This window comes from Leeuwenhoekiella sp. NPDC079379 (assembly GCF_044542075.1).
Classification (GTDB): Bacteria; Bacteroidota; Bacteroidia; order Flavobacteriales; family Flavobacteriaceae; genus Leeuwenhoekiella.
The window spans coordinates 1-325,316 of the sequence record NZ_JBITTU010000006.1 but is presented as its reverse complement, the minus strand read 5'-3'; the positions used below and the strand labels follow the sequence as shown (position 1 = coordinate 325,316).

The window sequence follows — 325,316 nt, the reverse complement described above, 5'->3', positions numbered from 1 at the left end:
GTTAATTGAGTAGGAGTACCATTCAGGTTAATCCATCCATTCGACTGGCTTGCGGTGTTCGCAAAAGCCAAACCTACTGCCAGCCCCAGTGTCATCACCGGGATCATTATTTTAGAATTTTTCATAATAAAAACTATTAATTTGTTTTGCCTACTCTGTTTTTCAGGTTTTCGGCTGCTCCTGCATCATCGTGCGCACGACTAATTTCATAAGGCGTTATTTTTGTAAAACGGGAAAACAGATAGCTGCCGCAAATAGCCAGAGCCGTAAAAACCAGGTTGAAGAGCAAATGCTGACTCCAGGTTAAATCATTAATGATTCCGCCACAGGAGCAGGGTAGTTCTGGACTGAATAGCATCATCCCGGCTATATATATTGTAAATACGCTCATCAATACTGCAGAACCCAATAACCCAAGCCGGCGTGTTTTAGGTACTAGAAGTAATGCACTAAGCACATATTCACTTACAGGCACTGCCCAAGTTAATAATTCAGCAACAGGTTTGAGAACGGGCACCTGTTTCATTTGAACTGTAAATTGCTCGAATTCGATAAGTTTTCCCGTTGCAGCGTATATCCAGAGAAATACCAAAGCGGTACAGATAACAAAAAGTAAATTTGAATTATAAGCTGACTTGAGATACATATCAAATATTTGTATGCAAGGTCAGCAACAATAATTTGCAAATAATAAAGTGATTTGTACCTCAGGGATTTATCCTATTTTCTAAGGTGACTCGGACTATAACCGTATCTTTTCTTAAACGATCTTGAAAAATGAGCAACGTCACTAAAGCCAATAAGTTTTGAAATAACTTTGATTTGAATTCTAGTAGACTCAAGTAGTAGTACTGCTTTTTTTAAACGTTCTTCCATTTGAAATTTATAGACGGTAATCCCATACAACTCTTTAAAACCCTTTTTCAATTTGTATTCGTTAGTTCCAAACGTATGGGCTAAATCCCTTAGAGATATTAAGGATTGATCAAGGTGAGATTGAATGTAATTATGTATTTCTTTCATAATACGCACATCAACCTCCCGTTTCAAAACAGATTTAGCTTGCTTGGGTGTTACTTCTCCGTTTTTGATTCGTGCAATGGAATTTAGATTCCTTTCATTCTGTTTCAGAATATTGACCGTTCGTACTCCTGTAAGCATTAAATAGACATTGGATTTGGTTAATTCCAACTGATTGAGAAAAAAACTGACCGGTAAGCTTAGTTTCTGCGCTACTTTCAGTTGAAGATTAATTTTTGGAGGGTAGTTAACAGGTTCAATCATTTGTGAATTCCACAATGTTCTTGATTTTTTATCGAGGCATTTTACAAAATCAGTACCAATGATTGTTTTTGAGTTTAATAAAGGAAATTCATGAGTTGAAGATGAAAAATGTTTAATCTTTAAATCAGAATCTAGCACAAATACGATATCTGCAACGTGTTCTTGGCTTTGACGCGTATGGATTAGATACAAACTCTTGTAGGATTCCTGGAGTTCCTCAGCCATCATATTTAATAGCATCGTGATCGTTTCCAGTTCATCATTGTGCGATGAGCTCGGAATTCTAAAATTAAAATTCCCACTGGCCATTTCAATAATCATGCGATTGATACGCATTACGCGTTTAATATCTTCACCTTCTAATTGTCGATCCATAGTTACAGATTATTAAATTTAAGTAGGGGAAGAGATTAGAAAAACTATTTATAAGGCATCAAAAACGCTATAGCTTTTGTTTGGTTTGTAAAAATTCCGGTTGGTACCAGAGGTTTATTATTTTGAATAAAAAATTCTGCCTGTGCCTGGCTTTTTAAGGGCTGTACTAAAAAACTAATCGCTTTAGCAAAAGTGGATCCTTCGCGTGCTAAAAAGTCTCTGGCAATTTTATCGGAGTCTACAATTCTTCTAACATCGCATAAAATAGGATAGGGGCGTTCATTTTGAAACGATAGCCGATCGGCTACGATACGTTTTGCCATATCGTAACCTTTAACTACAATCGCTTTGTATGAACAAAAAAGGATTGAGTCTTCAATCCAGAAAATGGCATAATCTGTTTCTAGTACTTCGTGCATAATAAAGAATACTACTACAAATTAAAAAAAATAATTTTTATCAATTTTTAAGTCAGTTGCATTTAAGGGATTTTGTAATCAATTGTAGTCTATTCATAGAGATTATTGTCTCTCAGGGATAAAAAGTTGTCTTTAAGGGATAGAGAGATCCAGGAATAAATCCTCTAATAGGTTAGTATATAAATATTTACATAGTTTAAGGTCTGAATTTAAAATCAAGACTTCATGGCAAAGATTAAGCACAATAATTTTTTGGATTCAGTTGACGATGTGATGGTACGCGCCAAAGAAGAAGGGGTACTTCATTTGTATGCCAGTGGTAGTAAGCTTAGTGGCAGGTATCTTGAGATTAAGGGTAACAAACACTATCACTTTGGTACTACAGGATATCTAGGCCTTGAGCAGGATCCCCGCCTAAAAGAAGCAGCCATTCAGGCTATTCGGGATTGCGGGACTCAATTTCCGCTTTCCAAATCCTACATCTCGCATCCGCTCTATGAAGAACTGGAGCAGCAAATGGCTACTATTTATAATACCCCGGTAATTATTACCAAAAACAGTACCCTTGGGCATCTGGCCGTACTACCGGCAGCGGTAAGAGATGAAGATGCGGTAATTCTAGATCATCAGGTGCATTGGAGTGTACATCATGCTACTGAAATTATTAAAACACGTTCCATTCCTGTAGAAATGGTCAGGCACAATAATTTAGACATGCTTGAAGATAAAGTGAAGCAATTAGGTAGAACTGCTAAAAAAGTTTGGTACCTGGCAGATGGAGTGTATTCTATGTTTGGGGATTTTGCTCCGATTAAAGACTTGATGAATCTGACTAGAAAATACCCGCAATTGCATCTATATTTTGACGATGTGCACGGAATGAGTTGGAAAGGGAAACATGGTAGTGGTTACGTGATGAGTGTATTAAAGGAAGTACCTAAACAAGTTTTGCTTATAGGAACTTTGAGTAAAACTTTTGGAGCCAGTGGAGCGACGGTCATAACTTCTGATAAAAAGCTCTATGCCCAAATTAAGAATTTTGGAGGTCCCCTTACGTTTTCAGCCCAACTGGAACCGGCATCAGTGGCTGCAGCAATAGCCTCATCCCGAATTCATTTATCGGATGAAATTTATGAACGACAGCAGGATTTGCAAAATCGGATAACCCATTTCAATACGCTGCTTTCTCAGACTGATTTACCATTAATAGACCACAATGAGTCTCCGGTACACTTTATAGGCACAGGAACTCCTGCGACTGGATACGAATTAGTAAAATTGATGATGAAGGATGGATTTTATACCAATCTGGGTATTTTTCCTGCAGTACCTGTTAAGAATACCGGAGTACGCATCACCATTTCCACCCATAATGAATTGGAAGATATATCCGGCCTGGTGGACGCCTTGTCCATAAACTACAAGCTGGCGCTCGAGCATACGCATACTTCTCTGCAACGGGTACGCAGGGCTTTTAAACTACCTGAAGCTAAGGCATCTAATAATCGTGATCCTTCAAAATATTTTGGCAGGTTTCAGGTCAGCCTGGAATCAACCATAACCAATATCGATAAGGATCTTTGGAATACCCATATGGGAGGGAAGAGCATTTACGATTGGGAGGGTTTACAGGTTTTAGAGCAGTCATTCACCGGTCATACTGCAAAAGAAAACAATTGGGATTTTAGATATCTGATTATTTCAGATAACACAAAACCTGTTTTAATAACCTTCCTAACGAGCTCCATTTGGAAAGATGATATATTTTCTAAAAATGAAGTCTCAGCCTATTTAGAATTAGAGCGTAAAACCAATCCGTACTATTTCACTTCAAAAGTTTTAAGTATAGGTTCTTTAATTACAGAAGGGGATCATCTGTACATAGATTTTGATTTCAAGAATTGGCAAGAAGTATTAGTCCTGTTTTTCCGGATTCTTGAAGATTTAGAACGCGAATTTCAAGCAGAGATGATCGTTTTGCGGGACTTCAGAAATAATACCAGACTACATAAAGCATTCAATTTACAAGGTTATGTAAGGATTGATATGCCAGAATCTGCCCAATACAAAAATTTTGAATGGGAGAATGAAGCAGATTATATCAGTAGCCTTAGTAAAAAATCACGAGTTCATTTTAGAAAGGATATCGCGCCCTATCGGGAAAAAGTTCGAATTGAGATATGCTCGTCATTAAATGAAGCAGATTTAGAACGTTGCTATCAGCTTTATAAAAATGTCAAGCAGGCAAACCTCGGACTAAACACGTTTACGTATCCCATCCAGCTATTCCAGAATATGAATACAAATAGTAATTATGAATTTATCGTGCTTTGTAGTAATGAGATTGACAAAGACAGGTTAATTCTTGGAGTGATGTTTTGCTATAAATCAGCCAAAACCTATGTTCCAAACCTAGTAGGGCTTGATTATGAATATGTAAACGAGTATCAAACATATCGGCAATTATTGTATCAGACGATTATAAGAACTAAGGAATTGAGATTTAATCGTATAGACTTTGGAATGACTGCTGGTTTTGAGAAACGTAAATTAGGAGCTGAGATCATTCAAAATGTAAGTTACATTCAGGTGAAAGACAACTTCAAATTAGAATCCTTGGGCATCTTGCAGGGAGCCACTAAAAAGTTACTCTAAATTGAAAGCCTATGTTAGTGCTCAGTTTATGGATATTGGTTTCTATTTCAGGGGTTCCACAGCAGCAAGCTCCTGATAGACAACTGTCATTCCAAGTTGACATTCACGATCTTTATTACCGAAAACACCTCGATGCGTTAAATATTAATCAGCTAAGGGCTGCATATGATGAGCGAGAGGTAGAATTGCATCAGCAACGGCTGATCACTGAAGCTTACCTAAACAAGGCTAGGAAAGCTAAAGACAGTTTTGAAATCGCCAGAGCTTTTGACTTTGCAGCCCGTCTGTATGATACGCAAACCAATTTAAAATACAGCGACAGTATTATACTGTATTCTCAAAATTGTTACGACTATACTTATCCGGCATTGGGCTATATGCTGAAAGGCTATTATCACTACGAACTTGGAGCTTATGAAGAATCCCTGAAAGCCTATTATAATGCTTACGATTTGGCACGGCTGAATCAGAATAAAGAACAGGAAATCGAGATAAGCCAGGTCTTGGGAGCTTTTCAAAATAGATGGGGAGATTACACCAAGGCTATTGAAATTTACGAGAATCACATGGACTACTTGAAAACATTACCTGATTTTGAAGCAGTTTATCTTGAGGATTATTTAATCACGCTTCACAATCTGCAACTGGCATATCAGCGAGCGGGTAATTACGAGCAGGCAGCCCAATTTATTGAAATCGGACTGGAAGAAACATTAAAGACTTCCGACCGATTGTTCTTTTACGATTTTTTACACTCAAAAGGAGTTAATGCTTATTGGTTGGATGCGTATCCAACAGCCGAAAAGCTTTTAAACGAGGCGCTATCGGGAATCTCTGAAGATCTATCTGTAGTTTCAGTATCGTATTACTATCTGGGACAAATTGCTAAAAAAATCGGTGACGTATCTCTGGCCAATAACTATTTCAAAAAGATAGATTCATTATACAATCTAAATAAGGAGGTCTACCCAGAATTAAAAGAAGTGTACATTGATTTGATTATATTCAGTCAAAACCTCCCAGATTCTGAAGAAGAGCTCTATTATACACGTAGGGCATTAGCGGTTGATTCCGTCATTAATTCAAACAAACTCTATTTAAAGGCCAGTTATCTCAATCAGGTAGAAAAGCCGAGACTTTTGGAGGAATTAGATTCTGAAAAGCAGGCTTATAAATGGCGGTATATGAAGCAATTTTTGCAATTCAGTTTAGTAGCCTTGGCCCTTGTATTTTCGGGTATTTATTTAAAATCCAAATTCAAAAGAGTTAAGAAATTCTCATGTAACGCTTCAGAACCTCTGAAGATCATGGAAATTGATGATAATGATGATCCTGCTGAGCCAGTTCTTACCGAGGAAATAAAAATTGTTCTGCTACGAAGGCTCCAAAACTTTGAAGACCGGCAGCAGTATTTAGATGCCGAGCTAAGTCTTTTTAGTCTCGCTAAGGATTTAAATACCAATTCAGCATATCTCTCAAGGGTCATTAATGAAACTAAAAAAATGAATTTCTCGAGTTATATCAATGAGTTGCGCATTGAATATTTAATAAAAAAATTAGCAGATGACACCCAACTTCAATACTATAAAATTCAGGCTTTGGGAGAAGAAGTAGGTTTTAAAAGGGCTTATTCATTTTCTAAAGCTTTTGAAAAGAAAGTAGGGGAGAAACCATCTAGTTATCTCAGACAATTGCGATCTGTAGAAAACTGAATTAAAAATCATTTGTATTGAAATAGATATTTGGAAATAAATCCAAATCCAAATTTGGAGTCCTTTTCAAAATCAGAGTCATACAATTTGGGGGTGGGTTCTAATAATAACGCTATCCCTTCTTCGGTATGATCATCTGCATTATTGCCGATCCAGGATTTGATGAAATCGTTTTTAAAATATTTCAATAATCCATGGGCAGGATCAGAGATGTAGAAAGTATCGTTCTTTATTTTATAGAGAACTATGTAGTGATTTTTATTCCAATGTAAAATGCAGGGTAGGGGAGCTTCTTTAAGTTTATTTAAATTAATACGGACACCAATGGAACGAAAACCAATTTGCTCTGCTGCTTCACTAAGCGATAAAAGATTACTACCAGAACGTGTAGTTTCACTTATAGTCCTTAAAGATTGAATAGATAAACCTTGACCATAATGCTTAGCAATGATTTTAAGACATGTAGGGCCGCAGTCTTTAAAATCGGGTTGCCGGTATGTTAGGAACTTTTTCAAACCTTAATGATGACTATTAAATATAAGTTTTAAATGTCTGTTAATCAGTATTTAAAGTTATTTTTTTGAAATTTCAAAAAAATCTTTTTTAAAAAGTATTAATTTTTATCGGTTCTTTTTGTTTACAATCTAGTTCTTAGAATTTCTATATCAGAACTAATTTTCTCTTCTAAAACCCGCGCATAGATTTGTGTGGTTGAAATCTTGGAATGACCAAGCATTTTTGAGACAGTTTCAATTGGAACTCCATTTGCTAGGGTGACACTCGTAGCAAACGTGTGACGTGCCGAGTGAAAAGTCAAATGCTTAGGTATTTTTAGTAATGTAGCTATGTCTTTCAAATACGAATTGACTTTTTGATTTGAATAAACAGGAAACAATAGACCATCGTGCAGCTCGGAATACTTTTGATATTTACTTAAGAGGTGGAGGGGTATGGGAAGTAAAGGAACTTTTACTACCTGTCCATTTTTTTCTCTTTGAGTAAATATCCAATCGCTGTCGTCTATTCCTTTTACAATATTATTTTGATGAAGATTCTTAATATCAATGAAGGATAATCCGGTATAGCAGGCAAAAATGAAAATGTCCCTAACAATTTGAAGTTTAGAAATCTTTAAATCTGCAGTCTCAATTTTTTGTAATTCATCTTTAGTCAAATATTGTTTTTCAAATTTGCTAAATTTTAATCTATATCTGGCAAAAGGATTTTTTTCTAACCATCCAAGATCCAAAGCGAAATTCATCAGTTTACGAAGCCGCTCTAAATGCTTCATGATACCGTTATTACTTAATGGATTTGAAGTCTGAAGTGGAGTGCCTTTCCGCAAATAATGTTCAAAATCAATAATGAAACTATAATTGATCTGTTTAAGAAATAAGTCGGGACTATTCTTTTTTTTAATTAAAAAGTGCTGGATATATTTCTTTGTGGTATAGTAATTTTTTAAAGTGCCAGGCTTGAGAATACCTTCCATTTTCTCATTATGATACGTTACTAATTCCAGAAGTGTTTTATTATTCTGATCCTGACCTAAAAAACGAGCTTTTATTGATCGTGCTGTAACTACATTAAATTCATCAAGCAGATCATTATGACAGGTTAATAGTTTAGTATAAACCTGATCTAGATAACTGTTCAACGCTTTTCCTTCTGCAGAGCGCAAATTGGTCTGTTTTAGTTTGGTGTCCCAAAAGGTAACCGAAGTTTGCTTTTGTAAACTGATTTCTGCTCGTTTTCCATTAACGGTGATACGTGCATAAATTGGTGCTAAATCTTCATTTCTTTTAGAAAGATTAAGCCAAAAATGAATGTTGAATGTGTTGGAAGTGCCCATAGACTCTCGCTTTAGGTTAATAATCGATTTGTTTACGAAAGTCAAATCGAAGCGAAAGTCAAACCTGATCGGTAGTTCAGATTTTAATTAAAATCAACTTTTTGGAGGTAACCGAATAGGTAACTTTTTTGTTGATTTTAAAGCTAACTATATGCAATCAAAAAATATTAGAATTACTGATATTCATATAGTTAGCATTTTTTTGGTACTGTTAAATACCCCTTTAGTCGGGATGAGAGGATTCGAACCTCCGCTCTCGCGCCCCCCAGACGCGCACTTTAACCGGACTAAGCTACATCCCGAATTCTTGAAAAAAGCTAAATTTTACAAGAGTGCAAATATAAATAAATGCATAAGACCGCAAAGTGAATTTATAGAAGAAACCAGTACTATTTAAAATTTATAGATTTCAAAAACTAAAATCAACACTTCCTAAATTGATTATTGATTCTTCAATATATATGCAAAATAGTTAAGTGATTAATTATTTATAAGGTTTGTGTTTGTTGATTATTTATTTTATGTAACTTAATAGTGTTTATAATTAAACACTTAGATTATGAAACCATATATATTAAGTATTGTAACAGGAGTATTTATATCACTAATTACATTAATCTCTACTCCAATTAAAACTATGATTGATCCAAATATTCAAGGTACTTGGGAGCTAAAAGATTTTTATTATTATGATGATAATAAAATTATTGATACTGTAGGAGCTACCGATGGTTACCGCCAGATTAAAATGTATACTAAAGACCGTGTAATGTGGACGCGCTACGTGCCTAAAGATTCCGTAGAATGGTTTGGTTATGGAACGTATAGTGTTCAACAAAATAAATTGGTTGAGACCCTAGAATACGGTTCTGAAAGTATGATGGAAGTTTTAGATACGCTGCGAATATTCACTTTTGAACTACAACTTTCTCAAAATAAATACAGTCAAATAAGTACAGATGCTGAAGGCAACCGCATATTTTCAGAAAATTATATTCGCATTGAATAAGTTATTTTGAAATTTTGCTAACTTCTTCTTCAGTAACAATATCTGCTTCATTACCCCAACTGTTGAAGATATAATTCATAACATCTGTCACCTCGTCATCATATAATCCTAGACCGGGCATAATACTGTTGTAAGGAGTACCGTTGACGATTATTTTACCTTTCAAGCCATATTTAACGGCACTTATACTTGCCTGTCTGTTCTTAAGTAAATAATCTGCATGTGCTAAGGGTGGAAAGGTACCTTTTATACCTTCACCTTGTGCCATATGACATTGCATACAGAAATCTTCATAGAGAATAGCACCTCGCTTTATGCTATTTGTTAGCACAGTATCTGTGATGATTTGGTGTACTTTAGGTTCCACAGAAAATTTAAAGTTATTTTCTTTCAAAGTAAACAGAGTAACTAATGCAACCGCCCCTAGAATTAGTATTGATATTTTCAATTTTTTACAAGTTTTACTATTCCTACTCCTTCAACACCAACATAAATAAAACCGTCTGCCGCTTGAATCACATTGCGCACTCTACCAATGCCATCTAGTAACTTTTCGCGCTTTATTACCTTGTTGTTATCAAGATATAGAGCTTCCAGATAAACAAATTTCAAAGAGCCTACAAGTAAGCTACCTTTTAATTCAGGATAGTTATCACTCGTTACTAAAACCATACCGCTGGGAGCGATAGAGGGAACCCAATAATACAAGGGTTGTTCCATACCCTCTTTCTTAGTTTCTTCGGTAATATCTGTTCCGCTATAATTAATACCGTATGTAATTACTGGCCACCCATAATTTGCTCCTTTTTTTATGATATTAATCTCGTCACCACCGCGTGGTCCATGCTCATTTACCCAGATTTCATTAGTTTGAGCATTAAAAATCATGCCCTGTGGATTGCGATGACCATAAGACCAGATTGCAGTTTTGGCATTGGTTTCGTTTACAAACGGATTGTCATTGGGAATGCTACCATCTAAATTAAGACGGTAAACCTTGCCGTTATCACGGGTGATATCCTGGGGGTTTATATCGCGTTCACCACGTTCTCCTGCACTAAAAAATACATGCCCATCTGTATCAAAAGCTATTCTACTGCCGAAATGCTGTCCCTTCGTAGTATTAGGAGACGCTTTATATAAAATCTCTTGAGAAGTAAGCATACCTCCAGTTAGCTTAGCGCGCATCAAAGCAGTATTACCGCCTTTCCCTTCACCTTCTGTAGAAGCATATGTAAGGTAGAGATAACCGTCATAAATGTAATCTGGGCTCAATTTTAAATCTAACAAACCCCCTTGACCGCGATTGTATACTTCGGGAACTCCTTCAATTTCTATTTTAGTACCATCTTTAAAATGAATAAGTTTTCCTTCTTTTTCAGTTATCAATAAACTTCCATCTGGAAGAAATGCCATTCCCCATGGGTTGATAAGATCGGGCACAAGTACCTCGTAACTGTAATTATTAGAAACTGTAATTTCTATATCATTTACTTTAGTCTCTTTAGGATTTTGAGCACATGCTATAAACGTAGATAGAAATACAAAGTAGAAGCGTGTAAATACTTTCATGTTTTTTTGTTTAAATATAAATAAGTAAGAAGTTATTCTTTGAGAAATTGGCTAAAATTTGTAATTCAGTAGTTTAATAACGACTTACAAAAGTGTGATTGTACTTTTAAAAAGTGTTTTTAAAAGGGTACTTTTGTAAGAGTTAAAAATATATATAATGGCAGTAGAACGAATTAAATGTTTAATTATAGGCTCTGGACCCGCTGGATATACAGCAGCAATTTATGCGTCACGAGCAGATTTAAAACCTATAATGTATACAGGGATGGAACCTGGAGGGCAATTAACCACAACTACTGAAGTTGATAATTTTCCCGGTTATCCTGACGGTATAGATGGCCCTACAATGATGATGCAGCTGCAGAAGCAAGCAGAACGTTTTGGCACTGAAGTACGTATAGGTATGGTTACTAAAATTGAATTGTCTCAGGAAGTAGGAGGGATTCATAAAGCAGTTGTTGATAATACTACCGAAATAGAAGCAGAGTCAGTTATAATATCTACCGGGGCAACAGCACGTTATCTTGGCTTGCCTAGTGAACAGCGTTTGCGTGGTGGAGGCGTATCTGCTTGTGCAGTTTGTGATGGTTTTTTCTACCGAAATCAGCGTGTAGCCATTGTAGGTGGTGGTGATACAGCAGCAGAAGAGGCGACCTATTTAGCAAATATTTGCGAGCACGTAACGATGCTTGTGCGTAAGGATGAGATGCGTGCTTCAAAAGCAATGCAACATCGCGTTACTTCTCGAAAAAATATTACTGTTTTGTACAATACTGAAGTAGAAGAGGTGCTAGGAGAGCAGGTCGTAGAAGGTCTTAAGATGATTAATAATGAGACTAAAGAAACTACACAAATAGATATTACAGGTTTATTTATAGCAATAGGACATAAGCCCAATACAGATATATTTAAAGGTCAATTAGAGATGGATGAGACCGGTTATATAATAACAGAATCTAAATCTACAAAAACCGTAAAGCCGGGTGTATTCGCCAGTGGAGATGTACAGGATAAAGACTATAGACAAGCGATAACAGCAGCTGGGAGTGGTTGTATGGCTGCACTTGATGCAGAACGTTATTTGTCTGATGTAGAAAAGCCTGTCGAGGCTTAATTAAAGATTTAAATCAAATTAAAAAAGCTCCCAATACTTAAATATTGGGAGCTTTTTATATTAACAAATATTGTAATTAATCAATATCATCTTCGTCATCAACATCCTCATCAATAGGTTCAACGATATCATCATCGTCTTCATTAACTATCTTTTCTGGTAAGTCAACAATGGGTTCATTTAAATCATCTACATCATAATCATCTACATCATAATTCTCCATAGATGTTTCTAATTTCTTACTAACCTTCACAAGGTATATTGTATCAGCTGTACGAACTTCAACACACTCTATTAGTTCATTTTTAGCATTCTTAAACGAGATGATCTGATCATCGTCATATCCGTAAGGATACTTATCTACTAAGAGAGCAAGTATTTCTGGTGTAAGCTTTTTATAATCAACGATAACGCGTCGCATATATAGTATTTAAAAGTTATTCCTATTTAAGGTTAAATGTAAAAAAAAACGTTTTGCATAGACAACACAATTGTCTTATTTATTACATAAATTTTTATAAAAATCAAAAGCATTGAAAATCAATTCATTAGAAGCTTTTTGATTTAATTTTGGTTTACCTAAATCCTCTAGAAGAACAAAATAGATATTGCCGTGGCTATTTTTTTTATCATATTTCAGCAAGGTAATGATCGCTTCAATATCAGAATCGTTAAAAGACACCAGATCGTAAAATTTTAAAATTGATTTAGATAATTCTAATGCCTTATTAATATTAAGTCCCGTTAGTTTTGTAGAAAGATAATTGGCTAAAATCATTCCTATGGCAATGGCTTCTCCATGTAATAATCTGGTCTTATCTCGAGCTTCCATAAAATACGATTCTATAGCGTGACCCAGCGTGTGACCATAATTAAGGCTTTTACGAATTCCTTTTTCAAAGGGATCTTCTAGTACAACCTCATTTTTAATTACTATAGATTGATGTATAAGTTCTGATAAACTATCAAAATCTGAATATGAAGCAGATTTAACAGCATTCCAATACAATTCAGAATTGATTAAACCATGTTTCAGCATTTCAGCATAACCACTACGTAATTCTTCTACAGGCAATGTATTTAAAAACGTAAAATCTACGAGTACTAACTGAGGATTACTAATTACCCCAATTTGATTTTTTAAAGCACCCAGATCTACACCAGTTTTACCTCCTACGGAAGCATCAACCATGGCAAGTAGGGTAGTAGGAACATTTATAAAGTCTATACCTCTTTTAAAACAACAGGCAACAAAACCACCTAAATCTGTAACAACACCACCACCTAGATTAATAAGTAAACTCTGGCGGTCTGCATTAAGTTCTGATAAAGCAGCCCAAACACCTTCACAAGTTTCCAGATTTTTAAATTCTTCACCAGGCTCGATTTCTATAATTTCAATAGTTTGGGATGTCTCAACTTGTTGAAGAAAATGAGCAAGACAACTTTCGTGGGTGTTACTGTCTACTAATATAAAGAGAATACTATATTCTTTCTCCTTTAAAATTTTGTTCAAATTTTGATAACCAGAATCTGTAAAAACTACATCGTAGTTTTTTGCTTTTATAGCTTGCATGTTAAAGTACTTTAAAAATGTGAAATTAGTATCTTTTATTAAAACTAGGTTTGCGATTGTGATTATATTTGGCGCCTAAAGTTGAATTATGTTAGAACAAAAGATATTTGATAATACAAAAAATGCATTTTCTTTAAAAACAGATAGTGAGTTAGAGCGTGCCTATTTTCTTTTTAAGATGATATCAAAGCAACCTCTGGTAAAAATAGGTACTGCTGTTACGCGTTTTGCTTTAAATGCAAACCTTCCTGTAGAAGGTCTTATACGGGCAACCGTTTTTGATCATTTTTGTGGCGGTGTAAGTGAGAAGGATTGTGTTTCAGTTATTGAAAAGATGTATGACAAAGGGGTTCACTCTGTTTTAGATTTTTCGGTTGAGGGTAAAGAGACCGAAGATTTATTTGATGAAGCTCTAGATCGTGTTATTAGTCTTATTCGTTTTGCTAAAGATAAACCGGGTATGCCTTTTTCGGTTTTTAAACCTACAGGTTTTGGAAGATTTGAAGTTTTTAGAAAGGTTACCGAAAAAGAAGAACTTACACCTGCCGAACAACAAGAGTGGGAACGCATTATTACTCGTTTTGATACTATTTGTAAAGTTGCTAAAGAATGTGATATAAAATTACTTGTAGATGCAGAAGAAAGCTGGATGCAGGGTGCTGCAGATGACTTGGTTTTGACTATGATGCGCAAGTACAATACAGAAAAGCCTATTGTTTTTAACACATTACAATGCTATCGTTGGGATCGTCTTGCTTATTTAAAAGAATTGCATCTAGACTCTATAGAAAAGGGGTATAAACTAGGAATGAAGATCGTTCGCGGGGCTTATATGGAAAAAGAGCGAGCCCGTGCAGAAGAAAAAGGATATGATTCTCCTATTTGTAAAGACAAACCAGAAACTGATGCACATTTTAATGCGATGCTGGTATACGTTTTAGACAATCTTGACGATATCTGGGCATTTGTAGGCTCCCATAATGAAGAGAGCAATTATCTAGCTATCGAAATAATGGAGCAAAAAGGAATTGTTTACGAAGATCCGCGTATATGGTTTGGACAACTTTACGGTATGAGTGACCACATAAGTTTTAATTTAGCTGAGAATGGTTACAATGTGGCTAAATATGTCCCATTTGGACCAGTAAAGGATGTTATGCCTTATTTAATACGCAGAGCGGAAGAAAATACGTCTGTTGCAGGTCAAACTAATCGTGAGTTAAGTTTGATAAAACAAGAACGTAAAAGAAGAGATGTTTAAAAAGATAAATCTTAGAAAAATAGACTGTTTAAGTAAAATTTTAAGCTGTCTATTTTTTTTCTACACTTAATACTGTAAATTTTTCATTACAGTTCTCTAAAGTTGCTATAATAGGTGTTTCTACAGATTCCTGAGAATAAATATTGTAAAAACCACAAGGTTCTCTGCGGGTATCACTTTTATTAAAATCTACCTCACCCTCAAGGAATAAAACATTTAAATCTGTTGTATCTAATTGTAATGCCTGGAGTTCTTTTTCGGCATTTTGAGATAATGCATAGCCATTATTTCGTATAGTCTTTAAAACACGCGCGTTAGGCATGTAATCGCAAGAAGGAAGCTCAACCCCGCTGCCTTTAACAAAAAAAGCAAGTAAAATAAGACCAATAGAAAAACCACCTAAATAATAACCGGTGCGATGTAAAACTCTCATAAGTTTAAATAGAATTTAGAAAAATAAGAGATTGATATCTCTAAAAGGTAAATCAAACCACTCTGCAACAGATTTACTGGTTAGAATTCCGCGGTAAAAATACAATCCATTTTTTAAACCTTTGTTCATGCGCAGGCTATTTTCTAAGCCTCCGTGTTCGCCAATTTCAAGCAAATACGGTGTAAAAATATTACTTATTGATATAGAGGAAGTTCGTGCGTATCGCGAAGGTATGTTGGGCACACAATAATGAATAACTCCATGTTTTACAAAAGTAGGTTTATCGTGCGTAGTAACTTCGCTAGTTTCAAAACAACCGCCCATATCTATACTCACGTCTATAATTATAGAACCCGGCTTCATATACTCAATCATAGTTTCAGTAACAATAACTGGAGATCTGTCTTTACCACGTACAGCACCTATAGCAACATCACAGCGGCGTAAGGCTTTTAAAAGATTTTTTGGTTGAATGGTAGAGGTGTAAATAGGTTGACCTACATTTACCTGTAAGCTTCTCAACTTAGTAAGAGAGTTGTCAAATACTTTCACATTTGCACCCAATCCTAATGCTGATCGTGTTGCAAACTCACCAACGGTGCCTGCACCCACAATGACTACTTCAGTAGGAGGAACACCACTTATATTACCAAACATAAGACCATTTCCATGATTTTGCCTTGACATTAGCTCAGAAGCCAATAATATAGAGGCAGTTCCCGCAATTTCGCTCAAAGCTCGTACTGCAGGATAGGTTCCATCAGCATCTTTAATAAATTCAAAGGCTAGAGCAGTAATACGCTTTGTGGCTAGTACTTTAAAATATTCTTTTTTTTGCGTTTTTAATTGTAACGCAGAAATTATAACGGTTTGTGGTTTTATCAACTCTAACTCTTCTAAAGAAGGTGGTTCTACTTTAAGAACCATTGGGCATCCAAATACTTTAGCTTTATCTGCAGTAATTTCTGCACCAGCCTCAGAATAATCGTGATCAGAAAACCGAGCGTCCTCACCTGCATTAGTTTCCATTAACACACGATGGCCATGAGCAACAAGAGCACCTACAGCATCTGGTGTTAAACAAACTCGTTTTTCTTGGAAGTGATTTTCTTTAGGTATCCCTATAAAAAGAGAACCTTTACGCTGTTCTATTTCTAGTTTTTCTTCTTGAGGAAGTAATTCTTCTCGAGTAAACGGACTGTTTGAAATCATTTGAGAGTTTATCGTATTCTAGTTTTCAAAATACGGATAAATATAATAAGGAAAAAAGACCTGGGAAAGGTATATTTTTAATGAAATTAACCCATAAATAAAGGCTCATCGTCGTCATCATCAATATCATCATTTTGAAAACTTTTTAAGTTTTCATGTTTGATTTCTCCCTTTAAAGAAACACGCTCTAGTTCTGATAAATCAATGTTGTGGATACGGTCAAAAATTTTCATTCTGATTGTATAAAGAAAAATGAGTGCGACAAGAATTATGGGTGCCATATAATAAATGTCCACACTATCGGTAAAAGCCAAGTCATCATTAAATGTACTCATGATTTGAAAGAAATACATGCAAATAGGAACTAGTATTGCATGATACCACCAGTGCTTACAGGTAAAAAACCAGATTAAAAATAAAAGTAAAGGAATAGTCTTACTAAATATTATCCACGCCACGACATCTACGCCATCAAAATTTATACTCTCATATTTTAGGGTTAATCCAAAAAAAGAAGTTTCCCACGTTTTGGAACGTGGGAAACCTTCGTATAAATAGAAAAAATAAGGTGAAGCAGCAATGAATGCCGCTACTAGACTACCCGTTAGTAGGGATAGAGATCCTGCTTTTCTCAATTTTCTTTGCTGCATAATCTGCATTGTCGTTTTGTACTGTGTAAGTAACTGCTGTTGCACCTGCAATTAAAAGGCCTAGGAGTAAAGCTTTAATTTTCATAATGTAATGTGTTTGAGTGTTAATGATTTGTTGATACAAAGATGCTCAACACAGAACACAATACATAATTTAAAATAATACCTACTTTCGCAAGTGTTTAAAACACATTAAAATATTTCAAACAGTTTATAATATGCAACCAAGTTAACAATTATAGTTTTAACAGAAAAAAAAATCCTTCTAACATTAAAAAAATAATACGCGTAAGTAAAAACTTACATTTACAAATTGAGGTAAAATTCTAATTTTAACATATTAAATAAAATTTAGTTTACGACCCTCTTCATTCAACGAAATTATTTTCGCTGAATGGACATCATAATCATCAAAAATGTTAATTCTTTCGGGCCATTCAATAAATTTCCAACAATCCCGTTGCAAATATTCTTCAATACCTAAATCATAAGCCTCATCTTCGGTTTTTAATCTATATAAATCAAAGTGTAATATCGACTCTTCATTTACTCCCAAATATTCATTCAAAATTGAAAATGTGGGGCTCGATACAGTATCATTAGAACCTAATTGTTTTACTAATGACTTTATTAACGTCGTTTTACCAGCTCCCAAATCACCGTAAAATAGAATGGTTTTGTGATTAGCTGAACTTAATATCTGTTCTGCTACTTCACTAATCGCAGACAAATTATACGTAATTTCCATACTTCCTCATGTTTACGTAAAAACTTCTACCTTGGATTTAAAACAACAAAAGGAATTATCATTTCTTCAAGAGATACACCACCGTGTTGATACGAGTTACGGTAATAGCTCACATAATGATTATAGTTGTTAGGGTATGCAAAAAACAAATCACCTTTTGCAAAAATAAATGAACTACTCATGTTAATAGATGGCAAATGAATTGCCTTAGGGTCTTTTGCAGCTAACACATCTTTATCTTCGTAAGTAAGACTTCGTCCTGTTTTGTATCGTAGGTTTAGGCTTGTGTTTTTATCCCCTATAACCTTAGAAGGATTTTTTACATTTATAGTACCGTGATCTGTGGTAAGAATTATTTTAAAACCCAATTGCTGAGATTTCTGAATCATTTCAAGCAATGGCGAATTTTTAAACCAACTTTCTGTCAATGAGCGATATGATTTGTCATTAGAAGCAAGTTCTTTTATAACTTCCATCTCTGTTTTAGAATGACTCAGCATATCTACAAAGTTATAAACTAAAACTGTTAAATCGTTGTTTTTAAGTGAGTTAAAATTTTCAACTAGCTTTTTACCGCTTTTTAGGTTGGTTATTTTGTGGTATTCCCATTTAAGATTTAATCCCAAACGTTTTAATTGAGCTTCAAGGAATTTATCTTCGTTCATATTTTTACCTCCTTCTTCTGTATCATTCAACCAGAGATCGGGATGTTTTTTCTCCATCTCGCTAGGCATTAACCCAGAAAATATAGAATTACGAGCATATTGTGTTGCCGTAGGAAGAATACTGTAATAGGTGCTCTCACTTTCTTTTTTATAGTAATTACTTATGATAGGTTCAAAAGATTTCCATTGATCATATCTTAAGTTATCTATGACAATTAAAAGTACAGGTGCTTCAGCAGTTTTTAAATGTGGCGCAATTCTTTCTTTAAATAACGTATGAGACATTGTAGGTTTTTCTTCATCAACAAACCAGTCTTCATAATTACGCTCAATAAACTTAAAAAATTGATTATTAGCTTCAGTTTTTTGAGATTCTAAGATCTCTTGCATACTTTGATCCTCAATACCTTCAAGCTCTAACTCCCAATAAATAAGTTTTTGATACAACTCAGACCATTCTTCATAAGAATTGACCTGAGCCATATCCATAGCTATTTTTCTAAACTCTTGTTGATAATTGAGTGTAGTCTTTTCTGAAACTAATCTACTTGTATCTAAGTTCTTTTTTAAACTCAACAGAATTTGATTGGGATTTACTGGTTTTATAAGGTAATCAGCAATTTTAGAGCCTATAGCTTCTTCCATTATATATTCCTCCTCACTTTTAGTAATCATAATTACCGGTAAGGTGTCGCGTTTCGCTTTAATCTCACTAAGCGTTTCCAATCCTGTTAAACCTGGCATGTTTTCATCTAAAAAAACAATGTCAAAATTTTCTTCTTCTACAAGTTCAATTGCCTCTGTACCACTTTGGCAGGTTGAAACTTCATAGTTTTTCTTTTCTAAAAAGAGTATATGTGGTTTGAGTAAATCGATCTCATCATCTACCCATAGTATTTTTATAGTGTTCATAATAGTATATTTGTTAAATAATTGGTCTAAAACCCCAATTTTAATACGTGAAGTATTTATTTAAACCAAAAAGGATTTCTGTTTGCAGACCAGCCACAAACTTACAATAATTAACGACCCTATATATGGGTTTATTACTATACCCAAAGGCCTCATCTTTGACCTAATACAGCATAAATACTTTCAGCGTTTACGCCGGATTTCTCAAATGGGTTTGTCTTACCTTGTTTACCCGGGAGCACATCATACACGATTTCACCATGCGATAGGGTGTTTGCACATAATGCAAAAAGCGCTAGAAAAGCTTGATGAGAAAGGTGTTATGATTTCAAAAGAAGAAAAAGAGGCAACTATGATTGCGATTTTACTTCATGATATAGGTCACGGTCCTTTTTCTCATGCTATGGAAAACAGTATTGTTGAAGATGTACATCATGAGCAGATTTCGCTTCAGTTTATGGAGACACTCAATAGAGAGTTTAACGGAAGTTTAACCCTTGCTCTAAATATTTTTAAAGGAAGTTATCCCAGACCTTTTTTACATCAACTGGTTTCCGGGCAGCTTGATATGGATCGTACAGACTATCTCAAAAGAGATAGCTTTTATACGGGTATGGCAGAAGGAAACATCAATACAGATCGCATATTAGCAATGCTTAATGTAAAAGATGATGTTTTAATGATTGAAGAAAAAGGTATATATACTATTGAAAAGTTTCTCGTAGCGCGTAGATTAATGTACTGGCAGGTTTATTTACATAAAACGAGTCTGGTAGCTGAGCAGGTTTTAGTACGTGTTCTCAAGCGTGCTAAAGAACTTACCAATGCTGGCGCAGAACTTGAAGCTAGTAAATCACTCGCTTTTTTTCTCAAAAAGAAAAATGCAGAAGGTGTTTTTGATACACAAGCATTAGATATTTTTTCGTCTTTAGATGATTATGATATTATAGCTGCAATGAAGGCTTGGTGTGATAATGATGACTACGTGCTTAGCAGATTATCTCAAATAATTATTTACCGAAATCTTCCAAGAATCAAAATAAAAAAGAAACCTTTTGATAAGGATTTTGTAGAAGCTGAGAAGAGGAGGGTTAAACAGATGTGTGGTTTGAGTGATCATGAGGTAAATTATTTTGTTTTTACAGGCACGATTACAAACCAGGCTTACACGTTGAAAAAGGAAGCTATAAATATTTTAACCCGAAAAGGAAAGGTAATAGACGTGGTCTCTGCTAGTGATCAACTAAGCTTAAAAGCTTTATCTAAGGTGATCACTAAAAACTATATATGTTACCCCAAGCATTTAAATTAAGCCTTTTTTTCTATTTTTGTCAAGATGAAATTTACCGCTGAACAGATTGCAGGAATTTTAGAAGGCTCTGTTGATGGAGACTCTACTATCGAAGTTTCTAGACTTTCAAAAATTGAAGAAGGTACCGAGGGATCGCTAACATTTTTAGCCAATCCTAAGTATACTCCACATATATATAAGACTAAAGCTTCAATAGCTATAGTTGATCACGATTTTCAACCAGAACACAAGCTTGATCTTACATTAATACGCGTTGAAAATGCTTACACATCTTTTTCTAAGCTTTTAGAATACTATAATCAGGTTAAATTAAATAAGTCTGGTATAGAAAGTCCTGTTTATATTTCAGATAGTGCTACCTATGGAGATAATATTTATCTGGGAGCATTTTCACATATAGGGGATAATGTACGTATAGGAAAGAATGTAAAAGTATATCCTAATGTATATATAGGAGACAATTGTATAATAGGTGATAATTGCGTCTTATTTTCAGGAGTGAAAATTTATTCAGATTGTATATTAGGCGATACTGTTTACGCGCATAGTGGGGTCGTTATAGGGGCAGATGGTTTTGGCTTTTCACCCAATGAATCAGGAAGTTTTAGTCGTGTACCACAAATAGGTAATGTAATTATAGAAGATAATGTAGATATAGGAGCAGGTACTACAATAGACCGGGCTACTTTAGGATCTACCATTATAAGAAAAGGAGTTAAACTTGATAACCAGATTCAAATTGCTCATAATGTTGAAATAGGAGAGCATACTGCTATAGCGGCTCAAACAGGTATTGCAGGTTCCACTAAAATAGGAAAGTATTGCCGTATAGGTGGCCAGGTAGGTATTGTGGGACACTTAATTATAGGAGATCGCGTAAAAATACAAGCACAATCAGGAATAGGGCGCAATTTAAAAGATGATGAAGCCGTACAGGGTTCTCCTGCATTAGCTTATAGTGATTATAACAAATCGTACGTTCATTTTAAAAATTTACCAAGTCTGGTACAACAAATAAATAATTTGGAAAAACAAAAATCCAATGATAAGTAAAGCTATAGGAAAGCAAAAAACAATCGCCGGTGAGGTTTCCTTGACCGGCGTTGGTTTACATACGGGTAAGAATGTAACACTTACATTCAAACCATCAGAAGAAAATACAGGAATGTATTTTAAACGTGTTGATATTGAAGGGCAACCTATTATCGAAGCCAATGCAGATTACGTTGTAAATACACAGCGTGGTACCAATTTAGAAAAGTTAGGAGTCCATATTCAAACCAGCGAGCACGTTCTTGCAGCTTGTGTAGGTTTAGGAATTGATAATATTTGTTTAGAAATAGATTCTCCAGAGCCACCTATAATGGATGGTTCTTCAAAATTCTTTGTAGAAGCATTAGAAAAAGTAGGCCTTGTAGAACAAGATGCTTGTAGAGAAGAGTTTGCTGTTACAGAAGTAATTAGCTATCTCGATGAAAAATCTGGTAGTGAAATTATACTTATGCCCGCAGATGAATATCAGTTAACTACAATGGTTGACTTTGGCACAAAAATACTAGGTACTCAAAATGCGAGCATTAAGAGTATTACAGAATTTAAAGATGAAATATCAGATTCTAGAACCTTTAGTTTTTTACATGAGATAGAGATGCTTCTCGAGCACGGTCTTATTAAAGGAGGTGATTTAAATAATGCAATTGTTTATGTAGATAAAGAATTATCTGAAGAAACAATGGCTAAATTGAGAAAAGCCTTTAATAAAGAATCTATCTCTGTCAAATCTAATGGAATTCTTGATAATCTTACCTTAAACCACCCTAACGAAGCAGCACGTCATAAATTATTAGATGTAATAGGTGATTTAGCTCTTGTAGGTATGCCTATTAAAGGTAAGGTTATTGCAAACAAACCAGGACATTATGTCAATACCCAGTTTGCAAAGAAATTAAAGAAAATTATCAAGACTGAGAAAAGAAACAATCTTCCAGTTTTTGATCTTAATAAACCTCCTGTTAAGGATGTAAATCAAATAATGGCTATGTTGCCACATCGACCACCATTTTTACTGGTTGATAAAATTTTAGAAATTACAGACACTCAAGTAATCGGTTTAAAAAATGTGACTATGAACGAGCCGTTTTTTGTAGGTCACTTTCCGGGGGCGCCAGTAATGCCAGGTGTTTTACAGGTTGAAGCTATGGCTCAAACAGGAGGAATTCTTGTTTTAAGTACGGTACCCGATCCTGAGAATTATCTTACTTATTTTATGAAAATAGATAATGTTAGATTTAAACAGCAGGTTCTTCCGGGAGATACACTTATTTTTAAATTAGATTTACTCTCTCCTATACGCAGAGGAATCTGCCATATGCAGGGTAGCGCTTATGTTAATGGAAAATTAGTTTCTGAAGCAGAACTTATGGCTCAGATAGTTAAAGTAAAGAAAGATTAGTTTTATGAATCAACCCTTAGCATACGTACATCCTGGAGCTAAAATTGCTAAAAATGTAGTAATTGAGCCATTTACGACCATAAATAACAACGTGGTTATAGGTGAAGGCAGCTGGATAGGATCAAATGTAACCATAATGGAAGGTGCCAGAATTGGTAAAAATGTAAATATTTTTCCCGGTGCAGTTATCTCGGCAGTTCCTCAAGATAAAAAGTTTGAAGATGAAGACACGGTAACAATAATAGGTGATAATACCACTATTAGAGAGTGTGTTACAATTAACAGAGGTACTTCAGACCGTATGAAGACTCAGATAGGAAATAATTGTTGGATTATGGCGTATTGCCATATCGCTCACGACTGTATTGTGGGAGACAACTGTATATTTTCAAATAATAGTACTTTAGCAGGTCACATTACAGTAGGAGATCACGTGGTTTTGGCGGGTATGGCGGCTGTACAGCAGTTTTGTACGATAGGCAATCATGCATTTGTAACAGGAGGGTCTTTAGTACGTAAAGACGTCCCACCTTATGTAAAAGCCGGTAGAGAACCATTATCTTATGTAGGTATTAATTCTATAGGTCTTAGAAGAAGAGGTTTTACGACCGAAAAAATTAGAGAAATTCAAGATATTTATAGAATATTATACCAGAAAAATTATAATAACACACAGGCAGTTAATATTATTGAAGTTGAGATGGAAGCAACACCAGAGCGTGATGAGATTCTTCAATTTATACGTAATTCACAGCGTGGTATAATGAAAGGTTATTTTACAACTAATTAAAAAATTTCGCCTTCGCGAAAACTAAAGAAATAATAAAATTTATGGCAACTACATCAGATATTCGTAATGGGATGTGTATTCATTACAATCACGATATTTATAAAATTATAGAATTTTTACACGTAAAACCGGGTAAAGGTCCGGCTTTTGTACGTACTAAATTAAAAAGTGTGACTAACGGAAAAGTATTAGATAATACATTTTCTGCAGGGCATAAGATTGAAGAAGTACGTGTAGAAACTAAAGGATATCAATTTTTATATCACGATGGGGAGTGGTTTCACTTTATGAATACTGAAGATTACACTCAAATTAGACTTCTAGAATCTGCATTAGATCAACCAGGATTACTTAAAGAAGGTGAAGTAGTTACAATAGCTATAAATACAGAAGATAACATGCCACTTTCGGTAGACATGCCGGCACACGTTATACTTACGGTAACCGCGACTGAACCAGGTCTTAAAGGCAATACTGCAACCAATGCAACGAAACCTGCAACTGTAGAAACAGGAGCAGAAGTTAATGTACCTTTATTTATTAATGAAGGAGATAAAATTAAGGTTGAAACTGAAAAAGGAACGTATAAAGAGCGAATTAAAGAATAATTGTGAAATTTCCGCAGAAACATACACTAGAGCAAATTGCTACTATTCTAAATGTAGAATATGTAGGTGATTCAGAATTTCCGGTTTTAGGAATCAATGAAATTCATGTTGTTGAACCCGGTGATATCGTTTTTGTAGATCATCCTAAATATTATGATAAAGCATTAGAATCTGCTGCAACCATAATTTTAATTAATAAAAGTGTAGCTTGTCCTAGCGGAAAAGCCTTGCTCATCTCTGATGATCCTTTTCGCGATTTTAATAAACTAACTAAATTTTTTAAACCCTTTGAAAAAGCTGTTTGTGCTATTTCTGAAACGGCTTCTATAGGTATTAATACAACTATTCAACCCAACTGTTTTATAGGAAATAATGTAACAATTGGCGACAATTGCTTAATACATTCTGGTGTTGCAATTTATGACAATAGTATAATAGGTAACGATGTGACAATTCATTCAGGTGCTATTTTAGGGGCAGATGCCTTTTATTATAAAAAGCGCGAAACCGGTTTTGATAAACTTCTCTCTGGCGGAAGAGTTGTTATAAAAGATAATGTAGATATAGGTGCTGCCTGTACAATAGACAAAGGTGTTTCTGGAGATACAATAATTGGTTGGGGTTCTAAATTAGATAATCAGGTTCATATAGGTCACGACACGCAAGTAGGAGAGCGGGTATTAATTGCTGCTCAAACTGGCATAGCAGGTTGTGTAATTGTAGAGAATGATGTTGTAATTTGGGGTCAGGTAGGTATTGCAAGTGGAGTTACCATTAAAGAGAAGGCTGTTATTTTTGGACAGAGTGGAGTAGGCAGAACTTTAGAAGGAGGTAAGTCGTATTTAGGTTCACCTGCAGAAGACAGTAAGAAAAAATTTAGAGAATTGGCATCAATACGTCAAATACCATATATTTTAGAACAAATAAAAAAGTAAAATGAGTAAATCAGCTAAAGACCTCGTAAGAGGTTTATATGAGTCAGACTTTTTTAATGATTCAAGTGTTTTAAAGCAATATTTGCATAAAGACGCAGAGTTATACTGGAATGCATCAACAGGATTTTCTAAGATGACCTATAAGGACATTACAGAAATGTCTTCAGAAATGGGTAAATCATTCATTTCTTTAAGATCATCTATAACTCATCTATTAGCAGATAAAGATCAAGTAACTATACGGCTTACCTATTATATTAAAACGGTAGAGAACCCCGAAGAAGAGGTGGGTATTATACATTTTATAGCTATATGGGAGCTTAAAGACGGTTTATTATATAGAGGCTATCAAATAAGTCAACCTAGTGATCAGGACCCTCAAAATTTAGATGCGCATACACGCATAAAGTCTTAAAATTCCTTTAGGTTTCTCCTTTAAAAAATTACTTTTGTACCACAAAATTCAAACAACACATGAGCGTTTTAGTAAATAAAGATTCCAAAATTATTGTACAAGGTTTTACCGGTAGTGAAGGTACATTTCACGCAGGTCAAATGATAGATTATGGCACTAATGTAGTTGGTGGTGTAACTCCTGGTAAAGGAGGTCAAAAACATCTTGACAAACCTGTATTTAATACTGTTTCTGAAGCAGTAAAAGAAACAGGAGCAGATGTTTCTATTATATTTGTACCGCCTGCATTTGCTGCAGATGCTATTATGGAATCTGCTGACGCAGGAATTAAAGTGATCATTACAATCACTGAAGGTATTCCGGTTTCAGATATGATTAAAGCTTCAAATTATATTAAAAATATAGACTGTAGATTAATTGGCCCTAACTGTCCTGGTGTTATTACTCCGGGAGAAGCAAAAGTAGGTATCATGCCTGGTTTTGTTTTCAAAAAAGGTAAAGTGGGTATTGTTTCTAAATCAGGTACATTAACTTATGAAGCTGCAGATCAAGTTGTAAAGCAAGGTTTAGGTATTACCACTGCTATAGGTATTGGTGGAGATCCAATCATAGGTACAACTACAAAAGAAGCTGTAGAGTTACTAATTAATGATCCAGATACAGATGCTGTTGTAATGATAGGTGAAATAGGTGGACAATTAGAAGCAGAAGCAGCAAGATGGATTAAAGCTAGCGGCACTAAAAAACCGGTAGTGGGCTTTATCGCTGGTGAAACTGCTCCTGCAGGTAGAACTATGGGTCACGCTGGTGCAATTGTATCTGGTGAAGGTGAGTCTGCTGCAGATAAGAAAAAAATATTAAGAGAGTGTGGAGTACACGTTGTTGATTCTCCTGCCGAAATAGGTAAAAAAGTTGCTGAACTTTTAGCATAATTTTTTTTCAAACACGTTAAAACCGACACGTAATGTGTCGGTTTTTTTATGTGCAAACACTTCAAGTTTGCTATATTTACTATCGTTCGTCGAAACTAACCATTCAACAAATTTAGAATGAAACTTTTAGAAGGAAAAAATACAATTATAACGGGTGCCAGCCGTGGAATAGGTAATGGTATCGCTAAAATCTTTGCTCAAAACGGAGCTAACGTTGCTTTTACATATAGTTCATCTGCAGGTCCCGCAGAAGAACTTGAGAAAGAGCTTATTGCCCTAGGAGTAAAAGCCAAAGCTTATAAATCTAATGCGGCATCATTTGATGATTGTCAAGAGTTAATTAAGCAGATTACCGAAGATTTTGATTCTATAGATATTCTTGTAAATAATGCAGGAATTACAAAAGATAATCTACTCATGCGTATGAGTGAAGCAGATTTTGACCAGGTTATTGAAGTAAACTTAAAATCTATTTTTAACATGACTAAGGCTGTGCAGCGTACAATGCTGAAGCAGCGTTATGGTAGCATTATAAATATGAGTTCTGTGGTAGGTGTAAAAGGTAACGCTGGCCAGGCAAATTACGCAGCTTCTAAAGCTGGTATTATTGGCTTTTCAAAATCTATGGCTTTAGAATTAGGTTCTCGTAATATACGTACAAATGTTGTAGCTCCTGGTTTTATAGAAACCGAAATGACTGCTAAACTTGATGAGAAAACCGTTGCGGGATGGCGCGAAGCGATTCCTCTTAAAAGAGGCGGTACCACAGAAGATATTGCTAATGCGTGCGTTTTTCTTGGAAGTGATATGAGTGCTTACGTAACAGGGCAAGTTCTACAGGTAGACGGCGGTATGCTTACCTAATTTTAAAATAAAGTGCAATAATTTATGGCAGTATCCACTATTCTATATATTATCCTCATTGGGGTAATAGCATTGGTTGCTGCCATACTTTTTTATTTCTACAAACCCGAACGCTCTAAAAAACTCAGGCTAATTTTAAGTAGCTTACGGTTTATTACACTATTTTCGGTACTTCTGCTATTATTAAATCCTGAATTTAAACAGGTAACCTACACAACTGTAAAGCCTAAGCTTGCTTTAGCCATAGATAATTCTAATTCTATAGAGTATTTAGGTTTTTCAAAAGATGTAAATGCTACAGCTCAAAAATTATTAAACAATAATAAATTAAGCAAACGCTTCGATATTGATCAGTACACTTTTGGTACAGATATTAAATCACTTGACAGTATTAATTTTATAGAAGAGCAGACTAACATCTCAAGCGCTCTTAGTACATTACATAAAATTTATAAAGATCAAACGTACACACCTCTACTTATAACAGACGGTAATGCTAATTTAGGGAGTAACTACCGGTATATTTCAACAGATGTAAAAAACACAGCCATAAATTTTTTAGTTGTTGGAGACACGACACAATATGAAGATTTAAAAATCATACGCACTAATGTAAATAAGTATGCGTATCTAGATAATGAATTTCCTGTAGAAATTATAACTGAATATCAAGGAAATAATGAAACTAATGCTTTACTCACTATTACTAGAAATGGTACAGTTGTCTTCAAAGAAAGTAAACAGTTTTCTGCTTTACAAACTACAAATCGATTTAATTTTTTTCTAAAAGCTTCAGCAATAGGTGTTCAGAATTATACAGCTACGATAAGTACATTATCTAACGAAAAAAATACAGAGAACAATACAAAGAATTTTGCTGTTGATGTGATTGATCAACGTTCTAAAGTATTAATAGCTTATTCAGTTTTACACCCTGATTTAGGGACACTCAGAAAAAGTATCGAAAGTAATCAACTGCGTTCTGTAGAATTAAAGGAAGTTAAAGCTGTTACTCCGATAGATATTAATGAGTCAGATTTGATAATATTATTTGAACCAGACACTAAATTTAATAGTATTTATACGGAATTAGATAAACTTAATAAAAACAGATTTACCATAACCGGGACAGCAACCAATCGCAATTTTACAAACAGTTCTCAGGAGTCATTTACTTTACCTGTAAATAATCAAACAGAAGAATCTCAACCGCTAATTAACAAATCATTTACTTCGTTTCAGTTAGAAGATTTAGACTTTACAGACTACCCACCTGTTAAAACTCAATTTGGATCATCTAAGATTGCAGGTAATGGTGATGTATTATTTTATCAACGTGTAAATGGTGTTTCTACTAAAAACCCGTTATTAGCGATCACAGAAATAGATGGTAGGAGAGAGGTAATACTTTTTGGAACCGGTATTTTTCAATGGCGCATTCAGAGTTTTTTAAACAATTCTAGTTTTGAAAATTTTGATATTCTAATAGATAAACTTGTTCAGTACGCTGTATCAAATCAAAAAAGGTCCAGATTAACAGTTGCCTACGAGCGTATCTATTATGGTGGTAGCTCTATTAAAATAAGTGCGCGTTACTTTGATCAAAATTATGTTTTTGATCCTGGAGCGAACTTGCAAATAAAAATTCAAAATAAAAATTCTACCTATAATTATGAATCGCCGTTGGTTATTAAGGGGAATGATTATCAGGTTAATCTTACAAATTTAGAGGCTGGCGAATATATTTTCAGTATTAGTGAATTAACTAGCGGAATTAAATCATCAGGAGCATTTACATTAATTCCGTATAATTTAGAACGACAGAATCTGAACGCCGATTTTGCTAAGATGAGTACTGTTGCTACAGAGACTAATGGACGAATAAATACTCTGAATAATATTGACCAATTAGTAGATCAACTTATTAATGATGATCGCTATATACCCATTCAGCGAGCTGTTAAAAAAAGCGTACCTTTAGTCAACTTCATTTACCTGCTGGCACTTATAATCATCAGCCTCACGACAGAGTGGTTCCTTAGAAAATATAACGGATTAATATAAATTGAAATTTTAAATATATGGATAGATTACCAAAAATAGGAGTACCTATAATTATAGGAATAATTATTCTTATTGTAATAATTGCTAAATCTGCAGTCACTATAGACTCTGGTGAAGCAGGTGTGTTGTATAAACCCTTTGGAGGTGGCGTTGTAACAGATGCTCCACCTTTAGGAGAAGGTTTTCACGTTGTTGCACCTTGGAATAAAGTTTTTATTTACGAAGTACGTAGACAGGAATTAAAAGAAATCATGAATGTGTTATCGTCTAATGGTCTTGATATTAAGTTAGAAGCATCGGTATGGTATCAACCTGATGCTAAAAACCTTGGAAAACTACATCAGGAAATAGGTGGCGATTATCTTAATAGGATTCTTCTACCTACAATACGCTCTGCAGCACGTTCGGTTGTAGGAAGATATACTCCAGAACAGTTATATTCTTCTAAAAGAGACGCTATACAAGCAGAAATATTTGATGAAACAAAGAAGATTATAAAAAATCAATATATTCAATTAGACGAAGTTCTTGTACGTGATGTAACATTACCGGCTACAATTAAGGAGGCTATTGAACGTAAACTAAAACAAGAACAAGAATCACTTGAGTACGAGTTTAGATTAATTTCTGCTCAGAAAGAGGCAGAACGACAAGTTATTGAAGCTCAAGGTAAGTCTGATGCTAACCGTATCTTAAGTCAATCTCTTAATGATCAAATTTTAAAAGACAAAGGTATTGAAGCTACTTTACTGCTTGCTAAATCTAATAATTCTAAAGTTATAGTAATAGGTTCTGGTGAGAGTGGTCTTCCAATTATCTTAGGAAAGGATTAGATTTAATTTTACACTAAAAAAGCCCCGTTTTAATTCGGGGCTTTTTTATGCTTTTTTCATACGTATGGGTTCTTTAAATGTTCTTCGTTTGCTTTCGGCTAGCATTTTAGCTTTAGAAACCCAATGATCATTTATAATTCTATCAGGGAAAAACTGAATAAGCTCTGTAACAATCTCTATATCATTAGAATTAAACTTACTTATTTGTTCAAAAGTATAAATGCCTATGTCATTTAATTTTTCTTCTGTAAAGGGGCCTATACCTATTATTTTTTGAAGGTTATCAGCATCAGTCTCATCTGCGTTACCAATTCTTTCAAAATCTAACTCACCATCTTTAACGCTAGAAATGGTATTTTCTTTTATTTTATTCTTTCTGCTTTTACCTATGTTTTTAAGTGTAGCAACCTTACGATATTCTTCTGTATCCTCTTCTTCATTTATTATATGTTGAACAGGATCTTCTTCAGTTTTATCCAGATTAATCAAGCGTTGCAGCTTGTTTAACTTCCTTAGGTATTTTGATTTCTGATAAAAGAATGCGAAAAAATATCCTATTAAGAAAGAGGTAAGCATCAACAAAAAGACCTCTATGTAAATCAATGGTATTGAAATCATATCTGAATTTTTCTGTATAAAAATTGAGTACTGAATCATTCTATAATCACTTCTATTCTGTTATTTTTCTTTCTTTCAGATTCATTTGTATTTAATACAATTGGATCATTTTCACCTTTTGAATATGCAAAAACTTGACTTTCAGGTATTTTAAGCCGTACTAAGATATAATTTCTAACTTGAATTGCCTCTTTAAATGCAACTTTATAGTTATCTATGTCGCTTCCTACATAATCTGTATAGCCTATAATCTTAATCTTTGCATTAGGCTTTTTTTCGAGTCTAATTTTAATATAATCTAAAAAATCTTGAGAAGAATAATCATCAACAACTCTACCGCCTATAGAAAATTCAGGATAAAATGTATAATCCACCTTTCGTGTAACTGTATTTTTTTTACGTGAATCGGTATTTAATTGAGCTTCTCTTAGACGTTCTCTATCTTTCTCTATAGCAAGTGTCTTAGACTCTATACTTTTATTTAATGTCTCGATTAATTGCTCATTACCACGAGCCAAATTATTTTCTACAAATGAATTAATATTAGAATCTTCAAGCTCTTGTTTCATTAAATTATTTTGACTTTGAGAATTATCTACATCATCAAAATCTAAAACTACCTTTTGAGCCGGAGGTAAATAACTACTAAATATACTTCTCCTATTTAATGAATCACTAGCATTTAAAAAGTAGAAGCCAATAATGCACCATCCTAAAAACACTAAAAAAGCAACAGAAAAATTCTTCATACTTTTTGAATTTATTCAAAAATAACACTTTAACTCAAATAATTTACTTTACTTCTAAAAACTATCCGATTCATATATAGGTTTATTCTTTTTTTTTATAAATTCGCATTCACATATGAAAAGAACAGCTTTACATCATCATCATTTTTATTCACGCGTTCAGGCGAGGTAAAAATGTTGTGTATAGCTAGCTTATAAATAACAGTAACCCGTTTGAGTCATTCAAACGGGTTTTCTGTTTGAATAGCTCAAGCTTAATAAAGAAAAAATGACTCAAAAAATTAGAATTGCTATTCAAAAGTCTGGTAGACTTAACGAAGAATCTTTACAAATCTTAAAAGATTGCGGTGTTTCTATTGATAACGGCCGTGATCAACTCAAGGCAAGTGCTGCGAACTTTCCTCTTGATGTTTTTTACTTGAGAAATGGGGATATCCCACAATATTTGAGAGATGGGGTAGTAGATATCGCTATTCTTGGAGAAAATGTTTTGATTGAAAAAGGAGAAGATATTTCAATCGCACAAAAATTAGGTTTTTCAAAATGTCGTGTTTCACTTGCTGTGCCTAAAGGCACAAAATATGATTCGGTTAAAGATTTTGAGGGGAAGAAAATAGCAACTTCCTATCCTAATACAGTAATAAATTATTTATCACAATTTGGCGTAAAGGCAGATTTACATATTATAAATGGTTCGGTAGAAATTGCACCAAATATAGGTTTGGCAGATGCGATTTGTGATATCGTTTCTAGCGGAAGCACTCTTTTTAAGAACAATCTTAAAGAGGTAGAAGTAATGTTGAAATCTGAAGCTGTGCTCGCTGTTTCTCCTAAAATAGATACTGAGCGTCAGGTTATATTAGATAAGCTCTTATTTAGAATTCAAGCGGTTTTGAAAGGCCGTGATTATAAGTATGTACTTCTTAATGCGCCTAATGAGCGTCTTGATGATATAATTAAAATGCTTCCGGGAATGAAAAGTCCTACCGTCTTACCCCTTGCCGAAAAAGGATGGAGTAGTGTTCACTCTGTAATAGACAAACAGGCATTCTGGGAAGTAATAGACAACCTTAAAGATGCCGGTGCTCAGGGTATTTTAGTTAGTGATATCGAAAAAATGGTCTTATAATTTATTTTGAAAATCAATTGCTATGATTAAAATAGATAAACCAGAGCGATCAACTTGGGCAACTATACTAGAACGCCCCACTCAAACATACGATCAGATAGAAGGTACTGTTCTTGGGGTGTTTAAAGCGATACAGGCAGAAGGAGATAAAGCTATCAATTTTTATACTAAAAAGTTTGATGGTATTGAATTTGAGAATATCGAAGTTTCTAATACAGAGATTGAAGCTGCCGTTGCAAATTTAGATACAGATTTAAAAGAGGCGATACGTTTAGCTAAAGGTAATATTGAAAGATTTCACGAAGCTCAAAAAACACCTCCTGTACATGTAGAAACTACTGCGGGCGTAAATTGCTGGCAAGAAAAGAGACCTATACAAAAAGTAGGTTTATACATACCAGGTGGCACAGCTCCTTTATTTTCTACAATTTTAATGCTTGCAATCCCTGCTAAAATAGCGGGATGCAAAGAGATTGTTTTATGTACTCCACCAGATAAAGAAGGAAATATTAATCCGGCGATTTTATTTACCGCACACTTATGTGGCATAGATAAAATCTACAAAGTAGGAGGTATTCAAGCCATTGGTGCAATGATTTTTGGAACCGAAAGCATTTCTAAAGTATATAAGATTTTTGGTCCAGGTAATCAATTTGTGACGGTTGCAAAACAGATGGCGACTAAATATAACGTAAGTATTGATATGCCAGCCGGTCCTTCAGAATTATTAGTTGTGGCAGACGATACTGCAGATGCTTCATTTGTAGCTTCAGACTTACTGAGCCAGGCAGAACACGGAGTTGATAGCCAGGTTATTTTAGTTTCTACTTCAAAAAATTTTATTACTTCCGTAGAAAAAGAACTAGAAAAACAACTTGAAGTACTTCCGCGTAAGTCTATCGCAGAAAGAGCCATCGCAAACAGCAAATTAATATTTGTCGAAACGCATAAAATTGCACTTGAGCTCATAGATGAGTATGGTCCTGAGCATTTTATAGTAGCAACAGACGATAATGCGTATTATGTAGATAATATTGCCAATGCAGGTTCTGTTTTTATAGGTAATTATACACCTGAAAGCGCTGGTGATTATGCTTCAGGCACTAATCACACCTTACCTACTAATGGGTATGCTAAGCAATACAGTGGTGTAAATCTGGATAGCTTTATGAAAAATATGACTTTTCAGGAACTATCTCCAGAAGGGATACAAAATATAGGTAATGCGATAGAACTTATGGCAGCTGCCGAAGGTTTACAAGCGCATAAAAATGCGGTAACCCTGCGTTTAAATAAACTTAAACAAGAAAACTAATGCCCAATCAAACATTCTATTTAGAAAAATTGGTACGTGATAATGTGGCTAAATTAAAGCCTTATTCTTCGGCTCGAGATGAGTTTAAAGATTTTCACGATGATATGGTGTTTTTAGATGCAAATGAAAACCCATATAATAATGGCGTAAATAGGTATCCAGATCCGCAACAGGTGACTTTAAAGCAACATTTATCTACTGCAAAGAGGGTTCCTACAGATCAGATTCTTTTAGGTAATGGTAGTGATGAAGTTTTAGATTTGCTGTTTAGAGCTTTTTGCGAGCCTAACGTAGATAATGTGATTACATTACCTCCTACATACGGAATGTATGGTGTTTTAGCGGCTACAAATGCTATAGCAAACAGAGAAGTACTACTTACGTACGAGTTTCAGCCAGATGTAGCTAAAATTTTAGATCAGGTAGATCACCAGACGAAAATGATCTTCTTATGTTCACCTAACAATCCTACTGCAAACAGCTTTGAAGCGGCATCTATAAAAACTTTACTAGAATCTTTTAAAGGACTTGTAATTGTTGATGAAGCTTATGTAGATTTTGCAGAAGGCGAAAGCTGGTCAACGCAACTACATGAATATCCTAATTTAGTAATTATTCAAACCCTGTCTAAAGCATACGGTTTAGCAGGTATACGACTTGGTATTTGTTATGCTTCCGCAGAAATTATTGCAGTCCTAAATAAAATAAAACCACCGTATAACGTAAACCAGCTTACTCAAAGAAGAGCACTTGAGCGCATATTAGACTCGGAATCTGTAAAAAGTGAAATCAGTTCAATTTTAGAACAAAGGGATGATTTATCTAAAGTATTACTTGAAGTAGATTTTGTTAAAAATGTGTTTCCTTCTGAAGCTAATTTTATTTTAGCTCGAGTTGATGATGCCAATAAAAGATATGATCAATTGATCAAAAAAGGTATCGTTGTGCGTAATAGAAGTACGCAGGCATTGTGCGAGAATACCTTGCGATTTACTGTAGGAACTTTTCAAGAAAACACAAAATTAATAGCCGCATTAAAAGAACTTACTTAACCTATTACCATGAACGCTAATCAAAATACCGCAGCCCGTAAAGTTTTATTTATAGATCGTGACGGAACCTTAATAAAAGAAACTGTAGACGAGCAAATAGATGCTTTTGAGAAGATGATTTTCTATCCTAAAGCTTTTACTTACATGAGTAAAATTGCTCAGGAGCTCGATTACGAATTGGTTATGATTACCAATCAAGATGGTCTGGGAACCGACTCTTTTCCGGAAGATACCTTCTGGCCGGTACATAATTTTATTATGAAATCCTTCGAGAATGAAGGGGTTGTTTTTGACGCTGTATATTTAGACCGGACGTTTCCGCACGAGAATGCAAATACCCGTAAACCGGGTACAGGAATGCTAACCCAGTACTTTTCTGAAAAGTATGATCTTGCAAATAGCTTTGTTATTGGAGATCGTCTTACAGATATCGAGTTGGCTAAAAACCTGGGTGCAAAAGGTATTTTTATTAACGATAATACCGAATTGGGTACAGGAGAAATAACCGTTAAACGTGACGAACTCGACGCAGTAATTGCACTCGAGAGTAACGACTGGCAGAAGATTTATGAGTTTTTAAAATTAGAAGCGCGTACTGCTTCAATTTCAAGAAAAACTAATGAAACGGCTATTGAAATCGAGTTAAATCTAGACGGAACAGGAAAGAGCAATATTGAAACAGGTCTAGCCTTCTTTGACCATATGCTTGATCAACTGGCGCGTCACGGTTCGATGGATCTTAAAATTCACGTAGATGGTGATCTTGAAGTAGATGAACACCACACCATAGAAGATACAGCAATTGCTTTGGGAGAAGTTTTTGCTAAAGCTTTGGGTAATAAATTAGGTATAGAACGCTATGGTTTTTGTTTACCTATGGATGACTGCTTAGCTCAGGTGGCGATAGACTTTGGCGGTCGTAATTGGCTGGTTTGGGAAGCAGATTTCAACAGAGAGAAAATTGGAGAAATGCCTACTGAAATGTTTTACCACTTTTTTAAATCGTTTACAGATGGAGCACGAGCAAACCTTAATGTAAAGGCAGAAGGAACCAATGAGCATCACAAGATTGAAGCGATTTTTAAAGCTTTCGCGAAAGCAATAAAAGTGGCTGTAAAACGAGACTCAGAAAAAATGATATTACCCAGCACTAAAGGGATGTTGTAAGCAGAAGCAAAACCTAAGATTTAAAAATGAAATTAGTAATTATAAACTACGGTGCCGGAAATATACAAAGTATCAAGTTTGCTTTTCAGCGGTTGGGTATCGAAGCGGTTTTATCTGATAATCCTGAAGAAATTAAAGCTGCTGATAAGGTGATTTTCCCGGGAGTAGGTGAGGCGAGTAGTGCGATGGCAAAACTGCGATCTACCGGATTAGATAAGCTAATCCCAACTCTAGAGCAACCAGTTTTAGGCATTTGCTTAGGTATGCAATTAATGTGTAAGCACTCAACAGAAGGTGATACAACCGGTTTAGGAATTTTTGATGCAGACGTAATTAAATTTTCAAAAGAAGTCAAGGTTCCTCAAATAGGATGGAATGAAATTTCGAATTTAGAAAGTCCGTTGTTTAAAGATATTGCTGAAAATGCGCATATGTATTTAGTACATAGTTTTTATGCACCAAAATGTAAGGAGATGATTGCAACCACGCATTATGAGGTGGATTATGCGTCCGCTTTACAGAAAGATAATTTTTACGGCGTGCAATTTCACCCTGAAAAATCTGGAATTATCGGAGAACAAATTTTGAAGAATTTCTTAAATATTTAGAATTTATTATTTCTAATTTGTTATTAAAAAATGGGTACGATTAAACGCTTTGAGGATTTAGAAATATGGCAACTTGCACGTTTAATATGTATTGATATAGAGCAGCTTTTTTTAAATACTGATTTAGGAAAAAATTATTCGCTTAGAAATCAAATGGAAAGAAGTTCAGGTTCAATTATGGATAATATAGCCGAAGGTTTTGATCGTGATGGTAACAGAGAGTTTATTGTTTTTTTAAGTTACTCAAAAGGTAGTGCCGGAGAATTGAAATCTCAACTTTATAGATCTTTCGATAAAGCATTAATTTCGAAAAATCAGTTTGATGAATGCAGCTCTAAATGCCAAGAATTACAAAATAAAATAGGTGGTTTTATGAATTACCTCAAGAATTCTGAATTTAAGGGTTCAAAGTTTAAACGTTAGAGCTTAACACTTTGAAATAGGAACAATAAATAATGAATTATAGATTATAGAATGAGAATAATCCCGGCAATAGATATCATAGATGGTAAATGCGTACGCCTTTCTAAGGGTGATTATGATACCAAAAAAATATATAATGAGCACCCGCTTGAGGTTGCTAAAGAGTTTGAAGCCCACGGAATAGAATATTTACACCTGGTTGACCTTGATGGTGCTAAAAGCAAGCATATTGTCAACCATAAAGTTTTAGAGCAAATAGCGTCGCAAACCAGCCTTAAAATTGATTTTGGAGGTGGTTTAAAGACTGATAATGATTTACGTGTGGCTTTTGAAAGTGGTGCAAATCAAATTACTGGTGGAAGCATTGCTGTTAAAGATCGGGAGACCTTTAAGAGTTGGATATCAAAATTTGGCAACACTAAAATCATTTTGGGAGCAGATGCTAAAGATGAAAAAGTTGCGGTAAGCGGCTGGTTAGAAGAGTCAAAAGAAGAGTTAATTCCTTTTATACAAGCGTATCAGCAAGAAGGTATTTCCTATGTGATCTGCACAGATATCAGTAAGGATGGGATGTTAGAAGGGCCTTCTTTTGATTTGTACAAAAAGATTCTAGAGCACTGTCACATCGAGCGCAGTCGAGATGCTGATAGTTCAAACGAAGTCAATAATCTAAAATTGATAGCTTCGGGTGGAATTTCGCATTTTGATGAATTGCCTAAATTAGCCGAATTAGGCTGTGAAGGAACCATAATAGGAAAAGCTATTTATGAGGGTAGAATCTCGATGAAGCAATTGGAAGAATTTATCCTAAATAACTAGTTAAGGTTAGAAATAAGTTTTCCGCTTAAGCGGAAATAAAATATAGATATATAATGCTTACAAAACGTATCATACCTTGTCTCGATATCAAAAACGGAAGAACTGTAAAAGGGGTTAATTTCGTCGATTTACGCGATGCCGGTGATCCGGTAGAACTGGCTGCGAAGTATGCTGAAACAGGTGCAGATGAACTCGTATTTTTGGATATTTCGGCAACTGAGGAGCGTCGTAAAACATTAGCAGATTTAGTATTGCGCGTAGCTGAGAAGATAAATATACCGTTTACAGTAGGTGGCGGGATTTCTTCGGTAGAAGATGTAGATATTTTGCTTCAGAATGGTGCAGATAAGGTTTCTATAAATTCTTCGGCGGTAAAAAATCCACAATTAATTAATGATCTAGCGGCTAAATTTGGTTCACAATGTGTTGTTGTTGCAATTGATGCGAAACAAATTGAAGGTAAATGGACAGTTCATCTCGTAGGTGGTAAAGTACCTACAGAATTAGATCTTTTTGAGTGGGCGCAGGAAGTGGAAAAGCGTGGAGCCGGAGAGATTTTATTTACTTCAATGGATCACGATGGTACTAAAAATGGCTTTGCGGATGAGGCACTGGCAAAATTGAGCCAACTGCTCAATATTCCTATAATCGCTTCGGGTGGTGCAGGAAATATGCAACACTTTACAGATACATTTGTAAATGGGAAAGCTGATGCAGCCCTGGCTGCAAGTGTATTTCATTTTCACGAGATTGATATTCCCGAGTTAAAACTCGAATTAAAAAATAAAAATATTCCGGTAAGGATATAATTAGAAATTTCGTGCAAGCGAAATAAAAAGAATAAAATGGAAATTAAATACGATGCAAACGGACTTGTTCCTGCAATTATACAAGATGCCAAAACCAAAACAGTACTGATGTTAGGTTATATGAATGAGGAGGCCTATCTTAAAACAAATGAGAGTAAGAAGATTACTTTTTTTAGCCGCAGTAAGCAGCGTCTATGGACGAAAGGAGAAGAAAGTGGTAATTTTTTACATCTTGTTTCTATAAAAAATGATTGCGATAACGATACGTTGTTAATCAGTGTAAATCCGCAAGGACCTACATGTCATAAAGGTACAGATAACTGCTGGGGTGAAGAGAATGATCAGTCGTTTGGTTTCCTTACAAAATTAGAAGATACTATTGCAGAACGTAAAGCCAACCAGGATAACGAGAAGAGCTATGTTGCAGATTTATTTAGAAAAGGAATTAATAAAATCGCTCAAAAAGTTGGGGAAGAAGCTGTAGAAGTAGTTATTGAAGCAAAAGATAATGATGATAATCTGTTTCTTAATGAAAGTGCAGATTTGCTGTTTCATTATTTGATACTTTTAAAAGCAAAAGGATTTGGTCTAAAGGATATTGAGCAAGTACTTATAGATAGAAAAAAATAAACTTAAAATCTTCTAATAATTAAAGAGCCCTATAAATATGAATTATAGGGCTCTTTGATTTTTGATTAATTCTTATTTGCCTCCACGGGCAGGGTAGTTTTCCTTCTCTACAAAATCAATAGATTTTAAAATTGCATCTAATTCTGGTCGTGCAAATGGCATAGTTTGCACAGACGAAAAATACAATGTGCCATCTGCTTTCACGAGAAAAATGCCGGGCTCTGAAAATACATCTGGTTCTGCATCTTTAACAGCGTTAGAAATATATAAACCCCATTCGCGAGCTTTTTCTTCACTCAAGGCATAGCCTATAGGTAAATTACCGGTCTCCCATTTTTCTTGAGAAAGATTTGCTCTTTTGTGGGTATCCATACTAATAGCAATTATGTTTACACCTCTAGATTTAAAATCTTCAGTCTTAGATGTTAGGTCCTGAAGTTGTTTTTTACATACAGGGCAGTGTAATCCTCTATAGAATACAATTAAAGTATATTTTTCAGGCTTCTGAGCACTTAATTTCCATTTAGTATCGTTAATTAAATCGATTTCTAATTCGGGTACTTGTGTATTAGGCTTTATCATTTATTTCTTTTTCTTAAAAGTAGCTCATGAGAATATTATTTAGCGTCAAATATTTGCCAAAACTCCGTTAAGTAATCTTAAATTGAACTAGGATATAATCAAATGAAAAAAGTAAAATTGTTTTTTATAAAATAAATTAGACGAGAAAAATCTTTAAAAACTAACCTAATTTGATAAATATATAAAATAAGGTAAAATTCGTTGTTATGTACAAGTAATATTACAAACACACCGTCATTTTTACTTAATAAATGAGAGAATTATACTATAAACTTAATTTTTAACTTGTAATTATAAATGAATTTGGATTTTGACTTCTTAAATATTAATTCCTAATGTGTTTAGTAAAATGATTTAGTTAATAAATTAATTGAACTATTAGCACTTAAACTGTGTTATTTGCTTTTAAACGTATTAATTGAGAACTTAGTTTCTAACTAAAGGCTTCAGATATGCGTATAATAATACTTCTTATTACTCTGTATTCTACATCACTTTTTTCACAAATAGGAATGGGTACCACCTTGCCTCATCCCGATGTAATGCTCGATGTGAATGGGGCACTACGTGTGCGCGATTACAGTGAGGGTAATGATCTTGCCGCACGGGACTCAATTGCAGTTTTTGATGGTAGAGGAGTATTGCATCGTGTTGCAGCAAAAAAAATATTAGCTAATGTTGAAAAATCACTTGTAAAATCAAAATTGACGTCAAATTTTGCTGTAGCGCTTTTATCCTACGTTCCAATTATTTTTAATGCTGAAGTCTTTGATATTAAAGATGAGTTTAATGCTACAACAGGTGTTTTTACAGCAACCAATGCGGGCATATATCGTGTCGCGGCACAGATAAAAACCTCAAGCCTTAGTGTGGGTGATTTGGGTTTGGCTATTTATAAAACTAATTCTGCCGGCACAAGTTCAACAAAAATAGCCGAAGAGCGTTTTGTTAATGTTTCAGTGGTATTAACTAATGTCTCACCACCTACACGTTCTGTATCTACCTTGGTACAACTGACCGCCGGTGAAAAAATAGATTTTAGGTTATACTCATTAGTGAATGTGAGTATTGCGGGTGCTGCAGCAGGCTACGACTCGTTTTGTACTATAGAACAGGTGCGTTAAAGGTTAGACATTTCTAAAATAGATAACCCCAATCTTATCTTATGATATTCAATCTTTTCTTCAAAATATTCATAATAGGCCTTTAAGGTTTCAGGATTTTCAAGGGCAATTTTTGCTTTTTTAATTTGTTCTACTTCAGTCTTGCTTACAAATTGTAACAAATCAATAGGTTCTCCATCTAAAGCTAATTTGGCAATATGTGAATAAATGGTTGTGTCTTTTAAGTCACGCTTTTTGGAAATTTCTTCAATAGAAAGGCCTTCTTTAAGGAGATTATAAGTAACCTGATGGGTAGCGGTTTTACTTCCTTTTTTCTTTAGTTTTTCAGACTGAAATTCCAGAATAGCTTTTATAAAATCATCACCATAAACTTCTAATTTACGCTGGCCAACACCACTTATTTCTAAAAGTTCCATTTCAGTAGTAGGTCGTACACGCTCCATTTCCTGAAGTGTTTTATCGCTAAAAACAAGATATGCAGGAATATTTTCTTCTTTGGCAATTTCCGCCCGAAGCATGCGTAACTTTTCAAACAGGGCATTGGCTTTTTTAGTCTTTGGTTTATCTGCGGTGATTACTTCTGGAGTAGGATTATCAACCGGTTGCGTGAGTCTTACTTTTTTTCCTTCAAATAAAACGGCTTTACTAGATGGGGTAAGGTGTAAACTGTTACGCAAATGAAAGGCTATCTCGCAATATCCCTGATTTGTTAATTGTAAAAAATAATGTTGCCAATCTTTCCACGATATATCTGCACCTATACCGTAAGTACTTAATGTGTCTAATTCTTTATCTAATACAGCTGCATTTTTAGCTCCTCTAAGCACATCTATTAAGGTTCCTATGGGTTGAGTTTCTTTAGCTCTGGCGATAGTTGACAATGCTTTTTGTGCAATTACGGTACCATCAAAAAATTGAGGCGGATTTTTACATACATCACAATTACCACAATCTTCTTCTAAAAACTGACCGAAATAACTCAATAAAATTTTTCTTCTGCAAGTTGTAGCTTCAGCATATTGCTTCATACGGTCTAACTTTGCATTCTGTACTTCTTCATTAGCTGCACCCTGCGTAAATCGCTTTAATTGTAAAACATCTGCATAACTGTGAAAAAGCAGTGCGTTTGACTTTAAACCATCACGTCCTGCTCGTCCTATTTCCTGATAATATCCCTCAAGATTTTTAGGCATATTATAATGTATAACCCACCTAACGTTAGATTTATCGATACCCATACCAAAAGCTACCGTCGCACAAACTACCTGAGTTTTGTCATAAATAAAGTCTTCCTGAACACGGGTGCGCTCTTCAAAGTCTAAACCTGCGTGATATGAAGTAGATTTTATACCTATAGCATTTAGCGAGTCTGATACGCTTTCGGTGGTTTTTCTACTTAGGCAATAGATTATACCACTGGTGTTAGGTCGCTTTTTTAAAAATTGTTTGATTTGATCTAGACGCTTATCTGCTGCGCGTACTTCTAATTCTATATTAGGTCTATCAAAAGAGCTTAAGAATTGTTGCGCATTTGAGATAGCAAGTTGATCTGCAATATCGCTACGTGTCGCTTTATCTGCTGTAGCGGTTAATGCGATAACCGGCGTATTAGGTAAAGATTTCTTTAAAAAACCCAATTGTTGATAAGAAGGCCTAAAATCGTGTCCCCAGGAAGAAATACAATGCGCTTCATCTATGGCTATCATACTTATGTAAGTTTCACTCAATAATGGCGTTAAGCCAGATAAACTTTCTGGAGCTACATATAATAGTTTAAGTTTACCTTCTGCAGCACGTGCGATAATATCCTGCTGTTCCTGAGCAGTCTGACTACTGTTATAAAAGTCTGCTTCAATACCATTAGCTTTCAAACCATCAACCTGATCTTTCATCAGCGCGATTAAAGGAGATATTACGAGTGTAAAACCTTTAAATAACAATGAGGGAAGCTGAAAACAAATAGATTTTCCACCACCGGTAGGCATAATAACAATAGCGTCTTTCCCATCAAGTACCGTTTGTATAATTTCAGCCTGTTGATTTCTAAAACTATCGTAACCAAAATAGGTCTTTAGTGTGGTTAACAGCGTGGTTTTATCTATCTGGGATTGCATAAAAACTTTTTTGCAAAAAACGACATTTTTCTGCAGACCGCCTTCTTTTTGACTTTCAAATACACTTCAAAATAATGACACGCCTAGTTGTTATGTAGATTAGTTAAAAACAGTTGTTTCTTTTTATACATTTTGCAATTTTACCTCAATTAAATAGTAATAGAATAATTTTTACCAGAGTGCTCATAATTCAAGCTACAACTTGGGTTGACAATCAAATTAATTAGTAAACTTGTTTTGTATGAAAGCTAGAAAATATACGATTGCAGTATTGCAATTGAACTTAAATAATACTCCGGAAAATAACCTTGAAAAGTGTAAATCATGGGTACGAGATGCAGCAGCTAAAGGGGCTGAAGTTATTAGCTTACCAGAGCTGTATAGCAGTCATTATTTTTGTCAGGATGAGGATGTAGCTAATTTTAAATATGCAGAACCTCTTTATGATATTTCCTTTACAGCATTTAGCGCGCTTGCTAAAGAACTGGGAGTAGTACTCATTGTGCCTTTTTTTGAAAAAAGAATGAGTGGCATTTATCACAATAGCGCTTACATAATTGATTCTGATGGTACCGAAGCAGGTTTATACCGAAAGATGCACATTCCTGATGATCCTCATTTTTATGAGAAATTCTATTTCACACCCGGAGATCTGGGTTTTAAAACTATAAAAACTAAAAAGGCCGATCTGGGTACCTTAATATGTTGGGATCAGTGGTATCCGGAAGCGGCCCGATTAACTGCACTTCAAGGAGCTGAAGTTTTATTTTATCCTACAGCTATAGGTTGGCATCCACAAGAGAAGGAGCAGTATGGTGTTAATCAACACGGCGCTTGGATGAATGTTATGAAAGGTCATGCCGTTGCAAATGGCGTTTATGTAGCCGCTGCAAATCGCATAGGTCTTGAACAATATGTACCTGGCACAAATGGTATTGAATTCTGGGGGCAATCTTTTATCTGTGGGCCCCAAGGTGAGATTTTAGCGCAGGCTTCTGCAGATAAAGAAGAGATCTTAATGGCTGAAGTTGATCTAGATTTACAGGAAAATGTACGTCAGAACTGGCCTTTTTTTAGAGATCGAAGAATAGATTTTTATGGTGATATAACTAAGCGAGCACTCGATTAATTATGAAACATACCAGACGTTTACCGGCAGAATGGGAAAATCAGCAAGGAATTTTATTGTGTTTTCCGAGTAATGGTGACGACTGGCCCGGAAAATATCAAACTATTCAATTTGTATTTGCAGATTTTATAAAAAAAATTGCAGAGACTGAAACAGTTTTTTTAGTTGTAAAGAGTGAAAACCTTAAGGCTAAAGTTGTCGAACTTCTCGAGGCTGCTCACGCTAATTTAAGTAAGGTCACATTTATAATTCAGAAAACAAACCGAAGCTGGATGCGGGATAGCGGTCCCATTATAGTAAAAAATAATAGAGAACGTGAAGCTTTAAATTTTAATTTTAACGGCTGGGCAAAATATGGAAATTACCGGCTAGATAAGCAAATTCCTAAACGGGTTTCAGAATTTTTAGGAATATCACTTACACCTGTTATGTATAAGGGCAAATCTGTAGTTCTTGAAGGTGGCGCAATAGATACTAACGGTAAGGGAAGCTTGATAACTACTGAAGAATGCCTGCTAGATACTGAAATTCAGGTGCGTAATGCAGACTTTACAAAAGAAGATTACGAGACTATTTTTAACACCTACTTTGGTATTACAAATACTATCTGGTTGAATAAAGGTATTGCAGGTGATGATACGCACGGCCACGTAGATGATATTTGTAGATTTGTAAATCCTACAACTATTGTAGCTGTTGTAGAGGAAAATCTAACTGATGAAAATTATGCGCCTCTACAAGAAAACCTTATACGCTTAAAAGCTGCAAAACTCGAGGATGGAAGCAGTCCTACAATCATAACATTGCCTATGCCTAAACGTATAGATTATGAGAAATTAAGGCTTCCGGCGAGTTATGCTAATTTTTTGATACTTAACAATTCTGTTTTGGTCCCTACATTTAATGACCCTAATGACCGAATTGCGTTAAATACGCTTGCAGAAATCTTTCCAGATAAAAAGATAATAGGCATTGGTGCACTTGACCTTATTTGGGGACTGGGAACCTTACATTGTTTGAGTCAACAGATTCCTTCTTAGGCTAGTTTCCGCTTTAGCGATAAATGGGTTTTAAATTCTGGAAAAACCTACAGGTTTAAAAACGTACCTTTGCGGCAAAATTACTTACATGCAGTCTTTTGAAGATTTTAAAATAAATAAGCAGTTACGATACGCCATAGAAGATCTTGGCTTTACACAACCCACACCTATACAACAAGAAGCCTTTTCTGTTGTGCGCTCTGGACGCGATGTTGTAGGTATTGCTCAAACAGGTACCGGTAAGACTTTTGCTTACATGCTACCTATACTTGAAGGTTTAAAATTTTCAAAGCAAGTTAATCCGCGTGTCTTAATAATGGTTCCCACTCGTGAACTGGTAATACAAGTTGTGGAGCAGATAGAAAGCTATGGTAAATACAGCTCAATTCGAGTTTTAGGTATTTATGGTGGTGCAAATATTAATATACAAAGGCAAGAGGTGGCGCAGGGTTGTGATATCGTAGTTGCCACACCAGGGCGTTTGTATGATCTTGTTGTAAGTCGTAATCTAGAACTTAAATCTGTTAAACAGCTTATTATAGATGAAGTAGACGTAATGCTTGATCTTGGTTTTAGATATCAACTGGTTAATATTTTTGATCTGATGCCTCCGCGCAGACAAAACATTATGTTTTCGGCTACGATGACCGATGAAGTTGATGAACTAATGGACACCTTTTTTACGGCTCCAGAACGTATTCAGGTAGCGTTAAGTGGTACTCCACTAGAGTCAATTGAGCAACGATATTATGAATTGCCCAACTTTTACACAAAGGCAAATCTGCTTATAAAGCTTTTAAAAGACAAACAAGAATATTCTAAAAACCTTGTCTTTGTTTCTAATAAAAAGCACGCAGATAGACTATACACAGTTCTACAAGAGGTCTACGGAAGCGAAGTAGGAGTAATACACGCTAATAAAACTCAAAACTACCGTATAAATGCAATTGGGCAATTTGATGCAGGAAGTTACCGAATTTTAGTAACTACAGATGTAATGGCCCGTGGTCTTGATTTAGATCAGGTTACCCACGTATTTAATATGGATGTACCTCGTTTTCCTGAAAATTATATGCACCGTATAGGTCGTACCGGTAGGGCTGGAGAGACCGGAAAAAGTATTCTGATGGGTAGTCCTTCAGAGCTTGAAAAACGAGAAGAGATTGAAGCTTTAATGGGAATGAAAATTACCCAACATGAGTTGCCTGAAGATCTAGAAACTTCAATACGACTACTACCTGAAGAGGAGCCAGAATATGTTGAAATAAATAATCCTTCAAAGCGCAATGACGAGCGAGGCGCAAGTTTTCACGAGAAAAGTGAAAAAAATAAGAAAGTTAATCAGGGAGGAAGCTATCGAAGAGAAATCGCTAAGAAATATAAAAAACCAAAAACTCGCGGTGACAAAAACTACAACCGCCGGAATAAAAAATAATTTTTCTCAAATAGTATGCGCTTCTAATTTAGCTAGCGTAGTGTAGTTTAAAGCATCCTGGTGACAGGCTTCCAGATTTAATCTGGGAGCAACTCCTTTCTTTTCGGCTTCAAGCCATCTGCTAATACATAAGCACCAGGAATCGCCGGGTTTCAAACCGGGAAAATCCCAATGTGGTATAGGTGTCATAAGATCATTTCCTTTAGATGCAGAATATCTTAGAAATTCTTCTGTAACTATTGCACATAAAATGTGTGTACCATAATCTTCTTCAATAGTTCTGCAGAAACCATCTCTAAAATAACCGGTTTTAGGATTAAAACAACAGGCCTGTAATGGTCTTCCGTAAATATTAAAATCTTGATTCATTGACTGGTATTTTAGGTTGTAGAGTACATATAAACTAATAAAGCATTTAATACCGTAAATATAAATGCGGGTGATGATGCTATAACACTATCCTTAATATACAAACGAGTTACAAAACCCATAAGCATTAATAAAGCAAGCCCGCCAGCGCTAATTACGACTAACGTATTGCTTAAGAAAACCCCGATTACAAGACCTAAACCACCTAATATTTGTAAAATACCTACGAGCGTACGCCACTTAGCAAGTTTAAAGCGAATGAATTCTTTTTTCATTTGCTCTGTACTTAAACAGCTTATACCATAAATCAAAAAACTAATGCCGGTAATAAGTGCTAAACTTTGATATACGATCACTAGTTAATTACATTTAAGTGTACTGCAGCTACAAATAGACTTAGAGTTAGAAGAAAAAGAGATGGTATGTATTTATGAAAAGGATTTTTCACTTTAATATGCGCAAATTGAGCACATACCATTAAAAATGCCATTAATAAAGCAGGTATACCGGCTAAATCTTCATACCAAATACCGGCTATTAATAAAGTAGATAAAGCGATTTTAGATGCTCCTACAATGTTGCGCGTAAGGTCTGATAGACCATATTGCTTAAACTCTTCAACAATATTATCCCATCTAAATACCCAAACGATAATAATTGAAACTGCGATAACAATTTGTGCGATAGTAGCAAGTAAATCCATAAGTTATTATTTTTGATGAAATTATTGATATGTTTTCTTACGGTCAATAAGTTAGGATTAATCTTTAGTTAAAAGACTTTCAAAATAAATGAATGGATATTTAATTCTGTGACTTTTTAATATCAAAATCGGATTTTGATTGTTAAATTGGTCTGTAATTACTAGTTGCTTACCCCAAAAAAAATAGAGTTCACACATTTTATGAAAAGTAAAAACCAAATTAATCTTAATATAATAGGCGCCGGAATTAGTGGTTTAATTGCTGCCCAAATTCTAGAAAATCACGGATATTCACCTACAATACTTGAAGCCACAGACCGTGTAGGTGGTCGGGTTAAAACCGATATTGTAGAAGGATATCAATTAGATCACGGTTTTCAGGTTATGCTAGAAGCCTATCCTAAAGCCAAAGAATATTTAGATTTTGAGAAACTCGATTTACAGAAATTACTGCCAGGTGCGGTTATTTTCAAAAACGGTGTTTCGCAAACTTTAGGAGATCCCTTACGCGCTTTAAGTCTTGCGATACCTACGGTTTTAGCTTCGGCGGGAAGTATACGTGACAAAATAAAAATTTTAAAACTCAATAATGACCTTGCTTCTAAAAGTCTAGAGGAGATTTTTAATACAGAAGAACAAACCACACTTGATTATCTGCAAAATTTTGGATTTTCTAATCGAATTATAAATATATTTTTTAAGCCTTTTTTTAGTGGTATTTTCTTAGAAATAAATTTACAGACCTCAAGCCGCATGTTTGAGTTTGTTTATAAAATGTTTGGAGAAGGTCTTGCTGTGATTCCTAAAGCGGGCATAGGAGCGATTTCAGAGCAATTAAAATCAAACTTAAAGAACACAACTTTTAAATTTAATACAAAGGTTAAACAAATAACTAATGAGTCTATAATTTTTGAAGACGGTAGTATCCATAATTCAGACAGCACTATTATTGCGACCGAGGCAAGCCCTCTCATTGCCAATTTGAGTAACCAACAAATTGAATGGAAAGGAGTAGATAATTTATATTTTGAAGTAGATACAATGGTTTTAGAAAAACCTATAATTGGTTTATTTCAAGAAGAAAATGGTTTGATTAATAATATTTTCTATCCTACGGCAATAGCAACACAATCTAAAGGGACAAAGACTTTACTTTCGGTATCGGTGGTTAAAGAGCATCAACTTTCTGAACAAGAGCTCGTAAATGCTATAAAAAAAGAGCTTAGTCAACAAGCCAAAATAGAGAATTGTAGATTTTTAAAACGTTACCGCATTACTAAGGCCTTACCTAAACTATCTAACTTGCGCTATAGTATGGCACCTACTGAAACCAGATTAAGTAGTAGTATATTTTTAGCCGGAGATCAGCAGCTTAATGGTTCGCTTAATGCTGCCATGATAAGTGGAGAACGAGCAGCATTAGGAGCAATTAAAGTTCTAGAAGGTGGTTTAGTAGATTAACCATTTTTAATTTTCACCTATTCATTGGTTTTCAATTAATATTTGTACTTTTTAATCTGTTTAGAATCTTAAGTAAATTATGAAACGTAGGAATACAATTAAATTAATGGCTTTGGGCACAGGGGCCTTTTTTGTTACACCTTTAGTAAGCAATCTTCTAGTAGGTTGTAAGACAGAAACAAAGCCAAAATATGCGAATCTTGAATTTTTCTCTGAAGAAGATTTTGCAATAGTATCTGTTCTGGTAGATATTATTATTCCCGAAAGTGAAGTTAGTCCGGCTGCATCTACAGTAGGGGTAGATACTATGATAGACCATATGATTGCAGGAGTTTATGATTCTAAGCAACAAGATGTATTTAATTCACAATTTTCAGATTTAAAATCCTATTTAAATTCAGCAAAGGATTCAAATTTTATTGATTTAAAACCTGAGGATCAAAAGTTAATTGTTACCGCTTTACTTTCAGAAAAAAACACTTTAACTAAAACTGCACGTGAGTCATTTTATAATATTAAAAATCAATCAATTAACTACTATTTAAACACAGAAAAAATAGCTAAAAATAATTTAAATTATCTTCCGGTTCCTGGTCCTTATTTGCCGTGTGTATCCTTAGAAGAACTTAACGGAAAAGCCTGGGCAATATGAGTACTCAAAAAGACGTACCTACAACTTATGATGCAATCGTTGTAGGATCTGGTATAAGCGGCGGTTATGCAGCAATGGAGTTGTGTAAAAAAGGTTACAAAACACTAGTTCTGGAGCGTGGTCGCAATATAGAACACATAGCAGATTATGATACCGCACATAAAGATAACTGGGAATTACCTTATAACGGGCGCGTACCTGTAGAGGAGATTAACGATCATTATACTAAGCAAAACCGTTTAAACTGGTGGGTAAATCAAGACAATAAACCATTTATAAATAAAGACAGCGATTATCCTTATGATGAAATAGAACGTTTTGACTGGATTCGCGGTCATCATTTAGGTGGCCGTTCACTTATGTGGGGGCGTCATTGCTACCGCTGGAGTGATATAGATTTTGAAGCAAATGCTAAAGAAGGCATTGGGGTAGACTGGCCTATACGCTATGCAGATATTGAACCCTGGTATACTCAAGTAGAAACATTTGTAGGAGTAAGCGGGCAGGCCGAAGGCTTAAAGCAGGTTCCTGATGGCGTATTTCTAAAGCCTTTTGAGTTAAACTGTGCAGAGCAATCATTTAGAGAAAAGGTAAAAGAAAAATATCCTGAGCGCATTATTACACCGGGTCGTGTTGCTAATTTATCTGAATACAATCCCGAAATACATTTAGGAACACGAGGACAATGTCAAACGCGCAATCGTTGCTGGCGAGGTTGTCCGTTTGGAGCTTATTTTAGTAGTCAGTCAGCAACATTACCCGTAGCTAAAGAGACCGGAAATCTTACCATACGTCCAGATAGTATTGCTGCAGAAGTTATTTATGATTCCAATACAGAGCGTGCAACCGGCGTACGTGTAATTGATGCAAATACAGGTGAAGAAATTATATACAACGCAAAAATTATATTTTGTAACGCGAGTACTATTGGCACTACGGCTTTATTATTAAACAGCCGTTCTGAGCGTTTTCCTAACGGATTAGGCAACGATAGTGGTGAATTGGGTCATAATCTTATGGATCATCATTACGGTATGGGAGCCAGCGCTACCTTTGAAGGTTTTGAAGACACCTATTATCAAGGCCGTAAACCTAACGGATTCTATATTCCTCGATTTAGGAATATTGATAAAGAAACAGAACAAAAAGAATATTTACGAGGGTTTGGTTATCAGGGTCAGGTTGCCAGACAAACTGACGTTGCACCAGAACAAATAGGAGAAGCGCTAAAAGCTGAAATCTTTAAACCGGGGCCTTATAAGATAAATGTAGCTTGTTTTGCCGAGATGCTACCCTACCACGAGAATCGTATGTTTTTAAATCACGATAAAAAAGATCAACACGGCCTCCCGATAATAACTTTTGATGCAAAATTGCGTGACAATGAAATGAAATTGCGAGAGGATGGCGTTAAATGCGCTGTAGAAATGCTTGAAGCGGCAGGTTGTAAAGATATTAGCTATTACAATAATGTAACGGCTCCCGGAGCTTGTATTCACGAGATGGGAACGGCTCGTATGGGTAATGATCCTAAAACTAGTGTACTTAACAAATGGAATCAAATTCACGCTGTGCCTAACGTATTTGTAACCGATGGTGCTTGCATGACCAGCAGTGGAACTCAAAATCCTAGTATCACCTATATGGCATTAACGGCGCGAGCAGTTGACTATGCACATAAAAAAATAGAAGCAGGGAAACTGTAATTTTTGGATAATTAAAAGGCTTCCTTTTCTTAAATACTTATGGAGAAAAGGAAGTTTTATATTTTCCCATCCCACACCACAACTTCGCCAGTCTTAATAGCCTCTAATTTTAAATTACCCACACGTACGCGTACCAGACGTAAGGTAGGACAATCTATAGCCGATGTCATTTTACGCACCTGTCTAAATTTTCCTTCTTTTATTGTGATGCTTAACCAGGTTGTAGGGCCGTGTCGCGCATCACGTATTTTTTTTGCTCGATCAGGAAAACCAGGTGATTCTTGAAGACGTCTCACTGCAGCCGGTTTTGTAATGTATTTTTTTCCGTCAAAACCTATTTCAATGCCCTTGCGTAATAAATCAAGTTTTTCTTCGCTAGGATCACCATCTACAAGCGCAAAATACTCCTTTTCAATACCACTTCGGTTTATATGATCGCTTAGTTTACCATCTGTAGTCATCAACAATAAACCTTCAGATTTCTCGTCAAGACGGCCTATAGGCATAGTACCTTTTGGCCAGTTGTATAAATCTATAAGAAATTTTTTCTTTCGAGCCTGACGCTCATCATTACTACTGAGTTGACTAATATATCCGTAGGGTTTAAAAAGTAAGTAATGGGAATGATCAGTCAAAGTAATACGTGTTTTTTCGCTTTGCGAAAGTAATTAAAATGAGATTAATCAGAATAGTATAGATGTTTAACACGAACTACGTATCTGGCTTGAGGCAATGATTTATTTTTGATTTTTTTAAATCAAAAAAGGTTTTTATAATATGCCTTCACAACAAAAAAGAAAGAATCAGGCTAAGATACTCAGGCAATTTCGCTCTGTACATAGAGCAATGGGAGCGGTGTTGTTTGTTTTCTTTTTTATTATATCAGTTTCAGGATTACTTCTAGGTATTAAAAAGAATAGCGGAGATGTATTACTACCTAAAACTCAAACGGGCACTACTTCAGATTTAGGCCGCTGGTTACCATTATCAGAGCTAAAAGAAAAAGCAATAACCGTACTAAGAGATTCAATATCAACAGATCTATCGCCAGAATTAGATAGAATAGATGTAAGAAACGAAAAAGGTATAGTCAAATTTATCTTTGCCAATCACTATTACGGTATTCAATTAGATGGCGCTACGGGAGCTGTTTTAAGCATAGGAAAGCGTAGATCTGATGTGATAGAAAATATTCACGACGGTTCTATAATTGATAGTTATTTAGGTACCGGGGGATATGTAAAACTTATTTATACGCTTATTATGAGTATTGCTTTATTACTTTTCACCATTACCGGCTTCTGGTTATGGTATGGTCCTAAACGTATGCGAAAATCCAGATCTTAAATTTAAAATGATGTTTAAACAATTTGGTGGTAAAATTACTGCAGAATTAAAAGCCAGATACGAGAAGTCTCCAAATTGGCGCAATGGCAGCTTTCAAAATTTAGAAGAAACTTCAATGGATGTAGGTATTACTGAAATGCCTGGACTATTATATAAATTATTCTTTGAGAAAGACCCTCAGGCTGCTCCTAATCAAGATTTAGCAATTGAAAGTTTTGATTTAGATGCATTTTTAAAACCTTCTGACAATATAAAATATATTTGGTATGGGCACGGGGTTTATCTAATGCGTATAAATAACAAAACACTTTTAATAGATCCTATGCTAGGATCGGATTCTGCACCTATTTCTCCGGCGAAAACACCACGTTTTTCGGCAAATGCACTAGACCTAATTGATGATTTCCCCGAAATAGATCTAATGTTATTAACGCACGATCACTATGATCATTTAGACCTTGTAAGTATTAAAAAACTCATTCCGAAGGTTAAGTCATACTATGTCGCCTTAGGTTGTGGTAGACATCTGGAATCCTGGGGTGTTCCTAATCATAAAATAACAGAGTTTGACTGGTGGGATGTATCAATTTTTAGTGGTATTAAAATTACGTTTACCCCTAGCCGACACTTTTCAGGACGCGGTTTACGGGATCGCGCTAAATCTCTCTGGGGCGGTTGGGTATTTAAAACAACAACTCAAAACTTGTATCATTCTGGCGATGGGGGATATGGGGCGCATTTTAAAGAAATAGGAGAGAAATTAGGTCCTTTTGATTTTGGATTTATAGAATGCGGTCAATACGGTGAAAAATGGAGCCAGATTCATATGTTTCCTAGAGAAAGTGTTATAGCTGCAATAGACGCAAAAGTTAAAATTGCCACCCCTTATCACTGGGCAGGATTTAAACTAGCCTTTCACAGCTGGACAGAACCAGCTGATTTGTTTGTAAAATATGCAATAGAAAATAATTTAAACTATACTTTACCCAGACTGGGACAATTAATGCACCTAGATACATTATGTCAAACTGAAAATTGGTGGAAAGATTTAAATTAGAAACAGAGTCTTTTAATATTTAGTACTAATAAATGTTGAGGCTATTTAATTAAGCAATGTTAACTATTTGAACATAAACAGCTAAGCATCATAAATAGCTTTAAATAAACTCTTTTAGAATAATAAAGACACCTATGTATTAGGTGATTTAAAAAGCTTAGCTTTGCGGCTTCTAAAAAATGACGCGATGAAACGTATTACTGCATACCGAAAATTATTTAACACAGATAAAAATGCTGATCTTAAGCAACTTAAAACTGCTTACCGGAATCTTGTAAAAGAATGGCATCCAGATAAATTTCAAGATGGTAATGTACTAAAAGAAGAAGCAGAGTTAAAAAGTCGTGAGATTATTGATGGATATCATTTTTTAGTTAGTATCGCTCCAGAAACTACAGCAGCTAATTTAGAAAATTATACAGCAGTAATTAATTCAGAAGGTATTGTCGATTATCAGCATAAAGGTGTACTTCTTGAAATCACTTTTACAGATGGCAGCACGTATGAGTATTTTGGTGTACCGCGTAATGTTTTTTTAAAGTTTCACAATGCAGGAAATCAAGTGCGTTTTGCAAAACGTAATATTTACACAAGCTATACCTATCGCAAATCTAAACGCGAATTGCAGGAAGCATAATCTATACATTTTATAAGTGACTAAAAAAGCAATATTCGCAGTTATAATAGCGGCCTGTATTGCAGGTTTTAATGGTATACTTATAAAAGCAATGCCTAGTTTAACAACGGGTACCATCGGCTGGTTTAGAGTTGGGGTGCCCGTTCTTTTTTTACTTCCCTCTCTTCTTTACAACAGAGAAATTAAGATAACGGGAGATTATAAAATGCTCATTCTTGCGACAGTAATAAATGCTGTACGTCTTTATTTTTACTTAGTTGCCTTTATTTATACATCAATAGGTAACGCGGTAATTCTCTTTTATGTCTACCCATTATTTGTCACGCTTATTGAAACCTTAGTTTATAAATCTCCAATAAAAAGAACTCAGATTTATTTGATGATTCTTGCCTTTGTAGGCATAGGTATTACCTATCTCAACAAGCCATTTAGTTTTGAGTCTGATGATTTCATAGGTATGATGGCTTCAATTATGTCTGCAATAGGTTATGCGTTTTTTGTTTGTATTTTTAAGCGACAGACCTCAAACTATAACAAAAAGCAATTACTTTTCTTTCAGAATCTTGGTGGAGCCTTATTATTTCTTCCGTTTTTATTTACTATGGAAGCACCCGTACCTGCACAATTAGGGATTGCAGTTTTTTATGCATTACTAATAGGCATTGGCGTTTTTAGTTTATTTTTCTTTGGTTTAAAACATCTAAACGCCACAACTGCTACTTCTTTGATGTATCTAGAAGTTTTAAGTGCTGTGATTGTAAGTTTTTTAGTTTTAGATGAAAAACTAACGTGGAATACCTACCTAGGAGGAAGTTTAATTTTAATAAGTAGTTTCTTTATTTCCCGTCTTAACCGAAAAGTTACCACCTGAATTTAACTCACAAATATCTGGTTTATTAACCTAGGTTAGGTATATGCGTTAAACTTAATTTAAATAGATCTCCTCATTTTTATTTTCGCTTTGTAATAGCGTTATTTTACTTAAAATAAATATTAGTATGAGCGAAGTAAAAGCATATGGCGCAGCAGATGCCAAAGCAGAATTAAAACAAATAAATATTGAGCGTAGAGATGTAAAGCCTCGTGACGTTAAAATAAAAATTACGTATTGTGGTGTTTGCCACAGTGACATACATACAGTGAGTAATGATTGGGGTGGTTCTAAATATCCTGTTGTTCCTGGTCACGAGATAATAGGTAAAGTTCTTGAAGTAGGAAACGAGGTTTCTAATATTAAAGTAGGCGATACAGTAGGTGTAGGATGTATGGTAGATTCTTGTCGCGAGTGCGAACCGTGTAAACACGATTTAGAGCAGTTTTGCGAGCAAGGTATGGTAGGCACCTACAATGGGAAAGATAAGCATTTAGGAGGCCATACTTATGGTGGTTATTCTGAAGAAATCATCGTAGATAACTACTATGTTTTAAATGTTCCAGAAAATTTAGATGAGAAAGCAGTAGCACCATTATTATGTGCCGGTATTACCACATTTTCTCCACTTAATCATTGGAAGGTGAAAAAAGGAGATAAAGTAGGTGTTATTGGTTTAGGTGGTTTAGGACACATGGGTATTAAATTTGCACATGCGATGGGAGCACATGTTGTGATGATTACAACAAGCCCTGAAAAAGGAAAAGATGCAAAACGCTTAGGAGCAGATGAAGTTTTAATTTCTAAAGATGCTGAAGCAATGAAAAAACATAACGGTACATTTGATTTCTTATTAAATACAGTACCCGTAGGACACGACACAAATCCGTATTTAAATTTACTTAAGATAGATTCTACAATGTGTATGGTAGGGGCCGTAGAGCCACTAGAACCTATGCACGGTGGTAATTTAATTTTAGGACGTAAGAGTATTGCAGGATCTCTAATAGGTGGAATAAAAGAAACTCAGGAAATGCTTGATTTCTGTGGAAAACACAATATTGTAAGTGATATTGAGATGATAGATATGAACACCATTAATGAAGCTTATGAACGCGTGATTAAGGGTGATGTTAAATATCGTTTTGTAATTGATATGGAATCTTTACGCAAAGCGGAATAATTATCTAAAAAATAAATTTTTATAAACCCCCGATTTTTAAAAATCGGGGGGTTTTTTAATTTTATAATTCTGCTGATTTAATTTTTACAGCTATCTAATACCGCCTGAATACCGCGTAATGCTATCAGAGACCAGTGTGGTCTGTTTTCTAATTCGGTAGTAAGTTCTATAAGAGATTTCTCTAGTAGAAATGTGTTGAGTACTACATTATAGTCTGTTTCATTCTGTGGTATTAATTGTGAATCTTGCATAGTCTCATTATAACCATTTAAATAAAAACGAGTCGTATAATAATACCACGCTTCTACCCAAGTCTCTAAATCTGAAGGAGTGTACGAGTCTGTATAATTTTGTCCTAAAATTGGCGAATACGCAGCATAATGCAACGAGCGAATCATTGCTGCCACATCGCGTAAACCTGATCTAAGTATACGACGCTCACTAAAAGCTTTTGAAGGATCACCTTCAAAATTGATGATGATAAAATCTTTCCCGGTCCACAATAAATTCTGAAGCTGAAAATCACCGTGAGTACGTATCTTTAACGTATCTATTTTATGATCAAAGACTCGTTTAAAACAAGAAAGAACCTCGCCCTTTCTAGAAAATACTGTCTCGGCTTCCTGTTTAATTGCTTCCGGAAGCGTTGGAATAGCTTTTTTTAATTTTTCAAAAGCCTCACGGGTAAGACTTTGCAAAGCAGAATACAAGGATCGCCGGTAATGCAGTGAAAATTCTTCTTGCTCAACACCCATAAATCCTTTTAAATTTGAGAGTGCAATGTGAATTTCTGCACTACGCTTACCTAATAAACTTAGCCTCTCAGGAATAATATTGTCTAATAATAGTTGATCATTTTCTTTTAAATCTTCGTAGACAAGCGCGTGCGTGCGTTTTGATACATCAAATTCTGGAGTTTCAGTATGTTCTTGTGTCTCTACGCGCTCGATATACCTGTGAGCAGCATCTGTCGTATTTTCCCAGCCCGTACTGGTGTTAATGACCAAATCCTGCATCATTCCTAAAACGGCTCTGTTTTGATTTTTTGTAGCATAAATCAAACTTCCCATATAATCTGGGGTGTTTTCAAATTTTACAGTTTCGGTAAGATATTGAGCGATTTCAGCATCGGGATTTATAGTACTGTCTAGTCTTCTATATAATTTTAAAAAGTAGCGGTGATCGTAAATTATAGAAGTATTACTTTGCTTAGTCTCAATAAGTCGCGATCCTACGTGGTCTATATTTGCACCAGGAGTTAGACTTCCTTTTTCAAATAAAAGAGCTTCTTTACCTAATTTAAGCGTTTTACCCTGTTGCAAACTGTAAAATAGATAGGATCTAAATGGCTCTGTATAGACCGCATCTACAAATAAACCTTCTGTAGATTCAAGAGTTAGTTCTGCCAGAATTCCATTTTGAGGCACGGCTTCTAGTAAGCTTTCGTGTGTATTTTCAATAAAACAAACCGGTAATTGATAGATTTCAGGTAAGCCTTCATTAAAAATTACTTCTACAATGAGGTTTTTAACCTGTAAATTTTCCACAGGTATATCAAAAAGATTGGTGATATGCATAGATTGTATGGTACGCTCCCGATCACCAAACCAATATTTACCCTTAAAATAGCCGGGAAGTAGCTTTTCTTCTAAATATTTTCTGTTTTTGGTATTAAATAAGGTATCCCAATTTTTTGCTTTCAAATTAGACACCAATCCGTCCTGGTGCTCTGCATTAGGTTTAGTGAGCGAGAACCAATAATACCCGTGAGGAGCCAATGTAAATAGATAGGGATTTGAAGTTATCTTTGGAAATTTATTTCGGCTAAAAACTTCAACAGGAATGTAATCCTTAAATTCTTCAAGTTCTAATTCTACAGCTTGTGAGAAGCGCGATAAATTTGCAAGCACAAGAATTGTTTCGTCCTCGTATGTACGTGTAAACGTTAGAATTTTAGCATTCGAAGGGGCTAAAAACCGTATGTCACCCCGGCCAAAAGCTTTAAAATTCTTTCGCATATTCATAATGCGCTTCATCCACCACAATAGGGAAGATGGATTCATTTGCTGAGCTTCAACATTAACTGATTCTGCACGATACTGAGGATCTATAATAGTAGGTAAATACAGTTTCTGAGGATTTGCCATCGAAAACCCAGCATTACGATCTGCAGTCCACTGCATAGGTGTACGCACACCATCGCGATCTCCCAAATAAAAATTATCACCCATGCCAATCTCATCACCATAATAAAGAACAGGTGTTCCAGGTAATGAAAATAGCAGCACATTCATCAATTCTATTTTACTGCGGTTATTATCGAGTAAAGGTGCAAGTCGCCTTCTTATACCTACGTTTATTTTTGCCTTAGGATCTTGAGAATATACTTTATACATATAATCTCGTTCCTCGTCTGTAACCATTTCTAAGGTTAACTCATCGTGATTTCTCAAGAAAATTGCCCATTGGCAAGCTTCAGGTATATCGGGTGTTTGATCTATAATATCTATAATAGGGTAGCGGTCTTCCATTTTAACCGACATAAACATGCGTGGCATAATAGGAAAGTGATAATTCATATGGCACTCATCACCATCGCCAAAATAAGCAGCAGAATCCTCTGGCCACATATTAGCCTCAGCAAGCAATAATTTGCCGTCATATTTGGCATCTATGCGTGCTCTTAGCTTTTTTAAGAAAACATGCGTTTCGGGTAAATTCTCGCAATTTGTGCCGTCACGCTCAAATAGATAAGGAACTGCATCAAGTCTAAAACCATCTACGCCCAGTTCACACCAGTAATCCATAATATTAAAAACCTCTTCCTGCACATCGGGATTATCAAAATTTAAATCGGGTTGATGTGAAAAGAAACGGTGCCAGTAATAGGCATTTGCTTCGGCGTCCCAGGTCCAGTTAGAAGGTTCTGTATCTGTAAATATGATGCGCGCATCTTTATACTTTTCCACCGAATCACTCCATACATAATAATCTCTGTATTTGGAACCTTTTTCGGCCTGTCTTGATAATTTAAACCACTCGTGTTGATCTGAAGTATGATTAATTACAAGTTCGGTAATAACTTTTAAACCTCTGTTATGAGCTTCTTCTATAAAACGCTTAAAATCTTCAATCTCACCATACGACTTATTAATAGTGTAGTAATCTGCAATATCATAACCATCATCACGCAGCGGGGAAGGGTAAAAGGGGAGTAACCAAATTGCTGTAACCCCTAAATCTTCAAGATAATCTAACTTCTGTAACAAGCCTTCAAAATCACCAATGCCATCACCGTTGCTATCAAAAAAAGCTTTTATGTGTAACTCATATATGATTGCATCTTTATACCAGTTTTTTTGATCTTTTTCGGTGAGTATGTTTGCCATTTGTGGTTTTTTAATTTAATATGCTTTGATAAGTTGATAAAGTTAAAGAAGTGACTTTAAAGAAGTCGTTAAATATTAACTAAAGCGTACAAGGCAGCAGATCTAAGACAAGACTATTTAGGAGTTTGATAATCCTTTGCGTATTAAAAAACAGATAAATAGAATTATTTGTTGTGTGAAGTATATTTAAACTATATTTGTATCGTTAAATTATTTAAGTGACAATTTAAAACTGCAAATAAATCTTTTAATAGCAATAGTGCAGTACATATTTTATAAGTAAATAAAAGCTCTCGAGGCAAGTTTCAATTTAAATACGGGTGAAGATCTTTCTTCATTTATGAGATTCAAATACTACTTCTTCCATAGTTCTAAATACATCAGAACCTTTTAAAATCCCTGTAACATAAAAATTAAAACCAGAAAGCATATATAGGTTTTAATTGTAATTTTAAAGTATGAATGCAATACAACGATTTGTAAATAAATTAATTAATAATAGAGTAAACGTAATGAAAGAAGGAACAGTAAAATTTTTTAATAACGCTAAAGGTTTTGGATTTATTAAACCTGAAGGATCTGACGAGGATGTTTTTGTACACGCAAGTGGTCTTATTGACGAAGTACGCGAAAACGACCGTGTAGAATTTGAAACCGAAAGAGGTAAAAAAGGAATCAACGCGATTAATGTACGTGTGATTGACTAATCATATAGACAATTAAAATGCTTAAAAGCCTTCTTTATGAGGGCTTTTTTTATGCCTTATTTTCTTTACAATACCCAATAATTTCAATTAATTTTGAAATTTTATTAGTACCCTATACCATAAATGTCACAACAAGAATCAGAATTATCTGATGCATTCTCTGCAGAAGATATTGCTAAATGTATTGAAGTATTAGAACACCTAAATACTAATACAAACCTCATTTTTGAATTACCTAAAGAGCAACGCATTGCACTTTTAAAGTCTACAGGAAAATTGTCAAGGCCTAACCGTGACGAATTTTCACGTAGAAAAAAGGATGCTAAAAAAGCACAAAAGCGTAAACAAGCTGCACGAGATAAAGCTGCTCGCAAAGAAACCGGTATTCGCAGCGCTCGCGAAGCTTCTATATTTACAGCACCTAAACTTCTGGCTGCTGCAGATCTTAGCGCTATAGAAACTCAAGAATTACAGACGCCTCGTAATTGCTATGTTTGTAAAACTGAATTTACAAAACTGCACCACTTCTACGATACCATGTGCACCGAATGTGGTGATTTTAATTACGCAAAACGTTTTCAAAATGCAGATTTGACAGGACAAGTGGCTATCATTACCGGATCGCGTCTTAAAATAGGCTATCATATTACGTTAATGTTATTACGTGCAGGAGCAACAGTAGTCGCAACAACGCGTTTTCCTGTAGATTCTGCAATACGTTTTTCTAAAGAAGATGATTACCACGTCTGGGCAGATCGTTTAAAAATTCATGGCCTCGACTTACGTCATATTCCAAGTGTTGAGATTTTCTGTAATTATATTGAGCAACGCTATGATCGTTTAGACATTCTCATAAATAATGCCGCGCAAACTGTACGCAGACCTGCGGGGTTTTATCAGCATTTAATGCCTAATGAAGAAAAACCATTAGGAGAATTACCTAAATTTATTAGACAAACTCTAGATGATCATATTGAGTGTCTTGATGAGCTTAAATCTTTAGGAACTACGGCAAGTGCAAACCGAAATATGCCCGTAACCTGGCACGGTCCCGAACCGGGAATAGGAATTCGCGCTTCAGCAAAATTATCACAGATACCTTACAGTTTTGATAACTCATTGCAGGCTTCAGAAGTATTTCCTGAGGGAAAACTGGATGCAGATTTACAACAAGTAGATCTACGTAAGACAAATAGTTGGCGCTTAAAGCTAGGTGAGATAGAAACTACAGAAATGATTGAGGTACAACTCGTTAATTCAGTGGCTCCTTTTGTATTATGTAACCGTCTTTCAGAGATAATGAAGAAAGAAAATACAGGTAAAAAGCACATCATAAATGTCTCTGCTATGGAAGGTAAATTCCATCGCTTTTTTAAAGAAGATCGTCACCCACATACTAATATGGCTAAAGCAGCTTTAAATATGTTAACACATACGGCTGCCGGGAGTCTCGCAAAAGAAGGTATTTATATCAATGCCGTTGATACAGGCTGGGTGACAGACGAGGACCCTGCAGAATTAGCAAAACGTAAAATTGAAGAACACGATTTTCAACCGCCGCTTGATATTGTAGATGGTGCTGCTCGTGTAATAGATCCCTTATTTGATGGTATTAATACTGGCAAACACTGGAGTGGTAAATTTTTAAAAGATTATTTTCCTATAAACTGGTAAATTATGGAACAACCCAATAATCCCTTACATGGTTTAACTTTAAAAGTTATACTTGAGCGTCTTGTTACACACTATGGCTGGGAAGAATTAGCAGATCGTATTAAAATAAATAGTTTTAAGTCAAATCCTTCAATTAACTCTAGTTTAAAGTTTTTGAGAAAGACTGATTGGGCAAGAGATAAAGTAGAAAACTTATATTTAAGGACTAAAAATATTAGCGACTCTTAAATTAAGTTTAGCTAAATCTATTTTTAAATTCTGTTTTATGATAGATCATTTTCTCAATAAACTGAGTGGTTTAAGCTATTTAAGTGATTCGACACGAGATTCACTTAAACCATTTGTAAATGTCAATAATTATGATAAAGGTGACTTTATATTAAGGCAGGAAGAAATTTGTCGTGAGCTTTATTATATACATAGTGGTTTTGCCAGAGAATACTATTTTAAAAAGGGAAAAGACGTTACAGAATGGTTTGCAAGTACCGGAAGTTTTTGTTTTTCTATCGAGAGTTATTTTAATGAGATTCCCAGTAATTTAATTATTGAGGCTCTGGAGCCTTCAATAGTTATTGTTCTTTCTAAAGAAGGTCTTATGGGGTTAGGCAAAAACAATATAGAAATCTCCCAGTTGGCTATGAACTTCTTTTCTAATTCACTAATTGCATCTCAGCGACGTATGGAAAGCATTCATTTTCAAAGTGCAAAAGAACGTTATCTATACCTAATCGAGCAACAACCAAAAATTCTTCAAAAAGTTCCGCTTACACACGTAGCTTCCTTCTTGGGAATCACTCAAGAGACATTGAGCCGAATTCGGGCCAAAATATAGCGAATGATTATTTGATAATTGTCAAAGGTTTTGGCCATTAAATTTTACATATTTAGAATCTAATTAATATTCTAATTATGAAATTAAAGTCTTTTGCATTTTTACTCCTGGTATGTAGTAGTGCTATTGCACAGCAAACTACTAAAGAACAAGTAGCTCAATTGAGTCTTGACGAAAAAATTTTTTTAGTAATAGGTACCGGTATGAATGTACCGGGTGTACCTAAAAGTGCAGAAGCACCTCAAGCTATTGTAGGATCTACACAAGATAAAGTTGCAGGTGCTGCGGGTACAAGTTATCCCATAAAAAAATTAAATTTTCCGGCAGTTGTCTTTGCAGATGGCCCTGCAGGAATTCGTATCAGTCCCACACGCCCAGATAGTCCTAATAAAACTTTTTACGCTACAGGATTTCCCACAGCGAGTAGCTTGTCATCCTCATGGAATGTAAATTTAGCACAACAAATAGGAAACGCTTTTGGTATAGAAGGTCGTGATTATGGTGTTGATGTGCTATTAGCACCGGCGCTAAACATTCAAAGAAATCCTTTAGGTGGAAGAAATTTTGAATACTACTCAGAAGATCCGGTGTTATCAGGAAATATTGCAGCAGGTTTTGTTAACGGCGTCCAAGAACAAGGTTTGGGTGCAACTATTAAACATTTTGTGGCTAATAACTCAGAAACTAACCGAACCGCATTAAATACTGTTGTAAGTGAGCGCGCACTTCGTGAAATCTACCTTAGAGGTTTCAAAATTGCCATTGACAAAAGTAATCCTATGGCAGTTATGTCTTCCTATAATAAAATAAATGGAACCTACGCATCTGAAAGCCAGGAGTTGTTAACTCAGCTTTTACGAGAAGAATGGAAATACACAGGTTTTGTGATGACAGACTGGTTTGCGGGTACAAATCCTGTAGCTCAAATGATGGCGGGTAATGATTTGCTTATGCCTGGTACAGATCAACAATTTAAAGTAATTAAAGAGGCTGTAGAAAAGGGAAAATTAGATGAAGCTATCTTAGACCGAAATATAACAGCTATCTTAAATGCATATAAAACCACTTTTGCATTTAAAGGATACAAACCTTCAGGAAAAACAGATCTCGAAGGGCATAAAACAATTGCCCGTAGCGCAGCCACAGAAGGTATGGTTTTATTAAAAAATGAAAACGTACTACCTTTAGTAAATGAAGCTAAAATTGCATTATTTGGTTCGTCTTCCTATGAGACAATTGCCGGTGGTACCGGAAGTGGTGATGTAAATAAAGCATACAGTGTGTCACTTTTAGAAGGTCTACAAAATGCAAATCTTAACCTTGATCTTGAATTAAGTTCTACATATTCTAAATATATGAAAGAAGAACGTGCTAAAATTCCACCAAAAACAATGTTCTTTTTAAAAGATGAATTGGTTCCTGAAAAAAGCTGGACTAAAGAAGAACTAACAGAAATAGCCAAAGAGAATGACGTGGCGATTTTTACGTTAGGTCGAACTTCAGGGGAATTTCAAGATCGTACAGATGAAGGTGATTTCAGTTTAACAACACTAGAAAAAGATTTAATTCAGAATATTAAAGAAGCTTTTGAGGCACAAGGAAAATCTTTTGTTGTCATTTTAAACGTAGGTGGCGTAATTGAAACAGCTTCCTGGAAAGATTATGCAGATGCTATTTTATTAACCTGGCAGCCGGGTCAGGAGGCAGGAAATGCAATTGCAGATATTATAAGTGGAAAATCTAATCCTTCCGGAAAATTGCCCGTTACCTTCCCTATACAGATAGCAGATGTTTCTTCTAGTAAAAACTTTCCCGGAACAGTACTTGATCCTAATGCTCCTAAGCCACAAAATATAATGCAGGGAGTCCCTGCAGAAGAGGTGTACGAGGAAGATATTTATGTGGGTTACCGTTATTTTGATAGTTTTGAGGTCCCAGTTTCTTTTCCTTTTGGTTTCGGAAAATCCTACAGTACGTTTGCATATTCAGATTTAAAAGTTTCTAATGAAGGTGGTATTAATGTGAGTTTTAAAATTACTAACACCGGTGAGAGGGCAGGCAAGGAGGTTGCACAACTCTATGTAGCTGCACCAGCTAGCGGTCTAGAAAAGCCACTTAAAGAATTAAAGGCTTTTGCTAAAACAGAGGAATTAGCTGCCGGTGAATCGCAAACCATAACTTTTATATTAACTCCTGAAGAGTTAGCTTCCTACGACAGTACTGATAATGCCTGGAAATTAGATGAAGGCATTTATAAAATTCTAGTTGCTACAGATTCTAAAACTATTAATCTGGAAGCCGAATTAAAAATTAATGCTTCTGTTGTACGACAAACTAAAAAACTACTGGCTCCAACTAAAGAAATTTCAATCCTAACGAGAAATTAAAAAAACTATACATAATGTTTTAGAAAGCAGCTCATAATGTATTATTGGGCTGTTTTTTTTTGGTTTTCAGAAAAAACTTCTATTAATTTTCAATCTATTAAGAGTCAATTTTTATAAGTATCTTCCAGTGCTTTTATTAGGATTATTCCTCTTGACAGTGTCAAAATCTTATTACAAATAAATTTAACTATATAATGATAAACTTCTCATTAGAGCAAATCACAACATTACTTTCTGCAAAACAACTAGGGAATTCTAGTCAACAGTTTACTGGTCTCAATCACTTAGAGAAAGCTACAAGCGACCAGATAAGCTTTATAGGATCTTCTAAATATGCAAAATTATACAACTCCTCAAATGCAGGAGCGATTGTAATTAGTGAAAACTTAGCACATTTAGTTTCTGGCGAGATTCCTTTATTAGTTGTTTCTAATGCAGATCTGGCAATGGCAAAACTATTATCATTATTTGAGCCCGATGCACCTTATATCGAGGCAGATATTCATCCGCTTGCAACAGTTCACCATTCTGCTACAATAGGTAAAGATGCATCTATAGGCGCAGGATGTTATATAGGTGCTAATGTTGTTATAGGAGATGAAGTTGTAATTTATCCTAACGTGACGATACTTGATGATTCTACAATAGGAACTAAGACTATAATCTGGCCCGGTACGGTTATTAGAGAGCGCTCACAAATAGGTGCATATTGTATTTTACATAACAATGTTAGTATAGGTGCAGATGGTTTTGGCTACAGACCTAGTGAAGATGGTAGAGGTCTAATTAAAATCGTGCATATAGGTAATGTAATATTAGGAAATGGTGTAGAAATAGGCGCAAATTCATGTGTAGATCGTGCAAAATTTGATTCTACAATAGTTGGTGACGGCTGTAAAATAGATAATTTGGTTCAAATAGGACACAACTGTATTTTAGGCAAATGTTGTATAATGGCAGGCCATAGTGGTTTAGCTGGCTCTGTAACTTTAGGCGATGGTGTTATTATAGGAGGAAGCGCTTCAATTAAAGATCATACAACAATACATTCTGGAGCTGTTATTGCTGCCGGTTCTGGCGTTATGGGTGATGTAGCTGCAGGTAAAACAATGCTGGGATATCCTGCAACAGAATCTCGCGATAAGCTGAGAGAATGGGCTGCAGTTCGAAAATTAGGTAGGAACTAAAGATTAAAGCGATAGAATAATTCTAATTTAAACAACGCACCTTTAGCTAAAGGTGTGTTTAGTTGATTTCTGTCGTCGCCCAGATAGAAAAGGCTCAATCCTAAATCTACCTGATCACTTTCTTCAAAGACTTTATAAGTTCGGGTTATTGAATAGCCAGCTTTAGCTTTTAAATACAATCCTTTATATAGGGGATAGCGTAGGTATGCAAAAAACTCGGTTGTATTTTTTGCAAAATATTCTTTTGTAGAGCCAAAATAAGGATCTGATAAAGTATAGCTAGATGTTAAGCCATTCACATCACCACCTATATTTATCTTATCGGTAAGCATATAATTGATATCTCCGTTAATCGTGGTTATATAGGCTTCAAAACGTTTGCTAGGACTCAAATAGTAAAATCCTGCATAAGGTACCAGAAATAGACCAAATTCTTCTGTGTTTGCATATAAGCCCATTTTCCAGCTGAAATTCTCATTTTTCTTTAACGTAGCTAACGCCAAACCTCCTAATTGAAAACCGTCTGAAGTTATTAACTCAAGATCTGATGCTATTTTAGGGATTAATAAATACGTTATCGCTAAACGGTCTGAATATTTATGATTGAAGCCCAGAGCTAAACTAAGCGAAGCTAGTGTAGTTTTTTTATTGTAAGCAGGATCTAAACGCAATGCATTAGATTCTATCATTACATTAGATATAAACGTGTTTTTTTCGTCTAAAACCTTTGGGAAAGTAAATTGAAACTCAAGTTCATTTACTGTAGTAGATTCTTCAGAATTTTCAAAATCATTTTGAGGTGTAGTAGAATAGGAAAGATTTGCCAGATCTATATAATTCTGTGCCTGCACAGTTACCGAGACCAGCAGGGCTATTAAGAAAGTTCTAAAATTCATTAAACGAATATAGCTAATTAATGAATAGGTAAGAACGCCCTTAAGAATTGTGTACTATATAAAATATGCTGTCGTGTTCTCTTAGAAAAAAACATAAAAAAAGCGCGAACTGTCTTGATCGCGCTTGTAAATTAATACATTAGAACTATCCTGAAATTTTATCAGCTTCATTCTTAACGTTATTTTTCAACTTAGCATAATTGTCTGCCACCGTATCTTCAACTTCTGTGTAAGTATCTTTAATGCGAGCTTCAGCATCCTGGTACGTTTCTTTTAATTTTGTACCTGCCTCACTAATTTTATTTTTGATTTTTTCTTTCTCTTCAGGAGTTGCTGTCTTGTATTTATACCATGCAAATAGACCACCAGCTAATCCTAAAAGCGCTACTAATCCTGTTTTTTTGTTAGATGAATTCATATTTTCTAAGGTTTTAATTGTTCAAATTTATAGGTGCAAAGTACATTCCATTAATTTGATTGTCAGTATACTTTAATATAAGTTTAATACAGTGGTCTTAGAAATACGTTGTAATGCCATTATACCTAACTAAAATCCAAAAACTTAGAAATTCTAATATTCCACTTTATATACAACGTAATCTCTGCCATAAAATTGATAAGTTTTATAACTGACAGGTTTTAGAGCCAAAACCGACTCATCATCTGTACCTTTGTAATGCTTACGGCGTAGGCCAAAATCTAAAATAAACCAGATGCAGTTTAAGTTTAATAATCTCTTTACAGATAATCTTCCGTCAGATCCTATAACGGAAAATTCACGCAGACAGGTGACTGAAGGGTTCTATTCATTTGTAGAACCTAAGGCTACCACAAATCCGCATTTAGTGCACGTTTCTGAAGAGATGCTTCTAGAATTAGGCATTTCGCAGGAAGAAGCGCAATCTGAAGAATTTTTAAAATTGGTGACGGGTAATACTGTTCTGCCACAAACAAAACCCTACGCTATGCTTTATGGCGGGCATCAGTTTGGTAACTGGGCAGGGCAATTAGGTGACGGTAGAGCTATTAATTTATTTGAGATAGATCATAATGGTAAGCATTGGGCGGTACAACTTAAAGGAGCAGGGGAGACGCCGTACTCGAGATCTGCAGATGGTCTTGCCGTTTTAAGGTCTTCTATACGCGAGTATTTAATGAGTGAGGCTATGCATCATTTAGGTATTTCTACCACGCGTGCACTTTCACTTTCATTAACAGGTGATTCGGTTTTACGCGATGTGATGTATGACGGCAATCCTGATTATGAAAAAGGTGCTGTCGTAAGTAGGGTGGCTGAATCCTTTCTGCGCTTTGGTAATTATCAGATTTTCACAGCCAGAGATGATAAAGAGAGTCTTCAAAAACTGGTAGACTATACCATCACACATTTTTTCTCACACCTGGGTAAACCTTCGACAGAAAATTACTTAAAATTCTTTGCTGAAGTTTCAGAGCGTACCTTAGATATGGTTATTAATTGGCAGCGTGTGGGTTTTGTACACGGTGTTATGAATACCGATAATATGTCTATACTGGGTCTTACAATAGACTACGGCCCCTATGGCTGGCTCGAAGGTTTTGAATGGGGATGGACACCCAACACGACAGATCGTCAACATAAACGTTACCGTTATGGTAACCAACCCAATATAGGTTTATGGAATTTATACCAACTCGCTAATGCATTATATCCACTTGTGGAAGAATCAGAAGGTTTTGAAGAAATTCTGGATACGTATAAAAAGAAATATGACTTAAAGTCTCTCAAAATGATGGGAGACAAATTAGGTTTTGTAGAAGCTACAGAAGCAGATTTAGAATTAATTGCAGATTTTGAAACGTGTTTACAGCTTGTGGAGACTGATATGACCATCCTATTTAGAAATCTAGCCAATTTAAAAAAGGAAAATCCTGCTGATGGATTTCAATTAATTAAATCTGCTTTTTATACAGACGAGGCTTTAAGTGAAGACCTTCAAAAACAATGGAACGATTGGTTTGAAAAATACGCAAAACGCTTGCAGCAAGATTCCCGTTCTGACGCTGATCGTAAAGTGAGCATGAATGCAGTAAATCCTAAATATGTGTTACGTAACTATATGGCGCAACTGGCAATAGATGCTGCAGATCAAGGTGACTATACGCTTATTGATACGTTTTATAAAATGCTGAAAAAACCCTATGATGAGCAACCAGAATACCAACAATGGTTTGCGAAGCGCCCAGACTGGGCGCGGGATAAAGTAGGTTGTTCTATGCTTTCGTGCAGTTCGTAATGAACGTTTTAAAGTATATTAATAAAATTCCTATCGGTTATACTGAAGCCATGTATTTCGCTAAAAAATACGGCGTAACCCGTACTGATTTTAACAATGGAAAAAGCATAAAAATCTACGCCAAAGAGCTAGGCGGTACAGACTTTATAAGCCTCAATTACTATATAACCACAAATGGCGCACTTCTAAAACCTTGCGAAATGCCGAAAGAAAAAGTGATAGCATTTTTAAAAGCGAGTGTATTTTTAACTGAAAAAAATTCTACCAATTGCTAGACAAAACCGTTTCTAAAATAGCCCTTGGTGGCGGGTGCCACTGGTGTACTGAGGCGGTGTTTCAGTCTTTGAAGGGTGTTCTTAAAGTAGAGCAGGGCTATGTTGCGTCCACCGGAATAAATAAGGAATATTCTGAAGCGGTAATCGTGCATTTTAATTCTGATAGTATTCCACTAGCGGTGCTTATAGAAATACATTTATACACACATAAAAGTACTTCAAATCATAGTTTTAGAACTAAATATAGATCTGCGGTTTACTATTTTTCAGAATATCAAGCAACGATGATTTCCCAAATTCTAATCGATTTACAGCCTCTTTTTAAAGAACCGATTATTACTCGAGTACTTCCCTTTACTAGTTTTAAGGCTTCCCGTGAATGTCTACACAATTACTATCTTAGAGATCCTGATAAACCTTTTTGCAAACGCTACATACAACCAAAACTTAAATTTCTAAAAGAGAAATTTAGTTCAAGAACTTCTGTATAATTGCATTTATTTTGAATTTTGAAAAAGCAACTGTTCAAAAAGAGTGCAAGGATTTATTAAATCAATATTGAAAATGCATTAAATATCAGATTATATTAAAATTTTCTAGGGGTTTAAACCTAGAGTAACTGATAGTGTCTAATTGAACAGAGTACAATTAATCCATTTTAAACTATGATTTCAAAACGTGAAATTTCTTTAAAAATGCGTGAATACCACCGTTACCTAGGTTTTTTCCTGGCCGGTATTATGGCCGTTTATTCAATAAGTGGTATCGTATTAATTTTTAGAGATTCAGATTTTCTCAAGATTAAAACTATAGAGACAAAAACTATAGCTCCAAACTTAAGCAAGACCGAAATAGCAAAACCACTGGGTCTGCGTAATCTTAAAGTTGATAAAGAAGAAAACGGTACTTATTATTTCAAAGGCGGAAATTACGATTCTAAAACAGGAGAGGCGGAATATACTAAAGCAGAGTTACCTTCCATATTAAAAAATATGACAAACTTTCACAAAGCAAAGTCGGGCGACCCTTTGTTTTTTATGAATATATTTTTTGGTGTTTCTCTACTATTCTTTGTGATTTCATCATTTTATATGTTTCTACCTAAAACGAGTATTTTTAGAAAAGGAATGTATTTTGCAGCTGCAGGGATTGTTTTAACTGTTATTTTACTATTTGTATAAAACAGAATAAAAAGAAAAAAAGCGGCAATTGACTAGATGTCAATTGCCGCTTTTTTTTTCAATTCAAACCATAAAGCTATCTACTTAAGATGATATTCTAGATTTCTATATTACTTTTGTTTATAATGTTAGACTATAAACTACAAGTTTTTTTAATCGTTGCAAGCCGTTTAAGCTTTTCTAAGGCTGCAGATGAATTACATATAACACAGCCGGCCATAACCCGTCACATTAAACAATTAGAAGATCATTTTAATCAACGCCTATTTGATCGCAAAGGCAATCATATCGCACTTACTGAAGCCGGCAAATTACTAGTAATTCATACTAAAGAAATCTTTAAACAGCATAAAGAACTACAGTTTAATATGAACGCCTTAATCAATAAAACTGAAGGTATTCTTAACATCGCTGCAAGTACTACTATTGCACAATATATACTCCCTGAGATTCTGGCAAAATTCCATAAGCAATTTCCATTAGTAAAAGTTGAATTACTGAGCGCAAATACCCAAGCGATAGAAAATCAAATTCTCAAAGAAGAAGCGCAACTGGGCTTTATCGAGGGGCAAGTAAAAAATCGTGAACTGGCTTATCATCCGTTTATGAATGATGAGATTGTTCTTGTTCTTGCAAAGGGGCATTCACTTTATGATACTGCATCTATTACGTTAAGTACACTTAAAACCTTACCTATAGTTTTACGAGAAAAAGGGTCGGGTACACTACAGTATATTACTAATTCACTCAGGAACCATTCTATTGAAGAATATGATTTGCGGGTAGAAATGCATCTGGGAAGTTCAGAGAGTATAAAATCGTATTTAAAAGCAAAGGAAAGTGTAGCTTTTTTAAGTGTAAACACGGTTAGTAATGAGCTCAAAACCGGTGATTTACGTATTATAGATATTGATGATTTTAGTATAAATCGACATTTTAGCTATATTACAAAACAGGGATCTCGAAGTGATTTAGCACAGATGTTTATAAATTTCATCAGCCATCAATATAACATTTTGTTATAATAGATCATATTTTATCATTTGAGGGGATCTTCGTTAACTGCTAATTTTACACTGTAAATTTTACTTGAAGTCTACTCAGAAGTCTACTTTAAGTTTTAATAAGATGCAGTATAGAATGAATTATAGTTATCGTCTATTTTACAAAAGTATAAGCGCAGCTCATATTATTTATGTGATACTACCGCTTCTATGCCTTACTACACTTATTTCGGCTCCTATTGCTTTACTATTAGGGGTTATTGCTACCCAGATGATTGAAAATCCTTTTGCCAATTTAAGTCATAAACTCATCCAACTACTATTAAAAGCTGCGGTTATAGGATTGGGTTTTGGGATGAATATAGAGAGTGCTGTTATTGTAGGTAAAGAAGGGTTTTCCCTAACGGCTGTGTCAATAATTTGCACATTAGGATTGGGGTTAATTCTGGGTAGATTTTTAAAGATTGATCACAAAATAGCGAAACTTATCTCTAGTGGCACTTCTATTTGTGGAGGGAGCGCAATTGCAGCCATATCTCCACTTATTCGTGCAAATACCAACCAGATTTCGATTGCTATAGGTGTGGTTTTTCTATTAAATGCTGTTGCCCTATTTATATTTCCGCCCTTAGGTCACCTTATGCAAATGACACAGCACCAGTTTGGTGTGTGGTGTGCCATTGCAATTCACGATACAAGTTCGGTAGTTGGTGCAGCAAATGTATATGGTGATGAGGCGTTACAAGTAGCAACCACAGTAAAACTTGCTCGTGCACTATGGATAATACCGGTTTCTTTATTATTTGCAGTGTTCTCAAAAACCGACACAAAGAAAATAAAAATACCATACTTCATTGGTTTGTTTGTACTTTCTATTATTCTAAACACATATATTCCTCAGATTTCAAGTATTACGCCGCATATCTTATTCTTATCTAAACTAGCTCTGGTACTGGTTTTATTTCTAGTGGGGAATACATTAAATTTCAGAATTCTTAAAGAAGTAGGAGTAAAGCCCGTAATTCTGGCAGTTGCGCTATGGATTTTTATTGCGAGTACTTCTCTGGTTTATATTCTCTAAATACTAGATACGTTAAAGTAAAGCTTATTTAAAAAGCTTTAAGAGATGATTTTGTAATTATGCGAAGTTTTACAAAACCCCTTAAAATAAACTATATGAAAAATTTTAAAATGCTAGTGCTATTGGTTACTGCAGCAGCAACCATACAATGTGATGCAATAGATGAGCTAACCAAGTTTGATATTGATTATACAAGTAGCGTAACGATTGAATCAAGTAGCATCGTAGATCTGCCGTTTGCTGTGGAAACACCTCAATTACAAACCAATTCTGAGTCTGAATTTGAGTCGAATAATACTAATAAAGATTTGATTGAAGATATACGCTTAAAACGTATGACTTTAAGTATTACTAACCCTGCAGATAAAAACTTTAGTTTTTTAGAATCTATTGAAATATTTATTTCTGCTGATGGTGTAGATGAAATTTCCTTAGCAATTTTAGATCCCGTACCGGGTAATAGCACGCGTACATTAGATCTCGAAACTACTGGTGCAGATCTTCAAGAATACATTAAAAAAGATAGTTTTAAATTACGAGTACAAAGTATTACAGACGAAGTTATTGATCAAGATGTTCAAATAGATATACTTAGTGTATTTGCTGTTGATGCAAAAATACTGGGTATTTAAATTAGTTGCAGTTTTCAAAAGCACGTTAACATTGTGTATTTAATAGCTGTCTTTTATCAAATTAGAAACCGACAATGGCTTATATTGTCGGTTTTTTTAGTCCTGTTTTAAACGCATTTTTTTAGATATGTCTCAGAAGAAACCCACTATTATTCTACTTGCTTTCATTGCAATTTATGTCTTCTGGGGATCCACTTATTTATGGAATAAAATGGCTGTTACAGAGTTGCCACCTTTTATGTTAGGAGGTTTTCGGTTTTGTACTGCAGGTCTTATAATTTTTGGCATTGCTGCTTCTTTAGGGCATTCTTTGCGTATCACCCGCAAACAGCTGGGAAATTCTATTCTTGCCGGTGTATTATTTCTTTCGGTAGGAAATGGTGTTTTTGTCTGGGCTTTAAAATATATAGATAGTGGTTTTGGTGCTTTAATTGCCTCTATGTATCCCTTATTTATCATATTAATGATGATGATTATACAAAAGCGCAAACTCAAAAAAATGACTATTGCGGGAGTTTTTCTAGGTTTAATAGGTATGTTATTATTAGTAACGCAACGGCAATTAAGTATTGAGCCTAATTTTTGGTTAGGTGTAGGCCTGGCACTTACCGCTATTTTAAGCTGGAGTTCAGGGAGTTTAATTGTTGCTCACGTAGAAACGCCAAAAAATCATTTTGTATCTACTGCATATCAAATGACAGCTGCCGGTGTGGTTTTACTTCTGGCAAGTTTGTGTATAGGCGAGGAGTGGAGCAATCCCGTAAGCTGGTCTGGCCGCACACAGATCGCTTTAACCTGTTTAGTTTTATTCGGAAGTATCGCAGCATTTTCAGCATTTAATTATTTGCTTAAAAATGTAGATACCGAAAAAGTTTCTACGTCTGCCTACGTAAACCCAATAATCGCTATGTTTTTAGGTTGGTATTTTCTTGACGAAACCATCACGTTACAATCTATCATCGCAGCAGCCATTTTACTTACAGGTGTTTATTTTATTAATGTAGGTAAAGGAAAAGGAGATAAGGAAGCTCAATTGAAAATGGAAGATTAGTCTGATTTAAAACAATTTTCGATCTTTTTCTGTTAATTGAAATCTATTTTTAGGTAAATTATCCTGTATTATGAGAAACGTTCTGGCTGTTTTAATTCTTAGTTGTTTTACTCAAATTACTGCACAAAAAATTGAGGTGGACAAAATTTCAGGTATTTATCATCAAAAAGGCTCGAGTCCCGAGGGAGGAACTACTTATATATTATATCCTAACCACCAATTTGTAATTACATTCTTTGGAGGAATCTTAAAAGGTGTCTGGGAACAGCAGGGTAAAACTATTAATTTAAAGACAGATACTTCCCCGCACTACGTATGTTATGGTCGCTATATACCAGAATTAGAAGGGATACAAATTCGATTTAATGTAGAGGAAACTAACGAAACCTTAATTCAATTAAATACTTTAAATTCTGAAATGACACCGCTTTTTAATAAAGCTGCTAACTGCTTTTCAAGACCTTATGATGTAACATTTAAGGAACAGGCAACAGCGCTTTATTTTTTGGAAACTTCAGAATACTTGTCACCTTCTCCACTATATCTTTTTAATAATAATCAGGAGTTTAATCAGTTTTTGATAATTAATCTTAAAGAAGAATATACAAGAACTCAGCAATTTTCTATTCCGTTTGTAAACAATAAATTACTATTTGATTCATCAACGACTTCCCGAAAACCACTTTCAAATCTTTCTGAAGAGGATGCTTTCTTTATTGAAAATTATTTAAAGTCAGATTCATTTCCTATTATTTTAACGCCTAGTGAGCGTTTTTACCCTAATTCTGATGATCCTGAATTAACAAACACTATCCCATATACACGTCTAGAAGCAACCCTTCTTCCCAGACCGAAATATACAATAAGCAAAACCCCGCTATTATATTACACGTGTGATTAGGAATAGAATCATTTGTGATACAAATTAATATCGAAGTAATTAAATAATCGTGGTAGCGAGGTGTTTAAGTTTTGAGGATAATTCTGAAAACTACTAAATTTTAAGAGTACAAAATCAAAAAAACGCCTATTAGAATTCCCATTAGGGGTACAAGTTTTTTACGTTTATTCTTTTCTTTAAAAACCAAACCGCCTATAACAACGGCAATGATTAGTTGACTCCGCTTTATAGCAGAAAGTAGCATAATCAATGCTTCAGGGTCTTGTAGTGCTTTAAAATAAAAGTAATCTGCGGTTTGCAAAAGAATACCCACTGCTACTATAGACCATCTAAAGGTAAACGCCTTTCGTTTTTCGGCTTTCGGAAACCACAAAATAGCCAATACGAGTATTAAAATTAGAATAGTGTACCAGCAAAACCAGAACTGTAAAGTTTGCGGGTTTAGTGCTAAATTCTGAATTAAGAACTTATCATACAGGCCGCTGGAAGCCCCTAAAAATGTAGCTGCGATAATGGCTAGAATCCATTTATTCTTTTTAAAAATAATACCTTCTTGTTTGCCTATTCGGGAATACAACACCACTGAAAGAATAATAACAAAAAAACCTATCCATTGTAGTGAATTAGGCTGCTCCTGATAAATTAATATAGCTCCTATAAATGTAAAAAAGGGACCAGCAGATCGTATGGGTGTAACAATGGTGATGGGCAAATGTTTTAAAGCCTGGTAAGCTAAAATCCACGAAGTTGCCATAATCATAGACTTGATAATTATAAAACCGTGTACTTCCCAGGGAATCGCGGTAATATAAAAGCCGAGTTCTTTTGTATACTCGGGATAATAAACAGAACCTAAATAAAAAGGAAGAAACATCAAAAACCCAGAAATAAGCGTTCCCAATAAAACAGGAAGAACCTCATTGTCACGTACAGCGTGTTTTTTACATAAATTGTGCAATCCTAAGAAAAGTGCGGCTAGTAGCCCTAAATACATCCACATTGCGCAAAAATACCTTTTAGAACTAATAATTTATGCTTCATATTCATTTATTTGGTGCCTTATTCATTTAAAATCTTGTTTTGTTAGGGATTAACTTTAGATTACTGTACCTTTGGCATCGTAATTGCTTACTATTAAGTAATTATTAAAATTTAAATAGTATTATGAGTAACGGAACAGTAAAATTTTTCAACGAAACCAAAGGATTTGGATTTATTACAGAAGAAGGTGTTGAAAAAGACCACTTTGTACACATTTCTGGTTTAATCGACGAAATTCGCGAAGGCGATGAAGTTGAATTTGAACTTAAAGAAGGTAACAAAGGTTTAAACGCAGTAAACGTAAGAGTTATCTAAGACATATCTTGTAAGTTTAAGAAAGCCCGTCAATTTTTTGACGGGCTTTTTGTTTTTTTAAAATGTTCCTGACTACATCTATTTAAAAGAATGACGCTGCTCTTCAGTAGAAGAGGCTTTTAAAAGTTGGTGAAATATTTTTATCGAGTTGAAGTCCTGAGTGATTGTGTCAGAATCTACAATTCCTGAAATTCCGGCAGTCAATAAGTCTTTTACATCTTCTGTAGCAATACCGCCTGAACCTAGTATGGGTGTTGTGGTGTTTAAAGATTCAGTAATAAGACTATACCCGTCTAAACCTAATTCTGCTTTTGCATCTCCTTGTGAATAGGTTTTAAATGGTGCTAAATTAATGTAATCAATATCTTTTTCAATCAAAGCCTCACAGTCCTGTATTGTATGCGCACCCGCACCTATAATTTGCCAGGTATATAAATGATTGCGTACTGAAAGTAGACTAGAAAGATCTGTTTTTTCTAAATACACGCCATCTGCTTTAATCTCTCTGGCGATTTTATGATGATCTGTTACAATTAATCGAGTTTGATAATGTGCTGTAAGTTCACGTACCTGTCTAGCCAATTGAAGCAGCTGCTTCTCAGTAGCTTTATCAAAATGCAGTTGAACCAATTCTATACCCGCAGAACAGGCTTTTTGAATATTTTCCAGTTGCTCTTCTGGAGATTTGCCCTGTGATTTATAATGAAGTTTAGGTATAATCATGTTTCAATTTTAGTAAGCATTTGCGTTTGCAAATATAGGTGTGTAGGGCGCTTAATCGGTTTGATATTATAATAAGTTGGAGTGTCTGTCTCTAATTAAATTTCATATGAAGCTGTCTAGAGTGCAATATTCTTGCGCCACTTTAGAGTCTACAAAAAATTAATTAGAAAAAAAGTCCCGAAAAATCGGGACTTTATAAAGAGTTTTATAACGGTCATTTGAGTAAATTAAAACTCAAATGAGATTACTCCCCTTACTCAAATTGAATTGTAATTTATGTTATTCAGCTTCTACAGTAAGCGAATCAGCCATTGCTAATTCTTCATTTTCGTCGTTGTAGGTAGGTGTAGATTCTTTTAAACGGGTAAACTCTTCCAGACGTTCCGTCTCATCTTCATCACCAGAAAAATACGGAAAAACATCCATAATAGGAGATTCAGAAACTGCCGGTATTGTGTACTCGCCCATGGTATCCTGCATCGTAGTTACCGTATTTTCAAAGGCTTCTTTTACATCATTTGCCTGTACCAGCAGATACATATTGGTTTTGCGTTCTTTACCGCTTTCTTCATCAAAAGCGATTAACGATATTTTAGATTTAAACCAGCGGTCGCTATTTTCAAAAGGATGAATCTCTGCATAATTAGCAACTTTAATGTTTGTGATTTTAATCTCTTCACCTTCCATTAAATACGAAGCCATTTCTTCTGTAATTCGGCTTTCTGCTTCAGTGTACGAGATTGCATCTACTAAAAAAGGTTCGGTTTTAACCTTTTGCGTACCAGACGCTTCATCAAATTTTCTATATTTTACCTTGCATTCGTACCAGGTTGCACTCATAATATATTGTTTTTAGAGTTTCAAAAATAGGGTATAGGTCGTGGGTAATTTGACATAAAAACAGATAGATATTCACAATTTAAAAAGCAGTTATTTATTCCGCTAGCAGGTAGGCTATTACCTATTTTAAAAACTACAGTTGCTTTTATTTCCTTAGGTAATCCCTTTAAATCACACTACAGTCTTTAAATTTGCAGTTTACTATATACTATTTTAAAGTGCTGGAAAAAAGAACACAATTACCACAAAAGAACGATCTAGATCCAGAGAAATTTATTTATTGTCTCGAAGGGGTTGCTGATGTAGAACTAAATCAAATTACTGAAGCTCAAAAAAATCTCGAAGAGTTAGTGATTCAGTACGGTATAGCAAGTATATATCAAACTTGTGATACCATAGAAGGTCTTGAAGCGAGCCTAAATACTCTGGTTTTAGATGACCATTATTTTAAGGAATACGAGATCATCTATCTGGTGATGACCGGAGAAGCCAATAGTATTTGCTTGAACGACTATTATTATAGTTTTCAAGAAATAGCAGAACTTTTTGAAGGAAAGCTAAGAGGTAAAATCGTTCATTTTTCAAGTGCTAAAATACTGGACCTTGATGAAGAAGAAGCTCAATATTTTCTTGATATCACAAATGCAAAAGCGGTTTCTGGCTATGGCAATGCAGATGCCGGGTTGAGCAGTTCAAACCTTGATAAAGTCTTTTTTAATCTGTTTAATGAAGATGATGATATTTTTGAAGTGGTAGAACAATTACATCAAAAACACTACGCAGCCTGTAAACTATTAGATTTTAGAATGTATTACTAAGCTTTTCGGTAGCACTTAAATTTGTGAGAAAACGTGTTCTGCATTTCGACTCATAAATTTGAATCTATAAATAGATTTGCATTAAATACATATAGTAGATTCCATATCAAACTACTTTAGATTTGGCTTGCGCATTGGGTTCAACGTAATAAAGAGCACTGTGTACACCAGCAATAGAAGTAAATACCAGGTATTTCCCATTAAATCTAAATAATCAATCTTTCCGTTAGAAAAGCTTAAAATCATAAGAACCTGCGCGCCATAAGGCAATAATCCCTGAACAATACAGGCAAAAATATCTAAAATTGAAGCTGTTTTTTTATTGTCTAATTTGTACTCATCATTAATAGTTTTTGCAATAGGACCGGCGATAATGATAGAGACCGTATTGTTTGCAATAGCCATATTGATGGTGCTTACCAATGTAGCAATACCAAGTTCTGCAGTTTTTCTATTTTTTATAAGCTTTTTAATGCTTACCAGAATAAATTCAATTCCGCCATTACGAGCTACCAGAGCTGCAAGGCCACCGGTAAGTAAAGAGAGTAAGAAAATTTCGGTCATATTCGTAAAGCCCTCATAGGCAATTCTGGTAGATTCTAAAAGCGTGAAATCGCCGTAGCTAATTCCTAAAACACCTGCTGCAAGTACTCCTAAAAACAGCGTTACAAATACATTAAGTCCCAGAATAGAAAGTAAAATTACTAGAATATACGGTGTGATTTTTAGCACATCATAGTTGTAGCTAACAGCTGTTGCTGCACTAGCTGTAAGATCTGTACCTTGAAAAACTAAGATAGCTATTGTACCTAAAGCTGCAGGTACGGCAATTTTTATATTCTGTTTAAATTTATCACTCATTTTGGTTCCGAGTGATTGGGTCGCCGCAATAGTCGTATCTGAAATAACCGATAAGTTATCTCCAAACATACTACCGCCTAAAAGTGCACCACAAAGTATCGCCAGGTCTGCGCTGCTGTTTGCAGCAAAACCTACAACAATAGGAGCCAGGGCTACAATAGCGCCTACCGAAGTTCCCGTAGAGACAGATAAGAAACCTGCAATGATAAAAATACCCATATAGATGTATTCAATAGCAATGAAGTCTAAACCCATATTTACAATTGCATCTACACTGCCGGTTGCATTGGTAATAGCGGCAAAAGCACCTGCAAGTAGATAAATTAAGCACATTGTCAAGATTTTATCATCACCACAGCCTTTTAAAAGTGTTCTAATTTTAGCGTTAATAGATTGTCTAAATAGTATAAATGCCACAACAATCCCTACTATAACTGCGATAGGAGCAGGAAGTGCATAAAAGTCGTTTTGATAAATACCTACGCCAAGAAAGGTACCTACAAAGACAAATAATGGAATGAGTGCTGAGAATTTTGGGGTAATCTTAAGTTCTGCCATTTTATAATTTTACACTCAAAAAGGCAATAGCAGTAATTACATAGACGTATGCGTTAACAAGGTTTCCAAGTAATTGGCTTATCTATCTTAGCACCTTGCTCGTTATTGCAGGTTGCTATCTCCCTTATGAGATTCTGGATAATTAATTTAAGGGCGCAAAAGTACTCTAGCAATTATTATTCATCCTACTTTAAAAGTTAATATTTTTATAACGTGCGTATTCTGAATTTGTATTCCTAAACCGATGGGAGGGAAGTGGTATCTTTTTTAGATATGTTTTTTTTTGCGGAAAATATTAGAGTACTACTTGATTTCATCAGCAATTAAATATTCTTAAAAGCATCATAAACTCCTATATTTACAGCAAATACGAAAAGATAATGAGCAACGAAGAATTTATGTTAGAAGCTGTAAATGCGGCTTTAAAAGGAATGCAAAATAATGAAGGAGGACCCTTTGGCTGTGTGATTGTCAAAGACGGAAAAATTATAGGAAAAGGAAATAATAAAGTTACTTCTACAAATGATCCTACCGCACACGCCGAAGTTACGGCCATACGTGACGCGTGTAAAAATTTAAATTCGTTTCAACTCGATGGCTGTACGATTTATACTTCCTGCGAACCTTGCCCAATGTGCCTGGGAGCAATCTACTGGGCGAGACCTGAAAAAGTGTATTACGGAAGCAGTCAACAAGACGCAGCTAACATAGGCTTTGATGATGCGTTTATTTATAAGGAAATCCCTTTACCATACGAGAAGCGCAGCATCCCTTTTGAGCAATTGTCTCCCGAAGTCGCCATTAAACCTTTTCAGGAATGGACAAAAAAATTGGATAAGACGGAGTATTAGGCTTTAGCTAAACGTGTAATTAATAGTTAAAATAATTTTTAGACTAGTTCCTAAAAACAGTTACTTAGATATATAATACCATCATACTTATTGGTTAATTTATAAAGGCTTAAACAATAAATTTTTAAAATGAAAAAAATACTAGTTCTCCTTATTTCTATAGTTTCTTTAGGTGCATCTGCACAACATGCTGACTATACTGTATCTTCCTACTTAGATGAAGGTATTAAAGCTCCCAATACGCATTATCTGGGAGAAGCTTGGTTATCTAGAATCTTGCAAGAAGATGAAAATTTACCATATAATCTTGTTAAAGCTACATTTAAGGCAAATTCTACGTTAGACTGGCATAAACACAGTACTACACAGGTATTAATCGTTGTAGAGGGAATCGGGTATTATCAGGAAAAGGGCAAAGAACCTTATATAATGAAAACTGGTGATATTATTAAATGTCTAAAGGATACAGAACATTGGCACTCGTCTTCAAAAAATAACGATGTGACTTACTTAGCGCTTTACAGTGGTGAAACTCCCACCGAATGGACAGAAGTTGTAAGCAGGCAATATTATGATGCTGTTGCCGAAAAGCTGAAAGAAAATTAATTACCAACTTACAAAATTTAGAATCTTGAACGTATAAATCCAAAGCTCTGAAAATCGCGTATTTGAAAATTTCTTGGACTTCGTACAGAATACGCGAATTTTGAAAATTATAGTTTTTTCTATATAATGAGTTAGTAATCAATATGAATCGTATTTGTGATTTCTCGACTGTACTCAAAATGATATCAAGGTTGTTTTAATTTTTCTAATGCTTTAAAGATAGTATTAAGATTATTGAATTCTTTCACGATTGCATTCGTAATAACAGTTAGTTTAAAACAATCTATTAAATACAGCTAAAAGGAAAAACTAAGAAAAATGAGTTCTTAGCACTATTTCACTAATCAATATATTTGTTCTATAATTTACATTATGTAAAATAGAATTTATTGAAGCTTCTTTTTCAAGCAAGAGTTGCTTCACATTACTTTTTCAAGGAAATTATATTTTAGACCTAATATTCTATTAACCTTACTTCTTAGATCCCTCAGGTTTTAATTGATCTACAGTTCCGCGATAATGTATTGTTGTGCGTTGTGTACTTTGTACAGAAAGATCTGCAACCAGATTAGATCTTGGATTGAGTATAAAATCATAGCTTTCGGTTCCTTCAGTATCACGTGCCGAAAATGTGATTACATACATTCCTTTCTTAATTTCCTTTTCATAATCACGTATCAATCCGTTTACCGTTATTCCCGCATCTCGGGTATTATAAGCGCCACCCATACGGCGTTCACCAAAATAAGGTAGTCTTGCGTGAATGCTATCGCCATCAATCTTTACAAAATTGGGATTACCTATTAAACTTACCTGAGCAGAATTGTTACCGGGTCCTAATATATTACTGTTTAAAACAGCTTTTACAGCTGCAGTATTCATAGGCATTGCATAGGTCGCTTCAATCTGATATTCTTTTGCTTCAAGCCACGCATTTAAATCTGCGTTTGTAGTAGCATCAATATCTTTTGAGCTTCCGCAATTCACTAAAAAAAGACTAAGTACTATGAGGTAAATTGTTTTCATAATTTTTTCTATTAGTGTATCAAATTTCCTGCCTAACATTTTAGCTTACATTATTGACAAAAGCGCGGTATTTTAATAATGCCACAAAAAAGGCGCCGCCTATTGCGTTACCTATAAGTGCTGTACTCTGCACGCTTATATACTGCCCCAATGTGATTTCGGTACCACTAATATAGGCTGCAAAAACTTCAACATTACCTATAATACTATGATGCAAACCGGTAAATGCCATAGTTGCTGTGATTAAAAATATTATAATAATACGGCTTACCGTATCTTTTGAAGAGGTTACTAACCAGGATAGTAAGCCCATCATCCACCCTGCTAAAATTGCACTTACTAAAATGGTAGGAAGACCAAAACCGGCCACGTGTTTACCAATAGTAATTACCGTCTCAACATCAAAAATCCCCAATTTGGGACCTATCCAAACTAAAACCAATCCGATTAAAGTACCGCCTAGTAAGTTTCCAAAAATTACCAAACCCCACAAACGCAATAGACTTACTATGCTATGTTGCCTATTGAGTACGGGCAACGTGAGTAACGAAGTTTGTTCTGTAAACAATATTGATTGACCTAAAACCACCAGAATAAATCCTAATGGATATACCAGAGCAATTATTTTAAACAGACTTTCTTCTGCTAAACTATCTGAAAAAAAATAAAATACACTACAGAGCATCATATAGCTAAAACCTATCTCAAGACCGGCAGTTAGTGAGCTCATAATAATACTGCTGGTACTTAGACTGTATATTTTTTTACCCTCGCAAATTTGTTCTTTTAATATCTCACCGTGACTCTTTGCCTGTGATTCTTCAGAAACTTCAGACTTTTCCAGTTCCTTATCTATATTTTTTTGCTTTTCTTCTTCTTCCTCGCTCATACTCTAGTTTTTCCAGACTGCAACAGCTTCTTCCCGTAATAGTTGTTTTAAATTGAATTCTACGTGTCTTTTACCAGTATGTGAATTGTAAAAGAGATCGCTATAAATATAACCCGCATCCTTAGCATCTGCAGCAGATGCACCATAATAAACCATTTGCAGTTCTGCCCATCTGGTTGCTCCCAGACACATCAAACAGGGTTCACAGCTGGTATACAAGATACAACCCTCAAGACTTTTGTTGGATAATTTTTTGCAAGCTTCCTGAATCATACCCAATTCTGCATGCTGGGTACAATCTGTATTTTTTCCTACCTGATTGTGGCCTTCTGCGATAATTGCTCCATCTTTTACAATTACAGCTCCAAATGCTCCTCCTCCATTGGTTTCCTTCCCTTTTTGAGCCCAGGCGATGGCTTTACGCATAAAAGCTTCGTTAGAATTTGATTCCATAGCAATTTTGATATTTTGTGTAGTTGGGTATTATCTAATTTAGTCTGTTACTAACAATTTAGTTCTGATAGTTTTAAGCAATAAGATTATTTTATATTTTAGTGTAAAATAATTAGTTAATCCTGAGCATTGTATCTTATTAAACAGAATTTATAGAGAAAGATATAAGACCACAATTATTTAACAGCAATTTAGAATCTTTAGATTTTCAAGGCTTGTAATCTATAGTATATTTGCGCCTGAACAAATTAACACAAATAAATTAATGGAATAAGCGTGTTCAATTTAGTCTGTTAGTTTCATCTAATATTACACAACAACTATGCTTATCTGGGGTCTATTTATCGTCTTTATTCTTATTTGTCTGGCACTAGATCTAGGTGTTTTTAATAAGGAAGATCACATTATTAAAAGTAAAGAAGCCGGTATCTGGACTGCAGTTTGGTTTAGTATCGCAATGGCATTTAGTGGGATTATTTACTGGCTTTTTAGTGCAGAACTTATTGAAAATCCAACTAATATTACTGCAAATACAGCAGTACTCAAATATATCACTGGTTATCTTATAGAGTTGTCATTAAGTATAGATAACGTATTTGTGATCGCTGTGATTTTTTCTTCTTTTGCAATACCTCCTAAATTTCAACACCGGGTTTTGTTCTGGGGTATTTTAGGAGCAATTGTTTTTAGAGCATTAATGATTGTTTTTGGTGTTGCGCTTATCAACAAGTTTGAATGGATAATTTACGTTTTTGGAGCATTCCTATTATTTACCGCTTTCAAAATGCTTAAATCTGATGACGATTACGATCCGCAGGATTCTACGGTTTATAAATCTGTAAAAAAATTATTCCCGGTAACCACAACTATAGAAGGTCACGCCTTTTTTCTGGTTGAGCACGGTAAGCGTGCCGCTACTCCCCTTTTTCTAGCTTTAATTGTCATAGAGCTTACCGATATTCTTTTTGCCTTAGATAGCATCCCGGCGATTCTGGCAATCACGGCAGATCCATTTATTGTTTTTACATCTAATATATTAGCGATTTTAGGTTTGCGTTCTATGTACTTCCTAATTTCTAGAATGCTTCAAAAATTCCGTTATATCAATTACAGTTTGGTTGTGATACTGGCATTTGTAGGTCTCAAAATGATCTTCTCACATATGATTGAAGTTCCTGAATGGATGTCACTGGCAGTCATTGTACTTTCTCTAGCCGGTGGAATTTTAGCTTCCATCTATATTGCAGGTCCAAATACTCCAGAAGAAGAAGTTTAAATTCTGAAGAGGCACTTTAAAATTAAGCTTAATTAACGCTTAGTTGTCAAAGAAAGCCTAAAGTCTGTGGTATGCTGTGAGGCTTTGCGTAATTTTAGGAAACTAATAAAATATACAGATTATGAATTATAACTTTGAGTATAACGATGTAGCCGCTAGTGAGGCTTTAGAAGATTTCACAAAAGAGCAATTAGATAAATTAGTACATAAATATGATTTTATCGTACGTGCAGATATTTTCTTTAAAACTGAAAATACATCAAGCGACGAAACAGGTAAAATTGCAGGAATTCGTTTAAGTGCTCCGGGACCGCGTCTATACGCAGATCACAGTTCTAAAAGCTTTCACGAGTCTGTAAAAGAAGCGATTCGCGAATTGAATATTCAACTTGCTAAGCGTAAGGATAAAATGAAATCTCATTAATTAGATAACTTATGAAATCTATAGCTAGAAATGAAAATCAGATAACATTGATCTATAGTAGTACAAGCCGAATTGGCGAGCGTACTTTTGGTCATATTTCTGCAGTAAAAGATAAAGAATTACAAACCATAGATATTGCTAAAAATCCTTTAACAGGTACGCAGTGGGCAGAGCTTGCTGAAGAACTTAATAAACCTATGCGAGAGTTGTTGAGTTTTGAAGACGTTAGTGATGATGATGAGATTAAAAATGGGGACTTTGATGAGAATGATTACGTAAATATTCTCAAAAACAGACCCGAAATATTTGCACATCCTGTAATCATACATAATGAAACAGTAAAGCAAATAAATAACCCTACACAGGCTCAAGAATTTTTAGGTGTTGATAGTGCCGGTCTTGATAAAAAGATGATGCACGAAGAGCCGACAATTAGCAGCACTACAAAAAATGAACGTTTTATAGATAAGCCAGATAATGGCGATCATAATTAAAGAAAGTTTATTATAAGTAAAAAGCGGATCGTTTATAACGATCCGCTTTTTTTATTTCTGTTATTTGAAAAAAATCTAGTTTACCTTATTTTCAAAATTTCCATTAAACGCAAATTGATCTACTGTGATACGCTCACGTTTTTGCTTGCGTTCATCATCTCTTAAATCTTCGGGTAATGTATCAAGATCACCACCATAACGACCGAATGCAACTGCGGTAGCAATACCAAATTCTTTGGTAAAATTAAATTCACTATGTGCTTTATCTGGCTCTAAACCTGCCATTTGATGTGCTGCAATACCCTTATGGTTAGCCTGTATAACTACATTTCCCATAAAAAGACCTAAATCGTGCATCGCGTGTGTGTACTCGTCACCATCTTTAGTAGTTTTCTTGTAAGCTGTAATCATAAGTGCCTGAGCGTTTTTTGCCCAGCTTTGATTAAATTCAACTAAACAGGATAAAATACGATCATATACAGGATCTCCTTTTATACCGAAAATAATTCTCCAGGGTTGTTGATTGTATGAACTTGATGCCCAGCGCCCTGCCTCTAGCAGTTGTTTTACCTCAGATACAGAAAGTGGTACATCATCAAACGCACGCGGACTCCAGCGTGTTTTAATCTCGTCCATAATTTCAAAATCTGTAGGTGTAATTTTCTTAATCTCTTCCATAATTTTATTTTTGAAAGAAAGTTAAAAGTTATAATTAAAACAGAAGCATTTTTAACGCTTGTTAACGCAATTAAATCACTATTACTTCGCTGCTAACTTTTGTTCGATAAGCGTTATGGATGCTTTTACCGTTTCCATTTTATCAAGTTCGTCATCTTCAATTGTAATATCAAAAGCATCTTCTACATCCAGTACAATATCAACCAGATGTGTTGAATTTATATTGAGGTCGCTTACCAGATGGCTATCTTCAGAAATGCTTGCTGCATCAACGTCTTCAGGTAAATAAGGCTTAATAATTTGAGTTAGTTTTTCGTAAATTTCTTGATTCATATAGGTTGTTTTTTCCGCTTTAGCGAAATTATATTTTTTTAAAAATAAGACAACAGTTCACATCCCCAAAGCCGAAACTCGCTTTTGCAAGAATATTAAATTCGAGATTCGTTCGGGTTCTTGGTATTCGGGTTTCTGAGATTATTTTAAGAATTTCAGGATTAATCTGTTGCAGGTTTATATTCGGAAACAAAAATTGATGTTTCAACTCTAATACCGAAGCAACACATTCTATACTTCCAGAAGCGGCAAGGCAGTGCCCCGTCATTCCTTTTAAAGAATTTATATAGGGAAAATCTGCCCCACTACGATCTAAAGCTTCGCTCCAGTTTCTAATTTCTAAATCATCTTTTGAAGTAGCTGTTAAGTGACCATTAATTACATCAACCTGGTTGCCGGTAATATTAGCATCTTTTAAAGCTTCAGAAATACAGCGTTTAACTGCAATAGGATTAGGTGCTGTCATAGAACCTTCCTGACGCTGACCACCACTATTACTGTTGCCTCCCAGAATCTCTGCGTAAATTTTTGCTCCGCGTTTTTGTGCACTTTCTAAGGTTTCCAGAACTAATGCTCCTGCCCCACTGCCAGGCACAAAACCACTAGCGTCTGCAGCCATAGGTCGTGAGGCTTGTGAGGGGCTGGCATTATATTTTGAAGGTAAAATACGTAACGCATCAAAACCACACCATACGTAGGGACCGCCATCACTAGTACTTCCTGCAAGCATTCGGGTTGCTTTTCCACTTTTTATGCGCTCGTAGGCTAATAGAATCGCTTCGGTGCCTGTAGAGCACGCAGACGAGTTAGTTGTTACCAGATTTCCTAATCCCAGCATACCGCCCAGATAGGCACTTACACCACTACTCATTGTTTGTTGTACACTTGTACTGCCCAGTCTACGGGTATTGCCCTCATCAACCTTATAAATACTTTCTCTGTACTTATCTACGCCCAGTGTACCCACGCCAAAGATGGTTCCGCTATCAAAATCACAGTGTTCTTCATCTATTTTGAGACCGGCATCGTGCCAGGCTTCCATACCGGCAGCGACACCGTATAAAATACCTGCTGCATTAAAATTACGTAGCTGCAATGGTGTGAAATATTTAGACTTAACAGCTTCAGAAATTAAAGGCATCCCTCCTATCTGACATGAGAAATTAAGTTTCTCAAGTTCGCTGTAAAATCGAATTCCACTTTTACCATTTTCTATTGCTTCTTTAAAAGCCGGGACACCTACGCCGTTGGGAGCGCATACACCTAATCCCGTAACTACTACTCTGGGAGTCTGCATTAATTTGTTTTTAAAATTCCTGAAAATACCCCACTGCATACCACATCCCCCGCGGAATTAAGCATCTTAACTTTTGCCTTTAACTTATGGAATCTAAAATACTCCAGTTCAGACACTACTATAACTTGTTCATTAGGGAAAACAGGCTTAAAAAATTGAGCATTGTTTTCTGTCATTGCCACTGTAGCATTATTTTTGAGATCAAAATCTTTGTCTCTAAGCTTATAAATCCCGAGGCTTACTAAGCCTATTTGCATCATACATTCTAAAAGAATAACGCCCGGTGTAACGGGATAATTTGGGAAATGTCCTTTATAAAAATCAGAATCTTCTGGAAATGTATAGATACCTTTTATATGATTATCTGAAACTTCAGTTATCGTATCTACAAATAAAAAAGGTTTTGTGTACGGTAGTTTTTCTACGAGTTCTTGATGTGTCACTATTTTAATTGTTTGTGCATTGATAGCTTCCTATGGGCGAGCCATCAGGAATTTTAGGGGCTAAAACCGGCTTATATTCTTCAGGATTTTTAATAAAACGTGTGATTTCCTGACTCATATAACGCTCATTTACATCATTAGTATCTGTCATTTTTAAAGCTAAATCAGCTAAAATTGCCATTGTTTCTGCCTTAACCTGGGGTATCGCATTTGTGTTTACTGCAAGTTGTTTTAAATGTTCAAGTACGCGGTAATTAATCGTTTGTTGTACTTCGGAAAGATAGGAATCTCGATGTCGATTTTTGAAACTAGCCTTGATTAAATCTTCTAAAACATCTTGAAATGAAAAATGCTTAGAATCCCATGCGTGCTGAGCCACAATTCGATTTGCGCGTTCTGCATTTAATAAAAAGTCTAAGGTCATATCTGCGGCAGTTTCGGGAGCTCCAAGCGGATCAAATGTTATCCCGGTATTGCCTTTAAAACTTTCGCGATCTCTACCATAACCATAGGCTCTTGGTGGAAATAAATCTAGTTTATCTTTAGGTATTGCAAGGTTATTTGCATCTAACGTATTTAGAACCGCTTTTAGCGCAGCTTCTTGTTCCTCTTTTGAAACTAGTTTTAATACTTCTTGCTTTCCGTCACCCTTTACAGCATAATTGTACCGCAAACCGCCAATGCTTTTAATCGCCGCTTCAGTCTGATATCTATGATAAAAATAAAGAGGAACAAATACGTCTTCTAAAACAGATAGGGGCTCTCCCGTACGTATATTGTCAATTCCGAAGTTTTCAATAGCTTTTTTCCGAAGTGCCAAGACACCACGCAACTCTGTCGAAGCATTTGCTCCATTATCCCATAAATGTGCATCAGGATGTGAGCCCGTCGCAGAGCGTGAATCACTATCTGTAATAAATCTTAGGCCATCACGTTCTGCGTTTTCTAATAACGAATTTAAATACCAGGTTTCTGTCATTCCTTTAGCAATATCGCTGTAACTATATGCGACAGTCACTTTGTCCCAACGGCCAATACCAGTTGCATAGGCGTTACTAAAATCTATTTTATCTACATTTAACCGTATTGTAGGATGCGGATAATCCATCACAGAAGATCGGTCTGTAACGCTCGCTGCAAAATTATGTGCAAAGCCCAGCGTATGCCCTACTTCGTGTGCAGCAAGTTGTCGAATACGCGCGATGGCCATCGCCAACATAGGCTCATAATTTGCATCAGAATCTGCAAAGGGTTTATTCATAAGAGCCTGAGCAATCATAAAATCCTGACGTATTCTTAAACTTCCCAGACTTACGTGACCTTTTAAGATTTCTCCCGTACGAGGATCAACCACGCTTGCGCCATAGCTCCACCCGCGGGTGCTGCGGTGCACCCATTGAATTACATTATATCTTAAATCTAATGGATCTGCGCCTTCAGGAAGCATTTTTACTTGAAAGGCATTTTTATAGCCTATACTCTCAAAAGCCTGATCCCACCACGATGCTCCTTCTAATAAAGCAGTACGTACCGGCTCAGGCGTACCAGGATCTAAATAGTAAATAATAGGCTTTATAGGTTCACTAATCTCCAATTCAGGATTTTTCTTTTCGAGGCGATGTCTTATAATAAGTTTTTTATCTATAGCCTCCTGTACTGGAGATGCGTAGTCTTTATAAGAGATATGAATTGCTCCTGACCGCGGATCGAATTTGCGAGTTTGATAACCAGCTTCTGGTAGTGCAACAAATGAATGATGCTGAATTACAGAAATAGATGAAGCATCAGGTGCGACAGATCGTAAGTTTCTACCTTGAGGTTCTCCTTTAAAAGTAAGTAAAGCTTCAAATTCATTATTTTTAGGAAACGCCTTTGTATTTTTCATTGCTAAAGCACTTCGCTCTTTGTCATATTTATAAGTGCCTTCGTTATTTGATTTTAGACGTTGTACAACACCATGTGCATCTTCTAATAAAAAAGGTGTCAGATCTATTATATAAGTATCACCTTTTGTTTCTTTAATTTCAAAACCAAATAAAACCGATTTGGCAAATGCTTCCTCTACAGATTCACGCTCTGCAACATTATCTGTAATGGCCCTATAATCTTGATTGGGCTGAACTAATAATAATTTATTACCTGCTTTTATAAATTTTACAATTGCTGTACCTCCTAGCTGACCGCGGTCTAAACCTATATCATTAGAACCCAATCCACTTTTGAGAGCATGTACATAAATAAATTCTTCTCCTACATTAGGTACTTCCAGATAGATGTTATCTGATTTCTCGTCGTAGTGATATGTAAAAAGGCCTTTATGAGTTTGTAGGTTTTTTATTTTTTCTAAGAACTGCGCGTGTGCTACAGAAACAAAGACTAGAAGAGCGAGTGTAATTATTTTTTTCATAGAAAGTATTGAACTCTAAAAATAGCCAAATAAATCAAAAATAAGTCTGCATCTATGTAATAAAGCCTATTGAAATATTCCTAATTATTTAATTAAAAACTGTTTATATATGAATTAAAACCGGAATAATTAAGATTTAATTATAAGCTCTTTACTATATAATTGCTATTTTAACATCAAAGAAACTAACCTATGTCAGAAACCCAACAGTCTATTTTTGCTTCTTATGAAAAAGACACCAAATTTTACGATGAGATATTTGATGAAAAAGGGAATGTGAAAAAAGTGTATCAAACATTATTTGATTTGTACAGTGGCCATTCTAGTCAAGACTTCGCAAAATTAAATGAGAAAGCAAAAGCCTCTTTTTTTAATCAGGGAATTACCTTTCAGGTATATAACGATAAAGAAGCAAAGGAGAAAATTTTCCCCTTTGATCTGTTTCCCCGTATTATAGATCAAAAAGAGTGGGATGTTATAGAACGAGGTGTTTTGCAGCGTAGCAAAGCTCTAAATCACTTTATCTGGGATATTTATCACGATAAAAAAATCATCAAACAAGGAATCGTGCCTTTAGATCTTATAAGTTCGTCTGCAAACTATCTGCATCAAATGATAGGCGTAGATCCTCCTGGCGGAATTTACAATCACGTCTCAGGAACAGATTTAATAAAACATTCTGATGGAAAGTATTATGTACTTGAAGATAACATTCGCTGCCCTTCTGGTGTAAGTTATGTTATTTGTAACCGTACAGCTCTTAAACGTGCACTCTTTGGTGTATTTAATCATTACAATGCCCATACTGTTACAGATTATGCACAGAATTTATTAGAAATGATGGAGTCTGTTAAACCTCGTGGTGTAGATGAGCCTAATTGTGTTGTAATAACTCCGGGAGTTTACAACTCAGCATACTACGAGCATTCGTATTTAGCAAAGGCAATGGGTGTAGAACTTGTAGAAGGTCGTGATCTGTTTGTTGAGAATGATTTTGTGTATATGCAAACCATTCGCGGCCCGCAGCGGGTAGACGTAATTTACCGTCGTGTAGACGATCAATTTTTAGATCCATTAGAGTTTAACCCTAAATCTATGTTGGGCGTTCCAGGATTGTTTTCGGCTTATAAAAATGGCAACGTATGTTTAGTTAATGCTCCGGGAACCGGCGTCGCAGACGATAAGGCGGTATATACCTATATGCCTGAAATTATTAAGTATTATTTAGGAGAAGAACCCATACTCAATAATGTACATACGTATCATTGCAGCAGACCAGATGAGATGAAGTATGTATTAGAAAACATAGATAAGCTTGTGATTAAACCGGTTGATGAAGCCGGCGGCTACGGTATATCTATAGGAAACACACTTACTAAAGAAGAGATCGAAAAGGTTAAAAAAACTATATTGGCTGCCCCAAGAAAATACATAGCACAACCTATTATGAGTCTTTCGGTGCATGCTACATATATTGAAGATAGCCAGTCATTTGAATCAAGACACGTAGATTTAAGAACCTATTGCCTTCTGGGAGCCAATAAAGATTTTGTTCTTAAAGGAGGTCTTACACGTGTAGCTTTAAAAAAAGGTAATCTAATTGTGAACTCTTCTCAGGGAGGTGGTTCTAAAGACACTTGGGTTCTTAAAAGCTAGAATATCTACCCACGCAAAAACAAATAAATCTTAATTAAGAAAAAACAAAACTTATGCTTGCACGAGTAGCAAATAACTTATTCTGGATGGGACGATACATTGAGCGTGCAGAACATCTTGCACGATATCTTAACGTAAACTACTTTTCTTCTTTAGATGCTCCTAATGAAAAGTCGCAATCTCGTGAACTCGTACTTCATTCACTGTTGTTCATGGCTAATGGCCCCGTTCCTGAAGATTATGATCTTACCGAACAAAATGTATTTTTTGACATTGGGCTCAATAAAGATATGCCCTATTCGATCTTAAATTGTGTAAAATTTGCGCGTGAAAATGCAAATGGAGCTCGAGATTTAATTTCTACAGAGCTCTATGAATCTCTTAATAAATTCTACCATTTTGTTTTAAATTATAATGCCGACTTTTTTGTAAAAAAAGGATTGTATGATTTTTCTACACAAGTTGCAGAATCAACAGCCGTAATACGTGGCAAAATAAGAGGAACCTTGTTGCACGACGAAGTATATGCTATAATTATGTTGGGCGTAAATATAGAGCGCGCTACGCAAGTCGTTAGAATAATACAGTCTAAATATTATGACGCTTTAAAATCGCAAGGAAGTTATGGAGATAAGTTTAGTAAAAGTTATGAATGGGTAACGCTTCTAAAATGTATTGAATCGTATGATATGATGCGTAGATATTATAAAAAAACACCTACCAGCATAAGTACTCTAGAATTTTTAATACTTAATCGTGATTGCCCACGTTCTGTTATGAACAGTCTTGTACAGGTAAACAACCATATTAATTTACTTAATCGTGAGAAACACCCTAGACACGACTCCGCTGCATTTTTAATTGGAAAAACTCATGGTGAGTATTGCTATAAAACTGTAGACAAGATTGAAGAAAATGTAGAACTGTTTATTGAAGAAATACAAGATACACTTATTGAAATCGCAAAAAAGATTGAAAACGAGTACTTTAAATATTAAATTAATATTTTTCTAATTTTTAAATGGTTATTTTTGCACGTTACTAAAACCCCAGACATTTTGGATTATATAATTAAATATAGAGCTGAAAATAAGTATGAAGCTCAGGTTAATGAGGCACTATGGCAATTTCTTATTAAACCGGAAGAGTCTAAAGAACAAAGTATACGTATTGCTGAATTTACAAACTCTCTGGGAGCAGCGTTAGAAGAAACTACAAATACATACGGTTTTGAGATCGTACGCATACACCCCAAGAAACCATTCTCAGAAATTACTTTTGAAGCCAATTATATTGTAAGTAAAACAGTTGTCAATCCGTTTTCTGCATTAGATAGTTTTGCAAATCAAGAGCACTATAAAGCTATAGAGAATCTGGATTTTAAAATCAAACATGAACGCTTTTTAGGTTCAACAGACCTGACATTGCTTTCAGCAGGAAATCTGCCGTTTAAATTTTCAAAAGAGCGTTCTATTTTTGATAATCTTCAAGAATTAAACAACTACCTATTTACCAACTTTACATTTAAACAAAAAGTAACTTCAGTAACTACTACATTAAATGAATTCTTACAACGTTCAGAAGGCGTTTGTCAGGATTTTACGCATCTATTTATAGCTATAGCACGTGCTAACAATATACCGGCACGATATACATCGGGATATTTACATCAAGGTAATGGCTATTTAGGGGATTCTCAAATGCATGCCTGGGCAGAATGCTACATCCCTGAAAAAGGTTGGCTTGGTTTTGACCCTACAAATGATTTAATAGCTTTAGAAAATCATATTAAAGTTGCTCACGGTAAAGATTACAATGACTGTGCTCCTATTAAAGGAATTATCTTTAGTAGTTCTGCAAAAAATGAAACTATTTATACGGTAGAAGTTATTGCACAAAATGAAAGTGAGCCAGATGTCATTCCTCAATCACAAGGCTTTGACCCGCTACCTTTTACTCAACAAAAGGACATGCAATTACAGTGGCAACAGCAGCAACAGCAACAGCAGCAACAACAAAAACAGCAGCAGATACAGAAGCTCTTCTAGTTACAAGTTATTTTACTTTGACAATAAAATAGTAACTTTCCCACAAACAGGTTTACCATGGTAACTAGCGATCAGATCAAAGATCTTGTGCAGCGCACTGATGCGCTAAAATTGCATTTAGGTATAGATCAGAAACGAATAGAAATACAAAACGAAGAAGAAAAAACGTTTGACCCTAACTTCTGGAACGATCCTAAAGAAGCAGAACTCTTTATGCGGGCATTACGCGAAAAGAAGAAATGGGTAGAAGATTTTGAAAAATCATTGTCCTTAATTGAGGATGTAGGTGTTTTACTTGAATTCTACAAAGAAGGCGATGCCACGGAGGCTGAAGTAGTAAAGCAATATGAAACGGTTGCCAAGCTTATTGAAGGTATGGAGTTTAAAAACATGCTTTCTGAAGAAGGTGATGATCTAAGCGCCGTTCTACAAATAACTGCAGGCGCCGGTGGTACCGAAAGTTGTGACTGGGCAGCAATGCTAATGCGTATGTATCTTATGTGGAGTGAGAAAAATGGATACAAAATTAAAGAACTCAACTATCAGGAAGGTGATGTAGCCGGTGTAAAGACAGTAACATTAGAAATTGATGGGCCGTTTGCTTTTGGATGGTTAAAGGGTGATAATGGTGTACACAGGCTGGTACGTATTTCTCCTTTTGACAGTAATGGTAAGCGCCACACCTCCTTTGCTTCGGTATATATTTATCCTTTAGTAGATGATACAATACAGATTGAAATAAATCCTGCAGATATAAACTGGGATTTTGCAAGATCTTCTGGTGCCGGTGGTCAGAATGTAAATAAAGTTGAAACTAAAGCTATACTTACCCACCACCCTACCGGAATTATCATTCACAATAGTGAAACCCGTTCTCAGTTAGAAAACCGGGAGAAAGCGATGCAAATGCTTAAATCGCAGTTGTATGAGATAGAACTAAAGAAGAGACAAGCGGCTCGTGATGAGATAGAGTCTGAAAAGAAGAGTATTGAGTGGGGATCACAAATACGTAACTATGTTTTACACCCGTATAAGCTTGTGAAAGATGTTCGCACAGGTGCAGAAACCGGAAATACAGATGCCGTCTTAGACGGTGATATTGATTTATTTTTAAAGGCGTTTTTGATGATGAGCGGTCAAAAGGAAACCAGTAACGAATTATAATATGTTAAAAATATACCACAACCCACGTTGTTCAAAAAGCAGACAGGGTCTTGCGCTACTTGAAGAATCAGGAAAAGAATTTGATGTTGTAAGATATCTTGATGACACACCCTCTTATATTGAGCTTGCTGCAATTATAGGTAAGCTAGGTATACAGCCTATCGAACTCATAAGAAAGGGAGAAGCTATTTGGAAAGAAAAGTTTAAGGGTACTATTTATTCTGACAAGGAATTAATTCAAATAATGGTAGAAAACCCGAAACTCATAGAGCGGCCAATTGTTATTCTTGATAATAAAGGTGTTATAGGAAGACCTCTTGATAACATTAAGAATTTGTTAGGATAAAACGTTTTTCTTTTAACAGAAGTTTAACCACTACCCCTTTAAACCATTTGTGTATTCTTAGTCTAATTTGCGAAACCAAAATTGACTATGAAAAATACGTTCACACTATGTGTGCTGTTTCTCTTTACAGCATTCACATTTGCACAATCCTCTTCTTCTAAAGCTACCATTACTGGTACGGTAGTAGATAAAGATGCCGGCATACCCCTTGAGTATGCTACGGTTACAGTAACAGATGCCACTAATGCTACAGATGTAGAAGGTGGTATTACAGACACTTCTGGTACTTTTAAAATTGAAGTTGCTCCCGGGAAGTATACTATTAAAATCGAATATATTTCCTTTCAACCCTTAATTTTAAACAGAACCATTACCGGTGATCTTAATTTAGGAACGGTACAATTAGAATTTGCAGCTTCAAATCTTGATGAGGTTACTGTGATTGCAGAAACCACAACTGTAGATATTCGATTAGATAAGAAAATCTATAATATAGGTAAAGATTTAACGACTGCCGGTGGTACTGTAAGTGACGCATTAAATAATGTACCTTCGGTTACTGTAGATGTAGAAGGTGGCATTAGCCTTAGAGGAAATGAGAATGTACGTATTCTTATTAACGGCAAACCTTCGGCTATTGCAGGTTTTGGAAATACAGATGTCCTACGTCAGCTTCCGGCAGATGCTATTGAGCGTGTAGAAGTAATTACTTCTCCTTCCGCCAGGTATGATGCTGAAGGTACTGCAGGTATACTAAACATTATTTTGCGCAAAGAAAAAACCTTAGGATTTAATGGATCTATAAACACGAGTATAGGGAATCCTGATTTAGCAAGTATTTCTGCTAACCTAAATCTACGTACCGAAAAATATAACATTTTTAATACTACAGGATATCGTTATTCAAGCTCACCAGGTAACGGTTTTTTTGACACTAACTATTTATCTTCCGCAGATATAAACCCCACTTATGATCGCATAATAGAAGATCGTGATATACAGCGTTTAAACAGAGGTTTTAATACTAACTTGGGTATAGAATATTACCTTAATGATAAGTCATCTGTTACTGCTTCTGTATTTTATAGAAATGGTAATGACGTAGACGAAACAACAAACCTTACTCAAAGTTTTAGAGATGCGGCAAAAGTTCTTGAAACGACACGTATTGAAAATCAAAAGGAGAAAGATGATAGCTACCAATTTTCATTAAATTATATCAATAAATTTAATGATGAAGGCCATCAATTGACTGCAGATTTTCAGTATGAAAATTCTAAAGAAATTCAGAATACGAGAATCAATGAAGATATTACCTTAGATACTGAAAATACTACACCAATAATTGGGGAACGTTTATTAACTGATGAGCAGCAAAAAGAATATTTAATTCAGGCAGATTACGTTTTACCCTTTGCTGAAGAATGGCAGTTTGAAGCAGGATATCGTGGTAGTTTTGAAAATGAGATTACAGATTATGCTGTGAATCAAGAGCAAATTGCTAACACAAATAACTTTATACGCAATGACACATTAAGTAACGTATTTGATTACACAGAGAATGTAAATGCAGTATACACTCAGATAGGTAGCAAATTTGGTAAAGTTTCTGTTCTAGCCGGTTTACGTTTAGAAAACACACAATTAAAAGGAAAAATAGGTTCTTCTTTAAATGAAGAAGAGTTGCAAGATATTTTTGGCTTTCCAATTGATACCGATTTTGACAATAATTATTTAGGCCTATTCCCTACCTTAAATGTTACTTTAGAAATTGCAGAGCGCGAGAATATAACTTTAGGATATAATCGTCGTATCAACCGCCCGCGTGGCTGGTTTTTAAATCCATTCCCAGATAGAAGTAGTAGAAATAACGTATTTCAGGGAAACCCTAATTTACAGCCTGCATTTTCTAATGCGTATGATATAGGATATTTAAAACGTTGGGATAAAGTGACTCTAACTTCGTCTATTTATTATCAAAAAGAGACAGCCTCTTTTGAGCGCGTAGATGAGATTATTGAGTTACAAGGTCAAGGGACTAATACTAACGGAAATACGGTAATACGTACCATTCCTATTAATCTATCAAGTAACGAGCGTATAGGTGCAGAATTAGGTATGCTGTACAACCCGGCTAAGTGGTTGCGTCTAAATGGTAGCTTCAACTTCTTTCAATTTAATACTGAAGGATTTTTTAACGACGTAGATTATAGTGCTAAGAATACTAGTTATTTTGCGCGTTTTAGTTCTAAAGTTTCCTTACCCTTTAAAATAGATTGGCAAACCAATGCTAACTACAGAGGTGCTTCTCAAAATGCACAGTCTGATACAGACGGTATACTTTCAGTTGATTTAGCATTTAGCAAAGATGTTTTTGGTGATAACGGTACGGTATCTATGAATGTAAGCGATTTGTTTAACGGCAGAAAACGTAATCAATTTACAACTAACGACTTCTTCACAAGAGATAGCGAATTTCAGTGGAGACAACGCCAAATAAACTTATCGTTTGTATATCGTTTTAACCAACGTAAAAATGAAGCAAAGAGAAATCAACCGGTGAATACCGATGACGAAGGTGATTTCCAGGGATAATTAATTCGATTCCTTTCATTCCTAACTTTAAAAAACCATTCAATAAATTGAATGGTTTTTTTGTTATGTAAATCAACCAAAACTAATAAATAAGGCTTTAGAGCCCCAAAATCTTATGAAAACTACTAAACCCTTTATTTCCGCTAAAATCGCTTAAACGATTAACTAAATCGATTAAATTAGTGTATTTAACTTTTAAGCTGTAAATTTCCAACGATATAGTACCCATAAAAAGATAAGTATGCAAACCGGAAAGGACAATCAGCAATTTGAAGATATAGATGTCGAGCAATTACCCGTATCTAAACATAAATTACATAACTGGACCCATTTTGCAGGATTGTATGCTGCTGAACACGTAGCAGCTACAGAATTTGTTATAGGAGCAACCTTTGTAGCGCTTGGAGCGAAAACGATGGATATTATTATAGGTTTGCTTATAGGTAATATTCTGGCTGTGTTAAGTTGGACATTCATCACCTCTCCCATTGCCGTAGATACCAGATTAAGTCTTTATAATTACCTGAATAAAATTGCAGGTGATTCTATGACCAAACTATACAACTGGGCAAATGTTATTATTTTCTCAGTAATCTCTGCAGCAATGATAACGGTATCCTCTACTGCGGTACGATTTGTATTTGATATTCCACAACAATTGGATTGGTATCCTAATAATTTTTGGTTTGTATTGATTGTAATGTGCGTAGGTATTGTTGTTGTGTTGATAGCAATGTTTGGTTTTAAAGCCGTTACTGAATTTGCAGGAGTTTGTGCACCTTGGTTATTTGTTATGTTTATAAGTGGAGCGATGGTTCTTTTACCCGCATTATCGCTAGATGTTCTAGATAGTACATTGCCCGGAAGTTGGCACGAACTAATCGCGTTAGGCAATCAGTCCATCTGGACAGGGATAGATAGTAATGGAGAACCAGGTATAGGTCTTGTTGAAGTTATAGGTTTTGCGTGGGCTGCCAATACTATCACACACTTTGGACTTATTGATATGGCACTTTTGCGTTATGCTAAAAAGAAGGTCTACGGACTTACAACCAGTAGCGGTATGATGTTCGGTCATTTTGTAGCCTGGATTTCAGCAGGAATAATGGGAGCTGGTGCTGCAGTAATTTTGGGTAAATCTATTGTAGAATTAGACCCAGGAGATGTGGCTTATTATGCTTTAGGTTGGTCTGGTTTTGTTATTGTCATTATAGCTGGATGGTCGACAGCGATTACAAATCTATATCGTGCCGGTCTGGCTGCTCAAGCTATTTTTAAAAGTCATTCAAGAAAGAAGACGACCTTAACCGTTGGTTTATTCACGGTTGTTATAGCGTGCTTTCCTTTTGTTTTTTCACAAATATTACCATTGCTAACCTATGCGGGATTACTAGTAGTTCCTGTAGGAGCGATTGTTTTTGCTGAACATCAAATTTTTCCGAGGATAGGTTATACGCGTTATTGGTCTTCTTTCAAGCAATTAAAATTTAATACTCCTGCAATAGCATCATGGGGAATAGGTTTAGTATTTGGCTTCGGTCTAAATGCGCTTAATGTGATGTCATTCTTTTATTTATTCGTACCCACTTGGATTTTTACGATAATTATGTACACCCTTTTAGCTGCACGTTACGGAGCTAAAGAATCTTATCCTGAAGAAGAGCAAAAAGAGCAAGAGTACCAAGAAAGTATATCAAAATTTCAGGATGATAAAGCCGAATTAGAACCAGATCCAATTATTGACCGAAGTATATTTACAAAAATTCTAAAAGTGGTGTCTGTGGTAGCATTAATAATCACATTAGTTCTTGCAAGTCTGGTTTTATTTGGCAGTGCTAATGAGAATAATTATATAACAAATAGAGCGCTATTTTATAAATACGCTTTTATATGTACCCTACTCTATTTTATAACAGCTTACTGGGCAACAAGACGAGGAAAAATTAAAAAAGAAAAGCATTAATGAAAAATTCAGTAACTCTAAATTTAAATAATATTGATCTACTTCGTGAACATTTAGGTGTTCCAGAATATGATCCTAAATCACTAAAAACAGGAATCGTTCACGTAGGCGTTGGTGGCTTTCACCGTGCTCATCAAGCTTATTATTTAAATAAATTACACGAAGCCGATCTCAATACAGAATGGGGAATTTGTGGCATTGGTTTACGGGAAAATGATAAGAACATTGAGGATGTCTTTATAAAGCAGGATAATTTATACACGTTGCTTGTAAAACACCCTGATGGTAAAAATGAAGCTCAAGTAATAGGATCGATCATCGATTTTAAACTGGGATATGGTAATCCTCAGGTAGCCATAGACAAGATGGCTCACCCAGATACAAAAATAGTATCTCTAACAATTACAGAGGGTGGTTATAATTTTAATTCATCAACAGGTGAATTTAATTTTGATAATCAAGATGTTATTTACGAATTGCAAAACCCGGAGGATCCACGTACCATATATGGCTATTTAACCGCAGCTCTTAAAAAACGTCGGGAGAATTCGTTACCGCCATTTACTATCATGTCTTGTGATAATATCGAGCACAATGGCGATGTAACACGCGAAATGTTACTAACATTTGCTAAGCGACAAGATAGTGAACTTGCTGAATGGATTGAGACTTCAGTAAGCTTTCCTAATAGTATGGTAGATCGAATTACTCCGGTGACAACTGCGGCAGATATCGAATTTTTAGAAAATGAATACGGCATTAAAGATGAATGGCCGGTTACTTGTGAACCTTTTATTCAATGGGTTATCGAGGATAATTTTTCTAACGGCAGACCTCAATTAGAAAATGTAGGTGTGCAGTTTGTTCCAGATGTTAAGCCTTATGAAAAGATGAAATTGCGTTTGCTAAATGCAGGACATTCTGTATTGGGGATTTTAGGAGCTGTACATGGATATAAGACGATCAATGAATGTATGGAAGACAAAGTCTTTGTAACCTATTTAAGATCGTTTATGGACCAAGAAGCTACACCGGTCTTAGACGAATTAGAAGGCATAAATTTAAATGATTATAAAGATAGCCTTGAAGAGCGATTTGCAAATCCTAATATTAAAGATAGTGTTAGTCGCATTTGTTCTGAAAGTGCTGCAAAACTTCCGAAGTTTCTAATTCCAACTATACAGGATAATTTAAAATCTGGGGGTAATATAGATTTTGGCACTCTTGTTTTAGCAACTTGGTGTTATTATAGTGATCTGCAACAAGATCAAAATGGTGCTCCATTAGAGATTTTAGACACGATGAAAAATGAACTTCACGAAGCGGCTCAAAATTCAAAAGAGGATGCCTTATCCTTTCTAAGACAAACTTCAATTTTTGGTGATTTAATTAATAATGATCGCTTTACATCAAGTTATATTAATGCTTTAGATAAAGTGTATAAGGAGCAAAACATCAGAAATATAATGTCTGATATGATATAGCTTACTATTTATATAAAATTTTAAACGCCAGATTATTTTCATAATCTGGCGTTTCTTTTTTTACGTTATTTTAGTAATGGTATTTGATTTTTAAAAATGCGGAGTTTCATTTTGTATTCGTAAATTACAGTGGAATACAAAATTATAGTCATATGGATTTTAGTAATCTCAACGCAATTTATATCAATTGTACTTTAAAAAAATCACCACAAAAAAGTCACACTTCCACATTAATGAATGTCTCAAAAGAGATTCTCAAGAAAGAAAATGTCTCATTTGAAGAAATACGCTTTATTGATCATGATGTTGCAAGTGGTGTTTATCCAGACATGACAGAATATGGCTGGGAAACCGATGAATGGCCTCAACTTTACAAAAAAATTATAGCAGCAGATATTTTAATAATTGGTACTCCTATTTGGTTAGGCGAGAAATCATCTGAAACTCAAAAATTGATTGAGCGCCTTTATGCGATGAGCGGAAAAGTCAATGACAAAGGACAGTATGTTTTTTACGGAAAAGTTGGTGGTTGTATTATAACAGGAAATGAAGATGGAATAAAACACTGTGCAATGGGCATACTTTATTCTCTGCAGCATGTAGGATACTCAATACCACCACAAGCAGATTGTGGTTGGATTGGCAAGGTAGGACCGGGCCCTAGTTATGGAGACCAGGTTTGGAATGATGAAAAACTGAACACGCCAGTAGGTTTTGATAGTGATTTTACTAATAGAAATACAACATTTATGACTTATAACCTACTTCATATCGCTTCTATGTTAAAGCGAAATGATGGTTACTCAAATTATGGAAATTCACGTGAACAATGGAACAATGGGGAACGCTGGAATTTTGAAAACCCGGAATATCGTTAATATGCTAAGAAGTTTATTTTTTTTTATTTTTCTATTGAGTATTGAAATATCGTACAGTCAGAAAACAGTTATTTTACCAGAAAATAATATTGACAGTCTTTTTTTTAAAAAATTACCTGAAAAACTTAAACAGTTTCAATTAGAGGATCTGGAAACCTCAAAAGACTCTTTAAATATTAGAATCTGGGAACAGCATACTATCTTCACTTTGAATTATTATTCTGCAGATGAGGTCTCCGCTAACTATAAAATTTATACGGGAGGTAATTCGCCAGTAATTGCAACTAATACAATTACCAACACCCAATCGCGTAAAATTTTTGATGAATTTAAAACTATAAGTTTTGAAGAACTCTCTGGAGATTCATTTCGCGGTTTAGACGGATTTTATATTTATATAGAAATTGCTACTAAAGATGAGTACAAGGTCATTAGTTATTGGTCACCCTTTCACAGGTCTTGTAAAGATTGTAATACGATACGTGAACTACATGATATTTTATCTGAAAATATAGATACAGATAAATTCAAAAGTAATTTTATCAATAGTTTAGAACCCGGTGGTTATACATGGGGAATGTCTAGTGTTCAAATTGATCACTTCTTAAATGAAGATGTCGATAAAACAGATTTTTATATAAAAGCTGAAAAGAAAATTAGGGATGAATTAAATATTACTGAAGAAACAAATCATCAAAACTTTCCACTTATTCTAATAAATAAAAAGCCTGCTAAAATTGCTCATTTAAATTCCTATACATTAGAAGATATCAAATCATACGCTATATTTGGTAAAGGGGCGATTGCTTTTTACGGGAGTTCAGGCCGAAATGGAGTTTTATTAGTTGAAACCAATTAAATCTATACACGACAATTTTATTATATATAATGTAATACTTAAGAATTCACATTATTAGCTTTCTTTTTTTCACGTATTTCTTTCATACGTTCTACAAAAGCACCACCAATCCAATATGGAAGAATGGAAACTAAAAATATCATTAACCAGAAACCTATTGTTAAAATGGTTAAAAATGCTAAGAAGCCTAAGTATTGATCAAATTCGAACATAATATGGGTTTTGTCTTGTGGCAAATTTAGCGATAATCTTCCTTAATATGCAATACAATTTTCAATTAAAACAGAGATTTATAACTACCCTAAACTGCAGTTATTAAAGACAAACTATTATTTTTGTTCAACCACTAAAAAAATCATAATGGAATATAGAATAGAGAAAGACACGCTGGGTGATGTTAATGTACCGGCAGACAAATTATGGGGAGCACAGACTGAACGTTCCCGTAATAATTTTAAAATAGGTGCCGCAGCATCTATGCCTATTGAAATTATTTATGGTTTCGCCTATTTAAAAAAGGCTGCTGCTTACACTAATGCAGAATTGGGAGTTTTGTCTGATGAAAAAAGAGATCAGATTGCAGCTGTTTGTGATGAGATTTTAGAAGGGAAACACGACGACCAATTTCCGCTTGTTATCTGGCAAACCGGTTCTGGAACGCAAAGCAATATGAACGTTAATGAGGTAATTGCAAACCGTGCTCATGTTTTAGCGGGAAATACTTTAGGCGATGGAGGCAAAACATTACAAGCAAATGACGATGTGAATAAATCACAATCTTCAAACGATACGTTCCCTACAGGAATGCATATTGCTGCCTATAAGAAAGTGATGGAAGTTACCCTTCCGGGCGTTATTAAACTTAGAAATACACTCAAGCAAAAGTCAGATGATTTCCGCGAAGTGGTTAAAATAGGTCGTACACATTTAATGGATGCTACTCCCCTAACTCTGGGTCAGGAATTTTCAGGATATGTGTCTCAATTAGATCACGGTATAAAAGCTCTTGAGCATACACTAGATCACCTTTCTGAACTAGCTCTGGGTGGTACCGCGGTAGGTACCGGATTAAATACACCTAAAGGCTATGATGTTCTGGTAGCAGAATACATTGCAAAATTTACAGAACAGCCCTTTAAAACGGCTGATAATAAGTTTGAGGCTCTTGCCGCACACGATGCTATTGTAGAATCTCACGGTGCACTAAAGCAACTTGCGGTTTCTTTAAATAAAATTGCAAATGATATAAGATTGCTTGCCAGTGGACCACGCTCAGGAATTGGTGAAATCACGATTCCCGCAAATGAACCGGGTTCTTCTATTATGCCTGGTAAAGTAAATCCTACCCAATGTGAAGCAATCACTATGGTTTGCGCTCAGGTTATAGGTAATGACATGGCTATCGCTGTAGGCGGGATGCAAGGTCAATATGAGTTAAATGTGTTTAAGCCGGTTATGGCCGCAAACTTTTTACACAGCGCTCAACTTATAGGGGATGCTTGTATTTCCTTTGAAGAACATTGCGCTGCAGGTATTGAGCCAAATCACGCTCGTATTAAAACGATGCTTGATAATTCTTTAATGCTTGTTACTGCATTAAATACTAAAATAGGCTATTATAAAGCTGCGGAAATTGCAAATACAGCACACGATAATGGCACTACGTTAAAAGAAGAAGCTGTTAATCTAGGTTATGTTACCGCCGAAGAATTTGATGAATGGGTAAAACCTGAAGATATGGTAGGAGAACTTTAAATAAGTTAGCAAACACATAAATATAAAAAAGGGAGAAAGCTTACGCGATCTCCCTTTTTTTATTTTTTTAAATTGAAATTTATAGTAACAACTAGTACCACTTTACTTCTTGTAAAATTTCTTGTATTTAGGATAAGCGATCAATGCAAATACAATTACACCGCCCATAATACCGAGCGCTCTATTTAAATTTAAAATATTCTCACCGCTCGCATAACTGTGCAATCCAGAAAGCCAAAAATTAACTCCAAAATAGGTCATCATAATACTACCATATGCTAAAATAGACATCAAATTAAAGAACCATCTACCACGTAAACCGGGTACTAAACGCATATGTATAACAAACGCATAAACCATTATACTTATAAGTGCCCAGGTTTCTTTAGGATCCCATCCCCAGTAGCGACCCCAGCTTTCATTAGCCCATTGTCCACCTAAGAAGTTTCCTATCGTGAGCATAACCAAACCTACGGTAAGAGCCATCTCATTAATAATGGTAAGCTCTTTAATGTTGAGTTCCATTTTTAATTTATTCTTACTGTTTGTAAGCAGCATTAATAATAAAGAAACAAGACCTAAAATCATACCTAAGGTAAACGGCCCGTAACTCGCTACGATTACCGCTACGTGTATCATTAACCAATAACTATCTAAAACAGGCTGAAGATTCGCAATTTCAGGATTTAACCAGTTCATACTCGCTCCCCATAGTATAAAACCAGCAACAAAAGCTGTACTGGCAATGGTAAGTGAACTTTTTCTACCAAAGGCAAGACCGAAAAACATAGTTGCCCAACCTACATATAAAATAGACTCATAAGCATCACTCCACGGTGCATGACCCGAAATATACCAACGCCAAATTAGACCCAGTGTGTGCAATGCAAATAAAATAAGTATAGCACCACCACCTGCATAAACCATCCATTTAATAAAACGGGTTTCTTTAAATATGCGTATGATTACAAATACAAACATAAAGACGCTGGCAAGCATGTACATCCAATATAGCTTGGTAAAAATATCGTGCTTGTTGTAGTAAACTTCAGCATCTATTTTGTCTTGGGAGGGCATAATCTCACTACCGTGTTTTTCTTGAAAACTTCTAATGCTTTTTAGAAAGGTATCTGCCTTTGAAAAATCGCCCGTATCTTTTCCTTCACGCAAAGCGGAAAAATACAGAGGTAGAATTTGCTTCGTGTAGAGAGAATCCATCCCTTTATAGCCAGCTTCATTTAATTCAGGATAAGAAACCCACTTATTATTTTCATTATCTATTAACGGAAAAATCTTTAAAATCTCACCACTAACGGCACGACTCAACAGACCTAAACGTTCTGCGATATCTATAAAATCTTTGTCAAAACTGTTTTTTATTTCAGCCTGATAGGCATTTGTAATATATACATCAAGCTTATTACGGCCCTGGCTATCTAGAAAATCAAGTGCACTTGCGTACTTCTGATCTTTTGGAATACCTATAATACCACGCAGACTGTCATTTGCAGGTTTTAAATAGATAAAATCTACGTTATACCAGAAAAAAGGAGATTCTACCATAGACAGAAAAACCTGATCTGCAGTCATCCCATGGTAAGAATCACTTCGGCTTAATTTGCGCAGTAACTTACTTGCAAACGAATTTACAGGCATCATACGGCCCTTATCATCCTGAATAACCATTTTACCAAATTTGGCTGCTTCTGCTGCAGGAATTGTATTTTGTTTTAGAATTGAATCAATTTCAGCTTGTTTCGGGAGCATGTGATTCTCTTCATCTACTACGGCTGTACCGGGAATAAAATCTTGAGGTTGTTCCTGTACAATTTCAGTATTTCCATTTTCAACAACCACTTGCTCTTCTTGTGCTGTGAGGATATTTCCGCCAAGGGCGAAAAGAATAACCACTATAGAAAGTTTTGCTTTTCGAGCTTTTACTTTATCGAGTCTAACCTTTAAGTCGCCAAAACGGCTTCCTTTATCAAATAGAATAATCATAAGCCCCAGATATAATAAAAAGTATCCTATATAGGTAATCCACGTACCTACAGCATCGTGATTCACAGATAAAACAGTACCCAACTCATCTGGACTAAAACTCGCCTGAAAAAAGCGATAGCCTTTGTAATCTAAAACGTGATTCATAAAAATATCGTAATCAAATGCTGAATCATCACCTTCTACAACTGTAATTTTACTCTTGTAAGAGGAATAAACATTTGTCGTACCCGGGTATCGTTCTGCAATAAAGTCATTTAAGGTTACTGCAAAAGGAAGTTCTACAGCTTGGCTTCCGTAATTCATATGAAAGGTAAGGTCTCCTATTTTTACAGACTCCATTTCATTATTATAGCCTTTACCTCCTAAAAGCCCCAGTGTTTCTTCTCCATCTTCGGTCTTAATGTTTACAAAAAGAGCATCTGCCTGTCCTTTTTGTTTAGGAAAAGCTTCTACAATTCCGTTTTTACCTTTCATTACCGGCTCTGGGATTACAAACTGCATTCCTCCTAACTGGTAAAGAGATCGTAGTTTTAATTCTTGAACAGAATCTTTAGCAACCTCATAATCAGTTTGAGTAGCCATAACTCGGGTACTTCCGCCAAAAGGTGTTTGTATGGTATAATTCTCCCCATCAAAACCTATATTAATAGCACCATCAGTAGGCGTGTTTAAGGCGAAAAGAACATTGTGAATACTTGCAACCTGACCTTCTTCAATATAATGCTCGTGGCGTTGCCCGTCACCTGCTTCAACAATTTTTAATTGATTAATACCCTCTGTATCTTCAATAAGACCTTCTTCTGCCCCATCTATAAATTTTGAAAATGAAATACTCACCGGTTTACCTGCAAAATCTGTCTCCCAGTTAAAATCATTATTTAGTCTTGTAGATAGATTTAAGTGTTTAGGATCTAGTTTTCGACGCATAGGCGCACCATCTTTTTCCCCATCTATAAAAACACTTAAATACGTGCGATCACTTAAGAATGTATTTTCGGTTTCTCCCTCACGTATGGGCATAACGCCTTCAAACCCCACGTAACGCGTCCAGGCTGCTCCAAAAATGATTAGTATAAACGATAAGTGTAATAAAAGTGTAGACCATTTTGCTCTGCGCCATAGTTTGAAGCGTGCTATGTTACCCACAAAGTTAACTATAAACATAAGGTGAATGAGCTCAAACCACCAGGCCTCATATACGAGCTCTCTGGTATAGGGTGTGGGTGAAGTTTCTTGCCCTGCATCAAGTATTGTTCCTGTAGCCATTGCTACAGCATACACAATAAATAAAAGAGCCATTAATCGGGTAGAAAACAGGAAATCTGTGATACGTTTTTGCATGGTAAAAAAGCCATTTTTTTGATGGCGCAAAGGTACAAAACAAAAGAGCATTAATAAAGGTTTAAGGCTTGCTATTACTTACATTTTACGTCGATTTTATGTACATTTGAAAAGTGATTACTCTTTCAATTATAGGTACCGGCAATGTAGCATTTCACCTTGCACATGCATTTAGTACTGCGCAAGGCATTAACCTGCAATTTGTTGCAGGAAGAAATCAAAAATCTTTAGTAGATTTTAAAGAGTTTGCCAGTACCACTACTACCCTAACTAAAACACATAAATCTGATGTAATTATTATTGCTGTAAGCGATGTGGTCATTTCAGAAATTTGTAATGAGCTAGAGGGTATTGACTCGCTTATTGTGCATACATCAGGAAGCACATCAATAGAAGTTTTAAATACACTTAAACGTTATGGTGTATTTTATCCATTACAAACATTTACAAAATCAAAAAAACTGAATTACAGTAAAATACCCTTTTGTATTGAAGTAAAGCTTGAAGGTGATTTATCTATTTTGAAATCTCTTTCAGAAAGTTTAAATGCGGAGAGCTATGCTGTAAATTCAACAGAGCGTGCAGCTTTGCATTTAGCTGCTGTTTTCAGTAATAATTTTAGCAATCATATTCTTACCGAAGCAAAACAGCTATGTTATGATAATGGGGTTTCTTTCAATTTGTTAAAACCATTATTAGAAGAAACAATTGAAAAAGCTTTTGCCCTGGGACCCGAAAATTCTCAAACAGGACCAGCTAAGCGAGGTGATACTATTACAATAGATAAACAATTAAGTGCTTTGACGAGAACAGGTCAACGAGCTATATATAATACCCTAACCCAATCAATTTTAAAACATTATGAGTGATAAGAGTTACAAAGAACACCTAAAAGATATTACCACTTTTATATTTGATGTAGATGGTGTGATGACAGACGGAAGTCTTTTAATTAATACCCAGGGTGAAATGATGCGGAGCATGAATGTAAAAGATGGTTATGCATTAAAAACAGCTCTCAATCATAATTTCAAAATTTGTATAATTAGTGGCGGCACTAATGAAGGAGTACGCAGCAGATTAGAAGCACTAGGAGTTACAGATATTCATCTGGGAGCTCATTCTAAAATAGATTTTTTTTATGATTTTGTATCAAAAAATAACATAAACCCAGAGAACATCTTGTATATGGGCGATGACATTCCTGATTATCCCGTAATGCAGATAGTGGGTTTACCTTGCTGTCCGCAGGATGCAGTTAAAGAAATTAAAGAGGTCTCTAAATATGTTTCACATAAAAAAGGCGGTAGAGGATGTGTTCGAGACGTAATTGAGCAAGTATTAAAAGTACACGGCAAATGGATGCAAGATTTTGATGCTGCTCTAAAAGATTAAAAAACTAAAGCCTGCACTAAAGCAGGCTTTAGTTTTTTTATTAGATAAATTATCGTCCGGGTAACTTGACTTACTAAAGACCCCAGCAATTGATAGTTTTAAAAATCTAATATATGAGCTAAATTACCATTTACTTATATTTTTGGACAAGATTAAAACTTCAAAGCAATCCTACTTATTAAGTATTTTATGTGCCCCGTCACAAGCCGGCATTTTCTTTGAGAGACCGCAAATACAATCATTAAAACCAAAACCATCCAAAATTTTTGATTTATAACTTTCTATTCTAGAGGCACGAGTTTTTGCTTGTTTAGCTCCGCTGAAGTAAATTAAGTATCCGCGTTGTTTTCCCGGTGTAAGTTTATAAAAAGAGTTTTTGAAAGAAAAATCAAGATTAAATGCATATTCTAACTCTATCGGAAATTTAGAATCTACAGGCTTATTGTATAGTGGTTTCTTTCCTGATTTTTCTATTTCTCTAGCTTCAGAGATATATGATTTAATCACTTCACTTAAAGATAAAACCTCTTTTTCTGAAGTAAATTTAATTACACGTGCGGCTTTTGTATTAGGACCCGCGCTAAGTAAAATGTGTTGCGAATCATTTAGCAATTCTCCTTTTATAAATGTTATGGTGCAATATGATTTGAAAGCGCCCAGTAAGATCACATTTTTTGTATTGTAGGTATAACACGCATTTCTCCACTTAAATTCTTCCTCCAGATTACAATCAAGTATCAACGTTCTTAGCAGCTGTAGTACAGAACTAAAAGGTTTAGCATTTACAATAAATTGATCTACTTCTTTGTTCATAACTAATAGTCGCCAAGTCTATTCTAAAGTTACTTACAATTATTCAAAATTATGTTTAATTAACTACTAAACATTTTTAATTATACATATTAAAACTTCATAAAAAAAGCTGTAATACTAATGCATTACAGCTTTTCAATTTTATTTATAAAATTAATCTAAATAACGAGTTTTAATTATATATGCATGATGTATCTCGTGCCCACAAATTATAAAGCCCGCAGCGCGTGCAGATAATGTGCTATTACTCGCAGTTCCAATTTCTAAAAGAGCTTCAGCAGACAAATTTTTAAACAGATTAATTGTACAAGATCTTACTTGATTGTATTCCTCAATTAAGCTTGTCATCGAACGTAAATTAGCGCCAGATGGTTTTATGTAATCATCCTGTTCAAAACCAGCTAATGGTGTTTTATCTCCCCTACCTATTCGCAATGCACGATATGTAAAAATGCGCTCGGTATCAATCACGTGTAATAGTGATTCTAAAACAGTCCATTTTCTGGAATCATACGCATACAGCCATTTATCTTCTGGAATACTTTGTTAAAAATCATTATAAATCTTCTTTCCAAATTCCAGTGCTTCGACTAAATTGTGCGTAAGATCTACTTTACCAATGTAAGTTTTGTAAAAACCATTAAACTCAGTCTCTTTTAGTTCGGTTACATTCATAATTACGCCGAATTACGACTTGCATTTATGTTTCCGAATAAAGAGCGTGTAACCATCTTCTCAAACATTTCTAATTTTGCCTGATCAGGATTTTCTTCACGCTGCATTTCCTGAATTTTCTTTAATGCAAATTGCTGTATCGTTAAGAGCGGCAATACAATACGCTCCCGCTCTTGAATAGATGCTTTACCAGCTTGCTCTTCTTCCATAAGCTCAGAATAGCCGCTTACTTTTAGTAATAGGCGTTTTGTACGCTCATACTCATCGTGAATAATATCCCAAAAAGAACCAAATTCCGGATCATCGTGCATATAAGCTGTAAGGCCGAAAAAAGACTTGGTTAAAGACATCATACTGTTTTCTAAAAGAGTTCTAAAGAACAAACTATTTTTATATAGATCTTGTACTTTATCAAAGTCTCCGCGTTTTTCAAAAGCTTCAATAGCTGTACCTACACCGTAAAAACCGGGAACGTTCTGTTTTAGCTGAGACCAGGAGCCAACAAACGGTATTGCTCTTAAATCTGAAAAATTAAGTTTTTCACTTTTTCCACGTTTACTAGGACGACTACCTATATTCGTTTTTGCATAGTATTTTAAGGTACTCATACGCTCCAGATATCCTAAAAAGTTAGGATGCTCTTTAAAATCTGAATATGCTTTATAACTTAACTCTGCTAACTCTTCCATTGTAGAGCGATCTTCTTCTGGGAATGCTTTTCCTTTTTCAGAAAAGACACCATTAAAAATACCAGAACTTAATAATTGCTCTAAGTTGTACTGGCAGGAGTCTGGCGTACCAAAGTTTGAACTAATGGTTTGCCCTTGTACTGTTAATTGTATTTCTTCATCTTCAATAGTTTCTCCTAATGAAGCATAAAATTGGTGTGTTTTACCACCACCACGAGCTGGCGGTCCTCCTCTACCATCAAAGAAAATTACTTTAATTCCAAATTCACGCGAAACCTTCGTAAGCTCTTCTTTAGCCTTAAAAATACTCCAGTTTGCCATTAAATACCCCCCATCTTTTGTACCATCACTAAATCCTAACATGATAGTTTGCTTCATTTTACGCTGCTTTAAATGCTTAGCGTATGCAGGATTTGTGTAGAGCTTACGCATCACCTCGTGAGCTATTTTTAAATCTGGTACCGTCTCAAATAATGGAACAATATCTACTAATGGATTCTCCCACCCGGTAAGGTGAAACATAGAAAATGCGTGCATCACATTAAGACCGGTCTGGTTGTTACTTATAATATATCTGTTACAGCTGCGCTCCCCGTTATGTTCTTGAATCTCGCGCATCGCATAAATACTTTCTAGCGTTTTACGCGCAATCTCATCTTCTAAAGTAGCAGGATCTATTGTACCTTTTACATCTTGTAAAATGGTTATTTGCTCAGCCTCTGAAAGTTCTGCAAAATTTGCTGGAAATATCCCCAGCTCATCCTTAGCACTTTGCTTAACGATCTCTTCCATCACGTGCATATGTACCCGACTATCCTGACGAATATCTAATACTGCAAAATGGAAACCGAACATTTTAATCTTATTCAATAAGTCGTCAATTTGCTCAACAAATAAGCCTTCGTGACGCTCAATAACTATTTGACGAATGCGCATTAGCGTGCTGTTTAATTCGTCAACTGTTATTTTTAATTGATCACCCGGTAAAAAGATACTATCATAAAGTCTACGTTCTATATCTGCTAGTGGAGCCTCTGTACCGTTAAAAGTTATTCTACGTCTTAAATTACGTACGTCTCGGTAGTAATTTTTAATAATTGTATTACGTAAACGAGAAGCAACTTTGAGTGTAATTTCGGTAGTTACAAAAGGGTTACCGTCACGGTCACCACCCGGCCAAAAGCCTAAATCAATCACTTGATTATCAAAAAACTCTCCTTTAAATACGTTTTGCTGTAAGTAATTATAAATGTGACTTGAAGCTTTATAAAATACATTTTCTAAATACCAGATTAAACTTACTGCCTCGTCATAGGGAGTTGGTTTTTCTTTCTTAAAAAATGGCGTTTTACCTAATTGAGATAAAAGATTTTTTATCATCTCGAGGTCATTATCATTAAGTGCTTTACTTAAATCATTGATAATTCCTAAAACAGCCCCTGGGTAAAATTGTGTAGGGTGTGCAGTAAGCACCGGTCGTATTTTAAAATCTTGCAAATACTCCTGCAATTCCCCTGTTTTAGACTGCGCTTCAGCTTCCTCTTTTATGTTACGTAAAGTACCACGACCATCCATATTATTTACAGTACGGTATGCAGCATCTTCAATAGCATCAAAAAGAACCACTTGACGCTCTATATATTGTATAAAACGAAATAGAAGATCGTGACGCTCCTCTTCTGAAACATCACGCTGATATTTATCAAAAAAGTAGTTAACTATTTTCTCGGGATTATATTTGTTATCATAACCACGTGTGCAGATTCTATCAAAAAGCGGTAACAGCACACCGGTGTCTGTAATGCCGTGAAACGGCAAGGTCATAAATAGACTATTATAAACCTGATACTTCGATTTTACAAGATTGTTAAAACGTTCTAGCTTGGGTTGTCTGGACATAAGTTAGTTTTGATTAAAATAAAAATACCCTTTGCCAAAAAAGCCAAAGGGTATATATAAAATACTTCTTTGGTTTACTTTACAAGTCTTGAAAAATACTGTGCATTAAACGTTTTTTATCGTTGATACTTTCATCTAAAGAAATCATAGTTTCAGTACGATAAACACCTTCAATATCATCAAGTTGAAAAATTATATTCTTCGCGTGTTCTGTATTTTTTGCTCTTACTTTACAAAAAATATTAAATTTCCCTGTTGTAACATGTGCTACAGTAACATAAGGAATTTGATTAATACGCTCTAAAACAAATGTAGTTTGACTTGTTTTATTAATATAGATGCCTACGTAGGCAATAAAGGAATATCCTAGTTTAGCGTAGTCAAGAGTTAATGAAGAACCTACAATAATGCCGGCCTCCTCCATTTTTTTAACTCGTACGTGAACAGTACCAGCCGATATAAGTAATTTCTTTGCTATATCTGTAAACGGAGTTCTTGTATTCTCAATCAGCATATCTAAAATCTGATGATCTACTTCGTCTAATTTGAATTTTGCCATTATTAGTTAATTAAATTATATATAAATCAAAAATAATACAAAATCACTGAATAATTCACAACAAATCGTTCCTTTTTAGCGAAAACGTTGTAGGTAAACTGGAATTTGTTTGGATTTCTTCAATAATCACTCCCTCTTTCCAGTCAAAATTATCTTTATTTATTGGTGCACTTCCCTCATAATTTACCTCTATATGACCATTAAACTCCTTTAAATCACCTATCTGATGTATTTTTGGGACAAAATTCAATGTTCCATTTTCTAGTGTTTCTTCAAACTGAACAGCTAAATCTACCACTCCTAATACAGGAAGTTTAATAGAACGAATTAAGTAGTCAAAAAAGCATTTTTTGTTCTCCGGAATAGTAAAATACGGATTACTGGAGGTGTTTTTTTTCGATTTAAGCAATCTAACCGATTCAAAAATGCGAATAAGTGACAAAAACACAAGTGTTCTAGTTTCTTCCCTATCATAATCTCCAGGATAATGACCCGCTTCAAAAAGTACTGTAGGTATATTGTGATGTTGAAGTGTATCTCCGACGCAATTTATATTGAATCCGTCATCGTAGCGTCCTACAGAATCTGGTATAAACTCTTGAAGCATCTCATTCATATCTGCTATTAAAGACATTCCTATCTTCCTTGACTGAGTCACAGTACGCAATTCGTCTTGTGAAGGCGATAAAAAAGATACAATTGCACTTTTTGCAGGTTCTCCAACACCAAAAATTGTTCGTTGACCGTGAAGATTTAAACAGTAATCCGGCTTAAGATTTGTATATAAGTTTTTTAAAATAACACTTTCTGGCTGAGATAAATCCTGTGCATCTCTATTAAGATCAACATTATTTGCATTGGCGCGTGTATAAGCATCTGCACCGTCAGGATTTAGCATAGGTACCATTATAAAAGTACACGTATCTAAAAGATCTGTAACAGCATTTTTTTCTTTATTACTGTCAAACCATTTAAATACATCAAATAGAGCTTTAGTGGTTGTGCTTTCATTTCCGTGCATTTGTGACCATCCAAGAACTGTTATGGGACCCGTACCAAAAGTTACTTTAGATATAGGTCTGTTTGCTACAGAATATCCTAATGTTTCTACACTAAAAAGAGTAGGTAAATTATCAAGTAGCGGTTGAATGTCGTTTATAGTAATGTAGCGTCCTTTAATAGAAGCTACTTTCTGGCTTTTGTGCCATGTATTTAAAGTAGAATAATCCATCGATTTTGTTGAATTACAAATGTAAACATTACTTATTTTACATTTGTAAACACATAAAATCATTGCGATTGTTTACAAGTGTAAAAAGGTTTAAACTTGTATCAATAAGGCTATTTGGAAATATTCCTACAAATAAAAAGTATGTATTTAAAAACTTAAATACAAGTATGTTATAAAACCTATATTAATCTTTTTATTCAATACAAAGTAAGGCTGTTTACAAATGTAATATGATTATTGTGATTAGTTTATTTACATTTGTAACGCATTAAATTTTAGACAGGTGTTACAATGGTAAACAGTGATCAATTTGGTAAACGACTGCAACGTATAATGGATGAATACGATTTGAATGCTACTTCATTTGCAGATGAGATTGAAGTAGGTCGTTCATCAATATCCCATATTCTTTCCGGTAGAAATAAACCTAGTCTCGAATTTGTAATGAAAATTGTTTCAGCTTTTCCTGAAGTCGAGCTTTACTGGCTTTTAAATGGAAAAGGAAGTTTTCCTAAAAAGACTGTCGAACCTATCGCGGCTCCTAAATTACCTTCAAATCAACTACAGGCGGATTTTGAATCAACAACAACGATACCTTCTGAAAGTTTAAAAAAAGTCTTGCCAGGAGAACCTACAGATTCTATAGAAGAAAGCTTAGCCCCAGTCAAACAGGAAGCAATTGAGCGAATCGTCATTTTTTATAAAGATGGAACCTTTAAGAATTTCGTGCCTTAAAGTTTCTGGTGTAAATTTGAAGAAAATGTATTTTTCTTCTGCTATGATAAAAGTGTTTACGTTGAGTTTACTCACAGCTTTAATAGTAACAAGCTGTTACAACCCTGAGCGCAACTGCACCGATTTTAAGACCGGTAAGTTTGAGTTTGAAACTTATTTAAATGGTGAAGTAGTAAAAACGACGTTCGTGCGTAATGATACGCTTGAAATTGATTTTTATGAAGGGAAAGCAGATTCTTCAAGCATACGATGGATTAATGATTGTGAGTACATCGCAGAAAAAATAAATCCTACATCAATGCGTGATCGCAAAGCATTACACTTTAAAATTCTTACAACTAAAGACGATGTATATACATTTGAATATGCACTTGTAGGAGAAAGCAATAAACAAAAAGGTACAGCTAAGAAAATAGAATAGAGCTCATACTTCTTAAAAAATACCCTCTCGTTTCAAAATTTAGCTATTTATAACTAAGTATAAATCTCAATATTTATAGTTTCTCAATCCTAAGCATCTCTTTAATTAGTGACCTAAGTTTAAGTTGATTATATTTAATCATAAATGTCTAATCTATGGGGTTCAGCTTTCTTAAAGAATTTAAATCCATACTTATTTTTGTTTTCTTAGTGGGGAATATTTTTTTATGCAAAGCACAAAAAACTCCAGAAGAAAGCCTTAACTACATTCTCGAGAAACAGTTTAGTAACTATGATTCAGTTCATAAATATTCAGGTTTCTTCAAAAGAGACTCGCTTCTCATTAAAAAATTTATTCAAAAAAGCCAAATTGTACCTTATAAATTAGGTGAATCTTTTGGTGAAAATATGTTTGGAATCTATTTAAGAGATATTTCTGAATATAAGGATGCACTAGCGCATCACGAAAAGAGTTTACAAATTGCTTTAGATATAAAAGATATTGAGATGCAGGTTTCTGCTCTCAATATGACCGGTGTTGTATATAGACGTATTGATGCGGTGCGCTCTGCACTTGATAAGCATAATGCAGCTCTTAGGCTTGCAGAGAGTCAACCCGTACAGACAAATACTTTAACCAGAGGAATTTCAATTTCATTAAATAGTATTGGTAATATTTATCTACTGCTGCGTGACTTTAAAGCAGCCGAAACCTACTTCAAAAAAGCAATTAACTACGAACGTACATTAAAGAGTGATTTAGGTCTTGCAATAAATTATGCAAATCTAGGTATCACCTATGAAGAACGTGGTTATTTTGAAGAAGCTATCAATAACTATAATGAATCTCTAAAGTATAATAACATCATTGACAGTGACTTAGGTAGGGTCATTTGTAACAATAGTTTAGGTCAGGTTTATCTGAAACAAAATAAGCCAAAGATTGCATTAGAGCTTATAGAATCTACTTTATTAACTGCAGAGGCTATAGGTGATAAATTTTATATCTCATTTGCGTATGTAAATATGGGCTGGGCAAATAGTGAATTAGGCAACTATGTTTTAGGTGAAAAATACCTTTTAGATGCTATGAATATTGCTAAAGAAAATGATCTGAAGCAATTTCTAAGTATGTCTTATTTACACCTTTCAGATTTAAAGGATGCTACAGGTAATTATAAAAAAGCTTTAGAATATCAGCGCTTGTCGCAAAAAGTACAAGAAGAATATCTCAACGAGGCAAACCACAAGTATGTTTCAGATCTAATAATGAAATACGATAGTGAGCAGAAGAAAAATATTATCAAACTTCTGGAACAACAAAACAATTTTGCCACATTAGAATTAGAGCAAAGCAGAAAAAGTTTTATACTAGTTTTAGTAGTGTTTTTTTTAATTCTCGTTCTCCTATTTATTCTTTATAGACAATACCGTCTTAAAAGCCAAAAACGCACCTTGAGCGCAGAGCAAAAATTAATGCGCTCTCAAATGAACCCACATTTCATCTTTAACGCCCTTTTATCAATACGAATTTACCTTCAAAACCATAATGTTTCTGAAGCGATAGAATATCTTAATCAATTCTCTAAACTAATTAGATCTATACTTTCTAGCTCGCTAGAAAAGGAAATTTCATTAGAGGAAGAATTGGAGACTATGCGTCTTTACATCAATATTGAAAACATAAGATTTTGCAATGAAATAAATTATACCATTAATATTGAAGAAAATCTTGATTTAAAAAGAATTAAAATACCCTCACTAATTTTACAGCCCTTTGTGGAAAATGCCCTTTGGCACGGATTACAGCCAAAAGAAGGTGAAAAAAAATTGAGTATTACAATAAAAAAATCACAAGCCAATTATGTGAATATTACAATAACAGATAATGGCATAGGACGTACGAAAACAATGAAGTTAGATTCTGAAAAATTAAACACACAGAAAAAATCTATAGGTATAAACTTAACCCTTAAGCGACTAGAAAATTTTTCTAAAAATTTGAAACACTCGTACAAGTTAGATGTTGTAGACTTGTATGACGACTATTTTGAAGCTTTAGGTACTCAGGTAAAGTTGGTTTTACCTTTAAATTAGTTTTTTTTAATAGATGGGATACGCTCACCAAAGTAATCAACTAAAATTGTATGCAGATGATTTCTCCCTATAGGTTTTGTCAAATAATCATTCATACCAGCGAGAAGTCCTCTCTTAATAGCAGGCTGCGTACTATCTGCAGATAAAGCAAAAATAATCGTGTCTTTGTTATTCTTACGTATTTCTGCTGTAGCCATAAAACCGTCTATATCTGGCATGTGAACATCCATAAAAATCAAATCGTATTTTTTATTATTTGCTTTCTCAATAGCTTCTGCTCCGCCATAAGCTAAGTCTGAAGATAACCCCAATAATTTTAAAAGTTGAGAGAGTAATAGTAGATTTAATTTGTTATCATCAACTGCTAAAATGTTTAGCGTTGTTAGAGTTTCTGGCATTTGTAGAAAATTAAACAAGAGTTTTATCTTGCTCATACTAAAGGGTCAAAGAAACTATAAAAAACAGATACAACTGTTAGGATTAACTTAAAATATGGAAATCTATAAAAGTAATTATCTAGTGTTGCAATTTTTTTACAAGTACTTAATTTAGATAATGTCTAGTTGGTCTTAGTTTTATTTTCAGATAGAATTTTGTTTTGTTCCTCCATCAAGTCATTCAATCGAGCGAGAAGTTGAATATTCTTAGGAGTTTCAACAGTTTTATCTTTGTGATCTTCACTTTTAGCCCTAAGAGAATTCATAACCTTAACAACTAAAAATACCACTATAGAAATTATAAGAAAATCTATCATCACGGTTATTAAGTCACCATAACCTATAGCAACTTCTTCAACTAGCTTGCCATCTGTACCAGTAAAAGCTTCTCTAAGCAGTATTTTTTTATCAGAAAAATTTACCCCGTCTGTTAAAAGTGAGAGTGGCGGCAGCATTACTTTTTTTACAATAACATCAATTACATTTTGAAAAGCTGCTCCTATAATAACACCTATCGCAATGTCAACCATATTGCCTTTTACAGCAAAATTCTTAAACTCCTGTAATAAACCCATAATTTAAAATAAGCTACCTTGAGAAAAATCACCGTCGTGGTCATTATCATCCTCGTTTGAGTCATCTGCAGAATTAACTTCAGAATCATCGGGCTCTACTACTTCGGGCTCTGGCAATTCATAAGGCAAAGACTCTAATAAATTTAATTGTTTTAGTTTTTCGGGATATAGTTGATTACCCAATGCAGTAATTCCCTTGACCGATATAAACTCCTCTATATTTACAGTTTCATTCGGTTTCTGTTCTTTATTTCGGTCTTTATAAAATCCCATTTCTAAAACAGGCCTGTAATCTGTAGACACAATTTCTAACTGTGTATTAGGGTGATCAGAAACAAATTGTTCCTCCTTTTCAGGATTATCAATTAGAAAACGCTTTAAATAATAACGCTCCCTGTTTCCGTCCCAATAAACTGCAGATATAGGTTTCTCAGGGATCCATTTTTCAAGTACAATTATTTTATCATCAAAACGTGTTGTAAGTTCAGGAATGATCGTTTTAGCAATACCATCCTGAGTTATAATTAACAAACGATCCTCGCCTTTAAACTCACCAAGCAATTCCCCGCGGTCATCTACATTAAGACGATTAACACTGTCATCAAACCAAATCTTACGCGGTCTAAGTGTAGAAATACCTTTTTCCTTAAGATCTATTACTCGTACTGAATGTTTTGTAACAATGTTTCCGTTAGCGTTTCTACCTTTAATTAATACATCAGAAAAATCAAGATCAAATTTGAGTTTTTTGACGTTGCCTATAGATCTTAAATACACAGTGACTAACTCTGCTTCCCCATTAGGGTTTGCTGAGAAATACAATACCTGAGAACCTTTTTTACCCTTTGTCATAGGGTATTCTTTATCTCTTGTAGTACTGGTAACATTAAAGCGCTTTACATAAGTAGCACCTCCCGGCCCATCTTTATAAATCATATTATAAATCGTGCGCTTATCTTTCTTCTTATATACTGCAATATGAATAATATCTTTACCTACAAAAGTCTTAGAATCAACTTTTGTAACCATCATATTCCCTTCTTTGGTAAATACAATAATATCATCTATATCTGAGCAGTCTGTAACATACTCATCTTTCTTAAGGGATGTACCCACAAAACCTTCTTTACGGTTAACATAAAGCTTTGTGTTACGTATAATAACTTTGGAAGCTTCTATATCATCAAATAATCTAATAACTGTTTTACGTTCTTTACCAGCCCCGTATTCCTTTTTAAGGCGTTTAAAATAATCTATAGCAAAATCATTAAGATTTGCTAAATGGAATTTAACCTGAGCGATATCGACCTCTAAAGCTTCGATTTTCTGCTGTGCTTTATCAATATCAAACTTAGATATACGTTTAATACGTATTTCTGTAAGTCGCACCAGGTCTTCTTCTATTACCGGCCTTTTAAGATGTGCAATATGGGGTTTTAATCCCTCGTCTATTGCCTTAAGAACGCCTTCCCAGGTATCTTGCTCTTCAATGTCGCGATAGATTCTGTTTTCAATAAAAATACGCTCTAGAGAAGCGTAATGCCATTGATTTTCTAACTCCTGAAGTTGTATTTCTAATTCTTGACGTAGTAAATCTTTAGTGCGTTCTGTAGAAATACGAAGCATCTGGCTCACTCCTACAAAAAGAGGTTTATTATCTTCAATTACACAACCTAGTGGGGATATGGCCACTTCACAATTTGTAAATGCAAATAACGCTCCTATGGTTTTATCTGGTGATAAACCAGGTGGTAAATGCACTAAGATTTCTACTTCAGAAGAGGTGTTATCTTCAATTTTTTTAACTTTAATCTTTCCTTTATCATTTGCCTTTAAAATACTATCAATCAGAGAAGTAGTTGTGGTACTAAAAGGAATTTCGGTAATAACTAAAGTATTCTTATCAAGCTGATTTATTTTTGCACGCACCCGTATTCTTCCGCCCCGCTTACCATCTCGGTAATCACTAAAATCTGCTTCACCAGCAGAAGGAAAATCTGGTAATAATGTAAATTTCTTCCCTTGTAAATGTTTTATAGAACCGTCTATAAGTTCTATAAAATTATGAGGTAGTACCTTTGTGCTCAATCCTACCGCAATACCTTCGGCTCCCTGAGCCAGTAATAATGGAAATTTTACAGGAAGATTTATAGGCTCTTTACGTCTGCCATCGTAAGATGCTTGCCAATCTGTAATTTTAGGGCTAAACAATACCTCTAAAGCAAATTTAGAAAGTCTGGCTTCAATATAACGAGAAGCTGCAGCTCTGTCTCCGGTAAGCGTATTACCCCAGTTACCCTGGGTATCTATAAGCAAATCTTTCTGCCCCATTTGCACCATTGCATCTGCAATACTAGCATCACCGTGTGGGTGATATTGCATGGTATGACCCACAATATTTGCAACTTTGTTGTAGCGCCCATCATCAAGATCTTTCATAGAATGCATAATACGGCGTTGTACCGGTTTAAAACCGTCTTCAATTGCGGGTACAGCACGCTCTAAAATAACGTAAGATGCATAGTCAAGAAACCAGTCTTTAAACATCCCGGTTACACGGGTGATGGTCTCTCCTGCATTTACTTCTTCGGGTTGCTCTTCTAAATTAGGATCTTCGTAGTTTTCGCTCATTGTTGCCTTCGGAAAGGTTTAGTATTTAATCTTATTAGATCTTAGAATTTTTAATTCTCTAAAACAGGATCTAATTCTACTTTTAAATTATTTATAATAAATTTTTGCCGGTCTGGGGTGTTTTTACCCATATAAAACTCTAGCAACTGCTCTATAGACACTGCCTCGTCAAGCATAACAGGGGCTAATCGTATGTTCTCACCTATAAAATGTTTAAACTCATCTGGCGATATCTCCCCAAGACCTTTAAATCGGGTGATTTCAGGCTTCCCTGTTAATTCTTCAATCGCATCTCTACGCTCCTGCTCACTGTAACAATAGAATGTTTTCTTTTTATTACGCACTCTAAAAAGTGGAGTCTCTAAAATATACAAATGCCCTTCTTTAATCAATTCTGGAAAGAATTGTAGAAAGAACGTGATAAGCAGCAATCGTATATGCATCCCGTCAACATCTGCATCTGTTGCAATTACAATATTGTTATACCGAAGATCTTCCATCGATTCTTCAATATTTAAAGCTGCCTGAAGCAAGTTAAATTCTTCATTCTCATACACGATTTTTTTACTCATGTTATAAGAATTTAAAGGCTTACCACGTAAACTAAAAACTGCTTGTGTATTTACATCGCGCGATTTTGTGATAGAACCTGAAGCAGAGTCACCCTCTGTAATAAATAAGGTGCTCTCAAGATTGCGCTCTTTTTTGCTGTCTGTTAAATGTACTCTGCAATCTCTTAATTTTTTATTGTGTAAGCTTGCCTTTTTTGCACGATCTTTTGCGAGCTTCCTAATCCCTGAAAGCTCAGTACGCTCGCGCTCTGCCTGTAAAATTTTACGTTGAATTTTATCTGCTGCTTCAGGATGTTTGTGCAGATAATTATCAAGTTTTGTTTTTAAGAAATCATTTATGTAAGTACGTACCGTAGGTAACTCACCACCCATATCTGTAGAACCTAATTTGGTTTTTGTTTGTGATTCAAAAACCGGCTCCATCACTTTAATACTTACCGCCGAAACAATAGATTTTCTAATATCTGAGGCATCGTAGTTTTTATTGTAAAATTCTCTAATAGTCTTAACTACAGCTTCTCTAAAAGCAGCTAAATGTGTACCACCCTGAGTCGTATTTTGACCATTTACAAAAGAGTGGTATTCTTCTGAATACTGAGTACGGCTGTGCGTTATTGCAACTTCAATATCATCACCACGAAGATGAATTATAGGATATAATGTGTCGCTTTCTGCAATGCGATCGCCTAATAAATCTTTAAGACCGTTTTCTGAATAAAATTTTTCCCCATTAAAAACAATCGTTAATCCCGGATTTAGGTATACGTAATTTTTTAGCATACGCGAAACATACTCGTTTCGGTATTTATAATTTTTAAATATGGTTTCATCTGGTACAAAAGTCATTTTAGTACCTCTTCTGCGTGATGTTTCTTCCAGAAACTCTTCGTTAACTAAATTTCCCTGAGAAAACTCTGCAGCTGCAGATTTACCATCACGTGAAGATTCTACTCTAAAAAATTCTGATAGTGCGTTTACAGCTTTTGTACCTACACCATTAAGACCTACAGATTTTTTAAAAGCTCTTGAATCATACTTACCACCGGTATTCATTTTAGATACTACGTCAACAACTTTACCTAAGGGAATACCTCTACCGTAATCGCGAATAATTACCCGATTATTTTGAATGCTTACTTCAATAGTTTTACCAGACCCCATAACAAACTCATCTATAGAGTTGTCAAGAACCTCTTTTAGAAGAATGTATATCCCATCGTCTGCACTAGAACCGTCACCTAATTTACCTATATACATACCGGGACGCATACGTATATGCTCTTTCCAGTCGAGTGATCTAATGTTATCTTCGGTATATTTAGTTTCTTCTGCCATAAAATGAAGGGATGTTTGCTAATATAGGACTTCAAAAACGGATTTAAAAGGTGAAAAAGTCAAAGTAATCAACAAAGTTTTAAAAAAATTAAATATTCTATTGATTACCAAAATTTTACAGCAGACTTTCTCCGTTTAAATCTGTAGTTAAAACTTCACTCATATAGTCAAAAAACGGAAGTAATAATTTGAAATGAGTAATCAGGTTTTCCTGAAAATCTTCTGCCAAAACTTCTTCATCTGTAAATGCGTGATTTACAAAGAAATTTTTATTGCGTATCAAATCTATGTTAGGATCTTCTTTACTAAAACCCTTGGGAGCGGTTTTAACCTGATCTTCGGTATTAAAGCCATTAAATGCTTTCTTGAATTTTGGGTGTTTTAAAATGGCTCTTATGGGTTCTGCGTCTAACTCAAACTCTTTACGTATGCGTAATAAATCTGGAGATTCCGGACTAAAAAAACCGCCTCCCATAAAACTATTTCCCGGTGCCATTTGAAAATAATAACTGCCTCGACGTTGCACTCCTTCCCTACTAAATATCGCGCTCCGGTTTGTTTTGTAAGGCATTTTGTTTTTACTAAAACGCACATCCCTATTAATTCTAAATACCTTTGCACGCTCTATTTGATCAAAAGTGTTTAAACTGTCTTTTGTGGAAGCACAAAATGCTTTAAATTCTTTTTCAAGTTTTAGGTAGGTGCTTTTGTGAGCATCCATCCACTCTTTTGTATTGTTTTCTTTTAATTCTTTGAGAAAATTAAAGTAAGCCCCAGGTACTGTTATTGACATTAAGTTTTTTGATTTTTATTCTGAAGAATTTCATTTAAACTCAAATTTGGAGCATAAATTAGTACTTCAAAATTACAGCATTTCAAGCGGTTTTAAATGTTTTTTTTTAAAGTGATACTGCGATTTATTTAGATTTAAAAGGCATCAAACTAATAGTATTTACAACCACTTTTTTCTCTTAAAATAATAAAGTAATCCTAGAAACACAAGAATCATAGCACCCCACAAATAAAAATAGCCATACTCTAGATGAAGTTCTGGTATATACTCAAAATTCATCCCATAAATACCTGCCATAAAGGTTAATGGTATAAAAATACTCGCCATTATGGTTAATACTTTCATCACCTCATTCATTTTATTACTTATGGTAGTCATATACATATCCATAAGTCCCCAGGTCATCTCACGATAGATATCTATACTATCTGTTACCTGTGTGACGTGATCATAAAGATCACGTATGTAGCTAATTGTTTTTTCGTCAATTAGTGTACTATCTATTTTTTCAAGTCTATTTACCACTTCTCTAAAAGGAAATACAGCTTTACGTATGCGCAACACTTCACGCTTTAATTCTTGTATATCTTGTGTAATGTCTTGATCTGCATTATTAGCAAATAAAATATCTTCAAGATCTTCTATACGATCACTCATTGCCTCAATAAGGGTAAAGTAATGATCTACTACAGCATCCATTATTGCAAACATCAAATAATCTGAACCCGCATTACGCACGCGACCTTTTGAGTTGGCAATGCGTTGCCTCAATGAGTCAAATACATCCCCATCTGCCTCCTGAAATGTGATAAGGTAATTCTCACCTATTACAAGACTTATGTGCTCATTCATAAATACACCCTGCTCATTGTAGTACAGCATTTTGAATACAATAAATAAATAGTCAGGATATTCATCAATTTTAGGTCGTTGCTGGGTATCTACAATATCTTCAAGAATTAATGGGTGTAGGTTGTAATGTTTACCCAGCGTTTCGATTTGATCAATTTGACTCAGACCATTTACATTTATCCAAGAAATTTCACCTGCCACTTGCTTGTTAAAAGCTTTTGAAACGTCATTATAAACCTCATACCGGTGGGTTTCTGGAGAATAATCAATCAATTCAATGGTAACGTGCTTTTGATCTTTAATACCTGTATAAGTAAGCGTTCCCGGAATATCATTTTGTATTTTTCGGTGAGCGCCTCTAATTTTTGGCAGTTTAGGGAGTTTGGGCTTCTTTAACTTTACGCGTTTAGACATTGTGCTTAATTAGGAGTTTTAAAAATAGAAAAAGTCCATCAATTGATGGACTTTTAAAATTCTATATAATAAGATTAATTAAGCGTGTTGCAGATCGTGTTTACCCTCTTTAATCTCTTCGATTACTTTAGCATTAAATGCTGGTAAGTCATCAGGGTTACGGCTTGTAACTAATGCCTCATCTACTACCACTTCCTGGTCAACCCATAATGCACCAGCGTTCTCTAAATCTTTCTTAATAGAACTAAATGAAGTCATTGTACGCCCCTCTACTACATCTGCACTAATTAAAAGTTGTGGAGCATGGCAGATTGCTGCTACCGGTTTTTTCTGTTTGAAGAAGTCTCTAATAAATATCAAAGCATCTTCATTTCTTCTTAGTTTATCAGGATTAATTACTCCACCCGGTAATACCAGTGCATTATACTCTTTAGCTGAAACTTCACTTAAAGTTTTATCCACATCATAATCATTAGACCAATGATCTGTATCCCAAGCTTTAATAGTACCCGCTTCTTCACTGATTATATGAACTTCAAAACCTTCCTTCTTCATTGCTTCAAGAGGCGATTTCAATTCACTTTCTTCAAATCCGTTTGTTGCTAATATTGCTACCTTTTTCATAATATATGTTTTTTTGGTTCATTAATATTTCTTAGCAAATTTAGTCGGATAGTCTTTAGACTCGGGTTAATACCCAGTTAAAGCCTACAAGCAAAGGGTTAAGCTTTGTTAAGGTAAGCCACCTTTAAGTTAATTTAAGTGAAGATTCTTCTGATAATTTTACGTGTTGTAAGATTAGCCCTGATGCTTGAGCTATATGGGTTAGTTGATACGGTTGTGAACCATCAAGACTTTGCTCAAACTCTTCTGATGTCATTTTACCACTACCTAAGTCAAAAAGCGATCCCATCATTAGCCGCACCTGATGTCTTTTAAATCCTGCCCCTACGACTTTAAATACATAGGAAGTCTCCGGAAAGAAATTAGCTGAATACAAAGTATTAATATCTATTGAAGATGAGATAATGTGCATAAAGGTTTGCGTTTCGGGAGTAGATTTATAGGCATAATTACGATAGTCGTGCTCTCCTTGCATCATTAAAGCACCTTGCTGCATCAAATTTATATCTAGATTCCCCTTTATATTAATCATAAAAGGTGCACAAAACGGATGATTTTTTGAGCCAAATGAAAAGAGATAGATATACTCTTTTAATTTTGGAGCCTGAATAATATTCACGCCTTGATCCTTTTTTTCAATACTAAGCAATTTAATGTCCTGCGGAAGGTTTTCATTAAACTCAGTTAAAAAGGTATCTAAATTAAGAGGAGCTTCTTTTAATATCAACTCGACATAGGTTTCATTTACTGAAACTTTAGAATCTGTACGCCCAGCTGCAATGAATTTAAAATTATTGCGACCTAGTACATAACGCAACGTGCGTTGCATCATACGTTGAATAGTTAATAGATCTGGTTGTTTTTGCCAACCATGGTATCTAAAACCCAGATATTGAATTTTAAGTAAGTAGTAATATTCTTTATTAAACATAATGCAAAAATAAAACTATTATTGAGAAGGGGGTTTTCTTTTATTTTAGGAGAAAATTCCTGACCAGAACATCAAACTGTGCAAATACTATTCTCTAAATTTGACAGTAACTTAAAAGCAATGGTAAACAAGAAAGAAATTGTAAATCAAATACGGTCACACAAACAAAACGCTAACCTTAATTTTAAACTAAAGGAAGATACACAGCGTTTTACACGTGAATTATTTGCGACTTTATTTAATTTTCCCAATAATCTCGAAGAAGATTTAGACCGTTTAGAGCGACTATTTGAAGATCTTGTAGAACTTGCCTGCTGGGAACTCGATAAAAAATGCAGTAAAGTTTGGGATGACTACGTGAGTGAACTTCCTGAAATTCTTAGAAAACTTAACCTTGATGCTAAAGCGATTTATACAAATGATCCTGCAGCAGAAACCATTGAAGAAGTTTATCTTGCTTACCCCGGTTTTTATGCAATAGCTATTTATAGATTAAGTCATGCGCTTTATAAAAAAGGGTTTCCTATTGTACCGCGCTTAATGACAGAATATGCGCATCAGGTAACCGGTGTAGATATCAACCCGGGAGCAACCATAGGAGAGCATTTTTTTATGGATCACGCTACAGGGATCGTAATTGGTGAAACCGCCGTGATTAAAGATCATGTTAAATTATATCAAGGAGTTACTTTGGGAGCTCTTAGTGTTTCTAAAGAATTACAAGCGGTAAAGCGTCATCCTACCATCGAGAATTACGTAACAATTTATGCAAATGCGACAATTCTGGGCGGTGAGACGGTAATAGGTGAACATTGTTTAATAGGTGGTAATGTTTGGCTTACAAAATCTGTCCCACCCTACTCCCTGGTTTCCCACAAACCCGAAATTCTGATTAGAGAGCTCGAAAAGAAATAAATTCGGTATTTCAAAAATAGATTATGAATTACTCAATAGAACGCCTTATTGGCAATACTCCCCTTGTAGAATCCCGGGTTTTACAAACAAATTCTAAAGTTAAATTACTTTTTAAACTTGAAGGACAAAATCCCGGTGGAAGCGTAAAAGATCGAGCTGCTTTTAATATGATCACAAGTGCATTAGAGCGCGGCGACATTAATAAAGACACAAAACTTATAGAAGCTACCAGCGGCAATACGGGTATAGCACTTGCTATGATAGCCTCTATATACGGCCTACATCTAGAAATTGTAATGCCCGAAAACGCAACTAAAGAACGTGTACAAACGATGCGTGCATACGGCACAAAAGTTATTTTAACTTCAAAGGAAATAGGTATTGAAGGAGCCCGTGATTTTGCAGAAGCTAAAGTAAAAAATGAAGGCTATTATATGTTCGATCAGTTTTCTAATCCTGATAATTGGAAAGCGCATTACAAAACAACAGGACCCGAAATTTTTAAAGATACGGCAGGTAAAGTAACCCACTTTGTTTCTTCAATGGGTACCACAGGTACCATTATGGGCACTTCAACGTATCTAAAAGAACAAAATAAAGATATTCAAATTGTAGGTGTACAACCTACAGATGATTCTAGTATTCCTGGCATACGTAAATGGCCACAGGAGTATCTCCCTAAAATATTTGATGCTTCAAAAGTTGACCAGGTAATAGAAGTTAGTGAAGCAGATGCCCGTGTTATGGCAAAACGACTTGCTGAAGAAGAAGGTATTTTTAGCGGAATGAGTAGCGGCGGTGCTACAGTAGCTGCACTGCGACTTTGCGAACAGTTAGAAGAAGGTATTGTAGTTTCAATAATTTGTGACCGCGGTGATCGATATCTATCTTCAGATTTATTCGATTGAAACCAGAACCTAAAAAACTACAACTTCAATACACCGGATTTCTAAATACGGAGCAACTCATATTTGCTCCGTTTGAATTTCCGTTTTTAAATTTTCAATTAAAAAATTTTTCAGATACGCTTCCTGATGATTTTGTAATGCCTCAAAATATACGTTTAGGTCAGCGAATGGAAGTGTTTATGAGTGCTGCTTTAAAAAATGAGCATTATACAATACGTGCTAAGAATTTACAGATTATTGCAAATAAGCGTACGTTAGGTGAGCTAGATTTTATATTAGAAGATCATAAAGAAAAGAAATTAATACATCTTGAAATGGTGTATAAATTTTATTTCTACAGACCTGAAATTGAAGGAGACTGGCGCGCTAAACTCATTGGTCCTAACGCAAAAGATCAATTGATTTTTAAACTTAATAAATTGAGTCAGCATCAATTTCCTATTTTAAAAAATAGGAATACGCAATTGTATTTAAAGGATTTAAGGTTACTAGATCGCTATATAGAGCAGCAAATATATTTTAAAGCGCAGATATTTGTCCCTTTTAAATTTACTACAGATCAAGTGATTTCTAAATTTCAAAACTGCGTCGCCGGTATTTACTTCAGAAGAGAGCAGTTAGACTTTTTTCTAAATAGCGAGTACACTTACTATATACCACCTAAAAACGATTGGGTAAGTAAGCCATCAGAATTTGAAGAGTTTTTACCATACAGAAGTTTTTACAAAAAAATAAGCGCTGCTCTAGAAGAACAACGCTCGTGTATGTTTTGGGTAAAAGATTGCAATACTAAAGTCTGTAAAAGACATTTTGCAACCTGGTGGTAATTAAATTTTACTAACTCTTACAGCATTCATACCTTTTTGACCACGCTCTAGTTCATAAGCGACTTTGTCATTTTCATTAAGTTCGCCATCTAGAATTCCGCTTACGTGAACAAAATATTTCTCCTGATTTTCGGTATCAATAATAAATCCGAAACCTTTAGAATGATCAAAAAAGGATACTTTACCTTTTCTAAATTTTGCTTCTTCTGCAGCTATCTTATCTTCTTCAGTAGTTTTAGGGACACTTATTTGAATGTCTTCTAATTCTACTTCTACTCGTAATGAAGGATCTGGCGGGGTATCTGTTAAATTTCCGTTGTGATCAACATACGCGATCATATCTTCAAAGTTTCCGCCTACAGAATTTGCTTTACGCTCTTCTTTACGTTTTAATTTTTCTTCACGTTTTTTTATACGCTTCTTCTCTCTTTCTGTCTTGCTATAAGTTTGTTGTGATTTAGCCATTATCTGTTTTAGGTGAATAAATACTAGCCTAGATTGTTTTTTGAGGTAATGATACGTGTGATATGAAGAATGGTAATTTATTTACCTTTTAATATATCTTTCGTTATCAAGTAACATCTTTAGCAGGAATGCTAAAAAATCTAAACTTCGGTAAAGATACAAATTTAAAGTCATATTTTACAATTCTGGCAAGTCTCTATTGCGAGTTTAACTAAATGATTTTTTGATTAAAAAAAGCATCATCTAAATCTTGATGTATACAGTTTTTTCTTACATATCGAATATTTTACAAGTTATTTATGGACTTTTTATGTTAAAAAACGTATTTAAAAGCTTTTAATCGTTTTTTTGAATATCCAGATCTAAAATTTTTGTTAGTTTTACTTGATATCCTAACTAACTATTAATGAGAGCTTTTAAATTTTTAATTCTCTTCATTTTATTCTCCACTATTCTCCTCCCTTTATCTGCGCAACAAACAGCGGTAGGTATAGGTACCGTGAATCCTAGAATGAAATTAGAAGTTGCGGGTGACGCAAATATTCGATCTGGAGTAACAATCGGTGTAATTGATAATTTACAGGACGAAGACACTTCTACCTTTTTAATTCAAGAAGGAAACGCACGTATAAAATCTTTAGATGTGAGTAATCCTACAGGTGCTGCCCTGGGATATATTCAGGTTTATGAGATATTTAATCCTAATGAAGATTGGGTTTATGATTTTGATACACAGGTAAATGCTACAGATTTTGTTCTAAATGCAATTTCTGCTTCCTATGATCGTGAATTAGATATTAATAGAAATGCCACAATTCCGTTTTATTCTGCATTTATTCAAAATGGTACCTGGCACATAAAAGCAGATTTCCCAGCTGCTAACAATAGATATCCAGCAGAAAAAGGAACCTGGACAATTACAACTCTCATTTACTCGAATGATTTATCAAAGCAGTTTGGAAAAATAAATGTTTCGATGGCTGGCGGAACAACTCAAACCGCTGTCAACCCGTTTATAAATTAATTGTATATGAAAGAAAAATACTTATTGATTCTTTTTCTTATAGTAGGCAAAACTTTTGCTCAGGTTGGTATTGGCACTACTTTGCCTCTAGCAGATTTGCACGTAGCAGGTTCTGTCGTGGTGCAAGACAATTTTAAAACCAATATTCTTCCTACCGTCACTGCTACAGATGAAAATTTTAAACTACTAACACGCCGTACAAATTCATCTCCTGTAACCGGTGAAATAACACGCCTTAATGTAGATGAACTTACTGTTGCCCCAATGAATATTTTTAAATACAGGTTTGAAAATCTGAGTTATGATAATTTAATAGATATTGATATAAGCTTTGAAACCGATAAATACATTGTAGGTATCGCAGACTTTAGATATATAGGAGCTCCCGTAATAAAACTTCCCATAAATACAAATCTTGATTCTATAGGTGCGTTTGTGGTGCGTGTTTTTGAAAGTAATGGAACCTGGCATTTAGAAATTAGAAATAGATATTTAGACACTGTTGTAGAAACTAATGCTGTCGCTTATGAATTTACTTTAATTGTTTACGACACCTCTTTTTATCGCAAATTACCGGTCATACGTACAAATCTTAATGGCAATAACACAGGTACAGCGGCAATAATACCTGATCTCTACTAAATGATTAAAAAACTACTATATACCCTATTTTTTCTATTTATAAACCCATGGTGTATACAGGCACAAGTGGGAATAAATACAGATGCCCCTACAGCAATGTTGGATGTAGACGGTACAGCAATTATAGATGAAAAGCTTTTTCTAGAAAATCCTGGTAATTCAACCCAAATACGAGGGTCCAAGCTTATTATAGAAAGAACAGATAATTCAATTGTTCAATACGATATTTCAGTAAGTAAATATGGTCCCATTAATTATGCTGAATTGGTTTTTAGCAACACTTCTCGATTTGGTATTACAGACTATAATACAAAAATAAGTACAGATGATTATATACTTTCGGTACAGGGATATTACTTTGTTGAACACGGTACCGGCTCTACAAGCGTAATCACCGCGAGCGGAACGGTTAACACAATTGTAGAAGGTTATCAGGTTTACGCATATAAAAATCCTGTAGATAGAAAATGGTATATTAAATGCTTTATAAATAACGGTGGCATTTTTAGAACATCAGCAAACCCGGTAACTACCATAGATTTACACATGAATATTATCATATTTAGAAAGGGTTTGCTAGCTAAAGAAGTGCCCGGTTTTACTGTGAATGTAAATAAGAATACTATAGGTACTTTACCCAAGCCAGCGGGATTTTAAATCTAGTTTTGAGCCTCATGTTCTTGCAGATCTTTCCGTAGGTCTAATTTTCTAAATTTAGGTGAAATAATACCTGTAAAAACCACTGTTATTAAAGTCATACTTCCTCCAAAGACAACCGCAGTTACCGTTCCCATAAGTTTTGCCGTAAGACCACTTTCAAAAGCTCCCAGTTCATTAGAACTTCCCACAAACATAGAGTTTACGGAAGCTACCCTTCCCCGCATCGAGTCTGGAGTTCTAAGTTGTAAAATGGTCTGCCGTATAATCATAGAAATACCATCTGTAACACCACTCATAAATAAGGCTGCCACAGAGAGCCAGAATGTTGTAGATAAACCAAAGACAATTATACAAACTCCAAAACCAAAAATAGCTGCTAATAATTTTAATCCGGCTTTCTTATACAATGGAAAATACGCTGAAGTAAACATAGTAATAAGTGCTCCCACTGCAGGAGCTGCTCGTAAAATACCAAAACCTTCTGGTCCCACCTTTAATACATCTTGCGCATATATAGGGAGTAAAGCAACTGCCCCACCAAAAAGCACAGCAACCATATCTAAACTTAACGCACCTAAAACTGCTTTACTATTGCGCACAAATTGTATTCCCTCTTTTAAGCTTTTTAAAATAGGCTCTCCAATGTTAGGATTTAATATGGGTTTTTGCTTAATCTGAGACAAGCAAATAAGAGCAAAAAGGGAAAAACCAAATATTAAACACATTGACCAGTGAACTCCAAACCAGTTTATCGCAAAACCACCTAAAGCAGGCCCAAGTACCGCGCCCATTTGCCAGACACTACTGCTCCAGGTAGCCGCATTAGGATAAACTTTTTTAGGGACTACCAGAGAAAACAGGGAGAAAATCGTAGGTCCTAAAAAGGCACGCACCACACCGCCTAAGAAAACCAAAAAATAGATACAGTTTAAGGTAACATTTGTAGAAATCGAAGCGGTAAATCGAGGCCAGGTCAATAAAAAAAGACCAATGCTAATTACCGAAAAACCAAAAAGACATTTAAAAAGCAAATTTCTTTTTTCATTTTGATCTACGATATGTCCTGCAAATAATGCTAATGAAACGGCCGGTATAACTTCCATTAAACCAATAATACCTAGAGATAACGGGTTTTTAGTTATACTATACACTTCCCACTCAATAACTACAAATTGCATAGACCAGGCAAATACCATGGCAAAGCGCACAAGTAAAAAGATATTAAATTCTTTGTAACGTAATGCTGCGTAAGGATCATTCTTAGCCATAAACCTAATTTATGGCGCAAATATACTTTTAAGTAGCTACCGAATATTAGAAAAACTGATCGTAAAATTACTTTTTGCTTAATAATAGACTTTGTATCACTTGGATAGACTAAAATATTTTATTTCGTTTTATATCTGTCTGATTCTTGCGGCTTTTACTTTTTCTTGTAGCGTACCGTCTTAGACCTTTGAGTTATCAAGCCGTATTAGTGAACTATTCTAACTATTAGCAACATCCGTTTCCGGGAATACAAGGGTCTGAAGCAGCTTTAATTAGCGGGGTTGTTTGACGGTCTTCGATACCGCAGGCATCTTTTGCCAGACAATCTGTTAGTTGAGCTATTAGGGTAAAATATTTCCCGTTATGACCTAAATTATAAATATTAATAGTCTCTCCCTGATACTCGATTTCGACATCAAGGTCGGGTAGTTGCAATTCGCGTTCAGATAGACTTAATATTTCGACTAATTTTTCAGGGTGCAACCTATGGTTATAATCATTAGCAGACCATAGTTGCAGCACAATAGTTTCTTTAGTTCGCTTCTGACCCCCACAATCTATAAAACGCTTAGTACTTAATCCTACTTCGGTGACGTGAAAATGACTGGGTACTAGTTTTCCGTTAGGTAATTCAAAACCAATTTTTAAAGCTTTAGAAGCATTTTTTTTAAGTTCGGATAATAACATATTTTGTGATTTAGCAACAATCAGATTGCTTATTAATTTCATTATGTTCAAATTAAATCTTTTGCTATTCAAAAAACATAGAAGAGTTTTGATTTATACAGTAGCAAACACGTATCATCATCTTCTGTTTCTAATAAATAATTTAATTTTTTAGCATTTTCTATTGTCAAGCTATTTTAGACTGCTTTAATAGGTCTTAGATTTAACAAAGTTCTTACAGAATAGAACTATATGCCGAACGGACCCGTACTTATGTGTTTAGCGCCATTTCATTCTGTTATTCAGCAATGAAGCATCTTTTAAAAGTAATTGACTTCAATTCATCGTAATATTACGATAATTAAGTGTTGTTGCAGGTATTTTGATTTTATTTCTTTGTTAACCTATTGCAAAATCTATAAAAAATAAAGTTGTTAAGGGTAACTTTGTCAAGTACAAAATTAACATGATGCCAGATTTCAAAAACAGTCTGCATTAATACGTATATCTATGGAATCTGATAAGCAAAAAACACACAACAAATTAACCGAAAGTTTACAAGGTTTACTAGTTAAAAACTATGATGCCGAAAAGGGATTTATAAAAGCTATGCAGCATTTAGAACATCCTGATTTGAGAGGGTTTATGCAACGTCAGGCGGCAAAACGTAGTAATTTTGCAACAGAATTAGATCGTGAATTACACGCTCTAAATGAAACTCCTAAATCTAGCGGAACACTAGCCGCTGATTTGCACCGAACATGGATTGAATTAAAGAATACTATACTAAGTGCAGACGTATCAACTGTGCTTGAAGAATGCTTAAGAGGTGAGAAAAATAGCGCACACGAGTATGAGACTGTTTTACAATCGCACGAATTTCCTCAGCATTTACGTACGGTAATTAACAATCAGCTTTCAAAAATTTACCGAACAATTGATGATTTACAGCAGCTAGATGACATAACAAAACTACAGTAGCATAAAGATCTATTTAAATAAGTGCCTTTAAATTTATTTTAAAGGCACTTATTTTTTGTCTTGCTGAAACTGTATCACAACTAAATCGACGTTGCAGTATTAGCATAAAAATGTTCGTGAAGAGTTGTTTTCATTATCATATTATCATAATGAAGTTAATATTATAAATAAAAAAATATAAATCATTCAATTTTTACGAATATAGCTTAGCTTTCACAAAGGAGTTATTTTAATTTTAAAGAATTACTTATAAATAAAGATTTATATGAATTCTTCAGAACTTCCAAGACGCGATTGGCTAAAAAAAATAACATTATCTATGGGAGCGCTAGCTCTTGCTCCTACAGCATTATGGGCAAATTCAGTAGAAAGTGCACGAGCTAAAAATCAAAAATTCATTTATCAAAATCCGGTTTTTGATGAATTTACCCCTCCAAGGTTTCCTGACCTCAGCACCGTAAATGCGCGTCTGGTATGGAATGAAAATCCATACGGACCTTCAAAATTAGCTGCAAAAGCATTTCAGGATGCTGTTTGGGATGGCAATCATTACTCGTGGTCCTCATTAAGTAATCTTGTAGACAAAATTGCCGCTTACGAGGGCGTAAGTACAGATCAAATTATGATGGGTCCTGGCTCTTCAGATTTATTAGAGAAAACTGCATTAGTCTTGTTTCAAAATGGTGGTAATGTAGTGAGTGCAGATCCTAGCTATATGTCATTAGTAAGCGTAGCAAAAGCTGCCGGTGGTTCTTGGAAACCCATTAAACTTACAGCAGATTATCAACACGATCTTGAGGCTATGGAAGCCGCTATTGATAAGGATACAAAACTCGTTTACATTACAAACCCAAACAATCCTACCGCTACCTTAACAGATACCGCAAAACTTAAAGATTTTTGCAGTAGAGTTTCTGAGCAGGTACCTGTCTTTGTAGATGAAGCTTATTTAGAACTGGCGCCAGAAGGTTTAGATGCGAGTATTTCATCGCTTGTTGCAGCAGGTAAAAATGTATTTGTAACCCGTACTTTTTCTAAAATTCACGGTATGGCGGGTTTACGTATGGGGTATATGCTAGGAAAAAAAGAATCTCTTTCTGCTATAAACGAGATCACACGTGGTGGCATGGGCATCGCCGGTCCTACTGTCGCTGCTGCCTCTGCAAGTATGGATGATACCGAATATTTGAATATGTGTAAAACTAAAATTAAAGAAGCACGCGATTATACAACTGCCTATCTTGAAAAGCGTGGTTTTGAGTACATGCCTTCATCAACAAACTTTATAATTTTTCCTATAGATATGGATGGAGATACGTTTTTAGAGCAAATCTATGAACGCAAAGTTGTTGTTAGAGCTTTTAAATTTTGGAATCAAAACTGGTGTCGTGTAAGTATGGGCACTATGGAAGAAATGCAGTACTTCACAAATGCTATAGATGAAATATTAGTTTAAGATGGATGTTAACCTTCAGAAAACATTTTTATTTCTGGTCTTTATTGCCTTAGGTTTACTACTAAAACTTAAGGTTAAAGGAAAGCAAGAATTAGCCGGTATCAAGATGATAATTTTAAATCTTGCATTACCGGCAACTATATTTATTGCCCTTCTAAGCATACAGGTTGAATCTTCTTTGCTTGTATTGCCCTTTATTGCTTTACTTATAAATAGTGTTTTGCTTTTTATTACACCGCTTATTTTACCAGTTTTAGGAATTAGAAAAAATTCTCCTAACTATCGCAGTGCTCATCTTTTACTACCTTCATTAGCGCCTGGTTTAAGTTGCTTTCCATTTATATTAGAGTATCTGGGTGAAGAATATTTAGCAAAAGCTGCAATGGCAGATTTAGGAAACAAACTCTTTGTTCTTCTTATTTTATATTTAGTAGCAATGCGCTGGCATTACAAAACACAGAAGATTACCGGTAAATCGCAGGTTTCAAAATTTAAAAATTTATGCATTGCAATGATTTCAGAGCCTGTAAATTTTTTAATTTTAGCAGCTCTTATTTTACTTGTTGCAGGATTTAATCTTAGTAGTCTCCCCTACTTGGCTAGCGAAACTTTTAATAGATTGAGTATCTTAATGACACCCTTAATTTTACTATTTATAGGACTTTCTGTAAATGTAAAACGAAAACAGTTTTTTGAGATTACCTCATTACTTTTAGTAAGAGCCGGCATCGTGGTCTTTCTAAGTATAGGTTTAATATTAATTTCTGGGATAAAATTATCTCAGGATCGCTTATTGTTACTTGCATTTGGATTAAGTGCCTGTAGTTTTTGGCCGTTTGCACATATTGCAGCTGTTGATAAATATGAGAAGAAAGTTGCTGAGGGCAGCAAAACATTCAATCAAAATTATGCAATTACGATACTAGCCATTTCGTTTCCACTTTCTGTAGTACTTATCTTAGGAATTTTATCTGCTGGAAATCATTTTGCAGATATAACAACACTAGTTATTCTAGGATCTTTACTTGTGCTTCTAGGGTTTATTTATCCTGTATTTCTAAAATTTTCAAAGGTAAATCGTAATCAGAAAGAAGAACTACGACAAGAATTAGAAGGCACGTACACACTACGACAAGTCTCAGAAAATTAATAACGTTCTTATTAAAGTATAATATAAAAATTTAATTACTACAACCTTAAGTGATCGTTGACTTTTAGCTTAGGAAGTTATTTATATAAAAAAAAAGACCGGCTAATAGGCCGGTCTTTTCTATTAATAACACTAGAATAATTTTATCGAGGATCTAAAATTAAATCGATACGCTCTTTTAAATCTTGTAAGTGATAACGACTTAACGTATCTCCAGAACGTGTTGCTGCAGTACTAACAAGACGTTTTAATGTATTTAATTCTGCACGTGAAACAGCTCTTATATCTGATTGACTAACTTTTACATCCGTGGCATTTCGGCCGGTTTGATCTTTAGTTAATAAATATTCTAAACGCTCTACATAAGCACGCTGTAAGTTACGACGATATGTATCTATTTTCTTACCGTTAGTAAGTTCACTAAAGATGCCAGTACGTAAGTCTGTCATCAATTGCGTTAGCATATATGCATCTTTACCATTAAGCGCTTCATTTTCAATCATACGTCCCATACGACCAAAATCAAGTACATTATCTAATGTACGTACCTGAGTAGCTCGTATACGCTCAATGTTTCCGTCGTGTTCGATACGATTTAGAATTTCAGCATCTATCATCCACTCTGGAGTAGTAAATAATTGATCTTGTAAAAACTGTACACTTTCTTTTTGACGCTCTTTAGGTACAGGCATATATACTACACCATCTTGATCATAGGTTTTGTAATACTCATAAACGCCACCTATGTTATTAGAAACGTGACCCATATAACGATTGTATTGTGCTAAAACCTGCCCGTATAATGTGCCTAGATCTTCATAGGTTTTACCATCTTCAGCTGTCCATTCAATAAGGTTAGGAATGATCCGTTTAAGGTTTGCAATACCATAATTACTTGCTTTTACTGCATCATCACCTAGATCTTCAGTTTGTGAACTAGGATCAACTACTTCACGTTGTTGTGAACCAAAGCGGTACATAGGATCACCCGCGTGCTCTAAAATCCACTGATCAAGAATTGGCTTTTCTGCTTTTTCCTTTTTGTCTAAAATAGGTCTGTAACCCCAGTTAATTGCATACTTGTCATAAATACCTATATTAGGCATCATAGAAACACCCTCATCACCCGGTTGTGCTATATAATTAAATCGTGCATAATCCATAATAGAAGGTGCAGTACTATATTTTTCAGTAAAACTTTTAAACCTTAATGAGTCTACAGGATATGCTACACTGCTTCCCATATTATGAGGTAAACCTAAGGTATGTCCTACTTCGTGAGAAGATACAAAACGTATTAAACGTCCCATTATCTCATCTTTGAATGCTACGCCACGTGCATCAGGATTAATTGCTGCTGTTTGTACAAAATACCAGTTACGCAATAAAGTCATTACGTTATGATACCAGTTAATATCTGATTCTAAAATCTCACCACTACGCGGGTCACTAACGTGAGGACCGTTCGCATTAGGAATTGGAGAAGCTAAATAGCGTACTACAGAAAATCGAATATCTTCTGGAGACCATTCTGGATCTTCTTCTACACTAGGTGCCTCTTTAGCGATTATAGCATTTTTGAAACCTGCAGCTTCAAAAGCTACTTGCCAGTCTTCTATACCTTGTTTTATATAAGGAACCCATTGTTTTGGAGTTGCACGGTCTACATAATAAACAATTTGTTTTTTTGGTTCTACCAGTTCTCCAGCATTAAACTTGGCAACATCTTCTGGCTTTACTTCTAATCTCCAACGATCTAAATAACGTACAGTTTTGCTCTCTTGTGCATCAAGGCCATAATCTACCTGGCCTCTGGCAAACCAGCCTACGCGCTCATCAAAATAACGTCTTTCCATAGGTACTTTAGGTAAAAGAACCATACTGTTATTCATCTCAACGGTAATAGAACCTAAGCTACCATTACTAGGAGCATTTTTTGCATTGTAGGTCTTTACGTGTCTTGCTTCAATATTAAGTGGATAACTTTTAAGACTTTCGATATAACTTCGGTCTTTATCTACATTAGAAACTTTGTACTCTTCTCTGTAATAACCCGGCATCCCTAATGCCTGTACATCTGTATTATACAGATCATTTACCTGTATTACTGTTTTAGTTGAATCTTTACTTACGGCTTTAATATCAAAAGAAAAAAGAACCGGTTCAAAATTTGAGTTAGTTACAGCTTCATGAATTGGTAATGAATCTGCAGCAAAAATCTGATGAGAAACTACACGCACCAGTACTTTCTTATCTTTTTTCTCCCAACGTAAAACTTCAGTATTTGCCTTACCCCCACCAAAACCTATACCTGAAGCGGTTTTAGCGATACGGCTAACCATAAGCATCTCGCGGTTAAAGAGACTGTCTGCAATCTCGTAGAAGTAATCGTCGTCTACTTTATGAACTGTAAACAGACCTGCATCTGAAATAGCATCTTTTGTAATGACTTTGTCATATGGTTTGAGGCCTCCCTTTGGTTTCTCAGACTTTTCTGAAGCTGCGGCCGCAGCTCCCTTTTTTGTCTGTTTGGTACTTGCGCACGAAACTACCGTCATCATTGCAAACGTAAATGCCGCAATTGGGTAAAGTTTTATCTTCATAGTTAAATTTTTAGTTGCGACAATTTAATACTACTCAAATAAAAACGCTGTTAAGAACTTCTTAACAGCGTTTGTTAAATTTTAATAAAATATCAAAAATATAGTAACTGCAAGTAGTTAGCCGACCAATTAATTATCTAATTCTCTAACTTTTTTTATATTCTTTATAGATTTTATAAAGAAATAGTATCAGTTTACATTAAAATCAAGGCTATAAAATGCATACTTTGGTAAAACAAAACTGTTGGTATGTTATTTTACCTTAATTATTTTTTTCTTTTTCTGATTTTAATTCTTGTATTTTTTCAAGGACTTTGGGTTTTAATTTAGCATCTATATATTCGTTGAAATTTTTATTACCCTTAATAAGCGGATTTTTATCACCAGGAGCATTTGATCTCAAAGTTTCCATGTCTTTTACAAGTCCTATGGTAAATGGGTGATTTGATAAGTTTACATCTGCTTCAGCATTATTGGCTGCATCCTGAAACATTTTAAGAGAACTCAGGTAATTCTCATTAGCCGCTAAGGTTTTAGGTAAACCTGTGCCTCCCCATAATGCAACTGTATACTTCTCTCCCTGCTCTTCTACCGGAAATAGTAACGACAGTCCGCCGGGTGCATGACCTGGAGTAAGATAAACGGTTATCGATTTATCACCTAAACTAATGTTCTCACCATTTTTAACTTCAGTATATTTTTTAGGAACTTCAAGTTCACTAGATAAATTTCCAAAAGGATCAGTTAATACTTCAGCATCGTTACTATGCAAACCTTCCCAGGCTGTTTTGCTCATTAGGACTTCAGAACCGTAGTTTTTTTCAAAGAAGCGTGCTCCTCCATAATGGTCTGAATGCTCATGGGTTATTAGAATCTTTTTCACCTGTGCAGGATCAAAACCCAACTCCTTAATACCCGGAACAATCACAGTTTCTGCATCATTTTGATTCCACATGCTGTCTATTAAAATAAGGCCATCTGCTGTATTTATTAAAAACACACCTACACCCACATAACCTATATAATAAACATTATCAAAAAGTTGTGTTGGCTTAATAATCTCTGTACTAAAAAGATCGCTATTTCGCATTTCCTTCGGAACTTTCTCTAGTCGCTCCTGAGCTTTTTCAGTACGTGTGTCTGAGGCACTTTGTTCAAGGTTTGAATTTTCCGTGTTTTCCTTATTTTTTGTGCTATTCTGGCAACTACTAAAAGTGATTATTAGCAGGATTGCTGTAGATTTTAAAAATGTAGATTTCATTGGTTGTAGGTTAGGGTTATATATTATTCACTAGCTGAATTTAAACGTTCATAATCTTCTTGATCTAGATTCAAATGTAATGCTTCATCAAAAGCCTGCAAATGTTCTTTTTTTGTTGCGCTAGCTATAGGCGAAGTAATCCCAGGTTGTGCCATTGTCCAGGCAAGCGTTATTGCAGCTTCAGATACTTTGTGTTTTTGAGCAGTTACCTTTAATGCATTTAAAACCGCCTCTCCTTTGTCATTAAAATATTTTTTTAAAAAAGGTTCGCGGTCTTTTCCGGTAGCGGCACCTTTAGAATCATATTTACCGGTAAGAAAACCGCTTGCCAGTGTAAAATAACTAGTAACACTCAGATTATTTTCAATACAAAAACGTTGATATTCCCCCTCAAAACCCGCGCGTTCCATAAGATTATATTCGGGCTGAATTACTTCATATCTCGGTAAACTATCTTCTTTAGATAGCTCTATAGCCTCCCTTAAAATTGCTAACGGAAAATTAGAAGCTCCTATTTGACGCACTTTACCTGCGTTAATTAAATTCTTATATACAGATAAGGTCTCCCGTTGTGGCGTACTGTCATCATATTTATGACTAAAATAAACATCTACATATTCGGTTTGTAAACGCTTTAAACTCAATTCAATTTGCTCATTTATATAAGAAGCAGAAAGATCTGGTGCACCAGAGCCCATAGGGCTACCCACTTTAGTTGCAAGAATTATTTTATCGCGATTTTTAAGTGCTTGCATCCACTCTCCTATTATAGTTTCACTCTCACCTCCAGAATTCCCTTCTGCCCAATACGAGTAAACATTAGCAGAGTCTATAAAGTTGAACCCTTTGTCTAATAGTGCATCTAATAAGTAGAATGAAGTTTTTTTATCTGCCGTCCACCCAAAAACGTTACCACCAAAAGTGATAGGTGGAATTTTTATATCTGTTTTTCCTAATTGTATATATTCCATCTTTAATATTTTAATATTTTAATTAATCATTAAAGGCTTTGTTTAAGACCTTCTTATCGAGATTAAAATTACAAAGGCAACTATTTAGAATACTATAACAGAGGTTTAAAGTATTGTTAATCTGAAGCAATTAAGCGTTGACTAAAAAGAAAAAACTAATTTAGCAACAGAACAAACTAAGCAATACAATGAAAAATTTATTAAGAGCATTAATTGCCGGATATGGCGCTAAAAAAATAGGTGGTGGCCGTTGTGGATGTATAGGTACAATTGTTGTCTTTGCAATCTTATACTGGTTACTAGGTTTTGTTTTTAATGTAATCTAATGGTTACACTTAGAAAATAGAAACTACTAATTAGGGTTATCTCTAAAATAACTTAAAAAATTGAGGGCTTTATCTATATTTAGATAAAGCCCTTTTGCATTTAGCACCTATTACTTGATCTTTTACAGACTGATTGCGAAGAATTTAATACACTAAAAGTTCATCAAAGAATTATTTCCTGTTATCTAATTTTTAAGAATTCTGAATCAATTATAAGATTAGATTTACCTCCTAAAACTATTGAGCTGCCGGCTCGATAAATAGGTATTAAAAACTAACATTTTCTTATTTTGATGCTTCTTGAAATAGCTTTACCGCTTACCAATCCTGTGTTAAAATTCCTTTTAATATTGGTAATCATTCTATTTGCTCCTATAATTCTCAATAAGATTAAAATCCCACATTTATTAGGATTAATTATTGCCGGAGCCATTGTTGGTCCTAAAGGAATTAACCTTATAGAGCGTGATAGTGGTATTATACTTTCGGGCACCGCCGGGCTTTTATATATTATGTTTTTAGCAGGATTAGAAATAGACCTGGTAGATTTTAAAAAAAACAGTAAAAAAAGTATTGTATTTGGCGTTTACACCTTTTGTATTCCTATGCTCTTAGGAACACTTGCCGGTCTTTATATTTTAAAGCTCTCAATGCCAACATCTGTTTTACTGGCTAGTATGTTTGCTTCTCATACCTTAATCGCTTACCCGTTAGTAAGTAAAATGGGGATTGCTAAGAACATTGCGGTAAATATTACAGTAGGTGGTACTTTAATTACAGATACTTTGGCTTTACTCGTCTTAGCTGTTATTGTAGGTATGACCACAGGTGAAGTAACAACTGAATTCTGGATTAGACTTTTTTTATATATCACCCTATTCGGTTTAACTGTAATGTTATTATTTCCTATTATAGGCCGCTGGTTTTTTAAACGATTTGATGATAGCGTTTCTCAATATATTTTTGTTTTAGTTATGGTATTTCTGGGAGCTGTGTTAGCAGAGCTAGCGGGTGTTGAAGCTATTATAGGGGCATTCTTATCGGGTTTAGCACTCAACCGCTTAATACCGCACACCTCCCCTTTGATGAATCGTATAGAATTTGTGGGTAATGCTATATTTATTCCTTTCTTTCTTATAGGTGTAGGAATGCTAATAGATTACCGCGTATTCTTTAATGATTTAGAAACTATTAAAGTGGCATTAGTCATGATTATTGTTGCGACTTCAGCTAAATTTCTGGCTGCCTGGTTTACTCAAAAAACATTTCAATTTTCTGCAGATCAACGCCGTTTAATCTTTGGTTTAAGTAATGCTCAGGCTGCCGCTACACTTGCTGCAGTATTAGTAGGTTATAATATCATTACCGGTGAAACGCCTGCTGGAGACCCCATACGCTTACTAAATGAAAACATTTTAAACGGGACCATTTTAATGATTTTATTTACCTGTACTATCGCTTCATTTATAGCGCAGCGAGGTGCTAAGAATATCGCCCTTTCTGAAAGTTTAAATGCGGAATCTGATATTCTTGAAAATAGTGAAAGAGTTTTAATACCTATTAGTAATATTGACACTATAGACGAACTCATTAATTTAGGAATTACCGTCAAATCGAAAACCAATAAAGACAATTTATACGCCTTAAGCATTGTTGATAACAGCACTATAGATAATATAGGCGACAAGCAGGCTCAAAAAATTTTAAATAAAGCAACTATTACTGCCTCTGCGACAGATAACAAAATTCAAGAAATCTTACGCTATGACTCCAGTATTGTTAATGGAATTAACAGTGTCGTTAAGGAACAAAAAATAACCGATTTAATTTTAGGACTTCATATTAGCAAAGGTATTTCTGATTCTTTTTTAGGCAACTTAACTGAAGGTATTCTTACCAGGTGTAATATTACTACGCTTATATATAAACCAGCTCAGCCGCTAAATACTATTAAAAGACATCTGATTATAGTACCAGAAAATTCAGAAAAAGATTTAGGATTCCCCTCCTGGATTAATAAAGTCTGGAATATTGCTAGAAACACAGGAGCTCAGCTGGTCTTTTACGCAAATAATGAGACGCTTCACTTCATAGAACAACTACAATCTAAGCAATCACTTTCTTGTACATCTGAAGAATTTAGCGATTGGGAAGACCTATTAATTCTCGCAAAAAACTTTCGTAAAGATGATAATCTAATACTTATTTTAAGCCGAATTGATAGACCGTCCTATAATAAGACTATGTCTAAAATACCATTTTACCTCAATAAATACTTTAAAGAAACAAGCTATATGCTTATTTATCCTATGCAAGCAGGTGCGCTTATCAGTTCTAAAATAGACTTTAAAAACCCAACAGTAAATGCACCGTTAGAAAGACTAGATCAGCTAGGTAAAATCATAGGTAGACTTTTTAGGAAGAAAACAAAATAAGCGCAGCTTATATTGATTACAAATTTAATTATCAATTGTAAACAAGTTTAAGATCCAGGCAGATACAAAATGTCATATATATAGTGTCTGCACGACTAATAGAGTAATTTGTTATATTTTCAAGCATTTACAAGTAGCATAGTCTAAAATGAATCTCAAAGAATCTTCCTCAAAATACAGTCAGAAAAACTTTAATGATTTTGGTCTGGGAGAAAAAGCCACTGCTGGCAATTACCGGGTTTTAAATAAAAATGGCTCTTTTAATATCAAGAAAGATAACGTAGGGGTGTTAGAACGCATAAATTTCTTTCATGTTCTGGTTTCTATGTCCTGGCTGCAGTTTATACTAATAATTCTAGGTACTTATTTTTGTATAAATCTGCTATTTGCTTCGTTGTATATGCTGGTAGGTATTGAGTACCTTACAGGAATTTATGGCTCCACCTTTTTGGAACAATTTACGGAAGCTTTTTTCTTCAGCGCTCAAACCATTACCACGCTAGGTTACGGGCAGGTCGCACCTATAGGAATTTTAACAAATATTCTCGCTGCAACTGAGTCTATGATGGGCTTACTAGGATTTGCTCTGGCAACCGGTATGGTTTATGGAAGATTTTCAAAACCTGCCGCAAAATTAAAATACAGCAAATTTGCAGTCATTGCTCCCTATCAGGATATAAATGGCTTTATGTTTAGAGTGGTTAATCCTCATGGAAACCAACTTCTTGAGTTAGAAGCTTCAGTCTCACTCTCTATACTTCGTGAAAATTCTGAACTGCGCAGTTTTTTTCCACTAGATTTAGAACGTGCCAAAGTTGCTTTTTTACCTGCCACCTGGACGCTGGTTCATCCTATAACCAGTGAGAGTCCGTTTCACCAGATAAAACCCGAAGCTCTTTTTAAAAGAGATGCTGAAATTATAATTGTCATCAAAGCATTTGATGAAAGCTTCTCACAATCTGTTTATTCCCGCTCTTCCTATAAATTCAACGAAATTAAATGGGGTGAAAAATTTACCTATCTCATTTCTCAAAAAGATGGAAAAGTATCTGTAGACGTTAGTGGTATTGATAATACTGAACCTGCCCAATTAAACGGAAATATTTAATATTCTACAAGTATTGAAGCTAAGTGCTACGGAATTATACATTTTAAGGAAAAAGAAAGAAAAAACTAAATTCAAATCCCTTATTTTGAATCTCAATTCTAGTACTACTATTTTTTAGCGTTTTTACATATATTATGAGACAGTCTTTATTTGAATTTATTAAAAATCTGAATCACTTCTTACAGCGTAAATTCAAACAATATGACAACAAACTACCGTATTTTATTACTGTTATTCTGGCCTTATTAATTGTGGTATTTTGTATAAATACTTTCATAGAACTTACAGAAACACTCAAAACTGAAGTACTTGCTACCTACGATACCCAAATTACAGATTATGTAATTTCTTATAGAACACCGCTTCTAACCCGGTATTTTGTATTTGTAACTAATGTGGGTGATTTGTATGGTTATCTAACAGTGGTAGGACTTACAGCTATAATCTCTTATTTCTTCTTTAAACGCTGGAAGTATGTTTTACAAACTACCGCTGTTTTAATATTAGCTTCTATATCTAATGTGATTTTAAAGCGATTCATAGACCGTGCACGCCCGGGAATAGAGCATTTAGTTTCGGTAGAGACATTAAGTTATCCTAGTGGTCATGCAATGAGTGCTATGGCCTTTTATGGTTTTCTTATTTACCTTGTATTTCGCTTCCGGTTTAATAAATTTCTAAAAACCGGTTTAATTTTGCTTTTAGCAGTTCTAATTTTAAGTATAGGAATAAGTCGTATTTATTTAGGCGTTCACTTTCCTTCAGACATTGCGGGAGGTTACATTGCAGGCTTTATCTGGGTTGTGTTTTGTATTCTAATTTTTAATATTATTGAACTTTTTAGAAGAGACCCTAAAACATAGATCTTAAAATCTGTTAGTTTTAAAAAGGATACCCAATTGCAAAGTTCAAAATGGGGTTTGCAAAATCGTATGTCCATCGTTTACCTTCTTCTAAACTAGGGTCGTGAAAAGGTGCTGCAAGATCTAATCGTATTACAAAACTTTGTATATCTACACGCATTCCAAAACCACCGCCAATTCCTAATTGATTAATAAAATCACTACCAAAGGTATCGCCTTCTAAAGCTAAATTGTCTGTAGTATTCCAGATGTTTCCAGCATCAACAAATAACGCACCCTGAAGAATATTTATAAGCGGAAAACGATATTCTAGATTTGCCTCCAAGCGTACATTACCGGTTTGATCGTAGTAATTAGAAGCCGTGTTATCATCGGCCACAAAAGTCCCTGGCCCTAGTGATCGGGTTCTAAATGCACGTACACTATAAGGTCCTCCTGCAAAATATTGCTTTGTGTAGGGTACTACTTCAGAATTTCCGTAAGGGACACCTATTCCTGCAAAAAGACGAGTTGCAAGCGTTTGGTTTTTTGCAAAGTTAAAATGATATCTAAAATCTGCATCTATACGTGCAAACTGCGCATATTCTAACCCCAAAATACTTTGAGGTCTGTCACCACCTGCAAATAAACTCAAGCTATTACCAGCGGTTTCAAAATTTGCATTTAAAAAAATTTGATGCGTGGCACCGGTATCTACCATCCCGTTATAGGTAAAAGAATAGGTTAAACCTGATATAAATTGCTGATTAAAACTGGTTTGTAAAAAGGGGTTTGCCTCTAATATCGCATCAAATTCCGGAGTGGTATTAGCTAGTGAAACATAATTAATTGCTATAGGATTTATCTCGTGTGTAATGTATTTATTGGCTTGCCATACATAACCAAAATTTGCCTCTACAGAACCTAGTGTAAATAATTGAGATCTGTTTAAGTAAGCTACACCCAATTTAACACGGGTTTTAGGTATGTCGTATTTAAAATAATCTTTAGAAAATTTATACGGAAACAACATACGCGGAAATATGAGTTCACCACTTACACCTAATTGAACGCTGGTAGACCCCGCAGTATCTCCTGACCCACCACCGGCTTGAAACTCATAACTTCCGTCAAGTGAAATATTAAGTGTTTCTCCTCCCTGAAAAAGATTACGGTTAGCAAAGGTAAGCCCCAATCCCGGACCCGAAAATCCATTTGATTTTGTTACCGCTTTCACTTCTGCACGTACCGCTCTTTTATTCAATGGCGATAAGAAAACATTAGCTTCTAAAAGTCCTAAACTATCTCCAGAAGCTTCTGTATCAAGTTCGTTGTATCTAATATTTACAAACTTATAAGCACCTATAGATCCTAAGCGTCTACTTGTAGCTTTTGACTGCTCAGGACTATATAGATTACCTTCATCCAGTAAAATAAAAGGATCCAGACGTTTTGGCTTGAAATAAACCTTTTCCTGAAGAAAGTTTTTATTGGCAAACTTAACCGTATCAACACCCGTACTATCTAACTCAACAGTATAATTAGGGTACACATTAACACGCGCTATTTTATACGGAATAATTGATTTTTCGGGAACGTCTTTTTTCAACCTCAGATACAGATCAAATTTCTTGTTTTTATATTGATTAGTATCTGATTCAAATATTAAGAATCCTGAATTGAAATTATAAAACCCCTCACCTTTAAGCTGAAGATCTATACGCTCACGCTCTGCCTTCATAGCACTTAGATCAAAACGCATCCCCTGCTTAAAAACAGACTTATCAATTTGATTTTCTATATGTTTATATACCAGTAAACTATCTGAGTCGAGCTGATATTTTTGTAATCTGTAAGGTTTAGAAAGACGTAATTTGTAAATCGCTTCAGCTTCTTTACTAGTGGTATCCTCCACTATTTCTGAGGCTACCGTACTGTAAAAAAAACCCTTGTTTTCAAGACGGTTAAGCAAGATTTGCTCCATCTCATATTCTCTAATATCTGATGCATAAACCGGTTCCTGACCAAATTTTTTATTGAGAAATTTATTTATAAACCCTGGCTTCTCTCGCGTCCCTTTATAATGAAAATACAAACCCGGATACGCACCTAGTAAAGATGAAATGGGCTTAGGCCGTAAGGCAGCTTTCAAATCAAGTTCTATCAAATCTATATCATCTACAATAGAGTCTGGTGTAAGCTCTAAAGTTTCTTTTGTATATAAATATTCCCCTTCCGGTATAAATCGATCTACAGAACAGCTATAGCTTATTAAGCTAATTACAACCAGTATGGTTGTAAATCTGAGATTTCCTATATATTTTATAGATTTATTCATTAATGTCTTCTTCTTCAGTTTTAGCCGGAAACATAGATTGCCACAGCTCTGTAAACTTGTTAAACTCTCTTGTAAATAGAAGCGAAATCCCATTTACAATAATTTGACCATCAATAATATTTTCATATTGACTGCGTCTATACCCTCTCATTCTATATCTGCCATCTTCCGTCAGCAAATACTCAATACTTACATTACCTACAACCGGGGCTGTACCATTTTCAGAATTGCCACTTCCTTGTAAATCTACCGCACTACCTACGCTCACTACAACTCGATCATCAAACAACTTTTTCTGTGCTGCTATATCTAGGGTAGTACGATCTGTAGGGGCGCTACCCTGGTAATCTGTATAACTGTCTAAACCAAAATTTAGATCAAATCCTGTATTACCCAGTAGTTTATCTGAAAAAACATTTAATTGATCTGAAATCGCATCATTCAAGTTATCTCTGGCAATCGTAGCTGTACCACCACCGCTCCCATCACTACTTGACGAAGGGAAAAAGCGGTTAAGGACAAGTAGTGAAAATATTTGTTTATTGAGCTCATTTTCCTGTTGATTTAATTGTTGTACCTGACTATAAACCTGCCCACCCACAGCGCCTCTGCTAGCTTCAGGGATATCAAGATTAAAACTTATTAATGGCTTCATAAGTTCACCGTCAATATTGATATACACTAAAAACGGAACTTCTTGTCTAAACTGAGACTGTGTGCTAATATCTGTACCACTGGTTGATGATGCCATTAAACCACTTGCAGAAGTTTCTACCTCATACGAAGCTTTGATATTTAAATCTGCATCAAAAGGATCGCCAGACCAGGTTATACGACTCTCTGGAGCAAGATTAAATCTACGTTTAACTAAATTGTATAAACTCATCTCATAATGCCCGTCATTAACATTATATCTACCACTCAGCGTCATCCTCCCATTAGGGTACATATTGTATTTAAAATCACCTGTACCGGTTACTTGAAAGTTATCACCGGTTTGCTCATCTATAATTAATTTGAACAACGCACCTTTAGCTATGCTTAAATCTGCGTCTATAGCAAATCCTGAAACGGTATAGGATTGCTCCTCAGAGTTTGTAAGTATGGCATCTGGATTTTCTTTATTTACAAATATGACAACACCATCTTTAGATTCTATTTGTACTTCTGAAGGTGGTAAAACATAGGTGACATCTGTAGCAGAATTTACGGTAAGACTTAAATCTACGTCAGGTAAATCAAGATCTCCTGTAACGGTTGCATCTGCGTCAAAAACGACAGTGCCATACACTAAATCAAAATCTTCTTTTGTTGAATTGAGTGCTTTAAAATTTTTGGCTTTCAGCTTAAGGTCAAATGTGGGATTTATAAAACTTTCTGTGCCTACGTTACCAGAAACGGTAATCGCGTTTGAACTCGCGTCTTGTATTTTGAATCCGTCAAAATAAATTCCTTTATTGTCTAAACGTACACTCTCATTAGCAAGTAAAAATGGTGCATTAAGCTTGGTTATTTCAAAATTAGCCTTATTAAAGTTTAAAGTTCCTTCATATTTAGGCGTTAAGGTATTTCCACTTACTTTAATGTTTCCGTTTACAGTACCGCTGGCATTTGTGATTTCGCCTTGCGAAAAATTTTCAAGCGCTTTTACATCAATACGCTTAATATCAATATTTAAATCTATTTGTGCTGCTTCAGGATTATCTATATAATCTCCTGTAAGATCAAGATCTGCAACTCCTTCTTTTAAGCTTAAATTAAAGTCATAGCCACCACTACCCTTAGATTTTCCGCTTACATCAAGAACACCCATATTTGTTTGCAATACTTCAAAATTTGTAATATTCAAATCAGCAAGCATCCCGGGTGATGTGAAAGGATCTTCTACAACAAAATCTCCGTTTAAGACTCCTTTTATTAATGCTTCATCAGGATTTAGCAAATTTAAAATACTGGAGAGCTTAAAATTCTGAAAGTTAACACCCAGATGTTCTTTAGTAATTCCTGGTAGATTATTACTCACTTCTACTATCTGATTCTGATAAGACAATTTAAAATCTTCAAATACAGTATTTAGTTCTTTAAAGGCAATACTGTTATTAGGATTTACCATCCACTTATTTCTATTTAAAATAAGGTCTTTGTCGTCTATATGTACTTTAATACTGTTCTCCTCCTGAGTAATTACAGAAAGTATGTGCATTAATTTTTCACCTTTATCTAAAGAGAGAAAATCTAAATACATCATATTATTAGTTACCCGCCCGCCTATTCTCGTATCTTTAATATTTACAGGACCAGCAATTAGCTCTTTAAGACCAAAGCCAAAATCCATATTATCTTTATTAGAAATAAGCTTAAATGCCAGGCTGTCTATCGTATAACCACTATAGTTTATATAGGGTAAATTTACATCTGCTGTAAGTGCACGTTTGTATTCATCAAAGTCAACCTCGATATTTACAGTGTCAAGTTCTCTTAAGTTAGGTACAAAAACTTCGCTTAAAATAGGAGCTTGCACAACAGATCCCCGTATCTTCATAAGTACAGGTTTTACAATTGTATCTAGCTGTGGATCTTTTGTTAAATAGGTTTGCACGTGGCGTTGCAATGCAGCAATAAAGTCTTGCGGACTCGCATTAGATTCTAAATCTAATTGCAGAATGCGATTGCGTATATCTAGCGAAGTTGTATCTGGCTTTACAAAAGCATCAATTTTTAAATCTCCTAATTGATATGCCTGATCATCATATACTGCTACACCTCTGGTAATGTCTGTACTTACCTCGTAATCTTCTGGTGTACCTTTAAAATAACCGTTAAGATTAAAAGCTGCTTTTATATTCTGTTTTACGAGACCTAAAGCTCGTAAATCTGCGCCAATAAGATCAAGGTTTGCAGTTGCTGAAGAAGCTACAGAGTCTAAAACTACATCTGCATTTAACTTCATGTTTAAATTATCATCCTTGTAAGCTGAGACAAGATTGCCTTTCCCGTTGTTAAAAGTACCATCAAGGGCTAAATCTTTAAAGGTATATTCATTAAAATCAAGACGCTTAACTGTTGCATTTACTTCTGCATCAAGATCATTTATAGTTGTACCTGAACCCTTAGCAGAAAGATTTAAATCGAGAACACCCAGCATTTCATTTTGAAGTAATTTTCCTAAGCGAATTTCACTAGCGGTTACAATACCCTCAAAATTTATTCGATCTCCAAAAGCCGCATTCCCATTAAGAACTACAGTACCATCTGTAGTTTCTAAGGTTGTTTTTGTTAATGCGCGTGTGGTTGAGCCCTTTAAAGAACCAGACATTCTTACCAATTCTGGAAATTGTACACCTAAATCTTTTTCATTTAAAAATCTACTTAAGTCTGTACGTGTACTTTGAATACGATATGTTGGGAAATTATAAGAAAGGTTATCAGGATTAGTAGCATTGTATACCGTGCCTTGCAAACTTAGATAGGTACTTTTACCCCAGTTAAATCGTGTAGGTTTTATAACTAAATCATCTAATTTTCCTTCAACGGCTATGCTACCTGTCAACAATCGCTGATTCAATTTAAGCAAGTATTCATTGTTTTTTAACTCTGGCTGAAATCTAAATACACTACCTAAATCTGCTATAACCTGCGGTACATTTAAATTCATTTTAGCATCACCGGGGTTTTCTATAAAAGTGGCTAGGCTAGAATAAGACAACTTAGCATTTCCTTCTAAGTAATTATTATTTAAACTGAATATCAATCTATTAACATCAATAGATTCATCGGTTACTTTAAGTTTTAAATTCAGCTGTTTCAACTCTAATCCAGAAACTTCTGCAAATGATGCACTCGCTAATTCTGCATCAAATTGCTTGTCTTCAAAAGAAATATTCTTAAGATTTATATTAAGATTATCAAGTAAAATTGCGTTTGGGTTAAATGATCCTTTAGAAGTTTTGGCATCATCAAGCGTATATTCTATTGTATTATCAATAAGAGATATATCTCCTATATTTATTAAAAAAGTAGGCCAGGTAAATGCAGATGAAGATTGGTTAGTTGCAACCAAATCTTCATTCTCAACTGTTTGCACTGCTACTTTAATTTGAGAATTATTAAGAAACACGCGATCAATATCTGCTTTACTTGTCTTTAAATCAACTAAAGGAATTTCTGTTTCAAAATCTCCAATTCTTGCAAAAGCACTTATCCCGTCTGGTATTGACTGATAATTAACCGTAACCTGCTTCATTTTAAAGTTTTTCACTTTTAAGTACGGCATAGGAGCTGCAGTAGTATCTTGAGATGGTACTATTGGTTTTGTTTGTTTGTAATATACTTTTGTATTTGCCAGATAAACATCACCTATTTCAAAGCGCATTGCCTCAAGGTCTGTTTTTTTCATATTTAGCTCCAATTCAGATAAATTGAGCTTTGCATCCATTCCTGCAACATCATCTTTGAAGCGCAGGTCAAAGTCTTTAAACGTAAAATCACCCAGATTTAATTGAAGGGCGGTTGTGTCTTGAGGTGTATTAGTAACTGCTGTGGTGTCTGAGCTAACAAAAGCATCAATAAGAAATTGATAGTTAAATCCGGATATAGAATCTTTTCTAATAATATTTGCTTTTACACCTTCCCAATCAACATCATCTATACTAATAGCTCCACCGGTAATTATTGACCATAAGGGCACGGCAGCTTCAAGATGTTTACTATAGACAAGGGTATCTCCTTTTTTATCTTCAAGGTACAGACCGTCTAGTGCAATATCGCCGTCAAAGGTTATAAACAGTTTACTTATTTGAACCTCAGTCTCCGTCTTTCCTTCAATATAATTTACGGCTTTATCAACAATAATCCCCTGTCCCCAGGGACTACGAACAAATAATATTAAAAGTAAAAGTAGAAGCAGTATAACACCCACTACTTTACCTATAATTTTAAATACTTTGATGAACTTTTGCTTAGGAGTTTTCTTCATAGTTATTAGTTCAAAACTGTAACATTTAGCTCACATTTTGAAGTTGTTAAAAGTACTATAAATGATAGTCGTAGTTAATGTGCTAATTATTAAAACCTTGTTATAATTTTCTATATACGCAGTTAAATATTAGGGAGCTAATATCTTAATTAAATAAATTGTTGAAAATTGAAATTATGAAAACTAATAAAACACAGGAAAACACGTATAATTCTGATCTAACAAAAGAAGATCTAGATATTCTAAATGAAAAAAATATTCATAAAGATGGTGGTGCAGATGAGCAGTTGCGCGACCGTGAGAAAAATGTTGATTTTACAGGCAATGATTTAGATATTCCTACGGGAAAGCAAACTAATAAACAAACTACCGGACTTAAAGACGAAGAAAATAAAATTTACAGTCAGGGAGGTTCTCGTAATAACAACTTAGAAGAACAGAAGGGTGAATTATAAAACATCCAGTAAAGATCTCAAAAAATCCATCTTAAATGATGGATTTTTTTTTACCCTTAATTTTCTTTCACGATAATAATATTTGCTTTTACACCGGTAAGTAGATTCCATTCATTAGAGCTTATAACATTGCCAGTATCGTCGTAAACTACAAAAGCCGCAGTATTAGGACCACTTGAACCCTGATTAAGTGCTTTAAAAGATATTTTATTAAATCCTTTTTTTAAAGGAAGATAAAAACTTGTGTATGCTTCAGTTAACCAAATACTAGGAACTACGATCTCATCATTTACTAAAACTGCCACGCGATCACCATCTACATAAGCATAATCCCTACATACAATTTTAACTTGCTCCCCGCCATTTTTAAAGGTACCTAAATCTTGATCAGACTGGTGAGCTGGCTTATCAGATTTATCGCTATTACGGTCTGCCTCACGCTGGTTCATCATTTCTGTATAACGCTGCCCTGCATCTGCATAAGATTCGTGTTTAAGCATATAGAATGTAGGAGATTCAGGAGCTCTTAGTTGAGGACGTTCTATTAATTTACCATTAGCATCAAGCACTAACCCACCACTTGATTTTGGTATATCTGGTTTAGCAACTGCATTGTCAGGAACAGGTGTTGGAGTCCCCGCGGGATTTTCTGCTGCGGGAATTTTAAAAGACCCAGATGTATTATCTATTTGAGCTATAGCAATTATGGGCATTACAAGCAAGCAAAAACTCAAAAATAAAGTGAGTTTTGACGAAAAATAAGAATATGTGCTTTCGATTGTTTTCAATTTTTCTATTAATAACGTTAAAGCATAATAAGTGTTGCAAAATAGCAAAACAAATTTAACCCAATACATATAAACAGGAATCGTGCCAACACGATTTGTAATAAAAATTCTATTACAGAATTCTTGAAAAAATCGTAAATTGTATAAAAAAATTCATAATGAAAAAGTATCACATCTCCATTTCAAACTACAAACTACCTCACTTTTTTAGTTTTATTTTAATAGTGTTGTATTGTTCGAGTATCTTAAATGCTCAGGAATCTCAGAAGTATATAGAATACAAAGGAACCGTTGTTTCTAAAAGTTCAGAAAACCCACTCCCTTTTGTTAACCTGCTTATTGAAGGTACAAACATCGCTACGGTAACTAATTCTGAAGGAAATTTCTCTTTAAAAGTTGAGGAAGCTATGCCTAATGCAAAGGTGACCTTAACATATCCTGGTTATGAAAAGTTGATTATTATTTTAAAAGATTTAGATCGAAATAAGTCCATAATAAGTTTAAATCCACAGGCATTTGAACTTGATGAAATAAATATTTCGAGACCCAAAAATGCACTTATCTTAGTAGAGCAGGTTTTTTCAAACATTGAAAACAATTACGCAGATCAAGAAAATTTTATGACTGCCTTCTACCGGGAAACCATTAATAAGCGCAACCGTAGTGCTTCTCTGGCTGAAGCAGTAGTAACGATTCAAAAAACACCATATACAAATTCTGGCAGTGACTTAATTGCATTATATAAAGCTCGTAAAAGCACTAATTATGATCGTCTTGATACAGTTGCTATTAAATTGCAGGGAGGGCCTCTAAACGCGTTATATGCCGATTTAGTTAAATATCAAAAGTATTTCATAACTAAAGAAACACTTTCTAATTATGATTTTTCTTTTGGCGAGCCTCTGATTAATGACGGTAACATTGTTTATGTGGTTAATTTCAAACAGAAGAGCAGTATTATAGAACCTCTATATTACGGTAAGCTTTTTATTGATTCAAAAACAAGTGCCCTAACTAACGCATTATATAATTTAAATGTTGAAAACCGAAAAGCGGCTTCTGATTTATTTGTCAAGAAAAAACCAAACCAGGTTAAAGTATATCCTACTGAGATTAGTTATCGTGTAGATTACCGAAAAAAAGATGGAAAATGGTACTATAGTTACAGTAATGTACAACTTGAATTTGTGGTAAACTGGAAGCGTAAGTTATTTAATAGTAAATATCGTATTAGCAGCGAGATGCTCATTACAGACTGGGAAACAGAGTTACAAGGAAAAGAAGGAATTAGCAGAAAATCAAAATTCAAAGAGAATACCGTGTTAGCAGATGAAGTTTCTGGTTTTGCTGATCCAGAATTTTGGGGAGCTTATAACGTAATCGAACCCGAAAAGTCAATTCAGCAGGCAATTGAAAAGATTCAAAAACAAATTAAGAAAGATTAATATACTTAAAAACTTGAAATTAAGTTACGTATTTGAACGTGTTTAGAAATTGTCGCTGATAAATCTTCTACATTATATGGCTTTGTAACTATATCATTCATACCGCTGTTTTGAGCAGCCTTTTTTATAAAAGAAGCTTCTGCAGCGGTTAATGCTATGATAGGAATAAGTTTGTCAAAAATGCGAATAGCCTGAGTAGTCTCGTAACCATTCATACCTGGCATATTTATATCCATTAAAATAAAATCAAAATAATGTTTTTTAGCACGCTCTAAAGCTTCTTCCCCATTTTGAGCCTCAAAAGTAAGAACCTCTAAATTTTCGAGTACACGCTTTGTAACTAATCTATTTATCTTGTTATCATCAACAATAAGACATCGAAGACCTTTTAAACTTGAACCTCCTAATGAATTAACAGATTCTGGCTTGTGAGCTACTGTAGAAATATGCGTAGCTTCTTCAAAATCTATACTAAACATAAACGTTGACCCTTTACCCACAGCACTTTTTAAATAAATTTCTGAATCCATCTTTTCTAGAATTTTACGTACAATAGGTAATCCCAACCCGGTACCTTTTAAATCTGATGATGCGTCTGTATTTTGTAACTGCTCTAACTGACTAAATTCATCAAATATTAATTCTTGTCGTTCTTTAGGAATCCCTATACCGTCATCCTGAACCTCAAAATGAACTCTACATTTATCATCTTCTAGCACTTCACTTCGTAGCCGTAATATAATATTACCTTTAGGAGTAAATTTTAATGCATTTCCTAAAATATTTACTAATACCTGTGATACCCTACGAGCGTCACCTATAACATAATCGGGCACAGAAGAATCTATTACACATTTAAGATTACAATCAGCATTTTTCAAACTATTTTGATCAAAACTTGATATTAAATCTTCTGCCAGTAACTTAACATTAAATCGTTTATTAATTAAACTGAATGACTCATCTTCTAACTTCGACAAATCTAAAAGGTCATTAATAATGTCTAATAAATGATCTGCGCTAAATTTTAGTGACCCAATTTCTTCTTTAAAAGCTTCAAATTCTTTTCTTTTTTCTAATAATGATATAATTCCGGTAACACCATACAATGGGGTTCGCATTTCGTGACTAAGAGTAGAAAAGAATTTAGATTTTGCACGTTCACTTTTTTCAGCTAGGTTCTTAGCTTTCAGCAGGTTTTTATTATTACGCTTTAAATTATTAATAAGACCTAGCCTTAATTTCTCGCTATAGAATAAATATGCTAGAAATAAACTTAATAGCCCTAATATAGACCCTAATAATATAAACTGAATTTTTTTACGTTGTAAATCATGATCCAGAAGCTGTTGCTTCATTTCGGCTTCATTGCGTTGTCTTCTTAACTCTTCAGTTTCCGCGTGAGCGAGAGCTAGTTTTAAGGTTTCGGTCTCTAGAGTTTTTTCTCGTAGTTTATAATGCTTTAAATAGTTTTGTTGTACATCATAGGCAAGATCCTTATTGTTTTGTGTCTGTAAGAAATCTGCATATTTCTCATAAAATTCTAAAGCTAATGGTGTAAGATTATCTCGCTCTATGCGTTCATAAGCATCAGCATAATGCTCTAAAGCCTTACTATTTATGCTTAATGCCTTGTAATAATCACCCCAAGTGATGTTGAGATATATGATAGGATCATTATAGTATTCAAAGTCATTGTCGTAACTATCTGCTGCTTTTTTTAGATAAGGATACATCATTACATAATTACCCTCTTTACCATAAAGTTCTGCGATATTAAGTGCAGCATCTAAAAATACACCTGAATTCAAACGTTGCTGAATTTCCAATGATTTTTTATAATACTCAAGAGCCTGCATTCGTGTAGCAGGATTATCTGCCAGACTAGCTGCGAGGTTATTATATCCCCAGGAAATTAAAGTGTCATTTTTTGAACGCTTTGCAAATTCTAATGCAGATTTTGCATACGCCAGCGCAGGTATCGTGTCATTTATCTCATCATAAATAACACTTAGTAAGTTATACCCGTGAAAAACATAGTTATAATCATTTTCATTTTTAGCATCTAGAATTAAATCGGAGAGATTCTCAATTGCAGCATCATATTTTTTCTCTTCTCTAAAATCATAAATAGCATCGAGATGCTGTTTTAGTGTTTGATCTTGTAATATAGGATAGAGATCACCAGTAGGTAAATAAGATTTACCATAAGTAATAGATTGGTTACCTAAAAACAGACTTATGCCAATAATTATTAAAAGGTAACTAAATTTCACTTAAGTGGGGTTTTGAACATCGTAATATTACGAATAATTATCGATTAAAAACATATTTAGACTATTAAAAAACAAATAGTTAAACATAAAAAAGCTTAATAATCTGATTTATAATATTTTAAATTTATTTTTAAATTGATAATATAAGATTTTTCTTACATATTTAATATTTAATTTTAAATCTTACTGAAAATTTCAATTAAAGTATATTTACAACTTTTCTAAGTATGAATACTATTATAATAAGCCCAACTTATTTTCCAGATATTTTATCCTTTGCTGCTTTAGTACAAGCAGACTCAGTAACATTTGAAATTTCTGAAAATTATCAGAAACAAAGTTATAGAACTAGAATGTACATCGCCACTTCTAATGGCTTACTTCTATTAAACATACCTATACTTCACACTAAAAGTCAAGGCAGAAAAAAAATCGAAGACACACTAATTGAAAATAGTTTTTTATGGCAAAGACAACACTGGAGATCACTCGTGATTGCCTATAGAACTTCACCATTTTTTGAGTTTTATGAAGATGATATTTATCCCATATTTCATAAAGAATACAATTCTTTATTGGCCTTTAATCTAGAAACTATTAATTGCTTAATGGGATTATTAGACCTTGATCTTGATATTTCCTATACTGAAATGTATAGCGAATCCTATGAACGCAAGCTCGATTTGAGATACTTTGCAAACGCAAAACGAGAGAATAAAATTGAATTACCGCAGTATAGACAGGTTTTTGAAGAAAAAAATGGCTTCATTCCGTATTTATCTGTTTTAGATCTCCTATTTAACCTGGGGCCTGAAGCACTCTCCTATTTACAAAATTTAGATTTAGAACTTTAATTTTTTAAAGCGCTATAACAGCCATTATAGGAAAATGATCTGAATAATTGACATCAAAATTTTCAAAGGCTTTTACTTCAAAACTAGAATCGGGTAGAATAAAATCTATACGTAATGGTATTATGTCAAAAATAAAGGTGCGACCAAAGCCACTCCCCTTTTCTTCAAATGCATCTAATCTAGAACCTCGTAATTTATTATACGTGTAGGAAAAAGCCGTGTTATTAAAATCGCCAGCAACAATAGTTTTGTAACTACAGTTACGCTGATGTTCTAGAAAAACGTTAGTTTGTTCTTGCTGCTTCTTAAATGCTCTGCCTAACCTGCCCACCAGTGATTTTGTATTTTCTTGTTCTAAAGCATTCAACTCTGGAGTAAGTGTTAGGGTTTGCATATGCATATTGTAAATGCGTATTGTATCTTTTGCCTTAACGATATCTACAAAAATTGCATTGTTAAAAGTACTGGTGAAATTTAGAGAACCCTTATTAACTATAGGATATTTAGAATAGATTTTTTGTCCAAAATTACGTGTACCATTCTCTCCAAAATAAGAGTATGGGTATCCTTGAAATTCAGGATCTCTATTTTTTGAAAATTCTTGAAATGTCATAATATCTGGTGCATTCCTCTCTATAAGCGCTTTCAGCCCTTCCTTTATCTCTTCTTTAGTATAGTTCTCACTACTAAAAACATGTACATTATAACTAAAAAAACTCAGGTGGTTTTCAGCTTCTATAACCTCTTTAATCTTTACTCCAGAACCGAAATTAAACAGCGAAGTTCCTATAAAAAGCCATAACACAAGTATTAAACCTGAAAGTAAAAATTGACGTTTAAATAGCAACAACCAATAGAGTACAAAAATCCCATTAATTGTCAAAAGTACCGGAATGATAAGTGTTAATACTGAAACCGGCGGAAATATTTTTGGCGGAAAATAAGGTAAAGCGTATCCTATTAATAAGGCTATCGCAAAAAGACTATTTATAAAAAAAACAATCTTATTCCAGAGTCCGAGTTTTTTCATTAGGAGTCTTTTCCGGCTTTAAATAAAAAGTCTTTATCTTCTTTAGATAAGCTGTCGTAGCCACTCTTACTTATTTTATCTAAAATCGTATCAATACGTATTTGCTTTTCAGTCTTTGACATTGATTTTGAACCGAAAGCAGCAGAAGAGTTTGCGCTTTTATTACGGTAAACGGTTTTCATTTTTGCTTTCTTCTCACTCTTAGGCCTTGATTTAAAGTAACCAACTACCATATCAGCAAAACGTTCCCACCAGAGACCTATATCATTACCTTTACCCAGTTGCTGTGCATAGACAAAACCAAAAATAGCACCACCCACGTGAGCCAGTAAACCTCCTGCATTATCTGATGATGGAATTTGTATTAGGTCTGTTAGAATTACAAAAACACCTATATGCCAAAGCTTTACATTAAAGAAAATAATACGTAATTCTGTATTAGGTGTATACGTGGCAATAAAAATCATAATTGCTCGCACTGCTGCACTTGCTCCTACCAGGTATGCAGTTGATTGTATAAGTACAGGAAATAAATTATAAGAAATAACAAAAAAAACTCCCCCTGCTAGTGCCCCTAAAAGATAAATTGTTAAGAAACGTTTTTCTGTAAATAGATTAAGAACAATTTGTCCAAACCAATAAAGAATAAGCATATTCCAGAAAATATGCCAGAAACCACCATGCAAGAAAGCATAGGTTAACAACGACCATGGCTGTATAATTAACCTACTTAAATCTGTAGGCAAGCTCAACCATTGTGTAATTATGTTTCCTGAATTTAAAATCCATTCAAGAAGCATAAAACCTACCCATATCAAAACATTGATTACGATAAGTTTAACGACTATAGAAGCTGTTTTAAACTGATAACTTAAGCTTGTTCCAGACATAATTAATACCAGCGTTTGTCATTAAAACTATTCTTTTTCCAATACCACATCATTATAAAACCAAATAGCGCTCCACCAATGTGGGCGAAGTTTGCAATATTCTGACCAAATAAAGAAAAACCGGTCACTCCCGAAAATAAATCTAATAAAATAAGAGCAGGTATGAAGAATTTGGCCTTTATGGGAATAGGTAAAAAGATTAGGAATAATTCAGCATTAGGAAATAACATCCCAAAAGCTACTAAGACACCATAAATAGCACCAGAAGCACCTACTGCAGAAGTTGAGAATGCTTCAATCATACCTCTTATTTTATCAGGTTCTCCTATATCTGGATACGAGTACTGCCCAGTTTGCTGAATACTGGCAAAAGCTTTTTCAAGTATTTGAGATATATCTGAGGGGCTTACACCTGCTTCTAATAACGCATTATAGCCAGACTGATAATGATAGTAGCCAACTAAGGTATGAATCAAAGCAGCACCTAATCCTGCTGAAAAATAAAAGAATATAAATTTTGTTTTACCCAAAGCTTGCTCTACCGGTCCTCCAAAAGCATACAACGCATACATATTAAAAAGTATATGAAAAATGCTGCTTTGATCGTGCATAAACATATGTGTAAGCGGCTGCCAGTATTCAAAATTTGAATTTGCAGGAAACCATAAAGCAAATAGATCTAATGCTTGAGGAAACAAGAACTTTGTTCCTAAGAAGAAGATTACATTTACGATTAAAAGTACTTTTACAGTTTCGGTGATTTTACCCATCTAATCAGGTTTGTTTTAGTAACGCTTTTAGGCGTTTTTAATTATGCGTTAAATTTACGATCAAGTTCATCGACAGTAAGCGTAATAAAGGTTTTTTTATAAAATGGTGATAGCGTAGGCTCTGTACAGGCAAACAGCTTATTTACTAAATGCTCCCTAGATAAGTCATCTAATTTTTCTCCGGTTTTAACTGCCATACTCTTTGCCATACTTTTTGCCAAAACATCGGTCTGACTAAAGCCAGCATTAGGCACTTCCTGCTCGACATCGCTCAATAACTGCTCTAATACAATTGAAACTTCACTTTCTTGAATACTTGCCGGTATACCGGAAACTTCGAGAACACCATCTTCCGGGAAATCAAGCACAAAACCTGTATTTTCTAAGGATTCTTTCAACGAACCAAAAATCACTAATTCTGCATTTGAATAATCAAGTCTAAGCGGAAACAACAATTGCTGGCTCACAGATTCTTTAACTGTAATATTCCGTAGAAATTCTTCATACAAAACCCGTTGATGTGCACGGTGTTGATCTATAACGAGCATTCCACTTTTAATGGCGCTAACGACATATTTATTATGTATCTGGTAGGTATTTGCAGCATCCTTATCGGTTTGCTTAGTCTCGCCAAACCCTTTACTCTCGTGCTCTACAAATAAGGATTCTGCCTCAGGCTCATCTTCAATTTGTAAAGAACTAAATGAAGATTCAGAATTGCGCTTATCCAGGCCGGCGTACATATTTTCCCAACCTTTAGAATTAGGTTTTTCATAGTTATTTTGAGTACCAGCATAACTACGACTAGCAGTAACGGTTTCAAAGGGATTAAAATTGCGGTCTACTTCTACCCGTGGGGCTTGTACTGCCTTATCTTTGTAGGAATAAGGCGTATCCATATTAGACTCTCTATTAAAATCTAAAACGGGCGCGATATTAAATTGCCCTAAACTATGCTTTACTGCAGCGCGCAATAAGTTATAGATGGCATGCTCATCTTCAAATTTCACCTCTGTCTTAGTGGGGTGAATATTTATATCAATAGTTTTAGGGTCTACTTGTAAATAGATGAAATAACTCGCCCGGGAACGGTCTGGCAATAAACCATCAAAAGCAGCATTTACCGAATGATTTAAATAAGGGTGTTTAATAAATCGATCGTTCACAAAGAAAAACTGTTCGCCCTTTGTTTTTTTAGAAAATTCTGGTTTAATAATAAAACCGTCTATACCGACAATCTCAGTATCTTCAATTACAGGAACCAGCTTTTCATTAGTTTTTCCACCAAAAATGGCCACAATACGCTGCCGTTTATTTGCTCTCGGAAGATTGAAAAGTTCGTTTTCATTGTGATACATTATAAAACCTATCCCTTCGTGAGCTAGAGCTACACGCTGAAATTCGTCAATAACGTGACGTAATTCAACATTATCAGATTTTAAAAAATTGCGCCTTGCGGGAATATTGTAGAATAAGTTTTTTACGGCAATTGAAGTTCCTTTTACGGTAGCACAAACCTCCTGTACTTTTAAGGTACTACCTTCCATTTCTATACGGGTACCTACTTCTTCATTTTCGGTTTTTGTCTTAAGCTCAACGTGAGCTACGGCAGCAATAGAAGCAAGTGCTTCTCCTCTAAAACCTTTTGTACATAATGCAAAAAGATCATCTGCAGAATTAATTTTTGATGTCGCGTGACGTTCAAAGCTAAGACGTGCATCTGTCGTACTCATCCCATTGCCGTCATCTATAACCTGAACCAGCGTTCTACCGGCATCTTTAACGAGTAACTTAATTTGACTTGCCCCTGCATCGATGGCATTTTCTAATAATTCTTTTACTACAGAAGCCGGCCGTTGTACGACTTCACCCGCAGCGATTTGATTTGCTACGTGATCTGGTAAAAGCTTAATGATATCAGACATTTATTAAAATTGCGTAAAGATGCTTAGATCAAAGTCTATAATAAATAAAAAAACCATAATAAGAACAGCTAAAATTAATATAGTTGTTCTATTTGCGCGTTTATCATTATTATATCTAAAGTCGTCCCAGGCTGTGGTAAACTTACCTTTAAGACCTTTAGTTTCTAATGTAGCCTTACGGTATTTATCAAACTTTGACTCTAGCTTAAATGGAGTTGAACTGCCTTCGTAGTAACGAGGACTGTAACTGTACTTTTTGTTTTTCCGTGCTTTTAAAATTCCCATAATTTCTAAAATTCAAATTTACAATAAATGAAGTAAAGGCGATACCCACCTGCATTTAAATGGGAGCAAAAAGTATTCCAACAGTAAAAACGAGCTCGTAATTTTAACAATTACGAGCTCGTTTCAAAGTTTACAAAACCAATAGTTCTTTAGTCTAGAATGATGAAATCAAAAGTGAATCAAACACTTTTATTTAAAAGGTAGCGTCTTTGCGTAGCTGAGCCATTTTTATAGCTGCAACTGCGGCCTCAACGCCCTTATTACCATGTTGACCACCACTACGATCTATAGCTTGTTGCATTGTGTTATCTGTAAGGACACAAAATATAACCGGAATATCGCTTTGTATGTTAAGGTCTTTAATCCCTTGAGTTACCCCATCACAAACAAAATCAAAATGCTTTGTTTGACCCTGTATTACACTACCTATAGCAATTACAGCGTCTAACATATCATAGCTTTGCTGCATTTTTTTACATCCGTAAATAAGCTCAAAACTACCGGGAACATCCCAGCGTACAATATTTTCTTTGAGAACACCACAGTCTAAAAAGGTATCAAAAGCACCTTGAAATAAACCCTGTGTTATATCATGATTCCATTCAGAAACAACAATCCCAAACCGAAAGTTTTTCGAATTTGGGATTGTTGATTTATCATAAACAGACAAGTCTGTTGTAGCCATACTTTAATTTTTTTATTCTGCTTTAGCCATACCTAAATATAAAGGTACTTCCTGAGCCGCTGCAGACTCACTATAATCTTCTTTAATTCTATTTAAATACGTTACAGCATCGTCATTCTTACCTAAAGATAATGCTACAGTAGCAGCTTTTAATAAGAAACGAGGAGTTGTAAAATCATTTGCTTTTAAATCTGCAGCTTTTTTGTAAAAAGAAAGCGCCTCTTCCGGTTGATCTAACTGCATAAATGCATCTCCAATAGATCCTTTTGCCAATGGTCCAAGCATCATATCATCACTGTCAAAATCTTCAAGTTGATCTATAGCCTCTTGATACTTATTTGTGTTTAAATACGCCATACCTGCATAATAATGTGCAAGATTACCCGCTTTAGTACCTGAATAATTATCTATAATATCTAAGAAACCATATTTACCTTCACCTCCATTAAGAGAAAGCGTAAAAAGAGAATCTTTAGCAACACTACCAGAAACAGCCTCGTTAAAATAATTCTGAGCCTGATACATCTCATTAGACGCCTCTAACTCTTTAGGCTCTTGAATAAATTTCTCATAACCTAAGTAACCTAAAACAGCGATAACGATAACAGCTATCCCTATAAAAATAGGTTTTTGATTCTTTTCGACCCATGCTTCAGTACGCGATGCACCTTCATCTAGCGATGAGAATACTTCAGCTGTTGTACTTTCTTCTTGCACAACTTCTTCTACTTCTTCCTTGGTCTTAGGTTTGTAACCCCTTTTTTGATATGTGGCCATTCTTAAACTTTTGTTGGGCGCAAAAATAAAATTTTTATTCAATATTAACAGGGTATTGTTTTGTTATTTTTCAATAATTTGCATATGAAAACACTTTAATTCAATATGCTATTTATCAATGAATTAGGGTTTAAAAAATTGGCTTGTACGCTATGATTCTAAAAGCACTTTCGCTTATTAACTATAAAAATTTTGAAACTGCGTCTTTCACACTCGACAAAAAAATTAACTGTTTTGTGGGAAATAACGGTGTGGGAAAAACAAATGTGCTCGATGCTATCTACCATTTATCCTTTGGCAAGAGCTACTTTAACCCCATTACCACTCAAAACATTAATCACGATGCAGATTTCTTTGTAATTGATGGCAGCTATGAAAAACAAGAGCGGGGAGAGAAAGTAATCGTAAGCGCAAAACGCGGTCAAAAAAAAGTAATTAAACGTAATGGCAAAATTTACGAGCGCTTCTCAGACCATATAGGATTTTTACCGCTTGTTATTATATCTCCTGCAGACCGAGATTTAATTATTGAAGGTAGTGAGACGCGTCGTAAGTTTATGGATGGTGTTATTGCCCAAAGCGATAGTAAATATCTCGATACACTAATTAAATACAATAAAACGTTAGCACAACGTAATGCCCTTCTTAAATACTTTAATGCCAATCATACATTCAATAAAGACACGCTAAGTATTTATAATGAGCAGATGACCAGTCTGGGAGCTATACTCTTTGAAAAAAGAAGTGCTTTTCTAGAGGCTTTTACGCCTATATTTAAAGAACGCTACGCTGCTATTAGTGGCGGTAAAGAAGAGGTAAAACTTAAATATAAAAGCCAATTAATAGATGCTTCATTAGAAACTCTTTTTGAAGAAAATCTTGCAAAAGACCGTGCGCTTCAGTACACAACAGTAGGCACACATCGCGATGATTTGAGCTTCAAAATAGAAGGTCATCCTATTAAAAAATTTGGTAGCCAGGGTCAGCAAAAATCATATCTCATAGCTCTCAAACTGGCACAGTTTGATTTTATAAAATCACAAAGTAATACAACTCCGTTATTGTTACTAGATGATATATTTGATAAATTAGATGAAAATAGAGTAACTCAGATAATAGATCTCGTAAATGATGATAACTTTGGGCAGTTGTTTATTAGCGATACGCACGCAGATCGCACCGAAGAAATCATAAAGGAAATTCACCAAACCTATAAAATATTTAAACTTTGAAAATCTATTTAGCATCGCTCAGCCTTTTCTTTGTTCTTTTAAGCTGCGCCGAAAATAAACCTGAAGAGCAACTTAAAAATTTAAACGGATATTGGGAAATTAAACAGGTTGAAAACACCAATGGAAAAACCACCGACTATAAATTTAACGAGCAAGTAGATTTTATAGAATTAAAAGATACATTAGGTTTTAGAACTAAGGTTTTGCCGCGTATAGATGGTACCTTTGTCACCACAGATTCTAAAGAAAATATAGTTGCTAAAGTTAAGAATGATTCTTTGTATCTAAACTATACTACACCTTTTGACACCTGGTCAGAAACTGTCTTAAAAGCAGATGGCAATGAATTACAACTTAAAAATGATCGCGGATTAATTTACACGTATCATAAATTTGAAAAAATAGATATTACAGACTAATGGCAAAACGAGACGCAGATCCAAAATCAATACGAGATGTACTAGGATCGTTTGTTGAAAAAAACAATTTACAAACCGGCATAGATAAAGTCAATGTAGCAGATGCCTGGCGGGATATAATGGGACCGGCAATTTCAAAATACACGTCTCAGATAAAACTTGATAATGATAGATTATTTGTACAATTAAGTTCGTCTGTATTGCGAGAAGAATTGGGTTATGGCAAAGAGAAAATCATACGTAACCTCAACGAAGAATTAGGTAAGGAAGTTATTAAGTCTATTGTTTTAAGATAGCACTTAAATTAAAACAAAAAAAGAGCGGCAATTGCCGCTCTTTTTATATGAAGTCATTAACTGACTAAAACTTTTCTCTTCCTGAAAAGTGAAAAGCACCTTCAATAGCTGCGTTCTCATCACTGTCACTACCGTGAACAGCATTTTCACCCATTGAGGTAGCATATAATTTTCTTATAGTACCTTCTGCAGCATCTGCAGGATTAGTAGCACCTATAAGAGTTCTAAAGTCTTCAACTGCATTTTCTTTCTCTAAAATAGCCGCGACGATAGGACCTCTTGTCATAAATTCTACAAGTTCTCCAAAAAACGGACGCTCATTATGTACTTCATAAAATGCTTCTGCATCTGTAGTAGTCATTTGCGTCATTTTTAACGCTACTATGCGAAAACCTGAAGCTGTAATTTTTTCTAATATTGCACCAATGTGTCCATTCTCAACGCCATCTGGCTTAATCATGGTAAACGTTCTGTTTGTTGCCATTTTGTTTTGTTTTGTATCAATTAGCATGCTATGAACCAATTGATTTTTTTGTTTTTAAAATCGCTGCAAAAGTAATTCTTTTAATTAGAAATTTTAGTTCCTTAATTAAGAATTAATAATCCTGACTTAATTCACCTAAAATCTGATTATTTACGCCCATAATTTTAAAGTTAATGACGTCATTATCAAGGTTGATAGTAAGTAACCCATAACTGGGTACGCTAATTACATCCCCTACCCTATAGTGATTAGGTTCTCCACTGTAAGAAGTATAAGAATGCGTCAATCCACTTGAGGTAAAATCGATAAGCGGGTAATCTACCCCTTCAATAATTTTTCTAGAAAATTCTGAAATATGCCTGTCTCCGCTTAAAAGAACAACACGTTGAGCATTTGCATTTTTTACTAAATTTTCAAAACGTTCAATTTCTGAAGGAAAATTTCCCCAGGTTTCAAAACCGTGCTCTGCACTCAGAAACTGAATACTACTCATGACAATACAATAGTCTGATTGTTGATTTAGTTGTTCAGTAAGCCATAGCCATTGCTCTGCTCCTAAAACGGTTCCTTCTCCATTCTCATTAGGTATATAACGCTTACCAGATTTTCTGTCATCTGTCAATTCTGTTCTAAAATAACGGGTGTCTAAAACGATAATCTTAATCAACTTATCACCCAACTGATAATCCTTAGACATATATACGCCTTCTTTATTTCTTATTTCTGAATCTTTAGGGACATTAAGAAAATCTAGAAACAGCTTTTGGCTCGATTGCTTTTTACTATATTCTGCTCCACCATCATTTATACCGTAGTCGTGATCATCCCAGGTTCCTAAAATTTCAGTGTGGGCAGCAAATGACTTATAAGCATCGTTATTCTTTTGTTTAGAATACATCGCTTCCATCTTCTTCATATTATCGGTATCTGCATAAATAACATCTCCTCCCCATATAAAAACATCTGGATCTTTAGAGGCAATACCCTCCCAGAACGGATTAGGTAAATCTACCCGATTGCAAGAACCAAAGGCAATTGTGAAATCTGATGTGTAGGTGGTTTCCTGAGCGTTTGTAAAGAATGTCAGAAATGTCAAACAAAAACTGATTAATAGTCTCTTTTGAGTACTTAATACCATTTTTAATAAATTTTGAAGTTCAAAATTACATTTTCCCATATTAACCCTATATCATGAAATCGTATATTCGCCTCCTATGAAAAATTCAGAATTACTACTTCTCAAAGATCTATTAGATACCCCAAAAAACATTGTAATTATACCTCACAAAAATCCAGATGGTGATGCAATGGGCTCAACTTTAGGCCTATATCAATTTCTTATTAAAAAAGGTCATAACGCGACCGTGGTAAGTCCTAACGATTATCCAAAATTTTTAAAATGGCTTCCATTTGAAGATTCTGTAATTAAATACGATCTTCAAAATCAACAGGCGCTAAGACTTATCAAGGAAGCTGATTTAATATTTACTCTTGATTTTAACTCACTATCCAGAGTAGGCGATATGGAAAATGCATTGCGTAATGCCAGTGCTAAGTTTGTAATGATAGATCATCATCAACAACCTGATGATTATGCTGTTGTAACCTATAGTGATGTTACTGTTTGTGCTACATGCCAGATGGTATATCACACCATAGAAATGCTTGATGGCTTAGATCTAATAGATCCCGATATTGCCACGTGTCTTTATACCGGAATAATGACAGATACAGGTTCTTTTAGATTTAGATCTACATCTGCTTTAACTCATAAAGTAATTGCCAGTTTAATAGAAAAAGGTGCTGACAATGCTTTTATACACGAGCAAATTTACGATGCAAACAATTACTCAAGAATGCAGTTACTAGGCACCGCTCTTACTAATTTACGTGTATTACCAGATTATAATGCGGCCTATATCACCTTGTCTCAGGAAGAACTTGATGAACATAATTATCAAAAAGGAGATACCGAAGGTTTTGTAAATTACGGGTTATCATTAGATTCTATCAAAATTGCTCTTATTTTCATAGAGAATAAACAGGAAGGAATAATTAAAATCTCATTGCGCTCTAAAGGAGATTTTTCAGTTAACGAGATGTCACGTTCTCATTTTCAGGGAGGTGGTCACACAAATGCAGCAGGTGGTAAAAGTGATCTTTCCTTAGCCGATACAGTTGCCTATTTTATTAGTATATTACCTCAATATAAAGAAGCGTTACATGAATAAATTCAACCTGCTCGTTGTACTCTTAGTCCTTGTTTCAGCTTGTAAAACTCCAGAAGCAAGAAGACCGGTGAGCCAATCTTCTGGCTCTTATGTAGATCTATCAATTGAGCGCAATAAGAAAATGAATAAAGCTCAGGAAGATGCCATTAAACTAGTTATGGAAGCTAATCCCGAAAACGAGTATTTTTCTTCTGATAAAGGGTTTTGGTATTTTTATAACGTTAAAGACACTACAGATTTAATTAAACCCAAAACTGGAGATGTCGTTACATTTAAGTACGAGATAAACACCCTTGATGGCAATCCTATAGTTTCTAAAGATGATTTAGGCGAGCAGACCTATCAAATAGAACAAAGTAATCAAGATCTCATTTCAGGACTTAAAGATGGTTTAAAATTAATGCAGGAAGGTGATGTAGTCACTTTTCTATTACCATCACATAAGGCCTTTGGATATTATGGTTTTGAAGATATAATAGGCTCTAATTTACCTATACAAACAAAAGTTTATCTCACTCAAGTAAAAAGAAATAATACGGAAAACTAATTATGAAAAAAGCACCTTTTCTTGCATTCATGATTTTATTTGCGATTGTATCATGCGCAGATGATAAGTACCCTGACTTAGAAAATGGTCTTTATGCCGAAGTTGTAACTAACAAAGGCACCATGGTTATCAACTTATTTTATAAGGCAGCGCCTGCTACAGTTGCTAATTTTGTTTCCCTATCAGAAGGTAATAATCCGCTTGCAGATTCTATTTACAAAGGCAAACCCTTTTATGATAATCTTACTTTTCATCGCATAATGAAAGGTTTTATTATACAAGGAGGCGATCCTAAAGGCAATGGTAGCGGCGGACCAGGTTACAAATTTCACGATGAGTTTAGCCCAGAGTTAAAGCACGATACAATAGGTGTGCTTTCTATGGCAAATTCTGGATACGGTACAAATGGTAGTCAGTTTTTTATCACAGATGCTCCTACACCACACTTAGATGGTTATGATGCTGAAGATAATCTCAAAAATTGTAAGAATCCACAAATTGGTTGTCATACGGTTTTTGGTCAATTAATTTCTGGTTTTGATGTTTTAAAGAAAATAACTGAAACCGAAATGCTTGACGCTCGCTCTGGGAAACCAAAAGGTAAGGTAACCATACAGTCTGTCAAAATCATTAGAAAAGGTGCCGAAGCTCGTCATTTTGAAGCCCCGGAAGTTTTTACTGAAGAGATTGAAAAAAAGGCTCAAGAAAAAGAAGATGCCTTAGCTGAAAAACAAAAATTAAAAGACGAAAAGAAAGATTTATTTGAAGAACTACGTAAAAAAGCAGACACACTAGAAAGTGGTCTCGCACTATTTATAACCGAAAAAGGTTCTGATGAGAAACCAAAACGTTCTCAAAAAGTTAAAGTTAACTATGCGGGTTATTTTTCAGACGGCGAACTTTTTGACAGTAATATTCAAGCGTGCGCAGATGAATGGGGTATTCAAACACGACCTAAAGAAAATATGTATGTTCCTGTAGAAATCCCATACGGTCCCGAAGCACAAATGATAGCCGGTTTTAAAGAAGGTATTCAGCAATTAAATTATGGAGATAAAGCAACGTTGTTTATTCCCTATCATTTAGGATATGGAGAACGCGGGTATCGTATAATACCGCCGCGTACAAATCTGGTATTTGAAGTGGAGCTTCTAGATGACCGAGCGCAAGAAGACTAAATTCTAAATTTATCCTGAATTGAAGCATTATAAATGTCTGTTGTGATATCACAACAGACATTTTTTTTATTCTTTAAAGATAGTATTAACATTTGCTCGATATTATGTTAAGCTGTTGTAAAAAATAACAATCTCTTTCTTAAAATAACGGCTATGGTATGTTTCTTTCCTAACATTAAACTTCATTTAAAAAAGAAACATAATGATTACATTTAAAAAAGATATAATTGCGTTAGCACTCACGGGTGCTTTAATAGGTGGTGTAAACTTTATTGCAAGAGCGCAAGTAGTACCTAACCAGTCAACCACGCAAACTCAATCAAAAATAACTACTGCAGAACTTACTAAGTTTGCTGGTGCGTTTATAGAAGTACAGGAAGAAAACAAAGTAGCCCAACAAGAGATGATGGGAATCATTAAAAATGAAGGTTTAGAAATAGATCGCTTTAATGAAATTCAAAAATCTAAAATGGATCCTAAAACTACGGTAGATGCGTCTAAGGAAGAATTAGAACAACACGCAGCTGTAGTTACCGAAATAAAGAGTATGCAACCAAAACTAGAATCTAAAATGGTTGCAATTATTAAGGATCACGGCTTAACTATGGAAACCTACAAAGCTGTTGCTGTTGCTCTTCAAAATGATAAAGCACTTCAGCAAAAATTTCAGGAAATAATGATGAAAAGTCAAACCCAAGGCTAAAATTTCAAATATTATAAAAAAAAAGGAGATGCGCGAGCATCTCCTTTTTTTTTATAATACCATTTAAATTAGTATTATTTACCCGGAATATCTTTTAAGATATCTTGAATAAAAATCCAGAACTTTTGAACTGAAGCTATACTTACGCGCTCGTCTGGAGAGTGCGCACCACGAATTGTAGGTCCAAAAGAAATCATATCCATATCGGGGTAGTTTTGACCAAGTATACCACATTCTAAACCTGCATGACAAGCTGCTACGTGAGGTTCTTCGTTATTTATGTTCTTGTATTTATCTACTAGTACTTTAAGAATAGGACTATCCATATTGGGTTTCCAACCGGGATACTCACCAGAAGTTACCACTTCACAACCTATTAATTCAAAAACGCTTCTAAGCGTATTTGCAAGATCTGTACGCGATGATTCTACAGATGATCGTGTAAGACATAATACTTCAATGTGGCCATCTTTAACACTTATGCGAGCTACATTATTTGAAGTTTCTACCAGATTTCCAATATCTGGACTCATACGGTAAACACCATTCCAGGCTGCTTGTATCGCTTTTAAGAAACCTTCCTGAACTCCCAGACTCATAACTTTTTTAGGTAATACAATCTCTTCTAACTCAACTTTTAGATTAGGTTCTAAAGTTTTGTATTCTTGTTTGAGAATTTCAGCAAATTCTTCTACATCACTTTTAAATGCTTCACTATGTATGCTGTCTATACAAAATCTAGAAACACTCTCTCTGGGTATTGCATTACGCAGACCACCCCCAGCTATTTCTTCGATACGTAAACCGTAATTTTCAAAACCATCAAGCAAAAACCGGTTCATAAATTTGTTAGCGTTACCTAACCCTTTAATTATCTCCATTCCAGAATGACCACCCTGGAGTCCGTTTACGGTTAATTTAAAACCTGTTTTGCCTTCTTCCACATCTTCTAGACTATAAGAACGAGTTGCCGTAATATCTACACCTCCTGCACAGCCCACGCCTATTTCATCATCTTCTTCGGTATCTAGGTTTAACAAAATATCCCCTTTTAAAACACCTCCTTTTAATCCCATTGCGCCAGTCATTCCGGTCTCTTCATCTATCGTAAATAGAGCTTCTAAAGCAGGGTGCGGTATAGCATCGCTCTCAAAGAGCGCCATTATAGTTGCAACTCCCAATCCATTATCTGCTCCTAGCGTCGTACCCTCTGCTTTTACCCAATCACCTTCAACTTTCATTTTGATTCCTTGAGAGGTAAAATCAAAATCAGTTGCATTATTTTTCTGATGTACCATATCCAAATGGGATTGTAAAACAACCATCTTTCGGTCTTCGAGACCTTGAGTAGCAGGTTTTCTAATGATAACATTACCTACTTCATCTACAAAAGTTTCAAGATTCAAACCCTCACCAAAAGCTTTCATAAAAGCAATTACCCGCTCTTCGTGTTTAGAAGGTCTGGGCACATCATTAAGATTTGCAAAATTTTTCCATATCGCTTTGGGTTCTAGCTCTCGTATTTCCATATTTGTCATAAATTCAGTTTTTACAAAGGTACAGGATATCTTTTGGTAAGTATACAACCAGTAATTCTGTAAACGTTAATCTTGGGTTAAGCCTTATTCTGGCTTTAAACCTATTATTATATTCATATTCTAAAATTAAAATAATGAAAAAATTAGAAGAAGCTGCTATACTAGAGCAATTACAAGATTTAGATGGATGGGAATTTAAAGAAAACGCCATTCATACGTCTTTAGAATTTGAAAACTTCAAAGAAGCATTTGCAACAATGACTCGTATTGCTTTTGAAGCAGAACTACAACAACATCATCCAGATTGGACTAATGTGTACAATACGCTAAACATAAGTATCTCTACTCACGATGCAGATGGTGTGACAGCTAAAGATTTTAAACTAGCCCGTACCATTGAAAAGATAATAGGAGGTTAAACCACAATTAATTCACTTTTTACGGGCAATATTTAATCCTAAAAACACACATTCTTAATGTTGATTTTTGTTAAATTTACACCCGTTAAAAATTAAACTATGGGAAGAGCATTTGAGTTTAGAAAGGCACGTAAAATGAAGCGCTGGAGCGCAATGTCTAAAGCATTTACGCGTATAGGTAAAGATATTGTAATGGCTGTTAAAGAAGGCGGCCCAGACCCTGATTCTAACTCTCGCTTACGTGCTGTTATTCAAAACGCGAAGAGCGTTAATATGCCTAAAGACAATGTAGAACGTGCTATAAAGCGTGCTAGTGATAAAAGTCTTGGTGATTTTAAAGAAGTCTTATTTGAGGGGTATGCACCGCACGGCATCGCTATTTTAATTGAGACTGCTACAGACAATAATAATCGTACCGTAGCAAATATTAGATCGTACTTTAATAAATGTAATGGAAACCTTGGTACTTCGGGGTCTGTTGAATTTATGTTTGATCACACTTGTAACTTTAGAATCCCTGCGGAAGGCTTAGATCCTGAAGAATTAGAATTAGAATTAATTGATTTTGGTGCTGAGGAGGTTTTTGAAGATGAAGACGGAATTTTAATTTATGGTCCGTTTGAAAGCTTCGGAGCAATTCAAAATTACTTAGAGGGCGCAGGTCACGAGATATTATCTAGTGGCTTTGAACGTATTCCTCAAGTGACTAAAGAGCTTACGCCTGAAGAAGCTGAAGATGTAGAAAAACTTCTTGAGAAAATAGAAGAAGATGAAGACGTACAAAACGTTTATCACTCTATGGATGAATCTTCAGGCAGCTCTGAAGAGTAATCATTTTACCATATTAAAAAACAGGAGCTAACGCTCCTGTTTTTTTCTTTGAATTCAGCTTCCCAAAACCATTTAAAAATAAAAAAGCCGGCTATGCCGGCTTTTTTATTCGCTATGATGCTATATAAAGTTTGCTACTTCGCGATGTTTACCGCTCTGGTTTCTCTAATAACTGTTATTTTAACCTGACCCGGATAGGTCATATCAGTTTGTATTTTTTGAGAAATTTCAAAAGATAATGAAGATGCTTTCTCATCATTAACTTTATCACTTTCAACAATCACACGCAACTCTCTACCCGCCTGTATTGCATAAGCTTTCTTAACTCCCTGAAAACCGAATGCGATATCTTCAAGATCTTTTAAACGTTGTATATAGGAATCTAATACTTGTCTTCTCGCTCCTGGTCTTGCACCGCTAATTGCATCGCAAACCTGAACAATAGGAGCTAGTAATGTTTTCATCTCGATCTCGTCGTGGTGAGCACCTATTGCATTACAAACGTCTGGTTTCTCTCCATATTTTTCAGCCCACTCCATACCTAATAGTGCGTGAGGAAGCTCACTTTCTGTATCTGGTACTTTACCTATATCATGTAAGAGACCTGCACGCTTAGCCAGCTTAGGATTAACGCCTAATTCTGCTGCCATAGTAGCACAAAGTTTTGCCACTTCCCTACTGTGTTGTAATAAATTTTGACCATAAGAAGAACGGTATTTCATACGACCCACAGCTTTAATAAGTTCTGGGTGCAAGCCATGAATTCCTAAATCTATTACAGTACGCTTACCTATGTCAACAATTTCTTGCTCGATCTGCTTAGTTGTCTTTTGAACAACTTCTTCAATACGAGCCGGGTGAATTCTTCCGTCAGTTACCAGTTTATGTAATGACAGACGCGCGATCTCTCTTCTTACGCTATCAAAACAAGATAAAATAATAGCTTCAGGAGTATCATCTACGATAATCTCTACACCGGTAGCAGCCTCTATAGCCCTAATATTTCGACCCTCACGACCTATAATTCTACCTTTTACATCATCACTTTCAAGATTAAATACAGAAACACAATTTTCTACTGCTTCTTCTGTACCTATACGTTGAATGGTATTAATAATAACTTTCTTGGCATCTTGCTCAGCGGTAAGCTTAGCTTCTTCCATCGCGGTTTGTATATACGCCATGGCATCGCTTTTAGCCTGATCTTTTAAGGACTCAACAAGTTGTTGCTTAGCCTCGTCTGCAGAGAGACCAGAAATTACTTCGAGTTGTTGCACCTTATTAAAATGCATCTTATCAATTTCTACCTGACGCTTTTCTACATATTCTAAACGCTCGTCGTAGTCTTTAACCTTCTCCTCTATTTCTTTATTAAGCTTCTTATTTTTAGCTATCTCGCTACTTACCTGCGATTCTTTATCACGAGTACGTTTTTCTGCTTCATTAATTTTCTTGTCTCTAGAAAGAATAACTTTCTCATGCTCTGATTTTAGCTCAATAAATTTCTCTTTAGCTTGAAGAATTTTGTCCTTTTTCAAGGATTCTCCTTCGCTTTTTGCTTCTTTAACAATGTTAGCGGCTTCTTTTTTTGCATTGCTTACGATTTGCGATGCGTTATTCTTTTCCAGCAATTTTGCCAGTAAAAATCCTAGTGTGCCAGCGATTAAGATGACGCCTACGATTATAAGTACAGTATTTCCCATTTAGTTAGTGTATATATAAAAAAAGCCTACATTGATCGGGTTTTGCGTAAACTCCTTAAATAAATCATAGGACTAACGAGCTGATCAAGAATCCGTTCAAAGACGGCGCGCTTTTACAACTCAGACTCATCCTTTTTAAAGAATATAGTGTTGAGTTTACCAAAAAAAATAACCAATGTAGGCAGTAAATTTCTATTTTAAAGAACGTTAGGATAACTGGCTTTTAACCAGTAACTCAAGGTCTCGTAGTTGTTGTATCGCTTCGGTACTTTCACCACTTCCCTCAATATCCCTTTGTATTGTTTTAGACGCAAATTGCAAAGCGCACATCGCTAATACATCTTGCTTATCTCTAACGGCATAACTTTGCTCAAATTTTTTAATCATTTCCTCAATCTCTTTCGCAGCTTTACGCAATCCTTCTTCCTGCTGAGGTTTTATGGTTAGCGGATATACCCGGTCTGCAATAGACAGTTTTATTTTTAAATGATCAGACATATCCTAAACTAATCTGCTAATTGAGCAATACACGCATCAATCTCACGCATCATAGTATTTATTTTTAGCTTGGTTTCCCGTTTGTATTCATTACTGCCCAGCATTGCATTTGCAGTTTTAAGTGTACTGTATTTAGCTTCCCAATTACTTAGTAAAGTTACCAGCTCTTCCTGCTCTTGCTTCAAATTATGATTAGCGGTCTGTAGGACCTCATTTTCTCGCTGAAGTTTCTGATAACGATGCACTAGTTTGCTAATTACATTTTGCAACGCATCTATACGCTCCAACATTTCACTCATAACCTTATTTTAACAATGCTTAGTCACACAAAGTTAACATTCGAGGGTTAATATCGCAATACATTCTATTTTATTTTTAAACAAGCCTTTGCAATTCTACAATAATTTAACCTTAACCACTTTATCTATCAGAGCGTTCTGAAAATTTTCGTTATTTCAATTTTAAATACATCTAATTATTTAATTCTTCGATTTCAAAAAGGCATATTTTATAAAAAATAATAAAGTTCTTAGCGTACCATAAATGCAAAATGATTGCGTTTTTTTTATCTTAGCCATTCTATGAAAAAACTATTAATTATTCTTCTTACAAGCTGTACACTTCTTGTTAATGGACAATCAGATATCCCTAAAAAAGATTTTATACCACCGTTGCGTATCACCACCGTTCTCGCAGGTAGTTTTGGTGAACTGCGCAGTAACCACTTTCATAGTGGGCTTGATATTAAAACACAACAGCGTACCGGTCTTGATGTCGTGGCCAGCGCTTCGGGAAATGTAAGTCGTATAAAAATATCGCATTATGGGTATGGTAAAGCGCTCTATATAGACCACCCTAATGGGTACACTACCGTTTACGGGCATCTTGATAAATTTTCGCCAGAGTTAGAGACTTACGTCAAACAAAAACAATATGAAGCTGAAAGCTACGAGATTGAACTTTTTCCAGCTCCAGGTGAATTAGCTGTGACACAAGGTCAATTAGTCGCTTTTAGCGGAAACACAGGAGGTAGCGGCGGCCCTCACGTTCATTTTGAAATACGAGATAAAAATGAACGCCCTATGAATGCCCAACTTTTTGGAATTGAAGTTGCAGACCATAGAGCTCCCATTATAAACGACTTGCTTGTGTATACACTCTCAGACAGTAGCGCTGTAAATCAATCGCAAGCACGTCAAAAACTAACTATTACAAAGCAACCTGATGGTACTTTTCTAAGTGAAAAGATTACAGCTTATGGAGCTATAGGGTTTGCGGTAGGAACGGTAGATATGCAAGATGCCGCTAATAATAACAATGGTATTTATAAAATTGAAACCAGTTTAAATGGTGAAAAATTATTAGATCTGGAAATGGACAAATTCTCATTTGCAGAAACCCGTTATTTAAACCGAATGATTGATTACGCTTACTATGAAGAAAAAAGAGATCGGGTTCAGAAACTATTTATAGAGCGTAACAACCCGTTGAGCATATTTAAATACGAGAAAAACAAAGGTATACTTAATCTAAATCAAGACGGAACTAGCGGAATTTACACTATAAGAGTATCGGATATCAAGGGTAATGAAACTGTAGTTGTTGTACCTATAACTATTGCTAAAGAACCGATATTGTCCCCTACTGTAAAAAAAGTTACTCCATATTTTGTACAGGCAGATGCAAATCAAAGCTTCAAAGTAGGTGATTGGGATTTGTTTATTCCTGAAGGTTCGTTTTATGATGATTATTATTTAGATATCTCTGCAAACACAGACGCACTGCATCTTGATCAGGATTTAATACCTGTACAGAAATATATTAAATTGAGTTATGATGTTTCAGCTTTTCAGCCTGGCGATCGTGAACGACTTTATATAGGAAGAGTTAATTACAGAGGACTATTGCGTTATGAAGGAGCTACCTTAGAAGGTGATCACATATCTGCAAGCGTAAATGCGTTAGGCGATTTTAAACTTGGATTAGATACAAAACCTCCTAGAATTGAGGCTATAGATCTGTCAGATGGTAAATGGATTTCAGACTATAAAACCCTAAATTTTAAAATAACCGATGAAAATACCGGAATTAAAAGTTATCGCCTTACACTAAACGGAAAATTTGCTTTAGTAGAATACGAATACAAAAAAAATCTTCTTACGTATAATTTTGATGATGGCAAAAGTGTTTCCGGAGAAAACCAACTTCAGCTTATTGTAACAGATAATGTAGGAAATAGCACTACATTTAAAAACACATTCTTTAGAAAATAGAGCTTTTGAAAATACGTTGTTTTATTATTTTCCTTGTTAGTATTGGAAACTTTTCGGTAATAAATGCCCAAAGTGCTATACTAAATGGGATTGTATTTGATGAATTAAACAAACCATTGTCTGGTGTAAATATTAGTAGTGGTAATCTGGGAACACAGACAGATGAGACGGGTTTTTATTATTTAGAAATACCGGCAAATTCTAAAATAGAAATTAAATTCTCTTATGTAGGTTATAAAACTACAACAGCTTCATTCTCACTTAAACCCGATGAAAACCTTGAGTTTAATCCTGTTTTAAATACGCGTATTCAAGAAATTAATGCAGTTGTTATTTCTGCAGAGAATCAGAACCGCATTGATGGTATCGTGAATTTAGATCCCGAAACTGTTAGAAAAATACCCGGAGCAAATCCCGGTGTAGAAAATTTACTAAAAATTTTACCTGGCGTTAGCGCAAATAATGAATTGAGTACTCAATACGCTGTGCGAGGTGGTAATTATGACGAAAATCTAATTTATATAAATGATATTGAAGTCTATAGACCATTTCTTATACGCTCTGGTCAGCAAGAAGGTTTAAGTATTGTAAATAGTGATCTTGTGCGCGATGTAAATTTTAGTGCCGGAGGGTTTCAGGCTAAGTATGGTGATAAACTTTCTTCTGTACTCGATATAACCTACAGACGGCCTGTAGAATTTGAAGCTTCAGTAGATTTGAGTTTATTAGGCCTTAGTCTTTCCGCAGAGGGCATTAGTAAAAATAAAAAGTTTACAGCCTTAGTAGGTGGGCGATATAGAGACAATAGCTTGCTGGTAAATGCTAAGCAAACTGAAACCAACTACAAACCAAGGTTTACAGACATTCAAAGCTACCTTACCTATACCTTCAACCCTAAATTTGAACTTGCTTTTTTAGGAAATATAGCTGTTAATCGTTACGATTATAAACCAGTTACCAGGCAAACTAATTTTGGGACATTAACTAATCCTATTGCTTTAATCATCGATTATGATGGGCAGGAATCTGACCAATATGAGACGTATTTTGGAGCCATCACTGCAACCTATAAACCTACTGAAAATTTAAATTTAAAGATTATTAGCGCTGCCTATCATACAAAAGAACAGGAATATTACGACATATTTGCCCAGTATGCTTTAGGAAGTCCAAACACTGATGTAGGCGGTAACAATACTGGTGATGTTGACTTTACTGAAGCTATAGGATCTCAACTTACCCATGCTCGCAATAACCTAGATGCTTTAATTCTTAATATTCAGCACAAGGGGCAATATTTAAAAGGTACAAATCAATTAGACTGGGGATTAAAATTTGCTCACGAATCTATTCGCGATCGAGTACAGGAATATGAGATCGTAGATTCTGCAGGATTTTCTTTGCGACCGCCTTTAGATCGTATTACAAACCAGCAACCTTATATACCCTTTGATGCACCACTAGAAGCTTTTACGACTGTACGCGCTCAAAACGAAGTTCAAATAAATCGCATTTCTGCCTTTATACAATACAGTAAACGTTTAGAACTGAATAATACAAAAGCCTGGTATAATTTAGGATTACGCTCTCAAGTGTGGAATGTTAGCGGAACTAATCTAACTTCAAAAACCCAACACATAATTAGCCCACGAGGACAATTTAGCCTAAAACCAAACTGGAAGACCGATATGGTTTTTAGAATTGCCTCGGGGATTTATTACCAACCCCCATTTTATAGAGAATTACGAAACGCCCAAGGTAAAGTACTACCAGATGTAAAAGCTCAGAAAAGTATTCATTTTGTTGCCGCAAATGACTGGAGTTTTAAGCTTTGGGAACGGCCATTTAAATTAACTAGTGAAGCTTATTACAAAGATTTATCTAATATAAATTCTTATACTTTAGAAAATGTAAGAATACGTTATAAAGCAGCCAATGATGCGAAGGCATATGCCTATGGAGTTGATTTTAGACTCTCTGGTGAGTTTGTACCGGGTACAGACAGCTGGGTTAGTCTTGGTATTCTAAAAACTGAAGAAAATATCGAAGAAAGAGGGTATAAAGCAAGACCTACAGACCAACGTTTTAAATTAGGTGTCCTTTTTCAAGATTATGTGCCTACGATACCAGATTTAAAACTCTATCTAAATATGGTATATCAAAGCGGCCTGCCTGGGGGTTCTCCTTCCTACGTTGACACCTATGATTACCAGACACGTTTGCCTTTTTATTTCAGGTCAGATGTTGGGTTTGCATACTCAATAATTCGAGAGTCATCAAAAACTGAAAAATCTATAGTTGATGAGTTAAATATTGGACTTGAAATCTTCAATATTTTTGATCGCCAAAACAGTATCACCAATACATTTGTACGTGATGCAGCAACTCAGCAGCAATATGCTGTACCTAATTATCTTTCACCCAGAGTGTTTAATGTATGCCTAAGCGCGCGCTTTTAATTAAGCTATAAACTGTTTTAAAGTTTCAATCACATAATCAACCTCTTCTTTAGTATTCTCGTGAGAAAATGAAAACCGAATAGAAGGCTTATCTAATTTATCTTTAGCTAAAAATGCATTTAAAACGTGACTTCCCTGATCGCTTCCACTTTGACAGGCACTTCCTTTTGAACACGCAATACCCTTTAAATCGAGTTGAAATAAAAGCATTAAAGCTTTATCAGCAGGAACGGGTAAACACACATTTAGCAAGGTATATGTGCTTTTTGTTCCGTCGTGGCAATTACCATTAAAATGAACTCCTGGTATGTGCGCTTCTAATTGCTCTTTAAAATACCATTTAATGTCTTCTATATGTTTCCGCTCTGCGACAAGATTTGATTGCGCTAGAATAAGTGCTTCTTCCATACCTGCGATATTGTGCACCGGTTCTGTCCCTGCGCGACTACCGCGCTCCTGCCCTCCTCCAAAAATAAGCGGTCGTATTTTGCTGTTTTTACGTAAAAAAGCAAAACCTACACCTTTGGGTCCGTGAAATTTATGTGCTGCAGCAGCTATAAAATCTATAGGAATTTCACCGAGGTTTAAATCAAAATGGCCTACAGATTGTACCATATCACTGTGAAATAGTGCGCTATATTTTTTAGCTAGAGTACAAACAGCCTCCAGATCTAACATATTACCTATCTCATTATTAATATGCATTAGACTAATGAGTGTTTTTTCTGAATTTGAAGCTAACAACTCTTCAAGATGACTTAAATCTATGCTTCCGCAGTCTTTAATCGCAACCATAGATATTTTTATATCATATGCCAATTGTAAATGCTCTACCACATGTAAAACTGCATGGTGCTCTATAGAACTCGTAATAATATGTCTAACCTCTAAATCTCTAACAGCACTATTTATGATCAGATTATCTGCTTCTGTACCGCCTGAAGTAAAAATTATTTCGGCAGGAGTAACATTTAAATAACCGGCGATGGTTTTACGCGCCTGCTCGATTACAGTTTTAGCTTTACGCCCTACTGCGTGAGTAGAAGAAGGATTTCCCGGTATATCACTCATTACTTGCATCATACGCGTAATTACTTCCGGGCGAATTGCTGTTGTAGCAGCGTTATCAAAATAAACTTGAGTCATTCGTATGTTTTAGAAACTGCAAAATTAACCACAATAAAATTATTTACCACCTACAACTGTTAGTAATGTGCAATTCTCCTATTTTTGTGCTAAAGTGATTTGTTATGAAGAAGTACCTATTTTTAATATGCTCTGTTCTATTTTTTGAATCTTGTGATGACGGAGACCTTATTGTTACTTCGTTTGATTTTACAGATTTAGCTATAAATTATTGCAGTACTGTCACTCTAGATAATAACGATACTGCAATTACAAATTATATTTTTTATAAAATAAATAGCGATACTAATGAGTCTTTAGCATTTACATTAAGTACTAGTGATCCCATTTTAGAAGCTCCTAACAGCAGTGGTGCTTACACGTATAATTTGGGAAGCAGTGCAGATTCATTTATTTCCTATCGAATTTACAATGGAGCCGTTGACGCAGACTATTTTTGCTCCAAAATACCGCCTGCCACCCCTACAGTTAACGAACAATATATAAGCGATGAAGGAACCCTTACAATAGTAACTCAGGGAGATTATAATGATCGTGATGGCATAGATGCCGAATTTGAAATTCTTTTAGAAGATGCAGAAGGCAATCTTACTGAAGATCTTGACGGTGATGGAATTCCTAATATTTACGACTTTGATGATGATGGTGATAATGTGCCTACAAATCAGGAGGGTGTCGTTCTAAATACAGATGGATCTATAAATTATGAAGCCTCTTTAGACACCGATGGTGATGGAAGGCCTAATTTTATAGATAATGATGATGATGGTGATGGAGTTCTCACGATAAATGAAGATAAAGATCAAGATCTAAACCCAAACAATGACACTACAGATATTTCTATAGGTCAGGATTATTTAAATAATAATGTAGCTGTAGATTATAACGTGAATTCTTATAGAATTCACACTTATTATTTAGAAACGATTACACTAACTATAAATATTACCAACGCTGTTTTTATTAAAGATAACGGTGATGAAACTATACGCCAACAGAATTTATTCTTTGGTGAATATAGTGCTCCCAATCAAACAATAACTATAACTCCGGCTTTTTCTAATTAAATTTTAATGCCATTAATTCTGAAAAATATAAACCTCAGTTGCACCTAAACCGTATTGTTGGTAATTAGCATCGTAAAACTTGATGTTATCATATCTTGAAAAAAGATATTCAAGCTCTGCACGTAACACCCCCTCACCCACACCGTGTATAAAAACGATACGTTGAATACGTTTTCTTATGGCAAACTCTAATTTATGTCTTGCCGTATCTATTTGTAGATTGAGTTTATCGTGAGCACTAAGCCCACGCTCTGAAGATGTAAGTTGATGTATATGCAAATCAACTTCCATAGGAGGGATAACCCCTTTTAGTTTTTTAGTAGGAATTTTCTTGTTTTGATATACTTTTTCTTTCTCAGTCAATAGTAATTCTATGTCTTCCGGGATAGCAACATCAAAAGCCTCATCCTTAATAATCTGAGATCTGTTCGCTGAAAGTTCAAAACCATCATCTGTACTGAAATAAATCTCATCAGCCACTATTTTTGTAATAACACCAGATAAATTATCATCTATAAGGGAAATACGTTGTCCTACCTGTAAATTCATTGTCATAATACCGTTGAAAAACAATCGTTTAAAAGCTTAAAAATATCTTTTAAGTGTATTGCAAATGTCTTAATTTTTATATATTTACAAAAATATTCTATTATGGGAAAATTATACTCTTATTTTTTCTTTTTGATGTTACCCATTTTGGCTTCGGGTCAATTACACGTTAAGTCTTCAACTGGAGGACAGAATGCATATATTTATAACAAAGGAGAAATCTTATTTGTTACTCAAGAGATTGGATTAGACGGGAACCCTAATCAAACCGGAGGTAATTTATATCTAAGAAGTGAAGGTCAATTGATTCAAGGAGATGATGATAAAATTAATACGGGTACCGGCGTTGTTTCTGTATATCAAAAAAACTCGATGAATAAATGGGATTATCATTTTTGGACTTCACCTGTAGGTGATCCTGACAACAATCTACCACTGCAGTATGCTGGCACTAATGCTGGTAACAAAAGGTTTTATCAAGAAAGTAATAATGGTGGTGGTATTTATCAACCTACGGGAACCGAAATGGTTTCAAATCCTATAACATTCACACCAAATTATGATGGGATTATTACCGGATCTAATCAATTGCAATTTTCATCATATTGGCTTTATAAATATGTAGCTAAAAATGGGTATTCAGGTTACGAAAAAGTTTCTTCATCAATTGATTTAAATCCTGGAGAGGGTTATACGATGAAAGGAATAGGTGACAACACTACGCCCACTGCAGAAATCATTGATTTTAGAGGTATTCCGAATAATGGGACCATAAATGTTAAAGTATTACCTGATAATCTTACTATGGTAGGTAATCCTTATTCATCTGCGATGAATTTAAGCTTTTATTTATTATCTAATTCTGGTGCCAGCCCCGAAACTTTAGAAAATTGTTTAGGTACATCTGACCCCTCATCAAGAGTTGCCGTTGGAAATACAATTAATGGAAATGCCTATTTCTGGGAGTCCGATCCAAGTGTTAAATCACATTATCTTGTTGATTATGAAGGAGGCTATGGCACTTATACTCCCGGTCCTTGCGATTATACAGGTTCATATTCTCCAGCAGCTTTTGTAAGATATGATAATGATGGTAATGAAATTGCAGGGAGTGCTACTGGGGATACTGGTGAGAATATTGAAAGACATTTTGCTCCTGTAGGTCAGGGTTTCTTTGTAGAAGGAATTGCTGATGGTCTTGTCACTACTAAAAATGAATTTAGAGTTTTTGTGAAAGAAAGCCGTGGTAATTTATCTCAATTTAAAAGTAAAATTGATAAATCTAAAAAAACAAGTTCTACTCAAAAGTCTTCTAACGTTAATTCTACTTTAAGAGCAGGTAGCCAGTCTTATGACAATAGAGGATATCTGGTATTACCTAAGTTTCATTTAGAGACTTTTATTAATAACACCTATAATCGCTCTATTACAGGAATTATGTATGAGGGTTCTACTTTAAATACAGATACCGCAATGGATGGTTTTAATATCTCAGAATTGGCTACGGATGTTAGTTTTAATCTTAGTGATACTGACAGAGCTATTATTACAAACTATTTCCCATACGATATAGATGTAAAATTACCTCTTAAAATTAGCGCTAATAACGAATTGAACACATTCAACATGCGTATTTCAGATTTAAACTTCATTACTGATGAAGGCATCTGGTTACACGATAAGAAAACAGATGAATATCATGATATTTTAGATTCATCATATGAAATAGAATTACCAAAAGGAATATATTCTGATCGTTTTGAAATCACGTTTAAAGATATTAATGCCGCAACATTAGAAATAGCAGAAGAAGTAAAAAAATCATTTGCTGTTTATCAAAATAATAACCGAGCTGAATTAACTGTTTTAAATCCTTTAGAATCAGACCTTAAAGAGATAAATGTTTTTGATATTTCAGGTAGACTTTTAGTTTCTAAAATTAATGAAGGTTCAAAATCTAAGGTTGTAATTCCTTCAACTAACTGGAGTGATGGTATTTATATCATTAAAGTTATCACCCGTGATAATGTAGAATTCGCTAAAAAAGTTTCTGTCATTAATATGAAATAGTATAGAAAGCACAAGTAAAATAAAACTAAAAACAGCCTTTACTAAGGCTGTTTTTAGTTTTATAACCTACCTGAAAATTAATTTTAAACATCTGTAGAAAACAAATAAAAAAGTTGGTTTATCATTAACCTTGATCTTAGCAGTTAATCACTACTTTTACAAGTTTAAATTCAGACTATGGCTTATAAATTAGATAGCTATTTAAAAGATTTTTCAAGAAATATAATAGACCTAGGCGTTTCTTCTGTATATGCTGAGTTGGTAACGATATTTATAAATGCTTTTATATTTATCCTTGTACTTACGCTTGGAGATAAAATTTTGAAAAGATTTATAATAGAAGTCTTTAAAATTTTTAGCAATAAGACTAAAAGTTCGTTTGATGATTTTTTAATCTTAACTAACTTTCCTCGTTATATAGGCCATATAATTCCACTATTAGTTTTTAAATGGTTTTTTCTTGAACTTTTAAAGGATTATCCTGATACTACCTATTGGCTTTTAAAAGCATTTAATACGTATGTAATACTTCTTATACTTAAAATTATACGTAGTCTTCTGCGTACGGCGCGTAATTATTTTCAGACTAAAGAGCAGTATTTTGACAAACCATTACAAAGTTACTTACAAGTAACTATGCTTTTTTTATGGGGAATAGGAATCTTCTTTTTTATTCTTGAGTTGTTTGACAAAAATGCAATGAATTTTGTGCTCCAATTAGGAGCCGCATCTGCAGTTTTACTATTAATATTTAAAGATACAATACTTGGTTTTGTAGCCTCAATACAAGTATCTATTAATGATATCGTGCGTATAGGAGACTGGATTACCTTTAGTAAATACGGTGCAGATGGTAATGTAACCGAAATCAATCTTGCTACGGTACGTGTTCAGAATTGGGATATGACCTACACTACGATTCCTACTTACAGCCTTATTTCAGATTCGTTTCAAAACTGGAGGGGAATGCAAGAGAGTGGCGGAAGACGTATAAAACGAGCTGTATTTATTAAACAAAATTCTGTACGCTTTTTAACCTCTGAAGATTTAGTTCAACTTAAAAAAATTCAGCTGGTGGCTCCCTATATAGAACATATGGAGAAAGAGGTTATACGCACAAATAGACGCCATGAAGTAGATGACAGCCTACCTATAAATGGTCTTAATCAAACAAATCTTGGTGTTTTTAGAAAGTATATCGATGCGTATTTATATGAGAATCCTGCAATAAATAAAGATCTCTTTCTTATGGTAAGGCACCTCGCTCCTACTTCTCAAGGTATTCCTTTAGAGATTTTCTGTTTTAGTCACGATAAACGCTGGGAAAATTATGAGCACATACAGGCAGATATTTTTGACCATATTATAGCCGCAGTAAAATATTTTGACCTTGAGATATTTGAAGAACCCTCGTCACGAGATATTACCAATTTCTTAACGCATAGAAATCTCTAAAATAGGTAGGTTGCAGGTCAACTAACCGATCATTTATGAGATTTAAAAATATTCTCCACATTTTTGGAGCGATAGCTATATTGCTCACTTTAGTTCCACTTATAGCAGCTGATTATTGGTGGATTCGGGTTTTTGATTTCCCACATACGCAGCTTACCATTTTAACGGCTACAGCAATATTAGCTTATCTTTTAAAGTTTGATATAAAATGGGTTAAAGACTATGTTTTTATGAGTGTTATGATTGCATGTTTTGTATATCAAATATCAAAAATTTATCCCTATACACCATTAGCTCAATTTGAAGTAAATACAAGTGAGCAAAATAATCCTAATAAACAATTGAGTATCTTGGTAGCTAATGTCCTTCAGAAAAATGAGGACAAACAATCGCTTTTAAAAGAGGTTGCTGCAAAAAACCCTGATATTCTTTTACTTCTTGAAGCAAATACAGAATGGCAAAGATTTGTAGATCCTACACTTTCAAAAAAATATAAATTTTACAAGGGAGCTCCTATCAATAATACTTACGGAATGTTACTCTATTCTAAAATTCCATTAATAAATCCTGAAATTCATTATCTTATAGACGACAGTATTCCTTCTATAGATAGTAAAGTTAAACTGGCTTCGGGAGATACAATTCAATTATTTGCAATTCATCCTACACCGCCTATGCCACAGCATAATCCTATGTCTACAGATCGCGATGCTGAGATGATGAAAACCGCATTTCAAAGCAGAGATTCAAAACTACCTGTGTTAGTTATAGGTGACTTTAATGATGTTGCCTGGTCTGAATCAACAGCTCTTTTTAAAAATGTTAGTGAATTATTAGACCTTCGTATAGGTCGTGGTTTATTTAACACCTTTAGTGCAAAAAGTCAAATTATGAGGTGGCCTCTTGATCATATTTTTGTTTCAGAACATTTTAGAGTTATCGATGTTCAAACTGGTGCTGATATAAATTCTGACCACTTTCCATCGTATGCAAAACTTAATTTAGAATCAGAAATTGCTCAAGAACAAAGAGCTGATCCCCCATCAGAAAATCAATTAAAAAGAGCTCTTGACATTATAAAAAAAGAAGCTGGTCAAAAAGATACACGTAAAGAAAATTAACCTTTACTAATGCTAGAAAATGTTATGATATTACTCTTAATTCAAGATTTACAGACGGTATCTGATGCTTTTATTAATTATTACAACAATTTTATAAATCAGTTGCCGGGTATTGCGTGGGGTGTACTAATTATAATTTTAGGATTACTTATAGGCGCCTGGATTGGTAACTTTGCAAGAAGACGCATTTCTGCAAAAACAGCAGACCCTCTTATGAGTAGGTTTTTAGGTAAAGCAATAAAAATCACTTTTTTTATCATTGCAGTTATGCTCGCCCTAAGAGCAGCCGGTCTTGGAGGCATAGCAACTGGTATTCTTACAGCCGCAGGAGCCAGTGCTGTAGTTCTCGGTTTTGCTTTTAAAGATATAGGCGAAAACTTTATTGCAGGTATCATTCTGGCGTTTAATCGTCCTTTTAACGTCAATGATACGGTAGAAATAGGTAATAACTTCGGAAAGGTAAAAGCCCTTGAATTTAGATATACAAAACTAAAAACCTTTGATGGGAAAGACGTTTACATCCCTAACAGTGATGTATTAACAACTCCGGTGACTAATTATACTGAGGACGGTTTCTATAGATGGAATTTTATTATAGGTATTGCTTATGAAGATACTATTGAAGGTGCTAAGCAAGTAATCCTGGATACATTAAAGCGTGAACCCAATGTCATTGAAGATGAAGAGCATGAGAATTTTGTAATTGAAGATGAACTAGCAACCAGCACAGTAAATTTAAAGGTATTTTTCTGGGTAGATACTACAGATTTCCGCCGTATGGCGCTAATAACTAAAGGAAATGTAGTGCGTAACGTGAAAGAAGCCCTTGAAAAAAATGGATATTATATGCCAGCCGATATTCAAGAAATTAAACTCTATGGTGCTGCTAAAGACTCTCCTTTACGTATTGAACAATCTCAAAAACAACCAGATTTACAAGAATCTAAATCCTCAACAACAGATACTAATAATTAAACTAAATACCAGAGTACCGTAGATACGATTAATCCCATAAAAGCAATAAGTGTTGTTAATATAGACCAGGTTTTAAAAGTTTGTTTTTCAGAAAGCCCTAAATATTGTTTTACAAGCCAGAATCCACTATCATTAACATGTGAAAATACAGATGCACCGGCCGCTATTGCTATTACAAGAATTGCTAGCTGCATTTCGCTGTAGTTAGAAATACCTAACAGAGGTGCGGTTATCCCTGCTGCAGTGATCATCGCTACTGTAGAAGAGCCTTGCATAATACGTACAATAGCTGCTATGATAAAGCCAAAAATTACCGGAGGAAAATAATCACTCGTTAAGGATTCGGCAATCATTAATCCCGCTCCTGTATCTATAAGTATTTGCTTAAAAGCACCGCCGGCTCCTGTAAGTAATATAATAACTCCGGCAGGATAAAGCGCCTTTGTTGAGATGGTTAACAATTCATCCTTACTTACATTACGCCGAATTCCTAAAAAATACCACGCTATTAAGTTTGCTAAAATTAAAGCAGTAAAAGGATGACCTAGTAATGTTGAAATAAATAGCACCTGTTCAGGAAAATTCCAGTTAGCTGCTAATGGGCTATTTACAACTGTATTAATAACAATCAATACTATAGGAAGAAAAATTATTGATAAAACAAGCCCTGTAGCTGGTAATTTAATATTTAGATCCTCGTCTTCTAGAGATTCAAAAGGTGCGTCTATATGTATTTTTTTTGAAATGTATTTGGCAAAAAATGGCCCCGCAACAGCCGCGGTGGGAATACCTGTGATAAAACCAAAAACGATTACCCAACCTAAATTTGCATTTAATATATCTGCGACTGCAATAGGTCCTGGTGTAGGGGGTATAAATGCATGTGTTACCGCAAGACCACTTAACAAGGGTAAAGCATATAATAATAAGGACTTTTTAGTTTTACGCTGCAGAGCGTAAATTAAAGGTATCAGAATTATAAAGGCAACATCAAAAAATACCGGTATTGCTACTAAAAAACCGGTTAGCATGATAGACCAGGGCGCTCTGTTAATTCCGAATTTTCTAATAAGGTAATGTGCTATTTGCTTTGCACCTCCAGAATGTTCTAATACCGCACCAAACAATGATCCTAATCCTACTACAGTAGCCACAAATCCTAAAGTGCCACCCATTCCTTTAGTGATAGCATCTAAGATAATCTCAGGAGCTAAACCACTAAATGCTCCTACAAATACACAGACAATTAATAATGCGAGAAACGCTTGAAGTTTTAGCCTTAAGATGAGAACTAATAGTAAGGCAACTCCAAACAATACTGCAAATAGCAATTGATAATCCATATATTAAAAATCTAATTTCTTCAGTATTTCATCCACAATTTCTTCAATAGTTTGATCTATTGATACGTGAATGCCATATTCCGGACTCTCTAATGTATCTAATTGGGATTGCAATAATAACGGATCAAAAAAATGATTTTTACGATTATCTAATCTAGATTTTAATACTTCAAATGAGCCATCTAAGAAGACCCAGTAAAGATCTACGTGCTGTGCTAGAATTTTCCGGTACGATTCCCTAAGAGCAGAACATGCGAGAATTGCACCTTCCTCATCATCCCACTCTTGTAATTTTTGATCTAATATTTCTAACCAAGGTCTACGATCTTCATCGTTGAGCGGCTGACCACTTTTCATTTTGTCCACATTAGCTTGTGGGTGATAGTCATCTGCATCCTTAAAAGGAATATTCAATTTTTTACTTAAATGTAAACCTATAGTAGTTTTACCAGAACCAGACACGCCGGCGATAACAATCAGTTTTTTCATAAATCTAGAGTAGGGTTATTTTTATCTTGATTGGGAATAGTTAATTTAAAACCCAGTCTATCATTCATTTGTTTAATAAAGTGTGTTGCTAATAAAGGAGATTCTTTTTCAATATTTTGATGAATGAAGAAATCAATTTGCTGCAACCCTGCGTCAAGCCATTGCTCTAAACGATCAACCCAGGCATCAAGCCTATAGTAATCACTGGGATGGTTAGCTCCTACAAAACGAATAAATGCCTCATTACTGGTCATACGCATGTGCACAATATCACGCCTACCAGCCGTATCAACAAGAACATTAGAAATATTATTTTCTTCAAGAAGGTGATATAGCTTCTCAGAAACTGCAGGCTCATTAAACCAGTCTGTATGTCTAAACTCTATAGCTAATGGTACTTCACGTGGCCAGGCTTCTATAAATTGTTCAACTCTATCCCAGTTTTTAGGCTGAAAATCATTATGCATTTGTAAAAAAACACATCCTAATTTTTCTTTTAGTAATGATGTATGGTCAAGGTATTCTGGGATAAGTTCAGAAGCATCAATGAGTCTTTTTAAATGACTAATATTTCGGGTAATCTTAGGGAAAAACCGAAAATCTGCAGGAACTTTATCATACCATTTATCAAATTGCTCTTTAGGAAAAAGCCTATAAAAAGTTGCATTTAACTCAATTGAATTAAATTGACGTGAATAATATTCCAGCTCGTCCTTAGTTGAACTTTTTGTGAGTAAAACTCGTGGAACCTTCCAGTTTGGGTGTCCTACATAGAGTTTTGGTTTGTTATTATTCTTGTTTTTGTTTAGTACAACTTTAGTATCTGGGTGGTCAGGTGGTAAGCTTAAATCAACTTTTGTGGGGTCTTCTACTATTCCAAATTTCATATTTAAATTTAAAAAATTAAATCTCAGGAAAATGTAAAAAAAAGTAAGTATTGAATCAATCTTTATTTGAACATAACAATTTTAAAACCACCGCAATAAATTATGCTATATCTGTTAAAAAATATAATGAAGCGAATTGAGAAAATAAAATAATTATTTCTCCGATTTACTAAATTTGAGCTTCATATAAAGTCTAAAAAACTCATCTTCATCTTCTTCTCTATCGTGAGAACTTTTATAAAAAAATGAAAATAAAAATTTTGTAGATTTCTCATATATATTTGAGGGTGAGCCATAAAAATCTGGAGGGTCATTTCTACTCTTTTTATATGCACTAATGAAAAAGAATATTCCCAATAAAGTGATAAGTATGATAAGAGGTATTACACCAAAAATTATAAATAACAAAAATGATTTCCAAAGGATATCGAAAAAAATCAATTCTTCATTAAACCTAAATGAATCAATACTAATAAAAAATAAAAGTAAAAAAGCAATTTTTATTTTCGTTCTGTTGAATAACAATTGTTTCCTTAATTTTGTAGAACGCAGATTTCTAATAAAAGGTTTTAATTCTTGATTATAAAATTCTATATATTCTAGACGTCCCAATTCAACAGAATTTATGTTTCCTTTCTCACTTAAGTTTATTAAGAGTGAACTTAATTTTAGCTTTACAACATTTTTAAAGCTTTTGCCAATTCCATTAGAATCTAAAATTTTATTTATTTTCAAAGAAATATTTGAATATTCTGAAAGTTTAATTGGTTCTTTTAGTAAACAAAATATCTTTCTCAATGTTCTAGATGGATTATGAAAATTGTTTCCAAACCTTATAAAGTATCTGAATTCCAATAATGGTACAAGAAAAATAATGAAGGCTATAATGATTGCATCTTGCCAATCAAAAGGAATCTCAACAGGTATAATGCTAAAAAAAAAATCTCTTATATATCTATATGGTATTAATATTAGATTTATACTACTTCTCAGTAAATCTATAATTTTAGCTATTTCATTATTTTTTTCTTCAATAAAATGTATAGCTTTATTTACTGAATTAAGTTTTGCAATTGATGAGAGAATTGAAAAAAAGAAAAATAGCGTACTAACTCTTGCTACAATCTTTGAATCTAAAAAGCTGAATAACTTCATTAACTATTTGTATATCAACTAACAAATTACATAAATAGGGTAAAAATATAACAAAATTTTTAGAGTTTTTAATTAAAAAAAACAATTTATATTATCTATAAATTGAATTAATTTTATGTGTTACGCTACAACATTGACTAAGACTAAAAAGCGAATTGAAGAAGTTATAGATAGGACTTTCGAAGTACCGTTAGAATATCAACCTTACTATCATTTAAATGGATTTTCACACGGCAATCTTCAAATTATAAAGATGGACGAACCAGAAAAAATATATCCGTCAATGTGGTGTCTGGTTCCCTCCTATGGTATGAATGATATACCAGAATTTCAGAAAAAATATAATACTTTAAATGCACGTTCTGAATCAATATTTAAATCAAATACATTTAAATCTTCAGCACTAGAAAAACGCTGTTTAATACTAGCTGATGGTTTCTTTGAACCTCACCACGAAAATGGTAATAGCACACCTTATTTCTGTTATCAACCATCAGATGAAAATGATGATGATGGTAGAAAATTATTTTTGTTTGCCGGGCTTTATACTGAACTTGAAAAAGATAATGATTCTTATAGTTGTACCATCTTAACTACTGATGCAAATGATTTTTTTGCTGAAGTTCACAATAAGAAAAAAAGAATGCCATTAGTGTTAGATTCTGATTTGTATGATGATTGGTTAAGTACTACCCACAATGAAAAAACACTAAATGATTTAATAAAAAATGGATTTACAGGAACTGATTTTGATGCTTATCCTGTATCAAATATGATATATAAAAAAGGTGTTAATTCTAATATAGCTGAAGCAATTCAACCTATCGAAAAAAACACCTTGTTCTAATTAAAAATTTGCACCTGATTCAATTACATTAACTTGATTGCTAACTGAATTTATTTCTTGTACTGATACAACAGGTGATGGTAATGATTGATTTGCTTGTGCAACCTTCGCTGCTAGTAAGTCATAATCAATAACAGAACCTTTGATTGATTCATTGGTACCCATCATACCACCATTTGCAAAAGCTTTACCACCACCGGCAACATTTATTTGTGATAATAAGCCACCAAACATTGAAGTACTTCTTTTATTAATAACAGCTTCACCACCTTCTAATTCACCGTAGGGTGTTTTTATTCCCCCGGCTGCGTGTGATGCACCGTTTAAAATACCACCAGATGCAAACTTCTTAGAAGATGCTATTGTACCTATACCTTGAATTGCTGCACCCCCTAATATTCTGGCAATAGCTGCTGATGATTGACCTTGCATAACAGCGTTTTGACCTAATGCTGTACCAATAAATGGTAAGTTAAATGGTGGTGGTGCAACTGCTGTTGCTTGTGCTAAATTGATAGCTTGTGAACTAGCTGTATTAATTGATACTAGACCGGCTTGAATACCTGCTTCAATTGCTATTGATGCTAATTTTGCACCTAAACTATCACCAAGTAAACCTGTTAGTATTCCGGTTAATTGTCTGGCTACACTTGCTTGTGCTGCTGCGTTTCTTTCTCTGGCTTGTATTTCAGCATCACTAACTTTTTTATAATCTTCTAAACCTTTTTGTGCTGCCTTTAGTTTGATATCATTTAACAGTTGACCACGTTGTTCTTCAATAAGTGCTAACAATTCAGTTTTTTGGTCTTCATTTAATTGTAAACGTTCTAATTCTGCAACTTGTTTTTCAAATTCTTGTTCAAGTCTTAATTCTTCTTTGTCTTGTGCTGTTGCTTGTTTATCTAAATCAATTTCATTTTGAAGTTCTTGTTTTCTGTTTTCAAAATCATTTAATCTATCTAATTCAGCTTGTTCTTTTTCAGCTTGTAAATCAGCAAATTCATCATTGATTTGAAGTCTGGCTAATTCCGCTTCTTTTTCTGATATCAATTTATTCTTCAATTTTTGATTAACAATTGCTAATTCTTTATCTGCTGCTTCTTTTGCTGTTGTTAAATTAGAATTTAGTTTTTCCCTATTGTTTTGTTTGAATAGTTCTAGTTCAATATTCAGATTATCAATTTCTTGTTTTAATCTTTCATCCCTTAATGATTTAGCCTTTGAAGCTGCTTCCTTTCTAATAGTGTTAACCTTATTAGTTTGGGTTGTGATTTGTTCTAAGGCTTGTGCATTTGCTTCATTTCTGGCTGCAACTAATTTTGCTAGTTCTGCACGTTCTTCATCAGAAGTATCATTATTGGCTTGTTTTAATTGAAGAATTTGAATTTCTTGATTAAGTCTTTCTAAATTCAGTCTATTTATTTCTTTGGCTGTATCAATAGATTTTTTTGCTGCTGCTTCACGTTCTGCTAAGGTTTTGGTTGTGTCCTCTGCTGTTTGGTTAAGCTGTTTGAAATCTTCTTTTAATTGACCAACTTGTTTTATATAATCAGCTTCACCGGCTGAAAATTGTTGTTGAAGTGCTGCCAATTGTTTACCTCTTTCTATTGCATCTTTAACAGTATCACCAACAAGTTTTGAAGCTTCCTTCACACCATCAATAATTACTTTATTTGCATCACCTATTTGTTTAGCACCTTCTTTAATAGAAGTATAATCGAATGTGAAAATACCCTTGATGATATTACCCAAACCTTCAAAATTCTTAATTAAGGTATTAGTAATAAAAGATGATAATTCTTTAATTGTTTGTTTTGGATTGCTAAAGGCATTAAATAATGCTTCACCTGTTTTTTGGAATAAACCAAATAAGGATTCAAACACCGTTTTCATTGGTATCAGAACACTATTAATTTTATTAATACCAGATTGAGTTGAAGTAAGAAATGCAACTAGTGAACCCAAGGCAACTACAACTGCACCAATACCGGTTGATATTAATGCAACACGAAATAGTTTCAATGCATTACTACCTAAAGCTGTTGCAACTGCTGATGCTCTTTGTGCTAACGTTAACCCTTGTGTTGCTGAAGCTGCTGCCCTAATTTCACCAACAGAATCTTTAACTGCTGATTTATACACGTTGTATACAGGTGTAACATTTGATAGTGTTGACCTTACAGAATTAATTGCACCACCTAAAGCTGTATTTGAACCAATTGCACCTTCAAATGCTTGTGAATACTCACCAATTTTATCTTTAGAACTATTAAATTCTGATTGTTGCCCTCTGATTGCTTGTGTTTGTTCATCAATAGCTGCATTAACTTTTTCCCTTAATGCAACTTCTTTTTCTGAATCACCTTTTATGTTCTTTGCAATCTCATTTAATTGTCTTCTTGAATCATACAGTTCCTGTGTGGTCTTACCTTCAGAAGATAATGTTGCTTCAAGATTTTTTTCAGCTTGTGTAACTGCATCAGCTAGTTTTGCACCATCCCTATATGATTTGTTTAATGATTTTAAAGCAATTTCATTTTGAATAAATGCTTTAGATGAAGTATCACCAACGCTCTTTAATTCTGCTTGTGATTGTTTTAATTTATCAATTTCTTTTTTGGTATCTGATAGGTTTGTGATTAACGCTTTTGTGTCAATATTTAATTCAGCTATTTTGATTTGGTCTGCCATTTTTCTAATCCATATTTTATTGTTTTTCGTTATTAGTATTTTGTTTTAAGCACCTATTGGTTTTCGGTCAATGTATATTTGTATGTTAACTACATCTGTATCAGTAACACCAAATTCATCTGTTACTTTTAATTGCATTGTATAACTACCACCACTTTGTTCTTCATTCGGTACAACAAATGTTGCTACATCATTTGATAAATTTGATACATAAGCATTTGAAATTGATGGTTTGCTTATGGTTAACCATTGATAAGAAATTATATCACCGGTTGAATCATAAGAAATTGAACCATCTAAATTGAAATAATAGTAAGGTCTATCATCAGCAATTTTTATATTATATGATGCATCATTACCTGCTCTGGCTGTTGGTGGTGTATTTGTATATTCCCTAACATTAACTTGAATTGTACCTTCAACATTTGAATATTCACCAGAACCTTCATCAGCAATTTTAAATGTGAATGATTCAGAATGTGCATCTGTTGATGTACCTAAATCAACCACTCGTAAATTCATATTTTCAACCAGAATTTCAGTTTCAGTATTGATTATTTGTTCACCGTTTTTCATTTGAACTTTTGAGTTAAAACCACCGGTTATTTTAATCTTTAATGGTTCATCAAATTCAGGGTCAAAATATACAGGATTGCTATTTTCTGTAATATTTGTAATAGTTATTAACCTTTCATTTTTGTATCCCATTGATAAATTAAATACACCTAATTGTGTTGGTGCTGAATTTACTGATGTTGTTAAATTGGTTTGAATCAATTTAATTTTACTTACTTCACCCACTTTATTTTGAACATCATTCAAATAGTAATATCTACCGGTTTGTGATAAATATTTTAATCTGAAGAAATCTAAATTATAGATATCTAAATTGTTTAATAGTGCTTCACCTTCCACTTCTGAATAGTTATTTAGTAGTGCCTGATATGCTTTATAATAATTACCTAGATAATATTGTAAACTGATATTGTTAAGACTTAAAAATGGTATGTTGTCAACCATTGAACTAGTGTTTGCTTCATCAAAAAACCTTATTGTAAGTGTTTTATCAACTCTGTTGATTCTAAATAACTTATAAGAATTTTCTTTTGGTTCAATTGTGATTACACCATCATTTTCTTTTTCTTCATATAACGGCACGCTGTAAACCAATTCCTGTTGAATTTTCCTGTTGCTTACACTCATTTCATACGGTGAATTGAATAAAGATTTTTCAGCTTCAATTGTTTCATCATTAACAGAAAATGAACCGTTAAACGTTGGTATTAAAATTTCTTCAGGATATTTATAAGATGCTGTATTTTTTCTGGCATAACCTGAATCATAAGTTGTTTTATCTAATGATTTAATCTTACTTGACCAATCTTCACCATTTACCCTATCATTTAATATTTCTTCAAATTGTCTGAAGATGTATCTGTTTTTTTGGTTTTGTATAGGTTTTAAAATCAATCCATAACGCTGCATCACATCTTTGATAAAATCAAGTTGTTTCATATCACCAATGAAGGTTTTAAAATCCACCAATTGACCACCTACAATAGCTTTTAAACTAAAAGTTGCTGTTACACTATAATTAACCCTATATTTTTCATAACCAATAGTTGAAGGATTTGAACTATTTTCAAAATCATCATAATATGTAGGTGCACCAAAGGTTTGAAATTTTAATTTATCACCTGACTTTACACTTATTATTAATGATATTGATTTGTTTGAATCTCCTTCATTTAAGCTGTATTCTTTGATATATTTATTATTGATATAAACCCCAAATTGTAAATATGTATCTTGATTTGAATAATTTATTGAAATTTCAAATTGCCATCTACCTTTTTCATTAAATACTATTTCATCATTTTCTATTGTTGGTGTTGCTGTTATTCCTGATGGTGATTCATTTATAAATGAACCCGAAATATTATTTTTATCAATCAATGAAAAATAAGTATTTGAAGTTTTAAAACGGTTTACAACTGAAGCCGAACCATCACCAAATTCTTCATAGTCTGGTAATTCATTAATTACTTCATAACCTTGTTTAGGTGTTATTACCTCAGATAAGTAATCAGTATTAGTTGTGAAGAAATCACCTTGATACGTAACCCCTACACCCTTTAATATTTTGTCAAATAATGTATGCACGTAAATTGCCGGTACTTGACCATCAATCTGAATTGTGTTTGAATTAAATGGTTTACCAAAATCACCAATAGCATATACATAACCTTCAGTATTATTTTTACTATCTAAGTAAGTTGAAGAATTTATGATGTGGTTCATATCTTCATAATCTAAATCAGATAGAACCTTACCATTTAAACGCTCTGATAGGTCAATTATCCCATCATATACAACCACTTCAAAATATTCTGAAGTTGCCTTAATTGTCGCGTAACCATCACTAATTAATGTGATACCATTAACTACATACCTACACTTTAATTTTTTATAAGGTGAACGGCTGTTACTACCATTAACACCCAAGAAATCAAACAACTTTATATTATTTGAAGTCTTTGGTAACTTGATTGTATTTGAATAGTTTGATTGTCTGTTTGCTACCTCACCAAAATCATTGATTTGTAATTTTCTACTAATGGAATTTGGTAATATATCAACTAATTTATTTTCAATATATAGTTTTTCATTAATCATTATATTTTATAGGGTTTGGGTATTCAATTGTGGCAACACAACTGTTATTGCTACTTCATTTGAAGCTTTCTTATTACTGATATTTATACCTCTGGTACTTACTGTTACATTTAACCATTTACCACCTGTAAACGGCTTATTTGAGCTGTACATTTGTACTTGTGGTGAAGTGATTATATCTTTTATTTGATACACTTCTGTTTGGTTTACCCTGGTTTTTAATTGTAATTCTCTGGCACCTTCTTTACCTAATATTTTTAAGTTACCTGTACTGTTAGAATTGATATTTTGAAATGAATTAACACCAACTTCATCTAATGAATTTGCGCTTGTTTCATCTTTGAAAAACTCATCAAATAACCTATAAGAATAACTACCATCTTTGTTGAACCATTTTAAATAAACCCCACATTTTGAAGTTACTTTTTTAAGGTTCAGATTCACTTTAAAACTATCATCAACATATAATTCTAGTTTATTTAATAAATCCGGTATGTTTAAAAATCCTGTTATTGACCAATTATCAACCCCTTTATCTAGGTAAATTCTTGTGGTTCCATTATCGATTGAAATTGCTTCACTTACTTGATTTGAATTCTTGTTTTTGAATGTTAAATCACCTGAATTATCATTAAGATTCTGTACAGTTATATCAAATGGGTACCCCTCGAAATACGTTAAATTATAATCGTAACCGTTTAGCGTATGATTAAGTAACTGCACATCATTTTGAAATACATCTTCACCAAATTGTTTTACTGATTTGTTGAAGGAATATTCAACTTGAATGTTTTCTTCATCACCTTCATCATTGTAAACTGATACTTCAAAATCAAATGTTTTGAATAGGGTCAAATCAGATATTTTATACCCAATTGATGGTAAAAAATCACCGTCTTGAAAACTTGATTCAAATAAACCTTTTACAATTTCTTTTAAGTTAAAATGATACACACCCTGAAGGTTAGGAATGATTGAAAATTCAAATCCTTGTATCTTTATTTTTGCTTGATTGTTACCAACTAAATCAGAACTAAATGAAATGTAAGTATCATTATAAGTTGGGTTAATTGGTTGTGGTTGGTTTAATATAGTTATTGCCATTTTTTATTAAATATTTTTTACCAATAATTTCAGTTCATTGGTTACTTCACCCACGAAAAATTGAACGTTAAATTGTTCTAGTTTTTTAATGATGTTATCAATTCGTGCCGGTGTTATTATCTTCTCGTATATCTTCAGATGGTATTGGTTATTGGTACCTTCTTTTGCTATTTTCTTTGCTATTGCCCACGCAATACCTGTTGCCTGTGCATCACTTTCAATTTGAAATATTCCTTTGTTAATCACCCAATCTTTGATGTTTTGAACCGGTGGCATCTTACCTGATGCACGACCTGCCAAATATCCATAACCATTAATTTCAGCTTTTAAAACGTTTGTTGATGTGTTGTAATTGATTTGTAATCCTTCTAAAAATTCACCTGAAACCTTCTTACCACTTTGTTCATATGCCTTGATTATATCAGCTTTAATTGCTTCTATTTCGGCTTTCATTATTTCAATTGAACCTTCTTTTATTCCATTATTCATTGTTTGTGATGGTATAACTAACTATAACACCAGAAAAATTATAATCAAGTGCATTTATAACTTCAACAGTTGACCAACTTTGAATATTGAAATCTGAACATCTAAGTGTATTACTAATTGTTTTAGTTGCTGATTCAATTACCGGTTTGATGTATGATTGATAATGTGTATCATAATCTTCATCAACATCTGAAGACTTAACAACCATAAATGAACCTGAATATTGAAGTGATTCTTCACCACCATATTCATCAAAATTGGTATCAATTCTGATGGGGTCAACAAACAAATAAATTGAATCATTTTCGGTTTCATTATACAGGTTTTGAAAATCCCTTCTCGAATATTCAAACACCCAATTGTTTTGTTCTGCTATATTTTTTAATTCTTCATACATATATTTTAAGTGTTAATACTGCTTATTTCTTTTGCTTATTTCGTGTTGAATATCATTCAGTTCTTTGTCTAGTAATAGCTTAGTAAATACCTTATCATATTTAAGATTTAGTATTGCATCAAACTTTAAGATATCACCACCGGCTAATGAATTAACCACATTCCAAATACCAAATCTTTGTAATCTTTTACCACCTTCAACCAATTCAAATTTTTCATCTGGGAATTTTGGTGTTAAGTTGTTTTCTTCTCTGGCAATTAGTTTTTCAAGTTGACTTCTTATTGCTTTTACTAATGGGAAAAACTCTAATATTTTAAGTTTTAAAACTTGTTCTTCTGATAGTTTTTCAACAATCGAAACCACGTTTATAATTTCATCTTCATCATCAATTGACTTTTTTAAAAGTTCAACTTCTCTTAAAGTCAAATCAGCTAATTGGGTCTTTAATTTTCCTTCTTCTAAATGCTTTAAAACATTCAAATAATCTTCAATTACTTTTGGTGATTGCTTCAGGAATTCTTGTAAACTGTAATTCTTTATTGAATCCATTTATCTTAACCATTTTAAAGAATTGTAATTATTGCTTCTACTTGATAAACGTTCCATCACAATGTATCTGAATGCATCTAACAAGTGATTATGTTTATCAATTGGTGTGTTTAATTTTTCACCGTTATTATCTTTTTCCCACGTATAATTGTTCATTTCAGATATTAAGTTTTCAGAAGTTTTGGTGACAAATAATTTGAAACCTTGAACAATTGAAATACCATCTAAAATTGAACCTTTACCTTTTGTAACACCTTTTGCCGGTATTCTATTTTGTTTTAATTCTGCAATTATTTCTGGTCTGGCACTATCACAAACAACTATGTTTTGTGCTACTTGTACATCTGATAAAATGTGATTAACAATCTGATTATTTAATAACCCTGATTTATATAAACTTTCATCTAAGATTAAATCTTTTTCGCCTCTGCGATATACTTTAACTAATGCGTTTGGGTCGTTAAAACCAAAATCTAAACCACTACCAATGAAAACTGCATCATCAGGTATATCATCAATTAATTCATAATCATAAATACAACCATCAACCTGACCTTCTTCACCATATACATAAACAGCTACAAAATTTTTCCAGTATGCTGAACCATTTTCAGCTTTAATTATTGCCTGTTTATATTCTTCAATTACCGCTTCAGATAAAAATTCATTGTCCTTGTATGTTAGTTTAACAAAGTTTGATTTATCATCTTTTATGTATTCTTTAATCCAACTTAAATGTGATGGGTTATAATCCAAGAAAATAAATTCTTTTGTTCTGATTGATAATTGTGTGAAGGCTTCACGGGGTATATTATTTGCTTCATTAACAAATAAAATATCCCTTCTGGCACCTCTTAATTTATCACCATTTTCAACCCCAAACCATTCAATTGTACAACCGTTTAGGGTGTAACTATTATTGGTTTTATTGTGGTTTGCTTCATTGTAAAGATTGTTTTCAATAAGAATATCAATTAAATCTTTTGCAGCACCACGCCTTAAATGTGGGAATGATTCTGATACAATTGATATCGTTAATTTTCTTTTACTCTTAACACATAAGATTATTAAGTATTGAAGAATTGAATAGGTTTTACTTGAACCACCGGCACCTTGTATTATTCTTGTTCTATCTTGTATTCTAGCTATTTTACTAAATGCTGTGGTTGTTTTCAATCTATCTCATCGTTATCATTTTTCGTTATTAATAAATCCTGTTTTTGTTCTTTTATCTCTTTGTAATCAATATCAATTGTATCAATCAATTTGGTATCTGCACCTTCAATATTTAATGTGAAATTACCGGTACCTATTTGAAGATTTTGTTTCAATTGAAGATGAGAATTCTTACGTTCTAATGCCCATAAATATGGATATGCATTACGTTTATCATCGTCAAAGGCTTTAGATGTTAGATTCATTTTTTGCTTAACCCTTCCAACGTTTAAAGCATTTAAGAAATCTTCTTTTTCTTCTTCTGATAGGTATTCAATTTGTGAAATACTTCTACCATTTTTCTGGTTGGGTGATTTTAAATATTCAAAATATCTAAGTGTGATTTGATGTTCTTTTGATACCAATGAATTCACCAAATAATATAAATCAACATCAGATAGAAGTGTTGTATTTTCATCTTCAAGTACTTCTATCAGCTTGTTCATCCATACCCTTACTTTTCCATTTTTTCCCATTCATAATTTCTTTATTTTTCGTTATTGTTGGTCTTAAACCCTATTCGCTGAAGTATAAATATGCTTCTTCATTTCTTCTTCGCTTCAATCCTTTATAGACTTTACCACCGCTTTTGTTCCATTTTTGGAACTCTTCTAATATTGATGGTTCACAAGGGTCTTTGTTTACCTTTTTCAATAATGTTGAAGATTTTAATGCACCCCAACCGCAATTGTAGGTGAATGAAACAAGTGCATCAAATTGTGATTGATTGATTTTTGATGTGACGTATTTGTTGACTTCATCTTCATAACGCTTTAGTATAAGTAAGAACATTTCATCACCTTGTTTACGTGTGATTGAATCACCTAGTCTTACATTTGTATTGTCTTGATAATAGGTATTACCCCACCCAATAGTGGGAATACCTTTAACATCTAAATATGCATTGTTTCTGAACCCTTCATATTTTTGAATTAGTTCGATTCCTTTTGTTCCTATTCTCATTCATAAGTTTTCTAATTTTCGTTATTGTTAATATTTTTCTAATTTTAAAACACTATTTACTTCTTCAAAAATCATAATTAAGAGTTTAAAATCCATCCTACCATAGCCTGAGCATACACGGGTAATTGTGATGGGAAAAAATGTACTTTATCATCATCTGGAAAATCAAAAAATTGGTTTTGAAAAGCATATACTGGTATAGGCTCCACATCTGAAAATCCTAACTCTTCTATTTTATTAATTTGAGTCTGAATCGAGTCAAATGTTTCGTTTTGCAGTTCATATCCGAAAGCTTTTATCGTTCCAACAACAACACCAATCTTTAAGCTAGGAATAGCTTCTTTCATTTGACTTACCATCACAGTTAAGCCTAATTCAATTTCACTTCCTGCATTTTCTCCGTGAATTAAATCATTTGAACCTAAAGCGATTGAAGCGTGAGTAATATTAGGATATGTTAATAAGTAGTTTGCATAATCAAAAATATAAAAGTCTTGATTTTTGTCTACTACATTTGTATAACTTGTCTCATTCGCACTACCTGTATTTGTAAAACACCAATCACCTTTATTAGCTTTATCTGTGGCATTAGCCAACTTAAGAAAAGGGTTGTTTGCAACTGAACCACCGTAATGGTGAGTTCTGTCTTTCCCGATAAAATTTCCAAAAGTCCAACCTTCACGACCCTCTCCTAACGTGTCATAGTAGTTGTTTTGACTTCCTACATTAACAACATTTATTGTTGAACCTAGATTGTTTAAAAAAACATCTATAGCATTACCTACACCTCTATTTGTTAACGAATCACCTAGATTGTTATAACGAATAGTTTGACCGTCTTTAGAATTAACATCTGCAATTGAAATTTCTATGTCTCTTATAGAAAAATTATCACCTGTGCTTAAATCTTTGTAATGTATTCCGATTGTTTCGCTAATCTCATTACTATTAAGGCTAACATCATCAAACCCACTGTAATGTCTTTGAACTTTAAAGCCGGTATTTGTACTCGAAGGAAGCGAGACTGTTATAAACTTCTTAAGTAAATTTTTTACATCTTTTATAATACTAGACTTGTAGAAAGTGTTTTTTTGCCCTGATATTAGATTTAATTTTTTAGGAAAAAATATACTATTTACTGAAGGTTCTGGATTTAATTCATTTAATCTTTTGGTATTTTCAACGGCTTTTTTATCTATTGCTGTAATTGGATTCAGAAGGTAAAAATTAATTCCCGTTGTCTGCGCTATCGCTTCTTCAGCGAAAAGATAGTCTATAGGAAATGCACCAGTATTCTGAATAGAATAAATAACTCTGTTATCAGGTGAGGTGTTTTGAAATGTCCTAATACTGTATAAATCTTGCGGTGAATAAATAATTATGTACACCCACTCATTTTTTTTAATCTTAAAAGACCTACTCCAAGTTATACTGATAGAATCTGGATGAACTTCTAATGAATCTAAATTTTGCTTATTATTATCTGTTTGGCTTTCTACAAAAACCATAGAATCTAAATAAATCATATCTCTAGGGTCATTAGTTTTAATAGCAGATTTAAATATTTTTGCTTCTACAGTATATTCATTTAAATTTTCAAATTGAAAACCTACAACTGTGTTATTAAATTCGAAGTCTTTTAAAGCTTGAGTATATTGACCTGAAGAATGTACATCAAAATTTGTAAAAAACCCCGTGCCTTGAACATTTGAATTAACTTCTCGCTCATACCCTTCAGCGGATTGAGAGGTATTAATTAAATCTTTGGCTGCACTAGACGTATTGTATAAATTTAACCCCGTTGTGCCAAATCTATCGTCACCGGCAAATTCAAAACTTGTAGGGAAATTTGTGAAATCACCAGAAATTAAAAATCGTGTCTCTAAACTTACAGCATCTATTTTTCTAGAGGCTACAACTGTCGAACTTGACCACAATGTTACATAAATAACACTTCCAGCCTTTAGCGATATTAAATCTGGTAATTGAATAGATATCTTTGTGCTAGGGAATGCTGCGTTTGGTTTTGAATCTTGATTATAATCTTCAGAAAACAATTCAGTCCATTTAGATAAATCTTCTGTTAAGGTTTCAGATGAATGAACTTTTATTGTATAGTTATAATTTTCAGGCATTTCAACCAAATACAAACAAGCCTCAATCTTATTAAATACAGCTCCTTTTAATAACGTTCTATGATGGGTAACACTAGAAACAGTGGCGAAGTGAAAAGCATCTGTTCCAAAAATATCGACTTCTGGCACAGGGGTGTATGAAATGGTTTGTTGCGCTTTATCTGTCACATTTAAATTAGTATAATCCGCAACCGCTTTTCCTGTTGCAACTTTATTTGTATCGGTAGGGTCTAATGTTAAGGCTTTGTCTTGGTCGGTTAAATACCCACTTAAATCAATCGGATAAGTAACCCCTTCAAATGTTACCCCCGTCTTAATAATAACGGTCAATCCTCCATTTAAATCAATTATCAAACCACCGGCATTTGTATATGTACCTGATTCTGTTGGATAATAAATACCATCTTCTGTTGGTATATCACTTATTAATAAAGTACCCTTAAAACCGCTTGAAATACTATTTATTTGTGTTTGAAAATCTGCTAATTCAGTATTCACATCTTCAGCAAAAGCATCTAATACATCATCATCAACTTTAAACTCAAATGTTAATGGTACCAATGCACCAATAAGTGCAACTACATCATCTTTTACTTCACCATCAATTGTTACTTCATCATATTTTACTGAAGAAATTATTACTTGTCTGGTGTCGTAAACGTTAACCAAACTAATTGAATCACTACCAACTTTTATTGGTATATATACCTTTGGTGTTGTAATTCCGTTTAATTGAAAACTCTTTTCATTTAGTGTGTTTATTAAAATCATTCATACTTTTTTTTTACTTTTTCTGATTTCTAAATCAGATTATTTAACATCAAGTAAGTAGGTTAATTTTTCCCTAGCTTCTTCCACTTGATTGATTGCATACGCTGCACTTTTATTATCTTGTGTTAGATAATTTGTAAAGGATAGTGTTAAAAAATATGTTCCTTTTGAACCGGCTTTGATGTAAGTACCTATCAAAGATTTTGTACCTAGGAAATCCATATTCTTTTTGGTATCACCATTATAAATTGAAGGATAATTTCTTACATCTTCAATGAAAATTGCATCACCATTTTCTTCTAACATCATTAAGAAATATTTACCGTAACCTTTGGTTAATCCCCAATTATCATATTTCTTTTTAATGTTTACTTCACGAATAAATTCATTGGTGTAGATTACCGTTATCATTGATTCAGATGATGTTAACATTGTTGCACCACCATTATGAACTGATACAATTGATATTGAAGATGCACCGCCTATTCTCATACCCATATCAGTTAACAAATTTTCAATTTGGGCGTTTTTGTAAAGAAATTTTTCATTCTCTAGTTTTGCTTTTTCCTTTTTAATAGAATCCAACATTTTTTGTGCTGAATCATTTATTTTTAATTCTTCTAGTCTTATTTTTTCCCTTCTATCTAAACGTTTTTCATCCCAATCAACAATGATTGGTGTGAAGAAATAAAGGAAAATAAAAACTGCTGCAATCAAACCTATATAATAGGCTTGTTTACGTGTTATCTTGTTGATTAATGCTGTTACTGAATCTCCATAACTCATTGTATTATTTGGGGTTGTTTGCTCTTTAAATGGTCTTATTTGACCTTTATTTTATAATGGAATATCTCACACTTCCGGTATTGATATCTGGATTGTTGCCTGTTTGATATCTGGTAAAAATTGAACTGTTACTTTTTAAGTATTTATCAATCATTTTGAACTTGATATCTGCATCAACTTGTGTTTGTTTTGCTATATCTTTTAACAGGTTTCTATCCACCGGCTGTGAATCCTGACCATATTTTTGTGTGGCACCAAATGGTGTGAAATTGGTGTTGATGCTGTACATATAACGGTTATATGTATAATCAGCTAACAAACTCTTTATTCCTGCTTGACTAAAGCTTTGATTGTTTACTGAAAAAGTTGAACCAGATAGCAAATCTTGATATTGAATTGAATCTTTGTTTTCAACCAAATCAAAAAAGAAATCATTCAACACGTCAAATAAATCTGTTGATTGAGCCTGTTTAATACATTCGTTTATTTTAGCTTCATCTAGTTTTTTGCCTATATCTCTGAAGCTTGCAAATTCTTGTACTGTTATTAATTGATTATTCATTTATCATTTCTGTTTTAGCTTCTGTTATTTGTTCTTCAAATGGATTGATGATTTTCAATTCACCTGCAATTGGTTGATGAAAATTTGATAGTAACTTTTGAAATACTTCTTCTATCATATCACGTTCTTCTTCTCTGCTTTCAAATAGCTGTTTTTGCGCTTCTTTAAGCATTTCACCTGAATTACCAAACAAACCATCATTACTTGAATCAACCAACACAACAGGTACCCCAAATGATTTACAGATGTTCTTTTCAGCTATTACATCACTATATTGAAATAGTTTATCATCATACTTACTTGTTAGGTCGTCCAACTTCATTTGTTTTTCTAAATCATCAGTCATATTTGCACTTTCTAATAATAAAATATTACCAGAATTTTCAGCACCTTGCAAATCTTTAAGGTTGTATCTAAATTGGTTTCGGTCTTCATCGGTTGCAAACCCTTGAACGCTCATTATCTTTGTGTTTTGGAAACCTTTTTCAGCACCATTTGACCTAAAAATTTGACTATTATTTTCTGTTAATGGTTCACGTATAACACAATTCAAATCTGTTAAAGAATAAATTGAATTACTATCTTTTTGAAGGTGTATTATTTGACCTTTATATTTTTTTATTCCACCGGCTTTTGCAATTTGTGATTCTATTACTTCTTTAAGTGGGTTGTATTTGTTAAAAAATCTGAATTTTTTTTCATCTACCCTACCATCTTCTTTGTGCCAATTATCGTAAAGTATATATTTTCCTGAATAACCTAAATCATCTTGTTTACCTATTCTTACTTGTGTTGCCGGTATTACCTTAATTGAAGTAACTTCAAATAAAAGGTTATACCCTACGTGAATGAATAAGTTGCTGTGTTTTGCATACTCTCTTGAAGCTATTCTTAAAAGTTCATTAAGTGATTGACCATCTTTGTTAACTATTGTTTTACCTATAGCACCAAATGATTTACCATAAATAGCTTTGGCAACCTTATCTACACATACTTTTGAAGTAACACTAATGTTAATTAATGATTCAACCAATTGTGGGAATGAATTGTCTAAACCCCAATTATATACATCAGTTCTTTTATCAAGTTTTACACTTAGAATAGTATTTTTTACATCATTATATAATTTCATTTAAGGTTAATATTTGTCTTACAAAATCTTGTTTAGATGTTGCTTTTATTTCTGGGTATGCTTCACGTAAATCACCCATTTTTGTATTCAATAGTTGTGATTTTTTCTTACAGTCTGTACACCCTTTTTTAGTATCAGAAGATTTTGGTTTATCTGTTTGAAGATTTTCAGTAACATCAATTTTTGGTTCCTCAATACCAACCAATTTAAACCAATTTTCTGGGTATTCTGAAAACAGATGTATTCTATCTGGGTTAACCTTCAAAAATTTTACTGCTAAATCATCAGTCATTATTGCATTTGATATTGTTTGTGAACTACCTTTTTCAACTTTGTAAATCACAAAAGGTTTGGTTAATCTGAATTGTGTCATTTTGATTCTTTTTATACAGAAAATGGTGGGTTAAGTATTACCCCTTCCCACCTAAAATTTTCTTTATTTATTGTTGTTTGTTGCTTCTTAAACTGATGCAAATAATGCATCAAATGAAGCTTTAGAAGTTGAATAATCAGTTTCTGAAAATACCATAAAAGGGTATTGTTCAACTGCACCTTCTTCAGTACTTAAAGTGAAAACAAGTGAACCACTATTTTCATTTGTGTTGTGTGTCATTTCAGACAATCTTAATCCATTTTCAAAACCGTAAATTTTGATTTCATCTGCACCGTCTATACCACTGTATTTTGTTCTTACAACCATCACAAATAAACCGTTTTTAAGTTCGTTTGCACGTTCTGAACTAGCTGCTGAAGTAGTTGATATTCTTGAAGCAAAAGATGCCGTAAAACCATCTATATCTTCACTATTTGGTGCATATACCGCACCGGCACTACCTAAGTCCTTAAACCATTCTAATTTATATCCTGAAGCACCTGAAACCAATTCAAGTGAACTTACTGTTGCACCAGAAGAAGTTGTTGAACTAAAGTCAATATCATCGTAATTTACAATTACGGCACTTGAACCTTTTAAACCTCTTTTTGGTAGGTCATCACAACTAGATAGGATATCTGATGTTAATTTATCATTACAAGCCATTTTAATTTATATTTTTTTGATATAGGGTGATTTAAAACACCACCCTATTTATTTTATTTTATTTACTATCAGTTAATTATTAAGCTGATAATGTGAATTCTACAATTTCTTCTGGGAATGCAACTTGTGTTGCTTTCTTGAAGTTTGCGTGATATTTCACAACAAATTCTTCTTCAGAATATCTGATTGAGAATTGCTCTTCATCATTTTCTAGGTCGGTACCAATCACCATATTTTCAGCACTTGCCATAATCATTCTTGAAGTTCCGTTTAGACCAGAAGTAGCAAATAATTTTACGTTTGTTCCTGGCACTTCAAATTCAAAAGTACCTGCAATTTTTTCGTAATTTCTTAAATCTAAATCTTTGTGTTTTCTAACGTATAATCTTGCAACGTCATAACCAACAGCTAAACGTAAATCAGTTTTTTCTAATACATCAGAAGGTAATACTGAATACATACCATCAACCACATCAACAACGTTATCAATTGTAATTCCTGATACTGAATCAACGTTACCATCAACAGCTTGACCAGATGCATCGATAATTTTTAAGAAACCATCAAACTTGTTTAAGTTAGCATTAGCACTAGCTTTATCACCTTGCCAGATTGCTTTTTCAGAATTTTTATTGATAGCATCTAATTTAGTATCAACATAGAATTGTTCAAAAGGAATTGAATTTTCGTAAGAGCCTGCACTAACCAATTGAGACATCCAAATCTTGTTAATATCCTTTGGGTTAATTGCTTCTTGTACCTTAATATCACCCGGAGTTAAAATCCTTTGTGATAAAGTAGTTGTACCGTTAGGTGTCCATCCTGCAACAGAACCATCTTGAAAGTTTGCATCAGTTGAAATGATGTTTATTGCTGTTGGTGCCTTAACACCTGTTTGTACTGTTAAGTTTCTTGCAGTTGTTTCACCTGCTGACATTCTTGCCTTTAATTCACCAGAATTTTCATTTACATAACCAGTAATTGTACTTATATCTAAAGCCATAGTATTTTGTTTTTGTTTTGTTTATTATTATTTTCTTGAGTTGATTAACCCTAAAATATTTGCAGGTAAATCAGATTTTAATTTTGTGTTATTATTCAAATTCATTGCGTTAACAGTAGCTTCTTCACTACCTATTTGTTTTTTTAATGCAATGATTTCGTTGTTTTGATTCTCAATCATTTCTGATTGGGTTTTGGTTGAATCCTTTAATTCTGCAAACATTTTTAAGATTGCTTTAAAGTCAATTTCATCTTCAACTTCATCTTCATTTTCTGAAGCTTCTGCAACAGCATCTTCTGTTACTACTTCTTCTTCAACAGTATCTTCTTCAGTTACCGCTTCTTTGATTTCGATTAATTCACCGGCTATAAATACCCATACTGAACCATCTGTTGATATTCTTTCACCTTCAATTGGTTTACCGTCTGCATCAACCGCTTTAGAACCTTCCATTTCATCAGTTTTAACAACGGGTAATTCATCTGTTTCTAAATCTGGAAAATTGATGATATCACCATTTGCATCAGCAACTTCAAGTGCATTGATTTCAATTTTATCGCTGAAGAATTCGTTTAATACTTTTATAAATTTTTGTGATTTTGTCATATTGTTTTCTTCTTCTTTTTCTTTGTTATTGTATAGTGCAACCGCTTTTAGTTGTTGCTTTATTCCTGTACTAAAACCTAAATTCATTGCTTCAGAACCATCTAAAAAGGTTTCATTTTGAAGTAATTTTTTGATTGAAGCTTTATCTATATCAGTATAAATTGAATAGAAATCAACGAAATCATTTTCAATCGCTCTAAGTTCTTTTGCAACACCTTCTAAAGCATCAGCACCACCAGAAAAACCATCAACCCACGGAAAGTGAATCATCATATCACCATTTTCTGCAATTAACCTTTCATCACCTGCCATAAAAATTGAAGCTGCAATACTGTAAGCTTTTGTTGCTACTGTTGTGATTGGTAATTGAAGATTTCTTAGATAATTGTAAATACTCATTCCGGTATCAACACAACCACCAACTGAATCAATCACTACGGTAACTGCTGTTGGTTTCTTAAAAGATTTGAATTGCCTGATTACGTCTAATAAGACCGTATCTTGACCAATTACACCATTAATATATATTGTTGCTTCCATTACTATTATATGCGTAAAAACACCCCTAAAACACGAAAAAAAGACAACTAACGGTCTTATATATGAACAACTAGAACAAGGCATAAAAAAAACCATCCTGTTAAGATGGTTTGATTATATTTTATGTGATTTGTTTTAAAATTTGGTGGTGATTGTGGCACCTGATGATGGTAAAAAGAAACAAGCTTTATCAATGTACCCATTATAACCATTTGAAGAACTACTTACAGGACAACTAATCCACCAAGGCTTGTTAACTTCTACTTGTGATAGGTCAAACAGAAATTCAACATCTGGGTAACGTACAAGATAAAAAGGTTGTATCTGAAGATTTATATTTTTCATTTTTCTGCTCTGGCATTCTTTGAATAAAGCATTGTACTTATCAAGTTCTATCAGTACACCAGAATCACCGAAATCATAATAATTTTTTTGTCGTGTCTTAACTTCAACCAGACCGGTCTTTTTTATTGGTGAAGAAGTGTTACCACTTAAAAATTCAAAATCATATCTACTGTATGATTCATTAAGAATTTCGGTTAATTGAATCTGGGGTTGATTACTGAAGAACTCATTAATTGTAAATGATTCTAAGTTGATGTGTTGTGCAAATGTTTTTTCTGGTTGTGGTTCCTTTTGATTGTTCATAATATGTTCTTTTGTAGTTTGTTTATTACTATATTTATAAATAGTCTTAAAATGATATAAAGTCCAATTATTTATAAAAAAATGAATAAAAAACAATTCTTAGAAAAATTCACCTGCGAGTTTAAAATGAATAAAAAAAATGGGCTTTATCTGTCTAAAATAGATGTCTATAACATTGAATATAATAGTTTAGTTCATACAACCATTATGCACGTAGAAAGTACTATAAACAATACCCAATTTTTAGAAATGGAGGATGATGGTTTCATATTTAGAAAAAGAGAACATTTGAAAAATGTTGTTGAACATTATAAGATATCTGATTTTAACCCGCAAAATGCTGATAAATCTGAAATAGAGAGTTTCTTTATGTAGATGATTCATTCATTTTTATGATAATCCTACTGATAGTCTTTGTACTGCAATTAAATTCTTCTGCCAATATTTTATACCTGTGCTTTTTAAGACCTTGTAGCTGATAAAAACGTTCGTAGATATTGAGTTGTTGAATGATGTTTACATCTACTGTTATTTCGTTTCTTATAAGCTTTACAATCACCGCTAATGTTGGTGGTGTTATAATCATTTCGTATTTCGTCATATTATTTAAGGTTTATAATTTTTCTGATGGTCTGGCTTGACCTTATTAAATGTTTGGATTGATAATCATTCAGGATTTCTTTTACACTTAACCCTTCAAAATAATACAGGTTGATTATCAGTTTTTCTACTTCTGTTTTCCCCTGAAGAAGATTTTCAATTACATCTGCACCTTCTATTTCTGATTGAAGATTTTCACCTGAATCAATAGATTCTGATAATCGTTCTTGTTCACCATCACCATCATCATCAACAAAAAAATCATCAAGTGATTGATGATTGAGTTTAGTATCATTTATAAATTTTACACAAGAAAAATATAAATGTTTGTATGTGTAGGTTTGAAGATTTGCTTTCTCTGGGTCGTAATTTGGTAAGATTTGATGTAGTGTTATGTAACACTCATTAAATAAATCACTTCTATACTTTTTCGTGAATTTTCCGGTAATCTTTTTGATTAATATTTCTTTTTCGTTTTCATTTATCACTTGTCATATCGCAACATTTATTGGTTACTTATATATAAATAGTAAAGAAATCAGAAAAAGTCAATTATTATGAAAAATAAGTTGAAGATGATTAATTTAAAGAATTCTAAAAGGGTCAATCTGGCACTTTTACAATTGAAATTGAAGAATTTCTAAAAGTCTCAATTTGGCACTTTTAAAACTTGTTAAGTACGCACGGTGTGCACATTTGAAATTACATAATTCTAAAAGTCTCAATTTGGTACTTTTTAATATAGGTAAGGGTTTAGAAGATAAATTGATGATGATTTTAACGTTTAAGTATGCACGGTATGCACATTCAAAATTAGAAATAGTTTCAAATTGAGACTTTTTAAATAAAAATAGTTGAAGATTGAATGATATATCTTTAAAAGTACCAAATTGAGACTTTTTAACTAACTATATTATATCTAATTAAATTATATATAAATAAATAATAATATAATATATAAATATATTATATATAATTAATTATAGTATATATAAATAATATATATATTAATAATAAAAGTATTAATAGAAGAATCGTTTTGTAATTGAATATTTCTTTATTTATAAAAAACTATACTTCAATTTAAATCTATTTTCAATTTGAATTAATTTATATAAAATAAAATATACTTCAATTTAAATATTTTAAGATTCTTCTTTAATTAAAAATTATACTTCAACTAAAATCTATCTTCAACCGTACCGGCATAATTAGCATGCTAATGATTTCGCTTGCGTTATAACTGTAAACAGGTTTAAATAAAACATACTTCAATTAAAACCTTTTTTCCCATTCTTCAATAATTCAATCTAAAAAGAATAACACCTTCACCCGATACCGGCACCATTCCCCCCATTGCGCTCACCCCCCAAATACAAGGGTTAATGGTTATATACTCAATATTCTGAAGATATTTCAATTGAAATAGTACCCTGTAATCAAAATGAAGCCATTTTAAGGTACTTTTTAGACAGTTTCAAAGATTTTCTATATATGATATCATCTTATATCAAAATAATGCGTTAAAACGCTTTAAAATGATTTTAGATGTAATCTAAGAAAATTGGATTGAAATGTAAGTAGAAAAACGCAATATACCAAAAATTATTAAACATAATCCACAATCCATTAGGAAATGTGAAAAATATTTAGTAATATTGCACAACATAACAATTACATTGCAAATGTACAACACGTTATTTTATCTGAATTAAAATAAATGTTAATGTTATGTTAAATAGTAAAGAATGGGAAAAACCTAACTATTTATATATGTAACCCACCAATAAACAATGGTTTACGAGTTTTTACAAATTTTACTGAAAAATCATAAATAGTGACATATTTATAAGGGGTTGAAGTCGGGGTAGCTACCGACTTCTCCTGTTACCCCTTCAAACAAAAAACAGAATTATAATAACAGGATAAAAAAAATATTATGAAAACAGAAATAGAAAACTTTATAAAACTTGATTACTCATTACTACACAATCAAGATATCAACTTAACAGAAGCTGTTATATACAGTTACATAAAAGGATATGAAGCAAACAACCTTGTTTGTTTTGAAACCCAATCAGAAATAGCTGAAAAATTAAATATACCAATCAGCACATTCAAAAGAAGCATCAATAAACTAACCAAACTGAATTATATATCAATTGGTAAGTTCAAAGAAATGGGTGTTACCAAAAATCAATTCAAAAACCGTAAAGCAATTACAACTTCAAATAGAATTGAAGCAAATGAACCTGCAATCAATCAAAAATCAAATGTAACTGCTAATGCAAAAACCGTTGCAATGCAAATGGAACCGGTACCGGCAATACAACAAACCCAACCAAAACCAGAACAGAAGAAAATAGAAATAGAAGTTAAACCATTAATAAAAGAAGAAGAAATGAAAGAAAAAGTACAATCAGTTAAAAAAGTTGCCAATGCAACCAAACCAAAAACAGTTGAAGATATCATTCCTGTTGAATTTAGAAATTTTGAATACTCAACAGAACCATTACCATTTGATGATGATTATGATAATGCAACCACTTCCCTATCTGGTGATACCAACCAAATTGAATACAACACCATTGATGATAGTTTAAATAGGTTTTCAAACAAATGGTCAAATGATAACACAAATACTGAAGAAGCTGTTACAAGTGATGTAAATGATACTAAAGAAGCTTCAACAGAAACCAAACCAGAAAAATCTAAGAAAATTGATTACATCAAGCTTTGGCAAATTGAAAATGGATATGCAACAGCTTAACAGCTTAGAATCTTAATATGCGTTAGCATGTTAATGGTGCCGGTACGGTAACATAAAAATAAAAGTGTTAAAGTTTGAACATTCCAAAAAACCAAACTATTTATAATAAAGTAAAATAATAATCAGATGCACAAAAAAACTAAACGCATCGCAATTAAAAACAGGATATAAAAATGAGAAAATTCACACAAAAAGAAGAAGCTGCAATTCAAAAAAGAATAGAACAATGGGTAATATCAAGTGATGATAATTTACTTGAAATTTCAATGAACTATAAAAATGAAATTGAATGTTTAAGATTTTCAAATATCTTATTTGAAAAGGATGATATGGAAGAAATAACTGAACATCATACATTCAACGAGTTATTCAAAAAACTAGTTAAAAATATAATCCATCAAGAAACCATAAACGGTGAGAAAAACAATCTTACAGATGATGAAATAGATGAAATATATGTTGAAATTCTTTATTTAGAGGATGATGGTGATTATACAGTTTATCGAGAATTCATCCATCCATTTACAATTGAAAGAAACCCTGCATTAGTTCAACCAAATCAAAAACCGGTACCGGCACATTCGCATGGCGAAGCCACTTCAAACGGATTAGCAAAAACTATAATTGATTATCTAAACAATCAAAGTAAATCTAGTGAGCCAATTAATTATGATGATGTAGCTGTAACCTTTGGCTTATCATTTAATGAATTGGTTGAAACCCTAAACTTCAAATCAAAAGAAGAAAATGGTAAAACCTTCATTTATGATTTAAATGATAATTGTGTATCTGTTGTAACTGAAAATGGAACATACCATTATGATGCAATAACGGGTGATAGAATATTCAATTTTTCATTCGACTACTAACAAGAATTGATGGTAAAGATGATGGTTCCAGATTCAATTTGTGGAACCATCGCAAATACCACTAACCAAAAACCAAATTTTAATAACCAATAAAGAATAACAAAGTGAAATAAAAAATACTAATGAAAACAAATACCAATACAACCAGAACCACAACCACAACCAACAAAACCTTTACAAACGATATACCCAATGATATATTCAAAAGGATAAATGATAAGTTAAATGAACTTGAAGATGCATTCAGAAAAACTGATGAAGCAATTGATAAGCTTATAGTACTTGATTCAAACTAAAGAATACTAATAAGGGTTAACACAATATGCGTAGCATGTTAATGGTGCCGGTACGGTTACATTAAACAACATACAAAAACACATAAAAAACAACCCACAACACAAACAGCCTATGATTAAAAATGAACCTTTCAACCTATGTACACAAGAACTATATAAAACTATCCAAAGATGAAATAAAGGATATATACAACACCCAAGAATTAACCCCAACCACAATTGAAACCCTTGTTAAAAGTCAATTACCATTAGCTCTAAAATATGCAACTTCATTTGCAGCAAATTCAAATCAAAACCTTGATTACTGTTTTTCAATTGCCTTAGAAAATCTTCACCAATCAGTTTTAAAATATAACCCCAACAATAAGAAAAATGCATCATTAACTTCTTATGCAATTGTTGGTCTTAAAAATGCATTAACCCATTTTATCCAGTTCCCACACGATAACATTATTGGTAAAAAAAAATCTAATGAAAATTGGGGTGGTAAAACCAAAGTAAAATTCTTTTCAGAATATCAAACAGAAGATGGTAACTACCTTGATACAATCATTGAAGATGAATCAACAACCTATTCTGAAGATTATGATTTGCTGAAGGATTTAATAAAAAAAATCATACTTCAAGAATTTACCGGTGCTAGATATCCAACAGAAAAACAAACAAGATTATATAACATCACAATAGATTGGTTCAACTTGAATTGTCAAGATGATTTATCAATGAAGGATATAGGTAAGAGACACAATTTAAGCCGTCAAACAATCAATAGTATAGTAAAGATGGTAACTAATAAGTTAAAAGAAAATGAAGCCTTTAAACAAGCTCTAATTGATTGGTATTATGAATAGAACGAATAGAACTGATTAATCATTTTCTTTTTCAATCCTTCTACCCTTAATATATTCTTTTAATACCTCGACAATCGAATAAAATGGTAATACCTTAATAAATTTCATTATTACTTCATTAGCATATGAAGTACGCTTTTTGGGTATGTATAATTGCATAAAATAAAACACAATCACCAGTATTATTATTTCTTGATAAACTTTCATCCTACTAATATTTTTTATTACCCATCGAAGGTATTTTATTACCTATTTCTACCAAAGTACACGTTTTGCACTTGTGTTATTTTACATCAAACACAAACTAGAATACCTCCAGAACCACCAAATATATCAGTCTTGTAATGGTGGGTCACCTATCACTATATCAATTAATAAATTATTGATTTTCTGCTGCGTAACACTGATTACAACACAAACATAAAACAAGAATTTGATAATGATAGGTAATATTGGTAATGCAAATCTTTCTTTACAGTAACTTTGATTTTAATATATTTATTGGATGGATATTCTGTTTCAAATAGCCTTTATAATAAGCGCAGCCGTTGGTGTAATTGGGTGTATTATACTAATACAAGGTGAAGATGTGAAGGGTTCAGAAAAAGGATATTACTTAGCAATTCCAAGTGTTATTATATTGTTCATTATCCTGGCATTGAAGATTGGTTCATCTTATATTTAAAATCAACCGTACAACTATTCAACCTTACAACCGTACCGGCACCATTAACATGCTAATTCCTTCGCTTGCGTTCTGCCGTTCTGGTACTCCTGTATTCCTACCCTATCAAACACACATAAACATACGAGCATTAAAAAAGGGTTAACCAATTGAATGATTAACCCTTAAATGTGTAAGTATGAGTATAGTTGAAATTGATTTTACCAGAAGCATCTTCAACTACTATAAATGTAATGGATTATTTTGAAATATCATCAATACTGTTATAACTTTTGATACGTTCTTGAAATGCTTCACTAGTACGTTTTTCTTGTTCTTTTGATATAAGAAATCCTATGAAAGAATAACTAGCATTCAAACTTGCATTCAAATGATTAGGTAATGAAATTTCTTCTTCATTAACATCTTCACCCTTTTCAGCAGTCATTAATTCTAACTGTTGCCAAATAGATTCTATACGTAAATATTCTAATTCTTCATTTTCAAGAAGATTTAAAAATCTATTATAATCTTCAATAGCTTTTTTAGAATTACTTGATGTTGGTTTATCATCATCAAAATCTGAAAGGAACTTTTGTTTGTATTCATCCAAACGGGAATATCTATCATCTGAAATATCAAATAAATTTAAGTAATCGTTTAATGGGTTTGTTTTGAACATAATTATATAGGTTATATAGGTTAAATGGTTACTGAACTAATAAAAAAGGGTTAACCAATTGAATGATTAACCCCGTATCAAAAAAACAAGTTACTCTGATGCTCCCACCAGAACAACTGTTAAACAAACAAACTATTCAAGTATCATATTTATTAACTGTATTCAAAACAATAACAAACAAACATCAAGAATAATTAGAGGGGTAAATATAAAATAATTTTAATTACCTGTATATGGGTGATTGGTACCATTAACTTCATTATACCGTTCAATCCTACCTTTTAAATTACTTATCATTGATATATAATCCTTATCACTTATACCCAATGCTTTCATTTTAGGATATTCAATTTCTTCAATCAAATCATAAATGTTGAAATGATTATCACTGATATGTTCAATGTGTTCTGGTGATATGCAATCTTGATTCAACAACCATTGATGGTTTGAACCTGCATCAGCAACATCATCTTGTATTAGCTTAGATTTAAAACCTTCTGATGATATTGATAATAAACTATATTCACTTATACCCAATTGATTTACGGCAATGTTTTTAGCTTGTTTGATATGGTCAAATAAGTATATTTCACCATTAACTTTATTACACTTCAAACCATCTTTTAAAATAGATGATGTGTTATCAATACTTGTAATGTGATAGTATGTTTTAGTTTTCTTCATTGTTACCTACTAAAAATTTTATACAGAAACCAAATAAAAAATATTAATAAAATCCAAAAAAATGCCCTTAAACAACCTTTTGATTCTTTATCATTATTCTTCTGTGGAATATATACATCATTTATATTTTCTTCTTTTTTAGAATACAATCCATCAGTAACCAAATATGCTAAAAAAATAGTTAAAAACTGTAAAATCATAAGACCTGAAGTAAATACCATTACAACAGTAAATACAGAAAAGAATATTAAAGCACCATTTCTAATTTTTTTACCAAAAGCACCTAAAACGATTATAGCTAGAAAAATGCCTACTTGAAATACTAAAACTTCCATTATTCTATATTATAGATTTTTATAAATATCACTAATTTCTTCAGACCTTATACCTAAGTATTTTCTAGTGATTGCCGGTGATGTATGATTGAATATTTCTGATAAATACATTAATGCTTCATCACTTTTGTTATTGTTATTCCAAACCCTTCTACCAAAGGTTTTACGTAATGAATGTGAACTTGTATCTGAATTGAAATATTCCTTCAGTAACCTGTTTACGTGTTGTGGTGAATACACACTACCCTTTTGACTTCTAAATGCTTTAAATGAATCCTTATATTCTATTGAATCAAAATACTTCAATACAGCCTTAATATTATCATTGATGGTTAACGTTCGCTTCTTACCTGTTTTACCTTCTACAATATCAATTGAATCAGAACGCAAATCACCAAAGGTTAATTCAAGTAAATCTGATATTCTTAACCCTAGGTTGATACCTACAATTACCAATAAACCAAATGTTGGGTTATCACCTGAACGAATCAATTTAAGACCTTTTGCTGCTGTTTTATCGAAATCTAAGTATGTTGAAGCTGCCATTGTATATTGTTGTATAAATACCCCTGCAATTGCTTACAGGGGTTTGTTAGTTTAATATTTTCTAGTATTGGTAATCATCAATTCTTTCAATCTTATCATCTATTGTTCTAGTTAGCATATCACAATAAATATCTGTTTGTGATTCCTTCACCTTGTACCGGTTGTTTAGGTAATGGATTGAATATGTATCATTCCAAGCTAAAGTAATAAATACCCATCCTTTGTGGTGGTGTCCGTTTACCTTCAAAAGTAATCCTTCATTTTGATAATTAATTAATTTAGATACGCCCCAAGACCACATAATTGAGCCTGATGCCTTTAAAAGTTGATAGGTTTCTTGTGTGTTGAATTCTCTTTGAGTTAATTCTGATAATTTTTCCATTGTTAAATTCTTTAATGTGAGTGAGTAACTTGTTTTTGATGATACAAATATAATGTTCATTTATCATATTAAACAAATATAAACGAACATTTTAAAGAACTTTAACGTTTTGAGATGCTGTAAAGATTGATAATGTTCATTTAGTACATTAATGAACATTTATTTTTAGATGTATAACCACCAAAAGCCCTATTTTTAAGTTTTTAATTTTAATTATTAATAATAATGGAATACAAAATTTTATATGCAACCGACTATAATAGTCTTTCAAGATTGGTAAATGAAGAATTAAGAAAAGGTTGGAAACCGCAAGGTGGAGTTTCTGGTGACAAATATGGATTTTGCCAAGCGGTTGTTAAAAGCGATGGCAAATAAGCGTGTCAGGTTTGAAAAAATAGGTTTATATCGTGGGGGTGCTGGGGGTCTGGAATATGCGAGTTGCATATCTTGTTGAGAGATTATATTACAATAAAATATGAATACCTCTTTTCAACCGAACTAAAGTCAAATATTAAATGAAATCAGATGATTTAGAAGGTTACGTTATCAATGCAGTTATTGGGCAAACTGTAAGATACATTAGTGATAATATGCCAAAACCCAATAGAGAAAATCTTAGAAAAATTATTGATAAGGCTCATCAAATGTTGGGTTCTAAAATTGATAAAGAAGATGGTTCAGTATCACCTAAGATTTTAAGGGATATGGTTAATTATGGTAGTTTTTCTGAAGATGTTGTTAGTCAAGAATATTATGCTGGAGTATTAGCATTATCCAGATGCAAAGATGGTCGTGATGATAGGGGTATTTATTATTTAAATATCATAAACAGATTATCATCTTATCAGTTGAGACTTCACTATTTAATATTCATTAATTATAAAAATCATCGTTCAAGAGTTGACAAAATTCAATTAGAAATTGATAAGATTAAAAAAATAGATGGATATAGTGAATATGAGTTTTCAGTTGAGATAGATTCATTTTTACTTGATTTAGAATACATACGTAGTGAAATGAATTTTGCTGATGTTGATAATGATGTATTTTTGAAACATTCATTCGCAGGATTAATAAAAGAAGGATTATTTACAGATATATCTTTAGATTTTATTGATAAAAAAAATAATATATATCCAAATCACAAAAACCAAATACCTGATTTGGGGTTTGAACTTTTTAATTGGGGAACTGGTATTAAAGAGTTTGATTCAATTGCCTATTATGATAAAATTAGTGATTATAGTCATTTCTTTAACTTATATAATAAACCAATAAAATATACTTTAAAAGGAGTATTCTATATCCGAGAATACGAATTATACAATGAATTATTTCAAAAAATGCTTAGCGAAATAAATCCTAATGGTGATATACTAAAATTTAAAGACTATAATCCATATCATACAGGGTTTATGATGAAAGATATTGAGCTTACAGATAAAGAAACTGAAATAATTGATATTTATAAGGGATATTATAAAATTCTTCAAGAAGAAATTGATATAGAGAGTGAAAGAAGAATAAAATTTAAAGATAAATTAAATAAAAAATTAGAAAAAATTATCTCTAGCAATTAAATTGATTTGTTGGAATTATTCCATAATATTGTAATTATTCCAAATACATATTATGAAAATAGAAGAAGAAATTATTGATGATACCTATATTGAACAATTAATTGATGCAGCCTTTATTGGTGGTGGTCGTTATATTGAAGTTAAAGATTCAGGTAAAAATTTTGCACGTTTGGAATCAGGTATATATTCTTTTAGAAGTCATAAAACTTTGGGTGAGGTGAAAAGGTATGAAGGTGTAGAATTAGTTAAGTTAAAGAAAATTCTTTTCGGTTTAATAGCTAAATACAGTCACTTTAAAACCAATGAACATAATTATCATTATTTTGGTGGTAAGTGGAATAAGACTTACGATTTGGGTAAATAAATTACTTACTGTTTCAATATTTTCTGAATATCTGCTCTACCAATAATATCTCCAATTGTAATATCTATATCTACTTTTTCACCATTAATTGATAATATCCTATTATTTTCCCCTAGTTGGATATCCAAGGTGTTTTCTTTTGTTTGTTGTTCTTTATTGAATTCAATCAGATTTATATAACCATTTGATTTTGCAGCTTCATCATTATCATAATTGACTACATAGGTATTTTTATAACCTTTATCGGTATACAAACGTTCTGGGTCTAATGGATATATTTTATAGTGTATTGTAATTTCAATATAATCACCTAGATGTTCAATTTCAATTTTGTCTATTTGGTTTTTTACTATTTGTTTCTGTTTATTAAACGGTGTAGTATCTATAAGATTTTTTATTGAAGTTATTTCATTTTTCTTTTTATCTGTTTTAGATTGAAGAAATGTTATCTGTTGTTCAGTATTTTTTATTGAATTAAATAGTTCCGTTTTTCTATTTTCTATAGAAAGAAGTTCTTGTTTTACATCTTCATCAGATAGTATATTATCTAATACTAGTTTAACTGCTTTTTTTCTTTTATTGTTTTGTTCTTCTACCCCGGCATTTAGTGTTTCAAGGTCATTTTGAAGAACTTTGATTTGTTTTGAAGTATCTGTTTGGTTGATAAGTTTAGAAACTTTATTTAATAGGATATCATCCCTGAAAAAATGGTCCCAAATATTTTCTTCTATCCATTCCATCTTTACACCTTTATTACCACAATGGTAGGGGTCTTTCCTAGATGCACACATATAATATGCATACTTATAGTTGGCATTACGTTTGCCTTGATAGTTTTTACCACATTTTTTACATACTAATATATCAGTTAACAGGTAATTGTGTTTAGTGATTTTTTTTGAATATCTTCTATTTTTCGTTAGTTGTTGTTGAACTGCATCCCATTGTTTAGAAGATATAATTGCTGGAACTTTATAAATTGTACCTGAAAAATTTCTTTCACCTTTAAACCAAGGGTTTTTTAAAATATCTAGTATGGTTCCTGCTTTCCATTGGTCTTTATTTCTAGTTGTAGGAATTCCTTCATCGGTTAATAATCTTGCAATTTGTTTTGCTCCTATTTCACCTTTGATAGCTAAATCATAAATGCGCTGTATAAGGGGTGCTTTTTTCTTGTCAATAATAATTTTATTGTTTTCATCTTTGGTAAATCCTAATGGTGGTTTTCCGTGTACTTTATTCTGTTGGGCATTATATTTTAACTTACCCTTAATCATAGAATTGCGCTTCTTAACTTCCATTCTATTTAGCATCGATTGAATACCTCTAAGAAAGAATGTATCTTCATCATTCAAATCAATTACAACCCCATTTTCAATAAGCACGGTATTATTATCTACAACAATTTTAGCTAAGGTGAAAAATGTCAATGGTTCCCTTTCAGCTCTGTTCTGATTCCAAATGTGTACGTGTGTAATATCACCTGATACTATATCTGAAAGTAGTTGTTCAAACTCTGGACGATTTTTATAATCACCGGTACCAGATAAGCCTTCATCAGAATATATTTGATACTCTAATTTATTTGCTTTTGCATATTGAACACCTAATGCAATTTGAAATTCAGTTGATTTTTGTTTGTCTGTTGATTTACGGGCGTAAATTCCTAGTTTCATTAAGTATAAACTTATTTTGATTTAACAAATATAAATTATACTTACTTACAATTCATCTTTAATCCCCTTAGGATAGAAATTTTTTAAATCTTGCTTATTCCACTTTGCACAACCTACATAGAGTTCAGCCTTTTTGGTACTGGCTTTACTATTTAATAAAACCTGAGTTTCCTGATGATCTGGTGGTAGGGTGAAGTCAATATCTTCTGGATTTTCTACTTTTCCGAATTGCATGGCGATATATTAATTGTAGTTCTGCTAAATCAATTTCTTTTTTGCAGCTATGGTTTAAATATATAAATCCCATTTTTAAAATGAGACATGTATTTATTAAAACAAATCATTTTAAATAAATTCTTATTTTTAGATCTAATCTATGTAACATAATGGCATATCTTATGTCTAACAATCAAGAAAAAAACTAATTATCGTATTATGAAAGTATTTAAATCTCTTTTTACACTAGCGCTTGTGCTACTTGTAAATACCATTTCTGCTCAAACTGCAGAAGAAATTATTGCAAACTATATAGAAAATACTGGTGGTGCTGAAGCCTGGGCTGAAGTAAATGCAACTAAAATGTCTGCTACAGTCAATCAAGGTGGTATGTCTATACCAGTGACTGTATACAATACAAAAGACGGCAAACAAGCCGTGGTGATCGAATTTAATGGTCAGAAAATAACTCAGATGGCCTATGACGGTACAAATCTTTGGACTACTAATTTTATGTCTATGAAACCAGAAAAGTCTTCTGAAGAAATGACTCAGAATATGGCGCTTAATAAAAATGACTTTCCTTCTCCATTACTTAATTATAAAGAGAATGGTTATGCTGTAGAATACGTAGGTACTGAAACTAAAGAAGGTGCCGAAACTTATAAAGTAAAAATCACTCAAGAACCTGTAATGGTTAACGGAGTAGAATCTCCAAGTATCAGCTATTACTATTTTGATACTGAAAATTATGTACCCATTGTAATTGAGACTTCTCAAATGGGACAAGATGTTAATATCGTAATGAGTGATTATCAAGAGGTAGAAGGTCTTTATTTTCCTTTTGCTATGAGCCAGGCGGGACAGCCATTTGAAATGAGTGAAATAATTGTAAATCCGGAGTTAGACGAAACAATTTTTGCATATCCCGGAGAATAATTTTAAAATATAATCCCGAAAGGGAATTATTTAAGGGTGTCAATTTTTAAAATAGACACCCTTTTTTATTCATCATAAACTAACAAAAAATGAAAAAAATATTACTCACTTTTAGTACACTATTGCTTTTTGTTACGAGTAACGAAGCACAAGAAAATTATCCTGGCGGTAAAGAACTTTTTGGCGATATACAAGCGCGTCATATAGGTCCTGCTTTAATGAGTGGTCGTTTTATTGATCTAGAGGCACACCCCACAAACAATCGTATATTATTTGCAGGAGCTGCCGGTGGTGGTGTTTGGAAAACAATTAATGGTGGCGCTACATTTAGTCCTGTTTTTGACAAACATGCTCAGAGTATAGGCGCTATTAAAATAGACCCTACAGATCCTGATAAAACCGTGTGGGTGGGAACCGGTGAAATCTGGACGCGCAACTCGGTTAGTGTAGGCGATGGCTTATATAAATCTACAGATGGTGGTATAAACTGGACAAAGAAAGGTTTTGAAAATTCAGAGCGTATTAGTGCTATCGCTATTAACCCTACAAATAATAAAGAGATGTATGTTGCCGTAATGGGTGCTCTCTGGGGAGACAGTGAAGAACGAGGTATCTATAAAAGTAATGATGCAGGTGAAACCTGGCAAAAAGTGCTGTATACAGATAAATCTACAGGAGCTGCAGAATTAATTATTGATCCTAAAAACCCGAATATTCTTTACGCCTCTATGTGGAAATTCCGTAGAACACCATGGGGCTTTGAATCTGGCGGAAACACCAGTGCTATTTACAAAAGTTTAGATGCCGGCAAAACCTGGAATAAAATTCACAATGGTTTCCCTGATGGTAATCTGGGCCGCATTGCATTAGCGCTTGCTCCTTCAGACTCCTCTATTCTATATGCCGCAGTAGAAACAGAATCAGAAAAAACAAATGGCCTATACAAGAGTACAGATGCGGGAGCTAGCTGGAAGCAATTAAATAATTATTTTGGCCTTACGGTCAGACCCTTTTATTTTGCAAGACTTGTAGTTGATCCTAAAAATCCAGATATTCTTGTAAAAGGTGGCCTGTACGGATCGATATCTAGAGATGGTGGAAAAACCTTTCAGGATTTAGGTCCGCAGCATTCAGACATACACGATATTGTTTTTGATTTACACGATAGTAATCGCCTTTATACAGCAACAGATGGTGGTGTGTATCGTAGCTGGGATGCCGGCTCTAATTTTGAAATGGTACAGGATTTACCGGTTTCTCAATTTTATCATGTTTCAGTAGATGATGCGACACCTTATAAAGTTTATGGTGGACTTCAGGATAATCAATCCTGGTATGGACCTTCCTCATCGCCGGGTGGCGTTGAAGCCAGAGACTGGAATCTTATAGGAGCAGGTGATGGTTTTAGAGTGCTCAAACATGCTACAAAACCTATTATTTATTCAGAAATGCAAGGCGCTCAAAATGTATGGCGTTTTAATACCGAATTAAATCAGGCAAAAAATGTTGCTCCTCCTGCAGAAAATGATGAGAAATTAAGATTTAACTGGAATGCTCCTATGGCATTAAGTGTTCAGGCTCCAGATCGTTTTTATATGGGAAGCCAGTACCTTCACAAGTCTGAAGATATGGGTGACACCTGGATAAAAATATCTCCAGATTTAACAACAAATGATCCCAAAAAACAAGATTTAAACTCAGGAGGTTTATCTGTAGATAAATCGGGTGCAGAAACACACACAACTATTTTCACCATAGCTGAATCTACTTTAGATGAGAAAATTATCTGGGTAGGTACAGATGACGGCAATGTTCAAATCACACGTGATGGAGGTAAAACCTGGAATAATGTTGTAAAAAATATAAGCGGTATACCGGCGAATACCTGGGTATATCATATTGAAGCAAGTGTACATAATCCCGGTACTGCTTATGTCGTTTTTGACGGACATTCTACCGGAGATATGAATACTTATGTTTGTAAAACTTCAGATTATGGCCTAACATGGGAATCTATAGTAACTTCAGATATTAAAGGCTTTGCACGTAATATTCAGGAAGATTATGAGCAAGAAGATCTTTTGTTTTTAGGAACTGAATTTGGTTTATTTATAACTACTAATGGCGGTAAGCACTGGTCGCATTTTACAAACAACCTTCCTGAAGTTGCTGTTCATTATATAGAACTTCAAAAAAGGACCTCAGATCTTGTACTTGGCACACACGGAAGAGGAATCATTATACTGGATGATATTTCGCCATTAAGACAAATTAATGATACAGTGTTAGATAAAGACATGCACTTCTTTAAAACTTCCGCAGGTATAATTAAAGAGGAAAGCGGTTTTGGCGGCACAAGCACAGAAACAGAATTTGTAGGACAAAATCCCAGCAGTTTGGCTAAAATCATGTACTATATGAAAAAACGCCATACTTTTGGAAAAATGAGTATGCAGATTAGGGATTTAGAGGGGAATCTGATTGCAGAACCCGTTCCTGGAAAATCTAAAGGTATCAATACTGTTAATTGGGATTATTTAAAGAAAGCTCCTAAAGTTGCAGTGGGTAAGATACCTTCATTTGTTTTAGCTCCTAAAGCAGATGCCGGTGATTATAAAGTCTCGATTACAAAAGGTAAAGAAACCTATGAGCATACCATAAACGTTAAGAATGACCCAAATTCAATGGTAACAGATGTAGAGCGTACAGCTAATAAAGCATTAACACTGCGTTTATTCAATATAATAGAAGATCTCGCTTATTTAGGATATCGCATAGATTCTACAGTAGAATCGCTAAAAGATACCACTTCAAAAAATGCAACAAAAGCAGTTGAGGAATTAACGGCTTTAAAAGCAAAACTCGTAATTACTACTGGAGATCGCTATGTACAGGAAGCAGAACCAGAATTAAGAGAAAAGCTCAATACCCTTTATAACGAGGTTGCTGGTACTTTTGAAAAACCTGCGCCAGTACGCTATGCAAATGCAGACACGTATGAGCAACAAGTTGCAGGTGCGTGGAAGACATACACGAATATTGAAAAAAAATATGTTTCTAAAATTAATGCTGAGCGTATCAAAAATGGTAAAGAGGAACTTGATTTAGATTCTAAAGAGGTATTCTTAGCAAAATAAATGAATAGTTTTTTGTGTAACTTTTAATATTTAATACACAAAAATAATAGTCCAGATGTGCTTCCTGCTAACAGGTGCGCATCTGGACTATTTTATTTAAAAAAATGGCTTTTTTGGAGTTTTGCCTTGATTTTTGTAAATTATTGACCATTTTTATTTAAAATCATACAGATTATGCAATCTTCTAAATCATATAAAAAGAATAAAACGTTCATAAAACAACTACGAGCAGCGAGTATCGTATGGCTTGTAGGTCTGTTATTTATCCTTTGGGCCTTATCAGACATAAATTCTGTTTCCCAACTGGGCCAACTTAAATATATACCCATATATATTATAACTTTAGTATCTGCTGTAGGTCTGGGATGGTTTCACTACACATACTGGCAAAAGAATATTTCAGCTTAATTTTTATCTTCTAATAGCGGAACAAATCTAAACTCCCCGTATTCTTTCTTTTCAAAGTCGGTTTCACTTTTGCGAACTATGCGGGTCATGGTTTGTACCTCGTCACCTACGGGAATCACAAGCTTACCTCCTATTTTTAATTGGGCAAGTAGTGGTTTAGGAATAAAAGGAGCTCCTGCTGTTACAATAATTCCATCAAAAGGAGCAAATTCAGGCATTCCTAGATAACCATCTCCAAAGGTCAATCGCTTAGGGCGATATCCTAATTTCGCTAAAAAATTCTTTGTTTTTCTAAAGAGTTCTTGCTGGCGTTCTATGCTATAAACTTTAGCCCCTACTTCACACAATACAGCTGTTTGATAGCCACTACCCGTTCCTATTTCTAAGACTATAGCGCCTTTTTTTAATTCAAGTAATTCAGTCTGAAAAGCAACTGTAAATGGCTGCGAAATGGTTTGATCTGCAGCGATAGGAAATGCCTTATCTTGATAAGCATGATCTTCAAAACTGCTATCCATAAAAAAGTGACGCGGTATTTTGCGCACGGCATCAAGCACATCTTTATTAGTTATTCCTTTTTTTTCGAGAATCTGAGCTAACAGACGGCGTTTGCCCTGATGACGCGTAGTATCTTTCATAGCGCTAAATTAAAAATCTACAAGCGCCTTTGCTAAGAAAGCACATTCATTTTTTCAACAATGTCCTTTAGAGAATTTATGGCTTAGAAAGCCTATTTTTGTGTAAAACAAACTAGATTATGCTAAAAGCCGGCGTTCTGGGTGCAGGTCACTTAGGAAAAATACATTTAAAACTCTTACAACAATCTGAAGCATACGAGTTAGTAGGCTTTTACGATGATTCTGATGCGGTAGCCGAGGCTGTCGTTAAAGAATTTGGGTACACGCGTTTTCCTTCTAGAGCTGCCTTAATTGAAGCTTGTGACATGGTTGATGTGGTAACACCTACGACACATCATTTTGACTGTGCAGAAGAGGTTATAAAAGCAGGCAAACACTTATTTATAGAAAAACCCATTACTCAAACTGTAGAACAAGCTGTAGCCATACGCGAGCTTGCTAAAAAACACGCTGTGCGTGGACAGGTAGGTCAGGTAGAACGTTTTAACCCTGCATTTAGCGCTGTAAAAGACCTTATAGATAATCCTATGTTTATAGAGGCTCATCGTCTTGCAGAATTTAATCCTCGTGGCACAGATGTTCCTGTAGTCTTAGATTTAATGATTCACGATATCGATGCAATTTTAAGTGTTGTAAAGAGTAAAGTAAAAAAAGTATCGGCCTCAGGAGTTTCGGTGATTAGTGATACTCCTGATATTGCAAATGCTCGTATTGAATTTGAAAATGGATGTGTTGCAAACCTTACTGCAAGTCGTATCTCTATGAAAAAGATGAGAAAGGCTCGGTTTTTTCAAAAAGATGCTTATATCTCTGTAGACTTTTTAGAAAAAAAATGTGAAATCGTACGTATGAAAGATGCTCCTGAACAAGCAGATGATTTTGCGATGATTTTACAGAATGCTGAAGGTATTAAAAAGCAAATCTATTTTGACAATCCTGAAGTACAGGATAATAATGCAATTTTAGATGAGCTAGAAGCTTTTGCTACGTCTATACAACAAGATACTACTCCTGTCGTTAGCTTAGCACAGGGAACTGAAGCATTACGTATTGCCATGAAAATTATTGCAGATTTATAATTTCCGCTTAAAAACTGCTCGTTATAATATGATTGCCATACTAAAAAAAGAATTTCATTCATTTTTTGCATCTCCGGTAGGCTATCTCGTGATAGGCCTGTTTCTTATCCTCAATTGGCTTTTTCTTTGGGTATTTGATAATGACTTCAATCAATTTGATTATGGGTTTGCAGATCTAACACCGTTTTTTCAGCTTGTACCGTGGATTTTTATTTTTTTAATTCCCGCTGTAACTATGCGTAGTTTTAGTGACGAATTACGACTGGGTACATTAGAGCTTCTCTTAACACAACCCATAACCACGTTAAAATTAGTTCTGGGAAAGTTTTTTGGCGCGTTTCTATTAATTCTTTTGGCGCTCATTCCTACCTTAATATACATTTACGCTATAGATCAATTGGGAAATCCTCAGGGTAATTACGATTCTGGTATTTTAATAGGTTCGTATCTGGGTCTTCTTTTTTTAGCGCTCGCCTATACAGCAATTGGAATTTTTGCCTCAACCTTATCTGAAAATCAGATTGTCGCATTTATAATAGCAGTTTTTTTGTGTTTCCTTTTCTATTTTGGTTTTGATGGTTTAGCAGATGTTTCTAATATCGAATTTTCGAAAACGCTCAGTTTGCAACGCCATTTTCAAAGTATTAGTCGCGGCGTTTTAGATAGTAGGGATTTGATTTATTTTTTAGGTGTAGCCACAGCGTTTATAGCAATGACCACTTTTAAGCTTGAAAAGAAAAGGTAATATGAAGCTAAATTCTAAATATCCTATTGTTCTTGCCTTGCTAATAGTAGTTGGCTATTTATCACAGCTTTATAGCTTTAGGATAGATCTTACAGCAGATGCCAGATATACTTTATCAGAATCTTCAGAAACGATTCTCGCTAAAGCGACAGAGCCTTTAATAATTGATGTTTTTTTAGAAGGAAATGTACCTGATGCTTTTCATAAATTGCAACTAGAAACCCGCCAGCTGCTTGAAGAATATGCTTCAGAAAATCCTAATATTAAGTTTGCTTTTATCGATCCTGTACCAGACGGTGCCGTAGTAGAAACTATTGCACAGGATTTTAACAATCGTGGTATGCGACCAGAACAGGTACAGCTACGCAATAATGGTAAGGTAACTCAAGAATTCATTTTTCCGTGGGCGATTGCTTCATATAAAGGTAAAACAGTTCCTATTTCATTGCTTAAAAAAACTTTAGGGGCAAGTCCTGACGCACTGGTAAGCCGCTCTGTTCAAAACCTTGAATATGCCTTTTCTGATGGTTTTTACAAGCTTCTAAATCCTAAAAGTAAACGTATTGCTGTACTTAAGGGTAACGCAGAACTGGAGGACAAATACATTGCAGACTTTTTTAAAACATTAAGAGAAAGCTATTTTATTGCTCCTTTTCCACTAGATTCTGTGAACGGTAATCCAGATCAGGTAATGCAGGCGCTTAACAGTTTTGATCTTGTAGTTGCTGCAAAACCAACACAAGCATTTACAGATATTGAGAAGTATGCGTTAGATCAATTTACGATGCAAGGTGGCAAAGCCTTATATCTTATAGATGAGGTTGCCATGGAAACAGATAGCCTCTATGCTAATGACGGTATGGCTCTGGCAACGGCACGTACACTTAATCTCAATGATTTTTTCTTTAAATATGGAGTTCGTATTAATCCAGTTTTAGTTGAAGATTTATATGCTGCTCCACTGGTTTTAGCTAGCGGAGAAACTGCAAATTCTCAATATACACAGTTACCTTGGTTTTACTATCCTTTAATAACTGCGGAAGAAAATCATCCTATAAATACAAATATTGACAATCCTGTATTTTTAAGATATGCCAACCAGATTGACCTACTACAAACAGAAACGCGCAAAACAGTACTTTTAAAAAGTTCGCTACTCACAAAATTAAATGGTGTTCCTGTCCCTATTTCGCTAGAGACAATTACAACAGAACCTGAACCCGAGCGTTACTCAGGCGGAGCTCAAAATCTAGCTGTTTTATTAGAAGGAAACTTCACTTCAGCCTTTGAAAACAGGATACTTCCTGTTGAATCTTCTAATATTTTATTCTTAGAAAAATCAAAAAAAGAAACTGCAATTGTAGTTGTAGCAGATGGTGATATTATACGTAATGACTTAGATAAAAACGGTAGACCACTTGAGCTAGGTTTTGATAAATATACATTCAAGGAATATGGAAACAAAGAATTTTTATTGAATACAGTGAACTATCTGCTTGACGATACTGGTCTTATTAACATTAGAAGTAAAAGTATTCTTCTCCCGGCATTAGATATTGAGAAAACCGTTAACGATCGCTCTACTTGGCAAGGCCTAATTTTAGGGACTTCATTACTATTTTTAGTGTTTTTTGCTGCAGTGTATACCTATCTTAGACGCCGCAAATATCGTTAGTAAGTGTTAATAAGTTTGTTTCGGCAAAAAAAGCTATTACGATATCTTTGTTAGGCTGTTAAACCAGCGGGATTTTTAAAACTTACAACCACTAATATTCTGGTTCAGCTTATGAACCAAACTTTATAAATAGCACTTTCTTATGAAATTTATTGTATCAAGTTCTTACCTTTTAAAACAACTACAAGTTTTAGGTGGGGTAATTAACAACAGTAACACGCTTCCTATTTTAGATAATTTTCTATTTGAGTTAGAAGATAATGTTCTTAAAGTTTCTGCGTCAGATTTAGAGACTACAATGATTGCCGTTCTTGATGTAGAATCTGAAGATACGGGAAATATTGCAGTACCTGCACGGCTGCTATTAGATACACTAAAAACATTCCCTGAGCAGCCATTAACTTTTGTTGTAGGTGACAACCACACAATAGAAATAAGTTCTAACCACGGTAAATATGCTCTGGCATATGCTTCTGGCGAAGAATTTCCAAATGCAGTTGAACTAGACGATCCTAGTAAAGTAACTATACCTGCTGCAGTTTTAGCGACAGCAGTTAGCAATACTATTTTTGCAACCGGAAACGACGATTTGAGACCGGTGATGAGTGGTGTATTCTTTCAATTTGATACTGAAGGCTTAACGTTTGTTGCAACAGATGCTCACAAACTGGTTAAATACGGACGTACAGATGTAAAAGCTACGCAAACGGCAGAATTCATTATGCCAAAAAAACCATTGAATCTTTTAAAAGGAATTCTAGCTTCTAGTGACGATGATATTACGGTTGAGTACAATGATTCTAATGCAAAGTTTAGTTTTGACAATGTACAATTACTATGTCGCCTTATTGACGGAAAATACCCAAATTACGAAGCGGTAATTCCTAAAGAGAATCCAAATAAACTAATTATAGACCGCAACCAATTTTTAAATTCGGTACGTCGTGTTTCTATTTTCTCAAATAAAACCACACACCAAATCAGACTTAAAATTGCAGGTGCAGAATTAAATATTTCTGCAGAAGATATAGATTACAGTAATAAAGCAGAAGAGCGTTTAACTTGTGATTATCAAGGTGACGACATGCAAATAGGCTTTAATAGCCGTTTTCTGGTAGAAATGCTTAATAACCTGAATGCTAACGATGTTTCTCTAGAAATGTCTCTTCCTAATCGTGCTGGGATTTTAACGCCCGTAGATGGCTTAGATGAGGGTGAAAAAGTAACTATGCTGGTTATGCCAGTAATGCTAAATAACTAGACAACTTAAAAATACCTTTTATTACGTGAAAAAGCCCTTTTGAATTCTCAACAGGGCTTTTTCTATTAAAAATAGCTTACAGCTTAAATGCAGCTATCAAATTTTTAAGCGACTACTTATTAAAACTGTAAAATAATCCCGGTCCATCACATTGATCCCAATTACTTTTTAAACTGCTAGAATCTGTATATTCTAAAAGTTCTTCTCTTGAATCTGTACAGTTTCCTACCAGTACATTATCAGTATTGTGAGTGAACTTTAAAAATTTATCGCTTTCAATCATTACAATATCAAATTCGCCCTGCGAACTTAATGTATCACCATCTCGAATTTGCACTTTAGTAAATTGCATCTCACTGCCTAAATCATAATATTCTTGCCATTCCATTTCTGAACCACTGCGTTCAGAATTGAGCGTATTACCAGACATTTTTACTAGCGATAGCTTAATTGACTGATTTTCTTGAATTTCTATAGGCTGCTCTGATGTATCTGAACAAGACCCTAGGATCAACAAAGTCAAAAATAAATAGGAGAATCTAAACTTCATAAATATGGTTTTTCAGTAGATGAAAAACATTAGGAATGGTTGCGTCTATAAACAAAAAAAACGACTGAATTTCTCCAGCCGTTTTAAAATTTTAGGATTTATGAAAAACTATACTCGTGGCAAATCACCATCTCCTTTAAGAGGTAAATCTGACTTCCCCATTAAATATTTATCAACGTAATGTGCTGCTTGTCTACCTTCAGAAATCGCCCATACGATTAAAGATTGGCCTCTACGCGTATCTCCTGCTGCAAAAACACCAGGAACATTAGTCATATAATCATCTACAGAAGCCTGAATATTTGTTCTGGGATCTAATTTTACACCTAATTGTTCAGCAATGGTAGGCTCACTTCCTGTAAATCCTAAAGCAAGAAATACCATATCTGCTTTCCATTCTTTTTCTGTACCGGGTACTTCAGAAAGGTTAGGTCGTTCTCCAGGTTTATGAGTCCATTCTACTTCTGAGGTTACCAGTCCGGTTAAATTTCCATCTTTATCACCTACAAACTTTTTAGTAGAGATAGCGAAAAATCGTTCTGCACCCTCTTTATGAGAACTACTAGTACGTAAACGCATAGGCCAATACGGCCAAGGCTGATTTTCAGGACGCTCAGGAGTACCCTTACTCATTATCTCAAAGTTATTTACACTTGTTGCTCCTTGTCGTATAGAAGTTCCTATACAGTCGCTACCGGTGTCTCCACCACCTATTACAATTACATCTTTACCTGTAGCTTTTATCTCTTCTCCTTGCCATTGTAAGCCATCTACGCGACGGTTGTTTTGAGGTAAGAAATCCATCGCCTGGTAAATACCTTTTAAGTCTGCTCCTTCAATAGGTAATGTTCTGCGTACGGTTGCACCACTACAAAGCACTACAGCATCATATTCTTCTTTTAATGCATCTGCCGTAATATCTACACCTACATGTACTCCGCATTTAAAACTAATACCTTCTTCTTCAAGAATTACTAATCTACGGTCTATGACGTGTTTTTCCATTTTAAAATCAGGAATTCCGTAGCGTAATAAACCACCTGGCTTTTCATCGCGTTCATAAACGGTAACAAGATGTCCTGCACGATTTAATTGTTGCGCAGTGGCAAGACCTGCGGGTCCAGAACCTATTACAGCCACTTTTTTACCGGTGCGCTTATGAGGTGGGTTTGCTTTTATCCACCCATTATTAAAAGCTTCTTCTGCAATATTTTTTTCAATATTCTCAATAGTAACCGGGTCTTCATTTATACCCAAAACACAGGCTTCTTCACAAGGAGCCGGACATAATCTTCCTGTAAATTCAGGAAAATTATTTGTCCCATGTAATATATGTGCTGCCTCTTCCCAACGCTCACGGTAAACCGCATCGTTAAAATCTGGTATTAAATTACCTAAAGGGCAACCACTATGACAGAATGGAATCCCACAGTCCATACAACGGGCTCCTTGATTTTTAAGTTCAGATTTCTCTAAGGGTATTGTAAATTCTTCATACTTCTTCACCCGTTCTTCAACAGGTTTGTACGGTTCTATTTTTCTTTCGTATTCTAAAAATCCGGTTATTTTTCCCATGATTCTATTATTCCGTTAAATCTGTTAATTTTTCTTCTTCTTCTAATCGTATAAGAGCCTTACGGTATTCTTCTGGAAGTACTTTTACAAATTTAGGCAAGTAAGAATCCCAGTTTTCTAATATACGTTGTGCTAAAGTACTTTGTGTATAATTATAATGATTAGTTACTAACTCGTGAAGTTGCGTTACATCTTCAGACTCTGTGACTGGGTCAAGATTTAAATCTGTAGCATTACATTTTGATCTAAATGTATTGTCTGCATCTAATACATAAGCTACACCACCACTCATACCTGCTCCAAAATTACGTCCTGTTTTACCCAGAATTACTGCTAAACCACCAGTCATATATTCACACCCGTGATCTCCAATACCTTCAACGACAGCTACGGCTCCACTATTACGTACACAGAAACGTTCTCCGGCTGTACCGTTAAAATACGCTTCACCACTTGTTGCACCATATAGTGCAACATTACCTATAATCACATTCTCACTAGCTTCAAAAGTTGCTTCTTCTGGTACTTTTACAATTAAGCGAGCTCCGGAAAGACCTTTACCCACATAATCATTTGCATTACCATCTACCTTTAAAGTTAAACCTCGAGTAGCAAAAGCTCCAAAACTTTGACCTGCTGAACCTTTAAAGTTTACTTTCAACGTATTGTCAGGTAAACCTTGCTCGCCATAAATTTTTGAAATCTCGTTACTTAAAATTGCGCCTACTGCACGATCTAAATTTGTTATATCAAGATCTAAGGTTGTTTTCTCTTTTCTAAATAAAGCGGTGTGAGCTAATTCTATAATTTCAAAATCGATAGATTTTTCTAAATGGTGATTTTGAGTTTCTGTATTATAAACTTTTACGCCTTGAGGCACAGCTATATTGTGTAAAATAGGAGAAAGATCTACTCCCGCAGCTTTATAATGTTCTACAGCTTTACTGCGATCTAACTTCTGAACCTGACCTACCATCTCATCTATAGTACGGAATCCAAGTTGTGCCATTATCTCACGTAACTCTTCTGCCACAAAATACATGAAGTTTACTACGTGTTCTGGCTTCCCTTTAAACTTTTTACGAAGGTCTGGGTTTTGCGTTGCAATACCCACTGGGCAAGTGTTTAGATGACACACACGCATCATAATACAACCTGATGCTACTAATGGAGCTGTTGCAAAACCAAATTCTTCTGCACCCAGCAGACAAGCTACCGCTACATCACGTCCTGTTTTTAACTGACCATCACATTCCAGACGTATTCTGCTACGTAGATTGTTAAGCACTAAAGTTTGTTGTGCTTCAGCAATACCTAATTCCCAGGGCAAACCGCAATGTCTTAGAGATGTTAATGGTGAAGCTCCTGTACCCCCATCATATCCTGAAATTAAAATTACATCTGCCATTGCTTTTGCAACACCGGCAGCAACCGTACCTACTCCTACTTCAGAAACCAGCTTCACATTAATACGTGCTTCACGGTTTGCAGATTTAAGGTCATAAATTAATTGAGCTAAATCTTCAATTGAATAAATATCGTGATGCGGTGGTGGCGAGATTAAACCTACGTAGGGTGTACTCTTACGGGTTTTAGCGATAAATTTATTTACTTTCTCTCCCGGTAATTGACCACCTTCTCCCGGTTTAGCTCCTTGTGCCATTTTAATCTGAATCTCTGCAGCACTGGTAAGGTAATTACTGGTAACTCCAAAACGACCGGAAGCTACTTGCTTAATTGCAGAGTTACGCCAGTCGCCATTAGGGCTTTTGTAAAAACGCTCTGCATCTTCCCCACCTTCACCACTATTACTTTTACCGCCTATACGGTTCATAGCAACGGCTAGATTCTCGTGAGCTTCTTTACTTATTGACCCATAAGACATAGCTCCTGTTTTAAATCGCTTTACGATTTCCGTCCAGGGTTCTACTTCTTCTAATGGAATTGGGTCGTAGTTTGAAAATTCAAAAAGACCGCGTATGGTCATTAATTGCTTTGACTGCTCATTTACTAAACTTGCATATTCTTTGTATGTCTTCGGATTGTTTTGACGTACAGAATCCTGAAGTTTTGCAATAGTCAACGGATTAAACATGTGTTTTTCTCCGTTACGACGCCAGCGGTAATCACCGCCTATTTCCATCTCCAGGTTTCCTGAAATATCCTGACGTTTAAATGTACGATTGTGTCGTTTTGCAACCTCCTGCTCTACTTCATATAGCCCTATACCTTCTATACGGCTAGGCGTATTAGGAAAATACTTTTCTATTAATTTAGAATTTAATCCTAATGCTTCAAACAAACGAGAACCTCGGTATGAGTTTAAGGTAGAAATACCTATTTTATTCATTACCTTAATTACTCCTTTACCAACAGCTTTATTATAATTTTCGACCGCTTCCTGAAAATCGATATTTTCAAGATTCTTCTCTTCTATTTCTTTTTTAATAATTTCATTAACCATGTACGGATTAATCGCACTAGCTCCATAACCAAATAATAATGCAAAATGATGCACCTCACGTGGTTCTGCAGATTCTATGATTATACTCATTTTTGAACGTTGACCACTTCTAAAAAGTCCGCTATTCATGTAAGAACAGCCTAACAGTGCAGGAATAGGCGCCATTTTATCATTTACACCTCTATCTGAAAGTATAAGTATCGTGTGACCGGCGTCAATAGCTTCAGAAGCTTGAGCTACCATAGATTCTAATGCATCTTCAAGACCATTTAAACCTCTGTTTGCTTCGTAAAGCATAGGTATTTCAGTAACCTTAAAATCTGGATGATCAAAGTTTTTTATCTTATCTAAATCTTCTTTTGAGATTACCGGATTTTGTATTCTAATCTTCTTACAGTAATCTGGAGTAATCTCCATCAAATTAGTATCAGGTCCAAGTGTTAAGCTCAAGTCTGTAATAAGCTCTTCGCGAATACCATCAAGTGGTGGATTTGTTACCTGAGCAAATAGCTGTTTGAAATAATTGTATAAAAGCTGAGGTCTTTCAGAAAGGACTGCTAATGGTGTGTCAGATCCCATAGAACCTATAGGCTCTTTACCTTTACCTGCCATAGGCAGAATAATAGTACGTATATCTTCCGCAGTATAACCAAACGCATTTTTTCGCAAATCAAAAATTGTATCTTCTATTCTAAGATCAACATCACGATATGGTATATCTTTTAAGTTTACGCGATTTTTATCTAGCCAATCACCATAAGGGTTTTTAGAAACGATACTTTCTTTAATCTCTTCATCATTAATGATACGACCAGCCTTCATATCTACTAAAAACATTTTTCCCGGCTCTAATCTACCGTGGAAAGCAATATTTTTTGGTTCTAAATCTAAAACACCGGTTTCTGAAGACATAATTACATATCCTGTTTTAGTAACAGAATATCGTGATGGTCTTAAACCGTTACGATCTAAGACTGCTCCTATAAAATCTCCGTCTGTAAAAGGGATTGAAGCAGGACCATCCCAAGGCTCCATAATACAGCTATTAAACTCGTAAAATGCTTTTTTAGCATCGCTCATATCTTGATGCTTTTCCCAGGCTTCAGGAACTAACATCATCATAATTTCTGGTAATGATCTCCCAGACATTAATAGAAGCTCTACGACCATATCCATAGACGCAGAATCAGATTTACCTTTTAGAATAATAGGAAAAAGCTCTTTTATCTCTTCGCCAAACCACTCACTCTCTAAAAGCTCTTCTCTACTACGCATACGCGAAACATTACCTCGTAAGGTATTTATTTCTCCGTTATGACACATATACCTAAATGGCTGCGCCAAATCCCAGGTAGGAAATGTATTTGTAGAAAAACGCTGATGAACCAAAGCTAAACGCGTTGTTAGTTTTGGATCTAATAAATCTGTATAATAGAACTTAATATCCTCTGGCATTAAAAGCCCTTTAAATATTAAAGTTTTGTTAGATAAACTTGGTAAATAAAAATAAGAGTGCTCAGAAAGCTTACTACTTAATATGGTATGCTCTGTAATTTTACGTGCCGTATAAAGTTTAATCATAAACTCTTGCTCCTGCATATCTACATGAGGCTTGCCTATAAAGATCTGTTCTATATGAGGTTCTACGCTGGCTGCAATAGACCCAAGATAACCTGCATCTACTGGGACTTTTCTCCAACCTAAGAGTACAAGCCCTTTATCTTTAATTTGCTTTTCAAAAACTCCTTTGCAATATGCACGTTGATTTTCCTTTTTAGGTAAAAAAACATTACCCATTGCATACTCTCTAGGTGCCGGAAGATCAAAATCACAATTCTCTTCAAAGAAGTCGTACGGTATATCTATAAGAATACCTGCACCATCTCCTGTTTTACCATCACTACTTACTGCACCACGATGTTCTAGTTTTTCAAGAATTTCTAGAGCCTTATGAATAATATCATTTGACTTATTTCCTTCAAGACTACAAATGAACCCTGCGCCACAATTTTCGTGTTCCCATTCTGGTGAATATAAACCCTGTTTTTCCATAAAATTTCTCCTCTTATTTAAAGACTGAATTATAAAGCTATTCAATAAACTTATATGCTAATAATTTTAAAGAATAAGATTTTTATTATTCCATAATTAGCAATAAAACCGACTTAAAATGCAAACAAATCAAAATAAGTTAACAGATTTTATAGAAAATGAAACGCACTTTTTTGAATTTGACTGTTTTTTGGCAGTTAACGAATATTTACTTTTTCTTAAACACTTGTTAACATTTGACGTTTTTGATGCTTTTTTAACCTCATAAACCCTAAAAATTCTTAAAAAAGGGACATAAGCCACAATCAATTTCTCAAAACACAACTTTATTCTTTACTAAATAATGTGATACCCTAAAATTTAGGGGGTATATTTTGATTAAATAATAAAAATTAAACACTAACCCCTAAAAAATTGGGGGTAGGTATAAATATTATCTAGTTTAGCATCTCACCAATTAATCAAATTTAGAATGAAAAAATTACTACTACCTTTAATGATTTGCCTTAGCATTACTGCAATTGCTCAGGAAGAAGAAACATCCTGGTCTGATGGTTTTACACTTTCAGGTTCTGTTGATGCTTATTTTAGACAAAACTTTAATGCTCCAAATAAACTTATAGATACTGATAATAATGGGGAAGTAGATAGTTATATCGCTCCCGGTTCTTCTTTTGCTAATCAACCCGGTTTTGCTTTAGGTATGGCTAATCTTATTATTGGTTATGAAAAAGGAGACGTAGGAGTTGTTGCAGATCTTGTTTATGGCCCACGTGGTACAGATGCAGTTTTTGGCTCAACTACTGCAAGTTCTAGTATTGTTAACCAATTATATGTATACTGGAATGTTAGTGAAAAAGTGAAATTAACATTTGGTAACTGGAATACCTATTTAGGTTACGAAGTGATATCGCCTGCGGCTAACTTCAACTATTCTACATCATATATGTTTTCTTACGGTCCTTTCTCTCACTCTGGTCTTAAAGCAGATTTTACTCTTGATGATAACTGGAGTGCGATGTTAGCAGTAATGAACTCAACAGACTTTACAGACTACAACCCATTTGGAGGTTATACTGCAGGTGCACAATTAGGTTATTCTGCAGATGCAGGAAGCGCTTTTTTAAACTTTTTATATGGTGATCAAGATGGTGATTATACAGATATGGGGCTAGGTGAAGGTGTAGGTGCTACCTTTCAAGTAGATCTTACGACCGGTTTAGACCTTTCAGATTCTTTTTACTTAGGTCTTAACACAACTTATAACACTACTGAGGCAGGTGATTTAGGTGGCGATTCGTTTGGTTTTTACGGTGTTGCATTATACGCACAGATTGCCGCAAGCGAAAACTTCTCTATAGGTCTTCGCCCTGAGTATTTTAGCCAGTTTGGTGGTTTTGATGCAATAGGTGGAAATGATGCTAACGGTGACGGAAATGTTCTTGCTGTAACCTTATCTGGTAACGCAAAAGTTGGCCCTCTTACTTTTATTCCCGAATTTAGATTAGATTCTGCTAGCGAAGATGTATTCTTGGATGGTGATTTAACACCACAAGGAAGCTTAGGGTCCTTCCTGCTTGCAGCCGTATATTCATTTTAATCTAAAACACAATTTACACAATGAAAAAAATCGAAGCGATTATTAGAAAATCAAAATTTTCAGCCGTTAAGAAGGCTTTACATGAAAAAGGAGTCAACTTTTTCTCTTATTGGGATGTTACCGGTCTGGGTAATGAAAAACACGGTCACGTTTATCGTGGCGTTTCATACAGTACAAGTGACATACAACGCAGATACTTATCTATAGTGGTAAATGATGACTTTGAACAAATAACCATCGCAGCTATTCTTGAAGCAGGATCTACAGGAGAAGTAGGTGACGGAAAAATATTTGTTTCTGACATTACAGAAGCTTACAGAATACGAACAGGTAAAAAAGGTGGTGACACTTTAAACTAAACTAATCAACCCTAACAAAACAAATTAATATATGGAAGCAGGATTATTTACAGCAAACAACGTATGGATGATGATCTGTACAGGGCTTGTGTTCTTTATGCACCTTGGATTCTCATTACTTGAAATAGGACTTACTCGTGAAAAAAATACGATAAACATTTTATTTAAAAATGTATTTATCATTTGCGTAGGTCTATTAGTATATTATATAGGAGGTTTTAACCTAATGTATCCTGGTTTTGCAGAAGATTCCTCAGGGATTTTTAGCTTTGCCGGTTTTGGTATCGCACCTCCAGAAAATGGTATGACCCCAGAATATGCAGATGGTGGTTATACGTGGTGGACAGATTTCTTATTTCAAGGAATGTTTGCTGCTACAGCTGCAACAATTGTTTCTGGTGCAGTAGCAGAACGTATTAAACTAGGCGCCTTTATGATTTTTACAGTAATTTATGTAGGTCTTGTATATCCTATTGTAGGTTCTTGGAAATGGGGTGGCGGATTCTTAGATGCAATGGGCTTCTATGATTTTGCTGGTTCTACTTTAGTTCACTCTGTAGGTGGCTGGGCTGCTCTTATTGCAATTTACTTGTTAGGTGCACGTATAGGTAAATTTGATGAAAATGGTAAAGCAAATGCAATACCGGGACACAACATTCCTTTTGCAGTAGCAGGAGTATTAATTCTTTGGTTAGGCTGGTTTGGCTTTAATGGAGGTTCTGTATTATCTGCAGATCCTGCTTTAACATCTTTAACACTGGTGACAACCTCTTTAGCAGCAGCAGCAGGTGGTGTAAGTGCATTTATAGTTTCTACTATTATGTATAAAAACTATGACTTAACAATGTTCCTAAACGGAATTTTAGGAGGGCTTGTAGGAATCACTGCAGGTGCAGATCAAATGTCACCTAACGATGCTGTAATAATAGGTGTTATTGCAGGTGCGATAATTGTATTTGGTGTTGCTTTAGTAGACAAATTAAAATTAGACGATCCTGTAGGAGCGGTAGCAGTACACTTAATATGTGGTATCTGGGGTACGTTAGCCGTAGGTATATTTGGTGCTATGGCTAGTATGGAACAGTTTATAACGCAATTAACTGGCGTAGGTATCGTAGGAGCTTTCTGTTGTACAACAGCTTTTATAATCTTGTTTATACTGAAAAAGACTATGGGTCTTAGAGTTTCTGAAAAAGAAGAGCTTGAAGGTTTAGACGAGCACGAGCATGGTATGAGCGCTTATCCTGATTTCGGATTAAACGAACATTAAAATTTCGGTTATTACTTTTGAAAACCCCGCATTTAAATATGCGGGGTTTTTTATTTGATTACGTTAAGAACTGGTAGGATAATGGGTAATATGTATGTTCTCCGTTTATTGCTTTTATAGCATTAATAATTGGGAAAATAAAAATAAGCACTCCTAAAATAATAAACCCGAGAATACCAAGCCCAAAAAGTAATATAGCAGGCACACAAAACAGTGTTAGGATAAATGTGCTAATCTGAAAATTCAAGATTTGCTTGCCTTGTAAATCCATACCAAGTACTTTATCCCGTTGGGTTAACCACAATATTAAAGGCACTATAAAACCTCCAAAACCGGTAACAAAGTTTATTAATTGACTTAAATGTGCTACCGCAACTAAATTTCTATCTTCTCTTAAATTCATGATAATTGATTTTTGATTGATTACTATATAAGTAAACAAAACGCCCTAATTGTTACATTACTTGTAACTCATTTTTTAATTATGGCACGCTCCTTGTAAAGTATTAAATGTACCATCCAAAAAGTTCAAAGAGTACAATTAATTAAAATTCAGAAATCATGAAAAAATTATTCTTTTTTTTTATAGGCCTCTTGACGGGTCTGGCTCCAATTCAAGCGGAGTCCTTGGATGATACTTCAACCCGATATGATGGTAGTCGTTATATTTTTGTTGAAGGCGGTGTTGAATTTTCGGTTTACCCAGATGGTGAATTCGATTTTGTTTTACCTCAAATAGCTCAGGGTGCAGTTAATGTAAATGTAAATGCGGGTCCTGTAAATATTAGTTACAACTCGGGTTATAATTACGACCCGTATGTTCAGTATGACGATTATGGTGCGGTACTACAAATAGAAGATGTGCCTATTTACTACGATAATTGGGGTAGAATTACTCAAGCCGGTAATGTATATATTAACTACCGTAATGACCGTATTGTAAATGTGAGCGGGTTAAATGTTTTTTATACCGGATCAAGATTTTCTCACGTAACTGGTTATATAAATGTTTATAATAGAGGTTATGTTTACCATCCTTATCACAACTTTTTCTATCGTCCATTCTTTGACAGATGTTTAGTTTATAATACGCCTTATAGAAGATACTATCGCCCTGTACGTTATGATTATGCTTATCATAGAAGTCACTATAATCAAGGCTACCGTAACGGATATGCAAATGCATATCACGACTTTAAAAGACCTAAAGGTCGTATTGCACACAATAATGCGAGAAGAGGTAGTTATACAACAGCACGAACTCAGGTAAATAACGATAGACGTTATGCTACAAACTCAAGAAGTTCTTCTGCAGGGAGATCAAATACAAGTCGCTCTCAACAAGCAAATAGAAGTACAAATTCTAGACAGTATAATAAGTCAAATCAAGTGCAAAGTCGTTCTGGTAATGCTAGGAGTAATTCTTCAAGAACCACTACTCCACCGCGCAACAGTAAATCGCCTGCTATAATTGATTCACGAGGTTCTAGAAGTGCAAGCCCTAATGTTGTTAGAACTACTAATACGCGTAGCTCGAGCGCAAGGTCATCACAGCCTGCTCAACGCGCTCCACAACGTGTAGCAACACCGGTAAGTAATAAACGTAGTGCTTCCCCACAAAGAAACACATCGCCGCAGAGAGTCTCTTCCCAACGTTCAACTCAGGCACGTAGTGCTACTACAAGTCGTAATAGTTCACAACATCAGGTAGCGCAGAGAAATACCTCACAAAAACGTAGTACTGCACCTATACGTTCGGTTCAGAGTTCTCAAAGTTCACGTAGTAGCAGTGCTGCAAGAACAAATAAAAGTTCAAATAGAGAAAGTTCTTCCCAGAGAAGCTCAAGAGGAAGAGGTAATTAAAATTTTGGTTGGTTAGTTGGAAGATCCCGTTTTTGATTTATTCAAAGCGGGATTTTCGTTTTAAAAATATAATCGTTTATCCACTTACATATCTCTGGAGATAATTTAAAGATATACACAACAGCAACATAGATAAGAGCTAAAATTGATGATTTTAAAGCAATTGCCAAGAACGGATTTATATTAAAATCCCAAAAATAAAAACCTAAACCAAGTATAACGAGTAGTATTGTAGTGTATAAAGATTCAGTGGTAAACGGATGCATTTTAAATTTCTTAAATACCACTACAATTTTAGCAAGAGCATATCCCACCGAAGCTATAAAGGTTGCTATAGCAGCACCATTTATTCCGAGTTTTGGTATAAAAATAAGATTGAGAGCAACTGCTACAATAACCAAAAAAACACCTAACACAAGCACCAGTCTATAATAATCACTGTTGTATAATATTGCATTATTATTTCCTAAAATGTTATCTACTAATTTTGCAAGCGAGATTAAAAGAACCACATAGAGTCCCTTACTGTATGCAGGATCTAAAATTAAATACAGACTTTTTATATTACATACAATTAACAACAGAAGAAGACCAGAAATTATATAGAGTGTTAGGGAGCTTTTCTTATAGAGATCTTTAAGCTCTAAAAAACGTCTTTCATTAAGATAATTAGCCGTCAACGGATACATAATCTGATGCATCGCCCTGGCCGGCACAGCGATTACGGCCGCAATATATATACCTACCGAATAGTATGCAACATTCTCGATAGATACCAGTTTACCCAACATAAACATATCAATTTCTAAAATCATTACCGCTACAGAACCTGCTACGATTATAAGCACACTATACTTTAGTATAGCAGTTAATTCATAAGGAATTGCAAGTCTCAACCTGGGTCTTTTGATGTAAAAAGCATAAACCATCATAATACCCATACGTAAGATATAAACTACACCCACCCCATATAGAAAATCTTGAGTAGTTATAATTTTTAAGGCAAATAATATAAGAAGAATCATTACCCCCAACCGGTGAAAAACCTCATTCATTATATTTCCAAAAACACTACGTAGTTGCGCTTTTGAATAGGCATAGGCAATCTCAAAGTACGCCATCGCAAAGGCGATAATACCTATGAGAAAAACAAATGGACGTACAATTTCATTTTTTGAAGCTAAAAAATTCACTAGATCCTCATAAAAAATACTAATCACTATAGAGCTTGGTATTAATACAAGTATGGGCATAAGCAGCATAAAGCTTAGAAAAACATCTTGATTTCTACCGCTATATCTGGAGTAAAACTTAATCAATGTATTTTGAGCGCCTACAGCAATAAAAGGCATCGCTAGTGTTGCACTGCTCAACAGAAAACCTACCAGACCATAATATTCATCTTTAAAAAAATGAACATAAAGTACTAACGTATTTAGTGCGCCTATTCCAAAACCTAGATAGGTTGTAATAAGATTTTTAAATGACTGTGAGGAGACAATTCCCATAAACGTTTTAAACTAGAATTGATGAAGTATTTCTGAAAGTTGTCTGGTTAGTTCTCTTCGGCTAAATGCTGTCAAATCTGAAGTATTTTGAGCAATACCACCTGTCTTATATGCATTATAATATTCTGATATTGTATTCTTTAATTGCGCTTTATTAGCATAAGAAAAATAAGTACCACTCTTTGCCTTTTCTAGTATTTCTATAATATCAGAATCTTTAGGACCTATTGCAATTATAGGCCTTTTAGATGCTAAATATTCAAATAGTTTACCGGGAATAATCGCCTGTGTATCGTAAGAATCTATTTCGATTAAAAGTAGTAACTGCGCGCTGCATTGTCTATGTATTGCTTCCTGATACGAGACATAACCGGGCAAATCTAAATTTTCATGCAAATGATAATTTTCTATATTTTTAATTACCGTAGTACTTACTTTACCTGTTAATTGAATACTTAAATCTTTAGAAAAATCACTGTTTTCCTGTTTAAGTTCACTTAAAGCCTGCCATAATATATCCGGATTACGATCTTCAAGAAGCGACCCTATGTGTGCTATTGTAAATTTAGTATCTAATAGAAGTGTTGAATCATAGACTGTATCAAAGCCGTTTGTGATACAACTTATAGGCGTTGATGTAGTCTTACTAAAATCATTTTTAGTGGTAGGACTCGTAACAAGTATATGATCTGCTTCATTTAATACCTCAAACTCCAGATCTACATGTTTTTGACGTGATTTCTGAGTAAGTTTTAGTTTTTTCTGATAGCCTATAGTCGTCCAGGGATCTCTAAAGTCTGCAACCCAGGGAAGCTGTGTTTGTTTTTTTAACTGAAGTCCTATAAGATGTAAACTGTGTGGCGGTCCTGTCGTTATAATTACATCAATATTTGTTGACTTTAGGTAAGATTTCAAATATTTGACCGAAGGTTTTATCCACCATTTGCGGGCATCAGGAATAAATAGATTTCCGCGTACAAAAAGCATCAGACGTTGAAGTAGACCCTGCTTTTCCTTATCTTTAATAATACCGCTGCTTATTTGGTCTGTTTGTTTTTTAGAAAACAATTGTGCTAAGCCATAGGGTTCTTTAATAGGATGTTTTAAAACAGTAGTCCCCTGCGGAATTTCTGCTTCTAAGCTTGCATCAACTATTGGATAATGCGGATTTTCAGGCACATAAACTACCGGTTCTATATCAAAGTCACGTAGGTATTTTACAAATTTTAGCCAGCGCTGCACCCCGGGACCACCCGCAGGAGGCCAATAATAACAAATGATCAGGGCTTTTTTCACACAACACGGTTCTAATTTCTAACTAAATAATTTAAGCTTCAGTTTTAACTTTTTGATTTCTCTTTCTAAAACTATAAAATAAGGATCCTAAAAGAATCAAGATTAAGATTATATTACTTGCAAGGCTTATTTTACTCCCAGTTTCTATTACCTGTGGTTCAAACTTAAACTCTATGGTATGAGAACCTTCTGGCAACATAAGTGCTCTTAGAATATAATCTGCTTTAATATAATCAACTTGATTTCCATCTATATAAGCATTCCATCCATTAGGATAATACACTTCACTAAAGACAGCAAGACGCTGTGCTCCTGTTGTAGCTTTATACTTTAAATAATTGGGTTGATGTTCTACCAGACTTATAGATGCTAAACTGTCTTCAGGAAAAATTAAGCTTCCCAGTTGGTTTTCAAATTTCTGATCTACTACTGCAGTTTGAAGCGTATTTAGATTTTCAAGTGCTAAAATCTCAGTATCTGCATTGGGTACCAGTTTTACATTTTGCACAAACCACGCATTGCCATTTGCATTGGGGTTAATTTGCACTTGCTCCTCTCCTTCTTCGTTTTGGGTGATTACATATTTTACGTTTAAAATATTAAGCGGTGCCATTTTACCTTGATATAAGTAAAAATCGGCGAGATCTGCTAGTCTTCCCGGTTTTGCCCCGTGATAACCACCTATAGAACTGTGAAAATAACTGGTGCGCGCACCATTAAGACCTATGCTTTGCTCATAAACACGATAGCGTGTGGTATCCTGTAATATTTGTTGATCTGCCGCAGACTGCTGAAAGGGTTGCTCAACCAATCGTGCAGCCATAAAATTCTCAGCATTTACATAGCGTCTGTCAACCTGAACCAAATCAAATACAATAAGTAGTGTAAGAACAATTAACGCCTGACTTTCTGATACTTTCTTCTTTAAGTAAAACCAGAGAAGCCCGGCTGCCAGAAGTACAAGCACCAGTGTTTTGATACTGTCGTTTATTAAGAGTGCTTTACGATCTTCTTTTACGGCATTCATAAATTCCATCCCAAAATTCTGAATGAAATACGCATCGTTTTCACCGGCAAAAGAAAATAAACTTCCTTTAAAAAGTAGGATTATTAAAGCCAACCCTGCCGTGATGCCCGTAGTCCATTTTAAAGCTATTAATTTGCGCTCTGCAGGTTCAGTCAATTGCAACATTTTATACAAACCAAAAATGGCTAAAACGGGCACGCACAATTCTGCTATAACCTGTATAGAGGTTACCGCTCTAAATTTATTGTAAAGTGGAAAGTAATCTATAAATAGGTCTGTAAACCACGCAAGATTACTCCCATAGCTAAGAAGCAATGATAAAACCGTACCTCCTACGAGCCACCATTTTAATCTGCCTCGTACGAGAAATAACCCTAAAACAAATAGAAATATAATTATTGCACCTAAATAAGCTGGTCCTGAAACTCCCGGTTGACTTCCCCAGTAGTATAACCCAAACTGACCGTAAACAGATTCTATTTGAGCCGGTGGCACGCCTTGTTTCAGTAGAAAGTTAGCAAACTCACTATCTTTATTATAAGGTTCAGAATTTGAACCACCGTAGAGACCGGCGATAAACAAATCTAAAGTTTCAGAAATACCATAACTATACTGGTTTATATAGGCTTTATCGAGACCGGCTACATCTTCTTTAGGTGAGCCCTCTGGAGTGATCGTTAATTCACTTTTTCCGCGGGTGCTAAAAGAACTGTATTCTGAAGTCGCCATTAAACTTGCAGCATTTGTACCTACAGCAAGGACTACAGCAAGCATTAAAATACCTACGCTTTTAAAGTAATGTGGTAGCTCTTTTTTACGAATGGCATCAATGAGATACGCAATTCCTAGTACCATTACTAGCAGCATTAGATAATAGGTCATCTGTACGTGGTTAGCCACAATTTCAAGCGCCATTGCCAGCGTGGTAAGGATAAAACCCCAGATATAGTTGCGCCTAAATGTGAGTAAAATACCACTTAAGACAAGCGGCATATACGCAATAGCATGGGCTTTAGCGTTATGCCCCACTCCTAATATTATTATGAGATAGCTTGAAAAACCAAAAGCTAATGCACCTAACGCAGCGTAGCGCCAGTCGAGTTTTAAAACGAGTAATAAAATATAAAAACTTATGAAATAGAGAAATAAATAATCTGCAGGCCTGGGTAAGAACCTAATTCCTAAATCAAGACTTTTAATCCAGTTATTAGGATATTTAGCACCTAACTGATAGGTAGGCATTCCGCCAAAGGCAGCATCTGTCCAATAAGGCTCTTCACCGGTTTGCGCTCTAAAGTCCATTTGCTCCTTAGCCATACCGCGATATTGCTGTATATCACTTTGAAACATTTTTTTACCCGAAAGTACTGGACTAAAATAAAGAAGTGCCGTAACTATAAATACAAATACCACAGCAACGTGTGGTCCTATTTTTTTAAACGAAAAACTCATAGAATGTAACTGTAACTAAAGGGCTGAAATTACTCAATTTCTTCGTAATCGATATATTCACCTACCTTTTTATTTGAAGTCCTGTCTTGATTTGGCATTTTCTCAATTACAATTTCTCCCTCTGGTTTTGTTTGCGTATTCTGGTTTTTAAAACCACCCGCCATATTTTGAAAACGTTCTCCAGCTTTTTTAGCGATATAACGCATTAAATAAGGTGCTGCCAACCTAAAAAGTATACGCAACCCAAAGAATATAAGCAGAATTATAAGTATGGTTTGTAACAATTTCATCTTTGTACTATTTGTTGTAAAATTAACTATTCGCTAATTGTTTCCACTTAAAAAAATAATAAATCAACGCCCCGCTCTTATCTCTTGATATTTAGGCTATCTCTTATATTTACACTATGTTTGTGCGATTGCACAAGAAAATTTCTACTGTAACCTCTAAATTTATAATGTACTATGCTAGGGAGATTAATTTTTGGTAGTATTTTGCTTCTAAGTCTTTGCGCGCAAGAAGCTAACGCTCAATACACTGAAACTATTAATTCTAACAGACCGGGACAGTCACAGGGTGCTTTTGCACCTGGTCGGGGTGTTTTGCAAGCAGAACTAGGAACTACATTAGGAAGAGAATCTCACAACCTTAGATTTACCGAAACAGATAATATAGGAGCAGAATTTGCGATACGTTTTGGCGCTATTAAAGAACAATTAGAGTTTGTTGTAAACGGTAATTTTTTATATGAAGATATCACACCTACAGCAGGCAATGCAGAGCCTTACACGCAAAGTGGCTTCCCTATAGTTACAGCCGGGGCAAAATATCTTGTTTACGACCCTTATAAAAACAGAGAAGATAAAATAAACCTTTATAGCTATTGGGCTAATCGCCGTTTTAAGTGGAATACCTTAATACCTGCAGTTTCTGTTTATGCGGGTGCTAATTATGTTTATGAAGATAATAATCCGTTTTTACCAGATAGTCAAGCGGGATTTACTCCTAAAGCGGTAATTATTACGCAACATAACTGGGGCAGATGGGTATGGGTTAATAATTTTATCTATGATCAGTTTTTAACAGATTTCCCTACAAAAGCCTGGATAACAACAATGACTCACTCTTTTAATCCTAAAATTGCTGCATTTGCAGAATTTCAGGTTATCTCAAGTGACATATATTCTGATGATTTGCTTCGTTTTGGAGGTGCTTACTTAATAAGTAAAAACTTTCAGGTAGATTTGAGTGCTTTAGTAAACTTTAAAGAAACTCCTAAGCGTCAACAATTAGGACTAGGAGTATCGTACAGACTAGATTTTCATAGTAAAGACGAGTTACTTCCGCAGGAATAAAAATACGGTTACCTTTACACGCTATTTAAAAATTACAATGATTACGATTAAGGAAATGAAGACGAAAAAGGAATTGACGCAATTTGTCAAATTCCCATTTTCGCTATACAAGAAAGACAGTAACTGGGTTCCACCATTAATTAATGATGAGCTTGAAAGTATGGATTCTGATAAGAATCCTGTTTTTAAAAATGCCGAAGCGCGTTTTTTTCTGGCATATAAAAATGATAAAGCTGTAGGACGTATAGCTGCAATCATTAATCGTATTGAAATAGATGAGCAGGGAAAACCAAAAATGCGTTTTGGCTGGTTTGATGCAATTGATGATGTTGAGGTAACAAAAGCTTTAGTAGCTGAGGTAGAAAAAATAGGTATTGCAAATAATCTAAAGTGGATTGAAGGCCCTGTAGGTTTTAGCAATATGGAAAAAGCGGGATTACTTATTGAAGGTTTTGAGTATTTAAACACTATGATTACCTGGTATAACTACCCCTATTACAAGGAGCATTTTGAAAAACTCAATTTTGAAAAAGCTTCAGAATGGGTTGAGTTTAAAATTCAAATTCCAGAAAAATCTCCTGAAAAAGTAGAGAAATTTGCGCGTATCGTACAACAACGTTACAAACTTAAAATGATTCATTTTAAGAATACAAAAGAAATTATGCCGTACGTAGACGATATGTTTGGCCTCCTTAATAAAACGTATAGTGAATTAAGCACCTTTGTGCCTATTCAACAATATCAAATAGACCACTACAAAGAGAAATACATAAAATATATAAATCCCAATTATATTAAATGTATCGAAGATGCAAACGGTAAATTAATTTCTTTTGCTATTACGATGCCTTCCTTTAGTAATGCCCTTAAAAAAGCTAACGGTAGCCTTTGGCCTTTAGGTTTTATACATATGCTACGTGCTCGTTCTAAAAACGATACAGCAGCTTTTTATCTTATAGGTATAGATCCTGAATATCAAGGAAAAGGTCTTACCGCAGTGATTTTTCAAGCAATGCAAGATTTATTTTCTGCTAACGGAATCACTCAGGTAGAAACAAATCCTGAGCTGGAAGAGAATAAAGCAATACAGCAATTGTGGAAGAATTATGAACACATAATGCATAAAAAAAGAAGGACCTACAAACGTGATTTGTAGATCCTTCGAGTTATTTTCTATTGCCGATTTAAAACCGGATCATTCTTAATTTAAAAGCTCAAAGCTAATTTGAATTTTTGAAGTTATTGTTATTTCTCCGGGAGCTAAAGTTCGCTGAGAAGAATCCATAGACTCAGACATCATTGCTGTTTTGTACATAGGCTGTGGTTGTGGTGCGCTTGTGCCTTGTTCTGCAATCATAAGAGCTTTCCCTATTTTTTGATTAAGAACACCTGCATATTCTTGTGCTTTCATTTTTGCATTAGCTACTGCTTTTTTACGTGCTTCAGCCTCGTATGTTTCCATCTTTGAAGAGCCAAAATCAACACCATTTATAGTATTAATACCAGAAGCTACAAGACCAGACATTACCTCGTCGTATCGTGCTAAATCTTTAATTTTTACAGAAATAGTCTGGCTGGCGTTGTAGTTATAAGTTTTTGTATTGTAATCGTAGTTTTTATTTAAGCTAACATATTCAGTCTGTACCTGATTTTGAGGGATATTCATTTTCATTAAAAAGGCTAACACTTTATCTACTGAAGCGTCATTTTCAGACTTTACAGTTTGAGCAACTTTGCCTTGTGTTTGTACACCCAGACTAATAGTCACTTCGTCTGGTACAGCAATTACTTTACCTTCGCCCGTTACGCTTACAGATGGTTGTATTTGTTGAGCATTTGCTAATGTAGTCATAGCTGTGATAGCTAAAATTAAAATAGTTTTCATAATAGATTGTTTTATTGTTTAGTTAACTACAGGCAAGACCTGTGCCATTATAACTTCCCGGTCTTGTTGAGAATAAAGAGAATAATGATAGGAATTGCTAAAAGTCCCACCATCAAGGTGTTAACCTGAAGCAATATAGGAACCATTAACAAAGTAATAACATAACCCCCTACTGCCCCACCAAAGTGAGCATCGTGACCTATATTATCATTATTTGCCCGCATTCCGTAAATCGAGTACAGTAAGTAACCAATACCAAAGATATAAGCTGGAATAGGCACAGGAATAAAAAACATATATAAACTCATATCTGGATTTAGCAGAATTGCAGAATATAATATCCCAGAAACTGCACCACTCGCTCCTACAGCTGTATAATGATATTCATCTTTGTGAAAATAATAGGAAAGTAAATTACCTAAAACAAGACTTCCTAGATAAATAACGATAAACTCCCAGTTGCCTAAAAAGCCTATCACTATAGGAGCAAAAAAATACAGCGTTAACATATTAAAAAACAGATGCGAATTGGTCACATGTAAAAAGCCAGAAGAAAGAATACGTATATGCTCGCCTCTACGTATAGCGCCGGTGTTAAATTTGTAATTTTCAAAAAATGAATAGTCTTTAAAACCCTTCATTGAGATTAACACGTTTACTGCTATAACAATAACGGTAACCAAGTTCAAATCGCCCATACTTCCACTTATTTAGCCTCAAATATACCTATATTTACCCAAAATTTACCGCTCATGCAATGGCTTATATTCTGGCTTGTTTACCCGCTTTTGTGGCTTTTATCACGTCTTCCGTTTTGGTTATTTTATAAATTTTCTGATCTGGTTTATGTACTGGTCTACCACATTGTGGGTTACCGTAAAAAAACGGTACGTACTAATCTTAAGACTGCATTTTCTGAGAAATCTGATGCTGAGTTATTAAAGATTGAAAAAGAGTTCTACAGCCACATGTGCGATATGTTTCTAGAGATGATTAAATCAATCTCTATTTCTGCAGAAGAGTTGAAGAAACGCTTTGAATTACCAGACTTAGATATCATACACAAACTCGCCGAAGAGCGCAGGAGTTCTATTATTGTTATGGGGCATTACGCCAGCTACGAGTGGCTAACGGCTTTGCAATTCTATTTTGATCACAGCGGATATGGTATTTATAAACGTATTAAAAATCCATATTTTGATAAACTCATACGAGATATACGAGGAAAATGGAATTCTGAATTGATTAATAATAAAGAAGCTACATTCATTATTAAAAAGCAACAACGCGCTGGCAAAATGGCGACGTATGCTTTTATCGCAGATCAATCACCTAAAACCCGCAAAAACCAATATTGCACAGATTTTTTAGGTCAGAATGTGCCTTTCTTTACAGGAATAGAACGTTTAGCAGTTGCCGAAAATATGCCCGTATTATATCTTGCTGTAGATAAGGTAAAACGAGGCCACTATAAAGCCATTTTTAAAGTGATTACAGAAGAACCACAAACCCTACCCGAACACTCAATTACAGATGCTTTTATAACTAACTTAGAAGCTCAAATACGCAATGCGCCCCAATATTATTTGTGGACGCATAAACGCTTTAAGCACGCGGAGTAAATGTATTTGTCTTTAAAATCTAAACTTGAATTCTATATACCTGCTATTTCTTTAATTTCAGCAATCATCGCATCAGCAACTTGATCTGCTTCAGCTTGTGAAAATGCTTCGGTATAAATACGAATTATGGGCTCTGTATTTGACTTTCTCAAGTGAACCCAGTGTTTTTCAAAATCTATTTTTACTCCGTCTATCGTATTTACTTCTTCGTTTTTATAGCTAGCCGCGATTGTTTCTAAAATTTTATCTACATCTAAAGATGGTGTCAATTCAATCTTCTTCTTACTCATAAAGTAAGACGGGTAACTCGAACGAAGTTCACTTACCTTAATCTTCTTTTTAGCTAAATGGGTCAAAAACAACGCAACACCTACCAGCGCATCACGACCGTAATGTGATTTTGGGTAAATAATTCCACCATTGCCTTCTCCTCCTATCACTGCGTTTACTTCTTTCATTTTTGTTACCACATTAACTTCACCTACTGCCGAAGCGTGATACTTGCCACCGTGTTTTAAAGTAACATCACGTAGAGCTCTTGACGAACTTAAATTAGATACGGTATCTCCCGGGTTTTCGCCTAAAACATAATCTGCACAGGCTACAAGCGTGTATTCTTCGCCAAACATTTCGCCGGTCTCATCTATAAAAGCCAGACGATCAACATCAGGATCTACGACAATGCCAAGATCTGCATCTTCTTCTTTTACTAATTCACAGATATCACCTAAATGCTCCTTTAAAGGTTCTGGATTGTGTGGAAAATGTCCTGTAGGATCACAATATAACTTAACCGTATGTACACCTAAACGATCTAAAAGTAAGGGAATAGCAATACCTCCTGTAGAATTTACACCATCTACAACGATTTTAAACTTTGCTGCCTTAATCGCCTCTTCATCAACAATGTCTAAATCGAGCACCTCGTCTATATGTATGTCTATATACGCATCGTTTTTATGTATCTCGCCCAGATCATCTACTTCAGCAAATTTTAAATCTACAGATTCAGATAATTTTAGGATTTCTGCTCCTGCTTCAGCATTTAAAAACTCTCCATTACTATCTAAAAGTTTCAGCGCGTTCCATTGCTTAGGATTGTGAGAAGCGGTTAATATTATACCACCATCTGCGTGCTCTAATTGTACAGCTATCTCAACAGTAGGTGTTGTAGAAAGATCTAAATCTATCACGTGAATTCCCATACCCACTAAAGTCTGCATAACAAGTTGCTGCAGCATCTCCCCACTTAAACGAGCATCACGACCTATTACAATTCTATGTGTATCTTTATTACGTTGATTTTTTATATATGTACCATAAGCAGCAGCAAATTTAACGGCATCAATTGGGGTTAAATTTTCTCCGGGCTGGCCGCCTATTGTTCCGCGTATTCCTGATATAGATTTTATTAGGGTCATATTTATATAGCATTCTAATTAATAAATGATTTTTAAAAATTAATCCTGCAATTAAGCCGAATTAATTCTGGACAAATATAGCCAATCACACCACTACCCTAAGTTGATAATTTGTAATTTAAGCCTGTGAATTATTTAGCGCATATCTATCTATCTGGTGACGACACGCTCGTTACACTTGGCAATTTTATGGCAGACGGCATAAAAGGCAAACAGTATAAAGAGTTTTTACCCCAACTGCAAAAAGGAATTTTACTGCATCGTGGCATAGATACCTTTACAGACTCACATCCTATCGTAAAGCAAAGCACCAAGAGATTGCATAGCAAATACAGTCACTATAGTGGAGTTATTGTAGACATTTTATACGATCACTTTCTGGCTAAAAATTGGCGCATCTATTCAGATGAGCCGCTCGCCGCTTACATAGAAGAGTTTTATGACAGTCTTGATGAAAATTACGAGTTACTCACACCAGGCATTCAGCGTATGATACCCCATATGATTGCAGATAACTGGTTACTGAGTTATTCTGAAATAAGTGGAATAGGCACGGTTTTGTACAATATGAATAGACGTACTCGTAACATAAGCGGTATGGACCGTGCCGTTGAAGATCTACAACTACATTATCACGATTTTGAGAACGAATTCACGCGCTTTTTTGAAGAATTGAGGCACTTTTGCCAGTTAAAACGGGAAGAACTCGACCTAAAATTCAGTATAAAAAAATAATTCTTTTATGATTAAACGCTACTTATCATCTATAAAAATTAATCAAACCTTAGCTGTAGGATTTCTTTTTTCTGTAATTCTTACCAGTTGCAAAACTGAAAAAACAGAGACAAGATTAATCAATCGAGGTAAACTTGCAGATAGTATTATGGTAGTATCTGCTCGCAAAGAAGCTTCTCGTATAGGTGCAGAAATACTTAAAAATGGTGGTAATGCTTTTGATGCATTAATTGCTGTAGATATGGCGCTCAATGTGGCATACCCTTTTGCAGGAAGCATAGGTGGTGGTGGCTTTATGGTGTATAGAAAAGCAAATGGCGAGACCGGCAGCATAGATTATCGTGAAAAAGCTCCTATCGCGGCAACACATGACATGTATTTGGATAACGAGGGCAATCCTATAGATTCGCTAAGTAGACAAGGATCACTGGCTGTAGGCGTTCCCGGGGGTATGGCCGGTATGTTTGCCATTCATAAAAAACTAGGGTCTATGCCTATGGCAGAAATTTTAAAACCGGTTATTGAACTAGCTGAAAACGGCTATACGATTACGGAAAACCAACTGGTACGTTTTAAAAATTATGCTCCTGTATTTGATCAGGTTAACGGTAAAGAAATATTGTATTCTGTGGGCTTCCGCGAAAGCGATTCAACTAAGATAAAAGCAGGAACGCTATTTAAAAATCAGGTTTTAGCCGAAACATTAAAGCGTATTGCTGCAAATGGTGAGGATGAATTTTACAAAGGTGAAACAGCTCAAAAACTGGTAGATTTTATTCAAAAACACGGTGGTATTATTACACTTGAAGATCTCAAAAGCTATGATGCTGTTTGGCGTGAACCTATTGTATCTACCTATAAAGGTTTAAAATTAATAGGAATGCCACCACCTTCTAGTGGAGGTATATCATTAGCACAGATTTTTAAAATGCTTGAGCCTTATAATCTTAAAGAATACGGTCATAACTCTTTAAAAAGTATTCAACTTATAACCGAAGCAGAACGCCGTGCTTACGCAGATCGTAGTTTTTATCTGGGAGACCCTGATTTTAATGATATTCCTATTGATAGTCTTACAAGTGAGATTTATGCTCATAGACGTATGCAGAACTTTAGTTTTGATAGAGCAACCCTTTCTTCAGAAATAAAACAAGAGGAAGTTGCAGGTTACGAGTCTATGGAAACTACGCATTTCTCACTGGTTGATCAATTTGGAAATGCAGTAGCTCTTACCACTACCCTAAATGGCGCCTACGGATCTAAATTGTATGTAGATGAATTAGGGTTTTTCTTGAACAATGAGATGGATGATTTTAGTGCCAAGCCGGGTGTTCCTAATATGTTTGGTCTCATAGGTGCTGAAGCAAATAAAATCGAACCTCAAAAACGAATGCTGAGTTCTATGACACCCACAATTGTAGAAAAAGACGGTAAATTATGGATGACAGTAGGTACACCAGGCGGTTCTACTATTATTACTTCGGTGTTGCAAACAATTTTAAATGTTAACGATTTTGGTATGGGAATGCAGGAAGCTGTAGATGCACCACGTTTTCATCATCAGTGGCTGCCAGACGTTGTTACTTTTGAACCTAATGCCTTTGGTGAAAATTTATTAGATAGTCTTGCCGCAAAAGGATATAAAATTCTGCAAGAAAATAGTGTTATTTTAGGTAAAGTAGATGGCGTTCTCGTATTACCAGACGGAAGTCTGGAAGGCGGTGCAGACCGTAGAGGTGATGACACGGCCATAGGTTTTTAATAATTTGTAATGCAAAGCAATTATAATATTCAAGATATATATTTTAAAATATAACCTATATGGTATATATTTTTTATTATAATCATTTTAGTGTATATTTAAAATTATACCCTTTTTGATGTATATTTAAGCACATATTAATTCAATTAGAAATGCAGGCAGTATTAACGGGAGATATAATAAGTTCTCAATCTAGTAATGATTGGCAACAAGAGCTTATAAATGTATTAAATGCGTACGGTGCAGAGCCTAATGAGTGGGAATTGTTTCGAGGAGATAGTTTTCAACTAGAACTTAATGCCGAACAGGCACTGGCTGCTGCTATACACATTAAGGCAGCGATTAAAACCTTTTCTGAACTTGATGTGCGTATTGCTATAGGCCTGGGAGATAAAAATTACAATGCTCCTAAGGTAACACAGTCAAACGGAAGCGCCTTTGTACATTCGGGTACTGCATTTGATACTATTAAAAAAAATACGCTTGTATTAAAGTCAGATAATACAGAATTTGATACCACAATAAATTTGATGTTAAGTTTAGCTACTTTAACGATGGATTTATGGCCACCAGTAACAGCTGCAATAATTAAAACACAGTTAGAACAACCTCAGCTCAATCAAACTGAGCTAAGTGAATTAATGGGTAAAGCTCAAAGTGCAATTAGCAAAGCCCTTAGCCGCGCAGGCTATACAGAAATTACCAGGCTCATTCAATACTATACAGAAACTTTAAAAAAACACTAATGTTAACGCTCGCTATAAAACTTCTTCTCGCGCATATAATTGGTGATTTTGTATTACAACCTACTAAATGGGTCAACCATAAATTAAAAAACGGCTATAAATCAAAATATCTAATTGCACATATTGCGGTACATCTTGCGACACTTCTAGTCGTACTACAATTTAACCTAAATTATATTGCTGGTATTTTAGCTATTCTTATAACGCATTACGGCATAGACATTCTTAAAATTAAATACACAACTAAAAAGAATAGCAGCAAATTATTTATCGCAGATCAACTCGCACATATTCTTGTAATTAGTATAGTAGTGTATTGCTACGCCCCATTTATAATTGATGTAGATTTAATTTACCAACCTCAACTCTTATTATTAATCACTTTAGGCTTCTTTGTAACTTTTGTAACGGGTATTTTAATGCGTTTATTCTTGCAGCCTTGGCAAGACGCAATAGAACCTAACATAAAGTCGAAAAATGGCAAAACAAAAAGTACTTCTCTGGCAGGAGCGGGTAAAATTATAGGAATGCTAGAACGTCTATTTGTTTTTGGTTTTATACTACTTAACGCCTGGTCTGCTATAGGTTTTCTCATTGCTGCTAAATCTGTTTTTCGTTTTGGCGATCTTACCGAAGGTAAAAACAGACAACTCACCGAATATGTCTTGATAGGCACACTCCTAAGTTTTGGTATTGCAATAGGTGCAGGCCTAACATTTAACTATTTAGATGCTAATTTTATCAATCCTACGTAAGAAATTCAATAAAATACCGACCTATTAAATTGTAAAACATAATCCCTACCGTGAATAAGTACCTTAAAATAATAGAAGATTCTTTTGTAGGTTACTTTGATTATCTCATACAGGAGATAACCAACCCAGGATGGACCAATTATTTCTATTGGTTAATAGGTTTATCACTTCTCGTCTTTGTTTTAGAAATTAGTATTCCCTGGCGTAGAAAGCAACCTATTTTTAGAAAAGGATTTTGGCTAGATGCGTTTTATATTCTTTTTAATTTTTTCCTTTTTTCGTTAATAGGCTACAACGCACTTTCTAATGTAGGGGTAGAACTCTTTAATGACTTTCTGGGCATTTTTAATATTAAAAACTTAGTTGCTATTGAAGTAGATGCGCTTACTGTGTGGGCACAATTGCTCATAATGTTTATACTAGCAGATTTTATACAGTGGAATGTGCATCGTATGCTACACCGTATTCCCTGGCTTTGGAAATTTCATCAAGTACATCACAGTGTAAAAGAGATGGGGTTTGCAGCACAGTTCCGTTTTCATTTTATGGAAACTTTAATTTATAAAAGTGTTCAATACATACCGCTGGCGATGATAGGTTTTGGTATAGAACAGTTTTTTATTGTACATATGTTCTCGGTGTTTGTGGGGCATCTTAACCATGCAAACTTAGACTGGAGTTACGGTAGACTAGGTTATATTTTTAATAATCCCCGTATGCACATCTGGCATCACGCAAAACAACTACCACCTCAGCACCGGTACGGGATGAACTTTGGTCTAACGTTAAGTGTCTGGGATTATGTATTTGGCACTGCTTATATTCCGCAAAGCGGAAAAGACCTGGAAATAGGTTTTAAAGGAGATGAGCATTTTCCTTCTAACTTTAAAGATCAAACTCTCTACCCTTTTAAGAATTAGTGTGCATTATATTTAATCAAAAGAACCATTAATAATAATTTTCATTTATAGTTTAATAAACTATAAATTATTTCTAAGTACCTCGCCTTATTAATCCTACTCGCGTAATCTCTAAAAATAGCTTTTCCTTAAAATTAGAACCATTCTTTAATTAAATTTTTAAAATCCTAATCACAAGAAATTAAGCAAAGTATATTTTTAAAATTTCTATAAACCTATATGTTATGTATCAAAGGTTACAGCGTCATTATAACTTCTTGATTAATTTTACTAAAAATTAGTAACTCATGACTATCAAACAATTTGAATATAAGCCACTTTCTCATTTTTCTTATGCGATACTATGCGGCAACAAAATTGCCTTAGTTGACCCTGAGCGTGATCCTGATCAGTATTACAAATTTGCGGAAGAACATAATGCAACTATTGTTGCCGTTTTTGAAACACATCCTCATGCAGATTTTGTGAGTTCGCATTTACAAATACATAAAGAAACCGGTGCTATACTTTATGCAAGTAAACTCGTTGGTGCAGATTATACCCATAAAACCTTTGACGACGGCGATGTTGTTAAAATAGGAAACGTAACTTTTACAGCCTTAAATACACCGGGTCACTCCCCAGATAGTATTACAATCGTAGCTACGGAAGATGAAGATACCGCACTATTTACAGGTGACACTTTGTTTATAGGAGATGTTGGCAGACCCGATTTACGGGAAAATGCCGGAAACACAAAAGCAAAACGCCTTGATCTTGCAAAATCAATGTTCAACACCATTACTCAAGTATTTAATTACTTACCTAATGATGCCATCGTATATCCTACCCATGGAGCGGGCTCTTTATGCGGAAAAAACATGAGTAGTGAAGGCAGTAGTACATTAGGAGAACAACGTAAGACGAACTGGGCATTTAATACAAATAATGAAAACGCGTTTATAGATCACTTACTCGACTCACAGCCTTTTATTCCGCATTACTTTGGTTATAATGTAGACATCAATAAAAACGGTGCAGCTAATCTAAAAGGCAGCATTGCTGATATTCCATTAAAATTGAATGATGCGCTTTTAAATAGCGATGATTTAATTATAGATACGCGTATCGAAGAGGATTTTAAAAATGGTCATAAACGAAATAGTTTTAATATTATGGCATTAGAAGAAAACCACAAATTTGAGACGTGGTTGGGCTCTATTGTAAAACCTGAAGAAGAATTTAGTATGGTTGCTAAAGATTACAATCACGCTGAAGAATTACTAAGTCGGGTTGCTAAAATTGGGTACGAAAGTCAGGTAAAACAAATTTATACACTTGGAGAGCAGAGTTGGATAAAATCTTCAATATTAGATTTGAAAAAATTCAAAGAAAATTTAGAAGCATATACAATTGTTGATATTAGAAATCAAAGCGAAACTGAAGCCGGTAAATTTTTTGACAAAGCACTTACCATACCGCTACACGAGTTACGAGAGCGTATTGCTGAAATCCCAACTGATAAACCTATCGTAGTACATTGTGCAGGAGGTTACCGCAGCGCTGCCGGGAGTAGTATTGTCGCTCACCACATAAACGATGTTCCCGTATATGATCTAGGTGATGCTGTTAATGAATATAAATAATATCGGTACAGGAAGTCTCATATATTCTGCAGTTAGCATTAGGGTTGTGAATAAAACCTGTAAATAAACAACTCCATTTAAGGTAAATAAGTTAGTTAAAAAGAAGGTCTAACAGCATTCAAAATGTCTGCTTTGATAATCGTTAATCTGGTCTTATTTATTTTTTTCTTTTAGTTTTAGCGATTCTATCGATATGAAATATACAAAATGAAAAATTTAGAAGGTAAAAATCAAATTTTCGTTTCAAAGGGAACTATTTTATTAGAGCAAGGGTCTGTAGCAACTCAAGGTTTTTTGGTGAAAAAAGGTTGTTTAAAAAGTTACACACTTGATAATACCGGGAAAGAGCACATTTTACAATTTGCACCAGAATCCTGGTTAATTACAGATTTAGACAGTTTTACAAATCAAATACCAGCGATTGTGTGTATAGAGGCTGTAGAAGATTCTGAAATTTTAGAAATGAACAAATCTGATTTTAAAGAAATTAGCGATTTAGACAAAGACAGTATTGTAGAGATGGCTACTAAATTGCGCAATAATTTAATTGCTACTAATAAAAGGGTTATAGGCTTATTAAGTTCTACTGCAGAACAGCGTTATCTTGATTTTACAAATACGTATCCTACATTAATTCAACGACTTCCTCTAAAATTAATAGCTTCTTATATAGGAATTACTCCAGAATATTTAAGCGAAATAAGACGTAAACTGGCTAAAAAATAATGCAATTTCCATTTCTTAAGATATCTTAAGTTTAGATAATCTTTTCTGCTTCAATTTTGTGCGCTACTAATCTAAAAGAATTTTAAAATGGTAAATCAAAAAAACAAAGCATTAAACATTATATTATGGATAGCGCAAGGACTATTAGCCGCAATGTTTATTATGGCAGGAATGATGAAAATCTCACAACCTGTTGAAGTCTTAGCAGATTCGTTACCCTGGGTTACTTCTACTCCACTCAGTTTAGTTAGGTTTATAGGCTTCACGGAGATTTTAGGAGGTCTTGGTTTAGTTCTACCTGCGGTATTTAAGTTAAAACCTGCTCTTACTATCTGGGCAGCTATGGGCTTAGCGCTGGTAATGGTTTTTGCCGCAATATTTCACGCATCAAGAGGTGAATTTACAGCCATAGGAATGAATATTTTTTTAATGGGCATCGCTTTATTTATTATTTGGGGTAGAAGAAAAAAATCATCCGTTCTGGTAAAGAACTAAAGTAACTAATATCATTAGCTCACACTACGCTAAATTTTGAACATTAATATTTTCATTTAGTTATGTTTTAAAAGCTTGATTAATCTCCTGCTTTGAGCTAAAAAAAATCATAATAAATACTGCAACAAATGCAGAAACAGTTCATAAAAAGTAATTACTTACTTCAATATATCCCTATAATTAGAAAAATTAGATACTCTTAATGCTAAAGTAAAATCATTAAGCAATCTATTTATGAGCTTAGGCAACGGAAATTGATATATCATTTTTCCGTTGCCTTTTTGAGTTTAAATGACTCTGCTTACGCTAATAATTGTTGTGACAGATAAAATTTAAAAGACTTTCAGAGTAAGTATTAGAATTAAAATAAATGGCAATAGCATTTGTATAACTCCATAAATTTTAAGTTTTACAGAATTCAATAATTATCAAACTATAATTAATCCTATTTTCGTGATTATTATTTTTAATAATTAACTGTAAATTAAAAAATGTCAAAAATTACTTTTCTCGTATTTACTTTAATGACAGGAGTTCAATGCTTTGCCCAAACGTCATTTGAAAATGGATACTTTATAAATAATTCTGGAAATAAAATTGAATGCTTAATCAAAAACTATGATTGGAACAATAATCCTACAGAGATTGAATATATGCTTACCGATAATGGTGATATTCAAAAGGCTGTAATTGCTAATATCAAAGAATTTTCAGTTATTAATAAGTCTAAATATGTCAAAGCCTCTGTAGATATTGATAAAACAAGTAATAAAATTAAAGATCTTAATGAAAACCGCGAACCTGAATTTAGTAATGAGACCGTTTTATTAAAAATACTCGTTGAAGGTGATGCGAATCTTTACTTTTATCGTGAGGGTCAACTAAGTCGTTATTTTTTTAGTACCAAAAATTCAGAAATTAAGCAGTTAATTTATAAGCAATACCTAACCACAAACAGTAAATTAGGATCGAACAACTATTATTTACAACAACTCTTTAACGAGGTAAATTGTAAAAACAAGAAGAGTTCAGATTTAGAAAATTTAGAGTACGGCAAGCATGATCTTATAAATTACTTTGTTGATTACAATAAGTGTATAAACCCAGATTTTCAAGTTGCAGAACTAGAGCCCGAGCGCGATAAATTTAATTTAACCCTTAGACCGGGTTTAAAATCAAGCGCCTTATCTATTGAAAATTCTTCTAGAAATGACAGAGATACCGAGTTTAAAAATGAACTCTCATTAAGACTGGGTGTTGAAGCAGAATTTATTCTTCCATTTAATAATAATAAATGGGCAATAACGCTAGAGCCTACCTATCAATCTTATAAATCTAAATATTTTGATCCTAATGAAGGTTTTAATACAGAGTTGACAAGTACCGTCGACTATAAAAGTGTTGAAATACCTTTAGGTTTAAGACATTATTTATTTCTAATTAACAATTCAAAATTATTTGTAAACGTACTGTATCAATTCAGTATAGATTTTGGTTCTTCAGTAGATTTTGAACGAAGTGAAGGTAGAAATAAAACATCGTTAGATATTAAGAGTAATCCCAATTTAGCTTTGGGATTAGGTTATAAATTTAAAGATAGATACAGTATAGAATTAAGACATGACGTAAAACGAAATCTATTAGGTGTTTACCCTAATTGGGATTCTAACTTTAGAGGTACTTCTCTAATATTTGGCTATTCTATATTTAATAAATAAATATTGGCAATTTTTAGACCAAAAAACTAATGTAGATCAGCGTATGCTCAATCTATCTGTTAAGGTAACTTATCTAATTAAAATTCAGCAATACGCTCAACTTTCACAAGCTGTTCATAGGGGAATACAGATGGCCCAAATTGGTTAAAAACAGCCACATCTGCGGCATCACGCCCTAAACCCATGATGACATAACCTCCTGCCGCTCCGTTCTGCGTAGCGTCAAAAGTATACCATCTGTTCCCTATATAAGCTTCAAACCATGCGTGCATATCCATAGGTTGTAAGTTGTTTAAGTACCCCACTACAATACGTGCAGGAATACTTAAGCTACGACACAATGCAATTCCTAAATGAGCTAAATCTCTGCATACCCCAAAGCGCTTATTGTTTACTTGAATTGCAGATAGTGGTTCATTATTACTACCGGGTATATAACTTATGTTAATACGTAACCAATCTGTGATTGTAGCCACTTGATTATAACCGGGTAACTGACCCTGAGTAATTGTAACAGCGAGATCATTAAAACAATCAGATTCACAATACCTGCTGGGTAATAAATAACTCAATATAGAATCTGGTAAATTTTGAATTTCAACAAAAGGAGCCCCAAAATCCTGATCACTGTATTCTGAAGTAACCACATCTGAGGTTGTGGCTATTGAAAATAGGCCTTCCTGCGCTACCAATCGCTGACATAAATTGCCATAATCATCTGTAAACTCGTTAACGCGTGTACTAGGCTTAATATCGTACTCTTGCCGTTCTACCCACTGCTGACTTCCACTACGAGGTCTCAGCATAAGAATAAACGGAGTAGGAACAACTATTTCAAACTTCAAATTACAGGTTATACGTAGTCGCATAGTTTATATATATTAATGCGTTTGGGAGTGTTATTGCTACTCTCAACTTTTAAATTTACAGATACCAATTTCGATTAATTTAATAGGTTAACATCTAAAAATCAGATTTCTTTAACACAATTAATGTATTCAAAATTAAAAGCATTTAATTCTGTATTTAGCAAATTAATGATGCTAAAAATTTTCATTTCAATATATGTGTAACTCAGGTTACGTACGCCTATTGCAAGTTTATTGTTCTTTGCACGACTTATAGACAGTTATATACTAAACCCTATTAAAGCCTAAATATGAATTGGATTTATAATCCCTGGCCCTGGTATGTTGCCGGTCCTTTAATTGCCCTCACAATGTTTTTACTTCTTTACGCAGGTAAACAATTTGGGATGTCTTCAAATCTTAGAACCTTATGCTCTGCTACAGGTGCAGGTAAAGCATCAGATTTTTTTAAATTTAATTGGAAAAAAGAAAAATGGAATCTTACCGTAATGGTAGGTGCTGTTATAGGTGGTTTTCTTGCTTCGCAATTTATGTCAAACAATACGGTTGAACTTGCTCCTGATGTAATTACTACGCTAAAGGGATATGGAATTAACAGCGCTGGAGAAGCCTACTTACCTACCGAAATTTTTAGTTTAGAAGCTTTGAGCAATCCTGTAAACTGGTTTATTCTAATAATTGGTGGTTTTCTTGTGGGTTTTGGAGCTCGTTACGCAGGAGGCTGTACCAGTGGTCACGCTATTTCAGGTTTGAGTAATTTACAAATACCATCTCTTATTGCAGTTATAGGCTTTTTTGTAGGAGGGCTAGTTATGATTCATTTTATTTATCCCCTAATTTTTGCATAATGAAAACAATAATTTATCTAATAATAGGTACTTTTTTTGGTATCGTGATGTATAAGTCTGAAGCAGCTTCCTGGTTTCGCATTTTTGAAATGTTTGAATTTGGATCCTTTCATATGTATGGTATTATAGGTTCTGCTTTAGCTCTGGGCGTAATAGGTGTTCAAATCATAAAACGCTTTAATATAAAAGCAATAAAAGGTCAGGATATGCACTTAGTGCCTAAAAATAAAAGTGTTGCGCGTTATGCCATAGGTGGAGTTTTATTTGGTTTAGGATGGGCATTGGCAGGTGCCTGCCCCGGGCCTATGTATGTACTCGCTGGTGCAGGATATGTATCTATTTTAATCGTGATATTAGGAGCCCTTCTGGGTACGTTTATCTACGGAATTGTTAAACATAAACTTCCGCATTAATATCTGAAACCTATCCTCAAACGGTATTTATCTTAATATAAAGCACTAAGCATCTTCTAATCCCTATTTGAAGGTGCTTTTTCATTTTGTGAATAAGCGGCAATCACTATGATGCACTTAGTGCGTTAAGTTTCCTATTTTTGCGCTAAATTATTTTTTATGCTCATTATAGGAATAGCCGGCGGTACCGGTAGCGGTAAAACAACCGTGGTAAATCAAATTGTTCAGGAATTACCGGAAGGTGAGGTTACAGTAATATCTCAGGATTCGTACTATAGAGATACCTCACATTTAAGTTATGACGAGCGGACGAAAATAAACTTTGACCACCCTAAGTCTATTGATTTTGAATTACTATGTCAGCATCTTGAACTGTTAAAGCAAGGCGAGACAATAGAACAACCTGTTTACTCCTTTGTAAAACATAATCGTACTAGTGACAAGGTTATCACACACCCACGTAAAGTGGTTATCGTAGAAGGTATTCTTATACTTACCCACCCCGAAATACGCGATCTTTTTGACATTAAAATATACGTTCATGCAGATTCAGATGAGCGATTAATACGTCGTTTAAAGCGTGATATTGCTGAGCGCGGAAGAGATTTAGAAGAAGTGCTTACGCGTTACCAGACTACTCTTAAACCTATGCACCAGCAGTTTATAGAACCTACTAAAGAGTATGCAGATATTATCATACCTTATAACCGATACAACAACGTGGCGATAGATATCGTTCGCAGTATTATAAATCAACGATTGGTTTAATTAAATTAGCTGTAGTGTGTCTTTATTAAAAAAACTCCGTCAACAAAAGTGGTTCCGTGTTTTGGGAAACAAATACGTACTTATCTTAATGATTTTTACAATTTGGATGGTGTTTTTTGACACCAACTCGTGGTTTATTCATAAAGAATTAAATGACGAGATTGATAAGCTTGAAGGCAACCGCGCCTATTTTAAACAAGAAATAAGAGGTGATCGTGAGCAAATCAATAAACTCAAAGACAGTACAGAACTTGAGCGATTTGCCAGAGAAGAATATTATATGAAAAAAGATAAGGAAGAGATTTTTATCATTGAATATGAAGACAGCCTAAAAACAGAAGAAAACGATGGATAACTCCCTATATTCAGATTTTAATCCGGTTACTGCAAAAGCTTTTAAACAGAAAATACAATATGATCTGGCAGGTGCAGATTATAACGAAACACTGTTGTGGTCTAGCCCTGAAGGAATACATATTAAACCTTTTTATCATCGTGAAGATTTAAATGAAATATCAATTCCCGGTCACCCTACTAGATGGTCTATTGCAGAAGAAATTTACATTCAGAAGCCCGAAACGGCAGCTCTTAAGGTATTAGAACTGCTTTCAAAAGGAGTTGAAGCGTTTCAGTTTAAAGCTGATCAAAAATTTAACATTGATCAATTGCTTGAAACCCTTCCACAGCAAAATCTTACGCTATATTTTAATTTTTCATTCTTAGATGTCCTTTTTTTTACAACATTATCAGAAAAAACAAAGGATAAAGAGTTTACCTGTTTTCTGAATACTGATATTATAGGAAATCTAGCTCGTAGTGGTAATTGGTTTTCAGATTTAAGAGAAGATCGCTACCAGCTAAAAGAACTTATTTTAAACGCAAAAAACGATAACGTTGTAGGTATTGATTCTTCAGTGTACCATAACGCCGGGGCTACAATTATTCAGGAATTGGCTTACCTTCTTGCGCAAACCAATGAGTACTTTAACCATTATGGTGATTTACTGAAAAAACAGCTATTTACATTAACGGTAGCCATAGGTTCTAATTATTTCTTTGAGATTGCAAAAATAAGAGCGCTACGCTTGCTTTATGCAACACTGGCAAGCGAATATGGTTTACCCGAAACCTGTCATATTATTGCTAAACCGGCATTACGCAATAAGGTTTTGTATGATTATAATACCAATATGTTACGCACAACCACCGAATGTATGAGTGCCGTTTTGGGCGGTGCAGACAGTATTTGCAATCTCGCTTACGATGCGATTTACCATAAAACTAATGATTTTGGGCAGCGTATTGCACGCAATCAATTGTTGCTCCTAAAGCACGAGAGTTATTTTGACCTGGTCTCAAATCCTGCAGACGGTACTTATTATATAGAAAATCTAACGCAGCAATTTGCCGAACAAGCCTTAAGTCTATTTAAAGATATTGAAGCCGGTGGTGGTTTTGTAACCCAGTTAATAGAAGGAAAAATTCAGAAAAAAATAAAAACTTCTGCAGCTAAAGAGCAAGAAGCTTTTGATAAAGGCGAAAAACTTTTAGTAGGTACAAATACTTACCAAAATCCTGATGATCGTATGAAGCACGATCTTGATCTTTATCCTTTTCTAAAAATGAACCCGCGTAAAACATTAATTGAACCGGTAATTACAAAACGTCTTGCAGAAGAAGTTGAGCAAAAAAGATTAAAGGATGAGTAGAAAAAACCTTCAACATCTTAAACTAAAAACAGACCATAAAACCATATCTGTTACTGCAGAATCAAACGTTACTGCAGAAGAAATACACATTAAAAAGCACTATACTTCTAACGACATTAGTGATTTAAAGCATCTTGATTTTGCTGCAGGAATACCTCCTTTTTTACGGGGTCCTTACAGTACGATGTATGTTCGTAAGCCGTGGACGATTAGACAATACGCAGGATTCTCTACTGCCGAAGAAAGTAATGCCTTTTATAGACGCAATTTAAAGGCCGGTCAAAAAGGACTTTCAGTAGCTTTTGACCTGGCTACACATCGTGGTTATGATAGTGATCACGAGCGTGTAGAAGGTGATGTGGGTAAAGCCGGTGTAGCCATTGATACGGTTGAAGATATGAAGATTCTCTTCGACCAGATTCCGTTAGATAAAATGAGCGTCTCGATGACGATGAATGGTGCCGTGCTTCCTATAATGGCTTTTTATATTGTTGCTGCAGAAGAGCAAGGTGTTAAACCAGAACAACTTCAAGGCACCATACAAAATGATATTTTGAAGGAGTTTATGGTTAGAAATACCTACATCTACCCGCCTACTCCTTCGATGCGTATTATATCAGATATTTTTGAATACGCTTCAGCAAAAATGCCCAAATTCAATACAATTTCCATTTCGGGCTACCATATGCAAGAAGCCGGTGCTACAGCAGATATTGAACTGGCTTACACCCTTGCAGATGGTCTTGAATATTTAAAAACAGGCTTAGCCGCGGGTATGAGTATAGACAGTTTTGCACCTCGCTTATCCTTCTTTTGGGGTATTGGGATGAATCACTTTATGGAAATTGCAAAAATGCGTGCTGCCCGAATGCTGTGGGCTAAAATTGTGAAGCAATTCAATCCTAAAAATGAAAAATCTCTTTCGCTACGTACCCACTGCCAAACTAGTGGATGGAGTTTAACCGAACAGGACCCATTTAATAATGTTGCACGCACAACTATTGAAGCTGCTGCTGCTGTTTTTGGCGGTACTCAAAGTTTACATACAAATGCGCTTGATGAAGCGATCGCTTTGCCCACCGACTTTTCTGCGCGTATCGCCCGAAATACACAGATCTACTTACAAAAAGAAACCGAAATCACACGTACTGTAGACCCTTGGGCCGGTAGTTATTATGTAGAATCGTTAACACAAGAGATTGCAGAGAAAGCCTGGAAACTTATTGAAGAAGTTGAAGACCTGGGCGGAATGACTAAAGCAATAGAAAAAGGAATACCAAAATTACGAATTGAAGAAGCTGCTGCACGCAAACAGGCACGCATAGATAGTGGTCGTGACGTGATTGTGGGGGTCAATAAATACAAACTAGAGACTGAAGATGATATTGTCACCCTTGAGGTAGATAACGACGCCGTGCGTAAATCACAACTAGACCGCCTGGCTCAGGTAAAAGAAAATCGAGATACACAATTAGTTACTCAGGCTTTAGCAGCTTTGACTGAATCTGCAGAAAAAGGAAGCAGTAATTTATTAAATTTAGCAGTAGAGGCTGCTCGTAACAGAGCGACTTTAGGTGAAATTTCGACAGCCTTAGAATCGGTTTTTGGGAGGTATAAAGCAGAAATAAAATCATTTATAGGCGTGTATAGTAAAGAAGTTAAAAAAGATCCTGCTTTTGCAAAAGCTCGTGAACTCGCAAATCGTTTTGCCGAATTAGAAGGAAGACGCCCGCGAATTATGATTGCAAAAATGGGGCAAGACGGCCACGATCGCGGGGCTAAAGTTGTTGCGACCGGTTATGCAGATGTAGGTTTTGACGTAGATATAGGACCCTTGTTTCAAACACCAAAAGAAGCTGCGAAACAAGCTGTAGAAAATGATGTGCATATTCTAGGCATAAGTTCGCTAGCAGCAGGCCATAAAACACTGGTACCACAAGTAATTCAAGAATTAAAGCGATTAGATCGTGAAGATATAATGGTAATAGTGGGTGGTGTTATTCCGCGGAAAGATTATCAATTTTTATTTGATACCGGTGCCGTAGCCATTTTTGGTCCCGGTTCAAAAATAAGTGATGCTGCCATTTCAATCTTAGAAATTTTGATGCAGAGTTTTGAAGACTAGATTTATAGATACAAGGTTTCTGCACGAGAACTAAAATTAATTGAACTTAACTATTCAATCTAAGCCTTCTAAACAGGCATAAAGAATTAAATACTTTAAAATGAGCTATACCGATAAAATGTTGCGCGATGATGCGTTAAAAGGAAAAACAATTGTAGTTACAGGCGGCGGTAGCGGTCTGGGTAAATCTATGACTAAATACTTTCTTGAATTAGGCGCCAATGTAGCTATTAGTTCGCGTGACCTTGATAAATTAAAAACTACGGCTTCAGAATTAGAAGCAGAAACCGGCGGAGTATGTTTTCCTGTACAATGCGATGTACGTGATTATGAGCAGGTAGAAGCAATGCGCGATGCTGTTGTTGAGAAATTTAGTAGCGTAGATGTGCTATTAAATAATGCAGCAGGAAACTTCATCTCTCCTACAGAGCGGCTTTCTGCAAATGCTTTTGATGTAGTAATTGATATTGTTTTAAAAGGAAGCAAAAACTGCACGCTTGCCTTCGGAAAACATTGGATTGATGCAGGCGAAAAAAACAAAACTATTTTAAACATAGTAACAACCTACGCTTGGACGGGTTCTGCATACGTTGTACCCAGTGCAACAGCAAAAGCGGGAGTTCTGGCAATGACGCGATCTCTGGCTGTAGAATGGGCGAAATACGGCATACGTTCTAATGCCATTGCACCGGGACCATTTCCTACTAAAGGTGCCTGGGAACGTTTATTACCAGGAGATCTTGCCGAAAAATTTGATCTTTCTAAAAAAGTACCCTTGCGCCGCGTAGGTGATCATCAGGAATTGGCTAATCTCGCAGCATATCTGGTTTCAGACTTTTCTGCCTATGTAAATGGTGAGGTAGTAACTATTGATGGTGGTGAGTGGCTTGAAGGCGCAGGACAATTCAATTTATTAAAAGATATTCCAGAAGAACTTTGGGATCAGCTTGAAGCTGCTGTAAGAGCTAAGCGCAAGTCTTAATTACTTTTAATAAAAAATAAAGAATCCCTAAGTTGAACTTAAGGGATTCTTCATTTAAATAAGTTCCTCTTTAGGTTTAAAAATAGCTGTATATGCACGTCTTAAGTAATTGAAAAGAATTACATAAAATAGGATAACGATAATAAATTCGGCTTCAAAATCCGGGATTTGTAATTGTAGTATTTGTTTGAGCATATCCCATAGGTGTAACGGAAAATGAATAATCTCTTCCCAATTATAAAACAATTGATATCCTACAAAATAGATTACGATAAGTGTATTAAAGCTTCCGTAGAGAATGAGACCTGTATTTTTTATACGCTCCTGTTTTATAAATAAGGTTTGTGGTTTTGTAAACAAATCTTTAATAGCTTGAGAAGATTTGCTTAGTAAATTAGGGGTATCTGTAAGATCAGATAATAACCAATACCCATCAGAACGAATAAAAGGTACTAATTGAATTAAACTGTATATACTCACCATAAAAGCGATTTCAGCAAATATTCCTAAATCTGGAAAAAGAGAAAATAATAATAAACTTACTAGTAAACACCACAACTGCATATAAACCCCGGCAAGGTTGCCTATTACACGCTCTCTTTTAGTAGCGTGCCACATCGAAGAAATACTAGAGTACAATACCGGAAAAATAACATAAAACCCACCTCCTATTTCACCGTTGCGCCCTGTAAATCTTGAACAGGCAGCGATATGACCTAATTCGTGAAAAAGTATAGTTACAAAATACAGCGCAGCGACTGCCAAGGCAGAAACTTCTGTTTCTTCAAAACTCCTAAAAAATACGGTATATAACGCCAGTAAAAATAATGCTGTAAAGGCTATCCAAAAAAATACCGGTTGAAATAAAGGTTTTAAAGGTGTCGCTAGCTTCTTAGCGGTCTCTTTTTTTAAAATGGTAAATTCAAGTTTTATAAAACTCTTTTCTTTTTTATTTTCTACTTGTTCTACATCACCTAAGAGACCTGTTGAAGCAAGTTGGGAATTTATAAAAGCATCAAAATTCTCCTTAGTCAACTCTATCTCAAATTCACTTTTAAACTGATTATGCGCATCTTCAAAAGACTGTGATCGCGATAAAAGATCTATTAGTTGTTTAGATTGTTGATTAATATTAAAATGTCCCTCAGGAGTTTCAAGAACCCAGGTGTTAGCATTATAGCTAGAGAGTTCATATGGTTTTAAAATAATAGCCATTTATGTTGTAAGCTCTTTTATGATAATTCTATTATGTTCAAGCATTTGAAGCATAGTATCAATCCAAATTACAAGTTCGCTTAAATTGAGTTCTCGAGCAGTATCCTGAGCTATTTTAAATTTCTGTGTTGCATAGGTATTACATTTTTCAGCAATACCAGAAATGTAGAATACCCGTTCTTTAAAACGATCTAGATCAGGCTTTTCTTCAATTTTATGTTTAACCATAAAATTATTTACCGCACTTATACAATAGGTATGTTGATTTTTAATAACATCTTCACTAAAATCTTCAGTATCATCTAGCATCTGCATTCCGTAGAATAACTGATTAAACAGTTCTAATACTTTTTTAGAATCTATTTTACTCTTAAAAAGAATAAAAAGACCTACAACCGGTATAAAAGCCGGTGCATGCTTGCTAAAGCTATAAGCTTCAAAAGATTCTAAAGTATGGTTAATTTGCAAGGCAGAGTTTTTCTTTTCGAGCACCAGGCCTTCATAATAGCTATTCATATAGCTATTAAAATGCTTCCAGAAATTGTTTTCAGGTTCAAAGAGCTGTCCCAGGCCTAATATTGCAGTTGTGCTATATTCCTGTGAACGTTTAAGTGTTTCTGCGGCTGTGTTAAAATCCTCAACCCAGCTAATCTCTTGATCTATGATACGGTCTAACGTAAAAACATAGTAAATGTATTTATTTACTAATTTTTGAAAAGAGAAAAATTTTTCTTCATCGTCAACATTAAATAATGGCTTTAAATAAGGAACTAATTGCTCAAAGAATAAAGCAGATACAGAAGGTTTTGACATACTTAAAAAATAAAAAGCTCAAATTTTAGAAACTTGAGCTTTTAGATTAATCTAAAACTTAACGTAAGTAAGTTAAAAAATTATGTTGGCGTACCACCTGTGTTAGGACAAGATTTTGGTGCACACGGGTCACATGGGTTACAGCTGTGTGTGTTGTGACCACAACCTCTGTAATGACTGTGAAAATAAAATGTAAATTCTTTACGCTCCTCTAATTTTTCAAAAGAGAAAGCTTCTAATTGATTGGTAAAATTCTTCATAACTAATAATATTAAGTTGACTTATTATATACCGAACTTAAACTATCAATTGTTATTAAAAAATAATTTTCGGTCAAAGCATACTATTTATAGATTAAAATTATCTTCCTCCATTAATACTTATTACGGTTCACAATATATTTTATCAAAAGGCTATGATTTGAGAATGATTGGGATAGCACAATTATTGAGAACGCTTAAAACCTGTTAACAAAAAGCATTTTAATTGCGGGTTATAAATCGTACTTTCGCACTTCAATTTTTAAGATTTCTATGGGTAAAATAATAGCTGTTGCTAATCAAAAAGGCGGTGTAGGAAAAACAACTACATCGGTAAACCTTGCCGCATCCCTGGGTGTTTTAGATAAGAAAGTACTTCTAATTGATGCAGATCCTCAGGCAAATGCTACTTCGGGATTAGGGCTTGATGTAGAAAGTATAGAACTAGGTACTTATCAATTATTAGAGCACTCTAGCCCTGCTGAAGATGCTATAATGAAAACAGACTCTCCCAATCTCGACATCATACCGGCCCATATAGATTTGGTCGCTATAGAAATAGAACTGGTAGATATGGAAGAGCGTGAATATATGATGCGCAAGGCCATACGTCATCTTAAAGACAGTTATGATTATGTCATAATCGACTGTGCTCCTTCTCTAGGTTTACTAACACTAAATGCGCTTACCGCTGCAGATTCTGTAATTATACCCATACAGTGTGAATATTTTGCACTAGAAGGTTTAGGAAAACTATTAAACACAATAAAAAGTGTTCAAAAAATACATAACGCAGCTTTAGATATAGAAGGTCTTTTATTGACAATGTTTGATTCTAGACTACGATTATCTAATCAAGTAGTTGAGGAGGTTCAGAAGCATTTTGACGAGATGGTTTTTGATACCATTATACAACGTAATGTGCGGTTAAGTGAAGCACCTAGCTATGGTGAAAGTATAATTAATTATGATGCAGGGAGTAAAGGAGCGGCAAATTACTTAAGTTTAGCCCAAGAGATAATTACAAAAAATGATGCGTAACAATGGCTAAAGCACTAAAAAAACAAGCTTTGGGTCGCGGTCTTTCGGCATTGCTTAAAGACCCTGACAATGATATAAAAACTGCCGGAGATAAGGGTGCAGACAAAGTTGTAGGCAATATTGTAGAATTAGAATTAGAGCAAATAGAAGTTAACCCTTTTCAGCCTAGAAGCAGTTTTAATGAAGATGCTTTAAAAGAATTAGCCTCTTCTATACGCGAGCTAGGTGTTATACAACCTATTACTGTACGTAAAATTAGTTTTGGACAATATCAACTGGTATCGGGTGAGCGTCGTTTTAGAGCTTCAAAATTAGTTGGCTTAGCAACCATCCCCGCATATATACGTATTGCAAACGATCAGGAATCTTTAGAAATGGCTCTTGTTGAAAACATTCAACGAGAAGATTTAGATCCTATTGAGATTGCACTATCCTATCAGCGTTTAATTGAAGAGATTAATCTTACGCAAGAGCAAATGAGCGATCGCGTAGGTAAAAACAGATCTACCATTGCCAATTACCTGCGTTTATTAAAATTAGATCCGATTATTCAAACAGGAATGCGCGACGGGTTTCTCTCTATGGGCCACGGAAGAGCATTAATAAATATTGAAAGTACCTCAGATCAACTTGATATTTACGAGAAGATTATTGAAAATGCACTGTCTGTACGTGCTACTGAAAGTTTAGTAAAAAACTACAAAGAAGGTAAAGGAAAAGCAACACCTGTAAAAACTAGCGTTCCAGAATTTATTAAAGAAGGAAAAGAGCAGTTTGCATCCTATTTTGGCGCTAAAGTAGATGTAAAAGTTGCACAAAAGGGCAATGGAAAACTTATTATTCCGTTTTCATCTCAAGAAGACTTTGAGCGATTAAAAAAACTAATTTCTGGTGCACAATAAATCTGTTTTAATTTTATTTCTATTCCTATATAGCTTTGGCTTTGCTCAGACTGTAGAGGAAGACAATGAACCCGAAATTACAGCTCAGGAAATAGATCCTATATTTGAAGAATACGACCCATTGCGACCTGCCAAAGCAGCTTTCTATTCAGGTATTTTACCGGGTTTGGGTCAGGCATATAATGGTGATTACTGGAAAATACCACTTGTTTATGGTGCTGTAGGTACCGGTGTAGGTATTGCAATTTACAATCACGATCTTTTTCAGCAATACAGAACTGCTTACAAAGATCGCATCGCTGGCCGCATTGATGAGTTTACGGTCATTGATGAAGATGGTAATGCCACACAAATTTTTACCGAAGACCAACTTATAAGTGCTCAGGATTTTTACAGACGAAATAAAGAGCTCTCTATACTTATAACTGCAGGGATTTACGTTCTGCAAATTATTGAAGCAAATGTAGATGCGCATCTCTCTCAATATGAGGTTGAAGATCGTCTAAGCTTTACTCCATTTTTACAGCGCAGTGATTTTGACTTTTCAAATACCGTAGGTATGCGCATAACTTATACTTTTTAAATTATGAAGATTGCCCTTCTTGGTTACGGCCGTATGGGAAAAACCATAGAAAAACTAGCTACTGAACGCGGTCATACTATTGTTGCCAAGATAGACCAAAATGACAGTTATGATTTTAATGCCGCAGATGTTGCTATAGATTTTAGCGTTCCTGACGCTGCAATAGCTAACATAAGTTCTGCAATTAAATCTGGTGTTCCCGTTGTTTCCGGTACTACCGGCTGGTTAGATAATTATTCAGATATGGTTTCGCTTTGCGAAAAACAAAACGGAGCCTTTATCTATGCATCTAATTTTAGTGTAGGGGTTAACATCTTTTTTGAGCTGAATAAAAAATTAGCCAAAATGATGAAAACACTTAAGGATTACAATATAAGTATGACTGAAGTACATCATATACACAAGTTAGACGCACCAAGTGGTACTGCTATCACACTTGCCGAAGGTATTATTGAGGAAACAGATAAAACCGATTGGATACTTGATGCCGAAGAAGAGACTAAAATTACTATTAAAGCCCTTCGTGAAGATGAAGTTCCCGGCACACATACTATTACGTATAAAAGCCAGGTAGACGAGCTGGTGATTGAACATAAAGCACATAACCGCAATGGTTTTGCTTTAGGAGCAATCATTGCTGCAGAATGGTTAAAAGACAAAAAGGGTGTACATACTATGAAAGATGTTTTAAATCTTTCTGAATAAACCTATCTAAGAATTTCTAAAGGAGAAACCTATGACAATGATGCAGTGGTTTATATTTTTTCTAGCCGTTCAGGTAATTCATTTCTTGGGCACCTGGAAACTTTACAAAAAGGCAGGACGCCAGGCCTGGGAGGCAATCGTTCCGGTTTATAACGCGGTAATTTTGATGAAAATAATTGGTCGCCCCTGGTGGTGGACGATTTTACTTTTTATACCCATTGTAAATCTGATAATGTTTCCGGTTATTTGGGTGGAGACAGCACGTAGTTTTGGCAAAAATACGACTACAGATACCGCTCTGGTTATCGTAACCTTAGGGTTCTACCTCTATTATCTTAATTATGTCGCTCCGGTAACTTACAAAACTGAGCGATCATTAGTTCCTAAAAGTGCATCTGGTGAGTGGACGAGTTCTATACTTTTTGCCGTAGTTGCTGCGACCATAGTTCACACCTATGTAATGCAACCCTTTACAATACCTACAGGATCGCTAGAACGCACCCTTCTAATAGGTGACTTTTTGTTTGTTAGCAAATTTCATTATGGTGCTAGAACTCCTATGACTACTGTGAGTTTTCCTATGGTACACGACACGATTCCCGGTCTTGGTATAAAATCATATTTAGATAAACCACAACTCCCCTATTTTAGATTGCCCGGTTTTCAGAATATAAAACGTAATGATATTGTTGTGTTTAGTTGGCCTGTAGATACAGTAAACCGTTTTTATGGCTTAGATGATGGTAAATACTATCAAAAACCGATAGATAAAAAATCAAACTACGTTAAGCGTGCAGTGGGTATTCCCGGCGATAGTCTTAAGGTAGTAGACGGGAAAGTTTATGTAAACAACAAACCTCTTGAACTACCAGATCGTGCCCAACTGCAATACAGTTATCAAGGTCTATCAAAAGGAAGTGGTTTTAACGCTAAAAACCTGTATGATAGTTATAAAATAACAAACCTTCAGTTTTTTAATAGTACACAATTTGCTACACAATCTATAACCGATGAGAATGCAGAACGCTTTAGAAATCATCCTAATGTTGAGTCTTTAGAAAAGATCATCGCTCCTGCAGATCAGAAAGATCCTTCTATATTTCCTAAAGGGACTGCAAGTTTAGGTAACCGTGATCAAATTTCAACGCTTTACATTCCGAAGAAAGGAACATCGACTCCTATAACTACAGAGAACATTCCGCTTTACAAACGTTTAATTGAGGTATATGAAGGTACTGAAATGGGTCATCCTCAGACCATAACCGTTTCTGGAAATCAAGTGCTATTAGATAATAAAACATTAACTCAATACACCTTTAAACAAGATTATTACTGGATGATGGGAGATAACCGTCATAATAGTGAAGACAGCAGGTTCTGGGGTTTTGTACCCGAGAATCACGTGGTAGGTAAGCCGGTATTTATCTGGTTTAGTTGGGATAGCAATGGTAACGGTATTATGGAAAAAATACGTTTTGACCGCCTATTTACTACTGTAGGTGGTAATGGCAAACCGGTATCCTATTTCCTATATTTTATAATCGCTTTGGTCGCTTACTTTGTAATTTCAAAAATTGTAAAGAATAGGAAGCTAAAATCATAATCTTCATCTATTTAGGGGATAAAAGCATCAATCTTTCAGGATCTGATGCTTTTTATTTTTAAAACCGTAAAAGTTCAGATTTTAACACTTTTTCTTCGGTATTGCTTGTTGTGTTTTTTAGCTTGTCACCTATGGAAACAACAGATAGAAATATAGAACGTAAAGTAAAAGATAACAATACTGTAGCTGTACATTATACAGGCAAACTGGCTAATGGTCAGATATTTGACAGCTCTGTAGATAAAGAACCTTTAGAATTTCAAATGGGTCAGGGTCAAATAATTCCAGGTTTTGAAAAGGGATTAATTGATATGACTGTTAATGAGAAGAAAAGTGTAACAATACCCGAAGCTGAAGCTTACGGTGAAGTACGCAAAGACTTATTTCAGGAAGTGCCTAAGGCAGATTTACCACCAGAAATTGATCCTCAGGTAGGTATGGGATTAGTTGCAAAGAACCCTGATGGTACTGAGCGCCAATTGCGTGTTGCAGAAGTACGCAATGAGAGCATTGTAATAGATGCAAATCACCCTCTTGCAGGTCAGGATTTGACATTTGACTTAGAGTTAGTAGAGATTAAGTAATTATTTTATAAATTTTTAAAAAGCCCATAAACCTTGTGTTTATGGGCTTTTATTATTTTAGGGAAGATCTCAAAAATTGTTTTTAACACAATTATAAGACACCAAAAAAAATAAATCGAATTATCGGGGGTTATGTCTGTCTAACTAAATTAATAATTATGAGAATATATAATACCGTTGCTCTTCTGGGAGCTACATTACTTACCGTATCGTGTGTGTCTAAAAAGAAATACACAGAATTACAAGGGCAGTACGATAACACCGTATCAACATTAACTAAGACTCAGGTTGAAAAGGAGGAACTTGAAGCTAAATATAGTGCAATAGAAAATCGTGTTGCAGATTACAACACCAAGATTAATTCACTTAGAGATGAGAATTACAACAAGCTTGATCTTGTAGATAATATCGCTGCTATATCAGAAAGCACAAAAGACAAAATGCGTGCAACTCTTAAGAATGCTAATCAGCAAGAATTATCAGGAGCTAAAACCCTTGAAGATTCTATGAACCTTGCAATCTCTTATAATCTGAAGAAAAACCTTGATATGACGGTTTCTTCAGATGAAGACATACAAGTTGATATTGATGAGACTGTGGTAATGATTAATGTATCTGATAAATTACTTTTTAATAGCGGAAGCTATCGCGTAAGTAATAAGGCAGATAATTTATTAAAGCGTCTTGCCGATGTAATTAACTCTGAACCTGCTATAGAAGTTATGGTTGAAGGTCATACAGATGATCAGACTGTAAAACCGGGTGCATACATTAAAGACAACTGGGAATTAAGTGTAGAACGTTCTACTGCGATTATTAGAGAATTACAAGACAATTATGGTGTAGATCCTAAAAAATTAATTGCCGCAGGTCGTAGTAGCTACCTTCCACTTGTGGATAATGCTTCAAAAGAAGACCGTGCAAAAAACAGACGTACGCGTATTGTAATACTTCCTAACCTGGATAAATTTTTATCACTTGTAGGTAGTAATGATTAATATTTTATAATATACAAGTCAAAACCCACCCTAGCGGTGGGTTTTTTGTTTAAGTAAAACGAATAACTAAAAATAATATAAGGTTGTAAACTTTTGATTCGTTAAATTTAAGATGACCCTTATTATTAATTGAACCCCTAATATGAAATTTAAAGACACCCATTTAATGAAGTACGTAATCGAAGAACATAGTTTTAGCTTCGGTGATTTGTATTTTCTAGAAAACATTATAGTGTCTGAAATTCATGAAGGTGTGCTTTTTGACTGGGAAATGGTAGCTATTATGATTAAATGTAAAGAACATTTTTATGGCAAGACAAATGAAAATCTTTACTTCTTATCTAACCGAACAAATAATTATGCTATCATACCTCAAAACTGGCTAAAGTTTCAAGAAACATATCAGTGTTTTAAGGCGTATATGGTTGTGACCTATAGAAAAACCGCAATCACAAATGTCAAAATTGAGCAATTTTTCTACGATAATTCTATTTTATGCTATGGGAGTCTTATGGAGGCATTTTTATATTTGAATGATAAAGAGCATTTGAGTATGGTTCTTGAAGATAGCGAATTGGTTAAAATTAAAAGTGAGCGTTAGCCTTAGAATGTATTTGTTAAGCAGTTGTACTTAGTTAAGTATATAAAAATAGAGCCTTACTTTCGTAAGGCTCTATTTTTTTAATCGAATACGTTTATCAAATTATAACTCTTGATTTGTAGGACGTATCAATATTTCATTTACACTACTGTGACCCGGTTGAGTTAATGCGTAATAAATAGAATCTGCAATATCTTGCGACTGTAACATAGTCAAGTCTTCATATTGTGACATCATATCTTTAACATCATCATCGGTAATGGTATTTGTCAATTCTGTAGCTACAAAACCAGGTTCGATAGATGTAACTTTTGTATTGTATTTAGGTCCCATTTCTAAACGAATACCTTCACTCAATGCGCGTACTGCATACTTCGTCGCGCAATATACTGCACCCGCTGGCATAATTTTTCTACCTGCAACAGATGAAATATTAATAATATGTCCAGACTTACTTTCTTTCATATCTGGCACAACACTAGCAACGCCATTTAGCACTCCCTTAATATTTACATCAACCATTTTATCCCACTCGTCCACTTTTAAGTTTTCAATGAATGATAAAGGCATTAATCCAGCATTGTTAACTAGAATATCTACCTTACCATATGTATTATGGGTCTCTTCAATAACTCTTTTCCAATCTTCTTTACTGGTTACATCAGCAGTAATAACGTGAGCCTTGCCACCTTCTTTTTCAATAGTCTCTTTTAATTCTTTTAGACGATCTGTACGTCTTGCTGAAAGAACGACATTTGCTCCTGCTTTTGCTAAAGTTTTTGCGGTAGCCTCACCTATTCCACTTGAAGCTCCTGTAACTATTACTATTTTATTTTGTAAACTCATAATTTCAATATTTTAAGTTACAAAGATATTGCGGTAATTGGTAAATCTAATTGAGGTATGTTAGTCCCAAGTGTTAACTAAGGTAAAATACTGTTAAGCGGTGTTAAATTGCTATTGAAGGTTATTTAAAGTAATCTCTTTACGAATACGACTAAGCGATTCTGGCTTAATACCCAGATAACTTGCTATCTCATAATTAGGAACGCGCTGCTCAATATTAGGATACGATTTACAAAAATCAATATATAAATCACTACTCTCCTTTTCTAATGCATTCTGAATACGACCAGTTAAGCTTATAAATGCACGAGTGGTTTTGATTCTAAAAAAACGTTCAAACTTTGGGATACGTTTATACAATTCTTCTAAAGCCACTTTTTTTAAACCTAAAACAATAGAATCTTCAATGCACTCTACTGTCAATTTTGCTGTAGATTCATTAAAAAATGCTTTAAAATCACTAATCCACCAGTCTTCTATAGCAAATTGAACAATAGATCGATCCCCATTTTCAGAAGTATGATATGCTTTAAGACATCCTTTAACAACGTAAAATTCAGTATCAACCCGATTACCCGGAAGAATCAAAGCCTCCTTTTTTCTTAATTTATGTATGCTAAGTATACTTTTAAACTCTTCAAATTCGATATCTGTTAAGGGAATTATTTGTTCAATATGTTTTCTAATAGCAGTATACATATGGAGAAAATTTAATAAGATCGTTTGTTGTTGAATTACTCAACGATATATTTATTATTAAGTAATATTTAAGAGCTACGTAACAAGTTTCAATATAAATTTAAACCTTTTAACAGCTCAATTTATGGATATAGCAATATTAGAAGTTTTTATCATACTTGGTTTAACCATCTTCTTTTTTGTCACAGAATTATTTCCTGTAGATAAGATTGCTATTTTTATAATTGTCTCACTCGTTCTTTTAGGATTAGTTACTCCAGAAGAAGCAATTAGCGGTTTTTCAAACACGGCTACCATAACTGTACTATCGTTAATGATTATTGCCATTGCGCTAGAAGATAATGGCGTAATTGCCTGGTTTGCTCAAGGCTTGCAGCGTCTAAGTATCTTACCGCTGCTCATACTTATACCTACATTTATGTTTATAACTGCAGGTATTTCTGCATTTATAAGCACAACCGCTGTCGTAATTGTATTCATAAAAATAATTTTTCAACTATCAGAGCGCTTTGGTATTCCTGCCGGAAAATTACTTTTACCGGTTTCTTTTGCAGGTATTTTAGGCGGAAGCTGTACACTTATGGGTACTTCTACAAACCTAATTGTAAATTCAATTGCTCAAAACCGTGGTGTTGAGAAACTAGGTTTCTTCGAATTTGCGTGGATGGGTGGAATTTTTCTGATTGCTGGAATTATAATTGTGACAATAGCATCTCGATTTTTACCTAAAAAAGATCCTTCTGAAAGTTTAGAATTGGCTTATGAAATTGACGAACTTATAACCACAATAAATATTAAACCTTCTTCTCCGTTAGTAGGTAAGACAATTAACGATACTTTTTTAAAAGAAGCGAGCGATGTTACCTTACTTAAATTAATTCGCAATGGTGTAACAACAAATGCCCCCGGTAAATATATCACCCTTCAATCTGGTGACGAACTCGTAGTTATGGCAGATATAGATAATCTTGAGCGCATACTCACAGATGGTGGTCATAAAGAGGAGAAAACTACAGAAACGCCAGATAAGCTTATAGATGTACCCAAAGATATAAAGGTAGAAGCTGAAAAAGTAAAGAAAGAACCCATTGCCATTCAGCTTTTAGAGATTCTAATTTTACCGGGGTCGGTGTTTTTAGGCAGTACGCTTAGTGATCTCAAAAGATTTAATTTGCAAGGTATTTTACCCATTGCCATAAAAAAAAGAAAAAATCTTAGAAATACTAAAGAACGTCTCATACGTAAAAATCTTGATCAAATACGTATAAAACCGGGAGATCGTATACTCTTAGAAACCGATAAATCTAGTGTAAATGAACTCAATAACCTTGAGGGTGTTGTAATCTTAAAAACGCACGAACCATTTCAGCCTAAAAATAAAACTAAAAAGTACATTGCAACTGCAGTTTTACTCGCTGTTATAGGCTTAGCTGCAAGTGGAGTCTTAAGCATATTAGCCAGCTCGCTTACTGGCATGGCGCTATTACTCGCTACAAACTGCTTAGAAATGAATAAAATTTACACAAAAGTAGATTGGCAGATATTTTTTCTACTTGCGGGTATGATACCATTAGGAGTAGCTATGACAAATAGCGGTGCAGACGTCTGGCTATCAGATCAATTACTGGTTTTATTTGAAGGTAAAGATAAACTCTTCATTTTGGGAGCCATATTTCTTATTACGATGGTAATGAGTGGTAGCGTTTCTAATAATGCTACGGCAGTTATAATGGCCCCCATCGCAATTTCTGTTGCTGCCGGTTTAGAGTTGCCTGCAAAACCGTTTTTACTTGCTGTGATGTTTGCGGCAAATTTTAGCTTTTTTACACCAGTAGGCTATCAAACCAATACACTTATTTATAATCTAGGTATTTATAGATTTAAACACTTTCTCTTTATAGGAGGGATTTTATCTATTGTACTTTGCGTGTTAGGAACACTTTTACTTTCTACTTTATTTTAATGGGTAGTTTATTAAAAAGCTATCTAATTCAAAACCTATATTTACTTACTAAACTGAAGCAAGATAAAAATAAAAACAAAAGAATTTATCAGAATATCATAGGTGAATAGTTGTACTTAATAAAAACTTTTAGTCTAAATACACTATTTCAGTAGTTTATATTTTAAAACGGTACAGTATCTTCATTTAAAGTGAGATTTGTTTATAGTTTAAATATTTTCAAAATCTTGTTAAACAAATGTAAAGCTTATAGCTTGTAAGAAAATAATACATGTACCTTTGCGGTCTGTATGAAGACCCCGCTACTAAATAGGTTAAATAACAATTTTAAAGAACTAATTTTAAAATTGTCTGAATGGAAATCGGTAAAAAAGGGATTAGTTTTTTCCCGATTCTTATCTATAAAATTTCATTCATTAATGAAGATTAAATGGGTACGTTACCCTGCAATCGCTATTAGTAGTCTATTCCTTTTATTTTCACTTTTTTTCTTTAGTATATATCTGGGTGCCTGGGGTTCACTTCCTTCAAGATATGAGTTAACTCACTTAGAGCAATCATTAGCTACTCAACTAGTTGACCGTAATGGTGAAGAAATAGGTAAGTATTATATATTCGACCGAAGACCAATTGCCTTTAATGAAATTCCGAAGCACCTTAAAGACGCTCTTGTTGCTACTGAAGACGTACGTTTTTATAAGCATGATGGTATAGATAAATTGAGTTTATTCAGAGTTTTTTTTAAAACGCTTTTGATGCAGGACGATTCTGCCGGCGGTGGTAGTACATTAACGCAGCAGCTGGTTAAAAATATTTATGATCGCCGCGAAGGTGGCGCTTTGAGCCTTGTAGTTTCTAAGTTTAAAGAATTTATTTTAGCTCAACGTCTCGAAGACGTGTATAGTAAAAATGAAATTCTAAATCTGTATCTCAATACAGTACCTTTTCCTGATAACACTTTTGGAATAGAAAGCGCTAGTCAGAAATTTTTTAATAAAAGTACCGAAGAATTAACCTTAAGTGAATCTGCAATTCTTGTGGGCACGCTGAAGGCAAATAATAGTTATAACCCAAGGCTCTATCCAGAAAATGCTAAACGTAGAAGAGATGTTGTATTAAAACAAATGTTGCGCTACGATTACTTAAAACCTCAAGATACTATTGGAATGGAGCGTGATACCATTCGTCTTAATTATCAAAAACATTCTGATTTAGGAATAGCACCTTACTTTAGAGAACTTATACGCAAAGAAGCTCGGGAAATTCTTAAGAACTACAAAAAAGAAGATGGCACGCCTTATGATTTGTATCAAGATGGTCTTACTATACATACAACCTTAGATAAAAATCTACAGGTTTATGCAGAAGAAGCTATGAGAGAGCATATGGCTGAACTGCAGACACAATACGAGAAAGCATATGGTAATTATGCTCCTTGGAAAAAAGACGCTATCCTAGAGCCTAATTTAAAGAAATTAGATATTTACAAACGTCTAGAAAAAGCTGGCTTAACAGAAGAGCAAATCAATGATTCTCTAAGTGTCAAGTCAGAACGTACCGTTTTTGACTGGAATTCTGATAAAAAAATTCAGAACATATCCACCCGAGATAGCATTGCGCACTACCTGTCATTATTAAATTGTGGTTTTATTGCACTTGAACCAGAGACCGGCGGTGTATTAGCTTATATAGGAGGTATAGATTTTAATAATTTTAAATACGATCATGTGAGTCAAAGTGAACGTATGGTGGGTTCTACTTTTAAACCTTTTGTTTATACAACTGCATTAGAAAAAGATATTGCTCCCTGTACATATTACAGTGCAGATCAAGAGGTGTATTACTTTAATAACAAGAGTTGGTCTCCTTCAAACTCAGGAGTCTCTGATAGTACAATTGTTTCCTATTCCTTAAAGGGAGCTTTGAGTAATTCTGTGAATACGGTTGCAGTAAAAGTTCTATTAGATGTAGGTATTGATAATGTTATCGCACAGGCAAAAAGAATGGGCATAACTTCAAAATTGCCTCGCGTACCATCATTAGCCCTAGGTACTGCACAAATTAAAATACGTGATCTTGCATCTGCTTACACTTCTTTTTTAAATAAAGGTAAGCCTATGAAAACGTATTATATCACTAAAATCACAGATAAAGCTGGTAAGACCATTGCTGACTTTGAACCGGTTACGCCAGAAAAACCTGTGATGCGTAATTTTACCAGAGAAGCAATGGTACAAATGATGCGTGGTACTGTAAGTGAAGGGACTGCTTCCCGACTAAGGTATAAGTATAAGTTGAAAAATGACATTGCAGGTAAGACGGGTACAACACAAGATAATAAAGATGGGTGGTTTGTAGGTCTTACACCATATATGGTAGCGGTAACCTGGGTTGGTAATGATGATTACAGAATAGGTTTTAGCAGTACCGGTATAGGTGCTGGCGCTAATTCGGCATTACCTATTTATGCAAAGTTTATGCAGCGTATGAACGCAGACACAACCTATACAAAGTTTACTAAACTACGCTTTGCTGCTCCGTCAGGTTCTGTTTCTGAAGCATTAAGCTGTGCTCCCATTGTAAGGGATAGTACATCTCAGGTTCAATCTTTTCTTTCCAATATTTTTGGAGGCGGAAAAGAAGAAATAAACTCTAAAAAGCAGGTTTATCTCGACGATAATGGTACTGTAATAAGAATAGAAAATGAGTCTACAGATTCTGATGAAAATTTAGAATTTACAGAAGATAGCGAAAATCAAGAATCAGAAAAGGATGACACTAAAAAAGGATTCTTTTCGTTTTTAAAGAGAAAAAACAAGAATGAGGACAATTAGGATGATTCTCATTGTAGGTGATACGTTTTAAATCAGCTTTTAATGCTAATTACATCACAAAATTGCATTATAATTTTGATTTAACGATAATCCATGTTATACTACATCCTATTTACATTTAAAAACTAAATTTTTCATATGAGACAACTCAAAATCACCAAGCAGGTAACCAATCGGGAATCAAAATCTTTAAATACCTATTTACAAGATGTAAGTAAGCTCGATATGATTACAGCTGATGAGGAGGTCGAGTTGGCACAACGCATTCGGGAAGGCGATCAGATAGCTTTAGAACGATTGACGAAGGCTAATTTGCGTTTTGTGGTATCTGTTGCAAAACAGTACCAAAACCAAGGTTTAAAATTACCAGATTTAATCAATGAAGGTAACGTAGGACTTGTAAAGGCAGCTAAACGATTTGATGAAACCCGGGGATTTAAATTTATCTCCTACGCGGTTTGGTGGATTCGCCAATCTATTTTACAAGCTATTTCAGAGCATTCAAGGACAGTACGTTTACCTCTTAACAAAATTGGTACGATTAGTAAGATTAACAAAGCGTTTTCTTACTTAGAACAAAGTTTAGAGCGCCCACCATCTGCAGATGAGATTGCAAAAGAACTTGATATGACTGTAGCTAAAGTAAAATTAGCTATGAAAAACTCAGGTCGTAATCTTTCAATGGATGCTCCTTTTAAGGAAGGGGAAAACGATTCTAACCTTTATGATGTATTAAAATCTGGTGAATCACCAAATCCTGATGCAGACTTAATGCAAGAATCATTAGGTACAGAAATAGAACGTGCTTTAGAAACACTTTCTCCTCGTGAGTCTGATGTTATTAAATTAAACTACGGTCTAGGTGGTGAGCAGCCACATACCCTGCAGGAAATTGGAGAAATGTTTGATTTGAGCCGTGAGCGCGTACGTCAGATTCGTGAAAAAGGAATCAGAAGATTACGTCATACCTCAAGAAGTAAAGTGCTTAAGACCTACTTAGGATAAGCAGTAGCTTACTACTGAAATAAAAAAAGGGCTTCGATATAATCGAAGCCCTTTTTTGTTGAATTTACTTGGGTTACCTTACTATTATTCAATACTTAAATTGAAAGTCTGTTCAACGTCAGTTTCTCCTGCCGCATTAGTAATATCTCCATTTACCACACCAGCCGCATCTTTTGCCGGTTCATGAATTAACGTAATAGTTAAGCCTCCAGAAGATACCGCATTTGCTTGTAAAGAAAATTCAAGTCCCACAGGATTAGCACTACTGTTAGATAAATAATCATTTTCAGAATCAGAATATGTAACAGTCGCATCAAGACCACCAGTTAAGCGGTAGAAAAATTGATGCTCATCTGCTTCCTCTTCAATTTCTTCATTAATTAACTCAGCCGGTGAGACCGTCTCGTTTTGCAAAATAAGTGAGCCACTATAACGCATTCCCGCCTGTAGAGGTCCTGAAATTGTAATTACTGGAGGATTAGGACCATCACCATCAAGATCTCTCGATGTTAGTATCACGGTTGCACCAGTTTGCGGTACTAGTGTTACACTAAGTGTTGTAATCACTTCCTCTTCATTTATAATAGCCGGCACGGCGTCATCATCAGATGAGCACGAGTTTAAATTGATTAATGCGACTAAAGCTAAAATTGTATATTTAATAGTTTTCATAAAAAATTTGTGTAAAATTAATAGTTGAGTTTTAATTGTATTCTAAAATTTCTACCTAAATCATCAGCAAAATAGCGTTGACGGTTTAGGTAATCTCTGTATGCGGTATTTAAAATATTATCTACGTAAAAACCTAAAGTTAATTGAGATTGTTTAAACACATTTAAATCTACAGAAGATGCAAAATGAAATAAACTATACCCAGCAGGAGGTTTACTTACTGTGACGCTTTCGGTTATTTCCTGTCCCGCGTCATTGATAAAGGTTACATCAAAATCATTATCTGGAAAGCGAGTTTGCTCAAAAACACCTTGATTTCGTATAGATAGATTTAAATTATTCCATTCTATCTTAGTAAAAGAAATTGTGGTATTTAAATTAGGTGCCGGCATATCTATCAATGGGCGATCTCTCTGTAAGTCTTGACCATTTACATAGGCAAACGCAGAGGTTAGATTTAAATTTGCATTTATCGCATAGGCAGCTTGAACGTCTACACCATAAAGACGCGCGTCTACCTGTGCATATTGATAAACAGGAAAAGCACCCCTATTTGTAAACTGAAGTCCGTTAGGCTCTAGAATTATAAAATCATTAATACGATTGTAAAACGGATTTATTCCGAAGGAAAAATTACCTGTTTGACCATTAAGTTCTAAACTCGCTTTATACGACTGCTCTTTCTCTAACCTTAGATCTCCCAATTCGATAATTGCTGCAGAATGATGTAACCCATCACTGAATAATTCTGCAGGATTAGGCGCTCTGGACGCTGTACTTAAATTTAGTTTTAAATCCCAATTTGTCGCAATATTATAGCGGGCTCCTACAGTACCTGAAAAATTATTATAATCAAATACGGGATTAACAAGCAATTGATTATCTAATCGCTCAACAACAAGATTTCCATAATCTGCTTCATAACCGCGCTCCTCCCAGCGACTATTTTGATAGTATTTCTGAGCATCTACATTACTGTAATCATAACGCACACCACCATCTACACGAAGCTGATCTGTAACATCAAAATCTGCAGTAGCATATGCACCAAAAGTGTACATCTCATAATCTGGAATCAACCTACGTATTCCGGTATTAGGATTAGGGAAGTTCTCTTGATAAGAACCTTCTACCCCTAGATTAGCTTTAAAACTGCTTATGGCATCATACAGAAAATTTGTTGCTAGCGTATGTGTAGTTAACTGTAAATCTAATGAAGGCTTATCCCTATCATCTCCCCGTCTAATATCAAATTCTTTTCTATTGTTCTGCTGAAATGAATAATCTAAACTTAATTTCCCTGCATTTTCAAATCGCTTAAAGAAACTAAGTTTAGCCAGATGATGCTGTACATCTTGCTTAGGAGCATTAATTCCGTATGTAAAATCTGAAATTAAATTAGGAACACCACTATTTATAGCCCGCACTAAGTCGCTAACATTTCCTATATGGCTGGCACGTAAAATACCTACTTCAGAATTATAAAAACTATAGTAAGCATCAAAACCGTAAGTAAACTTATTGAGCCCAAAACCTACCGAAAAATCATGCTCTTGCAAACCGGTATTAGATAAAACATAATCAGGACTTTCTAAATCTCCCGCAAATTTTGTAGTCCCCTGACCCAGTACATAAAAACCGGATTTAAAAGCTTTTAATAAACTGGTGGTCAAACCTAAACTACGACCATTTGTTGCGCCATTAAGAATTGTTTTTCCAAAAATAGTATCTTTTACAGGAGCTCTGGGAGCATCGGTAACTATTACACCTCCTACAGCATCACCGCCGTAACGCAACGCACCAGCACCTTTAACTACTGTGATCGAAGAAGCTGTATTTACATCTAGATTAGGTGCATGTTCTACGCCCCACTCCTGATCTTCCATACGAATACCGTTATTTATAATAAGCACACGACTACTATGCAAACCTTGTATAACAGGTTTTACAACAGTACTGCCTGTATTAAGAGACGATACCCCAGGTATTTCACGTAGTGCGTCTCCTAAGCTAGCATTACTGTAATTCTCGAGTGTTTCGCTTTGTAATACAGACTGTGTTGCAGATGCAGAACCTTTAATTATATTCTCGCCTCTTACCGTAACAGCATTGAGCTCTTCAGTGTGATGCTCTAATTTAAAGTCGCGTTCTAAATCACCTGAAAGTTTAATAGTGAATTCTGCTACATCGCATTCAGGATGCGTGATGGTAACGGTATATGTGCCTGCACATAACCCATTTAATTTATAATTACCCTCAAAACCAGAAACTGCATAAATATCAAACCCATTTACACTTAGGGTGGCATTAATTAAAACATTACCGTCGTGAAAATCACGTACGGCCCCGCTAATGCTATAGTTACATTTTTGAGCTTGCAGATTTAATGTACAAATCAGCAATAGCCCAAAATAAAATAATTTCATATTTTAGAATTGGATAACCCCGTTTAAAGGATTGTTATCAGTTTAAGTTAACTACCGTAAGCAATTGCATACGGAGCTTTATTTAATTGTAAATCTTATTTTCAATAAACTGAATACAAAGAGATCTACTAAAAATTAAATAAATAGTAAGAATTTAGATCGTAAACTTTGAAGTCTAATCTAATTCATAAAACGGAGTAAGAAACTCCTTAAAACCCTTAAGAGTTTAAACTGATAAAATGGGAGGTGCTTTGTTGAGTGATTTTCCGAAAGGAAATCGAGTGACTTTTATAAATTCATTATAAAGTATGGAAACTTTATATTCTATTATCGGCTCTTGAACACTAAATTCAAATACAACCGGAATATCTAAATCTAGACCGTTTTTAGAATGCTGAGTTAGTAAACAAAGTTCACAGTGACTGCCTTTTGCTGAATCACTTGTATGAGAATACTTATGAAGATCAAGTATCTTGAATGAAAAGAACGCCAGAACCAGCAATAAGCTGATACCCGATTTTATTATGTTACTTTTCTTAATCACGCTTCAAATTTAGTTATAAATACACGGGAAAAATTGTTAAAGAAATTAAAAATTATGGAATAAACTAATAATTAACTGGCCCTTAGTAGCTGTATTAGTTACCTCCCGCATATAAGCAAGCTCTAAGCGTAAAGGCTTGCTAATCTCATATCCTAAACCACCAAACAACCAAGTTCTATCATACAAGTTTACAGTGTTACCAGAACCGGTTTGTTTTTGACCATTAATAAAAACCTCTCCGGCAACCCATAGGTAAAGTGTATTAGGTAAAATTTCTTTACTATTTAATGGTGCTTTTATATTTAAGGCATAACGGTAACGCGTTCTAAAATCTTGATTTTCGACAAAGCGCTCTTCTAACCGTAACCGATGATTAAACGAAATACGATTACCTATCATCTGGCTCCATAAAAGATCTTGATACAATCTATTTTCAATACTTTGTGAATTATCTTCTCCTGGTGTTCCAGAATTAAAATATGAATAACCCGCAACAAGTTTTAGAGGCGTTTGTTTAATTTTATAAGTAAGTCCTGCTCTTAAAATGAGCTGCTGAAAGTCGCTGGTAACTTTATAATTTCTGTGTTGCACATCTCCCATCACCCCAAAATCACTATCACCAAAACCAGTACTAAAAAAATAACTGTACCAAGCTCCCAGTTCACTATTGCCTACCTGAGCAGACACTGAAGTAGTGTTTAATAAGGAAAGAAGTAAGATCGCGACTGCGACAAGTTTATATTTAAACATAAAATTTAGTTTGTTGCAGTTACACTTGCATACATCTGACTCAACTTCAAACGTAATTTGCGATTGTAATCTTCTTCTAACCAATTTTTATAGTTTTTTGTATTCTTCATAATACAGTATGAATACAAGCGTATTCTATATTGAATCTCATCTTTAAGTTCTCGTGCAAGAATGCGCGCATCAAAGATATCTTCTGTATTTTCAAAAACAATTTTTGCGTGTTGATCTATTGAACGTTCTAGCGCTTCCTTAGATTTTAAGCCCTTAGCAAAAACATCTTCATATTCCTTTTTGATATCAAATTCAATATTCTCACTTTTGCTAAATTCTGCACGTAACTCAGGAGGCATCACATATTCAAAATTGCGCTCTATTTCCTCATCACTTACTAAGTTCTCCAGGTAAAAATCTGGATATAAGAAGATATCATTCCAGTCCATCGGAGCGTCCCAAAGACCAAAACGCGCCATATTATTACCTAAGTCAATAACTTCAAATTTCTTTTTATCTGGTAAAACACGTGACCCCCTACCTATCATCTGAAAATATAGGGTAAGCGATCGTGTTGCCCTATTTAAGATAATAGTTTCTACAGAAGGCTCATCAAATCCTGTAGTTAAAATACTTACTGAAGTTAAAATGGCATCAGGTGTATGTTTAAACCATTTTAAGATTTGCTTTCGCTCTTTATTGGTGTGTGTATTATCAAGATGCCTCACATCATAACCCGCTTCTCTAAAAGTTTCATATACATAGCGAGAGGTATTAATCCCGTTATTAAAAATAAGCGTTTTAGTACCTTTTGCTTGTTCTTCATAGGCTGCAAGCAGCTTTTCTTGCATACTTTGATTAGTATATAAAATCTCTGAAGATTTTACCGTGTAATCACCATTTATACCTACCTGTAGCGTTTTAAGACCTACATCGTAGGTATGCATATTAGCCTTAGCTAAAAAACCTTTCTCTATTAAAGACCCTATACTCTCTCCTATAATAAGCTTGCGGTAGTTATCTTTCATAGGTAACTTCACATTAGAGCTTAAAGGCGTCGCCGTCACCCCTAAAATAAAAGCATCTTTAAAGTAACTAAACAATTTTCTAAATGAATTGTAATGCGCCTCATCTATTATTACAAGACCTATATCTTTTATGTCTATCTGCTCATCTTGCAAACGGTTGTTTAAGGTCTCAACCATTGCAACATAACACATATAATCTTCATTACCCTCTAGAGTTTTAACCTTACTATTAATGACCATATTAGGTACATTAAAAGTTTTAAGCATCTTTGAAGTTTGTGCAGAAAGTTCTATACGGTGGGTTAGGATAACCACCTTTTTCTGTTTTTCCCTAATGTATCTACGTACAATTTCTGAAAAAATTACAGTTTTACCTCCACCCGTAGGAAGTTGATATAGAAGATTAAAATCATCTGAAGATTCTTCTATACAGGTAAAAATTCGATCAAGATCATTTTCTTGATAACTGTATAATTCTTTGCCGCTGTCTGTGTCCTGTCCTATTGCCTTATCGCTCAAAAGTAGCTTTGTTTTGTAGTGAATCTTGCAAAAATAATGCATTTAAAGGGCTTCTCACAAGTTTAAATTAGGAATTAAATTATTTGTAGTGGTTAAAAAAAATTCCAAAATAGAAAAAATCAGAATTGCTATAATTTCAAGGGGTTACAACTAAAAAAAGTATTGTTGATTAAAACTAAAAAAAAGTAGCTATTGAGATAACAAAAAAATACCTAATCTGTTACCTTTGCTTCAACACTAAAAAATTCATTTTGAAGAATCAAAAAGCGATAAAACTATTAAATAAGCTCATTTCAGACGTTGAGCAAAATGGTATAATTACCAATACAGTTGTCGAAGATTTACAAAATCTTAGACCATATGCTGTTGAAGAAGAACGCCCGTTGATAGCAAAAACAATACGATTAGTTTTTGAACATATTGAAGCGTACCAGACTTTTGATATTCCTATTCCTGAAGAAGAGCCTATTGAAGGTTATGAAGAGTTATTAGATGAGCAAGACAATACCTCAGAACCTGCCGAAAGTCTTTTATATCTATTAAACTTGTTAGCTGAACCAGAAAATAAAACAAATCGCCTTGATTTAAGAGCTTACGTTGACGCGATGCAGGTTTATGCTGAAGAGAATTAAAATGCTTCCTTATCATATATAATAAAAAACACCCGTTTTCACGGGTGTTTTTTTATGCTAAAGTTTTAAACTATTAACTTTTAGGTGGTTTAGATGGTCTTACTTCAATTTTACTTGGTAATGTACGTGGATTCATTTTTAATAAATCAACAACAAGTTCGCCTATATCTTCGCTTTGAATTTTCCAGCTGTCTTTCTCAGAAGGTTCGTGATCGTTAAAATGAGTTGCTACAGATCCTGGCATTATAGTAGAAACTTTTATATCGTCATCTCTTAGGTCTAACATCATCGCCTGCGTAAATCCAGTTAAACCAAATTTACTGGCGTTATAAGCTGTACCGCCTGCAAAGAAATTAGTCCCGGCAAGACTTGAAATGGTAAATATGTATCCCTTAGTCTGTTTTAAATGATCAAGCGAAGCTTTAACACTGTAAAAAACACCTGTTAAATTAGTATCTATGGTCTCTTGCCACTCTTCAACAGATAAGTCTTTAATGTTACCAAAGTGACCTAAACCAGCATTTGCAATAAGAACATCTAGCTGACCAAATTCTTCAATAAGTGAATTTACAGCCTGTTTTTGACTGTTTATATCGCGTACATCGGCTTCAACTCCTAAAACTTTGCCTTTACCTTTGAATTTTTCATTCAGTTCTGCCGCAACTTCTTTTGCACTACTAAGATTTCTGCTGGTAATTGCTACATTCATACCCAGTTCAAGAAGCGCCTCTGCAACTCCTTTTCCTATACCTTTTGTACCTCCTGTAATAAGAGCTACTTTGTTTTTAAATTTATCCATAAGATAAAATTAACCTTAATTCTACGCAGAAGAAAAGCTGATATTTTAAAGTTTTCCTAAAACTGTATTAAGAAACTAATATAAACCCAAACATCGTTGTTATCCTGTTTGTCAAGAAGTATCTTTGCAAAAAATTAATTGGATGACTTCACAACATAAAAAAGAGAAAAAGTCCAGACTTCAATTGTTACACCAGTATTATAAGTATACGGGGTTCTATTCTTTTGTGGGCAGTAGTCTTAAAAAAGCGCTTACCCCACTATTAGTATTTGTAATTGCACTTGTTTGTATTCATTATTTTGTCATAGACATTAATGATTTACTAATTAAAATGACAGACACCTTCCCTCCATTTTGGGTGCTGTTTGTTTTCTTCCTTTCGGAAAGTATTCTAGGACTTATACCACCTGAAATTTTTATTGCGTGGAGTGATAAAATGCCAGATCCTATATTATACCTGTCACTTATAGCAGTCTTATCTTACGCCGGAGGAATTATTAGCTACTTTACAGGCCGTGCTTCTACTCGTATTCATGCTGTACATGAATATCTGGAGGTAAAAATGGCAAAGCACTTAAAAAATGCTCGTAAATGGGGTGGCTTTCTTATTATTGTAGGTGCTATTTTACCAGTTCCGTTTGCCGTAAGCAGCTTAGCCGCAGGTATGATTAAATATCCTTTTGTAAACTATCTGCTTTTTGGCTTATTACGCTTTGTACGCTTTGCAATTTATGGTGCGGCAATTTTTAATTTAGTATAATGATTAGAGCATTTCAGATAATAAGTATACTTGAGGGTATTTCACTATTGCTTATACTATTTGTAACGATGCCACTTAAATATATCTTTGATATGGGAATGCCAAATCAAATTATAGGAATGGCGCATGGCGTTTTATTTCTAGTATATGTGGTTATGGCTATAGTAGTAAAAACCGAGTTAAACTGGAGTTTTAAAACATTACTAATTGTTTTGGCCTGTTCAATTATTCCATTTGGAACTTTCTGGATGGATAGAAAATATCTGGCCCGTAAGGCATAACCAGTTTATTTTATATTTAAATTTCAGTTTTCAAGGCTGAAATAATTCAATTTTAATAAATGAAATTCTACTTATTCTGTGTAAGCCTATTTATTTTTAGCTTTTTAAAAGCGCAGGATGATACCACTCCTTTAGTTCTATTAGATACGCTAAATGATGGTTTTTCTTACGATATACGCTACGCTAGTACTAATAATTTTTTAAATGAGGCTTTCTATGACTGTGCTGCGTGTTATTTACGACCTGAGATTGCAGAAGCTTTGAAGGCCGCTAATCATTATTTCTGTGAAAAGGGATATAGAATAGTACTTTATGATTGCTACAGACCTGTAAGTGCTCAGAAAAAAATGTGGGCCGTATTTCCCAACGCCCAATATGTTGCAAACCCTTATAAAAGTGGATCTATACACAACAGAGGTGCCGCAGTAGATATTAGTCTTGAAAAATTAGACGGCACACCGGTAATTATGGGGACAGACCATGATTTTTTTGGCAGAGAGGCTCACATAGACAATTCAGACTTGCCTAAAAAAGTTCTTGATAATAGAAAAATTTTACAAGATGGGATGATCCTCTTTGGCTTTCAAACCATACGTACAGAATGGTGGCATTTTAATTATAAGAAGAATTATTCTTATAAAATAATTGATTTCAATTTTGAATGTAATTAATTACTCAAAATAATATTTTTTTCTTTCCTGAAGTTACTTTAGTAAATTTTCACTCTTCTTTATTATCAATATTACTCTAATAAGAGTTTTTTAATAAAAATTTGTCAATAATTAGTGCGTAATTCACACTTTTTACAATATTATATGTCAATATTTTATGACATTATCCACAAAAATTTTTGATAATTATTGTTAAAAAAATACATATACCACCTTAAAATATTAAATATTTGTTAAACGGGATTCTTTCAAAACCCCAGCTTCATTTTCCTCGTAAGTTTCAATAAGTATTAATAACCAAAGAAATTCAAACGTTATGAAAATGAAAAAATCGATTGAGGTAAAAACTCAAACTGTAGGTAGAAACCGCAGAAACTTTTTAAAAGTGAGCGGCCTAGCTGTTGTAGGTTCTGGACTGTTACTCGCATCTTGTAGTGATGACGATGATAATGGTAATATGATAGGAAATGATGTCTTCGATCTTGGTTCAGGAAATCTTGCTGTTCTAAATTACGCATATGCTCTTGAGCAACTAGAAGCTGCATTTTATGCAAAAGTTGTTGCAGGTGGCTATTATCAAGGAGCTTCAGCTACAGTTCAACAGTTACTTACTGATGTTTATAACCATGAAGTTATACACCGTGAATTTTTTAGAACAGCAATTAGTTCAGCTGTATCTGCTGATATGGTTTTACCAGATTTAGAAATTGATTTTGGAGCAGATTCTCAGTTTGATAGTGAAGATTTTGTTATAAATACAGCAATCGCTTTAGAGGATACAGGTGTAGCAGCATATAATGGTGCAGGTAAATTAATTACAGTTGATGATGCAGCTGGTCAAATTTATTTAGGCCTTGCTGGTAAAATTGTTTCTGTAGAAGCGCGTCATGCATCTGCGTTCAGAGACTTAAAAAATCCAGGTTCTATGGATTTTGCAGGAAATGATATCCTAATAGGTCTTGCAGGTACAGCTCCAGCTTTTGATAAGGCAACACCTCCTGCAGATATTCTGGCAGCAGTATCTAGTTTAGGTTTTATAAAAACCAACTTCACTGCAAAGGCATTTGTATAATTAATTAATCACTTAAAACTATTATTATGAATTTCATAAAACTTCTAGAAACTCTATCTAATAAAGAAATCCTTAATGCTAAGGGTTCACGTAGAGAATCTTTTAATCATATTAAATCATTCGGTAAAGGTGTTGCACTAGCTTCAATTCCATTTGGATTAGCCGCGACCAGTTCAAAATCTAAAGCTGCGACGATGTCAATGGCATCAGCTGCATTTCAGGCTTCAAACCTTGATGTATTAAATTTTGCACTTAAATTAGAATATTTAGAGCAAGAATTTTACGCTATGGGCTTAGACAGCGGCGTAATTGACAGTGATGATATGGCCGTTTTTCAAACAATTTCTACTCATGAAGACGAGCACGTAAAATTTCTTTTAGGTGCACTTGGTGATAATGCAGATGCTAAACCTACTTTTGACTTTACCGGTGGTGATCTAAATTTAGATCCTTTTAATGACTATCCTACTTTTATGGCATTAGCACAAGGATTTGAAGATACCGGTGTAAGAGCGTACAAAGGTCAGGCGGGAGCTCTTGCTAATGACGGCACTTTACTGGAATATGCATTACAAATACATTCGGTTGAAGCTCGTCACGCATCTCAAGTACGCAGAATGCGCGGTGAAAAAGGATGGATTACAAATTCTGAAAACACACTTCCCTCTCAATTTGCAGGAATATACGGAGGTGAAACTCCAGAATCTAATACAGTTCAAGGTGGTGTTGATTTAGCTGGTATGTTTACTAATTTTGGCGGAAACGGTGCGGTAACGGCTGCTTTTGACGAACCTTTAACAATGGCTGAAGTTATTAAAATAGCCGAAATATTTATCGTATAATACTATTGAAAATAATTAATGGTTCTAAATTTTAAGTATTCAGAGCCATTGTTTATCTGAATAAAACAAAAAATCCCGACGCAAATGCATCGGGATTTTATTTATAAAGAAGTTTGTAAAATTACTTTTTCTTAACAACCGCAGGTTTAGCAGGCTCATTAAGCTTCTTAGTTAATTCTAATGAGAGTGCAGAACGTTCAAAAATCATTTTGCCGGCTCCGCTCTCCAGTACTACTGTACTTTCATTAAGCTCTAAGATCTTACCGTGAAGACCACTTTTTGTTATTACCCGGTCTCCTCTTTTTAATGCTTCGCCAAATTTCTTTTCATCTTTTTGACGTTTCATTTGCGGGCGTATCATAAAAAGATACACAACAGCAATCATAAGGAGTATTGGTAAAAAACTTGTTATTTGTTCCATTTAGTGGTGCTTATCCGTTGTTTGTAGGTCCTTGTTCAGACTTAACAAATGCGGTGATTTTTACTGTCTCAGTTCCTTTTTGAGTATTACATTTTACAGTTACAATTTTAGTTACTGCATTCATACCACTACCGTTGTATTTTACAAGGAGTTCGCCAGTTTCACCAGGAGCAATAGGCTCTTCCGGAAAACTAGGTACGGTACAACCACACGTGCTTGTAGCATCAACTATTACTAAAGGAGCATCACCTGTATTTTTAAATTTAAATATATGTTCTACACCGGTACCACGCTCTATATTACCAAAGTCATACTCACTCTCTTCAAATTCCATAGTAGGAAAAACAGTAGCGTTAGCATCGCGATTTGCTGCCATTTCTACGTTTTCACCTTTAACTTTTTCAGAAGCGTTGTCTTTACAACTTGTAAATGCTAATGCAGCTACTAAACCAGCTGCCAGAAATACTTTTTTCATATTGATATCATTTTTTAAAAGGGTCTCAAAAATACGATTTTATTTATTACTCAATAAGCCCTCTACCTGCTTTGTTAAGTCTTCCTTCTAATTTGTATTTTTTTACTAAACGATCTAATACTCCGTTTATAAATATGCTACTCTTAGGTGTTGAATATTCTTTAGAAAGCTCCAAATATTCATTAATCGTAACCTTAATGGGTATTGATGCAAATTTTAAAAATTCGCACAATGCCATTTTTATTAAAATCTTATCTAAAGTTGCAATACGATCTTGATCCCAGTTAGGTGTATTACCTAAAATCTCTGCTTCAAATTCATCATCATTACGCGAGGTACGCAGTAGCAAATCTTTAGCATACTGGCGATCTTCTTCGTCTTTATACAATTTTGGTAAGATCGTAGATTCGGGAGAGTTTGGTTTCATTTTACCAAGACGCTTAATGATAGTCGTATTTACTACCGGTAAATCATCTATCCATGTGATACGATAATCTTCAAGATACTCGTATAATTTGTCATTAGGTGCTACCAGTTCAGTAAAAAACTGAATGACAAAATCCCTGTCCTCCTTAAAGTCAGTTTCAGGCTTAAGCATATATTCTTCAAAGAATTCACTTTCAAGCAAGCTTTCAAAAATTAGAACTACATACTCGCTATCTAAACGCCAGTTGTTAAGTTTTGCTTTTTTAAGTTCCTTTTGAAGAAGTTCGTTTTCTGAAAGGTGTACCAGCACCTTATTATTTACAAACTTAAGATTGGGGTTTTTATCAGACTCTGTCGCTAACATTTTTTGTTGCGATTTTTCTAAAAAATCCTTTGCATGAGCGTGAATTTCTACCAGTAAATCTACCATTACCAGATACAAGTCGTACATCTGTGCCGTACTCGCATTCATAAATTTCTCTTCTTTAATCAAATCCTGATTTTCAGATTGACTTAAGGCGTAAAGCGCTTGCATTACTTTTATACGAATGTGCCGTCTATTGAGCATAGCTATAAAGAACTTTTGATGTTTGATATATCAATTTTCTGAAGTTTTGCATCAATAGGATGGTTCTCTTCAAAAACGCTGCAAAAATACATGATATCTAAGAGTTCTTAGCAAGGTATTTTGTTTTTTATCTCAAAAAACTCAAGCCCTTAAATACAGTCTAATCGTTTATCTTTGCGCGGCTGGTATTTAACACCTAGTTTTTAAATAAAAATTAGATTGTATTCAGCAGATTATATGACCCTATGAAAGAACTGCAACACCTTAATAAATATTTTAAAAAATACAAATGGAAGCTTATTCTAGGCTTTTTTATTGTAGTTATAGCCCGCATTTTTGCCATTCTTACTCCTAAGTTTTCAGGTGATATGGTAAAGTATGTAGAAAACTATATGACTAATGGTGGTGAACTTAGTGAACTAAAACATCAGTTATTAATGACATTACTTATGTTATTAGGAGCAGCACTACTTTCTGCATTTTTCACCTTTTTAATGCGTCAAATGTTCATTGTAGTTTCCAGATATATGGAAGCTGATTTAAAAAATGAAGTTTTTGAGCAATACCAGAATCTATCTCTAAATTTTTATAAGAAAAACCGAACCGGCGATCTTATGAACCGTATTAGCGAAGATGTAAGTAAAGTACGTATGTATTTAGGACCTGCAATTATGTATGGTGTCACCACCGTAATTTTATTTGCGACGGTAATCCCCTATATGTACTACACTGCTCCTACCCTAACGCTTTATGTAATTATTCCGTTACCTATATTGTCTGTAGCGATTTATCAATTGAGTAAATTAATTCACGTCCGCAGTACTGTGGTTCAACAATATTTATCACATCTAAGCACATTTACGCAAGAATCTTTTAGTGGGATAGGTGTAATAAAAGCATACGGACTCGAATCTCAAACTTTTGAAAATTTTACAGAGTTATCTGAAACCAGCAAACAGAAAAATCTGGACCTCGTAAAGGTACAGGCGTTTTTCTTTCCATTAATGATTGCTCTTATAGGCGCGAGTAACTTACTGGTTCTTTATATGGGTGGAAAGCAATATATAGACGGAACAATACCAGACCTTGGTGTAATAGTTGAATTTTTAATCTATGTAAATATGCTTACCTGGCCTGTGGCCTCTGTAGGGTGGATCACTTCTCTGGTGCAACAAGCCGAAGCATCGCAAAAACGAATTAACGAATTTCTAAAAGAACAGCCCGAAATTGTAAATAAGACTACAGAGCATACTCCCGTAAACGGAAAAATTACATTTGATAATGTAACGTTTACTTATGATGATACTAATATTACGGCTTTAAAAAATGTTTCTTTTGAAGTTGAAGAAGGAGAGACACTTGCTATTATAGGCAAAACAGGCTCTGGTAAATCTACTATTCTTGAACTCATAGCCAGGCTTTATGACACTAATTCTGGTACCGTTTTAGTAGATCAAAAACCTATAGAATCGTTTAATTTAAAAGACCTACGCACCAGTATAGGTTATGTGCCGCAAGAAGCCTTTTTATTTAGTGATAGTATAAAAGAAAATATAAAATTTGGTAACAGTAAAGCAACCGATGCAGAAGTGGTTAAAGCTGCAAAAAATGCTGTTGTAGATAAAAACATTGTAGATTTTACTAAAGGCTATGATACTATTTTAGGCGAACGTGGTATCACCTTGAGTGGCGGTCAAAAACAACGTGTGTCAATTGCGCGAGCAATAATAAAAGATCCGCAGATTTTGTTATTTGATGATAGTTTATCTGCCGTAGATACAGAAACCGAAGAAGAAATTTTAGCAAATCTAAAACGCATCTCTTCTAAAAAGACTACTATTTTAGTAAGTCACAGAATCTCTTCTGCAAAAAATGCAGATAAGATAATCATTCTCGAAGAAGGTGAAATCATACAACGAGGGACTCATAATGACCTAGTAAAACAACCGGGATATTATCAAGAACTTTACCGAAAACAACTTGACGAAAAAGAAATGGAATAAAAATTTTGTACACCATTTAATTTTTTTCCATTTTTGGGTGCATAAAGCGTATCAATTAAACCAAGATTATGAGCAATAATGAAATGAAGGGGAATGATGAGATATTCTCGAAAGTATTAAGAGCAGGAAGACGCACTTACTTTTTTGACGTGCGATCTACACGTGCAGGAGATTATTACCTGACCATTACCGAAAGTAAGAAGTTTACAAATGACGATGGTTCTTTTCACTACAAAAAACACAAAATCTATTTATATAAAGAAGATTTTGAAGGGTTTTCTGAAATCTTAAATGAGATGACCGGTTACATTCTTAATGAAAAAGGAGAAGAAGTAATTAGTGAGCGTCATCAAACCGATTACACTAAAGAAGAAGATGCAGAAGTTCTTGTAGAAGCGCAGTCAGCCAAAGCTTTTACAGATGTTAGCTTTGATGATATTTAAAGTACAACCTTATCTAAACAGTTTAAAGCCGCATTATTCGCGGCTTTTTTTTGTCTCTATTTTAGTAACTCTTAATATAAATTGCTTGTTTATGCTGTCCAAAGTCAAAATTTTCAGACATTCTATGTTAGATTTGACCGCAAATGATTCAATTTGAATCTGCCATTTAAAGCTACTCACGATGTAATTGTATTTTAATTAATATATTTAAACATCACGAATATTCTTAAATTTTTCCGCGGAAGCGTTATAAAAAAAAACTATCAATTTATGCAGCAATTTGTACTTAGATTAGTGCTCCTATTAGTTATTATTCCTTTTTGTAAAGCACAGGTAACTCCCCCTACTCTAGATTATTATCTTCCTAATGATGTTACTTACGATGCAGCGATACCTAAACCTCAGGATATCTTAGGTTATGTACCGGGTACCTGGCACGTGAGTCACGACTTACTTGTAAATTATATGGAGAAAATGGCAGCAGCTTCCCCACGTATAACATTAGCTCGTCGCGGTGTTACTTTTGAAGGCAGACCGCTACTACTCTTAACCATCACTTCCCCAGAAAATCACGCCAATATAGAAACGATAAGACAACAACATCTTAGACTTACAGAAACCTATGCAAAAAATTTAGATACTGAAAAGATGCCCATAGTGACGTATCAAGGTATGAGTATACACGGTAATGAAGCCAGTGGCTCTAACGCAGGTCTACTCGCTGTGTATTATCTAGCGGCCGCACAAGGACCTAAAATAGATGCGCTATTAAAAAACACCGTAATTTTATTTGATCCTTCTTTTAATCCTGATGGGTTGCAACGCTTCTCATATTGGGCAAATACTAATAAAAATGTAACGCTTACGGCAGACCCTCAAGACCGGGAATATGACGAAGTATGGCCGGGTGGGCGTTCTAACCATTACTGGTTTGATCTTAACCGCGACTGGTTACCGGCGCAATTACCAGAATCTCAGGCACGTATTAAAACCTTTCACGACTGGCATCCTAATATCTTAACAGATCATCACGAGATGGGCAGCAATTCTTCGTTTTTCTTTCAACCGGGAATCTCCAGTAGAACGCACCCGCTAACTCCAAAATTAAATCAAGAATTAACTGCAGAAATAGGAACCTATCACGCTAAAGCTTTTGATAAAATAGGTTCACTTTATTACACCGAAGAAGACTACGATGATTTTTACTACGGAAAAGGTTCTACGTTCCCCGATATAAATGGAAGCATAGGTATTTTATTTGAGCAAGCCAGCTCAAGAGGGCATTTACAGGAAACTGAAAATGGAATATTAACGTTTCCGTTTACAGTACGTAACCAGTTTACAGCGTTTTTATCTACACTAGAGGCAGCACAAGCGATGCGTACTAAACTTTTAGATTATCAGCGTGATTTTTATGCCAACTCCAGAGCTGAAGTAGCTAAAGATGCGTATATCTTTGGCAGTAAAACAGACCCTGCGCGTGCAACATTACTTGCTCAATTACTAGAGCGTCATCACATCGCTATTTATAAAGCAAAAGAGAATTACACCGCAAAAGATCTTTCTTTTAGTACCGCAACCAGCTATGTAATTCCTAAAAATCAAAAACACAGCCGGTTGTTAAATGCGATGTTTGAAAAGCGCACCACTTTTGAAGACAGCTTGTTTTATGATATTTCTGCGTGGAGTTTACCCCTTGCTTTTAATCTTGATTTTAGTGAGACCGCACCGGCAGCACTTGCGGGTTCTAAAATAGATTCGGTACAATTTGAGTCTGCTCTTACACTGGCAAACAGTGACTATGCCTATTTACTACCCTGGTCAAATTATTATGCACCTAAGGCACTTAATAGTCTTTTAAATAAAGGAATACGTGCTAAAGTAGCAATGCAACCATTTACTTTAGGCGGTAAACGCTATGATTATGGTACCATTTTAATACCCGTACAAAATCAAAATTTAACAAATCAAGAGTTAAATACTTTTTTAGACGGTATTGCTAAAGCATCGCATTTAAGTATAGATCCTGTAAAGACTGGCTCTACACAAGGTATAGATTTAGGAAGCCGCCAGTTTGAAGCGTTGAAGCCCTTAAAAATTGCATTACTTGTAGGCGAAGGAATAAGCTCACTAGACGCCGGTGAAATCTGGCATGTATTAGATACCCGTTTTGCTATCTCTGTAACAAAAATAGATACTCGTAATTTAGGAAGAACAGATTTAAGCGATTACACCACGCTTATTATGCCCAGCTCGTGGGGGTCGTCTATAGGTGATGACGAATCTGAAAAAATAATCACCTGGGTTCGTAATGGTGGTACATTAGTCGGTTTTAAAAATTCTGCAAAATGGATTAAAAGACAAGGCCTAGTGGATTTTAGCACTACAGAAACTGAAAACCCTGCAAAACAAGTATCTTTTGAACAACGTAGCGATTTTAACGGTGCACAGGTCATAGGAGGAGCTATATTTAAAGCTAAGTTAGATCGCTCTCACCCTATTTCCTTTGGTTATGAGTCTGATTATATTAATCTATTTAGAGATACTACATTATTTATTGAAGCTGATAAAACCAGTTACAAAAACCCAATACAATATACTAACGACCCATTGGTAAGTGGCTATATAAGTTCTATAAATCTAGATGCTCTTAAAGAAACCCGCCCATTTGTACACCAGTCTGCAGGTCGTGGTGATGTTCTAATATTTACAGATAATACCAATTTTAGAGCTTTCTGGTACGGTACTAATAAACTAATGATGAACGCATTATTTTTCAGTAAAGCTATGTAGATTTAGTTATAAAAAAAAACATCTATATCGCTGAATTTCATTAATCTAATGGCTTTGCATATTTGTGAAGCCATTTTTTTGTGATTATAGTAGTTATATACCCTCTAATATAAAGATTTGAAAATAACTGGACATATCGCAGTAAAATATAACTTACAGCCCAACCTACTGAGAACATATGGCTGTTTTCATATTTTGATAGTTATCATAGAAGATGCTTTATATAGAAAATTTACGTGATTATACGTTTTTGAGTTTTTTGATATCCTATTGTATAATTAAAAATTAATACATTATTTAAGAATACTTTCGCTTTTATTAATTTTTATTGAACATTAAATTATATAATAATTAAAATAATATATATATATTTAAAAATAATTATACTTATTAAATACTTTTATGAATCACCTCTCTCCTCTTTTCAATTACTTGGATGCAGAAAACATCATTTTAGATAAAGAAGAATTTAATTTCCAATTAAATTCTCATCCTGATTACCCCTCTTTATTAGCAATAAGTGATACTTTAAATTTTTTCAACATCTATAATGGAGCTTTTAAAGTTGACAGTTCTGAAATTAACCTATTGCCGAAAAAATTCATAACAAATTTAAAAAATGGCAACTCAATTTTTTTGTCGTTTGTTGAAAGAAATGAAAACATAATTACATATACAAACACCGCCGAAGACAAGCATTCAGTTTCAAAGGATAATTTTGTCCAATTATGGGATAATGTGGTTTTGATAGCTGAAAGTGATTCGGAATTATTGAAACCTAAAAAAAATAATTGGGTTAAAATATGCACTCAGGTTATAACTGTAATGTTATTGGTGTCTGTATTAATTATAAGTCAACCAAATATTTGGTTTGTACTTTTCTATGTTTTTCCAACAATAGGTTTATATCTTTCTCTTGCGGCGTTGAAAGACTTATTTAGCACAAAAAATACTCTATTGGATAAGTTTTGTAAAGTAACTACAGCAACGAGTTGTGAATCTGTCGTCAATTCGAATAAATGGAGCGTTTTCAGAGTGATCAGTTTTAGCGATTTAAGTATCAGTTTTTTTTCCACTCAAATTTTTGCATTGTTTTTAACTAGCCTGTCAAACTCAATAGATGTTTATTTCTACATTCAAACAATTCTACTGGTTTTGGCTCTTCCCATAATAGCTATTTCGATATATTATCAAAAATATATCGAAAAAAAATGGTGCCCAATATGTTTGACTATTTCGGTAGTAATACTTTTAGAATTGGTGTATTTATTATTCTTAAATATAAATTTTGATTTCGATATTACGCTCAACGGTACACTTATTTTCTTAGTATCAGGATCAGTATTGTTTACAATTTGGTTGTCGTTAAAAGAAATTCTCCAGAAGGCTAATAACCTAAAACAAGCAGAAATTAAAGCAAACCGTTTTAAAAGAAACTATAGCCTATTTAAAAATACATTATTGAATTCAAAATGTTATAATCTACCACAAGGTAATCTCGAATTTGGAAGCCTTAATGCAACTTTAAAAATAGAAATTGTTACTAGTCCTTCCTGTGGGCATTGTACTAGCCCGCATTTAATGTTAAAGTCATTTCTTAAGAAGTATAGCGAAAAAATACACGTTTCCTTTCTTTATAATGTTAATCCAGAAAGAACTGATTTAAAGAGTCTTGTAAAAAATATGATCCATTTAAAAAATGAAAAAGGTGAAAATTGCTTTAATGAAGCCATGGATTCTTATTACAAAACAAGAGATGATGCTAAGTGGCTTAAAAGATACGGTTCAAATAGCGATTTAAAAGAGATTGAGATAGTACTGGACAATCAACACCCATGGTTTGCTGACAATGACGTAAACTTTACCCCGTGTTTATTTATTAATGGATATAAATATCCTGAGCAGTATGAACTATCAGATTTAAAGTTTTTCATGAATGAGTTGATAGATGATAAATCTCTATCGAAAAGAAAATAGAAATAAAATAGCGAAAGCCGAAAAGCTATAAATAGAGTAGGCAATTATTTAAAATTATTTATTATGAAAACAATGAATGTAAATTTTGGACAATCTCGTCTCTCTAGAGATGAAATGCGGTCAATTGCTGGCGGAAATGAGATAGGCTTCATAGGTGGAGTTTGTTCAGGTGATTGTAATTGGAATAGTCAATGTGGAGATGGTTGTACTTGTAAGCCATATAGAAGTTCAAAAAAAGCTGGTTATTGTGATTAAGGTGTACAATTAAATTAATAAACCCATTAAAACTTATTTAATGGGTTTTTTTAATTAATTATAAGATAATTTTTTTTTTTAAAAATTCATTAAGACGTATTGATATTTATCTACCAAGGCATGCATTAATTAGTGTAATTATTATTTTCTCAAAAAATATAATAACAATTAGTGGAATTTAAAAGGTTATCTCATTGGAGCTTGATTTAAATTTGATGTGTACAATGCAAAATTTTATTTAATTATAAATACCAATTATCAAATTGCTGCACTTCTTAATTAATTTAAGATATAAATTTATTGATTTAGATTTCCTATATATATCAATATGAGATATCTTAAAGCTGCCGCCTGTGTAATTATGTATATTATACAAATAATTAACAGTTTCAAGTAATCCATTAAATATGTTCCCTATAATAATTGAGATAAAAACCTAATAAAATTTTTTTTATTGTAGAAATAAAAATGTTAGAGAATAAACTCATAAGCTTCTTGTATCTCCATTTTTCAATATTCAAAATAACCTAATCACATATACTAACTTAGTTGACTTTAAATTTCCCATTTTACAAACAAAAAGATGCAAAAGATTGCGGGCCTGCATGCTTGAAAATTATTGCCAAATTTTTTAATAAAATTATTTCAATTCAGGAACTCCGTGATTTAACAGAGACTACAAGAACTGGTAGTTCCATTTTAGCGTTGAGTGAAGCATCAGAGAAATTAGGTTTTAGGTCAATGGGTGTTAAGATCAATTTAGAAACTGTTAAAGAAATACCTTTACCTTGCATACTGCATTGGAATGACAACCATTATGTAGTTTTATACAGAATTAAAAATAAGACTTTTCACATTTCCGACCCTGCACACGGTCTACTAAAATATACCAAAGACGAATTTCTAAAGCATTGGATCGGCAATAATTCTACAGATCAAACCGAAGAGGGTATAGCCTTATTATTGGAACCAACACCAAAATTCTACAATTCAGATTTTGACAATAAAGAGCAAAATTTTGGTTTTTCTTTTTTGTTTAAATATGTTTATAAATACAAACAGTTTCTTTGGCAATTGGTGATTGGATTATTTGCTGCTAGTCTATTACAGCTTATTTTCCCCTTTTTGACCCAAAGTATCGTTGATGTTGGGATCAAAAATCAGGACATTCATTTTATCTATTTAATTCTTTTCGCGCAATTGGCATTGTTTGTAGGTAGGACAGCCATAGAGGTGCTCCGTAGTTGGATTTTACTACATTTAAGTATGCGAATCAACATTTCTTTAGTTTCAGACTTTTTCATCAAGCTTATGAACTTGCCAATTGCATTTTTTGATACACGCATGACTGGGGACATTTTACAGCGTATTAATGATCATGAACGGGTTGAACGTATTTTGACAACATCATCTTTAAATGTATTGTTCTCTATGGTTAATCTCCTCGTGTTCAGTATTGTTTTAGGTTATTACAGTCTACAACTATTTATGGTCTTCTTATTGGGGAGTATTCTCTATTTTTTATGGATTGTTATTTTCTTAAAAAAAAGAAAAGACTTGGATTATAAGAGGTTTTCACAAGTGAGCAGTGAACAGAGTAAAGTCATTGAGCTTATTAATGGTATGCAAGAAATAAAACTTCACAACGCTGAAAAGCAAAAACGTTGGGGTTGGGAATTTTTACAGGCAAGACTCTTTAAAATCTCAATTGAGAGTTTAGCACTGGAACAATACCAAAATGTCGGTTCAGATTTCATCAATGAAGTTAAGAATATATTAATAACAGTTTTATCTGCTAAATTAGTGATTGATGGTGAAATTACGTTGGGAATGATGCTGGCTATAAGCTATATTGTAGGTCAATTAAACTCACCTATAGCTCAAATGATTAATTTCATAAGAGAAGTTCAGGATGCTAAAATTTCACTAGATAGGTTATCAGAAATTCATAATAAGGATGATGAAGAACAGCGGTATAGTGAAAGTATTAGAAATATTCCTTTAAACAAAGATATCTCACTTTCCAAAGTTTCATTTAGATATATTGGATCAGATCTTATGGTTTTGCAAGATCTTGACTTGATCATTCCATCAAATAAAGTTACTGCCATTGTGGGAGTGAGCGGAAGTGGAAAAAGCACCTTAATGAAACTCCTACTCAAATTTTATGATCCCATTCAAGGACATATAAATGTTGGTAATTATGATTTAAAAAATGTTGCTCAAAAAACTTGGCGAAACCAATGTGGTGTTGTAATGCAAGAAGGTTACATTTTTAATGACTCCATTGCCAATAATATTGCTGTAGGAGAGGATTACATAGATAAGAAAAAGCTAGCGCATGCCGTTGACGTCGCCAATATTCAAGAGTTTATTGAAAGCCTGCCAATATCCTACAATACAAAGATAGGGATGGAAGGAATTGGACTGAGTACGGGTCAAAAACAACGCCTGTTGATTGCCCGTGCTGTATATAAAAATCCAAATTTTTTGTTTTTTGACGAAGCCACTTCCGCCTTAGATGCAAATAACGAGAAAGTCATCATGGAAAAACTAGATACATTTTTCGAGGACAAGACTGTAGTGGTTATAGCACATCGTTTGAGTACGGTAAAACATGCTCATCAAATTGTGGTTATAGATAAAGGAAAGATTGTTGAAGTAGGTAATCATGCGCAGTTGGTTACAAACAGAGCTGATTATTACCATCTAGTTAAAAATCAATTGGAATTAGGAAATTAACAAACCTTTCAGGTTTTAGAGTCTTGAAGTGTGGACAGACCCCCGTTAAGATTTAGAAATAATTATCGATGTCAGAAAAAATTCAAATTAACAAAATAAGAAACAACTCTGTCTCAGAAGAAGCAGAAATTGAAGTTTATACATTTGATAAGCTTAATGATGGAGGAGTACCTAAGCAGGATAAAGAAGGCATCGACCTGGAGTTGCGTAGCGAGGAAGTTCAGGAAATCCTGACGAGAGTGCCGCATTGGATGATACGCTGGGGCAATGTTCTTTTTTTAATATTGATTTTATTATTGTTGTTTATTTCATGGTTTGTTAAGTATCCAGATATTATTCTATCGGAAGCAATAATCACTACTCAGAATCCTCCACAAAAGGAATATGCAAAAACTTCAGGAAGATTCGATGCTATATTAGTAGAAGACAATGAAAGTGTCAAAGAAAATCAGTCCTTAGCGATTATTGAGAATACGGCCAATTATAAAGATGTATTCAAATTAAAATCTGTGATTGATTCTATAAAGATCAATAACAATTCATTTGAATTTCCTATAGATAATCTTCCAGTTCTGTTTCTAGGTGAAATTGAATCACAATATGCCCTTTTTGAAAATAGTTATATTCAGTATGAACTTAATAAAGAATTGCAACCATTTACAAATGAATCCATTGCTAATAACTTTTCAATTTCGGAACTGAATATGAGAATGACAAGTTTAAAGTCTCAAAAGGAAATCAATGAAACGGAAATGAATTTTCTAAATAAAAATTTACAACGCAATAAAACTCTTTTTGAGAAAGGTGTTATTTCTGCCCAGGAGTATGAAGACACACAACTTAAATATGCTCAGGCCGAAAGAAATTTAAAAAATTTCGAATCTTCCATTTCTCAAATTAGAGAAGGTATTAGTAATGCTTATAAAACCTCTAAAGGCACAGAAATTAACCGTGTGAAAGAAGAGATGATGTTACTAAAAAATGTACTTCAATCTTTTAATCTGTTAAAAAATGCAGTTAAAGACTGGGAATATCAATATGTATTACGATCTAATATTGATGGTTATGTAGCATTTCTTAATTATTGGAATACTAATCAAAATGTAACTTCAGGTGATTTGATATTTACAATTATTCCAGAAAATAACTCAAGTTTAATTGCCAAGCTTAAAACACCTGCACAAAATTCAGGAAAGATTAAAGTTGGACAACGTGTGAACATTAAGTTGGAAAATTATCCTGACACAGAATTTGGTGTATTGAGTGGTGCCGTTAAAAATATCTCCTTGATTCCTGATAAAGAGGGATTTTATCTTATTGATGTTTATTTACCAACAAAGTTAATTACTTCTTATAATAGAAAAATTGCTTTTAAACAAGAGATGAGCGGGACAGCTGAAATTGTCACCGAGGATTTAAGATTGTTAGAGCGCTTCTTTTATCAGCTTAAAGAAATATTGAAGCGATAGAGACTCATTCTTTCTTATTTCTAACCTATCACGATTATTATATTTGATTTAAATAAAAATATTTAATCCTGATTCGGCAAACAAAATTAACTTAAAATAAATTATCCTACACATATCATTATTAAAACAAATAGTTCTGCCATTCCTTAAATTAAATTTACAATAAACATCACCACTACCCCATTGAGATATCGTTAATTTCTTCTATATTCTTGTGTTAAGACGCTTAAAGTGATGAGGAGTAAGCTTCCTCAAAAAAGATAATTATCAAAATTCTCTGATATAAAACGTGTTAGTGTTACACATCATTATAATAGTGCTATATTATATAAATAAACTTTTATACATATATAAAAACATTTATGTACCGGTACACTCTTGTGCGAGTACCGATGAAGAGCTAGAAAAAATTGGGAAACTGGTTTTAAAATCTATTACCAATATTTTAAATTGTCAATCACATTTAAGTTCAGAATTAAACGATTCCGCTGTAGAGAGAAGTTCCAATAAAATGTTAACTAACCAAAAGATGAATATAAAGATGGTTCAAGTGATTTGCTTGAATTATTAGATGGAAAACCTTTGACTTACAAAAATTGGGCAGAAGAATACTATGAAGAAAATTTTGAGGAAAATGAACTAAAATTGGAACTTGTAGAAAAAATATACAGCGGAGAAGAAATTACAAAAGATTTAGTTAAGGAAATAAATCCTGAATTGAACGATTTTGAAAAACTGAAAACTGAATTAAACGAAATAGGATATAAACACAAATTATAGAAAGCCAGTTGGTAACACCTTATAAAATTAATGGCTAGTTCTCGCCTACTTACGAAAATCCTCGCGGATTTTCTATCTGGTGTTTATTTGCTAAATTAGGTGCTTAAACACGCCACTAATCTTATACATAAACGGTACACCATTTGAGACGAACTTAAATACATACAACTAAAAAATTAGAAAAGTTAGTCAAGAAACTTATCACGACTGACGAAAATACTAATTGTGGAATTCTTGGAAATTGGAACGCA

General features: G+C 34.3%; 308 protein-coding genes, 1 tRNA gene, 1 other RNA gene and 1 riboswitch. Of the genes, 171 read left to right on the top strand and 139 right to left on the bottom strand.

All coding sequences use genetic code 11. The features are described from left to right. The 4 genes from ACIGAM_RS13340 to ACIGAM_RS13325 all read right to left on the bottom strand — a co-directional run. On the bottom strand, positions 1 to 125 hold a 125-nt coding region (locus ACIGAM_RS13340; protein WP_396511941.1), incomplete at its 3' end, for a DUF6520 family protein. Between the two features lie 11 nt (positions 126 to 136). Then, positions 137 to 646: a MauE/DoxX family redox-associated membrane protein gene (locus ACIGAM_RS13335; protein WP_396511933.1), complete on the bottom strand. Its 510-nt coding sequence runs from the start codon at positions 644 to 646 to the stop codon at positions 137 to 139. Between the two features lie 74 nt (positions 647 to 720). Beyond that, the gene (locus ACIGAM_RS13330; protein ID WP_396511932.1) at positions 721 to 1,659 is read right to left on the bottom strand and encodes a helix-turn-helix domain-containing protein; all 939 of its coding nucleotides are present in this window, start codon (positions 1,657 to 1,659) and stop codon (positions 721 to 723) included. A gap of 44 nt (positions 1,660 to 1,703) precedes the next feature. Next, on the bottom strand, positions 1,704 to 2,078 hold the full coding sequence (locus tag ACIGAM_RS13325; RefSeq protein WP_035899377.1) for a hypothetical protein: 375 nt from the start codon (positions 2,076 to 2,078) through the stop codon (positions 1,704 to 1,706). Between the two features lie 252 nt (positions 2,079 to 2,330). Here ACIGAM_RS13325 and ACIGAM_RS13320 point away from each other — a divergent pair, with 252 nt between their 5' ends. Both ACIGAM_RS13320 and ACIGAM_RS13315 read left to right on the top strand, forming a co-directional pair. Beyond that, a complete protein-coding gene (locus tag ACIGAM_RS13320) occupies positions 2,331 to 4,733 on the top strand; it encodes an aminotransferase class I/II-fold pyridoxal phosphate-dependent enzyme (protein WP_396511931.1) in 2,403 nt (800 codons plus the stop codon). An 11-nt stretch (positions 4,734 to 4,744) separates the two neighbouring features. After that, entirely contained in the window at positions 4,745 to 6,445 is a 1,701-nt protein-coding gene (locus ACIGAM_RS13315; RefSeq protein ID WP_396511930.1) for a helix-turn-helix domain-containing protein, read from the top strand. Positions 6,446 to 6,453: 8 nt separating this feature from the next. Here ACIGAM_RS13315 and ACIGAM_RS13310 read toward each other — a convergent pair whose 3' ends face one another. The 3 genes from ACIGAM_RS13310 to ACIGAM_RS13300 form a co-directional block, all read right to left on the bottom strand. Further along, on the bottom strand, positions 6,454 to 6,960 hold the full coding sequence (locus tag ACIGAM_RS13310) for a cysteine peptidase family C39 domain-containing protein (RefSeq protein ID WP_396511929.1): 507 nt from the start codon (positions 6,958 to 6,960) through the stop codon (positions 6,454 to 6,456). A 122-nt stretch (positions 6,961 to 7,082) separates the two neighbouring features. After that, entirely contained in the window at positions 7,083 to 8,297 is a 1,215-nt protein-coding gene (locus ACIGAM_RS13305) for a site-specific integrase (RefSeq protein ID WP_396511928.1), read from the bottom strand. 227 nt (positions 8,298 to 8,524) lie between these two features. Continuing rightward, a tRNA-Pro gene (locus ACIGAM_RS13300) sits at positions 8,525 to 8,599 on the bottom strand. Positions 8,600 to 8,856: 257 nt separating this feature from the next. Between ACIGAM_RS13300 and ACIGAM_RS13295 the strand changes: the two genes are divergently transcribed. Then, complete coding sequence (locus ACIGAM_RS13295) at positions 8,857 to 9,306, top strand: hypothetical protein (RefSeq protein WP_396511927.1); 450 nt, start codon at positions 8,857 to 8,859, stop codon at positions 9,304 to 9,306. A 1-nt stretch (position 9,307) separates the two neighbouring features. Here ACIGAM_RS13295 and ACIGAM_RS13290 read toward each other — a convergent pair whose 3' ends face one another. Together ACIGAM_RS13290 and ACIGAM_RS13285 are read right to left on the bottom strand one after the other, a co-directional pair. Then, positions 9,308 to 9,673 carry a c-type cytochrome gene (locus ACIGAM_RS13290; protein WP_396511926.1) on the bottom strand — a complete coding sequence of 122 codons (366 nt, stop codon included), beginning with the start codon at positions 9,671 to 9,673 and terminating at the stop codon, positions 9,308 to 9,310. A 77-nt stretch (positions 9,674 to 9,750) separates the two neighbouring features. Next, positions 9,751 to 10,878: a PQQ-dependent sugar dehydrogenase gene (locus ACIGAM_RS13285; RefSeq protein WP_396511925.1), complete on the bottom strand. Its 1,128-nt coding sequence runs from the start codon at positions 10,876 to 10,878 to the stop codon at positions 9,751 to 9,753. A gap of 157 nt (positions 10,879 to 11,035) precedes the next feature. Between ACIGAM_RS13285 and trxB the strand changes: the two genes are divergently transcribed. Further along, positions 11,036 to 11,992 (top strand): thioredoxin-disulfide reductase, encoded by a 957-nt coding sequence (trxB, locus tag ACIGAM_RS13280; RefSeq protein ID WP_396511924.1) that lies wholly within the window; start codon positions 11,036 to 11,038, stop codon positions 11,990 to 11,992. Between the two features lie 76 nt (positions 11,993 to 12,068). On the opposite strand, the gene ACIGAM_RS13275 is transcribed toward trxB, so the two are convergent. Both ACIGAM_RS13275 and aroB read right to left on the bottom strand, forming a co-directional pair. Beyond that, positions 12,069 to 12,413 (bottom strand): hypothetical protein, encoded by a 345-nt coding sequence (locus ACIGAM_RS13275; protein ID WP_396511923.1) that lies wholly within the window; start codon positions 12,411 to 12,413, stop codon positions 12,069 to 12,071. 75 nt (positions 12,414 to 12,488) lie between these two features. Beyond that, positions 12,489 to 13,568, bottom strand: coding sequence for a 3-dehydroquinate synthase (aroB, locus tag ACIGAM_RS13270; RefSeq protein WP_396511922.1), 1,080 nt, complete (start codon positions 13,566 to 13,568; stop codon positions 12,489 to 12,491). 88 nt (positions 13,569 to 13,656) lie between these two features. Here aroB and ACIGAM_RS13265 point away from each other — a divergent pair, with 88 nt between their 5' ends. After that, entirely contained in the window at positions 13,657 to 14,829 is a 1,173-nt protein-coding gene (locus ACIGAM_RS13265) for a proline dehydrogenase family protein (RefSeq protein ID WP_396511921.1), read from the top strand. Between the two features lie 49 nt (positions 14,830 to 14,878). Here the strand turns inward: ACIGAM_RS13265 and ACIGAM_RS13260 are convergent, their stop codons facing one another. The 6 genes from ACIGAM_RS13260 to ACIGAM_RS13235 all read right to left on the bottom strand — a co-directional run bounded on the left by ACIGAM_RS13260 (position 14,879) and on the right by ACIGAM_RS13235 (position 19,449). Continuing rightward, on the bottom strand, positions 14,879 to 15,262 hold the full coding sequence (locus ACIGAM_RS13260; protein ID WP_396511920.1) for a hypothetical protein: 384 nt from the start codon (positions 15,260 to 15,262) through the stop codon (positions 14,879 to 14,881). A 15-nt stretch (positions 15,263 to 15,277) separates the two neighbouring features. After that, complete coding sequence (locus ACIGAM_RS13255; RefSeq protein ID WP_396511919.1) at positions 15,278 to 16,474, bottom strand: alanine dehydrogenase; 1,197 nt, start codon at positions 16,472 to 16,474, stop codon at positions 15,278 to 15,280. An 86-nt stretch (positions 16,475 to 16,560) separates the two neighbouring features. Next, positions 16,561 to 17,124 (bottom strand): hypothetical protein, encoded by a 564-nt coding sequence (locus ACIGAM_RS13250; RefSeq protein WP_396511918.1) that lies wholly within the window; start codon positions 17,122 to 17,124, stop codon positions 16,561 to 16,563. After that, the gene (locus ACIGAM_RS13245) at positions 17,072 to 17,209 is read right to left on the bottom strand and encodes a hypothetical protein (protein WP_396511917.1); all 138 of its coding nucleotides are present in this window, start codon (positions 17,207 to 17,209) and stop codon (positions 17,072 to 17,074) included. The genes ACIGAM_RS13250 and ACIGAM_RS13245 overlap by 53 nt, the downstream gene beginning before the upstream one ends. Before the next feature lie 255 nt (positions 17,210 to 17,464). Further along, complete coding sequence (gene tsaE, locus ACIGAM_RS13240; RefSeq protein WP_396511916.1) at positions 17,465 to 17,872, bottom strand: tRNA (adenosine(37)-N6)-threonylcarbamoyltransferase complex ATPase subunit type 1 TsaE; 408 nt, start codon at positions 17,870 to 17,872, stop codon at positions 17,465 to 17,467. Positions 17,873 to 17,898: 26 nt separating this feature from the next. After that, on the bottom strand, positions 17,899 to 19,449 hold the full coding sequence (locus tag ACIGAM_RS13235; RefSeq protein ID WP_396511915.1) for a PglZ domain-containing protein: 1,551 nt from the start codon (positions 19,447 to 19,449) through the stop codon (positions 17,899 to 17,901). A gap of 82 nt (positions 19,450 to 19,531) precedes the next feature. On the opposite strand from ACIGAM_RS13235, the gene ACIGAM_RS13230 reads away from it, so the two are divergent. The 11 genes from ACIGAM_RS13230 to ACIGAM_RS13180 all read left to right on the top strand — a co-directional run bounded on the left by ACIGAM_RS13230 (position 19,532) and on the right by ACIGAM_RS13180 (position 30,654). Continuing rightward, entirely contained in the window at positions 19,532 to 20,761 is a 1,230-nt protein-coding gene (locus ACIGAM_RS13230; RefSeq protein WP_396511914.1) for an HD domain-containing protein, read from the top strand. A gap of 24 nt (positions 20,762 to 20,785) precedes the next feature. Continuing rightward, complete coding sequence (gene lpxD / locus ACIGAM_RS13225; RefSeq protein ID WP_396511913.1) at positions 20,786 to 21,814, top strand: UDP-3-O-(3-hydroxymyristoyl)glucosamine N-acyltransferase; 1,029 nt, start codon at positions 20,786 to 20,788, stop codon at positions 21,812 to 21,814. Next, positions 21,804 to 23,213 carry a bifunctional UDP-3-O-[3-hydroxymyristoyl] N-acetylglucosamine deacetylase/3-hydroxyacyl-ACP dehydratase gene (locus ACIGAM_RS13220; protein ID WP_396511912.1) on the top strand — a complete coding sequence of 470 codons (1,410 nt, stop codon included), beginning with the start codon at positions 21,804 to 21,806 and terminating at the stop codon, positions 23,211 to 23,213. The genes lpxD (ACIGAM_RS13225) and ACIGAM_RS13220 overlap by 11 nt, the downstream gene beginning before the upstream one ends. Before the next feature lie 4 nt (positions 23,214 to 23,217). Further along, on the top strand, positions 23,218 to 24,003 hold the full coding sequence (gene lpxA / locus ACIGAM_RS13215; protein ID WP_128756929.1) for an acyl-ACP--UDP-N-acetylglucosamine O-acyltransferase: 786 nt from the start codon (positions 23,218 to 23,220) through the stop codon (positions 24,001 to 24,003). Between the two features lie 41 nt (positions 24,004 to 24,044). Beyond that, on the top strand, positions 24,045 to 24,611 hold the full coding sequence (gene efp / locus ACIGAM_RS13210; protein ID WP_396511911.1) for an elongation factor P: 567 nt from the start codon (positions 24,045 to 24,047) through the stop codon (positions 24,609 to 24,611). A gap of 2 nt (positions 24,612 to 24,613) precedes the next feature. Next, positions 24,614 to 25,546, top strand: coding sequence for a UDP-3-O-(3-hydroxymyristoyl)glucosamine N-acyltransferase (locus tag ACIGAM_RS13205; RefSeq protein ID WP_396511910.1), 933 nt, complete (start codon positions 24,614 to 24,616; stop codon positions 25,544 to 25,546). Position 25,547: 1 nt separating this feature from the next. Then, on the top strand, positions 25,548 to 25,961 hold the full coding sequence (locus ACIGAM_RS13200; RefSeq protein ID WP_396511909.1) for a nuclear transport factor 2 family protein: 414 nt from the start codon (positions 25,548 to 25,550) through the stop codon (positions 25,959 to 25,961). Positions 25,962 to 26,020: 59 nt separating this feature from the next. After that, positions 26,021 to 26,893: a succinate--CoA ligase subunit alpha gene (gene sucD / locus ACIGAM_RS13195; RefSeq protein ID WP_396511908.1), complete on the top strand. Its 873-nt coding sequence runs from the start codon at positions 26,021 to 26,023 to the stop codon at positions 26,891 to 26,893. A gap of 117 nt (positions 26,894 to 27,010) precedes the next feature. Beyond that, positions 27,011 to 27,757 carry a 3-oxoacyl-[acyl-carrier-protein] reductase gene (fabG, locus tag ACIGAM_RS13190; RefSeq protein ID WP_396511907.1) on the top strand — a complete coding sequence of 249 codons (747 nt, stop codon included), beginning with the start codon at positions 27,011 to 27,013 and terminating at the stop codon, positions 27,755 to 27,757. A gap of 24 nt (positions 27,758 to 27,781) precedes the next feature. Next, the gene (locus tag ACIGAM_RS13185; protein ID WP_396511906.1) at positions 27,782 to 29,821 is read left to right on the top strand and encodes a VWA domain-containing protein; all 2,040 of its coding nucleotides are present in this window, start codon (positions 27,782 to 27,784) and stop codon (positions 29,819 to 29,821) included. 17 nt (positions 29,822 to 29,838) lie between these two features. Continuing rightward, the gene (locus ACIGAM_RS13180) at positions 29,839 to 30,654 is read left to right on the top strand and encodes a prohibitin family protein (protein WP_396511905.1); all 816 of its coding nucleotides are present in this window, start codon (positions 29,839 to 29,841) and stop codon (positions 30,652 to 30,654) included. A 45-nt stretch (positions 30,655 to 30,699) separates the two neighbouring features. On the opposite strand, the gene ACIGAM_RS13175 is transcribed toward ACIGAM_RS13180, so the two are convergent. Together ACIGAM_RS13175 and ACIGAM_RS13170 are read right to left on the bottom strand one after the other, a co-directional pair. Continuing rightward, positions 30,700 to 31,272, bottom strand: a complete 573-nt coding sequence (locus tag ACIGAM_RS13175) for a hypothetical protein (protein ID WP_396511904.1) — start codon at positions 31,270 to 31,272, stop codon at positions 30,700 to 30,702. Positions 31,273 to 31,307: 35 nt separating this feature from the next. After that, a complete protein-coding gene (locus ACIGAM_RS13170; protein ID WP_396511903.1) occupies positions 31,308 to 32,021 on the bottom strand; it encodes an OmpA family protein in 714 nt (237 codons plus the stop codon). A 268-nt stretch (positions 32,022 to 32,289) separates the two neighbouring features. On the opposite strand from ACIGAM_RS13170, the gene hisG reads away from it, so the two are divergent. The 9 genes from hisG to hisIE are packed head-to-tail and all read left to right on the top strand — an operon-like array spanning position 32,290 to position 39,973. Beyond that, positions 32,290 to 33,150 carry an ATP phosphoribosyltransferase gene (hisG, locus tag ACIGAM_RS13165; RefSeq protein WP_396511902.1) on the top strand — a complete coding sequence of 287 codons (861 nt, stop codon included), beginning with the start codon at positions 32,290 to 32,292 and terminating at the stop codon, positions 33,148 to 33,150. 22 nt (positions 33,151 to 33,172) lie between these two features. After that, positions 33,173 to 34,465: a histidinol dehydrogenase gene (gene hisD / locus ACIGAM_RS13160; protein ID WP_396511901.1), complete on the top strand. Its 1,293-nt coding sequence runs from the start codon at positions 33,173 to 33,175 to the stop codon at positions 34,463 to 34,465. Next, positions 34,465 to 35,517 carry a histidinol-phosphate transaminase gene (gene hisC, locus ACIGAM_RS13155; RefSeq protein ID WP_396511900.1) on the top strand — a complete coding sequence of 351 codons (1,053 nt, stop codon included), beginning with the start codon at positions 34,465 to 34,467 and terminating at the stop codon, positions 35,515 to 35,517. The genes hisD and hisC overlap by 1 nt, the downstream gene beginning before the upstream one ends. Before the next feature lie 9 nt (positions 35,518 to 35,526). Continuing rightward, positions 35,527 to 36,684 carry a bifunctional histidinol-phosphatase/imidazoleglycerol-phosphate dehydratase HisB gene (hisB, locus tag ACIGAM_RS13150; RefSeq protein ID WP_396511899.1) on the top strand — a complete coding sequence of 386 codons (1,158 nt, stop codon included), beginning with the start codon at positions 35,527 to 35,529 and terminating at the stop codon, positions 36,682 to 36,684. 26 nt (positions 36,685 to 36,710) lie between these two features. Next, a complete protein-coding gene (gene hisH, locus ACIGAM_RS13145; RefSeq protein ID WP_396511898.1) occupies positions 36,711 to 37,292 on the top strand; it encodes an imidazole glycerol phosphate synthase subunit HisH in 582 nt (193 codons plus the stop codon). Between the two features lie 30 nt (positions 37,293 to 37,322). Further along, positions 37,323 to 37,715, top strand: coding sequence for a four helix bundle protein (locus ACIGAM_RS13140; RefSeq protein WP_396511897.1), 393 nt, complete (start codon positions 37,323 to 37,325; stop codon positions 37,713 to 37,715). A 51-nt stretch (positions 37,716 to 37,766) separates the two neighbouring features. Next, positions 37,767 to 38,534, top strand: coding sequence for a 1-(5-phosphoribosyl)-5-[(5-phosphoribosylamino)methylideneamino]imidazole-4-carboxamide isomerase (gene hisA / locus ACIGAM_RS13135; protein WP_396511896.1), 768 nt, complete (start codon positions 37,767 to 37,769; stop codon positions 38,532 to 38,534). Between the two features lie 53 nt (positions 38,535 to 38,587). Then, entirely contained in the window at positions 38,588 to 39,343 is a 756-nt protein-coding gene (gene hisF, locus ACIGAM_RS13130) for an imidazole glycerol phosphate synthase subunit HisF (protein ID WP_396511895.1), read from the top strand. A gap of 6 nt (positions 39,344 to 39,349) precedes the next feature. After that, positions 39,350 to 39,973: a bifunctional phosphoribosyl-AMP cyclohydrolase/phosphoribosyl-ATP diphosphatase HisIE gene (gene hisIE, locus ACIGAM_RS13125; RefSeq protein WP_396511940.1), complete on the top strand. Its 624-nt coding sequence runs from the start codon at positions 39,350 to 39,352 to the stop codon at positions 39,971 to 39,973. A 72-nt stretch (positions 39,974 to 40,045) separates the two neighbouring features. On the opposite strand, the gene ACIGAM_RS13120 is transcribed toward hisIE, so the two are convergent. Then, positions 40,046 to 40,555: a peroxiredoxin-like family protein gene (locus ACIGAM_RS13120; RefSeq protein WP_396511894.1), complete on the bottom strand. Its 510-nt coding sequence runs from the start codon at positions 40,553 to 40,555 to the stop codon at positions 40,046 to 40,048. 452 nt (positions 40,556 to 41,007) lie between these two features. Here ACIGAM_RS13120 and ACIGAM_RS13115 point away from each other — a divergent pair, with 452 nt between their 5' ends. Beyond that, positions 41,008 to 41,679: a hypothetical protein gene (locus tag ACIGAM_RS13115; protein WP_396511893.1), complete on the top strand. Its 672-nt coding sequence runs from the start codon at positions 41,008 to 41,010 to the stop codon at positions 41,677 to 41,679. Here ACIGAM_RS13115 and recQ read toward each other — a convergent pair. Next, positions 41,676 to 43,793, bottom strand: coding sequence for a DNA helicase RecQ (gene recQ / locus ACIGAM_RS13110; protein WP_396511892.1), 2,118 nt, complete (start codon positions 43,791 to 43,793; stop codon positions 41,676 to 41,678). The genes ACIGAM_RS13115 and recQ overlap by 4 nt on opposite strands. Before the next feature lie 241 nt (positions 43,794 to 44,034). On the opposite strand from recQ, the gene ACIGAM_RS13105 reads away from it, so the two are divergent. From ACIGAM_RS13105 to ACIGAM_RS13095, 3 genes are all read left to right on the top strand, one after another. After that, positions 44,035 to 44,922, top strand: coding sequence for a carbon-nitrogen hydrolase (locus ACIGAM_RS13105; RefSeq protein WP_396511891.1), 888 nt, complete (start codon positions 44,035 to 44,037; stop codon positions 44,920 to 44,922). Positions 44,923 to 44,924: 2 nt separating this feature from the next. After that, positions 44,925 to 45,962 (top strand): agmatine/peptidylarginine deiminase, encoded by a 1,038-nt coding sequence (locus ACIGAM_RS13100; protein WP_396511890.1) that lies wholly within the window; start codon positions 44,925 to 44,927, stop codon positions 45,960 to 45,962. A gap of 88 nt (positions 45,963 to 46,050) precedes the next feature. Next, positions 46,051 to 47,397, top strand: a complete 1,347-nt coding sequence (locus ACIGAM_RS13095) for a DEAD/DEAH box helicase (protein WP_396511889.1) — start codon at positions 46,051 to 46,053, stop codon at positions 47,395 to 47,397. Positions 47,398 to 47,403: 6 nt separating this feature from the next. Here the strand turns inward: ACIGAM_RS13095 and ACIGAM_RS13090 are convergent, their stop codons facing one another. The 3 genes from ACIGAM_RS13090 to ACIGAM_RS13080 all read right to left on the bottom strand — a co-directional run bounded on the left by ACIGAM_RS13090 (position 47,404) and on the right by ACIGAM_RS13080 (position 48,469). After that, on the bottom strand, positions 47,404 to 47,766 hold the full coding sequence (locus ACIGAM_RS13090; protein ID WP_396511888.1) for a DUF2237 family protein: 363 nt from the start codon (positions 47,764 to 47,766) through the stop codon (positions 47,404 to 47,406). Positions 47,767 to 47,777: 11 nt separating this feature from the next. Further along, the gene (locus ACIGAM_RS13085) at positions 47,778 to 48,041 is read right to left on the bottom strand and encodes a DoxX family protein (protein WP_396511887.1); all 264 of its coding nucleotides are present in this window, start codon (positions 48,039 to 48,041) and stop codon (positions 47,778 to 47,780) included. 80 nt (positions 48,042 to 48,121) lie between these two features. After that, on the bottom strand, positions 48,122 to 48,469 hold the full coding sequence (locus ACIGAM_RS13080) for a DoxX family protein (protein WP_396511886.1): 348 nt from the start codon (positions 48,467 to 48,469) through the stop codon (positions 48,122 to 48,124). Between the two features lie 201 nt (positions 48,470 to 48,670). On the opposite strand from ACIGAM_RS13080, the gene ACIGAM_RS13075 reads away from it, so the two are divergent. From ACIGAM_RS13075 to ACIGAM_RS13065, 3 genes are all read left to right on the top strand, one after another. Further along, positions 48,671 to 49,930 (top strand): NAD(P)/FAD-dependent oxidoreductase, encoded by a 1,260-nt coding sequence (locus ACIGAM_RS13075; RefSeq protein WP_396511885.1) that lies wholly within the window; start codon positions 48,671 to 48,673, stop codon positions 49,928 to 49,930. A 79-nt stretch (positions 49,931 to 50,009) separates the two neighbouring features. After that, complete coding sequence (locus ACIGAM_RS13070; protein ID WP_396511884.1) at positions 50,010 to 50,582, top strand: gluconate 2-dehydrogenase subunit 3 family protein; 573 nt, start codon at positions 50,010 to 50,012, stop codon at positions 50,580 to 50,582. After that, positions 50,579 to 52,288 (top strand): GMC oxidoreductase, encoded by a 1,710-nt coding sequence (locus ACIGAM_RS13065; protein ID WP_396511883.1) that lies wholly within the window; start codon positions 50,579 to 50,581, stop codon positions 52,286 to 52,288. The genes ACIGAM_RS13070 and ACIGAM_RS13065 overlap by 4 nt, the downstream gene beginning before the upstream one ends. A gap of 56 nt (positions 52,289 to 52,344) precedes the next feature. Here ACIGAM_RS13065 and ACIGAM_RS13060 read toward each other — a convergent pair whose 3' ends face one another. Further along, the gene (locus ACIGAM_RS13060; RefSeq protein WP_396511882.1) at positions 52,345 to 52,923 is read right to left on the bottom strand and encodes a pseudouridine synthase; all 579 of its coding nucleotides are present in this window, start codon (positions 52,921 to 52,923) and stop codon (positions 52,345 to 52,347) included. 142 nt (positions 52,924 to 53,065) lie between these two features. Between ACIGAM_RS13060 and ACIGAM_RS13055 the strand changes: the two genes are divergently transcribed. From ACIGAM_RS13055 to ACIGAM_RS13035, 5 genes are all read left to right on the top strand, one after another. Next, on the top strand, positions 53,066 to 53,635 hold the full coding sequence (locus ACIGAM_RS13055; protein WP_396511881.1) for a PepSY domain-containing protein: 570 nt from the start codon (positions 53,066 to 53,068) through the stop codon (positions 53,633 to 53,635). A 7-nt stretch (positions 53,636 to 53,642) separates the two neighbouring features. Then, positions 53,643 to 54,692 (top strand): MBL fold metallo-hydrolase, encoded by a 1,050-nt coding sequence (locus tag ACIGAM_RS13050; protein WP_396511880.1) that lies wholly within the window; start codon positions 53,643 to 53,645, stop codon positions 54,690 to 54,692. A gap of 187 nt (positions 54,693 to 54,879) precedes the next feature. Continuing rightward, a complete protein-coding gene (locus tag ACIGAM_RS13045) occupies positions 54,880 to 55,329 on the top strand; it encodes a KTSC domain-containing protein (RefSeq protein WP_396511879.1) in 450 nt (149 codons plus the stop codon). Between the two features lie 16 nt (positions 55,330 to 55,345). After that, positions 55,346 to 56,200, top strand: a complete 855-nt coding sequence (locus tag ACIGAM_RS13040) for a DMT family transporter (protein ID WP_396511878.1) — start codon at positions 55,346 to 55,348, stop codon at positions 56,198 to 56,200. Positions 56,201 to 56,327: 127 nt separating this feature from the next. Continuing rightward, on the top strand, positions 56,328 to 57,383 hold the full coding sequence (locus ACIGAM_RS13035) for an NAD(P)-dependent alcohol dehydrogenase (RefSeq protein WP_396511877.1): 1,056 nt from the start codon (positions 56,328 to 56,330) through the stop codon (positions 57,381 to 57,383). Positions 57,384 to 57,460: 77 nt separating this feature from the next. Here ACIGAM_RS13035 and treS read toward each other — a convergent pair whose 3' ends face one another. After that, positions 57,461 to 60,772 carry a maltose alpha-D-glucosyltransferase gene (gene treS, locus ACIGAM_RS13030; RefSeq protein WP_396511876.1) on the bottom strand — a complete coding sequence of 1,104 codons (3,312 nt, stop codon included), beginning with the start codon at positions 60,770 to 60,772 and terminating at the stop codon, positions 57,461 to 57,463. 512 nt (positions 60,773 to 61,284) lie between these two features. Between treS and ACIGAM_RS13025 the strand changes: the two genes are divergently transcribed. From ACIGAM_RS13025 to lpxD (ACIGAM_RS13000), 6 genes are all read left to right on the top strand, one after another. Continuing rightward, positions 61,285 to 61,479 carry a cold-shock protein gene (locus tag ACIGAM_RS13025; RefSeq protein ID WP_028375283.1) on the top strand — a complete coding sequence of 65 codons (195 nt, stop codon included), beginning with the start codon at positions 61,285 to 61,287 and terminating at the stop codon, positions 61,477 to 61,479. Between the two features lie 123 nt (positions 61,480 to 61,602). Next, positions 61,603 to 63,153, top strand: a complete 1,551-nt coding sequence (locus ACIGAM_RS13020) for an SDR family NAD(P)-dependent oxidoreductase (protein ID WP_396511875.1) — start codon at positions 61,603 to 61,605, stop codon at positions 63,151 to 63,153. Positions 63,154 to 63,156: 3 nt separating this feature from the next. Then, complete coding sequence (locus tag ACIGAM_RS13015; protein WP_396511874.1) at positions 63,157 to 63,381, top strand: VF530 family DNA-binding protein; 225 nt, start codon at positions 63,157 to 63,159, stop codon at positions 63,379 to 63,381. 37 nt (positions 63,382 to 63,418) lie between these two features. After that, positions 63,419 to 63,985: a Crp/Fnr family transcriptional regulator gene (locus ACIGAM_RS13010; protein WP_396511873.1), complete on the top strand. Its 567-nt coding sequence runs from the start codon at positions 63,419 to 63,421 to the stop codon at positions 63,983 to 63,985. A gap of 77 nt (positions 63,986 to 64,062) precedes the next feature. After that, positions 64,063 to 66,372, top strand: a complete 2,310-nt coding sequence (locus ACIGAM_RS13005; RefSeq protein WP_396511872.1) for a beta-glucosidase — start codon at positions 64,063 to 64,065, stop codon at positions 66,370 to 66,372. A 194-nt stretch (positions 66,373 to 66,566) separates the two neighbouring features. Beyond that, positions 66,567 to 67,559 (top strand): UDP-3-O-(3-hydroxymyristoyl)glucosamine N-acyltransferase, encoded by a 993-nt coding sequence (lpxD, locus tag ACIGAM_RS13000; protein ID WP_396511871.1) that lies wholly within the window; start codon positions 66,567 to 66,569, stop codon positions 67,557 to 67,559. On the opposite strand, the gene ACIGAM_RS12995 is transcribed toward lpxD (ACIGAM_RS13000), so the two are convergent. Together ACIGAM_RS12995 and ACIGAM_RS12990 are read right to left on the bottom strand one after the other, a co-directional pair. After that, entirely contained in the window at positions 67,556 to 68,455 is a 900-nt protein-coding gene (locus ACIGAM_RS12995; protein WP_396511870.1) for a DUF6268 family outer membrane beta-barrel protein, read from the bottom strand. The genes lpxD (ACIGAM_RS13000) and ACIGAM_RS12995 overlap by 4 nt on opposite strands. Before the next feature lie 145 nt (positions 68,456 to 68,600). After that, positions 68,601 to 68,873, bottom strand: coding sequence for a YtxH domain-containing protein (locus ACIGAM_RS12990; protein WP_396511869.1), 273 nt, complete (start codon positions 68,871 to 68,873; stop codon positions 68,601 to 68,603). A 295-nt stretch (positions 68,874 to 69,168) separates the two neighbouring features. Between ACIGAM_RS12990 and ACIGAM_RS12985 the strand changes: the two genes are divergently transcribed. The 9 genes from ACIGAM_RS12985 to ACIGAM_RS12945 all read left to right on the top strand — a co-directional run bounded on the left by ACIGAM_RS12985 (position 69,169) and on the right by ACIGAM_RS12945 (position 76,856). Beyond that, a complete protein-coding gene (locus tag ACIGAM_RS12985) occupies positions 69,169 to 70,731 on the top strand; it encodes a YdiU family protein (RefSeq protein WP_396511868.1) in 1,563 nt (520 codons plus the stop codon). Continuing rightward, on the top strand, positions 70,731 to 71,006 hold the full coding sequence (locus tag ACIGAM_RS12980) for a peptide methionine sulfoxide reductase (RefSeq protein ID WP_396511867.1): 276 nt from the start codon (positions 70,731 to 70,733) through the stop codon (positions 71,004 to 71,006). The genes ACIGAM_RS12985 and ACIGAM_RS12980 overlap by 1 nt, the downstream gene beginning before the upstream one ends. Then, entirely contained in the window at positions 71,000 to 71,497 is a 498-nt protein-coding gene (locus ACIGAM_RS12975; RefSeq protein WP_396511866.1) for a peptide-methionine (S)-S-oxide reductase, read from the top strand. The genes ACIGAM_RS12980 and ACIGAM_RS12975 overlap by 7 nt, the downstream gene beginning before the upstream one ends. Positions 71,498 to 71,671: 174 nt before the next feature. Further along, positions 71,672 to 72,187 (top strand): hypothetical protein, encoded by a 516-nt coding sequence (locus ACIGAM_RS12970; RefSeq protein ID WP_396511865.1) that lies wholly within the window; start codon positions 71,672 to 71,674, stop codon positions 72,185 to 72,187. A 125-nt stretch (positions 72,188 to 72,312) separates the two neighbouring features. Then, positions 72,313 to 73,212 carry a LysR substrate-binding domain-containing protein gene (locus ACIGAM_RS12965; protein ID WP_396511864.1) on the top strand — a complete coding sequence of 300 codons (900 nt, stop codon included), beginning with the start codon at positions 72,313 to 72,315 and terminating at the stop codon, positions 73,210 to 73,212. A gap of 115 nt (positions 73,213 to 73,327) precedes the next feature. After that, positions 73,328 to 74,272 carry a YeiH family protein gene (locus tag ACIGAM_RS12960; RefSeq protein ID WP_396511863.1) on the top strand — a complete coding sequence of 315 codons (945 nt, stop codon included), beginning with the start codon at positions 73,328 to 73,330 and terminating at the stop codon, positions 74,270 to 74,272. A gap of 95 nt (positions 74,273 to 74,367) precedes the next feature. Continuing rightward, on the top strand, positions 74,368 to 74,904 hold the full coding sequence (locus ACIGAM_RS12955; RefSeq protein WP_396511862.1) for a hypothetical protein: 537 nt from the start codon (positions 74,368 to 74,370) through the stop codon (positions 74,902 to 74,904). 127 nt (positions 74,905 to 75,031) lie between these two features. Next, complete coding sequence (locus ACIGAM_RS12950) at positions 75,032 to 75,955, top strand: EamA family transporter (RefSeq protein WP_396511861.1); 924 nt, start codon at positions 75,032 to 75,034, stop codon at positions 75,953 to 75,955. 70 nt (positions 75,956 to 76,025) lie between these two features. Then, on the top strand, positions 76,026 to 76,856 hold the full coding sequence (locus tag ACIGAM_RS12945) for a hypothetical protein (protein WP_396511860.1): 831 nt from the start codon (positions 76,026 to 76,028) through the stop codon (positions 76,854 to 76,856). Between the two features lie 100 nt (positions 76,857 to 76,956). On the opposite strand, the gene ACIGAM_RS12940 is transcribed toward ACIGAM_RS12945, so the two are convergent. After that, entirely contained in the window at positions 76,957 to 77,856 is a 900-nt protein-coding gene (locus ACIGAM_RS12940) for an EamA family transporter (RefSeq protein WP_396511859.1), read from the bottom strand. Positions 77,857 to 78,020: 164 nt separating this feature from the next. Here ACIGAM_RS12940 and ACIGAM_RS12935 point away from each other — a divergent pair, with 164 nt between their 5' ends. Continuing rightward, on the top strand, positions 78,021 to 78,212 hold the full coding sequence (locus ACIGAM_RS12935; protein WP_396511858.1) for a cold-shock protein: 192 nt from the start codon (positions 78,021 to 78,023) through the stop codon (positions 78,210 to 78,212). A gap of 78 nt (positions 78,213 to 78,290) precedes the next feature. On the opposite strand, the gene ACIGAM_RS12930 is transcribed toward ACIGAM_RS12935, so the two are convergent. Together ACIGAM_RS12930 and ACIGAM_RS12925 are read right to left on the bottom strand one after the other, a co-directional pair. Beyond that, positions 78,291 to 78,935: a thiamine phosphate synthase gene (locus ACIGAM_RS12930; RefSeq protein WP_396511857.1), complete on the bottom strand. Its 645-nt coding sequence runs from the start codon at positions 78,933 to 78,935 to the stop codon at positions 78,291 to 78,293. 279 nt (positions 78,936 to 79,214) lie between these two features. Further along, the gene (locus tag ACIGAM_RS12925) at positions 79,215 to 79,775 is read right to left on the bottom strand and encodes a DUF4494 domain-containing protein (protein WP_396511856.1); all 561 of its coding nucleotides are present in this window, start codon (positions 79,773 to 79,775) and stop codon (positions 79,215 to 79,217) included. A 218-nt stretch (positions 79,776 to 79,993) separates the two neighbouring features. On the opposite strand from ACIGAM_RS12925, the gene ACIGAM_RS12920 reads away from it, so the two are divergent. After that, complete coding sequence (locus ACIGAM_RS12920; RefSeq protein WP_396511855.1) at positions 79,994 to 80,593, top strand: DUF6642 family protein; 600 nt, start codon at positions 79,994 to 79,996, stop codon at positions 80,591 to 80,593. Between the two features lie 111 nt (positions 80,594 to 80,704). Here ACIGAM_RS12920 and ACIGAM_RS12915 read toward each other — a convergent pair whose 3' ends face one another. After that, a complete protein-coding gene (locus ACIGAM_RS12915; RefSeq protein ID WP_396511854.1) occupies positions 80,705 to 82,012 on the bottom strand; it encodes a Na+/H+ antiporter NhaC family protein in 1,308 nt (435 codons plus the stop codon). Between the two features lie 48 nt (positions 82,013 to 82,060). Next, positions 82,061 to 82,159, bottom strand: a riboswitch (SAM-I-IV-variant riboswitch). A 233-nt stretch (positions 82,160 to 82,392) separates the two neighbouring features. Here ACIGAM_RS12915 and ACIGAM_RS12910 point away from each other — a divergent pair. Together ACIGAM_RS12910 and ACIGAM_RS12905 are read left to right on the top strand one after the other, a co-directional pair. Further along, a complete protein-coding gene (locus ACIGAM_RS12910) occupies positions 82,393 to 82,863 on the top strand; it encodes a nucleoside deaminase (RefSeq protein ID WP_396511853.1) in 471 nt (156 codons plus the stop codon). Positions 82,864 to 82,992: 129 nt separating this feature from the next. After that, positions 82,993 to 83,469, top strand: coding sequence for a cupin domain-containing protein (locus ACIGAM_RS12905; RefSeq protein WP_396511852.1), 477 nt, complete (start codon positions 82,993 to 82,995; stop codon positions 83,467 to 83,469). Between the two features lie 471 nt (positions 83,470 to 83,940). Here ACIGAM_RS12905 and ACIGAM_RS12900 read toward each other — a convergent pair whose 3' ends face one another. Genes ACIGAM_RS12900 through ACIGAM_RS12890 form a run of 3 tightly spaced genes read right to left on the bottom strand, consistent with a single transcriptional unit; the run spans position 83,941 to position 85,837 of the window. Continuing rightward, positions 83,941 to 84,495 carry a DUF4251 domain-containing protein gene (locus ACIGAM_RS12900; protein ID WP_396511851.1) on the bottom strand — a complete coding sequence of 185 codons (555 nt, stop codon included), beginning with the start codon at positions 84,493 to 84,495 and terminating at the stop codon, positions 83,941 to 83,943. A 40-nt stretch (positions 84,496 to 84,535) separates the two neighbouring features. Then, entirely contained in the window at positions 84,536 to 85,384 is an 849-nt protein-coding gene (locus ACIGAM_RS12895) for a formate/nitrite transporter family protein (RefSeq protein WP_396511850.1), read from the bottom strand. A gap of 3 nt (positions 85,385 to 85,387) precedes the next feature. Further along, positions 85,388 to 85,837 (bottom strand): nucleoside deaminase, encoded by a 450-nt coding sequence (locus ACIGAM_RS12890; RefSeq protein ID WP_396511849.1) that lies wholly within the window; start codon positions 85,835 to 85,837, stop codon positions 85,388 to 85,390. Positions 85,838 to 86,159: 322 nt separating this feature from the next. Between ACIGAM_RS12890 and ACIGAM_RS12885 the strand changes: the two genes are divergently transcribed. The 3 genes from ACIGAM_RS12885 (at position 86,160) to ACIGAM_RS12875 (ending at position 88,031) form a co-directional block, all read left to right on the top strand. Further along, the gene (locus tag ACIGAM_RS12885) at positions 86,160 to 87,113 is read left to right on the top strand and encodes a TerC family protein (RefSeq protein WP_396511848.1); all 954 of its coding nucleotides are present in this window, start codon (positions 86,160 to 86,162) and stop codon (positions 87,111 to 87,113) included. Between the two features lie 121 nt (positions 87,114 to 87,234). Continuing rightward, positions 87,235 to 87,537, top strand: a complete 303-nt coding sequence (hpf, locus tag ACIGAM_RS12880; protein WP_396511847.1) for a ribosome hibernation-promoting factor, HPF/YfiA family — start codon at positions 87,235 to 87,237, stop codon at positions 87,535 to 87,537. An 11-nt stretch (positions 87,538 to 87,548) separates the two neighbouring features. Continuing rightward, positions 87,549 to 88,031, top strand: coding sequence for an arsenate reductase family protein (locus ACIGAM_RS12875; RefSeq protein WP_396511846.1), 483 nt, complete (start codon positions 87,549 to 87,551; stop codon positions 88,029 to 88,031). Between the two features lie 75 nt (positions 88,032 to 88,106). Here the strand turns inward: ACIGAM_RS12875 and ACIGAM_RS12870 are convergent, their stop codons facing one another. The 5 genes from ACIGAM_RS12870 to ACIGAM_RS12850 all read right to left on the bottom strand — a co-directional run bounded on the left by ACIGAM_RS12870 (position 88,107) and on the right by ACIGAM_RS12850 (position 93,189). After that, positions 88,107 to 88,709 (bottom strand): nitroreductase family protein, encoded by a 603-nt coding sequence (locus ACIGAM_RS12870; RefSeq protein WP_396511845.1) that lies wholly within the window; start codon positions 88,707 to 88,709, stop codon positions 88,107 to 88,109. Between the two features lie 81 nt (positions 88,710 to 88,790). Then, entirely contained in the window at positions 88,791 to 89,042 is a 252-nt protein-coding gene (locus ACIGAM_RS12865) for an acyl carrier protein (RefSeq protein ID WP_396511844.1), read from the bottom strand. 28 nt (positions 89,043 to 89,070) lie between these two features. Next, positions 89,071 to 90,339 (bottom strand): beta-ketoacyl-[acyl-carrier-protein] synthase family protein, encoded by a 1,269-nt coding sequence (locus ACIGAM_RS12860; RefSeq protein WP_396511843.1) that lies wholly within the window; start codon positions 90,337 to 90,339, stop codon positions 89,071 to 89,073. After that, positions 90,339 to 90,782: a 3-hydroxyacyl-ACP dehydratase FabZ family protein gene (locus ACIGAM_RS12855; protein ID WP_396511842.1), complete on the bottom strand. Its 444-nt coding sequence runs from the start codon at positions 90,780 to 90,782 to the stop codon at positions 90,339 to 90,341. Before ACIGAM_RS12855 ends, ACIGAM_RS12860 begins: the two co-directional genes overlap by 1 nt. Positions 90,783 to 90,786: 4 nt before the next feature. Continuing rightward, complete coding sequence (locus ACIGAM_RS12850; RefSeq protein WP_396511841.1) at positions 90,787 to 93,189, bottom strand: zinc-dependent metalloprotease; 2,403 nt, start codon at positions 93,187 to 93,189, stop codon at positions 90,787 to 90,789. Positions 93,190 to 93,381: 192 nt separating this feature from the next. Here ACIGAM_RS12850 and ACIGAM_RS12845 point away from each other — a divergent pair, with 192 nt between their 5' ends. The 10 genes from ACIGAM_RS12845 to ACIGAM_RS12800 all read left to right on the top strand — a co-directional run bounded on the left by ACIGAM_RS12845 (position 93,382) and on the right by ACIGAM_RS12800 (position 106,182). Continuing rightward, complete coding sequence (locus ACIGAM_RS12845) at positions 93,382 to 94,845, top strand: circularly permuted type 2 ATP-grasp protein (RefSeq protein WP_396511840.1); 1,464 nt, start codon at positions 93,382 to 93,384, stop codon at positions 94,843 to 94,845. A gap of 53 nt (positions 94,846 to 94,898) precedes the next feature. Next, positions 94,899 to 95,843, top strand: a complete 945-nt coding sequence (locus ACIGAM_RS12840) for an alpha-E domain-containing protein (RefSeq protein WP_396511839.1) — start codon at positions 94,899 to 94,901, stop codon at positions 95,841 to 95,843. Positions 95,844 to 95,903: 60 nt separating this feature from the next. Continuing rightward, a complete protein-coding gene (locus ACIGAM_RS12835) occupies positions 95,904 to 96,893 on the top strand; it encodes a transglutaminase family protein (RefSeq protein ID WP_396511838.1) in 990 nt (329 codons plus the stop codon). Between the two features lie 57 nt (positions 96,894 to 96,950). Next, a complete protein-coding gene (prfB, locus tag ACIGAM_RS12830; protein WP_396511837.1) occupies positions 96,951 to 98,057 on the top strand; it encodes a peptide chain release factor 2 in 1,107 nt (368 codons plus the stop codon). Position 98,058: 1 nt separating this feature from the next. Then, on the top strand, positions 98,059 to 98,403 hold the full coding sequence (gene arsC / locus ACIGAM_RS12825; protein ID WP_396511836.1) for an arsenate reductase (glutaredoxin): 345 nt from the start codon (positions 98,059 to 98,061) through the stop codon (positions 98,401 to 98,403). Positions 98,404 to 98,490: 87 nt separating this feature from the next. Continuing rightward, on the top strand, positions 98,491 to 100,998 hold the full coding sequence (locus ACIGAM_RS12820; RefSeq protein ID WP_396511835.1) for a TonB-dependent receptor domain-containing protein: 2,508 nt from the start codon (positions 98,491 to 98,493) through the stop codon (positions 100,996 to 100,998). Between the two features lie 241 nt (positions 100,999 to 101,239). Continuing rightward, positions 101,240 to 102,961 carry a purine-cytosine permease family protein gene (locus ACIGAM_RS12815; RefSeq protein WP_396511834.1) on the top strand — a complete coding sequence of 574 codons (1,722 nt, stop codon included), beginning with the start codon at positions 101,240 to 101,242 and terminating at the stop codon, positions 102,959 to 102,961. Beyond that, the gene (locus ACIGAM_RS12810; RefSeq protein ID WP_396511833.1) at positions 102,961 to 104,445 is read left to right on the top strand and encodes a mannitol dehydrogenase family protein; all 1,485 of its coding nucleotides are present in this window, start codon (positions 102,961 to 102,963) and stop codon (positions 104,443 to 104,445) included. Before ACIGAM_RS12815 ends, ACIGAM_RS12810 begins: the two co-directional genes overlap by 1 nt. A 152-nt stretch (positions 104,446 to 104,597) precedes the next feature. Continuing rightward, the gene (locus tag ACIGAM_RS12805; protein WP_396511832.1) at positions 104,598 to 105,323 is read left to right on the top strand and encodes a flavodoxin family protein; all 726 of its coding nucleotides are present in this window, start codon (positions 104,598 to 104,600) and stop codon (positions 105,321 to 105,323) included. Positions 105,324 to 105,357: 34 nt separating this feature from the next. Beyond that, positions 105,358 to 106,182 (top strand): hypothetical protein, encoded by an 825-nt coding sequence (locus tag ACIGAM_RS12800; protein ID WP_396511831.1) that lies wholly within the window; start codon positions 105,358 to 105,360, stop codon positions 106,180 to 106,182. Positions 106,183 to 106,220: 38 nt separating this feature from the next. Here ACIGAM_RS12800 and ACIGAM_RS12795 read toward each other — a convergent pair whose 3' ends face one another. Next, entirely contained in the window at positions 106,221 to 106,394 is a 174-nt protein-coding gene (locus tag ACIGAM_RS12795; protein ID WP_164916300.1) for a hypothetical protein, read from the bottom strand. Positions 106,395 to 106,542: 148 nt separating this feature from the next. On the opposite strand from ACIGAM_RS12795, the gene fumC reads away from it, so the two are divergent. After that, a complete protein-coding gene (fumC, locus tag ACIGAM_RS12790; RefSeq protein WP_396511830.1) occupies positions 106,543 to 107,937 on the top strand; it encodes a class II fumarate hydratase in 1,395 nt (464 codons plus the stop codon). Positions 107,938 to 108,039: 102 nt separating this feature from the next. On the opposite strand, the gene ccsA is transcribed toward fumC, so the two are convergent. Continuing rightward, positions 108,040 to 111,282 (bottom strand): cytochrome c biogenesis protein CcsA, encoded by a 3,243-nt coding sequence (gene ccsA, locus ACIGAM_RS12785; protein WP_396511829.1) that lies wholly within the window; start codon positions 111,280 to 111,282, stop codon positions 108,040 to 108,042. A gap of 113 nt (positions 111,283 to 111,395) precedes the next feature. Here ccsA and ACIGAM_RS12780 point away from each other — a divergent pair, with 113 nt between their 5' ends. Both ACIGAM_RS12780 and ACIGAM_RS12775 read left to right on the top strand, forming a co-directional pair. Further along, a complete protein-coding gene (locus ACIGAM_RS12780) occupies positions 111,396 to 112,151 on the top strand; it encodes a Rossmann-like and DUF2520 domain-containing protein (RefSeq protein ID WP_396511828.1) in 756 nt (251 codons plus the stop codon). Next, positions 112,144 to 112,677, top strand: coding sequence for a KdsC family phosphatase (locus ACIGAM_RS12775; protein WP_396511827.1), 534 nt, complete (start codon positions 112,144 to 112,146; stop codon positions 112,675 to 112,677). The genes ACIGAM_RS12780 and ACIGAM_RS12775 overlap by 8 nt, the downstream gene beginning before the upstream one ends. 171 nt (positions 112,678 to 112,848) lie before the next feature. Here the strand turns inward: ACIGAM_RS12775 and ACIGAM_RS12770 are convergent, their stop codons facing one another. The 6 genes from ACIGAM_RS12770 to ACIGAM_RS12745 all read right to left on the bottom strand — a co-directional run bounded on the left by ACIGAM_RS12770 (position 112,849) and on the right by ACIGAM_RS12745 (position 118,543). Continuing rightward, positions 112,849 to 113,490, bottom strand: coding sequence for a DUF1801 domain-containing protein (locus tag ACIGAM_RS12770; protein WP_396511826.1), 642 nt, complete (start codon positions 113,488 to 113,490; stop codon positions 112,849 to 112,851). Between the two features lie 153 nt (positions 113,491 to 113,643). Continuing rightward, the gene (locus ACIGAM_RS12765) at positions 113,644 to 114,030 is read right to left on the bottom strand and encodes a DinB family protein (RefSeq protein ID WP_396511939.1); all 387 of its coding nucleotides are present in this window, start codon (positions 114,028 to 114,030) and stop codon (positions 113,644 to 113,646) included. 6 nt (positions 114,031 to 114,036) lie between these two features. Next, on the bottom strand, positions 114,037 to 114,165 hold the full coding sequence (locus tag ACIGAM_RS12760; RefSeq protein WP_396511825.1) for a hypothetical protein: 129 nt from the start codon (positions 114,163 to 114,165) through the stop codon (positions 114,037 to 114,039). Positions 114,166 to 114,167: 2 nt separating this feature from the next. Continuing rightward, positions 114,168 to 116,753: a phosphoenolpyruvate carboxylase gene (locus tag ACIGAM_RS12755; RefSeq protein ID WP_396511824.1), complete on the bottom strand. Its 2,586-nt coding sequence runs from the start codon at positions 116,751 to 116,753 to the stop codon at positions 114,168 to 114,170. A 79-nt stretch (positions 116,754 to 116,832) separates the two neighbouring features. Beyond that, positions 116,833 to 117,312 (bottom strand): Lrp/AsnC family transcriptional regulator, encoded by a 480-nt coding sequence (locus tag ACIGAM_RS12750; RefSeq protein WP_028375239.1) that lies wholly within the window; start codon positions 117,310 to 117,312, stop codon positions 116,833 to 116,835. A gap of 55 nt (positions 117,313 to 117,367) precedes the next feature. Next, positions 117,368 to 118,543, bottom strand: coding sequence for a M14 family zinc carboxypeptidase (locus ACIGAM_RS12745; protein ID WP_396511823.1), 1,176 nt, complete (start codon positions 118,541 to 118,543; stop codon positions 117,368 to 117,370). Positions 118,544 to 118,834: 291 nt separating this feature from the next. Here ACIGAM_RS12745 and ACIGAM_RS12740 point away from each other — a divergent pair, with 291 nt between their 5' ends. The 3 genes from ACIGAM_RS12740 to ACIGAM_RS12730 all read left to right on the top strand — a co-directional run bounded on the left by ACIGAM_RS12740 (position 118,835) and on the right by ACIGAM_RS12730 (position 121,795). Then, positions 118,835 to 119,278: a helix-turn-helix domain-containing protein gene (locus tag ACIGAM_RS12740; RefSeq protein WP_396511822.1), complete on the top strand. Its 444-nt coding sequence runs from the start codon at positions 118,835 to 118,837 to the stop codon at positions 119,276 to 119,278. A 25-nt stretch (positions 119,279 to 119,303) separates the two neighbouring features. Continuing rightward, positions 119,304 to 119,699 carry a DNA topoisomerase IV gene (locus ACIGAM_RS12735; protein WP_396511821.1) on the top strand — a complete coding sequence of 132 codons (396 nt, stop codon included), beginning with the start codon at positions 119,304 to 119,306 and terminating at the stop codon, positions 119,697 to 119,699. Between the two features lie 155 nt (positions 119,700 to 119,854). Continuing rightward, positions 119,855 to 121,795: a tetratricopeptide repeat protein gene (locus ACIGAM_RS12730; RefSeq protein WP_396511820.1), complete on the top strand. Its 1,941-nt coding sequence runs from the start codon at positions 119,855 to 119,857 to the stop codon at positions 121,793 to 121,795. On the opposite strand, the gene ACIGAM_RS12725 is transcribed toward ACIGAM_RS12730, so the two are convergent. The 8 genes from ACIGAM_RS12725 to ACIGAM_RS12690 all read right to left on the bottom strand — a co-directional run bounded on the left by ACIGAM_RS12725 (position 121,792) and on the right by ACIGAM_RS12690 (position 130,959). Continuing rightward, entirely contained in the window at positions 121,792 to 122,229 is a 438-nt protein-coding gene (locus ACIGAM_RS12725) for a response regulator (protein WP_396511819.1), read from the bottom strand. The two genes, ACIGAM_RS12730 and ACIGAM_RS12725, sit on opposite strands and share 4 nt — an antisense overlap. Positions 122,230 to 122,354: 125 nt before the next feature. Then, positions 122,355 to 122,807 carry a large conductance mechanosensitive channel protein MscL gene (gene mscL / locus ACIGAM_RS12720; protein ID WP_396511818.1) on the bottom strand — a complete coding sequence of 151 codons (453 nt, stop codon included), beginning with the start codon at positions 122,805 to 122,807 and terminating at the stop codon, positions 122,355 to 122,357. A 3-nt stretch (positions 122,808 to 122,810) separates the two neighbouring features. Further along, entirely contained in the window at positions 122,811 to 125,438 is a 2,628-nt protein-coding gene (locus ACIGAM_RS12715) for a DNA gyrase/topoisomerase IV subunit A (protein WP_396511817.1), read from the bottom strand. 50 nt (positions 125,439 to 125,488) lie between these two features. Continuing rightward, entirely contained in the window at positions 125,489 to 127,345 is a 1,857-nt protein-coding gene (locus tag ACIGAM_RS12710; RefSeq protein WP_396511816.1) for a DNA topoisomerase IV subunit B, read from the bottom strand. A gap of 115 nt (positions 127,346 to 127,460) precedes the next feature. Next, a complete protein-coding gene (locus ACIGAM_RS12705; protein ID WP_396511815.1) occupies positions 127,461 to 128,138 on the bottom strand; it encodes a DUF2461 domain-containing protein in 678 nt (225 codons plus the stop codon). A 159-nt stretch (positions 128,139 to 128,297) separates the two neighbouring features. After that, positions 128,298 to 129,404, bottom strand: a complete 1,107-nt coding sequence (corA, locus tag ACIGAM_RS12700) for a magnesium/cobalt transporter CorA (RefSeq protein ID WP_396511814.1) — start codon at positions 129,402 to 129,404, stop codon at positions 128,298 to 128,300. 78 nt (positions 129,405 to 129,482) lie between these two features. After that, positions 129,483 to 130,028: a type 1 glutamine amidotransferase domain-containing protein gene (locus ACIGAM_RS12695; protein WP_396511813.1), complete on the bottom strand. Its 546-nt coding sequence runs from the start codon at positions 130,026 to 130,028 to the stop codon at positions 129,483 to 129,485. A gap of 124 nt (positions 130,029 to 130,152) precedes the next feature. Continuing rightward, positions 130,153 to 130,959 carry a tRNA pseudouridine(38-40) synthase TruA gene (locus ACIGAM_RS12690; protein ID WP_396511812.1) on the bottom strand — a complete coding sequence of 269 codons (807 nt, stop codon included), beginning with the start codon at positions 130,957 to 130,959 and terminating at the stop codon, positions 130,153 to 130,155. A 120-nt stretch (positions 130,960 to 131,079) separates the two neighbouring features. Between ACIGAM_RS12690 and epsC the strand changes: the two genes are divergently transcribed. The 3 genes from epsC to ACIGAM_RS12675 are packed head-to-tail and all read left to right on the top strand — an operon-like array spanning position 131,080 to position 133,609. Beyond that, positions 131,080 to 131,874, top strand: a complete 795-nt coding sequence (epsC, locus tag ACIGAM_RS12685; protein ID WP_396511938.1) for a serine O-acetyltransferase EpsC — start codon at positions 131,080 to 131,082, stop codon at positions 131,872 to 131,874. Between the two features lie 23 nt (positions 131,875 to 131,897). Further along, a complete protein-coding gene (gene cysM / locus ACIGAM_RS12680; protein WP_396511811.1) occupies positions 131,898 to 132,782 on the top strand; it encodes a cysteine synthase CysM in 885 nt (294 codons plus the stop codon). Next, positions 132,779 to 133,609, top strand: coding sequence for a DUF1853 family protein (locus tag ACIGAM_RS12675; RefSeq protein WP_396511810.1), 831 nt, complete (start codon positions 132,779 to 132,781; stop codon positions 133,607 to 133,609). The genes cysM and ACIGAM_RS12675 overlap by 4 nt, the downstream gene beginning before the upstream one ends. Here ACIGAM_RS12675 and ACIGAM_RS12670 read toward each other — a convergent pair whose 3' ends face one another. Beyond that, entirely contained in the window at positions 133,610 to 134,074 is a 465-nt protein-coding gene (locus ACIGAM_RS12670; RefSeq protein ID WP_396511809.1) for a cold-shock protein, read from the bottom strand. 406 nt (positions 134,075 to 134,480) lie between these two features. Here ACIGAM_RS12670 and ACIGAM_RS12665 point away from each other — a divergent pair, with 406 nt between their 5' ends. From ACIGAM_RS12665 to ACIGAM_RS12655, 3 genes are read left to right on the top strand one after another with little or no spacing between them, the layout of a single operon-like run. After that, entirely contained in the window at positions 134,481 to 135,098 is a 618-nt protein-coding gene (locus ACIGAM_RS12665; RefSeq protein ID WP_396511808.1) for a hypothetical protein, read from the top strand. Positions 135,099 to 135,104: 6 nt separating this feature from the next. Next, the gene (locus ACIGAM_RS12660) at positions 135,105 to 135,740 is read left to right on the top strand and encodes a hypothetical protein (protein ID WP_396511807.1); all 636 of its coding nucleotides are present in this window, start codon (positions 135,105 to 135,107) and stop codon (positions 135,738 to 135,740) included. After that, positions 135,741 to 136,397: a hypothetical protein gene (locus ACIGAM_RS12655; protein WP_396511806.1), complete on the top strand. Its 657-nt coding sequence runs from the start codon at positions 135,741 to 135,743 to the stop codon at positions 136,395 to 136,397. A 2-nt stretch (positions 136,398 to 136,399) separates the two neighbouring features. Here ACIGAM_RS12655 and ACIGAM_RS12650 read toward each other — a convergent pair whose 3' ends face one another. After that, the gene (locus ACIGAM_RS12650) at positions 136,400 to 137,668 is read right to left on the bottom strand and encodes an MFS transporter (RefSeq protein ID WP_396511805.1); all 1,269 of its coding nucleotides are present in this window, start codon (positions 137,666 to 137,668) and stop codon (positions 136,400 to 136,402) included. 226 nt (positions 137,669 to 137,894) lie between these two features. Then, the gene (locus ACIGAM_RS12645) at positions 137,895 to 138,356 is read right to left on the bottom strand and encodes a DUF6428 family protein (protein ID WP_396511804.1); all 462 of its coding nucleotides are present in this window, start codon (positions 138,354 to 138,356) and stop codon (positions 137,895 to 137,897) included. Positions 138,357 to 138,845: 489 nt separating this feature from the next. Here ACIGAM_RS12645 and ACIGAM_RS12640 point away from each other — a divergent pair, with 489 nt between their 5' ends. The 3 genes from ACIGAM_RS12640 to ACIGAM_RS12630 all read left to right on the top strand — a co-directional run bounded on the left by ACIGAM_RS12640 (position 138,846) and on the right by ACIGAM_RS12630 (position 141,922). Further along, positions 138,846 to 139,316: a PA2169 family four-helix-bundle protein gene (locus ACIGAM_RS12640; protein ID WP_396511803.1), complete on the top strand. Its 471-nt coding sequence runs from the start codon at positions 138,846 to 138,848 to the stop codon at positions 139,314 to 139,316. 265 nt (positions 139,317 to 139,581) lie between these two features. After that, positions 139,582 to 140,772 carry a pyridoxal phosphate-dependent aminotransferase gene (locus tag ACIGAM_RS12635; RefSeq protein WP_396511802.1) on the top strand — a complete coding sequence of 397 codons (1,191 nt, stop codon included), beginning with the start codon at positions 139,582 to 139,584 and terminating at the stop codon, positions 140,770 to 140,772. 1 nt (position 140,773) lies between these two features. Further along, on the top strand, positions 140,774 to 141,922 hold the full coding sequence (locus tag ACIGAM_RS12630; protein WP_396511801.1) for a permease: 1,149 nt from the start codon (positions 140,774 to 140,776) through the stop codon (positions 141,920 to 141,922). A gap of 143 nt (positions 141,923 to 142,065) precedes the next feature. Here the strand turns inward: ACIGAM_RS12630 and ACIGAM_RS12625 are convergent, their stop codons facing one another. The 3 genes from ACIGAM_RS12625 to ACIGAM_RS12615 form a co-directional block, all read right to left on the bottom strand. Next, positions 142,066 to 144,525 (bottom strand): zinc-dependent metalloprotease, encoded by a 2,460-nt coding sequence (locus ACIGAM_RS12625; RefSeq protein ID WP_396511800.1) that lies wholly within the window; start codon positions 144,523 to 144,525, stop codon positions 142,066 to 142,068. A 262-nt stretch (positions 144,526 to 144,787) separates the two neighbouring features. Then, positions 144,788 to 145,786, bottom strand: a complete 999-nt coding sequence (locus ACIGAM_RS12620) for an MBL fold metallo-hydrolase (RefSeq protein WP_396511799.1) — start codon at positions 145,784 to 145,786, stop codon at positions 144,788 to 144,790. Between the two features lie 23 nt (positions 145,787 to 145,809). After that, positions 145,810 to 146,757 carry an aldo/keto reductase gene (locus ACIGAM_RS12615; protein WP_396511798.1) on the bottom strand — a complete coding sequence of 316 codons (948 nt, stop codon included), beginning with the start codon at positions 146,755 to 146,757 and terminating at the stop codon, positions 145,810 to 145,812. A 188-nt stretch (positions 146,758 to 146,945) separates the two neighbouring features. On the opposite strand from ACIGAM_RS12615, the gene ACIGAM_RS12610 reads away from it, so the two are divergent. The 4 genes from ACIGAM_RS12610 to ACIGAM_RS12595 all read left to right on the top strand — a co-directional run bounded on the left by ACIGAM_RS12610 (position 146,946) and on the right by ACIGAM_RS12595 (position 151,489). Beyond that, entirely contained in the window at positions 146,946 to 147,083 is a 138-nt protein-coding gene (locus ACIGAM_RS12610) for a hypothetical protein (protein WP_164916301.1), read from the top strand. 293 nt (positions 147,084 to 147,376) lie between these two features. After that, a complete protein-coding gene (locus ACIGAM_RS12605) occupies positions 147,377 to 149,518 on the top strand; it encodes a cation:proton antiporter (RefSeq protein ID WP_396511797.1) in 2,142 nt (713 codons plus the stop codon). A 148-nt stretch (positions 149,519 to 149,666) separates the two neighbouring features. Then, positions 149,667 to 150,626 (top strand): ion channel, encoded by a 960-nt coding sequence (locus ACIGAM_RS12600; RefSeq protein ID WP_396511796.1) that lies wholly within the window; start codon positions 149,667 to 149,669, stop codon positions 150,624 to 150,626. Positions 150,627 to 150,760: 134 nt separating this feature from the next. Further along, positions 150,761 to 151,489, top strand: a complete 729-nt coding sequence (locus ACIGAM_RS12595) for a phosphatase PAP2 family protein (RefSeq protein WP_396511795.1) — start codon at positions 150,761 to 150,763, stop codon at positions 151,487 to 151,489. A 19-nt stretch (positions 151,490 to 151,508) separates the two neighbouring features. Here ACIGAM_RS12595 and ACIGAM_RS12590 read toward each other — a convergent pair whose 3' ends face one another. Both ACIGAM_RS12590 and ACIGAM_RS12585 read right to left on the bottom strand, forming a co-directional pair. Next, complete coding sequence (locus ACIGAM_RS12590; RefSeq protein ID WP_396511794.1) at positions 151,509 to 153,806, bottom strand: BamA/TamA family outer membrane protein; 2,298 nt, start codon at positions 153,804 to 153,806, stop codon at positions 151,509 to 151,511. Then, positions 153,799 to 158,781 carry a translocation/assembly module TamB domain-containing protein gene (locus ACIGAM_RS12585; protein ID WP_396511793.1) on the bottom strand — a complete coding sequence of 1,661 codons (4,983 nt, stop codon included), beginning with the start codon at positions 158,779 to 158,781 and terminating at the stop codon, positions 153,799 to 153,801. The genes ACIGAM_RS12590 and ACIGAM_RS12585 overlap by 8 nt, the downstream gene beginning before the upstream one ends. A 176-nt stretch (positions 158,782 to 158,957) precedes the next feature. Here ACIGAM_RS12585 and ACIGAM_RS12580 point away from each other — a divergent pair, with 176 nt between their 5' ends. Continuing rightward, complete coding sequence (locus ACIGAM_RS12580; RefSeq protein ID WP_396511792.1) at positions 158,958 to 159,236, top strand: hypothetical protein; 279 nt, start codon at positions 158,958 to 158,960, stop codon at positions 159,234 to 159,236. 56 nt (positions 159,237 to 159,292) lie between these two features. On the opposite strand, the gene ACIGAM_RS12575 is transcribed toward ACIGAM_RS12580, so the two are convergent. Further along, entirely contained in the window at positions 159,293 to 160,024 is a 732-nt protein-coding gene (locus tag ACIGAM_RS12575) for a hypothetical protein (RefSeq protein WP_396511791.1), read from the bottom strand. Positions 160,025 to 160,182: 158 nt separating this feature from the next. Between ACIGAM_RS12575 and ACIGAM_RS12570 the strand changes: the two genes are divergently transcribed. Further along, on the top strand, positions 160,183 to 161,469 hold the full coding sequence (locus ACIGAM_RS12570; protein ID WP_396511790.1) for a carboxypeptidase-like regulatory domain-containing protein: 1,287 nt from the start codon (positions 160,183 to 160,185) through the stop codon (positions 161,467 to 161,469). 5 nt (positions 161,470 to 161,474) lie between these two features. Here the strand turns inward: ACIGAM_RS12570 and ACIGAM_RS12565 are convergent, their stop codons facing one another. Next, a complete protein-coding gene (locus tag ACIGAM_RS12565; protein ID WP_396511789.1) occupies positions 161,475 to 163,745 on the bottom strand; it encodes a response regulator in 2,271 nt (756 codons plus the stop codon). A 227-nt stretch (positions 163,746 to 163,972) separates the two neighbouring features. On the opposite strand from ACIGAM_RS12565, the gene ACIGAM_RS12560 reads away from it, so the two are divergent. Further along, positions 163,973 to 164,599, top strand: coding sequence for a WbqC family protein (locus ACIGAM_RS12560; RefSeq protein ID WP_396511788.1), 627 nt, complete (start codon positions 163,973 to 163,975; stop codon positions 164,597 to 164,599). 4 nt (positions 164,600 to 164,603) lie between these two features. On the opposite strand, the gene ACIGAM_RS12555 is transcribed toward ACIGAM_RS12560, so the two are convergent. The 7 genes from ACIGAM_RS12555 to ACIGAM_RS12525 all read right to left on the bottom strand — a co-directional run bounded on the left by ACIGAM_RS12555 (position 164,604) and on the right by ACIGAM_RS12525 (position 170,961). Next, positions 164,604 to 165,629: an endonuclease/exonuclease/phosphatase family protein gene (locus ACIGAM_RS12555; RefSeq protein ID WP_396511787.1), complete on the bottom strand. Its 1,026-nt coding sequence runs from the start codon at positions 165,627 to 165,629 to the stop codon at positions 164,604 to 164,606. Then, entirely contained in the window at positions 165,629 to 166,519 is an 891-nt protein-coding gene (locus ACIGAM_RS12550) for a rhomboid family intramembrane serine protease (RefSeq protein WP_396511786.1), read from the bottom strand. Before ACIGAM_RS12550 ends, ACIGAM_RS12555 begins: the two co-directional genes overlap by 1 nt. A 2-nt stretch (positions 166,520 to 166,521) precedes the next feature. Further along, entirely contained in the window at positions 166,522 to 167,289 is a 768-nt protein-coding gene (locus ACIGAM_RS12545) for a rhomboid family intramembrane serine protease (RefSeq protein ID WP_396511785.1), read from the bottom strand. A gap of 41 nt (positions 167,290 to 167,330) precedes the next feature. Further along, positions 167,331 to 169,214: a DNA mismatch repair endonuclease MutL gene (gene mutL, locus ACIGAM_RS12540; protein ID WP_396511784.1), complete on the bottom strand. Its 1,884-nt coding sequence runs from the start codon at positions 169,212 to 169,214 to the stop codon at positions 167,331 to 167,333. A gap of 3 nt (positions 169,215 to 169,217) precedes the next feature. Then, the gene (locus ACIGAM_RS12535) at positions 169,218 to 169,499 is read right to left on the bottom strand and encodes a riboflavin synthase subunit beta (RefSeq protein ID WP_396511783.1); all 282 of its coding nucleotides are present in this window, start codon (positions 169,497 to 169,499) and stop codon (positions 169,218 to 169,220) included. A 193-nt stretch (positions 169,500 to 169,692) separates the two neighbouring features. Then, entirely contained in the window at positions 169,693 to 170,184 is a 492-nt protein-coding gene (gene ribH, locus ACIGAM_RS12530; protein ID WP_396511782.1) for a 6,7-dimethyl-8-ribityllumazine synthase, read from the bottom strand. A gap of 12 nt (positions 170,185 to 170,196) precedes the next feature. Continuing rightward, positions 170,197 to 170,961, bottom strand: coding sequence for a tol-pal system YbgF family protein (locus tag ACIGAM_RS12525; RefSeq protein ID WP_396511781.1), 765 nt, complete (start codon positions 170,959 to 170,961; stop codon positions 170,197 to 170,199). A gap of 152 nt (positions 170,962 to 171,113) precedes the next feature. Here ACIGAM_RS12525 and recF point away from each other — a divergent pair, with 152 nt between their 5' ends. The 3 genes from recF to ACIGAM_RS12510 are packed head-to-tail and all read left to right on the top strand — an operon-like array spanning position 171,114 to position 172,908. Continuing rightward, a complete protein-coding gene (recF, locus tag ACIGAM_RS12520; protein WP_396511780.1) occupies positions 171,114 to 172,193 on the top strand; it encodes a DNA replication/repair protein RecF in 1,080 nt (359 codons plus the stop codon). Then, positions 172,190 to 172,612 (top strand): lipocalin family protein, encoded by a 423-nt coding sequence (locus tag ACIGAM_RS12515; RefSeq protein ID WP_396511779.1) that lies wholly within the window; start codon positions 172,190 to 172,192, stop codon positions 172,610 to 172,612. The genes recF and ACIGAM_RS12515 overlap by 4 nt, the downstream gene beginning before the upstream one ends. Continuing rightward, positions 172,612 to 172,908, top strand: coding sequence for a DUF721 domain-containing protein (locus ACIGAM_RS12510; protein WP_396511778.1), 297 nt, complete (start codon positions 172,612 to 172,614; stop codon positions 172,906 to 172,908). Before ACIGAM_RS12515 ends, ACIGAM_RS12510 begins: the two co-directional genes overlap by 1 nt. 64 nt (positions 172,909 to 172,972) lie before the next feature. Here the strand turns inward: ACIGAM_RS12510 and ACIGAM_RS12505 are convergent, their stop codons facing one another. Continuing rightward, positions 172,973 to 173,392 (bottom strand): nucleoside-diphosphate kinase, encoded by a 420-nt coding sequence (locus ACIGAM_RS12505; protein WP_396511777.1) that lies wholly within the window; start codon positions 173,390 to 173,392, stop codon positions 172,973 to 172,975. A gap of 112 nt (positions 173,393 to 173,504) precedes the next feature. Beyond that, the gene (locus ACIGAM_RS12500) at positions 173,505 to 174,488 is read right to left on the bottom strand and encodes an alkaline phosphatase D family protein (RefSeq protein ID WP_396511776.1); all 984 of its coding nucleotides are present in this window, start codon (positions 174,486 to 174,488) and stop codon (positions 173,505 to 173,507) included. Between the two features lie 118 nt (positions 174,489 to 174,606). On the opposite strand from ACIGAM_RS12500, the gene ACIGAM_RS12495 reads away from it, so the two are divergent. The 4 genes from ACIGAM_RS12495 (at position 174,607) to ACIGAM_RS12480 (ending at position 178,051) form a co-directional block, all read left to right on the top strand. Next, positions 174,607 to 175,623, top strand: a complete 1,017-nt coding sequence (locus ACIGAM_RS12495) for a bifunctional oligoribonuclease/PAP phosphatase NrnA (RefSeq protein WP_396511775.1) — start codon at positions 174,607 to 174,609, stop codon at positions 175,621 to 175,623. Further along, the gene (gldI, locus tag ACIGAM_RS12490; protein ID WP_396511774.1) at positions 175,616 to 176,170 is read left to right on the top strand and encodes a gliding motility-associated peptidyl-prolyl isomerase GldI; all 555 of its coding nucleotides are present in this window, start codon (positions 175,616 to 175,618) and stop codon (positions 176,168 to 176,170) included. The genes ACIGAM_RS12495 and gldI overlap by 8 nt, the downstream gene beginning before the upstream one ends. A 2-nt stretch (positions 176,171 to 176,172) precedes the next feature. Next, positions 176,173 to 177,348 (top strand): peptidylprolyl isomerase, encoded by a 1,176-nt coding sequence (locus ACIGAM_RS12485; protein WP_396511773.1) that lies wholly within the window; start codon positions 176,173 to 176,175, stop codon positions 177,346 to 177,348. A 202-nt stretch (positions 177,349 to 177,550) separates the two neighbouring features. After that, entirely contained in the window at positions 177,551 to 178,051 is a 501-nt protein-coding gene (locus ACIGAM_RS12480; RefSeq protein ID WP_396511772.1) for a DUF4168 domain-containing protein, read from the top strand. 74 nt (positions 178,052 to 178,125) lie between these two features. On the opposite strand, the gene ACIGAM_RS12475 is transcribed toward ACIGAM_RS12480, so the two are convergent. Further along, a complete protein-coding gene (locus tag ACIGAM_RS12475) occupies positions 178,126 to 179,589 on the bottom strand; it encodes an aminoacyl-histidine dipeptidase (RefSeq protein WP_396511771.1) in 1,464 nt (487 codons plus the stop codon). A 134-nt stretch (positions 179,590 to 179,723) separates the two neighbouring features. On the opposite strand from ACIGAM_RS12475, the gene ACIGAM_RS12470 reads away from it, so the two are divergent. Together ACIGAM_RS12470 and ACIGAM_RS12465 are read left to right on the top strand one after the other, a co-directional pair. Beyond that, on the top strand, positions 179,724 to 180,008 hold the full coding sequence (locus ACIGAM_RS12470) for a 4a-hydroxytetrahydrobiopterin dehydratase (RefSeq protein ID WP_396511770.1): 285 nt from the start codon (positions 179,724 to 179,726) through the stop codon (positions 180,006 to 180,008). Between the two features lie 99 nt (positions 180,009 to 180,107). After that, on the top strand, positions 180,108 to 180,839 hold the full coding sequence (locus ACIGAM_RS12465) for a YebC/PmpR family DNA-binding transcriptional regulator (RefSeq protein ID WP_396511769.1): 732 nt from the start codon (positions 180,108 to 180,110) through the stop codon (positions 180,837 to 180,839). Positions 180,840 to 180,973: 134 nt separating this feature from the next. Here the strand turns inward: ACIGAM_RS12465 and rny are convergent, their stop codons facing one another. The 4 genes from rny to ACIGAM_RS12445 all read right to left on the bottom strand — a co-directional run bounded on the left by rny (position 180,974) and on the right by ACIGAM_RS12445 (position 183,339). After that, positions 180,974 to 182,542 carry a ribonuclease Y gene (rny, locus tag ACIGAM_RS12460; RefSeq protein ID WP_396511768.1) on the bottom strand — a complete coding sequence of 523 codons (1,569 nt, stop codon included), beginning with the start codon at positions 182,540 to 182,542 and terminating at the stop codon, positions 180,974 to 180,976. Between the two features lie 48 nt (positions 182,543 to 182,590). Further along, positions 182,591 to 182,698, bottom strand: a non-coding RNA gene (gene ssrS / locus ACIGAM_RS12455) — 6S RNA. A 51-nt stretch (positions 182,699 to 182,749) separates the two neighbouring features. Then, on the bottom strand, positions 182,750 to 183,040 hold the full coding sequence (locus ACIGAM_RS12450; RefSeq protein WP_396511767.1) for a cell division protein ZapA: 291 nt from the start codon (positions 183,038 to 183,040) through the stop codon (positions 182,750 to 182,752). Positions 183,041 to 183,048: 8 nt separating this feature from the next. After that, positions 183,049 to 183,339, bottom strand: coding sequence for a hypothetical protein (locus ACIGAM_RS12445; protein ID WP_028375185.1), 291 nt, complete (start codon positions 183,337 to 183,339; stop codon positions 183,049 to 183,051). Between the two features lie 282 nt (positions 183,340 to 183,621). Between ACIGAM_RS12445 and ACIGAM_RS12440 the strand changes: the two genes are divergently transcribed. Both ACIGAM_RS12440 and ACIGAM_RS12435 read left to right on the top strand, forming a co-directional pair. After that, a complete protein-coding gene (locus ACIGAM_RS12440) occupies positions 183,622 to 185,313 on the top strand; it encodes a M23 family metallopeptidase (RefSeq protein ID WP_396511766.1) in 1,692 nt (563 codons plus the stop codon). Positions 185,314 to 185,324: 11 nt separating this feature from the next. Beyond that, entirely contained in the window at positions 185,325 to 187,772 is a 2,448-nt protein-coding gene (locus tag ACIGAM_RS12435) for a carboxypeptidase-like regulatory domain-containing protein (protein WP_396511937.1), read from the top strand. On the opposite strand, the gene ACIGAM_RS12430 is transcribed toward ACIGAM_RS12435, so the two are convergent. Further along, entirely contained in the window at positions 187,773 to 188,918 is a 1,146-nt protein-coding gene (locus ACIGAM_RS12430; protein ID WP_396511765.1) for a cysteine desulfurase family protein, read from the bottom strand. 104 nt (positions 188,919 to 189,022) lie between these two features. Between ACIGAM_RS12430 and ACIGAM_RS12425 the strand changes: the two genes are divergently transcribed. Further along, on the top strand, positions 189,023 to 189,985 hold the full coding sequence (locus tag ACIGAM_RS12425) for a hypothetical protein (RefSeq protein ID WP_396511764.1): 963 nt from the start codon (positions 189,023 to 189,025) through the stop codon (positions 189,983 to 189,985). A 12-nt stretch (positions 189,986 to 189,997) separates the two neighbouring features. On the opposite strand, the gene ACIGAM_RS12420 is transcribed toward ACIGAM_RS12425, so the two are convergent. Then, positions 189,998 to 190,534, bottom strand: coding sequence for a Smr/MutS family protein (locus ACIGAM_RS12420; RefSeq protein ID WP_396511936.1), 537 nt, complete (start codon positions 190,532 to 190,534; stop codon positions 189,998 to 190,000). A 102-nt stretch (positions 190,535 to 190,636) separates the two neighbouring features. Here ACIGAM_RS12420 and ACIGAM_RS12415 point away from each other — a divergent pair, with 102 nt between their 5' ends. The 4 genes from ACIGAM_RS12415 (at position 190,637) to ACIGAM_RS12400 (ending at position 196,155) form a co-directional block, all read left to right on the top strand. Next, the gene (locus tag ACIGAM_RS12415; RefSeq protein WP_396511763.1) at positions 190,637 to 192,604 is read left to right on the top strand and encodes a T9SS type A sorting domain-containing protein; all 1,968 of its coding nucleotides are present in this window, start codon (positions 190,637 to 190,639) and stop codon (positions 192,602 to 192,604) included. Positions 192,605 to 192,781: 177 nt separating this feature from the next. Then, complete coding sequence (locus ACIGAM_RS12410; RefSeq protein ID WP_396511762.1) at positions 192,782 to 194,059, top strand: mechanosensitive ion channel family protein; 1,278 nt, start codon at positions 192,782 to 192,784, stop codon at positions 194,057 to 194,059. Between the two features lie 35 nt (positions 194,060 to 194,094). Then, on the top strand, positions 194,095 to 195,180 hold the full coding sequence (locus ACIGAM_RS12405) for an endonuclease/exonuclease/phosphatase family protein (protein ID WP_396511761.1): 1,086 nt from the start codon (positions 194,095 to 194,097) through the stop codon (positions 195,178 to 195,180). Positions 195,181 to 195,204: 24 nt separating this feature from the next. Continuing rightward, complete coding sequence (locus ACIGAM_RS12400; protein ID WP_396511935.1) at positions 195,205 to 196,155, top strand: mechanosensitive ion channel family protein; 951 nt, start codon at positions 195,205 to 195,207, stop codon at positions 196,153 to 196,155. Here the strand turns inward: ACIGAM_RS12400 and ACIGAM_RS12395 are convergent. The 4 genes from ACIGAM_RS12395 to ACIGAM_RS12380 all read right to left on the bottom strand — a co-directional run bounded on the left by ACIGAM_RS12395 (position 196,152) and on the right by ACIGAM_RS12380 (position 200,029). Then, a complete protein-coding gene (locus tag ACIGAM_RS12395) occupies positions 196,152 to 197,498 on the bottom strand; it encodes a GntP family permease (protein ID WP_396511760.1) in 1,347 nt (448 codons plus the stop codon). The genes ACIGAM_RS12400 and ACIGAM_RS12395 overlap by 4 nt on opposite strands. 3 nt (positions 197,499 to 197,501) lie before the next feature. Next, complete coding sequence (locus ACIGAM_RS12390) at positions 197,502 to 197,987, bottom strand: gluconokinase (protein WP_396511759.1); 486 nt, start codon at positions 197,985 to 197,987, stop codon at positions 197,502 to 197,504. Continuing rightward, the gene (locus ACIGAM_RS12385; protein ID WP_396511758.1) at positions 197,984 to 198,874 is read right to left on the bottom strand and encodes a DUF72 domain-containing protein; all 891 of its coding nucleotides are present in this window, start codon (positions 198,872 to 198,874) and stop codon (positions 197,984 to 197,986) included. Before ACIGAM_RS12385 ends, ACIGAM_RS12390 begins: the two co-directional genes overlap by 4 nt. Positions 198,875 to 199,027: 153 nt before the next feature. Then, complete coding sequence (locus ACIGAM_RS12380) at positions 199,028 to 200,029, bottom strand: hypothetical protein (RefSeq protein ID WP_396511757.1); 1,002 nt, start codon at positions 200,027 to 200,029, stop codon at positions 199,028 to 199,030. Positions 200,030 to 200,144: 115 nt separating this feature from the next. Between ACIGAM_RS12380 and ACIGAM_RS12375 the strand changes: the two genes are divergently transcribed. After that, positions 200,145 to 200,876 carry an SOS response-associated peptidase gene (locus ACIGAM_RS12375; RefSeq protein WP_396511756.1) on the top strand — a complete coding sequence of 244 codons (732 nt, stop codon included), beginning with the start codon at positions 200,145 to 200,147 and terminating at the stop codon, positions 200,874 to 200,876. Here the strand turns inward: ACIGAM_RS12375 and ACIGAM_RS12370 are convergent, their stop codons facing one another. The 18 genes from ACIGAM_RS12370 to ACIGAM_RS12285 all read right to left on the bottom strand — a co-directional run bounded on the left by ACIGAM_RS12370 (position 200,877) and on the right by ACIGAM_RS12285 (position 220,182). Next, entirely contained in the window at positions 200,877 to 203,567 is a 2,691-nt protein-coding gene (locus ACIGAM_RS12370) for a hypothetical protein (RefSeq protein ID WP_396511755.1), read from the bottom strand. It lies immediately after the preceding gene. Positions 203,568 to 203,612: 45 nt separating this feature from the next. Then, on the bottom strand, positions 203,613 to 206,243 hold the full coding sequence (locus ACIGAM_RS12365; RefSeq protein WP_396511754.1) for a PKD domain-containing protein: 2,631 nt from the start codon (positions 206,241 to 206,243) through the stop codon (positions 203,613 to 203,615). A gap of 6 nt (positions 206,244 to 206,249) precedes the next feature. After that, positions 206,250 to 207,347 (bottom strand): hypothetical protein, encoded by a 1,098-nt coding sequence (locus tag ACIGAM_RS12360; protein ID WP_396511753.1) that lies wholly within the window; start codon positions 207,345 to 207,347, stop codon positions 206,250 to 206,252. A gap of 6 nt (positions 207,348 to 207,353) precedes the next feature. Continuing rightward, on the bottom strand, positions 207,354 to 207,836 hold the full coding sequence (locus ACIGAM_RS12355; protein ID WP_396511752.1) for a hypothetical protein: 483 nt from the start codon (positions 207,834 to 207,836) through the stop codon (positions 207,354 to 207,356). Then, positions 207,829 to 208,233, bottom strand: coding sequence for a hypothetical protein (locus ACIGAM_RS12350; RefSeq protein WP_396511751.1), 405 nt, complete (start codon positions 208,231 to 208,233; stop codon positions 207,829 to 207,831). The genes ACIGAM_RS12355 and ACIGAM_RS12350 overlap by 8 nt, the downstream gene beginning before the upstream one ends. Before the next feature lie 12 nt (positions 208,234 to 208,245). Continuing rightward, on the bottom strand, positions 208,246 to 208,782 hold the full coding sequence (locus ACIGAM_RS12345) for a hypothetical protein (RefSeq protein ID WP_396511750.1): 537 nt from the start codon (positions 208,780 to 208,782) through the stop codon (positions 208,246 to 208,248). After that, the gene (locus ACIGAM_RS12340; protein WP_396511749.1) at positions 208,783 to 209,958 is read right to left on the bottom strand and encodes a PBSX family phage terminase large subunit; all 1,176 of its coding nucleotides are present in this window, start codon (positions 209,956 to 209,958) and stop codon (positions 208,783 to 208,785) included. Further along, complete coding sequence (locus tag ACIGAM_RS12335) at positions 209,955 to 210,473, bottom strand: hypothetical protein (protein ID WP_396511748.1); 519 nt, start codon at positions 210,471 to 210,473, stop codon at positions 209,955 to 209,957. The genes ACIGAM_RS12340 and ACIGAM_RS12335 overlap by 4 nt, the downstream gene beginning before the upstream one ends. Before the next feature lie 40 nt (positions 210,474 to 210,513). Then, positions 210,514 to 210,960 (bottom strand): lysozyme, encoded by a 447-nt coding sequence (locus ACIGAM_RS12330; protein WP_396511747.1) that lies wholly within the window; start codon positions 210,958 to 210,960, stop codon positions 210,514 to 210,516. A 77-nt stretch (positions 210,961 to 211,037) separates the two neighbouring features. Further along, positions 211,038 to 213,866: a hypothetical protein gene (locus tag ACIGAM_RS12325; RefSeq protein ID WP_396511746.1), complete on the bottom strand. Its 2,829-nt coding sequence runs from the start codon at positions 213,864 to 213,866 to the stop codon at positions 211,038 to 211,040. A 39-nt stretch (positions 213,867 to 213,905) separates the two neighbouring features. Further along, entirely contained in the window at positions 213,906 to 214,652 is a 747-nt protein-coding gene (locus ACIGAM_RS12320; RefSeq protein WP_396511745.1) for a hypothetical protein, read from the bottom strand. 46 nt (positions 214,653 to 214,698) lie between these two features. After that, a complete protein-coding gene (locus tag ACIGAM_RS12315) occupies positions 214,699 to 215,214 on the bottom strand; it encodes a hypothetical protein (RefSeq protein WP_396511744.1) in 516 nt (171 codons plus the stop codon). Beyond that, positions 215,207 to 216,346 carry a hypothetical protein gene (locus tag ACIGAM_RS12310; RefSeq protein ID WP_396511743.1) on the bottom strand — a complete coding sequence of 380 codons (1,140 nt, stop codon included), beginning with the start codon at positions 216,344 to 216,346 and terminating at the stop codon, positions 215,207 to 215,209. The genes ACIGAM_RS12315 and ACIGAM_RS12310 overlap by 8 nt, the downstream gene beginning before the upstream one ends. Then, positions 216,333 to 216,719 (bottom strand): hypothetical protein, encoded by a 387-nt coding sequence (locus ACIGAM_RS12305; RefSeq protein ID WP_396511742.1) that lies wholly within the window; start codon positions 216,717 to 216,719, stop codon positions 216,333 to 216,335. Before ACIGAM_RS12305 ends, ACIGAM_RS12310 begins: the two co-directional genes overlap by 14 nt. Positions 216,720 to 216,806: 87 nt before the next feature. Continuing rightward, entirely contained in the window at positions 216,807 to 217,385 is a 579-nt protein-coding gene (locus ACIGAM_RS12300) for a hypothetical protein (RefSeq protein WP_396511741.1), read from the bottom strand. Positions 217,386 to 217,464: 79 nt separating this feature from the next. Next, positions 217,465 to 218,388: a hypothetical protein gene (locus tag ACIGAM_RS12295; RefSeq protein WP_396511740.1), complete on the bottom strand. Its 924-nt coding sequence runs from the start codon at positions 218,386 to 218,388 to the stop codon at positions 217,465 to 217,467. Positions 218,389 to 218,415: 27 nt separating this feature from the next. Beyond that, a complete protein-coding gene (locus tag ACIGAM_RS12290) occupies positions 218,416 to 219,534 on the bottom strand; it encodes a Clp protease ClpP (protein WP_396511739.1) in 1,119 nt (372 codons plus the stop codon). A gap of 135 nt (positions 219,535 to 219,669) precedes the next feature. After that, entirely contained in the window at positions 219,670 to 220,182 is a 513-nt protein-coding gene (locus tag ACIGAM_RS12285) for a hypothetical protein (RefSeq protein WP_396511738.1), read from the bottom strand. Positions 220,183 to 220,263: 81 nt separating this feature from the next. Here ACIGAM_RS12285 and ACIGAM_RS12280 point away from each other — a divergent pair, with 81 nt between their 5' ends. Then, a complete protein-coding gene (locus ACIGAM_RS12280; RefSeq protein ID WP_396511737.1) occupies positions 220,264 to 220,557 on the top strand; it encodes a hypothetical protein in 294 nt (97 codons plus the stop codon). Here the strand turns inward: ACIGAM_RS12280 and ACIGAM_RS12275 are convergent. Together ACIGAM_RS12275 and ACIGAM_RS12270 are read right to left on the bottom strand one after the other, a co-directional pair. After that, positions 220,550 to 220,783, bottom strand: coding sequence for a hypothetical protein (locus ACIGAM_RS12275; RefSeq protein ID WP_396511736.1), 234 nt, complete (start codon positions 220,781 to 220,783; stop codon positions 220,550 to 220,552). The genes ACIGAM_RS12280 and ACIGAM_RS12275 overlap by 8 nt on opposite strands. Before the next feature lies 1 nt (position 220,784). Next, positions 220,785 to 221,270, bottom strand: a complete 486-nt coding sequence (locus ACIGAM_RS12270; protein WP_396511735.1) for a sigma-70 family RNA polymerase sigma factor — start codon at positions 221,268 to 221,270, stop codon at positions 220,785 to 220,787. Positions 221,271 to 222,721: 1,451 nt separating this feature from the next. Here ACIGAM_RS12270 and ACIGAM_RS12265 point away from each other — a divergent pair. The 4 genes from ACIGAM_RS12265 (at position 222,722) to ACIGAM_RS12250 (ending at position 225,568) form a co-directional block, all read left to right on the top strand. Next, complete coding sequence (locus ACIGAM_RS12265) at positions 222,722 to 223,552, top strand: winged helix-turn-helix transcriptional regulator (protein WP_396511734.1); 831 nt, start codon at positions 222,722 to 222,724, stop codon at positions 223,550 to 223,552. 173 nt (positions 223,553 to 223,725) lie between these two features. Further along, positions 223,726 to 224,421, top strand: coding sequence for a hypothetical protein (locus tag ACIGAM_RS12260; protein WP_396511733.1), 696 nt, complete (start codon positions 223,726 to 223,728; stop codon positions 224,419 to 224,421). A gap of 122 nt (positions 224,422 to 224,543) precedes the next feature. Then, positions 224,544 to 224,717 (top strand): hypothetical protein, encoded by a 174-nt coding sequence (locus tag ACIGAM_RS12255; RefSeq protein ID WP_396511732.1) that lies wholly within the window; start codon positions 224,544 to 224,546, stop codon positions 224,715 to 224,717. Positions 224,718 to 224,839: 122 nt separating this feature from the next. Further along, complete coding sequence (locus ACIGAM_RS12250) at positions 224,840 to 225,568, top strand: hypothetical protein (protein WP_396511731.1); 729 nt, start codon at positions 224,840 to 224,842, stop codon at positions 225,566 to 225,568. A gap of 923 nt (positions 225,569 to 226,491) precedes the next feature. On the opposite strand, the gene ACIGAM_RS12245 is transcribed toward ACIGAM_RS12250, so the two are convergent. From ACIGAM_RS12245 to ACIGAM_RS12225, 5 genes are all read right to left on the bottom strand, one after another. Further along, positions 226,492 to 226,914 carry a hypothetical protein gene (locus ACIGAM_RS12245; protein WP_396511730.1) on the bottom strand — a complete coding sequence of 141 codons (423 nt, stop codon included), beginning with the start codon at positions 226,912 to 226,914 and terminating at the stop codon, positions 226,492 to 226,494. 219 nt (positions 226,915 to 227,133) lie between these two features. Further along, a complete protein-coding gene (locus ACIGAM_RS12240; protein ID WP_396511729.1) occupies positions 227,134 to 227,598 on the bottom strand; it encodes a hypothetical protein in 465 nt (154 codons plus the stop codon). Between the two features lie 2 nt (positions 227,599 to 227,600). After that, positions 227,601 to 227,933 carry a hypothetical protein gene (locus ACIGAM_RS12235; RefSeq protein ID WP_396511728.1) on the bottom strand — a complete coding sequence of 111 codons (333 nt, stop codon included), beginning with the start codon at positions 227,931 to 227,933 and terminating at the stop codon, positions 227,601 to 227,603. A gap of 9 nt (positions 227,934 to 227,942) precedes the next feature. Then, positions 227,943 to 228,479, bottom strand: coding sequence for a tyrosine-type recombinase/integrase (locus ACIGAM_RS12230; RefSeq protein ID WP_396511727.1), 537 nt, complete (start codon positions 228,477 to 228,479; stop codon positions 227,943 to 227,945). A gap of 61 nt (positions 228,480 to 228,540) precedes the next feature. Further along, entirely contained in the window at positions 228,541 to 228,861 is a 321-nt protein-coding gene (locus ACIGAM_RS12225; RefSeq protein WP_396511726.1) for a hypothetical protein, read from the bottom strand. A gap of 225 nt (positions 228,862 to 229,086) precedes the next feature. Between ACIGAM_RS12225 and ACIGAM_RS12220 the strand changes: the two genes are divergently transcribed. The 3 genes from ACIGAM_RS12220 to ACIGAM_RS12210 all read left to right on the top strand — a co-directional run bounded on the left by ACIGAM_RS12220 (position 229,087) and on the right by ACIGAM_RS12210 (position 230,805). Then, a complete protein-coding gene (locus ACIGAM_RS12220) occupies positions 229,087 to 229,236 on the top strand; it encodes a hypothetical protein (protein WP_396511725.1) in 150 nt (49 codons plus the stop codon). A 140-nt stretch (positions 229,237 to 229,376) separates the two neighbouring features. Continuing rightward, a complete protein-coding gene (locus ACIGAM_RS12215) occupies positions 229,377 to 230,441 on the top strand; it encodes a hypothetical protein (protein WP_396511724.1) in 1,065 nt (354 codons plus the stop codon). 52 nt (positions 230,442 to 230,493) lie between these two features. Then, a complete protein-coding gene (locus tag ACIGAM_RS12210; RefSeq protein ID WP_396511723.1) occupies positions 230,494 to 230,805 on the top strand; it encodes a hypothetical protein in 312 nt (103 codons plus the stop codon). A 5-nt stretch (positions 230,806 to 230,810) separates the two neighbouring features. Here ACIGAM_RS12210 and ACIGAM_RS12205 read toward each other — a convergent pair whose 3' ends face one another. Together ACIGAM_RS12205 and ACIGAM_RS12200 are read right to left on the bottom strand one after the other, a co-directional pair. Then, complete coding sequence (locus ACIGAM_RS12205) at positions 230,811 to 232,481, bottom strand: recombinase family protein (RefSeq protein WP_396511722.1); 1,671 nt, start codon at positions 232,479 to 232,481, stop codon at positions 230,811 to 230,813. A gap of 45 nt (positions 232,482 to 232,526) precedes the next feature. Then, positions 232,527 to 232,715 (bottom strand): hypothetical protein, encoded by a 189-nt coding sequence (locus ACIGAM_RS12200; protein ID WP_396511721.1) that lies wholly within the window; start codon positions 232,713 to 232,715, stop codon positions 232,527 to 232,529. A 201-nt stretch (positions 232,716 to 232,916) separates the two neighbouring features. Between ACIGAM_RS12200 and ACIGAM_RS12195 the strand changes: the two genes are divergently transcribed. The 3 genes from ACIGAM_RS12195 (at position 232,917) to ACIGAM_RS12185 (ending at position 237,181) form a co-directional block, all read left to right on the top strand. Beyond that, complete coding sequence (locus ACIGAM_RS12195) at positions 232,917 to 233,636, top strand: outer membrane lipoprotein-sorting protein (protein ID WP_396511720.1); 720 nt, start codon at positions 232,917 to 232,919, stop codon at positions 233,634 to 233,636. Between the two features lie 89 nt (positions 233,637 to 233,725). Next, entirely contained in the window at positions 233,726 to 236,773 is a 3,048-nt protein-coding gene (locus ACIGAM_RS12190; protein WP_396511719.1) for a WD40/YVTN/BNR-like repeat-containing protein, read from the top strand. 174 nt (positions 236,774 to 236,947) lie between these two features. Beyond that, on the top strand, positions 236,948 to 237,181 hold the full coding sequence (locus ACIGAM_RS12185; protein ID WP_396511718.1) for a hypothetical protein: 234 nt from the start codon (positions 236,948 to 236,950) through the stop codon (positions 237,179 to 237,181). Here the strand turns inward: ACIGAM_RS12185 and ACIGAM_RS12180 are convergent. Beyond that, positions 237,178 to 237,819, bottom strand: coding sequence for a protein-L-isoaspartate(D-aspartate) O-methyltransferase (locus tag ACIGAM_RS12180; protein ID WP_396511717.1), 642 nt, complete (start codon positions 237,817 to 237,819; stop codon positions 237,178 to 237,180). The two genes, ACIGAM_RS12185 and ACIGAM_RS12180, sit on opposite strands and share 4 nt — an antisense overlap. A 119-nt stretch (positions 237,820 to 237,938) precedes the next feature. Between ACIGAM_RS12180 and ACIGAM_RS12175 the strand changes: the two genes are divergently transcribed. The 4 genes from ACIGAM_RS12175 to dnaN all read left to right on the top strand — a co-directional run bounded on the left by ACIGAM_RS12175 (position 237,939) and on the right by dnaN (position 242,579). Next, complete coding sequence (locus ACIGAM_RS12175; RefSeq protein WP_396511716.1) at positions 237,939 to 238,898, top strand: Gfo/Idh/MocA family protein; 960 nt, start codon at positions 237,939 to 237,941, stop codon at positions 238,896 to 238,898. 28 nt (positions 238,899 to 238,926) lie between these two features. Next, positions 238,927 to 239,643, top strand: a complete 717-nt coding sequence (gldF, locus tag ACIGAM_RS12170) for a gliding motility-associated ABC transporter permease subunit GldF (RefSeq protein WP_396511715.1) — start codon at positions 238,927 to 238,929, stop codon at positions 239,641 to 239,643. A gap of 1 nt (position 239,644) precedes the next feature. After that, complete coding sequence (gene gldG / locus ACIGAM_RS12165) at positions 239,645 to 241,318, top strand: gliding motility-associated ABC transporter substrate-binding protein GldG (protein ID WP_396511714.1); 1,674 nt, start codon at positions 239,645 to 239,647, stop codon at positions 241,316 to 241,318. Between the two features lie 142 nt (positions 241,319 to 241,460). Further along, positions 241,461 to 242,579, top strand: a complete 1,119-nt coding sequence (gene dnaN, locus ACIGAM_RS12160; RefSeq protein WP_028375165.1) for a DNA polymerase III subunit beta — start codon at positions 241,461 to 241,463, stop codon at positions 242,577 to 242,579. A gap of 112 nt (positions 242,580 to 242,691) precedes the next feature. On the opposite strand, the gene ACIGAM_RS12155 is transcribed toward dnaN, so the two are convergent. From ACIGAM_RS12155 to gltB, 3 genes are all read right to left on the bottom strand, one after another. Next, positions 242,692 to 243,129, bottom strand: a complete 438-nt coding sequence (locus tag ACIGAM_RS12155; RefSeq protein ID WP_396511713.1) for a hypothetical protein — start codon at positions 243,127 to 243,129, stop codon at positions 242,692 to 242,694. A 108-nt stretch (positions 243,130 to 243,237) separates the two neighbouring features. Next, positions 243,238 to 244,704, bottom strand: a complete 1,467-nt coding sequence (locus ACIGAM_RS12150) for a glutamate synthase subunit beta (protein ID WP_396511712.1) — start codon at positions 244,702 to 244,704, stop codon at positions 243,238 to 243,240. A 7-nt stretch (positions 244,705 to 244,711) separates the two neighbouring features. Continuing rightward, the gene (gltB, locus tag ACIGAM_RS12145) at positions 244,712 to 249,220 is read right to left on the bottom strand and encodes a glutamate synthase large subunit (RefSeq protein WP_396511711.1); all 4,509 of its coding nucleotides are present in this window, start codon (positions 249,218 to 249,220) and stop codon (positions 244,712 to 244,714) included. Between the two features lie 472 nt (positions 249,221 to 249,692). Between gltB and ACIGAM_RS12140 the strand changes: the two genes are divergently transcribed. Genes ACIGAM_RS12140 through ACIGAM_RS12130 form a run of 3 tightly spaced genes read left to right on the top strand, consistent with a single transcriptional unit; the run spans position 249,693 to position 252,449 of the window. Next, a complete protein-coding gene (locus ACIGAM_RS12140) occupies positions 249,693 to 250,820 on the top strand; it encodes a porin (RefSeq protein WP_396511710.1) in 1,128 nt (375 codons plus the stop codon). A gap of 20 nt (positions 250,821 to 250,840) precedes the next feature. Then, positions 250,841 to 251,179, top strand: a complete 339-nt coding sequence (locus ACIGAM_RS12135) for a P-II family nitrogen regulator (RefSeq protein WP_396511709.1) — start codon at positions 250,841 to 250,843, stop codon at positions 251,177 to 251,179. A gap of 31 nt (positions 251,180 to 251,210) precedes the next feature. Then, complete coding sequence (locus ACIGAM_RS12130) at positions 251,211 to 252,449, top strand: ammonium transporter (protein WP_396511708.1); 1,239 nt, start codon at positions 251,211 to 251,213, stop codon at positions 252,447 to 252,449. A gap of 58 nt (positions 252,450 to 252,507) precedes the next feature. Here the strand turns inward: ACIGAM_RS12130 and ACIGAM_RS12125 are convergent, their stop codons facing one another. Next, positions 252,508 to 252,852: a DUF4870 domain-containing protein gene (locus ACIGAM_RS12125; protein ID WP_396511707.1), complete on the bottom strand. Its 345-nt coding sequence runs from the start codon at positions 252,850 to 252,852 to the stop codon at positions 252,508 to 252,510. Between the two features lie 158 nt (positions 252,853 to 253,010). Between ACIGAM_RS12125 and ACIGAM_RS12120 the strand changes: the two genes are divergently transcribed. Next, the gene (locus ACIGAM_RS12120; protein WP_396511706.1) at positions 253,011 to 254,312 is read left to right on the top strand and encodes a hypothetical protein; all 1,302 of its coding nucleotides are present in this window, start codon (positions 253,011 to 253,013) and stop codon (positions 254,310 to 254,312) included. Positions 254,313 to 254,353: 41 nt separating this feature from the next. Here the strand turns inward: ACIGAM_RS12120 and ACIGAM_RS12115 are convergent, their stop codons facing one another. The 4 genes from ACIGAM_RS12115 to ACIGAM_RS12100 are packed head-to-tail and all read right to left on the bottom strand — an operon-like array spanning position 254,354 to position 259,885. Continuing rightward, positions 254,354 to 255,820, bottom strand: coding sequence for a polysaccharide biosynthesis C-terminal domain-containing protein (locus ACIGAM_RS12115; protein WP_396511705.1), 1,467 nt, complete (start codon positions 255,818 to 255,820; stop codon positions 254,354 to 254,356). Between the two features lie 12 nt (positions 255,821 to 255,832). After that, on the bottom strand, positions 255,833 to 257,116 hold the full coding sequence (locus ACIGAM_RS12110) for a glycosyltransferase family 4 protein (RefSeq protein ID WP_396511704.1): 1,284 nt from the start codon (positions 257,114 to 257,116) through the stop codon (positions 255,833 to 255,835). 31 nt (positions 257,117 to 257,147) lie between these two features. After that, positions 257,148 to 259,595: a YfhO family protein gene (locus ACIGAM_RS12105; RefSeq protein WP_396511703.1), complete on the bottom strand. Its 2,448-nt coding sequence runs from the start codon at positions 259,593 to 259,595 to the stop codon at positions 257,148 to 257,150. A 29-nt stretch (positions 259,596 to 259,624) separates the two neighbouring features. Further along, positions 259,625 to 259,885, bottom strand: a complete 261-nt coding sequence (locus ACIGAM_RS12100; protein ID WP_396511702.1) for a DUF4834 family protein — start codon at positions 259,883 to 259,885, stop codon at positions 259,625 to 259,627. Positions 259,886 to 260,059: 174 nt separating this feature from the next. Between ACIGAM_RS12100 and ACIGAM_RS12095 the strand changes: the two genes are divergently transcribed. Together ACIGAM_RS12095 and ACIGAM_RS12090 are read left to right on the top strand one after the other, a co-directional pair. After that, positions 260,060 to 260,950, top strand: a complete 891-nt coding sequence (locus ACIGAM_RS12095; RefSeq protein ID WP_396511701.1) for a transporter — start codon at positions 260,060 to 260,062, stop codon at positions 260,948 to 260,950. Between the two features lie 37 nt (positions 260,951 to 260,987). Then, the gene (locus ACIGAM_RS12090; RefSeq protein WP_396511700.1) at positions 260,988 to 262,106 is read left to right on the top strand and encodes a GNAT family N-acetyltransferase; all 1,119 of its coding nucleotides are present in this window, start codon (positions 260,988 to 260,990) and stop codon (positions 262,104 to 262,106) included. A 45-nt stretch (positions 262,107 to 262,151) separates the two neighbouring features. On the opposite strand, the gene ACIGAM_RS12085 is transcribed toward ACIGAM_RS12090, so the two are convergent. Beyond that, on the bottom strand, positions 262,152 to 262,835 hold the full coding sequence (locus ACIGAM_RS12085; RefSeq protein WP_396511699.1) for an SIMPL domain-containing protein: 684 nt from the start codon (positions 262,833 to 262,835) through the stop codon (positions 262,152 to 262,154). Between the two features lie 47 nt (positions 262,836 to 262,882). Beyond that, entirely contained in the window at positions 262,883 to 263,533 is a 651-nt protein-coding gene (locus tag ACIGAM_RS12080; protein ID WP_396511698.1) for a rhomboid family intramembrane serine protease, read from the bottom strand. 54 nt (positions 263,534 to 263,587) lie between these two features. On the opposite strand from ACIGAM_RS12080, the gene ACIGAM_RS12075 reads away from it, so the two are divergent. Next, the gene (locus tag ACIGAM_RS12075; RefSeq protein WP_396511697.1) at positions 263,588 to 264,457 is read left to right on the top strand and encodes a lysophospholipid acyltransferase family protein; all 870 of its coding nucleotides are present in this window, start codon (positions 263,588 to 263,590) and stop codon (positions 264,455 to 264,457) included. A gap of 32 nt (positions 264,458 to 264,489) precedes the next feature. Here the strand turns inward: ACIGAM_RS12075 and glmM are convergent, their stop codons facing one another. Beyond that, on the bottom strand, positions 264,490 to 265,878 hold the full coding sequence (gene glmM / locus ACIGAM_RS12070) for a phosphoglucosamine mutase (RefSeq protein WP_396511696.1): 1,389 nt from the start codon (positions 265,876 to 265,878) through the stop codon (positions 264,490 to 264,492). A gap of 126 nt (positions 265,879 to 266,004) precedes the next feature. Here glmM and ACIGAM_RS12065 point away from each other — a divergent pair, with 126 nt between their 5' ends. The 9 genes from ACIGAM_RS12065 to ACIGAM_RS12025 all read left to right on the top strand — a co-directional run bounded on the left by ACIGAM_RS12065 (position 266,005) and on the right by ACIGAM_RS12025 (position 275,360). Further along, complete coding sequence (locus tag ACIGAM_RS12065) at positions 266,005 to 266,613, top strand: ACP phosphodiesterase (protein WP_396511695.1); 609 nt, start codon at positions 266,005 to 266,007, stop codon at positions 266,611 to 266,613. Between the two features lie 7 nt (positions 266,614 to 266,620). Then, on the top strand, positions 266,621 to 268,375 hold the full coding sequence (gene ggt / locus ACIGAM_RS12060; RefSeq protein WP_396511694.1) for a gamma-glutamyltransferase: 1,755 nt from the start codon (positions 266,621 to 266,623) through the stop codon (positions 268,373 to 268,375). 152 nt (positions 268,376 to 268,527) lie between these two features. Further along, positions 268,528 to 269,121 (top strand): SatD family protein, encoded by a 594-nt coding sequence (locus ACIGAM_RS12055; protein WP_396511693.1) that lies wholly within the window; start codon positions 268,528 to 268,530, stop codon positions 269,119 to 269,121. After that, positions 269,121 to 269,876, top strand: coding sequence for a DUF3307 domain-containing protein (locus ACIGAM_RS12050; protein ID WP_396511692.1), 756 nt, complete (start codon positions 269,121 to 269,123; stop codon positions 269,874 to 269,876). The genes ACIGAM_RS12055 and ACIGAM_RS12050 overlap by 1 nt, the downstream gene beginning before the upstream one ends. A 50-nt stretch (positions 269,877 to 269,926) precedes the next feature. Continuing rightward, entirely contained in the window at positions 269,927 to 270,796 is an 870-nt protein-coding gene (locus ACIGAM_RS12045) for a sterol desaturase family protein (RefSeq protein ID WP_396511691.1), read from the top strand. Between the two features lie 287 nt (positions 270,797 to 271,083). Beyond that, positions 271,084 to 272,421, top strand: a complete 1,338-nt coding sequence (locus ACIGAM_RS12040) for a rhodanese-like domain-containing protein (protein WP_396511690.1) — start codon at positions 271,084 to 271,086, stop codon at positions 272,419 to 272,421. Between the two features lie 207 nt (positions 272,422 to 272,628). Further along, entirely contained in the window at positions 272,629 to 273,147 is a 519-nt protein-coding gene (locus ACIGAM_RS12035; protein WP_396511689.1) for a Crp/Fnr family transcriptional regulator, read from the top strand. An 87-nt stretch (positions 273,148 to 273,234) separates the two neighbouring features. After that, entirely contained in the window at positions 273,235 to 273,642 is a 408-nt protein-coding gene (locus ACIGAM_RS12030) for a DoxX family protein (RefSeq protein ID WP_396511688.1), read from the top strand. A 491-nt stretch (positions 273,643 to 274,133) separates the two neighbouring features. After that, positions 274,134 to 275,360 carry an outer membrane beta-barrel protein gene (locus tag ACIGAM_RS12025; RefSeq protein ID WP_396511687.1) on the top strand — a complete coding sequence of 409 codons (1,227 nt, stop codon included), beginning with the start codon at positions 274,134 to 274,136 and terminating at the stop codon, positions 275,358 to 275,360. 77 nt (positions 275,361 to 275,437) lie between these two features. Here the strand turns inward: ACIGAM_RS12025 and ACIGAM_RS12020 are convergent, their stop codons facing one another. Continuing rightward, positions 275,438 to 276,229 carry a transglutaminase family protein gene (locus ACIGAM_RS12020; protein WP_396511686.1) on the bottom strand — a complete coding sequence of 264 codons (792 nt, stop codon included), beginning with the start codon at positions 276,227 to 276,229 and terminating at the stop codon, positions 275,438 to 275,440. Positions 276,230 to 276,519: 290 nt separating this feature from the next. Between ACIGAM_RS12020 and ACIGAM_RS12015 the strand changes: the two genes are divergently transcribed. The 7 genes from ACIGAM_RS12015 to ACIGAM_RS11985 all read left to right on the top strand — a co-directional run bounded on the left by ACIGAM_RS12015 (position 276,520) and on the right by ACIGAM_RS11985 (position 283,074). Beyond that, complete coding sequence (locus ACIGAM_RS12015) at positions 276,520 to 277,077, top strand: YeeE/YedE family protein (RefSeq protein WP_396511685.1); 558 nt, start codon at positions 276,520 to 276,522, stop codon at positions 277,075 to 277,077. Further along, positions 277,077 to 277,490, top strand: a complete 414-nt coding sequence (locus ACIGAM_RS12010; protein WP_396511684.1) for a DUF6691 family protein — start codon at positions 277,077 to 277,079, stop codon at positions 277,488 to 277,490. Before ACIGAM_RS12015 ends, ACIGAM_RS12010 begins: the two co-directional genes overlap by 1 nt. A 159-nt stretch (positions 277,491 to 277,649) precedes the next feature. Then, entirely contained in the window at positions 277,650 to 278,258 is a 609-nt protein-coding gene (udk, locus tag ACIGAM_RS12005; RefSeq protein WP_396511683.1) for a uridine kinase, read from the top strand. An 88-nt stretch (positions 278,259 to 278,346) separates the two neighbouring features. Further along, positions 278,347 to 278,613: a septum formation initiator family protein gene (locus tag ACIGAM_RS12000; RefSeq protein WP_396511682.1), complete on the top strand. Its 267-nt coding sequence runs from the start codon at positions 278,347 to 278,349 to the stop codon at positions 278,611 to 278,613. Beyond that, on the top strand, positions 278,606 to 279,967 hold the full coding sequence (locus ACIGAM_RS11995; RefSeq protein WP_396511681.1) for a methylmalonyl-CoA mutase subunit beta: 1,362 nt from the start codon (positions 278,606 to 278,608) through the stop codon (positions 279,965 to 279,967). Before ACIGAM_RS12000 ends, ACIGAM_RS11995 begins: the two co-directional genes overlap by 8 nt. Then, complete coding sequence (gene scpA, locus ACIGAM_RS11990; protein WP_396511680.1) at positions 279,960 to 282,092, top strand: methylmalonyl-CoA mutase; 2,133 nt, start codon at positions 279,960 to 279,962, stop codon at positions 282,090 to 282,092. Before ACIGAM_RS11995 ends, scpA begins: the two co-directional genes overlap by 8 nt. 100 nt (positions 282,093 to 282,192) lie before the next feature. Continuing rightward, positions 282,193 to 283,074, top strand: coding sequence for an SDR family oxidoreductase (locus ACIGAM_RS11985; protein ID WP_396511679.1), 882 nt, complete (start codon positions 282,193 to 282,195; stop codon positions 283,072 to 283,074). A gap of 54 nt (positions 283,075 to 283,128) precedes the next feature. On the opposite strand, the gene ACIGAM_RS11980 is transcribed toward ACIGAM_RS11985, so the two are convergent. The 3 genes from ACIGAM_RS11980 to ACIGAM_RS11970 form a co-directional block, all read right to left on the bottom strand. Then, positions 283,129 to 284,289, bottom strand: coding sequence for a hypothetical protein (locus ACIGAM_RS11980; protein WP_396511678.1), 1,161 nt, complete (start codon positions 284,287 to 284,289; stop codon positions 283,129 to 283,131). After that, positions 284,290 to 285,102: a hypothetical protein gene (locus ACIGAM_RS11975; protein ID WP_396511677.1), complete on the bottom strand. Its 813-nt coding sequence runs from the start codon at positions 285,100 to 285,102 to the stop codon at positions 284,290 to 284,292. Between the two features lie 80 nt (positions 285,103 to 285,182). Beyond that, positions 285,183 to 285,362 (bottom strand): hypothetical protein, encoded by a 180-nt coding sequence (locus ACIGAM_RS11970; protein ID WP_396511676.1) that lies wholly within the window; start codon positions 285,360 to 285,362, stop codon positions 285,183 to 285,185. A gap of 273 nt (positions 285,363 to 285,635) precedes the next feature. Here ACIGAM_RS11970 and ACIGAM_RS11965 point away from each other — a divergent pair, with 273 nt between their 5' ends. From ACIGAM_RS11965 to ACIGAM_RS11930, 8 genes are all read left to right on the top strand, one after another. Continuing rightward, positions 285,636 to 286,403 carry a ParA family protein gene (locus tag ACIGAM_RS11965; protein ID WP_396511675.1) on the top strand — a complete coding sequence of 256 codons (768 nt, stop codon included), beginning with the start codon at positions 285,636 to 285,638 and terminating at the stop codon, positions 286,401 to 286,403. Between the two features lie 2 nt (positions 286,404 to 286,405). After that, on the top strand, positions 286,406 to 287,305 hold the full coding sequence (locus ACIGAM_RS11960; RefSeq protein WP_396511674.1) for a ParB/RepB/Spo0J family partition protein: 900 nt from the start codon (positions 286,406 to 286,408) through the stop codon (positions 287,303 to 287,305). Beyond that, the gene (locus ACIGAM_RS11955) at positions 287,295 to 287,888 is read left to right on the top strand and encodes a DUF5683 domain-containing protein (protein WP_396511673.1); all 594 of its coding nucleotides are present in this window, start codon (positions 287,295 to 287,297) and stop codon (positions 287,886 to 287,888) included. Before ACIGAM_RS11960 ends, ACIGAM_RS11955 begins: the two co-directional genes overlap by 11 nt. A 3-nt stretch (positions 287,889 to 287,891) precedes the next feature. Further along, entirely contained in the window at positions 287,892 to 288,593 is a 702-nt protein-coding gene (gene dapB / locus ACIGAM_RS11950; RefSeq protein WP_396511672.1) for a 4-hydroxy-tetrahydrodipicolinate reductase, read from the top strand. A 31-nt stretch (positions 288,594 to 288,624) separates the two neighbouring features. Then, positions 288,625 to 290,196 carry a signal peptidase I gene (gene lepB, locus ACIGAM_RS11945; protein ID WP_396511671.1) on the top strand — a complete coding sequence of 524 codons (1,572 nt, stop codon included), beginning with the start codon at positions 288,625 to 288,627 and terminating at the stop codon, positions 290,194 to 290,196. A 131-nt stretch (positions 290,197 to 290,327) separates the two neighbouring features. Next, entirely contained in the window at positions 290,328 to 290,780 is a 453-nt protein-coding gene (locus ACIGAM_RS11940) for a peptidylprolyl isomerase (protein WP_396511670.1), read from the top strand. Positions 290,781 to 290,938: 158 nt separating this feature from the next. Continuing rightward, positions 290,939 to 291,778, top strand: a complete 840-nt coding sequence (locus ACIGAM_RS11935; RefSeq protein WP_396511669.1) for a flagellar motor protein MotB — start codon at positions 290,939 to 290,941, stop codon at positions 291,776 to 291,778. A 142-nt stretch (positions 291,779 to 291,920) separates the two neighbouring features. Beyond that, complete coding sequence (locus ACIGAM_RS11930) at positions 291,921 to 292,379, top strand: hypothetical protein (protein ID WP_396511668.1); 459 nt, start codon at positions 291,921 to 291,923, stop codon at positions 292,377 to 292,379. A gap of 102 nt (positions 292,380 to 292,481) precedes the next feature. On the opposite strand, the gene ACIGAM_RS11925 is transcribed toward ACIGAM_RS11930, so the two are convergent. Then, a complete protein-coding gene (locus tag ACIGAM_RS11925; RefSeq protein ID WP_396511667.1) occupies positions 292,482 to 293,225 on the bottom strand; it encodes an SDR family oxidoreductase in 744 nt (247 codons plus the stop codon). Between the two features lie 111 nt (positions 293,226 to 293,336). Continuing rightward, entirely contained in the window at positions 293,337 to 293,924 is a 588-nt protein-coding gene (locus tag ACIGAM_RS11920) for a Crp/Fnr family transcriptional regulator (protein ID WP_396511666.1), read from the bottom strand. Between the two features lie 124 nt (positions 293,925 to 294,048). On the opposite strand from ACIGAM_RS11920, the gene ACIGAM_RS11915 reads away from it, so the two are divergent. The 3 genes from ACIGAM_RS11915 to ACIGAM_RS11905 all read left to right on the top strand — a co-directional run bounded on the left by ACIGAM_RS11915 (position 294,049) and on the right by ACIGAM_RS11905 (position 299,726). Then, positions 294,049 to 295,887, top strand: coding sequence for an SLC13 family permease (locus tag ACIGAM_RS11915; RefSeq protein ID WP_396511665.1), 1,839 nt, complete (start codon positions 294,049 to 294,051; stop codon positions 295,885 to 295,887). A 419-nt stretch (positions 295,888 to 296,306) separates the two neighbouring features. Next, positions 296,307 to 298,721, top strand: coding sequence for a transglycosylase domain-containing protein (locus tag ACIGAM_RS11910; protein WP_396511664.1), 2,415 nt, complete (start codon positions 296,307 to 296,309; stop codon positions 298,719 to 298,721). Between the two features lie 138 nt (positions 298,722 to 298,859). Next, complete coding sequence (locus ACIGAM_RS11905; RefSeq protein WP_028375116.1) at positions 298,860 to 299,726, top strand: RNA polymerase sigma factor RpoD/SigA; 867 nt, start codon at positions 298,860 to 298,862, stop codon at positions 299,724 to 299,726. Positions 299,727 to 299,810: 84 nt separating this feature from the next. Here ACIGAM_RS11905 and ACIGAM_RS11900 read toward each other — a convergent pair whose 3' ends face one another. The 4 genes from ACIGAM_RS11900 to ACIGAM_RS11885 form a co-directional block, all read right to left on the bottom strand. Next, complete coding sequence (locus ACIGAM_RS11900) at positions 299,811 to 300,398, bottom strand: type 1 periplasmic binding fold superfamily protein (protein ID WP_396511663.1); 588 nt, start codon at positions 300,396 to 300,398, stop codon at positions 299,811 to 299,813. 17 nt (positions 300,399 to 300,415) lie between these two features. Beyond that, positions 300,416 to 302,824: a TonB-dependent receptor domain-containing protein gene (locus ACIGAM_RS11895; protein WP_396511662.1), complete on the bottom strand. Its 2,409-nt coding sequence runs from the start codon at positions 302,822 to 302,824 to the stop codon at positions 300,416 to 300,418. A 589-nt stretch (positions 302,825 to 303,413) separates the two neighbouring features. Next, entirely contained in the window at positions 303,414 to 304,118 is a 705-nt protein-coding gene (locus ACIGAM_RS11890) for a DUF2490 domain-containing protein (RefSeq protein ID WP_396511661.1), read from the bottom strand. Positions 304,119 to 304,123: 5 nt separating this feature from the next. Then, a complete protein-coding gene (locus tag ACIGAM_RS11885) occupies positions 304,124 to 305,656 on the bottom strand; it encodes a DEAD/DEAH box helicase (protein ID WP_396511660.1) in 1,533 nt (510 codons plus the stop codon). Between the two features lie 251 nt (positions 305,657 to 305,907). Here ACIGAM_RS11885 and ACIGAM_RS11880 point away from each other — a divergent pair, with 251 nt between their 5' ends. Then, entirely contained in the window at positions 305,908 to 306,288 is a 381-nt protein-coding gene (locus ACIGAM_RS11880; RefSeq protein ID WP_396511659.1) for a hypothetical protein, read from the top strand. Positions 306,289 to 306,361: 73 nt separating this feature from the next. Here the strand turns inward: ACIGAM_RS11880 and ACIGAM_RS11875 are convergent, their stop codons facing one another. Next, the gene (locus tag ACIGAM_RS11875; protein WP_396511658.1) at positions 306,362 to 307,087 is read right to left on the bottom strand and encodes an SDR family oxidoreductase; all 726 of its coding nucleotides are present in this window, start codon (positions 307,085 to 307,087) and stop codon (positions 306,362 to 306,364) included. Positions 307,088 to 307,229: 142 nt separating this feature from the next. On the opposite strand from ACIGAM_RS11875, the gene ACIGAM_RS11870 reads away from it, so the two are divergent. From ACIGAM_RS11870 to ACIGAM_RS11850, 5 genes are all read left to right on the top strand, one after another. Further along, entirely contained in the window at positions 307,230 to 307,847 is a 618-nt protein-coding gene (locus ACIGAM_RS11870) for a YqaA family protein (RefSeq protein WP_396511657.1), read from the top strand. Further along, positions 307,847 to 308,128: a DUF3817 domain-containing protein gene (locus ACIGAM_RS11865; protein ID WP_396511656.1), complete on the top strand. Its 282-nt coding sequence runs from the start codon at positions 307,847 to 307,849 to the stop codon at positions 308,126 to 308,128. The genes ACIGAM_RS11870 and ACIGAM_RS11865 overlap by 1 nt, the downstream gene beginning before the upstream one ends. A gap of 59 nt (positions 308,129 to 308,187) precedes the next feature. Beyond that, positions 308,188 to 308,799, top strand: a complete 612-nt coding sequence (locus ACIGAM_RS11860; protein WP_396511655.1) for a M15 family metallopeptidase — start codon at positions 308,188 to 308,190, stop codon at positions 308,797 to 308,799. 322 nt (positions 308,800 to 309,121) lie between these two features. Continuing rightward, on the top strand, positions 309,122 to 309,871 hold the full coding sequence (locus tag ACIGAM_RS11855) for a ferritin-like domain-containing protein (protein ID WP_396511934.1): 750 nt from the start codon (positions 309,122 to 309,124) through the stop codon (positions 309,869 to 309,871). A 26-nt stretch (positions 309,872 to 309,897) separates the two neighbouring features. After that, positions 309,898 to 310,713, top strand: a complete 816-nt coding sequence (locus ACIGAM_RS11850; protein ID WP_396511654.1) for a ferritin-like domain-containing protein — start codon at positions 309,898 to 309,900, stop codon at positions 310,711 to 310,713. A gap of 121 nt (positions 310,714 to 310,834) precedes the next feature. Here ACIGAM_RS11850 and yajC read toward each other — a convergent pair whose 3' ends face one another. Genes yajC through nusB form a run of 3 tightly spaced genes read right to left on the bottom strand, consistent with a single transcriptional unit; the run spans position 310,835 to position 312,603 of the window. Further along, a complete protein-coding gene (gene yajC, locus ACIGAM_RS11845) occupies positions 310,835 to 311,134 on the bottom strand; it encodes a preprotein translocase subunit YajC (RefSeq protein ID WP_028375103.1) in 300 nt (99 codons plus the stop codon). A gap of 10 nt (positions 311,135 to 311,144) precedes the next feature. Beyond that, positions 311,145 to 311,609 (bottom strand): DUF1573 domain-containing protein, encoded by a 465-nt coding sequence (locus tag ACIGAM_RS11840; protein WP_396511653.1) that lies wholly within the window; start codon positions 311,607 to 311,609, stop codon positions 311,145 to 311,147. 46 nt (positions 311,610 to 311,655) lie between these two features. Next, positions 311,656 to 312,603 (bottom strand): transcription antitermination factor NusB, encoded by a 948-nt coding sequence (gene nusB / locus ACIGAM_RS11835; RefSeq protein WP_396511652.1) that lies wholly within the window; start codon positions 312,601 to 312,603, stop codon positions 311,656 to 311,658. A gap of 245 nt (positions 312,604 to 312,848) precedes the next feature. On the opposite strand from nusB, the gene ACIGAM_RS11830 reads away from it, so the two are divergent. The 8 genes from ACIGAM_RS11830 to ACIGAM_RS11795 all read left to right on the top strand — a co-directional run bounded on the left by ACIGAM_RS11830 (position 312,849) and on the right by ACIGAM_RS11795 (position 325,065). Next, a complete protein-coding gene (locus ACIGAM_RS11830; RefSeq protein ID WP_396511651.1) occupies positions 312,849 to 314,606 on the top strand; it encodes an ABC transporter ATP-binding protein in 1,758 nt (585 codons plus the stop codon). 68 nt (positions 314,607 to 314,674) lie between these two features. Beyond that, complete coding sequence (locus ACIGAM_RS11825) at positions 314,675 to 315,049, top strand: PUR family DNA/RNA-binding protein (RefSeq protein ID WP_396511650.1); 375 nt, start codon at positions 314,675 to 314,677, stop codon at positions 315,047 to 315,049. 270 nt (positions 315,050 to 315,319) lie between these two features. After that, on the top strand, positions 315,320 to 317,842 hold the full coding sequence (locus ACIGAM_RS11820; protein WP_396511649.1) for a M14 family metallopeptidase: 2,523 nt from the start codon (positions 315,320 to 315,322) through the stop codon (positions 317,840 to 317,842). A gap of 402 nt (positions 317,843 to 318,244) precedes the next feature. Next, the gene (locus ACIGAM_RS11815; protein WP_396511648.1) at positions 318,245 to 319,819 is read left to right on the top strand and encodes a vitamin K epoxide reductase family protein; all 1,575 of its coding nucleotides are present in this window, start codon (positions 318,245 to 318,247) and stop codon (positions 319,817 to 319,819) included. A 63-nt stretch (positions 319,820 to 319,882) separates the two neighbouring features. Beyond that, positions 319,883 to 320,074 (top strand): hypothetical protein, encoded by a 192-nt coding sequence (locus ACIGAM_RS11810; protein ID WP_396511647.1) that lies wholly within the window; start codon positions 319,883 to 319,885, stop codon positions 320,072 to 320,074. A gap of 549 nt (positions 320,075 to 320,623) precedes the next feature. After that, positions 320,624 to 322,816 (top strand): peptidase domain-containing ABC transporter, encoded by a 2,193-nt coding sequence (locus ACIGAM_RS11805; protein WP_396511646.1) that lies wholly within the window; start codon positions 320,624 to 320,626, stop codon positions 322,814 to 322,816. A gap of 68 nt (positions 322,817 to 322,884) precedes the next feature. Continuing rightward, positions 322,885 to 324,285 (top strand): HlyD family secretion protein, encoded by a 1,401-nt coding sequence (locus ACIGAM_RS11800; protein ID WP_396511645.1) that lies wholly within the window; start codon positions 322,885 to 322,887, stop codon positions 324,283 to 324,285. A gap of 555 nt (positions 324,286 to 324,840) precedes the next feature. Next, entirely contained in the window at positions 324,841 to 325,065 is a 225-nt protein-coding gene (locus tag ACIGAM_RS11795; protein WP_396511644.1) for a hypothetical protein, read from the top strand. The last annotated feature ends 251 nt before the right edge of the window (positions 325,066 to 325,316 follow it).

Coding starts and splice junctions, on each gene's coding strand:
- ACIGAM_RS12245 (WP_396511730.1), bottom strand. CDS start 226,914: ATGTTCAAAACAAACCCATTAAACGATTACTTAAATTTATTTGATATT.
- ccsA (WP_396511829.1), bottom strand. CDS start 111,282: ATGCAAAAACGTATCACAGATTTCCTGTTTTCTACCCGATTAATGGCT.
- ACIGAM_RS12385 (WP_396511758.1), bottom strand. CDS start 198,874: ATGAAATTTGGAATAGTAGAAGACCCCACAAAAGTTGATTTAAGCTTA.
- ACIGAM_RS12820 (WP_396511835.1), top strand. CDS start 98,491: ATGAAAAATACGTTCACACTATGTGTGCTGTTTCTCTTTACAGCATTC.
- ACIGAM_RS12695 (WP_396511813.1), bottom strand. CDS start 130,028: ATGAAAAAGGTAGCAATATTAGCAACAAACGGATTTGAAGAAAGTGAA.
- ACIGAM_RS12190 (WP_396511719.1), top strand. CDS start 233,726: ATGAAAAAAATATTACTCACTTTTAGTACACTATTGCTTTTTGTTACG.
- ACIGAM_RS12035 (WP_396511689.1), top strand. CDS start 272,629: ATGAAAAATTTAGAAGGTAAAAATCAAATTTTCGTTTCAAAGGGAACT.
- gldG (WP_396511714.1), top strand. CDS start 239,645: ATGAAGCTAAATTCTAAATATCCTATTGTTCTTGCCTTGCTAATAGTA.
- hpf (WP_396511847.1), top strand. CDS start 87,235: ATGAATTATAACTTTGAGTATAACGATGTAGCCGCTAGTGAGGCTTTA.
- ACIGAM_RS12630 (WP_396511801.1), top strand. CDS start 140,774: ATGGATGTTAACCTTCAGAAAACATTTTTATTTCTGGTCTTTATTGCC.
- udk (WP_396511683.1), top strand. CDS start 277,650: ATGCTCATTATAGGAATAGCCGGCGGTACCGGTAGCGGTAAAACAACC.
- ACIGAM_RS12185 (WP_396511718.1), top strand. CDS start 236,948: ATGCAATCTTCTAAATCATATAAAAAGAATAAAACGTTCATAAAACAA.
- ACIGAM_RS12775 (WP_396511827.1), top strand. CDS start 112,144: ATGAGTGATAAGAGTTACAAAGAACACCTAAAAGATATTACCACTTTT.
- ACIGAM_RS12930 (WP_396511857.1), bottom strand. CDS start 78,935: ATGATTATACCTAAACTTCATTATAAATCACAGGGCAAATCTCCAGAA.
- dapB (WP_396511672.1), top strand. CDS start 287,892: ATGAAGATTGCCCTTCTTGGTTACGGCCGTATGGGAAAAACCATAGAA.
- ACIGAM_RS12315 (WP_396511744.1), bottom strand. CDS start 215,214: ATGAATAATCAATTAATAACAGTACAAGAATTTGCAAGCTTCAGAGAT.
- ACIGAM_RS13050 (WP_396511880.1), top strand. CDS start 53,643: ATGATGTTTAAACAATTTGGTGGTAAAATTACTGCAGAATTAAAAGCC.
- ACIGAM_RS12860 (WP_396511843.1), bottom strand. CDS start 90,339: ATGCAGACTCCCAGAGTAGTAGTTACGGGATTAGGTGTATGCGCTCCC.
- ACIGAM_RS12580 (WP_396511792.1), top strand. CDS start 158,958: ATGAAAACTAATAAAACACAGGAAAACACGTATAATTCTGATCTAACA.
- ACIGAM_RS12450 (WP_396511767.1), bottom strand. CDS start 183,040: ATGTCTGATCATTTAAAAATAAAACTGTCTATTGCAGACCGGGTATAT.
- ACIGAM_RS12795 (WP_164916300.1), bottom strand. CDS start 106,394: ATGTTCGAATTTGATCAATACTTAGGCTTCTTAGCATTTTTAACCATT.
- ACIGAM_RS11970 (WP_396511676.1), bottom strand. CDS start 285,362: ATGAAGAATTTTACCAATCAATTAGAAGCTTTCTCTTTTGAAAAATTA.
- ACIGAM_RS11855 (WP_396511934.1), top strand. CDS start 309,122: ATGAAAAAATCGATTGAGGTAAAAACTCAAACTGTAGGTAGAAACCGC.
- ACIGAM_RS11920 (WP_396511666.1), bottom strand. CDS start 293,924: ATGTATACTGCTATTAGAAAACATATTGAACAAATAATTCCCTTAACA.
- trxB (WP_396511924.1), top strand. CDS start 11,036: ATGGCAGTAGAACGAATTAAATGTTTAATTATAGGCTCTGGACCCGCT.
- ACIGAM_RS12570 (WP_396511790.1), top strand. CDS start 160,183: ATGAAAAAGTATCACATCTCCATTTCAAACTACAAACTACCTCACTTT.
- cysM (WP_396511811.1), top strand. CDS start 131,898: ATGAATTACTCAATAGAACGCCTTATTGGCAATACTCCCCTTGTAGAA.
- ACIGAM_RS12415 (WP_396511763.1), top strand. CDS start 190,637: ATGGGAAAATTATACTCTTATTTTTTCTTTTTGATGTTACCCATTTTG.
- mutL (WP_396511784.1), bottom strand. CDS start 169,214: ATGTCTGATATCATTAAGCTTTTACCAGATCACGTAGCAAATCAAATC.
- ACIGAM_RS13220 (WP_396511912.1), top strand. CDS start 21,804: ATGATAAGTAAAGCTATAGGAAAGCAAAAAACAATCGCCGGTGAGGTT.
- ACIGAM_RS13175 (WP_396511904.1), bottom strand. CDS start 31,272: ATGATTTCAATACCATTGATTTACATAGAGGTCTTTTTGTTGATGCTT.
- ACIGAM_RS12080 (WP_396511698.1), bottom strand. CDS start 263,533: ATGGGCGATTTGAACTTGGTTACCGTTATTGTTATAGCAGTAAACGTG.
- ACIGAM_RS12750 (WP_028375239.1), bottom strand. CDS start 117,312: ATGGCAAAATTCAAATTAGACGAAGTAGATCATCAGATTTTAGATATG.
- ACIGAM_RS12240 (WP_396511729.1), bottom strand. CDS start 227,598: ATGAAGAAAACTAAAACATACTATCACATTACAAGTATTGATAACACA.
- recF (WP_396511780.1), top strand. CDS start 171,114: ATGATTCTAAAAGCACTTTCGCTTATTAACTATAAAAATTTTGAAACT.
- ACIGAM_RS12305 (WP_396511742.1), bottom strand. CDS start 216,719: ATGACACAATTCAGATTAACCAAACCTTTTGTGATTTACAAAGTTGAA.
- ACIGAM_RS13330 (WP_396511932.1), bottom strand. CDS start 1,659: ATGGATCGACAATTAGAAGGTGAAGATATTAAACGCGTAATGCGTATC.
- ACIGAM_RS12400 (WP_396511935.1), top strand. CDS start 195,205: ATGATATTACTCTTAATTCAAGATTTACAGACGGTATCTGATGCTTTT.
- ACIGAM_RS12020 (WP_396511686.1), bottom strand. CDS start 276,229: ATGCGACTACGTATAACCTGTAATTTGAAGTTTGAAATAGTTGTTCCT.
- lpxA (WP_128756929.1), top strand. CDS start 23,218: ATGAATCAACCCTTAGCATACGTACATCCTGGAGCTAAAATTGCTAAA.
- hisG (WP_396511902.1), top strand. CDS start 32,290: ATGACTCAAAAAATTAGAATTGCTATTCAAAAGTCTGGTAGACTTAAC.
- ACIGAM_RS12510 (WP_396511778.1), top strand. CDS start 172,612: ATGGCAAAACGAGACGCAGATCCAAAATCAATACGAGATGTACTAGGA.
- ACIGAM_RS11995 (WP_396511681.1), top strand. CDS start 278,606: ATGGATAACTCCCTATATTCAGATTTTAATCCGGTTACTGCAAAAGCT.
- ACIGAM_RS12890 (WP_396511849.1), bottom strand. CDS start 85,837: ATGGAATCAAATTCTAACGAAGCTTTTATGCGTAAAGCCATCGCCTGG.
- ACIGAM_RS12590 (WP_396511794.1), bottom strand. CDS start 153,806: ATGAATAAATCTATAAAATATATAGGAAATCTCAGATTTACAACCATA.
- ACIGAM_RS12730 (WP_396511820.1), top strand. CDS start 119,855: ATGGGGTTCAGCTTTCTTAAAGAATTTAAATCCATACTTATTTTTGTT.
- ACIGAM_RS11830 (WP_396511651.1), top strand. CDS start 312,849: ATGAAAGAACTGCAACACCTTAATAAATATTTTAAAAAATACAAATGG.
- ACIGAM_RS12745 (WP_396511823.1), bottom strand. CDS start 118,543: ATGGATTATTCTACTTTAAATACATGGCACAAAAGCCAGAAAGTAGCT.
- ACIGAM_RS12625 (WP_396511800.1), bottom strand. CDS start 144,525: ATGAAGATAAAACTTTACCCAATTGCGGCATTTACGTTTGCAATGATG.
- ACIGAM_RS13115 (WP_396511893.1), top strand. CDS start 41,008: ATGCGTATAATAATACTTCTTATTACTCTGTATTCTACATCACTTTTT.
- ACIGAM_RS13275 (WP_396511923.1), bottom strand. CDS start 12,413: ATGCGACGCGTTATCGTTGATTATAAAAAGCTTACACCAGAAATACTT.
- ACIGAM_RS12330 (WP_396511747.1), bottom strand. CDS start 210,960: ATGAGAATAGGAACAAAAGGAATCGAACTAATTCAAAAATATGAAGGG.
- ACIGAM_RS12115 (WP_396511705.1), bottom strand. CDS start 255,820: ATGGGAATTGTCTCCTCACAGTCATTTAAAAATCTTATTACAACCTAT.
- ACIGAM_RS11925 (WP_396511667.1), bottom strand. CDS start 293,225: ATGAGTTTACAAAATAAAATAGTAATAGTTACAGGAGCTTCAAGTGGA.
- ACIGAM_RS11860 (WP_396511655.1), top strand. CDS start 308,188: ATGAAATTCTACTTATTCTGTGTAAGCCTATTTATTTTTAGCTTTTTA.
- ribH (WP_396511782.1), bottom strand. CDS start 170,184: ATGGCTACAACAGACTTGTCTGTTTATGATAAATCAACAATCCCAAAT.
- ACIGAM_RS11820 (WP_396511649.1), top strand. CDS start 315,320: ATGCAGCAATTTGTACTTAGATTAGTGCTCCTATTAGTTATTATTCCT.
- ACIGAM_RS12225 (WP_396511726.1), bottom strand. CDS start 228,861: ATGGAAAAATTATCAGAATTAACTCAAAGAGAATTCAACACACAAGAA.
- ACIGAM_RS12650 (WP_396511805.1), bottom strand. CDS start 137,668: ATGGCTAAGAATGATCCTTACGCAGCATTACGTTACAAAGAATTTAAT.
- ACIGAM_RS12260 (WP_396511733.1), top strand. CDS start 223,726: ATGAGAAAATTCACACAAAAAGAAGAAGCTGCAATTCAAAAAAGAATA.
- ACIGAM_RS12710 (WP_396511816.1), bottom strand. CDS start 127,345: ATGGCAGAAGAAACTAAATATACCGAAGATAACATTAGATCACTCGAC.
- ACIGAM_RS12600 (WP_396511796.1), top strand. CDS start 149,667: ATGAATCTCAAAGAATCTTCCTCAAAATACAGTCAGAAAAACTTTAAT.
- ACIGAM_RS12525 (WP_396511781.1), bottom strand. CDS start 170,961: ATGGCCACATATCAAAAAAGGGGTTACAAACCTAAGACCAAGGAAGAA.
- ACIGAM_RS12660 (WP_396511807.1), top strand. CDS start 135,105: ATGAAAGAAAAATACTTATTGATTCTTTTTCTTATAGTAGGCAAAACT.
- ACIGAM_RS11930 (WP_396511668.1), top strand. CDS start 291,921: ATGAAATTTAAAGACACCCATTTAATGAAGTACGTAATCGAAGAACAT.
- ACIGAM_RS12640 (WP_396511803.1), top strand. CDS start 138,846: ATGGAATCTGATAAGCAAAAAACACACAACAAATTAACCGAAAGTTTA.
- ACIGAM_RS13070 (WP_396511884.1), top strand. CDS start 50,010: ATGAAACGTAGGAATACAATTAAATTAATGGCTTTGGGCACAGGGGCC.
- ACIGAM_RS13315 (WP_396511930.1), top strand. CDS start 4,745: ATGTTAGTGCTCAGTTTATGGATATTGGTTTCTATTTCAGGGGTTCCA.
- ACIGAM_RS12010 (WP_396511684.1), top strand. CDS start 277,077: ATGAAAACAATAATTTATCTAATAATAGGTACTTTTTTTGGTATCGTG.
- ACIGAM_RS12550 (WP_396511786.1), bottom strand. CDS start 166,519: ATGTCTGGAACAAGCTTAAGTTATCAGTTTAAAACAGCTTCTATAGTC.
- ACIGAM_RS12595 (WP_396511795.1), top strand. CDS start 150,761: ATGAGACAGTCTTTATTTGAATTTATTAAAAATCTGAATCACTTCTTA.
- ACIGAM_RS13265 (WP_396511921.1), top strand. CDS start 13,657: ATGTTAGAACAAAAGATATTTGATAATACAAAAAATGCATTTTCTTTA.
- ACIGAM_RS11890 (WP_396511661.1), bottom strand. CDS start 304,118: ATGTTTAAATATAAACTTGTCGCAGTCGCGATCTTACTTCTTTCCTTA.
- ACIGAM_RS11840 (WP_396511653.1), bottom strand. CDS start 311,609: ATGAAAAAAGTATTTCTGGCAGCTGGTTTAGTAGCTGCATTAGCATTT.
- ACIGAM_RS12925 (WP_396511856.1), bottom strand. CDS start 79,775: ATGAGTGCAACCTGGTACGAATGCAAGGTAAAATATAGAAAATTTGAT.
- ACIGAM_RS12075 (WP_396511697.1), top strand. CDS start 263,588: ATGCAATGGCTTATATTCTGGCTTGTTTACCCGCTTTTGTGGCTTTTA.
- ACIGAM_RS12955 (WP_396511862.1), top strand. CDS start 74,368: ATGAAAAATTTTAAAATGCTAGTGCTATTGGTTACTGCAGCAGCAACC.
- ACIGAM_RS12175 (WP_396511716.1), top strand. CDS start 237,939: ATGCTAAAAGCCGGCGTTCTGGGTGCAGGTCACTTAGGAAAAATACAT.
- ACIGAM_RS13335 (WP_396511933.1), bottom strand. CDS start 646: ATGTATCTCAAGTCAGCTTATAATTCAAATTTACTTTTTGTTATCTGT.
- ACIGAM_RS12205 (WP_396511722.1), bottom strand. CDS start 232,481: ATGAAACTAGGAATTTACGCCCGTAAATCAACAGACAAACAAAAATCA.
- ACIGAM_RS12505 (WP_396511777.1), bottom strand. CDS start 173,392: ATGGCAACAAACAGAACGTTTACCATGATTAAGCCAGATGGCGTTGAG.
- ACIGAM_RS12050 (WP_396511692.1), top strand. CDS start 269,121: ATGTTAACGCTCGCTATAAAACTTCTTCTCGCGCATATAATTGGTGAT.
- ACIGAM_RS11985 (WP_396511679.1), top strand. CDS start 282,193: ATGAGCTATACCGATAAAATGTTGCGCGATGATGCGTTAAAAGGAAAA.
- ACIGAM_RS12280 (WP_396511737.1), top strand. CDS start 220,264: ATGAATAAAAAACAATTCTTAGAAAAATTCACCTGCGAGTTTAAAATG.
- ACIGAM_RS13055 (WP_396511881.1), top strand. CDS start 53,066: ATGCCTTCACAACAAAAAAGAAAGAATCAGGCTAAGATACTCAGGCAA.
- arsC (WP_396511836.1), top strand. CDS start 98,059: ATGTTAAAAATATACCACAACCCACGTTGTTCAAAAAGCAGACAGGGT.
- ACIGAM_RS11900 (WP_396511663.1), bottom strand. CDS start 300,398: ATGAAAACTATTAAATATACAATTTTAGCTTTAGTCGCATTAATCAAT.
- ACIGAM_RS11905 (WP_028375116.1), top strand. CDS start 298,860: ATGAGACAACTCAAAATCACCAAGCAGGTAACCAATCGGGAATCAAAA.
- ACIGAM_RS12370 (WP_396511755.1), bottom strand. CDS start 203,567: ATGGCAGACCAAATCAAAATAGCTGAATTAAATATTGACACAAAAGCG.
- ACIGAM_RS12470 (WP_396511770.1), top strand. CDS start 179,724: ATGAAAAAATTAGAAGAAGCTGCTATACTAGAGCAATTACAAGATTTA.
- ACIGAM_RS12155 (WP_396511713.1), bottom strand. CDS start 243,129: ATGAAGTTTAGATTCTCCTATTTATTTTTGACTTTGTTGATCCTAGGG.
- ACIGAM_RS13100 (WP_396511890.1), top strand. CDS start 44,925: ATGAAACATACCAGACGTTTACCGGCAGAATGGGAAAATCAGCAAGGA.
- ACIGAM_RS12495 (WP_396511775.1), top strand. CDS start 174,607: ATGAAAAATTCAGAATTACTACTTCTCAAAGATCTATTAGATACCCCA.
- rny (WP_396511768.1), bottom strand. CDS start 182,542: ATGGGAAATACTGTACTTATAATCGTAGGCGTCATCTTAATCGCTGGC.
- ACIGAM_RS12945 (WP_396511860.1), top strand. CDS start 76,026: ATGAGAAACGTTCTGGCTGTTTTAATTCTTAGTTGTTTTACTCAAATT.
- ACIGAM_RS12740 (WP_396511822.1), top strand. CDS start 118,835: ATGGTAAACAGTGATCAATTTGGTAAACGACTGCAACGTATAATGGAT.
- ACIGAM_RS12535 (WP_396511783.1), bottom strand. CDS start 169,499: ATGGGAATTTTAAAAGCACGGAAAAACAAAAAGTACAGTTACAGTCCT.
- ACIGAM_RS12605 (WP_396511797.1), top strand. CDS start 147,377: ATGCTTCTTGAAATAGCTTTACCGCTTACCAATCCTGTGTTAAAATTC.
- ACIGAM_RS13200 (WP_396511909.1), top strand. CDS start 25,548: ATGAGTAAATCAGCTAAAGACCTCGTAAGAGGTTTATATGAGTCAGAC.
- ACIGAM_RS12725 (WP_396511819.1), bottom strand. CDS start 122,229: ATGAGCAAGATAAAACTCTTGTTTAATTTTCTACAAATGCCAGAAACT.
- ACIGAM_RS12300 (WP_396511741.1), bottom strand. CDS start 217,385: ATGGCTTGTAATGATAAATTAACATCAGATATCCTATCTAGTTGTGAT.
- ACIGAM_RS12345 (WP_396511750.1), bottom strand. CDS start 208,782: ATGGATTCAATAAAGAATTACAGTTTACAAGAATTCCTGAAGCAATCA.
- ACIGAM_RS12425 (WP_396511764.1), top strand. CDS start 189,023: ATGAAGAAGTACCTATTTTTAATATGCTCTGTTCTATTTTTTGAATCT.
- ACIGAM_RS12620 (WP_396511799.1), bottom strand. CDS start 145,786: ATGAAATCTACATTTTTAAAATCTACAGCAATCCTGCTAATAATCACT.
- ACIGAM_RS12480 (WP_396511772.1), top strand. CDS start 177,551: ATGATTACATTTAAAAAAGATATAATTGCGTTAGCACTCACGGGTGCT.
- ACIGAM_RS12295 (WP_396511740.1), bottom strand. CDS start 218,388: ATGGCTTTAGATATAAGTACAATTACTGGTTATGTAAATGAAAATTCT.
- ACIGAM_RS12815 (WP_396511834.1), top strand. CDS start 101,240: ATGCAAACCGGAAAGGACAATCAGCAATTTGAAGATATAGATGTCGAG.
- ACIGAM_RS12025 (WP_396511687.1), top strand. CDS start 274,134: ATGTCAAAAATTACTTTTCTCGTATTTACTTTAATGACAGGAGTTCAA.
- ACIGAM_RS12555 (WP_396511787.1), bottom strand. CDS start 165,629: ATGAAAAAACTCGGACTCTGGAATAAGATTGTTTTTTTTATAAATAGT.
- ACIGAM_RS12410 (WP_396511762.1), top strand. CDS start 192,782: ATGGCTTATAAATTAGATAGCTATTTAAAAGATTTTTCAAGAAATATA.
- ACIGAM_RS12360 (WP_396511753.1), bottom strand. CDS start 207,347: ATGGCAATAACTATATTAAACCAACCACAACCAATTAACCCAACTTAT.
- ACIGAM_RS12230 (WP_396511727.1), bottom strand. CDS start 228,479: ATGGCAGCTTCAACATACTTAGATTTCGATAAAACAGCAGCAAAAGGT.
- treS (WP_396511876.1), bottom strand. CDS start 60,772: ATGGCAAACATACTCACCGAAAAAGATCAAAAAAACTGGTATAAAGAT.
- ACIGAM_RS13180 (WP_396511905.1), top strand. CDS start 29,839: ATGGATAGATTACCAAAAATAGGAGTACCTATAATTATAGGAATAATT.
- efp (WP_396511911.1), top strand. CDS start 24,045: ATGGCAACTACATCAGATATTCGTAATGGGATGTGTATTCATTACAAT.
- ACIGAM_RS12885 (WP_396511848.1), top strand. CDS start 86,160: ATGCTTATCTGGGGTCTATTTATCGTCTTTATTCTTATTTGTCTGGCA.
- ACIGAM_RS12130 (WP_396511708.1), top strand. CDS start 251,211: ATGGAAGCAGGATTATTTACAGCAAACAACGTATGGATGATGATCTGT.
- ACIGAM_RS12095 (WP_396511701.1), top strand. CDS start 260,060: ATGCTAGGGAGATTAATTTTTGGTAGTATTTTGCTTCTAAGTCTTTGC.
- hisF (WP_396511895.1), top strand. CDS start 38,588: ATGCTTACAAAACGTATCATACCTTGTCTCGATATCAAAAACGGAAGA.
- ACIGAM_RS12665 (WP_396511808.1), top strand. CDS start 134,481: ATGAGAGCTTTTAAATTTTTAATTCTCTTCATTTTATTCTCCACTATT.
- ACIGAM_RS13025 (WP_028375283.1), top strand. CDS start 61,285: ATGAAAGAAGGAACAGTAAAATTTTTTAATAACGCTAAAGGTTTTGGA.
- ACIGAM_RS12690 (WP_396511812.1), bottom strand. CDS start 130,959: ATGTTTAATAAAGAATATTACTACTTACTTAAAATTCAATATCTGGGT.
- lpxD (WP_396511871.1), top strand. CDS start 66,567: ATGATAAACTTCTCATTAGAGCAAATCACAACATTACTTTCTGCAAAA.
- ACIGAM_RS12120 (WP_396511706.1), top strand. CDS start 253,011: ATGAAAAAATTATTCTTTTTTTTTATAGGCCTCTTGACGGGTCTGGCT.
- ACIGAM_RS12445 (WP_028375185.1), bottom strand. CDS start 183,339: ATGAGTGAAATGTTGGAGCGTATAGATGCGTTGCAAAATGTAATTAGC.
- ACIGAM_RS12365 (WP_396511754.1), bottom strand. CDS start 206,243: ATGATTAATGAAAAACTATATATTGAAAATAAATTAGTTGATATATTA.
- ACIGAM_RS12030 (WP_396511688.1), top strand. CDS start 273,235: ATGGTAAATCAAAAAAACAAAGCATTAAACATTATATTATGGATAGCG.
- ACIGAM_RS11910 (WP_396511664.1), top strand. CDS start 296,307: ATGAAGATTAAATGGGTACGTTACCCTGCAATCGCTATTAGTAGTCTA.
- ACIGAM_RS13185 (WP_396511906.1), top strand. CDS start 27,782: ATGGCAGTATCCACTATTCTATATATTATCCTCATTGGGGTAATAGCA.
- ACIGAM_RS12475 (WP_396511771.1), bottom strand. CDS start 179,589: ATGACAAATATGGAAATACGAGAGCTAGAACCCAAAGCGATATGGAAA.
- ACIGAM_RS12895 (WP_396511850.1), bottom strand. CDS start 85,384: ATGAGCGAGGAAGAAGAAGAAAAGCAAAAAAATATAGATAAGGAACTG.
- hisH (WP_396511898.1), top strand. CDS start 36,711: ATGAAATTAGTAATTATAAACTACGGTGCCGGAAATATACAAAGTATC.
- ACIGAM_RS12000 (WP_396511682.1), top strand. CDS start 278,347: ATGATTTTTACAATTTGGATGGTGTTTTTTGACACCAACTCGTGGTTT.
- ACIGAM_RS12670 (WP_396511809.1), bottom strand. CDS start 134,074: ATGGCTAAATCACAACAAACTTATAGCAAGACAGAAAGAGAGAAGAAG.
- ACIGAM_RS12100 (WP_396511702.1), bottom strand. CDS start 259,885: ATGAAATTGTTACAAACCATACTTATAATTCTGCTTATATTCTTTGGG.
- ACIGAM_RS12960 (WP_396511863.1), top strand. CDS start 73,328: ATGAATTATAGTTATCGTCTATTTTACAAAAGTATAAGCGCAGCTCAT.
- ACIGAM_RS12140 (WP_396511710.1), top strand. CDS start 249,693: ATGAAAAAATTACTACTACCTTTAATGATTTGCCTTAGCATTACTGCA.
- ACIGAM_RS12805 (WP_396511832.1), top strand. CDS start 104,598: ATGGATTTTAGTAATCTCAACGCAATTTATATCAATTGTACTTTAAAA.
- epsC (WP_396511938.1), top strand. CDS start 131,080: ATGGTAAACAAGAAAGAAATTGTAAATCAAATACGGTCACACAAACAA.
- ACIGAM_RS13065 (WP_396511883.1), top strand. CDS start 50,579: ATGAGTACTCAAAAAGACGTACCTACAACTTATGATGCAATCGTTGTA.
- ACIGAM_RS13080 (WP_396511886.1), bottom strand. CDS start 48,469: ATGGATTTACTTGCTACTATCGCACAAATTGTTATCGCAGTTTCAATT.
- ACIGAM_RS11960 (WP_396511674.1), top strand. CDS start 286,406: ATGGCTAAAGCACTAAAAAAACAAGCTTTGGGTCGCGGTCTTTCGGCA.
- ACIGAM_RS12040 (WP_396511690.1), top strand. CDS start 271,084: ATGACTATCAAACAATTTGAATATAAGCCACTTTCTCATTTTTCTTAT.
- ACIGAM_RS11865 (WP_396511656.1), top strand. CDS start 307,847: ATGATTAGAGCATTTCAGATAATAAGTATACTTGAGGGTATTTCACTA.
- ACIGAM_RS11875 (WP_396511658.1), bottom strand. CDS start 307,087: ATGGATAAATTTAAAAACAAAGTAGCTCTTATTACAGGAGGTACAAAA.
- ACIGAM_RS12770 (WP_396511826.1), bottom strand. CDS start 113,490: ATGAACAAAGAAGTAGATCAATTTATTGTAAATGCTAAACCTTTTAGT.
- fabG (WP_396511907.1), top strand. CDS start 27,011: ATGAAACTTTTAGAAGGAAAAAATACAATTATAACGGGTGCCAGCCGT.
- ACIGAM_RS12610 (WP_164916301.1), top strand. CDS start 146,946: ATGAAAAATTTATTAAGAGCATTAATTGCCGGATATGGCGCTAAAAAA.
- ACIGAM_RS12015 (WP_396511685.1), top strand. CDS start 276,520: ATGAATTGGATTTATAATCCCTGGCCCTGGTATGTTGCCGGTCCTTTA.
- ACIGAM_RS12135 (WP_396511709.1), top strand. CDS start 250,841: ATGAAAAAAATCGAAGCGATTATTAGAAAATCAAAATTTTCAGCCGTT.
- ACIGAM_RS12055 (WP_396511693.1), top strand. CDS start 268,528: ATGCAGGCAGTATTAACGGGAGATATAATAAGTTCTCAATCTAGTAAT.
- ACIGAM_RS12545 (WP_396511785.1), bottom strand. CDS start 167,289: ATGGGTAAAATCACCGAAACTGTAAAAGTACTTTTAATCGTAAATGTA.
- gltB (WP_396511711.1), bottom strand. CDS start 249,220: ATGGAAAAACAGGGTTTATATTCACCAGAATGGGAACACGAAAATTGT.
- ACIGAM_RS12220 (WP_396511725.1), top strand. CDS start 229,087: ATGGAATACAAAATTTTATATGCAACCGACTATAATAGTCTTTCAAGA.
- ACIGAM_RS12915 (WP_396511854.1), bottom strand. CDS start 82,012: ATGGCAGAACTTAAGATTACCCCAAAATTCTCAGCACTCATTCCATTA.
- ACIGAM_RS12265 (WP_396511734.1), top strand. CDS start 222,722: ATGAAAACAGAAATAGAAAACTTTATAAAACTTGATTACTCATTACTA.
- ACIGAM_RS13120 (WP_396511894.1), bottom strand. CDS start 40,555: ATGATAAAGCCTAATACACAAGTACCCGAATTAGAAATCGATTTAATT.
- ACIGAM_RS13085 (WP_396511887.1), bottom strand. CDS start 48,041: ATGAAAAAAGAATTCATTCGCTTTAAACTTGCTAAGTGGCGTACGCTC.
- ACIGAM_RS13090 (WP_396511888.1), bottom strand. CDS start 47,766: ATGAATCAAGATTTTAATATTTACGGAAGACCATTACAGGCCTGTTGT.
- ACIGAM_RS12285 (WP_396511738.1), bottom strand. CDS start 220,182: ATGAACAATCAAAAGGAACCACAACCAGAAAAAACATTTGCACAACAC.
- ggt (WP_396511694.1), top strand. CDS start 266,621: ATGATTAAACGCTACTTATCATCTATAAAAATTAATCAAACCTTAGCT.
- ACIGAM_RS12420 (WP_396511936.1), bottom strand. CDS start 190,534: ATGAATTTACAGGTAGGACAACGTATTTCCCTTATAGATGATAATTTA.
- ACIGAM_RS12990 (WP_396511869.1), bottom strand. CDS start 68,873: ATGAATTCATCTAACAAAAAAACAGGATTAGTAGCGCTTTTAGGATTA.
- ACIGAM_RS12275 (WP_396511736.1), bottom strand. CDS start 220,783: ATGACGAAATACGAAATGATTATAACACCACCAACATTAGCGGTGATT.
- ACIGAM_RS12585 (WP_396511793.1), bottom strand. CDS start 158,781: ATGAAGAAAACTCCTAAGCAAAAGTTCATCAAAGTATTTAAAATTATA.
- ACIGAM_RS12715 (WP_396511817.1), bottom strand. CDS start 125,438: ATGAGCGAAAACTACGAAGATCCTAATTTAGAAGAGCAACCCGAAGAA.
- ACIGAM_RS12875 (WP_396511846.1), top strand. CDS start 87,549: ATGAAATCTATAGCTAGAAATGAAAATCAGATAACATTGATCTATAGT.
- tsaE (WP_396511916.1), bottom strand. CDS start 17,872: ATGGAAATTACGTATAATTTGTCTGCGATTAGTGAAGTAGCAGAACAG.
- ACIGAM_RS11895 (WP_396511662.1), bottom strand. CDS start 302,824: ATGAAATTATTTTATTTTGGGCTATTGCTGATTTGTACATTAAATCTG.
- lpxD (WP_396511913.1), top strand. CDS start 20,786: ATGAAATTTACCGCTGAACAGATTGCAGGAATTTTAGAAGGCTCTGTT.
- ACIGAM_RS12320 (WP_396511745.1), bottom strand. CDS start 214,652: ATGAGTTATGGAGATTCAGTAACAGCATTAATCAACAAGATAACACGT.
- ACIGAM_RS12865 (WP_396511844.1), bottom strand. CDS start 89,042: ATGAATCAAGAAATTTACGAAAAACTAACTCAAATTATTAAGCCTTAT.
- hisB (WP_396511899.1), top strand. CDS start 35,527: ATGAACGCTAATCAAAATACCGCAGCCCGTAAAGTTTTATTTATAGAT.
- ACIGAM_RS13035 (WP_396511877.1), top strand. CDS start 56,328: ATGAGCGAAGTAAAAGCATATGGCGCAGCAGATGCCAAAGCAGAATTA.
- ACIGAM_RS12560 (WP_396511788.1), top strand. CDS start 163,973: ATGAATACTATTATAATAAGCCCAACTTATTTTCCAGATATTTTATCC.
- ACIGAM_RS12375 (WP_396511756.1), top strand. CDS start 200,145: ATGTGTTACGCTACAACATTGACTAAGACTAAAAAGCGAATTGAAGAA.
- fumC (WP_396511830.1), top strand. CDS start 106,543: ATGGAATATAGAATAGAGAAAGACACGCTGGGTGATGTTAATGTACCG.
- dnaN (WP_028375165.1), top strand. CDS start 241,461: ATGAAATTTATTGTATCAAGTTCTTACCTTTTAAAACAACTACAAGTT.
- ACIGAM_RS12635 (WP_396511802.1), top strand. CDS start 139,582: ATGAATTCTTCAGAACTTCCAAGACGCGATTGGCTAAAAAAAATAACA.
- ACIGAM_RS11810 (WP_396511647.1), top strand. CDS start 319,883: ATGAAAACAATGAATGTAAATTTTGGACAATCTCGTCTCTCTAGAGAT.
- ACIGAM_RS12395 (WP_396511760.1), bottom strand. CDS start 197,498: ATGGATTATCAATTGCTATTTGCAGTATTGTTTGGAGTTGCCTTACTA.
- glmM (WP_396511696.1), bottom strand. CDS start 265,878: ATGACCCTAATAAAATCTATATCAGGAATACGCGGAACAATAGGCGGC.
- ACIGAM_RS12335 (WP_396511748.1), bottom strand. CDS start 210,473: ATGGGAAAAAATGGAAAAGTAAGGGTATGGATGAACAAGCTGATAGAA.
- hisD (WP_396511901.1), top strand. CDS start 33,173: ATGATTAAAATAGATAAACCAGAGCGATCAACTTGGGCAACTATACTA.
- yajC (WP_028375103.1), bottom strand. CDS start 311,134: ATGGAACAAATAACAAGTTTTTTACCAATACTCCTTATGATTGCTGTT.
- mscL (WP_396511818.1), bottom strand. CDS start 122,807: ATGGGTTTATTACAGGAGTTTAAGAATTTTGCTGTAAAAGGCAATATG.
- ACIGAM_RS11815 (WP_396511648.1), top strand. CDS start 318,245: ATGAATCACCTCTCTCCTCTTTTCAATTACTTGGATGCAGAAAACATC.
- ACIGAM_RS11825 (WP_396511650.1), top strand. CDS start 314,675: ATGAGCAATAATGAAATGAAGGGGAATGATGAGATATTCTCGAAAGTA.
- ACIGAM_RS12900 (WP_396511851.1), bottom strand. CDS start 84,495: ATGAAAACAATTTACCTCATAGTACTTAGTCTTTTTTTAGTGAATTGC.
- ACIGAM_RS13305 (WP_396511928.1), bottom strand. CDS start 8,297: ATGGGCACTTCCAACACATTCAACATTCATTTTTGGCTTAATCTTTCT.
- ACIGAM_RS13010 (WP_396511873.1), top strand. CDS start 63,419: ATGATAGATCATTTTCTCAATAAACTGAGTGGTTTAAGCTATTTAAGT.
- ACIGAM_RS13260 (WP_396511920.1), bottom strand. CDS start 15,262: ATGAGAGTTTTACATCGCACCGGTTATTATTTAGGTGGTTTTTCTATT.
- ACIGAM_RS12465 (WP_396511769.1), top strand. CDS start 180,108: ATGGGAAGAGCATTTGAGTTTAGAAAGGCACGTAAAATGAAGCGCTGG.
- ACIGAM_RS13325 (WP_035899377.1), bottom strand. CDS start 2,078: ATGCACGAAGTACTAGAAACAGATTATGCCATTTTCTGGATTGAAGAC.
- ACIGAM_RS12850 (WP_396511841.1), bottom strand. CDS start 93,189: ATGAAAAAAATAATTACACTCGCTCTTCTAGTCTTTGTTTCTGTAGCA.
- ACIGAM_RS13235 (WP_396511915.1), bottom strand. CDS start 19,449: ATGAACACTATAAAAATACTATGGGTAGATGATGAGATCGATTTACTC.
- ACIGAM_RS12390 (WP_396511759.1), bottom strand. CDS start 197,987: ATGAAAAAACTGATTGTTATCGCCGGCGTGTCTGGTTCTGGTAAAACT.
- ACIGAM_RS12125 (WP_396511707.1), bottom strand. CDS start 252,852: ATGAATTTAAGAGAAGATAGAAATTTAGTTGCGGTAGCACATTTAAGT.
- ACIGAM_RS12090 (WP_396511700.1), top strand. CDS start 260,988: ATGATTACGATTAAGGAAATGAAGACGAAAAAGGAATTGACGCAATTT.
- hisC (WP_396511900.1), top strand. CDS start 34,465: ATGCCCAATCAAACATTCTATTTAGAAAAATTGGTACGTGATAATGTG.
- ACIGAM_RS11870 (WP_396511657.1), top strand. CDS start 307,230: ATGACTTCACAACATAAAAAAGAGAAAAAGTCCAGACTTCAATTGTTA.
- ACIGAM_RS13285 (WP_396511925.1), bottom strand. CDS start 10,878: ATGAAAGTATTTACACGCTTCTACTTTGTATTTCTATCTACGTTTATA.
- ACIGAM_RS12760 (WP_396511825.1), bottom strand. CDS start 114,165: ATGAATGTAACCGAACTAAAAGAGACTGAGTTTAATGGTTTTTACAAA.
- ACIGAM_RS12195 (WP_396511720.1), top strand. CDS start 232,917: ATGAAAGTATTTAAATCTCTTTTTACACTAGCGCTTGTGCTACTTGTA.
- ACIGAM_RS11935 (WP_396511669.1), top strand. CDS start 290,939: ATGAGAATATATAATACCGTTGCTCTTCTGGGAGCTACATTACTTACC.
- nusB (WP_396511652.1), bottom strand. CDS start 312,603: ATGCTCAATAGACGGCACATTCGTATAAAAGTAATGCAAGCGCTTTAC.
- ACIGAM_RS13255 (WP_396511919.1), bottom strand. CDS start 16,474: ATGATTTCAAACAGTCCGTTTACTCGAGAAGAATTACTTCCTCAAGAA.
- ACIGAM_RS12085 (WP_396511699.1), bottom strand. CDS start 262,835: ATGAAAACTATTTTAATTTTAGCTATCACAGCTATGACTACATTAGCA.
- hisA (WP_396511896.1), top strand. CDS start 37,767: ATGAGAATAATCCCGGCAATAGATATCATAGATGGTAAATGCGTACGC.
- ACIGAM_RS13245 (WP_396511917.1), bottom strand. CDS start 17,209: ATGAAAATTAAAGCTTTACTCCTAGGCCTTTTAATTGCAGGTGCAACA.
- ACIGAM_RS12380 (WP_396511757.1), bottom strand. CDS start 200,029: ATGAAGTTATTCAGCTTTTTAGATTCAAAGATTGTAGCAAGAGTTAGT.
- gldF (WP_396511715.1), top strand. CDS start 238,927: ATGATTGCCATACTAAAAAAAGAATTTCATTCATTTTTTGCATCTCCG.
- ACIGAM_RS12235 (WP_396511728.1), bottom strand. CDS start 227,933: ATGGAAGTTTTAGTATTTCAAGTAGGCATTTTTCTAGCTATAATCGTT.
- ACIGAM_RS13020 (WP_396511875.1), top strand. CDS start 61,603: ATGTCACAACAAGAATCAGAATTATCTGATGCATTCTCTGCAGAAGAT.
- ACIGAM_RS13140 (WP_396511897.1), top strand. CDS start 37,323: ATGGGTACGATTAAACGCTTTGAGGATTTAGAAATATGGCAACTTGCA.
- corA (WP_396511814.1), bottom strand. CDS start 129,404: ATGTCTAAACGCGTAAAGTTAAAGAAGCCCAAACTCCCTAAACTGCCA.
- ACIGAM_RS12350 (WP_396511751.1), bottom strand. CDS start 208,233: ATGTATGAAGAATTAAAAAATATAGCAGAACAAAACAATTGGGTGTTT.
- prfB (WP_396511837.1), top strand. CDS start 96,951: ATGGTAACTAGCGATCAGATCAAAGATCTTGTGCAGCGCACTGATGCG.
- ACIGAM_RS12430 (WP_396511765.1), bottom strand. CDS start 188,918: ATGACTCAAGTTTATTTTGATAACGCTGCTACAACAGCAATTCGCCCG.
- recQ (WP_396511892.1), bottom strand. CDS start 43,793: ATGCAATCCCAGATAGATAAAACCACGCTGTTAACCACACTAAAGACC.
- ACIGAM_RS13095 (WP_396511889.1), top strand. CDS start 46,051: ATGCAGTCTTTTGAAGATTTTAAAATAAATAAGCAGTTACGATACGCC.
- gldI (WP_396511774.1), top strand. CDS start 175,616: ATGAATAAATTCAACCTGCTCGTTGTACTCTTAGTCCTTGTTTCAGCT.
- ACIGAM_RS12840 (WP_396511839.1), top strand. CDS start 94,899: ATGCTTGCACGAGTAGCAAATAACTTATTCTGGATGGGACGATACATT.
- ACIGAM_RS12210 (WP_396511723.1), top strand. CDS start 230,494: ATGAAAATAGAAGAAGAAATTATTGATGATACCTATATTGAACAATTA.
- ACIGAM_RS13045 (WP_396511879.1), top strand. CDS start 54,880: ATGAAACGTATTACTGCATACCGAAAATTATTTAACACAGATAAAAAT.
- sucD (WP_396511908.1), top strand. CDS start 26,021: ATGAGCGTTTTAGTAAATAAAGATTCCAAAATTATTGTACAAGGTTTT.
- ACIGAM_RS12940 (WP_396511859.1), bottom strand. CDS start 77,856: ATGTGGATGTATTTAGGGCTACTAGCCGCACTTTTCTTAGGATTGCAC.
- ACIGAM_RS12405 (WP_396511761.1), top strand. CDS start 194,095: ATGAGATTTAAAAATATTCTCCACATTTTTGGAGCGATAGCTATATTG.
- ACIGAM_RS12755 (WP_396511824.1), bottom strand. CDS start 116,753: ATGTCCAGACAACCCAAGCTAGAACGTTTTAACAATCTTGTAAAATCG.
- ACIGAM_RS11915 (WP_396511665.1), top strand. CDS start 294,049: ATGGATATAGCAATATTAGAAGTTTTTATCATACTTGGTTTAACCATC.
- ACIGAM_RS11975 (WP_396511677.1), bottom strand. CDS start 285,102: ATGTCAAAACCTTCTGTATCTGCTTTATTCTTTGAGCAATTAGTTCCT.
- ACIGAM_RS12180 (WP_396511717.1), bottom strand. CDS start 237,819: ATGAAAGATACTACGCGTCATCAGGGCAAACGCCGTCTGTTAGCTCAG.
- ACIGAM_RS11940 (WP_396511670.1), top strand. CDS start 290,328: ATGGAAACAACAGATAGAAATATAGAACGTAAAGTAAAAGATAACAAT.
- ACIGAM_RS11800 (WP_396511645.1), top strand. CDS start 322,885: ATGTCAGAAAAAATTCAAATTAACAAAATAAGAAACAACTCTGTCTCA.
- ACIGAM_RS12485 (WP_396511773.1), top strand. CDS start 176,173: ATGAAAAAAGCACCTTTTCTTGCATTCATGATTTTATTTGCGATTGTA.
- ACIGAM_RS12950 (WP_396511861.1), top strand. CDS start 75,032: ATGTCTCAGAAGAAACCCACTATTATTCTACTTGCTTTCATTGCAATT.
- ACIGAM_RS12980 (WP_396511867.1), top strand. CDS start 70,731: ATGAACGTTTTAAAGTATATTAATAAAATTCCTATCGGTTATACTGAA.
- ACIGAM_RS12910 (WP_396511853.1), top strand. CDS start 82,393: ATGAGCAACGAAGAATTTATGTTAGAAGCTGTAAATGCGGCTTTAAAA.
- ACIGAM_RS13075 (WP_396511885.1), top strand. CDS start 48,671: ATGAAAAGTAAAAACCAAATTAATCTTAATATAATAGGCGCCGGAATT.
- lepB (WP_396511671.1), top strand. CDS start 288,625: ATGACAATGATGCAGTGGTTTATATTTTTTCTAGCCGTTCAGGTAATT.
- ACIGAM_RS12705 (WP_396511815.1), bottom strand. CDS start 128,138: ATGTCAATAACAGTACCTGGGGCTTACTTTAATTTTCTCAAAGAATTA.
- ACIGAM_RS13250 (WP_396511918.1), bottom strand. CDS start 17,124: ATGCAGCAAAGAAAATTGAGAAAAGCAGGATCTCTATCCCTACTAACG.
- ACIGAM_RS12105 (WP_396511703.1), bottom strand. CDS start 259,595: ATGAGTTTTTCGTTTAAAAAAATAGGACCACACGTTGCTGTGGTATTT.
- ACIGAM_RS12325 (WP_396511746.1), bottom strand. CDS start 213,866: ATGATTTTAATAAACACACTAAATGAAAAGAGTTTTCAATTAAACGGA.
- ACIGAM_RS12905 (WP_396511852.1), top strand. CDS start 82,993: ATGAAAAAAATACTAGTTCTCCTTATTTCTATAGTTTCTTTAGGTGCA.
- aroB (WP_396511922.1), bottom strand. CDS start 13,568: ATGCAAGCTATAAAAGCAAAAAACTACGATGTAGTTTTTACAGATTCT.
- ACIGAM_RS12935 (WP_396511858.1), top strand. CDS start 78,021: ATGAGTAACGGAACAGTAAAATTTTTCAACGAAACCAAAGGATTTGGA.
- ACIGAM_RS12965 (WP_396511864.1), top strand. CDS start 72,313: ATGTTAGACTATAAACTACAAGTTTTTTTAATCGTTGCAAGCCGTTTA.
- ACIGAM_RS12250 (WP_396511731.1), top strand. CDS start 224,840: ATGAACCTTTCAACCTATGTACACAAGAACTATATAAAACTATCCAAA.
- ACIGAM_RS12215 (WP_396511724.1), top strand. CDS start 229,377: ATGAAATCAGATGATTTAGAAGGTTACGTTATCAATGCAGTTATTGGG.
- ACIGAM_RS12645 (WP_396511804.1), bottom strand. CDS start 138,356: ATGTTATTATCCGAACTTAAAAAAAATGCTTCTAAAGCTTTAAAAATT.
- ACIGAM_RS12985 (WP_396511868.1), top strand. CDS start 69,169: ATGCAGTTTAAGTTTAATAATCTCTTTACAGATAATCTTCCGTCAGAT.
- ACIGAM_RS12845 (WP_396511840.1), top strand. CDS start 93,382: ATGTCAGAAACCCAACAGTCTATTTTTGCTTCTTATGAAAAAGACACC.
- ACIGAM_RS12735 (WP_396511821.1), top strand. CDS start 119,304: ATGTATTTTTCTTCTGCTATGATAAAAGTGTTTACGTTGAGTTTACTC.
- ACIGAM_RS12655 (WP_396511806.1), top strand. CDS start 135,741: ATGATTAAAAAACTACTATATACCCTATTTTTTCTATTTATAAACCCA.
- ACIGAM_RS13015 (WP_396511874.1), top strand. CDS start 63,157: ATGGAACAACCCAATAATCCCTTACATGGTTTAACTTTAAAAGTTATA.
- ACIGAM_RS12355 (WP_396511752.1), bottom strand. CDS start 207,836: ATGAATAATGGAATAAAAGAAGGTTCAATTGAAATAATGAAAGCCGAA.
- scpA (WP_396511680.1), top strand. CDS start 279,960: ATGAGTAGAAAAAACCTTCAACATCTTAAACTAAAAACAGACCATAAA.
- ACIGAM_RS12810 (WP_396511833.1), top strand. CDS start 102,961: ATGAAAAATTCAGTAACTCTAAATTTAAATAATATTGATCTACTTCGT.
- ACIGAM_RS12970 (WP_396511865.1), top strand. CDS start 71,672: ATGATTTCAAAACGTGAAATTTCTTTAAAAATGCGTGAATACCACCGT.
- ACIGAM_RS12870 (WP_396511845.1), bottom strand. CDS start 88,709: ATGGAAGAGATTAAGAAAATTACACCTACAGATTTTGAAATTATGGAC.
- ACIGAM_RS13295 (WP_396511927.1), top strand. CDS start 8,857: ATGAAACCATATATATTAAGTATTGTAACAGGAGTATTTATATCACTA.
- ACIGAM_RS12440 (WP_396511766.1), top strand. CDS start 183,622: ATGAAAAAACTATTAATTATTCTTCTTACAAGCTGTACACTTCTTGTT.
- ACIGAM_RS12255 (WP_396511732.1), top strand. CDS start 224,544: ATGAAAACAAATACCAATACAACCAGAACCACAACCACAACCAACAAA.
- ACIGAM_RS13170 (WP_396511903.1), bottom strand. CDS start 32,021: ATGAAGAATTTTTCTGTTGCTTTTTTAGTGTTTTTAGGATGGTGCATT.
- ACIGAM_RS12615 (WP_396511798.1), bottom strand. CDS start 146,757: ATGGAATATATACAATTAGGAAAAACAGATATAAAAATTCCACCTATC.
- ACIGAM_RS13105 (WP_396511891.1), top strand. CDS start 44,035: ATGAAAGCTAGAAAATATACGATTGCAGTATTGCAATTGAACTTAAAT.
- ACIGAM_RS12200 (WP_396511721.1), bottom strand. CDS start 232,715: ATGCAATTCGGAAAAGTAGAAAATCCAGAAGATATTGACTTCACCCTA.
- ACIGAM_RS12150 (WP_396511712.1), bottom strand. CDS start 244,704: ATGGGAAAAATAACCGGATTTTTAGAATACGAAAGAAAAATAGAACCG.
- ACIGAM_RS12290 (WP_396511739.1), bottom strand. CDS start 219,534: ATGGAAGCAACAATATATATTAATGGTGTAATTGGTCAAGATACGGTC.
- ACIGAM_RS11980 (WP_396511678.1), bottom strand. CDS start 284,289: ATGGCTATTATTTTAAAACCATATGAACTCTCTAGCTATAATGCTAAC.
- ACIGAM_RS11965 (WP_396511675.1), top strand. CDS start 285,636: ATGGGTAAAATAATAGCTGTTGCTAATCAAAAAGGCGGTGTAGGAAAA.
- ACIGAM_RS12995 (WP_396511870.1), bottom strand. CDS start 68,455: ATGAATTTTAGAACTTTCTTAATAGCCCTGCTGGTCTCGGTAACTGTG.
- ACIGAM_RS12310 (WP_396511743.1), bottom strand. CDS start 216,346: ATGAAATTATATAATGATGTAAAAAATACTATTCTAAGTGTAAAACTT.
- ACIGAM_RS11850 (WP_396511654.1), top strand. CDS start 309,898: ATGAATTTCATAAAACTTCTAGAAACTCTATCTAATAAAGAAATCCTT.
- ACIGAM_RS13005 (WP_396511872.1), top strand. CDS start 64,063: ATGAAATTAAAGTCTTTTGCATTTTTACTCCTGGTATGTAGTAGTGCT.